We start from the raw sequence: 359009 nt of genomic DNA, 5'->3' as shown, positions 1-359009 counted from the left end.
CTTTGTACTCACCCTCTCGGGCTTTCCTCCGGGCGCTTCCCTTCGGTCTTGCGTTTCCGACTCTATCAGACCGTTTCCGTATCCGATTTCCTCGGCGCTTTCCAGGTTCTCGCTTTCGCGTTTCCCTTTCCGGCGAGTCCGACTCTATCAGAACCTTTCGGGCCCGATTTCCTCGGTGCTTTCAAGGTAATCCGCTCTCGCGTTTCCCTTTTCAGCGGCTCCGACTTTATCAGAATCTGGGGGCCGGATTGACCGGCAGCCATTTCTGAATCATCAGGAGAGGCTTCTTCTGAATCGACGTGTCGATTGCTTTGAGAAGCGAGCAGACTCTAAACCGCCACCACCGGACGTGTCCAGTTCTAGGCAACTGTTCGAATCTACCTCCCCCAGCGACCCGTGTCAACGAGTTTTCTGGGGTGACGAGAAGGCTAGCAGGTCATCAGGGGCCCACGCACATCAGGCGGCCGTAGGCAGAGTGGCGCTTCGCTCGGACGCCGTGACGTCTCCTGTCTCGCCGGAGCGTGCCGCGCGCCCCCCGAGGACATAGACGTAGGCGAGAAAGGCCAGTTCAGCGGTGATGCCGATGCCGATGCGGGCCCAGGTCGGCAGGCCGGACGGCGTGACGAAGCCTTCGATGGCACCCGAGACGAAGAGGATCAGCGCCAGTCCTATCGCCATGCCGATCGCGGCGCGCCCCTCCTCCGCGAGGGCTGTCCGACGGGATCGCGGGCCCGGGTCGATCACGGTCCAGCCCAGCTTCAGCCCCGTCCCCGCGGCGACGAAGACGGCGGTGAGTTCCAGCAGACCGTGCGGAAGGACGAGCCCGAGGAAGGTGTCGAGCCGGCCGGCCGAGGACATCAGGCCGATGCCGACGCCCAGGTTGAGCATGTTCTGAAAGAGGATCCAGAGGACCGGCAGGCCGAGGAAGACGCCCAGCACCAGGCACATGGCGGCGGCCTCGGCGTTGTTCGTCCACACCTGGGCTGCGAAGGCGGCGGCGGGGTGACTGGAGTAGTAGGTCTCGTACTCACCGCCGGGGCGGGTGAGGGAACGCAGTTCGTCGGGCGCGGCGATGGCGGCCTGGACCTCGGGGTGAGTGCCGATCCACCACCCGAGGAGGGCGGCTATCACCGTGGACAGGAGCGCCGTGGGCACCCACCAGTGACGGGACCGGTAGACGGCCGCGGGAAATCCCCGCGTCAGGAAGCGGGTGACATCGCGCCACGAGGCCCGGCGGGTGCCTGTCACGGCACCACGCGCGCGGGCCACGAGCTGGCTGAGGCGCCCGGTGAGCTGGGGGTCGGGCGCACTGGACTGGATCAGCGAGAGGTGGGTGGCCGTTCGCTGGTAGAGGGTGACGAGTTCGTCGGCCTCGGCCCCGGTCAGGCGGCGCTGGCGGCGCAGCAGGGCGTCGAGTCTGTCCCACTCGGCTCGGTGGGCGGAGACGAAGACGTCGAGGTCCATCGTTTTGCCTGCTCCTCGCTGCGCATCTGGGGCTCGTCGTGGATGTCAGCTTGTCCTACTGGGGCGCGATGCGCCCTCAGCTTGGCAGACTGGCGGTTGTCGGGGCAGGTCAGGGGAAGGGCGGCGTGCGTGAGCGAGTTGGTGACGGGCGAGGCAGTGGCACTGGAGCTGCGGCCCGCGAAACTGCCGAGCCGGGCGCTGGCCGTGGTGCTCGACCTGGCGGTGGCGGTGGCGGTGTACGTCGTCGTGACCATCGGTCTGGTCGCCGCGACCTCCACGCTGGACGACGCGGCACAGATCGCCGTCTCGATCGCGAGTTTCCTTCTCGTGCTGGTCGGTGGTCCGATCGCCGTGGAGACGCTCAGCCACGGACGTTCGCTGGGGAAGATGGCGTGCGGGCTGCGGGTGGTGCGGGACGACGGCGGGCCGATCCGGTTCCGGCACGCTCTGGTGCGCGGTGCCGTCGGGGTGGTCGAGATCCTGATGACGTTCGGGATCGTCGCCTGCATCGCTTCGCTGGTGTCGGAGCGGGGGCGGCGGCTCGGTGACGTGTTCGCGGGGACGCTCGTCGTGCGGGAGCGGATTCCGGTGGGGCGCATGCCGTACGTTCCCGCGCCACCGCCCTGGCTGGCGGGACGGTTCGCGGAGCTCGATCTGTCCGCCGTACCGGACGAGCTGTGGCTGGCGATCCGGCAGTACCTGACGCGGATGCAGCAACTGGATCCGCAGATCGGTGGGGCGATGGCGGAGCGGCTGGCCGTGGATCTCGCCGCTCGTACCGGGGCTCCGGCGCCGCAGGGTGTGCCGGCGGGCGCGTATCTGGCGGCTGTCGTGCAGGAACGTCAGACCCGCGAGGCCCGGCGGACCTTCGGTGCCGCGCCGAACGGTTTCCCGTTCCCCGCACCCACTGGTCATCATCCCTACCCGCAGCCCGGCGGACCTGTCGGTCAGCCCCTTCCTCCGGGTCCCGGTGGCCACCCCGCTCCGCCGGTCCCCGGCGGGTATCCGGTGGCGCCTCCGTACGCGTCCCCGTCCCCGGCTCCGGTCGGTTCGGCCGGCCCGGCCGCTCCGGTCGAGCGTTCCGAACCGGACGAGCGTCCGTCGACCGGCTTCGCGCCGCCCGCGTAGCCGCCCTCGCCGCAGGGTCGGCATCGCAGGTCCAGCACCGCCGGTCCGCCGGTCCGGCGCCGTCCGTCAGGTGAAGACCGACGGCGGTGATTCGAGGTGTTCCAGTTCGATGCCGGGGGCCGCGAGCACCACGTCGCCGGCGATGTGCACGGCGTGCTGTTCCCCCGTGTCCAGCGCTGTGACCTGGTATTCGTCCACGGTCAGCGGCCCGTTGTCAGTGGCGTGTGTTTCGCTTGCGATCAAGGCCCAGGACTGGTCGAGGGTGCGCGGGGCGAGGACCGGGTCGGTGAAGGCGACGAGGCGGACGCGGGTCGCAGAGGGGGGTGCCGAGGGGGTGAGGCGAAGGAGACGGGCGGTGGCGACGAGGAAGGCGGGAGAGGTGCCGGTGAAGGCGTGGGCGGGCACGTTGCCTTCGGTGGCCTCGGTCCCGGTGGGGTCGGTGCGGACCCAGGTCACGCCGTCGAGAGCGGCGCCCCGCACCTGCCAGCCGGCCGCGTGCAGTTCGAGACGGATGGGGCGGCCCAGATCGTCGAGTGCGAGGTCGACGGAGCCGGTGACCGTCGCCGGTCCGGGCTCGGGCGGGCCGTCGGGCATGGTGTCGGACGGGGCGGTGAGCTGGGAGACGTAGCGCCAGCCGGAGGGGCCGGGCGCGCAGTTGAAGTGTTCGTCGGCGAGAGGGGTGTGGTCGTGCGGATCATGGAGCGAATAGCGGCCGCGGGGCATGGGCGTTCAGGTCCTCATCGGGGACAGGCCCCCGCCGGGACGGCGAGGGCCTGCTGACATCCGGACGCCGAGCGGTGGTACCGCTGCTCGGCGGGCGTGCTCAGTAGCGGTAGTGGTCCGACTTGTACGGGCCCTCGACCTCGACACCGATGTACGAGGCCTGCTCGGGGCGGAGCGTCGTGAGCTTCACGCCGAGCGCGTCGAGGTGGAGACGGGCGACCTTCTCGTCGAGGTGCTTGGGCAGCACGTAGACGTCGGTCGGGTACTCCTCGGGCTTGGTGAACAGCTCGATCTGGGCCAGGGTCTGGTCCGCGAACGAGTTGGACATGACGAACGACGGGTGGCCGGTCGCGTTGCCCAGGTTCAGCAGGCGGCCCTCGGACAGCACGATGATGACCTTGCCGTCGGGGAACTTCCAGGTGTGGACCTGGGGCTTGACCTCGTCCTTGACGATGCCGGGGATCTTCGCGAGGCCGGCCATGTCGATCTCGTTGTCGAAGTGACCGATGTTGCCGACGATCGCCTGGTGCTTCATCTTGGCCATGTCCGCGGCCATGATGATGTCCTTGTTGCCCGTCGTGGTGACGAAGATGTCGGCCTTGTCGATGACCTCGTCGAGGGTCGTGACCTGGTAGCCGTCCATCGCCGCCTGCAGGGCGCAGATCGGGTCGATCTCGGTGATGATCACGCGGGCGCCCTGGCCGCGCAGGGACTCCGCGCAGCCCTTGCCCACGTCGCCGTAGCCGCAGACGACGGCGGTCTTGCCGCCGATGAGGGTGTCGGTGGCGCGGTTGATGCCGTCGATCAGGGAGTGGCGGCAGCCGTACTTGTTGTCGAACTTCGACTTGGTGACGGCGTCGTTCACGTTGATCGCCGGGAACAGCAGGGTGCCGTCGCGGTACATCTCGTACAGGCGGTGGACGCCGGTCGTGGTCTCCTCGGTCACGCCGCGGATCTCCGAGGCGAGCTGGGTCCACTTCTGCGAGCCGTTGCTGATCGTGCGGTTGAGGAGTTCGAGGACGACGCGGTGCTCGTCGTTCTCGGCGGTGTCGACGGAGGGGACCTTGCCGTCCTTCTCGTACTTGACACCGTTGTGGACGAGGAGGGTGGCGTCACCACCGTCGTCCAGGATCATGTTCGGGCCGCCGGTGGGGGTGTTCGGCCAGGTCAGCGCCTGCTCCGTGCACCACCAGTACTCCTCCAGGGTCTCGCCCTTCCAGGCGAAGACCGGGACGCCCTGCGGGTTCTCGGGCGTGCCGTTCGGGCCGACCGCGATGGCGGCGGCGGCGTGGTCCTGGGTGGAGAAGATGTTGCAGGAGGCCCAGCGGACCTCGGCGCCGAGGGCGACCAGGGTCTCGATGAGGACGGCGGTCTGCACCGTCATGTGCAGGGAGCCGGTGACGCGGGCGCCCGCGAGGGGCTGCGCCTCGGCGTACTCCTTGCGGATCGACATCAGGCCGGGCATCTCGTGCTCGGCGAGGGTGATCTCCTTGCGGCCGAAGGCGGCCAGGGAGAGGTCGGCGACCTTGAAGTCCTGTCGGTTGTCGACAGTCGTCATGGAGAGCTGCTCCTCGGTATCGGGGCGAGGTGGGTAGGGCTGTTCTGCGCGGCGGCGGCACGTGCGCGTGCCCGACGGGGCACGGACGTGCCTCGGCAGGACACAGCTGTGCCCGGTGCGCGCAGCGCAGTCCGTCGGAGGCCCTCTCTCCCTCGGCCGGTCCGCGGTGGGACCGCCCGACCGCCATCAGCAGCGACGTCTGGCTCGGTCACCAAGCTACACCGGTGGGCCGGTCCCTCCCCAGTCCACGTCCGGACAAAGCGGCCTTCACGGGCCTGATCGGAAGGGCCCGGCGCAGATGGGGGGTGCCGGAGCGGGGTGCTGGACGGAGGAACGCCGCCGGGGCCCGTCCGTGTCGCGGACGGGCCCCGGCGGGGCGGAACGGGGATTCGGGAGCGGGCGGGATCAGTGGTCGGCCGGCGACGGCGTCGGTCCGCCGGGGGTCGCGGCCGGGTCCGGGCCCTTGGCCGCCTCGGTGTCGCTGTAGATGTCGGGCTCCAGGTAGATCACCCGGGCGATCGGGACGGCGGCGCGGATGCGGGCCTCGGCGGCGTCGATCGCCTTGGCCACCTCGGCGGCCGTGTCGTCGTGCCGCACGGCGATCTTCGCGGCGATCAGCAGTTCCTCGGGGCCGAGGTGGAGGGTGCGCATGTGGATGATGCGGGGGACGGTGTCGCCGTCGACCATCGCCGCCTCGATCTTCGCGGTCTCCTCCGGGCCGGCCGACTCTCCCAGCAGGAGCGACTTGGTCTCGGCGGCGAGCACGAGGGCGATCAGGATGAGCAGGACACCGATGCAGACGGTGCCGATGCCGTCCCAGACGCCGTTGTCCGTGAGCAGGGCGAGGCCGACGCCGCCGAGGGCGAGGACCAGACCGATGAGCGCGCCGAAGTCCTCCAGGAGGACGACGGGCAGCTCGGGGGCCTTCGCGCGGCGGATGAACTGGGACCAGGAGTGCGAGCCGCGCAGCTCGTTGGACTCCTTGATGGCCGTACGGAAGGAGAAGCCCTCGGCGATGATCGCGAAGACGAGGACGCCGACCGGCCAGTACCAGTGCTCGATCTCGTGCGGGTGCTTGATCTTCTCGTAGCCCTCGTAGACGGCGAACATGCCGCCGACGGAGAACAGGACGATCGACACGAGGAAGGCGTAGATGTAGCGCTCGCGGCCGTAGCCGAAGGGGTGCTGCGGGGTGGCCTCGCGCTGGGCCTTCTTGCCGCCGATCAGGAGCAGCGCCTGGTTGCCGGAGTCGGCGAGCGAGTGGACGCCCTCGGCGAGCATCGAGGAGGAGCCGCTGAAGGCGAACGCCACGAACTTCGATACCGCGATCGCGAGGTTGGCGCCGAGTGCCGCCACGATCGCTTTGGTGCCGCCTGAAGCGCTCATCTGCTCCTGCTGTCCCTTCGTACGCGTCCGGACCCGTCCGTACCCTCGTACCCCGTCCGGTCCCGGCTTTGCCCACCCTTTGCGGTGGGCCATTCTTGCAGCCCGGTCCGCCGGCGACGCGCCTCAGGTCCCTGCCGTCGTCCCGTCAGACGACAACTGTCGCACGGAAGATCGTGCCGGACCCGGACACTTCGGCCTTTTCCCCGGCCGGTACGAAGACCGAGGTGCCGGGGGTCAGGTCGATGCCGTCGGCGCGCACGGAACCCGAGGTGCAGAGCAGGATCTGCGGGGTCTCGCGGGTGAGGTCGCGCGGGTCGGCTCCCTCGGCGACGACGTAGCGGGAGAGGCGGAACTCGTCGATGGGGGTCGCGTAGACCTCTTCGCCGTCGGGGGACGCCTCCGGGCGCAGGACGCCGGGGTCGGCCGCCTCGAAGCGGACCACGCGCAGGAGTTCGGGGACGTCGACGTGCTTGGGGGTCAGACCGCAGCGCAGGACGTTGTCGCTGTTGGCCATGATCTCGACGCCGAGGCCGTTCAGGTAGGCGTGCGGGATGCCGGCGCCGAGGTAGAGGGCCTCGCCGGGCTGGAGCCGGACGTGGTTGAGGAGCATCGCGGCGATGACTCCGGGGTCGCCCGGGTAGTGGTGGGCGAGGCCGGCGTACGGGGCGTAGTCGCCGCCGAGGCGGGCGCAGGCGGCGGTGGTCTCGGTGACCGTACGGGCCATGTCCTGCGGGTCGGCGCTCAGCACCGCCGTGAGGACCTCGCGCAGCGCCGCCTCCTCCGGGTGGGCGCGCAGCAGGTCGACGTACGGCTTAAGGGAGTCGACATCGAGGGCGGCGAGGAGCGCGGCGGCCTCCTCGGGGGCGCGGAAGCCGCACAGGCCGTCGAACTCGGTGAGGGCGCAGATGAGTTCGGGCTTGTGGTTGGCGTCCTTGTAGTTGCGGTGCGGGGCGTCGATGGGGACGCCCCGGCGCTCCTCGTCCTCGTAGCCCTCGCGGGCCTGTTCGAGGTCGGGGTGCACCTGGAGGGAGAGGGGGGCTCCGGCGGCGAGGAGCTTCAGCAGGAACGGGAGCCGGGGGCCGAACCGGGCGACGGCGGCGCGGCCGAGTTCCCGCTCCGGGTCCTCGGCGACGACCTCGTTGAGCGGACCGCGCCCGGTGCGCGAGGGTGCGCCCGGGTGGGCGCCCATCCACATCTCCGCCTGCGGTTCGCCGGTCGGCTCCACGCCGAGCAGCAGGGGGATGGCGGTGGTCGAGCCCCAGGCGTAGGGGCGGACGGTGTTGTCGAGGCGGTCCATCGGTGTCTTCTTCTCCATACGTGCGCTGCGCGGCCCGCCGGGGCGGGCGTCGATCGGAAGCCTGGTGTCAGGGGAGCCTGGCGCGGGGTCCGGCGGTACGGCACGCCGGGCGCGAGGTCCTGCCCAAGATCAGGCCCCCGAAGCGAGCGCCAGGTAAACGGCGGCGAAATCCGTGATGGCGATCAGCTCGGCGAGGGTTTCCAGTTCGCCGCCCTCCTCGGGTTCGAGCTCGCTGATCGCGGTGTCGTGGCTGAGGGCGAGTTCGCGGGCGGCGGGGGCGGCGCTGATCCCGCCGATGGGACGGTCGCGGAGCAGCACCACGCGCGCGTGCAGCGCCTGTGCCTCCTCGACGCGGTCCCGGAAGAAGTCCTCGGGGTCCGCGCCCGCGGCGAGGGCGCCGGCGAGCAGCACGCTGTGCGAGGCGAGCGCCTCGGGCAGTTCGGCGGTGAGCGCGGGGCGGCCGGCGAGTTCGGCGAGTGCCGCGGTGAAGCGGCGGCCGGCCGGGCCCGCGGAGGTGCCCTCCGTCCAGATCACCGGGAGCGCCTCGGCCAGTTCGACGGCGAGCGTCTTGGCGGGGTTGTGGTAGGCCGCGATGGCGGGGCCGCAGCGCTCGGCGACGCGGTCGAGGCGGTCGGCGACCTTCTGCAGCGCCTGGGGCGGGGCGGAGACCAGGCCGGTGCGGTCCAGGAGGGCGAGCAGCGGGGTGAGCAGCGCCCAGAGCACGCCGGGCGCGGAGGCGCCCAGGGGCTCCTCCTGCTCGTACGGGGCGGTCGCCATCGGTACGAAGAGACCGTGGCTGCCTTCCACCCACTCGGCCATCGGGGAGCCGGCGGGGGCGACGGCGGCGACGGTGCTGCCGCGCCGGTAGGCCTGCTCGATGAGCAGTTCCAGGCCGGGTTCGCTGCCGTCGGGGGTGGCGACCAGCAGGAGGTCGACGGGGCCGGCCCAGCCGGGCAGGTCCCAGCGCAGGGCGCCCCCGGCGGGGGCGACGCCGGTGGGGGTGAGCCGGGTGAGGGGGCAGCTCGCTCCGGCGAGGGTGCCGAGCAGTTCGGCGACGCCGGTGGCGGCCATGCCGGGGCCCGCGATGAGGACCGCGCGGGGGCGGCCGTCGGGCTTCAGCTCGGAGATGCCGGCCTCGTTGGCGTGCCGGACCGCGGTGCGTACCCGGGCGCCGGCCTCGGCGGCGCCGCGGAGCAGGGCCCGCCGGTCGGCCCGGGTGAGCGCGTCGGGATCGTCGAGGAGCGATTCGTCGAGCATGGGGTCGGTAGCCTCCGATCGCCGGGGCGCTTGCGCGTGAGCCGCCGGGGTCGCTTGCACGGGGTCGCTCGCGGGAGGGCCGAGCGCGCTGGGTCGGACCGGGTGCCGGGCGGGCTGCGCCGGCATCGGGACGGCCGCGTCGCCGTCGTCCGTGCGGGCGGCGGGTGCCGTCGCTCGTCGTCGGGTTCGTGGCTCGTCGTGCCTGCCGCGCCGTCGGCCCGCGAACGGGGACGGCGCCGCTGTCGCCTCGCGTGCGGCGGTCGCGGCGCCGCTGTGCGCGAGGCGGGTGCGTCGGTTACGCGGGGCGCCGGGCCTCGTCGACCAGGAGTACGGGGATGCCGTCGCGGACCGGGTAGGCGAGCCCGCAGTCCGCTCCCGTGCAGATCAGCTCGGTCTCCTGCTCCTTGATCGGGGCATGGCAGGCCGGGCAGGCGAGGATCTCCAGGAGGCCGGCTTCGAGCGGCATGGGGTGTCCTTCCGAAACGGTGGATGCGGCCTGGTCAGGGTACCGCTGCGGGAAGCCCGCCGCCGGGGCGCGCCCACGGTTCGTGGGGCGTGCCGGGCAGGTGTACGGGCCCCCGCCCCGCGCGTCGCCTCCCGCGCCCGGTGAGGGCGCGGGAGGGACTGGTCGCGGGTCAGGATCTGATGAGCTTCAGGACCTCGTCGCGGAGCTTTGCCATGGCGGCCTGGTCGGGGGCCTCCGCGTTGAGGCGGAGGAGGGGTTCGGTGTTCGAGGGGCGGACGTTGAACCACGCGTCCCCGAGGGTGACCGTCAGGCCGTCGAGCTCGTCGAACTCGACGCCCTCGCGGTCCTCGTAGGCGGCCCTGACGGCGGCGAGGCGGGCCGCCTGGTCGTCCACCGTGGAGTTGATCTCGCCGGAGCCCGCGTAGCGGTCGTACTCCGCGACGAGCCCGGAGAGCGGGCCGTCCTGGCCGCCGAGGGCGGCGAGGACGTGGAGGGCGGCCAGCATGCCGGTGTCGGCGTTCCAGAAGTCGCGGAAGTAGTAGTGCGCGGAGTGCTCGCCGCCGAAGATCGCGCCGGAGGTGGCCATCTCGGCCTTGATGAAGGAGTGGCCGACGCGGGTGCGGACCGGGGTGCCGCCGTGCTCGCGGACGACCTCCGGGACCGACCAGGAGGTGATGAGGTTGTGGATGACCACGCCGCCGCCGTGCTTGTCGAGCTCGCGGGCGGCGACCAGCGCGGTGATCGCGGACGGGGAGACCGGCTCGCCCCGCTCGTCGACGACGAAGCAGCGGTCGGCGTCGCCGTCGAAGGCCAGGCCGAGGTCGGCGCCCTCTTCGCGGACGCGCTTCTGGAGGTCGACGATGTTGGCCGGGTCGAGCGGGTTGGCCTCGTGGTTCGGGAAGGTGCCGTCCAGTTCGAAGTACATCGGGACGAGTTCGAGCGGCAGGCCGGAGAACACCGTGGGCACGGTGTGTCCGCCCATGCCGTTGCCCGCGTCGACGACGACCTTCAGGGGGCGGATCGAGGTCAGGTCGACGAGCGAGCGGAGGTAGGCCGCGTAATCCTCCAACGTGTCACGCTGCGTGATCGTTCCGGGCGTGGCGTCCGAGGTCGGGGCGCCGGAGTCGAGCCAGGTCTCGGCGAGCCGGCGGATCTCGGAGAGCCCGGTGTCCTGGCCGACGGGGGCCGCGCCCGCCCGGCACATCTTGATGCCGTTGTACTGGGCCGGGTTGTGCGAGGCGGTGAACATGGCGCCGGGCAGGCCGAGCGCGCCCGAGGCGTAGTAGAGCTGGTCCGTGGAGCACAGGCCGATCTCGGTCACGTCGACCCCGCGTGCCGCGGCGCCGCGTGCGAAGGCGCGGGAGAGGCCCGGCGACGACGGCCGCATGTCGTGCCCGATCACGATGGCGTCGGCTCCGGTCACTTGGACGAAGGCGGCACCGAACAGCTCGGCGAGCGGCTCGTCCCACTGGTCCGGGACCACCCCGCGTACGTCGTACGCCTTCACGAGCTGCGACAGATCAGCAGTCACGGCCAACCCTCCAGGAGTCCACTTCGGTGGCCCCAAACTACCCGTCCGGGCCGACAGCGGGTGGTGGCCGGCTCGAGCGGGTCGCGTCCCAGGTCAGGACGGCATCCGGGGTTCGGTCCTCTCGACCGGGATCACGGACCTCAACTCGCGGACCGTCGTGAGCCGTTCCGGGCGGCCACGCGCGCGCGTGGCCGGGTCGCCAGGACGGCGGCGGCCAAGGAGACGCCGTTGTCGGCGAGTTGCCCGGAGGGAGGGTTCGAGGCGGCGAACTGGGCGGCGGCGAAGGCGACTACGGGGGCGGACACGGCGCCCTGGGCTGCACTGGAGAGCTTCTGGCCCGCCAGTACGCGGTGGGCGAGGCGGGCGAGCGGTGGGGCCGCCGGAAGGCCTGTCAAGCCCGTCGCGGGGGCCGAGGCCGGTGCGGCGGAACGGCGGCCGCGGAGCGGCGGGCGGGGGAAAGGCGCGCCGGATGCGGCGGGCGGAGCGTGGCGTGGCGGGACCGCACGGCCGAAAGGGCGGCGATCAGTTCTCGGGCGAGCGCAGGATCCGCAGGTGGCCGCGGCGCGCGACCTCCATCGGGTCGGCCGAGCGGGCGCTGCCGCCGGCCTCCGCCGCGCGCTTCTGCGGACGGGCCGCCTCGCGCACCGCGTTCGCCAGCGCCTCCAGATCGTCGCCGCTGGGGCGCGCGGGACCGGAGGAGTCGGCGAGGCGGACGACCTCCCAGCCGCGCGGCGCGGTGAGGCGCTCGGAGTGCTCGGCGCACAGGTCGTAGCAGTGGGGTTCGGCGTAGGTGGCGAGCGGGCCGAGGACCGCGGTCGAGTCGGCGTAGACGTACGTCAGCGTCGCGACGGCGGGACGGCCGCAAGCGGTGCGCGAACAGCGACGTACAAGGCTCACGACGTTGGACGGTACCGCACTCTTGAGCGGGCCGCGACGACTCTCCCCCAGGTCACCCCACCGTGTCGTGCTGTGAGACGCCCCACACGGCTTTCGGAGCATCAGAGCCTGACCTGGGGCGACATCGGGTGCCGAGATACCGAACAGACCTGAATCCGGTCACCACTTGGTGCGAATCATGCCAATTGCCATGTCAGAGACGGTCTTGGAGAGATACGAAATCGAGCTGAATCTTGACGAGAATGGTCATCCGGCGTCATCCGGAAGACAGGACGGGCCGGGGACGGGCCAGGGTGATCCGCCCTCCCGGCGTCGCCCACCCGTCGCCCACCCGTCGACGACCGGCGCGTGGGGCCGGGCGGCCGGGCCGGGCGGGGACTACTCTTCGTCAGTGATGGACAGCCCCGTACCGCCCCGTGCCGCAGCGCCCGGTCCCCGTCGTCGCGACCGCCACGGCAGGGGCATGCGCGGCCCCGTGGCGCCTCCCCAGGTACCGCTCGCGGCGAGCCGCTCCGAGGTCTTCGCGGACCTCGTGCAGGACTCCGTGGAACGCCTGGAGCGCCGCTGGCCACAGCTCGCGGACATCGACTTCATGGTCCTCGAGGTCCCCCGCCTGGAGCGCTCGGGCGAGGGCTGGAGCGACGAGGCGGTGCCGCTGGGCGGCACGATCGCGGCGCGCGAGGGCCGTCCCGCGCGCGTGGTCGTCTACCGCCGCCCGATCGAGATCCGCACCAAGGGGCGCGACGAACGCGCCGCCCTGGTGCACGAGGTCGTCGTGGAACAGGTCGCGGAACTGCTGGGCCTGACGCCGGAGACGGTCGACCCGCGCTACGGCGAGGACTGAGACCCGCCCGCGGCCGCTCGGGCCCGGGCGGGATCACCGGTCCCGGTCACTGGCCGAGCAGCACCGAGAGGTCCTGTCGCGCGTCCGGCACCGAGACCGTCCCGCGGTCGTCCGGCAGGTTCTGGATGGTGAAGGCCGGAACGCCGTCCTGGCTCGCCGAGAGCATCCGGGAGGCGTAGACCGGCCCACCGGAGACCGACTCGACGGTCAGCGCGTACGTGCCCTTGAGGCCGCTCGGGACGGGCGCCTCGACGTTCTGGGTGGTCCCGCCCTTGATCGTGAACGTCTTCGAGACGGCCGTGCCGCCCCCGCTGCCCGCGGACGCGGTGACCTTGACCGTGGCTCCCTGACCCGGCGCGGTCACGGCGAGCGTGGAGCCCTTGGCGGTGTTGTCGGCGACCGTCGCACGCGCGCCGACCGGGGCACTGGCCGGGATGAACGCGGTCTCCTGATCGGCGCCCTTGCCCCGCACCACCCGCAGCGCGGCCACGACCGGCGCGGACGATCCGGTGGGGGTGAGCACCAGGGAGCCCGCCTCGCCGCGGGTGACGTCCCCGAGGTCGACGGCGGCGGTCATGCCGGCCTTCACGTGCAGCGTCTCGTTCCCCGCCGGGGTGATCGTCCCCGTGGGCGAGGCGAGGCGGACCTTCAGGTCGGCGTCCGTGTCACCGGGCGCGAAGGCGACCAGGCGCACGGACGTGGCGTCCTTGGGGATGCCCGGCATGACGAGGCTGCCCGAGGGGTCGGTGGAGGCGGCCAGCCAGTCGCCGCCGGTCTTCGCGTCCAGTGCCTGCACGGCGGCTCCCACGCGGCCGCTGCGGACCTTCACGTGCACGGTGAGGTCGGCCTGCGGGCCACTGGTCAGCGTGTTCAGCAGGATCGGTTCGCTGGCGTGCGCCTTGACCGTGATCCCGTCCGCCACCGTGGACTTGAGCGTGCCGTCCTTGCCGTACAGATCGATGTCGACGACCGCCGCCGCGTCGTCCGGGTTCGTCAGATGGACGTAATCGGTGCGCTGCGCGGCCGTGCTGGCACCCGGGAACCAGAACTCGGTGTCGGGAGCGGCGCAGTTGGTGCCGAGCAGACCGCGCCCGGCACCCGCGGCGACCTCGGTGGTCTCCTGAACCGTCCAGCCGGGCGCGAACTTGCCCGAGGCGACGCCCACCAGGGCGGGCGCGTCGGCCCCCGAGGTGTCGCCGGCCGCGGGCTTGCCGGGCTCCTTGGGCTGGACGACGGGCTTGGCGGCCTTGGCACCGCTCTTCTTGCCGCCGCCCGAACCGGACCCCTCGGCCGACTCCTCGGCCGCGGCCTGGAGTTGAGCCTTGCCACCGCTGCTCGCGCCCTCCACGACGGGGGTGAAGGACGTGTAGGCGGTGTCCGCGATGTCGGAGGTGCTCGGTTGCGGGCAGAGCAGGCTGGTGCGCTCCACGGGCAGCCGCGCGGCCGTGGCGGACGCGCTGTCGCCGCCGGCGCCGGGCGACTTGAGGGTCGCGAAGCCGGTGACGGCGGCGAGCGCGGTCGCCGCGGCGATCAGGGACAGGGTGGTGCGGTTCACTGCTGGCTCCCGTCGGGGCGCTCACTGTCGGTGCCGTGCGGGGGCTGCGTGGGGTCGTAGGCCGGGTCGTAGCCCTGCCCGCCCTGGTCGTAGCCCTGGCCCTGGGAATCGAAGGGCCGGCCGTTCGCGTCGTAGCCCTGGCCGTAGTTCTGGTCGTACGCCGCCGTGCCGCCGTAGGCGTACGGGTCGTACTGGCCGCCCTGGTAGGGATCCGCCGGGTACGCCTGCTGGTCGTAGGCACCGGCCGGGTACCCCTGCTGCCCCTCGTACGGCTCGCCGCCGTACGTGTCGTACTCGGCGTTCGCGTAGCTCGGGGTGTCCCAGGCGCCGTACGCCTGCTGATGCGGGACGGCGACGGCCGGGGACTCCTGGCCCTCGCCCTCGTCGGCGTCGGTGTGGGCGGGGAAGTCCTCATCGAACTCCTGGCCCTCGTCCGGCTGCCCGGACTCCGCCTCGGCCTCGGCCTGGGCACGCAGCCGGCGGGCGCGGCGCCCGTCGCCCGTCATGTCCTGGGCGGGTACGGGCTGCTCCTCCTCGGGGAGGTCGTCGTCGATGTCCCGGCGCCGCCCGGGGAGGGCGAGCACCACGAGGACCAGGGCGAGGGCGCCCTGGGCCCACAGCCAGGCCGTGTGGCTCAGCGGTGCCTCGAACGTGACGTCCAGCCTGCCGCCGGTGGAGGGCAGTTGGAAGCCCTGGGCCCAGCCGTCGACCGTGGTGCGGCCGAGCTGCTTGCCGTCCAGGGTCGCCGTCCAGCCCGCGTCGGCGCTGTCGGCCAGGCGCAGGACGCGGCCCTCGTCACCGGTGGGGATCGTGGTGTGCACCTCGACGGGTCCGGCGGCGATGGACTCCGGGTCGCCGGACGCGGGGACGATCGCGGCGCGGGAGACCTGCTGGTCGACGCGCCACAGGGCACTGCCGTCCTGCTGGCTCAGCCGGGACAGGCCCGGGGTGGCGTCCAGGACGCGACTCACCTCGCGCGGCGCGCCCTTGCGGACCAGGACGTAGCGCACGGCGAAGCCGCCGAGCTGGTCGGCCTGGTCGGCGCCGGAGCCCGCCACGAGGTTGGCGACGACCTTGTCGAGCCTCTTGTTCTCGCCGCCGGCCGCGGCGAGTTCGGCGTCGCCGAGACGGGCGCCGGAGCCACGCACGAGGACGTAGCCGACATCGGCGGCGGAGCGGCTGTCGAGGACGAGTGTGCGGGCCTGGTCGCGGGTGTTGCTCTCCTCGGCGACGAACGCGGGCACCTGCACCGGGTCGCGGCGCTCGACGGGTCCGTCGGCGCCGCGGATGATCCATCCGGCGGCGACGAGCAGCGGGCCCGCGGCGCAGGCGAAGGCGATGAGCGCGGCCACCGGCTGGCGCCAGCCGAAGCTCTGCTCGGCGACCCGCGCGCGTGCCCCGTCGGAGCCGACGGCCGCGGCGGCCAGCAGCGCGAGGCCGTACACGAGGGTCGCGGGTCCCGCCCAGGTGGAGCGGTTGGACAGGGCCGCGAAGACGAGGGCGACGACGGCGACGACCCAGGCGGTCCGGATCCCCGCCTGGCGCTCGGAGCGCAGCAGCGCGGCCAGCGCGGCCAGGACGATGCCGAAGAGCATGAGTCCGCTGACGGTGCCCGGCCCGCCGGGACTGGCGCTGAGCAGGTCGAGCGCGGAGGCCGCGCCGGTGCCGTAGTCCAGGCCGGCCTGCTTGAAGAAGCCGAACGGCAGCAGGGTCAGCGACCAGGGGGCGAGGACCAGCAGCGGGGTGCCGAGCTGGGCCAGGAAACGCAGGCCGTAGGCGGGGATCTCCCTGCGGCGCACCACCAGGAGGGCGACGCCGAGAACCAGGGCGATGGGCCACACGATCGGGGTGAACGCGGTCGTGAACGTCAGCAGCAGGGCGTACGCCCAGGTCGCGCGCCAGCTACCGCGGGCCCGGGAGCCGTGCGCGAGGCCGCTCGCCGCGACGCCCGCGCGCGCGATGAGCGGCAGCAGGATCGCGAGGACGGCGGTGCCGATGCGGCCTCCGGCGAGCGCGCCGGTGGCGGCGGGCAGGAAGGCGTAGACGACGGAGGCCCAGGCGCGCAGGAGACGCGACTCGACGAGGGGGCGCGAGGCGAAGTAGGCGGCGAAGCCGGCCAGCGGCACGGATCCCACGAGGAGGACGGTGACCGCGAGCCCTGTGGAGCCGAGGAGCGCGGAGGACAGCAGGGCGACGATCGCGAGGTAGGGCGGGGCGGACTCGGTGGAGCCCGCGCCGACCGGATGCCAGCCGTCGAGATAGCGCGCCCACAGGTCGGAGGCGTCGGCGGGAGCCGGAAGCAGCGCGCCGCCCGAGAGGGCCCCGCCGCCGAGGAGCTCACGGCACGCGAGGAGCGAGACGAACAGGAGCACCAGGAACAGCATCGGGCCGGGGTTGCGCGCGATGCGCTTGATCCGGGCGAACTGCTCGATCTCCAGGAAGTCGCCGTCGTCACCGCCCGGTCCGGACTCGACGGCGCCTCCGTGCCGTCCGGCACCGGTGGTGGCCTCGGCGTCGGAGCCGCTCATCAGATTGCCGGCGACCTGCTCGATGGTGGCCCGCACGGTGGCTCCCGGGGGCGGGAACAGGGGCCGCAGCTCACCCTTGTCGACCTGGGGGCGGCCGCGCCTGCGCCGGCCGGCGATGATCCGCTCGGGGCGCAGCAGGGTGCCGAGGAGGCCGCGGATCTCGTCGACGGCCTGTCCGGGGACCTTGCCGACGAGATAGGCGACGGTGCGCAGCAGGGTGCCGAGGACGAGGCGGATCAGGATCCAGGGGAGCTGCGCCGTACGGGCGTTGACGAGGAGGGTGTAGACGGCGCCCGCTTTGTCGACCTTGTGCGGGGACGCGGCGGTGCGGCCCACGCAGTCGACGGCGCGGCGCTCGCGGGAGGCCGCCTCGGCGTGCCGGACGACGGCTTCCGGGGCGACGAGCACCCGGTGGCCGGCGGCCTGGGCGCGCCAGCACAGGTCGACGTCGTCACGCATGAGGGGCAGCCGGCGGTCGAAGCCGCCGAGTTCCTCGAAGACGTCACGGCGGATCAGCATGCCCGCGGTGGACACGGACAGCACCGGGTGCACGTGGTCGTGCTGTCCCTGGTCCTGTTCGCGCCGGTCCAGACCGGTCCAGCGGCGGCCCGAGTTGGCGATGGTGACGCCGACCTCCAGGAGCGCCCGGCGGTCGTACCAGCCGCGGAGCTTGGGGCCCACGACGGCCACGTCCTGGCCGGCCTCCCGCTCGTTCTCCACGACGCGCAGGAGCTGGGCCAGGGCGTCGGGTTCGGGGGCGCTGTCGTCGTGCAGCAGCCAGAGCCACTGCTCGGGCTCGCCGTGCGGGAGCTCCGGCAGGTCGTAGGTGTCGTCGCGCCAGCTACGGGTGACGGGGTCCCAGCCGCTCGGACGCTTGAGGTAGGGCAGGTCCTCCGGGGTCAGCTCGGGGGCGGTGCGGGACACCTCCTCGACGGCCTGGCCGAAGCCGGTGCGCCGCGCCAGGTGCAGCACGCGGTCGGCGCCGAGCGCCTCGGTGAGCAGCTCGGCGGATTCGTCCGCGCTGCCGGTGTCGGCCGCCATCGCGTTCTGCACGGGGCGGTCCTGGCCGAGCAGCCCGGCGAGCGCCTGTGGCAGCCAGCGGGCGCCGTCGTGGGAGACGAGCACCGCGGTCACCACGTGGCGCGGAAACTCAGGGGCGGCAGCGGCGTCGTTACTGGCTGCCGAAAGGCTGTGCACGGACATCGAGGTACAGGCCCCGGTTCGATGGACTGCGGTGGACGTCTGTGTCCGGCGGGGACAGCGGGACGTCTCGGACGAGGGCCCACACTAACGGCTGGGAAAGACGGCGGCCCGCCGCCTGTGGATAACCCACGTGCGACGGGCCGTTCCTTACGTAAGAGTGTGTGCCGTTTGGTCGGTGGCGCCCGCGGGTGGGGACCGGTGTTCCGCGTCCGCTCGTCCGTGCGACGTTTTTCAGACGGCGGCCTTCTTCAGGCGACGCCGTTCCCGCTCGGACAGACCGCCCCAGATGCCGAACCGTTCGTCGTTGGCGAGCGCGTATTCGAGGCACTCGGAGCGGACTTCACAGGCGAGGCAGACCTTCTTGGCCTCGCGGGTGGAGCCGCCCTTCTCGGGAAAGAAGGACTCGGGGTCGGTCTGGGCGCACAGCGCGCGCTCCTGCCAGCCGAGTTCCTCGTCCGCGTCGTCGACCAGCAGTTGCTGCACCAGCTCGGTCATGTGCGCCCCTCGTCTGTCTTTCGCGTCCCCGTGATGCTGCCGTTACCGATTTCGGCTGAACGACACGAGTGAAATTACAAGTGTGCCGATCCGGGCCAGTCAAGCCGAGATCTGCTATTGGGCCCCTTATTCACTCTGCGGAACCAAGGCAATGCAGAAAGTGTTCAAATCGGCATAAACCCTGACAGCCCAAGAGGCCAGGTCAGACGCCCGCCCCTTCACAGAGGAGGACGTCCAGACGTTCGATCTCGTTCCGACGCAGACCTCGAAGCGAAACTGATCACATTTAGATCACGGGTCCGCAGCGAGGTTTGTTCACCCGGTTGTGCGCCATGTGTCCGGGGAGTCGCCTGAACAAACCTTTCGCCTGTCAGATGAACCGGATGAGGTGAAACATCTCCCACATACCGGACATGCAGTTGACAGTCGGGGTGTGAACCGCTGTCCTTGTGGGCATGCTCGTGCACTTGGCATTCACCTCGACCCGCACCGCCGGGTCCCTCGGTGCTGCCCACGTGCGCTGTAGCTGTTGTTGCTGTTCTAGCTGTTGAGCCCTACCGCGCTCCGGCTGCCTCGCCGCCATCGAGGCGAATCCCGCCCCCACCGGGGCCACCGCCCACACCCGGGCTCCTCCCGCTCCCGACCAGGGCGGAACCCGCCCGCGACCCGGGCGGAAACGGCAAGCGACACCCCAGCACTCTTCCGCCGAGGAACCACCGCACCCATGAACAGCGACAGCGACCTCCAGATCGCCGGCGACATCCTCGAAGTCCCGCACCTGCTTCAGCCGCCGCGCGAACACCCCTCCACCGTGGCCGAGTTCGCCGGCCTGGCGCGCTCCATCGCCGCCGACCGCTCCCAGTGGGAGCACCTCGTCCGCTACGACGCCGCCTCGCGCTGGTACCACCAGCTGCGCACGGGGCCCGGCTACGAGGTGTGGCTCCTGTCCTGGGTGCCCGGACAGGGCAGCGGACTGCACGACCACGGCGGCTCCTCCGGCGTGCTGACCGTGCTCGACGGCGCGCTGACCGAGCACACCGAGCGGGGCACGCGCGCCCTGGGCTCCGGCGCGCAGCGCGTGTTCGCGCCCGGCTATGTCCACGAGGTCGTCAACGACACGCTCGAACCGGCCGTCAGCCTGCACGTCTACTACCCGGGCCTCACCGAGATGCCGATGCACGCGGCGCGTTGCGCGGTGGCCGAAACGGTGTGACGCGATCGCGCCGGACGGCGGCCCGCCGTCGCCGGGGTCCCGTGACCGGCTGACACGTTGTCGTACCCGCCTGCGAGACTGAACCCCATGCGCATTGTGGTTCTGGCAGGCGGTATCGGTGGTGCACGGTTCCTGCGTGGTCTCCAGCGGGCCGTGCCGGACGCGGACATCACGGTCATCGGCAACACCGGCGACGACATCCACCTCTTCGGGCTGAAGGTCTGCCCGGACCTCGACACAGTGATGTACACGCTCGGCGGGGGCATCAACGAGGAGCAGGGCTGGGGGCGGGCCGACGAGACCTTCCATCTGAAGGAGGAGCTCGCGGCGTACGGGCTCGGACCCGAGTGGTTCGGGCTCGGCGACCGGGACTTCGCCACGCACATCGTGCGGACGCAGATGCTGGGCGCCGGCTATCCGCTCAGCGCCGTCACGGAAGCCCTGTGCGACCGGTGGAAGCCGGGCGTGCGTCTCCTCCCCATGTCGGACGACCGGGTAGAGACCCATGTCGCCGTCACGCTGCCGGAGGGCGACCCGTCCGGCGCCGCGGGCGAGCGCAAGGTGATCCATTTCCAGGAGTACTGGGTCCGGCTGCGGGCCTCCGTGCCGGCCGAGGCGATCGTGCCGGTCGGCGCCGAACAGGCGAAGCCCGCTCCCGGGGTGCTCGAAGCCATCGCCGAGGCGGACGTCATCCTCTTCCCCCCGTCCAACCCCGTGGTCTCCGTCGGCACGATCCTCGCCGTGCCCGGCATCCGCGAGGCCATCGCCGAGGCGGGCGTGCCGGTCGTGGGCCTCTCCCCCATCGTCGGTGACGCTCCCGTGCGCGGCATGGCCGACAAGGTGCTGGCCGCGGTGGGCGTCGAGTCCACCGCCGCCGCGGTCGCCGAGCACTACGGCTCGGGCCTCCTGGACGGCTGGCTCGTCGACACGGTCGACGCCGCCGCCGTGGAGCGCGTCGAAGCGGCCGGCATCCGCTGCCGCGCCGTACCGCTGATGATGTCCGACCTCGACGCGACCGCGCGGATGGCGCGGGAGGCGCTGGCGCTGGCGGAGGAGGTGCGGACGCCGTGAGCACCATGGACGCGGCGGTTCCCGGCGCGGCCGGGCACACCGCCGGGGAACACCGGGAGCGGCCCGCCGACACGGGCTACCGGGTCTGGGCACCGGCCGGGCTTCCCGAGGTGCGCCGGGGCGACGACCTGGCCAAACTCATCGCGGCGGCCGGGCCCGGCCTCGTGGACGGGGACGTGCTGCTCGTCACCTCCAAGATCGTGTCGAAGGCCGAGGGCCGGACGGTCGAGGCCTCCGACCGTGAGGACGCCATCGACGCCGAGACCGTCCGGGTCGTGGCACGGCGCGGCACGCTGCGGATCGTCGAGAACCGGCAGGGTCTCGTGATGGCCGCCGCCGGTGTCGACGCCTCCAACACCCCTGCCGGAACGGTGCTGTTGCTGCCCGAGGACCCCGACGCCTCCGCGCGCGCCATCCGTGAGGGACTGCGGGACACGCTCGGCGTCGACGTCGGCGTGGTGATCACGGACACCTTCGGGCGGCCCTGGCGCACCGGGCTCACCGACGTCGCCATCGGCGCCGCGGGCGTCCGGGTGCTGGACGACCTGCGCGGCCGCACCGACGCCCACGGCAACCCCCTGAACGCGACCGTCGTGGCCCTCGCCGACGAACTGGCCGCCGCCGGTGACCTGGTCAAGGGCAAGGCCTCCGGGCTGCCCGTCGCCGTCGTGCGCGGGCTGGCCCACCTGGTGGCCGAGGGCGACGGCACGGGGGCGCGGGCGATGGTGCGCGACGCGCGGGACGACATGTTCCGGCTGGGCACCTCGGAGGCCGTACGGGAGGCCGTGACCCAGCGGCGTACGGTACGGGCCTTCACCGACGAGCCCGTCGACCCCGGTGCCGTGCGCCGGGCGGTCGCGGCGGCGGTGACCGCTCCCGCGCCGCACCACACCACGCCCTGGCGGTTCGTGCTCCTGGAGTCCGCCGGGTCACGGACGCGGCTGCTCGACGCCATGCGGGACGCGTGGATCGCGGATCTGCGGCGCGACGGGAAGAGCGAGGAGTCCATCGCCAAGCGGGTCCGGCGGGGCGAGGTGCTGCGCAAGGCGCCGTACCTCGTGGTGCCGTGCCTGGTCATGGACGGGTCGCACACGTACGGCGACGTGCGGCGCGACGGGGCCGAGCGCGAGATGTTCGTCGTCGCCACCGGGGCGGGCGTGCAGAACTTCCTGGTCGCGCTGGCCGGGGAGCGGCTGGGCTCCGCCTGGGTGTCCTCGACTATGTTCTGCCGTGACGTCGTGCGTGAGGTGCTGGACCTGCCGGAGAACTGGGATCCGATGGGGGCCGTGGCCGTCGGACACGCGGCCGAGGAACCGAGAGCCCGGCCGCAGCGGGACGCCGCCGCTTTCATCGAGGTGCGCTGACCAGCGGGGCGCCTCGGCCGGGCGGGCGGCCCGAGCCCGGAGGCGGGGATCCTGCCTCGGGCCGGTCGTCGAGGCGTCCCGACCCCGTGGCGTGACCGGAGCGCCTACCCTCGTAGGGCAGCCCGAGTAGCTCTAGGACCTCATCCGTGTCTGGACGTTTCGCTCCCCGGCCGACGCGTACGACCGTGCGCGGCGGTCATGTCGTGGTGCCCGGCGGTGTGCCGGGCCGGGTGCCCCACCAGACGGCCGAGCCCGGGCGGGTCCGCACCTGGACCCCCGACGGGCCGCTGGATCTCGGGCTCGTCCTCGGACCGCTGCGCCGCGGACCGGGCGATCCGACGTTCCGCACGACGCCCGACGGCTCCGTGTGGCGGACCAGCCGAACGCCCGCCGGGCCGGGAACCCTGCGGGTCGCCCTGCACGGCGGGGTGGCCCGGGGCACGGCCTGGGGACCGGGGGCCGATTGGCTCCTCGACCGGCTCCCCGACCTGCTCGGCGCCGCCGACGATCCCGGAGCCTTCGAGCCGCGGCACCGGCTGGTCGCGCTCGCCCGGCATCGGCGGCCCGGTCTGAGACTGGTGCGGACCGGGCTCGTTATGGAGTCGCTGATCCCGTCCGTCCTGGAGCAGAAGGTCACCACCGACGAGGCGTACCGGGCGTGGCGGCTGCTCGTCCGCAGGTTCGGGGAGCCGGCGCCGGGGCCCGCCCCCGAGCGGATGTACGTCATGCCGGCGCCGCGGACGTGGGCGCTGATCCCGTCCTGGGAGTGGCACCGGGCCGGGGTCGACGACAAGCGGGCCGCGACCGTTCTCCGGGCCGTACGGGTCGCCGCGCGGCTGGAGGAGGCCGTCGGGTTCGATCCCGTGCGGGCGCGGGAGCGGCTGGAGTTGGTGCCCGGGGTCGGGCCGTGGACGTCCGCGGAGGTCGTGCAGCGGAGTCATGGTTCGGCGGATTCCGTGACCGTGGGGGATCTGCATCTGCCGGGGATCGTGGGGTGGGCGTTGGCCGGGGACCGGGACGCGGACGACTCCGTCATGCTGGAGCTGCTGGAGCCGTATGCCGGGCAGCGGCATCGGGCCGCTCGGTTGATCCTGCTCTCCGGGCGTACGCCGCCGCGGCGTACGCCGAAGATGCCGCGGACGGACATCGGGCTGCTCTAGGCGGGCCTTGGCCCGGGGGTTCGACGCGCTTCCGCCCGTGCCGGTCCTCCCCACAGACGGTTCTCGCCCCCTCCGCCCCTGCCCGTCCCCTATCTGGGGCTCCGCCCCAGACCCCGCTCCTCAAACGCCGGAGGGGCTGAAACTTGCCCGTGCCCCTCCGGCGGTGTGGTGGTTACTGGTCCGACGAGAAGCGGAGTGTCGCTGCCGGGAGTTGGGCGTCGCACCAGACCCGGACTCCCTCGCGGAGTTCGTTGTCGGGGCCGACCACCGCGCCGTCGCCGATGACGGTGCCGGTCAGGACGGTGCGTTCGCCGATGCGGGCGCCGGCGCCGACGAACGAGTCGGTGACGACGGCCCCGGGCTCGACGACCGCGCCGGCCAGGACGGTGCTGCCGGTGATCCGGGCACCCTCGCCGATGCGGGCGCCCTCGCCGACCACCGTGCCGCCGGTGAGCTTGGCGTCGGGGGCGACCGTGGCCGTGGGCAGGACCAGGCGGTCGCCGCAGCGGCCGGGGACGGCCGGGGACGGGGCGCGCCCGAGCACCAGGTCGGCGGAACCGCGGACGAAGGCCTGCGGGGTGCCGAGGTCCAGCCAGTAGGTGGAGTCGACCATGCCCTGGAGGTGGGCGCCGGTGGCCAGGAGCTCCGGGAAGGTCTCGCGCTCGACCGAGACGGGGCGGCCCTCGGGGATCGTGTCGATGACCGAGCGGCGGAAGACGTAGGCCCCCGCGTTGATCTGGTCGGTGACGATCTCCTCGGGGCTCTGCGGCTTCTCCAGGAAGGCCGTCACGCGCCCGGTGGCGTCGGTGGGGACCAGGCCGAACGCGCGCGGGTCCTCCACCCGGGTGAGGTGGAGGGAGACGTCCGCGCCGGTCGTCTCGTGGACCGACACCAGCGCGGGGATGTCCAGGCCCGTGAGGATGTCGCCGTTGAAGATCAGGACCGGCTCGTCGGGACCCGAGTGGAGCCGGGAGGCCACGTTGCGGATGGCGCCGCCGGTGCCCAGCGGCTCCTCCTCGGTGACGTACTCGATGTGGAGGCCCAGCGAGGACCCGTCGCCGAAGTACGGCTCGAAGACCTCGGCGAGGTAGGAGGTCGCCAGCACGATGTGCTCGACGCCCGCCGCGCGCGCCCGCGCGAGCTGGTGCGTGAGGAAGGGGACACCGGCCGCCGGAACCATCGGCTTGGGCGTGCGCACCGTGAGCGGGCGCAGCCGGGTGCCTCTGCCGCCGACCAGGAGGATCGCTTCTGTCACCTGTCGTCTCTGCTTCCTGCCGGGACCGGCCGAACTGTCTTTCGGCCGGCCAGTGTATGCAGACCGTTCGATGGCGCCCTCGATGGCCGTGCGGTGTCCTTCGACGGGCTCGTGCCGTGACTTCAGGTGATCTCTGCCGGCGCGGCCCGGCCGGTCCGTCGCCGGCCGGGCCGTTCCTGGCTGCTGTACGGGGTTCTAGCGGCCCTGGTAGCGGGCCGCGGTCGTCCGGGCGGAGCCGAGCTTGCCGTAGAGGAGCCGTCCGGGGCACTCCGTGGCGAACCCGTCCCGATGGCCGGAGATCACATTCAGTCGTACGTTCTTTCCTTTTCGGTAGAGATTGCCACCGGCCGACGTCAGGTATGTCTTGCCACGCGGATTGGCTCCGTACAGACCGAGTTTCCACGCGGTGAGGCGGGAGATGGCCTTGACGGCGGCGTCGGTGGGCTTCGTGGCGCCGAACGTGCCGATCACGGCGATCCCCATGCTGTTCGTGTTGAACCCGCGGGTGTGGGCGCCCTGGACCGCCTTCGCGACGCCGCCCGCGCGGCCCTCGTAGATGTTGCCGCACTTGTCGACGAGGAAGTTGTAGCCGATGTCACGCCAGCCGCTGCTCACCACGTGATAGCGGTAGATACTGCGGATGATCGAAGGCACCTGCGCGCAGGTGTACTTGTTGCCCGACGCGGTGTGGTGCACGAAGGCCGCCTTGACCGTCTTCGTGTAGAGGAAGCCGCGCTCGCGCAGGTTCTCGTTCGCGCCCCAGCCGTGCCGGGTGACGATCCGGGGGCGCGGTCCGATGTACGGCGTCACGCGCCGCTGGGACGCGCCGTCGGGGAAGTACGCGCGCAGCGTCTGCGCCCGGGAGAGCGCGGGGATCTCGGCGGCTCCCGCGCGCACGCCGTCCGCCGCGCCCGACCGCACGCTCCCGTTCACGCCCCGGGCGCGCAGGCCGGCGGGCGCTCCCCCGGCCCGTCCGGCGGTCCGGGCGTCCGGGCCCGGGGGGTCCCCGCCGGGATCGACCAGTTCGAGGCGCAGGCCGCCGGGAAGCGAGGCGGCGGCGGGGGCGGCCGCGCGTCGGGTCTCGGGGCCGTCCGGGGCGCCCTCCTCGGGCTCCTGACCGTCCGTGGCCTCCGGCGCCGCCCGTTCCGCCTCGACGCGGACTTCGACGCCGTCCGAGTTCCCCACCCACAGGGGGGCGGTGGAGCCGTGCACCCGGCTCGACGCGCTCTCGGCGGTGTCCGGGTCGGCGGCGTGCTCGTCGTTGTGGGCCTCGACGTCCTGCCAGTCCGACCAGTCGCCGGTGCCGGCCGCCCGGGTGCGGACCTGGACCCGGCCGTTCAGCTCGGTCTCCGGGTCGTCCCAGACCACACCGACCAGCGAGAAGGGCCGTACGTTCCGGCGGGTGAGGCCCTGGGTCGGGGCGGTCGGGCCGAGCGAGCGTCTGCGGGTGAGGGGGACGAGAGGCAGGGACTGGGTGCTGCCGGGGGCGGCGGCCTCCGATGTCAGCGTCGCCGGCCCGGCCTGTGCCGGGGTGGCGGGCAGGGTGAGGGGCAGGGCGAGAGCGGCCGCGCAGGTGACGCCGACCGAGGAAGCAAGGAATCCACGCATGCTCCTGATCCTGGACATAGTCATACATATCTGTCCATCGCGGAATTGACGGACCGTCGGACCGCGCTCCGCCGAACCGGTGGCGTGCTCGGCCCGTGCCGCGCGTCGCCCCCGCGTACGCTTGCGCGCGTGAACGCCACCGACCGCACCCCTGCCGACCTGCTGCGATCCGCGCTCTCCGAGGACCCCGCGCGTCCTTTGGTGACCTTCTACGACGACGCGACGGGCGAACGGGTCGAATTGTCCGTGGCCACCTTCGCCAATTGGGTGGCCAAGACCGCCAACCTGCTCCAGGGCGAGATGGCCGCCGAGCCCGGCGAGCGGGTCGCGCTGCTGCTGCCCGCGCACTGGCAGACGGCGGTGTGGCTGCTCGCCTGCTCCTCGGTGGGCGTCGTCGCGGACCTCGGCGGCGACCCGGCGGCCGCCGACCACGTGGTCGCGGGCCCCGGCCACTTCGACGCGGGGCTCGCCTGTTCCGGTGAGCGCGTCGCCCTCTCGCTGGCCCCGCTCGGCCGCCGTTTCCCGACGCCGCCCGCGGGTTACGCCGACTACGCCGTCGAGGTGCCGAGCCAGGGCGACCGTTTCGCGCCGTACGCGCCGGTCGACCCGGAGGACCGGGCCCTGATCGTCGCCGGGGCCTCATTCACGGGCGCGGAGGTCGTGGAGCAGGCGCGCGGGGACGCTCCCGGGCTGGATCTGACGGGTCCCGGTTCCCGCATCCTGTCGGCGCTCCCGTACGACACCTGGGAGGGCGTGACCGCGGGTCTGTACGCGCCGCTCGCGGCCGGCGCCTCGGTGGTGCTGTGCCGCAATCTCGACCGGCTGGACGACGACGCGCTCGCCCGGCGCATCGAGAGCGAGCGGGTGACCGCGACGGCCCGCTAGACCCCGCACCCGGCAGGACCTCGGGGCGCCCTCGGCGCCGGGGCGTCCCCCGTTCGGCCCATCATCGGCCCCCCTCACCTGCCGCGTCGGGACATGGTCGTAGGAGCAGCGAGACTCGCTCGTACGCCATGAGGGGTGGTGGTCCCGACGTGACCGACACCGCGGGCACTCCCTCCGGAAGCCCGAAGGACCCGGGGCCTGGAGCGTCGCCCACCGGGTCCAGGCGCCGGCGGCGGCGCTGGCTGCGCTGGACGGCGACCGGGGCGGCCGTGGTGGTCCTGGGCGCCGTGGCGGTGGGCTGGGCCGCCTACGAGAAGCTGAGCGGGAACATCACGGCCGACAACGACGCGGCCGCCGAACTGGCCCGCTACGAGAAGGAACGGCCCACCGCGCTGGTCCGCGACGCGCAGAACATCCTGCTGATCGGGTCCGACTCGCGCTCGGGGGCCGGGAACAAGAAGTACGGCCGCGACTCGGGCACGGAGCGGTCCGACACCACGATCCTGCTGCACCTGTCGGCGAACCGGCACAGCGCGACCGCCATGTCGCTGCCCCGCGACCTGATGGTGGACGTGCCGAGCTGCCGGCGCCCCGACGGCACCCGCACCGCCCCCATGTTCGCGATGTTCAACTACGCCTTCGAGGTGGGCGGCTCGGCCTGCACGATCCGCACCGTAGAGAAGCTCACGAACATCCGCGTCGACCATCACATGGTGGTGGACTTCCACGGCTTCAAGGACATGGTCGACGCGGTGGACGGCGTCGAGGTGTGCCTGCGGAAGCCGATCCACGACAAGGCGGCGAAGCTGAAGCTGCCCGCGGGCAAGGTGGTGCTCGACGGCGAGCAGGCGCTCGGCTACGTACGCGCCCGCAAGAGCATCGGCAACGGCAGCGACACCGACCGCATGGACCGCCAGCAGAGGTTCCTCGGCGCGCTGATCAGCAAGGTGCGCAGCGACGACGTGCTGCTCAACCCGACGAAGCTGTATCCGGTGCTGGACGCGGCCACCTCGTCGCTGACCACCGACCCGGGACTCGCGAGTCTGCGCGGCCTGTACGACCTGGCCCGCGGCATGCGCGACATCCCCACCGAGGACATCCAGTTCCTGACCGTGCCCCGGACGTCGTACGTCCTGAACGCCAACCGTGATCAGCTCGTGGAGCCGGCGGCGGCCCGGCTCTTCAGACGGCTGCGCGCGGACCAGCCCGTCGTGGTCGTGAAGGAGCCTCCCGCGAGGCCGGCCCAGGGTCAGCCACCGCATTCCGTGAGCCTGTACGGGAAATCCTTCAGCGACTACGAAGGGGAGTCGTCCGGCGACGGAATGTCGACGTCAATAGGGGTCGCCCGACTCTCCGGGACCCCCGATCCGGCTCCCACTTTCCGCGGCAACACGGCCGCGCAGGACGCCTGCGGGTAAAGCGAGCGCCAAGGTGGGGAACAGGCGAGCTAAGAAGTCTCTGAAAATGGGGCGGATTGCCCGGTTGTAGGGACGTTGAATTTGTCACGGCCGTCGCTGGACGCTGAACTGGGCGGATAGTGTGAGCGATCCGGTGCACCCGGCCACGAGGTCCGTCCTGGGGGTCGCGCACTGCTTGACCGAGACCCGAGCGCCTTTTGAGGGGGAAAGGGCGCCGCGTGGCCCCGACGGAGGATTCAGACAACCGTGGACGCGCAAGGCCGTGGGCGGGCGGACGACATCGACCCCGCAGACCAATGGGTGCTCAACCCGAACACCGGCGAATACGAACTGCGACTGCCCCCTTCCGGAGCGCAATCGGGCGTACCGCGACCGCGGAGGGGCACCCCCTCCGCGGCGACGCGCACCCGCAGCGCGCCGGCTCGGGACCGCGCGGCACCGGGACGGGACCGTGAGGCACCAGGACGGGAGCGCGGAGCTCCCGGCCCCGACGTGCCGGGGCCGCGCCGCCGGCGCGCCGAGCCGCCGGAGCCCGTTCCCGGGCGGCGGCGCGGGCGCACCAAGGCGCCCAAGAAGTCGAAGGCGAAGAAGGCGCTGCTGTGGACCGGCGGCACCATGGCGCTGGTCCTGGTGGCCGTGACGGGCGCCGCGTACGCCTATCTCAAGCACCTCGAGGGCAACGTCCAGACCGAGGACGTCGGCGGTTCGGCCAAGGACGGCTTCAGCAAGGACGAGGCCTTCAACATCCTCATCATCGGCACCGACAAGCGCACCGGTGCGGGCAACGAGGGATACGGCGACAAGAACAGCGTCGGGCACGCCGACACGAACATCCTGTTGCACGTCTCCAAGGACCGGACGAACGCGACCGCGCTGAGCATTCCCCGCGACCTGATCGTCGACATCCCCGAGTGCAGGTCGAAGCAGGACGACGGCACGGAGACGGTCATCAAGCCGTCCCAGAGCGTCCGCTTCAACACCAGCCTCGGCCAGGAGGACCGCAACCCCGGCTGCACGATGGACACCGTCAAGGCGGTCACCGGCATCACGGTCGACCACTTCATGATGGCCGACTTCAACGCCGTCAAGACGCTGACCACCGCGGTCGGCGGTGTCGAGGTCTGTCTGGCCAAGAACGTCAACGACTCCGACTCGCACCTCAAGCTCTCCGCCGGCAAGCACACCATCGAGGGCGAGCAGGCCCTCGCCTTCGTGCGCACCCGGCACAGCTTCGGCAACGCCGGCGACCTCGACCGCATCAAGGTGCAGCAGCAGTTCATCGGCTCCCTGATGCGCAAGATGAGCTCCAGCGACACCCTCACCAGCCCCACCAAGCTGTACAAGCTGGCCGAGGCCGCCACCAAGGCGCTCACCGTGGACACCGGCATCGGCAAGGTCAGCACGCTCAAGGACATGGCCCTGGAGCTGAAGAAGGTGCCGACGAAGAACATCACCTTCACGACGGTGCCGGTGAAGGACAACCCGGCCGAGAAGGGTTACCACGCGACGGTCGTGGTCGACGAGCCGAGGGCCCAGCCCGTCTTCGACGCGATCAAGAACGACGTCTCCTTCACCGCCGTCAAGCAGAAGGAGAAGAAGGAGAAGGCCGCGGAGGCCGCCCGCCTCAAGGGCTCCCGCTCCGCCGCCTCCGACATCCGCGTCGACATCTACAACGGCGGCGCCGAGGCCGGCTCCGCACAGGAAACTCTTAACTGGCTGCAGAATGATGAGGGCGTGCTCAAGTCCAGCCAACTCGGCAACGCCGACGAAACACTGAGCAAGACGACCCTGGAGTACTCTCCCGACCAGGCCGACCAGGCACGCAAGCTGGCGGATCTCATGGGTCTGTCCGGCTCGGCGCTGAAGCCCGGCAAGAGCGAGAAGAACTCACAGGGGCTGCCCGCGATCGTGCTGACCCTGGGCAAGGACTTCAAGGGCGCCGGTGTGCCTTTGACCGCTGCGACGAAGGCCCCGGACGTGGAGAAGTCCACGGCGGACAAAACGGTGTGCGCGAAGTGACCTAACGGGTCCGTCAGGCGTCCTACAGGGCGCGAGCGGCTGTCCGGCCGGGCGTGAAGACGCCCGGCCGGACGCCCGACGGACCCGTTTGTCAGGCGCAGGGTGGGGAGAGGCTGGGAGATGGCGCAAAGCAGTGTGCGCGGGGAGGGAGCACGACCACGTGTCCCGCAGGCCGGCGAACTGGGCTGGGACGACAGCATGTACGACGGGGGCGGCGATTCCGTTCAGACGTCGGAGCGTGCCCGGCCCGAAGGGGAAGGCACCGGCCCCGCCGACGGCCCCGTGCCGCCCGGCCCGAAGGCACAGGGTCCGCACGACGGGGACGACGGACACCACGGGACCCCGCGCCGCCCGCGGCGCAGACGCCGAATACTTCGCTGGTCGGCGCTGGTGCTGTCGGTCCTGATACTCGGCACCGCCGGTGCGGGTTATCTCTACTACCGGCACCTGAACAACAACCTCAAGCGGGACGACCTGAACATCGGCGACGCGAAGGACCGCGCCGCGAAGACGAAACCGAACGCGGCGGGCCAGACCCCGCTGAACATCCTGCTGATCGGCTCGGACGCCCGGAACTCCACCGAGAACCAGAAGCTCGGCGGCGCGAAGGACACCTTCGACACCCCGCCCCGCGCCGACGTCCAGATGCTGCTGCACCTGTCCGCGGACCGCACCAACATGTCGGTCGTGAGCATGCCGCGCGACACCCTGCTCCAGATACCCAAGTGCACCGACCCGAAAACCGGGACGAGCTATGCCGCGAGCTCCTCGCTCACGATGACGAACGACTCGCTGGGCCGCGGCGGCCCCGGCTGCACGGTCGCCACCTGGGAGAAGCTGACCGACATCCACATCGACCACTTCATCATGGTCGACTTCGCGGGTGTCGTGTCGATGGCCGACGCCATCGGCGGCGTCCCCGTCTGCGTGGACGCCAACATCTACTCGCACACCTCCACCGGGCACGGCTCCGGGCTCAAGCTCGAGAAGGGCACGACGTCCGTCAAGGGCAAGCAGGCCCTGCAGTGGCTTCGCACGCGGTACGGCTTCGAGGACGGCAGCGACATCGGCCGGACCAAGGCGCAGCACCAGTACATGAACTCGATGGTGCGCCAGCTCCGCGAGAACGCCACGCTGAGCAACCCGGGCAAGCTGCGGGGCCTCGCCGAGACGGCCACCAGCGCGCTGACGGTCGACCAGGGCCTGGGCTCGGTCACCGACCTCTACGACCTCAGCAAGGAACTGAAGAAGGTCCCGACCAAGCGCATCACCATGACCACCATGCCGTGGGTGTACTCCAGCGACGGCAACCGCGTGCTGCCCAAGCCGACGGACGCGGACAAGGTCTGGCGGCTGCTGCGCGAGGACATCGCGCTGGACGGCAAGGACAAGAAGAAGGCCGCGGAGAAGACCTCCTCGGACCCGGCCGCGGCGGACGACGAGATCGCGGTGCAGGTGCGGAACGGCACCCGCACCAGCACGCTCGCCCCGGTGCCCGGACGCGCGAGCGCGGTGAGCGAGCTGCTCGTCGGCAAGGGGTTCACGCAGGCGAAGGCCGATCCGTCGACGACGGCGGCCGAGGACACCACGGTGATCCGCTACCCGAGCGCCGATCTGGAGGGTGACGCCCTGCGCCTCGCCAAGGCCCTCGGGATCTCGACCCACGCGGTGGAGAAGTCGGCGGACGTCTCCGGGGTCACGCTCGTCGTCGGCGCCGACTGGCGCGAGGGCACGACGTACAAGGCACCCGAGGACGACGACTCGACGCCCGCGTCGGCGAAGCTCGACAAGGGCTCGGACACCGGCGCCTGCATGCACGTCGACCCGAACTACACCTGGTCGTAGACCCGTTTCGACGGCCGAGGCCAGCCGGGCCCCTCTCGATTCGAGAGGGGCCCGACTCGTGCGCGGCTCACGAGACGACTCTGCGGTGACACAGATCACGCCGGTTCGAGTTGTCCGCCCGGCACCCCTCCGACATGATCATCTTTTCTTGCAGAAGATCTGATGGAGGATCAACCATGACCATGGGCAAGCGACTTGGGTCAGCGACGGCCGTCCTCGGCCTCACCGCCGCGGGAATGATCGCCGCCACCGGCAGCGCCGAGGCCGCGGCCGCCTACAACGGCGCCTGCGGGTCCGGGTACAGCGTGGTCGGCTCCAAGGACGTCGGCGACGGCAAGGCCTTCATCACGTACAGCAGCGCCACCGGCTACAACTGCGTCGTCACCGTCAACGACCACCCGGGAACGTCGACGTACCTGGACGCCCGGCTGCGGATCCACCGGACCGACACGGTGTGGAAGTCCAGCGAGATGGACGCCGGCACCTACAGCTCCTACGCGGGCCCCGTCTACGTGTACGCCGCCCACTCCTGCATCGACTACGGCGGCTCCGCGGGCAACGCGAGCTACATCCAGATCGACTACGGCGTCCACTGCGGCTGACGGCGAAAGACAGCCGGGCCCCTCTCGACACGAGAGGGGCCCGGCGTGGGTGCGGGAGGGATCAGCCGGCGCCGACGACCGCCGGGCGGCGGGACGCGATGACCTTGCGGGCCAGCGCCTTCGGGCTCGTCAGGAAGCCCCAGCCCCACGACATGTGCATCGTCGCGAGGGCCACGGGGATCTGCAGCCGGGCCTTCGCCGGCAGCCCCTTGCCCGCGGGCAGCGAGCCCAGCCCGATGGCCGCGAGATATCCGGCCGGGACGACCAGACCCCACGGCGTCAGCACCGCGCCGACGACCAGGCCCGCGGCGATCGCGCAGACGGCGGCCGGCGGAGCCAGGTAGCGCAGGTTGATGGAGCCCTCGTGGTAGCGGGCGACGACGTGCCGCCAGCGGCCGTAGTCCTTGTACTGCTTGGCGAGCGCCTTGACGGACGGCCTCGGACGGTACGACACCCGCAGCTCCGGCGAGAACCAGATGAGCCCGCCGGCCTCACGGATACGGAAGTTCAGCTCCCAGTCCTGGGCGCGGATGAACTCCTCGTTGTAGCCGCCCTGCTGCTCCAGCGCCTCACGCCGGAACACCCCGAGGTACACGGTCTCGGCCTGGCCCGCCTCACCACCGGTGTGGAAGGCCGCGTTGCCCACGCCGATCTTCGACGTCATGGCGGCCGCGACGGCGTGCTCCCAGTCGTTCTCGCCCTCGGCGTGCATGATGCCGCCGACGTTCTGCGCGCCGGTCTCCTCCAGGAGCCGTACGGCGGTGGCGATGTAGTTCGGGGAGAGCATGCCGTGCCCGTCGACCCGCACGACGACGGGGTGCCGGGACGCCTTGATCGCGGCGTTCAGCGCCGCGGGCGTACGGCCGGTCGGGTTCGGCACCGTATGGACCCTCGGGTCCTCACGGACGAGTTCGGCGGCGATCTCGTCCGTCCGGTCCGTGGAGGGACCGATGGCGATCACGACCTCCATCTCGCCGTCGTACTCCTGCGCCAGGATCGCTTGGACGGCCCCGCGCAGATGCCGCTCCTCGTTGAGGACGGGCATGATCACAGAAACGGCGGGAGACCGCACGTCAGACTTCTCGCTCATCGGAGCTCACGTTACCGCGAACGGGGGACACGGTCGCGCGCCGCCCGGCGTAAGGACCGGGCCGCAGATCGTATCGGCCTACCGTGCTCACGGATCCCCACGCCCAGCGGAACGCGGCTGCGTCCGGCCCGCGGAACGCTTCCCTCCCCCGTCCCCCCTCGCGGAGGTGTTCCCCTTGCCCACGCCGCCCCGCTCCCCCGTCCGCCCTCAGCGCCCCCCGCGGCCGTCTCCCGCGCGGCGCCCGGCCCGACGCTCCGACGGACGCCCCGTACGCCCCGTACGGCGCAGGAGGCCGCGCTGGGCCATGCGGGCGCTCACCACCGTCTCCGTGGTGGTCCTCGCCTCGGCGGGCATCGGGCACGCGGTGCTGAGCGGCCTGGACGCGGACATCGCCCGGGTCGACCCGTTCAAGGACATGAAGAACCGGCCCGAGGGCGGGCACGGCATGAACCTGCTGATGGTCGGCACCGACGGCCGGGACAAGGTCACCGAGGCGGAGCGGCGCAAGTACCGGCTCGGCGGCGCCCCCTGCCACTGCACGGACACCGTCATGATCGTGCACATCTCGGAGGACCGGGAGCGCGCCAGCATCGTCAGCCTGCCGCGCGACTCCTACGCCGAGGCGCCCGAGCACACCGACGCGGTCACCGGCAAACGGCACGGCCCCCACGCCCTCAAGCTCAACGCGGCGTACGCAGAGGGCGGCCCGACCCTGACCGTGCGGACCGTCGAGAACATGACCCACGTGAAGATCGACCACTATCTGGAGGTCGACTTCACCAGCTTCATGAAGACGGTCGACGTGCTCGGAGGCGTCCGCATCTGCACCGCGCAGCCGCTCAAGGACCGCTACACCGGGCTCGACCTGGCGGCGGGCCCGCATCTGCTGGGCGGCGGACAGGCCCTCCAGTACGTACGGTCCCGGCACACCGACGGCTCCTCCGACCTCGGCCGGATGAAGCGCCAGCAGCGCTTCCTGGCGTCCCTCGTCTCCCAGGCCACGTCGTCCGGGGTGCTGCTGAACCCGATGAAGTTCCGGGACGTGACCCGGGCGGTGCTGGGATCGGTGCGGGCCGACAAGGGGTTCGGCACCGACGAGCTGCTGGACCTGGGCCGCGCGATGCGGAACTTCTCGCCGTCCTCGTCCGAGTTCACGACCGTGCCGATCGGACAGATGGCGTACGCCGTCAAGGGCATCGGCTCGACCCTGAAGTGGGACGAGCCGAAGGCGCGGAAGCTGTTCCAGGAGCTGCGCGAGGACAAGCCGCTCGCCGCGCCCCGGGCACCGCGGTCGAAGGCCGTCCGGGTCGCGGTGGCCCCGCAGCAGATCCGGGTCCAGATCGAGAACGGGACCTCGACGACGGGTCTCGGCAGGCGGGTCGACAGCGCGCTCGCCGCCACCGGGTTCCGCACGACGGGCCGGCCCACGACGGGCCACGACTCCGGGGTCCGGCGCACCGTCGTGGCGTACGACCCCCGCTGGGACCGCTCGGCGAAGTCCCTCGCGGCCGCGCTGCCCGGTGCCGAGCTGCGCGCGGTCCCCGGGCAGGGCCCGCTGCTGAAGGTGATCGCCGGTACCGACTTCAAGCGGGTGACGCGGGTACAGGCCGAGGATCCCGCCCAGGGCGAGTCCGGAGTGGTGACGGGAGACCAGGTGGTCTGCCCCTGAACCCGGACGGCCACCCGGCCCGGACGGCCAACCGGGGGGGGCGGCCATCCGACCCCGGACGGCCACCTGACCCCGACGCCCCGCGACCCCGGACGACCACCTGGCCCCCGTCGGCCACCTGACCCCCGTCGGCCGCCGGGCCTCGACGCCCGGCGGGCGTTCGGCACCTAGTCGTCGAGGCCTTCCGCGGAGCGCCTCTCGCGGAGGTCCATGATCGCGCGGCGGCGGGCCAGCCGGTGGGTGCGGCGGATCTGAGCCTCCTGGAAACGGCGCTCGTCCCGCTCGGTCTCGGTGATGACCGGGGGCACCCGGCGGGGCTTGCCGTCCGCGTCGACGGCGGCGAAGACGAGGTAGGCCGAACCGACCTGCTGCGGCGGGGTGGACTCGTTCCAGCGCTCGGCCAGGACCCGCACGCCGACCTCCATCGAGGTCCGCCCGGTCCAGTTGACCTGGGCCTTCACATGCACCAGGTCGCCCACGCGGACGGGCTCGAGGAAGGCCATCTCGTCCATCGAGGCGGTGACGGCGGGCCCGCCGGAGTGCCGCCCCGCCACGGCGCCCGCCGCGTCGTCGACGAGCTTCATGATCACGCCACCGTGCACGGAGCCCAGAAGGTTCGTGTCGTTGTGGGTCATGATGTGGCTGAGGGTGGTGCGGGACGCGGAGGTCGGCTTGCCCGGGATGTCGTTTTCCGGGTTGGGGGCCTGGTCTGTCATGTCCTCCACCTTATGCCGGGCACGAGGCCGTCGATTTGCATCAGCTCTGCAACAGGCGTGACCCAGATCTCCCTGCTCTCTTGTAAGGCGCCTGGTGGAGAGCGGCACACTGGTCCGCATGAATGATTGGCCCGACGGGTGGTCCGACGACAACCGCAGCAACCGCTACGGACGCGGCAGCGCAGGCGCACAGCCTGAGAGCGCCCGCGTCATGCGCCAGGTCCGCCGTGGGCCCGCCGCACCCGCCCCGGGCCAGGGTGCGCCGCCGTACGGCGCTGGTGTCCCCCGGCAGCCCTCGTACGTCGACGGCCAGGGCTACGACGAAGGCCAGGGCTACGACAACGGGTACGACTCCGGCTACAACACCGGCCACGTGTACGGCAACGGCCCCGGCGGTCCGCAGGGCCCCGGCGGGGACGGCACGTACCCGCGGCGCCCCGCGCCGAACTGGCGGAAGCGGATCAAGTGGACCGCGATCACGCTGGTCACCGCGTTGGTCGTGGTCTCCGTCGGCACGTACTTCTGGGCCGACTCCAAGCTGCACCGTGACGTCGATCTCTCCAAGGTCATAGACCGGCCGGAGACCGGCGAAGGCACGAACTACCTGATCGTCGGCTCCGACAGCCGCGCCGGCATGTCCGCCGAGGAGAAGAAGAAGCTCCACACGGGCTCCGCCGAGGGCAAGCGCACGGACTCGATGATGATCCTGCACACCGGCAGCAACGGCTCCACGCTGCTGTCGCTGCCGCGCGACTCGAACGTCACGATCCCGAAGTTCCAGGGCTCCGAGTCCGGCAAGATCAAGGGCCCGCTCGGCCAGAACAAGCTGAACGCCGCCTACGCCTTCGACGGCCCCACGCTCCTGGTCAGGACCATCGAGTACAACACCGGCCTGCACATCGACCACTACGTGGAGATCGGCTTCGCCGGGTTCGCCGGCATCGTCGACGCGGTCGGCGGTGTCGAGATGAACCTCGACCAGGGCTTCAAGGACAAGTACTCCGGCGCCGACTTCAAGGCGGGCAAGCAGACGCTGAACGGCGAGCAGGCCCTCGCCTTCGTCCGTACCCGCCACGCCTTCGCCGCCTCGGACCTCCAGCGCACCAAGAACCAGCAGAAGTTCCTGGCCGCCCTGGCCCACCAGGTCGCGACCCCCTCGACGGTCCTGAACCCCTTCAAGCTGTACCCGACGATGGGCGCGGGCCTCGACTCGCTGGTCGTCGACAAGGACATGAGCCTGTGGGACCTGGCCGACATGTTCTGGGCCATGAAGGGCGTCACCAGCGGCGACGGCAAGTCCATGAACATGCCGATCTCCGGTTCCGTCGGCGGCAACCTCGTCTGGGACAAGGCGAAGATGAAGACGCTGGTCGACGAGCTCAAGAACGACGAGGCGGTCACGGTCTCGGGCAACTGACCCGCCCGCGACCGCCGTCGCCGCCGACTCCCGGTCACCCGGGGGCCGGCACCGGCCGGCCGACCCGCCGACACCGCCGCCCGCCGGCCGTCGGCGGGTCATTTGCGTAGCGTGATCCGGCCCCTCGTGCGGGGGCCGTCGAACTTGGACCGGTCCACGACGGGCCTCGGGGCCGGTTCCGCGGCCATCAGGCGGATGGTGTCGCGCCCCGCCAGCGCGGTGCACCACTGGGCCAGATGGGGGCGGGTGCCCCGGGGACCCGAGGCCTCCTCCCAGAGGTCACGGACCGCGTCGGCCCGCCGGTCGTCCAGGACGCCGGACAGCGGCCGCAGCGGCGTGCCCGGCGTCACGTACGGGTCCTGGCTCACGACACGGCCCACCACCAGGGCCGCCTTGTAGCGGTCGCTGTCCACCGTGGCCGCGCCGGCGGCGGCCAGCGGGTCGTGCCAGTCGGGGGTGTCCGCCTGCTCCAGGACCGGCGGCCGCCCGGCCATACGGACGCCGTCGCAGTCCAGGAGGTACGGGGCCGGCGCGGGCCGGACCGTCCACAGCACGTTGGCGTGGGACACGTCGCCGACGACCAGCCCGAGGGCGTGCAGCCACCGGAAGAGCCCGAGAACGGCCACGACCAGCGCGAACCGCTCGGCGGGCGACGGCTGCGCGACGGCCTGCCAGGCCGGCCGCGGCGGCCGGAGCAGATAGGACAGGTCGGTCAGCCGGGTCTCGCCGCGCGAGGTCGGCCAGGTCATGGAGTCCGGCGCGCGGCGCATCAGGAAGCCGGTCGCCCTGCCCCCGTCCACGACCCGGCACAGCGGCCACGCCGCCTCCCGGTCCAGGCGCTCACGGTCGGCCGGGGCGAGCCCCTGACGCAGCGCCACGAGCGCCGCGAGTTCCCGGCCGTCGGCCTTCCCCGGCTCGCGATAGCTCTTGTACAGCAGCCGGCCCGGACCCACGACGTCGTACACCTCGCCCTGGCCGCCGTCGCCGACGCGCGCGCCGAGGGCGAGCGAGCCGAGGGTCACGTCGGCGCCGTCGTCGGCGCTCACGGCACGGCCTCCCACAGGACGACGGCGGTGCGGTCGTCGTCGTACGACTTCACCCGGTACTGGAGCTGCCACAGGAAGTCGGCCGGTGCCGGCGCCCCTTCGCGCCCCCATCCCGACGCGAGGAACGCCCGCATCCCCGCGTCACCGGCGAGCGGTGTGGACAGGCCGTCCGTGCACAGCACGAGGACGTCTCCGGGCAGGGCCGGGGCGAGGAGCAGGGCGCGGGCGCGATGGCCGTGCGGCAGGGCTGCGGTGCGGGTGTCGATCATCCCGTCGCCGTCGTGCTCGGGGTCGGTCAGGGACAGGTTCCACTCCCCGCCGCGCAGCAGCGCCGTGCCGCCGTCGCCGACGGCCAGGAAGCCGCGGGTGCGCACCCGGGGATCGAGCGGCACGAGCAGGGCGCGCAGGGTGGTGGCGTACGCGGCGGGGTCGTCGCCGTGTTCGCGGGCGCGGTGCGCGAGCAGGGTCGCGACCCGGCCCACCGCGGTGTCCGCCAGGGCCGCGAACCCCGGACGGTCGCCCGTGCGCAGGGTCTCCACCAGGTCGGCGGACACGGCGTCCAGCTCCAGCGCGGCGAGCCGGCAGGCCTCCTGGGAGCCGACGTGCGAGCGGGCCGCCGAGCCCACGCCGTCCGCCACCGCGAGCAGCAGCAGTCCGTCCGGGCCGGCCGCGCCGAGCCGCACCACGGCCAGCGAGTCCTGGCGCGGCTCGCCCTGATAGCGGTGCGAGTCGCCGCGCACCGACGCCGCGCGCACGGTCAGCGCGCCGTACCCGGCACCGTCCACGACCATGTCCGGCGTCAGCGCCGCGGTCGGGTCCTCCCGGACGGAGGGCAGCTCCCGGGGTTCGGGGGCGTACAGCGGCGGCTTGGGCCCCGAGTGCGGCGGCGCGCCGAGCACGGGGACGGCTCCGGTGCGCGCGGCGGACCGCTCGGCCGCCGTCCCGGGCCCGGGCACGGGGCCGCGCGGGGACGAGGGGGGTGCCGAACCGTGCGGAGACGGCTGCCCGGGGGCCTGCGGTGCCGGCGGCGGTACGAACCCGGGCTGAGGGTACGGCGGCGTCGGCGTCGGCTCGTACGCGGGAGGTGCCGAGGGCGGCGACTGCGGACCCGGCCCGTAGGACACGGGGGTGGGCACGGCGGGCTGTGTCGCGGGCGCCCCCGGCCCGGCACCGGGCGCCCCCGACTCCGGATGGTCGGTGAAGAACAGGTCGACGCTCTGCTGCCAGGTCTCGTCCAGCGGGTCGGGCTGCCGCGCGTCCGGCCAGCTCGGCTGCTCCCGCTGCCCCGGGTCGTGCGCGCACCCCTCGGGGTGCCTCGCCTCCGGCTGCCCCGCATCCGGGCGAGGCGGCCCCACCTCGCGGGGGTGCGGCCCCACTTCGCGCGGGTGCGGCCCCACCTCGCGCGGGTGCGGCTCGGGCTCGCGCGGGCCCGGCCGGGAAGGTCCGGCGGCGTTCATGTCGTTCTGCATGGACGCCGCCTCACATCTTGTCGAGCGAGACGATGGAGAAGCCGGGCACGGTGTCGTCCACGGCCAGCGTGAATCCGCCGCCGTCCGCGCCGATGCTCCCGGCGGACCGGACGATCGACCGGGTGAGGCTGGAGGCGAACTCGCGCAGCGCCTGCGCCGGTGACACCGAGGAGTCCTTCTGCATGAAGGCCCGGAAGTTCGCGACCCGGGCGATCGTCGACTCCTGCGCCTCGCCGATGCCGAAGGCGATGATCTTCGGACAGAACCGTGACTGGGTGACCTCCTTGTACGCCTGGTCCCAGTCCGGGTCCGTGGGAATGCCGTCCGAGAGGAAGAAGACCACGGGGCGGTACACCTCGTGGCCCTCCGCCTTGAGTGCCGCCACGTCGGCCTCGACACAGCGCAGCAGGGTGCGGAACGCGTCGCCGTACGAGGTGAGCCCGCCCGCGGCGAGCGCGGGGACCGAGTCGATGTCGCTGAGGTCGACGAGCGGCTGGAGCACGGTGGCGCTGTCGGAGAAGCCGATGAGGCAGAAGCGCGTCTTGTCGGCGACTGTCGGGTTGGTGCTGATCTCGTGGTGCAGGTCCGGGAGCGCGCCGTTGATGGCGTCGATCGGCTCGCCGATCATCGACCCGGACTCGTCGCAGAGCAGGTAGAAGGGCAGGATCTGCAAGGTCTCGTACCTCCGGGTCAGTACGTGTAGAAGTAGATCTCGATGTCGGCGTGCCCCGTGGAGGCTCCGCCTTTCCAGAAGTCGCGGGTGGTGGCGGCGCGGAACATGTCCGGACGGGCCTTCTCCAGCAGGGAGTTGACCTCGTGCGCGTACTCGCCCCCGGCCCCCGGGTCCGTGTGGCGTCCGAAGGTCAGCACGAAGGCGGCCTGCCGGCCCCCGTAGCGCGCGGTCGCGGTGCGCAGTGCCCGCACGATGCCGTCGTCGTCGCCGGCCGCCGCGTCGACGGCCACCTCGACCGGTGTACGGACGACCGCCCGCGGGCCGGTGTGCCGGGCCTTCTTCCCGGCGGCCGGGGCCGAGGAGGCGGGGCGCTTCTCGGCGGCCTGCGGGTCGCCCTGGTCGCCCATGGCCACCAGGGCAAGGACGAGCAGCATGTCCGCGAACAGCCACCCCGCCATGTGCAGGGGCTGGAACCTTCCGCCGCGCTTCATCGGGCCTCGGTCACGGGAGGCGCGGGAGGCGGCGGGGGCCGGCGACGGGGGTCGGGCCGTGCGGGGCCGGGGTGGCCCGGGTCACCGGAAGGGGGCCCGAACCGGCCGGCGGGGGCGTCGGCCTGCTCCACGGGCGAACCGAACCGGTCCCCGGGGGCGTGGCCCGCGTCGGCGGAGGGGGCGTGGCCCGCGTCGGCGGAGGAGGCGTGTCCGGATGCGGGAGAGGAGGCGTGTCCGGATTCGGGGGAGGACGGATGGCCCGCGTCGGCGGCTCGGCCATGCCCGTGGGCGTCACCGGCCGACGACCAGGCACCCGCCTGCCCGACCTGGCCGGGCAGGGCCGCCCGGTCCGCCTGACCCGCCCGGCCTGCCGGGTCCGTACGGCTCGGCGGACCCGGAGGCCGGACGTCGGTGAGGCCGCCCGCTCCGCCCGCCCTCAACTCGGCCACCAGACGGGCGAACTCGTCGGCGACCGCCCGCAAAGCACCGCTCTGGGAACTCAGTTCACGCACCGCGTGCTGGGACTCCTCGACCGCACGGGCCGTGTCCTCGGCCACCTCGCCGAAGCGGCCCAGGAGTTGGGCCGAGACGTCCGAGGCCACCTCGACACCGGTGGCGTAGGCCCGCTGGGACGCGGCCAGCACGGTGACGGACTCCTCGACGCGGTCGCCGGCCCCGTGCACCGCGAGCCGCACCTCCCCGCTCGCCTCCCGCACGTCGTCGAGCGCCTTGCGGACCTGCGCCCCGCCGTCGCTGACGGCGGCCTCGACGCGGCCCACCGCGGTCTCCAGGGGCTTGACGGAGGTGTCGACCCCGGACAGCGCGCGTTCCGCGCCCCGCACCGCCTCGCCGACCGTCGAGGCCGCGGCCGTCAGCTCCTCCTGGACCCTGACCGCCTTGTCGCCGAGCCGCCTGAGCGTCGCGGCGGACTCGGTGAGCTCGGCGGCGAAGCGCTGCGGGGAACTCGACCGCTGCCCGTTCAGGACGAGTTGGGCGCGGGTCAGCGCGGGGACGAGCGCCGCCATCACGTCCTCGTGGCCGCGCTCGGCGTCCTCCTCCCGGCGGGCGACGGCGGACCGCCGCAGGCCGTGCACCAGCACCAGCGAGAAGAGCAGCGCGATGGCGACGGTGGCGCTCATCGCCACATGGCCGAAGGTGAAGGCACCGGTGAGGTGCCCCTCGAAACCGGACTGCCAGAGCTGGAGGAAGGGCCGGGAGGCGGCTCTCGGGTCCGCGCCCGTCAGCGCTCCGTACGCGCTCGACGCCCGGGTCAGCCCGTACCAGGTGAGCATCAGCGGCACGAAGACCAGCGCGCCCAGCGCTCCTTCGGCGTAGGACCAGAGCGGGTGCTCCGGGCCGCGGCCGCCGGGGGCCCGCAGGCTCTCGGGGCGCGCGTAGGCGGCCAGGAGATCGAGTTCGGACCACGGGTCCAGCTCGCCGGCGTTCTGGTTCCGCAGTGCCGCGGCGAGCGCGGCCAGTTCCTCCTGCCGGGTCCCGAGTGCCGGCCGCTTCGCGAGTTCCTCGATGCTCTGCGCGATCACATGACGGTCCATCAGGGCGCCTGACGGCATGCCCACCCCCACAACACGACGGACGCGGGGGCGCGTCGACGGCGACCCTGGATCCCCACCCGTGTCACGTGCCGTCGTGTCCCCCGCCGGTTCACACGCACCGGACGCGCGACCGAGGGCACAGAGAGTACTCCAGTGGACACGCTCCGCGCATAAACTCGCGACACCCGCCACTCTCCCCGACGGCGGTGCGAGGGGGACAAGTTGAGCAACGACGAACGTCGACGGGCGACCATCCGCCTGAGGCCCGCGCCCGGCGCCCGGCCCGGGACCGGCGCGCAGCGCGCGGCCCCGACGGCCCGGGAGGCGCCGCGGCCTCCCGCCGCGCGGGCCGAGACGACGCTGACCAGGTCGGCACCGAGGGCCCGCGTCACGGGGCGCGGCGTCCTCCAGGTGAACCTCAACCGGCCGCCGGGGACCGGGGCCGACCTGGACCTCGGCTGCATGGCCGCCTTCACGGACGGCACCTCCGCGGCCGTACAGCCGCTGGGGAACACCTTCGGCTCGCTGTCGCGGTGGCCGTACATGGAACTCGACCAGGACGACCGCACGGGGGCGTGCGCGGACGGGGAGACGGTCCGGGTGGACCTGGAGCGGCGCGAGCTGTTCCGGCAACTGCTCTTCCACGTCTACGTGTACAGCGGCGCCGTGGATTTCCGGAGCCTGGGCGCCACGGCCACCGTGACCGCTCCGTCCGGCGGTTTCCGCATCGCGCTCGACGACTCCCCCGAGGGGGCGACGGGCTGCGCCATCGCCCTGGCCACACCCACCGAGGGCGGCCTCACCGTCACCCGCGAGGTCCGCTGGTTCACCGGCACCCCGCGACGCTCGGTCCAGGAACAGATGGACGGCGCCTACGGGTTCGGCCTCACGTGGGTCCGGATGCGTAAGGACTGATCAGCAGCGGAGCCGTAAGCCTGGGACGGGAAAACAAAGGCCGAGAGGCATCCACCGGGCGCCTCTCGTCTCCACCGCCTGACGCCGACCCACTCCCCGACAGGAGGAGTCGGCGTCAGGGGTCGTCGGACGATTGGCGGCCAGCGCACGCGCCGGCGATCATCCCTCGACACCGGCAACGGCCACTCTCATGCACAGGAGGAGAAGCGTTCAGTCTCGCTCGGCACTCGCTTCAGCCACTTCCTCAAGTACCGCTTGGGCCTTGTCCGTCAGTTCCCCTCCCGCCTTACCGGCAACTGTCGTCAGAAGCCCGTCCCTCCTCGCCCGCTTCAGGTGATCCTTCACCGTCTCAGGCCGGCGCCCGATGAGCCGGGACAGCCATGGAACGGGCGCGGAAGCTCCAAAATCCGCCATGGCCGCGTAGGCGGCAACCAGCAGGGTCAAGTAGTGGTCCGAGACGCCTTCGCCCTCCAGGGCGAACCTCGCCGCCTCTCCCATCTCGTTCAGCTTCGCCGCCGCTTCTTCCAGCGTTCGCTGGGCTCCGGGAGTCCGCTTGGCCAATTTCAGGGCCGCGCCCACGTCGAGCCTGCGTAGGACCGTGGTCGAAATACCTCGTGCCACCTCGCGGGCCGGAACATCTTCGGCCGCCTCGATGGTGATCCGCTGTGGCCCCCCGCTGATCGGCCCTGGGGGCCACCACATCCGGACCACCCATGCACCTTGCTGCTGAGTGACCTCGAACCCACCACCGTCCGCTTCCATGTCACCCAACTTAACGCACCCAGAGCAATCCACCCTGTGTTGACAACCCAGGGTGGACCATGCGCAGACTTGGGTGACCGGCACGACGGCGGGGTGGTGCCGCACGTCGCATCAGCAAGAGGGGGCTGCCTCAGTGGCCAGGGCATGGATCGCACGGTCGGCGGACGACACGAAGAAGTGGGCGACCTTCTGGTACGGCCCGGCCAGTAGGCAGCGGCGGGAGACCTTCGGCACCAGGACGCGAGCCGGTAGCCACCTCGACCGCGGGAGAAAGGAACTCGACGCCGCGCCCCGCTTGGACGACCGGCGGGGCAAGGAGTCCGTGGCGGCAGTCTGGGACCGATGGACGAATCGAACAGAGCTCGAGAACAGCACCAGGAAGCAGTACAGGTCCATTCAGAGGACGACGCTTGAACCGTTCTTCAAGGCTCGGCCCATCGCCTTGTTGAAGGAAGCCGACATCGAGCAGTGGCTCTTGTGGATGGAGCGGGATCGGAAGCTCTCCGCCCGCACACGGCGTCAGCGATTCTCGTTCTTCTCCGGAATGCTGGATTGGGCTGTCGTCAACGACATCATCCGCCTGAACCCTTGCAAGAAGGTCAGGGGCGCCGGAAGCCGCGCCAAAGAGATCCGGGAGCACAAGAGCTCTGCTCGGCGGCTCACGACTCGGGAGGTTTTGGCGATGCTGGATGCCGCTCCTCCGCGATACCGCGCGATGCTGTGGCTCATGGCCGGGTGCGGCCTGCGACCGGGTGAGGCCATGGCGGTGTCCCGCGATCAGATCGACTTCAAGGCCGAGACACTTCACATCGACTTTCAGATCACGGAGGACGGGGAGACCGAGTCGGGGAAGAACAGCGGGATCCAGCGTCGGCATGTCAAGGCTCGTGACGAAGGCGAGCCGGGGCGCACCGTCCCCCTCCCACCGAACGTCGCCTTCGAGCTTCGACGGCACATCAAGAACCACGGCGTCTGGGGGCCGGAGCGACTTCTCTTCCCCAACGTGACGCGGACCGGCTATCTCTACGCGTCGTACTTCTACCCGCGGATCTGGATGGAGGCCTTGGGCAAGGGACGGGTGAGGTACTGCAAGGCCCATTCCCTACGGCACTACTACGGGTCGCGTTTGCTCTACGCCGGAGTCCCCGAGAACGATGTGGCCGACTGGATGGGCCACAGCAGTACGGACGTGCTGAGGGAGCACTACCACTACATCTTCGAGGGGGCCGAGCAACGCGGCCGGGCCGCCATCGCAACGATGTTGGTTCCCGGCGCCGACGACCCCGCGGAGGCGTCAGGAGGCGCCTGACCCGCGTACGACAACAGCCCCCGACTCACGTCGAGGGCTGTTGTGTCTGACCTGCAGAAACCCGCTAGGGAAGGTTCCTGGCCATCACGATCCGCTGCACTTGGTTCGTGCCTTCGTAGATCTGGGTAATTTTCGCGTCGCGCATCATGCGCTCGACCGGGTAGTCGCGGGTGTAGCCGTAGCCGCCGAGGAGCTGGACGGCGTCGGTGGTGACCTCCATGGCGACGTCCGAGGCGAAGCACTTGGCGGCGGCGCCCTGGAAGGTGAGGTCCTTGTCGCCGCGCTCCGACTTGGCGGCGGCCGCGTACGTGAGCTGGCGGGCGGCCTCGATCTTCATGGCCATGTCGGCGAGCATGAACTGGATGCCCTGGAAGTCGGCGATCGCCTTGCCGAACTGCTTGCGCTCCTGGACGTAGCCCTTGGCGTAGTCGAGGGCGCCCTGGGCGACACCGAGGGCCTGGGCCGCGATGGTGATGCGGGTGTGGTCCAGGGTCTTCATGGCGGTGGCGAAGCCGGTGCCCTCCTCGCCGATCATGCGGTCGGCGGGGATGCGGACGTTGTCGAGGTAGACCTCGCGGGTCGGGCTGCCCTTGATGCCGAGCTTCTTCTCGGGGGCGCCGAAGGACACGCCCTCGTCGGACTTCTCGACGACGAAGGCGCTGATGCCCTTGGAGCGCTTCGTCGGGTCGGTCACCGCCATGACCGTGTAGTACTCGGAGACGCCCGCGTTCGTGATCCAGCGCTTCACGCCGTTCAGGACCCAGTAGTCGCCGTCGCGGACGGCCCGCGTCTTCATGCCTGCCGCGTCCGAACCGGCGTCCGGCTCGGAGAGGCAGTACGAGAACATGCCGTCGCCCTTGGCGAGCGGGCTCAGGTACTTCTTCTTCAGGTCCTCGGAGCCGGAGAGGATCACCGGCAGCGAGCCCAGCTTGTTCACCGCGGGGATCAGGGAGGAGGACACGCAGACGCGGGCCACCTCCTCGATCACGATGACCGTCGCGAGGGCGTCGGCACCGGCGCCGCCGTACTCCTCGGGGACGTGCACGGCGTGCAGGTCGTTCGCGACCAGGGCGTCCAGCGCCTCCTGCGGGAAGCGGGCTTCCTCGTCCACCGCGGCGGCGTACGGCGCGATTTTCGCCTCGGCCAGCGAGCGGATCGCGTCCCGGAGCATGTCGTGCTCCTCGGACGGGCGGTACAGGTCGAAATCAGCCGATCCGGCCAAGGTCTCTCACGCTCCAAAAGGTGCTGTGCTGGCGGCGCTAACTACCGTTAAGTAACACAAATTTTAGGCCCCCGCCCGCGGGACGGATACGTGAGGTTGGCGACAGGGGTAAAAGTGCCCGTGAAAGCGCTCCCCGAAGCCCCGACTATGCTCGGGCGCGCACCGACGCGCCGCACACCTCAGGAGCACCCATGGCCCTCAAGATCACCGTGATCGGCACCGGCTACCTCGGCGCCACCCACGCCGCGGCCATGGCCGAGCTCGGCTTCGAGGTCCTCGGACTCGATGTCGTGCCGGAGAAGATCGAGATGCTCCAGCGCGGCGAGGTCCCGATGTTCGAGCCCGGTCTCGAGGAGCTGCTGCGCAAGCACGTGGCCGGGATCGAGGGCTCCTCGGGCCGGCTCCGCTTCACCATGGACTGGGCCGAGGTCGGCGCGTTCGGCGACGTCCACTTCGTGTGTGTGAACACACCGCAGAAGCACGGCGAGTACGCCTGCGACATGTCGTACGTCGATGCCGCCTTCGAGGCGCTGGCGCCGCATCTGCACGGTCCCGCCCTCGTCGTCGGCAAGTCCACCGTGCCGGTCGGCTCGGCGGAGCGGCTGGCCGCGCGGCTGGCCGAGCTGGCGCCCGCGGGCGAGGACGCCGAGCTGGCCTGGAACCCGGAGTTCCTGCGCGAGGGCTTCGCCGTGAACGACACGCTGCACCCCGACCGGATCGTGGTGGGCGTGCGCAGCGAGCGCTCCGAGAAGCTGCTCCGCGAGGTCTATGTGACGCCGGTCGCCGAGGGCACGCCGTTCGTCGTGACCGACTTCCCCACCGCCGAGCTGGTGAAGACGTCCGCGAACTCCTTCCTCGCCACCAAGATCTCCTTCATCAACGCGATGGCCGAGGTCTGCGAGGCCGCGGGCGGCGATGTCGCGAAGCTGGCCGAGGCCATAGGGCACGACGAGCGGATCGGGAAGAAGTTCCTGCGGGCCGGGATCGGCTTCGGCGGCGGCTGTCTGCCCAAGGACATCCGTGCCTTCATGGCGCGCGCCGGTGAGCTGGGTGCCGACCAGGCGCTGACCTTCCTGCGCGAGATCGACTCCATCAACATGCGGCGGCGCGGTCAGATGGTGGAGATGGCCCGTGACGCGCTCGGTGGCGGTTCCTTCCTCGGCAAGCGGGTCGCCGTGCTCGGCGCGACCTTCAAGCCGGACTCGGACGACGTGCGCGACTCCCCGGCGCTGAACGTCGCCGGGCAGATCCACCTCCAGGGCGGCCAGGTGACCGTGTACGACCCGAAGGGCATGGAGAACGCCAAGCGGCTGTTCCCGACGCTCGGGTACGCCCGCTCGGCCGTGGAGGCCGTACGGGGTGCCGATGTCGTCCTGCACCTGACGGAGTGGCGCGAGTTCCGTGAGCTGGACCCGGCGGTGCTGGGTGAGGCGGCGACGTCGCGGGTGCTGCTTGACGGGCGGAACGCGCTGGACCCGGAGCTGTGGCGCCGGGCGGGCTGGACGTACCGGGCGATGGGCCGGCCGACGGCCTGAGCCCCTGGCGGGCGACCGCCGCGAGAGCCGGGGCCCGGGCTCCGGAGTTCCAGGTGGCAGGGCCCTGCGGTTCCGGTCCCGAGGCGGGGCGTCGATCGCGGCGCCGGTTCCGGGGTCGGGCGGGGTCTCGGGCGAGGGCGTGGCGGTGGACGCCGGTCCGGCCGAGGCTCAGTCGGCCGGACCGGCGCCGGTTGCATTCTGCACCACTTCGCTGTGCGGTGACCGGGGACCGCCGGACCACGTCCGGCTCCCGGCCCCTCCGCCCGCAGGATTTACCGTGGCCGGAGGCTACTTCGCGCGGTAGCGGCGCATCTTGGCGCGGGCCCCGCACACCGCCATCGAGCACCAGCGGCCGCGGCCGGCGGGCGAGCGGTCGAAGTACGCCCAATGGCAGGTCGGAGCCTCGCAGGCCTTCAGCCGGGGCCAGGTGCCCTCGACCAGCGAGTCGGCGATCGCGGCGGCGACACGGAAGGCGAGGGGAACCACCGGGGAGGGCTGAGCTGCCCCGGCGGGGTCCTCGGGCATGGGCTCGGCGGCGGGGACCAGGCGCGCGGTGCCGCCGTCCGCGTCGAGTGTCACCCGCAGGGGCGCGCGGGCGAGGAGTTCCCCGAGCGGGGTCACCGTCCGGTGTGCCGGATGCCCCGCGTGCGCCAGGCACACCGCCCGCAGCGACTCGCGCAGCTCACGGGCCCCCGCCGCCTCTCCCGCCGTCAGGCCGAAGCGCGCCAGCCCGTCGGGGGTGTCCAGGGAGTCGGCGCCCGACTCGAGGTCCAGGGTGTTCACCAGGGCCTGGACCAGGGCGAGACCGCCGGGTGCGGGCGCTCTGTCATTCATGCTTGCGACGTTACCTCCAATGCGGGAGCATGGAGTAACCGTTACCCCTTGAAGAGGTTTGTGGGTAACGCATCGGTGTTGCTCGAGATCCCACGGAGGAAGTCATGGCTCTCGCCGTACTGGACGTCGTCGTCCTGGACTGTCCCGACCCGCGCGCGCTCGCCGAGTTCTACACGGGGGTGCTGGGCGGCACCATCACGGAGGAGACCGACTGGATCGACCTGGAGGTGCCCGGCGGCCGCAAGCTGGCGTTCCAGGCCGCGCCCGGGTACGTACCGCCGCGCTGGCCGTCGCCCGACGGCTCGCAGCAGCTCCACCTCGACCTGAACGTCGAGGACCTGGACGTGGCGGAGAAGGGCGTGCTGGCGCTCGGCGCGACGCCGCTGGACACCGAGGACAGGTCGCGTTCCTTCCGGGTGTACGCCGACCCGGCCGGACACCCGTTCTGCCTCTGCGCCTGCTGAGCCTCCGCGCCCGCCGAACGGACCCGGCGGCGGTCAGCCGTCCAGGTCGGCGATCCTCGCGGAGGACGGCGGCCTGCGGTGCTGCGCGGCGCGGGCGGTGAAGTCCGCGCCGCGCAGCACGCGCTGGACGTTTCCCCAGGTGAGCAGGGCGAGGTCGGAGCCGGACCAGCCCCGGGTGATGAGCTCCGCGATCAGGTGCGGATAGCAGGAGGCGTCGGCGAGGTCCTGCGGGTGGGCGGTCCCGGAGTCGTACGTGCCCGAGAGGCCGACGCACTCGGCGCCGGCGAGCGCGCGGACGTGGTCGAGGTGGTCGGCGACGTCCCGGACGGACGGGCCGGTCTGTTCGGCGGTGAGCGGGACCATGCACAGGCCCTTGGCGAAGCCGAGTTCGGCCAGGACCTCGTCGGACAGGTTCGACGGGTGGGGGCGCAGGGCGCGGGCGGCCGAGCGGGTGAACAGGACCGGGGCCTTGGAGGCGGCCAGGGCGCGGCCGATCGTGGCGTCCGAGCTGCCGGAGAGGTCGGCGAGGACGCCGAGCCGGTTCATCTCGCGCAGCACCTCCTCGCCGAACCGGGTCAGGCCCGTCTCACGCGCCCATGAGGCGCCGGCGAGGGTGAGGACGCGCAGGCCGAGCGTGTGCAGGGCGCGCAGGATGCCGAGCGAGTCGCCGAGCGCGGCGGCTCCGGCCGGGCCGAGGACGACGGCGACGCGGCCGCGGTTGCGGGCGTCGGCGACCTCACCGGCTCCGCACGCGGCCCGCAGGCCCTCGGGGTGGGCGTGGATCACGGTCCTCGCCAGGTCGAGCTGCTCCAGGGTGGCGCCGACGGCCCGGTCCCCGGCGAGGCCCCTGGGCAGGTGCAGCGACCAGAACAGGGCGCCCACGTGTCCTTCGCGCAGGCGCGGCAGGTCCGTGTCCACGGCGCTCTCGCCGAGCTCCAGATCGAACCAGGGCAGGTGGCGCAGGGCCCAGGGGAGTCCGCTGTAGCCGTCGGCGACGGGGTTGCCGGCCAGGAACGTACGGGCCCGCGCCAGCGGGTCGGAGCCGTCGGCTCCCGCCGGGGCGCGGTCCCGGACGCGGTCCGGGGCACCGGAGCCGGTGACGAGGGCCGTGGCGCCTGCGAGGAGGGGGTCGGCGGGCAGCGCCTCGGTGTCGGGCCAGGCAGCGGGCGGATCGAGCTCTCCCACCTCGGCGGTGGAGTGCAGTTCGTCCTGCAGGTCTGCCATGACAGGCTCCGGAGTGTGGGCAGCGGTGATCACCAGCGGTGTTACCGCCACCGTGGCACGGGGCCCGGGGCGCTTCCTGGTGGATGCGGCGTTCGGGGTAGCCCACCGCTTCCACCGACCTGCCGGGCGCACGCGGAAGGCGCCCGGGCGGGAAGCCCGGGCGCCTTCGTGGGTCCCGGAGTCCGGGGCCCGGCAACTCGATGTGCCGTCAGCCGATCAGTCCTCAGCCGTCCAACTGCTCCAGCGTCGCGTTCGACGGCGCCCGGCGGGACCGGAGGTCGCGGGCGACGTCCTCCGCCGCGCCCAGCACGCGCACGGCGTTCTGCCAGGTCAGCTTGGCCACGTCCGTGGAGGACCAGCCGCGGTCGAGGAGCTCGGCGATCAGGTTCGGATAGCCCGAGACGTCGTCCAGTCCGGCCGGGGTGAACGCCGTGCCGTCGTAGTCGCCGCCGATGCCGAGGTGGTCGATGCCGGCGACCTCGCGCATGTGGTCGAGGTGGTCGGCGACCGTGGAGACGGTGGCGATCGGGCGCGGGTTGTCCTCCTCGAAGGCCCGGTGGATCTTCATGGCCTCGGCGGTGGTGTCGAGGTGGTGGAAGCCGTTCGCGCGCATGTTGTCGTCGGCCGCCGCCGTCCAGTCGACCGCCGCCTGGAGGACGAACTTCGGCACGAACGTCACCATCGCCACTCCCCCGTTGGCGGGCAGCCGCTCCAGCACGTCGTCCGGGATGTTGCGCGGGTGGTCGCACACGGCGCGGGCCGAGGAGTGCGAGAAGATCACCGGCGCGACGGAGGTGTCGAGCGCGTCGCGCATGGTCGTCGCGGCCACGTGGGAGAGGTCCACGAGCATGCCCTCGCGGTTCATCTCCCGTACGACCTCGCGGCCGAAGGCGGACAGGCCGCCCACGACGGGAGCGTCCGTCGCCGAGTCCGCCCAGGCGTTGTTGTCGTTGTGGGTGAGGGTCATGTAGCGGACGCCGAGCGCGTACAGCCCGCGCAGGGCGGCGAGGGAGTTGTCGATCGAGTGACCGCCCTCCGCGCCCATGAGCGAGGCGATACGGCCCTCGGCGCGGGCCGCCTCCATGTCCGCGGCCGTCAGCGCGCCGCGCAGGTCGGCCGGGTACCGGTCGATCAGCTGCCGTACGCAGTCGATCTGTTCCAGTGTCGCGGTGAGGGCGCCGGGCAGGTCGGAGCGGACGTACACCGACCAGTACTGCGCGCCGACGCCGCCCGCGCGCAGTCGGGCCAGGTCCGTGTGCAGGTGGGCGCTCTGGTCGGTGGCGATGTCACGGGCGCCGAGGTCGTAGCGGACCTGCTCCCGCAGCGCGTAGGGCAGGTCGTTGTGTCCGTCGACGACCGGGAACTCGTCGAGCAGGGCGCGGGCGCGGTCGATCGAGGGCAGGGAGGACGACGGCATCCGCGTCACTTCCCGAAGCCGAAGCCGCCGGCTGCGCCTTCGACCTTGGCGCGCAGCCGCTTGCCCTTCTCGGTGGCCTGGTCGTTCAGTTCCTGCTGGAACTCCCGCATCCGGCCGAGGAGTTCCTCGTCGTGGGCGGCGAGCATCCGGGCGGCCAGCAGACCCGCGTTGCGGGCGCCGCCGACGGAGACGGTCGCCACCGGCACGCCGGCCGGCATCTGCACGATGGAGAGCAGCGAGTCCATGCCGTCGAGGTACTTGAGCGGGACGGGCACGCCGATGACGGGCAGCGGGGTGACCGAGGCCAGCATCCCGGGCAGGTGGGCGGCCCCGCCGGCGCCCGCGATGATCGCCTTGAGCCCGCGCTCCGCGGCCTGCTCGCCGTACGCGATCATCTCGCGCGGCATGCGGTGCGCGGAGACGACATCCACCTCGTAGGGGATCTCGAACTCGTCCAGCGCCTGGGCGGCGGCCTCCATGACCGGCCAGTCGGAGTCCGAACCCATGACGATGCCTACAACGGGGCTCATTCGGTGATCGTGCCTCTCAGGTAGCCGGCTGCGTGCCGGGCGCGCTCAAGGACGTCGTCCAGGTCGTCGCCGTAGGTGTTGACGTGGCCGACCTTACGGCCGGGCTTCACGTCCTTGCCGTACATGTGGATCTTGAGCTGCGGGTCGCGGGCCATGCAGTGCAGGTACGCGGAGTACATGTCGGGGTAGTCGCCGCCGAGGACGTTCGCCATGACGGTCCATGTGGCGCGCGGGCGCGGGTCGCCGAGCGGGAGGTCGAGGACCGCGCGGACGTGGTTGGCGAACTGGGAGGTGACCGCGCCGTCCTGGGTCCAGTGGCCCGAGTTGTGCGGGCGCATGGCCAGTTCGTTGACGAGGATGCGTCCGTCGCGGGTCTCGAAGAGCTCGACGGCCAGGTGGCCGACGACCCCGAGTTCCTTGGCGATGCGCAGTGCCAGTTCCTGCGCCTCCAGGGCCAGCTCCTCGGCGATGCCGGGGGCCGGGGCGATCACGGTGTCGCAGACGCCGCCGACCTGCTGGGACTCGACGACGGGGTAGGCGACGGCCTGGCCGTGCGGGGAGCGGACGACGTTCGCGGCGAGTTCGCGGGCGAAGTCGACCTTCTCCTCGGCGAGGACGGGGACGCCGGCGCGGAACGGGTCGGCGGCCTCCTCCAGGGAGCGGACGAACCAGACGCCCTTGCCGTCGTAGCCGCCGCGGACGGTCTTGAGGATGATCGGGAAGCCGTCACCCTCCTCCCCCTCCGCGAGGCCTTCCGCCGCGAACGCGGCCACGTCCGCGACGTCGGTCACGATGCGATGCCGGGGGCACGGCACGCCGATCTCGTCGAGCTTCGCGCGCATCACACCCTTGTCCTGGGCGTGCACGAGCGCGTCGGGGCCCGGCCGGACGGGGATGCCGTCCGCTTCCAGGGCCCGCAGGTGCTCGGTGGGGACGTGCTCGTGATCGAAGGTGATCACGTCACAGCCCCGCGCGAAGTCGCGCAGCGTGTCGAGGTCGCGGTAGTCGCCGATGACGACTTCGCCGACGACCTGCGCCGCGGAATCCTGTGGAGTGTCACTGAGGAGCTTGAACTTGATGCCGAGCGGGATGCCCGCCTCGTGTGTCATACGAGCGAGCTGGCCACCGCCGACCATGCCGACTACCGGGAACGTCACGCTCCAAGAGTATCGGCCGCGCCACCCTGGCCGATTTCCGCGGCGATTCGCCCGATTTTCCCTTCCGGTGACCGGCTCTTTTCTTACCTGTGAGCACATGCACAGGCACCGTGCGGGAGCGCTGGTTAGCATGGGCTGGTTGGCGTATTCCACCGCGCGTTCACCGGCGCGGCACACGACGAGACCCACCGACAGGGGCTGGCAAGACCATGGGCAGTGCTACACCGGGGCCTCATACCGGGCCTCGCAGCGCGGTTCGGCGCCGCTTCGACCTGCTCTTCCGGGAGGTCGCCAAGTTCGGCGCGGTGGGCGGTGCGGGGCTGCTCGTCAACCTGCTCGTGTTCAACCTGGTGCGCCACCTCACGGACCTGCAGGTCGTGCGGGCCAGTGTCATCGCCACGGTCGTGTCGATCGCCTTCAACTACGTCGGGTTCCGCTACTTCACCTACCGGGACCGCGACAAGGGCGGGCGCACGAAGGAACTGACGCTGTTCCTGCTGTTCAGCGCGGTGGGCCTGGTCATCGAGAACGGCGTGCTGTACGTGGCGACGTACGGCTTCGGCTGGGACAGCCCGCTGCAGAGCAACGTCTTCAAGTTCCTCGGCATCGGTGTCGCGACGCTCTTCCGCTTCTGGTCCTACCGCACCTGGGTGTTCCGGGCGCTTCCGGCCCGCGAGGCCGTGGCCAGCGCCGAATCGTTCCTGGACGAGGAGCCTGAGCCCGGGACGCGCCGTCCGCGGGCCCGCGTGAACTGACCGCGCGGTCCCCTGCCCCGAGCCCCCGGCCTCACCGTGGGATCCCCTGCCTCGCGATCCCCTGCCTGACCGCGCGATCCTCGTGCCCTACCTGACCGTGCGCTCCTCGTCGTCCTCGGCGAGGCGGGGCGGGCGCTTGTGCGGGGTGCGGGACAGGAACAGGCCGAAGACCGGCGGCTGGGCCTGGAGCATCTCCAGCCGGCCGCCGTCCGCCTCCGCGAGGTCGCGGGCGACGGCGAGACCGATTCCCGTGGAGTTGCGGCCGCTGATGGTGCGCTCGAAGATGCGGGCGCCGAGGTCGGTGGGGACGCCGGGGCCCTCGTCGGTGACCTCGATGACGGCCTGGTTGCCGGTCACGCGGGTGCGCAACGCGACGGTGCCGCCGCCGTGCATGAGGGAGTTCTCGATCAGTGCCGCGAGGACCTGGGCGACCGCGCCCGGGGTTCCCACCGCCTGGAGATGACGCTTGCCGGAGCTGACGATCGCGCGGCCGGAGCTGCGGTAGGCGGGGCGCCATTCCTCGAGCTGCTGCTTGATGACCTCGTCGAGGTCGAAGGAGACGGCGGAGCCGGTCCGCGGGTCGCGGGCGTTGGTGAGCAGCCGCTCGACCACGTCGGTGAGGCGCTCCACCTGCGTCAGTGCGATGGTCGCCTCCTCCTTGACCGTGTCGGGGTCGTCGGTGAGGGTGATCTCCTCCAGCCGCATGGAGAGCGCCGTCAGCGGTGTCCGGAGCTGGTGGGAGGCGTCGGCGGCGAGGCGGCGCTCGGCGGTGAGCATGCGGCCGATGCGCTCGGCGCTGCCGTCCAGGACGTCGGCGACCCGGTCGAGCTCGGGGACGCCGTAGCGCTTGTGCCGCGGGCGGGGGTCGCCCGAGCCCAGCCGTTCCGCCGTCTCGGCGAGGTCGGTGAGCGGGGAGGCGAGACGGTTGGCCTGGCGTACGGCGAGCAGGACGGCGGCGATGATCGCGAGGAGGGCGACGGCTCCGATGACCAGGAGCGTGCGGCCGACCTCCTTGGTCACCGAGGAGCGGGGCTCCTGGACGGTGACGGTCTCACCCGACTCGCCCCTGGCGGTGTACTGGATGACGTCGCCGGTGGGCTGGCTGCCGACCTCGATGGGGTCGCGGCCCGGGATCCTGATGACGGCGTAGCGCCGGTCGGTGACCTGGTTCTTGAACGTGTCGCCGGAGATGTTCTCGTCGCCGAGGATGCGGCTGTCCACGATGCTGGCCAGGCGCAGCGCCTCGGAGTCCACGCGCTCCTGGGCGCTGTTGCTGATCGTGCGGGTCTCGACGATGACGAGCGAGACGCCGAAGACGGCGATCACCACGAGGACGACGGCGAGGGTGGACTGGATCAGACGGCGACGCACGGGGCCCTCCGGGCAGATGGCTGTACCGGGACCAGTGTGCACGCTCGCCGCTGCGGGCCGAGCCGGTCACCGGTCCGGGGCGCGGGTTTTCCACGCCGGCCGGACCGGACCGGCCCGGAGCCTCAGCTCTTCTCGAAGCGGAAGCCGACCCCTCGTACCGTCGCGATGTAGCGGGGGTTCGCGGCGTCGTCGCCGAGCTTCTTGCGCAGCCAGGAGATGTGCATGTCGAGCGTCTTGGTGGAGGACCACCACGTGGTGTCCCAGACCTCGCGCATGAGCTGGTCGCGGGTGACGACGCGGCCCGCGTCGCGCACCAGGACCCGCAGGAGGTCGAACTCCTTCGCCGTGAGCTGGAGTTCCTCGTCGCCCATCCAGGCGCGGTGCGACTCGACGTCGATGCGCACGCCGTGGGTGGCGGGCGGCTGCTGGGGCTCGGCGGCGCCGCGCCGGAGCAGCGCCCGGACCCGGGCGAGCAGTTCGGCCAGCCGGAACGGCTTGGTGACGTAGTCGTCGGCGCCCGCGTCGAGGCCGACGACGGTGTCCACCTCGTCGGCGCGCGCGGTGAGGATGAGGATGGGCACGGTGTGGCCCTCGGCGCGGAGCCGGCGGGCGACTTCCAGGCCGTCCATGCCGGGCAGTCCGAGGTCCAGGACGACCAGGTCGACGCCGCCCTGCATGCCGGCGTCGAGCGCGGTGGGTCCGTCCTCGCGGACTTCGACCTCGTAACCCTCCCGGCGCAGGGCACGGGCCAGCGGCTCCGAGATGGACGCGTCGTCCTCGGCGAGCAGTACACGGGTCATGGGGTGATGGTAGTCCGCCGTGCAGCACGCCCGGGCAGTGATCCGCCCGTGGGATTCACACCCTCCGTCCGGGTGTTTCTTACCTGCGGGTGTGCGATGCGATCCTTGATGACACCTTCGAAAGATCGCTCGCGGTTCCATGATTGCCTGTGATCCATGTCTCAAGTCCTTCCATATGGGGCATTGCGATGTCGTATGGTGACCAGACGCCTGTTGCACCACATCGGGACCTTTGGCTCGAACTTGATGCTGAAGGTCTCTTCTGTGTGCGGGCTGGTGTCAGCCAGCCTCGAAGGAAAGACCTGTGGCCGGGCCCGGACACGCTGACGCGTTCCGGGCGTGGATCCCGGTGGTCGCCGTCCGCCGCTCCGGCAATGCCGTAGCGGACTCCCCATGGGCGTGGGGAGGGACGCCGGACCCCGCCGGTGCCGGCCGCCCCCCATGGGCGCGTATTCCCCCGAGCTCCCGCTGTCCGCGTGAGTGAGGGGACCCCCCAACAGCGCGTCCCGACCAGCAAGGATCGACCATGGCGTCCAGCCTGACGAAGGACTCGGTTTCCCCGGGAATCTCCGGCTCCGAGAAGACCTTCTTCGGCCACCCCCGCGGACTGGCCACTCTCTTCATGACCGAGATGTGGGAGCGTTTCTCCTACTACGGGATGAAGGCACTGCTCCCGCTGTACCTGGTGGCACCGGGCGGCCTGCACCTCAGCGCGGCCACCGCGACCGCGATCTACTCCGTGTACCTCTCCCTCGTGTACCTGCTCGCCCTGCCCGGCGGCTGGTTCGCGGACCGTGTCCTCGGCCCCCGCAAGACGGTCGCCGTCGCGGGTCTGATCATCATGCTGGGCCACCTCACGCTGGCTCTGCCCTCCTCCGGCACCTTCTACGCGGGCCTCGGCCTCGTGGCGATCGGTTCCGGTCTGCTGAAGGCCAACATCTCCACGATGGTGGGCCACCTCTACGACGGCCCGGACGACCCGCGCCGTGACGGTGGCTTCACGCTGTTCTACGTCGGCATCAACCTCGGCGCCTTCGCCGCCCCGCTGATCATCGGCACCGTCGGCGAGAACGTGAACTGGCACCTGGGCTTCGCCCTCGCCGCGCTCGGCATGGCGCTGGGTCTCATCCAGTACCTGCTCGGCGGCCGTCACCTCAGCGCCCGTTCGCACGAGGTCCCCACGCCTCTGACGGCCGAGGAGAAGTCCTCGACGCTGCGCAAGTCCGCGCTGTGGGCCGCTGTCGCCGTCGTGTTCTACGCGATCGTCGGCTTCTCGGGCCACTACACGCTGAACTGGCTGCTGGTCCCGATCACGATCGCCGGCCTGGTCATCCCGGTCATGGTCATCGGGCGCATCAAGCGCGACAAGTCCCTGGACCGCGCCGACCAGTCGAAGATGTCCGCGTACATCTGGTTCTTCGTCGCCGCCGCCGTCTTCTGGATGATCTACGACCAGGGCGGCTCGACGATGTCGATCTTCGCCGACGAGTCGGCCAAGAACACCATCTTCGGCTGGGAGTTCCCGGTCTCCTGGTACCAGTCGGTCAACCCGGTCATGATCATGGCGCTGGCCCCGGTCTTCGCCTGGGCCTGGCTGTGGCTGAACAAGCGCGGCAAGGAGCCGAGCACGGCGACGAAGTTCGCCTCGGGTCTGATCCTGATCGGCGCGTCGTTCTTCCTCTTCCTGGCCCCGCTGACGATCGCCGAGGGCGGTCACAAGGCGGCCGCGATGTGGCTGGTGGCGATCTACTTCGTGCAGACCGTCGGTGAGCTGACGCTCTCCCCGGTCGGCCTCTCCGTCACCACGAAGATGGCTCCGGCGAAGTACGCCTCCCAGATGATGGGTGTCTGGTTCCTGGCCGTCACCGCCGGTGACGCCACGACCGGTCTGCTCTCCATCGCCGAGGTCGACCTCAACAAGACGGGCATCGTCGCCCTGGAGGCCGCGCTCGCCGTGATCGCCGGTGTCGCGGTGTGGATGTACCGCAAGAAGGTCAAGACGCTCATGGGCGACGTCCGCTGACGTCGGCTCCACAGCACGGCGAAGGGCCGCCGCACCGTTCGGTGCGGCGGCCCTTCGCCGTTCCCGCGGCCGGCCGGCGGCCGGGGCGGGGACCGGGTCGGGGGTCACGGGGATCAGCGCGTGCCGCTCACCGTGTCCGGCGGCGGCCCGGCATGAAGGTGAAGACCGCACCGCCCAGCAGCACGACCGTGCCCGCCACCAGTCCGAGCGCCTGGAGGGCGCTGTGGCTGTCGGAGCCCGTCTCCGCCAGGCCGCCGCTGGAGGACGTGCCGGCGGAACCGGAGCCGGACGAGGTGGAGCCGCCGCCCGAGGCGCCGCTCGCCTGCTGCGAGGTGTCCAGGGTCAGCGAGACCTCGGACTTGCCCGGGGTGCAGGTCGTCGTCGTGCCCAGGGCCATCACGGTGAGGACTCCCGGGGACAGGGTCGAACTGCCGGTCGCGCCCGGCTTGTAGGTGCCCGTCAGATCGGGGATCTCGATCGGGTCGCCGGACTTGATGGGCGCGGAGTTCGTCGGACCCTCCACATGCACCGTGCCCTTGTCGGCGCCGCCCAGGACCACCTCCATCGACGGCTTCACGGAGTCCGCGGGGATGTCCGCCGGGCTGTCCATCACCGACGCCTTGAACTGCACCGTGAGCGCGAAGCTCCCGCCGCTCTTCTTGGCGTTGATCTGGACGGCCGAGGTGGCGTTCTTGTCTCCGATGGGCGTCTTGCAGGCGTAGGGCACGGAGACCTCCTTGCCCGTGAAGTCGGTCTGTCCGCCGGACCCGCCGGTGTCACCGCCCCCGTCGGTCCCGCTGCCGCTCGGCGACGGGGTGGCCGAACCGCTCGGCGCCGTCGGGGTCGGCGTCGGCGTGGGGGTGGGAGTCGGCGTCGGCGTCGGCGTGCCGCCCGAACCACCGCTCGTCACCTTGATGGTCGCCGAGGGGCTCACCGCCTCCTTGGGCGTGCACTTGGTGTCGGTGGAGATCGGCTTGCTGACGTTGATGTTGTACGCGTCCGGGGTGAGCGTGACATCGCCCGCCGTCGTCAGCTTCAGCTTGCCCGTCATGTCGGACAGCTTCATGGCGCTGTTCTTGGGGATGGCGGGGTTCTCGCGCGGTCCCTCCATCGCGACGGCCGCCGTCTGCGCGCCGCCCGCCTTCAGCGTCCCGGTGGGCTTGACGGTGTTCGCGTCGAGGTCGAGGACGTCGGGGTTCTTCGAGGCGGCCTGGGTGAACTTCCAGGTGATGGTGACCTCGTCGCCCACCTTCGCCTCGGCGGGCGCGGTGATCTCCACCTTCGTGGTGCCCTGGACGGCGGGCAGCCCGGAGATCGCGGGCGGGATGCACTCCGTGCTGTACGACACCTCGGCGGCCTGCGCGGGGACGGCGGCCACCGCCAGCAGGATGCCCGCACCGCCGAGCATCAGCGCGACCCCGGCCGCGCCCGCTCTGCGGCCTCCGGCCCGTACCACTCTCCGTTGCGTGCTCACGTATGCCCCTTTCTCGTCTGCGTCGTCGGACCGTTCTCGTGCGGTGCGGAGAGCTGACCGTTCGTCCCGGTCCCCGGATCGGTCTCCGGGGTGAACCAGGGCAGGGCGGGAACCGGGGAGGCGGAGTCGTCCGCCGGTGTCCGGGGGGCGGGGTGAATCCAGGGCAGGCGCAGGGTGAGCTCGCCCGGCCGCAGTCCCCGGTGCCGTCCGGCCCGTCCGGTCGACCTGCGGGGGCGCACCCGGTCCACCACGGCCATGCCGACACGGAACACGGCGGCCGGGACGACCACGCAGAGCAGGATCCAGAAGACGGTGACTCCCCAGGGGCGGCCCACGCCCCACGGCTGCTCGGCGAGCACCTTCCCGCCGTACTTCAGCGAGATCGTGTAGTCGCCGTGCGCCCCGGCCGACAGTTCGACCGGGAGTCTGATCTGTGCCTTGCGGCCGGGCGCGATGCTGCCGCGCCACTGCTGTTCCTCCCACTGCGGGGCGAACACCCCGTGGGCGGTGCCGACCTGGAAGACCGGGTCCTTCACGGGGCTGGTGCCGACGTTGCCGACGGTGAGGACGAGGGTGCGCGAGGGCGGTGAGCCGAACCAGGTCAGCAGACCACTGGACCCGTCGAGCCGGGGGTCGGTCAGCATCGAGATGCGGCCGCCGCTCTCCTCATTCGGCAGCGGCTCGACCGCGTGGCCGGCCACCATGAAGACGGCGTCGGCCTCGGCCTTCTCCCCGGTGACGGTGGCGACGTGCACCACGCAGGGGCAGGGCCTGGGCGGCTCGGTGACCGGCAGTTTCCTGCTGAAGCCGCCCTTGGCGTCGGTGGTGACGGCCCGTCCGTCGGCGTTGGCGCAGGAGTTGGTGCCTCCGATGACCCCGCGCGAGGGCACGGACTGCCCGCAGATCAGCATCATCAGCAGCGTCCCGGGCCGCCATCCGCCGCCGGTCACGGTGATCGAACCACCGGTTCCCGCCTCGGACCTGGACAGCGTGACGACCGGCTTCCCGGCGGCCGACACCGATCCCGCCGAGCCCAGCACCGCCGGGACCATCGCGAGGGCCAGCACCAGCCCCAGCGCCGCCGCCCGCATCTTGCCGTCCAGGACGCTCACGACACCGCTCCCGTCAACTCGACCTCCGTGCCGCTGTGTTCGCCGGTCCCGTCGTCCCGTGCCCGGCGTCCGCGGCGCCCCGGCCCCGGCATCCCGGCCCGCTTCCGGCGCCGTACGACGGACAGGGCGGCCAGGAGGACCACGAGGGCGCCCGTCGTGGCGGCCACCGCGGCCCACGGCACCGGCCGGACCTCCGCGGTCCCGGTCGCGCGCACCCCGCCCGCCGCCGTCACCGTCAGCCGCACCTTCGCCGCGTCGAACGCCGGCGGGCCGGTCCACGGCTCGTGGAGCGTGACCCGGCGGCCCGGCGGGAGCTCGACGGGCAGCGCGCGCGGGCCGCGGTCGAGCAGGGTGCCGAAGACCCCGCCGGCGTGCACGGCCAGCCGCGGAGCGAGGACCGTGGTGCCGCGATTGACCAGCTCGTACGAGATCCTGCCGCCGCCCACCCTGACGTGCTCCACCGTCAGCGCCGACAACGCCGGTCCGGGCACCCGGAGCCGGACCCGGACCGCCGAGGTGCGGCCGCCGCCGCTCGCGACGATCGCGCCGGGATGGTCGCCGGGCGCGGCCGCGGCCGGGACGCCGATGGTGAACGGCACGTCGGCGCGGGTGTGCGCCGGTACCCGTACGGACAGCTCGCGCACCGCGGTCCTGCGGCCGTCCGCGTGTCCGGCGAAGGCGATCCACGCGCCCGTGTCCGCCGCCCGTCCGCGCACCGCGAAGGCGCCGTCGGCCGTGTCGTCCGCGTCGGCGCCGCGCAGCCGGACCGTGACGGGCCGCGTCCCGGGGTTGAGCACGGACACCGCGTCCTGGAGGACCGTGCCGGGGGCACCCTCCGCGTAGACGGAGGGCCGTCCGCCGGCCGTGCCGCCCGCGGCCGGCACGACGGACCAGCCCTCGGCGGCCAGGGCCGTCGGTGCCGCGCTCAGCAGCACCAGGGTCAGGCCCAGCGCGCGGGCGGCGGGAAGTGCGTACGGCATGCGGCGGCTCCAGGTCGCGGGGCGGGAAGGTCAGCGGCGTACCGCCTGGTGCCTGCGCGTCAGCCACAGCACGCCTGCCGCGCCGGCGAGCAGGACCGTGCCGCCGAGGGTGCCGAGAGCGATCACGGAGTCCTCGGGGCCGGTCTGCGGGAGGGAGTCGCCGGAGTCGGTGCCGCTCTGGCTCCCGCTGGAGCCCGAGGAGCCGGAGGAGCCCGAACCCGACGATCCCGAACCGCCGGCCGCCGTGACGTCGAGCGTCAGCGAGGGCCCCGGGTTGTTCGAGGGCGTGCACGTGGTCGTGGTGCCGAGGGCCTTGATGGTGAGGACGCCCGCGGTGAAGGTGACCTTGCCGGACTTCTTCGGCGTGTAGGACCCGCTCAAGTCACTGATCTTGATGGGGGTGTTGGCGGGGATGGCGGCCGCGTTGGCCGGCCCGCTCACCGCCACCGTGCCGCTGTCCGCACCGCCCACCTTGATGACGGCGCTCGGCGACATCGCGCCCTTGCCCAGCTCGACGGGGCTGGAGGAGACGCCCTTCTGCCAGGACATGGTGAGCTTGTAGGCGCTGCCGCTCTTGACTCCCTTGATGTCGATGGGAGAGACGGCGCTCTTGTCGCCGATCGGCGTCTTGCACTGGTAGTTGACGTCCACCACGTCGGCCTGGGCTGCGGGGGCGGCCGTCAGCACCGCCGAGCCGGCCAGGGCCGCGGCGAACGCGAGCGCGGCGGTTCGTTTCTGGTACGTCCGGTACGTCACGGGCTCGGCCTCATTTCTGACGGCACATCAGATCGGCCGTCAAGGTACGCCCGGTGACTTGTGGAGGGAAGACAAAGTGCGCGCCGGATCCGTGGGGATCCGGCGCGCATCGGGTGACACACGAAGAAGGGTTCGAACCACGCGCAGCCGTGGCCCGGACCGAACAGCTAGGCGGGAGCGCCGAGTTCGGCCCAGACCGTCTTGCCCGCGACGCCGGGCGTCCGCAGGACACCCCAGTCCAGGCAGAGTCGCTGCACGATGAACATGCCGTGACCGCCGGGACGGCCGGCGCGGTGCGGGGTGCGCGGGGCGGGCTGGCCCGACCCCCGGTCGGAGACCTCGATGCGCAGCACCTTGTTGTCGCAGGAGATCCGGAGCCCTTCCGGGCCCTCGGCGTGCAGACAGGCGTTCGTGACGAGCTCGGAGACGACCAGCAGGACGTCCTCGGCGGCCGCGCGCCGGTCGGCGCTCGGCGCGGGCAGCCAGCCCCACGCGTACAGCGCCTGCCGGGCGAAGTCACGGGCGAGCGGCACGACGCCGCTCTCGCCGGCGAGGCTCAGCGAGCGGACCTGGCCGCCGACGGAGGCGGAAGCCGCCGGGGCGGCGCCGCCGGACGTCTCACCCGCCGTGGAGGCACTGCCGCCGGGCGTCCCGCCCGCTGTGGAGGCACTGCCGCCGGACGTCTCGCCCGCCGTGGGGGCACGGTCGACGGGCGCCGCGGCGCCGGCCGGGGAGACGCTCTCGACGGGCGTCGCTCCGTCCACGGGCGCCACGCTCCGCGCGGACACCGCGGAAGCGCCGCCGTCGCCCGACTCCGGGCCGCGGTCGCCCGGCGTGCAGGGCCGGGTGGTGCTCATCAGCGCTTCACCTCACCGATTCACCGGTTCACGATTCAAGACTCAGTACGCAGTCTTCAGTACGGATGGATCAACGGCTTTCACCGCTGGTGGATCAACGAACTTCCGCCGCCCGGCCGCCGGCCCCTGGACCGCCGACGCTTCCAGGATGTCTCCTGCCCGACGGAACCGTCCGAACACCCACTTTTTCGGCGCGGGACCCGTGACGCGGGTAACGCACCGAACACTCAGAGGCACCCGGGACGGGGACGACGACATGGCGGACCGCCTCCGGCTCAGCCGGAGAGCGCCGCTTCGAGCGTGTCGTGGACGGTGAAGACGGCCTCCGCCCCGGTGATCTCGAAGACCCGTGCGACCACCGGCTGCATCGCCGCCAGGTGCACGCCGCCGCCCGCGGCCTCGGCCTTCAGCCGGGCACCGAGCAGCACATTGAGCCCGGTGGAGTCGCAGAACTCCAGCCGGGAACAGTCGATGATCAGGCGTGCATACCCCTTTTCGAGGCAGCCCTCGAGTGGCTCACGCAACAAATCGGCCGTGTGGTGATCGAGCTCACCCGCGGGAGTCACGACGGCGGCCGTGCCCTCTTCCCGCACCTCGACAAGAAGCCGGCCAGACTGTGCGCTGCCGACCGTCCCGCGGTCCATGCCGTCTCTCTCCCGAGTGTCGCGACTACTGACGTACGCACTCGAACACTACGCCTTCTCTACGTCACCCGACACCCGAACAACCCCCTGAAAATGGACATTTCACCACAGATGACACTTGCGGTGAGTTCAGGAAACCGGGTAGGGCTAGTAGAGACACCTATCCGACCCGGCCGGCTTTGGAGGCGCCGCACACCGCAGTGCACGTATTGGCATCGGCGGCCATATGCCGAGAACGATGGAGGACACATGTCACCCCGGCTCGACGCATCGCAGACCCTGACGGCGACGTCGACACCTTCTCCGGGTTCCCCGGAGCACGTCGACGCGACCGCGACCCACGGAGTCGACGCACTCACCGGACTCGACGGACTTCCGGAGATCCCCCCGTACGACAAGGTGGGGCCGGTGGACGCGCGGGCTCTGTCCAAGACGCTCTTCGCGCGACTGGAGTGCCTCGAAGAAGGCACGCACGACCACGCGTACGTACGCAACACACTCGTCGAACTCAACCTCGCGCTGGTGAAGTTCGCCGCCTCCCGCTTCCGCTCCCGCAGCGAGCCGATGGAGGACATCATCCAGGTCGGCACCATCGGCCTCATCAAGGCGATCGACCGCTTCGAGCTGAGCCGGGGCGTCGAGTTCCCGACCTTCGCGATGCCGACGATCATCGGCGAGATCAAGCGCTTCTTCCGCGACACCTCCTGGTCGGTGCGGGTGCCCCGCAGGCTCCAGGAACTCCGCCTCGACCTGGCCAAGGCCGGCGACGAGCTGGCCCAGCGCCTCGACCGCGCCCCGACCGTGAACGAGCTCGCGGAACGCCTCGGCATCAGCCGCGACGAGGTCGTCGAGGGCATGGCCGCCTCGAACGCCTACACGGCCAGCTCGCTGGACGCCCAGCCGGAGGAGGACGACTCCGAGGGCGCGCTCGCCGACCGCATCGGCTACGAGGACAACGGACTCGAGGGCATCGAGTACGTGGAGTCCCTCAAGCCGCTGATCGCCGAACTCCCGCAGCGCGACCGGCAGATCCTCTCCCTGCGGTTCGTGGCGAACATGACCCAGTCCGAGATCGGCGACGAACTCGGCATCTCCCAGATGCATGTCTCCCGGCTGCTGTCGCGCACCCTCGTGCGACTCCGCAAGGGTCTGACCGTCGAGGAGTGACACGACTTCGCGGCCCGCGAGGCCGCGCGTGCGAGCGGTCCGGCGCCCACGGCGCCGGGCCGCTCCGTTCTTCCCGGCGGACGCCCTCCGGTCGCGCAGACAACTTCCTTTTCACGCAAAGCGGTTGGCGCCGCGGAGGTTGAGAGCGCTCCCACGGAATCGTTGTCCGGCAACTCTTTCCCCAGGAGGCCGATCCCGTCACCATGGGCATCCCAAACTGGCCGGTACGTCAGGACGGGACGAGCACGCACCAGGTGCGGGGAGGCGGAAAGACATGGCACAGGGCGACCCGGCCGACAGAGACGTCCCGGCCGAGGCCGACGGGCTGCCCGCGGGGGCGTCCGACGCACGGCTGACCGAGTTGCTGCGCGCCGGCACCTCGACCGCGTACGCGGCCCTCCAGGAACTGCGCGCACGCCACCGCGCCTCGGTCCTCGCCTACGCCCGGACCTGCACCACCGGCGACTCCGGAGCCGGACAGCTCGCCGCGCAGACCTTCACCCTCGCCGCCCGCGAGACGGCACGCGGCATCGACCCGAACGTCCCCTGGCGGCACCAGCTCCTGCTGCTGACCGGGCGCGTGGCGGCCTCCTGGGCCCGGGACCAGCGGGCCGCGGGACTCGACCCCGGGCTGCTCCTCGTCCTCAGCACCGCGGGCCCCGGCGGCCCCGTCCCCTCCCTGCTCCCCGCCTTCCAGTCCCTCCCGTCCCGCGCCCAGGGGCTCATCTGGTACGCCGTCGTGGAGCGCGAGCCCGCCGAACGGACGGCGCTCCTGCTCGGCCTCACCGCCGAGGACGTCGTCTACGGGACCGACCAGGCCCTCCACTCCCTGGGCCAGGCCTGTCTGCGGTACCGGCTGGCCGCCTCGGACGATCCGCGCTGCGGGGACTTCCGCCGGCTGATCGAGGAGTCGGTACGGCCCGACAACCCCCGCTCCAGCACCGATCTCAACACCCACATGGCGCGCTGCTCGCACTGCTCGGCCGCCTACGAGGAACTGACCGCGCTGCGCGACCACCCCCGCTCGGCCCTGGCCGAGGGCCTGCTGCCGTGGGCGGGCACGGCGTACGTCGCGGCCGACCCGCCGGGAACGGGAGCCGTACCCCACGTTCCCGCCGCCCCGCGGACGTCGCCGGGGCCCTGGCCGCCGTCGCGCCGGTTCGTCCTGACCTCGGCGGCGGCCCTCGGCGTGGCCCTGGCGCCGGTCCTGTTCCTGCTGCTGTCCCCGGGCGGCGAGCCGGCCACGGGCGCGGCGGGCTCGGTCGGCACGCCCTCGGACCCGCCTCCCGTGACCGTCACGGCGACGGTCCCGGTCACCCCGTCCCCGACGCCCTCGGCCTCACCCTCTCCGTCGGCGACCTCCGCGTCGCCCTCGCCGTCGCACCGGTCGGCGCCACCGAGGTCACCGAGTCCCAGGCCGACCCCGACCGTCGTCCTCCGCCCGCCGGGCGGCGCCTTCACCCAGGTGGTGAACGTCGCCTCGGGGCTGTGCCTGGACATCCGCGACGGCGACCTGGAGAAGGGCACCGACGTCGTCACCGCGCCCTGCACGTCCTCCGCCACCCAGCGCTGGCGCGTCGACAGCGGTTCCCTCCGGTCGGCCGCCGACGACGACTTCTGCCTGGACAGCCGCGGTTCCGTCGACCGGGGCGTGGGCATCTGGGAGTGCTCGTCGCTCGACGGCGGCCACGGCGACAATCTCCGTTTCACCGTCGACGGCGACGGGGTGATCCGTCCGGCCGTGGCCATCGAGACGGCCATGACACCGGACGGGGACGGCGGGCTGTCCCTGGTACCGCTGACCGGCGGCACGGGCCAGCGCTGGCGCGCGGGCAACGCGTGAGACGCCCCTGGGCCGCCCCCGGCGGTGGGCTCAGATCTCGCGGACGCCGCGCCGCCAGACGCCGGTGACCAGCGGGACGCCCGGACGGTAGGCGAGGTGGACGTGGCTCGGGGCGTCCAGCAGGGTCAGGTCCGCGTAGGCGCCCGGCACGATCCGGCCGACGTCCTCCCGGCGCAGCGCCCGCGCGCCTCCCGCGGTCGCGGACCACACGGCCTCGTCCGGGGTCATCCGCATGTCCCGTACGGCGAGCGCGATGCAGAACGGCACGGACGAGGTGAACGACGAGCCGGGGTTGCAGTCGGTGGACAGGGCCACCGTGACACCGGCGTCGATCAGCCTGCGGGCGTCCGGCCACTCGGCCCGGGTGGAGAACTCGGCGCCGGGGAGCAGGGTCGCCACGGTGTCGCCGCTCGCCAGGGCGTCGACGTCGGCGTCCGTCAGGTGGGTGCAGTGGTCGGCGCTCGCCGCGTCCAGCTCGACGGCGAGCTGGACACCGGGGCCGTACGAGAGCTGGTTGGCGTGCACACGCGGGTGCAGGCCCTTGGCCTTGCCGGCCGTCAGGATCGCGCGGGCCTGGTCGCCGTCGAAGGCGCCCTTCTCGCAGAAGACGTCCACCCAACGGGCGTACGGGGCGCAGGCGTCGAGCATCTCGCCGGTCACCAGGGCGACATAGCCGGCCGGGTCGTCGGCGTAGTCCGGCGAGACGATGTGCGCGCCGAGGTAGGTGACCTCGTCGGTGTGCGAGGCGGCGATGCGCAGCGCGCGGGCCTCGTCCTCGACGGTCAGGCCGTAGCCCGACTTGGTCTCGAAGGTCGTGGTGCCCTGGCGCAGGGCCTCGCGCAGATAGCGCGTGAGGTTGCGCTCCAGTTCCTCGTCGGAGGCGGCGCGAGTGGCGGCGACGGTGGTGCGGATGCCGCCCGCGCTGTAGGCGCGACCGGACATGCGGGCGTTGAACTCCTGCGTGCGGTCACCGGCGAAGACCAGGTGCGAGTGGGAGTCGACGAAGCCCGGGATCAGCGCGCGGCCACCGGCGTCGACCCGGTTGTCAGTGGCCGGTGCTTTGCTTGATTCACCGGTCCACGCGACGCGGTCGCCTTCGATGACGACGGCCGCGTCCTGGATCAGACCGAGCGGGGAGCCGTCGCCGAGGGAGGGATCGTTGGTGACCAGACTGGCGATGTTGGTGATGACGGTCGTGCTGCTCATGGCGTCCTCAGGGGTGGCGGGACTGCTGGTGGGGGGCGTCGGGCGGGCGGTGTCTCCCGCCCGCCCGGGAGTCAGGAGCGCAGCGCCTGGACGGCGTCCGCGAGCGCTGTCGGCACATCGGGGACGAGCGTGTGCGCGCCGTCGCGCACGACGTGCCGCCCCGCCACGACGGTGTGCCGTACGTCGGCGGCAGTGGCCGCGAATACGGCTGTCTCCGCGCCGAGGCGTGGCACCGGTCCCGCTGTTCTGACCGAGTCGAGGGCGATCGTCGTGAAGTCGGCGAGCGCGCCCGCCTCGATGGTGCCCGCCTCGTCCCAGCCGAGGGCCGCGTGGCCGTCGGCGGAGGCGGCCCGCAGCAGGGCGGCGGCCGTCCAGTGACCGCGGGTGCGGGTGCGCAGCCGTTCGTTCAGCTCCATGGCGCGGGCCTCTTCGAGCAGGTCGATGACGGCGTGGCTGTCGGAGCCGAGCGAGAGGGGTGAGCCGGCGCGCTGGAGGGCGACGGCGGGGCCGATGCCGTCGGCGAGGTCGCGTTCGGTGGTGGGGCACATGCAGGTTCCGGTGCCGGATCCGCCGAGCAGGGCGATGTCCTCGTCGGTGAGGTGCGTGTTGTGGACGCCGGTGGTGCGCGGTCCGAGGACGCCGTGGTCGGCGAGCAGGCGGGTGGGCGTGCGGCCGTGGGCGGCCTGGCACGCCTCGTTCTCCGCGGTCTGCTCGGACAGGTGCACATGGAGCGGGGCGCGCCGTTCCTCGGCCCAGCGGGCCACGGTGGCGAGCTGTCCGGCGGGTACGGCCCGTACGGAGTGGATCGCCGCGCCGATCCGTGCGTGATCCCGGTCCTTGAGAAGTGAAGAGCGTTCCGCCCAGGCGTCGGCGGTGCCGTCGGAGAAGCGCCGCTGGTGCGGGTTGGGCGGCTGACCGAAGCCGGAGGAGAGGTAGGCCGTGTCGAGCAGGGTGATGCGGATCCCGGCGTCGGCGGCCGCGGCGACGAGGGCCTCGCCCATGGCGTTGGGGTCGGCGTAGGGGGTGCCGTCGTGGGCGTGGTGGACGTAGTGGAACTCGCCGACGGCGGTGACTCCGGCGAGCGCCATCTCCGCGTACACCGCGCGGGCCAGCGCGTGGTAGGTCTCCGGGGTCAGCCGGTCCGCGAAGGAGTACATGATCTCGCGCCAGGTCCAGAAGGTGCCGGAGCCGACCTGGACGGTGCCGCGCAGGGCGCGGTGGAAGGCGTGGGAGTGGGCGTTCGCGAGGCCGGGGAGGGTGAGTCCGCGCAGGATCTCGGCGCCCGGCGGCGGGGTGTCGACGCCGGTGCGGACGTCGGTGACGCGCCCGTCGGCACCGGCCCCGGAGCCGCCGGCCGACACGGTCACGGCGACGCCCGGCTCGACGTGGGTGTCGAGCCAGGCGTGTTCCAGCCAGTACGTCTTGGTCACCTGCAGGCCAGCCCTTCGAGTACGTCGGCGAGTGCGGTCACCCCGGCCACGCAGTCGTCCTCGGCGGCGTACTCGGCCGGGGAGTGCGAGACACCCGTGGGGTTGCGTACGAACAGCATGGCGGTCGGGACGGTGCCGGAGAGGATTCCGGCGTCGTGTCCGGCGCCGGTCCCGAGCACGGGGACGTTGAGGGCGGTGTCCCGCTCCTTGCCCAGGATGCGGGCGAGTTCGTCGCGCAGGGCGTGCTCGAACTCGACGACGGGGGTGAACGACTCGCGGACCACGTCGAGTTCGACGCCCTGCGCCTCGGCGTACTCGCGGGCGGCCTTCTCGACGCCGCCCACGACGGTGTCGAGGGTGGCCTGGTCGGCGGCGCGGGAGTCGAGCCAGCCGCGCACCAGGGAGGGGATGGCGTTGACGCCGTTCGGCTCGACGGCGATCTTGCCGAAGGTGGCGACGGCGCCCGCGAGCCGGGCCTCGCGGCGGGCGGCGAGGACGGTCTCGGCGTAGGGCAGCATCGGGTCGTGGCGGTCCACGAGCCGGGTGGTGCCCGCGTGGTTGGCCTCGCCCCGGAAGTCGAAGCGCCAGCGGCCGTGCGGCCAGATGGCGCTGGCGATGCCGACCTGGTCGCCGCTGAGGTCCAGGGCGCGGCCCTGCTCGACGTGGAGTTCGACGAACGCGCCGATCCGGCCGAGGCGTTCGGGGTCGGGGCCGATGGCGGCGGGGTCGTGTCCGGCGCGCTCCATGGCCTGCGGCAGGGTGATGCCGTCGGCGTCGGTGAGCCGGTGGGCCTGCTCGACGGTGAGCTGTCCGGCGGCGAGCCGGGAGCCGACGCAGGCGAGGCCGAAGCGGGCGCCCTCCTCGTCGCCGAAGTTGACGATGGCGAGGGGCTTGGTGAACCGGACGCCGCGGGCGCGGAGTTCGTCGAGGGCGGCGAAGGAGGAGACGACCCCGAGGGGGCCGTCGAAGGCGCCGCCGTCGGGCACGGAGTCCAGGTGCGAGCCGGTGACCACGGCGTCGCCCTCGGCGGGGTCGCCGAGCCAGGCCCACTGGTTGCCGTTGCGGTCGAGCTCGTAGGTGAGCCCGCGGGACTCGGCCTGCTGCCGGAACCAGGCGCGGCAGTCGGTGTCGGCGCCGGTCCAGGCGAACCGGCGGTAGCCGCCGGAGGCGGAGCTGCGGCCGACCGGCAGCAGCTCCGCCCACATGCTGTGGAACGTCACGCGTCGCCGCCCTCGTGGCCCTCGCGCATCGGGATGCGCACACCGCGCTCGTCCGCGACGGACTCGGCGATGTCGTAGCCGGCGTCGACGTGGCGGATGACGCCCATGCCGGGGTCGTTCGTCAGGACGCGGCGGATCTTCTCGCCGGCGAGCTTGGTGCCGTCGGCGACGGAGACCTGGCCGGCGTGGATGGAGCGGCCCATGCCGACGCCGCCGCCGTGGTGGATGGAGACCCAGGAGGCGCCGGAGGCGACGTTGACCATGGCGTTGAGCAGCGGCCAGTCGGCGATCGCGTCGGAGCCGTCGAGCATGGCCTCGGTCTCGCGGTACGGGGAGGCGACGGAGCCGCAGTCGAGGTGGTCGCGGCCGATGGCCAGCGGGGCCGCCAGCTCGCCCGAGGCCACCATGTCGTTGAAGCGCTCGCCGGCCTTGTCGCGCTCGCCGTAGCCGAGCCAGCAGATGCGGGCCGGCAGGCCCTGGAAGTGGACGCGCTCGCCGGCCAGCTTGATCCAGCGGTGCAGCGACTCGTTCTCCGGGAAGAGGTCGAGGATCGCCTTGTCCGTCTTGTGGATGTCGGAGGCCTCGCCGGACAGGGCGGCCCAGCGGAAGGGGCCCTTGCCCTCGGAGAACAGGGGGCGGATGTAGGCGGGGACGAAGCCGGGGAAGGCGAAGGCGCGGTCGTAGCCGGCGAGCTGGGCCTCGCCGCGGATGGAGTTGCCGTAGTCGAAGACCTCGGCGCCCGCGTCCATGAAGCCGACCATGGCCTCGACGTGCCGGGCCATGGACTCGCGGGCGCGGGTGGTGAAGCCGGCCGGGTCCTTGGCGGCCGCGTCGGCCATGTCGTCGAAGTCGACGCCGACGGGGAGGTAGGCGAGCGGGTCGTGGGCCGAGGTCTGGTCGGTCACGATGTCGATGGGCGCGCCCTCGGCGAGCATGCGGGGAAGCAGCTCGGCGGCGTTGCCGAGCAGGCCGATGGAGAGCGGCTTGCGCTGGTCGCGGGCCTCGACGGCGAGCTGGAGGGCGTGCTCCAGGGAGTCGGCCCTCACGTCCAGGTAGCGGTGCTCGATGCGGCGCTCGATGGCGCGCGGGTCGACGTCGATGCAGATCGCGACGCCGTCGTTCATCGTCACGGCGAGCGGCTGGGCGCCGCCCATGCCGCCGAGACCGGCGGTCAGCGTGATGGTGCCGGCGAGGGTGCCGTTGAACTTCTTCGCGGCGACGGCGGCGAAGGTCTCGTAGGTGCCCTGGAGGATGCCCTGGGTGCCGATGTAGATCCAGGAACCGGCCGTCATCTGGCCGTACATCGTGAGGCCGAGGGCCTCCAGACGGCGGAACTCCTCCCAGTTGGCCCAGTCGCCGACGAGGTTGGAGTTGGCGATGAGGACGCGCGGGGCCCACTCGTGGGTCTGCATGACGCCGACGGGGCGGCCGGACTGGACGAGCATCGTCTCGTCCTGCTTGAGGGTCCGCAGCGTGCGGACCATGGCGTCGAAGGAGCGCCAGTCACGGGCGGCCTTGCCCGTGCCGCCGTAGACGACGAGCTTGTCGGGGTGCTCGGCGACCTCGGGGTCGAGGTTGTTCTGCAGCATCCGCAGGGCGGCTTCCTGCTGCCATCCCAGGGCGCTCAGTTCCGTACCGCGCGGCGCTCGGACGGGGCGGGGTCCTGACATGGTCTGCCTCCTAGCGGACTGTTTCTGCGGATATTCACATCCTGGCTCGTTGAATAGAGCTAGTCAATAGGCGCGCGGTCCCGCACGCGCCCCGCCCGGATGTTTGGCTGGGACGCATGGGCGCAGAGATGGACAGGGCAGGGGATCGGACGGACGACGGCGACGACCGGGCGGGTGGGGCTGCGATGCCTTCGGCGGGGACTTCGGACGCGACGCGGGTCTCACGACGGGACGACGCCGTGCGGGCCGCCGTGGAGCAGGGACTCCTCGCCCCGGACCGTCCCATCGTCGCGCTCCTGGACGTCCCCGGCATCCGGGCCTCGGCCGCCGCACTGCGCACGGCCTTCGAGGCGGTGACCGCCCCCGGCACGCCAGTGCTGCACGCCTTCGCGGTGAAGGCGACGCCGCTCGTGCCCGTCCTGCGCCTGCTCCGCGAGGAGGGCATCGGCGCGGAGGTGGCGAGCCCCGGGGAGCTCGCGCTCGCCCGCGCGGCCGGGATCCCGCCCGCGCGGACCGTGCTCGACTCGCCGGCCAAGACCCCCGCCGAGCTGCGCGAGGCGCTGGCACTGGGCATCGCGGTCAACGCGGACAGCCGGCAGGAGCTGGAGCGCATCGACGCCGCCGTCCGCTCGGCGGCCACCCGCTCCCCGCTCGGGATCCGGGTGAACCCGCAGGTCGGCGGGGGTTCGATCGGGGCGCTGTCGACGGCGACGGCGACCTCCAAGTTCGGGGTGGCGCTCCGCGACGAGGGGGCCCGCGCCTGGATCGTGCGGGCGTACGCCGACCGGCCCTGGCTGACCCGGCTGCACGCGCACTCGGGCTCCCAGGGCATGCCGCTCCCGCTGATGGCGCGGGGTGTGGCGGACACCTACGCGCTGGCGGAGGAGATCAACCGGCACGTCGGGCGACGGCAGGTCGACACGATCGACATCGGCGGCGGACTGCCGGTCGACTTCGGCTCCGACGCCATGGCGCCGACGTACGAGCAGTACGCGCGGCTGCTCGCGGAGGCGACACCGGGACTGTTCGACGGGCGGTACGGGCTGGTCACCGAGTTCGGCCGGTCCCTGCTGGCCAAGCACGGGACGGTGCTGGCCCGGGTCGAGTACACGAAGTCGGCCGGGGGCCGGGCGGTCGCGGTCACCCACGCCGGGGTGCAGGTGGCGACCCGCACGGTCTACGCGCCGGGGTCGTGGCCGCTGCGGATCGCCGCGTACGACGCGAAGGGCCGGCCCAAGACGGGGCCGGACGTCGTCCAGGACGTCGCGGGCCCCGCCTGCTTCGCGGGCGACCTGCTCGCCGAGGGCCGTCCGCTGCCGCTGCTCGAACAGGGCGACCACGTGGCCGCGCTGGACACCGGCGCGTACTACTTCGCCCACCACTACGCGTACAACTCCCTGGCCCGCCCCGGCATCTACGGCTACGCCCCCGCCCAAGGCGACCCCGGAACCACCCGCTTCGCGGTCGTACGAACCCCCCAGACCCTCCCCGAGATCGTCGCGGAATCAGGCGGCCCCCACACCCAGGCACTCACCAGCCTGTAAGCCGCCGAGAGACCCTGCGGGGAAGATCCAGCCCCTCCGGCGTTTGAGGAGCGGGGTCCGGGGCGGAGCCCCGGGACGGGACGGGAAGGGGCGGAGGGGGCGAAGTCCGACGACGCCGACGCCGGCCGACCCGGACCCCCCGGCGGAGCCAGCCCCTACCGGCGGCCACCAAGGCGCACTCGGCACGGCGCACGCCCGTTCGCACTCTGGTGCGCCCCCGTCACCCCGCTCCAGGGCAGCACAAATCGACCCCAGGGGGTTTGGACGGGCCTGAGAATGTGGTCAGTTGACCCACCTTAGTCATCGCGGGCATTTTCCACAGGAAAATGCCGGATCACTCCCTTCCCGTGCACACAGTGCGTAACTTCGGCGTCACTCGGCCGAACCCTTTGGCGGGAGGGAGACACGGTGCCCGGTATCGACGAGTGCCTGCTGGAGGCCATGACACTGCCCGGTGCGCGAGGCGCCTCGGTGGTCGACTGGACCAGCGGCCTGGCCCTGGGCACGGTCGGCGACGCTCCGGGCGACGACCACGAGACGACCGCGGCGGAGGCCGCCGAGCTGGCCCGGCTCGCCGCGGAGAACCGCTCGTTCGCCCCCAAGGGCGGCTCCGACTGGTCCGAGTGGTCCGACCAGGAGACCCCGATCGAAGACCTGATCATCAGCAACCGCGACAGCTATCACGTCCTGCGATTCGTCCGGACCGCCTTCGACAGCAGCGTGTTCCTGCATCTGTGGCTGGCCCGCTCGGACGGCAACCTCGCCCTGGCCCGCATCCGGCTGGGCGAGATGGCCGGACGGCTGGTGCTCGTATGACCACGGTCAGGACACCTCCCCCGCCCCGGCTCCCGATACGGGACCCGGCACCGGGCGCCGCCGGCGGCGCCTCACCGATGCTCAGCAGGCTCGCCGACGAACGGGCCACCGGCGTCCTCATCCGCGAACGCGGCACCCTCTACCTCGCCGACGGGGAGGTGGTGCACGCCGAGAGCCCGGCCACCCCCGGACTCGACGTCCTCTTCTCCGTCCACGGCGTCCTGGACCCCGAGGTGTGGCGGGAGGCGGTCGCCACGGCCGGCGCGCGCCGCCGGGTCGGCCGGTTCCTGATCGACACCGGACGGATCGCGGAGGGCGCGCTGGAGCTGTGCCACCTCGGTTCCCTCTACGACGCCGCGTACTTCGTGCTCGGGCCGAGCAGCACCCCGAGCCGCTTCCGGTACGGCGCCGCGCACTGGTTCGGCCCGCTGCGCCCCGTCCCGGTCGCCGCGCTGGAGCGCGAGACGGTGCGCCGGCGCGAACTCCTGCACCGGATCTGGCCCGACCCGGCGACCGACACCGCACCCCTGCGGCGCGCCGGGCTCATCGCGGGACCGTCGGTGCCGCTGCGCCAGGAGGCCGTCCTCGGCCGGGTGGACGGCGTCCGCACGGCGGCGGACGTGTCCCTCGCGCTGGGCCGGCCGGCCTTCCACACGCTCGTCGACCTGCGCCGGCTCGCCGCCGCCGGACTCGTGACGGCCGCGCCCGAACCGCAGCCGCTCCCCCCGCCCAGCGTGCTCACCCAGACCTCCGCCGATCCCGACGTCGCGTTGCTGCGGCGACTCAGAGACGCGCTGGAGGCCTTGTGAGTCCCAACCCCGCGGGAGGCCTTGTGATCCGCGCGCTACGACAGCGTGCCGAGAGGAGACTGCTGATGGCGGCGGAGGCCGAAGTCCTGGACGAACTCCATCGGCTGAGGGCCCGGGTGCCCCAGCTGACCGGAGCGCTCGCGGCCAGCGCCGACGGTCTCGTCCTCGCCCACGACACGCCCGGTGTGGAGCCGGACGGCCTGGCCGCGCTCACCGCGGCCGCCCTGGGGGTCGCCATACGGATGGCCGAGTCCACCGGTCACGGCGACCTGCGCGAGCTGCTGGTGCGCGGCGTGCACGGCTACGTCGCCACGTACGCGGCGGGCGGCTCCGCCGTGCTGACCCTGCTCGCCCAGGACCGGGTCAACGTCGGCCGGCTGCACCTGGAGGGGCGGCGCTCCGGCTCCCGGATCGGCGAACTCGTCGACGCCGCCACGGCTCGCGGGGAGCCGGCCGCCGAACCGGCCAAGCCGGCCGCCAAGCCCTCCGCCAAGGCCCCGCTGCGCACGCGCACCCCCCGCGGCACCACCCCGCGGTCCACATCCACTCCTGCCACCAACCACCCGAGAACAACAGAGAGCTGAAGGAGCACCACATCATGACGAACACCGAGACCGCCCTCAAAGAGGCTCTGGCGTCCATCGAAGGCGCGACCGGAGCCGCCCTCGTCGACTACACGAGCGGTATGGCCCTGGGCACCATCGGCGGCAGCAAGAGCTTCGACCTCACGGTCGCGGCCGCCGGCAACACCGACGTCGTCCGCGCCAAACTGCGCACCATGGAACACCTGGGCCTGAAGGGCGACATCGAGGACATCCTGATCACGCTGTCCGACCAGTACCACCTGATCCGGCTGATGAAGGGGCGCGGCGGAAACGGCCTCTTCCTGTACCTGGTGCTCGACCAGAAGCGCGCCAACCTGGCGATGGCCCGGCACCAGTTGAAGCGGATCGAGGCAGATCTGGAGATCTAGTTCCGCGCAGCGGGTCCGGTTCCGTTCGGGTCAGTGACGCCGCGCCCCACCGGGCGCGGCGTCACCCGCCGCCACTCCGGTGGCCCGGACCGCGCGGACCGGCTTGCCCACGGGGGCTCCGGCGCGCGGGCCGAGCCAGTCGACGCGCACCCAGATCAGCGCCTGTTCGGCCTGCTCGACCCGTCCGAGCCGAGCGGCCTTCAGCCACAGCCCGACACCCGCCCCGGCGAGGAGCATGCCGCCCGCGGCGGGCACGGCGAACGAACTGCCGAGCGCCGCGACGAAGCCGAGCAGCAGCCACCAGCGGTGGCCCCGGCGCCAGTTGCGCACGGTCACGGCACGGTCCTGGAGCACGTCGTGCTTGCCGGCACGGGCGGCCGAGCGGACCAGGGCGTCGTACCGCTTGGTGCCCCGACGCGCCACGACGGCGGCCGTGACGAGAAACAGCGCGGCGCCCGCCATGACGCCGATCCTGCGCCCGGTCAGCCCCGGGAGCAGTACGCCGATCCCGGCGGCCAGCACCCCGCTCCACCACAGCGGTGCCGCTCCCGCCCGCACCACGACGGCCACTCGGGCCAGTCCCTGTCCTCCGCGCGCCACGATCCGCCTCCCGTCCCTGCGCCTGCACGTCCTCGGGCGCGCCGCCGACCGCCGCCACGCCCGTATGCCTTCGGCCGCGCAGGTTAGCCACGGAAGGTGAGACGCGTCTGAGAAACGCCCGAATCGGCGCCCGGAGGGCCGGGAGGGACCCTGCCTACTCCACGAACAGGCCCCGTACGGCGGCCCGTGCGTCGAACTGCTCCAGTCGCGCCTGGGCGTCCGGCAGGTCGTCGCACATGGCCTCCAGCAGGACGCGGCCCAGCAGCATCGGCGCGCACGCCGTGTCGAAGGCGAGGCCGGTGCCGACGGCGGCGGGGAGCAGCAGGTCGGACACCTTCGCCACGGGCGCGAACGCCGAGTCGGCGACCGTGACGACGATCAGCCCGGCCTCCTTCGCGTAGGCGAGGGCGTCGAGGACCTCGCGCGGGTGGCGGGGCAGCGCGAAGCACAGCAAGGCCGTGGCGCCGGCCCGGACGGCCGCGTCGACGCGGTCCTGGAGCATCGTGCCGCCCTCGTGCAGCAGCCGGACGTCGGGGTGCACCTTGGCGGCGAAGTAGGCGAAGCCGTAGGCCTGGGAGGCGGCGGCGCGCAGCCCGAGGACGGGCAGCGGACGGGACGCGGCGAGCAGCCGCCCCGCCCGTGCGACCGGCCGCGGGTCGGCGAGGACGGCGGCGAGGTGACGCAGGTTCTCGATCTCGGCCTCGACGGCCTGCTGGTACTCGTTGTACGAGGCGGTGTCGGCGGCCGGTTCGGCGGGCGCGACCTCGCGCAGGTGGCGGCGCAGCGCCGGGTAGCCGTCGAAGCCGAGCGCGACCGCGAAGCGGGTGACGGAGGGCTGGCTGACTCCGGCGAGTTCGGCGAGTTCGACGCTGGACAGGAAGGGCACGTCGGCGGCGCTGCGCACCATGCTGTGGGCGATGCGCCGCTGGGTCGGGGTGAGCCGGCGCCCCTCGAAGAGGGACTGGAGCCGTCCGGCGGGGCTGTCGCTCACGCCCGTGTCACCTTCCGGACCGTCACCTTCCAGGCCGCCACCGCCGACCACCTCGCGGACACCCCTCGCCCCGCCGACGCCCGCCGCCCCGCCGCCCCTGGTCGCCTCGCCCGGGCCCGTCGCCTCGCCCGCGTCCGTGGACTCGCCGGGCCGCGTGGACGCGCCGGCACCCGTGGACCCGTCGGCGTCCGTCGCCCCGCCGACCCCCGTCGCCGTACCGTCCTGCATCGTCCCGCCGCTCCCCATCACGTCGTCGTCCCCGTCCCTGTCGCCGCCTGCGGCCCTGTCGCCGAGCGTGCTCATGACGTGCTCCCCCTCCAGATGTCCGTGAACCGGTCGAGCAGCGCGGCGGCCGCCGTCACGTCGTCCGTGAGCGGCCGGTCGGTCTGCTCCGCGTCGAGCACCGCCTCGGCCAGCTCCAGTGCCCGCCCGGCCGGCAGCTCCGGGTCGGGCCGCAGGTCGCGCTGACGCAGCGCCCGTACCGCGGCGACCAGTTCACAGCCGACGACGAGACGGTACGCACCACACGCACGCAGCGTCTGGCGTGCGGCGAGTGAGGCGAAGCTCGCCTGTTCCTCGACGCCCCGGGAGAGTACAGCGTGGCCGAGCGAGGCGGGCGCGGAGAAGGCCCGCAGGTCACCGAGAGCGGCACCGGCGGCGTACTCCAGGATCATCACGCCCGAGGCCGCGGGCTCGGCGTCGGCGAGGAAGGGGCGCAGCCGGGTGTAGGCGGGTTCGTTGAGGGTGGAGAGCCGGGAGGTGGACAGACGCGCCACCTGGGTGACGGCGAGCCTGAAGTGGTCGAGGGCGAGCGCGAGTTGGGCCTGGTAGAAACCGCCGTGGTGGTAGGCGGCCATGTCCTCGGGGGAGATGAGGGGGTTCTCCGCGGCGGCGTTGATCTCCACCGCGAGGACCGCCTCCAGCGCGTCGGCCGCGTCGTGCGCCGGGCCGTGGATCTGGGGCAGGCAACGGAAGCCGTACGGGTCCTGGAGGCGTCCGAGCGGTGGCGTGGGCCGGTCGGCGGCGCCGATCAGCTCCCGCATCCGGCGTGCCACCGCGACGGAGCCCCGGTGCGGGCGGGCCGCGTGCACGGGCTCGGCGTAGGCCTCGTGGGACCCGTCGACCGCCAGCAGGGACAGCGCCGCGACGACCTGGGTGGCCCCGATCAGCCCGCGCAGTTCGTGCAGCGCGAGGGCGGACTGTCCGAGGGTGAGGGCGTTGCTGCTGATGAGCGCGAGGGCGTCGTTGTTGTCGAGCGGCTGCGCCTCGGGGGCGAGGCCTCCGCCGGCCCGGGCCGGGGAGCCGTCCGGGCCTCTCCACGGGTGCTCCCCCGCGAGGGCGAGGCCCATCTGGGCCAGGGCCGCAATGTCCCCGGTGCCGACCGAGCCGAACTCGTTGACGGCCGGGTACGCGCCGCTCTCCAGCGCCTCGCACAGCGCCGTCACGACGGTGGGCCGCAGGCCCGCGCCACCCGCGAGGAGCTGGTTCGCGCGGACGGCGAGCATGGCCCGGACCTGCCGGGCGGGCAGTTCCGCTCCTATGGCGCCGGCGTGGCTGCGCAGCAGGCGCAGTCCGTGGCCGGCGGCGGCCTCGGTCGGGACGTCCTCGTTCCGGTTGGCGCCGACGCCGGTGGAGCGGCCGTAGACGCGGCCGGTGGCGGCGATGCGCCGGGCGGCGGACCAGGACTCCTCGACGCGCTTCATGGCGTCCGTGCCGGGGACCGGGCGCGCGGCCCCGTCGGCGAGCCGTACGACGTCGTCGACTCCGGTGCCGCGGCCGTCCAGGACCACGAGTGCGACGGCCGCCGGAGGCGTCACCGCACACGACGGGTCCACGATCCGAGACGACACCACGCGCACACCCTTCTATTCAGGTACCGAGAACTCTGCATGACGATATGCAGCCCGGCAAGGGGCGTCTCCCGGGGGCTCGGCCCCGCGGCAAGAGGGGGGCTATCCCCAGTGCCGGACGCGCCCCGGCTGCCTAACGTGTTGGACATGACCGGTATGAACGCCCGCCATGACGACGCGGAGCTGAAGAAGGAACTCGACGCCACCCTGCACGCGCGCAGGGAACTCGGCGAGGAGTACGAGTCCGCGCTGGTCGACTCGTTCCTGGAGAAGGTCGAGCAGCGCCTCGACGGCGCCGTCGACCGCCGGGTGCGGCGCCGGCTCGCCGAACAGCAGATGGTGGTGGCGCGCGGGTCGCGTTCGCCCCAGTCCGCCGACTCCTGGGGCGAGCGCTTCGGCTTCGGCATCGTCTCGCTCGTCCTCGCGATCCCGCTGTCCGCGATCGGCGTGGCGAACGCGCATCTGCCCGGTCTGCTCGTCGCCTGGGGCGGCATCGTCGGAGTGAACGTGGTCCAGGCGGCCCGCCTGTCCCCCGGCTTCTTCGGCCGCCGCGCGTCCCGGCAGGAGTCGGACTGGGAGGAGTAGGGCCGGAACGGCATACGAAAGGGCCCGGCGCTCGGGACGAGCGCCGGGCCCTTCGACGTTATGCGCGGGGACCGCCGCACCCCCGGTGAAGGGGGGCGGGACGACGGCGGTCCCCGCGAGGGACGCGGGCCGGGTCAGGACCGGGCTTGCGCGTCCTAGGCGTCCATGGAGGTCCGGGAGCCGCTCCGGAGGTCCTTGGCGCCGTTCGGCGTCGGCCGGGGCGGGGAGCCGCTCCCGCCCTGCCGACACCCACTAATGTGCCGGACCCGTGTTAAGCGGGTGCTGCGCGGACGTGTCGCGCTCGTACCACTTCCGCGAAGTTCACCCCGGCCGGAGCCGGAAGATCCACACGGATCCGACACTTCGAGCGAAATTCCTGCTCAGGCCCACCCCGGAGGGGGTCAGGCCTTGGCGCCGCCCTTGGCCAGGAAGGACAGCAGGTCCTGCCGGCTGACGACACCGGTGGGCTTGCCCTCGACGAGCACGATCGCCGCGTCGGCCCCGCCGAGCACGGACATCAGGTCGCCGACCGGCTCGCCGGAACCGACCTGGGGCAGCGGCGAGGACATGTGCTTCTCCAGCGGGTCCTCCAGGGAGGCCCGCTTGGTGAACAGCGCGTCCAGGAGCTCGCGCTCCACGACCGACCCGATGACCTCGGCGGCCATCACGTCCGGGTGACCGGCGCCCGGCTTGACGATCGGCATCTGCGAGACGCCGTACTCGCGCAGCACCTCGATGGCCTCGCCGACGGTCTCCTCGGGGTGCATGTGCACCAGCGAGGGGATCGAGGCGCCCGCCTTGTCGTTCAGGACGTCGGCGACACGGGCGCTCGGGCCGGTGTCCTCCAGGAAGCCGTAGTCGGCCATCCACTCGTCGTTGAAGATCTTGCTGAGGTAGCCGCGGCCGCTGTCGGGGAGCAGCACGACGACGACGTCGTCGGGGCCGAGGCGCTCGGCGACGCGCAGCGCGGCGACGACGGCCATGCCGCAGGAGCCGCCGACGAGCAGGCCCTCCTCCTTGGCCAGGCGGCGCGTCATCTGGAAGGAGTCCTTGTCGGACACCGCGACGATCTCGTCCGCGACCGTACGGTCGTACGCGGTCGGCCAGAAGTCCTCACCGACGCCCTCGACCAGGTAGGGCCGGCCGGAGCCGCCGGAGTACACGGACCCCTCGGGGTCGGCGCCGACGACCTGCACCTTGCCGTCACTGGCGTCCTTCAGATACCGGCCGGTGCCGGAGATCGTGCCGCCGGTGCCCACGCCCGCCACGAAGTGGGTGATCTTCCCCTCGGTCTGCTCCCACAGCTCGGGGCCGGTCGAGTGATAGTGCGACAGGGGGTTGTTCGGGTTGGAGTACTGGTCCGGCTTCCAGGCGCCCGGGGTCTCCCGCACGAGCCGGTCGGAGACGTTGTAGTACGAGTCCGGGTGCTCCGGGTCCACGGCGGTGGGGCAGACCACGACCTCGGCCCCGTACGCGCGCAGCACGTTGATCTTGTCGGTGGAGACCTTGTCGGGGCACACGAAGATGCACTTGTACCCCTTCTGCTGCGCCACGATGGCGAGCCCGACACCGGTGTTGCCACTGGTCGGCTCGACGATCGTGCCGCCGGGCTTGAGCGCGCCGCTCTCCTCCGCGGCCTCGATCATGCGCAGGGCGATGCGGTCCTTCACGGATCCGCCGGGGTTGAAGTACTCGACCTTCGCCAGGACGGTCGCCTGGATCCCCGCGGTCACGTTGTTGAGTCTCACCAGCGGGGTGTTGCCGACGAGACTGATCATCGAGTCGTGGAATTGCACCGTTGTCTCCGGAGCTGCGTTTCTTAAAGGAATGGTCCCGTCAGCCTACGGCCCTGCGCAGCCGTTCACCCGCAGTTGAGATTGGCCCACCCGCACTTCGGGGCAAGCAGTGGTTGTACGGCTACAGGAGGTGGTGGCGACGGATGTCGAGCATGTCGAGGGCGAGGGTGGCACGGCGGATCGCCGCGGGCGCGGCGTACGGCGGGGGCGGCATCGGGCTGGTGGGTGCGGCGGCCGTCGGTCTGGTGCTGGCCGAGGTGCAGTTCGTGAAGCGGCACGTGAACAACGGACACGCTCCCTACGCCCCGCGCGCCGACGGTCTGTACGGGTACGACTACGCCGGTGCCTCCCCTGACGAACCCCCGCTACGGCTGACGATGCTCGGCGACTCGACGGCCGCCGGCCAGGGTGTGCGCAGGGCCCGCCAGACACCGGGCGCGCTGCTGTCCTCGGGGCTCGCGGCGGTGGCCGAGCGGCCGGTGGAGCTGTGCAACGTGGCGCTGCCCGGTGCCCAGTCGGACGACCTGGACCGCCAGGTCGCGCTCGCCCTCGCGGACACCTCGCGGCTGCCCGACATCTGCGTGATCATGATCGGCGCGAACGACGTGACGCACCGGATGCCGCCGACACGCTCCGTGCGTCATCTGTCCGCGGCGGTACGGCGGCTGCGCACGGCCGGTGCGGAGGTGGTCGTCGGCACGTGTCCCGACCTGGGCACGGTGGAGCAGGTCCAGCAGCCGCTGCGGTGGCTGGCGCGGCGCGCGTCCCGTCAGCTCGCCGCCGCCCAGACGATCGGGACGGTCGAGCAGGGCGGCCGTACGGTGTCGCTGGGCGACCTGCTGGGCCCCGAGTTCGAGGCGAACCCGCGTGAGCTGTTCGGGCCGGACCACTACCACCCCTCGGCCGAGGGGTACGCGACGGCCGCCATGGCGCTGCTGCCGACCGTCTGCGCGGCGCTCGGCCTGTGGCCGGCGGACGAGGAGCGGCCCGACGTCTCGCGTCACGAGGGGTTCCTGCCGGTCGCCCGTGCCGCCGCGGAGGCCGCGTCCGAGCCCGGCACCGAGGTCGCTGCCGCGATGCCCACCGGGCCCCGTGGCCCCTGGGCCCTCCTGAAACGCCGCCGCCGCCAACGCCTCCCGGCAACAGACCCGACCCCGACCCCGTCCAACTGACCCGGCGGGGTCCGTCCGGGCACTCCAGCGCCATCCCCGGCTGCGGGCGCGTGGGGGCTAGCCGCGCAGTTCCCCGCGCCCCTGACCTTCTCGACCCCGGCCGGCACCGAAATTCGGACCCGGTCCGGGCCGGGCGCGACCGTAGTCGGCTGCGGGTGCGCGGGGGCCGGCCGCGCAGTTCCCCGCGCCCCTGGGGCCGTCGCCCTGGCCTGTGTCCGAAAGGTGCGGCACGAATTTTCAGCCCCTCCGGCGATTGAGGAGCGGGGTCCGGGGCGGAGCCCCGGGGCGGTCACCGGAACGGGGGGTCACCTTCTCAGAGCGAGCCCCGTGCAGCGGACCACCCCCAAGGCGCCCCCGCCAGCAAAAAGCAAGCGCTTAGAAAAGTGCGGCCGGTGTCACACCCCCACACCGGTGACCCCGACGGTACGTACGGGTAACTTCCCAAGCAGCCCTGCACACTTCCCGTACGCCAATGGAGCCGTGATGCCCGAAGCCGTGATCGTCTCAGCCGCCCGCTCCCCGATCGGCCGCGCCTTCAAGGGCTCTCTGAAGGACGTGCGCCCCGACGACCTGACCGCCACGATCATCCAGGCCGCCCTCGCCAAGGTCCCCGAGCTCGACCCGAAGCTCATCGACGACCTGATGCTCGGCTGCGGCCTCCCCGGCGGCGAGCAGGGCCACAACCTCGGCCGCATCGTGGCCGTGCAGATGGGCATGGACCACCTCCCGGGCTGCACCATCACCCGCTACTGTTCCTCGTCCCTGCAGACCTCCCGCATGGCCCTGCACGCCATCAAGGCGGGCGAGGGCGACGTCTTCATCTCGGCGGGCGTCGAGATGGTGTCGCGGTCCGTCAAGGGCACCTCCGACGGCATGCCCGACACCCACAACCCCCTCTTCGCCGACGCCGAGGCCCGTACGGTCGAGGTCGCGCAGTCGGAGGGTTCGACCTGGCACGACCCGCGCGAGGACGGCCTGATCCCGGACGCGTACATCGCGATGGGCCAGACCGCCGAGAACCTGGCCCGCCTCAAGGGCGTCACCCGCCAGGACATGGACGAGTTCGGCGTGCGCTCGCAGAACCTCGCCGAGGAAGCCATCAAGAACGGCTTCTGGGAGCGCGAGATCACCCCGATCACGACCCCGGACGGAACGGTCGTCAGCAAGGACGACGGTCCGCGCGCGGGTGTGACGCTGGAGGCCGTCCAGGGCCTCAAGCCTGTCTTCCGCCCCGACGGCCTGGTCACCGCCGGCAACTGCTGCCCGCTGAACGACGGCGCCGCCGCCCTGGTGATCATGTCCGACACGAAGGCCCGCGAGCTCGGCCTGACCCCGCTCGCCCGCATCGTCTCGACCGGCGTCACCGGCCTGTCCCCCGAGATCATGGGCCTCGGCCCGGTGGAGGCCAGCAAGCAGGCGCTCAGCCGTGCCGGTCTCACCGTCGACGACATCGACCTGTTCGAGATCAACGAGGCCTTCGCCGCCCAGGTGATCCCGAGCGCCCGCGACCTGAACATCCCGCTGGAGAAGCTGAACGTGAACGGCGGCGCCATCGCCGTCGGCCACCCCTTCGGCATGACCGGCGCCCGCATCACCGGCACGCTCATCAACGGCCTCCAGTTCCACGACAAGCAGTTCGGCCTGGAGACGATGTGCGTCGGCGGCGGCCAGGGCATGGCGATGGTCATCGAGCGTCTGAGCTGACCGCGACGACCCGTTCCTGTGACGGGAATTGAACCCAGCGTGAACGAATCGGCCCAGAAGCCCGGAACCACCGGGCCTCTGGGCCGATTTGTGATCCAATCCCATCCAAGATGTGACCTATGTCCCTCTGGAAGGGTATTTCCGCAGGTCAAGTGCACTGCGCAGCTAAACCTGAGGCCCAAAGTCCTGTCCTATTCGTGACGTTACGCACTGACAGTTTGATGGTTCGCCCTTCAAGCTGATGTAGGAAGTCGGGGGCCGACTTTGAACCGGGAGTACGTCAGTGAGCGCCATGCCGATTGCTCTGCTGCTCGCCACCGCCGCAAGCGCGGCCGTGGGCGTCGCCGTTCTGCGCACCCTGTGGGGTGTGCGTCGGCAGGTCGCAGCCCTGCACAGCGAACTCGTCGCGAGCCGCGCCGTCGCGGCGAGGGCCCTTGTGCCCGCGGCGCGAGGGTCCGCCGACGCGGACGAGATACGCACGGCCGTGGCCGACGCGCTGGCCGAGGAGCGCGAGCGGGAGCTCGCCGAGGCGCGGGCCTTCTGGGCCGCCCAGGAGGCGCGTGACGCCTCCGACGCGCCGTCGCTGCTCGGACTGCCGGACACCGAGCTGTTCCTGCCGCGCCACTCCGACTTCGTGGGTCTGGACCACCTGGAGCCGGTGGCCGAGACGGGCACGGAGCTGGAGGACCTCCAGCCGAGCGGCACCGCCGCCGACTCCCCCGAGCTCGCCGCGGCCCGCCGCCGCCACCCCTCGCACCCGGACTTCGTCCCGGTGCAGTCACCGGTGGTCGGCGACCACGAACGCACGGTGGCCCGCCTGGAGGAGCTCGCCGAGTCCCGTACGGAACTGGCGGACGTCCGCCCCGGCCCGCTCGGCACTCTCGACGTCTACGTCTTCGCCGACGGCACGACCCTGTGCATGACCCCCGGCCACCGCGAGACCGCGCAGCGGCTCGCCGCCGCGCTGACGGCGGGCGAGGCCCCGGTCCTGCTCGGCGGCTCCGGCGTCTCGGGCGCGTACGCGCTGACCTTCTCCTTCGGCGAGGAGAGCGTCTACATCCTGGCGGACCGCGTCATAGCGTCGCTGTAGCGGCCGCCCCCGGGCGGACCGCGGGACCGCCCGCGCGCCGGAGTCGACCGACCAGGTCAGACCCCGGCGCGTTTCTGTGCCTCGGCCACGAGCGTGACCGCTTCGGCCAGTTCCTCCTCGTTCTTCAGTACGAGGGCCAAGTCGTGCGCGGCGACCGTGATTTGGTCGGCGGCGGCGAACATCCCGGCGTCGGGCATCTCCCGGGGCTCCCCCGACGGGTCCTCGACCCGCTGGGCGCGCAGGGCGAACTCCCTGGCCAGCCCCAGTGCCTCGGCCGCGGCACCGCGTTGCAGGCGGCTCTGCGGGGCGGCCCGCAACCGGTCGGCGAAGTGGTCCACGGCTCGGGTCAACGGCGTCGTATCCAGCACGCCGCGAGACTACGCGCAGCGGCGGGACTGTTGCCAACAACCCAACCCTCAGGCACGGTGGCGTGAAGGACCGGCTTACATCCCCTTTGCGTTCGGAGGCGCCGATGTCCCAAGTCTTCTCCGAGGAGACCCATCGCAACCTGCTCGCCCGCATCCCCCATTGCACCGGTCGTGAGATCTCCGACTGGCTGCGCACCGTCGACGAAGGTCCCTCCCTCTTCCGCTTCGAGGAGAAGGTGAGCTGGCTCCGCGCCGAACACGACCTCGCGTACGGCCACGCGAAAGCGATCATCCACGAGTACGACCTGAGGAGGGCCGCGCGCAAACTGCTGTGAGCGCGCACCACCGAGACGACCGCCAACCGACGACACGCACGTGCCTCACATCGCACGCGCTGACACCGGCACCCATGCCGAAGGGCCCGCGAACTGGTGGTTCGCGGGCCCTTCGTCTCACCTGACGGCCTGTCCGGCCGTCGTCGTGACTAGTCCCTGCCGCTGAAGATGGCGACCAGTCGCAGCATCTCGACGTAGATCCACACGAGGGTCATGGTCAGGCCGAACGCGGCCAGCCATGCCTCTTCCTTCGGCGCACCGTAGGTGATGCCGTCCTCGATCTGCTTGAAGTCGAGGGTCAGGAAGAACGCGCCGATCAGGATCGCCAGGATGCCGACGGCGATGCCCAGCGGGCCGCTGCTGCGCAGTCCGCCGTCGGGGGCGACCCCGAAGGCGACCAGCAGGAGGTTCACCGCCATGACGGCGACGAAGGCGATGGCGATGGTGATGCCGATGCGCGCGTACCGGGCGGTGACGCGGATCCAGCCCGCCTTGTAGACGAGGAGGGTGGCGCCGGCGACCGCCATGGTGCCGAGCACGGCCTGGAAGGGCGCGCCGTGCCACTGCGAGTTGTACATCTCGCTGATGACACCGAGGAAGACGCCCTCGAAGGCGGCGTACCCGATGATCAGCGCGGGCGAGGCGGCGCGCTTGAAGGACTGCACCATCGCGAGGACGAAGGCGACCAGGCCGGAGCCGATGGCCAGGCCGTAGCTCGTGCTGGAGACCGGCAGCAGCGCCCAGGCCAGGATGGCGCCGACGACGACCGTGCCGAGCGTCATCGCCGAGCGCACGACGACGTCGTCCATCGTCATACGGCCGGTGGTGACCGGGGCCTGCGGCGGAGCACCCTGCTGGAGGCCCTGCTGTGCGTAGGGGTTCTGCGCGTACGGGTTCTGCGCGTAGGGGTTGCCGCCCTGCTGGGCGTACGGGTTCCCCTGCGTGCCGACAGCGGGTCCCCCGGCCTGCGGCGCCGCGTTGAAGCCCGCGTAGCCGTTGTCGCGGCTGAACCCCCGTCGCGAGAAGACCGGGTTGCTGCTCCTCATCTCACTCCTCCATGGCCACACTGCGTGGCCTTGGCTCAAGGGTAATGGGTAGGCAAAGGAATGACCCTAGTGCTTGAGTAGGATCTTTCCCTCGTTGTGCCACCGTACGCGTGTGCCCCCTGGTATGCCCGCACTGGTACGAAGCCGTGACACCGCTCTCCGCGGCGGCGGCCCGCGCCGCGGCCGGAGGGGGAGGAACGAGCGGAGGAACGCAGCCTGCGGGCCACTCCCGGAGAGGTCCGACCGTGGCCCGCGTCCTGCTTCACAGGGGCGGGAAGTGCCCGGAACCGGACTTGAACCGGTACGCCCGCGAGGGGCAGCGAGGTTTAAGCTCGCCGTGTCTGCATTCCACCATCCGGGCAGACCATGGGCTCCGCATCGAGGTTCCGAGCCTATCGGGGCGCATCCCCCGAACAGCGGGCGTGCGGACCGATGTTGTCTTATTTTATTGACGTCTGAGGGTGCATCAGTACGCCGCACAGGCCGTCAGCACTTGCCAACAGCCTCCCGGACCCGCGCGGCCCGCGTACGGGGATTGACGGAATTTCACCGTCCGAACGCGATCACGCCGAGCCCCGGGCCGGCTCCCGGGCCGGCTCCCGGGAGTGCGGCCGCCCGCCGCGCGCTCCCCGGCGGCGACCCGGACGGCTCTCAGGGCGTTCCGTCATCCCCAGGTATGACACGCCCGCTCGCGGTCCGACCCGAGACTGCCCCCGGAACCGGAACAGCGGGTGACTACAGGCCGCGGATCGGCACGGACGATGGAACACGTCCTCAGAAACGTCCTCGTCCCGACAGGAGCACCCTCCCGTGACCACCACTCCCCTCGCCGGCACAAGCACCGCGGTCGCAGCCCGCGCCACGGAACTGTCGAAGGTCTACGGGCAGGGCGAGACCCAGGTGGTCGCGCTCGACCGGGTCAGCGTCGACTTCCGGCAGGCCGAGTTCACCGCGATCATGGGCCCCTCGGGGTCGGGCAAGTCCACGCTGATGCACTGCGTGGCCGGGCTCGACACCTTCTCCTCCGGCTCGGTGCGCATCGGCGACACCGAACTCGGCTCCCTGAAGGACAAGCAGCTCACCAAGCTGCGCCGGGACAAGATCGGCTTCATCTTCCAGGCGTTCAACCTGCTGCCGACCCTGAGCGCCCTGGAGAACATCACGCTCCCCATGGACATCGCGGGCCGCAAGCCCGACAAGGAGTGGCTGGACCGCGTCATCAAGATGATCGGCCTCGCGGACCGGCTGAGCCACCGCCCCTCCCAGCTCTCCGGCGGCCAGCAGCAGCGCGTCGCCGTCGCCCGCGCCCTCGCCTCCCGCCCCGAGATCATCTTCGGCGACGAGCCGACCGGGAACCTCGACTCGCGCTCGGGCGCGGAGGTCCTCGGCTTCCTGCGCAACTCCGTGCGCGAGCTCGGCCAGACCGTGGTGATGGTGACGCACGACCCGGTGGCCGCCGCCTACGCGGACCGGGTCGTCTTCCTCGCGGACGGACGGATCGTCGACGAGGTGCACGAGCCGACCGCCGACTCGGTCCTCGACCTCATGCGGAACCTTCCCGGGGGAAACCCCCGGACCCCCGCACTCGACGGCGAGAACCGCACGAGCTGACGCGGGCCGAACCCTCCCGACGCGCCCCCACTCCTCTCCTCGTACACCTGGACTGAGAAGACCCATGTTCCGTACCGCCTTGCGCAACGTGTTCGCGCACAAGGCCAGACTCCTGATGACCGTGCTCGCCGTCCTCCTCGGCGTCGCCTTCGTCTCGGGGACCCTGGTCTTCACCAACACCATCTCGGACGCCTACCAGAAGAGCTCCGCCAAGGGCTTCGACCAGGTCGACGTCGCGATCCGCCCGGAGAGCGCGGCCGACTCGGGCGACACCGTCGGCAGGACGCACAAGCTGACGCGGCCCCTGCTCGACAAGGCCGCCCGGGTGCCCGGAGCCGCCTCCGCGATCGGTGTCGTGAACGGCTTCACCGCCATCGCCGACAAGGACGGCAAGCTCATCGGCGGCGGCTTCCAGTCGCAGGGCGGCAACTTCTGGGGCGACAAGGACCCCCGCTACCCCCTGACGGCCGGGCACGCCCCGCACGGCACCGGCGAGATCGCGATCGACACCGAGACCGCGCGGCGGACCGGCTACAAGGTCGGCGACACCGTACGCCTGTCCGTCGACGGCCCCGTCCTCGAACCCGTCGTCGCCGGCATCTTCAGCACCGACGACGGCAACGTGGCCGCGGGCGGCAGCCTCGCCCTGTTCGACACGGCGACCGCGCAGCGGCTGTTCCACTCGACCGGCGCCTACGACGAGATCGACGTGAAGGCCGCGCCCGGCACCAGCCAGAGCGCGCTGCGCGAGGCGCTCGACGCCGTCGTGCCGAAGGACACCGCCTCCACCGTCACCGGCCGGCAGCTCGCCGACGACCAGGCCGAGCAGATCTCCGCCGCGATGAGCGGCATGAAGACGGGCCTGCTCGTCTTCGCCGGCATCGCCCTGTTCGTCGGCACGTTCATCATCGCCAACACCTTCACCATGCTGGTCGCCCAGCGCACCAAGGAACTGGCGCTGCTGCGCGCCGTCGGCGCCTCCCGCCGCCAGGTCACCCGCTCGGTGCTGATCGAGGCGTTCGTGGTCGGCGCGGTGGCGGCCGTCGGCGGGCTCGCCGCGGGCATCGGCATCGGTGCCGCGATGCGCTCCCTGATGGGCACGCTCGGCGCCACGGTGCCGGACGGCCCGCTGGTCGTCTCGCCCGGCACCGTCGCCACGGCGCTGCTCGTCGGCGTCCTCGTCACCATGCTGGCCGCGTGGCTGCCCGGCCGGCGCGCCGCGAAGATCCCCCCGGTGGCCGCGATGAGCAGCCTCCACGCGAAGGCGACGACGAAGTCCCTGGTCCTGCGGAACACGATCGGCGCCCTGCTCGCGGCCGCGGGTGTCGCCGTGGTCCTGTACGCGACGACGATGGACGGCTCGGACGGCCAGGCCCCGATGGGTCTGGGCGCCGTGCTCCTCATCCTCGGCGTCTTCGTCCTCACCCCCCTGCTGTCCCGGCCGCTGATCGCCGCGGCGGCTCCGGTCCTGCGGGTCTTCGGGATCTCCGGCAAGCTGGCCCGGCAGAACTCGGTGCGCAATCCGCGCCGCACCGCCGCCACCGCCTCGGCGCTGATGATCGGTCTCACGCTGATCACCGGCATGACGGTGATGGCGGGCAGCCTGCAGAAGTCGATCGACAAGATGGCCAGTTCGGCGATCAAGGCGGACTACGTCGTCTCGATGGCGAACGGCAACTCGCTGTCCCCGGACGTCGAGAAGAAGCTCGCCGCGGTCGACGGGGTCACCGACACCAGTCCGCTGCGCAACGCGCCCTCCCGCATCGACCGGCAGACGGAGTACCTGACCGGCGTCAACGGCCCGGCCATCGGCAAGCTCACCGACCTCGACGTCACCGACGGCGCCTTCCAGGTCGGCGGCACCCGGGTCGTGGTCGACTCGGACACGGCGAAGTCCCACGGCTGGAAGGCCGGTTCGCGCTTCCAGGTCGCCTACGAGGACGGCGCGAAGCAGCGACTGTCCGTCGCCGGGGTCTACGAGGCCAACGAGATGATCCAGGGCATCATCCTGGACGACACCACCCTCTCCCCGCACCAGCGGGACGTATCCGACATGCAGGTCATGGTGAAGACGGCGGGCGGCGCCTCGGCCGCGGCCAAGGACAGTCTGGAGAAGGCCATCGGCGACAACCCCGCCGTCAAGGTCCAGGACAAGCACGACATCTCCGAGGGCATCGCCCAGATGTTCACGCTGATGCTGAACATGCTCTACGGCCTCCTGGCGATGGCGGTGATCGTCGCCGTCCTCGGGGTCATCAACACCCTCGCGATGTCGGTCTTCGAGCGCTCGCAGGAGATCGGGATGCTCCGCGCGATCGGCCTGGACCGCAAGGGGGTCAAGCGGATGGTCCGTCTGGAGTCCCTGGTCATCTCGCTCTTCGGCGGCGTCCTCGGCATCGGTCTCGGCGTGTTCTTCGGCTGGGCGGCCGGCGAGTTGCTGGGCAGCAGGATGTCGACGTACGAACTGCTCCTGCCCTGGGGCCGGATGGCGCTCTTCCTCCTGCTCGCGGCCACCGTCGGCGTCCTGGCGGCGCTCTGGCCGGCCCGCCGGGCGGCCCGGCTGAACATGCTGGGGGCGATCAAGTCCGAGTGACCGGGCACGGCGCCCGGGCCGCGGCGGCGGCCCGGGAAGCCAGGTGAGCCAGGCGGGCCCAGGAAGCCAGGTGAGCCAGGCGGGCCCGGAAAGCCAGGTGAACCCGGAAGACGACCGAGGGGGTCCCGTTCCGTCCGGAACGGGACCCCCTCCGCGTGCGCGCCCGCGCTCCGGACGCCTCAGTTCCAGGTTCTCGCCCGCAGCGGCATCCCGGACGCGCCGGACGCGCCCGGGGTCTTCACCGCCAGCACCTGGTTGACGCCGATCTGGTTGCGCTCGAAGGCGACCGCGCTCGCCGCCATGTACAGCCGCCAGACGCGCGCCCGGCCGACACCAGTGAGCCGGACGGCACGGGACCAGCCCGCCTCCAGATTGGCGACCCAGCGGCGCAGGGTGAGCGCGTAGTGCTCGCGCAGGGCCTCGACGTCACGCACCTCGAACCCGGCCCGCTCCAGCAGCGCCACGGTCGTCCCGACGGGGGCGAGTTCGCCGTCGGGGAACACATAGGCGTCGATGAACGCGTCCACGGTGTACGACGACTCGTCGCGCTGCGGGCGCCGGCCGATCTGGTGGTTGAGCAGCCGCCCTCCGGGGGCGAGGAGGCGGCCGAGCACCTCGGCGTACTCCAGGTAGCGCTCGGCGCCGACGTGTTCGGCCATCCCGATGGAGGAGATCGCGTCGTAGGGCCCGTCGGTGACGTCCCGGTAGTCCTGCACCCTGATCTCGACCCGGTCCGTCAGGCCCTCCTCCGCGACCCGTTTACGGGCGTACGCGGCCTGTTCCTGCGACAGCGTCACCCCGACCACCCTCACGCCGTGGTCCCGGGCGGCGTGCACGGCCATCGAGCCCCAGCCGCAGCCGACGTCCAGGAGTCGCTGACCGGGCTTCAGGGCCAGCTTCCGGGCGACGAGTTCGAGCTTGTCGCGCTGCGCCTCCTCCAGGGTGCCGTCCTCCCGCCAGTAGGCGCACGAGTAGACCATGGACGGGCCGAGGACGAGCTCGTAGAAGTCGTTGCCGACGTCGTAGTGGTGGCTGATCGCGCTCCGGTCGGTGCGCCTGGTGTGCAGGTGGCGGCGCCTGCGCACCTCCTCGGGGGGCGGGGCGGGCGGCAGCGGCAGTCCCGCCATCCCCACCAGCCCGCGGACCGCGGCGCGCACCTCGGGATCACGCAGCGCCGCCCCGAGCCCGCGCGCGTCCTCGCCGCGCTCCCAGACGAGCCCGGACAGCAGGTCCAGGGCGGTGTACAGGTCTCCCTCGATGCCCAGGTCGCCGGAGACCCAGGCGCGGGCCAGTCCCAACTCGCCCGGCTTCCACAACAGTCGGCGCACGGCCCGCCGGTTGCGGACGACGAGCGCCGGCGCCGCGGGCGGACCGGCTTCCGAACCGTCCCAGGCGCGCACGCGCAAGGGGAGAGGGGCTCCCAGCAACTGTTCGACAAGGCCTTTGAGCCGCGGCGCGGCGTCCTGCATGGCGTACACCTCCGAGACAACACTCCCGAACGCTCCGACACCACGTAAACATCTACCCCCTCGCCGGGCAGTCCCCCCTTCACGACACAGATTCGCAAAATGTGTGTACGCACCATGCTTTACGTGGCGCCCCGGCGCCACTTCGAACGGCGCCCAGGGCGCACCGGGCCGCGCGGGGGCGGGGAACGCCGAAGGGGCCGCCCGCACCACGGATGGCGGGCGGCCCCTTCGGGGCGTTCGGTGACCGGAGGTCAGGAGGCCTCGGTCAGGAGGCCTTGGCCTTCTCCTCGGTCTTGACGGCGGGCGCCGGGGCGGCCGGAGCCGGCTTGGCGGCCTCGTAGAACTCCTCGCGCGGAGTCTCCATGGCACCCAGGGAGACGACCTCGCGCTTGAGGAACATCGCGAGCGTCCAGTCCGCGAAGACGCGGATCTTGCGGTTCCAGGTCGGCATGGCCAGACCGTGGTAGCCACGGTGCATGTACCAGGCGAGACGGCCCTTGAGCTTGATCTTCATCTTGCCCATGACGATCATCGCGACGCCCTTGTGCAGGCCGAGACCGGCCACGGCGCCCTTGTTGGCGTGCGCGTACTCCTTCTGCGGGAAGCCCCGCATGCCGGAGATCACGTTGTCGCCGAGGATCTTGGCCTGACGCAGCGCGTGCTGCGCGTTCGGCGGGCACCAGGCGTTCTCGACACCGGCCTTGCGGGCGGCGACGTCCGGCACCTGGGCGTTGTCGCCCGCGGCCCAGATGTAGTCCGTGCCCTGCACCTGGAGCGTGGTCTGGGTGTCCACGTGGCCACGCGGGCCGAGCGGCAGACCGAAGCGGGAGAGAACGGGGTTCGGCTTGACGCCGGCCGTCCAGACGATCGTGTTGGAGTCGACCTCGAGGCCGTTCTTCAGCACGACGTGGCCGTCGACGCAGGAGTCCATGGAGGTGGAGAGGTAGATCTCCACACCGCGGCTCTCCAGGTGCTCCTTGCCGTACTGGCCGAGCTTGGGGCCGACCTCGGGAAGGATCTTGTCCGCGGCGTCGACGAGGATGAAGCGCATGTCCTCGCGGGACACGCTGCTGTAGTACTTGGCCGCGTCACGGGCCATGTCCTCGACTTCACCGATGGTCTCGGCGCCGGCGAAGCCGCCACCCACGAAGACGAAGGTCAGCGCCTTGCGGCGGACGTCCTCGTCCGTGGTGGAGTCGGCCTTGTCGAGCTGCTCGAGGACGTGGTTGCGCAGGCCGATGGCCTCCTCGATGCCCTTCATGCCGATGCCCTGCTCGGCGAGGCCGGGGATCGGGAAGGTGCGGGAGACCGCGCCCATCGCGATGACGAGGTAGTCGAAAGGCAGCTCGTACGCCTCGCCCACGAGGGGGGCGACCGTGGCGACCTTGCGGTCCTGGTCGATGGTGGTGACCCGGCCGGTGAGGACCTCCGCCTTGGGAAGTACACGCCGCAGCGGGACGACGACGTGCCGCGGCGAGATGCTGCCGGCGGCTGCTTCGGGGAGGAAGGGCTGGTAGGTCATGTACGACCGGGGGTCGACGACCGTGACGGTCGCCTCTCCGTAGCGCATCTGCTTGAGGATGCGCCGAGCTGCGTACAGGCCTACGTACCCACCGCCTACTACGAGGATCCTGGGACGCTCCGTGGTGCTCATGCCATCGAGTATCCACCTGGTTCAGGGGGGTCGCTCGTGCGCCCCTTCACAAGCTCGGACAGGGGCTCTGCTACACTCCGCCGCCCTCGTGACCGGGGTCATGGCGGCAGGGGTGGACCGCCGTACGGTTCGTACCGTTGTCAACACCGCGTGAGCTGCGGCCCAACCCGTTCGGCCGAGCGGACCACACCTGTGTTTCACCGTCCTGAAACGCGGTCGCAACGCTTCACCGAGCATGCTTCCGGACCCGCCCGGCCCCGCGGAAGGGCCCAAGTGGCCCCTTCGTGGCCCGTTCGTCGCTCAGCAGGGCCATTTTCCTTGTGAAGAACTTCACGAACTTTCTCGACGGAGTCGCACGAGAGGGCGTCCAGGACCCCCTCCGGCACGCTCATACGCTATCCGACCCGCTCAGCCGAGGCTACCGACGAGTAGCAAAGGAGACCCGTGCCACGCCGTGCGCCACGGCCGCACACGGCGCTCCTGAGCCCTGTCCGGCCGCCCGGGGACGCCGACGGCCCCGGTTCCCTGGAAGGGGACCCGGGGCCGTGTCACACCCGCTCTCGACGCGTCGACGGATGGCGTCAGTCGCCCTGCCGGGCCGCTTCGGCTTCCTCCGCCACCTTGAAGGCGATGCCGTCGAGGATGTCGTGCTCGCTGACCACGACCTCCCCGGCCCCGGTCCGCTCCATGATCGAGAGCAGGACGAGGGCGCCGGCCCCGATCACGTCCACGCGGCCCGGGTGCATGGAGGGGACGGCCGCGCGCTCGGCGTGGGTGGAGCGCAGCAGCCACTCGGTGATCTCGCGGACGCGCGCGATCGGGACGCGGGAGTGGTGGATCCGCTCGGAGTCGTACTCGGCGAGGTCCAGCGCGATCGCCGCGATCGTGGTGACCGAGCCGGCCAGCCCCACCAGGGTGCGCGCCTCGCGGAGCGGGACCGTCTCCTCGGCGAGGTCGAGGGCGGCCTCGATGTCGGCGCGCATGGCCGCGACCTGCTCGGCGGTGGGCGGGTCGGTCACGACGCCGTCGCGCACGAGGTGACGTTCCGTCATCCGTACGCAGCCGACGTCCACGGAGCGTGCCGCGCGCACCCGGTCGGCGCCGACGACGAACTCCGTGGAGCCGCCGCCGATGTCCACGACCAGGTAGGGCGTGGCGAGGTCGTCGCGCCCGGCCAGTTCCCTGGTCGCGCCGGTGAAGGAGAACTCGGCCTCCTGGTCGCCGGTGACGACCTCCGGCTCGACGCCGAGGATGTCCAGCACCCCGCGCACGAACTCGTCCCGGTTCTCCGCGTCCCGGGAGGCGGAGGTGGCGACGAAGCGCAGCCGCTCGGCGCCGTGCTCCTTGATGGCCTCGGCGTAGGCGTGGCAGGCGGCGAAGGTCCGCTCCAGCGCCTCGGGGGCGAGCCGCCCCGTGCGGTCGACGCCCTGGCCCAGCCGGACGATGGTCATCCGCCGGTCCAGGTCGGTGAGTTCGCCCGTCCGCGGGTCCGCGTCGGCCACCAGGAGCCGGATGGAGTTCGTACCGCAGTCGACGGCGGCGACGCGGGTCACCGGCCGTCCTCGGCGGACTCGTCGCCGGCCGGCGCTCCGGCCCGGGTGACGCAGGCGCCCTTGCGCCACCACTCGGGCAGCATGGCGATGGCCTCGTCGCCGAGCGGGTTGACGCCGGGGCCGGCGGCCAGCGAGTGCGCCACCAGGACGTGCAGGCACTTCACCCGGTCCGGCATGCCGCCCGCGCTCGGGAAGCCCTCCAGGACCTCGATCGCGTCACGGCGCGCGATGTAGTCCTCGTGGGCGGCGCGGTAGGCCGCGGCCAGCTCGGGGTCGGTGGCCAGCCGTTCGGTCATCTCCTTCATGACCCCGTTGGCCTCCAGCGTCCCGATCGCGGACGCGGCCCGCGGGCACGTCAGGTAGTACGTGGTCGGGAACGGCGTGCCGTCGGGGAGGCGGGGCGCCGTCTCCACCACGTCCGGCTGGCCGCAGGGGCAGCGGTGCACGATCGCGCGCAGCCCGCGCGGCGGCCGGCCGAGCTGCTGCTTGAAGGCCTCGACGTCGGCGTCGGTGGGCTCGGTGCGCGGGGTGGTGGGCGGTGGCGTTTCCATGCCGTGAGTCACGTGTCTTTCTGGTCAGTTCATGGGTCGTCAGCGGTCGGCGGCGTCGGATTTGTCCACGCCGTCCCAGACATTGGTGTACCAGGGGCGGTCGGCGGTGCCCCGATCGGCACGGGACTGCTTCGCGGCGTCCGGGTCGATCACGACGTAGCCGGTCTCGCCCGGCATCACGTAGTGCAGCCGCTGCCGGATCTGCTGCTTCGCGTACGCGTCGTCCTGCCAGCGCGCCTTGAGGTCGCGGAGCTGCTCGACCCGCTGCCGGGCCTGCTCCCGCTGCCGCTCCAGATCGCCGATCTGGGCCCGCTGGGAGACGTACTGCCGCATCGGGTACGCGAGGGCGACGATCAGGGTGCACAGGACCATGGCGAGGAGCGCGGCCCGGCCGGTGAGCCGGGAGCGGCGCGCCTGCCGCTTGGTCTGGGAGCGGTAGACCCTGGCCGCCGTCTGCTCGCCGAGCAGCTTCAGCCTGGTCGAGGTGGAGAACCGGTCCCGGTCCTTCACGGCCATGAGTCCCGCCTCCCCAGTACCGGCCCGCCGTACGGGCCCGTCACGTGCGTACGTCCCCGCACACGGTACGGGACCGGGTACGGGGACGTACGGATGACGCTTCCTGAGACGCGCGGGGGTCAGCCCTTGAAGCGCGGGAAGGCGCTGCGGCCGGCGTAGACCGCGGCGTCGTCGAGGATCTCCTCGATGCGCAGGAGCTGGTTGTACTTGGCGACACGGTCCGAGCGGGCCGGGGCGCCGGTCTTGATCTGACCGCAGTTCACGGCGACCGCGAGGTCGGCGATGGTGACGTCCTCGGTCTCGCCGGAACGGTGGGACATCATGCACTTGAAGCCGTTGCGCTGGGCCAGCTCGACGGCGTCCAGCGTCTCGGTCAGCGAACCGATCTGGTTGACCTTGACGAGCAGGGCGTTGGCGGAGCCCTCCTCGATGCCGCGGGCCAGGCGCTCCGGGTTGGTGACGAAGAGGTCGTCGCCGACGATCTGGACCTTGTCGCCCAGCTTGTCGGTGATGACCTTCCAGCCGGCCCAGTCGTCCTCGTACAGCGGGTCCTCGATGGAGACGAGCGGGTACGCCGCGACGAGCTCGGCGTAGTACTCGGTCATCTCGGCGGCGGAGCGCTCCTTGCCCTCGAAGAGGTACTTGCCGTCCTTGTAGAACTCGGAGGCGGCGACGTCGAGGGCGAGGGCGATCTGCTCGCCGGGGGTGTAGCCGGCCTCCTTGATGGCCTCGAGGATGAGGTCGAGGGCGGCGCGGTTGGACTCCAGGTTCGGGGCGAAGCCGCCCTCGTCGCCGAGGCCGGTGGACAGGCCCTTGGTCTTCAGCACCTTCTTGAGGGTGTGGTAGACCTCGGCGCCCCAGCGCAGGGCCTCGGAGAAGGACTCCGCGCCGATCGGGGCGATCATGAACTCCTGGATGTCCACGTTGGAGTCGGCGTGCGAGCCGCCGTTCAGGATGTTCATCATCGGAACGGGCAGCAGGTGCGCGTTCGGTCCGCCCAGGTAGCGGAAGAGCGGCAGGTCGGACGCCTCGGAGGCGGCGTGCGCGACGGCGAGCGAGACGCCGAGGATGGCGTTGGCGCCGAGCGAGCCCTTGTTGTCGGTGGCGTCCAGGTCGAACATCGCCTGGTCGATCAGGCGCTGCTCGGTGGCGTCGTAGCCGACGAGCTCCGGGCCGATCTGCTCGATGACGGCGAGGACGGCCTTCTCGACACCCTTGCCCTGGTAGCGGTTCGGGTCACCGTCGCGAAGCTCGATGGCCTCGAACGCTCCGGTGGAGGCGCCGGACGGAACGGCGGCACGACCCGTGCTGCCGTCGTCGAGGCCGACCTCGACCTCGACCGTGGGGTTGCCTCGGGAGTCCAGGATTTCCCGGGCTACGACGACGTCGATGGACGGCACGAGCATCTCCTTATGGGATGTGACGCGGGTACGCGGGGCTCAGCAGTCCCGCGGGATGAGCCTAACCGGCTCAGGGGGATCGGCCGGCGATCGACCACCCCTTGAGCGGACTGAGCCTACATATTGTTCCTGAACGGAACAAAAAAAGAAATGAAAAACCCCGCTCCGGCGCGTGCGGGGGAACACGCGCCGGAGCGGGGAGCCCGTGGGGACGGGGAACCTCGGCGGGTCTCCGGTGCGTGCGAAGACCCCACGAGGGGCTGTTGCCTGCCGGGTGTCGCGGCGCGGTGCCGGAATCACCGCCGCCCTCCGCCGAAAGCGGCCGGTGGACCGGCGTGCCGCGCTGCTCAGCTCAGGTGGAGCTGCTGGCCCGGGTAGATGAAGTCGGCGTCGGCGACGATGTCCTTGTTCAGCTTGAACAGCTTCTGCCAGCCGCCCTTGACGTGCTTCTTCTCGGCGATCGAGCTGAGGGTGTCACCCTTGACGACCTTGTACTCGCCGTCGCCCTTCTTGACCTTCTTGCCGGTCGGGGTGGTGACGGTCTTCTGGGCGGCGGGGCGCTCCGAGGAACGGGAGGCGGGCTGCTCCGTCGTCCGGGTGGCCGGGGCGCTCTGCGAGCTGCCGGCCGAGGAGGAGGTGGACGGGGCCGCCGGGGCCGAGCCGCCACCGTACGGGGTGCTCGACAGGCCGGTGCCGCAGGTGGGCCAGGCGCCCTTGCCCTGCGCGGCGAGGACCTTCTCGCCGATGGTGATCTGCTGGGACTTCGAGGCCTGGTCGGCGGTCGAGGCGTAGGCGGTGCCGCCGTACGCGGCCCAGGTGGAGGACGAGAACTGCAGGCCGCCGTAGTAGCCGTTGCCGGTGTTGATCGACCAGTTGCCGCCGGACTCGCACTGGGCGACGGCGTCCCACTCGGAGGTGGTGGCCGCGGAGGCGTTGCCGGCCGCCATCAGCGGGGCGGCGATGGCGACGCCGGTGACACCGGCGAGCGTGGCGACACGGGTGGCCTTGTTCGGGCGGCGGTGCTTGCCCTTGCTGGAGAACAGCATGGAGAGATCCCCTCACCGACGCCTGCGAGGTGAGCTGTCGGGTTCGGGCCGAATGAGTTGCCCGGCCGCATGCCCTCGGTCCTGTCTCCAGGACGTCCGGCACGCGGCTTCACCCCAAGCCGTTCCCGGGTGTCTCTCGACTCCCGGACCCGGCACTTACCTTGGGTCCCCCGCTCCTGCCGACGGCGCATGACGCGACGACTGTTCCCGTACGGCCGTTGGCAGGATTCGGCGTTGCGACCGTCGGGGCCCGCTGTGGCGAGCGGTGACGACCGTAAGCAGTCGATTGCCGGAATTTCAAAGACGATCAGGGCTTCTGAGACCCATCTCTCACTTGCGCCAAATAGGACATTCCACAGCGAACCGTGACGCGAACTCCCGCTACTTCTGCACCGTTTCGGCCGTGTCCGCGATGCTTCGACCAGGGACGACGAGGCCCGGACCGCTGTCGGCCGGCGCCGCGTCCACGGTGGGCAGATCGCCCCATCCGCCTTCGAGGCCAAGGGCGTCGGAAACAGTCCAGAGGTTCCCGATGACCTCTGCGACGTACTCGGTGTCGGGGGCGTCGGCCTCGGGGCTCGCGGCATGACGCCCCGTGGACCCGTCGGTGCGGCTGTCGGCCGTGCTCTCCGCGGCACCCCCGGCACGGTGCCGCCCGGTGCCGGCGCTCGCCGAGGCGGACGGGGCCGAAGAGGCTTCCTTATGTCCCGACTTGGCCGATTTGTCGCTCTTGTCGGCCGTCGCGTCGGCGCCGTCGGAGCTCTGCGAGGCGCTGGGCGTGGCGGAGCTGTCGTCCGTGCCGGAGGAGTCGGTCGAACCGGACGAATCACTCGAAGGGGACGAGCTGGGCGACGTCGCCAGACCGGACGAGATGTACGAACCCGAGTCGTTGCCGGTGCTCGACGAGTCGCCGGCCACGCCCGTGTCGACGCTGACCCCGGCGGAGGTCTTGCTGAGACCCGAGAGCGGCCCGCACGTCGGCCAGGCCGCGAGGCCCGAGTCGGCGAGCACCTTCTCGGCGACGGCTATCTGCTGCGAGCGGCTGGCCTGGTCGGCCGTCGGGGCGTACTCGAGGCCGCCGTGGGCCTCCCAGTTGTCCTGGTCGAGCTGGAGGCCGCCGTAGTAGCCGTTGCCTTCATCGGCGCTCCACGCGCCACCGCTCTCGCACTGTGCCACCCGGTCCCAGGTGGTCCCGTCGGCCGCGTTCGCGCTCGCCGCGGCGAGCAGGGGGATGACGATCGCGGATCCGGTCACCCCTGCGGCGACGATGAGAGCCGGGGCCTGGCGAGGGCGACGGTGACGGCCGTTCCCGGAGAGCATGCGAGAGCCTTTCGAGCGACAACGGGGAGCACGGCGACTCCTGCTGAACGAGTGGCGCAGGTGCCGCGTTGTTGATGGGTGAAGGTAGTCGCACTCGAACGCTGGTTACAAGTCGATGCAGTACTGATCACGTGAAGATCACGGATTTGACGGAGCGTCATGTTCCGGTGGCCCCAGAGGCCTTGTTCCGGTATGCGGAATCACCGCTTCGGCACGACCGCCGAAGGGTCGCCGTTGCACCGATCGCGTCCTATTTGACCGGGGTGAACTCCACCGGAAGCGTGCGCAATCCGCGCATAATGAGCCCTCCGCGCCAGCGCAAATCGGCCGAATCTCCGGCGAGTTGGATGTCGGGAAGGCGGCTGAGGAGCGTACCGATGGCGGTCTGCCCCTCCAGTCGGGCGAGCGGCGCGCCCAGGCAGTAGTGGATGCCGTGGCCGTAGCCCAAGTGCTGAAGGTCACGTCGTGACAGATCGAGCGTGTCGGGCTGTTCGAAGCGTTCGGGGTCGCGGTCGGCCGCCGCGAGCACCACGAGCACGGGGTCGCCGGCCGCGATGTCCTGCCCGCCGATCCGCACGTCCTCGGTCGCGAACCGCCACGTGGCCAGTTCGACGGGCCCGTCGAAGCGCAGGAGTTCCTCGACGCCGGTCTCCAGCAGTCCGCTCTCCCCGGCCGCGAGGGAGGCCTGCAGCCGCTCCCGCTGCCCGGGGTGGGTGAGCAGGGCGTGCATCCCGTTCCCGATGAGGTTGACCGTGGTCTCGAACCCGGCGAACAGCAGGATGAAGGCCATGGCGGCGGCCTCGTTCTCGGTGAGGTGCTCGCCGTGGTCGGAGGCGCGGATGAGACCGGAGATGAGGTCCTCGCCGGGCTCGGGCTCCACGGTCAGGGCCTCGCGCTTGCGGTGGATGAGCTCGGCGAGATACCCGCGCATCTTCTTCACCGACCGGGCCACCCCGCCCCTCGGCCCGCCGCCGTGCCGGATCATCATGCCCGCCCAGTCCCGGAAGTCGTCCTGGTCCTCGCGCGGGACGCCGAGCAGGTCGCAGATGGCGTAGATGGGGAGCGGGAAGGCGAACTCGTGGATGAGGTCCGCGGAACCCCCGGCCGCGAACCCGTCGATGAGCTGATCCGTCAACTCCTGCACCCGCGGCGCGAACTCGGCCACGCGCCGGGGCGTGAAGGCCTTGCTGACGAGCTTCCGCAGCCGGGTGTGGTCCGGCGGGTCGATGTTCAGCAGATGCGTCATCAGCTCGGCCTTGCGCTCCCCGGGGATCCCGGTCCGGCCCTTCGCGTGCGCGGGCTCGTCGTGGTGCGCGGGGTTCTTGGACAGCCGCTGGTCGGCGAGCGTCTGCCGGGCGTCGGCGTACCGCGTGACGAGCCAGGCCTCCACCCCGCTGGGCAGCCGCGTGCGGTGCACGGGCGCGTTCTCCCTGAGCCAGGCGTAGGCCGGGTAGGGGTCGGTGGCGAACTCCCAGGTGAAGAGTTCGGGGGCGGCGCTGGCGGAGGCTTCGTGCTCGGTCACTCCTCGACGGTATCCGCACCGCACCGGAAGCCCCGGCCCACCGGGGTCGCCCGAGCCGGCACCGCCCGGCCACCGGGTCCGCGGGAGACGGCGGCCACCGGGCCGGTCCCGGCCGTCGGGCGGCGCCCGACCAAGGCGGCTCCGCCCGGTTCGCACCGGACCGTCCTGACATGCGCTGCTGTTTGACCCCGGCGGTCGGCGTCTCCCTACTTTCTGCCGTGGACCCCGAAATTCTCAGATCCAGCTTCGCGGTCGTGGAACGACGGGCCGAGTTCGCGGTCAAGTACTTCTACTCGCACCTCTTCCGCCACAACCCGCAGCTCCGCGCGCTGTTCCCGGCGGACCTCGCCCAGGACATGGAACGGCAGCGGGACCGGCTCTTCGCTGCGCTCACCTTCGTCATGGACAAGCTGGAGGATCCGGAACTGCCCCGGTACTTACGGAGCCTCGGCCGCGACCACCGCAAGTACCTGACCCGGCCCGAGCACTACGGGGCCGTGGGGGAGAGCCTGCTCGCCGCGTTCGCGGTCGTCTCCGGCTCGGCCTGGAACGCCGAGGCGGAGAAGGCCTGGACCGCCGCGTACGGATCGATCGCCCGGAGCATGCTGGAGGGCGCCTGGGAGGCCCGGCACCACGGCGAGCCGCTCTGGTGGGACGCGGAGGTCGTCTCCCGCACCCGGCACGGCGACGACCTCGTCGTGCTCACCCTGCTGCCGCGGCAACGCCTCACCTACTCCCCCGGCCAGTACGTCAGCGTCAGCGTGCCCCACCTCCCCCGTGTCTGGCGCCCCTACTCCCTCGCGAACGCGCCCCGCGCCGACCGCACCGTCGACCTTCACGTCAGCCTGGTCGAGGACGGCGTGCTCTCCACCGCCCTCGTCCGGCGGACCCGGGTCGGCGACGGCCTGCGGCTGGGCCCGCCCGGCGGCGGCCTCACCCTGCGGACCCCGGCCGACCGGCCCCTCACCCTGATCGCGGCCGGCACCGGCTGGGCACCGGTGAAGGCCCTGCTGGAACAGCTCGAACCCGCCCACGAGGCCCGTCTGTTCCTCGTGGCCCGCGACATCGCGCACCTCTACGACCGGCCCGCCGTCGAACGCCTGCGGGCCTCGCTCCCCGGGCTCACCGTCACCTGCATCACCCCCGCGCCCGGTCGCCCCAAGGCCCAGGCGACCGAACGGCTGCTCACCGCGCTGGGCAACCGGGCGGGCTGGAACAGACACGACGTCTACGTCGCCGGTCCGCCCGACCTCGTCGAGGAGGTCGGCGACGTACTCCCCCTTCTGGGGACACCGGCCGAGCGGGTCTTCCACGACCCGCTCCCGCCGACCGGCGAGAGCCGTCCCCGTCCGGTGGGCGCGGCCCAGTGGCTCCTGGACCGCCCACCGGCCGCCTGGCACAACCCCGCGGACCGCACCCTCGGCCCCTGACCCGACTCCCTCAGTCCCGCCCGCCCTTCTCCTCCGCCCCGCGGATCGCGTCGCGGTACGTGCGGGCCGCCGCGCGCAGGGCGGCCTCGGGGTCGACGCCCTCGGACTCGGCCCGGACGGCCATCGCCAGCAGTTCGTACCCCACGCCCTCGCCCGAGGGCAGCGGAACGTCCAGCCCCGCCGTACGCGCCCGGGACGACAGCTTGGCCGACAGGGCCAGGCCCGGCTGACCGAGCGGCACGCCCTCGGTGACGGAGGTGCGCCGCTTCTCCTCGGCCTTGGTGCGCAGCCAGTGCTCCTTGACCTCCTCGGGCGTCGTGGCCGTCTCGTCACCGAACACATGGGGGTGCCGGTGGATCAGCTTGGCGACGATCCCGCCGGCCACGTCGTCGATGGAGAACGGGGCGTCCGCGTCGTCCTCGGCGATCCGGGAGTGGAACACGACCTGGAGCAGGACGTCACCGAGCTCCTCGCGCAGCTCGTCCCGGTCCCCCTCCTCGATGGCCTCGACGAGTTCGTACGCCTCCTCCAGCCCGTACTTCGCGAGACCCTCGTGCGTCTGCCGGGACGACCAGGGGCACTCCGCGCGGATGCGGTCCATCACCTGGACGAGATCGAGCAGGCGCGCGCCCGGCAGGTCGTACGAGGCGGGCAGCAGTTCCAGGTCCGGCATGCGTATGCGGCCGGACCCCGCGAGACGGGCCAGACCGTCGGTGAGCCGGGGTTCGCCCTCCCCCGTGGCCACGACGACCACCGTGCGGCCGCCGGCACACGCGTCGACCAGCTCCCGCGCGCTCGGGGCCTCCTCGTCGACCCCGACCCCCGCCTCGCGCAGATACGGCACCTGCGGGTGCGCGCCGTCCGAGCACAGCACCCGGTCCGCGCCGTGCAGCGCCTGCCAGGCGGGCCAGGAGAGCAGGCCGGGCGCGACCCGGTGGCTGGTGGTGAGCAGGACGATGCGGCCGGGGTCGGCGGCGCTCGCGCCGTCGGCGGCCATCTCGGCCGCGGTCACGTCGCCCGAGGTCGCACCGGCCGCGGCGGCGTCGGCCACGGTCCCCTCGCCGCCCTGAGCGGCCCCCGTCGGTTCACTGGTTGCGTTCACCCCTCGAACGTAACCCACGCCGCCGACACCCCCGGAGTTGTCCACAGGGCCCGGGGAGGCGGCCGATCCTCAGGCCCGCGCGTCGGGTTACGCGGGCTGCGGGGTCGCGGTCGCGGTCACCTCGCGCACCCACGGCGTCTTCGCGTCGACACGGCTGCTCTTCTGGACGTCCCAGGTGCCGTAGCGCGGGTTCAGGTCGACGTGGAGTTCCTTGGACGCGCCGGACATCGCCTTCCAGAAGGCGGCCTTGCCGTCGGTGGTGTTCATGTCGGCACCGAGCGCGGCGGCGAGCTTGCGCGCCTCGATCTCGGTACGCAGGCTGTCGTCGAGACGCTCGGGCGCCACGCCGTAGTTCGACAGCCAGGCCGTCTCCAGCGCCTTCGGGCCGCCCGCCTGCTGTTCGAGGGCCGCCCGCATCTCCTGCGAGTCCTTGCGGGTCACCTTCACACCGGCGTTCTTCGCCGCCCGGTCCAGCACCCGGTCCAGCACCATGCTGTGCAGCGTGTCACGGGTGAGGGTGCCGGTGCTCGCGACGACCTGCGCGTACTGGGCGTCGTCCTTGCTGGCGGCCCGCTGCGCCGAGCGCACCTCGTCCACCCGGTCCTGCAACTGGGCGACGGTGATCCGGCTGTCGCCGACGACGGCCGCCGCACCCGGATGGGCATCGCTGCCGCACGCGGTGAGCAGAGGGGCCGCGGCGACGATCGCGGCGGAGAGGACGAGCGCGGTGCGACGGCGGCGGTGCAAGGAAGCCTCCCGAGGAGATTGTGCGACGGTGCACAAAGTCTTGCGGTGATCGATGGTAGGCAGTGGCCCGCCTCTCGGCCAGCCATTCGACCAACGATTCACGACGACTTCAGGCACCGCCGAAGGTTCCCCGCCTCCCGGAACGCCCAGGGTCCGCCCGTACGGGTGACCGCGGCGGCCCCGGCGCGACCTCCCGGAGGTCCCGGCGAAGCGGGGGACACCCGAACGGCACCGCCCAGGGCGCCCGGACCGTATCCCCGGCCGACTAGTCCCGCGCGTTCACCTCACGCTCGACGACCCGGGCGACCTCCGCGCGCAGTCCGTCGCCCGTGTGCGCCACGGTGACGTTCGCGGGGTTCTTGGTGCCGCCCTTGCCGTCGGCGGTGGAACCGGCCTGGCCGCCCACGAGCACGAAGCCGACCTTCCTGTACTGCGGAGCGGCCTGCCCGGCCGCCGTGGCCTCGGGCTTTCCGGCCGCGACCACCACGTCGCAGGACCGCTGGAGCAGGCCGTTGAGATAGGGCCGCGCGTTGGCCGCGGACTGCTCACCCGTCACCGGGACGTAGCTCACGCGCGCGTGTGTCGTGAGGGACGCGTCCTGCATACCCTGCCAGACCTCGGCCGCGGTGGTCCCTGCGGTGATGCCGTCCTTGCCCGTCAGCAGACAGGCGTCGACGTCCGTGTAGTGCCGGGCCCTGGTGTCGGGCAGTCGCTGCTCGGAGTCGCCCCGGGAGAGGAGGTACCAGGTGACGGTGACCGCGACGGCGGCGATCACGGCACCCGCCGCGAGGACGGTCCTCCTGCCACCCGGCACACGCGACCGCAGGAGTACGGTCCGCGCTCCGGCGGCGAGCCGCGTCCTCCAGTCGGTGCCGGCCCCGGTCCTGGCCCGCTGCGCCGCCGACACCTGTCTGACCCGCTTCGCCACGTCGTCGTTCCCGTACTTTCGTCGTGCTGTCCACCGATACGCCCATGGTGACGGGTGATTCCGGTGGCTGGTTCTGGTGGTCGGCGGATCCGATGACCCGGCGCCTTGGAGCCGGGGCACCCTCGCCATCGAGTGTGCCCTGACCGCCTGGGCGGTCTAACGCCCGGACCGCCGGGGCCAGGCCGTCCAGGCGTGCAGGGCCGCACCGGCCATCGACGCCCCGACCAGCAGCACGTCGTCGACGAACTGCAGCCCGTGCGTGGTCTCGGGGGTGAGCGAGAGCTGCATGATCCAGGCCACCAGCACCGCGCAGAACGCCCCGAAGGCGGCCCAGTTCGCGCGCGTGCCTCTGCGCAGGGCGATCAGGAGGGAGGGAACAGGACACAGAAGTCCCATGCTGACGACGGGAATCGCCGCCAGTCCGGCACGGGCGACGGACGGACCGACCAGTGCCGGCAGTCTCTCGACTCTCATGTCCTGCTCCTCCTCGGTGTCTCTCTGAACGGTCGCCTGCGTCAGCCGGTGATGGCGACGGGCGCGTCCCAGGCGTCGCGGTCCACGGTGATCGTGACGCCGCCGATGGTCTCCTTGCTGTTCACCATGTACTGGTGCGCACGGCTGTGGTCGGTGAACTGGGTCGCGCCCCAAGGCCAGTCGCTGGTGGTGGTGTTCGTCTTGTCCCACAGGGCGTACCAGAGGTTGCCCGGCAGGTCCGTCTTGTCGGTCGCGGTCGCGATGGCCTTGGCGCTGGAGCTGGTGAAGCCGTAGTACCCGGAGCGGTACGTCTTGGCGCGCAGTGCCTTGTCGAAGGAGCGCACGTAGGTGAGCACGGCGTCGTTGCACGCCTTGTTCGTGATGTCGTACGACTCCATGTCGAGGTAGACCGGGCTGCCGGCCTTCATGCCGAGCGCGGAGGCCTTGGCGACCGCGTCCGCTCCGTCGGCCGCGCCGAGCGAGGCCGCGGTCGCGGCGGTGATCTTCTCGGGGCTGGTCCCGGTCTGGCAGGACGGCTGGGCGCCGACGTACAGCGGGATGAGCTTCCAGCCCAGCGTGCTGACCGACTTCACCCAGGACGCGGTGAGGTTGGGCTGGCTGCACCCGCGGTTCTTGCCACCGATGTAGACGGCCGCGGCACCGTAGAAGCCGGTGTGCCAGGCCTTCATCGCGGTGAGCGAGGGCGCGGCGCAGGTGTCGAAGGCGCGGCCCGTGTACGTCTTCTGGGCGGGCCAGACGGTCGCCGCCATCGACGCCTGTGCCGCGATCCCGGCGCCGGCGACCACGGCAGCACCTGCCGTCGCCCACGCGATGTAGCGGCCCTTCTTGGACATCCGATGGCTGGACATTCCCACCCCATTCATGACATGAACATCACAGCGCCCGGAACATGGGCGTCCGTGAGATCCAGGACAACAAGAAAGCAATCGATCACACAAACAGATGAGCCCCAGATGCGGCGCCCTCATCCGGTCCGCCCGCGCGGGGCGCCGACCCCCGGCGCCGGGAGCGGATCGCACCGTAACCGATGCCGCCCATCGTCTCGGGAAACCCCGGACCTTGTGCACCACAAGATTCGCTCAAAGGTCGGCAAAGACGGCCGAGTTCACGGCTCTCGGAGCCGCCGACCAGCTCCTTTGCCCAGACTTGATGCGAACACGCCTATGTGTTTGCTGTGCACCCATAGAGTCCGCTCGGGCCGAAAGCGCCCTCCCCGGACGGCACTCGACTCGTCCGGACCCTCACGACGAAGGACAACGAAGATCCCGATGCGTCATCCCTCCCTCGCGGCCAGGACTCTGCTCGCCGCGACCGTGCTTCCGCTCGCCCTGACGGCCTGCGCGTCCGCGACCGGCACCTCGTCCTCGTCCGCCACCGCACCCAAGCCGTCCAAGGACCCCGACGCCGGTCTGCTGACCGGAGCGCAGCTCAAGAAGGCGCTGGCACCCGCTTCCTTCTTCGCCTCCGGCTTCGCCGTCGACCCGAAGGGCGCCCGGGACTCGGGCACCACCTACGCCGAGCCGAGCTCCTCCCCCGCGGCGAAGCCCGACTGCACCCTCCTCGGCGGCACGAGCTGGATAGCGGTCACCGGCGACTCGGGCGTCTCCTTCGCCCAGGACGACTACGTCAGCAAGAACACGTCCGAGGACATCGCCCAGGAGGTCGACACCTTCCGCGGCACGACCGCGGCGAAGGTGATGACGGACCTGAAGAAGGCCGTCGCCGCCTGCGCGTCCTACACCGACGCGGACACGCACACCAAGGTGAAGGTCGGCGGAGCCGACACCCCCGGTCTCGGTGACGCGGCGTACACGATCACGCTGACCAACAGCGCCTGGCAGAACGGGTCGACGCTGATCGCCGCGCGGTCCGGAACGGACGTCGTCACGGTGCTGTCCACGGACGGACACGACAACGGCGCGGCCACGGCGAAGAAGCTGACCGCCCGGATCGTGACCTCCCTGAAGGCCGAACACGCGCACGTGTGACCCGCCGGATGGGACCATGACGCCCCCGAGCGGTTTTCCTCGGGAGCCCGGGGATGCTCTCGGGGGGTACATGGGGTCATCGGGGGTGTGTGATGGACAAGCGCCTGGAAGCGGGCTGGTTCCAGCGGGTGGCATGGTCGGTCCTGGCGGTCGCGTCGCTGGGGATGCTGGCGTGGGTGCCGTTCCTGTACGTGGGGATCCGCCGGGGGCGGCCCTCCGACTGGGGGCTCTTCGCGTCGTTCGTGCTGTACGAGGTGGTGACGCTCACCTGGAACGTCACCGTCCACTCCGACCAGGGCGACCCCGTCCTCGGGGCGACCGCGATAGCCGCCATGGCGGTCGGCGTGTGGCTCCTGCTGTTCCCGGTGTTCGACAAGCCCACACCGCGCTCCGCCATGGCCGGCGCGGGCCAGATGCACGGCGGCCCCTGGCAGACCGCCCAGCCGCCCGGGAACCCGTACCTGCGCTGACACCCGCGCGGGCGACGGCGGCACCCGGCGACGCGTCGGGGCCCGGCATGCACATGCAATGCCGCGGCCCCGGCGCGTCGGCTCGTTCAGCCCTTCCGGGTACGGCGCTTGATCCTGACGGCGGGCCAGGCCAGCAGCCCTCCGACGCACCACAGGAAAACGGTGAGCGCGGCCCACGCCCCGAAGCTGGTCTCCGGGTCGGCGAGGCCGAACACGGTGTACATCAGGGCCAGCAGGGACCAGAGTCCGGCGAGGGTCCCGAAGAGGACGAGGACGGCGGTCTGGCCGATGGTCCGCCGAGGTCCGGCCGCTCCCTGCCGACCGGAGGCGGAGCCGGAGTCCCGGCCCTGCGCCTCACGCTCCGGGGCCGGGCGTTCGGGCCGCCGCTGCCGGGGCGGAAGCTGCACCGCCGTGCCCGCGGGCACCGCCGCGTCGATCGTCGCCATGGTGTGCGCGTCGACCCCGTAGTCCCCCGGCTCCACCTCCACACAGATCCCGTCGGTGCCGATGAGCCGGCGTCCGCCGTCGGGGAAGCTCAGCACGGCCGCGCAGGAACGGTAGAGCACGGTGACGGCGTCGCCGCCCGCCGTCAGGCTGACCCCTTCGCCGCCGACGACCAGGGCCGGCCCGTCCTTGCGCACGGACGGGAACCGTTTGCCCGTGACGGCGTACGACGAACTGGTCGGAGCGGCCGTGTAACCGGCCCAGTCGGCCGTGTGCCCCGAGGGCGCCTGGAGCAGCGCCGTCCCGGCCGCCTCCAGTGCGACGGCGTGCACGTGCTGCGGAGTCACCGCCCACAGTTCGCCGCGCAGTTCGTCGAGGGTGGGCGGCCGCCGGTGGGCGAGCAGGTCCTCCGCCGCGCCGGGCAGCCGTCGTACGGCGGCGTCGGGCGCGGTGAGCGAGGCGTCGGCGCGTCCGCGGATCGCGTCGAGGTCGGCCGCCGCGATCCGGCCGGCCTGGAGTCCGGCGAGGACGTCGACGAACCCGCCGAGGACCGCGTCCTGCTTGGCGGGCAGGGCGTCGGCGAAGGCGGTGACGGTCGCGAAGCCGTCCCGGCGGGAGGTGTGGTCGGCGGCCGCCGTGTACGAGTAGCCGCCCTCCTGACGCAGCGAGCGGGACAGTTCGCGCTCCAGGACGCCCGCGTACATCCGGGCCGCGGTGGTGTCGGTGACGACGGCGTCGAGCAGGACTCCGCCCTGGCCGTCGGAGAAGTAGGCGGGAGCGGTGGGCAGGGCGGAGGTGACGCGGGGCATCGGACGGCGCTCGCCGTCGGGCAGCTTGAGCGAGAGCCCGGCGGGCAGCCGTTCACCGGCGACCCACAGCACGGCGTTGTCCCGGGTGAACCAGGTCTCCGCCCAGCGTCGTACGTCCTCGGGCCGCGCCTGCCGTACACCCCACTCGGGATAGCTGCTGAGCCCGTACCCCTGGGCCCCGTACCGCCACAGCGGGAGCTGGCCCGGCTCGCGCCGCGCCTCCTCGGTGCGCAGGATTTCCTTCTCGGTCTCCAGCCGCTCCATGGGCAGATCGAGGAGGGAGGCGCACACGCCGTGGAGGTAGGTGACGACCTCGTGCTCGACGCCCTCCACGTGGAAGTGGGTGAACGCGGCCTTGGTCGCCCCGTTGAAGTGGTAGTCGGCCAGGCCCTGGCGGTGCAGGGCCAGATGCTCGACGAGGTGGGTGATGCCGGCACCGGCGAGCGTCTCGTCGGCGACGCCGACGCGGAAGACGAGTCCGGCGCGCATCGGCCCGGCGGCGTACGCGAAGAGGGTCGGTATGCCGTCGATCTCGGTGTGGTGGATGACCTGGCTCATCATCAGCCTCTTCCTGCGCGCCCGAGGGCGGCGGCGCGGTGCCGTACGAACTGCTCCCTGGCGTTGCCGAGATAGCCCCACGGGTACTCGGAGGCCAGGTTGCCGAGCGCGCGGAAGTGCGGGGCGGCGCGGGCGGTGTCCCCGGCCAGCGAGAAGAAGGCGGCGAACTCGCCCTGCACGGTGACCCAGCCGTACGCCGGCCGGTGGTTCGGATGCAGGACGGACCGCTCGGCGGCCTCGACGACTTCGGCGTGGACGTCCGGCCTGCGCACGTACTCGGCGCGGGCGTTGCCGCTGGAGGGCAGATCGAGCCAGTGCTCCACGTGCGCCTCGGCCACCAGACCGCCGTTCAGCGCCCCTTCGGGCGAGCTGAGCAGGCACTCGCGGGCGAACCCGTGCGCGGCCTCCCAGGTTCCGCCCCACTTCGGGCAGAGCTGCTGGAGGAGGCGGGCCTGTCCGGTGAAGTGGTGCGGGTGGTGGGCGGCCAGCCGGTCGTATCTGCGCCGGGCCTCGTTCTGCCCGAGCTGAAGTCCCCTGGCCGTGTTCAGGCGCTCGGCCCAGGCCGCGTGAAAGGTCGGATCGAGGGCCGTCGCCCTGATCAGGGCCTGTTCGCCCACCCGCAGGTGTTCGTGCATCTGCCGGAACTGCTCCCTGCTGACCTGATCGGCCCGCGCCGCCGTCCGGATCTCCCAGCCGATCGCGACCTCGCGGCTTCCGAGCATCGTCAGGGCGAGCACGTCGTCGGGGGCGGCCGCGACGACGTCCCGCAGGAAGTCCTCGACACCGGGCAGCTCGGCGACAACGCGGATCAGGACGGCCCGGTCGGTCTCGTAGGGCAGTCCGTCGAAGTAGGTCCGGATCGCCGCCCAGTCCCGTGCGCCGGCGACCTGCCGCAGCCATCCGGCCTCGGGGTAGGCGGAGGCGAGCTCGAAGTCGGGGGGCGGGAGGGACGCGTCGGTCGGCATGGAGCGGATGTTAGGGGGAGGATCTGACGCGATTTCCACGGAGGTAAGGGGAGCCTGTGGGGACACAAGAGCCCAAACAGCGCATACGGAAACCGTTTTGACTCCCTCCTGAACGATCTTGACTTGCTCATGACTCGAACTTGAGTTCGCCATAGGACAAGTGACCGTTCACCTTGTCCTTGGCTTGAAAGACTCCCCCGTCAAGCACAGGGAGTCGGGCGAGGGCCGACGGACGGGGGGTCGAGGGCGGCCACGACGGCGACCTGCGCGACCGAACCCGACGCCTCGCTCGTCCCCACCCCGCATCAGGAGCTCATCCATGGCCATCAGCGCCCGCCGCGACAGACAACTGCTGGAGACCGCGGCCCCCTTGCTGCTCCCGGGCGAGCAGGTCGAACTCACCAGCCTCGCCTCCATCGGCACGGTCTCGGTGCGCAAGCAGGCCCTCACCACGATCGTGGTCGCGGTGCTCACCCTTGGCATGGTGATGGCGACGGTCCGGCCGCGTGCGGCCTACGTCGTCCTGACGAACCAGCGGATCCTGTTCTTCGACGCCAACCAGGGCGGCAAGCCGGGCAAGCTGCTGATGAACATGGCCCGCCCGTACGTCACCGCGACCGCGGCGAAGAAGGCGTTCCTCGGCCTGAAGACGGTCACCCACCTGAGCGTCGAGGGCCAGGAGGGCACGCTCAAGGTCGACTTCCCGGTCCAGACCCGCGCCGACGGGCGCGTGTTCGCCGGGGCGCTGCCGGTCACCCGCTGACACCCGCTGGGGCTGCCGCGGGCGGCGGCCCCAGCTCGCACCACAGCAGCTTCCCGCTCGTGCCGAACAGGTCGTCGCCGAGCGGGTGGCCGCCCCAGGCGTCCGCGTAATGGGATACGAGGAAGAGCCCGCGCCCGCCGTCCGCCTCGGCCGGCACGGAGCCGAGCACGCCGTGCCGCTTGTCGAACGGGGGCGGGATGTGCGGGTCGGCGTCCCAGACGCTGATCCGCAGCCGGCTCCCGCCGAGGGCGCGGAGCCGGAGCGTCGCGGGCCCGCCGGAGTGCCGGTAGGCGTTGGTGACGAGCTCCGAGGCGAGCAGTTCGGCGGCGTCGACGATGCCGGACATCCCGTGCCCGCGGAGAACCGTCCTGAGGGTGACCCGGGCGACGCGGGGCGCGAGCGGATCGTACGGAAGCTGGAGGGCGTACGCCCAAGAGGGGGACGCATCGGACTTCTGCGGGGATACGGTGACCATGAACGCCTCCTGCGGTGGGGGTATTCGGGTTCGCTCCACCGGTCCGGCCGGGCGGTGGCATGTCGCGCGAGTACCTGGGCGCGGTGCGCTTCCGGCTTATGGGCGGGGGGAGTTGAGCGACGTGGACTCCATGACCGTAGAGCCAGAAGTGATAGAGCTACTACCTCCACCGTGATAATCCTGGCGTATTCACTCATGTGAGGGACCGCAGCCGAATCGTCGTCCGACGAGAGGAACGTCAGTGCCGCCCACCAACACCCCGACCCTGCGGCAACGGCGTCTCGGCATCGAACTGCGCAAGCTCCGCGAGCACGCCGGACTCACCTCGACCCGGGCTGCAGGCACCCTGGGCCTTCAGCAGGCGCGGCTCAGCATGATCGAGGCCGGCCGCTACCCCGTGAGCGCCGACCGCGTACACGCCATCGCACGGGCTTACGACTGCGCCGACGAATCGCTGCTCGACGCGCTGACGGCGATGACCGGGCGACGCACCCGCGGATGGTGGGACGAGTACCGCGACCATCTCCCTGCCGATCTGGTCGACCTGGCCGAACTGGAGCACCACTCCTCGCAACTGAGGGTGTCCCTGGCCATCCACATTCCGGCGCTGCTCCAGACTCCGGACCACACCCGGGCCATGCTGCGGGAAGCCGTTCCCGCCTTCCGCCCCCATGAGATCGAACACCGGCTCTCTCACCGCATCAAGCGCCAGACCGTCCTGCACCGCACCGACCCCCCGCCGTACACCGCGCTGCTCCACGAGGCGGCCCTGCACATCCAGTACGGCGGACCCGCCACCGCCAGGGACCAGTTGACCCATCTCCTCGAACTCGGCGAGGAGGAGCACATCACCCTCCGCGTGATTCCCTACGCCTGCGGCGGCTTCCCCGGAAACGGGCAGTCGATCAACTACGTACACGGCGTCGACCCTCACCTCGACACGGTGCAGCTCGACACCCACCACGGCTGCGACTTTCTGGACGCACAAGCCCAGTTGACGAAGTACCGAACTATCCTCGACCGCATGGAAGCCGTCGCGCTCAAGCCCGCGCCCACGCGCGACCTCGTCAACGACATTATCCGGAGCCTGTGAGCGGTGCCCTCCATAACCCCGTACACCTGGCAGAAGTCAACGTTCAGCCCTGACGGATCAGACTGCGTCTACCTCGCGACCACCCCCAGCGGAACGATCCTGCTCCGTGAGAGCGACGAACCGGAGACCGTCCTCGCCACCGGGCCACGCCAGCTCGGTGCGCTGATAGCCGCCCTTCGCGACCAGCCCCCGGGCGTTGTCACAGGGGGTCGGTAGGGTCGGCGCAGCTGATCAGTCGAGGAGCGTGCGCATGAGATCTCCGGCCGAGCTGGACGACGTCCCGTGGTCCGAACTGGACCACGCCTACGGCCCCGCCGAGGACGTGCCGGAGCTGATCAGGGCGCTCTACGGTCACGATGAGGAGGCCGCCGACGAGGCGGTCTACGAGCTGTACGGCAACATCCACCACCAGGGCACGATCTACGAGGCCTCGGCCCCGGCGGTCCCCTTCCTCGCGCACGCCGCACTGCACGCGCCGCGCAAGCGCGAGGACCTGCTGATGCTGCTGGCCGTCCTCGCCGACCACGACACCGCCGCCGTCGAGCTGCCGCACTGGCCCCGCAGCCACAGCGCCGCGATCTGCGGAGAACTCTGCGCGGTGCTGCCGGAGTTGCTTCCGTGCCTGATGGACCCCGAGCGCGGGGTACGCCGGGCGGCGCTCCGGACGGTCGCCGCCGTGGCCGACGTGCTGCCGGACGAGCAACGGGCTCCGGCCATCGAGCAGGTCGAGGCGCTGTACGCAGACGACCCCGTCCCGGCGGTACGGGCGGACGCGCTGGTGGTCCTGGACCGGTTCGACCGGGCGCCGGCGGCCCTGGACAGCCCGCTGCCGGAAGTACGGCTCGCCGCCGCCCAGTTGGCCCTGGAACGGTCCGGACCGCCGTACGCTCCGGAACTCGTGGAGATCCTCACCGAGGACGGCGCCGAGCCGGACCCCGGGGAGGACGACTTCCCCTGGTCGGACACCACCACCCAGGAGCAGCGGCTCACCGACCTGCTCGCCCAGGACCCGGACGCGGGCCTCACCGTGGCCGCGGGCTGGATCGACGCCGGGGACATCGGCTCGCGCGGTTCCTGGCTGGCGGAAGGGATCGCCGCGAGCTGGCGTGACAAGGAGCGCGAGGTCCTGAGCCTGTCGCTGGCCGCCCTCCCCCACGCCAAGGACACCGCCGCCCTCCGCACCCGCTTCCGCGTGATCGGCCACTGGATCGACCTCCTGCCCGAGCCGGACGCCGGCCTGCGGGACGCGCTCCACCGCTACGCCGGCGCCGACGACGAGACCGCCGAACCGGCGCTCCTCGCCCTGACGCACTCCCGCGACCCCCGCGCCCTGGACCTGGTGACCGAGCGCCCCACCGCCCGGCTGCTCGAAGCGGCGGCGGCGCGCTTCCCGGAGGCGGCCGACCGACTGATACCCGTGATACGCCGAGAGCTGGCCGCGGGCGCCACCGGCAACGACGGCATCGCCCTCATCCGGGCACTGGACGCGTTCGGCGCCGAGGCCCGCGCGGCCCAGCCCGAGCTGATCGACTGCCTCAGGACCCGCCGCGCGGCCATCGTGGCCGCGCGGCGACTCGGCGCCGACGCGGTGAGCACACCGGAGCTCACCGACCTGCTGCTGGAGGCCACGCGGAGCACGGACGCCTCCCTGAGGGCTGCGGCTGCCGTGGCCCACCACCGCCTGACCGGCGACCCCGAAACGGCACTCCGCGCCTACGAGGAACTGCTCTCCTCCGGGGGCCAGTCCCACTGGTACCTGAGCGGCCTGGAGCCGATGGGCGCTGCCGCCGCTCCGCTGCTCCCCCGTATCGAGTCGCTGCTGGAGTCCGGCCACGACTGGACGCGCAAGGCGGCCGCCGAGGCCCACCACTGGATCACCGGCTCCCCGGACCGCGCGGTCCCCGTCCTGGCCGACCTGGCCGGCACGAGCCCGGTAGGCCTCAGCGCCCTCAAGTCCCTCGCGACGACGGGCCGTTCTCCGGCCGAACTCCACCCGTCCCTCGACGCCTACGCCTCATCACCGAAGCGCCTCCTCACCGACACCCCCTTCTCGGGCCAGGGCCACCCGGACGAAGAGCTCCGCACCGTCGCCCGACTGCTGCTCACGATGGGCTGACCGGGTCCGGCGGGGCGCCCGGGGCCGATGTGCGGGGCCTGGCGGCCGTCCGTGCGCAGCTCGAACACACCCTCGACCATGGGAACACCCCGTAACAGCTCCGCTACACAGACACACCACGGCGGCACGGCCGCGAGCATCTGCCCATGCACAGAACCACCTCTGCCACCGCAGCGTCGGCCGTAGCGCCCGTCGTCGCCCTTCTGACGATCCTGACCCTCCTGACCTCGTGCGGCAACGCGCCCGCCGACCCCCGGGCGGACGCGCACGAACCGGCGAGGGCGAGCACGCGCACGAACGCCCGTCCCGCCACCGCGAGCACGGCGTTCCGGGCCATGTCCGCGCAGGTCCGGACGGCGACCCTCACCGGGACCGTCACGGCGGAGAACGACCCCAACCACCTGCTGGGCCGCCCGGGCGAGTACACGTCCAAGGTCACGTTCTCGGACAGTTGGGTGCAGGCGTCCCAGGTGACCGGCGCGGAGCCGGGAGCCGTCGAACGCGGCGGCGCGATCGAGGCGTTCGCGAATCCGTCGGACGCGAAGGCACGCGCGGACTACATCCGCACCGTCACCAAGTCCTCCCCGGCCCTGGCCGAGTACGACTACGTCCACGGCTCGGTCCTGGTACGCGTCTCCCGCTACCTCACCCCGAAGCAGGCGGCGGCATACGAAACGGCCGCGGCGGAACTGGACTGAGGGCCAAGCGTTTCGCGCGCCGCAGGGCCGAACGCGAGGCCCTCCACAACGAGGGCCTCGCCGGCCGACAACTAGAACTCTTCCTCTTTCCATTCAATGCACGTCGGAATCCGGCCGCCATTTTCGAGAAATTCCTTCAACCCCCGGCGGACGAGTTCGAGAGAGATTTCCGAGCCGGGCACAAACTCTCTCACATGACCGAGAAGCATATATTCAAGAATTCCGCGATCGATCGACCCCTTCGACACATGGTTGACATCTTCGACGAAGGTCAACGCACCCATCTGGACGACTCTGTCGACTCCGACCGAGAACTCGTGATCGTAATATCCTGACGGCAGCGTAGGGCGGTCGAGCGAATAGACAACTGCACAGTTCCGATCATACGGCCCGTTCAACAGACACTCGACGAAGGAATCCACGTCATCCGCACTCCGAAGAACATCGACAGTGCGCCGATCGCGCGTGGACGCAAATTGCACCTGGATCCCTTTGACCTTTTTCACCCAACACCTCCAAAACGCCGAATCGCCACCCCGCCCGCGCCTGGCAGAGCGAACCACGCGTCGGAAGCCCCGCGTCACTCACTAGCGCCAGAGGAGGCCCGCCCAGGGCCCTCGTGACCTCTCAGCTCGCGGCAACCGCCATCGATGTCAATCAGTCGCCGATGAACCACAAGAACCGATGCGGTGAACCGAGTGCCAGGGCGCACAACTCTCTGAGCCGCTGGAGGAATTCCTCGGAGTCCTCCAGCGGATACTGCTCAAGCTCGACAAGCAAACGCCTCACCTGCAAGTAGTTGAATACGGTGTCCCCATAGGGATCGATGGATGCCAACATCGGAAGGGACTGCGCATCGACGCCCAGAAGTACCGGATTGAAGTGAGGTGAAACTGGCGCTTGCCCCAGGACCTCACCTTTCGCGTTTCGCACCTTCACACTTATCATCTGCGCTACTCACTGGCTCCTGAGAGTCGTCAATCACCGGAATTTACCTTCGACTTCACACGCCTTTGCTACGGCATCGCTTCCCAGGTCTTCCTCGTCTTCCGGCCAGACCTCTCGGAACAGCACGTCGGCACACCAACCGCCTGCGCCTTCAAAGACGTTGAACCGGATTCCTTCAGCTTCCCAGTGCCGACTGTACGGCGGCGCAATCGATCCCGCGGCCGCCCAGCCCAGGTCGAGCATCGCCTCGTTATCTCCTGGCCTCATCGAGATCACACCGAGGTTCACCGGCCAGTCGTGGACCCCCAAGGGTCATCCTCTACACCCTCATCAGCAATCTCAAAGGGTTTCCATTCAATGCAATCAGGAACACTTCCTCCGGAGTGCAGGAACTCCTTGAGCGCCTCCCGAACGAGAACGATTGGAATCTCAGAATCATCCGGGAACTCAGTCCAATGCCCGGCGACATGGTAAGCGACACCGCTGCCGGAACCAGGGTTGCCCGCAGAGGCGACGTGCCCAACCTCGGGTGCCGTCAGAGCTAGTGCACCTGCATTGGCATTCCTACTGACCCCGACATATAGCCCGTGGTCCGGAAATTCTGCCGAAACTCGCGACCGAGCCCTTGACAGGATATGCGCTGCGTCGTGGAGTGCCGGCCCCGTCAACAAGGCGTCAACGAGACGATCCACGTCTCCCGACGTAGAGAGGAGAACGGGGTCCTGCATATCAGTGCGCCGATAGCGCGCCTCCAGCCGGATATCGGCCACCATTGCATGTACCCCTTCCCCTTCACCTCAGGTCGACATCGACATCATCCAACCTGAGAGATCCCACCCTCGACCCGGTCCGCCGGGCCCCGAAGCAGTTCGTACTGTCCAACGGCCGTCGTCCCATGTACATCGAGTGGCAGGAAGAACCCTGGTGATCCCGAAGCAGGCCTGGCGCGTCGGGTGAGGATCAGTAGTCCGATGCCCATTGCTCCTCGAAGAACTGCTCGGAGAGCTCCTCCGCGAAGACTTCCAGGAGTCGCCACTCGGCCAGAGACCGGAACGGCTCCGTCTCCAGGCCGATGCGGGCGTTCGTGCTGCTCGCGTCGACCTGGACCCGTGTGCCGTCGATGTAGCTGACGATCTTCCTTGTCTCGAAGCCCATCTCGCCGACCTCACTCAGGATCTCGAACGGCTCGTCGTCCGGCGCCTCCAGGTACATGACCCGGACGAACCAGGGCTTCGAAGGCCGGCCCTTCTTCCGACGCAGTACCGCCCCGAGGGTCTGCTGCGGCTGGAACCCACGGCGGTGAAGGCAAAGGGGTTCTTCCGTCTCGGAGCTACAAGAGGGCCAGTCGCACCCGGTGCCACGGCACGGGCCCGTCGGCTGCCATCCGAGTTCCGCGACAAGCTCCTCGAGTGCCGACCTGTTGACCGCACCAACCGTGCGCAATCGCGCGAGATGTCGGTCGAGCAGCCCTGGATCCCCCTCCGCGGCTGCGGCAACCTGTGCGTCTTCCTCCTGCCAGGCTTCTTCCGTGGCCCGAAGGCCCACCACCGTAGCCGTCCGTGACACACCGGCAGCAAGCGTCGAGAGCTCTCCCCAGACGGCTCGTGCGTCTCGCAGGGCGGTCTCGACCGGCGGACGCCCTGCCCGGGCCTCGGCACCGCAAGCAAGGATCGCGATCTCACAGACCCACACTTCGAATCCCACCGGCGGCAGATCGAACCCGATCTGCTCGCCGGCGGCCTGCCGATAGTCGTCGAGAAGAATCACCAGGTCCTCAGACACATCGCCTCGCACCAACAGCGCCTCAGCAACGCTCTCGACCGCAGACGTGAGCGGCGACTTGGCGGCCTCAAGAAGCGAAAGCAAGCGCACCAGGCAGAACGCCCCGGAGAGCCCATCTCTTTCCGGCATCGCTCGGCTCCTGACGGTGTGGCCCTGGCTCATCGTCAGTACGCCGATCACTGCCGTTGACACCGCTGGCCCGAGGCCGCCCTGCCAGCCACCTTCGGTCCGGGAGTCCTCATCCCTCCGGCCTTCGCACGGTCCACAATCTGTGGCCACTCGCGGAAATGGCGAGGAGATTTCGCGTTCTCCCTCAATTCCCGCTATTCACGTTCAGTGGACGCGGCGTTCAGCAAGGTCCCCCACTGAAAGTCAATGAGACGAGAGCAGTGATCATTGTCCCTCTCAGAGTCAAGCAGATCCTGAGAAAGCCCCTCTGTGTGCAGTACCGCCTCGTAGCAAGACGACATTATTTCCAAAGTGGAATCGGCATCGAAACCTCCGGCCGCACAATCAAAGTACAGCGACAGAGCTGCTGCAAGCGAGGCAGTCCCGATGGCCGGATCTTCGTCGGCGAGAGCATACAAGCGGCCTGACATCCGGTCGGCTTCCTCCTGACCCACGCCTCCCCGGAGCCCCAATTCAATTGCCGAATGGACGAATTGGACTGTCGCCTCAGAGAAAACTGCACTGAAGGAGGGGCGAAAGAACTCCAAAGATCCTTTGATGATCTCAAGAGACACCTTCTCGAGACCCTGAGGGGAAATCTCGGCGATGACTTCGATCCAACCCTGCGAACGCACGTCCCACAGACTCAACCTGAAACCTCCGCGACTAGAGAATTCAACGCGATTCCTCATCGATCCCAAGGAGCAATTCGAGACTGTTCGAAGAGTTGAATATTCGGGAAGTCGTTCGCCCTCGCCGCACAGTTCTGCCTCTCAGGACCGCAGGCCGGTCTAGATGCTACTACGGTCCCTTCACCTTCCAGCGTTCCGTCTTCCACCGCATTGAAAAGAATTTGCTCGGCATCCGTTTGCAGTCCCTGCCCTGCCGGCCCTCTTGTGATGAAATCTACGCCAAATATACGGCGATACCCCATATTTTTCGCGAGATTCTTCAGTGCCACACTCGCACGGTTGTTGTTCGTTGAATAGACCAGTTCGCCGCCAAGCTCACCTGTCGCCACCGTCGTGCCCTGGTCAGCAAGCTTGTTCCCATTCGACGGGGGATTCTGCATTTTAGAGATATTGGCGTCATGCAGCGTCTGTGCATCATCACCCAATTCTTGCGGGGTTTTCGCCCCACCTTTCGGGCAAGCCGCCGCCGATACCAAATTGACATTGGTGTTATGAACCAGTACTGGGGTTCCGCCAGCCTGCACATAGTACGTGTGGAGGCTGCCGATGGTGAGGTCGTAAGTCGTAGTGTTCGCGTGATAGAGGCGGACACCAGTGATCTCGGCCGAGCCAGTCGGTGTCTGGAGGACGTCGCCGACCCTCAGATCCTGCGCATCAACGAAAGCCGACCGGGTCTTGTCATAGAAGGGGTGGTGGAAGGTGGTCGTCAGATTCGCGGATGGGGTTTCCCCAGCAGTCGTGCTGGTCGATACGACCTCGGCGTCCTGACCGAACCCCGTATGGCCGACCGCTGCCACCGGAGCCGTCGCCGGCTCCTGAGCGTGGTGACCGTGGCTTGCAGTCAGCGCACCCAGCACCGCCGCCGACGCCGCCAGACCGAACGCGGCCTTGCGGGCCACCTTCTGGGCCAGAGACGACTTCGCGCCGTTCTCCGTACGCGACTTGGCCGACTTCTCGCCTGTCTTCGCGATGGTGAGGTCCACGAAGTCGTGGTCCGTGTGCGTCACGATCACTGCGGTGACCTTGTGCGACTCCGTACCGGCGACTCCCGGCACCGAGTTGGTGATCTTGTCACCCACGTGAACCTGATCGATCGCCTTGGACGTGCCGTCGGCCATCAGCACCCGAGTTGCGCCGGTGAAACTGTGGATCGGGCAACTCTCGCCCGACGATGACTGACTCCGGGTCCCCGCCCCCTCCGACTCCGCCGCCGAAGCTGCCTCCTCCGTGGCGTCCGCCGCCGCGGAGTCTCCGGCCTCCGTCGCGCCCTTGCCGAACAGCCCGCCGACGACCTTCATCGCCTTCGGGGCCACCTTCGCCAGGAGCTTGCCGCCGAGTTCGCCCAGCTTGCCGCCGATCGCGCCCGCTATCGCGCCGGTGACCGCGGAGCCGACGAACGCCCCCGCGCTGCAGTCGTCGCCGCCGTTCTCCGCACAGGCGAAGCCCTGCTCGACCAGCGAGCCCGCCGCGCCGGCCATCGCCGCGCAACCGACCGTGCCGACACCCCAGGTCGCCGCCTCGCACCCCGCGAACACCGCCGTCGACACCACGAACGAGGTGATCGCGGCCGCGTGGTGCTTCACGAACGTCGCTGTCGCCTTCGCCGCCTTGACCGTCGCGTGGTACGCGGTCCTGGCCACGTGGGCGGCCGCCTTCAGGCCCTTCTTGGCCACGGCCGCGGCCTTGTGAACCACCTTCTTCGCCGCGTGCACCACGCGGTGCACCACACGTGAGGCCTTGTGGTACGCCGTATGCACCGCGTGGACCGCCGCGTGATAGACGCGTCTGACGTGCCGGGCCGCGTAGTGGTACACGCGCCGCGTGTAGCGGACCGTCGCGTGGTACACGTCCTTGACGTGGTGGACGATCTTCTTCGCCGCGTGCTTGACCGCGTGGACGACCTTGCGGGCCACGTGCTTCGCCGCGTGGTAGACCTTGTGCGCCACGTGCTTGACCACGTGCTTGGCCTTGTGCGCCACCTTCTTCGCGCCGCACACCACGTCGTACCAGGAGCAGTTGCCGGACTCGTCCGTGCCCGCCATCGGGTTGTCGTCGACGTAGGCGAAGGGGTTCGCCGCCACCGAGTTCGGCACCGCGTTGAGCGAGATGCTGTCCTTGTTCAGGAACTGGCCGGTGTCCGGGCTGTACCAGCGCGAGGCCGTACCGACGTCACCCGTGCCGGGTTCGGTCCAGCCGGACTGGAAGCCCAGGTGGCCGGTCACCGTGTTCGTCGGTGAGACCACCTTGCCCAGCGGGTCGTACGAGGCCGAGCCCGCCAGCGAGGTGGCACCCGAGGTGAACGTCCCGACCACGTCGCTGTGCTGGTCCGTCAGGGCCAGCACCCCGCTGCCGCCGGCCGGCTTGACGGCGATGACGCTGCCCGACGGGTCGTAGGTGTACGTGTTGTCGCCGTCCGAGGCGATCGTGTTGTCCGCGCCGGAATAGGCGAACGTCCGCTTGGCCCCCGACGTCGTGTCCGTGTCGCTGATGTTCCGGCCCGTCGCGTCCAGCGTGTAGGACTGCGTGCCGGCCGCGATCTGCCCGCCGAACGCGTCCGTCTTGTACGCCACCGAGCCCGACGCCTGCGACTCCTGCGTCATCGTGCCGCGGGCCGAGTAGTCGTAGGTGTGCACGCCGTCCGAGGTCAGCTCGTCACGGGCGTCGTAGGTGTAGACGTCCGAGCCGTTGCGGATGCGGTTGCCGGAGGCGTCGTACGCGTAACTCTTCGTCGTCGAGCCGTTGTTCCACGACGTGAGCCGGTCGGACCAGTCGTAGGTGTACGTGTTCGAGGACGCGCCCGAGACACCCGCCGTCGTCTTCGACGTCAGGTTGCCGTTCTTGTCGTAGCCGTAGCCGAAGCTCGCCACCGTCGACGCGCCCTGGACCAGGACGTCGCTCGTCAGCTCGTGCGCGCTGTTGTAGCCGAACGTGCGCGTCTGGCCGGTCGCGCCGTACTTGAGCGACTTGATCTCGTTCAGCGATCCGTAGCTCGCGGTGATCTGCGTGCCCGTCGCCGCGTCGTTCAGCGTCGACATCCGGCCCGCGGTGTCGTAGCCGTACGACGTCGTGCCCGCCGCGTCGGTCCGCGTCAGCATCGACGCGTCGTTGTTGTAGGTGAAGCTGGAGGAACCCGCCGATCCGCTCGTCGTCAGGACGTCGCCGCGGTCGTCGTAGGTGAACGCGTCGTGCGTGGCGTCCTGGTGGTCCACCGCGCCCGCGATGCCGGCCTCGTCCGTGTCCGCCGACATGACCCGGCCCGCGGCGTCGTAGTCGAAGCTGCGCTTGGCCGTCGCCGCGTCGGCGCCCGTGCCGGACATCGTCTTGAGCTGGCCGTCGAGGTCGTACGTCATCGACGTCGTGGTGCCGCCCGGCAGGGTGGCCGTCGTCATCTGACCGTCGGCGTCGTAGGCGTAGGTCGTGGTCGAGTCGGCCGCCGAGGTGTACTTGGCGGTGGTCGGCTCGATCACCTTCTCCTGCTGGCCCCACGGCGTGTACGTGTAGCGCCAGGAGTTGCCGCGGCCGTCGGTGAAGCGGGTGCGGTTGCCCGCGGCGTCGTAGCCGAAGGTCGTCGTGATGGACGTGGAGGCGTCCACCGGCTCCACCTGCTGCGTGATCGCGCCCGACGCGTCGTACGTCCAGCGCGAGGTGTGCTGGTTGGCGTCGGTGGAGGAGATCATGTTGCCCACGCCGTCGTAGCTCTGCGTGATCTCCGACAGCTTGGTGCCGCTCGCGTCGTACTGGCGCGTGGCGACCGGGTCGTCCGAGGCGTTGTAGTCCGTCTCGGTCCAGGTGCCGTCGGCCAGCGTCGTCTTGGTCCGGTTGCCCTCGAAGTCGTAGCCGTAGCGGGTGGTGTTGCCCGCGCCGTCCGTGACCGAGGTGACGTCACCGGCCCGGTTGTAGGCGAAGGAGCTGGTCACCCCGCCCGCGGAGGTCGTCGACGAGGTGTGCGCGCCGTACGGGTTGCCCGTCGTGACCGCGTACGAGTTGGTGGTCGTCAGCGTCCTCGTCGAGGGGTAGCGCTCCATCGTCGTGGAGGTGAGCTGACGGCCCAGGTAGTCGTAGGTGGCCTGGGACTGGGCGCCGGTGGCGTCCGTCGCCGAGAGCTGGTCGCCGTTGGCGTCGTACAGCGCGTGCGTCTTGGTGTTGTCGGGCGGGGTGATCTGGGCGAGGTTGCCCATCTGGTCGTAGAGCGAGGAGGTCGTCTTCCCGCCCGGGCTGACCTGGGAGATCTGGTTGCCCTCGCTGTCGTACGTCCACACCGTGGTGCCCGCGTTGGGCTGGGACGCGCCCGAGGGGGTGTACGCCGGCAGCGTCTCGGAGACCTTGTTGCCGTTGGCGTCGTAGACCGTGCTCGTCACCAGGCCGTTCGGGTCCTGCTCCTCGACGCCCTCGCCGAAGGTGTTGAACCCGCTGGTGGTGACCGGGTGGATGGTCGACGCGGTGGTGCCGTCGGGCTCCGACTGGACGGCGGGCGCGGTGGAGACCGCGAGGTTGCCGGCCTCGTCGTAGGCGTACGTCGTGGTGTTCTGCTCGGCGTCCGTGGTGGACGTCGGCAGACCGCGCTTGTCGTAGGTGTACTTGGTGGTCTGCTCGGTGGAGGAACCGACCGTGCCGCCGGTACGGCCCTTGCCGTACAGCGAGGTGACGTCGGTGGCGGACAGGGCCCGCTGGTAGACCTGCACGTCCCCGACCGACCCGGCGACGACGTCACTCGTGGTGCCGCTCGCCGTCTCCGAACCGCCGATGGACAGCGGTCCCGTGCCGGTCCAGGGCGCGCTGTTGGTGCCCGAGCCCGCCTGCGTGCCGTTGACGTACAGCTTCATCGAGCCGGTCGTCGCGTCGAAGACGCCGACCAGGTGGGTCCACGTGTTCAGCGCGGGCGCCGTGCTCGCCGTGGCGTCGTAGAACGCCGTCGGGGAGGTGACGTCGGCGTTGGCCGCGTGGAAGCGGTAGGCGTTGTCGGTCTTGGAGTACTGGAGGTAGAAGGACGGCCGGTTGGTGCCGCCCTGCGCCACGAAGGTGCGGAAGGTGGAGGTGTCGCCGAGGTTGACCCAGGCGGAGACCGTGTAGGACGCGCTGGTGTCCAGGACCGGGCCGGTGGTGTCGACGACGCTGCCGGTGCCGGTGGTCGTGCCCGCGAACTTCGCCGCGTCGTCCGACCAGGTGACGCCCGAACCCGCGGTGGCGGTGTTGCCGGTGCCGGACGAGTCGGTGATGTTGGTGCCCGAGTTCTGGTTCAGCTTCCACCAGCCGGCCGGGTGCCCGGAGGCGTCCCCGTACAGCGTCTCGCTGAGCACGTTGCCCATGGCGTCGTACGTGCTGGTGGTGGTGCGGTCGAACCCGGTGGAGTCGTGGTCGTTCTCGGAGGCGACCTGGTCGTCCGGGGTGTAGGAGACCGTGGTGACGCGGTTCACGCCGGTCGGGTCGACGGTGGTGGAGGTGGTGCGGGAGGCCGCGTCCACCTTGTAGTTGGTGACCGTCTCGCCGTTGTCGGACGTGGCGGTGAGCAGGTTGCCCGCCGCGTCGTAGGTGTCGGACTCCAGGACGTAGGAGCTGGTGCCGTCGGGGCTGGTGCGCTTCACCGACGCGGTCAGACCGTCGTCCAGGTAGGTGTACGACGTCTTGGTGCCCATCGCGTCCGTCACGGACGCGAGCCGGCCGGCCGGGTCGTAGGCGCGCGAGGACTCGGTGAGCAGGGTCGGCGTAGCCGGGTTGACCGGGTCCCCGGTGTACATCAGCGCCTGCGTGAGCAGGTTGCCGTTGTCGTCGTAGGTGTAGCGGGTCTCGTTGCCCGCCGAGGTGACTTCCTTGGTCTTGTTGCCCTGGTTGTCGTAGGTGTACGTGGTGGTGTTGCCGTTGCTCGCGCCCGCGGACGTGTTGGCGTCCGACTCGGTGAGCAGGTGGTTGTAGGCGTCGTACGTCTGCGTCTCGGTGCGGGGCGAGTCGCCGCCGCTCGCGTCGGAGACGGTCTGCGAGGTGGCGTTGCCGTCCTCGTCGTAGACGGTCGTGGAGACGGCCGCGTGGGTGGCTCCGGTGACGCGGTCGGTGAGCTGCGGGTCGTGCTCCTCGACGACCTGGCCGTTCCCGTCGTACTTGTACGTCGTGGTCAGGCCGTTGGGGTAGGTGTCCGAGACGACCTTCTGGCTGAGGACCTGGCCCAGACCGTCGTAGGTGTACGTGCTCACCAGACCGATGGCGTCGGTCGTCGAGGCGACGTCACCGTTCTTGAAGTAGCCCACCTGGTTGACCGCGCCGCCGGGGCTGACGGTCTTCACCGGCAGGCCCTTGGGCACCACACCGCCGTCGGTGGACGGGTAGGTGCTGGTGCCGTCGCTGAAGACGGTCGAGGTGGTGCGGCCCTTGGAGAAGCCGGGGACGGCCGGGCCGGTGATGGCGGTCTGGTTGCCCTGGGCGTCGTACGTGTACGAGGTCAGGTAGGTGTTGTCGGTCGCGGAGGCGGAACGGCCGTCGCGCTCGGTCAGGAGCTGGTCGTTGCGCGGGTCGGCCGTGGTCAGCTGGGGGGTGGTGTCGTCCGGGTAGTACGCGTAGTACTCGGTCGAGCACTTGTTGGCGGACTCGTCCTGGCAGGCGGTCGAGGAGACGATGTTGCCGCGGACGTCGTGCCCGGTGACGGTCATCGAGCCGTTGGGGTCGGTGACCGTGTGCTCGAACCCGGCCGTGTCGTAGCCGAAGCTCGTCTTGTTGCCGAGACCGTCGGTCTCCGTGAGCGCCCGGTTGTTGTTCGTGACGTCGTAGGTGTAGGTGAGCGTGGCCGTCGCCGGCGTGGTCACCTTGACCGTCTCGACCGGCAGGAGACCGGTGGAGTTCTTCGCGGCCTCCCACTGCTGCGCCACGTCCTGCGCGGAGAGCTGCGAGCGGTAGACGGCGGCCTCGGCGATCGAGCCCTTGAAGTAGGTCGCGTAACCGGTGCTGCTGGTGGTGCTGGAGTGCGATTCGTCGGGCCAGTTGCCGCCGATGTAGCCGCCGCCGACGTACTGGTTGGTCTGGACGCTCATCGCGGCCGTGCCGGTCTGCGAGGCGACGAGCGTGTCGTCGAGGTACAGCGCCTGGCTGTCGGAGGCCGTGGACAGCACGACGTGGTGCCACTTGCCGTCGGTCACCGCGGTGGCGGAGCCGACGGGTTTGGTGGATCCGCCGGAGAAGTAGAACTCGCCGTACAGCTTTCCGCTGGTGCCGACGTAGAGGACCGGCGTGTAGTTGCCGGTGGTGGTGGCCGCGCTCAGCGGGTCCTTGGACGCTCCGAGCAGCACGCCGTTCGCGGTGGTGGTCTTGAACCACATGCTGACGGACTCGGCGCCCGCGCCGGGCAGGATGCCGCTGGGCAGCGCCACGGTCGAGGTGGTGCCGTTGAAGGCGGCGGACTTCTGGTCGGTGAACGGTCCGGCGCCGCCCAGGGTCACCGCGTTGTACGTGCCGTTGCCGCCGCGGACCTCGTCGACCGCGGTGGTCGCGCCCGCCGCTTCACCGAGGCGGAAGTAGCCCGCGGGCGCGGCGCCGAGGAGCGCGCCGCGGTAGGTCTGGCTGGAGCCGGCGACCGTGGGCGCCCCGAGCTTCCACACCCCGCCGTTCTCGTCGGTGAGCTGGGTCAGGGTGGTGCTGGCCGCGTCGTACTGCATCGCCGCGTACGTCTTGCCGGACGGCCGCGTGATGGAGGTGAGCAGGCTGGAGGCGTGCGTGCCGTTCTGGTAGAGGGCGCTCACGTCCGCGGCGACCAGCGGCCGGCCGTACCAGGCGGCCTGGGCGATGGAGCCGTTGAAGTAGGTGGCGTAGCCGGTCTTGTCGCTGGCGTTCTGGTGCGCCTCGTCGGGCCAGTTGCCGCCGAGGTAGCCGGCGCCGAGGTAGTTGAAGGACTGGTTCTTGCCGAAGGCGACGGCGCTCTGGATGGAGACCGTGCCGGTGCGCGAACCGATCTTCGCGTTGTCGACGAACAGCGTCTGCGAGTTGCCCGCGGCGGACAGCACCACGTGGTGCCACTTGCCGTCGGCGACGGACGCCGTCGTCACGATCGGGTTGATGCCGCCGCTGTACCAGAACTCGGCGTTCAGCTTGCCGTCGGTACCGACGTAGATCGACGGCGTGTAGAAGCCGGCGGCCTTCCCGGAGCCGATGGGCTGGGAGGCGTAGGAGTACAGGACACCGCCGGGCGTGGAGGTCTTGAACCAGAGCGAGAGCGCGCCGGAGTCGGTGTCGTTGCCCGTGTTCTTCGGCAGCGCGACGTCGGACGAGGTGCCGTTGAACTGGGCCGCCGTGGCCGAGGAGCCGGTCAGCGGGCCGGCCGCGCCCAGCGTCACGTTCTCGTAGGTGGCGTTGTTCGTGCCCTGGTTGGCGAGGACGGCGTCCTTGGCGGTGGTACCCGAGGCCTCCGTCAGCGGCCACATGCTGTGCGGGTCGAGGTCGAGCGAGGCGTTCTGGTACTGCGAGCCGGTCTGGTAGCCGTACGTCGTGCACTTGGTGGACGACTGCGGCGAGCACACCTTGGTGAGCTGGTCGCCGGTGTAGCCGTACGTCCAGGTCTGCGTGCTGGCGGAGTCGCCGGCGGTGACCGGGTCGGTGACGACGGTCTGGACGTGCGCGGCGGACGCGCCGGACGGCGTGGCCCAGGTCAGGTTGAGCGAGCGGCCGGAGACGGCGGACGCCATCTTCGATACGTGGCCGCCGGTCCAGGTCAGGTTGATGGAGCGCCCGTTGGCGTCCGTCACCGCGGTCAGGCCGTACCCGCCCGAACCCAGGGACTGGGTGAACGTGTAGACCGTGTCGTCCTTGTCGGTCAGCGTGTAGCCGCCCGTGACCGTCTTGAAGGTGGCGAAGCGCCCGCTGCCGGGGGCGAAGGTGCCGTCGCCGTTCTTGCCGTAGCCGACCTGCGAGCCGTCGGGGTAGGTGACGTTGACGCTGGTCACCGCGCCGGCGGCGTTGTACTGCTCGGTGGCGCGGGAGTCGAAGATGCTCGACCATCCGGAGCCGAACGCGCCGGTCCAGCGCGGGTCACGGGAGTTGTAGTCGCGCTCCACGTCGAGCGAGGGGCCGACGGTGGAGATGGAGGCGTCCGTGTCGGAGGTGGTGTAGTTGCCGATCGACGCGTCGAAGCCGTGGTCGCTGCTGTTCTGCGACAGACCCGAGGTGATCACCGGCTGGGGCACCTGCACGGAGAGCTGGTAGGTCTCCGCGTCGGAATACAGCCCGGTCGTGGCGTCGTACGCCTGGACGTTCCACGTGTACGACTTGCCCCAGGCCAGTTTGCCCGCCGGGACGATCCAGTCGCCGGTGGTGATCAGACCGGAGGTGGCCACCTGGGTGTTCGTCTCGTCGTAGACCTTGAAGACGTACTTGCCCGCGCTGCCGCTGGAGTTGGCGCCGCCGGCCCACGCGGTCAGCTCGGGCGTGGTGGTACCCACGACCGCGTTGTCGGCGGGAAACTGCTCGTAGAGCTGCGGGGCGGTGTTGCCGGTGTAGGTGACGACGATGTACGGGCCGAGGCCCGGGTCGTTGAAGGAGCCGAACTGCTTCCAGTGCAGGGCGTCGGCGTTCGACGCGTACACGGCGAGGCCGTTGTCGGCGGTGGTGCCGTTCATCCAGCCCTGGATCGCGGACGCGGACAGGGTGACGGTCACGTTGTCGCCGACGGTGCGGTCGGCGGCGGTGTTGGCGCAGGCGTTGGGCACGCTCGGCGTCGCGCTGCCGATCGAGGAGCCGTACGTCGGGCCGGGGTAGGCGGTGACGCCCTCCGGCGTCCAGGCCTGCGTCACGAGCGCCACGTCGAACTTCTCGGCGGTGCAGGTGGAGGCCCAGGTGTCGAAGAGGTGCAGGGTCGCGGAGGAGACGGTGACGCCGCTGCCGTCCCAGGCGGTGTCCCAGTGGTTGATGTAGCCGACCGCGGAGTGCGTGCCGGAGTCGTACGAGCCGATCTTGATGGTCTGCTCGTAGGAGTGGTCGCCCGGCTCCCCGGACTCGGCGTAGGTGGTGGTCCAGCCGTCCGTGACGGTCGGGTCGACGGTGACCGGGAAGACGCGGCGCGAGTCGTGCAGCCAGCGGTCGTCGAGGGTCACCTTCAGCGCGTAGCCGTCCTGGTCGTGGACGAGCTCGGTGGTGACGTCGTGGGTGGTGGCCGGGTCCCCGGAGCGCGGGTTCACCTTCGAGTCGTAGGCGTACGACGAGGGGATGCGCTCGACGGTCTTTCCGGCCGAGTTGCGCAGGTCGATCGACCCGCTCTTGGTCTGGACGGGCGTGAGGCCCTTGAGCTTCAGCGGGAAGGTCCAGGTGTTCCCGGCGTCCGCGTCGTGCAGGACGATCGCTTCCTTGACACCGGTCGCGGTGGGAGCGACCTCCAGGTCGGTGCCGGTGAGAACGTTCCCGTACGTGACGAGCGAACCGTCCGCCGCGCCCTTGACCGAGGCCGCGCCGTCGAGCCCGTAGGAGACGGAGTGCGCGCTGTCGGCGGCGAAGGTGACGAGGCCGGAGTCGGTTGCCTCGGCGGCGAGGTCGACGCCGACGGAGTTGGCCTTCTCGTGCCAGCGGCCGTCCGGTCCGGCCCGCACGTCCACATCGATGGGAGCCCATCTCCCCTTGCCCACCTGGTAGTTCACAGGTGTCGGAGACATGCGGCGGGTGGTGCTGCCGTCGGCGTTGTCGTAGACGGTGTCGGTGCGCGAGGACTTGGCGGCGTTGCGCTTGCTGGTCTTCGCACTGAAGGTGCCGCCGCCGTGGCTCCTGCCCTGCTGGACCGCGGACTTGTGCGGGTGGTAGGCGCCGAGTTCACCCTTGCCCTTGCCCGGCTTCCTGCCGACGCCGCGCCCGGCGTCGGTCGTCTTCGCGGACACGTGGTGCCTGTGCCCGGCCGCGGTGCCCGACTCCTGGTGCGGCACCTTGCCCCAGTGCGGGTCCTGGAGCCAGTCCACCATGGAGGACAGGCTGGGCAGGGAGAGCGACACCTCGCCCAACTCCCGCCCTTCGGCCACGGCCTGTTGGGTCGTCATCATCAGGGCGAGCGCTGTCAGGGCGACCGCGGCCACGTGTCGCCGGATGCGGTGCATCCGGCCGCCGGAGCGGCGGGGGCGGCTGGAACGGCGGGCAGGCCGAAGGCGCACGGCTGGGACTCCAACAGTCAGGAAAAACAGGCGAGAAGATCGCACAGGCGAAAGACAGAAACCTGTTGATCTTGACTGTTATGCACATGCCACGGAAGGGCCGAGAAGGACTCTTGATCCGCGCTTGACCATCTCTTACTGAACCCGGCCGACTTGTTTCGACTTACCCCTTTGCTTCTTTCAACTTTCTTTGCAAGTTGACCATTTTGGCGATCGCAATTGTTCACTCGCCGGACGGCGCCCCCTCCACGGACGGGCCGGGGACCGTCGGCGGGCAGGGCGAAGCGAGCCCGCCCCCGTCATCACATCCCGGACGGCCGGGGCGGTCGCGGGCGGCCGGGGGCGGTCGGAGACGGCCGACGCCCCCTCACATCACTTCGCGTGGAACCTCGCCGGCGCCTCCGTCGGGTTGCCGCCCGAGGGGAGCTTCTGGCCCGGGCATCCGCCCAGCACCTTCTTCATGGCCGCCTTCTCCGCGGCGGTGACCCAGAGCGCGTACTTCTTCTTCACCGCCACCTGCGCGGCGACATACGTGCAGCGGTAGGCCTTGTTCGGCGGGAGCCAGGTCGCGGTGTCGCCGTCGCCCTTGCTGCGGTTGGCGCTCGCGCCGACGGCACGGAGGTTGAGCGGGTCGTTGGCCAGCGCTATCCGCTTGCTCGCGTCCCAGTACTTGGCGCCCGTCTGCCAGGCGTCCGAGAGCGCGACGAGGTGGTCGATGTCGACCAGGCTGCGGCCGCGGACGAACGTGACCTCCTTGCCGCCGTACGGATCGGGGTCGAGGACCCCCCGGGACACCCTGCACGTGCCGCCGCTGTACTTCACGTCCTTCAGGTCCCGCTTGAGGATGTCGTCACGGGTGTCGCACGAGTTCGCGTCGGTGTCGGCCCAGGCCGTACCGAACCGCTCCCTGCTGTACCCGGTCTTGGGCGCGCGCCCCTTGACGGTCAGCGAGTCCACCGCGGAGAGCGCGGCCCCACCACCACCTCCGGCGGCCGTCTCCTGCGGCCCCTCCGAGCCCAGCGCGTCCTTCTTGCAGCCGCTGAGCCCGGCACCCATGACGAGCACCACCAGCGCGGCGGCAGCCGCCCCACCCCTCACACGCAGCACGACGCCCCTCCCCTTCGCCTCCCGGGATCCGCCCCGACCGGACGTGATTCCCGTCTGCCCAAGGTAGTGGCCGCCATGCTCCTGCCATACCGGGCATCGATGGGCAAGAGGCGCATGCCGGGCGTATCGTCGATCGTGAGTCACCCCGGAAGGAGCTCTGGATGGGCATCTTCGACAAGTTCAAGCACAACAAGACGGCGCAGGACAAAGCATCTGACATGTCCGATGCCGCTGAGAAGCAGGTCAACCAGAGGACCGGCGACAAGTACACGGACAAGGTCGACGACGCGCAGCAGAAGGCCGAAGGCGCGATGGGCATGGACCGCAACCGCGACCGGCCCCCACAGTCATAGCCGGAGCGATCCGAGCAATCCCCTCCAATCCGAGCCCCACCGCGGCATCCCCGCCGGGTGGGGTTGGGGTCGTTGACCTGAGCCCCGGCCTCAGACCTTCCCGATCCCCAGCGTCGTCTCCGACGGCAGCAGCCCCGAGCCCAGCACCGCGACCCAGAACTCGCCGATCAGATCCGTGAGACGGGTGACCGATTCCGGGGCGAGCGCCTGCCAGGGGGCCGCGGCGAGCTGATCGGTGTGGCGCTCGACCCGGCGGCGGAGTTCACGGCCGGCCTCGGTGGCGATGCCGCCCTCGTCGACCAGGCCTCTGGCGGTCAGCCGGTCCCGGGCGGCGGCCCACTCGTCGGGGCTCCAGCCACGGCTCTCGAACCGCTCCACCGAGGCCGCGCCTATCGCCGCGAAGGAGACCAGTGATGCGGCCGGGTCCAGGCCCGCGACGAGCAGGGCAGCGAGATGACCGTCACCGCGGTGCTCGCGCAGGATCGTCGCCGCGTGCCAGAGCTGGAGGTGCGGGGCCTCGGGCCAGGGCAACGCGGCGTTGGCCGCGGCGAGCTGACGGCCCGCGGTGTCCGCCGCCTCGGCGGCCCGGCGGGCCAGCCCGGCCGCCTCGGCCAGCTCGGGACTGGCGACGCGGTCGCCGAGGATCGCCCGGTAGGCCCGGTCGACCGCGCGTTCACGCGCCGCGAGCACCTGCTCCGGACTCGCCTTCCGCCACGCGGACCCGATGTGTTCTTCGACCATGCGCGGGCTGAAGCTGTAGAAGGCGGAGGCCACCCGCCGGCCGCCGGCCGCCCCCAACGGCGCCGCACGGTAGGGGAAGTAGCTGGGCCAGCGCTCCTCGGTCCCGTACCCGAGCGCCGCCGCCTCCTCGAAGGCCTCCGGCGCGTAGTACAGCACGGCGTGCAGGGGCTCCAGCAGATGCCAGAGCTGACGCACCCGCCCGAGGTCGGCACCCCCGGCCCCCGCGGGCCCGTGCCCCTGCCCGGACGCCTCGCCCACCGCGCCCGCTCCGCCGGCTCCACTCGTCCCGCTCACGTTCCCGGACATGACTCCACCCCTCGTCACGTATCGACACGCTCACAACTTGACACTGACAAGATTGCACCGGCCGACCGAACTTGTCAACGACTAGATTCGGCGTACGCTGCTGTCATGGATACCGCGAAGACCAGCGGCTCAGCTCGCCCCTATCACCACGGGGACCTGCGCCGCGCCATCCTCGGCGCCGCTCTCGACGTCATCGCCGCCGAAGGGCCCGCCGCCGTGAGCCTGCGCGACCTGGCCCGCCGCGCGGGCGTCTCGCACGCGGCACCGGCGCACCATTTCAAGGACCGGGTCGGCCTGCTCACGGCCATCGCCGCGGAAGGCTTCGGGCTCCTGGCGACCGCCCTGGACGACGCCGAGGACCTGCGGGACGCGGGCGTCCGCTACGTACGCTTCGCGCGGGAGCATCCCGCCCACTTCCAGGTCATGTTCGCCCCGGAGCTGCTCCGCGCGAACGACCTGGAGCTCGCGACGGCCCGGACACTCGCGGGCGCGCGGCTGCGGGCCGCCGTGTCCGCGATCCCCTCGGAGGGCCGCGGCCCCGACGCCCGCCTCGCCGGCATCGCGGCCTGGTCCCTCGCCCACGGCTTCGCCACACTCCTGATCAGCCACAACCTGGACGGCCAGGTGGACGGACAGGACGCGGACGAGGTCTTCCACGCCCTCACGGGCATGCTGTTCCGCTCCCCGCAGCCCTGACCGCCCCCTCCCACGGGCGGCCACGACGGCCCGCACCGGCAACCGCCCGCCTCGGCCCCGAGCCCGGCACCACCACCGCCCCGACCCGGGCGGCCGCACCCCACGGCCCGGCGCCCGATCCCCCAGCCCAGACGCCGACCCCGGCCCCGGTCCGCCCCCGCCACGACGCCGGCACAGGTCCGCCCCCGCTACGACCCCAGCACCGAAGCCAGGAACTCCCCGGTCCAGCCCAGCAGTTCGCGGCCCACCAGCGGCCGTCCGCCGACCTTCGCGGTCTTCGGGCGCGGGACGAGGATCTGGTGGGCCGTCGGCTTGATGACGGTCCCCGGGTACAGGCGCTTCAGGCGCAGCTCCTGGGACTCCCTCAACTCCACCGGCGCGAACCGGACGTTGTTGCCCTGGAGGACGATCTCTCCGACCCCGCAGGCACGCGCCAGCATCCGCAGACCCGCCACCAGCAGCAGGTTCTCGACCGGCTCCGGCAACTTGCCGTAGCGGTCGACGAGTTCCTCGCGTACGGCCCTGACGTCCTCCTCCGTGTTCGCGGAGGCGATGGACCGGTACGCCTGGAGGCGCAGCCGCTCGCCCGGTGCGTACTCGTGCGGGACGTGCGCGTCGACCGGGAGCTCGATCTTGACCTCCAGCGGCGGCTCCTCCTCCACACCGCCCTCCAGCGAGGCGCGGTAGTCCGCGACCGCCTCGCCCACCATGCGCACGTACAGGTCGAAGCCGACGCCCGCGATGTGACCCGACTGCTCGCCGCCGAGCAGATTGCCCGCGCCGCGGATCTCCAGGTCCTTCATCGCCACGTACATGCCCGCGCCCATCTCGGTGTGCTGGGCGATCGTCGCGAGCCGCTCGTGGGCGGTCTCCGTCAGCGGCTTCTCCGGCGGGTACAGGAAGTAGGCGTAGCCGCGTTCCCGGCCGCGCCCGACCCGGCCGCGGAGCTGGTGGAGCTGCGACAGGCCGAAGTTGTCGCCGCGCTCCACGATGAGCGTGTTGGCGTTCGAGATGTCGATGCCGGACTCGACGATCGTCGTGGAGACCAGCACGTCGAACTTCTTCTCCCAGAAGTCGACGACCACCTGCTCCAGCGCCTGCTCCGACATCTGCCCGTGGGCCGTGGCGATCCGCGCCTCCGGGACGATCTCCCGAAGGCGGGCGGCCGCCCGGTCGATGGACTCGACCCGGTTGTGGATGTAGAAGACCTGGCCCTCGCGCAGCAGCTCACGGCGGATCGCGGCGCCGATCTGCTTCTCCTCGTACGGGCCGACGAAGGTCAGCACCGGGTGCCGCTCCTCCGGCGGGGTGGTGATCGTGGACATCTCCCGGATTCCCGTCACCGCCATTTCGAGCGTACGGGGGATGGGGGTGGCCGACATCGTCAGGACGTCGACGTTGGCGCGCAGCTTCTTGAGCTGCTCCTTGTGCTCGACGCCGAAGCGCTGCTCCTCGTCGACGATGACCAGGCCCAGGTCCTTGAACTTCGTCTCCGAGGAGAACAGGCGGTGGGTGCCGATGACGAGGTCCACCGAGCCCTCGCGCAGGCCCTCCAGGACCGCCTTGGCCTCGGTCTCCGTCTGGAAGCGGGACAGGGCGCGGACGTTCACGGGGAACTGCGAGTAGCGCTCGGAGAACGTGCCGAAGTGCTGCTGCACGAGCAGGGTCGTGGGGACCAGGACCGCGACCTGCTTGCCGTCCTGCACCGCCTTGAACGCGGCGCGGACCGCGATCTCCGTCTTGCCGTAGCCGACGTCGCCGCAGATCAGGCGGTCCATCGGGACCGTCTTCTCCATGTCCTCCTTGACCTCGGCGATCGTCGTGAGCTGGTCGGGGGTCTCCGCGTAGGGGAACGCGTCCTCCAGCTCGCGCTGCCAGGGCGTGTCGGCGCCGAAGGCGTGACCGGGGGCCGCCATGCGCGCCGAGTACAGCTTGATCAGGTCCGCGGCGATCTCCTTGACCGCCTTCTTGGCACGCGCCTTGGTCTTGGTCCAGTCCGCGCCGCCGAGCCGGTGCAGGGTGGGGGCCTCGCCGCCGACGTACTTGGTGATCTGTTCGAGCTGGTCGGTGGGGATGTAGAGGCGGTCGCCGGGCTGGCCGCGCTTGGCGGGGGCGTACTCGACGACCAGGTACTCGCGGGTCGCGGACTGGACGGTGCGCTGCACCATCTCGATGTAGCGGCCGACACCGTGCTGTTCGTGCACGATGTAGTCGCCTGTCTCCAGGGTCAGCGGGTCGATCGTCTTGCGGCGGCGGGCCGGCATCCGGGCGCCGTCCTTGCCCGCGGCCTTCTGGCCGGAGAGGTCGGTCTCGGTCAGGACGGCCAGGCGCAGCGCCGGGTCGACGAAGCCGTAGTCGATGGAGCCGCAGGCCACGTGGACGACGGAGGGGCCGATGTCGGTGAGGTCGGTGTCGAGGCGGGCGGCGATGCCCTCGCCGCCGAGCACCTCGACGGTGCGGGCGGCCGGGCCGTGCGCCTCGGTGACGTAGACCGTGTGCCAGCCCTCGGCCAGCCAGCCCTTGGTGTCGGCGAGCGCGCGGGCGGTGTCGCCGCGGTAGGTCTCGGGGGCGTGCATGCCCAGCTTGAGGGTGTCCCCCACCCCGCCGGCGAAGGCGTCCGTGAGCTCTCCGTCGGCAGCGAACGGCGACACCGACCACCACATCATGTCCAGCTCGCGGGCCCGGTCCCGTACGTCCGCGATGGACCACAGGGAGGCCGCGCCGACGTCGATGGGGGCCTCTCCGCCGCCGGCCGTGGCCGCCCAGGACGCCTGGAGGAACTCCTGCGAGGTCGCGACGAGGTCCGCGGCCCGGGTCCGTACCCGCTCGGGGTCGCACACGATCGTCATCGCGCCCTCGGGCAGGACGTCCAGGAGCAGTTCCATGTCGTCGACGAGGACGGGGGCGAGCGATTCCATGCCCTCCACGGCGATGCCCTCGGCGATCTTGCCGAGGAGTTCGCCGAGCTCGGGGTGGGCCTCGGCGAGGGCCTCGGCCCGGGCCCGGACGTCCTCGGTGAGCAGCAGCTCGCGGCAGGGCGGGGCCCACAGGCCGTGCTCGGCGACCTCCAGCGAACGCTGGTCGGCGATCTTGAAGTAGCGGATCTCCTCGACGTCGTCGCCCCAGAACTCCACGCGCAGCGGGTGTTCCTCGGTGGGCGGGAAGACGTCCAGGATGCCGCCGCGGACGGCGAACTCGCCGCGCTTCTCGACGAGTTCGACACGGGAGTACGCGGCTGCCGCGAGCGCCTCGACGGTCTCGCCCAGGTCGGCGCTCACACCGGTGCGCAGGATGACGGGCTCCAGGTCGCCCAAGCCCTTGACCTGCGGCTGGAGGACCGAGCGGATGGGGGCGACGACGACGGACACGGGGCCGGTCTCGGGGTCGTCGGGGCGCGGGTGGGCCAGGCGCCGCAGGACGGCCAGGCGCCGGCCGACGGTGTCGGAGCGGGGCGAGAGCCGCTCGTGGGGCAGCGTCTCCCACGAGGGGTACTCCGCGACGCCGTCCGGCGGGAGCAGGGTGCGCAGGGCGGCGGCCAGGTCCTCGGCCTCGCGGCCCGTGGCGGTGACCGCGAGGACCGTACGGCCGGTCTCGCGGGCGAGCGCGGCGACGGCGAACGGGCGGGCCGCCGGTGGGCCGACCAGGTCGACGTGCATCCGGTTGCCGTCGGCGGCGGCCTTCGCCGCCTCCGTGAGGGCGGCGTCCTTGACGACGGCGTCGAGCAGACCGTGCAGGCTCATGAAGGGCTTCCATCCCGGGGAGTGGGCAACGCGAGACGCCCGACACGTGGGACGGGCCGGGGGCATCCAGCCTACGACTCCGGGCCCGCCCGCGCGTGACCGTCCACCGAGGGCCCGCCCCAGCCCGTACGCGTGGCCCGCCGGGGCCACCGCGACCCCCGTACGCGGTGACCCCTTCGACCGCCCGCCGAACCACCGGGACCGGTCCTGGCCTCCGAAGGGCCAGGACGTGGTCCTAGTCGGTGGCGATCGCGTTCAATACATTCATCCGGCCCGCCCGGAACGCCGGGATCAGGGCGGCGAACAGGCCCACGAAGGCCGATCCGACGAAGACCCCGATGATGGTCGGCCAGGGGATCTCCAGGACCTTCAGTCCCTCCAGGGCGAGGAGCTGCTGGGCGGTGGCGCCCCAGCCCATGCCCAGACCGAGGCCGAGCAGCGCGCCGAAGAGGGCGATGACCACCGACTCCATCCGGATCATGCGGCGGAGCTGGCGGCGCGAGAGGCCGATGGCCCGCATCAGACCGATCTCCCTGGTGCGCTCGACCACGGACAGGGCGAGGGTGTTCACCACGCCGAGCACCGCGACGATGATCGCGAGGGCCAGCAGGCCGTAGATCAGGTTCAGGAGCTGGCCGATCTGGTCCTTCATGGCCTGCTTGTAGTCGGTCTGGTCGCGGACCTGGTACTGCGGGTAGTCGTGCAGGGAGGACTTCAGGGCCTTGTACGCGCTGTCCTGCTGTCCGTCCTTGGCGGAGGCGAAGACCATCTCGTCCAGCGGCATCTTGTCGGCCGGCACGTACTTGGCGAGCGTGGCGATGGAGACGTACTTCGAGCCCTTGTCGATGACGGCGTCGCTGCTGGTGATGGCGCGGACCGTCAGGTTCGCGGTGGCGCCGTCCTTGAAGGCGATCCTGATCTTCGATCCGAGGTGGATGCCGTGGTCCTTGGCGAACTTCTCGTGGACGGACATCGAGTCGGGCAGGTAGGCGTCCTTCAGATCGCCGGCGACGGTCTTGGTCCGCAGGTCGGTGGCGTACGAGGGGTCGGCCGCCGTGATGTCGGTGTCCTTGAGGGTCTTGCCGTCGGGGGTGGTGTAGTCGCCCTCGGTGACCCGGTACTCGGTGACCCGGGCCAGCCCCGGCGTCTTCTTCACGGCCCGCACGGCCTGCGGGGTGATCGGCTGGCCGCCGTCGTTCTGGATGATGAAGTCGGTGCCGACGGTCTTGTCGAGCTCGTCGGTCGCGGAGGCGACCATGGAGGAGCCGACCACCGACAGGCAGGCGACCAGCGCCAGACCGATCATGAGGGCGGCGCCGGTGGCACCGGTGCGGCGCGGGTTGCGCAGGGCGTTGCGCTCGGCCAGGCGTCCCACCGGGCCGAAGCCCCGCAGCAGGACCGCGCCCAGGACGCGCACCACACCGCTCGCGAGCAGCGGGCCGATGATGACGAACCCGAGCAGGCTGAGCACCACGCCGAGGCCGAGCCACATCGAGCCCTCGCTCGCCTTGGTGGCGTCGGCGGCCAGGTAGAGGCCGAAACCTCCGGCGCCGGTGAGGAGCAGGCCGAGCACGGCCCGTACGACTCCGGCCTTCGCGTCGGCGGGGGCGCCGGCGTCACGCAGGGCGGCCATCGGGGAGACCTTGCCGGCCCGGCGGGCGGGCAGATAGGCCGCCAGGACCGTGACGACGATGCCCAGCACCATGCCGATCACCGGGGTCGTCCAGGCCACCGTCAGGTCGTCGGTGGACAGGTTCATGCCGGTCATGCCCATGAGCTTCATCAGGCCGACGGCGATGCCGATGCCCGCGCCGACACCGAGAGCGGAGCCGACCGTGCCGAGGAGCAGCGCCTCGACGAGCACCGAGCGGTTGACCTGCTTGCGGCTGGAGCCGATGGCCCGCATCAGACCGATCTCGCGGGTGCGCTGGGCGACGAGCATCGAGAAGGTGTTGATGATCAGGAAGATGCCGACCAGGAAGGCGATCCCGGCGAAGCCGAGCATCGCGTACTTCATGACGTCCAGGAAGCCGCTCACGTCCTGGCTGTTGGCGTCGGCGGTCTCCTTGGCGGTCTGCACCTTGTAGTGGCCGCCGGTCGAGGCGATCACGTCCTGCTTGAGCCGGGCGTCGCTGACTCCGGCGGCGGCGGTGACGTTCACGTTGGTGTAGACGCCGCTCTGGCCGACGAGCGTCTTCTGGGCGGTCGGCGTGTCCAGGTAGAAGATGGCCGCGCCGGGGTTGGTGACGGTGAAGGTGGCGATGCCGGAGATCTTCGCGGTGTGCGTGCCGACCGCGCTGATCACGCCGATCTCGTCACCGAGCCCGAGGTGGTGCTTGTCCGCGGTGTCCGCGTCGACCATCACCTGACCGGAGCCCTTGGGCGCCGAACCGGAGGTGACCTTCATCGTGCGGGCCTCGTTGGCGTTCCAGCTGCCGACGATGGTGGGCGCGCCGCTGGAGGGCGAGAGGTTGTCCTTGTCGGCGTCGACGACGGTCACGGCGCTGGAGAAGACCGCGCCCTCGGCCGACTTCACGCCCGGCGCCTTCCGCACCTTGTCGAGGACCGAGGCGGGCATGACCGGCGGCTTGCCGTTGCCGGACGTCGTCTCGCCGGTGTCCGAGGCGCTCTTCGCGCTCACGGTCACATCGGAGGAGGTGGCGGCGAACAGCTTGTCGAACGTCGTGTTCATCGTGTCGCTGAACACGAGCGTCCCGCAGACGAAGGCCACCGACAGCAGGACGGCGACGGCCGACAGAGCCATGCGTCCCTTGTGCGCGAAGAAGTTGCGCATCGAGGTCTTGAGGACGGTCATGACGTCCGCCCGCGGGAGTCGAAGTCCTTCATGCGGTCCAGGACCTGATCGGCCGTCGGCTGGTGCATCTCGTCGACGATCCTGCCGTCCGCGAGGTACAGCACCCGGTCCGCGTACGAGGCCGCCACCGGGTCGTGCGTGACCATCACGATGGTCTGGCCCAGCTCGTCGACCGAGCGCCGCAGGAAGCCCAGCACCTCGGCGCCGGCCCGGGAGTCGAGGTTTCCAGTCGGCTCGTCGCCGAAGATGATCTCGGGGCGGGCGGCCAGCGCCCGCGCCACGGCGACGCGCTGCTGCTGGCCGCCGGAGAGCTGGGTCGGACGGTGCTTGAGCCGGTCCTTGAGCCCGACGGTCTCCACGACCTGGTTCAGCCAGGCCCGGTCGGGCTTGCGGCCCGCGATGTCCATCGGGAGCGTGATGTTCTCCAGGGCGTTCAGCGTCGGCAGCAGGTTGAACGCCTGGAAGATGAAGCCGATCCGGTCCCGGCGAAGCTGCGTCAGCTTCTTGTCCTTGAGCCCGGTGATCTCGGTCTCGTCGAGGAAGATCTGGCCGGAGGTGACGGTGTCGAGCCCGGCGAGGCAGTGCATGAGAGTGGACTTGCCGGACCCCGAGGGGCCCATGATCGCGGTGAACCGGCCCCGCGCGATGTCCACGTCGACCTGGTCGAGGGCCACGACACGGGTCTCCCCGGACCCGTACGCCTTGACGACCTGTCGCGCCCGCGCGGCGACGGCCGTACGCCCTCCAGTGCCCTCGTGCCTGGGAATGCTTACAGCCGATGTCACGGTATGTCTCCTAAGTCTGCCGACAGGGGGACCTGCCGGGCTGCGAAAGTCTGAGCGGGTGCGACAGGCCGCGGACGTCCACACCGTTGCGGGGCGGTACGCCGGGCCGTGCCTTCAAGTCTGGTGTCGGGAGGGGGTCGGACGCGCTGGTGCACGGCCCCGTCTTCTGCTGGGGAAAACCCCACCCCCGGAGGTGCGGTCCGTACGACCGGAGCGCGACCCCGACGACGTAAAACCAGGTTAAGAACGGCTTCGGCCCGTCTCCTCCTCCGGCGGGACGAACCCTCCCCGACCCCTGGTGGGGAGGTCCCCCTAGGGGTTCTCCACCCTCCGGTGGACAACCCCTCGGGGTCCGGTCCACCCCCAGGCCCACACAGCGTCCACCCTCCCCCGACGTGAGGCTCAAGTGGGAAGCTGGCCGCGGCAGATGGATGCAGGGGGAAGGAATCCCGTGGGCGAGCAGAACACCGGGACACCGGTCGTACGGGAAGACGCCGTCCACGCCAAGCGGACCGAGACCCGGCGGCGGCACGCCGTCGTCGCCGCGCTCATGCTGGCGATGGGGCTCGCCGCCCTCGACTCCACCGTCGTGTCCACCGCCGTCCCGCAGATCGTCGGCGACCTCGGCGGCTTCTCGGTCTTCTCCTGGCTGTTCTCGGGCTACCTGCTGGCTGTGACGGTCACGCTCCCCGTCTACGGCAAGCTCTCCGACACCTTCGGCCGCAAACCGGTCCTCATGGCGGGCGCCGCGCTCTTCCTCCTCGGCTCCCTGCTCTGCGCCGGCGCGTGGAACATGGCCGCGCTCATCGCCTTCCGCGTCGTCCAGGGCCTGGGCGGCGGCGCCCTCCAGGGCACCGTGCAGACACTCGCCGCCGATCTGTACCCGCTCAAGGAACGCCCGAAGATCCAGGCCAAGCTCTCCACGGTGTGGGCGACCTCGGCCGTCGCGGGCCCCGCTCTCGGCGGACTCCTCGCGACCTACGCAGACTGGCGGTGGATCTTCCTCGTCAATCTGCCGGTCGGCGCCGTCGCGCTGTGGCTGATCGCCCGTCATCTGCGCGAACCGCAGCGGACCGTCCCCGGCCGGCGGCCGCGCATCGACTGGGCGGGGGCCCTCGCGGTGTTCGCCTGCGGCGGTGTCCTGCTGACGGCGCTCGTACAGGGCGGTGTCGCCTGGGACTGGCTCTCGGCGCCCTCGATCGCCCTGTTCACCGCGGGAGGGTGCCTGCTCGCCGTCGTCGTGGCCGTGGAGCGGCGCGCCGCCGAACCGATCATCCCCGGCTGGGTGTGGCGCCGCCGGACGATCGCCGCGGTCAACCTGGCGCTCGGGGCACTGGGGCTGCTCATGGTCGCGCCCACGGTCTTCCTGCCCACCTACGCGCAGGCGGTCCTCGGCCTCGCCCCGGTCTCCGCCGGATTCGTCCTCTCCGTATGGACGTTGAGCTGGCCGGTGTCCGCGGCGCTCAGCCAGCACGTCTACCGCCGCATCGGCTTCCGCGACACCGCCGTGCTCGGCATCGGCGCGGCGGCCCTGCTCCTGCTCGCCTTCCCCTTCCTGCCCACCCCGGGCGAGCCGTGGCAGCCCGTCCTGCTGATGCTGCTGCTGGGTGGCGCCCTCGGACTCTTCCAGCTCCCCCTGATCGTCGGCGTCCAGTCCACCGTCGGATGGGCCGAACGCGGCACGACCACCGCCTCCGTCCTGTTCTGCCGGCAGACCGGACAGACCCTCGGCGCCGCACTCTTCGGCGCCGTCGCCAACGGGGTGCTGGCCGCGCGGCTCGGCGGAGCCGGAGACCTCGACGCGGTGACCCGCGCGCTGAACTCGGGCGCCCCGGACGGACGGTTGCGCCACGCGGTCGCCGACGCGGTGCACGCCGTCTATCTGGGCGCCGCCGGTGCCGCCGCGCTCGCCTTCCTGGTCCTGCTGCTCGTGGCACCACGCCGCTTCCCCCTCCTGGACGACCCGACGGACTGACGGCTGAACCCTCGTCGGCCGGTGCTGGAAGGGTCAGGATCACGCACCCGCAGTCGGCATCCGGCGGAAGGGGCCGTGCCGGTACATCGATGCCCGTCGCCACCGACGCCCACGCCTCACCCAACGGCGACGGGCTGATGCACCGGCACGGCCCCGACCCACCCACCGGACCCGAACCGCGACCACCCACCGGCCGAACCCGACGCCCCCACCGGCCGAACCCGGCCCACCCAGCGGCCGAACCCGACGCCCCCACCGGACCGAACCCGGCCCTCCGCCCCGCACCCGCTTCCCCACACGAAGACCGGAGAACCTCCAGGGCTGCTCCAGGAGAACTCCACAGGTAAACGCGGGTAACACCCCAGGTCGCCGGAGTAAGCGCGTACCGACCGCCCAGTTCGGCGAAACGGTCGCGCCGCCCCGCTACCTACGAGTAGCGTGCGCGCTGCTCACCCCCCGCTCCCTGCGGTCCCGCCCCGGACCCGAGCCACGCAAGGAGAACCGGGATGCCCGACGCGTTCTCGTCCCCCGAGCACCCAAGGCCACGCCGGCAACAACCGCACCAACGCCCCTACTCGCCGCCCCCGTCCCCACGAGCCCCCCTGTACCAGCCGTACGAGCCCTACGCGGACGACCCCCTGCACCCCGGTTTCCCGCCGCCCGAGCCGACCCCCGACCCCACCCGGCTGACCTACCCCTGGCAGCCCCGGCCCCGGCCGCCCGAGCCCCCGCAGCCGCGCAGGCCCCGCCACCGCCCGCTCGGACAGCACAGCGACATCCGCGTCCTGCGCGGCGCCTACCGCCGCCAGCGCCGTGTCGCGACCCTCACCGCCCTCGGCTACTTCACCCTGTTCCTCGTCCTGTCCGCCTTCGCGCCGTCCCTGATGACAAGCACGGTCTCCGGCGGCCTGTCGACGGGCCTGCTGCTCGGCCTGCTCCAGGTCCCCGTCACCTGCCTGGCCATCGCCCTGTACGAACACTCCGCGCGCCGGCGCCTCGACCCCATCGCGGACCGCATCCGCAGACAGAGTGAACTGGACGCCAAGCGGGAGGCCGCACGATGACGGGATTCACCACCTCCGCCCAGACCATGTCGCTCGTGGCGTTCACGGCCGTCGCCACGGTCACCCTGCTGCTGTGCGTGATGACCGGCCCGGACCGCGACGACCTGGACGAGTTCTACACCGGCTACGGATCGCTCTCCCCGATGCGCAACGGCCTCGCCATCGCCGGGGACTACATATCCGCCGCGAGCGTGCTCGGCACGAGCGGCGTCATCGCGCTGGCCGGCTACGACGGCGTGGTCCTCGCCCTGAGCACGGCCCTGTCCCTGATGCTGCTGATGTTCCTGCTGGCCGAACCACTGCGCAACGCGGGCCGGTTCACCATGGGCGACGCCCTCGCGCGCCGCATGCCCGGCCGCGCCGTCCGCAACACGGCCTGCGCGGTGACCATCGTGGCCCTGCTGCCCCTCATGCTGGTCCAACTCGCGGGCGCGGGCGACCTGCTGGCGTTCATCCTCGGCTTCTCCGCCGACTCCCTGAAGACCGGATGCGTCATCGGCCTCGGCGCGCTGATGATCAGCTACGCGGCGATCGGCGGCATGAAGGGCACCGCCCTCATCCAGATCCTGAAGATCGTGATGCTGCTCGGCTCGGGCACCGTGATCGCCGTCCTCGTCCTCCAGCGCTTCGACTGGAACCCCGGCACCCTGCTGGCCGCCGCGGCCGGCCACAGCGGTGTGGGCGACGCCTACCTCCGCTCCGGGCTCCAGTTCGCGGGCGGCGCCAGCCCCCGCCTGGACATGATCACCTCGGAGCTGACGGTCGTCCTCGGCGGTGCCTGCCTCCCCCACATCACCATGCGCATGTACACCGCGGACAGCGCCCGCCAGGTCCGCAGGTCACTGTCCTGGGCGGTGCCGTGCGTGGCCCTGTTCGTCCTCATCGTCAGCGTCGTCGGCTTCGGCGCCACGGCCCTGATCGGCCGTGAAGCGATCGCGACGGCCGACCCGCAGGGCAACACCGCCTACCTGCTGGGCTCCCAGGCCGCCTTCGGCACCTCGGTCTCCGCCGCCGAGACCCTGCTGTTCACCACCGTGACGACAGCGATCTTCCTCACGCTGCTCGCGTCCGTCGCCGGGATGATCCTGGCCTGCGCCAACTCCCTCGCCCACGACGTCTTCGCGCACAGCCGGCTCTTCCGGGGCCGCCGCCGCGACGACGAACTCTCCCCGCGCCGCGAGATGCTCCTCGCCCGCATCTCCGCGCTGGCGGTGGGGGCACCGGCCATCCTGCTCGCCACCCTCGTCCAGCATCACAGCCTTCAGCCCCTGGTCACCCTGTCCTTCTGCCTAGGCGCCTCAGCGATCGCGCCCGCGCTGGTCTACGGGCTCTTCTGGCGCCGCTACACCCGCGCCGGCCTCCTCGCCACCCTCATCGGCGGCACCCTCACCGTCCTGGTCCTCATGCCCGGCACCAACCTCGTCTCGGGCTCCCCCACCGCCGCGTTCCCGGACGCCGACTTCAACTGGTTCCCGTTCACCACGACCGGCATCGTGTCGATCCCGCTGGGCTTCGCCTACGGCTGGCTCGGAACGGTGGCCTCGGGCCGCCGCAAGGCGGGAGAACAACGCAAGCAGTACGAGGCGGTGGAGGGCTGGATCCTGGCGGGGGCGATACGAAGAGGAAGATAGGCCCGCCCAAGACGAGGACCCGACAGAAACAGGCCGGGACGAGGACCCGGCGAAACTGGCCGGGACGAGGACCCGGCGGAAACAGGCCGAGACGGCGCCCCGGCGGAAACGGGCCGAGACGACGCCCCGGGGGAAACGGGCCGAGACGGGTGGGCGGGTGGGAAAGGCGCCGCGGAGCGGCGAAGCAACACCGCGGAGCGGTGGAAGCCAGGGGCCGCGGAGCGGCCTGGGACCCCGGCCGCGGAGCGGCCCGGAACCCCCGCGGAGCGGGGGAGAGAAACCTGGTGTCACCTACTCCGCCGGCGCCCGCCCGGTGAGAGAAGTGAGACTGCTCCGCACATGATCCATGTGCGCCCGCACGTGATCCCACCGCTCCCCGTGCTCCCGCAACACCCGATCCGTCTCCCGGGCGATCCGCTCCTCACTGACCCGCGCCTCGGCGACCAGCTCCGCGGCCCGCGCCCCCGCGTCCTCCTGCCGGTGCCGGTCCCACTCCTTCGCCTCCGCCAGCGCCCGCTCGGCCCGGGCGAGCGTCTCCCCGGCGCGCGCCTCACGGTCGAGCAGCTCCGCCTCGGCTTCGGCCTCGCGCTCACCGGCGGCCCGCTCGAACTCCGCCCGCCGGGCCGCGTGCTCCGCCTCCTGCGCGGCGACCAGGACCTCCGCCCGCCGCCGCACCTCGCGCAGCGCGGTGAGCACCTCGCCCCGGTCCTCCTTGATCGCGCGCCGCGCGGAGACCCGTACCTCGTCGGCCTCGGCACGCGCGTCGACCAGCCGCGCGAGGGCCCACTCCTCGGCCTCGCCGCGCACCTCGTCGGCGTACGCCCGCGCCGCCTCCCGTACGTCGCAGGCCACCGCCTCGGCCACCTCGGCCTCCGCACGAGCCTCCCGCCGGGCCTCCTCCCGCAGAGTCTCGGCCTCCTCCTCGCCGAGCTCGAAGATCCGCCGCGCGCGCTCGCCGAGTTCCTCGTACGTCTGCGGGGCGAGCCGGGTCACGGCCTCCCGCAGCCGTTCCGTCTCGGCCTCCATGTCCTTGGCCAGCACGGTGAGCCGGGCGGCCCGCTCCCAGGCCGCGTCCCGGTCCCGGGAGAGCGCCACGGCGTACGCGTCGACCTGTTCGGGACGGTAGCCACGCCCCCGTACGGCCACGAAGCCGTGCGGCGACACCCGTGTGCTGCTCATCCTTGGACCCCTCTCCGCCCGACCCACACGAAAAGACGATTTCGCGCACATCTTGATGGATCACGCGGAAGTGTTCATAACGCGACACTCCGCCCGCCCGATCGGCCGAAGACGGGGCACAGGCATGTCATTCGAGGTCAGCGACGGCGTCACGGACGAACGAACGAGGCGCCCGGCCCGTGACCCGGGCCGAGCGCCTCATCCTTACCGCCGTCGTCCTGTCCGTCCCGCGGTCCCGCGGGAGGCCGCTCCTAGAGCAGCCCGTCCCACATCTCCTCCAGCAGGACCGACCACCAGCTCTCCGGCGAGGCCAGGGCCGCCGGGTCGAGCGAGGCGAGCTGGGCCTGGAAGTCGACCGTCCAGCGGCCCGCCTGCTCCTGGTTGAGACCGAACCGCAGCCGCCACATCCGGCCGAGCAGCGCCAGACAGCGCGCGAACTCGGGCAGACCGGTGTTCACGAACTGCGGCGGCACCGGAGCACCCCCGGGACCGGCCTCCACCGGCACCGCGACGATGTTCGCCGTGCCGTACTGGACACAGATCGCCTTGCCGAAGTCGCTGCCCATGACGAGGTACGAGCCCGCGTCCTGGGACGCCGCCACCCCGCGCTCCTGCGCCAGTTCGGCGAGCGTGGGCACCGGACGGCCCGGCTGCGCCTGCGCCCAGAAGAACGGGCCCATGTCGACCGGCAGCCCCGCCACGACGAGGGTGTGCGCCACGATCGGCGGAACACCCTGCCGCGACACGGCCGCGTGGTCGAACCGGAAGACCCCCGGCCCGAACGCCGCCGCCAGCTCCTGCCCGATCGCCTCCGGCGGGACCGGCGGCACGGGCTGCACCGGCGGGATCGGCGCCCGCACCGGCGCCGGACGCGCCGGACCGTCCGCGACCTGGTGCAACTCGCTGTGGTGCGCGAGAAGTTGGTGCATGCCCTGCTGCCGGCTCGCGTGATCGGTGCCGTACGGCGCGATGCTCGTGATCCGGGCCTGCGGGAAGGTCTCCCTGATCATCCGCGCGCAGTAGGCACCCGGCAGCTCACAGGACTCCAACTCCGTGTGCAGCTCCAGCACTTGCTGCGGCGGCACGTTCATCGCGCGCAGCTCGTGCAGGATCTGCCACTCCGGGTGCGGCATGCCCGGCGCGGACCGCCGGATGAGCTGCTGCTCGGACCCGTCCTGCGCCCGGTAGCGCAGCACGGCCTGATAGCCGGGTCCGACGGTCGGCTGCCCCGTCTGCGGATAGCCGTACGCGGGCTGCTGTCCCCCCATCGGCTGCCCGGGCAGAGGCTGTCCCGGCAGCGGCTGAGGGACGCCCGGCGCCATGCCGGGCCCCTGCGGGGGCTGCGGCGCACCGGGGCCACCGGACGGAGGGGCGAACATCGTCGCCGCGTGGTGCACCTCACCGGAGGGCGAGCCCCCGGGAGCGCCGGGCGCACCCGGCGGCTGCAGCGCACCGGGCCCGCCCACCGGGGGCCCGGCCAGCATCGTCGCCGCGTGGTGCGCACCGCCCGGAGGAGGCGTGGCACCGGGCGGGGCCGGCACACCGGGAGCGGCCTGCTGCCAGGGCGCGCCGGGGGCACCGGGGGCACCCGGCGGCTGCGGCGCACCGGGGCCGCCCACCGCGGGCCCCGCCAGCATCGTCGCCGCGTGGTGGACACCGCCCGGAGGAGGCGTGGCGCCGGACGGCGTGGGCGCGCCGGGAGGCGCCTCGGGCCCGTCAGGCCCGAGCTGGGAGACGAGCTGGGTCGGCACGTAGCCGCCCGCGGGCGCGCCCGGTCCGGGCGGCGGCGGAGGCGTACCGCCCGGCCGTGCTCCGGGCACACCCGGGGCGCTCGGCGGATGCGGCGTGCCCGCGGACCCACCGCGCGCCGCCCGGGGCGGCTGTGCCTTGCTGGTCGCGGCGTCGGCGATGTCCCCCGCGTTCGGCGGCAGCGGCCGCGACGGCACGGCAGACGGAGCGCCGGGCGGCGGAGTGCCCGGTCCCGCCCCGGGGCCCTGCGGATAACCGTAGGCCGAGGCGTCCGGCACCCCGTGCCCCGAAGAACCACCGGACGGCACGGGCGGGTTGGGGCCTCCGGTGACGGGCGACAGCGTCGTGCGCGGGAGCTGGCTGCCCCCGGACATGAGGGCGGTCTGATCGTGCGCGGCCACCGGCGGCGGAGTGTGCGCGTCGTCGGCGTCCGTCAGCGGCGGCGCGAACACGGTCGCGGGCAGCGGTACGGAACGGTCGTCGCCGGGATCGGCGTTCGTGTCCGTCCCCGCCCACGGGGTCGCGTCGGCGGGAACCGGCGGCCTCATGTCCTGCCGGTCCGGGACCTCGTCGTCGGTCGGGGCGTCCGGCCACGGCGTGGCACCGCCGGGAACCGGCGCGGGAGAGGCGGCGGCCGGCGCGGGCACACCCGGCGTGGTCGGCGGGGAAACGGCGTGCACGCCCGGCGCGGCCGCGGCCTCGTGCTCCCCGGAGTCCCCCGGCGCACCGGAAGGCGAGATCCCGGCCGCGGCGGCCCCGTTCGCGGAACCGCCCGCCGCGGCGGCGGGACGCGACCCGGCCCCGTCGGAGCCGGACGATCCCGACCCGGCACGCCGGTCCGGGATCCCCATCCTGTCCGCGGCCTCCTGCAGCCACTCCGGAGGGCTCAGCAGGAACGACGTCTGGTTCAGATCGACCCGGGCCGCGGGCGCCGGCGCCGGTTCGGGCGCCCCGGCCGGCCCCCCGTACTCCTCCTCGTACCGGCGGATGACCTCACCCACCGGCAGCGCGGGCCACAGCGTGGCCTCCCCGCTGTCCCGGGCGATGACGAGCCGCTGACCGCCGCCGTCGGAACGCGGTCCCTCGGCGCGGTCCTCCGCCCAGACGACGAAACCGAGTTCGAACTCGCGCACCCGCACCTCGCGGTGCTGGTACCCGGGCACATCCCCGTTGATCCACTCTTCCGCGCGCTCCTGCGCCTGCGCGAAGGTCACCATCGCAACCTCACTCCCCCACCGAAGAGACGGGCACGGCGTACGCGAAGCCGCCGTCCACCATCAGATTCGCCACCGTCTCCAACTCCGGCGGATTGCCGGCGAGCCGCGACAGGAACTGGTCGAAGTCGTCACCGCACGGCAGCAGAAGCCGCTCCACCCGCTCGGCCGCCGGCCACGCGTCCGTGTCACGGGCGTCGTCGAACGCGCAGAACCAGACCGAACCGATCCGGTCGCCCTTCACCTTCACGGCCAGCAGACCGCCCTGCACGAACCCGACACCCAGGTAGTCCTTGGTCAGATGGTCGCGCAGACACTTGTTGACGTACACCAGGTCGTTGACCGCGGCCTCGTCGCGCACGGTGAACAGCGGCTGGTCCACCAGGAGTCCGAGCTCCGCGTCGAGCGCGGCGCCGACCGGCGCGCATCCGCCCGCGGCCTTCAGGAACGACCGGTAGGCGCCGGGCAGCCGGTAACCGAGGTCCTCCTCGACCGCCTGCACCTGCTGCTCGGACACCGCGACCGACGACTTCGGCAGCCCGAAGTGCGCGGGCCGCGTCTCCTGCAACGGCCGCGTCCCCCGCTTGGAATGGTCGACGGCCGCGGTCGCGACACCGCCGTGGTGCCGCAGCAGCGCCTTCACCTCGACCGGCACCAACTCGAGCCGCCGGGTGCCCGCCATGTGGTGCCACGTCCAGCCGTGCGGAGTCGCCACCGCGGGAATCGTGTCCCACAGCTCGTGCCCGGACGCGGCGAGCGCGGCGTTCGCGGAGACGTAGTCCGTGAGCCTCAACTCGTCGACGCCGAAGCCCTCCGGAGGCTCCGCGATCTCCGCCGCGGCACGCGCGTAGAGCGAGAAGTCGGGATAGCCGCGCTCGTCGATCCGCACACCTCTGGGGTGGCGCGCTGCCCGGACCGGATCCGGGAAGTTCACGACTTGCCCGGCGTAGGCCGCGTTCGGCGGCGCGGCTTGTTGCCCGAGCCGACCTGTCGTCATGGCGGTTGCCCCCTGCGGCGTCTTCAGTAGCTGGATGGAGCGCGGATGTCGACAGCCTATTCGGTTGTACGACACCGGTCACCGGGCCTCCGGTTCCGTGACCAGCCGTCACCCCGCCGTGACCGTATGCCGAAGCCCTGGCGTGTCGCGGCGCCCCAGCTACCGCTCCCGCCATGGCATTTGGCAGTCTGTCTCCGCACCGGGGGATGCACGGGAGGGAAAGACGATCATGAACGCCACGCATACGGGCACGTCCGGGGACCCCCGGGTCGGCTGGAGCAGCGCCGAAGCGCTGCACGCCCCCGCCCTGCTGTACCGCCGCGACGGCATACTCCCCACCGTCGCCGCCGCCCTCTCCGTCCGCGGCGCCACCCTCACCGGCACGGCCGCCCGCGGCGACCAGCCACCCGCCCTTCACCCGCTGGTCCAGGACTTCCTCGACACCCTCACGAACGCGCAGCGCGACCGCTTCACCGGCCGCTGCGCCGAGGCCATCCTGATCTCGCGGCAGATCGCCTCCGCCGACGCCGAACGCAGCAAGCGCGCGGGCCGCAAGCCGATGACCAACGGTGAGGCCCGCAAAGCCCTCAAGGGAGCCAAGCTCACCGCGCGCCGCATCCGCGAGGACGGCGACCCGCTGCACGGCAGCTTCGCCCCGCCCTGCCGCTCCTGCACGGCGCTCAGCGGCCACTTCGGCGTACGCGTCGTCGACCCGGCCGCACCGGACGCCTGAACTCCCCCTCCCCCGCACACGTACGCATGACGGCGTCCCGCGACGCCGATGTCCCATCCCTCGACGAACGAAGGGCAGATGCACTCCGAACGCTCCTCCTCCAGCCTCTTCTCCCCTCCCGGGCAGGGGACACCCTCCACCCGTTTCCCCGAACCCGTGGACGCCGTGCTGCGCGCGGCGGGATGGCAGCCTGGACGCTGGGACATAAAGCAGGCCGAGTACTGGGCCGACGAGCTGCGCGGACACGCGTCTCCGGCCGGGCACCGGCACTCCGTGTTCCCGGCGGCGGTCGAGGCGTGGGCGGAGTTCGGGGGGCTGCGGGTCGGCGCCACGGGGCCCGGGCGTCAGGTCGCCCCCGCCCTGCTGCATCTCGATCCCCTGCACGGGCTGCACATGGCCCGCACCCTCGGCGATCTCGGGCGCGCGCTCGACACCGAGGTGTGCCCGCTGGGCGAGGAACCCGACTCCCACGCGCTGCTCGCCATCGACGCCGAGGGCCGTGTCTACACCCTCGACCACACCGGCGACTGGTACCTGGGCCCCCACATCGACGCGGCCCTGACCACCCTCCTCACCGGCACGGCCCCACCCCGCCTGACCACGACCTGACAAACCCCCCTCCGCCCCTACCCGCCCCACCCCGGCGCTCCGCCCCAGACCCCGCTCCTCAAACGCCGGAGGGGCTGAAAATTTCGCCGGCCGGAGCTGAAAGCTTCGGCCGACCGGGCGGGGAAGCTTCGGCGGGCCGGGGTTGGAACCGACTGGATCACGCACCCGCAGTCGGCCGCGTGCCGTCGGGGCCGTGCCGGTACATCAATGGCCGTCGCCACCGACGGTCACTCCTCACCCGACGGCGACGGGCTGATGCACCGGCACGGCCCCGACCCACCCACCGGACGGAACCCGCGCCCGGTGGACGGAAACGGCACCCGGCTACCGCCCGGAGGGCTACGCCGGGATCACCGCCGACACCCGGAACCCACCCGCATCCGTCGGCCCCGACACGAACACACCCCCGAGCGCGGCCACCCGCTCCTTCATCCCCAGCAGCCCGTTCCCCCCACTGGGCAACCCCACGGACGACCCCGCCCCCACCTCCGGCGGACACTCGTTCTCGACCTGCATCGCGATCTCGGACACCCGATGCGCCAGCCGGACATACGTCTTGGCCCCCGCCGCGTGCTTGTGGACGTTCGTCAACGCCTCCTGCACCACCCGGTAGGCGGTCTGCTCGATCTCGCGGGCGTACGCCCGCATGTCCCCCTCGACCGACAGGGCCACGACCATCCCGGCCGCCGCCGACTGCCCGATCAGCTCGTCGATCTCGGCCAGACTCGGCCCCTCACCGCCCCCGGCGGAGTCACCGGCCGCCCGCGAGGCGGCGGCGGCCGCCGCGGCCCCCACGGCCGCCAGCGGCACCGACGGCACACGCGCCGGCACCCCGTCCCCCGTGCGGAGCACACCCAGCATCTCCCTCAGCTCGGTCAGCGCCTGCCGCCCCATGTCCCCCACCAGCGCGGCGTTCTTCACGGCCTTCTCGGGATCCTTCCGCGCGACGGCCTGAAGCGCCGCCGCGTGCACGACCATCAGGGAGACCCGGTGCGCGACGACGTCGTGCATCTCCCGCGCGATCCGGGTGCGCTCCTCGTTGCGCGCCCACTCCGCCCGCTCCTCCGCCCGCTCCGCGAGGAGCTGCAGCTCCCGCTCCAACGAGTCCGCCCGCTCGCGCAGGCTCTCCATGAGCCGGCGCCTGGCCCCCATGTACAGCCCGAGCAGCACGGGCGGCGCGGTCATCCCGATGGCCGTCGTGATGGAGGCGAAGGGGACGAGCCAGTTCCCCATCGGCACGTCCCCGTCCACGACGCTCTGGTGCGCGCGGACGAACGTGACGATCAGCATGCCGGCGAAGGACATCCCGGCCAGCGCCGCGGTGATGCGGCGCGGCAGCTCGGAGGCGGCGAGTGTGTAGAGCCCGACGAGTCCCATGAGGAAGCCCATCTGGGCGGGCGTGATCGCGATGGACACCAGCACGACCGCGATCGGCCACTTCCGCCGTACCAGCAGTACGGACCCGGCCACGGCCCCGAACGCGACCCCCACCGGAGCGGGCAGTCCCGCGTCGTGCGCGAAGCGGACCCCCTCGCCCCCGCACTCGAACGCGGACGCCAGAGCGAGCCCCGCGTCCAGCACCGCACCGCGCCATCCGACCCACCACCACGGCCCGTTCCCGGCCGCGGTGTGCTCTTCCCCCGTCGTGGTCATGCCTCCAGCCTACGGTTGCACCCCGAACCATTTCCGGTGAGTTTCACCGACTGGCCTACACCACACCCCACTCTCGAACAGAAGCGAAACCTGCCGATATCCCTCGAACTATTGAATCGATCACCGTTCGACCGTGGAGGTCTGCATTCCGGCGTCACGGTATGCCCATGGCACATCCACAAGGCGGGCACGCGGATTTCGACTCCTTGCGCGAAGAAGCGGTGGCGCTGCGCCGGGCGGGACTCAGCCGCCGCCAGATCCGTGACCGACTGCACATCTACAACAACGACATCCTCAACCGTCTCCTGGACGGCGAGCCGCCCCCGGACTGGACCAGGCGCCCACGGGCGAAGGACGACCTCCGCGACAGGGCCCGCGAGCTGCGCCTCCAGGGCTGGACCTACGACCGGATCCAGCTCGAACTGGGCTGCTCGAAGAGTTCGATCTCCCTCTGGGTCCGGGATCTGCCGCAGCCGGAACGCCCGACGCGGACCCGCGAGGAGGCATCGGCGATCGCCAGACGCGGATGGGAGGCCACGCTCCGGAAGCGGGAGGAGGAGCGCCGACAGACCAAGCGCGTGGCGGCCGCGGAAGTCGGTGCCATGACCGACCGGGAACTCTTCCTCGTGGGTGTGGGCCTCTATTGGGCCGAAGGATCCAAGAGCAAGCCCTATCGCCGACAAGAGCGCATCGTCTTCGTGAACAGTGATCCGGACATGATCACCGTCTTCCTGGCGTGGCTGCACCTGCTCGGGGTCGAGCGGGAACGCCTCCGGTTCGCGGTGCACATCCATGAGACAGCCGACGCCGGGGCGGCCGAGGAATTCTGGGCGGAGCACGTCGGTATCGAGACGGCCGACCTCCTCAAGACCTCTGTCAAGAAGCACAATCCGCGCACGAACCGCAAGAACACCGACGAGCTTTACCACGGCTGTCTTCGAGTCGGCGTGCGCGGCGGCGCCGACTTGTACCGTCGCATCGAAGGCTGGTGGTACGGCATAGTGTTGTCCGCACGCGAAGCCGATGAACCCAATCGGACATAGCGCGCATGCCATCCCGGGTCGTCTAATGGCAGGACAAATGGTTTTGGTCCATTGAATGAGGGTTCGATTCCTTCCCCGGGAGCCCTGCGGAGAGGGCCCTGACAAGCTCTGTCAGGGCCCTCTCCCACATCCCTCCTGATTCGCCCCGGTATCCTGCGGATGTCCACACCCCGCCATCCGAAGCCGAAGGGCAACCCCGTGAGCGCCAATCGCCCGGCAGCCGTCGTCGTACTTGCAGCGGGTGAGGGCACCCGTATGAAATCGGCCACACCCAAGGTTCTCCACGACCTCTGTGGACGCTCTCTCGTCGGTCATGTGCTGGCCGCCGCGCGTGAGTTGGACCCCGAGAACCTGGTCGTCGTCGTCGGGCACGCCCGCGAGAAGGTCATCGGGCACCTCGGGGAGATCGACCCGGACGTCCGGACGGCGGTGCAGGCCGAGCAGAACGGCACCGGGCACGCGGTACGGATGGGCCTCGAAGAGCTCGGCGGCGGCGTGGACGGCACCGTCGTCGTGGTCTGCGGCGACACCCCCCTGCTCAGCGGAGAGACCCTGCTCGCGCTCGCCTCGACCCACAGCGCCGACGGCAACGCCGTCACGGTGCTGACCGCCGAGGTCCCCGACGCCACCGGCTACGGCCGCATCGTGCGGGACGGCGCCAGCGGCGCGGTCACCGCGATCGTCGAGCACAAGGACGCCACCGACTCGCAGCGCGCGATCCGCGAGATCAACTCGGGCGTCTTCGCCTTCGACGGCCAGCTCCTCGCCGACGCGCTCGGCAAGGTGCGCACGGACAACAGCCAGGGCGAGGAGTACCTGACGGACGTCCTCGGCATCCTGCGCGAGGCCGGGCACCGCGTGGGCGCGGCTGTCGCCGCCGACCACCGCGAGATCGCCGGCATCAACAACCGCGTACAGCTCGCCGAGGCCCGCCGCATCCTGAACGACCGCCTGCTCACGCAGGCCATGCTGGCCGGCGTCAGCGTCGTCGACCCCGCGACGACCTGGGTCGACGTGACGGTCACCTTCGAGCCGGACGCGATCGTGCACCCCGGGACGCAGCTCCAGGGCGCCACGCACGTCGCCGAGGGCGCCGAGGTCGGGCCCAACTGCCGCCTGAAGGACACCCGGGTGGGTGCCGGCGCCCGCGTCGACAACACCGTGGCCGACACCGCCGAGGTGGGCCCGCAGGCGAAGGTGGGCCCGTTCGCCTATCTGCGTCCGGGCACGCGGATCGGCCTGAAGGCCAAGGTCGGCACGTACGTCGAGACGAAGAACGCGACGATCGGCGAGGGGACGAAGATCCCGCACCTGTCGTACGTCGGTGACGCGACGATCGGCGAGTACTCGAACATCGGTGCCGCCAGCGTGTTCGTGAACTACGACGGGCAGGAGAAGCACCACACCACGATCGGCTCGCACTGCCGTACGGGTTCGGACAACATGTTTGTGGCTCCTGTCACGGTCGGGGACGGCGCGTACACCGCGGCGGGCTCCGTCATCACGAAGGACGTACCGCCCGGTTCGCTGGCCGTGGCCCGCGGCCAGCAGCGCAATATCGAGGGCTGGGTGGCTCGCAAGCGTCCCGGAAGCGCCGCCGCGAAGGCCGCGGAGACCGCCTCCCGGGAACCGGAAGGCGAAGGCTGACCGGAAAACGGCACGTCTGGGACGGCGTACCGTGATAAGTGCACACCCGCACCCCTGCTGAGAAGCCCTCTCGCAACCCAGCTGAGAAGGCCTCTCACGCCCACTGAGATGACCTCTGAGGAGACAGTGCTGTGACCGGGATCAAGACGACGACCGGCGAGAAGAAGATGATGTTCTTCTCCGGCCGCGCCCACCCCGAGCTTGCCGAGGAGGTCGCCCACAAGCTGGGTGTCGGGGTCGTCCCGACGAAGGCCTTCGACTTCGCCAACGGCGAGATCTACATCCGCTACCAGGAGTCCGCGCGCGGCGCCGACTGCTTCCTGATGCAGAGCCACACGGCTCCCATCAACAAGTGGATCATGGAACAGCTCATCATGATCGACGCTCTCAAGCGGGCCTCCGCCCGGAGCATCACCGTGATCGTGCCCTTCTACGGTTACGCCCGTCAGGACAAGAAGCACCGTGGACGTGAACCGATCTCGGCGCGTCTGGTCGCGGACCTGATGAAGACGGCCGGCGCGGACCGCATCCTCACGGTCGACCTGCACACCGACCAGATCCAGGGCTTCTTCGACGGCCCGGTGGACCACCTGTTCGCGCTGCCGATCCTCGCCGACTACGTGGGCGCCAAGGTCGACAGGTCCAAGCTCACCGTCGTCTCCCCGGACGCCGGCCGGGTGCGGGTCGCCGACCGCTGGTGCGACCGTCTCGACGCTCCGCTGGCCATCGTGCACAAGCGCCGCGACAAGGACGTCGCCAACCAGGTCACCGTCCACGAGGTGGTCGGTGACGTGAAGGGCCGCGTCTGCGTCCTCGTCGACGACATGATCGACACCGGTGGCACCATCTGCGCCGCCGCCGACGCGCTCTTCGCGCACGGCGCGGAGGACGTCATCGTGACGGCCACGCACGGCGTGCTCTCCGGCCCGGCGGCCGACCGTCTGAAGAACTCCAAGGTCAGCGAGTTCATCTTCACGGACACCCTGCCGACGCCGGGTGAGCTGGAGCTCGACAAGATCACGGTGCTGTCGATCGCCCCGACGATCGCCGACGCGGTGCGTGAGGTCTTCCAGGACGGTTCGGTGACGAGCCTGTTCGAGGAGCAGTAGGCCGCACCCCGCGGGCCGGTGGCGGACCCCGCCGCCGGCCGGTCGCCTAGATCGATTTCTTGTACGGCCTCCCCGCCCCGTAAGCTGTCACAGTTGCTCGGCGAGGGAGGCCGCACTTTCATGTGCGGCGGTCCGTTATCGACGCGCTCTTCGTAGCAGGCCGATGGTTTGGCCGGGTGACCTTCTTCCCCAGTTCTACGAGGAGTGAACATGTCCGAGGTCAAGCTCGCCGCCGAGTCCCGCACCGAGTTCGGCAAGGGTGCCGCCCGCCGCGTCCGCCGCGAGGGCAGGGTCCCCGGCGTCGTCTACGGTCACGGCACGGACCCGGTCCACATCACGCTGCCGGGCCACGACCTGCTGCTCGCCCTGCGTACGCCGAACGTCCTGCTCTCCCTGGACCTGAACGGCAAGACCGAGCTCGCGATCCCGAAGGCCGTCCAGCGCGACGCCATCAAGGGCTTCCTCGAGCACGTCGACCTGCTCCTCGTGAAGCGCGGCGAGAAGGTCACCGTCGAGGTCTTCGTGCAGACCGAGGGCGAGCTGGCCCCGGGCAGCTTCCTCGTCGAGAACGTGCTCAACACCCTGACGGTCGAGGCCGAGGCCACCCACATCCCGGAGTCGGTCACCGTCTCCATCGAGGGCCTGGAGGCCGGCGCCTCCATCCACGCCAAGGACATCACGCTCCCCAAGGGCACCACGCTGGCGATCGACGAGGACGCGGTCGTCATCCAGGTCCTGTCGGCGCAGGCCGAGGAGCCGGCCGCCGAGGGCGAGGCCGAGGGCGACGCGGCCGCCGAGGCCTGATCCCCCCGGAATCTTCATCTGTGTCAGCCGCCGCTCCTTCTCGGGAGCGGCGGCTGCCGCGTATCAAGGACACATGGGAGACACGGACGTGACGACCGACGCCAACGCGCCCTGGCTGATCGTGGGCCTCGGCAACCCGGGCCCCGAGTACGCCATGAACCGGCACAACGTGGGCTTCATGGTGGCCGACCTGCTGGCCGGGCGGATCGGCGGGAAGTTCAAGCGGGCGGGCAAGGCGCAGGCCCAGGTGATCGAGGGGCGGATCGGGCCGCCCGGTCCGGCGAACCGCCGGGTGATCCTGGCCAAGCCGATGTCGTACATGAACCTGTCGGGTGGCCCGGTGACCGCGCTGCGGGACTTCTACAAGGTGCCGACGGCGAACATCGTGGCGGTCCACGACGAGCTCGACATCGACTACGGCGTGCTGCGGCTGAAGCTGGGCGGCGGCGACAACGGCCACAACGGTCTGAAGTCCATGACGAAGGCGATGGGCGCGGACTATCACCGGGTGCGGTTCGGCATCGGGCGTCCGCCGGGCCGTATGCAGGTGGCGGACTTCGTGCTGAAGGACTTCGGGTCCACCGAGCGCAAGGAGCTGGACTACTTCGTCGACCGGGCGGCGGACGCGGTGGAGTGTCTGGTGATCGAGGGCCTGGAGCGGGCCCAGAGCACGTACAACTCCTGAGGGCCGGGGCCCGCGAGGGCCCGGGGGACGCGGCGGGACTGCGCAGGGACGGGACCTGTGGTCGACGTACGCGTACAACTGCCGACTTGTCCCCTGCCGGGGTTGACCCAGCGCGCGGCCATGGCCAATGATCCCCGCCATGCGTGCCGTCACCTCACGTCAGAGCGCGTTCGCGGCGCTCCGTTTCGGACAGCTCGCGGCGATGGGCGTGGTCACCGGGCTCATCCTGATCGCGGGTGTGTGGGCCTCCTGGGGCACCGCGCAGCACGTGATGCTGAGCAAGGGCCGGGAGCAGGGCACGATCGCGGTGCGGTCGTGCTCGGGGGACGTCTGCACGGGTCCGTACACCCCGGCGTCGCCCGGTTCGCGGGCGCGGGCCCATGTCGTCATCGACGAGTCGGTGGCGGTGGAGAAGGGCCGGACGTACACGGTCACGGTGAAGCCCGGCAGCGACGAGGTCGTCCGCAGCGGCCCGGCCGGTCTGCTCTACGCGTGGGTCCCGCTCGGGGGTGCCCTGCTGCTCGCCTCGGTGGTGGTGGCGGGCGGTCTGCGACTGACCCGCGTGGCCTGGCTGATGGCGGGCACGGGGATGGCCCTGCTGACGGCGACGTTCCTGGTCGTGTGAGGGCACGCGCACGCGGACACGGCACGACCCGCGCGCCCCGACACACGGCACGGGCTCGCGCCACCGACGCAAGGCACGGACCCGTGCCACGGACATGCCACGGACACACGAAGGCGCCCTCCCCCCTCGTACGGGTACGAGCGGGAAGGGCGCCTTCTCGTCTGTCCGCCGGTGTCCGGCGGCGCCGGCTCAGCCGGTGTTGCGCAGACCCGCCGCCACACCGTTGACGGTCAGGAGCAGGGCCCGCGAGAGCAGCGGGTCCGGCGTCTGTCCGGCCGCGGCCTCGTCGCGCTGGCGCTTGAGGAGCGCGACCTGGAGGTACGAGATCGGGTCCAGGTAGGCGTCACGGATGGCGAAGGTCTGCTGGAGCACCGGGTTGGTGTCGAGCAGCTTGTCGCCGCCGGTGATGCGCAGCACCTCGCGCACGGTGAGCTCGTGTTCGGCCTCGATGACGTCGAACACGTGCTTGAGCTCGTCGGGGACGAGGGTGTCGACGTAGTGGCGGGCGATCCGCAGATCGGTCTTCGCGAGGGTCATCTCGACGTTCGAGAGGAAGTTCCGGAAGAAGTGCCACTGCTCGTGCATCTCGTCGAGCACGGTGTCCAGCCCGGCCTCGCGCAGTGCCTTGAGGCCGGAGCCGACGCCGAACCAGCCGGGCACGATCTGCCGGGACTGGGTCCAGCCGAAGACCCACGGGATGGCGCGCAGTCCGTCGAGCGAGACGCCCGAGCCGGGGCGGCGGGAGGGCCGCGAGCCCAGGTGCAGGTCGGCGAGCTGGTCCACCGGCGTGGAGGCGAGGAAGTACGTCGGCAGGTCGGGGTCCTCGACGAGCCTGCGGTAGGCGGAGTGGGCGGCGTCCGAGACGACGTCCATCGCCGCGTCCCAGCGGGCCAGCGCCTCGTCGGACTGGCGGGGCGCGGTGTGCAGGGCGGACGCCTGGAGGGTGGCGGCGACCGTCAGTTCCAGGTTCTCGCGGGCGAGCGAGGGGACGAGGTACTTGTCGGAGATGACCTCGCCCTGCTCGGTCACCTTGATCTCGCCCTCCAGGGTGCCCCAGGGCTGCGCGAGGATCGCGTCGTGCGAGGGGCCGCCGCCGCGGCCGACGGTGCCGCCGCGGCCGTGGAAGAGGCGCAGGCGTACGCCGTAGCGGTGGGCGACGTCGCGGAGCCGGCGCTGGGCGCGGTGGATCTCCCACTGCGAGGTGGTGATGCCGCCGAACTTCGAGGAGTCGGAGTAGCCGAGCATGACCTCCTGGACGTCCCCGCGCAGCGCCACGAGACGGCGGTACGAGGGGTCGGAGAGCATGTCCTCCAGGATGGTGTCCGCGGCCTTGAGCTCGTCGGTGGTCTCCAGGAGCGGCACGATGCCGATCTTGGCCCAGCCGGCGTGCAGGTCGAGCAGTCCGGCCTCGCGGGCGAGGACGGCGGCGGCGAAGACGTCGTCGGCGCCCTGGCACATCGAGATGATGTACGACTCGATGACCTCGGGCCCGAAGATCTTCAGGGCCTTCTTGACGGTCTCGAAGACGCCGAGGGTCTTCTGTCCGGCGGCGTCGAGCGGCGCGGGGGTGGGGCCGAGCGGGCGACGGGAGCGCAGTTCCTTGGCGAGGAGCTTGGCGCGGTAGTCGCGCGGCATGTCCACGTAGCGCCAGGACTCCTCGCCGAGGCGGTCGAAGAGCTGGCCGAGGGCGTGGTGGTGGGCGTCCGCGTGCTCGCGTACGTCCATGGTGGCGAGCTGGAGACCGAACGCGGCGAGCGTGCGGATGGTGCGGTTCATGCGGCCGTCGGCGAACAGGCCGCCGCGGTGCTCGCGCAGCGAGGTCTGGATGAGGGTGAGGTCGCGCAGCAGCTCGGCGGTGCCGAGGTAGTCGCGGCCGTCCTGGTGGGGTGTGCCCTTGGCCAGGCGGTCCTTGGTGTTCTCCAGCTTCTGCCGGATGCAGGTGGCCTTGAGGCGGTAGGGCTCTTCGGCGTTGAGGCGCTTGTAGCGGGGGCTGATCTCCGGCAGGCGCTCCAGGTCGCTCTGGAGGGATTCCAGGAGTTCCTCGGTCGCGCCGGTGTAGCGGATGGAGTTCGACAGGAAGCCGCGGAGCTCGTCGATGAGTTCCAGGGCGTCGTTGATGCCGTGCTCGTGCTGGAGGATCAGGACGTCCCAGGTGACGTCGGGGGTGACGTTCGGGTTGCCGTCGCGGTCGCCGCCGATCCAGGTGCCGAAGGTGAGCGGGCGGGTGTCGTCCGGGAGGGCGACGCCGACGCGTTCGAGTTCGGCGGTGAGGTCCTCCAGGACGTCGCCGACGGCGCCGGCGTGCAGCTCGTCCAGGTAGTAGATGGCGTTGCGGGCCTCGTCGGCGGGCTCGGGGCGCACGACGCGGAGTTCGTCGGTCTGCCACACGAGGTCGATGTTCTCGGCGAGGCGGGTGTCGTAGCGGCGGCGGTCGGCCTCGATGACCGGGGTCTCGAGGAGCGCGGCGATGCGCCGCAGCTTGTTGAGGACCGAGCGCCGGGCCGCCTCCGTGGGGTGGGCGGTGAACACCGGGCGGACGTTGAGGTTCTTGACCGTCTGGCGCAGGTGCTCGGGGTCGGCGTCCTTGAGCCGGTCGGCCGTCCGGGCGAGGAGGCTGCCCTCGGCGGCGCGCTTGGCGCGCAGCTCGCGGCCGCGGTGCACCTGCTCGGTGACGTTGGCGAGGTGGAAGTAGGTCGAGAAGGCGCGGACCAGCTTGGCGGCGGTCTCCAGCTCGGTGCCGCGCAGCAGCTCGGCGGCGGCCTCGCCGTCCTCGCGGGTCAGGCGGCGGACCTTCTCGACCAGTTCCAGGAGCTCGGGACCCTCCTGCCGTACGAGGGTCTCGCCGAGCAGGTCGCCCAGGCGGCGGATGTCGGCGCGCAGTTCGCTGCTGGTCGTCGTGGTCTGGTCGTCGGCACTGCTCACAGGTGCGGCTCCTTGCAGTGGTGAAGCTCGTCTGAAGAGTGGGGAATCTCGTTCGAAGCTCGTCTGGGAGGGAACCCGGGTGACGACCGCGCGCGGCGGGTGCCGCTTAGGGAGGTGGCATCCGGGAAGAAATCAGAACGGACCGCGCTGTCCGACCGATACCAAGGATAGGTGTCCCCTCGGACGCGCAGGCTCACGGGCTCTTGCCGCCGGGCTACGCGCTGACATACTTACGACGCCGTAGGTTACGGACCCGTAGGTATTCCCGTCGGACGACGGGGGGACCCTGGGTTCGGACCCGGACACCCTTCCCCGTCGTTCCTCACCCTCGAACCCCACAGGGGACGCCCATGACCACGAGTTCCGATGTGATCGACGACGCCCCGCGGGCGGACGGCGACACCTCGCTGCCCGCCGCGACCCTCGGCGGCGAGAAGAAGGGGTCGCTCGAACAGATCACCCTCCTTCTCTTCATCACCGTTCCGTTCCTGGCCCTGCTGGCGGCGGTTCCGCTGGCCTGGGGATGGGGGCTGAGCTGGCTGGATGTCGGCCTGCTGGTCTTCTTCTATTACCTGGGCTGCCACGGTGTGACGATCGGCTACCACCGCTATTTCACCCATGGTTCCTTCAAGGCGAAGCGTCCCCTGCGGATCGCGATCGCGGTCGCGGGGTCGATGGCGGTCGAGGGCCCGCTCGTGCGCTGGGTCGCCGACCACCGCAAGCACCACAAGTTCTCCGACGCTGAGGGCGACCCGCACTCGCCGTGGCGCTACGGCGAGACGGTGCCGGCGCTGATGAAGGGCCTGTGGTGGGCGCACATCGGATGGATGTTCGACGAGGAGCGGACCTCGCAGGAGAAGTACGCCCCCGACCTGGTCAGGGACCCGGTGATCCGGGCGATCTCGCGTCAGTTCATCCTCTGGACGCTGCTCTCGCTGGCGCTGCCGGCCCTGATCGGCGGCCTGGTGACGATGTCGTGGTGGGGCGCGTTCACCGGGTTCTTCTGGGGGTCACTCGTCCGGGTGGCGCTGTTGCACCATGTGACCTGGTCGATCAACTCGATCTGTCACGCGGTCGGCAAGCGTCCGTTCAAGTCGCGTGACCGTTCGGGCAACGTGTGGTGGCTGGCGGTCCTCTCGTGCGGGGAGTCCTGGCACAACCTCCACCACTCCGACCCGACGTCCGCGCGGCACGGTGTGGACCGCGGCCAGCTCGACTCCTCGGCGCGGTTCATCCGCTGGTTCGAACAGCTCGGATGGGCCTACGACGTGCGCTGGCCGTCACGCTCGCGTCTCGATTCCCGCCGCAGCGACGACGGGAACGGCTCCCGACGCAAGACGGAAACCGCCGAAGCGGCATGATTGACGGCGTGGCGACCGACTCCAGCAGCACCCCGAGCAGCAACGAGAAGCCGCGGCGCGCGCGGCGCACCCGCATGACCGGCGCCGAGCGCCGTCAGCAGCTGCTGGAGATCGGCCGCACCCTGTTCGCGGCCAAGGGCTTCGAGGGCACGTCGGTGGAGGAGATCGCGGCCAAGGCCGGTGTCTCCAAGCCGGTGGTCTACGAGCACTTCGGCGGCAAGGAGGGCCTGTACGCGGTGGTGGTGGACCGCGAGATGCGGCGGCTGCTGGACATGGTGACCGGTTCGCTGACGGCGGGGCATCCGCGTGAGCTGTGCGAGCAGGCGGCGTTCGCCCTCCTGGACTACATCGAGGAGTACACGGACGGGTTCCGCATCCTGGTCCGCGACTCCCCCATCCCGCAGTCGACGGGTTCGTTCGCGTCCTTGATCTCGGACATCGCCACCCAGGTGGAGGACATCCTGGGCCGCGAGTTCAAGAGCCGCGGCTTCGACTCGAAGCTGGCGCCGCTGTACGCCCAGGCCCTGGTCGGCATGGTCGCGCTGACGGGCCAGTGGTGGCTGGACGTCCGCAAGCCGCGCAAGGCGGAGGTCGCCGCGCATCTGGTGAATCTGGCGTGGCACGGCCTGGACGGTCTGGAGCCGAAGCCCCGGCTGATAGGGCATCGCAAGGCCTAGAAAACGGGCCGGGAGCCCCGCTCCCGGCCCTTCGCGGTTCCTGCTCCGCGGTCCCTGCTCCGCGGGGCGCCTCAGTCAGGCGCAGCGTCCGGCTCCGGGTCCGGCTCCAGGAATTCGAGGCGGTTGCCGACGGGGTCCTCGGAGAAGAAGCGCCGGTGACCGGGCAGGTCCTCGTCCCAGGTGACGGGGAAGCCGGCGGCCGCGATCCGTGCGGCACAGGCGTCGATGCCGGTGACCCGCAGCCCGGGGTGGGCCTTCTTCGCGGGACGGAAGGATGCCTCGATCCCCAGGTGCAGCTCGACGGCCCCCGCCCGGAACCAGCAGCCCCCGCGGGCGGCGAGGACGGGCGGCTTGGGCGTCTCGGTCATGCCGAGGGCGTCGACGTAGTACGCGCGCAGCCGGTCCTCGGAGCCCGGTGGGGCGGCGAGCTGGACATGGTCGAGCGCGGTGAGCATCAGGCCTCCTTCCGGGCCACGGCGAACAGCCGGCGGAACGGCAGGACCGTGCCGTACGGCCGCGCGGGGTAGGCCTCGCGCAGCAGGTCGCGGTAGGCGCCGAGGAAGGCGTCCGTGGCCTCGGGGTCGTCCGCGAGGGCGGTCAGCACGGGCCGCAGCGCGGTCCCCTTCGCCCAGTCGAGCACGGGGTCGGGGCCGGTCAGCAGTTGCATGTACGTGGTCTCCCAGACGTCCGTCCGGCAGCCGGCGCCCTCCAGCCGGTCCAGGTAGACGAGCGGGTCGTGGACCGAGTCGGCGGGGCGGAGGGTGTCGCCGACGAGGCCCTTCCAGCGCGGGGAGGTGGCGAGTTCGCGCAGGAGGACGTGCAGCGGGGCGTCGGTGTTGTGCGGCATCTGGAAGGCGAGGGTGCCGCCGGGCGCGAGGGCGTCGAGCCAGCCCGGCAGCGAGTCCAGGTGTCCCGGCACCCACTGGAGGGCGGCGTTGGAGGTGATCAGGTCGTACGTCTCGGCGGGTGCCCAGTCGGTGAGGTCGGCGTGGGCGAAGTCGAGCCGTCCGCCGCCGGCGGTGGGACCGGCGTGCTCCTCGGTCCTGGCCAGCATGTCGGCGGAGTTGTCGTAGCCGGTGATGCGGGCGGTGGGCCAGCGGTCGGCAAGCTGGACGGTGACGTTGCCGGGGCCGCAGCCGAGGTCGGCGATGCGGGCGGGCTCGTGGGGAAGATCGGTGACCTGGGCGAGAAGGTCGGCGAAGGGGCGGGCCCGGTGACGGGAGTGGCGCAGGTACTGACCCGGGTCCCAGGTGGGGGTGGCAGCCATGGGTGGCCTCCTCGAAGTCGACGTCGCCGCGGTCGCGGGGCGCGGGCCGCTGAAGGGCGCGGCGACCGGACCGTTCGGATCTCCAGCCTCACAGGAAATCTATCTCGACGTCAAGAGACTTGTCATCGAGAAGCTCTACATCAAGAGACTTCATGTCGACACAACCACTACACTGATCGTCATGGAGGACGAGGTCGATCGGCTGGTCGCTGCGTGGCGCCGGGAGCGCCCTGACCTCGACGTGGAACCGCTCGAGGTGCTCAGCCGGGTGAGCAGGCTGGCCCGGCACCTGGACCGTGCGCGTCGGCTCGCTTTCGCCGAGCACGGCCTGGAGCCCTGGGAGTTCGACGTCCTGACGGCGCTGCGGCGCGCGGGATCCCCGTATCAGCTCTCCCCCGGACAGTTGCTGACCCAGACGCTCGTCACCTCCGGCACGATGACGAACCGCATCGACCGTCTGACCAAGAAGGGTCTGGTGGAGCGCCTCCCGGACCCGAGCGACCGCAGGGGCGTGCTCGTCCGCCTCACGGACGAGGGATGCGACCGCGCCGACCAGGCACTGGCCGGTCTGCTCGACCAGGAGCGGGCGATCCTCGCCGAGCTGAGCCGGGCCCAGCGCGGTGAACTGGCCGGGCTGCTACGCCAGTTGACCGCCCCGTTCGACAACATCCCCGGTTAGGTCCACGGGTCCGACCCCGGCCCGCCTGGCCAGTGCGACGGCGGCGAGGGTGGAGTGCACCCCGAGCTTGCCGAGGACGTTCTGCATATGGGTGCGGACCGTGTGCGGCGACAGGAACAGCCGCTCCGCCACCGCCTTGCGCCCGAGCCCGGCGACCATGCACCGCAGCACCTCGCGCTCGCGGGGCGTCAGCGACTCGACGAGCCGCTCGCTCTCGGTGCGGTGCTTGCGCGCGGCGGTGAGCTCGCGCAGCACCCCGGTGAGCAGGGCGGGCGGCAGATGGGTCTCGTCGCGCAGCACACCCCGTATGACGGTGAGCAGCCGCGACAGCGAGCAGTCCTTGGCGACCCATCCGGAGGCCCCGGCCTGCAGGGCGAGCGCGGCCCGGCGCGGGTCGTCCTTCTCGGCCAGCACGACGGTCCGTACGCCCGGCTGTCCCGAACGCACCCCGGCGACCAGCGAGATGCCGTCGACCAGGCCGTCCTCGTTGCTCTCCTGGACGGGCACCGCCGGACGCATCCCGGGCAGATTGCCGCCCAGGTCGGCGTCGACGAGCAGCACGTCGAAACGGCGGCCCTCGGCCGCCGCGCGTTCGAGGCAGCGCAGCGCGGCCGGACCGCTGCCGGCGGCGGACACGTCGACGTCGGGCTCGGCCGCGAGCGCGGCGGCGAGCGACTCGGCGAAGATGCGATGGTCGTCGACGACCAGTACTCGGATGCGAACCACAGAAACCCCCACTGTCGGGGGACGATCCGTACGGGTACGGCGCCCGAGGTGATCCCGGGTCCGCTTGCGACCCGGAAAACGAGGTGCCTCCGCCGCACGGCCGCCGCCGTGCTGGAAGTGCTACCCCCACTACGGGCGTCGTACCCGACTGTCTCGCCCCCTGATCAGCACCGGCCCCCACCGGCACTGTTCATCAGAGTACGGGTGGGGGCGGGGAGCGGAAGGCAATTTGCAGAACTGGTTGGCCAGCGCGTTTATGGTGAGCCGTATGTTTCGTATCGAGACAGGAGACGACAAGGAGCGGCGGGATCTGCTCCGCAGACGGCTGCTGGACACGAACACGGCGGCGTCCCCGGTGCTGCGCGCGCTGCGCGGAACCCCAGGTGAGCGGGAACTTCCGCTCCATGTCTGGGCCTTGGACGAGGACGGCGGCCTGGCCGGCGGTCTGGCGGGCCACACCTGGACGACCTGGCTGCACGTCACCTATCTGTGGGTCGACGACCGCCATCGCGGCACGGGCCTGGGCACGCGGCTCCTGACCGAGGCCGAAGGGGCAGCCACCGGACGCGGCTGCACCGCCGCCCGCGTGGAGACCTGGGACTTCCAGGCCCCGGACTTCTACCGCAAGCAGGGCTACGAGGTGGTGTCCGTGATCCCGGACTACCCTCCGGGAATCACGGAGTACACCCTGACAAAGCGCTGGAACCCGGCCCCCTCCGACACAAGCTCCAGCACGAGTCCCAGCCCCTCCGGCGTTTGAGGAGCGGGGGGGGTTCGGGGGGCGGAGCCCCCCGAGGACGGGACGGGAAGGGGCGGAGGGGGCGAAGAAGCCGTGGCTCAGCCGATCCGCCGGGCCCCGGCCGAAGGCACAGCAGGGAACACCCGCGGAGCGGTGAAGCCCGCCTCGGCGAAGGCCTCCACCACAGCCTTGGTGACCCCGTCGATGTCGGCGGACTCGACCAGCACGACAGCGGACCCCCCGAACCCACCCCCCGTCATACGGGCCCCCAGCGCACCGGCGGAGTTCGCCGCCGACACGGCGAGATCCAGCTCGGCACACGAGATCCGCAGATCGTCACGCAGCGAGGCGTGCCCGTCCGTCAGGACCGGCCCGATCGCCCGGACGTCCCCCGCGTCCAGCAGCGAGACGACCCGGTCCACCCGGTGGTCGTCGGAGACGACGTGGCGGACGTAGCGGCGGACCCGCTCGTCGGAGAGCCGGGCGAGCGCCGCGTCGAGCTCCGCGTAGGGGACGTCGCGCAGATGGGACACCCCGAGCTGCCGGGCCCCCTCCTCACAGCCCGCACGCCGCTCGGCGTACGCCCCGTCGCCGAGCGCGTGCTTCACCCGGGTGTCGACGACGAGGAGTTCGAGGCCCTGGGAGGCGAGATCGAAGGGGATCTGGCGGATGGAGAGGTCGCGGCAGTCGAGGTGCAGGGCGTGCCCCTCGGTGCAGCACGCCGAGGCCGTCTGGTCCATGACCCCGCAGGGCACGCCGACGAAGTCGTTCTCGGCACGCTGGGCGAGCCGGGCCAGCTCGGGCCGGGTGAGCCCGAGTCCGTACAGCTCGTCGAGGGCGAGGGCGGTGACGACCTCCAGGGCCGCCGAGGAGGACAGCCCGGCGCCGGTGGGGACGGTGGAGGCCAGGTGGATGTCCGCGCCGCCGACGGCGTGGCCGGCCTCGCGCAGCGCCCACACGACACCCGCCGGATAGGCGGCCCAGCCGGTGTCCGACCGGGGCGTCAGTTCGTCGACGCGCAGTTCGACGACGGGTCCGTCGATGTCCGCCGAGTGCAGCCGCAGCACGCCGTCGGACCGGCGGGACACCGCCGCGACCGCCGTGTGCGGCAGCGCGAGCGGCATCACGAACCCCTCGTTGAAGTCCGTGTACTCGCCGATCAGGTTGACCCGGCCGGGCGCCGCCCACACGCCCTCGGGCGCGGCGCCGTACAGCGCCTCGAAACCCTCACGTACCCCCACCTGCTCCACCCGCTATCCCTTCGTCGTGTTCTGTGCGAACTCCCACGCGTCCGCGACGATCCCCGCGAGATCCGCGCGGGACGGGTTCCAGCCGAGCCGCTCCCGGGCGGTCTCGGCCGAGGCGACCAGGACCGCCGGGTCCCCGCCGCGGCGCGGTGCCACGACCTCGGGGATCGGGTGTCCGGTCACCTGGCGCACCGTCTCGATGACCTCGCGGACGGAGAAGCCGTTGCCGTTGCCGAGGTTGCAGATCAGGTGCTCGCCGGGGGTCGCGGCCGAAAGGGCCAGCAGGTGCGCCTCGGCGAGGTCCGCGACATGGATGTAGTCGCGGATGCAGGTGCCGTCCGGCGTCGGGTAGTCGTCGCCGAAGACGGAGATCGCGTCGCGGCGGCCCTGCGCGACCTGGAGGACCAGCGGGATGAGGTGCGACTCGGGGTCGTGCCGCTCGCCGCTCTCGCCGTAGGCGCCGGCCACGTTGAAGTAGCGCAGCGAGACGGCGCCGAGCCCGTGGGCGGCGGCCTCGCCGGTGATCATGTGGTCGACCGCGAGCTTGGAGGCGCCGTAGGGGTTGGTGGGCCGGGTCGGCGCGGACTCCACGATCGGGGTGGTCTCGGGCTCGCCGTAGGTCGCGGCGGTGGAGGAGAAGACCAGCGTGCGCACTCCCGCGTCGCGCATCGCGGCGAGCAGGGCCATGGTGCCGCCGACGTTGTTGTCCCAGTACTTCTCGGGCTTCACCACGGACTCGCCGACCTGCGAGAACGCGGCGAAGTGCAGGACGGCGTCGTACGAGGGGTCCAGCCACTTGGCGGCGTCGCGGATGTCGCCCTCGACGAAGGCGGCGCCGGCGGGCACGCCCTCGCGGAAGCCCGTCGAGAGGTTGTCGAGGACGGTGACCTCGTGGCCCGCCTCCAGCAGGTGGCGCGCGACCACGCTGCCCACATAGCCGGCTCCGCCCGTGACCAGGTACTTCCCACTCATGTACTCGCTACCTCTCGCAGTCGCTGAGCCGCGGTCTCCGGCGGCACGTCGTTGATGAACACGTTCATGCCGGACTCGGAACCCGCGAGGAACTTCAGCTTGCCGGAAGTGCGGCGAATGGTGAAAAGCTCGAGGTGGAGCGCGAAGTCGTCCCGGTTGACGCCTTCGAACTCCTCCAGCGGGCCGAAGGGAGCCTGGTGCCACGCCGCGATGTACGGCGTCGGCGGCTCGCCCGTCCCGTCCTTCCCACCGTCCGGTCCGTCGAAGATCCGGTCGAAGCGCCTCAAGAGTTCCAGATAGACCTGGGGGAACTCTGTGCGCGCGTCCTCGTCGAGGCCGAGCAGGTCGGGCACGCGGCGGCGCGGGTAGAGGTGGACCTCGTAGGGCCAGTGGGCGGCGTACGGGACGAAGGCGACCCAGTGGTCACTCGTCAGGACGATCCGCGAACCGTCGGCGAGTTCCCGCGCGAGGACGTCGTCGAACAGATTCGCCCCGCCGGCCGCCTCCTTGTGCGCGGCGAGGGATCGCAGCATCAGGGCGGTACGGGGGGTGGTGAAGGGGTAGCCGTAGATCTGCCCGTGCGGGTGACCGAGTGTCACACCGATCTCGGCGCCGCGGTTCTCGAAGCAGAAGACCTGCTGGACGGAGGGGAGATGGGAGAGTTCGGCGGTGCGGTCCGTCCAGGCCTCCAGGACGAGGGCCGCCTGCGCCTCCGTCAGGTCCGCGAAGGACGCGTCGTGGTCGGAGGTGAAGCAGACGACCTCGCAGCGGCCGGAGTCGCCCGCCAGCGAGGGGAAACGGTTCTCGAAGACGACCACGTCGTACGAGGATTCGGGGATCTCGCTCAGCCGGTCGCCCGAGGACGGGCACAGCGGGCATTCGTCGGCCGGGGGGTGGTAGATGCGCCCCTGACGGTGGGAGGCGATGGCCACCGAGTCGCCGAGCAGCGGGTCGCGGCGCACCTCGGAGGTGGTGACGGTGGGGTCGAGCGGGCGCCGGTCCACCGTGTCGCGCACCTGGTCGTCGCCCGCGTCGTAGTAGATGAGCTCACGACCGTCGGCGAGCCGGGTCGAGGTCTTCTTCACAGTCGGACTCCCCATCAGCACCCGATCAAACCTTCAAACATAACCGAACACAACAAACCACAAGCCACCACCGCAGTCAACGTCACAATCAAACAAAGGTCACCATCAGGAGGGTGCATTTGTTGAATGCGGAGGCATAGGTTCCGGTCCGATAGGTTCATGCGACGAAGCGAGTTCTGATGCAGTCCCCCACGTATCCGCCCCAAGCGGGCACCCTGCTCGCCGCCGAGCTGCGTCTCCCCACGAACGCACTCGACTACACAATCCTCGGCATCTACTTCGTGGTCGTCCTGGGCATCGGCTTCGCGGCCCGCCGCTCGGTGCGGACGAGCCTCGACTTCTTCCTGTCCGGACGCTCACTGCCCGCCTGGATCACCGGGCTGGCGTTCATCTCGGCCAACCTGGGCGCCACCGAGATCCTCGGCATGGCCGCCAACAGCGCGCAGTACGGCGTCTACACCGTGCACTGGTACTGGATCGGCGCCATCCCCGCGATGGTCTTCCTGGGCCTGGTGATGATGCCGTTCTACTACGGCTCCAAGGTCCGCTCGGTCCCCGAGTTCCTGCTCCTGCGCTTCGACAAATGGGCGCACCTGCTGAGTTCGGTCCTGTTCGCCTTCGCCGCCGTCCTCATCGCCGGCGTCAACCTCTACTCGCTCGCGATCGTGGTCGAGGCGCTCCTCGGCTGGCCGCAGTGGGTGGCGATCGTGGTGGCCGGGTTCTTCGTCCTGGCGTACATCACGCTCGGCGGCCTCTCCTCCGCGATCTACAACGAGGTGCTCCAGTTCTTCGTGATCCTGGCGGCCCTGATCCCGATCGCCGTGCTCGGCCTGCACCGGGTGGGCGGCTGGGGCGGTCTGACCGACTCCCTCGACAAGACCCACGGCACCGACTTCACGACGGCCTGGGGCGGTACGGGCATCGGCAGCGACAACCCGCTCGGCGCCAACTGGCTGACCATCGTGCTCGGTCTCGGTTTCGTGCTGTCCTTCGGCTACTGGACGACGAACTTCGCCGAGGTGCAGCGCGCGCTGTCGGCCAAGAACCTCTCCGCGGCCCAGCGCACCCCGCTGATCGCGGCCTACCCGAAGATCTTCATCGTGTTCCTGGTGATGATCCCGGGCCTGGTGGCGGCCGTCCTGGTCCCGAAGATCGGCACCCCCGGCTCGGATCTCCAGTACAACGACGCGATCCCTTATCTGATGCAGGAGTTGCTGCCGAACGGTGTCCTCGGCATCGCGGTGACCGGCCTGCTGGCCGCGTTCATGGCGGGCATGGCGGCCAACGTCTCGTCCTTCAACACGGTCTTCACGACCGACATCTGGGCGAAGTACGTGGTGAAGGGCCGCGAGGACTCCTACTACGTGCGCTTCGGCCGGCTGATCACGGTGATCGGTGTCCTGGCGTCGATCGGCACGGCCTTCCTGGCCTCGTCCTTCTCCAACATCATGAGCTACCTCCAGACGCTCTTCTCCTTCTTCAACGTGCCGATGTTCGCGGTCTTCATCATCGGCATGTTCTGGAAGCGGGCGTCGGTGAAGTCGGGCTTCTGGGGCCTGCTGGCCGGGACGACGGCCGCGATGGTGAACTACTTCGTCCTCTACAAGCAGGGCATCATCGGCTTCCCCTCCGACCAGGGCGCCAACTTCGTCTCCGCGATCGTCGCCTTCGTGGCCGGCGGCGTGGTGATGGTCGGGGTCTCGCTCTTCACCGCCCCCAAGCCCGCGCGGGAGTTGGAGGGCCTGGTCTACGGCACCGTGTCCCCGGGCATGGCCGAGCCGCCGGCCGCCGGTGACGACGCCTGGTACCGCAAGCCCGCCCTGCTGGGCTGGGGCGCGATGATCCTGGCCGCCGCCTGCTACATCCCGTTCTCGTTCTGACCTCGTTCCGACGAGCCCCGGCCCACTCCGACGAGGGAGAATAAGGAAACCATGTCCGACTATTCGGAAAGCGACGCGCAGAGCCAGGTCTCGGACCTCGAGAAGAAGTCCGCGACCGCCGCCCGTCTGTTCGACATCCGCCGCATCATCGGCGGCCTGTTCGTGATCTACGGGATCATCGTCACCATCGCCGGCATCACGGCCTCCGACGCCGACCTCGCCAAGGCCGGCGACATCAACATCAACCTGTGGACCGGCCTCGGCATGCTCGCCCTCGGCCTGTTCTTCCTGGCCTGGCTGTGGCTGCGCCCGCTGCCGCCGACGGTGCCGGAGACTCCGTCCGAGGAGCAGGCGCCGCCGACGGCCTGACTCCCCCGACCGGGGCCGGAGTTCACTCGGAACTCCGGCCCCGGTGCACGAAAAGCTCCTGGACCTGGCCCTTTACGTCGCCACACCTCTGTGATCTCCTTCGCCGGGACAGGTACGGACGGCCTCTGGGGAGGGGCCGTGGGGCAGGGGAGAGCAAGCGATGGACACCGCCGCGGTGGAGACGGTTCAGCCATGCCCGGATTGCGGGGCCGAGGTCCGCGGGGACAGCCGCTTTCCTTCGTGGTGCACCGGCTGCGACTGGAACGTCGATCCGGAACGCCCGGAGGAGAAGCGGGGCCGGCTCGCCGAGGCGCGGCGGGCCCAGGCCCGACGGCACGGTGAGCGTCTGCTGGCCGAACTGACCGCGGGCGGAACCCTGAAGGCCCGGCGGGACTCCTCGGCCCGTCTCGCCTTCGCTGTCGCGCTCGTCGTCCACGCCCTGACCCTGGCCCTGACCGCGGGCGGTGTCTGGTTCCTGATCGGGAGTTGGGGCGGCTGGGGGATGCTGCCGGGCGCCTTCCTCCTCGCCCTGGGGTGGTCGCTGCGGCCCCGGTTCGGCAGGCTGCCAGAGAACACCTCCGTCCTGCGCCGCGCCGACGCGCCCGAACTCTTCGCGCTCGTCGACGAGGTCGCCCGCGTCGCCGGCACCCGCGGTGTCGACGCCGTCGTGGTCGACGGCGAGATCAACGCGAGCGTCCGGAGCTACGGTCTGCGCGGGCGGCGGCTCCTCACCCTGGGGCTGCCCTTCTGGGAAATCCTCACACCGCAGCAGCGGATCGCCCTGCTGGGCCACGAGATGGGCCACTTCGTCAACGGCGACACCCGGCACGGCTTGGTCGTCGGGACCGCCCAGCGTTCGCTGGCGACCTGGTACTACTACTTCGCGCCGGTCGGCGCCGACGCGCTCGACGACACCGACGTGTTCACCGTGATCCTCAACATGATCTACGTCGTACCCCGTCTGCTCGTCCGCGGCATGCTGACCGTCCTCGACGGCCTCACCCTGCGTTCCACCCAGCGGGCCGAATATCTCGCCGACCGGACGGCGGCCCGGGTGGGGTCCACCCGGGCCGCGCTGGAACTCATGGAGCAGACGCTCATCTCCGACTCGGCCGCGGTGGTACTGCAGCGCGAGACCAACCTCGCCGCCCTGAAAGGCCCGCGCGGCGGGCGGGACGGGCGCGAGACCGCCGGCCGGGCGGACGAGCTGTGGCAGCGTCTGGCCGCGGAACTGGCGTCCGTTCCGGAGCGGGAGCGCGAACGTCTGCGCCGGGTGGGCACGCTGCGCGGCCACAGCGTCGACGCGACCCATCCGCCCACCCATCTGCGCCACGCCTGCCTGCTGATCGGGGAGGCCGTGCCCCCCTCGGTCGTGACCGACGACGAGCGGGAGCACCGGATCGCCGGGGAACTGGCCGACGCGCGCACCAAGGTGGCCCGGCAGATCCTCCAGGACGGCTACCGATGAGCTAGGCGGCAGCCAATTCGCACCACACGTATTTGCCCGTGTCGCCGCCCTGGCGGAGTGGATGCCAGCCCCAGTCGTCGGCGCAGGCTCGGACCAGGACCAGGCCCCGGCCCGCTTCGGCGTCGGAGGTGACCGGCAGGTCGTACGGCGGCGGCAGCGGGCTCGCGTCCCAGGCTCCGATCCGCAGCACCCCGCCCCGCCAGGCCAGCCGCAGGGCCGCTGGCCCCTTCGTATGCCGTACGGCGTTGGAGACCAGCTCCGCCGCCAGCAGCTCGGCGACGTCCGCGAGCCGGATCAGTCCGTGCAGGGTCAGGACCAGGCGAACGGTGCGACGGCAGACGGTGACGGCGCGGGTGTCGTGGGGGATGTGAAGGGAGTAGGTCCAGGGCTCGTTCGTGGGCATGGCTGAACTCCGGTTCTGGTGTGGGGAGTCGGGAGTTCGCTGGGCGCGCGGGCGGTGGCAGTGTCACAGCCGCCGTGGCAGGACGGAGTGGTGCGCTTCCGGGACCCCGAGGTTCCGCAGCGTGTGCGTCGCGTCACCGACGGTAGGGTAGGAATTCCTACCCTCGCAACCTCCTCGCGTAATCTGACACCCGAACGGGGAGGCCAACCCCACCCGTTCTCGGGGCCATTGAGAGGGCGGCACTGGATGACGATGCGGAACCAGCCCACGGCACGGCAGGTACGCCTGGGCACCGAACTGCGCCGACTGCGGGAAGCCGCGGGCAGGTCCGCGCGGGAAGTGGCAGGGCTGCTCGGCTCCAGCTCGACCCACATGAGCCAGATCGAAGCGGGCACCTCGGGCATCAACGAGGAACGTCTGCGCCGACTGGCGGCTCATTGCGCCTGCGCGGACGGGGAGTTGATCGAGGCCCTCGTCGCGATGGCCTCGGACCGGACAAAGGGCTGGTGGGAGGAGTACCGAGGTGTACTGCCCACCCCGTTCCTCGACCTGTCCGAGCTCGACCACCACGCGGCGTTCCGCCACGACGTGGCCGTCATCCACGTTCCCGGACTTCTCCAGACGGAGGACTACGCGCGCGCCCTCTTCTCGTACATGGCACCCGAGCTTCCGCGGAGCGAGGTCGACGCCCGGGTGGGCCACCGGATGAAGCGTCGCGTGGTCATCGACCGACCCGACCCGATCAGGTACGAAGCCGTGATCCATGAGGCCGCGCTACGGATCCGTGTGGGCGACCGTGCCGTCGCGCGCGCCCAGTTGGAACGCATCCTGGAGCATTCCGAAGCGGAGCACGTCACCGTTCGAGCCATCCCCTTCGACGTGGACGGCTTCGCGGGTGCCGGCAGCGCGATGGGCCATCTCGGAGGTCCCGTACCCCGTCTGGACACCGTCGTACGCGACGCACCCCACGGCACCGGGTTCATCGATTCCGAGGCCCAACTGGCCCACTTCCGAACACTCTTCCGTAGGGTTGAGGAATCGTCGCTGAGCCCCGAGCGCTCGCGCGACTTCATCCGGAAGCTGGCAAAGGAACTGTGAGGCGACGTCATGGCCGATCCCGCCAACTGGCAGAAGTCCTCCTTCTCCGGCGGCGGTGAGGGCAACGACTGCGTCGAACTCGCCTCCACCCCCGACCTCGTCCACCTCCGCGAGAGCGACACCCCGGGCACCCGGCTCTCGACCGACCCTGGTGCCCTTGTCCATCTCCTGAACCACATAAAGAACAGGACCGACGGGGAAGGCTGACCCCATGACCGACAAACTCACTGTCAGTGTTCTCGGCACCGGCATCATGGGGGCCGCCATGGCCCGGAATCTCGTGCGGGCCGGGTACGGTGTGCGGGTCTGGAACCGGACCCGGGACAAGGCCGAGCCGCTGGCCGGCGACGGCGCGCACGTCGCGGACACCCCGGAGGAGGCCGTACGGGGCGCCGACGTCGTCCTGACCATCCTCCACGACGGCCCGGCCGCGCTCGACGTCATGCGCCGGGCCGCACCCGGGCTGCGCGCGGGGGCCGTCTGGGTGCAGTCCACGACCGCCGGCACCGAAGCCCTCGGCGAGCTGGCCGAGTTCGCCGACGCGCAGGGGCTCCCCTTCTTCGACGCACCCGTCCTCGGGACACGCGCACCCGCCGAGGCCGGGCAGCTCACCGTGCTCGCCGCGGGCCCGAGCGCGGCCCGCGACACCGTGACACCCGTCTTCGACGCCGTCGGCGCCCGGACGGTGTGGACCGGCGAGGACGGCGCGGCAGGCAGCGCCACCCGGCTCAAGCTCGTCGCCAACAGCTGGGTGCTGGCCGCCACGGCCGCGACCGGGGAGGTGCTCGCCCTGGCCAAGGGCCTCGGCGTGGCCCCGGAGGACTTCTTCGGCCTCATCGAGGGCGGCCCGCTCGACATGGGCTATCTGCGCGCCAAGGCCGACCTGGTCCTGGAGGACCGGCTGTCCCCGGCCAGCTTCGCCGTCACCACCGCTGAGAAGGACGCCCGCCTGATCGTGGGAGCGGGAGCGCGGCACGGCGTGCGGCTCGACGTGGCCGAGGCCGCCGCGGAACGCTTCGGCCGCGCCGGTGCCCTCGGCCACGGGGACGAGGACATGGCCGCCGCGTACTTCGCGAGCTTCGAGGAGGGCAAGCCCCCCTCCTCGTAGCACCGCGGACCCGGCTCCTCGGAGCCGCGCGGACCCGCGGAGCCCGTACGTCTCAGCGGGACGTGTCCGCGGGGCCGTGGGGACTCTGGGCCGGGATCGGGCCCGCGCGGTCCAGCAGGCCCGTGCGGGCCGCGAGCGCCGCCGCTTCCAGGCGGGATCCCACGCCCAGCTTCATCAGGACCCGCTGGACGTGGGTGCGGGCCGTGGACGGGGCGATGCCCATGCCGGCCGCGATGAGCCGGGTGTCCTCGCCGTCGGCGACCCGCACCAGGACCTCCACCTCGCGGGGTGTGAGCATCTGGAGCAGCCGCTGGCCCTCGTCGTCGGGCTGGGCGGCGGGGTTGAGCAGTTCGCTGAAGGCGCCCTGGAGCAGTTGCGGGGCCACGGCCGCCTCGCCCGCCCTCGCCTTCATGATCGCGCGCTCGACACCCTCGATGCGCTCGTCATGACGTACGTAGCCGGAGGCACCGGCGGCGAACGCGGCCGCGATCCCGCGCGGGTTGGGCACCGGTCCGAGCACCAGGACGGCCACCTGCGGACGCTCCCGCTTGATCCGCACCACCGGGTCGAAGATCCCCGGCTCGGCGGGTGTCGCCGTGCCGATCAGGCACACCTCGGGTGCCCGTGTGATCACCAGCTCCGCCGCCCCCGCGGCGGGCGCCGCCGCGGCGAGCACCCGGTGCCCGCGCAGCTTCAGCGCCGAGGCCAACGCCTCGGCGAGCAGTCGGTGGTCGTCGACCACCATGAGCCGGACTCCCATCAGGCAACCCCCCAGTCCCCCCGAGCATCCCCACTGGTTCCCCGTGGATTAGGAGCCCCCCGGCTCTCCATCCCCCGGAAGCTACACGCTTGTTCGACGTTGCGCTTCCCCTACTGGAGAGAAGTGCCCCGGAATATCGAAATCCCACCCAATAGGAAGTGTTGCGGGGTACGTGTGCGGCCCCGCCCCTGAACAGGGACGGGGCCGCACACGGTGTTTCGGCCCGAACAAATCAATCCGGGGAAACGATCACCGCATTCTTTCGAAGATGATCACTTTGGTTCACTCGAAAGGTGACGGTTACTTCGTTCCGAAGGCGATCGCCAGGTACGCCTTGTCCGTCGCGGAGGTCGGCTTGTCCGCGTAGACCTGGGACATGTACAGCCGGCCGTCGGCGTAGAGGATCTCGGCGTAGTCCGGGAGCATGCTCGACTCCGCGTCACGCGTCGACTGGGTGGCCGGGTTCTCCATCAGCTTCGTCTCCTTGAAGGAGGTTCCGTCGATGCTGACGATCTGCCCGCCCTTGTCGTACGGCGGCCGCTTGTACGCGAGGAGGCTGGTGCCGTCCATGCGCAGCGGGGTGATGCTGTAGCCGTCGCCCGCGTCCGCGCGCTGGCCGGTCTGCTTGCCGGTGGCCAGGTCGAAGGCGACGATCTCGTTGGTCCGGCTGTAGTCACCGGAGCCGTCGTGCTCCTCGGTCGGGATGTACAGCTTGTCGTTGCCGACCGCGAGCGACTTGCAGAACTCGATCTTGGTGATGCCGTCGCACTTGGCCGCGTACGTCTTGCCGGGGGCCGAGATCTTGGCCCGCAGCTTGCCGGTCTTGTTGTCGATGGAGAAGAAGTCCGAGATGCCGCTGCCGTCACCGGCGGAGTCGCCGACGTCGGCCGCCACGACCAGCGGGTCGGTGGAGACGACGCTGGCGTACTCGATGCCGGGCGACATCTTGTACTCGGAGATCACCTTCCCGGACTTCGGGTCGATGGTCTGGATGTGGAGCTGGCGCGTGCTGCCGTACTGGCCGCACTTGCGGACCGCGACCAGCTTGACGCCGCCGCCGTACCCGGAGTCGTAGCAGCTGTCGCCCGTCTTGGGCGCCCACAGGGCCTTGCCGGTGGAGATGTCGAACGCTCCCCCGCCACCCGTGCTGCCCGCGGCGACCGTGTTTCCGCTGATCGTCACGTTGTCGAGGTTGATCACCTGGTCACCGGACTTGATCGTCCGGGTCCAGAGCTTGGCGCCCGCGTCGAGATCGATCGCGGCGAGCTGGGTGCATCCGTGCGAGGGCTGCGCCTTGGTGGGCATGGCCGGCTCGTAGATGATCGCCGAGCGGTTGGCGTCCGTGCTGTGCAGGCTGGCCTGGCACACCGGGCCGGGAAGCTTGATCGTCCAGTTCTTGGCGCCGGTCTTCGGGTCGTAGCCGTTGATCTCGGCGTTGCCGGTCTTGGCGTACACCTTGTCGGTGAGCCAGGAGCCGGACGTGGTCACGCTGGTGACGTCCTTCGGCACGGCCGGCGCGGGGATCTGGAAGAGCAGGTCGGAGTTGGTGTTCGCCGGCACCTTCTCGCCGCCGGTGCCCTTCTTGTCCCCGCCCTTGTCGTCACCGTTGCCGCCGGTGACACCGCCCGACTTCCCGACGTCGTGCTTGTTGCCCCCGTCGGAGCGCTGCGAGTACACGATTCCCGCGCCGACGATCAGCGCGACGGCCACGACGGCCGCCACGATGATGAGCAACTGGCTGTTGACCTTGCGCCCGCCGCTCGCCTGCGGGGCCTGCGGCTGCATCGGCATGGTCTGCGGCTGCGGGTAGCCGTACGGGCTCGGCTGCGCGGCGGGGTTGTACGGGGCCTGGGCGCCGTACGGAGCCTGCGGCTGGCCCGGGTAGCCGTAGCCCGGCTGGCCCGGGGGCGGCGTCTGCGGATAGCCGTACGGCTGCTGCGGGGACGCCGGCGGGGGCGTCTGGGGGTAGCCGTAGCCGGGGCCCGCGGCGGCGGGCGGAGGGGTGGGCGGGCCGAACCCGCCGGCGGGCGGCTCCTGCGGGGCACCGAAGCCCTGCGCGGGCGCACTCTGCGGGGCACCGAAACCGGGCGCGGGCGCGTCCTGCGGGGCGCCGGAACCCTGCGCGGGCTGCTCCTGCGGGGCGCCGGGCTCGGGGTCTGCCCCGCCCGGAGTCTGCTGAGAGCCCTGGGAGGGTTCCTGCGGTGCGCCGAAGCCCTTCGGGGGCTCGTTCGGCGGCGGGGGCGGCTGGCTCATGACGTGAATACCTCGGGATAAGAAGGGACGGCGGGCCTGTGCGCGTGCGGGACGCGAGGGAACGGGACGGGAGCGTCGGTCACTTGCCGTAGGCCAGCATCAGCTTCTCCTTCGCCTCGTCGTTGCCCGTCAGGCGGGTCGTGGAGATGTAGAAGCGTCCGTCCACGAAGTCGACGGCCTTGGAGTAGAAGCCGGCCTCGATCGCCGCGGTGCCCTGCGGGTTCTGGAGCAGCTTCGTGGGCGTGTGGCCGCTCCCACCCGTCGGGATCGACACGACGCGGCCGCCCCCGTCGTACGACGCCTCGACGTAGGCGACGAGCGCGCCGCCGTCCGTCTTCATCGGCATCATCGTCGCGTCCGTCGGGGACTTGACGCGCCACTTCTCCTTGCCGGTCGCGAGGTTGAACGCGACGATCTCGTTCGGCCCGGTCTTCGCCTCGGTCGGCAGATAGAGCGTGTCGGCGTCGGCGACGGCACCGAAGCAGCCCGCCAGGTCACGGTCGAGGATCGCGAATCCGCACTCCGGCGCGAAGCCGTCGTCGCTCTTGAGCTGGGAGCGCAGGTCGCCGTTGTCCTTCAGGACGGTGATGTTGAACTTCTTCTTCGCGTCGTTCGTCAGGTAGAGCACGACCGGGTCCACGGAGTAGGCGCGCCCGACCCGCCAGCCCTTGGGGATCTTCGTCGTCCAACGGGCCTTGCCGGTGGCCGGGTCCAGTTCCTGCACCTCGTCGTGCTCGGTGCTGCTGCCGGCCCCGCAGGCCGAGACGGCCAGCAGCTTGGAGCCGCCCGCGAATCCCGCCGGGTAGCAGCTCGCGCCGTACTTCTTCTTGTCCCAGAGCTTCCTGCCGCTGCCGACGTCGTAGGCCGTTCCCGACATCGAGCGGCCGACCGTCAGCGTCTTGCCGGTGATGGACAGGTCGATCGAGATCGTGCTGTCGAACAGATCGCCCTCCGCGACCTGCGCGGTCCAGCCCTTGGCTCCGGTGTTCAGGTCGACCTGCTGGAGCTGGTTGCACTTCGCGCTGCTGGCGGAGCCGCTCATGTAGGCGACGACGACCTTGTCGTCGGCCGTCTTCTGCGGGGTGACCGCGCAGATCTTCTGCGGGAAGGTCAGCGCGGGCCAGGCCGGCTTGCCGTCACCGACGTCGAACGCGAAGAGCTGCTTGTACGCGGCCTTCACCGCCGCCTTGCCGGTGATCCACATGCCGGGGGCCTCGGCACCCGAACCGGGCGCGTCCGGCGCCGACTTGTACCAGAGGACCTTCGCCTCGCCCGCCTTGCGGCCGGCGTTCAGGTCGTCGTTCTCCTCGCCGCCGTCACCGCTGCCGTCGCCGGGGTTGACCGGATCGTCCGAGGCGGGCGCGGACACGGACGGGCTGTGGCTGGGACTCTCCTTCGCGACGGGCTTCTTGTCGCCCCCGCCGCTGGTGACCGCCCACACGGTGCCGCCGACGACGAGCAGACCCGCCACCGCCGCGGCGACGACGAGCGCGGGCTTCCCCTTGAGCGGGTTCTTCGAGCCACCGCCGGGACCGCCGGGCTGCGGGGTGCCGGGACCGCCCGGGTAGGGCGCCTGGGGCGGATAGCCGTACCCCTGCTGCTGCCCGTATCCGTACGGACCGGGCTGGCCGTAGGGGCCCGGCTGCTGCGGCTGCCCGTACGGTCCGGGCTGCTGCGGCTGTCCGTACGGACCCGACTGGGCGTAGGGGCCGGGCTGCTGCGGGTATCCGTAGCCGGGCTGCGGAGGTCCGGCGGGCGGGGTGTTCTGGGGCGCGGGCGCCTGGGGCGGCTGCGCGGGAGGAGCGGGCGTGCCCTGCGGCGCGGGAGGCGTGTTCGGAGGCGTGCCCTGCGGCGGCGGAGGCGTGCTCTGCGGTGCGCCGAAGCCACCACCCGACCGCGGGTCCGGCGAGGCGCCGGCGCCGCCCGTCGGCGGCTGGTCCTGCGGTGCTCCGAAACCGCCCTGCGGTGGCTGACTCGGCGGCTGACTCATCAGCGCGTCCCCCTCTTCACTGATGTGACCCCCCACCGGCGGCACCCGTTTCGCGCCTCGTCCGGTGGATCTCAGACTGTTCTCAGACCGCTCTTTCTATCACTCCAGGGGGCGTGAACAGGGGGCCGGTGCGCGCCCTGTTCCCAAGGGAGGACCGGGCTGTGATGCCGCCGTTACGCGCCTTCACGCGCCCTTCACGCCGGGCGCGCAAGGCGAGTTCAGCGGCCGGGGACGTCCGTCACGCGGGGCGCTTTCGACAACTCGGGGGCACCTGGGGGCACTTGCGCGCCCTTCGCGCGGGCCGTGCGCGCCGGGCCCGCACGCCGGGCGGGCGGTGCCTCCGCGACCCGAAGACACCGCCCGCCTCACAAGGGGCTGTCGCCCCTCGCGCTCACGCGTCTTCCGCCAGCTCCAGCCAGCGCATCTCCAGTTCCTCCCGCTCGCCCGCCAACTCGCGCAGTTCGGTGTCGAGTCGGGCGACCTTGCCGAAGTCGGTGGCGTTGTCGGCGATCTGGGCGTGCAGCTTCGTCTCCTTCTCGGAGATCTTGTCGAGCTGCCGCTCGATCTTCTGGAGTTCCTTCTTCGCGGCGCGGGCGTCGGCGGCCGACGCGGACTTCGCCGGGGCGGGAGCGGCGGCGAGCACGGTGGCCGCGGCCGCCTCCTCCATCTTCCTGCGCCGCTCCAGGTACTCGTCGATTCCGCGCGGAAGCATCCGCAGGGTGCCGTCGCCGAGGAGCGCGAACACGTTGTCCGTGGTGCGCTCGATGAAGAAGCGGTCGTGGGAGATCACGATCATGGAGCCGGGCCAGCCGTCGAGGAGGTCCTCGAGCTGGGTGAGGGTCTCGATGTCGAGGTCGTTCGTCGGCTCGTCGAGGAAGAGGACGTTGGGCTCGTCCATCAGCAGGCGCAGGATCTGCAGCCGGCGGCGCTCACCGCCGCTGAGGTCCCCGACCGGCGTCCACTGCTTCTCCTTGTTGAAGCCGAACGTCTCGCAGAGCTGCCCCGCGGTCATCTCGCGGCCCTTGCCGAGGTCGACGCGGTCGCGGACGGACTGGACGGCCTGCAGGACGCGCCAGGTGGGGTCGAGTTCGCCGACCTCCTGGGAGAGGTAGGCGAGCTTGACGGTCTTGCCGGTGACGATCCGGCCGGCGGCGGGCTGCTGCTCGCCCTCGGTGCGGGCGGCCTCGGCCAGGGCCCGCAGCAGGGAGGTCTTGCCCGCTCCGTTCACACCCACCAGGCCGACACGGTCACCGGGGCCGAGCTGCCAGGTCAGGTGCTTGAGCAGCACCTTGGGACCGGCCTGGACGGTCACGTCCTCCAGTTCGAAAACGGTCTTGCCGAGCCGGGAGTTGGCGAACCGCATCAGCTCGCTCTTGTCGCGGGGCGGCGGCACGTCGGCGATCAGCTCGTTGGCGGCCTCGACGCGGAAGCGCGGCTTGGAGGTGCGGGCGGGGGCGCCGCGGCGCAGCCAGGCCAGCTCCTTGCGGACCAGGTTCTGCCGCTTGACCTCCTCGGTCGCGGCGATGCGCTCACGCTCGGCGCGGGCGAACACGTAGTCGGAGTAGCCGCCCTCGTACTCGTAGACCGCGCCCTTCTGCACGTCCCACATCCGGGTGCAGACCTGGTCGAGGAACCACCGGTCGTGCGTGACGCAGACCAGGGCGGAGCGGCGCTCGCGCAGGTGTCCGGCGAGCCAGGCGATGCCCTCGACGTCCAGGTGGTTGGTGGGCTCGTCGAGGACGATCAGGTCCTGCTCGTCGATGAGCAGCTTCGCCAGCGCGATACGGCGGCGCTCGCCGCCGGAGAGCGGGCCGATCACGGTGTCGAGGCCCTGCGGGAAGCCGGGCAGGTCGAGACCGCCGAACAGGCCCGTCAGGACGTCCCTGATCTTGGCGTTGCCCGCCCACTCGTGGTCGGCCATGTCCCGGATGACCTCGTGGCGCACGGTGGCCTCGGGGTCGAGCGAGTCGTGCTGGGTGAGCACGCCGACGTTCAGGCCGCCGGAGTGCGTGACACGGCCGGTGTCGGGCTCCTCCAGCCGGGCGAGCATGCGGATCAGGGTGGTCTTGCCGTCACCGTTCCGGCCGACCACGCCGATGCGGTCGCCCTCGCTGACGCCGAGGGAGACCCCGTCGAGCAGTGCACGGGTGCCGTACACCTTGCTGACGGACTCGACATTGACCAGGTTGACGGCCATTTCTCTCCTGAACAACGGGGACGATCGACCGGACGATCGACCCTCAAGGGTAGTCCGCGCGGCGGGTGTCCCCCGCCGCGCGTTCAGCGGCCGCTCAGCCGAGCACGGTCGCCCCGGGCGCCGGGGACTGCGTGACGCGCACCGCGCGGCAGGTGCCCGAGTCCTGGAGCGCCCGGCCGACGGCCCGCGCGGACTCCGCGTCCGGCGCGAGGAACGCCGTCGTCGGGCCCGACCCGGACACGAGCGCGGCGAGCGCGCCGGCCGCGCGGCCCGCCGCGAGGGTGTCGGCGAGGGCCGGGAAGAGGGAGAGCGCCGCGGGCTGGAGGTCGTTGGAGACGGTGCGCGCGAGGGCTCCGGCGTCGCCCTTCGCCAGGGCGTCCAGCAGATCCTGCGAGGCGACCGGCTCCGGGACGCGCACGCCCTCGTTCATCCGGTCGAACTCCCGGAAGACCGCCGGGGTCGACAGTCCGCGCTCGGCCATCGCGAACACCCAGTGGAAGGTCCCGCCGACGTCCAGGAGGCGCAGCTTCTCGCCCCGGCCGGTACCGAGCGCCGCCCCGCCCACCAGGGAGAACGGCACATCGCTGCCCAACTCGGCGCAGATGTCGAGGAGTTCTTCGCGCGAGGCGTTCGTGCCCCACAGGGTGTCGCAGGCGAGCAGCGCGCCCGCCCCGTCCGCGCTGCCTCCGGCCATGCCGCCGGCGACGGGGATGTCCTTGGCGATGTGCAGATGGACGGCGGGGTCGATGCCGTGGCGGCGGGCCAGTTCCAGGGCGGCGCGGGCCGCGAGGTTGGTGCGGTCGAGGGGCACCTGGCCGGCGTCCGGGCCCGCGCAGGTGACGCGCAGCTCGTCCGCGGGGGTGACCGTCACCTCGTCGTGGAGGCCGACCGCGAGAAAGACGTTGGCCAGGTCGTGGAAGCCGTCGGGGCGTGCGCCGCCGACCGCGAGCTGGACGTTGACCTTGGCAGGGACGCGTACCGTCACCGTCTCCGTCACGGCTGGGTCGACTCCTCGTTCTCGGGGGTGTGCCGGGGGGTGCCCGCGTCGTCCCGGTCCGCCGCCGCGCGGTTCTCCGCGATGCGGACGAACTCCTCGACCGTCAGCGACTCCCCGCGGGCCTGCGGCGAGATCCCGGCGGCGACGAGCGCCGCCTCGGCGGCGGGCGCGGAACCGGCCCACCCGGCGAGGGCGGCGCGCAGCGTCTTGCGGCGCTGGGCGAAGGCGGCGTCCACCGCGGCGAACACCTCGCTCTTGGTGGCCGTCGTGCTGATCGGCTCGGTGCGCCGGGTGAGCGCCACGAGACCGCTGTCGACGTTGGGCGCGGGCCAGAAGACGTTGCGCCCGATGGAACCGGCCCGCTTCACGTCGGCGTACCAGTTCGCCTTCACCGACGGCACGCCGTACACCTTCGAGCCGGGCGGCGCGGCGAGCCGGTCGGCGACCTCCGCCTGGACCATCACGAGGGTGCGCTCGATGGTCGGGAAGGTGTCGAGCATGTGCAGCAGGACGGGCACGGCGACGTTGTACGGGAGGTTCGCGACGAGCGCGGTGGGCGGCGGGCCCGGCAGCTCCCGGACCTGCATGGCGTCCGAGTGGACCAGCGCGAAGCGGTCGGCGCGCTGCGGCATGCGGGCCTGGACCGTCGCGGGGAGCGCGCTCGCGAGGACGTCGTCGATCTCGACGGCGACGACCCGGTCCGCCGTCTCCAGCAGGCCGAGCGTCAGGGAGCCGAGGCCGGGGCCCACCTCCACGACCACGTCGTCGGGCCGCACCTCCGCGGTCCGCACGATGCGGCGCACCGTGTTCGCGTCGATGACGAAGTTCTGGCCGCGCTGCTTGGTGGGCCGTACGCCGAGGACGGCCGCGAGTTCGCGGATCTCGGCGGGGCCCAGGAGGGCGTCGGAGGTGGGGCTGGTCACGAGCCAAGGGTACGGGGGGCCGGGCCCGGGCCGTGCAGCCGCGGCCCGGCGGCACGGGTGTCAGCCGTGCCACCGGGGTCCCGCGGTGCCGGGAGTGGGCATCCGGCCGGCCGGCGCCTCGGTACCGGAGTCGGCGTGCGGCCGCATCCGGTGCCTCGGTGCCGGATGCGGCGTGCGGCCGTGTCGGGGTCAGCGGTGCAGGTGCCTGCCGCAGTGCGGCCACGGGGTCGCCCCGCGGCGCATGTACAGCTTCTTGGCCCTGCTGGTCTGTTCCGCGGCCGGCGCGTCCTGGGGGCGCCCGCTGCCGCCGAGGGTGTGCCAGGTGCGGGTGTCGAACTGGTAGAGGCCGCCGTAGGTGCCGGAGGGATCCACGGCGCCGGGCCGGCCGCCGGACTCGCAGGCGGCGAGGCCCGCCCAGTTCAGGTGGTCGGCGCCGCCTCGGGACGGGGGATGCGGCTTCGTGCCGACCCTGACCGTCCGGGGCTGCGGCTGCCGCACCACCTCGGAGGCCTCCAGCCGGGGCCGCTGCTTGACGCCGTTGACCGTGCGCAGGGTGTAGGTGAGACGCCGGGCCCCGTACCTGCCGGGGTCATCGACGACCTCGACGCCCTGGAACAGCGAGTCGTCGTCCGCCCGCCGCACCTCGAACGGGATCCGTTCCTCGCGGACCTCCCTGGCCCCGGTGACCCGCAGGACGGTGACGGTCTGCCCGTCCCGCGGGAAGCTCCCGGCCGGTACGGAGGTCATGTCCTGTCCGTGCAGGGTGATCCCGGCCTCCCGCACGGCCTCCGCGACGCTCGCCGCGTTGGTGCGGATCGTCCGGGCCCGGCCGTCGGCCATGATCGTGACCGCGCGTTCGGTCCGTACGTCGAGCTCCAGCCCCTCGCGCCCGATGCGCCGCGAGCGCGAGGCCGACAGATGGGCGCCCTCGGCGCGCACCCCCAGTTGGCCGAGCGCCCCGTCCACGGTGTGCGCCGTGGTCCACACCCTGCGCCGCTCCCCGTCGATGGTGAGGTGCACCGGGCGCCCGTAGCGCACGGCGACCTCGTCCCCGCTGGCGAGGGCGGTGCCGGGGGCCGGCGCGACCATGTCGTGGGGGCCCACCTTCACGCCCTCGTCGGCGAGCAGTTCCGTCACGTCGTCCGCGAAGGTGTGCAGGGTGCGCGGTCTGCCGTCGACGCTGAGCTCGATCGCCTTGTCGTTGGCGACGAACGCGGAGGTGCCGCCTGCCAGGAAGGCCACGACCAGGGCCTGCGGGATCAGCCGGCGCAGGGCCTGGGCCTCGGGGCGCTCGGAGCCCCGCTTGCGCCGGGCCGCGCGCCGCGCCTCGGCCCGGCCGCCCGTACCGCGCCCGGCCTCCCGCCCGCCGGGAGTGCCGTCCCACGGGGTGCCGCCGACCGGGGTGTCCGGCAGCGGGCGCGGCAGACGGGGCTCGGTCGGCGCGTCGGGCGCGACCCGCACGGTGCGGCCACCCCGGGCGCCGGGCACGCCCTGTACGCCGTACGGCGGGGTTCGGGGCGCCTCCGGCACCGCGGGCCCGACGACGGGCGGCGCGTAGGCGGGGCCCCAGGACTCGGGGGAGACGGCGGCGTACGGCTGCTCGTGGGCCGGGTGCTCCGGATGGCCGGTGTGCTCGCCGTACCCTCCGTACCCGCCGGAGAAGCCTTCGCGGCCGGAGTGACCCTCTTGGCCGGGATACCCCTGGTGGCCGGGGTAGGCCTCCTGCCCGGCGTGCCCGGGATGGACGGGATGGACGGCGCGCGTCTCGTGGTCCGGGTACGCCCGGTGACCGGAGGCCGGCCCCGCCCCGTACCCCCGGTACTCCCCGTGACCGCCGTACCCCTCCTGGGAGACCGCTCCGGCCGGCTCGAATCCGGCGGACGCGTCAGCCCCGTCGAACACTCCCGGCGGTCCGAACACCCCCGGCGGTCCGAACACTCCGGGCGGTCCGAACACTCCGGGCGGTCCGGCCATGCCGAGCGGGGCCGCCACGGTGGGCGCGCCGGCCACGGCGGCGGCGCCGGTGACGAGGGTCGTGGCCTCGGGGCCACCGTTCGGTCCGTACGTCTTGTACGGCTCGTACCGCGAGCTGCTCACGACGACACGCTCCAGGGTCCGGATCGGGCGACCAGAACCTAGCGGAGCGATCGTCACTCTCCCAAGCAACGCGGCTACGCTGTGTCGCGACACTCCCTCACCGAAGACACCTGACCGGCCGTGGAAAACCCTCGGAACCGTTACGGGTCAGTAATCGAACGCGCGCGCGGTGTTGGCGGAGATCGAGGTCGCCAGCGTGTCCTCGTCGATCCCCCGCACCGCGGCCATGGCGCGCACCGTGACCGGAATGAGATACGGAGCGTTGGGCCGTCCGCGGTACGGCGCGGGGGTCAGGAAGGGCGCGTCGGTCTCGACGAGGACGAGTTCGAGCGGGGCCACGGCCAGCGCGTCGCGCAGCGGCTGGGCGTTCTTGAAGGTCATGTTGCCGGCGAAGGACATGAAGTATCCGGCGCGGGCGCAGATCTCGGCCATCTCGGCGTCGCCGGAGTAGCAGTGGAAGACGGTCCGTTCCGGGGCGCCCTCCTCCGCGAGGACGCGCAGGACGTCGGCATGGGCGTCGCGGTCGTGGATGACCAGGGCCTTCCCGTGCCGCTTGGCGATCTCGATGTGGGCGCGGAAGGAGCGCTCCTGCGCCTCCTTGCCCTCGGGCCCGGTGCGGAAGTGGTCGAGGCCCGTCTCGCCGACGCCCTTCACGTGCGGCAGCGCGGCGAGACGGTCGATCTCGGCGAGCGCCTCGTCCAGGGCCCCGTCGCCGCCTGGTACGCGCGCTCCCTGCCGCGACCAGCCGTCGGGGTCGCCGAGCACGATGCGGGGTGCCTCGTTCGGGTGCAGGGCGACGGTGGCGTGGACGGTGTCGTGCGTGGCCGCCGTCTCGGCCGCCCAGCGGGAGCCCTTCACGTCGCAGCCGACCTGGACGACCGTCGTCACGCCGACGGAGGCGGCCTTGGCGAGGGCGTCCTCGACCGTGCCGGACTGCATGTCGAGGTGGGTGTGGGAATCGGCCACGGGCACGCGCAGCGGCTCGGGGAGCGGCGGCGCGGCGTTCTTGTCGGCGGCGGAGGAGGCGGAAGGCATGCCCCGATCCTACGAAGGGGGCATGCCCGGCCTCACCTCGCGGGGAGCGGGCAGGCCGTCCCTGGAGTACCGCCCGGGAGCGGGCGGGCCGTGCCGGTGGTCCCGCCTCCCGGGCCGGTGGTCCCGCCTCCCGGGCCGGTGGTCCCGCCTCCCGGGCCGGTGGTCCCGCCTCCCGGGCCGGTGGTCCCGCCCGGCGGGGTCAGCCCGCCCGGCGGTGCTGGAACGGGTGCAGCAGGTCCGACAGGTGCCAGTGGTGCGGCTCCTTCGGGGTGTCGGCGGAGGACTCGGCCCGGGTCTCCCCCTCCGCGCCGTCCTCGGACCGGCGCGCGGGCACGGGCTTGCGGGTGCCGTGGGTCGCGGAGCGCATCGAGTCGAGGGCGAAGGACACCTGGCCGGCGCGCATGATGCGCACCACGTGGCTGTCGCAGTTCAGGCAGGTGGGCCGGCTGAGCGGAGACGGCACGACCTCGCCGTCCGCCACGTACACGACGTACTCGGAGCCTTCCGTGTCGCGGTGGTGCTCGATCTCGTAGGACTGCTCCCAGCCGTGCCCGCAGCGCATGCAGGCGAACGAATACGATTCGTGGACGACGGCCGTCGCCGTGCCGCGATGCCTGGTCTGTTCGGTGACCTGACCGGCGGCGCCGCCCCCGGTCCGTCCTGTGGTCTCACTCATGCCAGCCGCTCCTCTTGTCCGCTGGACAAGCACCCCCGTCGGCGAATTCCCCCGGAATTCCACCGGTTCGCCGGAGGCGAGGGACGGGTACGTCCCTTCGTCCAGTGGACGCCTCTCCCGGCCCGAACGCATCCGGCCTGCCGAGTGTTGGAGCCGTCTTGGCCTTTCCTTGTCGGAAGGCTCCTGTCACGCGGCCTGATCTTTGCTTTTCACGATAGTCCTTTGCCCTTCTATGGGCCGCTTCGTTCGGCGTTCTTTGCCGCCACGACCGCATCGAAGACGTCCCGCTTGGGAATCCCCGCTTCGGCGGCGACGGCGGCGATGGCCTCCTTGCGCCGCTCCCCCGCCTCCTCGCGCACCCGCACCCTGCGCACCAGCTCACCGGCGTCCAGTTCCTCGGCGCCCTTCTCGGGGGCGCCCTCGACGACGACGGTGATCTCGCCGCGGACCCCCTCGGCGGCCCAGGCGGCCAGCTCGCCCAGCGGGCCGCGCTTGACCTCCTCGTACGTCTTGGTCAGTTCGCGGCAGACGGCGGCGCGCCGCTGGGTGCCGAAGACCTCCGCCATGGCGGCGAGGGTGTCGTCGAGCCGGTGGGGCGCCTCGAAGTAGACGAGCGTGCGGCGCTCCTCGGCGACCTCCCGCAGCCGGGACAGCCGCTCACCGGCCTTCCTGGGCAGGAAGCCCTCGAAGCAGAAGCGGTCCACGGGCAGGCCGGACAGCGCGAGCGCGGTGAGCACGGCGGAGGGGCCGGGGACGGCGGTGACCTTGATGTCCTTCTCGACCGCGGCCGCGACGAGCCGGTAGCCGGGGTCCGACACGGACGGCATCCCGGCGTCGGTCACCAGCAGGACCCGCGCCCCGCCGACGAGCGCCTCGACGAGTTCCGGGGTCCGGGCGGCCTCGTTCCCCTCGAAGTACGACACGATCCGCCCCGTCGGCTGGACGCCGAGGGCCTGGGTGAGCCGGCGCAGCCTGCGGGTGTCCTCGGCGGCGACGACATCGGCCCCGGTCAGTTCGGCGGCGAGCCGTGGCGGCGCGTCCGAGATGTCGCCGATGGGAGTGCCTGCCAACACAAGGATTCCTGTCACGGTCCCATCCTCGCAGGGGTGCGGCCCGACAAGCTCATCCGACCGGAAGGGGGCCATGCACGGGACTCCCACAGACCTGTTCCCTACGATGGCGCGGTGACCAGTACCGCGTCCTCCACGGACACCCGGCAGGGGCAGGGCCAGGCCGCCGACGCTCGGCGGCCGTCGTGGCAGCAGCGGCTGCGCCGATTCGGCTACACGGCGCCGCCCCGAAGTGATGTGCGCGACCGGCTCGTACCGCCGTACGCCCAGCCAGGCCCGGGTATCTGGGCCGCGCTCGGGCTGCGTCAGGGAGTCGCCGACCGTTTCAACCGCTGGTCGGGCTGGGTGGGCCCGCTCCTGGTGACCCTGCTCGCCGGGTTGCTGCGGTTCTGGAACCTGGGCAGCCCCAAGGCGGTGATATTCGACGAGACGTACTACGCGAAGGACGCCTGGGCACTCTTCCACCGCGGCTACGAGGTCAACTGGACGAAGGACGCCAACGACCTGATCCTTCGGAGCAACGGGCATGTGAAGATCCCGACCGACGCCGCGTATGTCGTGCACCCGCCGATCGGGAAGTACGTCATCGGGCTCGGCGAGTGGATGTTCGGCTTCAACCCCTTCGGCTGGCGCTTCATGACGGCGCTGCTCGGCACCCTGTCGGTGCTGCTGCTGTGCCGGATCGGGCGCCGCCTGTTCCGCTCGACGTTCCTCGGCTGCCTCGCGGGGCTGCTGATGGCGGTGGACGGTCTGCACTTCGTGATGAGCCGCACCTCGCTGCTCGACGGTGTGCTGATGTTCTTCGTGCTGGCGGCCTTCGGCTGTCTGGTCGTGGACCGGGACAAGGCGCGGGCGAGACTGGCCGAGGCGCTGCCGGTCGACGAGAACGGTGTCGTCCGCCCCGACGCCCACATCGCGGAGACGACCCGTCTCGGCCTGCGGCCCTGGCGCTGGACGGCGGGCCTCATGCTGGGCCTGGCCATCGGCACCAAGTGGAACGGGCTGTACGTCCTCGCCGCGTTCTGCGTGATGGCGGTCCTGTGGGACGTGGCCTCGCGCCGGGTCGCGGGCGCCCGGCACCCCTACACGGCGGCTCTGCGGCACGACACCGGCATCACCTTCCTGGCGACGGTCCCGGTCGCCCTGGCCGTCTACCTGGTCTCCTGGACCGGCTGGATCCTGTCGCCGGACAACGGCAAGGGCGGCTACTTCCGCAACTGGGCCGTGACGGACGGCAAGGGCGGCAACTGGACCTTCCTGCCGGACTGGCTGCGCAGCCTGTGGCACTACGAGCACGAGGTCTACAAGTTCCACGTCGGCCTGTCGTCGCCGCACACCTACCAGTCCAACCCGTGGAGCTGGATCGTCGCGGGCCGCCCGGTCTCGTACTTCTACGAGTCCCCGCTGCCCGGCAAGGACGGCTGCCCCGCCGACGCCGGCGACAAGTGCGCCCGCGAGGTGCTGGCGCTCGGCACGCCCCTGCTGTGGTGGGCCGCCTGCTTCGCGGTCCTGTACGTGCTGTGGCGCTGGGCCTTCCGCCGCGACTGGCGGGCGGGCGCCATCGCCTGCGGCATCGCGGCCGGCTACCTCCCCTGGTTCCTGTACCAGGAGCGCACGATCTTCTTCTTCTACGCGGTCGTCTTCGTCCCGTTCCTGTGTCTGGCCGTGACGATGATGATCGGCGCGATCCTCGGCCCACCCGGCTCCGGAGAACGCCGCCGAGTGATCGGCGCAGCAGGAGCCGGCGTCCTGGTCCTCCTGATCCTGTGGAACTTCATCTACTTCTGGCCCCTGTACACGGGCACGGCCATCCCGATCGAACAGTGGCGGTCCAGGATGTGGCTGGACACGTGGGTCTAGCCGACCGGGCAGAGCCCGAAGACCGCGAACAGCAGGCGGCGGTCACCCGCCGCCTGCTGTACCACCTGAACGCTCCGATCACCGACCACTGCCACCTGCGCGGCGTCCTGCCCGCACCGGGCGCCGTGCGTGTCGCCGTCCGCGTCGGAGACGACGAGGACAGCCGGGACCTCCTCTACGAGATCCCCGACGACACGGTGACCCCTTACTGGATCCCCGGCCTGCTGCGTACCGTCCTGACTGGACCCCGGACGTACGGCAGCGGTGACGTCGACGAGGTCATGGGGATGACGCTCATCCGCCTGCGCCCGGAGGAGATCACCCCCGACCCGGAGCCGGAACAGGGTCGGGCCCTCACCTTCGTGCACGCCCTGTCCGACCCCGGTGACGTCGAGGACCCCTTTCTGATCGGCTTCCTGATGCACGGCGACGGGCTGTTGCGCCTGTACGTGCAGCGTCCCGATCGGCCCGGCATCGTCGGCGTGGACGTCCGTCCGGCCGGGACCCCGCACACCGCCCTGATCGCCTCCGTGCCCTCCCTCCTCGGGGAGGAGCAGTACCGACGGCCGGCCCCTGACGACCCGCACTGTGACCTCCTGGTCGACCTGACCGGCTGGTAGAACCGTCATGCGGCCCGCCCTACCGATGCCGGGCAAGGAATGCCGCACCTGGCCAAAACCAACCAGCGTCCGGTTCTCACGATCACGGCCCAGGGACGCACGCGGCTTGGGAGACCACAGGCGGAGCCAAAGCGCCCTCCTCGGGGCCCCAAGGACGCTCCCTGGAGCGCGGGTCTGACTGGACGGACACCACGGGAGGCGCGGCCGCGAGCCGCGCCCCCGTGGTCGTCGGTGGCTAGGGCTTGTCCGCTTCCTGCGGATCGGCGATCTCAGGTCGTCGACTCGACCGGATCACCACGGCACCGAGGAACAACGGCCCCGACCCGGTCGCCGGCCCCAACCCCGGGATCGGGTCGGTGAACAGCTCGATGAGGCGCCCGGTCAAGACCATGCTGAGGGCCATCAGCAGCGCTCCCCAACCGTAGAGGCGAGGGCGCTCGACCCTCGGTCGGATCCTGGGGAGCACCCACCCGAAGGTGATCGCCGCGACGCCGAGGGCGACGCCCACCGACGCCATCAGCGCCATGAATGTCGTGAAGCAGATGAAGAGCAGGTGCACGGTTCCCCCCGTCACGCGCCGAATCCCCGACGAAACGTGGCGCGATCATTACAGCCCTTGGCGCCGCGCGTCCACGCCTCGCGCGGGCCGCCGCCGCACCTGACGCTTCACCGTCGGCCGGCCTCGGACGATCAGCACGGCGATCCTCTCGTCGACCCGACCTGCCGGTGAGGCCGCGGCAAGGGGATCACGGATGTGGCTGGATTCGTGGGTTCCGGGTGGGGTGGGTGGCTGGAATGGGTCCGCGGGACACGTCCGTGAACGGTGTTCGTGGATGCGGCCGTTTTCGTGGCTAACGATTCGGCGAAGGTCTGCACCACCAGCCCCTCCCGCGCCTAGAGTGCAGCATGCACCGACTTTTCTGAACGCGTTCAGAAGTTCGGAGAAGGGGTCACGGGGAGGGGTCGCGCGATGCGCAAGGGGGCCAGGGCTGCCGTCATAGGCAGCGTGTTCGCGGTGATGGTGGGCGGCGCCGGGTACGGCGCCTACAACGTGGTGACGGCGGTCAGCGGGGACGGCGGCACGGGAGCCGGCGGGCCCGCGGCGGTGAAGACCGGGCCGCCGAGCGGCGCCGAGGTCAAGGAGACCAGCCGCGCCTTCTTCGCTGCCTGGGAGAAGGGCGAAGCGGCCAAGGCGGCCGCGCTGACGAACTACGCGACGAACGCCGAGGGCCTGCTCGCCGGCTACCGCGACGACGCGCATCTGACCGACGTGAAGATCACCCCGGGTGCCGCCTCCGGGGCCCGGGTGCCGTTCTCCGTCAAGGCCACGGTGTCCTACGACGGGAAGAGCGAGCCGTTCGCGTACGACTCCGAACTGACCGTCGTGCGCGGCGAGACCACCGGCAAGGCCCTGGTCGACTGGAAGCCCTCCGTCGTCCACCCGGAGCTGAAGGACGGCGACACGCTGGTCACGGGCGAGTCGGCGAGCCCGGCGATCGAGGCCGTGGACCGGAACAACGTTGTCCTGACGAAGGAGAAGTACCCCTCCCTGGGGCCGATCCTGGACGCGCTCCGGGCGAAGTACGGCGACAAGGCGGGCGGCACACCCGGCATCGAGCTGTCGATCCGGCACGGCGCCGAGGGCACCGGCGGCGACACGACCCTGGTCACCCTCGCCAAGGGACGGCCGGGCAGGGTCCGTACGACACTCAGCGCGAACGCGCAGGCCGCGGCCGAGAAGGCCGTCACCCGGTACGCCGAGTCCTCCGTCGTGGCGGTCAAGCCCAGCACCGGAGAGGTGCTCGCCGTCGCCAACCACCGCTCGGACGGCTTCAACGCGGCCTTCCTCGGCAAACTCGCGCCCGGCTCCACGATGAAGATCATCAGCGCGGCGACCCTCATCGACAACGGCATCACGACGGCGAACGGGCCCGCGACCTGCCCCGACACCGCGGTCTGGCAGAGCCAGACCTTCCACAACCTCACCGGCATGAAGCCGCAGGAGAACGCCACGCTCTCCGACAGCTTCTCGCGCTCCTGCAACACCGCCTTCGTGAAGTACGCGGACGACGTGAAGGTCGACTCCCTCACCAACGAGGCCCAGCAGCGCTTCGGACTGGGCCAGAACAACTGGAAGACCGGCATCGAGTCCTTCGACGGCTCGGTGCCCGCCTCCGGCGGCCCGGACACGGCGGCCAACATGATCGGCCAGGGCCAGGTCCAGATGAGCCCGCTGAACATGGCGTCGGTCACCGCCACCGCGATGACGGGCGCGTTCCGGCAGCCGGTCATCGTGCCGCGCTCCCTGGACGGCCGTGAACTGGCCACCGCGAAGGGCCTGTCCTCCGGTACGGTCGCCCAGCTCCGCGCGATGATGAACCGCACGGCCGTCAGTGGCACCGCGGCCCAGGTGATGGCGGGACTCGGCGGCAGCATCGGGGCCAAGACCGGTTCCGCCGAGGTCGACGGCCAGGCCAGGTCCAACAGCTGGTTCACCGGGTACCGCAACGACATCGCGGCCGCCGCCATGACGCAGGAGGGCGGCCACGGCGGGCAGGCGGCCGGCCCGATCGTCGCAGCTGTGCTACGAACGGGCGGCTGAAGTCGCTCCGCACAGGACGGGACCCTAGGGTGGTGCCTCTCGTTGAGGAGCGAGAGGCACGGGGGCACCAGAGGGCACCACGGGGCACCAGGGGACGGCGGAGGACACAGGGCAGTGGGCAAGAGAAGGCGCGTCGCCGAGAGACCGAAGACGAAGCAGCCCGCCGTGCTCGGCGGGGTGATCGCCGTCGCCGTCGTCGGCGTGGCCCTGGGTGCCTACAGCCTCTACGGCAGCGGGGCGTCGGCCGACGAGGGGACCACGGCCACCACCCGCAAGGCCGTCAAGACGGGCCCGCTGTCGGCCGCCGAGGTCACCATGGCGTCCACCACCTTCCTGAAGGCCTGGCAGAGCGGCGACGTCACCCGGGCGGCCGCGGCGACCGACGACTCGGCCGCCGCCGCCACCACGCTGACCGGCTTCGGCAAGGACGCCCGCATCAGCGGAGTGACCCTGACCGCCGGCAAGCGCTCGGGCGCCGACATCCCCTTCACCGTCAAGGGCACCGTCACCTACAAGGGCATGACCAAGCCCCTGTCGTACTCCACGAAGCTGACGGTGGTGCGGCGGGCGAAGGACGGCGTGGCCCTGGTGGGCTGGAAGCCGTCCGTGGTCCACCCCGACCTCCAGGACGGCGACCGGCTGGTGACCGGCGAGGCCGGGACGCCGCCGGTCACCGCCATCGACCGGCACGGCGGTGAGCTGACCGCCGCCAAGTACCCCTCCCTGGGCACGGTCCTCGACGGGCTGCGCGAGAAGTACGGCAAGACGGCCGGCGGCAAGGCCGGCATCGAGCTGCGCGTGGTCCGCAAGGCAGCGGCCAAGGGCGCCCAGAAGACCCCCGACAAGACCCTGCTGACGCTCAGCGCGGGCACGCCGGGCAAGGTCCAGACGACACTGAGCCCGACCCTCCAGGCGGAGGCCGAACGTCTGGTGGCCGCCAAGCCGAAGGCGTCGGTGGTCCTGATGCGCCCCTCGACGGGCGAGATCCTCGCCGTCGCGAACAGCGGCCACGGCTTCAACACCGCGTTCCAGGGCTCCCTCGCGCCCGGCTCCACGATGAAGGTCATCACGGCGTCGATGCTCTTCGAGAAGGGCCTCGCCTCGCCCGACAAGCCGCACCCGTGCCCCAAGACGGCGACGTACGGCGGCTGGAAGTTCCACAACGACGACGACTTCGAGATCAAGAACGGCACGTTCAAGGCGAGCTTCGCGCGCTCCTGCAACACGGCCTTCATCACCCAGGCCGAGAAGCTGAAGGACGACGACCTGACCAAGCAGGCCCAGCAGGTCTTCGGCCTGGGCCTGAACAACTGGGCCATCGGCGTGCCCTCGGCGGACGGCTCGGTGCCGGTGCAGAGCGCCGCGCAGATGGCCGCCGAGCTGATGGGCCAGGGCGGGGTCCGCATGAACCCGCTGAACATGGCGTCGGTCGCCTCCACCGTCCAGTCCGGCACCTTCCACCAGCCCTACCTGGTCGCCCCGTCGGTCGACCACCGCACCCTGGCCAAGGCGTCCCGCACGATGTCCGCGACCACGCTCGCCCAGCTCCGCGAGGTCATGCAGTACACGGCCGCCGCGGGCACCGCCGCCGAGGCCATGGCCGGACTCGGCCCCGACTACGGCGCCAAGACCGGCTCCGCCGAGGTCGACAACCAGAAGCAGCCCAACGGCTGGTTCACCGCGTGGAAGGGCGATCTGGCGGGAGCCGGCGTCGTCCAGCAGGGCGGCCACGGCGGCAGCACGGCGGGCCCGATCGTGGCGGCCCTCCTGAAGGCAGGCAACGGCGGCTGACACCCGCCCGCGGAACGCGGCGTCCCTCGTCGGCGCTCCGTTGTGGAGGTTCTGGTGGGACTGAGGCGGGAGTCCGGGCGGACGCTCGGGGCCCGGTCGCATGGGGTGTACACCGACCGCTAGCGTGCCGTGCATGAACGTCACCGATGAGAACGCCGGCGAGGGTCCCTCCTCCGTCGCGAGCGACACCGACCCCCGTTTCGCCGAGGCGCTGCGGGAGCTGGGCCTCGGCGAGGTGATCGGGCGGGTCCGGCGCTTCCCGGACACGGCCCGCACCACCGCCGAGGCAGCCGCGGCGATCGGCTGCGAGCCGAGCCAGATCTGCAAGTCGCTGTTCTTCGCGGCGGACGGGGCCCCGGTCCTGGTGCTGCTGGACGGCTCGGCGCACGTCGGCATGGAGCTCGTACGACGGGAGCTGGGCGCCGCGAAGCTCACCCGGGCCGGTGGCCGGCTCGTACGGGAGTCGACCGGATACGGGCCCGGTGCCGTCCCGCCCTTCGGGCACCTCACGGACATCCGTGTCCTGGTGGACCGTTCGGTGCTCGGTCACGACACGGTGTGGACCTCGGCGGGCACCCCGTTCAGCGTCTTCCCGATGGACCCCGAGAGTCTGATCGCGCACGCGGGCGCCACGGTGGTGGATGTGCGCGAGCCGATCGCGTGACGCCGCTCGTCGCCGCGGCCGTCCTGCTGGCCGCGGTCACGCACGCGGGCTGGAACGCGCTCGCGCACCGCATCGAGGACAAGCTCGTCGGCTTCACGCTGATCGCGGGCGGCGGGGTGCTGCTCGGCCTGGCCATGGCGCCGTTCGTCGCGCTCCCCTCGTCCGGGGCCTGGCCGTACCTGCTCGTCTCGGCCGCCATCCACGTCGCGTACATGATGCTGCTGATGCGCTCCTTCCGGCTCGGCGACTTCGGGCTGGCGTATCCGATCGCGCGCGGCTCCGCTCCGCTCGTCGTCACGGTGCTGGCGGCCCTGTTCGCGCACGAGGTGCCCGACCGCTGGGCGGCCTCGGGCGTCGCGCTGTCCTGCGCGGGCCTGACGGGGGTGGCGCTGTGGGGGCTGCGCGGCCGGCGCCCCGACTGGGCCGCGATCGGCGCCGCGCTCGCGACGGGCGTGGCGATCGCCGCGTACACGGTCGTCGACGGCCTGGGCGTGCGCGCCTCCGGGACCTCCCTCGGCTACATCGCCTGGCTGATGACCGCGCAGGGCGTGGCCGTCCCGGCGTACGCGCTGTACCGCTGGCGCGGCGGGACGCTCGCACGTCTACGGCCGCACGCCGCCGTGGGCCTCCTCGGCGCCGCGCTCTCGGTCGCGGCCTACGGCCTGGTGCTGTGGGCCCAGACCCGCGCCGCGCTGGCACCGGTCGCGGCGCTGCGGGAGTCCTCGATCATCGTCGGGGCGGCCATCGGAGCGGTCTTCTTCAAGGAGCGGTTCGGCGCGCCCCGGATCGCGGCGGCGGGACTCCTGGTCGTGGGGATAGGGCTGATGCTGCACGCGGGGGCCGGGTAGACGGTCGCGTGCGGGCCGTTGTCAGTGGGTCCCCGTAGTGTGCGAAGCCGAGGCCGGACGGAGCTGCCCCCGCGCGGGGCCCGCGGCACAGGGGGGTGGGTAAAGGGGTAGCGCCCCGGAAGCCGTCCCGGGCGTGAATCGAGGCAAGCCGCACCCCACCCCCCTCCTCCGGCCGCTGATCCGGCCGGGGCGTGACCGGCCGGCGGCCACACGGCGACTACGCCGTGACGACCGTGCGCAGCGCCCGTATCAGGGCCTGGGCCCGCGGGTCCGCCGTCACGCTCTTGCGGAAGCCGTTGGTGACGTAGCCGAAGGCGATGCCGGACTCGGGGTCGGCGAAGCCGAGGGCGCCGCCTCGGCCGGGGTGGCCGAAGGAGCCCGGGGAGAGCAGCGGCGACGCCCCGCCGTGGAGCATGTAGCCGAGGCCGAAGCGGGTGTTGACGACGAGGACACGGTCGGGTCCCGCGGACTGCTCCGAGCGCGCGGCCGCCAGCGTCTCCGGTGTGAACAGCCGGACGCCGTCCACCTCTCCGATCAGGGCGGCGTAGAAGCGGGCGAGGCCGTCGGCGGTGGCGATGCCGTTCGAGGCGGGCAGGACGGCGGCGCGGTAGGCGGGGTCGTTCTCGTCGGGCATCGGGGTGATGGCCGCGAAGGCGCGGCGGGTGAGGCTGCCGGGGTCGGCGTAGGCGTCGGAGACCGCGCGCTTGGGGCGGGTCTTGAGGCCGCCCGGCGTGGCCGGTGCCTCGGTCTGCGCGACCCGGCCCACCCGGCCGGCCACCGATTCGGGAAGCCCGACCCACAGGTCGAGGCCCAGGGGGCCGGCCAGCTCGTCCGCGATCCACCGGCCGATCGTGCGCCCGGTGACACGCCGGACCAGCTCGCCGGTCAGCCAGCCGTACGTCTGCGCGTGGTACCCGTGCTCGGCCCCGGGCTCCCAGGCGGGCGTCTGGGCGGCCACCGCCGCGGCCGTCAGGTCGGGGTCGGCGGCCTCGGCGGGGGTGAGCGGGCGGTCGACGGCGGGGACGCCGGCCCGGTGCGCGAGCAGATGCCGTACGCGCGTGTGCTCCTTGCCGTGGGCCTTGTACTCGGGCCAGTAGGCGCCGACCGGGGCGTCCGGGTCGAGCTGTCCCCGCTGGGCGAGCAGCAGGAGTACGGCGGCGGCGACGCCCTTGGTCGCGGAGCGCACGATCTGCGCGGTGTCCTGTTCCCAGGGCTCGGTGCCGTCGACGTCACGGGTGCCGCCCCACAGGTCGACGACCTTGTGCCCGTCGCGGTACACGGTGACGGCGGCGCCCCGGTCCCCCAGCGTCGCGAAGTTGGCCGCGAACGCCTCCCTGACCGGTTCGAAGCCCTCCGCCACCGTGCCGTTCACATCCACGCCCGCGCTCCCTGTCGCCTCACACTGCCGATGGTGAGTCCAACACGCGTCCGCGGCCTTCGATTCCTAGGGAGGGCTAGCCCAGCAGGATCGTGACCTCGATGTTGCCGCGGGTGGCGTTCGAGTAGGGGCAGACCTCATGCGCCGCGTCCACGAGCTTCGCCGCCACGTCCTCGTCGACGACGGGGAGCGAGACGCTCAGGGCGACCGCCAGTCCGTAGCCGCGCTGCTTGTTGGGGCCGATCCCGACCTTCGCCGCGACGGTGGACCCGGAGAGGTCGAGGCCGGCGCGGCGGCCGACCATGACCAGGGCGTTGTGGAAGCAGGCGCTGAATCCGGCGGCGAAGAGCTGCTCGGGGTTCGTGCCGTTGCCGTCGCCGCCCAGGGCCGGCGGCATCGCGACCTTCAGTTCGAGCTGCCCGTCCTGGCTGGTCACGAAGCCGCTGCGGCCGCCGTGCGCGGTGGCCTCGGCGACATACATGATCTTCGTCGGACGGGTGTCGACTACGGCGCCGTCGATCACGGCAGGACCTCCCCCGGAGCGGGCAACAGAAGCGCACACAGGCGCATCGCGCACAAATGTATCGTGCACAAGGTACCGGCCGGTATGCGCTCCGGGAAGCCTCGGGTGGCGACGAACGTTCAGCGCCCGCGTGCCGCCGCGCCCTCCGCCCGTTCGGCCAGCCGCCGCAGCTCCTCGCGCAGCCGCGCCACGTCGTCCTCGCTCAGGCCGGTCGCCGTCAGCAGCGCCTGCGGTACGTCCTCCGCGCGCTCCCTGAGCAGTTCGCCGCGCCCGGTGAGGGCGACCCGCACCGAGCGCTCGTCGTGCGCCGAACGCTCACGGCGTACGAACCCCGCCGACTCCAGCCGCTTGAGCAGCGGCGACATCGTGCCGTAGTCGAGGTGCAGGGCGGCGCCCAGTTCCTTGACCGTGGTCTCGCCGCGCTCCCACAGGACCAGCAGCACGAGGTACTGCGGGTAGGTGAGGCCGAGCTCGTCCAGCAGCGGGCGGTAGGCCGCGGTCACGGCCCGCTGGGCGGCGTACAGCGCGAAGCACAACTGGTCGTCGAGCAGCAGCGACCCGGCCGGCGGCCCGACGTCCTCTTGTTTCGTCACGCCCCCATTGTCACGGAGCGCGGGTCGAACCCGAAGGGAAGCTCCAGACGATGGGTGCGCATGAGCTCGTCGTCGGAGAGCACCTCACCGGTCGTGCCGTCGGCGACGATCACGCCGTCGCTGAGGACGAGGGAGCGGGGGCACAGTTCGAGGGCGTACGGCAGGTCGTGCGTGACCATGAGCACCGTGACGTCCAACGAGCGCAGGATGTCCGCGAGTTCACGCCGGGAGGCGGGGTCGAGGTTGGAGGAGGGCTCGTCGAGGACGAGGATCTCCGGCTCCATCGCCAGCACCGTCGCGACGGCGACCCGGCGCCGCTGCCCGAAGGACAGGTGGTGCGGCGGGCGGTCGGCGAAGGCCTCCATGCCGACGCGCTCCAGCGCGGTGCGGACGCGTTCCTCCAGTTCCGCGCCCTTCATGCCCGCGGCGGCCGGCCCGAAGGCGACGTCCTCGCGCACGGTCGGCATGAAGAGCTGGTCGTCCGGGTCCTGGAAGACGATGCCGACCCTGCGCCGGATCTCCGCCATGTTCCGCTTGCCGACGGGGAGTCCGGCGACCGTCACCGTGCCGGCGCCGCCGGTCAGGATGCCGTTGAGGTGCAGGACGAGGGTGGTCTTCCCGGCGCCGTTCGGGCCGAGCAGGGCGACGCGCTCGCCGCGCCCGATCCGGAAGTCCACGCCGAACAGGGCCTGGTGCCCGTCCGGGTAGGCGAACGCGAGGCCGGAGACCTCCAGAGAAGTTGCGGCAGGCGTCACAGGATCCATCCCAACAGGCATACGACGAGGGCGGCGAACGGAAGGGCGAGGGCGTACGACCACTGTGCCCGGGACGCGGTCACCTCGTCGATGACGGGCATGGAACCGGCGTATCCCCGGCTCACCATGGCCAGGTGCACGCGTTCCCCGCGTTCGTAGGAACGGATGAACAGCGCGCCCGCCGATTTGGCGAGCACCCCCCAGTGCCGCACCCCGCTGGCCTCGAAGCCGCGCGACTCCCGGGCGATCCGCATCCGCCGCATCTCGTCGGTGATGACGTCGCCGTAGCGGATCATGAAGGAGGCGATCTGCACGAGCAGCGGCGGGAGCTTCAGCCGCTGGAGGCCGAGGAGCAGTTCGCGCAGTCCGGTCGTGGAGGCCAGCAGGACGGAGGCGGCGACGCCGAGGGTGCCCTTGGCGAGGACGTTCCAGGCGCCCCACAGGCCGTTGACGCTCAGGGACAGGCCCAGCACGTCCACCCGGTCGCCCTCCGCCACGAACGGCATGAGCACCGCGAACGCGACGAACGGGATCTCGATCAGCAGCCGGCGCAGCAGGACCCCCGCCGGTACGCGGGCCTGGTGCGCGACCACCGCCAGCAGCGCGGCGTACAGCGCGAACGCCCACATCGCCTCGCGCGGGGTGGAGACGACCACGACCACGAAGGCGAGGGTGGCGGCGAGCTTGGTGTGCGGCGGCAGGGCGTGCACGGGCGAGTGCCCGTGCACGTACAGCTTGTGGGCGTGTCCCGCTCCCACGTCAGACGGTTCCCGCCACGGAGGTGGGCGTGGAGTCGGCCGTACGGCGCCTGCGGACCGCCCAGAAGACACCGGTGCCCGCGACGACCGTGACACCGACGCCGATCACCCCGGCGAGACCGCCGGAGAGGCGGGCGTCGGAGATGTCCTTGACGCCGTAGCCGGCGAGCGGCGAGCCCTCGGAGGCGTGCGCCTTCGTCCTGGTGTCGATGCCCTTGTCCTTGGCGACCTTCTCCAGGCCGTCGGGGCTCGCGGAGGCGTAGAAGCTGACGAACCCGGCGAGGACGAGGGAGGTGACCAGGCCGGTGATCCACACCTTCCGGTGCGAGGAGCGGGCCGCGACCGGGGCGGGGGCGGCCGCGGGCGTGTCGACGAGCTCCCCGTTCACCCGCAGCTTGAGGCGCTGCTGGAGGCCGCGGGCGCCGTACACGAGGTCGGGCCGCACCGCGATGACGGCGCCGACGGTGAGCGCCGTGATCACGGCTTCGCCGATGCCGATGAGGACGTGGACGCCGACCATGGCCGTGGCGACCTTGGAGAGCGCGACGTCGGTGGTGCCGCCGATCGCGTAGATGAGGGTGAAGGCGACGGCGGCGGCCGGGACGGAGAGCAGCGCGGCGACGAAGGACGCGACGGTGACCGAGCGCCGCGTGCGGGGCAGCACCTTCACCAGGCCGCGGAAGACGGCGTACGCGACGACCGTGGTGACGATCGCCATGTCGGTGATGTTCACGCCGAGCGCGGTGAGCCCGCCGTCGGCGAAGAGGATGCCCTGCATGAGCAGGACGACGGAGACGCACAGGACGCCCGTGAAGGGGCCGACGAGGATCGCGGCCAGGGCGCCGCCGAGCAGATGTCCGCTGGTCCCGGCGGCGACCGGGAAGTTCAGCATCTGCACGGCGAAGATGAAGGCGGCGACGAGGCCCGCGAGCGGCGCGGTCCGTTCGTCGAGTTCGCGGCGGGCACCTCGCAGGCTCACGGCGACGGCGCCTGCGGCGACCACACCCGTGACCGCGGAGACCGGGGCATTGATGAATCCGTCAGGTACATGCACCGTCCGATGATAGTGCCTTGTTGCGAACGACTTGCAAGAGCCAGGAAGTGCGAACAGCTTGCGACACGCAGGCGTACGGAAGCGGTTCACGGCTGGTGGCCGGGTGTACGGGCGCGGTTCACCGGCTCCGGCGCCTCGGCCCTTCGGGGCGAATGTGGTCCGCGCACACATGCAAGCGCCGTGGCCGGGCAGGCGTCCTCTGAGGGAGGGTCACGGACGGCCGGAGAGCGGTTTCCGCGAGATGTGCGACATTGGAATGGTGACGGAATTCACATCTTCCACATAGGTGACGCAGCGTAAGGAGTCGGTTCATGCACGCCGTCGAACAGTACGCCCGCGCTCATATCGTGACGGACACCGCCGACTCCCTCGACGACGAACACCGGGCCGTCCCGGTGGCCCTCCGGTACGACCCGGAGGCGGACCCCCGCCTGGTCTGCGTCACGCTGCCCGGCCCGCACGAGTGGACCTTCGAGCGCGAGCTCCTGGAACGCGGTCTGCGTGTCCCGGTCGACAGCGGCGAGGTCCGGATCTGGCCGTGCGGCCGGGTCCAGGCAGTCCTGGAGTTCCACTCGGATCACGGGGTGGCGGTCGTGCAGCTCGACACGAAGGCGCTCATGCGGTTCCTCCGCCGTACGTACATGGCCGCCACGCCCGTGGCGCACTGAGGAACGCCGCATACGCGAGAGACCTCGCCGAGGCGTCGGCGAGGTCTCTCGTGTGAACGGTCCGGCCGGTCACGGCGGGAGCCGAGTCCGGGCTCCGCGGGAGCCGAGTCCGGGCTCCGCGGGAGCCGAGTCCGGGCTCCGCGGGAGCCGAGTCCGGGCTCCGCGCGAACCGAGGCCGCGCTCGCGGGAGCCGGGGCCTGGCTGCGCGCGGGCCGCGGGTCAGACGCCGACCAGCTCCTTGTCGTGGTCCCCGTCGCGCGGCTTCTCGTCGAGCGCCCGCAGGCCCTCGCCCTCGACATCGACGTTCGGCAGCACGCGGTCGAGCCACTTCGGCAGCCACCAGACCCGCTTGCCGAGCAGCGCGAGCACCGCCGGCACGAGGGCCATCCGGACGACGAACGCGTCGAAGAAGACGGCGATGGCGAGACCGAAGCCGATCATCTTGATCATCGACTCGCTGGAGCCGATGAACCCGGAGAACACGGCGATCATGATGACGGCGGCGGCCGTGACGACGCGGGCGCCGTGCTTGAACCCGGTGACGATCGCCTGACCGGGCTTCTCACCGTGGACGAAGGCCTCCCGCATGCGCGTCACGAGGAACACCTCGTAGTCCATGGCGAGACCGAAGACCACGCCCACCATGAAGATCGGCATCATCGACATGATCGGGCCGGTCTCCTCGACGCCCATCAGGCCGGACAGCCAGCCCCACTGGAACACCGCGACGACCGCGCCGAGGGCCGCCGTCACGCTGAGCAGGAAGCCGAGGGCCGCCTTCAGCGGGACGAGGATCGAGCGGAAGACCACGATCAGCAGCAGGAAGGCGAGGCCGACCACGAGCGCGAGATACGGGATCAGCGCGTCGTTGAGCTTCTGCGAGAAGTCGATGTTCATGGCCGTGGAGCCGGTGACGAGGACGGTCGCGTCCGTCTCGGACGTGATGTCGGCACCCGTGCCGCGGATCTTGTGGACCAGGTCCTCGGTCGTGACGGAGGACGGCTTCGAGTCGGGGATCACCGTGATCATCGCGGTGTCCCCGGCCTTGTTGGGGGCCGCCGGGCTCACGCTCACGACACCCTTCATGTCCTTGATCTCGTCGTGGACCGTGCTGAACGCCGTCTTGGGCGCGTCGCTGGCCTTCGCGTCGACGACGACCATCAGCGGGCCGTTGAAGCCGGGCCCGAAGCCGTCCGAGAGCAGGTCGTAGGCGCGGCGCTGGGTGGTGGACACCGGCTGCGAGCCGTCGTCGGGCAGGCCGAGCTGGAGCGAGGCGGCCGGGACCGCGGCGGCACCGAGGCCGACCACGCCGAGCAGCAGCACCGCGAGCGGGCGGCGGACGACGAAGCTCGCCCAGCGCGTGCCCATGTTGGGCCTGCCCTGCTTCTTGGCGGCACGGCCGCCGCCGAGCAGCTTGCTCTTCTGGCCGGCCGGCTGGACCCGGCGGCCCGCGTAGCCGAGCAGCGCGGGGATCAACGTCAGGGCGATGAGGACCGCGAGGGCGACGGTGCCCGCCGCGGCGACACCCATCTTCGTGAGCATCGGGATGTTGACGACCGACAGCCCGACCAGCGCGATCACGACGGTCAGTCCGGCGAAGACCACGGCCGAGCCCGCCGTGCCGACCGCCCGTCCGGCCGCCTCCTCACGTTCGCGGCCCTCGGCCAGTTCGGCCCGGTAGCGCGAGACGATGAAGAGGGCGTAGTCGATGCCGACCGCCAGGCCGATCATCATCGCGAGGGTGGAGGTGGTGGACCCGAGGTCGAGCGCGCTGGCGAGCGCGGTGATCGTCGAGACGCCGATGCCGACACCGATCAGCGCGGTCAGCAGCGGGAGTCCGGCCGCGATCAGGGAACCGAAGGTGATGACGAGGACGACCGCGGCGATCGCGATGCCGATGACCTCGCTGGAACCGGTCTCGGGCGTCGCCTGGAGCGCGTCACCGCCCACCTCGACGGTCAGCCCGGAGTGCCGGGCGTCCTCGGCGGCCGCCTTCAGGGCGTCCTTCGAGGCGTCCTTCAGCTCCATGCCGGAGACCTCGTACTTCACCGAGGCGTAGGCGATCGAGCCGTCCTTGCTCACGGCGTGGGCCTTGAACGGGTCGGTGACGGAGGTGACCTCGGAACCGGTGCCGAGCACCTTGACGGCCTTCTTGACCGCCGCCTTGTTGTCCTTGTCCGCCATCTTCTCGCCGGCGGGCGCCTTGAAGACGACCCGCGCGGTCGCCCCGTCGGCGCTCATTCCGGGGAAGCGGCTCTCCAGCAGGTCGAAGGCCTTCTGCGCCTCGGTGCCGGGGATCGAGAAGGAGGACGATCCCGCGACGGGCGCGGAGGCGGCGCCGACGCCCGCGAGGGTCAGCAGCGCCACCCATATCAGGGCGGCGAAATGCCGACGCCGGAAGGCGAGTCGGCCGAGTTTGTAGAGGAACGTGGCCACGAGGGCGTACTCCCGGTCAGGTCGTGGAAGGGCAGGGGCTGGTGTGATCACCCGAGTGGGGGCAGGGGGGATCAGCCCGACGACGTGAGCGGCGCGTCAGGTGCGACTGCAGGGATCTGCAGTAAAGGGGTGGTACGGAATCGGGTGCGGGACGTCAGGCGCCGAGAGCGGGGAGGACCACGGCGTCGATGTAGGAATGCAGGAAGGCCTGCGTCGGTGGGAGCTCGTCGATCATGGTGCGGGCGGCGAAGGCACCGATGAGCATGTGCATCACGTACTCCATCGCCGGGTTGTCCGCACGGATCTCACCTCGGTCGACACCGCGCTGGAGCACCTTGCGCAGCTCTTCCATCTCCGGCTCGATCAGCCATTCCCGGAACGCCTTCAGCAGATCCGGGTTCCCGTGCGCCGCCATGGCCAGGCCTCGCATCAGCGCGGAGTCCTGCTCCATCTGGCAGTCGTCCTGCCGGAGGGTCAGCGCGTGGAAGTCGCCCCGCAGGCTCCCGGTGTCCATGTCGCCGAACTTCAGCGGCTTCTGGTGCCGCAGGGCCTTCACGACGAGCTCGGCCTTGCCGCCCCACTGGCGGTAGAGGGTGGCCTTGCTGGAACGGGTGCGGGTCGCGACGGCGTCCATGGTGAGGGCGTCGTAGCCGACCTCCCGAAGCAGGTCGAGCACGGCCGTGTACAGCTCGGCCTCACGCTCGGGCGTGATCCGACTGCGACGCGCCGTCGCGGCTTCAGTCATCCCACTCACCTCTCCCGCTTCGAACGACACGGATTCGTATGTCCCTGAAGATACCCCCCGACACCAGCGAAACGAAACCGTTTCGTACGTGTGCTGGGTCACGCCGGGACGAGGCGGGGCGCACGGCCGGGGGCGGGCTGGGTTCGTGCGGGGCGCGTGCGGTCCTGAACGCGCCCCACGCGCCCCTCTCGTACCGCGCCCGCGCCCCCGTCCCACAACGCGCCCCCGGTGCCACGAGTTGCCGGGGCCCCTCCAGCGGAAAAGCATGGGGAGGTGAGCCACGAGTACGAGAACGCGACGACGGACGAGAACTCCCCCGGCTATCTGCGCTTCCCGCACCTGAGCGGCGACCGGCTGTGCTTCGTCACCGAGGACGACCTGTGGCTGGCCCCGCTCGACGGCCGCGGGCGCGCCTGGCGGCTCACCGTCGACCGTACGAAGGTCGGCCACCCCCGCTTCTCCCCCGACGGCCGGCGGATCGCGTACACGAGCTGGCGCAGCCTCGTCCCGGAGATCCACCTGGTGCCGGTGGACGGCGGACCGGGCCGCCGGCTCACGTACTGGGGCAGCGCCGACACCCAGGTGTGCGGCTGGTCCCCCGAGGGCGACATCCTCGCCGTCGCCTCGCACGGCCAGCCCTTCTCCTACTTCACCTGGGCCTACTCCGTCTCCACCGACGGCGACCCCGGCCGCAAACAGCCCTGGGGCCCGGTCTCGGACATCGGCGTCGCCGACATCGCGGGAGAGCGGAAGACCCTGCTGCTCACCGGCACCCCGCCGCACGAACCGGCCGCCTGGAAGCGCTACCGGGGCGGGGCCATGGGCCGCATCTGGCTGCACGGCAGACAACTCGTCGCCGAACTGGGCGGCCACCTCGCCTGCCCGATGTTCGTCGACGGGCGGATCGCGTTCCTCTCCGACCACGAGGGCATCGGCAACCTCTACTCGTGCACGTACGAGGGCTCCGACCTGCGCCGCCACACCGATCACGACGCCTTCTACGCCCGGCACGCCTCCTCGGACGGCACCCGGATCGTCTACCAGTGCGCGGGCGACCTGTGGATCGTCGACAACCTCTCCCCCGAGTCGGTCCCCCGCCGCCTCGACGTCCTGCTGGGCGGTCCGCGCGCGGGACGGCGTACGTACCCGGTGCCGGCCGCGCAGCACGTGGACAGCATCTCCGTGGACGAGACGGGCCGGGCCAGCGCCGTCGTCGTCCGCGGCAGCCTGTACTGGCTCACCCATCGCGACGGGCCCGCGCGCACCATCGCGGACACCCCGGGCGTACGGGTCCGGCTGCCGGAGATGCTCGGCTCGGGCGGCCAGGTCGCCTACGTCACCGACGCGGAGGGCGAGGACGCCGTCGAGATCGCCTACCTGCCCCGCGCGACCGGCGCCCGAGAGCCGCGCCGCCTCGCCTCCGGCCGGTTGGGGCGCGTGCAGGAACTGGTGTCGGACCCGCAGGGCGAACGCCTCGCCATCGCCTCGAACGACGGACGCCTGCTGCTGCTCGACGCCACGGAGGAGCCGGGGGAGGCCGCCGAACTGGGCGGGCTGGAGGACCTCGACGAGGTCGATGAGGTCGATGAGGTCGGAGGGGCCGATGGATCGGGGGCCGCTGGGGAGGGTGATGCGGCCGGGGCGGCGCGAGCCGAGTCCGAGGACGGGGCGGGGGCCGGGACGGAGGCCGGGGACCGGGCCGGGACCGCGGCCACGAAGGCCGGAGAAGGGGAGGGAACAGGGGACGGGGACGCGACAGGGGCCGAGGCGGGATCCGGGGTGGAGGCGGGATCCGGGGTGGAGTCCGGAGGTGTCCCGACGAGCGCGGCGGGTGAGGTCACCGAGCTCATCCGGTCCATCAACGGACCGGTGACGGACCTCGCCTTCTCGCCGGACGGCGCCTGGCTGACCTGGTCCCATCCCGGGATCGGACGTTCCCTGCGGCAGATCAAGATGGCCCGCATAAAGGACCGCCTCGTCGTCGACGTCACCAACGGCCGCTTCGAGGACGAGAACCCGGTGTTCACGCGGGACGGCCGCTACCTCGCCTTCCTGTCCTGGCGCGGCTTCGACCCCGTGTACGACGTGCACACCGGCGACCTGTCCTTCCCCCTCGGCTGCCGCCCCTATCTCGTCCCCCTGTCCTCCGCCACCCCGTCCCCGTTCGCGCTGAACCCCGACGGGCGGCCGGTCGCCGGGGGGCTCGACCCGGTCGAGGACGGGTCAGGCGACGGCACCGCGACGACCGTCGAGCTCGAAGGACTGGAGAGCCGGGTGACGCCCTTCCCGGTCACCGCCTCCAAGTACTCAGCGCTGCGCCCGGTCGCGGGCGGCGGCCTGGTCTGGCTGCGCTGGCCCATCTCCGGAGCGCTGGGCGAGACGTTCGCCAACCCGGACGACACGACCGGCCGGCCGACCCTGGAGTTCTTCAACATCACCAAGGCGAAGAAGTCCGAACTCGTCGACCACCTGGACTGGTTCGCCGTGAGCGGTGACGGGTCCCGGCTGGTCGTCGTCGACGAGGGAGACCTGCGCGCCGTCCCGTCCACCGAGTCCGGCGACAGCGACTCCACCGTCTGGATCGATCTGCGCCGCATCCTGCACGAGGTGAACCCGTGCGCCGAGTGGCGCCAGGCCTACGCGGAGGCCGGCCGCATCATCCGCGCCTACTACTGGGACCCGGACATGTGCGGCATCGACTGGGCCGCCGTCCTGGAGCAGTACCGCCCGCTGGTCGAACGGGTCTCCTCCCCCGACGAGTTCGCGGACCTGCTGCGCGAGGTGCTCGGCGAGCTCGGCACCTCGCACGCGTACGTGAGCCCGGCCCGCCGCAACGAGGGACCGCCCCACTACCAGCGCTGGCAGGGCCTGCTGGGCGCCAACTTCGTCTGCCGTGACGGGAACTGGATGCTCAAGCGCATCCTGCCCGGCGACTCCTCCGACTCCAAGGCACGTTCCCCGCTGGCCGGTGCCGGCATCCGCGAGGGCGCGGTCCTCACCCATGTCGACGGGCGCCCGGTGGACCCGGTCACCGGACCGTATCCGCTGCTCGCGGGCGCGGGCGGCACGACGGTGGAGCTGACCTTCACCCCGGCGGAGGGCGAGGGGCGCTCCCGCCGGGTGGCCGTGGTCCCGCTGATCGACGAACGCCCCCTGCGCTACCAGGACTGGGTGGCCAAACGCCGCCAGGTGGTCCGGGAGTTGAGCGGCGGTCACTGCGGCTATCTGCACATCCCGGACATGGGCGGCTCCGGCTGGGCCCAGTTCAACCGCGATCTGCGGATGGAGGTCTCGCGCCCGGCCCTCATCGTCGACGTGCGGGGCAACGCGGGCGGCCACATCAGCGAGCTCGTCGTCGAGAAGCTGACCCGCACGATTCTCGGCTGGGACCTGACCCGTGACGCCCAGCCGGTGTCGTACGCCTCCAACGCCCCCCGCGGCCCGGTGGTGGCCCTGGCCGACGAGGCGACGTCCTCCGACGGCGACATGATCACCGCGGCCTTCAAACTGCTGAAACTGGGCCCGGTGGTGGGGCAGCGCACCTGGGGCGGCGTCGTCGGCATGACCGGCCGGCACCGCCTCGGCGACGGCACGGTCATCACCGTGCCCATGAACGCCGCCTGGTTCGACGCGTACGGCTGGTCCGTCGAAAACTACGGTGTCGCACCGGACTTGGAGATCCTGCGCACCCCGCTCGACTGGGCGGAGGGCCGCCACGCCCAGTTGGACGACGCCGTACAGCTCTCCCTCGACATGTTGCGCACCCACCCCGCGGCCTCCCCGCCGGACCACTCGGACGTGCCCGACAGACGACGGCCGAAGCTCCCCCCGAGACCGAACTGACCCGCCACCGCCCCGGACCCGGCACCGCCCCTGACCCGACCCTCACCCGCCCGAAGCGGCGCCCGTCCCTTCCCTCGGCTCCACCGAGCGAACCGGCCATCGGCTCCATCGAGCGAACCGGCCCCCGGCTCCACCGAGTCGGGGGCCGAGCCGGTGACCGGCCCGGCCCGAGGGGCACGAGCGCCGGACACGCGGACAGGGCGCCCTCCCGGAGGAGGGCGCCCTGTTCATTCAGGCCGAGCACAGGCACTTCGGTCAGGCGTCGTAGTCCTGGTCGAAGCGGTCCTGGGCCTCTCGGCGAGCACGCTCGGCCTCCGGCATCGCGCCGTCACGGCCGGCCGGGGCACGACGGCTCGCCTCGTCCTGGCGGCCTTCGGGGTGGCGGGCTTCGGGGCGCGTCTTCGTCTTGGCCTGCTGCTTGCCCTGCTGCTTCATCCGCTCGGCCTTGTCCTTGAACTGGTCCTGCATGCTCATGAGATTCACTCCTGTTGCGGGTGAGGGATTCGGCCCTCGATCTCCCCCTGGGAGTGGGGGAGATCCGGGCCTCGACCAGACTGACACGCAGGAACACAGCACGCATTTCGGTCAGTCACTCACCGTGAGACACGCCGGTAGGACGCGTTCCGGAGGCCCGCCGGAACCCCTCGGGAGGCCTCTTGGCGGCTTCCGGGACACCTCCGGGGGCGCCCCGCCCGCCTCAGGGAGCGGTCGACTTCCGCTCCTGCTCGTCGGCCGCGCCGCCCGCCCCGACCAGCCCGGTCCGCACCTCGCCCAGGCGCGGCTCGAACCGCCGCATCTCGCGCTGCCCGACCGAGCCGATGACACCGGGCAGGTATCCCCGGACGCCCTGCATCCCGCGCAGCCACCACTGCGCGTACACATGGCTGGAGCGGCGTTCGATGCCCGCCACGATCCGGTCGACGGCCGGCCCCAGCGGATAGGTCTTGTTGGACGGCCACGGCAGCCTCTGCCGCAACTCCCGCATCACGTCGTCCTGATCGGCCCCGCGCACCATGTCGGTGTCGGTCCAGGACAGATAGCCGACGCCGACACGGACGCCCTTGTGGCCGACCTCGGCGCGCAGGCTGTGCGCGTACGCCTCCACACCCGACTTGGAGGCGCAGTAGGCCGACATCATCGGGGCGGGGGTCATCGCGGCCAGCGAGGCGATCTGCAGCAGATAGCCCCGGCTCGCCGTCAGCGCCGGCAGGAACGCCCGCGCGGTGACGGCCGATCCGATCAGGTTCACCTCGATCACCCGCCGCCAGGCGACGGGGTCGGAGTCCATGAAGGGCCCGCCGCTCGCGACACCGGCGTTCGCGACGACGATGTCCACCTTCCCGAACCGCTGCTCGACCTCCCGGGCCACCCGCGCCATCGCCTCGTGGTCGGTGACGTCGGCGTACCAGTGGTCGCTCTCGCCGGTCAGCCGCTCCGAGACCCGCTTGAGCTCGTCGGCCTCCAGTCCGACCAGCGCGACCTTCGCCCCGCGCGCGGAGAGCTTGCGGGCGAGGAGCTCGCCGACACCGCGCGCCGCCCCCGTGACGACGGCGACCTGCCCTTCCAGGCTCACCTTGCTCATGCGCCCTCCTTGATCTCTGCGACCTGCTCGGCTTCCGCGGACTTCACGGCGTACGTGGCGACGAGTTCCCTGATCCGGGCGGTCACCAGGTCCGGCGCCTCCACCGGGGTCATGTGCCCGAGGCCCGGCAGTTCGGTGCTGCCGACACAGTTGGGCAGCGCCGCCACGAGGGCGCGCGCGTGCACGACCGGCGTCATGCGGTCCACGCTGCCCGCGATCACCGCGGTCGGCACCCTCAACTCCCGCACTCCCGCGTCGAGATCGAGGGTGGAGAGCACGGCCGACCAGGCGTGGCGCACACCCCGCGGACAGGCGTGCACGATCCGCGCACAGGCCTCCACCATCGCGGGCGACGAACCGGGGCCCATGGTCGCGTACTTGAGGATCCGCCGGGCGACGGGCGTGACGGGCCCGAGCGGCGCGCGCGAGCCGAGCACGGCCCCGGTGAGACGGGTCCGCAGCCGTCCGGCGCGCCACGGCAGCACCCGGGACTCCTCCACCAGTCGCGTGCTCCCCGTGCTGCACAGCAGCGCGGCCGCGGCGTGTTCGCGGAAGCGCGGCCGCGCCGAGGCCGCCATCAGCGTCATCCCGCCCATGGAGTGGCCCGCGAGCACGGCCTTCTCGCCCAGCGCGAGGGTGGCGGCGAGCACCGCCTCCAGGTCGTCGGCGAGCGCCTCGGTGCTGCACGCGTCGCTCGCCGGACTGCGTCCGTGTCCGCGCTGGTCGTAGGCGATGACGCGGTGGTCGGCGGCGAGGTCCCGGATCTGGGCCGCCCAGAAGGCGGTCGAGCAGGTCCACCCGTGCGCGAGGACGACGGCGGGCGCGTCCTCGCGGCCGTGCACCTCGACGTGCAGTCGGGCGCCGTCCGCGGAGTGCGCGATCAGTTCCCGCGCCGGTACGGGGGGCGCGTACGTCCCTTGCGCCTCGTGCGTCAGTCGGCTCACGCGCCTGCCTCCACCTTCTTCTCGCGGGTGCTCTTGGTGCGCGGCTCGGGCGCGGCTTCCGGCGCTTCCCCCGGTGCGGGTTCCGCCGTGCGCAGCACGTCGTACTCCCCCAGGTCGACGCGGCGCGTGGCGCCCCGGAACTCGGTCGTCGTGCCGGGCCACACGGTCGTGTTGACGCCGTTGGCGTCCAGGTACCAGCTCGTGCAGCCGCCGGTGTTCCACACCGTGCGCTTCATGCGTTCCTGGACCCGGTGGTTCCAGGCGTCGACGGCGCCGGGGCGGGCGTCGAGTGCCACGCGCCCCCCGAGGACGCCCAGTTGCCGTACGAAGTCCGCCATGTAGTTGAGCTGGGACTCGATCATCAGGATCATCGAGGAGTTCCCGAGACCGGTGTTCGGTCCGATGATCGTCATCCAGTTGGGGAAGCCGGCCGCGGTGGCTCCGCGCAGCGACTTCATGCCGTCCTTCCACGCCTCGGCCAGCGTCCGGCCGTCCGCCCCGACGACCCGATCGGCGATCGGCATGTCGGTGACGTGGAAGCCGGTCCCGAACACGATGGCGTCGACCTCCGCCCTGGTGCCGTCGGCGGCGACGAGCGTGGAGCCGTCGATCTCGGCGAGCCCGGAGGCCACCACGTCCACGTTGGGCCGGGTGAGCGCCGGGTAGTAGGCGTTCGAGAGCAGGATCCGCTTGCAGCCGATCCGGTAGTCGGGCGTCAGCTTCGCGCGCAGCTCCGGGTCCTTGACGGCGCGTGAGATGTTCCGCTTGGCGAGCCGCTCGACCAGGCCGAGTTCGTCGGGCCGCTTGGTGAAGGCCTGCACCTGGAGTTCCCGGATGCCCCAGAGCAGTCCGCGCCGGGCCTGCGCGGTGAAGGGCAGCCGCCGGTGCAGCCACCGCTCGGGGCCGCTGATGGCCCGGTCGACCCGGGGCATCACCCACGGCGGCGTGCGCTGGAACAGTGTCAGCCGGGCGACGTCCGGCTGGATCTCCGGCACGATCTGGATGGCGGAGGCGCCGGTGCCGATCATGGCCACGCGCTTGCCGCGCAGGTCGTAGTCGTGGTCCCAGCGGGCCGAGTGGAACACCTTTCCGGTGAAGGTGCCGATCCCCGGGATCGCGGGGATCTTGGGGTCGGAGAGCGGTCCGGTCGCGGACACCACGACGTCCGCGGTCAGGAAGCCGCTGCTGGTCTCGATGCGCCAGTGGAGCTTGTCGGTGTCCCAGGTCATCATCGTGACCTCGGAGTTGAACCGCAGGTGCGGCCGGAGCCGGAAGACGTCCGCCACGTGCTCCAGGTACGCGCGGATGTGCTCCTGCCCGGAGAAGGTGCGCGGCCATTCGGGGTTGGGCGCGAAGGAGAACGAGTACAGATGCGAGGGGACGTCGCAGGCGCACCCCGGATAGCTGTTGTCGCGCCAGGTGCCGCCGACGCCGCCGGCCCGTTCCAGGACCACGAAGTCGGTGATCCCTTCGCGTCGCAGCCGTACGGCGGCGCCCAGCCCGCCGAACCCGGACCCGATCACCGCCACCCGTACATGCTCGTGCTCGGTCATCCCGACGCCTCCCTGGTCCGCGCGACCCTGCCAGTGAACACTGGCACAATCGGGAGGGTAGGGCAGCTTCGTACTCATGGGTAGGGGTCGCGACCGGGAAAGTTACCGGGGGTACGACGTAGGGTGCGGACGTGGCCGAGGGATCAGGAATGCGCGGAGCGGAGACGCGGACAGAGGGCACGGCAACGCGAAAGCCCGGCGAACACCGCCGGGCCGCGCCGCCCGAACCCCCGAACCCCACCCCCGGCACCGCCCGCCCCACGACGGAGCCCGGCGCAGCCGCCTCCGCACCGGACCCCGGCACCCCCCGCTCCACACCGGACCCCGGCACCACCCACCCCGCGCCGGATCCCACCACTACCCGCTCCACACGGGAGCCCGTCTCCGCCAACTCCGCACCGGAGCCGGGCCGCCGCGAGTACCGCATGGAGGAACTGGCCGAGAAGGCCGGCATCACCGTGCGCACGCTGCGCTTCTACCGGGAGCGCAAGCTCATACCGCCGCCCCGGCGCGAGGGCCGCATCGCCTGGTACGACGACACCCACCTGGCCCGGCTGCGCACCATCTCGGCACTGCTGGAACGCGGCCACACCCTGAACGGCATCGCCGAACTGGCCGAGGCCTTCGACCACGGCCGTGACGTCGGCGAACTGCTCGGGCTCGGCGAGCCCAGCGAGGAGACCCCGGTCCGCCTCTCCCCCGAGGAACTGGCCGACGTCTTCGCGGGCCAGGTGACCGGCGAGAACCTCGCCGCGGCGCTCGACCTCGGCTATCTCGGCACGGACGGCGGCGAGATCGTGCACATCAGCCGCCGCCTCCTCGACGTCTCGGCGGCCCTGGTCCGCGAGGGCATCCCGCTCGCGGACGTCCTGACGGCGGCCCGCCGCGTACGCGAACACACCGAGGCCCTGGCAGAACTCTTCACCACCCTGGTCCTCACCGAGGACCGCACCCCCGACGACCTCCAACGCCTGCGCCCCCTGGCCAAGAGCGTCGTGGAGGCGGAACTGTCGATGGCGATGGACCGCCGGCTACGGGATCACCCGGGCCCGCGGGACCACCGGGACCACCAGGACGGACGGGACCCTCGGCCCGAGGGTCCCGGCGAGGCCGCTCAGAGGTCGTAGACCGCCGTGACCGGCGCGTGGTCGGACCAGCGCTCCCCGTGCGTCGCCGCGCGCTCCACGAACCCCTTGACGGCCTTGCCCGCGAGCCCCGGCGTGGCGACCTGAAGGTCGATCCTCCAGCCTGAGTCGTTGTCGAAGGCCCGCCCCCGGTAAGACCACCAGGTGTACGGCCCCTCCTCGTCCGGGTGCAGGGCGCGTACGACGTCGACATAGCCGCCGTCCTGCGCGTCGAGGACCCGGCCGAGCCACTCGCGCTCCTCCGGGAGGAAGCCGGAGTTCTTCTTGTTGGCGCGCCAGTTCTTGAGGTCGGCCTCCTGGTGGGCGATGTTCCAGTCGCCGCAGACGACGACCTCGCGTCCGTCGGCGGCGGCGCGCACCCGAAGCTCCTTGAGGTGGGCCAGGAACTCGCCCATGAACCGGACCTTCTCGTCCTGCCGGTCGGTCCCGACCTCGCCCGAGGGCAGGTAGAGGCTCGCGACGGTGACACCGGGCAGGTCCGCCTCGACGTACCGTCCGGCGGAGTCGAACTCCTCGGACCCGAAGCCGACGCGGACGCTGTCGGGCTCGCGGCGTGTGTAAAGGGACACACCCGCCCGGCCCTTGGCGGCGGCGGGGGCGTGCACGACGTGCCAGCCCTCCGGCGCGCGCACCTCCTCGGGAAGCTGCCCGGGCTCCGCCCGTACCTCCTGGAGGCACAGCACGTCCGCGGAGGTCGCCGCGAGCCACTCCACGAAACCCTTCTTCGCGGCGGCGCGGAGCCCGTTCACATTCACAGAGGTCACAGTCAGCACCCCGGCACGATACTTAATCCGTGCGGCCGTCCAGAACTCGATCTTTATCGGCGGGGCCGGCCCCGGCATCACCCGTCCACCCATTCGCCTATCGCATAGATGTACGGTATTACGCATGAATTTCCGTCCGGTTCCTTTCGACCACCCCGACGCCCTGAAGCTCAACGACCAGGTTCAGGCCGAATACGCCGTGCGCTACGGCGACGGCGGTGACGCCACGCATCTGGACCCGCGGATGTTCGCCCCGCCGGCCGGCCTCTATCTGATCGCGTACGACGAGCTGGACCGCCCGGTGGCCACGGGCGGCTGGCGCACCCAGGACGAGAACGACGAGGGCTACGCGGACGGGGACGCCGAGCTCAAGCGCATGTACGTGGTCCCCGAGGCCCGCGGTCTCGGCCTCGCCCGGCGGATGCTGGCCGCCCTGGAGGAGGACGCCCGCGCGGCCGGCCGCACCCGCATGGTCCTGGAGACCGGCTCCAAGCAGCCCGAGGCGGTCGCCCTCTACGCGTCGAGCGGCTACGAGCCGTGCGCCAAGTTCGGCTACTACCGCTTCCACGAACTGAGCCTCTGCTACGCCAAGGCCCTCTAGCCACCGGGGCGGTGGCCCTCCGGCGGTGCCCGGACCGGCCGCCGCCCCGGCATCGGCTCCCCCGCGGCCGGACGCCGTCCGAAGGACCGCCAGCCCCGGGGCCACCGGCGGGAGTTGCCGCCGCCTGTTTCCGGACATGGCAAGAGGCCCGCTCCCACGGATGGGAACGGGCCTCTTTGCTGCGGTGGACCTGTGGGGATTTGAACCCCAGACCCCCTCGATGCGAACGAGGTGCGCTACCAGACTGCGCCACAGGCCCTTGCAACGAGTGAAACTCTAGCATCCCGATCGAGGTGCTTGGTAATCCGTTCCTGCCTGGTCAGCCGGACCGCCGCGGGCACCCGTCGCCCCACCCGTCACTCGTTGGCCGCGCGCGGCCGTTCACCGTCCTCGTACTGGTCGAACAGCGGCGTGCGGCCGCGCTCGCGGGCGCGCCGCGCGGACGCGGCCCGGCGGGCGTCGCTGCGGGTGTCGTCCGCCGCCCCTGTGCCCTCGGCACCGTCGGAGAGGTCCTCGTCGGCCGGCTCGGCCTCGTGCGCGCTCGGCTCCACCGCGCTGGAACGCGCGGAGCTCCACGCGTCCGGCGCGCCCAGGTCCACGCTGGACGTCGCCCGCGGCGCGACCGGCGCGGTCACATAGGTCGGCAGCGGAACCGGCACCGGATCCCAGCTCTCGCCCTGCGACGGCCCGCACTGGCGCTCCCGCTGCTGGTCGACCCACTCGGCGTGGTCGGTCTGCTCGACGAGCGCGCGACGGTCGGCGGCGAGGGCCAGGAGGCCGGGGTCGGTGTCGGGCGCGGAGCCCTCCTCCGGTTCGTCCGCCACGGCCTCGGCGGCCGTCCGCCGGCGGGGCTGCCGCTCCCGGAGCCGCTGCGCCGCGGCCTCGGCCCGGCGGCGGTCCATGGTGTAGGTGAAGCGCCGCCGCTCCTTGGCGCGCAGATGCACGATGTACGAGCTCAGCATCACGGCCGGCACGCCGGGTGCCCACAGGAACGCGAGCCCGCCCACGGCCGCGACGACCGCGCCGAGGGTGAAGGCGAGGAAGAGCAGGACCGTCGTACGCCGACGGCGCGCGAGGACCTTGGTGCGCCGGGCCCGCGCCGCGGCCTCCGCCGATGCCGCCCGGCGCGCGCCCGGCGTGGCCTGCGCGGCCTGCTGCGGCGCGGACTTGGCCGCGGGTCTCGGGGCGGGCGGGCCCGCCTGGTGCGGTACGGACCGGGCGGTGCCCGAGGTCTCGTACGCGCCGCTCTCCTTGCCGGTCGCGCGTGCGCCCGGTCCCTGTTCCGCCTGGGCCGGCTCCGGCACCTGCACGCGTTCCTGCACGTGCGGACGGTGCCGGTCCGTCGCCTGGGGCCGGGGCGGGGACACGGCGAAGGCCCGGACGTCCACCGAATCGGTGACGCCGTCCGGGTCGGCGCTGGGCTCCTCCTCCTCGGCGGAGCGTGCGCGCAGGTCCTTGGCGTATCGACGCTCCATGGCCGCCCGTCCGGACAGCAGCCGGATGGCGGTGCTGAAGCGTTCCGTCGGACGGGCTTCGTTCAGCTCGTCCTGCCTACGGAGCCACATCGGCACCAAGTAGGCGGCCCAGGCCCCGACGATGACTGCGTAGATGAGGCCGCTGCTGCTCACGCCTCACACGGTAGAGGGGTTTGTATGAGGCCATCTGCCAATTGCGCCGGTGTGTCGCACGATCCGGCTGATATTTCGACCTTTTTTTGTGACCGATGCGATCAGCAGGCCACCGCGAGCGTGAATTTAATGCCCTGGCGCGATCGCCTGCCGATCATTTTCGAACACCTATTTCATTTTCCGGGGTGTCCGCGCTTGCTCGGGTTCTGTGAACCGGCCTGCTCCGATCCGACCTGATCCGAGCGTCCCGGCGCCGGACGCGTCCGCCTCCAGCGTCCGAGCAGTCCCTCGGGGACTTCCTCCGCGGTGAGCGCGAAGACGAGATGGTCGCGCCAGGCACCGTCGATGTGGAGATAGCGCGGGCGCAGCCCTTCCTCCCGGAATCCGAGCTTTTCCACGACCCTGCGGCTGGGCCCGTTCTCGGGGCGAATGCAGACTTCGATGCGGTGCAGTCCGACGGTGCGGAAACAGTGGTCGCTCACCAGCGCCACGGCCGTCGGCATCACGCCGCGGCCCGCCACCGACTGGTCGACCCAGTAGCCGATGTGCCCGGAGCACATCGAACCCCAGGTGATCCCGGCGACGGTGAGCTGACCGACCAGGCGCCCCTGGTACTCGATCACGAAGGGCAGCATCCGGCCCGCGTTGGCCTCGGCACGCAGGTGCCGGACCATCTGCCGGTACGTCGGCCGGTGCGCGATCGGGCCGCTCGGCGTGGGCGGCGGGATCGTCGCCTCCCAGGGGCGCAGCCAGTCGCGGTTGCGCCGGTTCACCTCGCGCCAGGCCCGCTGGTCGCGCAGCCTTATCGGCCGGAGGACGACGTCGCCGTCCACCAGCTCGACCGGCCAGGATGGGCTGTTCAGCTCGCACCCCCAGTGCCGCTGGGTCTCTGGTGGTCGCCGCCGCGGATCTGGTCGACGGCGTGGATCAGGAGGGGGTCGAGAACGGCCAGTCCGTCCCTGACCCCGCCGGTGGAGCCCGGCAGGTTGACGATCAGCGTCGCCCGGGCCACTCCGGCGAGTCCCCGGGAGAGCGCCGCGGTGGGCACCTTGTCCCTGCCGAACGCCCTGATGGCCTCCGGGATTCCGGGGATCTCGCGGTCGAGCACGCGCAGCGTCGCCTCGGGGGTCCGGTCGGTGGGCGAGATGCCCGTGCCGCCGGTGGTGACGATGACGTCGTAGCCCGCCTCGACCCCGGCGCGCAGCGCCTCCTCCACGGGGTCCCCGTCGGGGACGACCCACGGCCCGTCGACCGCGAAGCCGGACTCCGCGAGGCCCGCGGCGACCAGGGGGCCGCCCTTGTCCTCGTAGACGCCGGCGGCGGCGCGGTTGGAGGCGGTGACGACCAGCGCGCTGTAGCCGGCGGTCAGTGCCGCGCCGATGACGGTGCCGCTGCTCATGCCCTGCTCCAGTCGCCCGACTTCCCGCCGGTCTTCTCTTCCACCCTCACGTCCGTGATGACCGCCCCCTTGTCGACAGCCTTGACCATGTCGATCACGGTGAGGGCCGCCACGCTGACCGCGGTGAGGGCTTCCATCTCGACGCCCGTGCGGTCGGTCGTCTTCACGGTGGCGAGGATCTCGACGGCGTCGTCCGCGACCGACAGGTCAATCTTGACACCGGACACCGACAACGGGTGGCACAGCGGGATCAGGTCCGGCGTGCGCTTGGCTCCCATGATCCCGGCGATGCGGGCGGTCGCGAGGGCGTCGCCCTTGGGGACCCCTTCGCCGCGCAGCAGCTCCACGACGCGCGGCGAGACCAGGACCCGGCCGCTCGCGCGCGCGGTGCGGGCGGTCACGTCCTTCCCGGACACGTCGACCATGCGCGCGGCGCCGGCCTCGTCGATATGGGTCAGCCGGTTCTGCACAGGTGCTCCGGAGGTCTCCCCCCGGGACGGAACAGTCATGCGTGGGCGCTCCCGGTCAGGGCCCGTCGCGGTGCGGCGCGTGGGCCTGGTGTGCGCGACACGTTACCGCCCGTCCGTCCGCCGCCGAATCGCCGTGAGGGGCCGTTCGTCCCCCGCCCGACCTGGGCGCCCCCGCGGTGGACCCGGGACGGGCGCCCGCCCCGGGTCGCCGGTCAGCCGAGGAGGACGACCTCGACCTCGCTGCCGGGCTCGACCGAGGTGTCCTGCTCGGGGACGACGATCAGTGCGTCGGCGTGCGCGAGGGCGGCGACCAGGTGCGATCCGGCGCCGCCGACGGGCGTCACGGTGCCGTCCGCGTAGGTGCCGCGCAGGAACTGCCGGCGGCCCTTCGGCGAGGTCAGCGCCTTGTCCGCGGAGAGCTTCGCCCTGGTCGTGGACCGGTGGACGTCCGGCAGTCCCATCAGAGTCCGGATCGCGGGGCGTACGAACAGCTCGAAGGAGACGTACGAGGAGACGGGGTTCCCGGGGAGCGCGAGCAGCGGGGTGTGGTCGGGGCCGATGGAGCCGAACCCCTGGGGCTTTCCTGGCTGCATGGCGAGGGTGCGGAAGTCGATGCCGCCGCCCTCCTCGTCCTCGTCGCCGACGGACGAGAGCGCTTCCTTGACGACGTCGTAGGCGCCGACGCTCACCCCGCCGGTCGTGACCATCAGGTCCGCGCGGACGAGTTGGTCCTCGATGGTCGAGCGCAGGGTCTCGGCGTCGTCGGCTACGGCGCCGACGCGGTAGGCGATGGCTCCCGCGTCGCGGGCCGCCGCGCACAGGGCGAAGCTGTTCGAGTCGTAGATCTGTCCGGTGCCCAACTGCTCGTCGGGCTGGACGAGTTCGCTGCCGGTGGACAGGACGACGACGCGCGGGCGGGGGCGCACGCGCACCGTGCCGCGGCCGATGGCGGCGAGCAGGCCGATCTGCGGCGGGCCGAGGATCGTGCCCGCTTCGAGGGCACGGTCGCCCGCCTTCACGTCGCTGCCCTGCGCGCGGACGTGCGCGCGTGCCTCGGCCGGGCGGTGGACGTGGACCTGTCCGTAGGAGCCCTCGGGGGAGGCGCTGTGCGCGCGCATCCCGGAGACCGGCCCCTCGCCGAGCCCTCCGTCCGTCCACTCGACGGGGACGACGGCTTCGGCGCCCGGCGGGAGCGGGGCACCGGTCATGATGCGGGCGGCCTGGCCGGGGCCCACGTAGGGCTGGTCGGCCTGGCCGGCCGCGACATCACCGACGACCGTCAGGACCGCCGGATACTCCTCGCTCGCGCCCGCCACATCCGCGACCCGGACCGCGTACCCGTCCATCGAGCTGTTGTCGAACGGCGGCAGGGAGACCGGCACCGTGACGTCCTCGACCAGGACACAGCCCTGGGCGTCGAGGAGTTGCAGCTCGATGGGTTCGAGGGGGCGGACGGTCGTGAGGATGTCCTCCAGGTGGTCGTCCACCGACCAGAGGTGTTCCTGGCCGGTGGTGCGGGTCGCGGCGCTGCTCAAATCCCTACATCTCCTCGGCTACGTAACTGCGAAGCCAGGTCCGGAAGTCCGGGCCCAGGTCTTCACGTTCGCATGCGAGTCTGACAATGGCACGCAGGTAGTCGCCGCGGTCGCCGGTGTCATAGCGGCGGCCCTTGAAGACGACGCCGTGCACGGGGCCGCCGACCTTCTCGTCCGCGGCGAGCTGCTGGAGGGCGTCGGTGAGCTGGATCTCGCCGCCGCGGCCCGGCTCGGTCTTGCGCAGTATGTCGAAGATGTGCGGGTCGAGGACGTAACGTCCGATGACGGCGTAACTGCTGGGCGCGTCCGCCGTGTCCGGCTTCTCGACCAGACCGGTCACCTTGACCAGGTCGCCCTCGCCGGTGGCCTCGACGGCGGCGCATCCATAGAGGTGGATCTGCTCGGGCGCGACCTCCATGAGCGCGATGACGCTGCCGCCGTGCTGCTCCTGGACCTCGACCATGCGGGCGAGGAGGGGGTCGCGGGGGTCGATCAGGTCGTCGCCCAGGAGTACGGCGAAGGGCTCGCGGCCGACGTGCGGGGCGGCGCACAGGACGGCGTGGCCGAGGCCCTTGGGGTCGCCCTGGCGCACGTAGTGCATGGTCGCGAGGTCGCTGGACTCCTGGACCTTGGCGAGCCGGCTCGCGTCGCCCTTCTTCTGGAGGGCGGATTCCAGCTCGTAGTTGCGGTCGAAGTGGTCTTCGAGGGGGCGCTTGTTGCGTCCGGTGATCATCAGGACGTCGTCAAGACCCGCCGACACGGCCTCTTCGACCACGTACTGGATCGCCGGCTTGTCGACGACCGGCAGCATCTCCTTGGGAGTGGCCTTGGTGGCCGGCAGGAACCGGGTGCCGAGGCCTGCCGCCGGAATGACAGCCTTGGTGATCCTGGGGTGTGACTCAGTCATGTCCGCAACCATAACCGGTTGCTATGTGCAGAATCTGTGGCTCCGGTTAATTCACGGTCATATGAACTGATTAAGAGAGCTACAGGAGTCGCCTGTGAGACACGTCGGACGCGAACCAGAGCCTGACAAGCGAATGTTGCGGCGAGGACTCCTCCTGGTGAGAAACGGGTTGACGGCCGGTGACGTGCGGGAAACGGCCGCCGCGCTCGCCGCCCGCGCCCTGGAACTGCCCGAACTGGCGCGGGCCCGCACCGTCGCCGCCTATGTGTCCGTGGGGAGCGAGCCGGGCACCCTCGCGCTCCTGGACGCGCTCCACGCGCGCGGGGTGCGTGTCCTGCTGCCGGTCCTGCTCGCGGACAACGACCTGGACTGGGGCGCGTACACGGGGCCGGACTCCCTCACGGAGGTACGGCACGGCGGGAAGATGGCCCTCCTGGAGCCCGCGGGCGAGCGGCTGGGACCCGAGGCCGTCCAGGACGCCGACGCCGTTCTGCTGCCCGGTCTGGCCGTCGACGCCCGCGGGATGCGGCTGGGACGCGGCGGAGGCTCGTACGACCGCGTGCTGGCCCGTCTGGAGCGCTCGGGCGCCGATCCGGCACTGGTGGTGCTTCTGTACGACACCGAAGTCGTCGACCGGGTCCCGGAGGAGGCGCACGACCGGCCCGTCCACGCGGTGGTGACCCCTTCCGGCGTCCGCCGCTTCCGTTGACGCGGGGGGGCCGGACGGCGGGCAGCGGGCTGCGGGCTGCGGAGGACGAGGCCCCGGAGCCGCGAACGCGAAGTGGCCCTCCACTCAAGCGTGGAGGGCCACTTTCGTCAGGCACCGGCATCCGGCCGCCGAAGCGTCAGGGCTTCAGCACTTCAGGGCTTCAGCACTTCAGGGCTCAGGGCTTCAGGGCTTCAGGGCTTCAGGGCTTCAGGGCTTCAGGACCAAGGTGTCGGTCGTCTTCTTGTCGACGGCCTTCTTGCTGAAGGCCCACGGCAGGAGTTCTCCCTTGGCCCACAACTCCGTCTGGTCGGTGTAGTGCGCGCTGTAGGCGTGCCCCGAGGCGCCCGTGAGGTTGATCCACTTGGACTTGTCGAGGTCCTGGAGGTTGACGACCATCCGCATCGAGGGCACCCAGACCACCCCGTAGCCGCCCGCCGCGTTCCAGCCGGTCGCGTTGACCGTCGCCTCGCCGCCGCCGAGGTTCCAGGGACCGCGGTTGAGCATGTACTGCAGGAAACCGGGGCCTTCGGTACCGAGGGTCTGGTTCTTCAGGAACAGGCGGTGCAGCCGGCCCCAGCTCCAGGTGTCGATGTCCTTGCCGAGCTTGGCGGTCAGCTCCCAGCGGGCGTCGCCCATGGCCCGCAGGAAGAGGTCGTCACGGCTGGTGCTCGCCTCTTCGGTGCGCGTCCTGGGCAGCTTCCACCAGTCGTTGTGCTCGTCGTCGATGATCTTCCGGATCACCTCGAACCAGCGGTCGCCGCCGTCCGGCTGCGCCTGGTCCGGCTCACGCTCGCCGCACTCGCGCACCGTCTGGTCCTCGTCCGCGGGACCGGTGGTGTCGACCCGCTCGACCGACAGGCACTGGCCCTTGACCCGCAGCTCCTTGGGCAGCTTGTTGCCGAAGGCGAGCTTGAGGATGTTGCGCCAGGTGGCGTTGAAGTACGCGGCCGCCGCGGAGTCGGCGTCCTGGGTGTAGTCCCAGCCCTCCAGGAGCTTCTGCGCCTCGCGGACGTCCTTGTCGGGCACGTCGATCTTGAGCAGCTTGGGCACGATCAGCTTGGCGATCTCGCTGCTGTTGTCGAGCTGCATCTGGCGCATGTCGTCGGTCGAGATCTTGGCGCCGCCCCGGGTCTTCGACTCGATCAGGTCGGTGATCCGCTGGCTGCGGGTGCCGTAGCCCCAGTCCGTGGTGAGCGTGTACGGGTACTTGTCCGGGTCGACGACCGCCTGGTTGGCGGTGACGATGTAGCCGCGCTTGGGGTTGTACTCGTAGGGAAGGGCGGACTGCTTGATGTAGCCGGTCCAGCGGTACTTCGAGTCCCAGCCCGGCGCGGGCAGCGAGCCGTCGTCGCCCTTGGCGCGCGTGGGGATCTTGCCGGGGAGCTGGTAGCCGATGTTGCCGCTCGCGCCGGCGCCGTCGGCGTAGACGAGGTTCTGGGAGGGCACCTCGAAGGACGCGGCGGCCTTGCGGAACTCGCTCCAGTCGGAGGCCTTGTCCATCGCGAAGACGGCGTCCATGGTCCTGCCCGGGTCCAGCGCGGTCCAGCGCAGTGCTATCGCGTACCCGTCGCCCCGGTCGGGCGCCTCCGCGTCGACCGTGGCCTTCTTGCCGACCTGGACGAGTTCGTCGTCACGGTCGGAGAGCAGCGGCATCCCGTCCTGGGTCTGCCGGACGACGATCGTCTTGGCGGCCCCGCCGGCGACCTTGATCGTCTCCTTGCGGGTGGTGAAGGGCAGCACCTTGCCGTCGTACTCGTAGCCCTGGCCGGTGATCTTCTCCAGGTAGAGGTCGGTGACGTCGACCCCGGAGTTGGTCATGCCCCAGGCCATGTCGGCGTTGTGGCCGATGACCACGCCGGGCATGCCCGCGAAGGTGTATCCCGAGACGTCGTACTGGCACTTCGCGGAGACCGCGGTGCAGTGCAGGCCCATCTGGTACCAGACCGAGGGCAGCGACGCGGACAGGTGCGGGTCGTTGGCCAGCAGCGGCTTGCCGGTGATCGTGTGGCTTCCGGCGACGACCCAGGAGTTGGAGCCGATGCCGTTGCCGTTCACGCCGACGGCGGTGGGCAGGTCGTCGAGGACCTTGTAGAGCCCCGAGAGCTGGCTCTGGAACCCGGAGGGCGTCGCCGTACCGCCCGCGAGCCCCGTGCCCGCGCTGGACGCCGAGGTGGTGTCCGAGGGGCCGTACGTCCCGGTGACACTGTCGTACGAGCCCGTCTGGACGATCGTCTTGTTCCGGCTGTACGGGTACTCGGGGTAGAGGTCCGCGATCTGCTTCGGGCCGAGCCGGCTCGTCATCAGCGAGCGGTCGATCTCCTCCTGCATGTTGCCGCGCAGGTCCCAGGCCATCGCCTTGAGCCAGGCCACCGAGTCGACCGGGGTCCACTCGGTCGGCTTGTAGTCGTTGGTGAAGCCGAGGGCCGCGTACTCCAGGGAGATGTCCTCGGAGCTCCGGCCCTTCAGGTAGGCGTTGACTCCCTCGGAGTACGCCTGGAGGTACTTCTTGGTGGAGGCCGACAGCTTGGTGTCGTACTCCTTCTTCGCGATGCGGTCCCAGCCCAGGGTGCGCAGGAATTCGTCGTTCTTGACCTGACCCTCGCCGAACATCTCGGACAGCCGGCCCGAGGTCATGTGGCGGCGCACGTCCATCTCGTAGAACCGGTCCTGCGCCTGGACGAAGCCCTGGGCCATGAACAGGTCCGCGTCGGACGAGGCGTAGATCTGCGGAATCCCGTTGCCGTCGCGCTGCACGGTCACGGGCCCGGACAGCCCGTCCATGCGGATGGATCCCTTGGTCTGCGGGAAGGAGGCCCGCACCGTGCTGATGCTCCAGTACGCGCCGAAGGCGATGCCTCCGATGATGGCGAGAACCAGGACAATCAAGAACAGTCGGGCTTTGCGCCCCTTCTTCCTGCCGGACTTGCCGGGCTGCTGGCCGGAAGAGGCGGTGGTGTTGGGGGGCATCGCTGTCCTTGCTGTCCTAACGCGAGCGGCAGGCGGTCCTGGAGTGCTGGGGCAACCATAGGCGCAGGGCCAACCGCGCCTTGACGCGGAGTAGGAAACCGGGAAGCACGACTGTTCGATCTTGCCTCCGGGAACGTCAAGAAAACGTCAAGAGTTAGGTAAGGTAACGAAGTACTTGCACTGAAGTGGCCGGCTTCCGGTGCTCGGATCCGGACGTCGCCCCCGCGGCACCGGATCGGCGAGAAAGGAACAGCCCCTGACTGTCCACCACCTCAACCAGCTCCTGCTCGTGTGCTCGCTCGTCCTCCTCGTCGCGGTGGCGGCGGTCCGGATCTCCTCGCGCAGCGGGCTTCCCACGCTGCTCGTCTACCTGGGAATCGGCGTCGCGATCGGCCAGGACGGAGTCGGCGACGTCCAGTTCAGCAACGCCGAACTGACCCAGGTCATCGGATACGCGGCCCTGGTCGTGATCCTGGCCGAGGGCGGACTCGGCACGAAGTGGAAGGAGATCAGACCGGCCCTGCCGGCGGCCTCCTCGCTGGCGACGGTGGGCGTCGCGGTGAGCGTCGGCGTCACGGCCGCGGGCGCGCACTATCTGATCGGCCTGGAATGGCACCAGGCGTTCATCATCGGCGCGGTCGTCTCCTCGACGGACGCCGCGGCGGTCTTCTCGGTCCTGCGCAAGATCCCCCTCCCCACGCGCGTGACGGGCATCCTGGAGGCCGAATCGGGCTTCAACGACGCCCCGGTGGTCATCCTGGTCGTCGCGTTCTCCACCGCCGGCCCCGTGGAGCACTGGTACACGCTGCTCGGCGAGATAGCGCTGGAGCTGACCATCGGCGCCGCCATCGGTGTCGCGGTCGGCTGGCTGGGCGCGTACGGACTGCGGCACGTGGCGCTGCCGGCCTCCGGCCTCTACCCGATCGCCGTGATGGCGATCGCCGTCGCGGCCTACGCCGCCGGCGCGCTCGCCCACGGCAGCGGCTTCCTCGCCGTCTACCTCGCCTCCATGCTTCTCGGAAACGCGAAGCTGCCGCACTGGCCCGCCACGCGCGGCTTCGCCGAGGGGCTCGGCTGGATCGCCCAGATCGGCATGTTCGTGCTGCTCGGCCTGCTGGTCACCCCGCACGAGATGGGCGACGACATCGTCCCGGCCCTCGTCATAGGCCTGGTGCTGACGATGGTGGCGCGGCCGCTGAGCGTGGTCGCGGGCCTGCTGCCGTTCCGCATCCCCTGGCAGGAGCAGGTGCTGCTGTCCTGGGCGGGCCTGCGCGGCGCGGTGCCCATCATCCTGGCCACGATCCCGATGGTGAGCGGAGTCGCGGAGAGCGAGCGGATCTTCAACATCGTCTTCGTCCTGGTCGTCGTCTACACCCTCGTCCAGGGCCCGACCCTGCCGTGGCTGGCCCGCAAGCTCCGCCTCGGCGCGTCCGCGGGGGCCTCCGACCTGGGCATCGAATCGGCGCCCCTGGAGCGGCTGCGCGGCCATCTGCTGTCCGTCGCGATCCCCAAGGGCTCGCGCATGCACGGAGTCGAGGTGGGCGAGCTGCGGCTGCCCCCGGGCGCGGCCGTCACCCTCGTCGTCCGCGAGTCGAAGTCCTTCGTGCCCATGCCGACGACAGTGCTGCGGCTCGGCGACGAACTGCTGGTCGTGGCCACCGACCCGGTCCGCGACGCGACCGAGAGACGTCTGCGCGCGGTGGGCCAGGGCGGCAAGCTCGCCGACTGGCTGGGCGTCGACGACGGCGGCAGGGAACACCGGACCCAGCACCGAACGGGTCTGTGACACACCACGACCGCCGCGCGGTCGGCCGGTTCTTACGAAACCCGGGACGCGCTTCTTAAGAAGACCCCGCCGGGCTTACGACACATCGAACGAAAACGCGAAGACGAAGGGCAATCACAGGCTCACGGCGGCGGAGTGCTCTTTTTCACAGGCCCGGCCCGACGGCCACCCCCTGTACGATGAAGGCACACCTTGATCGAACCAACTCTGCCTGACGCAGAGCTGGCGCGACCGTATGGCGGCCGTGACGTCCTTCCGCAGGGGGCGCCGGTATCTACCGCAGATCCGCGCAAGAGGACAGCTCTCGGCGCCCCCCGCACGGGCGCGCTACCAGGCGGCAGAAAGGCACGGGCCGTGGCATCCACGGTCACCTCCCGCCCTGGATACGGACAGTTGCTGCGCACCCGCGGCGCCTGGACGTTCCTGCTCCCCGGCTTCGCCGCCCGTCAGCCGTTCGCCATGCTGACGATCTCCATCGTGCTGCTCGTGCAGCACACCACCGGCTCGTACGGGGCGGCCGGCGCCGTCGCGGCCGTCACCGGTGTCTCCATGGCACTGTTCGCGCCCTTCACCGGACGTCTGGCCGACCGGCACGGACAGCGGGCGGTCCTGCTCCCCGGCGTCCTCGTGCACGCCGTGGCTGGCTTCTCCCTGACCGCGCTCGCACTGGCGGACGCCCCCCTGTGGGTGCTTTTCGCCGCCGCGGTGCCCACCGGCGCCTCGGTGCCGCAGGTCGGCCCCATGGTGCGGGCCCGCTGGGGCGTGAAGCTCCAGGGTTCGCCCCTGATGTCGACCGCCGCCGCCTTCGAGTCCGTCACCGACGAGCTCACCTTCGTCTTCGGCCCGCTGCTCGCCACCGCGCTGTGCACGGCCGTCGCCCCCGCCGCGGGCCTGCTGACCGAGGCGTCGCTGACCCTCGTCGGCGGTCTGCTGTTCGCCGCGCAGAAGAGCACGCAGCCCGCGGTCTCGGCCGCCGGACACGCACGCGTGGAGCACGGTTCCGCCCTGCGGATCCCCGGAGTGCGCGTTCTGATCATGACCTTCCTGGGCATCGGCTCCGTCTTCGGCGGCATGCAGGTCTCGCTGGCCGCGTACAGCGAGTCGATCGGCGAGCCCGGCATGAACGGTGTCCTGTACGGCGTCTTCGCGGCCGGCAACATGCTCTCGGGCATCGTCTGCGGCGCCATCGCGTGGAAGGTGGCCCCGCAGCGTCGGCTCGTCGTCGGGTACGCCGCCCTCGCGCTGGCCGCCTCCGGGCTGTGGGCCGCGAACTCGGTGATCGTGCTCGCGGGCCTCGGCCTCGTCGTCGGCATGTGCATCGCTCCGAGCCTGATCACCGGCTACACCCTGGTCGAGAGCCTCGTCCCGCAGGGCGCCCGCACCGAGGCCTTCACCTGGCTCACCGGCGCCGTCGCCCTCGGCCAGGCCGCGGCCGTCACGGTCGCCGGACAGCTCGAGGACAGGCTCTGGGACGGCGCCGGGTTCCTGGTGCCGATGGCCGGTACGGCACTGGCTCTGGCGACCCTGGTGGCACAGCGTTCACGCCTCGCCGCACAGGCCCCGAGCCGTGCCGTCGCACGTGGCGTCGGTCACCGCGTGCCGGTGACAGTGGACTGATCTCGCGGAATACGTCAGTATGGACCGTCGTTAGCACTCACTGAGTGAGAGTGCCAGGAGGAAGACAAGTGCCGACCTACCAGTACCAGTGCACCGAGTGCGGCGAGGGCCTCGAGGCGGTGCAGAAGTTCACCGATGACGCCCTGACCGAATGCCCGAATTGCAACGGCCGCCTGAAGAAGGTGTTCTCGGCCGTCGGCATTGTCTTCAAGGGCTCCGGCTTCTACCGCAACGACAGCCGCGGCTCCTCGTCGAGCAGCTCGCCGGCGTCGAAGCCGTCCACGTCCTCGACCTCGGACACGAAGTCCTCGTCGTCCGCCTCGTCGTCCTCGGACACGAAGTCGTCGAGCGCGAAGTCGTCGGGCACCGGCTCCGCCGGCAGCTCCGCCGCCTAGGACTCCTCGGCCCGCGGCCGGGGCTCCCCCCGGCCCGGCCCGGCCGCCGTGGCCCACGGCCCGCAGGCCGCACAGGTCCGTTTCCGCGGAAGACCCCGTCGCCCTACGACGACGGGGTCTTCCGCGTTCCTTCACCGGGACAGCCCGTAGGGTGCCGTTCATGGCGAACACGGAGAACTCACAGACCCCGGCCGGGGAGCAGCCGACGGCATCGGCCGAGATCGGCGTCATCGGCGGCTCGGGCTTCTACTCCTTCCTCGACGACGTGACCGAGCTGCGGGTCGACACCCCTTACGGGCCGCCCAGCGACTCCCTGTTCCTCGGCGAGATCGCCGGCCGACGGGTCGCCTTCCTGCCCCGCCACGGGCGCGGCCACCATCTGCCGCCGCACCGCATCAACTACCGGGCCAACCTGTGGGCGCTGCGCTCGGTCGGCGCACGCCAGATCCTCGGCCCCTGCGCCGTGGGCGGACTGCGTCCCGAGTACGGGCCCGGCACCCTGCTCGTGCCCGACCAGTTCGTGGACCGTACGAAGTCACGGGCGCAGTCCTACTTCGACGGGCTGCCGCTGCCCGACGGCACGGTGCCGAACGTGGTGCACGTGTCGCTGGCCGACCCGTACTGCCCCGTCGGACGGAAGGCCGCGCTGGAGGCGGCTCGCGGACGTGACTGGGAGGCTGTGGACGGCGGCGCGCTCGTGGTCATAGAGGGCCCGCGGTTCTCCACCCGCGCCGAATCGCTGTGGCACCAGGCGCAGGGCTGGTCGGTGGTCGGCATGACCGGACATCCCGAGGCCGCGCTCGCCCGCGAACTGGAGCTCTGCTACACGTCGTTGACGCTGGTCACCGACCTGGACGCGGGTGCCGAGACCGGCGAAGGCGTCTCGCACGACGAGGTGCTGAAGGTGTTCGCGGCGAACGTGGACCGGCTGCGGGGCGTGCTGTTCGACGCGGTCGCGGCGCTGCCGGAGAACGGATCGCGCGACTGCCTGTGCACGAAGGCCCTGGGCGGCATGGACCCCGGCTTCGAACTGCCGTGACGCGAACGGGCGTGGCCTGAGCCTCCGTGGCGCGAACGGGCGTGGCTGAACCTCCGCGCTCCGCGCCGGGGTGGCCCACACCTCTGTGGGGCGGGGTGGCCCGCCCCTCTGTGGCGCGAACGGACTCGGCCTGGACTGCTGTGAAGGGAACGGACGCGGACGGGGCTGCCGTGAAGCGAGCTGCCGTGCCCCGAGCGGCGTGACCGGGCTGTCGTGACGTGTGCCCGGGCGGGGTGGAACCTCCCGTTCGGGTGAGGGAGTTGTCCACAGTTCCCGGGCCGTCCACGGGTGCCTGCGGACTTCGGCGCGAGACCTCATCGTGGGATCGCAAGCCGGTCCGTCGTGGCCGGTCCCTCGCAGCCGGTCCCTCGTCACAGGTGGTGGTCACCATGGCACAGCGCTCACGACACATCCGCCCGCCGGGCGCGGACACACCCCCGACGTGCGAGGTGCCGCAGTTCGCGCCCGTCCGGGTGCGGGGCGGGCGGTTCCGGCCCCGGCTCCGGCCCTTCGCCCGGCACAGGCGGCGGGCGGTCGCCGCGGGCCTGGCCATGACGGCGGCCGCGCTCGTGGCCGCCGGTCCGGGCGACACCGGGCGGGCGCGCGGCCATCCGGCGTCCACGCCCTCCGCGTCCGCCTCCACCACGGTCCCCCCATCCGTACGCGGGCCCGGCCCGGTGGAGACGGTGAGGGCGCCGGTCCGGATCGCGGACGGAGACGCGGCACGCCTGCTGCGCCCCGGCGACCGGGTCGACGTGGTCGCGGCGGACGAGGGCGGCGACGTGCGGGTGGTCGCGGCCGGGGCACGGGTCAGCGGGGTGCCGGACGCCGTCACGACCGGCACCGGAGCGCTGGTCGTCCTCTCCGTCCCCCGCGCGACGGCCGTGCGGCTGGCCGGCGCGGGCACCACGTCACGACTGGCGGTGACCCTGCGATGACCACCGAAACCGTGTCAAGTCTCTCGATCGAGCTACCCAGTTGGACAGGCCCGGAACACCCTGCCGTAGGTTGCGGAGCTGTTTGTTCCACAACCCGTGCGGAGGGGCCTCCTAGTGAGCGACAACAAGCAGCCCGGCGTCTGGGAGGGCTTCAAGGCCTTCCTGATGCGCGGCAACGTCATCGACCTGGCCGTCGCCGTGGTCATCGGCGCGGCCTTCACCAACATCGTCAACGCCGTGGTGAAGGGCGTCATCAACCCGATGGTGGGCGCTGTCGGTACGAAGGACCTCGACAACTACACCTCCTGCATCGAGAGCCCCTGCACCGGCACCGGAGCGAACGCCACGGGCATCCGGATCATGTGGGGCTCGGTGCTGGGCGCCTCGCTCAGCTTCCTGATCACCGCCAGCGTCGTCTACTTCCTGATGGTGCTGCCGATGTCCAAGTTCCTGGCCCGGCAGGCGGCCCGCCAGAAGGCGAAGGAAGGCGCGAAGGAGGTCCTCGAGGTCTCCGAGCTGGAGGTGCTCAAGCAGATCCGCGACGAGCTGGTCGCCCAGCGCGGTCAGGGACGCCGCGAGTACTGACGGCGAGGCCGTGGGCGCGTGCCCGGGAACTCGGCCGGCGGTGCCGGCGGACCGGGGCGCGCCCGTCCCGGGGCGAGAGCGCCCGGAGCCGGGCTCAGATGTGGTGGGGCGGCTTCTCGTCGAGGAAGCGCTTCAGGTCGGCGGCGCTGTCACCGGTGCTGTCGGCCCGCTCGCCCCACCCACGGTCCGTATCGTCCGAGGACTGCTGGTTCAACGGATCGTCGAAGACCAGTGCGGGCTTCGGATCGCGCGGTTCGGGGGCGGGGGCGGGACTCATGCCCCAAGGGTACGCCGCGGGGGTGCGGGGCCACCCCGGCCGGCCCGTCGCTTGTGAAGGCATTCACAAGAATTTCCGGCGCTTTTCTGCTGTGCTTGGCCCTATGACCTCCCGTTCCGCTCCGGAATCCGCCTCGACACCACGGTCCGCCGGCCACTGGCCGCTGCGCAGAATGACGGCCCGCGGCCGGGACGAGGCGCACCGGGTCGCGTCGCCGCTGGAGCTCCTGTTCGACCTGTGTTTCGTGGTCGCCATCGCCCAGGCGGGCGCCGAGCTGGTGCACGCCGTGGCCGAGGGGCACGCCGGTCAGGGCATCCTCGACTACGCGATGATCTTCTTCGCCATCTGGTGGGCGTGGATGAACTTCAGTTGGTTCGCCTCGGCCTACGACAACGACGACGTGCTGTACCGGGTGGTCACGCTGGTGCAGATCGCCGGCGTCCTGGTGCTCGCGGCCGGGGTGTCGAAGGCGTTCGAGAGCCACGACTTCCTGGTGGTCTGGCTCGGCTACGCGATCATGCGGTTCGCGATGATCGCGCAGTGGCTGCGGGTGGCCCGGTCCACCGAGGGGACCGAGAGAACGGCGGCCCTGCGGTACGCGGGCGGCGTGCTGCTCTGCCAGATCGGCTGGCTGGGCCTGCTGATCACACCGGAAGGCGGCCGCCCGTGGGTCTTCCTCGTGGTGGCCCTCGCCGAACTGTGCGTCCCGCTGTTCGCGGAGAAGGACTTCACCACGTCCTGGCATCCGCACCACATCGCCGAGCGGTACGGACTGTTCACGATCATCGTGCTCGGCGAGACGATCGCCGCCGCCACTGTCGCGGTGAAGTCGGCCGTCGACGAGCACGACGCGCTGGGCGAGCTGCTCCCCATCGCCGCGGGCGGCCTGCTGATCGTGTTCTCCGCCTGGTGGATCTACTTCGTGGTGCCGATCCACGGCCATCTGCGGTCCAACGGCCAGGCCTTCCTGTGGGGGTACGGCCACTATCTGATCTTCGCGTCGGCCGCCGCGATCGGTGCGGGTCTGGAGGTCGCGGTGGAGCAGACGGTCGGCACGGCGCACATCTCCGCGCTCTCGGCGTCCGCCGCGGTGACACTGCCGACCGCCCTGTACTTCCTCGCCGTCTGGGTCCTGCACTCCCGCTATTTCAAGGTCGGCATCGCCCAGCAGCTCGTGCTGCCGACCACGGCGCTGCTCGTCATCCTGTGCACCTTCCTGGGCGACTGGGCGGTCCTCTCCGCCGGGATCGTCTCCGCCCTGTCCGTGGCGGTCGGGGTGGTGATGACGACACGGACGGCGACGCGGGAAGCGGCGGCCGGGGAAGACTGGGCGCATGACAGTTGACGCTCTGACGGATGTCGTGGGTCTGCGGGTGGGGCACGCGACGCGCAGCGGAAACGGGTGGCTCACGGGGACGACCGTGGTGCTCGCTCCCGAGGGAGGCGTGATCGCCGCCGTGGACGTGCGCGGCGGCGGGCCCGGCACCAAGGAGACGGACGCGCTCGACCCGCGCAACCTCGTGCAGAAGGTCGAGGCGGTCGTACTGACCGGGGGCAGCGCCTACGGGCTGGACTCGGCGTCGGGCGTGATGGCGTGGCTGGAGGAACGGGGCCGCGGGGTGCGGGTGGGGCCGGACCCGACGCACGTCGTGCCCGTCGTGCCGGCCGCCTGCGTCTTCGACCTCGGGCGCGGTGGTGACTTCCGGTCGCGGCCGGACGCCTCCACCGGACGCGCTGCGGTCGAGGCCGCCGACGCGAGTGCGGTGCGGGCGCCGGTGGGCGAGGGCGGCGTGGGAGCCGGTACGGGCGCGGTGGTCGGGGGGCTCAAGGGCGGGGTCGGGACGGCGAGCGCCGTGCTGGAGTCCGGTGTCACGGTGGCCGCGCTGGTGGTGGCGAACGCGGTGGGCTCGGTGGTGGAGCCGCAAACGGGGGCGCTGTACGGGGAGTTGGCGCGAGGGCGTACGGCGGGTCCGTCGGCCGCGGTGCGCGAGGCGGCCCGACTGCGGCTCGCGGAGGCCGCCGCGCGCAACGCGCCGCCGCCACTGAACACCACACTCGCCGTCGTCGCCACCGACGCCGCGCTGACGCGGGCGCAGGCGCAGAAGCTCGCGGGCACGGCACACGACGGGATCGCGCGCGCCGTGCGGCCGGTGCATCTGCTGAACGACGGGGACACCGTGTTCGCGCTGGCCACGGGCGACAGGGCGCTCGACGCCGGGAACCCCTTGGCGCTCAACGAGATCCTCGCGGCGGGCGCGGACCTGGTGACGCGCGCGATCGTGCGGGCCGTACGCGCGGCGGAGCCGGTGGACGGGCCGGGCGGAGCGTGGCCGTCGTACGAAGAGCTGTACGGGGAGGGCGGGTTGGGGAACCGGACGTCGTAGCGCCCTGGAACTGGTGCGGCAAGGGCGCCTTGCAGGACAATGGACGCGACGGGCCGGAACCTTTCGCGGGGCGCGTGGACCGCTGGAAGTGCCGTCCGACGAGGGCTTTTTGACGAACTGACGGGCCGCCGGGGAACTGACCGAACGGTCCGCCCGTTTTCCGTCCGTACGTTTTCTCGGTTCGCGGACATGATGTCCGACCGAGGGGCTACGGTATGCACCCACAAGGTGACATGCAGCAACGCCGGGAGAAACCTTGAGCGTTCCGTACGAGACAGCAGCGTACGAACCACCCGAGTCGCCCGAGTCTCCGGAGGAGCATCTCGCACGACTTCTGGGCCGCGCCCTGAACTCGTTCGAGCTGCCCGACGAGGCGATACGGCGGCTCGACTGCGCGCTGGCGCACGACAGCTCGCTGCACTCCGCGCACCACAGCGCGGGGCTGCACCGGGAGACGTACCGGCACACCTGGCTGCTCGCCGACGGTTCCACCGTCACGCTGTGGGAGCTGGTGCACAACACGGCGGCCGGCCACGACGCCCAGCACGAGGTCTACGTCGACGAGGAGGAGCTGCGCACGGCCACGGCCCGGCTCCCGCTTCCGCCGGACGCGCCGGACTTCGAGCTGCCGGTGTTCGTGCAGTTGTCGTCGGTCCCCGAGCCGCGTCACACCTATGTGCCCGACGACTCCGCCGATCACGCGCGCCGGCTCCTGCGGCGGGCGGAGAATCCGGACCGTCCCGGCGCAGACCTCACCTCGCTGCTGCTGCGGGAGGCGTTCGCGCACCAGATCACGCAGGCCTTCGGACGCCCTTGCCGTGCGGGGCAGGCGGGGCTGTGCTTCTCGCTCTACGAGCACGCGTTCCTGCTGCGCGACGGGCAGGAGATCTCCCTGTGGGAGGTCGAGCACACGGCGACACCGGACCGGCGGCACATGTGCGAGGTGTACGCGAGCGAGGACGCGGCCCGGGACGCGATGGAGCGCCGGGCGGCACGACTGGGCTGACGACGGGGAAGGGCCCGGCACCTGAGGTGCCGGGCCCTTCCCTGTTGCGGACCTCCGCGTCACGTCCTGCGGTCGGCGGCGACCCGGGCAACGCCTCCCCGGGCGCCGCCCGGGACAGGGATCAGCCGACGAACTCCGGCTTCAGATCCTGGCCCGAGCCGTGGTCCTTGTCCTGCTTCTGACCCGCGCCCTGGTCCTGGCCCGCGTCCTCGCCCCGGCCCTGGCCGGCGTCCTGGGCTTCCGTCTCGTCCTGTGCGCCTTCCAGGTGCTGGGCCGGGCGCTTCGGCAGGGCGAACATCAGCAGGAAGATGACGGCCAGCACGGCGGCGACCCAGCCCAGCGCGTACTGGAAGGCGTCCACGAAGGCCGGGCCCACCTGGGTGCGGGTCAGCCGGTCGGGGATCTCGCCGAAGAAGAGGACCGAGACCAGGCCGAGGCCGAGCGCGTTGCCCATCTGCTGCACGGTGTTGATCAGACCCGAGGCCGAACCCGAGTGCTCACGCGGGACGTCGGAGAGCACGGCGTCGGTCAGCGGCGCGACGATGAAGCCCATGCCCGCGCCCATGACCACCAGCGGGAGGGCCATCTGCCAGGAGGCGATGCCCATGCCGTAGCGGTCGGACTCCCAGATGTAGAGCAGGACGCCGAGCGCCATGATCAGGGCGCCCGCCTGGAGCACCTTGCGTCCGAAGCGCGGGACCAGAAGCTGCACGGACATGCCCGCCGCCGCCGAGACCGCGATCGAGAACGGCACCCCGGTCAGGCCCGCCCGCAGCGGGCGCCAGCCCAGTCCGATCTGCATGTACAGCGTCCAGACCAGGAAGAAGATGCCGAGCGAGACACCGAAGACGGTCTGCACGGCGATGCCCGCCGCGAAGCTCTTCACCTTGAACAGCGACAGCTCGATCAGCGGTGAACCGTCCCGAGCGGTCTTGCGCTTCTCGTAGGCCACCAGCGCCGCGAAGACCACGAGGGAGCCGGCCATCGACGCGTACCCCCACAGCGGCCAGCCCAGCTCGCGGCCCCGGGTCAGCGGGTAGAGCAGCATGAGCAGGCCGAGCGTGACGAGGGCGACGCCGACCAGGTCGAGCTTGAGGGCCTTCGGGGCCTTGGACTCGCTGATGAAGCGGCGGCCCAGGATCAGCGCGACGATGCCGACGGGCAGGTTGATGAGGAAGATCGGCCGCCATTCCAGACCGAACAGGTTCCACTCGGTGAGCAGCGCGCCGAGGAGCGGGCCCGAGACCGCGCCCAGACCGACGATCGCGCCGAACAGGCCGAAGACCTTGCCGCGCTCGTGCGCCGGGAAGGTGGCGTGCACGATCGACAGGACCTGCGGCACCATCATCGCGGCCATGGCGCCCTGCAGGATGCGCGAGGCGACGAGCATCTCGGGGTTCGCCGCGAAACCGCACAGCGCGGACGCGAGGGTGAAGCCGGCCACGCCGAGGAGGAAGAGCCGCTTGCGGCCGTGAATGTCACCGAGCCGCCCGCCGGTGACGAGTCCCGCGGCGAAGGCCAGCGCGTAGCCCGCGGTGATCCACTGGATCTGGCTGAAGGAGGCGCCCGCGTCCTGCCGGATCGAGGGGATCGCGATGTTGACGATCGTGACGTCGACCAGGTCCATGAAGGCCGCGGTCATGACGATGGCGAGGGCGAACCAGCGGCGTCGGTCGGCCGCGGCGCTTGGTGCCGGGCTGCTGAGAGCTGTCTCAGGGGTCTCGGTGGAGGTCATGCGACAAACCTAGAACCCTATTAGGTCAGATCATGACCTAGTTGTCCGGCACCCTGGAAACCATGACGACCGATACTCCGGCCCGGCTTCTCCAGCTCCTCTCCCTCCTCCAGACGCCCCGCGAGTGGCCCGGCGGCGAGCTGTCCGAGCGTCTCGGGGTGTCCCGCCGTACGGTCCGGCGCGATATCGACCGGCTGCGCGAGCTCGGCTATCCGGTGCAGGCGACCAAGGGCGCCGACGGCGGCTACCGGCTGGTGGCGGGCACGGCGATGCCCCCGCTCGTCCTCGACGACGAGGAGGCCGTCGCGATCGCGGTGGGCCTGCGGGCCGGCGCCGGGCACGCGGTCGAGGGCGTGGACGAGGCCTCCGTACGGGCACTCGCCAAGCTGGAACAGGTGCTGCCGTCCCGGCTGCGTCGCCGCGTGTCCATGCTCCAGGCCGCGACCACCCCCCTGACCAGCGGGGACGGGGCGAGCATCGCCCCCGAGACGCTGACCGTGATGGCGTCGGCCATCGCGGGCACGGAACGGCTGCGGTTCGCCTACCGCTCCGGGGACGGAACACCCTCGCGGCGGCTGACCGAGCCGTACCGGCTGGTCTCCACCGGCCGCCGCTGGTACCTCGTCGCCTACGACGTCGACCGCGACGACTGGCGGACGTTCCGCGTCGACCGGGTGTCCGAACCCTTCGCGACGGGAGCCCGGTTCACACCCCGCGAACTGCCGACGGGGAACGCCGCCGAGTTCCTGCGGCAGTCGATGTACGGGCGCCAGAAGACCTACACGTACGAGGTCACCTTCGCCGCCCCGGCCGAGTTCGTGGCGGCGCGCGTGCCCGCATGGGTCGGCGCGCCCGAGCCGATCGACGAGCGGAGCTGCCGGCTGCGCGCCTCCTCCAGTGACTCGGTGGAATGGCTCGCGGTGCGGATCGCGATGGTCGACTGCGACTTCACGGTACGAGAACCGAGAGAACTTGTGGATTACGTAAGGGAGTTGGGTGCACGGCTGAGCCGGGCGGGGGCCGTGGCGCAGACTGACGGCGCCTGACGGTCGGCCGCACTCCACGGGGGTGGTGACACCCGGTGGACCGTCGGCGACGGCAGGTTATGTCGCTGTGGCAGAATCTGCCATCCGGGTCACCCCGGGGTTCAGGTTCGGGGTGGCCCGCCCCCATGCTGCCCGGAATCCCAGGGGCCCCCTGAAACAAGGGAGTCGAGCTTCGGCGCCAGGGGGGGGAGGCGCCGAAGCTCGACTCTGGGAGAGTCCCGGCGCGGGGGGGGTGAGCGTCGGGACTCGGTTCTGGGGAGCGGCCTGCCTTCGTCCGGTGGGGTTCCGTCCGAGGCTTCCGCTCGGTACTTCCGTTCGGTGCTTCTGTTCGCTTCTTCTGTCGCTTCTTCCGCTCGGACGGGGCCCGAAGCGTGGACCCTGAAGTCTTGTTCCCAGGGCCCGCCGGATTGAAGCGGCCTTACATGGCCATGTCTGGTCGACTTGTGGCCAACGTGGCGGGGGATCCCGTGCGGGGACCGGGCCGGGCGGGTCCGGCGCCGCCGGAGGAGTCGACCCGTACGGCCCACTCACCCCGCCCGCCCGGACCACCCCGTGCGCTCCGGATGTCCCGTCGCCGTTACGCCGCCGCGTCGAATCCGGTGTCGCGCGCCAGCTTCTTCAGTTCGAGCAGGGCGTGCTTCTCGATCTGACGGATGCGCTCGCGCGTCAGCCCGTGCTCCTTGCCGACCTCCGTGAGCGTCCGCTCCCGGCCGTCGTCGATGCCGTACCGCATCTTGATGATGGACGCGGTGCGCTGGTCGAGGTGGCCGATCAGATCGTCCAGCTCCTCGCTGCGCAGCAGGGTGAGCACCGACTGCTCGGGCGACACCGCCGAGGTGTCCTCCAGCAGGTCGCCGAACTGGGTCTCGCCCTCGTCGTCCACCGCCATGTTCAGGGAGACCGGGTCGCGGGCCCAGTCGAGCACGTCGCCGACGCGCTCCGGCGTCGAGCCGAGCTCGGCGGCTATCTCCGCGTGCTCGGGCTCGCGTCCGTTCTCACGGTTGAACTCGCGCTGCACGCGACGGATCCGGCCCAGCTCCTCGACCAGGTGGACGGGGAGGCGGATCGTGCGCGACTGGTCGGCGATGGAGCGCGTGATGGCCTGACGGATCCACCAGGTGGCGTACGTCGAGAACTTGAAGCCCTTGCGGTAGTCGAACTTCTCGACCGCGCGCACCAGGCCGGCGTTCCCCTCCTGGATCAGGTCGAGCAGGGGCAGGCCGCTGCGCGGGTAACGGCGCGCCACGGCGACGACCAGCCGCAGGTTCGAGCGGATGAAGACGTCCTTGGCGCGCTCGCTGTCGGCGACCAGCGCCTCCAGCTCTTCACGGGACGCGTCGGCCTTGGCCTCCGCCTCGCCGTCGAGGATCTGTCGCGCGAACACACCCGCCTCGATGACCTGGGACAACTCGACTTCCTTGGCGGCGTCGAGCAACGGTGTTCGCGCGATCTCGTCGAGGTACATGCCGACCAGGTCGCGGTCGGCGATTTCGCCGCCTCCGGCGCGAACACTGCGTGCCGCGTCGGCGGTCCCGCCGGTGGCGGACTGACGACGGGCGACGGCACGGGTTGCCATGCGTGCTCCCTTGCGTGGTGGGCTTGCGGGTGGTCCCGGACATCCGGTTTTCACCCTCCCGGGTGCCCGGCATCCGATGGAAACAACGACTGGAATCAGGACAGAATTCCCAACCCGCCCCTTGATTTTTCTGATCATGCAGTACCCTGTCGCACCACGCGGGAGGGTCAATGCGGTCAGAACGTACAGATGTGCAGGTCAGGCCGGGAGTCGCAGCCGACCTCGACGCACTCACGGAGCTGTACAACCACTACGTACGTGAGACGCCCATCACGTTCGACACCATCGTCTTCACGCCGGAGGAACGTCGTCCGTGGCTGCTCTCCCACCCTGAAGACGGACCGCACCGCCTGATGGTTGCCACAGAAGCCGATTCACAGGCGATTCTGGGGTACGCGACGTCCAGCGCCTTCCGCGCGAAACCCGCCTACGCGACCTCCGTGGAGGTGACGGTCTACGTGGCCCCGGGCGCCGCGCGCCGTGGCGTCGGCACCCTCCTGTACGAAGCGCTCTTCGAGGCGCTCGCCGGCGAGGACCTGCACCGGGCCTACGCCGGCATCGCGCTGCCCAACGAAGCGTCCGTGCGCCTGCACGAACGCTTCGGGTTCCGGCACGTCGGCACCTACGGGGAGGTCGGCCGCAAGTTCGGCCGCTACTGGGACGTCGCCTGGTACGAGAAGAAGCTCGCCCACTAGGGCGCGCCCGGGCGCGCCCCGGTGGGTCGGCCCGCTCAGCCGAACTGCACCGACCGCTTGGCCATTCCCAGCCAGAATCCGTCGATCACGGACCGCTGCCCGTCGAGCCCGCCGACGGCGTCCGCCGCACCCATGGTCACGAAGAGCGGGGCGAAGTGCTCGGTGCGCGGGTGGGCGAGACGGCCCGCCGGGGACTTGCGCTCGAAGTCGAGCAGCGCGTCCACGTCACCGGCCTCCAGCGCGCGGTGCCCCCAGTCGTCGAACTCGCTCGACCAGGTGGGCACTCCCCCGCCCGTGTGCCTGAGGGCCGCGAGGTTGTGGGTGAAGAAGCCGGAGCCGACGATCAGCACACCCTCGTCGCGCAGCGGCGCCAGCTTCCGCCCGATCTCGAACAGCCGGACCGGGTCGAGCGTCGGCATGGAGATCTGGAGCACCGGGATGTCGGCCTCGGGGAACATCTCCTTCAAGGGGACGTACGCGCCGTGGTCGAGTCCCCGGTCCGGGATGTCCTGCACCGGCGTACCGGGCGCGCGCAGCAGTTTCCGTACGGACTCGGCGAGCGCGGGGGCGCCGGGGGCCGCGTAGGTCACCTGGTAGTAGTGCTCGGGGAAGCCCCAGAAGTCGTAGACGAGAGGGACCGTCTCGATGGCGCCGAGGGCGAGGGGGGCCTCCTCCCAGTGGGCGGAGACCATGAGGATCGCCTTGGGGCGCGGCAGGTCGGCGGACCAGGCGGCGAGCTGGCCGGGCCAGACCGGGTCGTCGGCGAGCGGCGGGGCACCGTGGCTGAGGTAGAGGGCGGGCATGCGCTCCGGTGCGGGGCGCTCCTCGGTGGCGGCTGACATGGCGGCTCCCTCCGGAGAATTCCATCGTACGGCGGCACTGCTTGATCTTTGAAGCAGTTGCTTAAAGTCTCAAGTTCTCAGTCGAGACTACGGCTGCTTTGTTTAAGTTTCAAGGACGAGCTCGTACAGTGGACACATGAACACGGCATCCGCCCCCGCTGAAGAGCCGCGCTGGCTCACCGACGAGGAACAGCGCATCTGGCGCGCGTACATGCACGCCACCACCCTCCTGGAGGACCACCTCGACCGTCAGCTCCAGCGCGACGCGGGCATGCCGCACATCTACTACGGCCTGCTCGTCCAGCTCGGCGAGGCCCCGCAACGCCGGCTGCGGATGACGGAGCTGGCCATGAACGCGAAGATCACCCGCTCGCGGCTCTCGCACGCCGTCGCGCGGCTGGAGAAGAACGGCTGGGTCCGCCGCGAGGACTGCCCGTCCGACAAGCGGGGCCAGTTCGCCGTCCTGACCGACGAGGGCTACGAGGTGCTGAGGCGCACCGCGCCCGGCCATGTCGCCGCCGTACGCCAGGCCCTCTTCGACCGGCTCGGCCCGGACCAGCGGAAGGCTCTCGGCGAGGCCATGCGGATCATCGCCGAAGGGCTCCAGCCGAAGGACGCGGGCGCGGATCTGCCCTGGCTGCGCTAGGGCCTGCCGTCGGGATCGACCGGCGGACACGGGACCGGCCGCCCGCCTCCCCGCGGCGGACACAGGACTGACCGCCCGCCTCCCCGCGGGCGGACACAGGACTGACCGCCCGCCTCCCCGCGGCGGACACAGGATTGACCGCCCGCTCCCCCGCAGCGGACACGGGACTGCCCCGGCTCCCTGTGGTGGGAGCCGGGGCAGTCCCCGGAGTCGTACGGACGAGGCGTCCCCACCCCGCGTCCGTACGCGAAGTACCCGAAGGGAGTCTGCGCCGGGATCGTCAGTGGGCGACGACCGGCACCTTCAGCTCGTCCTCCGCACCCTCGCCCGAGCCGACGACCGCCGAGGCGTCCGGACGGCCGGTGTTGATCAGGGTGAAGGCCAGGCCGGCGGCGACCACGAGGATGCCGACGGCGAACCAGATCGCGTTGCTGTACCCGTGCACCATGCCCTCGGCCTGGACGAGCTGCTGCTGCGCCTTGGTACCGGCGCCCGCCATGTGGTCCTTGATGTAGGCGGTGGTCGCGGAGGCCGCGATCGTGTTCAGCAGGGCCGTACCGATGGCACCGCCGACCTGCTGCGAGGTGTTGACCATCGCCGAGGCGACACCGGCGTCACGCGGCTGGATGCCGTGCGTGGCGAGCGACATGGCCGGCATGAACGCCGTGCCCATGCCGAGACCGAGCAGCAGCATCGCCGGGAGCACCAGGGACGCGTACGACGAGCCGATCTCGAGCTGTGCCAGGAGCAGCATGCCGACGGCGGCGACCAGGAAGCCGGGGCCCATCAGCAGCCGCGGCGCGACGCGGGTCATCAGACGGGCGCCGATCTGCGTGGAGCCCGTGATCATGCCCGCGATCATCGGCAGGAAGGCGAAGCCGGTCGAGATCGGCGAGTAGCCCTTGACGATCTGCAGGTAGTAGGTGAGGAAGAGGAACGTGCCGAACATCGCGATGATCGCGAGGCCGAGGGAGAGGTAGACACCGCCGCGGTTGCGGTCGAGGACCACACGCAGGGGCAGCAGCGGGGCCTTGACCTTGGACTCGGTGAAGACGAACGCGGCCAGCAGCACGGCCGAGGCCACGAACAGGCCGACGGTCAGGGTGTCGCTCCAGCCGTCCGACTCGGCGCGGGTGAACCCGTAGACGAGGGAGACCAGACCGAGGGTGGACAGGACGACGCCCGGGATGTCGAGCGGCGAACGGTTGCGGCCGCCCTTCGGCTCACGGATGACGAAGTACGCGCCGGCCGCGGCGACGATCGCGAACGGGATGTTGACGAAGAAGGTCCAGCGCCAGTTCATGTACTCGGTGAGGACACCGCCGAGGATGAAGCCGACGGCGCCACCGCCACCGGCGATCGCACCGTAGATGCCGAAGGCCTTGGCGCGCTCCTTGGCGTCGGTGAACATCACGGCGAGCAGCGAGAGAGCCGCGGGCGCCAGCAGCGCGCCGAACACACCCTGCAGGGCGCGGGCGCCGAACATCATCGCGCCGCTCTGCGCCGCGCCGCCGAGCGCGGAGGCCGCGGCGAAGCCGACGAGGCCCACGACGAACGCCCGCTTGCGCCCCCAGATGTCGGCGATACGGCCGCCGAACAGGAGCAGACCACCGAAGGCGAGGGCGTAGGCCGTGACGACCCACTGCCGGTTGCCGTCGGAGATCCCCAGGTCCTGCTGGGCCGAGGGCAGGGCGATGTTCACGATGGTGGCGTCGAGCACCACCATCAACTGGGCGAGCGCGATGAAGACGAGCGCCTTCCAGCGGTTGCTGTGCGCGTCGGACGCTGGATCCGGAAGCGCCTTGGACATGCGTGTTTCAGACATGGGGGTACCCACTCCGGGACTTCGTAGCGAAAAAGGCAGTGAAAGGGGACGGCGCGTCGACGGTGACGGCCGGTGGAGCGACACGTGCCGCTCGGGCTGTACGGCTGCTTGAGCTAGGGGCGACGCACGGTGAGTCGCGCGTCGTGCTGGGCGAACGGTGAGCTGTGGATCGCGAATGGTCGGATGCGAACAGGGGTCACGAGTGGTGACCGGTCTCCGGTGCCTGACTCATCGGTCGTCGGCCGACCGGTCACGGCGCCTGCGTGTCGGTCACACTCGTCGCAGTCCCTCCACGGTGGCGGCCACTCCCGGCAGTTCGGAACGGGCCGGGGCCCGCATCCCGTCCAGGAACAGCTGCAGATGACGGTGTACGAATTGGTCGATGCCCTGGCAACCGGTGCCCGGCAGCGGCCTGGTGAGCTGGCTGACGGCGATCATCAGATCGCCCACCTCGACGTCGGGGCGGAGCTGTCCGGCCTCACGGGCGCGGGCCATCAGCCGCTGGATCAGTTCGGTGATCCGGTCGCGCGCGGCGACCAGGTCGGGATGGTTCTGGTCGAAGTTCGCCGAGAGCATCGGGCACAGGGCGCCGATCCGCTCGTCGGCGGCGAAGTGCACGAAGCCGCTCAGCGCCTCGAACGCGTCGCCGTCCACGGCGAGTGCTTCCTCGACCCATTCCGAGGTGCGGTCCATGACCGAGCACACGACCTCGCGGGCGAGGGCGTCCCGGTCGGGGAAGTTGCGGTACACCGTGGCGTTGCCGACACCGGCCCGGCGGGCGATGTCGTCGAACGGCACCTCGGCGCCGAACTCGACGAACATCTCGCGGGCGGCGGCGACGATCCGCTCCCGGTTGCGCAGGGCGTCGGCACGGGGCCGGGCCACTCGGCGCTGCACGGGGGTTGCGGTCTCCACGGCGTACTCCTCGAAGATCTCGGGCCTTGCATACGATCCGGGGATTCGGTCCCCGTTTCGCTCGGACGTATGGCTAAACGGGGAAACGATCCCCGGTTATTTCCCGGACCGGGAAGAGAAAGGTGTGACCTGCGTCACATTCATTCTTTCTCGCCCGCACCCGGGATCCAGCGCGAGGGGCCGTGCCCCGGAACAGCTGAAACTCCCCCGGAGCGCGCCCCCACCCGGGATCCGGCGCGAAGGGCCGCACCCCGGAACGACTGAGACTTCCCCGGAGCGCGCCCGCACCCGGGATCCGGCGCGAGGGGCTGTGCCGGTACATCACATGCCCGTCGCCACCGACGCCCGCCCCTCACCCAACGGCGACGGGCGGATGTACCGGCGCGGCCCCGACCCACCCACCGGCGCGGCCCCACCCCACCCACCGGCCGGACCCGCGACCGCCGCCCGCTCTTGGTTCGCCACCCCACGCACCCACTCACACGCACCCCCACGCGCCCCCGCTTCGCGCCCCTCCCAGGGATGAACCCGATCGGGCTCATTCAGCGCGCGCCCGGCGCGTCGGCGACTCAGGGTGATCGAAAGGGTGCAGTCGGAGACCGGTGGCTGCCGTGGAGCGAAGGGCCCCCCGCATGCAGCCGTCCAGCCGCCGCATACGCCCGCGCCGTGTGGCCGCGCTCGCCACGGTGACCGTGCTGACGCTCGCGGTCAGCACCTCCGCCGGCACCGGGCATCTGACGGCCGGCTCCGCGACGGCGGGCTCCACGGCGCTGGCCCGGTCCACGGCGCTCGGTCCCTGCATGATCAACGGTCCGTCGGACGTCCAGATGGGGGAAGGGATTCCGACCACTCCCGGTTACGCCCGCTCCACCGGCACCCTCCGGGCGCTGACACTGATGGTCGACTTCTCCGACGCCCCCGGCAAGGGCAGCGCCCGTGACCGGTACGACGAGTTCTTCCCGAAGACGCAGGAATGGTTCCGCACCGCCTCCTACGGCCGTCTCGACTATCGCCCCGAGGCCCCCGTCAAGCACTGGCTGCGGATGCCCAAGCCCTTCAAGGCGTACGGGATAGAACGTGGCGCCCCCTTCGACCCCGGCTACCGCGAACTGGTCCAGGACATCGTGGCGACGGCCGATCCCGAGGTCGACTTCCGCTCGTACGACATCCTGAACGTGCTGGTCACACCGAACGCCGGGCCCTCCGCGCTGGACACCGTGCTGTCCGTGACCTTCGCCGGCAACACCGAGGCGCCGGTGGCCGACGGCGTCCCGGTCGCCAACGCGTCCTTCGTCTACAGCCGCCAGGACGACGGCTCGGGTTCCTACGCCGACACCGGCTACCGCGTCCTGCCGCACGAGAACGGCCACACTTTCGGCCTGCCCGACCTCTACACCCAGGACGGCGGCGGCGCGGTCGGGCACTGGGACATCATGAGCGAGGACTGGGGGGCCGACAACGACCTGCTCGGCTGGCACAAGTGGAAGCTCGGCTGGCTCGACGCCTCCCAGGTCGCCTGCGCGGCGACCCCGGGCACCAGCGAGTACACGCTGACCCCGCTGGCCCGGAAGGGCGGCGTCAAGCTCGTCGTCATACCCTCCGGCACCCACAGCGGGTACGTCCTCGAACTGCGCACCCGCGCGGGGAACGACGACGCCGTCTGCCGTCCCGGCATCCTCATCTACAAGGTCGACGCGGACGTGGACACCGGGAACGGTCCCGTCACCGTGTACGACTCCCGCCGCGACAGCGGAGGGTGCACCCGCTCACCGAACGTCCAGGCGGAACTCTCCGACGCGCCCTTCTCTCCCGGCGAGACCTTCAAGGCCCCCCACGGCGGGCCTACCGTCCAGGTCGCGGCGGCGGACTCGGCGGGGAGGTACCGGGTGTATGTGACGCGCCGCTGACGGCTCGCGGGCGCCGCGTAGCGGGGCGGATCGCGGGGCAGGCCAGCCGGAGAAGCGTGTTCGGCGGCGGACCGGCACCCTCGTCGACGCCCGTTCCGGGAAGCGGCCGACACCCGTGGCGGGAAGCGACCGGCGCCCGAACCGGGAGGCGGCCGACCTGCTGCGACGGGCGGGCAGCACTACCGTGGCTTTCCTGAGATCCACACGGTGACTCATCCGAGATCCGCCGCACGGTGACTCCTCCGAGAGCCCCACCGGAGAACCCATGCCATCAAGCTCCCTGCCATCAGGCTCCAGGTCATCCGACTCCCGGTCATCCGACTCCCGGTCATCAGGCTCCGGGGTATCAGGCTCCGGGTCATCGAGCCCCACATCGCCGCGGCCGCACGCGGCTCCTTCGCCTGCCACGCCGTCGGACCGGGCTTCGACCGGGGCGGAAGCGCCGGAGGAGGCGGTCACACCGCTCATCCGCGGGATCGCCGTCCTGCGGAGGCTGACCGAGGCGGACGGTTCGGCCAGTCTCAGCGGACTCGAACGGGCCACCGGGCTCGCGCGGTCCACCGTCGACCGGATCACGGCGACGCTGGCACGCATGGGCTATCTACGCCTCGACGGCCGGGACGCCGTACTGGCCCCGCGCCTGGCGGAACTCGGCAACGCCTACCTCGCCGCGCTCCGCCTCCCCCGCGTCCTGGACCCGCACGCCGACGCCCTCGCCGACGAGCTCGACGAGTCGGTGTCCCTCGCCGTCCGCGACCGGGACGGCGTCCGCTTCATCCATCAGGCGACCCGGCGCCGCGCGATGTCGCTGAGCTTCCGCATCGGCGACCTGCTCCCCGCCGAACGCACCGCTCCGGGACCGCTGTTCGCGTCCGAGTGGAGCGAGGAGGACTGGACGCGCTGGCGGGAGCGCCGCGCGGCAGACCCGGAGGACCGCGGCTTTCCGGCCGTACCCGCGCGGAGCAGACCGTACGACGGAGGGGCGGCCGTCTCCGCGCTGCCCGCCTCGCAACGCCCCACCGTAGGTGACGACTTCGAGCAACGGACGGCCGACGCGGCGCGGGCAGGCTGGGCGTTGGACGACCAGCTCGTCGAACCGGGCCTCGTCGCGCTCTCGATGCCTGTACGGGAGGCGGGACGGATCGCCTGCGTGGTGAACGTCGTGAGCCACACGAGCCGGCACAGCGCATCCGAACTGCGGGACGCCCTGCTGCCACGGCTACGGACGGCGGTGGCCGAGATGGAACGGGCACTGGCGCAGGACGAAGCGGGGAGCGCGACCGCCACCGATGCCGTTACTGACGCCAGTGCCGTCAATGCCGCCACCGAGATCACTGCCACCCCCCTCCCCTCGCCCCCTTCCGGACTCGCCGACTGGACCGGCGCCTCCAAGCAGGAACTGGGACGGGAGTTCATCGAGTCGCTGGCGCGGGGCCTGACCGTGATCACCGCCTTCGGCGAGGGCCGCGGCGAACTGACCCTCACCGCGGTGACCCAGGCGACCGGGCTCCCCCGCGCGACCGCTCGCCGCGCCCTGATCACCCTGGAGCACCTGGGTTACGTCACCGCGCACGACCGCGTCTTCCGCCTCACCCCGCGTGTCCTGGGGCTCGGCTTCCCGCCACTCTCACGGACGACGCTCCCCGAGATCGCGGCCCCACACCTGACCGAACTCTCCCAGCGGCTGCGCGACTCGGTGTCGCTCGCGGTGCTGACGGGCGACGAGATCCAGTACACCGGGCACGTGTCGACCCGAGGCATCATGAGCGTCCGCGTGACCGTCGGCACGCGGCAGCCCGCGTACGCCACCTCCCTGGGGCGGGCGATCCTGGCCGATCTCCCGGTGGCCCGGGCGATGGAGGCGACGGCCGGAGCGCGCGGGCCCGTCACGGGGCGGACCGGCATGGACCCGGAGCGGTTCAGGGCCGAACTGGACCGGGTTCGCACCACCGGATACGCGCTGATCGAAGAGGAGTTGGAGCAGGGACTGCGCTCCGTCGCCGTCCCGGTGCGGGACCGCGCGGGACGGACCGTGGCCGCGGTGAACGTCGCCATGCACAGCAGCCGCCGTACCGCGGAGGCGTGCGTGAGCGAGGTGCTGCCCGAGCTGCGGGAGACGGCGAGACGCATCGAGGCGGACCTGCACATCGCGGCACGCTTCCGCCGCGTACCAAGAACCTGACCTCCACCCCAGACCGAAACACCCCTCCCTCTCCTTCACCCTTCAACCACCCCTGGATTCAAGGGAGTTACTGCCTGGCGTGAAGATGATCTGCGCGGGGGAGGCCCCGTTGACAGATCCAAAAGCAGGTTTCTAGCGTCGCTTGCGGCAGGACGAACAGCAGCCGAACGACAAGGAGCGTCCGGGTGGTCGCGTCGTGGTGAAGCAGGAGAGGTCCGAGCGGACCAGGCGCAACCTGATCCGGGCCGCCTCGGCCGTGTTCGACCGGTCCGGCTACGAACGGGCCACCCTGTCCGCGATCAGCGAGCGGGCACAGGTCACCAAGGGCGCGCTGTTCTTCCACTTCGCGGCCAAGTCCGATCTGGCCCGGGCCGTGCAGACGCAGGCCTGCGTGACGTCGGGGGCCGCGCTGGAGAAGCTGGCGCGGCGCGAGACGCCGGCGTTCGAGACAGCCACCGCCATGGCGCACACGCTCGTCGACCTCCTGGAAACCGACATGACCGTCCGGGCGGGGGCACGTCTGGCCCAGGAGATCAGGACTCCCGACGACCCCGCCCTGCACTGTCACGTCAACTGGCTCGGCGCCCTGCACGAGATCCTGGCCCGGGCCAGGGAGGACGGCTCGCTGCTCCGCGACGTCGACGTCCGCGCGGCGGCGGTGCTGATGCTGTCCATGATCACCGGCACGACGACCCTCCCCCGCCTCCCCGCCGCCGCCCGCCCCCCTCGCCCACGACACACCTCGGCCCCCGTTTTCCCTCCCCGTTCCCCCCAGGAGACGGGCGCCCTGTGGCTGACCCGCATGCTCCACCTGACCCGCCCGGCCCTCTCGAACCTCCCGGCCAACTGACCCGACCCCACCCCGCCCCACCTGCACGAACGGGAACCTTCCCAGCCCCCACCCGGTATCCGCTACGCTAGCTACCGGATCGCACACGATCCGCACGCCTTCGTAGCTCAGGGGATAGAGCACCGCTCTCCTAAAGCGGGTGTCGCAGGTTCGAATCCTGCCGGGGGCACAGCACAGTTCGTGCAGGTCACGGGCTAGATCATGAGACTGGCCCCGGGGGGTGATCCCCGGGGCCAGTACACATTTAGTACACCTGGATTTGGTCACCCGACCGGCGCGATTGCCGCTCTCAGCTTTGTCAGAGCGGCAGAACGGCCCGCATCGAGGACGTCTGCCACCTCGTCCAACCGGTCCGGCCACAGGTGCCCGTACACGTCAAGCGTCATCGCCGCCGACTTGTGGCCCAACATCAGTTGGACGACTTTGACGTCCGCCCCGGCGCTGATCGCCAGCGAGGCGGCCGTATGACGCAACTTGTGAGGTGTCAGGTCGAGTCCGTCGAGTCCGGCCGCGATCACCGCCTTGTCCCAGTCTCGACGTCGGAAGTTCGGGTACCGCATTGGCCCGCCCTCAGGAGCGGTGAAGACCAGGGCATCCCTAGGGCGGCCGGCGACCAGGGGCCGCAGCTCCTCGGCGAACGAGCGTGGGAGCGGCACGGACCGCTTCTCGTGGTTCTTCACGGGGCCCAGTTCGAGGTGCCCGTCGATGTCGGAGTACGCCTGCAAGATTCGTATCCGGCGGTCGTCCAGTTGCGTGCGGCCGACCTTGATGGCGATGGCCTCGCCCCACCGAATCCCGGTGTACCCGAGCGTCCTGACGAACGTCTGGTAGCGGCCGGCCTGGTCAGCCAGAGTCTCCAGCTGCTCGTGAGTCAGATAGACGTGGTCGTCCTGATCGTCGTTGCGAGGCAGGTCGTGGTCGTGGCACGGACTGACCGCGACTCGATGGGTCTTGACCGCGTGTTTCATGACGCTACTGAGTACGTAGTACGTCTTCTTGATCCGGTCAGGCCCGAGTGGTGCCCCACGCTTCCCCGGGGTGTTGCACAGCTCGGTGACCCACGCGTCGACGTCTGCCCACTGGACCGCACCGACCTGCCAGTCACCCCACTTCGGGATCACGTACAGGTCGAGCAGCTCCCGGTAGTCGTCTTTGGTTCGCCGGCCCTGCTTCCGGAGCGACCCGTGCCATTCGTCGGCGATCAGTCGCACGGCCGCTTTGGCTGACTGGGGATCTCGGTACGAGCCCTTGTCGAGCTTCTGCAGTAGGGCCTGCTGCTCGGCTTCGGCCTGCGGGACCGTCCGGCACGTCTTGGCCTTCGGTAGTCCGTCGGGCCCGTACCAGCGGACGCGCCAGCGGCCTGGTGGCTGCCGCTTGCTGCCCTGCTTCTTGGCGGCCTGCCACTTCTCCACAGCCTGTTGATAGTCGGCGTGGTTGGCGCGGTCCTCAATCCACACTCGGGGCATCTCCACCCCCGAACACCCTCTGCACCCAAAGGCGCGTGAACATCTCGGGGTCGACCTTCTCGCCGGCCTCCCGCTCGATCTGCAAGCGGTCCTTCTCGATCTGCGCCTTCACCTCGTCGGACAGCTGCAGCACGCCTGTCGCTGCGCCCTTCACGTTGTAGCCGACGTGGTCCGAAAGCCACTGCGGCATGCCGTACAGGCGGTGCTCCGCCAGCTGTGTGCGCTCGTGCTCAGGAGTGGTGCGGAGCGGCAGCCGGCCGATGCCCCACTCCCAGGCCCGAAGGGCGTCAACCGTCCCCCCTCCGGTGATCTCGACGGAGGTCTCCGCTGTTGTGGTGAGCGGCAGCAGGAGGGACACCGGGGAGACGCCGAAGACTGCGGCGAGGGCCACAAGGTCATCGACCGTGACGACGCGGTCGCCCTTCTCCATACGGGTGATCCCCGAGGGAGAGACCGACCGGCCCTTGCGCTCCAACTCGGTGGCCAGCTGGCGCGTGCTGTAGCCGCGGACCTTACGGAGTCGCGCCAGGTTGTCGGCCACGGTCTTGCCGGTGGGGCCTACCTCGACGGCTCGGCGGCCGTACTGCTGATCGCTCATGTCGGCAAGCCTATGCGGCAGCAAGCCTCTTGCGTATCGGCTGGATTGGGTTACCATCGCGTTCATACGGCGCAGCATAGATCCGATCGCTGCACGTAAGCAACAGTGCGATCTAAGGAGACGCAATGTCGAACACCGGGAGGGCCGTGGACGACGTTCTGGACCCCCAAGAGGTGTGCGAGCAGTACCGAAGGGTTTTCCGCAATCCGCAGGCGCTGGCAGACATGCGCTGGCGAGGGACCGGGCCCGCCTACATCAAGACCGCAGAGGGGCGTGCTGGCCGCGTCTTCTACCGGCGGAGCGCCATCGAGCGGTGGCTCGACGAGCGCACCGTGATGGGAGGTCAGCGCGCGGCATGACCCAGAACAGCAACGAACCCCGAGAGGCCCTAACTCCCGGGGTTCGTGAAAGCAACGCGGCGGTCGCTGAAGGCATCGTGCCACAGCTCATCGCCCGCCCGGTACCCGTCCAGACCTCCGGCCGGCTGGAGTTCGCAGCCCGCTGCCCCGAATGCCACGACTGGCATCGACACGTGAGCCTCGGCGAGAAGGACGCGCCCTGCGGCGCGCACTACGTCCTCGAGTTCAAGACCAAGCTCAAGGGGGCCGCATGAGCAATCACGAGAAGGCCCTCGACAACGCACAGCGGGCCGCAGCCCAGGGCTACGCCGTAGCGCCGACCACCATCAACAAGACACCCGCGATCCCGTCCCCGCACGACAAGGGACACAGCTGCAAGGGCGACTGCGGGCAGCCCGGTCACGGCGTGTACGACGCCACCACCAACGCGGCTGATGTACGTCGCCTGTTCGCTCTCGCCCCGAAAGCGGTCGGCTATCTGATCGCCTGCCGCGGGCGCCTGGTAGGTCTCGACATCGACCGAAAAAACGGCGTCGACGGCTATGCCACGCTCGCCAGACTCGGCCGTGAGCACGGGTTCGAGATCCCCCGGCTGACGACCACCGTGTTTACCCCGTCCGGCGGTGCACACCTGTGGATGACCGTTCCGGAGGGTGTCGTCGTACCGAACTCCGTCGGACGGCTCGGGGCTGGCCTCGACGTCCGAGGGACGGGCGGTTACATCGTCGGGCCCGGCTCCACCGGCCGCGCTGGCGAGTACGTCTTTCACCCGGATCTCGGGTACACCGAACCCCAGCCCGCACCGGATCAGCTGCTCCGCTTGATGCTGCCTCCGGCCCCCGTCGTCCGCCCCCAGCGTCGCCACAACCCCACGCCCGGGGACGCTGCGGGGCGGGCCCTCGAAGGACTCGTGAACGTCGTCCTCAACGCCCCCCAGGGCGAGCGGAACTCAAAGCTGTATTGGGCCGCCTCGAAGGCCTGGGCGCACGTAGAAGACGGGCATCTCGCGGCCGGGGACGTCGAGGCTGAACTGATCTCGGCGGCTGTCCAGATCGGCCTGTCCGACGGCGAGGCCCGCCGCACCGTCGCCTCCGCGGAGCGCGGGGTGAGGGCGTGACGGACTACGCGGACATGACGCCCGCAGAGATCTTGACCGAGCTCAAGGAGACGATGCAGGACTACGTCATCTTCCCGAGCGAGGAAGCGGCGATCGCCACCACGCTGTGGACCGCGGCCACTTACGGGCAGCAGGCGTGGCAGCACGCCCCGCGGCTCGTCATCACGGGTCCGACGAAGCGCTGCGGTAAGTCCCGGCTGATGGATGTGATCTATGAGGCGACCCACAGGCCCCTGATCACGGTCAACTCAACGGTGGCCGCCGTCTTCCGGAGCATCGGCGACGACCCGCCGACGCTCCTTGTCGACGAGGCGGACACCATCTTCGGATCGGCCAAGGTCGCTGAGAGCAATGAGGAGCTTCGCGGCCTGCTCAACGCCGGCCATCAGCGGAACCGGCCCACCCTGCGAGTCGTCGGTGTCGGCACCGAGCAGACGGTCAAGGAGTTCCCCACCTTCTGCATGGCTGGGATCGCCGGTATCGGGGACATGCCCGACACCATCATGGACCGGGCCGTCATCATCCAGATGCGCCGCCGGGCGCCGCACGAGCACGTGAAGCCCTTCCGTACACGGAGGGACGCTCCGAGGCTCAAGACGCTGGGCATGCAGCTGGCCGCCTGGCTTCGCGACATCACCGACGAGCTGTGTGGCATGGAGCCTGAGATGCCGCTCGAGGACCGGGCGGCTGATACCTGGGAGCCGCTCATCATCGTGGCGGACCTGGCAGGGGAAGCCTGGCCGAAGTTGGCTCGCGAGGCCGCTCTCAGGCTGCTCGGTGAACGCGACGAATCCGACGGGAGCGGCTCTCAGGAGTCCCGCATCCTCGTCGACTGCCGGAAGGCGTTTCGGGCGGCCGGCTGGCCCGCCGAGATGACGACCGAGGATCTGCTCGCCGCGCTGAATGCCGACAAGGAGGCGCCCTGGGCGGAGTACGGGCCGAACGGTCTCACTGCCCGGCGGCTCGGAATCATGTTGGAGAAGTACGGCGTGCGGTCGGGCAACATCCGTCCCGCGGACGGACCTCAGCGCAAAGGATTCCTGCGCCTCAAGTTCGAGGATCCGTGGTCTCGGTACTGCCCGCCGGAGAAGCCGGAACCCGTCCCGCGCGATGACTCGTCCCAACCGTCCCAACCGTCGCTTCCCAGGTCAGAGCGGGACGGGTCCGATCCCTGGGACGGGTTGAACCGTCCCAGCAAAACAACCGTCCCCGCGCTGACCAGCAGAAATGGGCTTGGGACGGTTGGGACGGGACCTGACGAGACCTTGACTGCGGAGGCGTCATGACCCGGGCCCGGCACCGGTGCGGCGCCTGCGACCGCCCCCTCACCGCCAAGCGCTCGCGGCCGTGCGTCCGCGACTGCGGCGCCCGCCTGTGCCGGGCCCCCCACCAACCCCCGTGCACCGACCTTCACGGAGGGCAGTGCCCCAACCTCCTACTCCCCGACGAGGAGACCCCCGTGACCGAACCACCCACCGCTCAGGACGTTCTCAACCTGGCTGCCGCCATTGACCAGTTCGCCGCCGACGCGGCGATCGAGGACGCCTTCCGTACCGAACCCCTCACCCCCCAGGAGCAGCTGAACGAGGTCCTCGTCCGCCAGGTCCACGAGTCCGGCGACCCCCACGAGATCCGTAAGGCCGACTTCCTCATGGACGCCTACAAGCTCCGCCGGGCCCGGGGTGATGCCTGATGGCTACCAGGACCGTGACGGTCCGCCTCCGCGCGGACATCAGCAGCTACACCCGCGGCATGCGAGCCGCCGCCCGCAGCACGTCCGACCTGGCAGGGAAGGGCGCCACCGTCGGCACCGCGATGGTCACCGCGTTCGCCGTGGCCGCCGCTTCCGCCGCCAAGTTCGACAAGGCCATGAGCCAGGTACGGGCCGCGACCGGCGCCAGCAGTACGGAACTCAACCGGCTCCGCGACGCCGCCCTCAAGGCCGGTGCGGCGACGAACTACTCCGCCAGCCAGGCCGCCGAAGCCGAAGCCGAACTCGCCCGCGCCGGCATCTCCACCGCCGACATCGTCGGCGGCGCCCTCAAGGGCTCCCTCGACCTGGCCGCGGCCGGGCAGCTCGACCTCGCCGAGGCCGCTGTCCTGTCGGCACAGGCCATGAACAGCTTCAACCTCAAGGGCAAGGACATGGAGCACATCGCCGACGTCATCGCGGCGGGTGCAGGTAAGTCGGCGACCAACGTGCACGACATGGGGATGGCGTTCCGGCAAGTCTCCGTCGTCGCCTCCCAGACGGGCCTGTCGCTGGAGGACACGGTCGGCACCCTCGCCGAGTTCGCCCAGGGCGGCCTCACCGGATCGGACGCCGGAACCAGCTTCAAGACGATGCTGCAGCGACTCGTGCCGCAGTCCCAAGAAGCCGCCGACATGATGAAGAAACTCGGACTGACCGTCTACGACAGCCAGGGCAACTTCATCGGCATGAAGGCCGCCGCCGGGCAGATGCGGGACGCGTTCTCCAAGCTCACCCCGGAGGCCCGCAACTCGGCTATGGCCACGATCTTCGGATCAGACGCCGTGCGCGCCGCGTCGATCATCTACCAGAACGGAGAAGGCGGCCTCCGTACCTGGATCAAGGGCGTCAACGACACCGCGTATGCCAGCCGCACCGCGGGGATCCAGACCGACAACCTCTCCGGCGACCTCGAACGGCTGCAGGGCGCCATCGAGGTAGCGCTCATCCAGTCCGGTTCCGGCGCCAACACCGCGCTGCGCGGAATGACCCAGTGGATCACCAAAGTCGTCAACGCGTACAACGACCTGCCCCCGGAACTCCAGAAGACCGTGACCGGACTGACCGGTGTCGGAGGGGCCGCCCTGCTCGTCGTCTCCGGCGTCCTCCTCATGCTGCCCAGGATCGCCGCCACGCGGACCGCGCTCGTCGGCATGGGCCTCACGGCTGCCCGAGCCCGCGCAGCCATGAGCGCCCTCGGCACGGTCGGCGCCGTCATCGCCGGCCTGGCCGCCGTCACCTACGCCGCGGGCCTGCTCAAGGACAAGCTGAGCGACGCTCCCGTCAGCACCAGCAAGCTGTCCGCCTCGCTCCTCGAACTCGGCACCACCGGAAAGAAGAGCGGCGAGCTGACGAAGCAGTTCGGCGGCGACCTCAACAAGCTGAACGACGCGGTCACGCAGATCGCCCACCCCTCCACCACCGACAAGCTGAACCACCTCACCGAGAGCTGGCACCAGTGGGAGCTGGCCAGCGACCACTCCCTGTTCGACGACAGCCAGAACATGAAGCTGTCGGACGCCAAGAACTACATCACGGCCATCGACGAAGCCCTCACCTCGCTCGTCCAGTCGGGCGCCACCGACGAGGCGAACGCCGCGTTCCTTGAGCTCGCCGGGTCCCTGGAGGGGACGTCGCCCGAGAAGTTCAAGAGCCTGCTGCACGGCTACACCGACGCGCTTGCCGACACGGACGTACAGGGCAAGCTCACCGCCGGCTCGCAGAAGGATCTCGGCAAGGAAGCCAAGACCACCGCCGAGGAGCTGAAGGCCCAGAAGTCCGCGGCGGAGCAGCTCTCGGACGCCCTGAACTCGCTGAACGGCAAGTCCATCGGTGCCGCCGAGGCGGAGATCGGCTTCCGCCAGAGCCTGGCCGACCTCAACACCGCGGTGAAGGAGAACGGGCACAGCCTCGACGTCACCGGCGACAAGGGCCGGAAGGTGAAGGGCGCGTTCCTGGAGGCAGCCAAGGCCGCCCAGCAGCACGCCGAGGCGGTCGCAGACCAGACCAACAACCAGGCAGCCGGCCAGAAAGCCCTGGAGACGGACATCGCCCTGCTGAAGAAGGACATGCTGGCGCGCGGCTTCTCCAAGGACGCGGTCGACAAGCTCGCCGCGGCCTACCTGAAGCTGCCCCCGAAGGTCACTACGACGATCGACGCGAAGACGCAGGGTGCGATCAACGACCTGTCGGCGGTCCAGGCGAAGGTGAAGTCCACCAAGGGCCGGACGTTCACCATGTCTGCCCTGACCAAGGAGGCGCGGGATCAGCTCGAATCCCTCGGGTTCAAGATCAAGAACACGAAGGGCAAGAAGGTCACCATCACGGTGCCGACCGGCGGGCAGAAGCGGGCAGTCGACGCCCTCGCCGCCGCCATCAGGGCGCTGCACGACAAGTCCGTCGCGGTGACTACGACCTTCTACACGAAGGGCTCCAAGAGCACGGTCGCGCCAGCGCACCGCGACTACGGTGCCCAGGCCAACGGCTCCATCCTGTCCTTCTACGCCAACGGCGGCATGCACGAGAACCACGTCGCCCAGATCGCGAAGAAGGGCTCCTGGAGGGTATGGGCTGAGGACGAGGCAGGAGACGAGGCCTACATCCCCCTCAACCCCTCCAAGCGGCCCCGCTCCCGGCAGATCGCAGCCGAGACGGTGAAGCGGCTGGGCGGCGCTGTTCAGTGGTTCGCTGGCGGTGGTATCCCGGGCTTCACGTACACGCCCACCGGGGCCGCGGTCCTGGGCGGGCCGTCCGACGCGAAGCAGCGGTATGACGGCGAGATTGAGGACCTCAAGAAGGCGTGGGACGAGCTCAACAAGGCGCTCAAGGAACAGAAGAAGGCCGCCGACAGCCTCCGGGCCGCCGAGAAGAATCTCAGCAAAGTGCGCCACGGCCACCACACTGCCGCCCAGCTGCGGTCGGCTGAGGAACGTGTCGACAAGGCGAAGGCGGCGAAGAAGAAGACCGACGCCACCGTCCGCAAGGACCGCGCGGCGGTCAACGCCGCGGACAAGGAGCTAGGTCTCAAGAAGGGCGCCAAGACGCCGAAGACTTTCAACCTGAAGGCCTACGAGACTCAGTTGGACGAGTCTGTCGCTGCGACCGAGAAGTGGCGTAAGAGCCTCGCCAAAGTCGGCCAACGTGGAGGCAAGGAACTCCAGGCCATGCTCGAAGGCATGGGCGAGGAGGGCTACGCCCTCGTCAATTCGCTGGCTGGCGCGAGCGACAAGCAGTTCAAGAGCATCACGGCCAAGCTGCAGAAGACCGGCGAGCTCGCGAAGGCGACCCTGGCCGACTTCACGAAGCAGCTGACCGGGTCGACGAAGGAGTCGGAGCAGTTCGCGAAGGACCTGCAGACCCTCGCAGCCAGCGGGTTCGGCGACCTTGCCCAGGCGCTCGCCGCCCAGGGTGACTCCAGCGCCATGGAGCTCGCCCACCAGGCCGCGGGGAACAAGACCCAGGCAGCCACCGCCAACGCGGCCGTCGGCAAAGCACAGAACGCCCTCACGGGCGAGGACCTGGCCAACAGCCTCGTACTCCTCACCACCCTCCGCGGCGGCCCCAACCGCGGCTACGCCGATCTCATCGCCGCCGGCCTCGACACCGCCACCATCAAAGCCCTCGTGCCGAAGATGACCGCGCAGATCGGCAGCCTGCCCGAGGCGAACAAGTCGACGTTCGTCCGCCAGTGGGTGCAGCAGGGCGGCAAGGCCATGGCGCGCGGCGGGATCCTCAACCGCCCGACGATGGTCCTCGGCGCCGAGGCCGGAGACGTCGAGTCGTGGATCCCGTGGAACGGCTCCCAGCGCTCCCGCGCCCTGCTCGCCAAGACCGCCGCGGGCATGGGCTACCAACTCGTCCCCGCGGGCCGCTACGGGAGCGGTGGGCCCTCCGCGGCGGCCGTCGCCCGGGAGATGACCCGCATCACCAACATCACCCTCAACGGAGCCAAGCAGACGAGCGCCGAGCAAGCCCGCGACATCGTCCGCCACATGAGCTTCGTCGGCTGAACAGGAGACCGACCATGCCCGAGATCTCGCCCTTCTCCAACATCACCGAGCAGGACGTGCCGCCCGTCCCAACCGCCGGAAACGACAACGACAGCGTCCTCACCCAAGCCCCCTACGCGTGCACCGTCACCGCCGTCCAGTACGTGCCGGTCGCCGCGATCACCGGCGCCAACACCAACAGCCGGACCCTCACCCTCGTCAACAAGGGCGCCGACGGCACCGGGACAACCACCGTCGCCACCCTCGCTCTCACCAGCGGCGTCAACCTGGCCGCCAACGACGAGAAGGCGATCACCCTGTCGGGCACGGCCGCCAACCTTGTGCTCGCCGCCGGCGACACCCTGCTGTGGCGGTCCACCCACGTTGGTACCGGCATCACCGACCCCGGCGGCCTGGTTCGCATCCAGGTCAACCGCAACTACAGCTGAGGAGACGCCGTGACCGACAAGCCCGAGAGCAACGGCCAGTTGATGAGCCGGCTTATCCGCGACGTACCGATCAAGCCGAAGGCGCAGGCCATGCTCGACCACCTCCGCCGCGACTGGACCAACCCCACCACCACGACCGACGAGGAGACCGACCGTGCCTGAGATCCCCTGCCTCAAGCTGTACGCCGGCCACGACGCCGGGCACTACACGCTCCCCGACGACGTCCTCAAGGCCCGCGACACGTACCGCGGGATCGAAGCCCTGCCCTACCCCCAGCCGCCCCGCAACAGCTGGGAGACCGTCAGCGACACGGCCGAAGCCATCGTCGACGCCGTCCACGCGGGCAAGCCCGTGCCCGACCTCGACGTCATCGAGAAGGCCCGAGCAGCAGAGCGCATCTACCAAGACGCTCTCGACATCATGGGCCAGTGCCAGGACATGGCGAAGGCACGCACGCTCGCCACGCTCCGGGAGCACGCCCTGCCCACCCTCACCGCCCACCTCCGGCCCGCCCTCGACGAGACGTGGAAGACGTACCAAGACGCGTACCGCACGCTCATCGAGCACGGCGAGACCGAACCCAAGCGGCTCCTCGCCGCACCTGCCAAGGTCCGCAAGGCGTCCGACACGTGCGACCTGATGGCCGCACGGTACGAAGCCATCGCCGCCGCACGCACCGACCTGTGGCTCAGCGTCCGCATCCGGTGCGAGGCCGACCCGACCGGCAAGTACACGTTCATCCGCAACTACCACACGCTGCACACCACGAGGTGGGCCAACGTGCGCACGCCATGGCACGGCCTCAGCACACGTCACTTCCTCGACTACATGGCAGCGCACAGCGGACAGCTGTGGCTGCCGACGCCCGACGAGCAGGCGAAGGCCGTCGAAGCCGAAGCCGACCTTGGCAACCCCGTGCGGCGAGCAGCCGGCTTCTGACCGGACCCCCAAGCCGGCGTCAAAGCCCCGTGCCGCTCCATGGTCCGGCCGGCGCCCGGGGCCATGGCCAGAGCAGGACGCCAGTCCCGCAACCCCCTGGCCAGCGCCACGGCAGCCCGCAGAGTCACCAACTTTGCGGGCTGCCAATACTCAGAGTGATCAAGGGTTCTTGATCACCCTGGGGGGATACCTTGATCAACTTTCTGACAGGGACCGCCGGGGAGGTGGCTCGGGTCCCGAGCATTGCTCAGTGATCGTTTTTTGGCCTTGATCAACACGGAGAGTGAGGTAGCCATGGGTGCAGTGAACGCCCCTGACGGGCTCGGCGAGGCCGGCTTGAGCCTGTGGCAGCAGGTGCTTGAAGGCTTCGACCCGGCCCCGGATGAACTGGCCCTGCTGGGCGAGGCGTGCCGCACGGTCGACGAGCTGGAGGCGATCGCCGCGGCGTTGGCGGCCGGGCCTGCTGTGGTGCAGGGGTCGACGGGGCAGCCGAAGGCGTCGCCGCTGTTCGCCGAGGCCCGTGCTCACCGTGTGGTGCTGGCGAAGCTGCTGGAGCAGCTGGCGTTCCCCAGCGAGGGCGAGGAGGCCGGCAGGACGCCGAACCAGCTGCGGGCCAGCAAGGCCGCTGAGGTCCGCTGGTCGCTGCACAGGGGGCGGAACGGTGCGGCGTAGGCGACAGGAGCCTCAGCGGGGCCCGGACGACGCTCCTGACTGGCTGTGGGAGTTCGACGGCCGGGAGTGGGGCTGGCACTCGAAGGACCCACGCGGCGCGGCGAGGGCGGGCCTGTCTTTGGACGGCCACCATGCGGCGCAGGTGAAGTGGAGGGAGGCGTGTCTGGCGTGGCTGGACGAGCGCGGCCTTGTCACTCGCGACCACCACCCGTGCACCTGGCAGGAGTTCAAGCGGATCGAGCGCGAGGAACCGCACCGGATCCTGCGCCGGCCGGAGGACACTGTGGGGCATGAGAGAACTACCTGAAGACGACCGGCCAAGCGGCGCGGGCCTGGTGCCTGACGATGACGAGGTGGCAGCTGCTGCGGATGCAGGCGACCTCAGCGACGTCCGTAACCCGATGTCGACTGCGTTCGCCTTCTACAACGCCGTGATGGCCGACGACGGCCCCGATTTGGGCGCGTTGAAGGTTCTGTGTACTCCCGAGTCGTGGGGCGCCTGGGGGGACTTCTCCGAGATCGTAGAGATGATCGGTGATCGCGGTCTTGCCACGCGCGCGAATGCCCCGAGCACCGGGGAGCCGGGCGTTCGGTACGCGAAGGTCGTGGCACTGCCTGATCCAAACCAGTCGATGCGTTCGGACGGCGACGTGATGATCAACGCGCAGATCATCACGATGCAGTGGAGGCCAGCTGACGGCTACTGGCGGGTGCACGGCTTCGGCGACTACCTACGCCCGGAAGATCTGCCGCCGGTCTGACCGCGCGGGGAGGGAAGCACGAAAGGGGAGCCCGGAGGCCCATATACGGGCTCCCGGGCTCCCCTGGTGGGTGCCTCCCCCGCCTCCCTCGGTAGCCGTTTGCGCAGGTCACCGTGAGGGAGGCAGGACAGGGAGGCGATGAGGGAGAACTCCCTCGACCCTGGTGGCTCCCTCTACGCGGCTTCGCGCCGGGCGAGGGCGTCGCGGACCTTCTGGCGGTCGACGACCATCACGCCGCTCTTGTGCGGTGCGGCGTCGAATCCCTCGAGGTACTCCTTCAGGGTGCTGTGGTTCCACTCCCGGTAGACCGGCTCGTTCAGCTGGTAGAGCCGGTGCAGAACCTCCGTGGTCGGTACCCGCGGCTCGAGGCCGAGGACGTGCGCGATGTCGGCGAGGTGGTCGACGTCGCGGACCGGTGCCAGCTGGCGGACCACGGCGCGGCCGTTGCGGGACTCCAGCGCGCGGGCGGCTACTTCCTTCGCCGGGTCGGTGTCGATGAAGTACGTCCGCACGGTGATGGACGGTTCGCCGGCCGGGATGTCGATGCCGTCGGAGGCGACGACGACCGTCCCCTTGTCCTTGCCCTGCCGCAGCAGGTGCGGGGCCGCGCCCGCTTCGACCGGGGCGTCGCCGAGCGCCATCTTCGCCTGCGACTCGGTACCGAGGACCAGGCTGGCCCGGGTGTGGGCGCCTTCACGGACCAGCTTGGGCAGGTTCTCGTCCGTCGGGTCCTGGGTGCCTTGCCACAGGGTGACGTTCACCGCTCGGCCCTGGTTGTGGATGCGCCTGCAGGCCATGAAGTACCGGGACGTGGACTTCTTCCCGCCGTAGGGCCGTCCGTCGACGCCCTTGAGCGGGTTCATGAACGCGACCTGCGCCTCGTCGACGATGACGACGAGCGGGTGGTGGTCACCGGTCGGGTCCTGCAGCCGGCGCTCCATCTCCTGCACGGCCGCCTCGACCATCTCCGTTACTGCCGCCGCGTGTTCGTCGGTCGGCCCGTAGATGTAGATCGAGGCGAGGTCTGCGAACATCCCCCAGTCACCGATGCCCTTGAGGTCGCCGATCCAGAACTCCACGGCCGGGTCGAAGGCCAGCCACAAGGCGACGGACCGCAGCGACGCGGTCTTGCCCTGATTCGACAGGCCAGTGATGAGCAGGTGCCGCTGGTAGACGCTCAGGCCCGTCTCGTCGCCGCGCAGCGACTGCCCCCACGGGGCCTTGCCGAGCTTGTAGTCGGCGCGTACATCCTGCCCGGTGACCAGCGGAGACAGGCCGATCGGCTCGTCGAGCGCCCCGGCGTCGGCGATCCATAGCCGTACCGTGCGGGCGCTCTCCGGGATGGAGATGAACACCTCGTGCTCGTGACGTCCCAGGTTCTCGGCCAGCTTGCGGCGCCGGTTCTGGATCTCCTCGGTGGACACCCCGGACGGCAGGGTGACGTCGACCTCGACGCCGCAGCCCGCCATGGTGATCGGCGACAGCAGGGCCGCGCCGGCGTCGCCCATCTCCTCGACAGCCTTCCGCAGCGCGGAGATGCCCAGGTCCCGGAACGCGACCACGACGACCGACGGTGTGATCACGACGTCGTCCCGCTGCGCCGCGGGCAGTGCCCACTGCGGGGCGGTGTGACGGCTGCGGCCCACAGCCCACGCTCCGGCGAGGGCGAGCCACGGGACGGAGTACAGCACCGGCTCCCAGATGATGCCTGCGATGAAGGCGGCCCAGCGGAGCACTTCGACGGCGCCTTCGAGCGGGGTGAGAACATCCCGAACATCACTGTTCGCCCAGGCCAGAAGGATGCCGACGAACAGGAGCAGGCCCGTGCCCGCGGCGACGGCGGAGCCGATGGCCTTCGGGAGCGCGACCATGGCTTGCAGGGTGTCCATCCGCCGGCGGTGGCGGGCCATGCGGAAGGCGTGCCCGCGCTGCTCCCACTCGGCGACCTTGTCCATCAGGCCGGCGGCTTCCGCTGCACGGATCATCCGCTCGTACCGGGCGGCGCTGCGGCCGTCCCAGGTGCGGCGGCCGAGGACCCGGGTGCCGCCGATCACGTAGGCGCCATGGCGGACGGCGATACGCCCCGCGGCCCGGATCCGCTCGTCGGCCAGCGCGGCCTTCGCGGCGGTACGGAACCGGGCCCGCCGCCGCTCCGTGTGCGTCGACGTCTCATCTGGCGTTTTGATCAGGGTCACTGACATGCTGGGCTTTCCTTCTCTCTCGGGAGGGACGGGCCCGGGGCGGCGACTGCTTGGTCGTGGTGCGCCGCCCCGGGGTTGAGCTACTTGCCGCGCTGGTTCTCGCGCTTCTGGGCGTCCTCGCGGATCTTGGCGACGCGGTTCTCCAGCCGCTTCACGGACTTGCCGCGGTTCTTGCGCCGGTCGATCCGGACGCCGAGCAGCAGCACCGCGGCCAGCTCGCGGGCGTTGTGCGGATCGTGCTTCGAGACGGGCATGTCAGTCCTCCAGGGCAGCGGCGATGTCGGCGTGAGCGCTTGCGATGTCGGCCCACAGGGAGCCGGCCGCCGAGAGGGGCACGGCCAGGGCGCGGGCGTCACCGCGGGCCGCCTGCTCGGCGTCCCGGGCGAGGGTGGCGGCGCGGGACACGGCCGCCTCCGCCATCGACAGGCGCTGCGCTCGGTTCAGGTCGGGCATCAGGTCTCCTACGAGTAGCTGCTGAGGTTGCGGGCTTCACGGCGGACGGTGGCCTGTACGGACTCGAGGTTCGCCTCCGGCAGGCGGCGCATGATCTCCTCGGCCGCGTCCCGGTTGGAGGCGCCGGAGACGAGCTGCTGCCGGGCGAGTTCGGCGATGTTCGGGCTGGCCAGGGCCGGGACGATCTCCGGCTCCTCGTCGATCTGTTCGGCGGTGTTCGCCGCGTCGTCGAGCTGGCCGAGGAGCCGTTCGGCTGCCAGCAGCTCGGCGCGGGCCTGGACCTCGGCGACGGCGACGCGACGCCGGACACCGGCGACAGCCAGCTTGGCGTTCGCCTTCGAGATCTCGGCGTCGACCCACTGCCGGTCCTCGTCGGACAGCGGCTTCTCGACGTGCTTGAAGATCGCCATCCACAGGGCCTTCGCGACGATCGACACCGCGGCGCCGACGACGGCGAGCGCCGTGGAGCCGACGAGCATGCCGTGCCAGAAGATCGCCCCGGCGGTGACGGCGACGAGGACGAAGCCCATGTTGCGGGCGAACTCCCGCTTGGCCGGGTCGAAGCGGCCCAGCCATTCCAGGATCAGGACGGTCAGCCACGAGATGTCGAAGACGACGGCCGCGGCGTAGCCGGCGCCCCCGTTGAGCAGCTGGCCGATGGAGACGGTGCTCCACACGATCGCGACGATCGTGAGGGCGAGGACCAGGCCGGACGCGGCCTTGATGGCGCGGGCGTCCCAGTCCGCCGGCATGACCGGCACCTTCTCGCTGTACGGCTTGCTGACGAGGTGGGTGATGCCGTCGACGGTGTGCTCGACGGTCCTTCTGCGTGTCTCGGTACGGAACTTCACGACTGCCCTCCTTGGGCGGCGCGGGCGACGAGGTGGGCGCACAGGTTCACGCCGTGCCGGTCGCCGAGACGGTTGGCGGTGATCAGGTCGGCGAGGATCGCCGGAATCGGGGGCAGGGGCCGCTCCGCCAGCTCGGCCGCACGGATCGCGGCGTGCTCGGTCGGCCGGCGCACGGGCCAACGGGCGGTCACTGCTCGACCTCCCGCAGCCGGATCGCCTCGGTGACGACGCGCTGCAGGACCCGCTCGGCGGACCGCAGCGCGTCGTACAGCTCGCCCATGTCCTCGACGCGGACGTCGCCGTTGAACGCCAACTGGACGGAGACGACCGGGTGCGGCTCCGGGCGCTGCTCGAGGTACGGGGCCTGAGTGAGGAAGGCCTCGAGGATCCCGCCGGCCCGGACCGTCACGCTCCTGTGCGACGTGTCCGTGTACCGCTGCGGCAGTTCGCCCTCATGCCCGCGGCACCAACCCGGCTCCGGGACGACGACCAGGCCGCGGTCGAGGGTGGCCAGGGTGACCGTGCGGGCGCTCACTTCTCCACCTCCGCCTGGTCGATGACCCGGAGGGCGGCGCGCATCGTGGAGCGCAGCTCGCCGATCCGCTCGGCGAGGTCCCGGACGTAGGTGGTGGGCTGGCCGGGCTCGCCCAGGGCCTCCTGGAGGAGACCCCGGACCAGCGCCAGCGCTTCACGCTCGTTCACGCGGCACGCCCCTTGCGGCGGGCCTTGGCGTTGGCCCTACGTGCGGCCTTCTCGGTCAGCAGCTCCAGCGGCGTGCGGGCCTGGCCGGCGACGACGTTGCGGTTGCGGCGCGGCATCAGACGGCCTCCCCGCGGACCTGGCGCAGCGCCTCGTCGGCCTGGGAGCGGTGGGCACGGTTCACGTCCGCCGTGATGTCGACGACCTTGAACATGTCGGGGAGCGGCGGCAGGCCGTCAACCTGGAACGCGGACCCGATCAGGTACCGAGCCATGCAGTCGTGCTCCAGCTCGGTGCGGTCCGGGGGAAGTGCCACGGTGACGCCGTCGCGGTCGGCGTAGGCGTAGCCGGTGAAGCCCGGCTCGGTGATGGACGCGACAACCAGCTCGATGCCCAGCTCGTCGACGAGCTGCTGCAGAGGGGCGTCCATCAGGTGGTCGACGGACGGCTTGACGGGGGGCAGTACGGTGTTGCCCATGGTTCGGTCCCTTCGAGAGAGGGTCGTACCTAGGCCCCGTTCCGGTGTTGACGCACCGGGCGGGGCCGCTTCCGTTATGGAAGCGATGACGCCACCTTAGACCCGCTTGCGTCTAACGTGCAACAGTCCGACACAAGGTTCCCGTACACATGCCATACACACGAGAACCCGACATCATTCGATGCCACACGATGCCGCAAGATGAAAAACGTGCAGGTCAGGGGGCTACTGATCGCCGACCGCAGGTCACACCCGTCTCTGTAACGGACTCCTAAAGCGGGTGTCGCAGGTTCGAATCCTGCCGGGGGCACCATGCCTGAACAGGCACGATGCATCAAAAGGCCCCGGACCGATCATGGTCCGGGGCCTTTTGACGGCACCAATTGACGGCAGTCCCTCTCAGGCAGCCGGCCGACGGCGCTTGAGCAGCCGGTCCATGTGGCTGATCGCCTCCCGTTGGGTGTCCTGCACGACGTGTGTGTAGACGTCCATCGTGATGCTGATCTGGCTGTGGCCCAGAATCTCCATGATGACCCTGGGGGCGACGCCAGCCGCCGTCAGTAACGTGGCCGTGCCGTGCCGGGCATCGTGCAGCCGGACCACGCGCAGCCCAGCATCAGCGGCGACGCGCGTGAACGACCGGTAGACGTTGCGCGGCTCGACCGGCCGACCGTTGCGAGTGGCAAAGACGTAGCCACTCTCCGACCACGCGACACCCGTGCGCGCGAAGGTCTCGCGCTGCCGCAAGCGGTGCCAGCGCAGCGGCGCAATGCACAGTGCGGGCATCGGAACCACGCGGCTGCGACGGCTCTTGGGGTCGTCGTCGTACAGGGTCCCTCTACGGCGCTGCGTCTGCTGACGTACGTGCAACACCCGGTTATCCAGGTCCACATCCGACCAGCGCAGCCCAACCAGCTCCCCGCGTCGCAGTCCCATGGCCACTGCGAGCACGAACGCGGCATACAACGGATCACGACGTGCGACCTCCAGGAAGGCCAGCGTTTCGTCCAGGGTCCACGGCCGGATCTCCCGCTGCTTGACTCGGGGTGGCTCCACCAGCGACGCAACGTTCCGGGTGATCAGTTCTTCCCGTACGGCTGCCGTGAGCGCGGTGCGGAGCACGCGGTGCGCCTCTTTGGCCGTGGCAGCCGTGTGGGTGTTCTGCACGCGGGTGATGAACCGTCGCACCTCGGCGACATTCAGCGACTCCAGCCGCCTAGTTCCCAGTAGGGGCACGAGGTAGAGCCGCACATGCGTCTCGTACTTGTCGTACGTGCTCAGCTTCCACCGCGGCTCGACGTAGTGCGCGAGCCAGTACGGCAGCCACTCAGAGAGTTTCGCGGACCGGGTAGGAGTCGGGATGTTCTGTCGGTCCCGTCGCACCAGCTCTTGACGCTTGGTGTCGCATTCCTCCCATGTGGCGCCGTAGACCGTCTTGCGCTTGCGGGTGCCATCCGGTTGCGGGACGTAGACGCGCGCCTCGTATCGACCGTCCTTGCGCTGCCAAATGCTGCCTGCGCCGTTGGGGTTCCTCTTTCGAGCTGCCATCAGGCTGCGTTCTCCTCAAGTCGGGCGTGCATGTAGCTGCGGACCGCGTCCACCGGGATGCGGCGGGCGCGGCCGGACGTGTAGCTCGGAAGCTGTCGGGATCGGATGAGGTCGTAGACCTTGCTGCGGCTGAGTCGAAGCGCGGTCATGACCTCCGGAACGGTGAGCGCTTGGGGCTCGGTCGGAACGAGGGTGAGCACGTCGGAACCTCCGGTGGCGGGGCCTATGTGTCCGAAGCTCGGATTTCTGCGTCACTGCGTCACCAGCGTCACTTAAGGCTTTGACCTGCGATTTTGTGTGACGCTGCGGATTGGGTCTGCGTCACTGGTGCGTCATGGGCTGCGTCACCGGGTGACGCAGGTGACGCAGGATGACGCAGAGCTTTCCGTCTGCGTCACCGCTGTTTCCGCAGGTCAATGGCCGTTTTTCGGGCCGGGTGACGCAGGTGACGCAGCGTTTTCCTACTTAGGACAAAGAGGGGCTGTCTGTAGTAGGTGGGTGCGCCTTACAGAGCGAATGCGGAGCCGCTGCGCGGCGCGACCTTCGGGCGGCGTTCCGCCGAACAGCAAGAGGAGCACGCACCACCGTGGCCGGTGCTCCTCTTGCTGTTTGCGTGAGCGTCCCCGGCGCGGGTCAGAACGCTGACGTCTGCTCGTGTGGAGGCAGGGTCAGGGCGACGGTGCGGGTCATTTCGAGGTAGCGGCCCGCGTTGGTGCGGCCCGAGTCGATGAGCACGCCCCGGGCGGCGAGGGTGGGCTGTAGTCGCTTGAGGCGGTCCGAGAGGACTTTGCCGGTGGTCGGCCACCCTTTGGGCAGGGGACGGCAGTCCTCCCCGCTGTAGAGGGTGCTGAGGCAGGACAGCCACTGCGTGGACGTCATCTGCTGCGCCGCCCCGGGCTCGATGGTCTCGGCGTGCAGGAGAACGGTCTGTGCGAGTAGGTCACCCTCGATCACGTCGTCGTTCAGGTCGTCCAGACTGGCCCGGTACGCGGGCAGCGCCCCGAGCCCGGTGGCTGCGTCGAGTTGCGCGCACAGGTGGGCGAAGTCCGCCATCCGCAGATCAGTGGGCGTCTCCGCCTCCATGGCGCGGACCTTGACCGTGAGGTCCAGGAGCGAGCCGAGGACCACGGGCAGCGCTTCCGCGTAGTCGGCCCACAGCTCCGCCTCGGTGCGCCGGACCTTGGGACGTTCCAGACGCAGGGGCAGGAGTCGTTCGGCGAGGTCGGGGCGGATGACGCCGACGTCGATGCCGGTGAGGAGCAAGGGGCGGCGGTAGCCGACGCGGAAGACGTCCCCGTCGGTGAACAGGGCCCGCTTGACGCTTTCGGCCCCGGTGACGATGCAGCACATCGCGTCGGACAGGTCCGGCGTCATGTGGGAGAGGTTGTCAAGAGCGGTGATCCATCCGGCGGCCACGGCCGCGATCAGGTTCTCTTCGTCCTTCGGCGCCCGGCGCAGGTCGCCGCTCATGCCTTCGATGATCCGGGTGAGCATCCGGCCGCCGGTGGACTTGCCCGCGCCCTGCGGCCCGGTGAGGAACGGCGCCGGGACCGGCACGGACGGACCGAGACAGCCGATCAGCCACGCGATGGCCAGGCACTCGGTTTCCGCGGTGGCGAAGTTGCACAGCCGCATCAGCAGATCGATGCCCTTACCGTCGGTGTCCTTGACCGGCAGCGGGAGTTCCCCGGTGAGCTGAGTCCGGCGCCAGCACACTTCGCGCGGGTCGGGGGTCAGGACATCCCAGCCCGACGGGTGGATACGGACGGACTGCCCATCGTCCCGTCCCAGGTCCAGCCACGTCGCCCCGTCGAACCCGGGAGCTACGCGGATGTGCACGGCGTGCGTGTCCTCGTACAGCGCGAGTGCTTCGATCAAGTCCAACGCCTCCTTGAGCGCGGTCCCGTTGAACACGCCGACCCCGTCCCGGTACATGCCGACGATGAGTTCTTGCCGGTGGCTGCCCGTGGTCCCTTGCGAGCGCATCGGACGGGCGACGGGGTGGCCGTTGCGCTGCGCGTACACGGTCCCGTCCGCGGTGCGGAAGTACCGGAAGTGGCTCTGTGCGTAGTCCGCGATGACCTCGCGGGCCGGGTTCTTCTCGTCCTCAGACATGACTCAGTCCCAACGTGGTCAGGGCGTTGGTCCACGCGTCCTCGCAGTGCCGGGGTGATTCGCCCTTGGACTGCGCCGCGGTGAACACCGCGTGGTGTGCGCCTCGGTGAGACAGCCGCACCGGCCATGCGTGGACAGCACTGCCAGGAAGGTCCGGTAGACGGTCGCGTGCACTGCCTCCCGAGCCCCGGTGATGCGCTGCTCCGCCATGGCGATCCCGCGGTCCAGATAGGTCGGCGTGCGGTGCGGGCAGGTCTCCCGCGCGCCCCCCAAGGGCATTGAGAGCGCCTGTGGCGGCCTGCGAGTCGCGGGCGGCTCCTTTACTGCCAGGGCGCGCACAGCGTCCGGGAGGATGGCCATGACGCCGGTGCCGGGTCCGAGCCAACGGGCGTACGCCATAAGGGACTTGATGTCAACGCCGGACCGGACCGCGTTGGCGCCGTGCATGGTGCCCCGGTAGATCCAGTGCTCACCGCGGGTCGTCGGCACGGTCCGGGTGGCGGGCAGGCTCGCCCGGGCCCACGCGATGGCGTCCGCGTTGTCGAGGTCCACCACGGTCACTCCGGCTCCGCCAGGGTGATAGGCGACCCCGGCAGCCTGCCGCCAGACTCGCGCCCACCCCGGGGAGCCGATGACACCGGGCTCGGTGGTGGCCGCGGCCCACCCGTGGCAGGGCTGCGGGCAGACGCACGGGCCAGGAACCTTCATGTTCGGCCGGCCGCCACAGACGTTCTTGGCGCAGGCCGGGCAGTTCCCGAACGGCACCTTCCCCGCTCGTAACGGCAGTACAGGGACGCCGCGGGCCGCGAGGCTGAGAGCCGTCGCAAGGTGGCCGCCCACGAGGCCACCACCTTCGGCCGCTCGCGAAGTACGGATGAGTTGCGTCATGCTGGATGTCTCCAGTTCCTTGATGAGTTGCTGGACAGCAAGGGCGACCCCGGTTCTTGGCGGAGTGGGGGTCGCCCTTGGCGTAGCTAGCCGTGGAAGTGGCTGCGCTTGATGACGGCTTTGCGGATGTTGACCGTGCTGCCCTTGCCTCCGCTGATCGCGCGGGCCGGGGCACGCAGGGCAAGGACGAGGACCGCGACCCACACGAGTGCTCCGCCGCTGATTCCGGCCGCGGCGGAGACGATCTCGCCCACGCCGTAGCCGATGCCGGCCGCGAGGGCACCGCCCCCGAGTCCAGCGCCCATGAAGCGCTGTGCGACGGGGTCCAGGAGCGGGAGCGGGGTCAGGTCGCGCGGCTCGGGGGCGAGCATCGGGGCGGGGGCGAGGTGCTTGGGCATGGGGACCATGCGCCCGTACGCGTCGGGCACCCACACCACGCTCTGACGCTCGCCGTACGGGTCCAGGGCCACCGACGGGCCCGGGTCGTAGGGCTCAAGCGGCTGCGGCTGGTGGACGGTCACGGCCCGCTGTGCGGGCAGGTAGGCGGACTGTTCGGGGTACATGCGGAATCCCTTCCGGTGCGCGGTCAGGGAGGCGAAGGCACCCCCTTGCGGGGGCGCTGAAACGGGGGTTTCGGGGGTCTGACCTGGGGTGCCTCCCTGACTCCCTGCACGATCATTCGCGCAGCTCAGAGCCAGGGAGGCGGGTGAGGGAGGCTCACAGGGAGTTCTCCCTGCCTCCCTGACCCGGGCGGGGTCGGCTCCCTGTCATCCGTCGGCGGAAGCGGAACCGTCCGTCTCGCGGTTGGCGAGGGCGCGGGCGACGCGTTCAGCGGCGACGACCATGCGGCCATCGGACTTGTAGGGCTCCGCGCCGGCGTCCTCCAGGACGCGCTTGAGGTCCAGGAACGTCCAGCCGCCGTAGGCGTCCTCGTTCAGCGCGGCGAGCCGCTTGAGGACGTCCTGTGTCTTCAGCCGGGGCTTGTCGCCGAGGACGGCGGCGATGTCGGCGAGCGGGTCGCGGTCCTCGCCCCGCTCGATCACGGTCAGGGTGGTGACCCCGTCGCGCAGGGCCTTGGCCCGGTCGGCGATGGCGGTCGCCTCTTCGGTGTCGATGTAGTGCGTGCGGACCGTGATGGACGCCTGCCCGGCGGGAATCGCGATGCCGTCGGAGGCGACGACGACCGTGCCCTTGTCGAGCCCGGGGCGCAGCAGGTTCGGTGCGGCGCCGCCGTCGACCGCCTTGTCGCCGAGGGCCATGCGGGCCTGCGCCTCGGTGCCGAGCGCGAGGGAGGCGCGGGTGTGGGCGCCCTCGCGGACCAGCTTGGGCAGGTTCTCGTTGGTCGGGTCCTGGGTGCCCTGCCACATCAGGACGTTGACCGCCCGGCCCTGGTTGTGGATTTTGCGGACGGCCATGAAGTAGCGGGAGTTGGCCTTGGCGCCGCCGTAGGGGCGCTTGTCCTCGTCCTTGGCCGGGCACATGAACGCGACCTGCGCTTCGTCCACGATCACGATCAGCGCGGGGAACTTCGTCCCGGGCGGGGCCTGGAGACGCCGGTTCATCTCGTCCACGGCGCCCTCAACCATCTCGGTCACCTGGATGACGTGGTCGTCGGTGGGGCCCTCGATCAGTGTCGTGGCGACGCCGTCGAACATCCGCCAGTCCCCGGCACCCTTCAGGTCGCCCATGAGGAACTGCACCGACTTGTCCAGGGCCAGCCACAGCGCGAGCGAGCGCAGCGCGGCTGTCTTGCCCTGGTTGGACAGGCCCGTGATCAACAGGTGCCGCTGGAACAGACTCAGGGCTGCCGCGTCGCCGCGCAGGTCCTCGCCCCAGGGGGCGCGGCCCTTGGCGTAGTCCGCGGTCATCGTCTCGTCTGTGACCAGCGGCGACGGGCCGATCGGCTCGTCCAGCGCCCCCGAGTCGGCAACCCACAGCCGGACCGTGCGGGCGGCCTGCGGGATGGTGATGAACACTTCGTGCTCGTGGCGGGTCAGGTTCTCGGCGAGCTTTCGGCGCCGGTTCTGCACCTCGATCGTGGACACCCCGGACGGGAGGGTGACGTCGACCTCCACGCCGCATCCGGCGATCCGGATCGGCCCGAGCATCGACGCGCCCGCGTCCCCCATGTCCTTGATGGCGTTACGCAGCGCGGGCACGCCGAGGTCACGCAGCGCCTTGACCACGATCGACGGGGTGATCGGCTCCCCCTCGCCCGCTCGGACGTTCGCGGGGAGCGCCCATGCAGGGGCGGCCTGCTGGTGCCGGCCGACACCCCATAAGGCCAGCAGCGCGAGGAACGGGCCGATGGCCAGGGCCGGGCCCCACACCACCTGAACGATCCGGATCAGCAGGTTGATGAACTCGATCGTGGCCATCAACGGGGTGACGACCTGCGTGACGTCCTTCGTAGCGACGGCCATCACGACCCCGAGCGCGACCAGCGAACCAACCCCCATGCCCGCGCTCACGGCGACGCCCTTGGCCGCGTCCACGGGCGAGTGCAGGAGGTCCATCCGGCGCCGGTGGCGGGCCTCGCGGAAGTGCTGCCCGCGCTCCTCCCATTCCGTGGCCATCTCGTGGTTGCCTGCGGCCTCAGCGGCGCGGAACATCCGCTCGTAGCGGGAGGCGGTCCGGCCGTCCCAGGTCCGCTTCGCTGCGATGCGGGCCCCGCCGGCGACGTAGAGGGTGTGCCGGGCAACGGCGCGGGCGGTCGTCTTGGTGGTCTCGTGCGTGACCGCGGTGCGGATGGCGCGGCCGGAGCGGACCCACAGCGGGACGGGCCGCGCGGGGGCCGGTTCGGGGACCACGGTCAACGTGGTCACGTTGACGGGCTCGGGTGCGAGGTTGTCTTTGTGCAGGTGTACGACGTTGTCACTCATGGTTGGTGGCGCTCCTGACTGCCCCGTGTCCGGGGTGAGAGGGAAGGGAGAAGGCGCGGTGCGGGCGGGTGGTCACCACCAGCCGGAGGACTTCTTCGCAGCCTTGGCGCGGGCGGCCTCGGTGACGATGCGCTGACGCTCGATCTGCAACGCGGTGATCTCCGCGATCAGCCGCGTCTCCGCCGAGGTGGAGATGGAGTCGATCCGGTTGTCGGCGCGGCCGGTGCTCTTGCCGCGCATCACCCGGTACGAGCCGCCCGCCACGGCGGCGAGCATCTGGCGCCGCTCCGAGCCGGTGAGCGGCCACAGCTCGCCGCGTCGGACGGCTTCGAGCTTTCGGTTCGTCTCGCGGATCGCCCGGTCAAGGCGACGCGTGTCGGGCTTACCCATGGTCAGACCGCCTTTCCGGCGTTCGGGGCGAGGATGAGATGGATGTCGGCGAGCTGGACGGTCGAACCCTGCGAGCGCAGCCACGCGGCGACCTCGCGGGTGACGCGGTCGGAGCAGCAGGTGATCGGGACCGTGACGGTTCCGTGGGCGAACGCACGGCCCTTGCCCGGCACGCTCACGTGCGCGTGCCAGGCGTATTCGATGCTGCCCGGGGCAGCGTTGGTGCTGGTCACAGCAGAACTCCAAGGAGTGGAGGAAGGGTTCAGGCGCAGGGCACACAGGTCCCGAGCGAGGCGGGAATGACGTAGCCCGCATCGCGCCGGCAGGACGGGCAGGTGCGGCGGGCGGCGTTGGCCTTGGCCAGCGCCGCCCACTTCGCGGCCGTCATCGGCCGCACCGGCCGGGCCAGGTCCACCCGGTAGAGGTAGGCGACCAGCGGCCCGCGGCGGCGGCGCGGCCGTTCGAGCTGCGCGGCCACCGGCTGACCACCGGGGCGCAGGCCGCGCGCCCTGAGTTGGCGAAGGGTGGCGTAGCCGTCCGGGGCCAGGTGCCACCGGAACACCGGTAGCGCGGCCATCACGCGACGCGCTTCCACGCCGCCCGCAGCCGGACTTCGGAGGCGGAGTGGCCAGCCGCCCGGAAGCGGGTCGCCATCTCCCGGTAGGACAGGGCCGGAACCCGGCTGGTGCGGATCTCATCGACCACCGCGTCAAGTTCGATGTCGGTGAGCGCGGGGCCGGATTCGAGCGCGGCCATCGGCTCGGTCGGCCCCCAGGTGGGCAGTTCCCAACGGGGTGCGACGTCGGGTGTGACGCGGCTCGTCACGCTGGTCAGCGCCCTACCGGTGTCGTCACCGGACCGGGCCGCCTCCAGCGTCGACCACGCAACCGAGAGCCGCTTAGCGGTGTCAGCCTGCACCCGGGCGACGCGAGCGCCAGCCTGCGTCACGGCCGTCAACCGCGTCTCCTCTGTGGACGCTTCGGCCCGCAGCCGGGCACGGGCCACGGCCGCTTCGTCGCGGGCTTCCTGCTGAATCCCGGTGATCGCATTCAGCGCGGCCGGGGTGAGCGCGGTCCGCTCCCACAACCCGTGGACCAGCCACAGCGCCTTCGCCGCGAGCGGCAGCCACGCCACCGCCAACCACGCGCCCGTGTCCGCTTCCGCCGTGAGGGCGTGGGCGATCAGGACCGCGGTAGCGAGCAGCCCGAACGACCAGCCGACCCCGGTCACGGCGTTGGAGTGGTCGCCCTGCGCTGCGAGGCGGCGTTCGTAGGCGAGGGTGGCGAGCCATCCCCCGTCGATGCCCAGACCGACCACGAGAGCGACCGGCCACGGCATCGCCGTGCCCAGCCACATCACGACCACGGCCAAGGTCAGGACCAGAGAAACCGCCGTCACGGCGACAGCGGGCAGAGCAGTCGGACGCTTGGGCCGGCTCACCACGCCACCCCCACCCGCTCAGCAACCTGCATGTAGCCAGTCAGGACGATCTCGGCACCGCCGTACCTCGTCTGTGCGGACATCACAGCGGTGCAGTGGTCGGACTGCACGTGGAAGTCGACCGCGGCCGGGGCGATACCGAGCGCCACCCGCCACGCCTCGAACGCCGCGAACGAACCCTGCAACGGGTGCAGAGACAGCGACAGCCGCTCCGGGTAGATCGAACTCACGTCGATGACCGGGGCCGGGAGCTCCGGGAAGTCGACGGCCAGCAGGCGCAGCGCCCGCAGCGGTGCCGACAGTGCGTTGAGTGCGGGGATCGTGCTCATGCGGCACCGCCCGTCAGGGCCGTGTCGGCGGTGCGGTTGTTCAGCCTGGCCCGCTCGGCGAGCACCCGGGCCAGGGCCCGGCGCACTCGGCGGGTGTCGACGTCGTTGGGGATGTGGTCCATGGCGATGATCTGCGCGTCGATCAGGTCGACGTCCGCCAGGATCAGCGGCATCTCCAGCTCGATCGCGTCCAGCTCCGCACCCGTCGGCTCCATGAAGTCGGCGAACGCGGTAACAGCATCCTGAACAGTGACGATGTCGTTCATTGGGTCTTGTTCCTCTCACACAGGAACGGCCCGACAGCGGCCCCGGGTCTAGCCACCCGGGGCCGCGCGCCGTTGAAGTCGGTAGATCCGGCTCCCCTCAGCGCTGCTCGTACGAGACGAGCAGCGGAGGCAACCGGCCGCAGCAGACGAGCTACGGAGGCTGGTCGTGCAGTCACGCACGGGGCTCGCCCGTACGTATCCGTCCTCTTTCTGGCAGGGGAGGGACGGCCTCCCAGGCACGCTGTTGAGTTCTCAACCAATCGACACTCCCTTCGTACTCACCCCCTCGGGCTTTCCTCCGGCGCGTCTGCTCGGAGCAGCCCAAAGAGGGCCCTCCTGTCGCCTCACTGAACTAGTTCTGCGGTGCGCTGTGACGATTAAGGCACGCTCTGGAGCGGGCGTCAATAGAACTAGTTCAGAGGGTCGGAAGATTGCCCGCGCGGATGCAGGACGACCTTGGCTATCCTTGTAGGACTAGTTCTGCCACACTGGGGTCGCGAGCCACACACCAAGGGAGTCATGCGTGGAAGAGATCAAGGTTCCGAAGATCCAGCGGGTCGCCGCTGAGCTTCGGGCGAAGATCCTGGAAGGGGTGTATCCCCCGGGTTCTGCGCTGCCCAAGGTTCGAGAGCTTCAAGAATCGGAAGGCGTCGCGTACCAGACCGCGCGCGACGTGTACCGGGTGCTGGAAGACGAGGGCCTCATCATCTCCCGCAGGGGCGAAGGCACATTCGTCTCTCCGATCCTGGGCAAAATCCACCGGGATGGGACTGGCCGGTACATCAAGTCAGCTCGGGAAGAGGCAGGAGCCCGGGGCGCGTTCGCGGCAGAGATCGCCAGGCTTGGGATGACGTCGAGCGCCTCAACGGTCATCAGCCGGGAGCGGCCACCAAAGCGCGTGGCGCAAATCCTAGGAATCCATCACGCTGCAAAGGCACTCGTCCGGGCACGGGTCATGCGTGCCGATGCGACCGTCGTGCAGGTGGCGACCTCGTACTTTCCCGGTGACGTGGCGTTCGATACGCAACTTGAGCAGCAGGACACCGGGGACGGCGGAAGCAAGTCTCGTCTTGCTGAGCTGGGGTACCAGCAGACCCGCATCCGCGAGTCCGTAGATGTGCGGCCCCCGAGCAAGGAAGAGGCCGAAGCGCTCGGAGTCTCATCCGACCGGTTGGTCTACGAGATCACCCATGTTGGCTTGACCGAGAGCGGCAAGGCTGTGGAGGTCTGCGTCCACGTCATGCCCATCACCCTTTGGACACTCAGCTATGAGTGGCCTATCGACCAGCCCGCCGTCTGAGAGGAAAGACCGAAGTGAGCAGCAACACCGCCATCGTCCGAGACGCCACGGAGCGCTACCGCACCGAGCGTCGCGAGGCCGGCGAAAGCCGCGGCGCCTTCGAGACCGAGATCAAGCGACTCGGAGGGAACCCGCGTGTGGAGACCGCGATCCGTCGCGACACCGCACCCTCTCAGGTCGCTGAACTTCTCGGCATTACGGCCACTGACCAGACCGTGATCCGTGCCAGGCACATGTATGACGGTGACCGCCTGGTGCAGCTTGCCGACTCGTACGTCCCCGTCGACGTCGCCGAGGCGGCAAGCATCGAGAACCCCGACCCCGGTCTCGGCGGCATCATCAGCCGGATGCGTGACGCCGGATTCGAGCAGACCGAAGCCATCGAGGAGATCACTCTGTACGCGGCGACTTCAGTTGAAGCGGAAGCGTTCGGTGTGGAGGTAGGCAGCAACCTGCTTCAGATCACGCACACCGGTTACACGCAGACCGGCCGGGCCGTTGAGGTGACCGTCCACCGTCCCGCACCCGGATGGGTCCTGCGCTACAGCCCGCCCGTCAGCTGATCCAGTCGCAGTCAACGGCCCGCACAAAGTGCGGGCCGTTGACGTTCCCGGGTTCGCCGCTGACGGCGAACTTTGACGGCAACGTGCGTACACACTGCCGTACTTCCGTGAACTCCCACACCCGCCTCACAGGGCCGCGTGCACCCGCAGTACTGGTCTGCTCGCCAACCAAATGATCTCCTAAAGCGGGTGTCGCAGGTTCGAATCCTGCCGGGGGCACAGACAGAAGGGCCAGCTCAGGAGGCATTTCCTCCCAGGCTGGCCCTTTGCCGTTTCCGGTATCGAGCCCCTCGCATGTCACAACGTCCTGGCTGCGCCACGCCCCTTAGCGAGCGACCTGCTGCGCGTCCACAGCAGGCACGCCCTGCGCAGATCGCTCAGGAGATCGGCGGCCCGTCCTGCTCCCCTTTCTTGGTAGGGCGTCCGCCTTCCATCTCCGGGATCGTCGAGCCGATCGGCAATCGCGCGGCCGTGCCGGCCAAAGGCGTTCCGCCGGCCTCGATGACAGGTGTACGCAGGGAGGGAACAATGTCGAATCCTCCGTGACGCTTGTCTCGTACTTGACGGGTCTCAGCCCGTTGACCAGCGGTTTACGATCTCGGACATGCGTCATGCCCTACCCCGTCTCGCTCGTCTCCTGCCGTTGATCGGTTTGATCGCCGGGTGCGGAAGCGCCCAGACCCACCAGTCCTCCCCGAGCCGAGCAAAGGTGAGCGTCGACCCTTCAGCGGCACAGCACCGCGAGGAATACGCGACCGTCCGGGGGGAACTGCTTCACGCGGCGGCGCGGGTGGACGTGCCCGGTGGGTTCCGAGGAGACGGCGAAAAAGAGCCGTCCGGCGATTACTGCTCGATCTTTCTGGACGGCTTTGTACCGGCCAGGAGTGCGGCCCATTCCCGAGAGGATGTGGCAGCGGCACTTCGGGCGGACGGCTGGAAGCAGATCCACTCCGGGGGCACCGACGAGAGTCTGCTCGCCCGCGGCACCTGGGCGGTCTTCGTCACACGCACCACCGCGCCTCTCCTGGGTGCCGATGGCAAGGTGCTTCACGAACTCACGATCAAAGCCGACTGCAAGGGGAACTCGTAGGAGGGGAAGTCGATCTGCGGTACAGCGGTGAAGTACCGCAACGACGGCAACCGGCCATGACCCGCGGCGCCTCTGAGGGGCCTCACGGCGTGCGGCGGAAGACGTGACATCGGCCGTCTGCTGGGGCAGAGGTACCGATTGCCCTTGCTTTGCCTGGAGTTGACGGGCTGCGGCCTACACTCGGCTCGCCCGTCGGTGATCGTCACCGGCCGCCCCCATCCCCGTTCGCCTCCAGGGAGCCTCATGCGCACGTCCACCGTGTTCACCGCCGTCGGCGCGCTCGCTCTCACCGCGTCGATCGCGCCCGTCGCCCACGCGACCGTGAGCGGCAACCCTGACATCAAGGTCCTGAGTGCGCAGATCAACGGCGGCAAGGACATAGTGATCGGCACCACCACCAAGGCGATATCGGCCACGGTGACGGCGACCGCTCCGTCCGGCATCAAGGACGCGTCGCTGGTGCTCTTCCACGGGACCGATCTGGACACCGACCGCTACGACGGCGTCCTCAATCAGACCTCGGACCACGCCACCTGCCAGAAGGTCGACGCCACGACCTCCACGTGCAAGCTCACGATCAACGGCAACCCGACCTTGCTGAAGAACGCGACGGCGGGGACGTGGAAGACCTACATCGCGGTCGTCGCCAAGGACGGGAGCTGGGCAGCCGTCGACCCGTACTCCAGCGTCCGCGTCCAGCGGCGGTCCGTTCTGACGGTGAACGCGTCACCGGAGCCGGTCGCCAAGGGCAGGACGATCACGGTCGCCGGCAAGCTGAGCCGCGCGAGCTGGTGGGACGACCTCGCGTACCACGGCTATGCCGCCCAGCCCGTCAGGCTCCAGTTCCGCAAGGCGGGCACGACGGCCTACACCACCGTGAAGACGATCCGCGGCGACTCCTCCGGCAACCTGAGGACGACCGTGAAGGCCTCCGCGGACGGCTACTGGCGCTACAGCTTCGCGGGCACGACGACCACCCCGGCGGTCAACGCCGCCGGGGACTACGTCGACGTCCACTGAGCGAAAGCTACGCAGCCTCTACCGGACCCTGCGACGCCCCTTGGAGCGGCGGGGATACGGGAACAGGCGCGGGCGGCGCTTGGCGGCCACGTCCTCCATCCAGCCGAACAGCACGATCGCCAGGCAGATCAGCGGGACGGCGAGGAACAGCGGGGTCCACTGGCTCGCCAGGAGCCACTGGGCGTGGTCGTAGAAGAAGGAGTTGCTCCACAGCGGGTCGATCAGCGGCTCGGTCACCACCAGGGCGAAGGAATGCCACAGGTAGACGGTGACCGCGCGGGAGTTGAGCAGGGTGATCACGCCGTTGAACCGCTCCAGCGGCTTGGGCCACTGTTCCCAGGACGGGCTCAGGTGCAGCAGCAGCATCACCGCGCCGAAGGACCAGATCGCCTGGGCGACCGGCACCGCCTCCAGGTCGGCCCCGAGGCGGGGGTCGTCCACCGGCGCCCGCATCAGCCACCAGAAGCCGAACATGAGCACCAGCGGCGCGATGGACGGCACGACGTACTGCGGGATCTTGCGGAGCAGTCCCTCCTGGTGGGCCATGCCGAGCAGCCAGCAGGAGCCGAAGGTGGTGAAGTCGGTGGCGGCTTCCATCAGCCGGCCGGACTGGTCGACCAGGCCGGAGTTGATGAAGAACGCGAGCGCCAGCGGCACCACCAGGGTGACCCAGGGCAGCTTGCGCATGGCCTTGAGCAGGAGCGGCGACAGCAGGACGTACCAGAGGTAGGCGCGCAGGTACCACAGCGGCACACAGATCTGTTCGGCCCAGGAGGCCGGCAGGTGTCCGCCGAAGGTGTGCAGCGTGGCCCCGAACGGCGGCTCGCTGAACGGCAGGATCCAGTAGGCGAGGTCGCCCCACCACCAGTTGGGGTGGTGCAGGTCGGGCCGCCAGCCTTCGAGGAGCATCAGCGGCACCACGACCGCGCCGAACAGCCACATCGGCGGCAGCAGTCGGCGCAGCCGGCCCCGGATCACGCTCAGCGCGGGCCGGTTGAGGGACCGCGCCATCAGCGACCCGGCCAGCGCGAACATGACACCCATGGAGGGGAAGACGATCGGCAGCCAGGTCCAGCTGAAGTTGTGGTAGATCACCACGCGGACCAGGGCGAGGGCCCGCAGCAGGTCGAGGTAGCGGTCCCGGCCGGGCTTGCGCGCGGGGGCCGGGGCGGTCTCCTCCTCGGGCCCCGGGCCGCGCTGGGTGGGAATCCCGGCGGGGTCCACCCGCAGGGCGACGGTGTCGTACGAGTGCTGGGTGCCGAAGGCACCCCGTTCCGCGGTGTTCATGAAGAGCTGGCCCCCGTTGTGACGTCAAGTCCGACCTCGCCGGTGCGCCGCAGCTTCTGCCAGCGCAGCCGTCCCCCGGTCAGGGCGGTGATCGCGGACTGGAGCAGCACCATGTACATGAGCACCCGGTAGACCACCTGCTGGGCCGGCAGCGTGATCAGATGCCAGGCCTTCTCCTTGTCCAGGTGGAAGGACCACCAGGCGCAGACGGCCTGCAGGGCCATCACGGCGAACCAGGCGGCCAGGGTCCTGTACGCGTCCACGAAGACCACGCCGTAGATCATGCCGATGTCGATGGCGGGCGCGAGGAGCGGTGTGATCACCATGAACAGGGCGACGAAGGGCAGGCCCACGCGGCCGAAGTGGCCGGCCGCGCCGCGCTCCAGCACCGAGTGCCGGTGCTTCCACATCGCCTGCATGGTGCCGTAGCTCCAGCGGTACCGCTGCGACCACAACTGCTTCATGCTGACGGGCGCCTCGGTCCAGGCCCGGGCGTTCTCGGCGTAGACGACCTTCCAGCCGGCCCGGTGCAGGGCCATGGTCACGTCGGTGTCCTCGGCGAGCGTGTCGTCGCTCATGCCGCCCGCCTGCTCCAGCGCGGAACGGCGGAAGCCGCCCACGGCGCCGGGGATGGTCGGCATGCAGTTGAGCACGTCGTACATGCGGCGGTCGAGGTTGAAGCCCATCACGTACTCGATGTGCTGCCAGGCGCCGATCAGCGTGTCGCGGTTGCCGACCTTGGCGTTGCCGGCCACGGCGCCGACGCGCGGGTCGGCGAAGGGCTGGACGAGCTCGCGGACGGTGGACGGCTCGAAGACCGTGTCGCCGTCCATCATGACGATCAGGTCGTACGAGGCGGCGGCCACACCGGTGTTGAGCGCGGCCGGCTTGCCGCTGTTCGGCTGCCGGATCAGCCGGACCATCGGCAGGTCGAGCTCCTCCACGATGGCGGAGGTGTCGTCGCTCGATCCGTCGTCGACCACGATCACTTCGATCGGGTAGTCGCTTCTGGTCAGGGACAGCAGGGTGTTGGTGATGCACTCCTGCTCGTTGTAAGCGGGTACCACCACGGTGACCGGTTCGGTGACCGGGTCACCCCAGGTGAAGCCCTTCTTCCGGGTGCGCCGCACGTGGACGGCCGAGAGCACCAGCATCAGCGCGAACCGCAGCATGACGAGGACGCCGACGACCGCGAGCAGGCCGACGAGCCAGGGCAGCAGGTGCACCGAGAAGGTGGTGCACCACAGGAACGCCTTGCCGAGCCACAGGTTGTAGCTGGAGACCTGGGTGTTGGCGGAGCCGGTGCCGAGCGCCTCGCCGATGGTCTTGAAGGTGTAGCCCCGGGCCTTGAGCTTCTCGATGATGACCGGCAGCGCGGCCAGCGTCTGGGACCGGTTGCCGCCCGCGTCGTGCAGCAGGATCATCTCGCCCTGGCCGGGGAGGTCGGGCATGGCGGACTTGACGATGGCGTCGACGCCGGGGCGCTTCCAGTCGTCGGTGTCCTTGTCGATGAAGGCGGTCAGATACCCCTCGGACCCGGCCTGCTTGGTCACCGGCCAGGACCAGTCGTCCAGCGCGTCCACGGTGGAGGAGTAGGGCGGGCGGAACAGGCTGGTGTGGATGCCGGCGACCCCGGCCAGCGCGAGTTGGGTCTCGCCCAGTTCCCAGGTGAGCCGGGTGCCGGAGTGCAGCGCGAGGTCGGGGTGGGTGAAGGTGTGCAGTCCGATCTCATGGCCGCCGGACACGATCCGGCGGATCAGCGCCGGGTTGCGGGTGACCATCGAGCCGGTGACGAAGAAGTCGGCGCTGATGTCCTCCTTCTCCAGCACCTCGAGGATCTTCGGCGTCCACTGGGCGGACGGTCCGTCGTCGAAGCTGAGGACGACCGTCTTGTCCGGGATCGTGTAGTTGACCGGCTTGTTCTTCTTGTCGCCGCGCGCGTCGACGACCGGGCCGCCCTCCAGCACGCTGGTGGGGACGGTGGCCTTGTCCACCGAGGTGGCGATCTTCTCGTCGTGGAAGACCTCGTTGTTCGCCATGCCCCGCAGCACCATCAGCGCCAGCAGGGTCGCCAGTACGGTCACCGGCAGGAAGAAGCGCAGGGGAGGCGCGGCGAGCCGGCGCGGGCGCGCCAGGGACTGCCGGGGACGTTGGTGACGGGAGCGGGACATCGACTTCCTGGTCTTCGCGTCTGGCTACTGCGCGATGCCGGTGACGGGGTCCGACGCCGCCGTACCGGCCGTCGTCGTCGCGGCATCTGACGCGGTGGTGTCGGGTGTGGTGGCTTGCGCGGGGTCGGTCACGGAGCTCGCGCCCGCCGGATCGGTCACCGGGCTCGTCGCCGTACCGCCGCCCGTACCGGCGCCCGTGGTACCGGCGTCCGCGGTGGCGGTGGCCGTCGCGGTGGCGTCGGGTGCGGTCGCCGTGGGGGTGGCGGCGACCGTGCCGGTGGTGCCCGTCGCGGGCTCGACACCGGGGGCTGCGGGCAGGGGCGCGTTCAGGTACTGGCTGGGCGGCGTGGTGTTCGCCGTGCCCGGGATGGTGAGAGCGGGCGCCTGCGACTGGGTTCCGACCAGGCCGGAGATCATCGCCACCACGCACGCGGCGCAGAGGATGCCCACCAGCCAGCCGAGGCCGCGCAGACGGCGGCCCCGCTGACCGCTCTGGTCGACGAAGACGGGAGCCGGCTCGACCTCCGTGGAGGTACTGGTCATCGACAGCCCCGGGCCTTCCTTCGTGCGTGGCGTGACGACTGCCAGTCCGGCGGCGCCGAACTGGCAGTGAGTAGTGCGGAAAAGTGATCCATGTGCGAGGAAAGAGAGATTATTCGACCCGCTCACGTTTCCGTACCAAGATTATTATGAAGATTCGATGAAGGTCACGCGGGTCTCGTAGAGTTCGGTGTGTCGTCGGCGGGTCTCGTAGAGTTCGGCGCACCGCCCGCCCACCGCCTGATCGGACCTTCCCGCATGGCCATACCCCGCAGCCGCCGCGGCCGCCGCCTGACGGCCGCCGCGATCGTCGTGCTCGCGCTCACGTTCCTGGCGGACGCCTGTGGAGGCACGGGCGGCGGGGGCGAGACCGGCTCGGGCAAGGCCTCGGCATCGGGCGCGCACTTCGACGTCTCGTCCCTGCTCGATCCGTCCGGCCGCGCGCTGGGCGTCGTCGACGACAAGACGCCCTGGCAGTACGACATCGTCGACACCTTCGCCGAGGAGGCCGGGCGGGCTCCCGACATCCGCGAGTACTACAGCTCCTGGGGCGACGACTTCGACCCGGAGGGCAACGCCTTCCTGTGGAAGCACGGACAGATGCCGATGATGGCACTGGTGCCCTCCGACACCTCGCTCGCCGACATCGCCGAGGGCCAGGACGACACCTACATCGGCCGGCTGGCGGACCAGATCTCCGCCTACGACGGCCCGCTGGCGCTCTCCTTCGCCGGCGAGATGAACGGCCCCTGGAACTCCTGGGGCCCCGGGGGCGCCAAGCCCGCCGACTTCGTCGCGGCCTGGAAGCACCTGCACGACCTGTTCGCCGACCGGGGTGTCACCAACGTGATCTGGGTGTGGACCCCGCACGTCGTCGACTCGGGCACCACCGCCAAGCTGCGCCCGTACTACCCGGGCGACGCCTACGTCGACTGGGTCGGCCTCATCGGCTACTACGGCCCGATCGACGGCGTCGCCTTCTCCAGCCTCTTCACGCCCACCATGCGTCAGATCGCGGGCTTCTCGGACAAACCGGTGCTGATCGCGGAGACCGGGGTGGCGGAGAGCAGCCGCAAGGAGGCGGACATCGGCGACCTGTTCCAGGGTGCCGCGAAGGCCGGCGTCATCGGGCTCGTCTGGTACGACCAGCGCAAGGACTGGCCGGGCGGCAAGCAGTTGATGGACTGGCGGATCAGCACCTCGAGGGGTGCGCGGGCCGCGTTCCAGGTGGAGGCGGCGCGGAACGGCTTCGGCCATCCGTTCACCAAGGGCTGATCCAGGGACAGCCGGGGGAAGTCGGGCGCAAGCCCTCAAAGAAACGATCTTTATCGTGGCGCATCACCGCGGCAGGCGCACGCGGATGCCCGACCAGGGGAGAGCACGGAGATGACGACGGATTCGTCGCCGGGGCAGGGGGCTTCGCAGGAGGACGACGGCTGGGCCTTCCGGCCCCGCAGGTCGGCCGGCGACTCTCAGTCGTACCGGGAGGAGCAGTCCTTCCGAGAGGAGCAGTCCTTCCGGGCAGAGCAGTCCTTCCGAGAGGAGCGGTCCTTCCGGGAAGAGCAGCCGTACCGGGACCAGGAGCTCTACGCGGAGCCGCAGCCGCAGCCGTACCAGGAACGGCAGTCCTACGGGGCTCAGCAGGCGTATCCGGAGCAGCAGCCCCACCCCCGTCAGCAGCCCTACGGGTCACAGAGGGCGTATCCGGAACAGCGGCCCCACGGGACACAGCAGCACTACCAGGGACAGCAGCCCTACGCGGAGCCGCAGCCGCAGCGGCAGCAGCCCTACCGGGAGCCGCAGCCCCGTCGGGCACGGCAGGCGTACCCGGAGCAGCAGCCCCACCAGGAGCAGCAGCCCCACCAGGCGCAGCAGGCGCACTGGGAGCGGCAGCGGACGGAGCCGGCCGGATCCTGGGACGACCGGTCGGCCGCCGAGCCGTACGCCGAGTCCTCCGGCACGCGGTGGGACGGCACCATGCCGCTGAAGGTCTCCGAACCTGTCGAGCCTGTCGCCGCGCAGCCGCGGCCCGACACGGAAGCGGACGGCGAGCGGGCCGCAAAGCCCCGGCGGGTGGGCAGGATCGTGCTCACCCTCGCCATCCTCGCCGCCGCCGTCGGGACCGCCACCGTCGTGTTCAAGCAGGAGGAGGCCGCCGCCGTCGCCTCGGAGAACCTGACGCAGGTGTGGCAGACCCCGGCGCCCGCCGCCGACGACGCGCTGATCGGTAGCTGGCTCACCGACAAGCTGCTCGTCCGGGCCGGCAGCCGGGGCGGACTGCGGGCCTACGACCTCACCGACGGCGAGCAGAAGTGGCGCGCCAAGCCGTCCGCCGCCGACGCCGGCCACGGCACCGTCCCCTGCGCGATGTCGCCGACGCTCAACGCCCAGGGCATCGGCACGGTCGCCTTCGGCACGGACGGCAGCACCTGCACCTGGCTGGCCGGCGTCAAGGCGTCCACCGGCAAGATCCTCTGGTCGATGCCGCTGACCGGTGCCAAGCACCGCAGTCCGGCGACCGCCACGACCTACCTCCAGGGGAACGTCGCCACCATCGTGAGCGAGAACTTCCTCGGTGGTGTGGACGTCCGCACCGGCGGCCGCGTCTGGGGCTACAAGGCCCGCGGTCGCTACTGCAACGCCTACGACTGGGGCACCGACGGCATCGTGCTGGTGGACGACTTCTGCCTCGACAAGAAGACCAGGTTCACCCTCACCGCGTACGACGGGAAGACGGGGAAGGTGATCTGGCGGAAGCCCGAGAAGGCGCACTCGGACGTGACGCACGTCCTGTCCGGCTCGCCGCTGATCGCCTCCGTCCACACCGCGCGCCAGGACGCCGTGCGGGTCTTCGACGCCTCCGGGGCCGGCCGCAAGCTGGCCGTCGGCAACGACGAGGTCACCTCCGGCAACGAGACCGGCGCCGACCACTCCGCGCGGCTCTACGGCAAGGTCCTGGTCACCCCGGCCCTGGCCGCGGGCCACCCGGTGATCGACGGCTTCGACACCAGGACCGGCGCCAAGCTCTGGACGTATCGCTCCGCCGTGCTCGCGATCCCCTCGTCCGCGACGGACGGCAAGGTGTACGCCGTCACCATGTCCGGCTCCCCGCAGCTCGTCGCCCTCGACCCGCGCACCGGCCGCAGCACCCCGGTCGCGGGCCTGCCGGCGGGCACCGGCAGGTGGAACTTCACCGCGGGCACGGTGTACGTGACCCCGGACGGCGGCGTGCTGGAACTCAACGCCCTCGGCTCGAACGGCGGGGTCAGGTTCTACCGCTAGGGCGTCTCCCGTCCGGGCGCCGCAACTTCGCCACCGCGAAGGGTTATCCAGAATCGGTCCTCGCCGCGCACCCGGCCGTCGGGGACACCGCGGTGGGTCCGGATGACGCGGCGTGACGCCTCGTTGTCGGAGGCGCAGGTCAGCAGAACACGATCGAGGCCGAGGTCCCGGCACACCGCCAGGCCGGCCCCGAGCATCGCCGTGGCGTGCCCCTGCCGGCGCCACGGTCCGACCACGTGATAGCCGATGTGCCCGCCCACCTCGGCCAGTTCCGGTGTCAGGCGGTGGCGGACGACGAGCGTGCCCAGATAGTGCTCGCCCGAGACGTACCAGTAGATGGTGGCGGGCACGTCCCAGCGGACGTGCACGCCCCTGCGCCGCTCGACGAAGGCGTCGAAGTCGGCGGACGCCGGGGCGAGCCAGTCGGTCGTCCGCCCTTCCGCCAGACAGTCGGCGCGCTCACCGGCCAGATACGAGGCGCGGACCGTCGCGGTGGGCCAGGTGAGCCGGGGCGGTTCGATCAGAGCGGTCATCAGCCCAGTCTCCACGCGACCGGGCGCGGGCTCCTCCGGTTTTCCGGGCGAAGGCCCCGGCCGGTCCTGGCCGGGGCCTTCGGGCCGGTCGTCGGGATCAGGCGGCGCCGGTGACGCCGGGGGCGACGAAGCGGCGGTGGAGGGGGCTGAAGGAGGTGTCGGGGGCGCCGGTCATGCCGGCCTTCTGGATCGCGGGGGCGAGGCGTTCGGCGAAGAAGGACTCGAACGCCTCCTGGGACTCCCAGACGTCGGTGACGTGCAGCCCCTGCGCGTCGAACCAGGCCACGTGCATCTGGCCGCCGGCCCCCGGGACCTCCTCCCACTGCACCGCGTCCCGCACGGTGTCGTACTGCTCCGGCGTGGCTTCCGCCCAGTGCATCGACATCACGATGGCCATGTCCCGGTCCCTTGCTGCTCGTAGTGGTGACCCGATCCCCGGTACCAGCAGACACCCGTGCGCCGTCGCCCACATCTCGGCGGCGGCCGAAGGCGGTCCCCTGCCGGGGCCGGGCACCGGGATCGTTCCATCCGGCGAGCCGCGCCGGGCAGAGCGTGCGGAGGCACACCGGCGCCCGCGGAACCCCTCGTACGCTCGTCCCGGGTCCCCCGCTCCGGAGCCTCCCGGATCCCGACCGGTCGCCCGGTCCCGTCAGTTCTGGAAGACCCGGTCGGTGCCCGGGCCGCCGGAGAGGGTGTCCGTGCCGGAGCCTCCGTGGATGAGGTCGTTGCCGCTGTTGCCGTAGATCCTGTCGTTGCCGGAGTCGCCGTAGAGGCGGTCGTTGCCGCGGCCGCCCTGGATGTCGTCGGCGCCCGCGTTGCCGTGGATCGTGTCGTTGCCGTCGTCGCCGAACAGGCTGTTGTCGTAGTCGACGTAGCTGCCGTCGGCCTCGCTGACTCCGCCGCTCAGGACGTCGTTTCCCGTGCCTCCGTGACAGGTGTAGCCGCAGGAGGTGAGCGTGTCGTTGCCCGCGCCGCCGAAGGCGCCCTCGCCGTAGACGCCGCCGCCCCCGGACAGGTGGTCGTTGCCGTCCTGGCCGTAGAGGACGTCACGGCCGTGGCCGGTGAGGGTGTCGTTGCCGGTCCCGCCGTAGATGCGGGAGTACCCGTTGTTGTCGGGGTCGACCGTCGCGGTGTCGTCGCCGTCCCCGAGGCGGACGATCAGGGTGTCGAGGTCGGAGGCCGAGGTGTTCGGCTCGGTGACCGTGCAGACCGCCTGGGTGGTGTCGCCCGACGCGGGACGGACACAGCCGGCGCCGAGGGAGATCTTCACCGTGTCGTCGAACGTGTAGATGAAGTCGGCGAGTTGGGAGTCGGGGTCGGTCGCGCCGAGCGCCCAGGAGATCTTCAGGTGGTTCGTCTGGCCGGCGGCTGCCGTGTAGAAGAGCTTCTGGCCGGTGGAGGCGGCGGTGGCGCTGGTGGTGGCGGCGCCGGCCGTCGGCGCGACGACCGCCACGGACACGGCGGCCGTGGCGGCGGCCAGCACCAGCATTTTCGGAAGGACGGCGGTACGGCGACTGAACATGTCTCCCCCTCGGTGGGATTCCGCGGTTCGGCGTCCCTGGCGGCACCGCCGTCCCGGCGTTCCGGGCGCCCGGAACGTACGTGTCCGGACATCCCGTTCGACACCGGCGAAGGAAGGGGGGTTGTGACGCCCGCCGCACAACTTCCCTCGGTTCAGGGAGAGTTCACCTCGGATTGCCGCCCTCTTGGCGTGGACGGCTCCGGGCGTTGGCCCGTCGGGCGCGCCGCGCGGTGACGCAGCAGCGCGGGGGCCAGGGCCAGGGTCACGGCGATCGACGCGGCGGCCATCACCGTCATCGCCGCTGCGGGCGAGGCGAGTTGGGCGATCCCGCCCGCCAGCGCCGCGCTCACGCCCTGCATGGTGAGCATGCCCGCCGTGTGGAGCCCGAGGGCGTGGCCGCTGAGTTCGTCGGGGATGAGCGCCACCAGGCGTTCCTGCTGGATCAGGCTCGCCCCGAAGCCGATCGAGGCGAGCGCGGCGAGGGCGGCCGCCACGGCCACGCCCGGACGCAGCACGAAGAAGAGGTACGGCGTCGCGAGGAGCAGCAGGAACGGGATGCCCAGGCGGGCGCGGACGCGGGGCGGCAGGAGACGTCCGGTCGTCACGTCTCCCACGAACATGCCGAGGGCCGCGAAGGCGAACAGGGCGCCGGCCCGGTTCGGCGCGTACGACACGTACAGCGATTCGCAGCCGACGACCAGGCCGTTCGGCACCCAGAGCAGGAGATAGAGGGTGCGGCGCTCCGGGGACGAGAAGAGGCGGGCGTTCGTGCTCCAGGTCCGGGCGACGGACGGGCGGCCCAGGGCGCGCGGCGCACGGGGTGTCAGGCCGAGCCGGGCGGTCAGGGCGGCCGCCAGGTACAGCCCGGCCGCCAGGAGGAGCGTGACGCGCGGGGACAGCAGGGCCACGAGGACGCCACCGGTCGCGTATCCGGTGATCTGGGCGATCCCGCTCATCATGTTGAACACCGAACGCCCCAGCAGATAGCCCTCCTTGGCGAGGATCTCGGTGAGCAGGCCCCACAGGACCCCGCCGCCGAAGGACTGGACGAGACCCAGGAACAGGAGGAGGACGAAGATCGCCCAGATCGGCAGACCGGGCACGGCCATGGCCGCCGTGCCGAGCCCGAACAGCAGCGCGATGCCCGCCACGGTCGCGCGCGGCGGCAGCCGGTCGGCGGCCGAGAGCATGGTGGCCGCGCCGATCATCTGGGCGAGCGAGGGCCCGAACATGCTGAGCGCGCTGAGCAGCGGCGAGTCGGTGGCCCGGTACACGAGGGTGCCGAGGGCCAGACCGCCCACCGTCGAGGCGGCGGTCCGGAAACAGGAGGACAGGAAGAGCGGGGTGAACTCCCGCGTGCGGAAGAGCTCGGAGTAGCTGCGCATGCGCGGAGTCTGCGGGGCCGTACGAGCGGTCGATATTCTTTCGCACGCACGCGAAACGTCAGGGACGCGAAACGTCAGGGGCACGGAACGTCCCGGGGCAGGAGACGTCCGCGGTGGGAGGCGTCAGGGGCTGGGGCGGAAGGGGACGGCATGGGCTGGTGGCAGGTGAACGCCGACACCCTGGCCGGGAGCCGCTTCGTGCTGTCGCCGCTCGCCGAGACGTTCGCCGCCCTGAGGCTGCTGCACTCGGAGACCGCCGCACACCCCGGTGAACGCGCCTGGCTGGACGCCCGCCTTCCGGCGTACCGCGAACGGCTGGCCGCCGACCCCGTCACCGCGCTCCTCGTGCGCTGCGGGATCGGACAGGCGTGGATCGCCGACTTCCTCACCCCGACCCCCTACGGCGACGAGACCTTCGACACCGAGGTCGCCCGGGTGCGGGACGTCCCGCCCCACGACGCGCGCGGCCATCTGGCCCGCTCGGTGGGCGGCCCGCTGCCCGCCGCCCTCGCGGACCGGGACGACCTGCCCGAGCGGGCCGCCGCGCTGCTCACCGCCGTGTGGGAGGAGTCCGTACGCCCCGACTGGGAACGGCGGCGGCGCGTCCTCGAGGCCGACGTGGTGGCGCGGACGGCCCGTCTCGGCCAGGGCGGCTGGGCGGCGGCGCTGGACGGGCTGCGGCCCGGGACGCGCTGGCTCGGCGGCAACCGGCTCCAGGTCAACCTCCACGAGTACCCGCCCCGCGAGATCTCCGGCGCCCAGCTCGTCTTCGTCCCCGTCACGCCGAAGGCCGGCTGGGTCTCCTGGGAGGGGCACGAGCGCTACGCCCTGGTCTACCCGTGCACGGGCGCGCTGGCCGACGTGGAGGCCGCGGTGGTGCCGGAGAGTCTGGGGGCGCTGCTCGGGACGGCACGGGCCGGGGTCCTGGTCCGTCTCGACTCCCCCCTGTCCACCAGCCAGCTCGTCGCGGTGACCGGGCAGGGGCTCGGGTCGGTCGGCCGCCATCTGCGGGTGCTGCTGGACGCGCGGCTCGTCGAGCGGCGCCGGGCGGGACGGTCGGTGCTGTACTCGCGCACGGCCGCCGGTGAGGTGCTCGTCACAGCGCAGCGCCAGGACCTGTCCGGCGCACGGGAATCGCCGCACGGGACCGGGGAGCCCGGCTGCGGGACCGGCGGAAGCGTCACCTACCGGAGTTAGCATCCGCTTATGACTACTGACAACACCGGTACCTCCGTGCTCGACGTCGAGATCGGCGCCCTCCAGGGGGGATCCGCCGACCTGTCCCAGTACGCGGGCAAGGCCGTCCTCATCGTGAACGTCGCCTCCAAGTGCGGGCTGACCCCGCAGTACGCCGGTCTGGAGCGGCTCCAGGAGCGCTACGCCGGCCAGGACTTCACCGTCCTCGGCGTGCCCTGCAACCAGTTCCTCGGCCAGGAGCCCGGCAGCTCCGAGGAGATCGCCGAGTTCTGCTCCGCGACCTACGGCGTGACCTTCCCGATGACCGAGAAGGTCGAGGTGAACGGTGACGCGCGGCACGGGCTGTACGAGCGTCTGGTGGGCACCGCCGACGCCGAGGGGCACTCCGGCGACATCCGCTGGAACTTCGAGAAGTTCCTGATCGGGCGCGACGGCACGGTCGTCGGCCGCTTCTCGCCGCAGACCGAGCCCGAGGCGGCCGAGCTGGTCTCGGCGGTCGAGAAGGCCATCGGCTGAACCCTGTCCCGCTGTTGACCTTGCCCCTGGGGCAAGGGGGAGCGTCCCTGTCACCGGGCGGAAGGCGCCCGGTGACGGAGGATGACCGAGTGGACAAGGACCTGCTCACCATCGGCGCGTTCGCCTCGCGGGCGCGGCTCTCGGCGAAGGCGTTGCGGCTGTACGACCGGCTGGGGCTGCTGACCCCGGCGTACGTCGACGAGGTCAGCGGCTACCGCTACTACCGGGCCGCGCAGACCGAACGGGCCCGGCTCGTCGCACTCCTGCGCCAGCTCGACATGCCGCTGGCGCGGATCGCGGACGTGGTGGAGGCGCGCGGCACCGAAGCCGCCGGGCTGCTCACCGCGTACTGGGACGGTGCCGAGGCCCGGTTCGCCTCGCAGCGGGCGCTCGCCGACTACCTCCGTGGACGTCTTTCCGGGAGGAGTTCCGAGATGTACGAGAAGTTCGTCGTCGAGACCGCAGAGGTGCCCGAGCAGGTCGTGCTGACCGAGAAGCGGCACGTGCTGGCGCCGGAGCTGCCGGTGTGGATCCCCGGCTCGCTGGGGCGGCTGGAGGAGGGCGCCCGGGAGGCCGGCGGCGTCACGGGGCCGCCGTTCGTCGTGTACCACGCGGAGGTGAGCGTGGAGAGCGACGGCCCGGCGGAGGCGTGCGTGCCGGTCGCCGACGAGGCCGCCGCACGGGCCTGGGCCGAGCGGCAGGGCCGGGCCACCGGGGCCGGGGTACGGGTCGAGCCGGCCCGGCGCGTCGCGTTCGTGCGCATCAGCAAGGCGCAGGTCGCCCACCCGCAGATCCTGGCCGCCTTCGAGGCGGTCGAGAGCTGGGTCGGCGAGCAGGGGCTGACCGTCGACGGACCCTGCCGGGAGATCTACTTCGCCGACTGGGACGCGGCGGGACCGCAGGACCCGGTCTGCGACGTGGCCTTCCCCGTGAAGTGACCTGACGGGACATGCCGGTGGGCGGGGCGGGGCGTTGCACGGCTGCCGCGCCACGCCCACCTTCGTGCGGTGCAGCGCCCACCTTCGTGTGACATTGCGGGCGCCGCACCCGGGAGCCGTGTACGAGTGGGGAGTTTCGGTGGTCTCGTCCCCTCTCGGGAGTTCGCTGTGCCTTCTGTCGCTTCCTCGGTCCCCGTTCTCGCCCCCGCGCAGGGAGGCGAGGCGTCCACGGAAGTGGCGGAGTACCGGCTCTCGTGGGAGGGCTACGGGTACACGGCCCGGGTCGCCCGGTACGGCTCCCCCGTCACCGAACCGCTGCTCGTGCTCGGCGGGTCGGACCAGACGCGGTACTCGTGGACGCGGCACGAGCGCTGGCTCGGGGAGCTCGGAACCGTCGTCACCGTGGACCTGCCCGGATTCGGGGACGCGGACTTCCTGCCCGCCGAGCACGGGATCGACTTCCTGGCCGAGTGCGCGGGCCACATGCTGCGCGGGCTCGGCCTCGGCCCGGTGAACCTGTTCGCGGGCTGCTACGGCGCCGCGGTCGGGCTCCGGCTCGCCCAGCGGTATCCGGAACTGCTGCGCCGGATCGCGGTGCAGGGCATGTCGGACCACATTCCGCGCTGGTTCGCCGAGGCGCTCGTGGGCTGGGTCCGGCTCCTGGAGCAGGGGCGCGTGGAGGAGACCGCCGAGGAGTTCGTACGGTGCTTCGTCCCGCCGCCCGGCGACCGCACCGTACGCAAGCACGCCGCGCTGACCCGGCTGATGTACCAGCAGTTCGCGGCGCAGACCCCGCGCGACGTCGCCGTGACGGTCGAGCGGAACCGGCGGCTGCTGGCCCACGAGTGGTACCGGCGGGCACCCGTCCCCGCCGTCCCGTACCTCGTGTTCACCGGCGAGCACGACACGCTGACCACCCCCGACATGGTCCGCTCGGTGGCGGCGGACCTGCCGGGCGCGTCGTTCACCACGATCGCGGAGTGCGGCCATCTGGCCCATCTCCAGCGGCCCCGGGACTTCTGCGACCTGCTCGTGCGCTTCTTCCGCGACGGACGGCCGGAGGAGGCCGGTCTGCCGTACTGCGGGCCGTTCGAGCGGTTCGAGGGCGAGCGGTACCAGGGCGAGCGGTTCTAGGGCACAGGGACCCCGGAACCCGTCCGGCGGATCGGGCCGGACAGGTCCCTACGGGGTGGCGGAGCGCTCAGCGCAGCTCCTCCGGGCACGGTGTACCGCGAGGGAGCTGGTACGGCGCCGCAAGCCGGTAGGTGCCCGGCTTCGGGGCGAGCAGCTCCGTCCACGTGTCGCCCGCCGGAGTCTCCTCCGTGGGCATCAGACAGCCGTTGAGGTTCTCGTACGTCTTCGGGGTGCCGTCCGTGCGGCGCTTCGAGGCCCGCGTCTCCTGGGGTGCCTTCAGGCTCTTGCCGTCCTCGTCGACGATGCTCAGCCACGGCGAGTACGGGATGCGGATGAGGATGCGGCCCGCCTGCTTCACCTCGATGGTCATCTCGCCCTGCTCGGCCAGGTCGACGACGGCGTGCGGTTCGGCGAGCGGGGTGGGGTCGGTGACGGTGAAGAGCTGCCAGTTGGCGTCGCCCCAGATCTGCTTCAGATAGGGCATGCCCCGCTGGACGAGTTCGCGTTCGCGCTGGCCGCCGTCGCCGTCCGGCTCGCCCTTGGGCAGCACGACGTAGCGGATGGCCCAGCGCTGGAGCCACTCGTGGTAGTTCGCGGAGTTGAGCGTGTCGTCGTAGAAGAGCGGGTTGCGCTCCATGTCGGCCTGCCGGTTCCAGCCGCGGGCCAGGTTCACGTAGGGGGCGAGGGCGGAGGCCTCGCGGTGCGAGCGGGCCGGGACCACCTCGACGCGGCCCTTCTCGGCGTCGACGAGCTGGAGCTGGTTGACGAGCGGGGCCAGCTCGCGCGCCCAGGACGCCGCCGGGGTCGTGTGCACGATGTCGTCGACCGTCTTGAAGCCGATCCAGCCGGTGAACACGGCGAGGGCGACGACGGTGGTGTACCACTTGCGCGACTTCGGCACGGTGAAGGGCAGCGCGGCGGTCAGCGCGACTCCCGCGAACAGCATCGCGAGGCGCGTGATGTTCGAGCCGATCTGGGAGCTGATCAGCCAGACGAGGAGCACCGCGAGGCCGTACACCGCCGCGGTGATCCGTACCGTCGTCCACTCCTTGGGCACCGCGTAGTAGACCGCGGCGGCGGACGCGAACGGCAGGATGACCGAGAAGAACGTCATCGGCTGGGTGCCCGAGAAGGGGAACAGCAGGGCCGAGAGCCCGACCACGACCGTCGGGGCGATGCCGAGGGCGTAGGCGCCGGGGCGGCGCCGCTGGAGGAACATGGCCGCCGCCAGCAGGCCCACGAACAGTCCGGCGACCGGTGAGGCGGCCGTCGCGAGCGCGGCCAGCGGCGCGGCGCACAGGGCCTTCGCCCAGCGCTTGTAGCGCCAGCGGTGGGGCCAGCAGAAGACGACGGCGACCGCGCCGAGCGCGAACGCCGTGCCGAGGCCGTACGTCACCCGGCCGGAGATCGCGTTGCAGACCAGCGCGAAGATGCCCGCGAGCGAGGTGGCGATCGGGTTCCGGACGACGCGGCTGCGCACGAGGATCAGCGTCAGCAGACCGGCCGAGAGCGTTCCGGCGATCATCATCGTCGTGCGGACGCCGAGCACCGACATCAGGTACGGCGACACGACGCTGTAGGAGACCGGGTGCATCCCGCCGTACCAGGCGAGGTTGTACGCCGAGTCCGGGTGCCGGCCGACGAACTCGGCCCACGCGTCCTGCGCCGCGAGGTCGCCACCACTGTTCGCGAACGTGAAGAACCACACGATGTGGAGCACGCCGGCGAAGGCGGTGAGGAGGAGGACGGGGTAGCGGCGCAGAAGACCGAGCGGCGCGAAGCCGGCCGAGGCGACCGGTCCGGTCACGACGGCCTCGGGGTCGGCGGGTTCGGGGTCTGCGGGTTCGGACGCGGCAGGGTCTCCCGCGGGCCTGTCGTCGGGCTCGGACCGTGCGGGCTCGGACGCGGCGGGCCCTCCGGCGGACTCGGACCCGCCCGGCTTCCCCGCCGGCTTCCCACCCGGGCTCCGGTCCGGGGCCCCTGCGGTACCACCGTCCGGATCCTCCGCCGTGTCGGTACGCGCGCTCGCGTCCGCGTGCGTGTCCGCGTGTGTGTCCGCGGCCGGGCGCGCCTGCACGCCCGCGCCCGCGACTACGTCGTCCCGCACCGCTTCCTGGATGCCGACGCGCGGTATTCGCGGGCCCGTTCCGTGGCCCGCGTCGGCGTCGTCGGCGTGTGTCGGCTCCGCTGTCGCCACTGCAAGGTTCTCCCGCTGTCCCGTTGGTCCGTTCTGGGCCGGGACCCGCGGCTCGCGAGCAGCCCCGATTAGCGCGACGCTAGCACGCACACCGCCGGACGGCCCCCGAGTGGGGCACCGTCCGACGGTGTGCGGTGCGGGTGCTGCTCCCCGCCCTACCTCACCGATGCGTGCGCGCGTACGTCATCGGCGCGTGTGTGCGCTCAGCCGACCCGGGTCACCTTCGCGCCGAAGCCGGGCTCGGCCAGGTCCGACTGGAGGGCGACGGGGATCCGTACCGCCTCGCTGGAACCGTCGCCGACCCTCAGCTCGCCGACGACCGTGCCGGTCTTGCCGCTGTGCGGGACGGCCGTCTTGCCCTGACCGATGCTCAGGTTCGTCTTCAGGCCGGGCCAGCCGATCGCGGTCATGTTCTTGGTGGCGACGACCGGGGTGCGGCCGCCGAGCTGGTCGTCCACGTAGCCGACGACCTGGCCCTTCTTCACCACCGTGGCGGTGACCAGGCTCTTCTGGACCTTGTCGATCAGCTTCTGGCTGTTGGTGATCGCCAGGTGGAGGCTGTCCCAGACCTTGCCGGTGCCGGCGTTCTGGTTCATGACGGCGCCGTAGATCGTCTGGGTCTTGCCGTCCACGACCTTGGTCGCGGCCCACACCAGGTTGCCGCCCGCGGGCGTCGACGAACCGGTCTTCAGGCCGATCACACCGACCTGCTGCACCAGCAGGTCGTTGTTGTTGTAGATCGGGTTGGGCAGCCCGGGGATGTCCGCCTTGGCCATCCCGACGACGCTGCGGAACACGTCGTTCTTCATGACCTGCTTGGCCAGTTTGACCTGGTCGGTGGCCGTGCTGACCGTCGTCTTCTGCAGACCGCTCGGGTCCGTGTACGTGGTGTTCGTCATGCCGAGGTCCTTGGCCGCGGCGTTCATCTTGGTGACGAACGTCTTGGCGTCGGAGTCCCAGCGGGCCAGCAGCCGCGCCACGTTGTTGCCGGAGGGGATCATCAGCATCTGGAGCATCTGACGCTCGGTGAACTGCTGGCCCTTGGACAGCGCCGCGGTCGACTCGTCCGGCAGCTTCGACTCGTCCTCGGCCTGCTGGTCGACGGTGATCTTCTCGCCGTCCTCGTTCCCCTTCAGCGGGTGCTCCTGAAGGATGACGTACGCCGTCATGATCTTGGCGACGCTCGCGGTGGGCGCGGGGGTCTGCTTGCCGTCGGTGCCGAGGCTGCCGACGCCGTCCACCTCGATCGCCGACTGTCCCTGACCGGGCCAGGGCAGGTCGAGGCTGCCGCCGCCGAAGGTGTACGTGCTGTCGGCGCTGAGCGCGAGCGTCGGGGCCGGCAGCGGGCGGAAGGCCTGCGCGACTGCAAAGATCACCACGAGCAGCAGGACCAGCGGCGTCCAGATCTTGACCCGCCGTACCAGCGTGCGGACCGGGGTCTGCGGCGGCGGCGGGGTGTTCGTCAGCTCGGCGAGCAGGTCCAGCGGGGGCTTCGGCGGAAGCGGGAGCTGGGTGGTGCGCTCGGGGCCCACCTGCGGGATGGCCGCGGTGGCCGCAGCGGGCCTGTCGACCGGCTTCGGGGTGGGGGCGGGCGCGGCGGTCGGCCCGGGCTTCGCGGTCCGCTCCGGCTTCGCGGAGGGCTCGGGCGCGGGCTTCGGGCGCGCCGGGGGCGGGAAGTCGTCGAGGCGGTTGAGCGGGACGAACTTGCTGGTGCGCGCGGGCGTGCCGGCGGGCTTGGCACCGGATTCCCCGGTGGGCTTGTCGGCGGGCTCGGCGCCGGGCTTGTCGGCGGACGGGTCCGCGGGCTTGGCGCCGGGGGCGTCCGTCGGCTCGGCGGCGGGCTTGCGGTCGGCGGGCTTACGGGTGGCGTCGCCCAGCTTGAGCATGGTGGTGGGCTGGTCCACGGCCGGGCGCCGGGGGGTCTTGAAGACGGCGGTGGGCTGATCGACGGCGGGCTCGGCGGCGGAACCCTTGCCGGTCTTCGAGTCCGCGTCCGCGTCCGTGGCGGTCTTCGAGTCCGCGTCCTCGCCGGTCTCCGTGTCGCGGCGCTCGTCCGGGACCGCGTCCGCGGGCTCGTCGGACACCGTGTCCGGGACCGCGTCGGCGGGGGCGTCCGCGAGGGCGTCGGAGGACTCCTCGTCGCCGTCGCGCTCGTCCTCGGGTTCGGGTTCGGGTTCGGGTTCGGGTTCGGGTTCGGCGTCGTGCTTGCCGTCGGACGCGGGGGCGGGCTCGTCCTCGGCGGCGGTCGCGGAGGCGGGTTCGTCCTCCTCGTCCGCGGGCGTCTCGCCCAAGGCGGCTTCGGGTTCGGCCTGCGGCTCCCGGCCGGACTCGGGCTTCTCGTCGTTGGCGCCGTCGGCGGGTTCGGCGGCCCCCTCGTCCGTGTCGGACGCCGCGTCGGACGCCGCGGGCGCCTCGGACGCGCTCTCGGCCCGCGCGGAGTCCCCGGGCTCGCCCGGCTCGTCGTCACCCTCGGCCGCGTCGGCCGGCTCCGCGTGGTCCGTGTCCGCGACCGCGCTGTCCGCTTCCGCGTCCGTCCCGTCGGCAGCGGAGGCGTCGTCGTCGGAAGCGTCGTCGTCGGAGGCCGTGGCGTCGTCGGCGCCCTCGGGGCCGTCGTCGTCCGCCGAGCCGGCGCCGCCCTCGGAGCCCTCGGAGCCCGTCGTGTCCGCCGGAGCGGACTCGTCCGCCCCGGAGACCCACGCGGCCACCGCGGCGCGCAGCCGGGTGTCGCCCTCGGCGTTCTTGTCACCGGCCGCGGCGTCGCCGGCCTCGGACCCGGAGGCCCGCTCCGGCTCCGCCGTACCGGGGGCGTCCGCCGTGCGGGCGCTCTCGCCCGAGAGCGCCTTCGTCGAGAACACGGCCGTCGCCTGATCCACCCGTACCGTGGCGGCCCGCTCGCGGGCCATCGCCATCCGGGGGTCGGCCGGAGCCGAGCTCTGGGTCGACGTCGACGCCGGCGCGCCCGACCGCGCCGGACTCGGAACCGATGCCGGGCTCGCCGGCGTCGCTTCTGCCGACGACGCCGACGACTCGTGCTGCTTCGACCTGTCGGGGGACTCGCCCGCCACCGATGCCTCCTCCATGCGGCGCGCGCCCTCCGCGCACCGAAAACGAACCGTCAAACCCTTGAACCGCCGCCCGGACACCGCTGCCCGAACCAGGTACCAGTGTCCTGTGCCAGGGCTCGACCCTTGCGGTAGACGAGAACGACATACCTGCCGGTTCCCTCATATTCCGGTCACGTGCTCTCGACAGACCAATGTGAGAGGGGTCACCCTGTCATTCATCCACGCGGGGAGGCATGGATGGGCAAGAGCCGCAGAACAATTCCGGAGGAGCTTCTGCTGCTGGCGTTGGACCCGGCCACGGGTACCACCGCGCAGCCGCAGTCGCTCGACCTCGGTCTGGCCGGAGCACAGCTAGTGGAGCTGGCGCTGGCCGGACGGATAGCCCCAGACGGGGATCGTATCGCCGTGGTGGTGCCACGGCCGACCGGAGATCCAACACTGGACTGTGCGTTGGAACTCCTTCGCCGACGCGGAGCACCCGTACGCGCGGTCAACTGGATCGGCGGACCCCGCCTGGGGCTCCGCCAGACCTACCTCTCGCATCTGGAGAGGTGCGGCATGGTCCATGCCGTGGCCGGCCAGATGTGCGGGGTCCTTCCGACGACTCGCTACCAAGCGACGGACACGGAGATCAGCCGGGAGATCCGAACCCGGCTGGACAACGCGATCCGCACCGGCGTACCGCCGGACCCGCGGACCGCGGCGCTCGCCGCGCTGGCCCACGCGGTCGGTCTCGGCAAGCACCTGTATCCGGGGAACGAGGGACGCTCGTCCCGCTCCCGGCTGCGGGATCTGATCAGGCACGACCCCATGGGCGGCCTCGTGGCGCACGCCGTGATGGACGTTCAGAGCGGTGTGGCCGCACAGCCTCGCCGCACCCCGGCACCGGCAGGCCGTCCGGCCACCGCCGGCGTCAGGACCGCACCGGAGACCGCACGCGGTGTTCCGATGCAACCGCGCCATGGTTCGATGGCGCGCGCCGTGGCGCACTGAGCCGCGGGCCCACGACGGCCCGCGTCCCGCACCGCCGGCACCATCGGCGGCACACAGCACCCGCACCGCCCGCACCGCCGCACCACACCAGCGCCGCACCGCAGTCCCCATGATCCGGTTCGGGAGCCGCCGGCTCGCGCGGGGTGGCTGAGACCGTACGTCCGGACGACGACACGGTCCCAGCGCCCCGCGCGACCGCATCGGGGCGAAGGGAAGGCCCGTCTCCGACCCGCCGCGATCTCGCCGACCCGTCAGCGGAGTTCGGCCGGGCCGTCGACTCGGGCGTACGAGCACGTATACACGCCGAATCTGCGAACTTGCGCCCACCAGGCGCATATACGCCGTTTCCCAGCGGTAGAAAGCACCTTGGTGGCAATCTGCTCAACAGCAGATACGCAAAGTACAGGCCCGCAGCCGGAGGTGCACGTCCCGTGGCGTCAAGTGTCAATCCCACCGTCCGGCGGCGCCGGCTGGGCCAGGAGCTTCGGCGGCTCCGCGAACTCAAGGGCATGACGGCCGAAGAGGTCGCCGAGCGCCTGCTCGTGTCCCAGTCGAAGATCAGCCGGCTGGAGAACGGCCGGCGCAGTATCAGCCAGCGCGACGTCCGCGACCTGTGCGGAGTCTACGAGGTCGAGGACCACCGGATCGTCGACTCGCTGATGCAGATGGCCAAGGACTCGCGCCAGCAGGGCTGGTGGCACTCCTTCGGCGACATCCCGTACAGCGTCTACATCGGTCTGGAGACCGACGCCGCCAGCCTGCGCGTGTACGACCCCCAGGTCGTCCCGGGCCTGCTGCAGACCCGGCAGTACGCCGAGGCCCTGATCGCGGGGGCGCTGCCGGAGACCGCTCCCGCCGACATCGACAAGCGCGTCCAGGTGCGGATGAAGCGGCAGGAACGAATCTCCGCCCCCGACAACCCGCTGCGCCTGTGGACCGTCCTCGACGAGGCGGCCCTGCGCCGCGCCGTCGGCAACCGCTCGGTCATGCGCGAGCAGCTCGAGTACCTCGTGGAGCAGTCCCAACTGCCGCACGTCACCGTCCAGGTGATCCCCTTCGACATGGGCGCGCACCCGGGTCTGAACGGCCAGTACGCGATCCTGGAGTTCCCCGACGCGGCCGACTCCAGCGTCGTCTACATCGAGGGCGTGACCAGCGACCTGTACCTGGAGAAGGCGAACGACGTCCAGAAGTACAGCGTGATGTACGAGCACCTGCGGGCCCAGGCCCTGAACGTGGAGCAGTCACGGCAGTTCATCGCGGACCTCGCGAAGGACTACGCGCGCTGATCGGCACGGGGGCGGCCCGAGAGGGCGCCCCCGCCGATGAGTGGCCGGACCCTACACTGTCGTCACCCCGGGGCGGAAGACCCCCATGGAATATGCCATCCAGTCGAGTGAATAGTCGCTTCGTCAGCCGATGTTGGCGAGTAGCGTCGATCACGCCATCGAGCAACAACGTTGGCGCAATCCGGACCGCGGGACTCCTGACGGATCCACAGTCCGGTGGCAGTGCGCCGACGGCTTCGTGGCGGCAACTCATCGACGAACGACAGCTTTCTGGAGCGATCATGGCAATTCAGCAGGGCGCCCTCGACACCTGGACCAAGTCTTCCTACTCCACCGGCAACGGCGCCTGCGTCGAGGTCAAGTCCCCGGTCGTCTCGGCCATGGCGGTCCGGGACTCCAAGGTCACCGCCGGCCCCACGCTCGCCTTCCCCGCGGACGCCTGGAACGCCTTCGTCACCGAGGTGAGCCGCGGAGCGTCCGACCTCGTCTGACCCTGTGGCCGGAACAACTTCATACACCCCACCGAAGAGCCCTCTCGTCCGGCCCGCCGTCCTGGCCGAGAGGGCGGGTGCGCGTCAGCGCAGACGGTCCACGTAGGTGTCCGTCCCCGGGATCGTGGGGATGAACGGGGCCACCAACTCCACCCGCCCCAGGCCCGATTCGGCAACGGCCTCGTCCAGGCCCGTGAAGTGGGCCTCCCAGCAGTCGCGCGGGTCCTCCTGAAGGAACCACAGCAGGGTCAGCCGGGTGTCCACGCCCTCCACCTGCTTGACATAGGTCATCCGGTCGCCGGGGAGCGGAGTCGGCCGGAAGACGGTGACGAGGGCGGCGGGTGAGCCCGTGAGCCGCCGGGGCAGGTGCCGGGAGCGCAGCCACTCCAGCAACTCCGCCCGCTGTTCGGCCGATTCGGCGTCGACGACCTCGACCACGAGGCCCGCGTAGGGGTGGTCGAGGGCGTGGAAGTCACGGGGGCCCGCGGCGCCGTCGCGGTAGACGGTGGCCTCGTGGTCCTGGAAGGCCGTGAAGACGTGCGTACGGTCCTGGTAGACGCGGCCGTCGCGGTTCAGCCGCTTGTTGATGCCGACGGTCCACTTCATGTGGTCGTCGTAGCGGCCCTCGGTGACCCAGTAGGTGGAGATGTAGCAGCCCGCGGTGACCGGCTGGGCGACCGCCGACTTCTCGGGGTAGCGCAGGAGCTGGAGGTCGCGGGTGGCCACCCAGCGGCGTCCGGCGTACATCCAGGGCATGGCCATCGCGCCGGCGTAGTAGTGGTCGTCCTCGTACCAGCGGTTGTAGGCGTACTCGTGGCCCGGGTGCGGTTCGACCAGGGTGATCAGGGCGTGGCCCGGGTGGACGCCGTACGGGCCGAGGGCGGCCAGTTCCGCGTAGGTCTCGCTGCGGGTCTCCTCCGGCATGACGAACCCCTTCCTCGGTGGGATGTGCGCGGGACTTCCTTCCTCCGCCGGACGCCCATACTCTGACGCCCCGTCAGACAATGCGCCAGAGCCGAGGAGGCCCCGGATGTCTTTGCTCGCCGGCAGGACCGTCGTGGTGTCGGGTGTCGGGGCCGGGCTCGGCCATCAGGTCGCGGCGGCGGTGGTGCGCGACGGGGGCAACGCCGTGCTCGGCGCCCGCACCGAGGCCAATCTCGCGAAGTCGGCGGCCGAACTGGACCCGGACGGCACGCACACCGCGTTCCGGGCGACGGACATCACCGACGAGGGGCAGTGCGAAGCGCTCGCGGCGCTCGCGGCCGAGCGCTTCGGGCGGATCGACGCGGTGGTCCATGTCGCCGCCTGGGACAGCTACTTCGGCGGGCTGGAGGACGCCGACTTCGCGACCTGGCAGTCGGTCATCGACGTGAACCTGCTCGGCACGCTGCGGATGACCCGGGCCTGCCTGCCCGCGCTGAAGGAGCGCGGCGGTTCGGTCGTCGTCATCGGGACGCAGTCCTCGGTCGCCGCGCCGAGCCAGGTGCGGCAGGCGGCGTACGCGGCCTCGAAGGGCGCGCTGACGAGCGCGATGTACTCCCTGGCGCGGGAGCTGGGCCCGCACCGGATACGGGTCAACACCGTGCTGCCCGGCTGGATGTGGGGCCCTCCGGTCGAGGCGTACGTGCAGTTCACGGCCTACACCGAGCAGGTGCCCGAGGCGGACGTCCTGAAGCGGCTCACCGAGCGGATGGCGCTGCCCGAGCTGGCCACGGACGGCGACGTCGCGGACGCCGCGGTGTTCCTGGCCTCCGACCGGGCGCGGGCGATCACGGGGCAGTCGCTGCTCGTGAACGCGGGCGAACTCATGCGGTAGTCGATACGGCCGGCGGCCCCTCTCCCAGGCGCACGGGACCCGCATCCCGTACGGCTGTCGACTTGTCGTTGCTGTTGTGGGTCCGGCGAAGTGCCCGCCCATGGTGTGGCTCCCGTCACGAACACGACAACAGCCCGGTGGGTAAAGTAGAGGCAAAATCGTTCTGCTTTCTGATCTGTGTTCATATCTGTGACCGCGAAGGGTCTTGACCGCTCCCTCCGAACGGCGGTTCAATCCCCGAAGTCCCCGCTCCCGCACGGGGCGCCCGCCCATGCACGTACCGGCGAAGTGCCGTCCGGTATATGCAAGTTCACAAGGCGGACCCCTGGAGGGGGCACATGAACGGTCTCGACTGGGCCGTCCTGGTCGCGTACTTCGGCGTGATGACCGCGATCGGTGTCTGGTCCCACAAGCGTGTGGACGATGTCAGCGACTTCTTCACCGCGGGCGGCAAGATGCCGTGGTGGCTGTCCGGCATCTCGCACCACATGTCGGGCTACAGCGCGGTGATGTTCACCGGCTACGCCGGCATCGCGTACACCTACGGCATCACCTCGTACGTCACCTGGGCACTGCCCATCGCCATCGGCGTCGCCATCGGCGCCAAGGCCTTCGCGCCCCGGCTCAACCGGCTGCGCTCACGGCTGCACGTCGCCTCACCCCTCGAATACCTCAAGGACCGCTACAACGTGCCCACCCAGCAGGCGCTGGCGTGGTCCGGCATCCTGCTGAAGATCGTGGACGTCGGCGCGAAGTGGGCGGCCATCGCCACCCTGCTCAGCGTCTTCACCGGTGTCACGCTCACCCAGGGCATCATCATCACCGGCGGCATCACGGCCGTGTACTGCACGATCGGCGGCCTGTGGGCCGACGCGCTGACCGAACTCGGCCAGTTCGTCATCCAGTTGCTGGCCGGTCTGTCGATGCTGATCATCGTGCTGAACAAGATCTCCGACCAGGGCGGCCTCTCCAAGGCGCTGGACTCGCCCAAGCTGCACGGTCACGGGGACGGGTTCGCGGGCCCGTATCTGACGGTGTTCTTCATCGCGTACCTGTTCATCAAGCTCTTCGAGTACAACGGCGGCATGTGGAACCAGGCCCAGCGCTACATGGCCACCCGTGACGCCAAGCAGGCGACGCGGTCCGCGTTCCTGTCCGCGGGACTGTGGTTCGTGTGGCCGGTCGTCCTGTTCATCCCGATGTGGCTCTCGCCGCTCCTCGTCACCGCGCAGAAGCCGGACGGCTCGGACGCGTACGGCCTGATGACCGAACAGCTCCTGCCGCACGGGCTGCTGGGCCTGGTCGTCGTCGGGTTCTTCTCGCACACGATGGCCATGTGCTCCTCGGACGCGAACGCCATCTCGGCCGTGTTCACCCGTGACGTGATGCCGGTGTTCTCCCGGGCCGCGCGCGCCTGGGACACCCGTGCGGGGCTCATCGCGGGCCGCGTGACCACCGTCGCCTTCCTCGGCCTGTCCATGGCCGTGGCGACCCAGGTCAACTCCCCCACGTTCAAGGACATCATCACCGTCGTCATCAAGTGGGTGGCCGGTCTGATGGGGCCGATCGCGATCCCGTTCATCCTCGGTCTGCTGCGGCCGTTCCGCAGGTCGGGACCGACGGCGGCGCTGACGAGCTGGGCCTGCGGTCTGCTCGCGTTCTTCTTCGTCAACTACCACCTGGACTTCTCGCAGCGCACGGACGTGAAGCTGGAGTACCAGGTCGCCCTCCCGATGGTCATCTCCCTGGTCCTGTACGTCCTCATCGGCTTCCTGCGGCCCGAGGACACCCCGGAGCGGGACGCCGTCCTCGAGCTGATCAACACCGACGACGACGGCTCGGCCGCCGCGGCGATCCCGGCACCGGCGGGTGCGGAGGCGTCGGACGGCGCGGTCGCCACGCAGGTCAAGGACTAGGGCGTGTCCGACCCTTCCCGTCCGCCCGGCCTCGGCGGGCGGACACACCCCGGGACCGCTCAGGCGCGGGGGTAGCGGGCGAGCCAGCCCGGGGACGATCCGGCGGGGCCGTGCAGCGCGGGCCCCTGGGTCATCTCCATCGCGAAGTCGTCCGCGAGGACCAGCACCGTGGGACGGCCCTCCAGTTCGGCCAGCCAGGCCGGCGGGAGGGCCGTCTCGCCGTGCAGGGCGCCCAGCAGACCTCCCGTGAGGGCGCCGGTGACGGCGGAGGGCCCGCCATGGTTCACCGAGAGGCACAGGCCGTGCCGGACGTCCTCGCCGACCAGCACGCAGTACACCGCGGCGGCGAGGGCCCCCTCGGAGATACCGCTCACGGCGAGCTCCTGGACCCGCTCGGCGGAGGGCATGCCCTGCCGTACGGCGCCCAGCGCGTGCTGGAGCGCGGCGGCGACCGGCTGGTGCCCGGGCCGGGTCGCGAGCAGCGCGAGGGCCTGCTGCACGGCCGCGTCGAGGTTCTCGCCGCGGGCCAGCGCGTGCACGATCACGGCGTACGCCCCCGCCGTCAGGTACGCCGAGGGGTGGCCGTGCGTCTGCGCGGCGCACTCGACGGCGAGCTGCATCACGAGCTGCGGCTCCCAGCCGACGAGCAGCCCGAAGGGCGCGGAGCGGGCGGCGGCCTCGGGGCCCTGCTCGCCGGGGTTCTTGGGGGCGTCCAGCGTCCCCATGATCTCGTCGGCGAGGCCGAGCAGACAGGCCTTGGCGGGGTCGCGGCGGGCGTAGAGCCACTCCTCGCGGGCCAGCCAGCCGTCGTCCTTGCGGCGCTCGTCGGGCCCCCAGTCGCTCTGGGTGGCCGCCCAGCGGCGGTAGGCGCGGTGCAGGTCGGAGGGCGGATGCCAGGCGCCGGTGTCCCGGCGCACCTGGGCGCGGACGAGTCCGTCGACACCGAACAGGGTGAGCTGGGTGAGGCCGGTGACGGCGCCGCGCCGCCCGTACGCCGGGGCGGGACCGACGAGGCCCTCCGCCCCGTACGTCTCCCGGATCGCCTCCAGCGAGAGTCCGTCGACCGGCGCGCCCAGCGCGTCGCCGACGGCGGCACCCAGCAGCGTCCCGCGGACCCGGCTCCGGAAGTCCTGCTGCTCCCCACGGCCCCAGACGGCACCGGCTGTCGCACCCACCGAGACCTCCTGAGGCACTGTCCCTACGTCCGACAGCAGAGCACTGTAATCGAACGCGAACGGTCGGTTGAGGCCACGGAACCATAAAGGCCCGGTCGGATCCGCGACGGGCGTGATCAGCCGGTGTGGCGCTCCCGGACGGCGTCGCGGGCCGCCGTGACCGCCGCGAGGCGCGGGGTCAGCTCGGCGGTCTCGGCGTCGGGGCAGCGCAGCAGTTCGTCGAGCACGTCCACGAGGTTCGCCAGCTCCTCCCAGTCGGGGTCCAGGGCCAGCAAGGCGGTCAGTTCCCGGTCGGCGGCGGCCCAGTCCGCGAGGGCCCAGGCGACGATGCACCGGCCCGACGCGCGGAGCCGTTCCTCCTCTTCCGTGTCCAGCAGCCGCGCCAGCTCCCGCCACCAGGGCTGCGCGGCCGCCCGGCCGCGGAACCGCCGCTCCGTCATCGCCACCTCGAAGGTGCCCGACAGCGGGGCGGTCTCGCGCAGCCGCTCGGCGAGGTCCCGGGCGTCCTCCCCCCGGCCCCTGTGCCGCAGGATCGTGACGTGGAGCTGGTCGCGGGCCGGGACGAGGGCGTCGTCCGGGCCCGGCGCCGGGTCCTCGGCCAGCCGGGCCGCCGCCTCCTCCCACCGGCCGCGGTGGATCAGCAGTTCCACGATCTCGCGGCGTGCCGTGTCGGCGTCCCCGTCCAGGGCGATCAGCCGTTCCCAGTCGGCGAGCGCCCGCTCGGTCCGGCCGGTCGCCAGGAAGACCCGGGCCCGCTGGTCGAGGGCGTAGGCGTACTCCGGGTCGGCCGCCAGGGCCCGGTCCAGCCGGACCAGCGCCTCCGCGTGCTCTCCGAGGTCGCGGAGGACCGCCCCCAGGCAGCCCGTCGCCGAGGTGTTGCCGGGGTCCCGTTCCAGGAGGTCCCGGAACACGGCGATCGCCTCCTGGTGCCGGTCGTCCAGGTGGTAGGTGTTGGCCAGCTCGATCTCGATCCAGTCGGCGTCCGGATCCGCCGTGAGCGCGCGCCGCAGGTCCTCGTACGCGCCGGGCAGGTCCCCGAGGCGGCGCCTCGCCCGCGCCCGCATCACCAGCGCCCAGGAGTACTCCGGGGCCAGTTCGACGGCGCGGTCGAGGTCGGCCAGTGCCTCCGCTCCGTGACCCAGTTCGTGGTGCGACACCCCGCGGCCCGCCAGCGCCGAGGCGTGGTCGGGCTCCAGGGTGACGGCCCGGCCGAGCTCGGCGACGGCCTCCTCGAAGCGGCCCGCGAGCCGGTAGGTGTCGCCCCGTTCCGACGCGACCCAGGCGTTCTCGGGTTCCAGGCGGGCCGCCCGGTCCAGATCGGCGAACGCCTGCTCCCATTCGTCCGTGTCCCGGCGCAGCCGGGCTCTGCGCACGAGCGGCCACAGGAAGTCCCCGTCGATGCTCAGCGCCCGGTCGAAGTCCGCGGCCGCCTCCTCGAACCGGCCGAGGGCGTGCCGGCACACCGCCCGGGTGGCCACCGCGTCGGCGTTCGTCGGGTCGAGGGCGACGGCCAGGTCGAAGTCGGCCGCCGCTTCCGCCGCGCGGCCGGCCATGCGGTGGGTCTCCGCCCGCTCGGCGATGATCCAGGCCGTGCCGGGCCGCAGTGCGTCCGCGCGGTCGAAGGCCGCGAGCGCCGCGGGGTAGTCGCCCAGCAACTGGTGGGTCAGACCGTGGCCGTAGTGCACCCGTGCCTCGTCCGGATCGAGCTCCAGCGCCCTGCCGTACTCGGCCAGGGCCCGCGCGTACTCCCCGGCGATCCGCAGCTCCCTGGCCCGCACCCCGTGCGCCAGGGCCCGCCCCGGACCCTGGAGTTCGGGGCGGGCGAGCAGCAGTTCCATCGCCCGGCCGACCCCGTCCTCGTCGTCGGCGAGGGCCTCGCCCAGCGACCTGCCCAGCTCGCCCGGGACCGGGGCTCCGGCCGCGTCCCCGGCCTCCTGGAGCATCCTGGCCCAGGTGCGCCCGGCCGCCGGGCCGGTGCGGCAGGCCTCGACCAGGGCGTGCAGCGCCTCGCCCAGCGCCGCGACGGGTCGCGCGCACAGCCGGTGGTAGGACTCCTCCAGCCGCAGCCGCAGCCACGGTTCGTGGCGCCACACCTCGTCGGGATCCACCAGTCCCCGGCCCGCCTCGTCGCGCCACCGGCGGAAGACCTCCGCGAGCCGCTCGTGGCGTTCGCTCCAGCCGCGCGGGGAATGGCGCCGCTGGAGCCGGAGCATCGCCTCGCGGACGAGGTCGTGGTAGCGGACCCGGTCGCCGCGGCCGTCCACGAAGGGCAGCGCGCGCAGCCAGTCGAACAGGGCGCCGCTCTCGTCGTCCGCGTGCGCCTCGTCCGTGCGCTCGACGGCCGCCCGGACCACGTCCAGGTCCAGGCTCCGGGGCAGGGCGCACGCGAGCGCCACCGCCCGGCGCAGCGGATCCGCCTCCCACTTCAGGAAGCGTTCGACGGCCGTGGCCGAGGGGTCTCCGACGTCCCCGGGATCCGCGGGACGCTGCTCGGCCAGGGTCGAGACCAGCAGGGGGAGTCCGCCGGTGAGCCGCAGGACCTCCGCGACCACCGGCTCCGAGACGACACCCTTGCCGGCGAGGAGCCCCCGTGCCTCGGCCTCCGTGAACGGTCCGAGGGGCAGGTCGGTGACGAAGTCGCCGAAGCCGCCCCAGCGGGCGGTGTCGAGGGGGCGCTGTCCGGCGGTCACGACGACGACCGTGGCGGGCAGGACGCCGTACTCGCGGGTCGTCATCATCGCGTGGAGCCAGCCGTCGAGGAAGGAGCCGGTCCTTTCATACGTATCGAGGAACAGGACGATCCAGGGCACGGCCTGGGCCGCCTCGGACAGCTCCGCGACGAGGACCGGGGTGAGCACGGCCTGGGGCGCGAGGACCAGCCGTACGTCCTCCTGGCTGCGCAGCCGGGCGCTGACCCTGGCGTGCAGCCGGTCGGCGCCCTGGGCCAGGTGGGCGGGGTCCATGATCCCGGCGAGGGCTCCGACGCCCGGCACCATCCCGAGCCCCAGCAGGCCGGCCCGCGCCACGGTCAGGCCGGCCGCCGAGGGGCCGGGCCGCTCCGTGTCCTGCGGGCCGAGGACGGCGCTCTGCGCCTCGTGTCGCCGCTCGCGGTACGCCGTCAGCAGACGGTCGAGCTCCTTGAACCGGTGTCCCTGTGCGGCGAACTGACGGCTCATCGCCTCCAGGGCGTCGGGCAGCCCGGTGGCGTTCTCGTCGACGTACGCCGTCAACGCCCCGTGCTCGGCGGCCAGTTGTTCCATCTCTTTCAAGAGGAACGACTTCCCCACGCCCGCGTCGCCGTGCACATGGAACAGGAACCGGTGCCGCTCGTCCTCCGGCGGCAGTTCGAAGTTGGCGCGGAACAGGGCGCGTTCGGTGCCGCGCCCGACGAACCCGTGCCGTCGCCGCCCTTCGATCAGCTCCTGCATCGACGGCCGCGCCCGCACCATCGCCCGCCCCTCCCCCGTGGTCCGCCCGATCCGTCCCCCAGTCTGACGCACCCTGTCCGGGACCGAACGGGGATGACGGGATGGGTACGGGCGGCCGGAACGCGCTTCCGGCCGCCCGTCTGGGCGGTGCCCGTGCCCGGGGCCGGGTTCAGGCCCCCGGGACCGGTGGGATCACGGGTCGATGCCCGCGCCCGAGCCGAGCTGCTGGATCTGGGTGTCGCTCAGGACGCCCTTGTAGGCCTGCACCTCGTCCACGTCGCCGCGGAGGTACTCGGTCCAGCCGTCACCGGCCTTGGCCCGGCCGACCTGGAGCGCGCCGGTGCTGTGCCAGCCGTTCGGGAAGTCCGCCGTGTCCCCGCCGCCGAGCTGTCCGTCGACGTACAGCTTGATGGTGTCGGCCCCGTCGTCGTAGACCACGGCGAGGCGGTGGCCGAGGCCCTCGCCGCCGTCCGCGAACTCGGCCTCGGACACCACCTTCTCCGGGGCCCCGGCCTCGTCCCTCTCCGGCATCACGAGCTGCCAGGTGTGCGTGGACGGCTCGTAGCGCACCCGGAAGGCGTCGGTGTGCTCGCCCGCCTGGGAGAGCACGGTCATCGCGTGGTCGGGCTCGGCGTCGGCGAGGCGGACGACGACGCCGAGGGAGAAGCTGTCCCCGGTGTCCACGACCGGCCCGTCGGTGGCCGCGTACCCGGTCTCGCCGTCCAGTTGCAGGTCCGCCCCGTCGGCCAGCGCCGGCGGCACGGGGGTGCAGTCCGGGTCGAGCTCCGGGATGCAGGAGTCGTCGGAGCCCTGCCGGATCGTCGCGCCGCCGCCGAGCCGCAGCGGTGAGCCGCCGCCCTGCTCGGGGCTCACCCCGTCCGTCGCGCTCTCCAGCGACCAGTGACCGAGCCGCTTCGGCGTGCGGTGGGCGAGTTCGGAGACCTCGTCCGGCACGACGACCCGGTCGTGGACCTGGACGTCACCGACCTCGCCGTGCCAGCGGTCGCGGTAGCCGGAGGTGCCGCGCGCGCGGCCGATCTGGAAGGCGCCGGCGGCTTCGGCGGGCGTCGCGTCCACCGCGGTGCCCGTCTCGCGACCGTTGACGTACAGCCGCGCCTTGCCGGTCTCCGCGTCGTACACCCCCAGGAGGTGGGCCCATTCGCCGGTCTCGGGCGCGCCGCCGGAGACCCGCGCGCCGCCGATCGTGAACGCCCAGGCCGGACCCGAGTCCCCGGCGCGCAGGCCGAGCGCGAAGCCGGGTGTGCCGTCGGCGTCCTGGGAGGCGACCGTCATGGTCCGGCCGGTCTCGGCGGGCCGCACCCAGGCGCTGACCGCGAAGGACTTGCGGAGGTCGGTGGCGGGGGCGTCCGGGGTGAGGAAGCCGTGGCCGCTGCCGTCCAGGCTCACCGTGGAGGCCGTGCCGGTGCCCGAGGGGGCGGGGCCGCCGAAGGCCGCGCCGATGCCGACGCGGGCCGCGGTGCCGGTCTCCGCCGCGGCCGACCGGGAGCCGGCCGCGTCGGTCAGTTTCCAGCGGGCGACGGGGGCGCGGCCGGACTGGACGTTGAAGTCGTAGGTCGTCTGACCGCTGCTGCGGCCCGCCCGGTCGATCGCGCGGACCTGGAGGTACTTCGGCCCGCTCCTGAGCGGCAGGTACGGGATGGTCACGGCCCCGCCCGGACGGGCCGGGGACACGGTGCCGTAGGGGCCGCCCAGAAAGCCGTAGGTGTACGACACCACGTCGTCCGAGGGCGAGTCCATCGTGAAGTGGCCGTAGACGCCGACGCCGTCCACCCAGAACTTCTCGTCCGGGGTGGGGTACTCGGGCGAGGTGATCGTCGCGTTCGCCGGATTCGTGTCGTCGATGACGAACGAGCAGACCGAGCCGGCTCCCTCGTCGCTCCACGGGGAGGTGGTCTTGGTGTCGTTCGCGCGGACGTGCCAGGAGACGACCGTGTTCACGGGAAGGTCGGAGGGCGTCGTCCAGTATTGGGGCACCCCCGACGACAGGGTGATGGTGGTGAAGGAGCGGCGCTGCTCCACGCCCGCCGAGTCCGTCCACCAGGCCTCGAACTCGCCCTTGACGGGGCTGGACTCCGAGGGCTGGTTGTCCTCCTCCGGGTCGTAGAGCACGGCGCTGAGCCGGGGCGGCTGCGCGACGTACGCCGTGTCCTCGCCCGTCGCGCACGCGCTGTTCCCCGTTTTCAGGTCCTGCACGAGCGGCTGTTTCGGCGGCAGGTTGTCCAGCGCGGACGCCGAGCCGGCGGCCGTGGCCACCAGCGCCACCGCGCAGCACCCCACCATCAGCCGACCGTGCCCGACCGCTCTTCCGGAACTCCTCAAGTCACTCTCCCCTGTTGACACTTGGCGCTTGATGATCAAGCGAGCCGCATGAACCTAACAGGGACCACCGACAGCGCAGAAAAGGTTTTCTGCGGGCCTCAGTCCAGCACCGGCAGCAGCTCCGGCAGGTGGCCGTCCGAGGCGGCCGCCGCGCGCTGCCGTTCCTGGGGGACCTCGCCGTAGAGGGTGGTGCGGGGCCTGGCGGGGCGGCCCGCCGCCTCGGCCACCGCGATCAGTTCCTTGACCGACTTGTACGAGCCGTAACTGGAGCCCGCCATGCGGGAGATGGTCTCCTCCATCAGGGTGCCGCCGAGGTCGTTGGCGCCGGAGCGGAGCATCTCGGCGGCGCCCTCGGTGCCCAGCTTGACCCAGCTCGTCTGGATGTTGGGGATGTGCGGGTGGAGCAGGAGGCGGGCCATCGCCATCACCGCGCGGTTGTCGCGGGTCGTCGGGCCGGGGCGGGCGATGCCGGCCAGGTAGACGGGGGCGTTGGTGTGGATGAAGGGCAGGGTCACGAACTCCGTGAACCCGCCGGTCTGCTGCTGGATGCGGGAGAGCGTGCGGAAGTGGCCGAGCCAGTGGCGGGGCTGGTCGACATGGCCGTACATCATCGTCGAGGAGGAGCGGATGCCGAGTTCGTGGGCCGTGGTGACGACCTCGATCCAGGTGGCCGCGGGCAGCTTGCCCTTCGTCAGGACCCAGCGCACCTCGTCGTCCAGGATCTCCGCGGCCGTGCCGGGAATGGTGTCCAGGCCCGCCTCCTTGGCCGCGATCAGCCACTCGCGGATGGACAGGCCGGTACGGGTCGCGCCGTTCACCACCTCCATCGGGGAGAAGGCGTGGACGTGCATGCCGGGGACCCGTTCCTTCACCGCCCTCGCGATGTCGAAGTACGCCGTGCCGGGCAGGTCCGGGTGGATGCCGCCCTGCATGCACACCTCGACCGCGCCGACGTCCCAGGCCTGGGCGGCGCGGTCCGCGACCTGGTCCAGGGACAGGGTGTACGCGTCGGCGTCCGTACGGCGCTGGGCGAAGGCGCAGAAACGGCAGCCGGTGTAACAGACGTTCGTGAAGTTGATGTTGCGGGTGACGATGTACGTGACGTCGTCGCCGACGGCCGCCCGGCGCACGTCGTCGGCGATCCGGCACAGGGCGTCCAGGGCCGGGCCGTCGGCGTGCAGCAGCGCGAGGGCCTCGTCGTCGGTCAGCCGCGTCGGGTCGTCGGCCGCGGTCGCGAGGGCCGCCCGTACGTCCGTGTCGATCCTCGACGGCACCATCCCGGGGGCCGCGGCCTCCTTCAGGGCCGCCCAGTCCCCGTACACGGTGTCGAAGTCCTCGCGGCGGTCGCCCGTACGGCCCTCGGTGTCGATGGCCTGGTGCAGATCGGTGCGCCCCGAGGACGTGAAGGCCTCCTCCGGCTCCTGCCAGGGGTGCCCCTCGACCACCGCGTCCGGCATCGCGAGTCCGGTCTCCGGGTCCGCGAGCGCCCGCACGTGCGGCAGCAGCCGCGGGTCCAGCCAGGGCTCGCCGCGCCGCACGAACTCCGGGTAGACGCAGAGGCGTTCGCGCAGCTCGAAGCCCTCGGCGGCCGACCGCTCGCGCAGCAGCTCGATCTGCGGCCAGGGCCGCTCCGGGTTGACGTGGTCGATGGTCAGCGGCGAGACCCCGCCCCAGTCGTCGATCCCGGCGCCGATCAGCCGTCCGTACTCGCCGGCGACCAGGTTGGGCGGCGCCTGGAGGCAGGCGCCCGGGCCCATGATGTGCCGGGCGACGGCGACGGCGGCGATCAGCTCGTCCAGCTCCGCGTCCGGCATGCCGCGCATCGCGGTGTCCGGCTTGGCGCGGAAGTTCTGGATGATCAGCTCCTGGATGCCGTGGTGGGCCCGGGAGATCCGGCGCAGCGCGAACAGGGAGTCGGCGCGCTCCTCGTACGTCTCGCCGATGCCGATCAGCAGCCCGCTGGTGAAGGGGACGGAGGAGCGGCCGGCGTCCTCCAGGACCCGCAGCCGGACGGCCGGTTCCTTGTCCGGGGAGCCGTGGTGGGGGCCGCCGGGCTCGGACCACAGACGGGTCGCGGTGGTCTCCAGCATCATGCCCATCGACGGGGCGACCGGCTTGAGCCGCTGGAAGTCGGTCCACGACATCACACCCGGGTTCAGGTGCGGCAGCAGGCCCGTCTCCTCCAGGATGCGGATCGAGATGGCCCGTACGTAGGCGATCGTGTCGTCGTAGCCGTGCGCGTCCAGCCATTCGCGGGCCTCGGGCCAGCGGTCCTCCGGCTTGTCGCCGAGGGTGATCAGGGCTTCCTTGCAGCCGAGTTCGGCACCCCGGCGGGCGATGTCGAGGACCTCGTCCGGGGACATGAACATGCCGTGGCCGGCCCGCCGCAGCTTGCCGGGGACCGTGACGAAGGTGCAGTAGTGGCACTTGTCCCGGCACAGCCGGGTCAGCGGGATGAAGACGCTCTTGGAGTACGTGATGACGCCGGGCCGGCCGGCCGCGTCCAGGCCCGCGTCCCGCACCCGCGCGGCGGAGGCGGCCAGGTCGTCCAGGTCCGCGCCGCGTGCCTGGAGCAGCACCGCGGCCTCGGTCACGTCGAGCGCGACGCCGTCCCGCGCGCGCCGCAGCGCGCGCCGCATGGAGTTCGCCGTCGGCCCGGATCCGGGAGTCGCGCCCGTCGCGGAGGTCGTCATCCTTCGAGCATACGGTCGAGGTCACCGGGGACAGCGGGACCCGAGGGCATTCCGGCCGCGCGGCATCTGTCGGCCTCCCCGAAAGCCGTCGATCCCCCTGGTGTGCACCTGCGTTCACTGCCTCCTCGCACAGTGGTCCGTGGCACTTCGCATCACTCATGTCACTGTCACACCCGACTCCAGGGGAGCAGCAGTATGTGCGAGGACGACCACGGCATCGGCAGACGCGCCCTGTTCGTGACGGGAGCGGCTGCCGCGCTTACGTTGGGAAGCGTGACCTTCCCCAGCGGTGCGCACGCGGAAGCGGCGGACGACCAGGAGACCCGGACGGTGCGGGGCACCCTCCCCACCGGCTCCCCCGACTTCGTGTACCTCCCGGTCGAAGTACCGGCCGGGGTGGCGGAGATCAAGGTCTCCTACAGCTACGAGCGGCCGTCGGTGCCGGCCGGCACGGCGGGCAACGCTCTGGACATCGGCATCTTCGACGAGCACGGCACGGAGCTGGGCGGGCGGGGCTTCCGGGGCTGGTCGGGCGGCGCGCGCACGGAGTTCTTCATCCGCTCGGACGACGCGACCCCCGGTTACGTCCCCGGACCGGTGCGCCCCGGCACCTGGCACATCGCGCTCGGTCCGTACACGGTGGCGCCGCAGGGCCTGGCGTACGAGGTCACGATCACCCTGACGTACGGGAAGCCGGCGCCGGCGCCGGAGCCGGTGTACCCGCCCTCGCGCGCCAAGGGCCGCGGCCGCGCCTGGTACCGCGGCGACTGCCATCTGCACTCCTGGTACTCGGACGGCCGCCGCACGCCCGCGGAGATCGCGGCGCTGGCGCGGGCGGCGGGTCTGGACTTCATCAACTCCTCCGACCACAACACGCATGCCGCGCATCCGCACTGGGCGGACCAGGCGGGTGACGATCTGCTGATCATGCTCGGCGAGGAGGTCACCACCCGCAACGGGCACGTGCTGGCGCTCGGCACCGAGCCCGGGACCTTCGTCGACTGGCGCTACCGGGCCCGCGACAACCGCTTCGGCCGGTTCGCGCGCCGGATCCGCGGTGCCGGCGGCCTCGTGGTGCCCGCGCACCCGCACGCCACGTGTGTCGGCTGCGGCTGGAAGTTCGGCTTCGGCGAGGCGGACGCGGTCGAGGTGTGGAACGGCCCGTACACCCCCGACGACGAGGTCGCCCTCGCGGACTGGGACAACATGCTGGTCGCCTCCGTGCGCGGCGGCCACGACTGGCTCCCGGCGATGGGCAACAGCGACGCGCACCGCGACCCCGACCCGGTCGGCTCCCCGCAGACGGTCGTCCTCGCCGACGACCTGACCCGCGAGGCGATCCAGGAGGGCATCCGCGCGGGCCGTTCCTACGTCGCGGAGTCGAAGCTGGTCTCCCTCTCCTTCTCGGTGTCCGGCGCCAAGGGCGAACACGCGGGCATCGGGGAGCGGTTGCGGGTCGCCCCGGACACCCCGGTCACCGTCCGCCTGGAAGCCGCCGGCGCCCCGCGCTGCACGGTCCGCTTCGTCACCGACCAGGGCACGCTGTTCACCAGCGCCCCCCTGCCGGTCGCGGGCTCGGGAACGGTCGAGTGGCGCACGACGGCGTCCTACGCGGCGTACGTCCGCGCGGAACTACGCCACGAGACGGCGGCGGGCCCGGTCCCGGGGGCACTGGCGGCGTTCACGAATCCGATCTTCCTGGGGGTGTAGGACTCCCCCGGGCTTCCGGGCGCGTCAGGCCTCAGAGCGCGTCCTGACCGCCCGGCGGGAGGGACAGGTCGGCGACCACTGCCGTGTGGTCCGAGGGCCATGTCCCGCCGGTCGGGCCGTCCCCGGCCCGGCGTACGGATCGGACGTGGCCCAGGCCGCCGGGGCCGGGCGGGCCGACGTGGACGTAGTCGATGCGGGCGGCGGGGCTGTGCGGGCCCACATGGGCGTTCGCCGGGTCCCAGGTGGCCCAGGGCGCCGTCGGGTCGGCGTACTCCCAGGCGTCGAGGAAGACCTGTCCGGGGACCACGGGGGACGTCTTGTACCCCCCGAACAGGCGGATCTCGTCGGAGTCCGGCCAGGCGTTGAAGTCGCCCGTGACGACCGGGGGGAAGTCGGTGCCGCCCCGGTGCGCGGCGACGAACTCCGCCAGGGCGGTGACCTGTTCGCGGCGCACGCCCGAGGCGTGGATGGCCGAGGTGAGGTGGGTGGTGAAGAAGGGCACCTCGTGGGTGGGCGTGGCCAGGCGGGTGTACAGGGCGAGCCGACCGTCGTACAGCTCCTCGGGGGCCGGCAGCCGCAGCACCTCCTGCGCCACCACCGGCCAGCGGCTCAGCACCGCGTTGCCGACCTCGACCGTGGGGTCCCCGATCCGCCGCTGCCAGCGGTCCGAGGCGTCGGAGGCGGCCCAGGTCCAGTGCATCCCGAGCTCGTCGGCGAGCCAGCCGGCGAGGTTCTGGCCCCCGCACTGCCACACCTCCTGCAACCCGACGACGTCGGGCCGCAGTTCGCGCAGCACGGCCAGGATCGCCTTCTGCCGCTCCTCCCATGGCCCGAACCGCCACCAGAGGTTCCAGGTCACGACCCGCATCCTCAGCCACCTGCTCCCGTCGCGCGACATCGGGGACCATTGAAACAACTCCCTTGTGCCACACACCAGCCCGGACAGGAGCCCCACCGACCATGGCCCGCCTCACCGACCTCAGGTTCCGCGCCACGACCGCCTTCCAGCGGCACCTCGTCAACCCGCTCGCGCGCCGGATGCCGTTCCAGACGCTCCTGGAGACCACCGGCCGCGTCTCCGGCCTGCCCCGGCGCACCCCGCTCGGCGGCCGCCGTGTCGGTGACGCCTTCTGGCTGGTCTCGGAGTTCGGGGAACGGTCGCAGTACATACGCAACATCCAGGCGGATCCGAGGGTGCGGGTGCGGCTCCGCGGCCGCTGGCACGAGGGCACCGCGCACCTCCTCCCGGACGACGACCCGGTGGCCCGGCTGCACACCCTGCCCCGGGGCAACAGCGCGGCCGTACGGCTCATCGGGACGGGGCTGCTGACGGTACGGGTGGATCTGCGGGGGTGAGGCCGCCGCGGGGTGCGGCCGCCGGGGTCCTCGCATCCCGGTCGGGCATCCCAGGCTTCCGCGTTTCCGCAGGTCATCCGGGGTGGGATGGTTCCACCGTCCCGGGTTGACGGGCAACTGTTGCCCCGGCTCCGCGAGGAATCCCATGCTGTGGATGTCGCACCGGCCGAGCAGGATCGTCCGCTCGGCGGCGCCGGCATCCCGGCCCGCCCGTCCACGGGACACCCATGTCCTCCCACGCTCAGGACATGTCCTCCCGCACTCAGGACGGGGCGGACTCCCAGGGCGGATTCCCCGCGGGGGTGGCCGGCCGCCGGCGTGTGCGACCTCCATACGGACCGGAAGAGGAAACGGGGACACCATGAACACGCCTGCCCGCAGGAACCACACCGGCCCCAGGGGCTGGAAGACGTACGCCCTCGGGGCCGCGGCGGCAGCGGCGCTGCTCGCGACCACGGCGTGCGACCCGGGCGCGGCCGAGGGTTCGGACGGTTCCACGTCCTCGGCCCGGCCGGGCACGACGGCCTCCGCGAAGCCGGGCGGCTCTTCGGGCGCCGCGAGCGGCGACGGGGCCGGGAACGGTGCCGGCGGCGCGGGGAGCACCGGCGGCAGCACCGGAAGCGGCGGCGGCACGGGCAGCGGTGGGAGCACGAGCGGCGCCGGCGGCAAGGGCGGCACCAGCAGCGCCGGCGGCACGGGCGGCACGAGCACCGGCACCGGTGGCGGCAGCACCGGCGCCGGCGGCAAGCAGACGATCGTCGCCTGCTCCCAGACGGAACTCGGGGTGTCCGCCGTGACGGAGCGGGACGCCCGGCACCTCGTCCTCACCGTCCAGAACGCGAGCGACAAGAAGTGCAACCTGTACGGCTACCCGCTCGTGCGGCTCGGCGACGGCCGGACCACGGCCCCCGTGATCAAGGAGAGCGACCCGGACCCGGGCAAGCCCGTCACCCTCGACCCGGGCCAGGAGGGGTACGCCGCTCTGCTCGTCAGCGGCCCCATGGACGAGTACGAGGCGAAGAGCATCACCCTCACCCTCCAGGGCAGCAGGCCCGGCAGCACCGTGGGCAAGCCGATCGACGTCCCCATGCCCGTCGACACGCTGTACGCCAACGACTTCCAGCGGGTCACCTACTGGACGACGGCCTCCGGCTACGCCCTGGACTTCATCATGTCGAAGTAGCGAGGCGACGGACCCCGGGCCAGGACGTCAACCCGAGTCGGACAGGCGGTCCAGCCACTCGGTGAACAGGGCCGTCTCGGCGGTGGTGAAGGCGGGGCTCGGGTTCTGGCGGAGCTGCGCGCCCAGGCGGATCGCGGTGGCGGGGACGGTGGAGGCCTCGGATCCGGCCGTCCGCGGCTCGGGAGCGGTCACGTCCGGGGTGAAGACGGAGACGTGCACCGCGTCCCGCACGCGGCGCGACAGGCTCTCGTCCATGAAGGTCGCCGGGCGGGAGACCAGCATCAGGCAGACACCGACGTTGGCGGACATGATCATCTGCGCGGCGAGTTCGGGGGCGAGCCGCAGCTTGCCCTGTTCGGCGGCGCGGCGCAGGTCCCCGGTGAGGATGCGGTGGGCCTCCAGCGCCGCGGCGGGCGGGGTGCGCATCGCCGGGGAGTGCATCAGGCGGTAGAGGTTCGGGTTCCGCAGGGCGAACTCGGTGTGGCCGTCCCACCCGTCGCGCAGGTCCTGGACCGGGTCCGTGCCGGGGTGCCGTTCCCGCTTGGCCGCGAGGTAGCGTTCCCAGCCGTGGTCGACGACGGCCGACAGCAGGCCCTCCTTGTCGCCGAAGTGGCGGTAGAGCGCGGGTGCGCCGACTCCGGCGGCCTCGCACACGGCCCGGGTCGAGACGTCGCCGTCGGGGGACTTCGCGACCAGCTCGGCGGCCACGGCGAGGATGCGCGCCCGGGTGGTCACGGGGGCCGCGCCGGGGTTCGTACTGTCGCTCATGGCGGTGATCCTGACATCTTCGGCGCCGCGGGCGCAGCGGACGGTCTCAGGCGATGCCGCCGTTGGCGCGCAGGACCTGCCCGTTGACCCAGCGTCCCCCGGGGCCGGCGAGGAAGGCGACGACCGAGGCGATGTCCTCGGGGGTGCCGAGCCGCTCCAGGGGCGGCTGGGCGGCCATCCGGGCGATGGTCTCCTCGTCCTTGCCGTCCAGGAAGAGGGCGGTGGCGGTCGGGCCGGGGGCCACGGCGTTGACGGTGATGTCCCGGCCGCGCATCTCGCGGGCGAGGATCAGGGTCATGGCCTCGACGGCGCCCTTCGTGGCGGCGTACGCGGTGTAGCCGGGGATCGCGAGGGCCAGGACGGAGCTGGAGAAGTTGATGATCGCGCCGCCCGCGCGCAGCCGGCGGGCGGCCTGCTGGTCCACGACGAACGTGCCGCGGATGTTGGTGCGGTGCATCCGGTCCAGGGCGTCGAGGTCGAGGTCGACGAGCGGGGCCAGGGTCATGACGCCGGCGGCGTGGACGACGACGTCGACGCCGCCGAAGGTCTTCTCGGCCGTGTCGAAGAGGGCGGCGACCTCCGCCTCCTCGGCGACGTCGGCGCGGAAGGCGACGGCCTGCCCGCCCGCCTCGCCGATCGCGGCGACCGCCTTGTCGGCCTCGGCGGCGTTGCCCGCGTAGTTCACGACGACGGCGTATCCCTCACGGGCCAGCCGCTCGGCACTCTCACGGCCGATGCCGCGGGACCCCCCGGTGACGATCGCGACGCGCGGGGAGGTGCTCGGCTGCTCACTCATGGCGTTGCTCCTTGTCTCGGCCGGGGTAGCGGCGTTCACCATCCCGATGGAAACAACGCTAACACCATCACCGTAGCGCCGCTACCCGAGTCCTCCCGCTCCCGCCGTAGCGGCGCTACCCGAGACCGACCGCCGCCCGCCGTCTCACCCCGGCCACACGATCGACTGGGTCTCGCTGTACGCGTGCAGGGCGTACGAGCCCACGTCGCGACCCACGCCGCTCTTCTTGAAGCCGCCGAAGGGGGCCTCCATGTTGCGGCCGACCGTGTTGACGCCGACCCCGCCCGCGCGCAGCCGGCGGGCGACGCGGAAGGCGCGGGCCACGTCCCCGGACCAGACGTAGTCGATCAGGCCGTAGTCGGAGTCGTCGGCGAGGGCGATCGCCTCCTCCTCGTCGTCGAAGGGCAGGACGACGACGACCGGGCCGAAGATCTCCTCGCGGACGACCCTCATGTCCGGTGTGCAGTCGGCCAGAAGGGTCGGGGCGACGTAGAAACCGCTGGGGAGGGAGGGGCGTTCGCCGCCCGTCACGATCCGCGCGCCTTCCTTGCGGCCGAGTTCGACGTAGGACTCGACGCGGTCGCGGTGGGCCGCCGAGATGACCGGGCCGACCACCGTGCCCCGCTCACGCGGATCCCCCACTCGCACATGACCCGCGTAGGCGGCCAGTTGGCGCACGAGCGCATCGTGCACGCCGCGCTGCACCAGCACCCGCGTCGGCGCCGTGCAGATCTGACCGCTGTAGAACGAGAAGGTCGTGCCGATGCCCGACACCGCCGAGGCCAGGTCCGCGTCGTCGAAGACGATCGCCGCGCCCTTGCCGCCCAGTTCCATGAGCTGGCGCTTCATACCGCGCCCGCACACCTCGGCGATCCGCTGCCCGACCGCCGTCGAGCCGGTGAAACTGACCATGTCGACGTCCCCGGAGTCGACCGCCGCCTCGCCGGACTCCGCCGTCGAGCCGCCGACCACGTTCACCACGCCCGGCGGCACACCGGCCGCCTCCAGCGCCTCGGCCATCCGGTACACCGACAGCGGGTCCTGCGGGGCCGGCTTGACCAGCACGGTGTTGCCCATCGCCAGCGCGGGGGCGATCTTGCCCGCCGGGTTGGCCCAGGGATTGTTGTACGAGGTGATGCAGGTGACCACGCCGACGGGCTGGCGCACGGCCAGCGCGCCCATCACGGCGGCCCCGCCGAACGGTCCCGCCTCGTTGATCTGCGGCGGCAGCGCGCTCTCGACCGGCTCGGGCCGCGCGTAGCGCCGGAACCGGGCCACCCCGACCCCGACCTGCATGCCGCGCGCCGTCCCGGTGGTGGCGCCGCTCTCCGCCTGCGCGAGCTCGGCGTACGGCACGAGGTTGCGCTGGATGACGTCCGCGGCCCGCGCGAGAACGGCGGCCCGTTCCTCGGCGGGTGTGCGCGACCAGGGTCCGAAGGCCTCGCGGGCCGCCGCCGCGGCGGCGTGCACCTGGGCCCGGGACGCCTCGGGCGCGAGCCCGACCACCTTCTCGGTCGCCGGGTCGACGACCTCGTAGAAGCCGTGCTCGGGCGCCACCCACGCCCCGCCGATGAACAGCCGCTGCCCGGTGCTCTGCGAGGCCGTCACCGGGTGCTCACCGTCCGGGTGTCGCGGCCCGACCGGAGCACCCTGCCCGGCACCGCGCCCGTCACGACGTCGTCGCGGATCGCCTCGGTCCCGTTGACCCACACGGCCCGCACCCCGATCGCCCGGGAGTCGAGACGCGGACTGTCACCCGGCAGGTCGTGCACCAGGGTGGCCTTGCCGGCGTCGATCCGTTCCGGGTCGAAGAGCACCAGGTCCGCATGGAATCCCACCTCGACGCGCCCGCGTCCGCGCAGCCCGAACAGCCGCGCCGGATCGTCCGTCAGCATCCGCACCGCCCGCTCCAGCGGCACGAGTCCGCGGCCGCGCAGGCAGTCCCCGAGGAACCGGGTGGTGTACGGGGCCCCGCACATGCGGTCCAGATGGGCGCCCGCGTCGGAGCCGCCGAGCAGGACGTCCTGGTGCTGCCAGGTCTCGGCGCGCAGGGCCCAGGAGTCCGGGTCGTTGTCGGTGGGCATGGGCCACAGGACCGTCCGCAGGTCGTCGGCCGCGCAGATCTCCACCAGGCACGCGAACGGCTCCTGGCCGCGTTCGGCGGCGATGTCCCGCACCACGCGTCCGGTCAGGCCCTCGTTCGCGGCGCTGTAGGTGTCGCCGATGACGTACCGGCCGAAGTCGGCGAGCCTCCGGAAGACGCCCGCCTCCTTGCTCTCCGCGCGCCGGAGCATCTCGGCGCGGACGCCCGGGTCGCGGAGCTTCGCGATGCGCTCGGGGACGGGCAGCGCGAGGACCGGCCCCCAGCCGGGGATCAGGTTCAGGGCGCAGAAGGTGCCGAGCGACATGTTCATCGGGGTGAGGATCGGCATGGTGAGCGCGACGACCCGGCCGCCGGACTTGCGGGCGCGGTCGCTCGCCTCCAACTGGCGCGGGACGCGCTCGGGCACGGCGGAGTCGATCGTCAGGACGTTCCAGTTGAGCGGGCGGCCCGCGACCGCGCTCATCTCGACGAACAGATCGATCTCGGCGTCGCTGAACTGGTCGAGGCAGCCGGCCGTGATCGCCTCGATCTGGGTGCCCTCGTGCTCGCCCACCGCCTGTGCGAGGGCGAGCAGTTCGGCGGGCCGGGCGTGCCGGGAGGCGACCGGGGCGCCGTCGCCGTCGGAGTGGGTGGAGGACTGGGTGGTGGACAGGCCCCAGGCCCCGGCGTCCATGGCCTCGTGGAACAGCCGCAGCATGGCGTCGAGCTGCTCCCCCGACGGCTGTCCGCCCACCGCGTCGGCGCCCATCACGTACCGGCGCAGCGCGCAGTGGCCCACCATGAAGCCCGCGTTGACCGCGATGCGGCCCTCCAGGGCGTCGAGGTAGTCGCCGAAGGTGTGCCAGTTCCAGGGCGCGCCCTCCTCCAGGGCGACCAGGGACATGCCCTCGACCCTGGACAGCATGCGGCGCGTGTAGTCGGCGTCCTCGGGGCGGTCGGGGTTCAGCGGGGCGAGGGTGAACCCGCAGTTGCCGCCCGCGACCGTGGTGACCCCGTGGTTGAGGGAGGGGGTCGCGTACGGGTCCCAGAAGAGCTGGGCGTCGTAGTGCGTGTGCGGGTCCACGAAGCCGGGGGCGAGGACGAGCCCGTGCGCGTCCTCGCTGGTCCGGGACGGCTCGGTGACCCTGCCGATCACGGCGATCCGGCCGTCGCGCAGGCCCACGTCCGCGGTGCGGGCGGGCGCTCCCGTCCCGTCCACGACGGTCGCGCCCTTGATCAGATGGTCGAGCATCGCGGAAGTACCCCCTAGGCGGCTTGGCGGAACCGGGTCGTGCGGTGCACCGGGTCCGTGTCGATCTTCGGAATGACGTGCTCGCCGATCAGCCGGATCGTCTGGAGGGTCTCCTCCTTGGGCACGCCGACGGGCAGCCCGAAGCTGAGCTGGTCGGCGCCCGCCTGCTCCCAGCGCTTGCACTGGGTGAGCACCTCGTCCGGGTCGCCGCAGATCAGCAGTTCCTCCTCGATGAGGAGCTCGACGAACTCGGGGGTGTACTCGGGGAGGGTCTCGGGCCAGACGGGGAAGCCCTCGGGGCGCGGGAAGGTGTCGTGGTAGCGGAAGACGAGGGAGGGCAGGTAGTGCAGCCCGCCGGCGACCGCGATCCGGATCGCCTCGTCGTGGGTGGGCGCGCAGATGGCGGTGGTGGTCACCATCACGTTGTCGTTGACGAAGTCGCCGATGGGCTCGGCGTTCACGACGGCCGTCTTGTACTGCTCCAGGACCCACTCCATGTCGGCGACCTTCTGCACGCTGAAGCCGAGCACGCCGAGGCCCTTGCGGGCGGCCATGGCGTACGAGGGCGGCGACCCGGCGGCGTACCACATGGCCGGATGCGACTTCCCGTACGGCTTGGGCAGGATCTTGCGCGGCGGCAGCGACCAGTGCTTGCCCTGGAAGCCGACGTACTCGTCCTGGAGCCACATCTTCGGGAACTCGGCGATGGTCTCTTCCCAGATCTCCTTGGTGAAGTTCATGTCGGTGATGCCGGGGAGGAAGCCGAGGATCTCGTGCGAGCCGGCGCCGCGGCCGGACCCGAACTCGAAGCGGTTGCCGCTGAGATGGTCGAGCATGGCGACCTTCTCGGCGACCTTGACCGGGTGGTTGACCTGGGCGAGCGGGTTGAAGATGCCGGAGCCGAGGTGGATGCGGTCGGTGGCGTGCGCGAGGTAGCCGAGGTAGACGTCGTTGGCCGAGAGGTGCGAGTACTCCTCCAGGAAGTGGTGCTCGGACGCCCAGGCGTACTTGAAGCCGGACTTGTCCGCCTGGATGACGTACCCGGTCTCCTCCATCAGCGCCTTGTGCTCCGCGAGCGGGTCGGTCTCGGCCCGCTTGCCCACGTATCCCTGTACAAAGAGCCCGAATTCCAAGGAGGTTCACCGTCCCCATCCAGTTATCTGACATACCGTCAGATTCATTGAGCCGACTGTTCCACCGTGCGCGGGGACCGTCAATAGCTGACGCGTCGTCAGAGAACGCTCACGCCCGCGAGCCAGCCGCCGTCGATCACGAAGGGCTGCCCGGTGATGTACGAGGAGTCCTCGCCGGTCAGGAACAGCGCCAGCCTGGCCACGTCCTCGGGGCGGCCGATCCGGCCGAGGGGCACGAGCTTGCCGTAGAACGCGTCGAGGGCCTGCGAGGCCTCCTCGCCGTCCGCGCCGGAGAGCTGCGCCGGATTGCTCATGGCCGTGTCGACCGCGCCGGGGCAGACGGCGTTGACGCGGATCCCCTTGTCCGCGAGTTCGAGCGCGGCCACCCGGGTCAGGCCGACGATCGCGTGCTTGGTCGCCGCGTACGCGCCCACGTACGCCATGCCCGTGAGCCCGGTGAAGGAGGCCGTGTTCACGATCGTGCCGCCGCCGGCCTCGGCGATCTCGGGCGCGAGCGCCTTGATCCCGAGGAACACCCCGACCTGGTTGACCTGCACGATCTGCAGGAACTCGGCCAGCGGGGTGTCGACGAGCGCGTTGAAGCGCAGGATGCCGGCGTTGTTGACCAGCCCGTCGATCCGCCCGTACGCGGCCTTCGCGGAGGCGACCGCCGCGCTCCAGTCCTCCTCCCGGCCCACGTCCAGGTGCACGTAGTGCGCGCCGATCTCCTCGGCGAGTTCCCGGCCCTGGTCGTCGAGGACGTCCGCGACGATCACGCGCGCGCCCTCCGCGGCGAAGAGCCGCGCCTCCTGTTCGCCCTGCCCGCGCGCCGCGCCGGTGACGAGGACGACCCGTCCGTCCAGCTTGCCCATGCCGTGACTCCCTAGCCGAGGTGGGGCGCGACGTCCGCTCCGAACGCCGCGATCTGGTCCGTGAGTTCGGCGCGGCTCCGGCTGCGGAACCGCACCTGGATCTGGTGCACGCCCATGGCGCCGTACTCGCGCAGCGACGCGGCCAGTTCCCCGGGCGATCCGCTCAGCGTCCGCCGCCCGGTCTCCCAGCCGGGCTCGCCGACGTACAGCGGCTCGGTGATGGCGCCGATCGTCAGTGGCTCCTCGATCCCGGCCTCGGCCCGCAGTTCCCGCAGCCGGGCGATCTGCCCCGGCAGCCGGTCGCGCGGATCGCCCTGCGGCAGCCAGCCGTCGCCGCGCAGCGCGGCCCGCCGTACGGCGGCGGGCGAGGAGCCGCCCACCCACACGGGCACGCGCTGCTGGGCGGGCCTGGGCCGCTGGCCGAGCCCTTCGAAGTCGTACGTCTTGCCGTGGTGGACGGGGAACTCCTCGGGCCCGAGCGCGGCGCGCAGCGCGTCGATCGTCTCGTCGAGGACGGCCCCCCGGCGCTCGAAGTCGGCCCCGACCGCCTCGAACTCCTCCCGTACGTGCCCGGCGCCGACCCCGAGGATCAGCCTGCCGCCGGAGAGGTGGTCGAGGGTCGCGTACTGCTTGGCCGTCACGAGCGGATGCCGCAGCCCGACGACCGCGACATGACTGAGCAGCAGGACGCGCTCGGTCACGGCCGCGAGGTAGGCGAGCGTGGCGACGGGGTCGTACCAGACGGTGCTCATGGCGTCCGCGAGCCGGCGCGGTATGGCGACGTGGTCGCAGCTCGCGATGTAGGCGAACCCGGCACGGTCGGCCGCACGGGCGATCTCGACGAGGTCGTCGGGCCCGGCGGCGGCTTCCCAGGGTTCCGCGTAGATCGCGCTCTGGGACTGGACGGGGAGCTGGATGCCGTACGCCAGCCGCCCTTCGGGCAGGACCTGCATGGCCCGCCTCCTATCTGACGGTTCGTCACTTCTTGAGTCGCGCCGCCATACTCATCCCTGACGCACCGTCAGACAAGAGGTGTGCGGGTAGCCGAGCCCGCGGCCCCGGAGGCCGGGGCACACGCATCGCATGCCTCTCAGCCCGCCCAGAGCCCGTCCCTCGTCAGCCCCAGCAGGTCGATCGCGTTCCCGCGTACGATCCGCTCGACCACGTCCGGGGCCAGGTGGCCCATCTGGGCCTCGCCGACCTCCTTCGACTTCGGCCAGGTGGAGTCGGAGTGCGGGTAGTCGGTCTCGTAGAGGACGTTGGCGACGCCGATCGCGTCGAGGTTGCGCAGTCCGAAGGCGTCGTCGAAGAAGCAGCCGTACACGTGCTCGGCGAAGAGCTCGGACGGCGGGCGGTGGACCTTGTCGGCCACCCCGCCCCAGGCGCGGTTCTCCTCCCACACCACGTCGGCGCGCTCCAGGATGTACGGGATCCAGCCGATCTGCCCCTCCGCGTACATCACCTTCAGGTTCGGGAAGCGCTCGAACTTGCCGCTCATCAGCCAGTCGACCATCGAGAAGCAGCAGTTGGCGAAGGTGATCGTCGAGCCGACCGCGGGCGGCGCGTCGGCGGAGGTCGAGGGCATCCGGCTGCTGGAGCCGATGTGCATGGCGACGACGGTGCCCGTCTCGTCGCACGCGGCGAGGAAGGGGTCCCAGTCGTCGGTGTGCACGGACGGGAGCCCGAGGTGCGGCGGGATCTCGGAGAAGGCCACCGCGCGCACCCCGCGGGCGGCGTTGCGGCGCACCTCGTCCGCCGCGAGACGGGCGTCCCACAGCGGTACGAGCGTGAGCGGTATCAGGCGCCCGCGGGCGTCCGGCCCGCACCACTCCTCCACCATCCAGTCGTTGTAGGCCCGCACCGAGAGAAGGGCGAGTTCACGGTCGGCCGCCTCGGTGAACGTCTGGCCGCAGAACCGGGGGAAGGTGGGGAAGCAGAGGGCGGACTGCACGTGGTTGACGTCCATGTCGGCCAGCCGCCGCGGCACGTCGTACGAGCCGGGGCGCATCTGCTCGTACGTGATGATCTCGAGCCGGATCTCGTCACGGTCGTAGCCGACGGCCGTGTCGAGACGGGTGAGGGGCCGGTGCAGATCTTCGTAGACCCACCAGTCCCCGACGGGGCCCTCGTCGCCCGGCGCGCCCATCACGGGGGCGAACTTCCCTCCCAGGAAGGTCATCTCCTTCAGGGGTGCGCGGACGATGCGGGGGCCGGTGTCCTGGTACTTCGCGGGCAGCCGGTCCCGCCAGACGTGGGGCGGTTCGACCGTGTGGTCGTCCACCGAGATGATCCTCGGGAAGGCGGCCCGAGCGTCCGCCGAGGGGCTCTGCGCGGTTTCCGTGGTCTCCATACCGGCCACGGTAGCGCTGATCTGACGGCCCGTCAGCTCTCTTGCCGCGCCCCGTCACCGCCCCGTTGGGCGCCCGCCGCCTCACCGTCGGCCGCCCGCCCGGCGGCCCGCCGAGGAGCGCCTCCGGCGACCGCGCGGAGATGAATGGGCGCGGAAGTGTGGGGAGCCTGTGTGGGGACCGTGTGGACTGCCGCACCACACCTTGTGATCGCTGTCTCGCACGGCTGACGCATCCGCCATGAACAAGGCAAACTGGCCTCGTTGTACTGACAGTTCGGCAGGGGGACAGCGATGGACGGTGTGCCGCGCGTACCGAAGCAGTGGCATCCGGGCTCCGAGGAGCCCGCGGCGTTGCGCTTCAGCGTGCTCGGCCCGGTGCGCGCCTGGCTGGGGGACGATCCGCTGCCGGCCGGGTCCCCGCAGCAACGCGCCCTGCTGGCCGCGCTGCTGCTGCGCGACGGCCGCACCGCCACGGCCTCCGAGCTCATCGACGCCCTGTGGGGCGACGAGCCCCCCTCCCAGGCGCTGGCCGCCCTGCGGACGTACGCCTCCCGGCTGCGCAAGACGCTCGGCGCCGACGTGCTGGTCAGCGAGTCCGGCGGCTACGCCATCCGCTCCCTGCGCGAGGGCGCGCTCGACCACGTCAACGCCCAGGAACTCGCCGCCGACGCCGAGAAGGCGCGCGCGGCGGGCGATCTCTCCCGCGCCCGCGACCTGCTCAGGGACGCCCTCGCCCTGTGGGACGGCGAACCCCTCGCGAGCATCCCCGGCCCCCACGCGGAGACCCAGCGGGCCCGCCTGGAGGAGTGGCGCCTGCAACTCCTCGAATCCTGCCTCGACATGGACCTGGAACAGGGCTTCCACGCGGAGGCGGTCTCCGAACTCACCGCGCTCACCGCGGCGCACCCGCTGCGCGAACGCCTGCGGGAACTGCTGATGCTGGCGCTGTACCGCTCCGGCCGCCAGGCCGAGGCCCTCGCCGTGTACGCGGACACCCGCCGGCTGCTCGCCGACGAGCTCGGGGTGGACCCGCGCCAGGGGCTGAAGGAACTCCAGCAGCGCATACTCCAGGCGGACCCGGGCCTCGCCGAACCCTCCGCCCCGAAGGCGGAGCCCGTCGTCGCCCTCGTCCGCCCGGCCCAGCTCCCGGCGACCGTCACCGACTTCACCGGCCGGGCGTCCTTCGTGCAGGAGCTGAGCGACGTGCTCGCCGCGGCGTCCTCCGAGGAGGGCCGTGTCATGGCCGTCTCGGCGCTCGCGGGCATCGGCGGCGTCGGCAAGACCACCCTCGCGGTGCACGTGGCCCACCAGGCCCGCGGGGCCTTCCCCGACGGACAGCTCTACGTCGACCTCCAGGGCGCCGGATCGCGGGCGGCCGAACCCGAGACGGTCCTCGGCGCGTTCCTGCGGGCCCTCGGAACAGCGGACTCCGCGATCCCGGACTCGCTGGAGGAACGCTCGGCCCTCTACCGCTCCGTCCTCGACGGCCGCCGCGTCCTGGTCCTGCTCGACAACGCCCGCGACGCCGCCCAGGTACGGCCGCTGCTGCCCGGCACCGAGGGCTGCGCCGCCCTGGTGACCTCGCGCATCCGGATGGTGGACCTGGCGGGCGCCCATCTCGTGGACCTCGACGTGATGTCCCCCGAGGAGGCGCTCCAGCTCTTCACGAAGATCGTGGGCGAGGAGCGGGTCGCCTCCGAGCGGGAGGCCGCCCTCGACGTGGTCGCGGCCTGCGGCTTCCTGCCCCTGGCCATCCGCATTGCCGCGTCCCGGCTTGCCGCCCGCCGCACCTGGACGGTGTCGGTGCTCGCGGCGAAGCTCGGCGACGAGCGGCGCCGGCTGGACGAGCTCCAGGCCGGGGACCTGGCCGTGAAGGCCACCTTCGAGCTCGGCTACGGCCAGCTCGAACCGGCCCAGGCGCGCGCCTTCCGGCTGCTGGGCCTCGCCGACGGCCCGGACATCTCGCTCGCGGCCGCGGCGGCGGTGCTCGACCTCCCGGCCGAGGCCACCGAGGACCTCCTGGAGTCCCTCGTCGACACCTCCCTCCTGGAGTCCGCGGCCCCCGGCCGCTACCGCTACCACGACCTGGTCCGCCTCTACGCGCGTGCGTGCGCCGAACGCGACGAACAGCCCCCGAGCGAGCGGGCGGCGGCCATGTCGCGGCTGCTGGACTTCTATCTGGCCACGGCGGCCGGGGTGTACGCGATCGAACGCCCCGGCGACCGCCTGGTGGACCACCTGGAGCCGACGGCGTACACGGGGCTGACGTTCGAGGACCGGAAAGCCTCCTGGGACTGGCTGTACGCGGAAGCCGTCCCTCTCCTCGCCTGTGTACGGCAGTCGCCGGGAGCCCCGACGCTTCGGCGTGCCGTCGACCTGCTGTGGGCGGCCGTCGACCTCGCCGAATCGGGTGCCAACTCGAAGGAGTACGAGGCCGCAGCGACCGCTTTGCGGGACGCCGCGCGGGAGGCTTCGGACCCGCACGCGGAAGGGCGCGCGAGGGTTGTCCTGAGCAACGCGCTCCTGTTCTCGGGAGTGTTCGACCAGGCCTACCGCGAGGCCAAGGAAGCACTACGCCTCGCCGAGGCGTCCAAGGATCCGTTGCCCTGCTGCTGGGCGGCGAACATCCTCGGGAGCATCGCCTTCTACCAGAAGCGGTACGCGGACGCGGAGGCCTACTTCAGCCGAGCGGTCGAGGAGTTCCGCGGCTGCGGCGACCTGGCCGGGTCGGCGAGTCCACTGTGCAACCTGTCGCGACTCCATCTCGCCACGGGACGCGCCGACAGCGCCGTCGTGCTCGCGGGCCAGGGCACCGAGATCTACGAGACGCTGGGCCACTCCCTCCGGGTGGCGAACGGCCGCTACGCGCTGGGCATGGCCCTCGGCAAGAGCGGTCGCCACACGGACGCCACGGCCGAACTCGAGGAAGCGCTCAGGGTGTTCCGGGACAGCCGTCAACGACTGTGGGAAGGAATGGCTCTCTGCCGCCTCGCCGAGGTCGACCTGGACGCCCGCAAGCCGGCCCGGGCGGCGAGCAACGCCGAGATGGCGCTCACGGTACTGCGGGGCATCGGTGGCGAATGGCGCCGGGGCAACGTACTGACCGTGCTGGGCAAGGCGCTGCTCGGAATCGGTCAGTCCGGCAGGGCCCAGGTCTGCTGGCGTGAAGCCCTGCAGATCTACGAGAAGCTGGGCTCACCGGAGGCCACCGAGGTCCGGGCGCTCCTGACTCCGATCGCCGCCGCATAGGCGCACGGACGTTCATCGTTCGTTTATCGCCGCCCGGCAGTCTTTCTCTTGTCGATCCGTCGCGTCGGGGGGCAGACGGACCGCCGCACCGGTCGCCGAACTCACAGTCTAGGGTTGGCGGCTCAAGTGGCCCGTCCGGCCATCCTCGGGGGAATGGCCGGACGGGCCCACAGTTCCAAAATGAACCGCCAAAGGGGAGGCAGCACCATGAGCGAGACCGAGAAGACGATCGCGGAGCCGGACAACACTCACGTGACGGGTGATGAGACCGGCGAGGACATCACGCCGATGAACACCCACGTGACGAGCAGCCCGATCAAGCCGCTGAGCGCCACCGACGGCGAGGCCACTCCGGACAACACCCACGTGACGGACGAGCCTGCCTGACCCGGACCACACCACACGGGGATCGACCGCGGCGGCGCGGAGGGGGAGCCGCCGCGGTCGCCGTGTGTGGCGGCCGATTCGGCCAACTAATGGCGAAATCCGCTCTCGGGTCGAACATTTGCCCGAGCAGTGACTACGGTCTCGTGCATCAGAAGTCTCCCCTCCCACAGGAGTTGGCATGACTCGCACGAAGAAAGCCGTCATCACGGTGGCCATCGCGGCCGCAGCCGCGTTCGGAGCGTCCGCCCCGGCGTTCGCCAACATCCACGCGACGGACACCCCCGTGACCACGGACAACATCCACGCGACGGACACCCCCGTGACCACGGACAACATCCACGCGACCTGAGCTGTCACTGCGGTGGGGCCGAGCGGTCAACCTCGGCCCCACCTGGCCGCTCGCCCGCCCGGGCATAGCCGTCGCTGGCCTTCGGCAGGACGACTTCAGGACACCTCGGCCCGCAACTCCCCCTTCACCACCTTCCCGCTCGCGTTGCGCGGGAGTTCGGGGACGAAGGCGACCGTGCGCGGGACCTTGTAGTTGGCCATCTCGCGGCGGGACCAGGTGATCAGGTCCTCGGCGGTGAGGGTGGAGCGGGGGCGGCGGACGACGTAGGCCCTGCCGACCTCGCCGAGGCGGCTGTCCGGGACGCCGACGACCGCCACGTCGGCGACGTCGGGATGCAGGCCGAGGAGCTGCTCGATCTCCGCGGGGTAGGCGTTGAAGCCGCCCACGATGAACATGTCCTTGATCCGGTCGGTGATGCGGAGGTTGCCCTCGGGATCGAGGACGCCCACGTCGCCGGTGCGCAGCCAGCCGTCCGGCGTCAGGACCTCCGCCGTGGCGGCCGCGTCCTCGAAGTAGCCGCTCATGACGTTGAAGCCGCGGACCAGGACCTCGCCGGGCGCTCCGGGCGGAACCGGGGCGCCCGAGGCGTCCACGACCCGTACCTCGGTGTCCGGGATCGCCCGGCCCGAGGTCGAGGCGATCACCTCCGGCCGGTCCCCCCTGCGGCACATGGTGACGATGCCGCTCGCCTCGGAGAGGCCGTACGCCGTCAGGACGGTGTCCACGCCGAGTTCCGTGCGCAGGCGCTCGACCAGCCGCAGCGGGACCACGGCGGCGCCGGTCACCACCAGCCGCAGCGCGGAGAGGTCGTGGGTGTCGCGGGCGGGGTGGTCGAGGAGGGACTGGTGGAGGGTGGGCGGGCCGGGGAGGACGGATATGCGTTCCGCGGCCACGTTCGCGAGCACGGTGTCCACGTCGAACACCGGCTGCGGCACCATCGTCGCCCCGCGCATCAGGCAGGCGATGATCCCCGCCTTGTAGCCGAAGGTGTGGAAGAAGGGGTTCACGATCAGGTAGCGGTCGCCCTCGCGCAGACCGGCGAGGTCGCTCCAGATCTCGTAGCCGCGCAGGGTCTGCGCGTGGGTGATCAGGGCGCCCTTGGGCCGGCCGGTGGTGCCCGAGGTGAAGACGATGTCCGAGGGGGAGCCGCCCGACACGGCGTCCCCGCGACGGCGCACCTCGTCCCGGCCGACGCCCTCCCCGTCGGCCAGGAAGTCCTTGAACGTGCGGAAGTCGGCGGGGGCGTCGTCCGCGAGGACCACCACCCGCTCCAGGTGCGGAAGGCCGGGGAGCGGGCCGGCGCCGGGTCCGGGGACCGCCTCCCCCGCCCCTTCCCCGGGCTCCCCCGCCCCTTCCCCGGGCTCCCCCGCCGCCCGGCGCAGCGAGGCCACGTACGACGTGCCGAGGAAGGTGCCCGTCACGAAGAGCAGCCTGGCCCGGCTCCTGGCCAGGACGTACGCCGCCTCGGCGCCCTTGAAGCGGGTGTTGAGCGGGACCAGGACCCCTCCCGCGGACACCGCGCCGAGAGCGGCGACGATCCAGTCGAGGGTGTTCGGGGCCCAGATGGCGACACGGTCGCCGACGCGGACGCCGCTCGCCATGCAGGCGGCCGCGGCGCGTTCCACCCGCGCGCCCAACTCCGCGTAGGAGACACGTGTCCGGCCCTCGACGACGGCCTCGCGGTCCGCGAAACGGGCCGCCGCCGACCGCACGAGTCCGGGGACGCCGCCCCACTCCAGGTCACCGCGCATCGTGTACCTTCCGCCGGAGCACCACTAGCTGACTGACCGTCAGATTAGCTGTAGCCTGACGGACTGTCAGCAGCCGGGACCGTGTGCGGAGGTCACCCATGCCAGGGCTCAAGGACGCCACAGCCGTCGTCGGAATCGGACAGACCGCCTTCGCGAAGCGACTCCCCGAGTCCGAGAAGACACTCGCCTGCCGGGCGATCCTCGCCGCTCTCGACGACGCCGGCATCGCGCCCGCGGAGGTCGACGCCCTCGCCTCGTACACCATGGAGGAGACCGACGAGGTGGAGGTCGCCAAGGCCGTCGGGCTCGGCGACCTCACCTTCTTCAGCAAGGTCGGCTACGGGGGCGGCGGTTCCTGCGCCACCGTCGCGCACCTGGCCGCCGCCATCACCGCAGGCCAGGCGACCGTGGGCGTGGCCTGGCGCTCGCGCAAGCGGGGCAGCGGTCCGCGCCCCTGGAAGAACACGGCCGTCCAGCTCCCCACCCCGGCCCAGTGGACCCGGCCCTTCGGACTGCTGCGGCCCGCCGACGAGATCGGGATGCTCGCGCGCCGGTACATGCACGAGTACGGGGCCACCCGCGACCACCTGTTCAACGTGGCCCTGGCCTGCCGCAACCGCGCCAACCAGAACCCGGCCGCGATGATGTACGAACGCCCGCTGACCCGCGAGATGTACATGACCGCCCGCTGGATCAGCGAGCCGCTGTGCCTCTTCGACAACTGTCTGGAGACGGACGGCGCGCTCGCCTGCGTGATCGTGTCCGCCGAGCGGGCCCGCGACTGCCGGCAGCGGCCCGTCTACGTCCACTCCGCCGCGCAGGGCCTGCCCGCCCAGCACCACGGGATGGTCAACTACTGGAACGACGACCCGCTCACCGGGCCCGCCTGGACCGCCGCCCGGCATCTGTGGAAGCACGCCGACCTCACCCCCGAGGACGTGGACGTGGCGCAGATCTACGACGCGTTCACGCCCCTGATACCCCTCTCGCTGGAGGGATACGGCTTCTGCGGGCGCGGGGAGGGCGCCGCCTTCACGGAGGGCGGGGCGCTGGAGATCGGCGGACGGCTGCCGGTCAACACCGGGGGCGGCGGGCTGAGCGAGGCCTATGTGCACGGCTTCAACCTCATCAACGAGGGCGTGAAGCAGTTGCGGGGCACGAGCACGGCACAGGTGCCGGGAGCGGCGACCTGTCTGGTCACGGCGGGGGAAGGGGTCCCGACCTCCGCCCTCCTGCTGAGGAGCTGAGGAGCCGGGATGACCGACATGACGGAGACGACCGGGGCGGGCGTGAGCACCCGGGCCGGCACGACGACCACGGCCGGCGAAGACCTGACCACCGGAGCCGGCGAGAGGGCCGGGACGGACGGGAGCGTCGGGACGGACGCGAGGGCCGGGACCGAGGAACCCCTGCCGTCCTTGCTGTCCCCCGTCCCGGACGACGACGGGGCCCCGTTCTGGGAGTACGCCGCCCGGGGCGAACTCCGCGTCCAGGCCTGCGCCGACTGCGGTGAGCTCCGCTTCCCGCCGCGCCCCTGCTGCCCGCACTGCCACTCCTTCGCCGACGAGTGGCGCAGGATGAGCGGACGGGGCCGGATCTGGTCGTACGTGATCCCGCATCCGCCGCTCCTGCCCGCCTACGCGGCGCTGGCCCCGTACAACGCGATCGTGGTGGAGCTGGACGAGGCGCCGCGGATACGGCTGGCGGGGAACCTGGTGAGCGGGCCGGACGCGCCCATCGACTCCGTTCCGGCACCGCGGATCCGGATCGGGGCCCGGGTGCAGGCGGTGTTCACCGAGGTGAACGGCGTGACCGTGCCGCGCTGGGTCCTGGAGCGGGCGTGACCGGGGCGGGGGGCGGCGGGCTCGTGGTGAGCGTCGACAAGGACGCCGGGGTCGCCGTCCTCACGCTCGACCGGCAGGAGAGGCTCAACGCCATCGACCTCCCGACGGCCGCCGAACTCGTCGCCGCCTGGCGCGAGTTCCGGTTCGACGACACCGTACGGGCGCTCGTGGTGACCGGCGCGGGACGGCGGGCCTTCTGCACCGGGATCGACCGCGGCGCCGAGGTGCCGCAGCCCGGCTCCCCGTACATGGTGGACGATCCGCTCGCCGCGATCGGGCCGAAGGCCAACGGACTGTGGAAGCCGGTGATCGCCGCCGTGAACGGGATGGCCTGCGGCGGCGCCTTCTACCTGCTGGGCGAGGCGGAGTTCGTCGTGGCCGACGAGGAGGCCACCTTCTTCGACCCGCACACGACGTACGGCATGGTCAGCGCCTACGAGTCGGTCTACCTCGCGCAGCGCATGCCGTTCGGGGAGGTGGCGCGGATGGCGCTGATGGGGACCGCCGAGCGGGTCTCCGCGCGGCGGGCGTACGAGGTGGGGCTGGTGTCCGAACTCACCGCGCCGGGCGAGGCGTTGGCGGCGGCCGTCGCGTGCGCGGCGGTCATCGCGTCCTACCCGTCCGAAGCCGTCCAGGGCACCGTGCGCGCGCTGTGGTCGGCGCAGGAGGCGACCCGGGCGGCGGCCCTGGCGCACGCTCCGCAGCTCATCTCTCTCGGGAACCTGCCCGCCGAGCGGCAGGCGGAGCTGTTCTCGGCCCGCAGGCCGGGGTTCCGGCTGCGCTGAGGGCCCGTGGGACGGCGGCCGTCCGGACACCGCTCCGGCCGGACCGGAGGAACCCTCGAACCGGACCGGAGGGCGGCCGGCCGGTGCTCGCTCCCTGTGGCGGGCCGGTCACGCGGGGCGTAGCCTCGCAGCCGGAGCGGCTTCCGCAGGCCGTCCGCGTGTACGACGGCCGCCGTCCGGAGACCCTTCCGTGCCCGGTACGGCGGCCGTCACACAAGCCCGGACCGGCCCCACGGCCCCACGCCGCGGCGGGCGGTGGCCGCCGCGACGCCCGGACACCTCACGTGGTGCGAGCGGTGCCGGTGCCCTTCTCCGCGTCCAGCGCGTACACGCAGCGGTCCTTGCTGCACGCGTACACGACACCGTCCTTGACCACGGGTGCCCCGGTGATCTCGCCGCCGGTGGCCAGCTTCCAGCGCAGGCGCCCGTCGTCGGCCTTCAGCGTGTACAGCAGATGGTCGGTGGAGCCGAAGTGGATACGGCCCTCGGCCACCACCGGAGCGCCCACCAGGTCGCCCCCGGCCTGGAATCTCCACTTCGGGGTGCCGGTGACGGCGTCCAGCGTGTACAGGCCCTTGCCGCTGCCCACGTGGACGTGTCCGGCGGCCACCAGGACCGGCTCGGTGGAGGCGCGGGACTCGGTGGCGATGCGCCAGCGGTCGCGGCCGTCGGTCGCGTCGAGGGCGTACACCGTGCCGAGGTAGTCGGCGAGGTAGACGCCGCCGCCCGTCACCGCCGGACCCGGGGCGAAGGCGGGCGGGGAGAGGAAGACGGCCGGAGCCTCGAAGTGCCAGCGGACATGACCGTTGGCCACGTCGATGGCGAGGACGCGGGTGCCCGCGGAGATGTAGACGTAGCCGTCGGGCGCGTGGGTCATGCGGACCGGTACGCCGCCGCAGGAGGCCGCGTCACCGATCGGGTACGACCACCGCTCCTCGCCCGTACGGGCCTCCAGGGCGCGCAGCCGGGCGTCCTTCCAGACGTACACCGTGCCGTCGTGGATCGACGGACCGGCCTCCGGGGACTCGAAGTCCGTCTGGGCGCCGCTGATCTCCCAGAGCTTCTGTCCGTTCGCGGCCTCCCACGCCTGGACCCCGCCGCCGCGGGTGCCGGTGAGGACCGTTCCGCGGTCGGCCTGGAGGGAGTAGACCCAGGCGTCCGTGGACAGCCGCCACAGGTCCGCGCCCTCCCTGGCTTCGAGCGCGTACAGCGTGGGCCCGTCGGAGGCGTGGATGCGACCGTCGGCCACCGCCATCGACCAGGCCACGTCACGCGTCTTGAACCGGCGCCGGCCGGTCGCCACGTCGAGGGCGTGGACCTCGAAGGAGGTGACGTAGACGAGGTCGTCGGCGACCGAGGGGGTGCCCCACACGTCGTTCGACATGCGGAAGCGCCAGGGGCGCCAGCCCGCGGGCGCGTCCGGCGCCGGGGGCGCGACCGTGGGCACGGGCGCCGGTTCGGCGCCGTTCACGCCGATGCGCGGCCGGGACCAGGACGCCGCGAGCCCGGCCTCCGGCGGCGGCGCCTTCACGGCCGCCGCGCGGGCGTCGAGGACCCGCGGGCCGGGACCGATGGGCACCTTGCCGCCCGCGAGGCGCACGGGACCGGTGTCGGGCGCCCCCACGGGCACCGGGGCGTGCGAAGGGGGCGGAGGCACGGGACGCCCACCGCCGCTGCGTCCGCTCCCCCCGGCCGGCTGCTTGACCGGCGGACGGCCGCCGCGGCGCGTCTCGATCAGGCCCACCGCGCGCTCGGGCAGCCAGGCCGAGGCCGTGCCGCTGTCGTCGGAGCCGGAGCCGAAGAGGTGGGGTGCGAGCTGGGCCTGGAGGTCTGCGGGGTTGGGGCGGGCCGTGGCGTCCATCTGCATGCAGGACTCGATCAGCGGACGCAGCTCGTCGGGCAGGCCTTCGAGGTCCGGACCCTCACGGAGCAGCATGAAGACCGTCTCGACCGGGTTGGCGCCGTGGAAGGGAGCGTGTCCGGTGGCGGCGAAGACGAGCATCGAGCCGAGCGAGAAGACGTCGCTCGCGCCGGTGACGCTGCGCGAGTCCTTGGCCTGCTCGGGCGACATGTACGCGGGGGTGCCGACGGCGACGTTGGTCATGGTCAGACGGGTGTTCGAGACGCCGGACGCGATGCCGAAGTCGATCACGCGCGGCCCGTCCTCGACCACGAGGACGTTCGACGGCTTCAGGTCGCGGTGGACGAGTCCGGCGCCGTGGATCGACTGCAGCGCCTCCGCGACACCCGCCGCCAGCCAGCGCACGGCCTGGGCCGGGAGCGGCCCGCACTCGTTCACTATCTCTTCGAGCGAGGGCGCGGGCACGTAGGCGGTGGCCAGCCACGGCACGGCGGCGCGGGCGTCGGCGTCGACGACGGCCGCCGTGTAGAAGCCCGACACGGCGCGGGCCGCCTCGACCTCGCGCGAGAAGCGGACCCGGAACAACTGGTCCTCGGCGAGCTCGGTCCTGACCGTCTTGATCGCCACGCGCCGGCCCGAGGCCGAGCGCGCGAGATAGACCAGCCCCATGCCGCCGGCACCCAGCCGCCCCAGCACCTCGAACGGCCCGATCCGGCGCGGATCGTGCTGCGTCAGCTGATCCACCACTTGCCTGCCACCTCCCCGTACGGGTCACGTCATCCACGTATGAACGCGGCCCAGTGCAGCGTCTCACCACCGCACCGCCATGGCGGCACGCACCCCGATTCTTCCTGGCCGAGCCGCCGGTTGCGAACCCGGGGCCGGATCGGGGTGTCTTGTGACAAAACAACCGCCCCGGCAGGAGTACGGCCGCCAGGGCTTCATGGTTCAGGGCCGAAATGCGCCCCTCACCCCAGAAGTACCCCGCTCCGGACCCCGGAAGTGCCGTCCCTCACGTCGAAAAGGCGTGCCCCTCCCCGCAGAAGCGTTTCGGCCTTTGCGGACGAAGTACCCCCGACTTCCTTCAACGTTGAAGCACCTTCACCGCCGACACGGCGTCACGGCTGGTCGAGGCGCCGTCAGCGTTCGAGCACCGCGAACGACGCACCCTGATTGTCGCTGACGACGGCCACCCGCCCGTACGACGTGTCGAAGGGTGTCACCTGGACACGGCCGCCGAGCCTGTTCACCGTCCCGAGTGTCTCCTCGCAGTCCTCGACCCCGAAGTGGACGAGGAAATGGGGCGGCATCTCGGCCGGGAAGACGCCCGTCACCGGAACGCGGCCGAAATCGGGGGTCGCGTCGGGCCCGAACAGCGCGTCGTGGAACAGAGCGCCGTAGAAGCGGTCGACGGTCGCGGTGTCGCGCGCGTACAGCTCGGCCCAGCAGAACGTGTCCCGCTCGTGCCGCTTGGCGAAACCGGCGTGGGTGCCGGGCTGCCAGATGCCGAACACGGCGCCCTCGGGGTCGGTGGCCAGGGCGGAGGTGCCCAGTTCGCCGGCCAGGCCCACCGCCGTGGGCACGGCGATGATCCCTCCCTCCGCCGCCACGATCCGCCGGGCGAGCGCCTCCGCGTCCGGCGTCGCGAAGTACACCGTCCACACGGTGGGCATCCGCCCGTCGAGCTTGGGCGTGAGCGCGGCGACCGGCTCACCGTCCAGCTCCGCCCAGCCCTCCGGACCCGACTCCTCGGGGAACGTCCAGCCGAACAGCTCGCCGTAGAAGCGCTTGCCCGCCTCCACGTCCGGGAGCTGGGCGTCGACCCAGCAGGGCACACCCTCGGAGAACCCTGCGACAGCGGCTGATTCGGCCATGCGGCCAAGCTAACGGCCCTTCCGCCATCCCGCAGGGCGTGCGCACCTGCTCCGGTGACGCCCCGTCCCTGCTCAGGGGCCCCGCGAGGGGATCCGGGGGCGGCCCTGCGGCGTCCCCGGGCACCTGCCCTGCGCCGGTTCGCGGGGGCGATCCCGGCGGCACTCCCCGGGAATTCCCCGAGGTGTTCCCGAAGCGCTCCCGCCAGGCACCGCCGACGCGTGTTCTTGGCGGGCGCTGCCCCCGCGTGCTCCCGGCGGGTGCTCTCCCGGCGGGTGTTCCCGACACGTGCCCCGGGGTGCTCACGGCGGCGTTCTCGCCGGGGCTCGCGGCGGCGTTCTCGCCGACCCTCCCCGCGGCGTTCTCGCCGGTGCCCTCCGCGCCTTCCCGAGCGGCTTCGGCGAAGGGGTCCGGAAACCGGCGAAAGCCCTGCCGCACCCCTGGTCGAAGCCGCTCAGAACCGCCTCCGGACCCCCGCGATGTACGGCCGCACCCCATTTGCAGTCGGCCGAATCGCGCTCCGATCACCCCTCGGTAAGCTGACGGCATGACAGGACAAGTGCGTACCGTCGACGGCCGCGTGGCCGGACGACGTGGGCAGGCGACCCGGCAGAAGCTGCTCGACTGCCTCAGCGAGATGCTCAGCTCATCGCCCTACCGGGATGTCAAAGTCATTGACGTCGCCCGGAAGGCAGGCACTTCACCGGCGACCTTCTACCAGTACTTCCCGGACGTCGAAGGCGCCGTCCTGGAGATCGCCGAGCAAATGGCCGCCGAGGGCGCCGCGTTGACCCAGCTGCTCGAAGGGCGTTCCTGGGTCGGCAAGGCCGGCTGGCAGACCGCGCAGGAACTCGTCGACGGCTTCCTGGAGTTCTGGCGGAAGAACGACGCGATCCTGCGGGTCGTCGATCTCGGCGCCGCCGAAGGCGACAAGCGGTTCTACAAGATCCGCATGAAGATCCTGAACTCCGTCAACAACTCCCTCACGGACTCGGTCACCGAGCTCCAGGCCAAGGGCAAGGTCGACAAGGACGTGAACCCGGCCGCGATGGCCGGTTCCCTCGTCGCCATGCTCGCCGCGGTCGCCTCGCACCAGAAGGGCTTCCAGACCTGGGGCGTCAAGCAGGCCGAACTCAAGCCGAACCTCGCGCTGTTGGTGTATCTGGGTGTGACCGGGAAGAAGCCGACGAAGTAGATTCCCGCGTCCGAACGCCCCAGCTCCTGTCATGCGGGCGGCAGTTCGTCCCGGAGTGATTCCGGCGGACTGCCGCCCGCTGCGCTGTACGGACCCGGAGGACCCATCGACCCCGGGCCCCCGGCCTCACAGCCCCCGCCCCCTCGCAGCCCCCGCCCCCTCGCAGCCCCGCACCCTCACCGGACCGCCCTCTCGGCGCCACCGCCTTCGGCCCGACCACCCTCGGCCCAACGGCCCCCGGCGGAGCGCCCTCGGCCCGACCGCCCCCAGCCCGACCGCCCTCGGCCCGATTGCCCCGGGCCCGAACGCCCCGAGCCCGATCGCCACCATCCCGACCGGCTTCAGCCCGCCCGGCCTCAGCCCACCCCGCCCTCCCCCTCCGCCGCTGCGGCCGGCACGGCACGGCGCACGATCCTGAAGAGCCGTATCTCCCGGTCCACCCGGGCCTGATAGGTGGCGTACGGCGGCCAGAACGCCAGCACCGTCCTCCAGACCGCTTCCCGCTCCGCGCCCGTGAGGAGCCGGGCGGTCACGGGAATGTCCTCGCCCTTCCAGTTGACGACGGCGTCGGGCCGGGCCAGCAGGTTCGCCGTCCAGGCGGGATGGTCCGTGCGGCCGAAGTTGGACCCGACGAGGATCCACCCGGACCCGCCCGCCTCCGGCATGCAGGCCAGCGGGGTACGGCGCTCCAGACCGCTCTTGGCGCCGCGCGCGGTCAGGACGACCCCGGGCAGCATCTGGGCGCTGAGCAGCACCTTCCCCCGGGTGAGCCGGTGCACGGCACGGTCGAGGGCCGGGATGAGGTGCGGGGCCGCCTTGGCGAACATCCGGGTGGAGGACACCCTCTGCACCAGCCGCACACCGGGCATCCGCCGCGCCCCGGTCCCCGTACCCGGCCTCCGGCCCACTCCGTCTCCCACGTCGTCTCCCGTCCCACTGCCCGTACGCGAACGACCGCCCGCCGCCATCACACCGTCACCTCTCCGCCGTCGAAGAGCCGCGCCGCGTCGGCCGCGTGCGCGCGCAGCCGGTGGACGGGGCCGAAGAGCAGTTCGTCGCCCGACGCGCGCTTGAAGTAGAGATGCACGTCGTGCTCCCAGGTGAAGCCGATGCCGCCGTGGAGCTGGACCGCCTCGGAGGCGGCGGTGCGCAGCGCCTCCAGCGCCTGGGCCAGCGCGAGTCCGCCCACGCGCTCCCCGCCGGTCCCGGCGGACCACGCCGCGTAGTAGGCCGCCGAACGGGCCGACTGCACGCCCACGTACACGTCCGCGAGCCGGTGCTTGACCGCCTGGAAGGAACCGATCGCCCGCCCGAACTGCTCACGTCTGCCGACGTGTTCGACGGTGCGCTCCAGTACGCGGTCGGCGGCGCCCACCGCCTCCACCGCGAGGACGGCGGCCGCGGTGTCCCCGACGGCGGCCAGCGCGCCGGGCACGTCGGCGTGATCGTCGCCCAGCAATTCGGCCTGTACGTCACGCAGTTCGATCCTGGCCTGCGGCCGGGTGGCGTCCAGGGAGGTCTGCCGCGTGCGTACGAGCCCCTCGGCGTCGTCGCTCACGAGGAACAGCAGCGTCCGTGACCGCGCGAACCCGCCGGTGTGCGCGGCGACGAGCAGCAGTCCGGCGCTGTGCCCGTCGAGCACCTGCGCCGCCTGCCCGTAGAGCCGCCACGCTCCGTCCGCCCGGCGCGCCTGGACGCCCCCGGCGCGGCCGCCGCCGGCCCAGTCGCCGTGGTTGTCGCCGGTCAGGGCGAGGGCGGTGGCCAGGCCCGTGCCGGGGACGGCGAGGGCGGCGGTCAGCGCGCCCGAGGCCAGCGGCGGCAGCAGGGCGGCGCGCTGCGCCCCGGTGCCGAGGGCCAGGATCAGCGGGGCACAGAGGACGGCGGTGGCCAGCAGGGGCGAGGGGGCGAGGGCGCGGCCCGACTCCTCGCAGGCCAGGGCGAGTTCGGTGGCCGAGCAGCCGGCACCGCCGTAGGCCTCGGGGAGGGCGAGCCCGGGCAGTCCGAGTTCGCCCGCGAGGGTCTCCCAGAGGGCCGGGTCGTGGCCGGAGGGGGCCTGCTCGGCGGCCCGCAGCTCCCGCGGTCCGCACCGCTTCGCCAGCACCTCCCGCAGCGTACGGCGGATCTCCTCCTGCTCCGCGGTGAGACGGGCGTCCATGGGCGGGCTCCTCCCTCGTCGGGGGGCTTGATCGGGACAAGTCGATCTGACGGGCCGTCATGTTAGGGCGGGGGACCCCAGAAGCACAGGGGCGCGACGGCCTCCCGGTGCGGCACTTATCTGATGTACCGTCAGATTCATGACGCATGCCACTCCGGGCCACGGCCGTCGGAAGGTCGCGGTCGTCGGCGTATCCCTGTCCGAATGCGGCCGGGTGGACGACGCGACCCCGTACGCGCTGCACGCGCAGGCCGCGCGCCGGGCACTGGCCGACTCCGGCCTGGACCGCTCGGTGATCGACGGCCTCGCGTCGGCGGGGCTCGGCACCCTCGCGCCCGCCGAGGTGGCCGAGTATCTGGGGCTGCGGCCCACCTGGGTCGACTCGACCTCGGTCGGCGGGTCCACCTGGGAGGTCATGGCGGCCCACGCGGCCGACGCCATAGCCATGGGCCACGCGAACGCCGTCCTGCTCGTCTACGGCTCCACCGCCCGGGCGGACATCAAGGCGGGCCGCCGCACCGGCAACCTGTCCTTCGGCGCCCGCGGCCCCCTCCAGTTCGAGGTCCCGCACGGCCACACCCTCGTCGCCAAGTACGCGATGGCCGCGCGCCGCCACATGCACACGTACGGCACCACGCTCGAACAGCTCGCCTCGGTGGCCGTCCAGGCCCGCGCGAACGCGGCCCGCAACCCCGAGGCGATGTTCCGCGACCCGGTCACCGTCGACGACGTCCTGTCGGGGCCGATGATCGCGGACCCCTTCACCAAGCTGCACTGCTGCATCCGCTCCGACGGCGGCGCGGCGGTGCTGCTGGCGGCCGAGGAGTACGTACGCGACTGCCGTACGGCCCCGGTGTGGGTGCTCGGAACCGGCGAACACGTCTCCCACACCACCATGTCCGAGTGGGCGGACTTCACCGTCTCCCCGGCGGCGGTGAGCGGCCGGCTCGCCTTCGAGCGCGCCGGAGTCCGCCCGGCCGAGATCGACTTCGCCGAGATCTACGACGCCTTCACCTACATGACGCTCGTGACCCTGGAGGACCTCGGCTTCTGCGCCAAGGGCGAGGGCGGCGCCTTCGTGGACGCGGCGAAGGGACGGCTGCTGGTGGACGGGGACCTGCCGGTGAACACGGACGGGGGCGGTCTTTCGGCCCAGCATCCGGGCATGCGCGGCCTGTTCCTGCTCGTGGAGGCCGTACGGCAGTTGCGCGGCGGCCTTCCCGAGGAACGCCAGGTGCGCCGCCCGGACGGTTCCCTGCCCGAGCTGGCGGTGGCGTCCGGGACGGGAGGCTGGTTCTGCTCGTCGGGGACGGTGGTGCTGGGGCGGGGGTGAGGGGGCCGGGCCGCGCGGGCCCGGGTTCCGGGACCCGGGTGGCGGCGTGAGCCCTCGCCGCTCCCCGCGCCGCGCTCGGAGGTACTCGGAGATACTCGGACCCATGGAACCGGATCTTCATGAGCTGCTGAGGTCGCTGCGGGTGTGGGACACGGAGCTGCCCGGCTTCGCGGCCGAGGACGCACCGGCGGACCCGCTGACCCTGTTCACCCGGTGGTTCGCGGAAGCCGTGGCGGCCGGACAGGCCGAACCGCACACGATGACGCTCGCGACGGCCGACGAGGACGGTTCGCCCGACGTCCGGACGGTGATGCTGCACGGCGCGGACGCCGACGGCTGGGCGTTCGCCTCGCACGTCACGAGCCGCAAGGGACGCCAGCTCGCCGCGCGACCGTACGCGGCCCTCGGCTTCTACTGGCCCGCGCAGGGCCGCCAGATCCGGCTCCGCGGCCCGGTCACGGCCGCCTCGCCCGAGGAGAGCCAGGCGGACCTGCACGCCCGCTCCACCGGGGCACTGGCCGCGGCACTGGTGGGCCGGCAGAGCGAAGTCCTGCCCTCGCGGGCCGAGTTGGACCGGGCCTCCGACGCGGCCTGGGAGCGGGCCGAGGACGCCCCGCACTCCCCCGCCCCCACCTGGACGCTCTACCGCCTCCGCCCGGACGAGGTCGAGTTCTTCCAGGGCGACGCCCGCCGGCGCCACGCCCGGCTCGTCTACCGCCGTACGGAGACGGGCTGGACCACCGAGCTGCTGTGGCCGTGAGCCACCGGCCCCCGCGGCCCGGCCCTACACGTCACCTCCCTCGCGCCCCTCGTACGTGAAGTCGTACGTCGCGAAGTCGGAGACGGGGCGGTAGCCGATGCGCTGGTACAGGCCGTTGCTGGTCGGGTTGGCGAGGTCGGTGAAGAGCAGCACCTCCCCGACCCCGGAGGCGACCGCGGCCCGGCTCACCTCGGCGGTGACGGCACCGGCGTACCCCCGGCCGCGCAGGTGCGCCGGCGTGTAGACGGGGGCGACCCGGAGCTGTCCGGCGACGGGCGGGGTCGCGCCCGCCATGGCGACGGGGGTGCCCTCGGCGTCCTCCCAGAGGGTGATGCCGCCGTAGGAGATCCGGTCGTCGGCCCAGGAGCCGCTCTCGCGGTGGGCGCCCTCGCCGATGGCCTCGGCGAACTCCGTGTACCAACGCGCGAGCAGGTCCCGGTCGCCCGCGTCCGCGACCCTGGGGCGGCCGGGCGGGGCGGGCTCGGGCACCGCCAGCTCGTCCAGCCGGTAGAGCCGCTCGCTCCGGAGCGGCACCGTCCTCGCCCCGGTCCGCCGCCCCCACGCCGCGGCGAAGGCCTCGACCGTGTCCGTGTCGGCGGAGACCCCGGGCACCTCGATCCCCGCGTCCGCCAGCAGCGCGGCGAGGGTCTCGGCACCCCGCTCGTCCAGCGAGGTGAGGTTCAGCCGGTACGGCGGGGTGCGGAAGAAGGCGGCCCGGACCGCCCCGTCGCGCTCCAGCGCTCCGAAGACCGGCGCGTCCTTCCCGTACTGGCTCATCCCCCGTCTGCGCAGCGCTTCCGTCACGGTCAGCGCGACGGTGTGCCGCGCCGGCCGCGACCGGAGGAAGTCTCCGGCCCGGGTGAGAAACGCGTCGAGGTCGTGGGTGAGCTGCCAGTCGTACGTCACGGAGGTCATGTCCGATGATCCCCTGCGGCCCCGGAGACGTGCCCGCGAATTTCCTCCAGGGAGTGACCCGTGGGCCGGGAGGGGTTTGAATGGCTGGATGACCGAAGCCCATGTGCAGTTCTCCGTCGAGCCCGCCCCCGAGCTTTCGGGCCTGGGACTGCGACTGCGCCCCTGGGACCCGGAGTCCGACGCCGACGTGTCGGCGTATCTGCGCGGGCTGAGCGATCCCGAGCTGCAGCGGTGGAACACCCCGCTCAGGTTCGTGCGGGACATCGGCACCGCCCGCGAGTCGCTGCGGACCCGCGTCGCGGCGGCGGTCGGCGGCACCGGGGTCTCCTTCTGCGTCACCGAGGCGGAGACCGGCGAGACGCTGGGCCACATCGGCGTCAACGAGATCGACCACGTCATGAGCTGCGCCCGTATCGGCTACTGGGTCCTGCCGGAGGCCCGCGGCGGCCGGGTCGCCACCCGTGCCCTCACCCTCGCGGCCCGCTACGGCTTCACCGACCTCGCCCTGCACCGCCTCGAACTGGGGCACGCCGTGGGTCACGAGGTGTCCTGCCGGGTCGCCGAGCGCTGCGGATTCCGGCACGAGGGGACTCTGCGCGGCGCGATGTTCGAGGCCGGCCGCCACGACGCGTTCCGCGACGTGCACCTCCATGGACGCCTCGCGACGGACCCCGAGCCGGCACCCGCCCCCGATCCGTCACCCTCCGGCGGGTGAGGCGGGCCGGAACACGGGGATCCCCGCCCGGAAGGCCACCTCCAGTTCCATCCCGATCCGCAGGGCCGCCTCCGGGCACCCGATCACCTCGGTCATCATCCGGGGGCCCTCCGCCAGGTCGACGACGGCGGCCGCGTACGGCACGCGCCCGCCGAACGGCGGCAGGTCGTTGCGGTGGACGACGGACCAGGTGTAGAGCGTGGCGCGGCCGCTCGCCGGGCGCCAGCTCACGTCCTCGGACCAGCAGTGCGGGCAGAACTCCCTGGGGTAGTGGTGAACGCGGTCGCAGGCCGCGCAGTGCCGGATCAGCAGCCGCCCCTCCGCCGCCGCGTCCCAGTACGGCCGGGTGAACGCGTCCACCTCGGGAACGTCGGCCCCGGCCCCCCGGCCCGCCGGCCCGCTCACCGGAAGAGCCCCAGGGTGTCGTCCAGGGACCACGTCTGCCAGGACATCGCGAACAGGCCGACGGCCGAGACGAGCGCCATCATCGCGTTCTGCCCCTGCTCGGCCCAGTCGTGGATCATGAGGGTGAAGTAGAGGACGTTGAGGAGCAGTCCCCCGACCAGCGCGACGGGGGTCAGCAGCCCGACCACCAGACCGAGCCCGAGAGCCAGTTCCGCGTACACGACGACGTACGCCATCGTCCGGGGACGCGGTGCGACGATCGTGTCGAAGCCCGAGCGCACGGCGTTCCAGCGGTGCTTGGCCGCGACGTCCGCCGCCCAGGCGATGCCGGTCCCCCGCTCGAACCACCCCTTCTTGTCCTTGTGCCGCCAGCTCTCGAACCACCAGAGGCCGAGCCCGATACGGAGCACGGCCAGCCACTGCGCCCCGTCGAGCCAGATCGTGTCCATGGCCGAACCTCCCGCGAAGGCACCACATCTGACGGAACGTCAGTTTCAATGCCCCGGGACGCCCACGCAAGGGCCCCGCACTCCTCACCGACGAAGCGGGCGACCACCGCGCGGCCACCTTTCCGGTTCCACCCCTCCCGAGGGGCGCACGGGCCCGGTCCCGCGCTCCGGCGAAAGACGTACGCCGGGCCGCCCACCTGCGACAACAGCGCACTTTTCGCACACCCCCACCCCATCGAGGTGACCTACGCCACCGGGCCCACCCACCCCTCCCACAGTCGTGACCACTTCGCAACCGATTCCGGTCTTGACCGAGACCTATCAAGCTGAGGCGTGATTACGCTCGCGCTATGGCCGACTCGACTGCTTCCACGACCTCCCGCACGGTGCCCTCCCACGAGGACCGCCCCGTGTACGTGATCGGAGGCGGCCCCGGCGGACTCGCGGCGGCGTACGCGCTGCGCGCCCGGGGCGTACGAGCGGTCGTGCTCGAGAAGTCGGACCAGGTCGGCGCGTCCTGGCGGCGCCACTACGACCGGCTGCACCTGCACACCACCCGTCGGCTGTCCGCGCTGCCGGGGCTGTCGATGCCGCGCTCGTTCGGCCGGTGGGTGTCACGTGACAACGTGGTGCGCTACCTGGAGAAGTACGCCGAGCACCACGGCCTGGAGATCGTCACGGGCGTCGAGGTGTCCCGTATCGAGCCCGCCCCCGGCGGCGACGGCTGGCTGCTGCACGCCACCGGCGGACGCGAGCTGACGGGCAGCGCGGTGGTCGTCGCGACCGGCTACAACCACACCCCGCGCGTCCCCGACTGGCCGGGCCGCGACACCTACACCGGCGAGCTCCTGCACGCCGGCCAGTACCGCAACCCCGCCCCCTACGCGGGCCGCGACGTCCTCGTCGTCGGCATCGGCAACACCGGTGCCGAGATCGCCGTGGACCTGGTGGAGGGCGGCGCCCGGCGCGTACGGCTGTCCGTCCGCACCGCGCCGCACATCGTGCGCCGCTCGACGGCGGGCTGGGCCGCGCAGTTCACGGGCATCGCCGTACGACGGCTGCCGGTGCGGCTCGTGGACGCGCTGGCCGGGCCGATGGCGAAGCTGAGCGTGCCCGACCTCGGGGCGCACGGGCTGCCCCGGCCGGACACCGGGCTCTACTCCCGTGTCAACGAGGGCTCCATCCCCGTCCAGGACGTCGGGCTCATCGACGCCGTCCGCAAGGGGAAGGTCGAGATCGTGGCCGCGGTGGAGGGGTTCGAGGACGACAAGGCCGTCCTCGCCGACGGGAGCCGGGTGGATCCCGACGTCGTGATCGCCGCGACCGGGTACGCGCGGGCCCTGGAGGGCATGGTCGGGCACCTCGACGTGCTCGACGGGCGGGGGCGTCCGGTCGTCCACGGCGGTCACACCCCGCGGAACGCGCCCGGCCTGTACTTCACCGGGTTCACCAACCCCATCAGCGGCATGTTCCGCGAACTCGCCCTGGACGCCGAGAAGATCGCCAAGTCGGTGTCCCGCCACACGACGAAGCCCGAGCCCACCGCCTGAGGCCCCACGTTCTCTCGCCCCCTCCGCCCCTACCCGTCCCACCCCGGCGCTCCGCCCCAGACCCCGCTCCTCAAACGCCGGAGGGGCTGAAAATTTCGCCGGCCGGAGCTGAAAGCTTCGGCCGACCGAGCGGGGAAGCTTCGGCGGGCCGGGGTTGGAACCGACTGGATCACGCACCCGCAGTCGGCCGCGCGCCGTCGGGGCCGTGCCGGTACATCAATGGCCGTCGCCACCGACGGTCACTCCTCACCCGACGGCGACGGGCTGATGCACCGGCACGGCCCCGGCCCCCCCACCCCACC

Annotated in this window: 307 protein-coding genes, 4 tRNA genes, 1 pseudogene and 1 riboswitch; of the genes and pseudogenes, 132 read left to right on the top strand and 180 right to left on the bottom strand. The window is 71.4% G+C overall.

Annotated elements, in window-relative coordinates; genetic code table 11:
• Window positions 1–456: 456 nt before the first annotated feature.
• Window positions 457–1464: a stage II sporulation protein M gene (locus tag ACFRIC_RS30010; protein ID WP_382792057.1), complete on the bottom strand. Its 1008-nt coding sequence runs from the start codon at window positions 1462–1464 to the stop codon at window positions 457–459.
• Between the two features lie 129 nt (window positions 1465–1593).
• On the opposite strand from ACFRIC_RS30010, the gene ACFRIC_RS30005 reads away from it, so the two are divergent.
• Entirely contained in the window at window positions 1594–2592 is a 999-nt protein-coding gene (locus tag ACFRIC_RS30005; protein ID WP_382792054.1) for an RDD family protein, read from the top strand.
• Window positions 2593–2658: 66 nt separating this feature from the next.
• On the opposite strand, the gene ACFRIC_RS30000 is transcribed toward ACFRIC_RS30005, so the two are convergent.
• The 9 genes from ACFRIC_RS30000 to ACFRIC_RS29960 all read right to left on the bottom strand — a co-directional run bounded on the left by ACFRIC_RS30000 (window position 2659) and on the right by ACFRIC_RS29960 (window position 11809).
• Window positions 2659–3315 (bottom strand): hypothetical protein, encoded by a 657-nt coding sequence (locus ACFRIC_RS30000; protein ID WP_382792051.1) that lies wholly within the window; start codon window positions 3313–3315, stop codon window positions 2659–2661.
• A 100-nt stretch (window positions 3316–3415) separates the two neighbouring features.
• Entirely contained in the window at window positions 3416–4873 is a 1458-nt protein-coding gene (gene ahcY, locus ACFRIC_RS29995; RefSeq protein WP_382792047.1) for an adenosylhomocysteinase, read from the bottom strand.
• 405 nt (window positions 4874–5278) lie between these two features.
• Window positions 5279–6259, bottom strand: a complete 981-nt coding sequence (locus tag ACFRIC_RS29990; RefSeq protein WP_382792045.1) for a cation diffusion facilitator family transporter — start codon at window positions 6257–6259, stop codon at window positions 5279–5281.
• A gap of 145 nt (window positions 6260–6404) precedes the next feature.
• Entirely contained in the window at window positions 6405–7556 is a 1152-nt protein-coding gene (manA, locus tag ACFRIC_RS29985) for a mannose-6-phosphate isomerase, class I (RefSeq protein WP_382792042.1), read from the bottom strand.
• 129 nt (window positions 7557–7685) lie between these two features.
• Window positions 7686–8813, bottom strand: a complete 1128-nt coding sequence (locus ACFRIC_RS29980) for an SIS domain-containing protein (RefSeq protein WP_382792039.1) — start codon at window positions 8811–8813, stop codon at window positions 7686–7688.
• A gap of 295 nt (window positions 8814–9108) precedes the next feature.
• A complete protein-coding gene (locus ACFRIC_RS29975; RefSeq protein WP_355767387.1) occupies window positions 9109–9279 on the bottom strand; it encodes a Trm112 family protein in 171 nt (56 codons plus the stop codon).
• A 169-nt stretch (window positions 9280–9448) separates the two neighbouring features.
• Window positions 9449–10810: a phosphomannomutase/phosphoglucomutase gene (locus ACFRIC_RS29970; RefSeq protein ID WP_382792036.1), complete on the bottom strand. Its 1362-nt coding sequence runs from the start codon at window positions 10808–10810 to the stop codon at window positions 9449–9451.
• Between the two features lie 140 nt (window positions 10811–10950).
• On the bottom strand, window positions 10951–11205 hold the full coding sequence (locus tag ACFRIC_RS29965) for a hypothetical protein (protein WP_382792032.1): 255 nt from the start codon (window positions 11203–11205) through the stop codon (window positions 10951–10953).
• Window positions 11206–11332: 127 nt separating this feature from the next.
• Window positions 11333–11809 (bottom strand): DUF3499 domain-containing protein, encoded by a 477-nt coding sequence (locus ACFRIC_RS29960; protein ID WP_382792029.1) that lies wholly within the window; start codon window positions 11807–11809, stop codon window positions 11333–11335.
• Between the two features lie 292 nt (window positions 11810–12101).
• Between ACFRIC_RS29960 and ACFRIC_RS29955 the strand changes: the two genes are divergently transcribed.
• Entirely contained in the window at window positions 12102–12551 is a 450-nt protein-coding gene (locus tag ACFRIC_RS29955; protein ID WP_382792105.1) for a metallopeptidase family protein, read from the top strand.
• A gap of 46 nt (window positions 12552–12597) precedes the next feature.
• Here the strand turns inward: ACFRIC_RS29955 and ACFRIC_RS29950 are convergent, their stop codons facing one another.
• From ACFRIC_RS29950 to ACFRIC_RS29940, 3 genes are all read right to left on the bottom strand, one after another.
• Window positions 12598–14106: a DUF5719 family protein gene (locus ACFRIC_RS29950; RefSeq protein ID WP_382792027.1), complete on the bottom strand. Its 1509-nt coding sequence runs from the start codon at window positions 14104–14106 to the stop codon at window positions 12598–12600.
• Window positions 14103–17837, bottom strand: coding sequence for a glycosyltransferase family 2 protein (locus ACFRIC_RS29945; protein WP_382792024.1), 3735 nt, complete (start codon window positions 17835–17837; stop codon window positions 14103–14105). Before ACFRIC_RS29945 ends, ACFRIC_RS29950 begins: the two co-directional genes overlap by 4 nt.
• A gap of 231 nt (window positions 17838–18068) precedes the next feature.
• Window positions 18069–18332, bottom strand: a complete 264-nt coding sequence (locus tag ACFRIC_RS29940; RefSeq protein ID WP_003975777.1) for a WhiB family transcriptional regulator — start codon at window positions 18330–18332, stop codon at window positions 18069–18071.
• A gap of 724 nt (window positions 18333–19056) precedes the next feature.
• On the opposite strand from ACFRIC_RS29940, the gene ACFRIC_RS29935 reads away from it, so the two are divergent.
• From ACFRIC_RS29935 to ACFRIC_RS29920, 4 genes are all read left to right on the top strand, one after another.
• Window positions 19057–19545: a cysteine dioxygenase gene (locus ACFRIC_RS29935; RefSeq protein ID WP_382792021.1), complete on the top strand. Its 489-nt coding sequence runs from the start codon at window positions 19057–19059 to the stop codon at window positions 19543–19545.
• Between the two features lie 87 nt (window positions 19546–19632).
• Window positions 19633–20616 carry a 2-phospho-L-lactate transferase gene (gene cofD / locus ACFRIC_RS29930; protein ID WP_382792018.1) on the top strand — a complete coding sequence of 328 codons (984 nt, stop codon included), beginning with the start codon at window positions 19633–19635 and terminating at the stop codon, window positions 20614–20616.
• 5 nt (window positions 20617–20621) lie between these two features.
• The gene (locus ACFRIC_RS29925) at window positions 20622–21980 is read left to right on the top strand and encodes a coenzyme F420-0:L-glutamate ligase (protein ID WP_382792102.1); all 1359 of its coding nucleotides are present in this window, start codon (window positions 20622–20624) and stop codon (window positions 21978–21980) included.
• Window positions 21981–22126: 146 nt separating this feature from the next.
• Entirely contained in the window at window positions 22127–23140 is a 1014-nt protein-coding gene (locus ACFRIC_RS29920) for a DNA-3-methyladenine glycosylase family protein (protein WP_382792015.1), read from the top strand.
• Between the two features lie 172 nt (window positions 23141–23312).
• Here ACFRIC_RS29920 and ACFRIC_RS29915 read toward each other — a convergent pair whose 3' ends face one another.
• Window positions 23313–24395: a sugar phosphate nucleotidyltransferase gene (locus ACFRIC_RS29915; RefSeq protein WP_382792012.1), complete on the bottom strand. Its 1083-nt coding sequence runs from the start codon at window positions 24393–24395 to the stop codon at window positions 23313–23315.
• A 195-nt stretch (window positions 24396–24590) separates the two neighbouring features.
• A complete protein-coding gene (locus ACFRIC_RS29910) occupies window positions 24591–26003 on the bottom strand; it encodes a peptidoglycan recognition protein (RefSeq protein ID WP_382792010.1) in 1413 nt (470 codons plus the stop codon).
• 129 nt (window positions 26004–26132) lie between these two features.
• On the opposite strand from ACFRIC_RS29910, the gene ACFRIC_RS29905 reads away from it, so the two are divergent.
• The 5 genes from ACFRIC_RS29905 to ACFRIC_RS29885 all read left to right on the top strand — a co-directional run bounded on the left by ACFRIC_RS29905 (window position 26133) and on the right by ACFRIC_RS29885 (window position 32772).
• A complete protein-coding gene (locus ACFRIC_RS29905; protein ID WP_382792007.1) occupies window positions 26133–26888 on the top strand; it encodes a TIGR03089 family protein in 756 nt (251 codons plus the stop codon).
• Window positions 26889–27037: 149 nt separating this feature from the next.
• The gene (locus tag ACFRIC_RS29900) at window positions 27038–28306 is read left to right on the top strand and encodes an LCP family protein (protein WP_382792004.1); all 1269 of its coding nucleotides are present in this window, start codon (window positions 27038–27040) and stop codon (window positions 28304–28306) included.
• 246 nt (window positions 28307–28552) lie between these two features.
• Window positions 28553–30325, top strand: coding sequence for an LCP family protein (locus ACFRIC_RS29895; RefSeq protein WP_382792001.1), 1773 nt, complete (start codon window positions 28553–28555; stop codon window positions 30323–30325).
• A 120-nt stretch (window positions 30326–30445) separates the two neighbouring features.
• A complete protein-coding gene (locus ACFRIC_RS29890; RefSeq protein WP_382791999.1) occupies window positions 30446–32170 on the top strand; it encodes an LCP family protein in 1725 nt (574 codons plus the stop codon).
• A 176-nt stretch (window positions 32171–32346) separates the two neighbouring features.
• Window positions 32347–32772, top strand: coding sequence for a spore-associated protein A (locus tag ACFRIC_RS29885; RefSeq protein ID WP_382791996.1), 426 nt, complete (start codon window positions 32347–32349; stop codon window positions 32770–32772).
• 61 nt (window positions 32773–32833) lie between these two features.
• On the opposite strand, the gene ACFRIC_RS29880 is transcribed toward ACFRIC_RS29885, so the two are convergent.
• The gene (locus ACFRIC_RS29880; RefSeq protein ID WP_382791994.1) at window positions 32834–33862 is read right to left on the bottom strand and encodes a glycosyltransferase family 2 protein; all 1029 of its coding nucleotides are present in this window, start codon (window positions 33860–33862) and stop codon (window positions 32834–32836) included.
• 304 nt (window positions 33863–34166) lie between these two features.
• Here ACFRIC_RS29880 and ACFRIC_RS29875 point away from each other — a divergent pair, with 304 nt between their 5' ends.
• Window positions 34167–35531: an LCP family protein gene (locus ACFRIC_RS29875; RefSeq protein WP_382791991.1), complete on the top strand. Its 1365-nt coding sequence runs from the start codon at window positions 34167–34169 to the stop codon at window positions 35529–35531.
• 167 nt (window positions 35532–35698) lie between these two features.
• Here ACFRIC_RS29875 and ACFRIC_RS29870 read toward each other — a convergent pair whose 3' ends face one another.
• Complete coding sequence (locus ACFRIC_RS29870; protein ID WP_382791988.1) at window positions 35699–36247, bottom strand: acyl-CoA thioesterase; 549 nt, start codon at window positions 36245–36247, stop codon at window positions 35699–35701.
• A 118-nt stretch (window positions 36248–36365) separates the two neighbouring features.
• On the opposite strand from ACFRIC_RS29870, the gene ACFRIC_RS29865 reads away from it, so the two are divergent.
• Window positions 36366–37664 carry an LCP family protein gene (locus ACFRIC_RS29865; RefSeq protein WP_382791985.1) on the top strand — a complete coding sequence of 433 codons (1299 nt, stop codon included), beginning with the start codon at window positions 36366–36368 and terminating at the stop codon, window positions 37662–37664.
• 98 nt (window positions 37665–37762) lie between these two features.
• Here ACFRIC_RS29865 and ACFRIC_RS29860 read toward each other — a convergent pair whose 3' ends face one another.
• The 5 genes from ACFRIC_RS29860 to ACFRIC_RS29840 are packed head-to-tail and all read right to left on the bottom strand — an operon-like array spanning window position 37763 to window position 42914.
• Window positions 37763–38710, bottom strand: a complete 948-nt coding sequence (locus ACFRIC_RS29860) for a hypothetical protein (protein ID WP_382791982.1) — start codon at window positions 38708–38710, stop codon at window positions 37763–37765.
• A complete protein-coding gene (locus ACFRIC_RS29855) occupies window positions 38707–40179 on the bottom strand; it encodes a protein phosphatase 2C domain-containing protein (RefSeq protein WP_382791979.1) in 1473 nt (490 codons plus the stop codon). The genes ACFRIC_RS29860 and ACFRIC_RS29855 overlap by 4 nt, the downstream gene beginning before the upstream one ends.
• Before the next feature lie 10 nt (window positions 40180–40189).
• Window positions 40190–40852: a VWA domain-containing protein gene (locus tag ACFRIC_RS29850; RefSeq protein ID WP_382791975.1), complete on the bottom strand. Its 663-nt coding sequence runs from the start codon at window positions 40850–40852 to the stop codon at window positions 40190–40192.
• Window positions 40853–40869: 17 nt separating this feature from the next.
• Window positions 40870–41343 carry a hypothetical protein gene (locus ACFRIC_RS29845; protein WP_382791972.1) on the bottom strand — a complete coding sequence of 158 codons (474 nt, stop codon included), beginning with the start codon at window positions 41341–41343 and terminating at the stop codon, window positions 40870–40872.
• Window positions 41340–42914 (bottom strand): methyl-accepting chemotaxis protein, encoded by a 1575-nt coding sequence (locus ACFRIC_RS29840; protein WP_382791969.1) that lies wholly within the window; start codon window positions 42912–42914, stop codon window positions 41340–41342. The genes ACFRIC_RS29845 and ACFRIC_RS29840 overlap by 4 nt, the downstream gene beginning before the upstream one ends.
• Window positions 42915–43118: 204 nt before the next feature.
• Between ACFRIC_RS29840 and ACFRIC_RS29835 the strand changes: the two genes are divergently transcribed.
• On the top strand, window positions 43119–43811 hold the full coding sequence (locus ACFRIC_RS29835) for a tellurium resistance protein (protein ID WP_382791966.1): 693 nt from the start codon (window positions 43119–43121) through the stop codon (window positions 43809–43811).
• A 210-nt stretch (window positions 43812–44021) separates the two neighbouring features.
• On the opposite strand, the gene ACFRIC_RS29830 is transcribed toward ACFRIC_RS29835, so the two are convergent.
• Window positions 44022–44573 carry a hypothetical protein gene (locus ACFRIC_RS29830; RefSeq protein ID WP_382791963.1) on the bottom strand — a complete coding sequence of 184 codons (552 nt, stop codon included), beginning with the start codon at window positions 44571–44573 and terminating at the stop codon, window positions 44022–44024.
• Between the two features lie 133 nt (window positions 44574–44706).
• Between ACFRIC_RS29830 and ACFRIC_RS29825 the strand changes: the two genes are divergently transcribed.
• Entirely contained in the window at window positions 44707–45882 is a 1176-nt protein-coding gene (locus tag ACFRIC_RS29825) for a tyrosine-type recombinase/integrase (protein ID WP_382791959.1), read from the top strand.
• A 64-nt stretch (window positions 45883–45946) separates the two neighbouring features.
• Here ACFRIC_RS29825 and ACFRIC_RS29820 read toward each other — a convergent pair whose 3' ends face one another.
• A complete protein-coding gene (locus ACFRIC_RS29820) occupies window positions 45947–47104 on the bottom strand; it encodes an acyl-CoA dehydrogenase (RefSeq protein WP_365495182.1) in 1158 nt (385 codons plus the stop codon).
• 191 nt (window positions 47105–47295) lie between these two features.
• Here ACFRIC_RS29820 and ACFRIC_RS29815 point away from each other — a divergent pair, with 191 nt between their 5' ends.
• Window positions 47296–48639: a UDP-glucose dehydrogenase family protein gene (locus ACFRIC_RS29815; protein ID WP_382791955.1), complete on the top strand. Its 1344-nt coding sequence runs from the start codon at window positions 47296–47298 to the stop codon at window positions 48637–48639.
• 288 nt (window positions 48640–48927) lie between these two features.
• Here the strand turns inward: ACFRIC_RS29815 and ACFRIC_RS29810 are convergent, their stop codons facing one another.
• Complete coding sequence (locus ACFRIC_RS29810; RefSeq protein ID WP_382791953.1) at window positions 48928–49473, bottom strand: CGNR zinc finger domain-containing protein; 546 nt, start codon at window positions 49471–49473, stop codon at window positions 48928–48930.
• 104 nt (window positions 49474–49577) lie between these two features.
• Here ACFRIC_RS29810 and ACFRIC_RS29805 point away from each other — a divergent pair, with 104 nt between their 5' ends.
• Window positions 49578–49937 (top strand): VOC family protein, encoded by a 360-nt coding sequence (locus ACFRIC_RS29805; RefSeq protein ID WP_382791950.1) that lies wholly within the window; start codon window positions 49578–49580, stop codon window positions 49935–49937.
• A gap of 33 nt (window positions 49938–49970) precedes the next feature.
• Here the strand turns inward: ACFRIC_RS29805 and ACFRIC_RS29800 are convergent, their stop codons facing one another.
• The 4 genes from ACFRIC_RS29800 to ACFRIC_RS29785 all read right to left on the bottom strand — a co-directional run bounded on the left by ACFRIC_RS29800 (window position 49971) and on the right by ACFRIC_RS29785 (window position 54265).
• The gene (locus tag ACFRIC_RS29800) at window positions 49971–51161 is read right to left on the bottom strand and encodes a dipeptidase (RefSeq protein ID WP_382791947.1); all 1191 of its coding nucleotides are present in this window, start codon (window positions 51159–51161) and stop codon (window positions 49971–49973) included.
• A 223-nt stretch (window positions 51162–51384) separates the two neighbouring features.
• On the bottom strand, window positions 51385–52578 hold the full coding sequence (locus tag ACFRIC_RS29795) for a dipeptidase (RefSeq protein WP_382791944.1): 1194 nt from the start codon (window positions 52576–52578) through the stop codon (window positions 51385–51387).
• A 5-nt stretch (window positions 52579–52583) separates the two neighbouring features.
• Window positions 52584–53108: a 5-(carboxyamino)imidazole ribonucleotide mutase gene (gene purE / locus ACFRIC_RS29790; protein ID WP_103550685.1), complete on the bottom strand. Its 525-nt coding sequence runs from the start codon at window positions 53106–53108 to the stop codon at window positions 52584–52586.
• Window positions 53105–54265, bottom strand: a complete 1161-nt coding sequence (locus ACFRIC_RS29785) for a 5-(carboxyamino)imidazole ribonucleotide synthase (RefSeq protein ID WP_382791941.1) — start codon at window positions 54263–54265, stop codon at window positions 53105–53107. Before ACFRIC_RS29785 ends, purE begins: the two co-directional genes overlap by 4 nt.
• Window positions 54266–54474: 209 nt before the next feature.
• Between ACFRIC_RS29785 and ACFRIC_RS29780 the strand changes: the two genes are divergently transcribed.
• On the top strand, window positions 54475–55020 hold the full coding sequence (locus ACFRIC_RS29780; RefSeq protein WP_382791939.1) for a GtrA family protein: 546 nt from the start codon (window positions 54475–54477) through the stop codon (window positions 55018–55020).
• Window positions 55021–55107: 87 nt separating this feature from the next.
• On the opposite strand, the gene ACFRIC_RS29775 is transcribed toward ACFRIC_RS29780, so the two are convergent.
• Entirely contained in the window at window positions 55108–56391 is a 1284-nt protein-coding gene (locus ACFRIC_RS29775; RefSeq protein WP_382791936.1) for an ATP-binding protein, read from the bottom strand.
• Between the two features lie 122 nt (window positions 56392–56513).
• On the bottom strand, window positions 56514–57191 hold the full coding sequence (locus ACFRIC_RS29770) for a response regulator transcription factor (protein WP_018566970.1): 678 nt from the start codon (window positions 57189–57191) through the stop codon (window positions 56514–56516).
• A gap of 526 nt (window positions 57192–57717) precedes the next feature.
• On the opposite strand from ACFRIC_RS29770, the gene ACFRIC_RS29765 reads away from it, so the two are divergent.
• A complete protein-coding gene (locus tag ACFRIC_RS29765) occupies window positions 57718–59214 on the top strand; it encodes an oligopeptide:H+ symporter (protein WP_382791933.1) in 1497 nt (498 codons plus the stop codon).
• Between the two features lie 127 nt (window positions 59215–59341).
• On the opposite strand, the gene ACFRIC_RS29760 is transcribed toward ACFRIC_RS29765, so the two are convergent.
• The 6 genes from ACFRIC_RS29760 to ACFRIC_RS29735 form a co-directional block, all read right to left on the bottom strand.
• On the bottom strand, window positions 59342–60622 hold the full coding sequence (locus ACFRIC_RS29760; RefSeq protein ID WP_382792098.1) for a hypothetical protein: 1281 nt from the start codon (window positions 60620–60622) through the stop codon (window positions 59342–59344).
• Window positions 60623–60684: 62 nt separating this feature from the next.
• A complete protein-coding gene (locus ACFRIC_RS29755; RefSeq protein WP_382792095.1) occupies window positions 60685–61779 on the bottom strand; it encodes a hypothetical protein in 1095 nt (364 codons plus the stop codon).
• Window positions 61780–61796: 17 nt separating this feature from the next.
• The gene (locus ACFRIC_RS29750) at window positions 61797–62780 is read right to left on the bottom strand and encodes a hypothetical protein (protein ID WP_382791930.1); all 984 of its coding nucleotides are present in this window, start codon (window positions 62778–62780) and stop codon (window positions 61797–61799) included.
• Between the two features lie 30 nt (window positions 62781–62810).
• On the bottom strand, window positions 62811–63536 hold the full coding sequence (locus ACFRIC_RS29745) for an LPXTG cell wall anchor domain-containing protein (RefSeq protein WP_382791928.1): 726 nt from the start codon (window positions 63534–63536) through the stop codon (window positions 62811–62813).
• Between the two features lie 167 nt (window positions 63537–63703).
• The gene (locus ACFRIC_RS29740) at window positions 63704–64393 is read right to left on the bottom strand and encodes an ATP-binding protein (RefSeq protein ID WP_382791925.1); all 690 of its coding nucleotides are present in this window, start codon (window positions 64391–64393) and stop codon (window positions 63704–63706) included.
• Window positions 64394–64668: 275 nt separating this feature from the next.
• On the bottom strand, window positions 64669–65037 hold the full coding sequence (locus ACFRIC_RS29735; RefSeq protein WP_382791922.1) for an STAS domain-containing protein: 369 nt from the start codon (window positions 65035–65037) through the stop codon (window positions 64669–64671).
• 249 nt (window positions 65038–65286) lie between these two features.
• Between ACFRIC_RS29735 and ACFRIC_RS29730 the strand changes: the two genes are divergently transcribed.
• Both ACFRIC_RS29730 and ACFRIC_RS29725 read left to right on the top strand, forming a co-directional pair.
• Window positions 65287–66204 carry an RNA polymerase sigma factor SigF gene (locus ACFRIC_RS29730; RefSeq protein WP_382791919.1) on the top strand — a complete coding sequence of 306 codons (918 nt, stop codon included), beginning with the start codon at window positions 65287–65289 and terminating at the stop codon, window positions 66202–66204.
• A gap of 274 nt (window positions 66205–66478) precedes the next feature.
• Entirely contained in the window at window positions 66479–68047 is a 1569-nt protein-coding gene (locus ACFRIC_RS29725) for a ricin-type beta-trefoil lectin domain protein (RefSeq protein ID WP_382791916.1), read from the top strand.
• Window positions 68048–68077: 30 nt separating this feature from the next.
• On the opposite strand, the gene hutI is transcribed toward ACFRIC_RS29725, so the two are convergent.
• The 4 genes from hutI to hutU all read right to left on the bottom strand — a co-directional run bounded on the left by hutI (window position 68078) and on the right by hutU (window position 73573).
• Window positions 68078–69253, bottom strand: a complete 1176-nt coding sequence (hutI, locus tag ACFRIC_RS29720) for an imidazolonepropionase (RefSeq protein WP_382791913.1) — start codon at window positions 69251–69253, stop codon at window positions 68078–68080.
• 71 nt (window positions 69254–69324) lie between these two features.
• Entirely contained in the window at window positions 69325–70683 is a 1359-nt protein-coding gene (locus ACFRIC_RS29715) for a formimidoylglutamate deiminase (protein WP_382791911.1), read from the bottom strand.
• Complete coding sequence (locus ACFRIC_RS29710; protein WP_382791908.1) at window positions 70680–71903, bottom strand: allantoate amidohydrolase; 1224 nt, start codon at window positions 71901–71903, stop codon at window positions 70680–70682. Before ACFRIC_RS29710 ends, ACFRIC_RS29715 begins: the two co-directional genes overlap by 4 nt.
• Complete coding sequence (gene hutU / locus ACFRIC_RS29705) at window positions 71900–73573, bottom strand: urocanate hydratase (RefSeq protein ID WP_382791905.1); 1674 nt, start codon at window positions 73571–73573, stop codon at window positions 71900–71902. The genes ACFRIC_RS29710 and hutU overlap by 4 nt, the downstream gene beginning before the upstream one ends.
• A gap of 185 nt (window positions 73574–73758) precedes the next feature.
• Here hutU and ACFRIC_RS29700 point away from each other — a divergent pair, with 185 nt between their 5' ends.
• The 5 genes from ACFRIC_RS29700 (at window position 73759) to ACFRIC_RS29680 (ending at window position 77715) form a co-directional block, all read left to right on the top strand.
• A complete protein-coding gene (locus tag ACFRIC_RS29700) occupies window positions 73759–75117 on the top strand; it encodes a diaminopimelate decarboxylase (RefSeq protein ID WP_382791902.1) in 1359 nt (452 codons plus the stop codon).
• Window positions 75118–75525: 408 nt separating this feature from the next.
• Window positions 75526–75933, top strand: a complete 408-nt coding sequence (locus ACFRIC_RS29695) for a hypothetical protein (protein WP_037628227.1) — start codon at window positions 75526–75528, stop codon at window positions 75931–75933.
• A complete protein-coding gene (locus tag ACFRIC_RS29690; RefSeq protein WP_382791899.1) occupies window positions 75930–76742 on the top strand; it encodes a hypothetical protein in 813 nt (270 codons plus the stop codon). Before ACFRIC_RS29695 ends, ACFRIC_RS29690 begins: the two co-directional genes overlap by 4 nt.
• Window positions 76743–76807: 65 nt before the next feature.
• Window positions 76808–77326: a roadblock/LC7 domain-containing protein gene (locus ACFRIC_RS29685; protein WP_382791896.1), complete on the top strand. Its 519-nt coding sequence runs from the start codon at window positions 76808–76810 to the stop codon at window positions 77324–77326.
• A 14-nt stretch (window positions 77327–77340) separates the two neighbouring features.
• Window positions 77341–77715 (top strand): hypothetical protein, encoded by a 375-nt coding sequence (locus ACFRIC_RS29680; RefSeq protein ID WP_355763800.1) that lies wholly within the window; start codon window positions 77341–77343, stop codon window positions 77713–77715.
• Between the two features lie 30 nt (window positions 77716–77745).
• On the opposite strand, the gene ACFRIC_RS29675 is transcribed toward ACFRIC_RS29680, so the two are convergent.
• The 3 genes from ACFRIC_RS29675 to ACFRIC_RS29665 form a co-directional block, all read right to left on the bottom strand.
• Window positions 77746–78315: a hypothetical protein gene (locus ACFRIC_RS29675; protein WP_382791892.1), complete on the bottom strand. Its 570-nt coding sequence runs from the start codon at window positions 78313–78315 to the stop codon at window positions 77746–77748.
• Between the two features lie 154 nt (window positions 78316–78469).
• Window positions 78470–79339 carry a MurR/RpiR family transcriptional regulator gene (locus ACFRIC_RS29670; protein ID WP_382792092.1) on the bottom strand — a complete coding sequence of 290 codons (870 nt, stop codon included), beginning with the start codon at window positions 79337–79339 and terminating at the stop codon, window positions 78470–78472.
• Between the two features lie 266 nt (window positions 79340–79605).
• On the bottom strand, window positions 79606–81156 hold the full coding sequence (locus tag ACFRIC_RS29665) for an aromatic amino acid ammonia-lyase (RefSeq protein ID WP_382792089.1): 1551 nt from the start codon (window positions 81154–81156) through the stop codon (window positions 79606–79608).
• 147 nt (window positions 81157–81303) lie between these two features.
• Here ACFRIC_RS29665 and ACFRIC_RS29660 point away from each other — a divergent pair, with 147 nt between their 5' ends.
• Window positions 81304–81741: a hypothetical protein gene (locus ACFRIC_RS29660; protein ID WP_382791889.1), complete on the top strand. Its 438-nt coding sequence runs from the start codon at window positions 81304–81306 to the stop codon at window positions 81739–81741.
• 401 nt (window positions 81742–82142) lie between these two features.
• Here the strand turns inward: ACFRIC_RS29660 and ACFRIC_RS29655 are convergent, their stop codons facing one another.
• Window positions 82143–83537 carry a cystathionine beta-synthase gene (locus tag ACFRIC_RS29655; protein WP_382791886.1) on the bottom strand — a complete coding sequence of 465 codons (1395 nt, stop codon included), beginning with the start codon at window positions 83535–83537 and terminating at the stop codon, window positions 82143–82145.
• Between the two features lie 143 nt (window positions 83538–83680).
• Between ACFRIC_RS29655 and ACFRIC_RS29650 the strand changes: the two genes are divergently transcribed.
• The 3 genes from ACFRIC_RS29650 to ACFRIC_RS29640 all read left to right on the top strand — a co-directional run bounded on the left by ACFRIC_RS29650 (window position 83681) and on the right by ACFRIC_RS29640 (window position 87503).
• Window positions 83681–84709 carry an SGNH/GDSL hydrolase family protein gene (locus ACFRIC_RS29650; protein WP_382791883.1) on the top strand — a complete coding sequence of 343 codons (1029 nt, stop codon included), beginning with the start codon at window positions 83681–83683 and terminating at the stop codon, window positions 84707–84709.
• A 483-nt stretch (window positions 84710–85192) separates the two neighbouring features.
• Window positions 85193–86413 (top strand): acetyl-CoA C-acetyltransferase, encoded by a 1221-nt coding sequence (locus ACFRIC_RS29645; protein WP_382791880.1) that lies wholly within the window; start codon window positions 85193–85195, stop codon window positions 86411–86413.
• A gap of 292 nt (window positions 86414–86705) precedes the next feature.
• Window positions 86706–87503 carry a hypothetical protein gene (locus tag ACFRIC_RS29640; protein WP_382791878.1) on the top strand — a complete coding sequence of 266 codons (798 nt, stop codon included), beginning with the start codon at window positions 86706–86708 and terminating at the stop codon, window positions 87501–87503.
• A 56-nt stretch (window positions 87504–87559) separates the two neighbouring features.
• Here ACFRIC_RS29640 and ACFRIC_RS29635 read toward each other — a convergent pair whose 3' ends face one another.
• The gene (locus tag ACFRIC_RS29635) at window positions 87560–87871 is read right to left on the bottom strand and encodes a hypothetical protein (RefSeq protein ID WP_382791875.1); all 312 of its coding nucleotides are present in this window, start codon (window positions 87869–87871) and stop codon (window positions 87560–87562) included.
• Between the two features lie 104 nt (window positions 87872–87975).
• On the opposite strand from ACFRIC_RS29635, the gene ACFRIC_RS29630 reads away from it, so the two are divergent.
• A complete protein-coding gene (locus ACFRIC_RS29630) occupies window positions 87976–88206 on the top strand; it encodes a DUF4287 domain-containing protein (RefSeq protein ID WP_363106326.1) in 231 nt (76 codons plus the stop codon).
• 149 nt (window positions 88207–88355) lie between these two features.
• On the opposite strand, the gene ACFRIC_RS29625 is transcribed toward ACFRIC_RS29630, so the two are convergent.
• On the bottom strand, window positions 88356–89252 hold the full coding sequence (locus ACFRIC_RS29625) for a Bax inhibitor-1/YccA family protein (protein ID WP_382791872.1): 897 nt from the start codon (window positions 89250–89252) through the stop codon (window positions 88356–88358).
• Window positions 89253–89530: 278 nt separating this feature from the next.
• Window positions 89531–89613 (bottom strand) — tRNA-Leu (locus ACFRIC_RS29620).
• A 449-nt stretch (window positions 89614–90062) separates the two neighbouring features.
• Here ACFRIC_RS29620 and ACFRIC_RS29615 point away from each other — a divergent pair.
• Both ACFRIC_RS29615 and ACFRIC_RS29610 read left to right on the top strand, forming a co-directional pair.
• Window positions 90063–90863, top strand: coding sequence for an ABC transporter ATP-binding protein (locus ACFRIC_RS29615; RefSeq protein ID WP_382791869.1), 801 nt, complete (start codon window positions 90063–90065; stop codon window positions 90861–90863).
• 64 nt (window positions 90864–90927) lie between these two features.
• Window positions 90928–93456, top strand: coding sequence for an ABC transporter permease (locus ACFRIC_RS29610; protein ID WP_382791866.1), 2529 nt, complete (start codon window positions 90928–90930; stop codon window positions 93454–93456).
• Window positions 93457–93635: 179 nt separating this feature from the next.
• Here ACFRIC_RS29610 and ACFRIC_RS29605 read toward each other — a convergent pair whose 3' ends face one another.
• The 9 genes from ACFRIC_RS29605 to ACFRIC_RS29565 all read right to left on the bottom strand — a co-directional run bounded on the left by ACFRIC_RS29605 (window position 93636) and on the right by ACFRIC_RS29565 (window position 104487).
• On the bottom strand, window positions 93636–94925 hold the full coding sequence (locus ACFRIC_RS29605) for a class I SAM-dependent methyltransferase (RefSeq protein WP_382791863.1): 1290 nt from the start codon (window positions 94923–94925) through the stop codon (window positions 93636–93638).
• A 265-nt stretch (window positions 94926–95190) separates the two neighbouring features.
• Window positions 95191–96579 carry an NAD(P)/FAD-dependent oxidoreductase gene (locus ACFRIC_RS29600; protein WP_326787331.1) on the bottom strand — a complete coding sequence of 463 codons (1389 nt, stop codon included), beginning with the start codon at window positions 96577–96579 and terminating at the stop codon, window positions 95191–95193.
• Window positions 96580–97160: 581 nt separating this feature from the next.
• Window positions 97161–98132, bottom strand: a complete 972-nt coding sequence (locus ACFRIC_RS29595; protein WP_382791859.1) for an exopolyphosphatase — start codon at window positions 98130–98132, stop codon at window positions 97161–97163.
• Window positions 98129–98683 carry a DUF501 domain-containing protein gene (locus ACFRIC_RS29590; protein WP_382791856.1) on the bottom strand — a complete coding sequence of 185 codons (555 nt, stop codon included), beginning with the start codon at window positions 98681–98683 and terminating at the stop codon, window positions 98129–98131. The genes ACFRIC_RS29595 and ACFRIC_RS29590 overlap by 4 nt, the downstream gene beginning before the upstream one ends.
• A gap of 39 nt (window positions 98684–98722) precedes the next feature.
• Window positions 98723–99199, bottom strand: coding sequence for a septum formation initiator family protein (locus ACFRIC_RS29585; RefSeq protein WP_382791853.1), 477 nt, complete (start codon window positions 99197–99199; stop codon window positions 98723–98725).
• 119 nt (window positions 99200–99318) lie between these two features.
• Window positions 99319–100605, bottom strand: a complete 1287-nt coding sequence (gene eno / locus ACFRIC_RS29580) for a phosphopyruvate hydratase (RefSeq protein ID WP_382791850.1) — start codon at window positions 100603–100605, stop codon at window positions 99319–99321.
• A 341-nt stretch (window positions 100606–100946) separates the two neighbouring features.
• Entirely contained in the window at window positions 100947–101645 is a 699-nt protein-coding gene (locus ACFRIC_RS29575) for a transglycosylase family protein (RefSeq protein WP_382791848.1), read from the bottom strand.
• Between the two features lie 4 nt (window positions 101646–101649).
• Window positions 101650–101843, bottom strand: a riboswitch (cyclic di-AMP (ydaO/yuaA leader).
• 183 nt (window positions 101844–102026) lie between these two features.
• Complete coding sequence (locus tag ACFRIC_RS29570) at window positions 102027–102899, bottom strand: transglycosylase family protein (RefSeq protein WP_382791845.1); 873 nt, start codon at window positions 102897–102899, stop codon at window positions 102027–102029.
• Between the two features lie 316 nt (window positions 102900–103215).
• The gene (locus tag ACFRIC_RS29565; protein ID WP_382791842.1) at window positions 103216–104487 is read right to left on the bottom strand and encodes a cytochrome P450; all 1272 of its coding nucleotides are present in this window, start codon (window positions 104485–104487) and stop codon (window positions 103216–103218) included.
• A gap of 218 nt (window positions 104488–104705) precedes the next feature.
• Between ACFRIC_RS29565 and ACFRIC_RS29560 the strand changes: the two genes are divergently transcribed.
• The gene (locus tag ACFRIC_RS29560) at window positions 104706–105917 is read left to right on the top strand and encodes a globin domain-containing protein (RefSeq protein WP_382791839.1); all 1212 of its coding nucleotides are present in this window, start codon (window positions 104706–104708) and stop codon (window positions 105915–105917) included.
• Window positions 105918–105927: 10 nt separating this feature from the next.
• On the opposite strand, the gene ACFRIC_RS29555 is transcribed toward ACFRIC_RS29560, so the two are convergent.
• The 5 genes from ACFRIC_RS29555 to ACFRIC_RS29535 all read right to left on the bottom strand — a co-directional run bounded on the left by ACFRIC_RS29555 (window position 105928) and on the right by ACFRIC_RS29535 (window position 110037).
• Window positions 105928–106914 (bottom strand): nucleoside triphosphate pyrophosphohydrolase, encoded by a 987-nt coding sequence (locus tag ACFRIC_RS29555; protein ID WP_382792086.1) that lies wholly within the window; start codon window positions 106912–106914, stop codon window positions 105928–105930.
• Window positions 106915–107106: 192 nt separating this feature from the next.
• Window positions 107107–107766 (bottom strand): SurA N-terminal domain-containing protein, encoded by a 660-nt coding sequence (locus ACFRIC_RS29550; protein WP_382791836.1) that lies wholly within the window; start codon window positions 107764–107766, stop codon window positions 107107–107109.
• A 265-nt stretch (window positions 107767–108031) separates the two neighbouring features.
• The gene (locus ACFRIC_RS29545) at window positions 108032–108694 is read right to left on the bottom strand and encodes a hypothetical protein (RefSeq protein WP_382791833.1); all 663 of its coding nucleotides are present in this window, start codon (window positions 108692–108694) and stop codon (window positions 108032–108034) included.
• 156 nt (window positions 108695–108850) lie between these two features.
• A complete protein-coding gene (locus ACFRIC_RS29540) occupies window positions 108851–109168 on the bottom strand; it encodes a hypothetical protein (protein WP_382791831.1) in 318 nt (105 codons plus the stop codon).
• Window positions 109169–109209: 41 nt separating this feature from the next.
• Entirely contained in the window at window positions 109210–110037 is an 828-nt protein-coding gene (locus tag ACFRIC_RS29535; RefSeq protein WP_382791828.1) for a glycoside hydrolase domain-containing protein, read from the bottom strand.
• 420 nt (window positions 110038–110457) lie between these two features.
• On the opposite strand from ACFRIC_RS29535, the gene ACFRIC_RS29530 reads away from it, so the two are divergent.
• A complete protein-coding gene (locus ACFRIC_RS29530; RefSeq protein ID WP_382791825.1) occupies window positions 110458–111177 on the top strand; it encodes a hypothetical protein in 720 nt (239 codons plus the stop codon).
• A 92-nt stretch (window positions 111178–111269) separates the two neighbouring features.
• Window positions 111270–111647: a hypothetical protein gene (locus ACFRIC_RS29525; RefSeq protein WP_382791823.1), complete on the top strand. Its 378-nt coding sequence runs from the start codon at window positions 111270–111272 to the stop codon at window positions 111645–111647.
• A gap of 86 nt (window positions 111648–111733) precedes the next feature.
• On the opposite strand, the gene ACFRIC_RS29520 is transcribed toward ACFRIC_RS29525, so the two are convergent.
• Both ACFRIC_RS29520 and ACFRIC_RS29515 read right to left on the bottom strand, forming a co-directional pair.
• Window positions 111734–113461: an insulinase family protein gene (locus ACFRIC_RS29520; RefSeq protein WP_382791820.1), complete on the bottom strand. Its 1728-nt coding sequence runs from the start codon at window positions 113459–113461 to the stop codon at window positions 111734–111736.
• The gene (locus ACFRIC_RS29515) at window positions 113461–114423 is read right to left on the bottom strand and encodes a hypothetical protein (RefSeq protein WP_382791817.1); all 963 of its coding nucleotides are present in this window, start codon (window positions 114421–114423) and stop codon (window positions 113461–113463) included. Before ACFRIC_RS29515 ends, ACFRIC_RS29520 begins: the two co-directional genes overlap by 1 nt.
• Before the next feature lie 319 nt (window positions 114424–114742).
• Here ACFRIC_RS29515 and ACFRIC_RS29510 point away from each other — a divergent pair, with 319 nt between their 5' ends.
• Complete coding sequence (locus ACFRIC_RS29510; RefSeq protein WP_382791815.1) at window positions 114743–115186, top strand: hypothetical protein; 444 nt, start codon at window positions 114743–114745, stop codon at window positions 115184–115186.
• On the opposite strand, the gene ACFRIC_RS29505 is transcribed toward ACFRIC_RS29510, so the two are convergent.
• Window positions 115176–115661 (bottom strand): ATP-binding protein, encoded by a 486-nt coding sequence (locus tag ACFRIC_RS29505; RefSeq protein WP_382791812.1) that lies wholly within the window; start codon window positions 115659–115661, stop codon window positions 115176–115178. The two genes, ACFRIC_RS29510 and ACFRIC_RS29505, sit on opposite strands and share 11 nt — an antisense overlap.
• A gap of 241 nt (window positions 115662–115902) precedes the next feature.
• Between ACFRIC_RS29505 and ACFRIC_RS29500 the strand changes: the two genes are divergently transcribed.
• The 4 genes from ACFRIC_RS29500 to ACFRIC_RS29485 all read left to right on the top strand — a co-directional run bounded on the left by ACFRIC_RS29500 (window position 115903) and on the right by ACFRIC_RS29485 (window position 119568).
• The gene (locus ACFRIC_RS29500) at window positions 115903–116754 is read left to right on the top strand and encodes a helix-turn-helix domain-containing protein (RefSeq protein WP_382791810.1); all 852 of its coding nucleotides are present in this window, start codon (window positions 115903–115905) and stop codon (window positions 116752–116754) included.
• A gap of 3 nt (window positions 116755–116757) precedes the next feature.
• The gene (locus ACFRIC_RS29495; protein WP_382791807.1) at window positions 116758–116970 is read left to right on the top strand and encodes a DUF397 domain-containing protein; all 213 of its coding nucleotides are present in this window, start codon (window positions 116758–116760) and stop codon (window positions 116968–116970) included.
• Between the two features lie 34 nt (window positions 116971–117004).
• On the top strand, window positions 117005–118870 hold the full coding sequence (locus ACFRIC_RS29490; RefSeq protein ID WP_382791804.1) for a hypothetical protein: 1866 nt from the start codon (window positions 117005–117007) through the stop codon (window positions 118868–118870).
• 146 nt (window positions 118871–119016) lie between these two features.
• Window positions 119017–119568 (top strand): hypothetical protein, encoded by a 552-nt coding sequence (locus tag ACFRIC_RS29485; protein WP_382791801.1) that lies wholly within the window; start codon window positions 119017–119019, stop codon window positions 119566–119568.
• A gap of 71 nt (window positions 119569–119639) precedes the next feature.
• Here ACFRIC_RS29485 and ACFRIC_RS29480 read toward each other — a convergent pair whose 3' ends face one another.
• The 8 genes from ACFRIC_RS29480 to ACFRIC_RS29445 form a co-directional block, all read right to left on the bottom strand.
• Window positions 119640–120074 (bottom strand): Imm1 family immunity protein, encoded by a 435-nt coding sequence (locus ACFRIC_RS29480; RefSeq protein ID WP_382791798.1) that lies wholly within the window; start codon window positions 120072–120074, stop codon window positions 119640–119642.
• A gap of 151 nt (window positions 120075–120225) precedes the next feature.
• Window positions 120226–120507, bottom strand: coding sequence for a hypothetical protein (locus ACFRIC_RS29475; RefSeq protein ID WP_382791796.1), 282 nt, complete (start codon window positions 120505–120507; stop codon window positions 120226–120228).
• Between the two features lie 42 nt (window positions 120508–120549).
• The gene (locus ACFRIC_RS29470; RefSeq protein WP_382792108.1) at window positions 120550–120825 is read right to left on the bottom strand and encodes a hypothetical protein; all 276 of its coding nucleotides are present in this window, start codon (window positions 120823–120825) and stop codon (window positions 120550–120552) included.
• Window positions 120801–121244 (bottom strand): Imm1 family immunity protein, encoded by a 444-nt coding sequence (locus tag ACFRIC_RS29465; protein WP_382792084.1) that lies wholly within the window; start codon window positions 121242–121244, stop codon window positions 120801–120803. Before ACFRIC_RS29465 ends, ACFRIC_RS29470 begins: the two co-directional genes overlap by 25 nt.
• Before the next feature lie 232 nt (window positions 121245–121476).
• Entirely contained in the window at window positions 121477–122478 is a 1002-nt protein-coding gene (locus ACFRIC_RS29460) for a DUF6881 domain-containing protein (RefSeq protein WP_382791793.1), read from the bottom strand.
• A gap of 143 nt (window positions 122479–122621) precedes the next feature.
• Window positions 122622–123101, bottom strand: coding sequence for a hypothetical protein (locus tag ACFRIC_RS29455; protein WP_382791790.1), 480 nt, complete (start codon window positions 123099–123101; stop codon window positions 122622–122624).
• Between the two features lie 53 nt (window positions 123102–123154).
• Window positions 123155–134260, bottom strand: coding sequence for a LamG-like jellyroll fold domain-containing protein (locus ACFRIC_RS29450; RefSeq protein ID WP_382791787.1), 11106 nt, complete (start codon window positions 134258–134260; stop codon window positions 123155–123157).
• A gap of 372 nt (window positions 134261–134632) precedes the next feature.
• Complete coding sequence (locus ACFRIC_RS29445; protein ID WP_382791784.1) at window positions 134633–135367, bottom strand: HNH endonuclease family protein; 735 nt, start codon at window positions 135365–135367, stop codon at window positions 134633–134635.
• Between the two features lie 161 nt (window positions 135368–135528).
• On the opposite strand from ACFRIC_RS29445, the gene ACFRIC_RS29440 reads away from it, so the two are divergent.
• Window positions 135529–135720 carry an antitoxin gene (locus ACFRIC_RS29440; RefSeq protein ID WP_361683983.1) on the top strand — a complete coding sequence of 64 codons (192 nt, stop codon included), beginning with the start codon at window positions 135529–135531 and terminating at the stop codon, window positions 135718–135720.
• 90 nt (window positions 135721–135810) lie between these two features.
• Here the strand turns inward: ACFRIC_RS29440 and ACFRIC_RS29435 are convergent, their stop codons facing one another.
• Window positions 135811–136767: a hypothetical protein gene (locus ACFRIC_RS29435; RefSeq protein ID WP_382791780.1), complete on the bottom strand. Its 957-nt coding sequence runs from the start codon at window positions 136765–136767 to the stop codon at window positions 135811–135813.
• A 105-nt stretch (window positions 136768–136872) separates the two neighbouring features.
• On the opposite strand from ACFRIC_RS29435, the gene ACFRIC_RS29430 reads away from it, so the two are divergent.
• A complete protein-coding gene (locus tag ACFRIC_RS29430; protein WP_382791777.1) occupies window positions 136873–137463 on the top strand; it encodes a TetR/AcrR family transcriptional regulator in 591 nt (196 codons plus the stop codon).
• Between the two features lie 188 nt (window positions 137464–137651).
• Here the strand turns inward: ACFRIC_RS29430 and mfd are convergent, their stop codons facing one another.
• The 3 genes from mfd to ACFRIC_RS29415 form a co-directional block, all read right to left on the bottom strand.
• Entirely contained in the window at window positions 137652–141203 is a 3552-nt protein-coding gene (gene mfd / locus ACFRIC_RS29425) for a transcription-repair coupling factor (RefSeq protein ID WP_382791775.1), read from the bottom strand.
• Between the two features lie 235 nt (window positions 141204–141438).
• Entirely contained in the window at window positions 141439–144018 is a 2580-nt protein-coding gene (locus ACFRIC_RS29420) for an ABC transporter permease (RefSeq protein ID WP_382791773.1), read from the bottom strand.
• Window positions 144015–144803, bottom strand: a complete 789-nt coding sequence (locus ACFRIC_RS29415) for an ABC transporter ATP-binding protein (protein ID WP_037628177.1) — start codon at window positions 144801–144803, stop codon at window positions 144015–144017. The genes ACFRIC_RS29420 and ACFRIC_RS29415 overlap by 4 nt, the downstream gene beginning before the upstream one ends.
• 427 nt (window positions 144804–145230) lie before the next feature.
• On the opposite strand from ACFRIC_RS29415, the gene ACFRIC_RS29410 reads away from it, so the two are divergent.
• The 3 genes from ACFRIC_RS29410 (at window position 145231) to ACFRIC_RS29400 (ending at window position 149473) form a co-directional block, all read left to right on the top strand.
• Window positions 145231–146778: an MFS transporter gene (locus ACFRIC_RS29410; protein WP_382791771.1), complete on the top strand. Its 1548-nt coding sequence runs from the start codon at window positions 145231–145233 to the stop codon at window positions 146776–146778.
• A 506-nt stretch (window positions 146779–147284) separates the two neighbouring features.
• Entirely contained in the window at window positions 147285–147842 is a 558-nt protein-coding gene (locus ACFRIC_RS29405; protein WP_382791768.1) for a DUF485 domain-containing protein, read from the top strand.
• Window positions 147839–149473: a cation acetate symporter gene (locus ACFRIC_RS29400; protein ID WP_382791765.1), complete on the top strand. Its 1635-nt coding sequence runs from the start codon at window positions 147839–147841 to the stop codon at window positions 149471–149473. The genes ACFRIC_RS29405 and ACFRIC_RS29400 overlap by 4 nt, the downstream gene beginning before the upstream one ends.
• A 291-nt stretch (window positions 149474–149764) precedes the next feature.
• Here ACFRIC_RS29400 and ACFRIC_RS29395 read toward each other — a convergent pair whose 3' ends face one another.
• From ACFRIC_RS29395 to ACFRIC_RS29385, 3 genes are all read right to left on the bottom strand, one after another.
• Window positions 149765–150652, bottom strand: coding sequence for a cellulose-binding protein (locus ACFRIC_RS29395; protein WP_382791763.1), 888 nt, complete (start codon window positions 150650–150652; stop codon window positions 149765–149767).
• Window positions 150653–150903: 251 nt separating this feature from the next.
• A complete protein-coding gene (locus tag ACFRIC_RS29390; RefSeq protein WP_382791760.1) occupies window positions 150904–153618 on the bottom strand; it encodes an SUKH-4 family immunity protein in 2715 nt (904 codons plus the stop codon).
• 7 nt (window positions 153619–153625) lie between these two features.
• Complete coding sequence (locus ACFRIC_RS29385) at window positions 153626–154612, bottom strand: SMI1/KNR4 family protein (RefSeq protein WP_382791757.1); 987 nt, start codon at window positions 154610–154612, stop codon at window positions 153626–153628.
• A 229-nt stretch (window positions 154613–154841) separates the two neighbouring features.
• Between ACFRIC_RS29385 and ACFRIC_RS29380 the strand changes: the two genes are divergently transcribed.
• The gene (locus ACFRIC_RS29380) at window positions 154842–155345 is read left to right on the top strand and encodes a YwqJ-related putative deaminase (RefSeq protein WP_382791754.1); all 504 of its coding nucleotides are present in this window, start codon (window positions 154842–154844) and stop codon (window positions 155343–155345) included.
• Window positions 155346–155423: 78 nt separating this feature from the next.
• Entirely contained in the window at window positions 155424–155954 is a 531-nt protein-coding gene (locus ACFRIC_RS29375) for an SUKH-3 domain-containing protein (protein WP_382791752.1), read from the top strand.
• Window positions 155955–156293: 339 nt separating this feature from the next.
• Here the strand turns inward: ACFRIC_RS29375 and ACFRIC_RS29370 are convergent, their stop codons facing one another.
• Window positions 156294–157607: a sensor histidine kinase gene (locus ACFRIC_RS29370; RefSeq protein WP_382791750.1), complete on the bottom strand. Its 1314-nt coding sequence runs from the start codon at window positions 157605–157607 to the stop codon at window positions 156294–156296.
• 167 nt (window positions 157608–157774) lie between these two features.
• Between ACFRIC_RS29370 and ACFRIC_RS29365 the strand changes: the two genes are divergently transcribed.
• From ACFRIC_RS29365 to ACFRIC_RS29335, 7 genes are all read left to right on the top strand, one after another.
• The gene (locus tag ACFRIC_RS29365; RefSeq protein ID WP_382792082.1) at window positions 157775–158650 is read left to right on the top strand and encodes a hypothetical protein; all 876 of its coding nucleotides are present in this window, start codon (window positions 157775–157777) and stop codon (window positions 158648–158650) included.
• 11 nt (window positions 158651–158661) lie between these two features.
• Window positions 158662–158732: transfer RNA gene (locus tag ACFRIC_RS29360), tRNA-Gln, on the top strand.
• Window positions 158733–158848: 116 nt separating this feature from the next.
• A complete protein-coding gene (glmU, locus tag ACFRIC_RS29355; protein ID WP_382791748.1) occupies window positions 158849–160297 on the top strand; it encodes a bifunctional UDP-N-acetylglucosamine diphosphorylase/glucosamine-1-phosphate N-acetyltransferase GlmU in 1449 nt (482 codons plus the stop codon).
• 131 nt (window positions 160298–160428) lie between these two features.
• Window positions 160429–161406: a ribose-phosphate diphosphokinase gene (locus tag ACFRIC_RS29350; RefSeq protein WP_382791745.1), complete on the top strand. Its 978-nt coding sequence runs from the start codon at window positions 160429–160431 to the stop codon at window positions 161404–161406.
• 210 nt (window positions 161407–161616) lie between these two features.
• Window positions 161617–162210 (top strand): 50S ribosomal protein L25/general stress protein Ctc, encoded by a 594-nt coding sequence (locus tag ACFRIC_RS29345; RefSeq protein ID WP_382791742.1) that lies wholly within the window; start codon window positions 161617–161619, stop codon window positions 162208–162210.
• Between the two features lie 73 nt (window positions 162211–162283).
• Complete coding sequence (gene pth / locus ACFRIC_RS29340; RefSeq protein ID WP_382791739.1) at window positions 162284–162895, top strand: aminoacyl-tRNA hydrolase; 612 nt, start codon at window positions 162284–162286, stop codon at window positions 162893–162895.
• 127 nt (window positions 162896–163022) lie between these two features.
• Window positions 163023–163520 (top strand): hypothetical protein, encoded by a 498-nt coding sequence (locus tag ACFRIC_RS29335; RefSeq protein ID WP_382791737.1) that lies wholly within the window; start codon window positions 163023–163025, stop codon window positions 163518–163520.
• 189 nt (window positions 163521–163709) lie between these two features.
• Here ACFRIC_RS29335 and ppc read toward each other — a convergent pair whose 3' ends face one another.
• Window positions 163710–166442, bottom strand: coding sequence for a phosphoenolpyruvate carboxylase (gene ppc, locus ACFRIC_RS29330; protein ID WP_382791734.1), 2733 nt, complete (start codon window positions 166440–166442; stop codon window positions 163710–163712).
• Between the two features lie 350 nt (window positions 166443–166792).
• On the opposite strand from ppc, the gene ACFRIC_RS29325 reads away from it, so the two are divergent.
• Window positions 166793–167803 (top strand): acyl-CoA desaturase, encoded by a 1011-nt coding sequence (locus tag ACFRIC_RS29325; protein ID WP_382791731.1) that lies wholly within the window; start codon window positions 166793–166795, stop codon window positions 167801–167803.
• On the top strand, window positions 167800–168480 hold the full coding sequence (locus tag ACFRIC_RS29320) for a TetR/AcrR family transcriptional regulator (RefSeq protein WP_355761080.1): 681 nt from the start codon (window positions 167800–167802) through the stop codon (window positions 168478–168480). The genes ACFRIC_RS29325 and ACFRIC_RS29320 overlap by 4 nt, the downstream gene beginning before the upstream one ends.
• 71 nt (window positions 168481–168551) lie before the next feature.
• On the opposite strand, the gene ACFRIC_RS29315 is transcribed toward ACFRIC_RS29320, so the two are convergent.
• Together ACFRIC_RS29315 and ACFRIC_RS29310 are read right to left on the bottom strand one after the other, a co-directional pair.
• Window positions 168552–168935: a glyoxalase gene (locus tag ACFRIC_RS29315; RefSeq protein ID WP_382791728.1), complete on the bottom strand. Its 384-nt coding sequence runs from the start codon at window positions 168933–168935 to the stop codon at window positions 168552–168554.
• Window positions 168935–169747: a trans-aconitate 2-methyltransferase gene (locus ACFRIC_RS29310; RefSeq protein ID WP_382791725.1), complete on the bottom strand. Its 813-nt coding sequence runs from the start codon at window positions 169745–169747 to the stop codon at window positions 168935–168937. Before ACFRIC_RS29310 ends, ACFRIC_RS29315 begins: the two co-directional genes overlap by 1 nt.
• Window positions 169748–169928: 181 nt before the next feature.
• Between ACFRIC_RS29310 and ACFRIC_RS29305 the strand changes: the two genes are divergently transcribed.
• A complete protein-coding gene (locus ACFRIC_RS29305) occupies window positions 169929–170426 on the top strand; it encodes a MarR family winged helix-turn-helix transcriptional regulator (protein ID WP_103553555.1) in 498 nt (165 codons plus the stop codon).
• Here ACFRIC_RS29305 and ACFRIC_RS29300 read toward each other — a convergent pair.
• Entirely contained in the window at window positions 170385–171152 is a 768-nt protein-coding gene (locus tag ACFRIC_RS29300) for a response regulator transcription factor (RefSeq protein ID WP_326787288.1), read from the bottom strand. The two genes, ACFRIC_RS29305 and ACFRIC_RS29300, sit on opposite strands and share 42 nt — an antisense overlap.
• A gap of 256 nt (window positions 171153–171408) precedes the next feature.
• On the opposite strand from ACFRIC_RS29300, the gene ACFRIC_RS29295 reads away from it, so the two are divergent.
• Window positions 171409–171912 (top strand): GNAT family N-acetyltransferase, encoded by a 504-nt coding sequence (locus ACFRIC_RS29295; protein ID WP_382792078.1) that lies wholly within the window; start codon window positions 171409–171411, stop codon window positions 171910–171912.
• Window positions 171913–171989: 77 nt separating this feature from the next.
• Here the strand turns inward: ACFRIC_RS29295 and galK are convergent, their stop codons facing one another.
• From galK to galT, 3 genes are read right to left on the bottom strand one after another with little or no spacing between them, the layout of a single operon-like run.
• Complete coding sequence (gene galK / locus ACFRIC_RS29290; protein ID WP_382792075.1) at window positions 171990–173132, bottom strand: galactokinase; 1143 nt, start codon at window positions 173130–173132, stop codon at window positions 171990–171992.
• Between the two features lie 12 nt (window positions 173133–173144).
• On the bottom strand, window positions 173145–174110 hold the full coding sequence (galE, locus tag ACFRIC_RS29285) for a UDP-glucose 4-epimerase GalE (protein ID WP_382791721.1): 966 nt from the start codon (window positions 174108–174110) through the stop codon (window positions 173145–173147).
• Entirely contained in the window at window positions 174107–175195 is a 1089-nt protein-coding gene (gene galT, locus ACFRIC_RS29280) for a galactose-1-phosphate uridylyltransferase (protein WP_382791718.1), read from the bottom strand. Before galT ends, galE begins: the two co-directional genes overlap by 4 nt.
• Window positions 175196–175374: 179 nt before the next feature.
• On the opposite strand from galT, the gene ACFRIC_RS29275 reads away from it, so the two are divergent.
• The 3 genes from ACFRIC_RS29275 (at window position 175375) to ACFRIC_RS29265 (ending at window position 178912) form a co-directional block, all read left to right on the top strand.
• Complete coding sequence (locus ACFRIC_RS29275) at window positions 175375–177075, top strand: sodium:solute symporter family protein (RefSeq protein WP_382791715.1); 1701 nt, start codon at window positions 175375–175377, stop codon at window positions 177073–177075.
• A gap of 51 nt (window positions 177076–177126) precedes the next feature.
• Window positions 177127–177444, top strand: coding sequence for a hypothetical protein (locus ACFRIC_RS29270; RefSeq protein WP_382791712.1), 318 nt, complete (start codon window positions 177127–177129; stop codon window positions 177442–177444).
• 160 nt (window positions 177445–177604) lie between these two features.
• Window positions 177605–178912: a M48 family metalloprotease gene (locus ACFRIC_RS29265; RefSeq protein WP_382791709.1), complete on the top strand. Its 1308-nt coding sequence runs from the start codon at window positions 177605–177607 to the stop codon at window positions 178910–178912.
• A 1-nt stretch (window position 178913) separates the two neighbouring features.
• Here the strand turns inward: ACFRIC_RS29265 and ACFRIC_RS29260 are convergent, their stop codons facing one another.
• The gene (locus ACFRIC_RS29260; RefSeq protein WP_382791706.1) at window positions 178914–179315 is read right to left on the bottom strand and encodes an ATP-binding protein; all 402 of its coding nucleotides are present in this window, start codon (window positions 179313–179315) and stop codon (window positions 178914–178916) included.
• Window positions 179316–179561: 246 nt separating this feature from the next.
• Here ACFRIC_RS29260 and ACFRIC_RS29255 point away from each other — a divergent pair, with 246 nt between their 5' ends.
• Genes ACFRIC_RS29255 through ACFRIC_RS29245 form a run of 3 tightly spaced genes read left to right on the top strand, consistent with a single transcriptional unit; the run spans window position 179562 to window position 181521 of the window.
• Entirely contained in the window at window positions 179562–180413 is an 852-nt protein-coding gene (locus ACFRIC_RS29255) for a helix-turn-helix domain-containing protein (RefSeq protein WP_382791705.1), read from the top strand.
• A 9-nt stretch (window positions 180414–180422) separates the two neighbouring features.
• The gene (locus tag ACFRIC_RS29250; protein ID WP_382791702.1) at window positions 180423–180620 is read left to right on the top strand and encodes a DUF397 domain-containing protein; all 198 of its coding nucleotides are present in this window, start codon (window positions 180423–180425) and stop codon (window positions 180618–180620) included.
• A gap of 4 nt (window positions 180621–180624) precedes the next feature.
• Window positions 180625–181521 carry an NAD(P)-dependent oxidoreductase gene (locus ACFRIC_RS29245; RefSeq protein ID WP_382791699.1) on the top strand — a complete coding sequence of 299 codons (897 nt, stop codon included), beginning with the start codon at window positions 180625–180627 and terminating at the stop codon, window positions 181519–181521.
• Window positions 181522–181573: 52 nt separating this feature from the next.
• On the opposite strand, the gene ACFRIC_RS29240 is transcribed toward ACFRIC_RS29245, so the two are convergent.
• The 10 genes from ACFRIC_RS29240 to rsmI form a co-directional block, all read right to left on the bottom strand.
• Window positions 181574–182281, bottom strand: coding sequence for a LuxR C-terminal-related transcriptional regulator (locus ACFRIC_RS29240; RefSeq protein ID WP_382791696.1), 708 nt, complete (start codon window positions 182279–182281; stop codon window positions 181574–181576).
• A 300-nt stretch (window positions 182282–182581) separates the two neighbouring features.
• Window positions 182582–184534 (bottom strand): PQQ-binding-like beta-propeller repeat protein, encoded by a 1953-nt coding sequence (locus ACFRIC_RS29235; protein ID WP_382791694.1) that lies wholly within the window; start codon window positions 184532–184534, stop codon window positions 182582–182584.
• A 79-nt stretch (window positions 184535–184613) separates the two neighbouring features.
• Entirely contained in the window at window positions 184614–186524 is a 1911-nt protein-coding gene (locus tag ACFRIC_RS29230) for a PQQ-binding-like beta-propeller repeat protein (RefSeq protein WP_382791692.1), read from the bottom strand.
• Window positions 186525–186915: 391 nt separating this feature from the next.
• On the bottom strand, window positions 186916–188721 hold the full coding sequence (locus ACFRIC_RS29225) for an ABC-F family ATP-binding cassette domain-containing protein (RefSeq protein ID WP_382791690.1): 1806 nt from the start codon (window positions 188719–188721) through the stop codon (window positions 186916–186918).
• Window positions 188722–188815: 94 nt separating this feature from the next.
• On the bottom strand, window positions 188816–189718 hold the full coding sequence (locus ACFRIC_RS29220) for a 4-(cytidine 5'-diphospho)-2-C-methyl-D-erythritol kinase (RefSeq protein WP_382791688.1): 903 nt from the start codon (window positions 189716–189718) through the stop codon (window positions 188816–188818).
• Window positions 189715–190641, bottom strand: a complete 927-nt coding sequence (gene rsmA / locus ACFRIC_RS29215; RefSeq protein ID WP_382791685.1) for a 16S rRNA (adenine(1518)-N(6)/adenine(1519)-N(6))-dimethyltransferase RsmA — start codon at window positions 190639–190641, stop codon at window positions 189715–189717. The genes ACFRIC_RS29220 and rsmA overlap by 4 nt, the downstream gene beginning before the upstream one ends.
• A 189-nt stretch (window positions 190642–190830) precedes the next feature.
• Window positions 190831–192738, bottom strand: coding sequence for a ubiquitin-like domain-containing protein (locus ACFRIC_RS29210; protein ID WP_382791682.1), 1908 nt, complete (start codon window positions 192736–192738; stop codon window positions 190831–190833).
• A gap of 147 nt (window positions 192739–192885) precedes the next feature.
• A complete protein-coding gene (locus ACFRIC_RS29205; protein ID WP_382791680.1) occupies window positions 192886–193773 on the bottom strand; it encodes a TatD family hydrolase in 888 nt (295 codons plus the stop codon).
• A gap of 199 nt (window positions 193774–193972) precedes the next feature.
• Window positions 193973–194449: a hypothetical protein gene (locus ACFRIC_RS29200; RefSeq protein WP_382791678.1), complete on the bottom strand. Its 477-nt coding sequence runs from the start codon at window positions 194447–194449 to the stop codon at window positions 193973–193975.
• Between the two features lie 230 nt (window positions 194450–194679).
• A complete protein-coding gene (rsmI, locus tag ACFRIC_RS29195) occupies window positions 194680–195537 on the bottom strand; it encodes a 16S rRNA (cytidine(1402)-2'-O)-methyltransferase (protein WP_382791675.1) in 858 nt (285 codons plus the stop codon).
• A gap of 96 nt (window positions 195538–195633) precedes the next feature.
• Here rsmI and ACFRIC_RS29190 point away from each other — a divergent pair, with 96 nt between their 5' ends.
• Entirely contained in the window at window positions 195634–197379 is a 1746-nt protein-coding gene (locus ACFRIC_RS29190; RefSeq protein ID WP_382791672.1) for a dolichyl-phosphate-mannose--protein mannosyltransferase, read from the top strand.
• Window positions 197370–197999, top strand: coding sequence for a hypothetical protein (locus ACFRIC_RS29185; RefSeq protein WP_382791670.1), 630 nt, complete (start codon window positions 197370–197372; stop codon window positions 197997–197999). The genes ACFRIC_RS29190 and ACFRIC_RS29185 overlap by 10 nt, the downstream gene beginning before the upstream one ends.
• Window positions 198000–198234: 235 nt before the next feature.
• Here the strand turns inward: ACFRIC_RS29185 and ACFRIC_RS29180 are convergent, their stop codons facing one another.
• Window positions 198235–198558 (bottom strand): hypothetical protein, encoded by a 324-nt coding sequence (locus tag ACFRIC_RS29180; RefSeq protein WP_382791668.1) that lies wholly within the window; start codon window positions 198556–198558, stop codon window positions 198235–198237.
• A 411-nt stretch (window positions 198559–198969) separates the two neighbouring features.
• Here ACFRIC_RS29180 and ACFRIC_RS29175 point away from each other — a divergent pair, with 411 nt between their 5' ends.
• From ACFRIC_RS29175 to ACFRIC_RS29160, 4 genes are all read left to right on the top strand, one after another.
• Window positions 198970–200601: a penicillin-binding transpeptidase domain-containing protein gene (locus ACFRIC_RS29175; RefSeq protein ID WP_382791666.1), complete on the top strand. Its 1632-nt coding sequence runs from the start codon at window positions 198970–198972 to the stop codon at window positions 200599–200601.
• Window positions 200602–200715: 114 nt separating this feature from the next.
• Complete coding sequence (locus tag ACFRIC_RS29170; RefSeq protein WP_382791664.1) at window positions 200716–202392, top strand: penicillin-binding transpeptidase domain-containing protein; 1677 nt, start codon at window positions 200716–200718, stop codon at window positions 202390–202392.
• Window positions 202393–202525: 133 nt separating this feature from the next.
• Window positions 202526–203056 carry a YbaK/EbsC family protein gene (locus ACFRIC_RS29165; protein ID WP_382791661.1) on the top strand — a complete coding sequence of 177 codons (531 nt, stop codon included), beginning with the start codon at window positions 202526–202528 and terminating at the stop codon, window positions 203054–203056.
• On the top strand, window positions 203053–203904 hold the full coding sequence (locus ACFRIC_RS29160; protein WP_382791658.1) for an EamA family transporter: 852 nt from the start codon (window positions 203053–203055) through the stop codon (window positions 203902–203904). The genes ACFRIC_RS29165 and ACFRIC_RS29160 overlap by 4 nt, the downstream gene beginning before the upstream one ends.
• A gap of 217 nt (window positions 203905–204121) precedes the next feature.
• Here the strand turns inward: ACFRIC_RS29160 and ACFRIC_RS29155 are convergent, their stop codons facing one another.
• The 6 genes from ACFRIC_RS29155 to ACFRIC_RS29130 all read right to left on the bottom strand — a co-directional run bounded on the left by ACFRIC_RS29155 (window position 204122) and on the right by ACFRIC_RS29130 (window position 208965).
• Window positions 204122–205282: a serine hydrolase domain-containing protein gene (locus ACFRIC_RS29155; RefSeq protein ID WP_382791655.1), complete on the bottom strand. Its 1161-nt coding sequence runs from the start codon at window positions 205280–205282 to the stop codon at window positions 204122–204124.
• Window positions 205283–205358: 76 nt separating this feature from the next.
• On the bottom strand, window positions 205359–205763 hold the full coding sequence (locus tag ACFRIC_RS29150) for an organic hydroperoxide resistance protein (RefSeq protein ID WP_382792071.1): 405 nt from the start codon (window positions 205761–205763) through the stop codon (window positions 205359–205361).
• Window positions 205764–205924: 161 nt separating this feature from the next.
• On the bottom strand, window positions 205925–206398 hold the full coding sequence (locus tag ACFRIC_RS29145; protein ID WP_382791653.1) for a MarR family winged helix-turn-helix transcriptional regulator: 474 nt from the start codon (window positions 206396–206398) through the stop codon (window positions 205925–205927).
• Entirely contained in the window at window positions 206395–207162 is a 768-nt protein-coding gene (locus ACFRIC_RS29140) for an energy-coupling factor ABC transporter ATP-binding protein (protein WP_382791650.1), read from the bottom strand. The genes ACFRIC_RS29145 and ACFRIC_RS29140 overlap by 4 nt, the downstream gene beginning before the upstream one ends.
• Complete coding sequence (gene cbiQ, locus ACFRIC_RS29135; RefSeq protein ID WP_382791647.1) at window positions 207150–207911, bottom strand: cobalt ECF transporter T component CbiQ; 762 nt, start codon at window positions 207909–207911, stop codon at window positions 207150–207152. Before cbiQ ends, ACFRIC_RS29140 begins: the two co-directional genes overlap by 13 nt.
• Before the next feature lies 1 nt (window position 207912).
• Window positions 207913–208965 (bottom strand): energy-coupling factor ABC transporter permease, encoded by a 1053-nt coding sequence (locus ACFRIC_RS29130; protein WP_382791645.1) that lies wholly within the window; start codon window positions 208963–208965, stop codon window positions 207913–207915.
• A 311-nt stretch (window positions 208966–209276) separates the two neighbouring features.
• Between ACFRIC_RS29130 and ACFRIC_RS29125 the strand changes: the two genes are divergently transcribed.
• Complete coding sequence (locus ACFRIC_RS29125; RefSeq protein WP_382791642.1) at window positions 209277–209633, top strand: SsgA family sporulation/cell division regulator; 357 nt, start codon at window positions 209277–209279, stop codon at window positions 209631–209633.
• 219 nt (window positions 209634–209852) lie between these two features.
• Here the strand turns inward: ACFRIC_RS29125 and ACFRIC_RS29120 are convergent, their stop codons facing one another.
• Window positions 209853–212069: an MMPL family transporter gene (locus ACFRIC_RS29120; protein WP_382791640.1), complete on the bottom strand. Its 2217-nt coding sequence runs from the start codon at window positions 212067–212069 to the stop codon at window positions 209853–209855.
• 154 nt (window positions 212070–212223) lie between these two features.
• Window positions 212224–212814 (bottom strand): TetR/AcrR family transcriptional regulator, encoded by a 591-nt coding sequence (locus ACFRIC_RS29115; protein ID WP_382791637.1) that lies wholly within the window; start codon window positions 212812–212814, stop codon window positions 212224–212226.
• Between the two features lie 273 nt (window positions 212815–213087).
• Here ACFRIC_RS29115 and ACFRIC_RS29110 point away from each other — a divergent pair, with 273 nt between their 5' ends.
• Window positions 213088–216657, top strand: a complete 3570-nt coding sequence (locus ACFRIC_RS29110; protein ID WP_382791634.1) for a S41 family peptidase — start codon at window positions 213088–213090, stop codon at window positions 216655–216657.
• A gap of 255 nt (window positions 216658–216912) precedes the next feature.
• Here ACFRIC_RS29110 and ACFRIC_RS29105 read toward each other — a convergent pair whose 3' ends face one another.
• From ACFRIC_RS29105 to ACFRIC_RS29090, 4 genes are all read right to left on the bottom strand, one after another.
• Entirely contained in the window at window positions 216913–217131 is a 219-nt protein-coding gene (locus ACFRIC_RS29105) for a hypothetical protein (RefSeq protein WP_382791632.1), read from the bottom strand.
• A 223-nt stretch (window positions 217132–217354) separates the two neighbouring features.
• The gene (locus tag ACFRIC_RS29100) at window positions 217355–218239 is read right to left on the bottom strand and encodes an SDR family oxidoreductase (RefSeq protein WP_382791629.1); all 885 of its coding nucleotides are present in this window, start codon (window positions 218237–218239) and stop codon (window positions 217355–217357) included.
• Window positions 218236–219183 (bottom strand): alpha/beta fold hydrolase, encoded by a 948-nt coding sequence (locus tag ACFRIC_RS29095; RefSeq protein ID WP_382791626.1) that lies wholly within the window; start codon window positions 219181–219183, stop codon window positions 218236–218238. The genes ACFRIC_RS29100 and ACFRIC_RS29095 overlap by 4 nt, the downstream gene beginning before the upstream one ends.
• On the bottom strand, window positions 219180–220736 hold the full coding sequence (locus tag ACFRIC_RS29090) for a flavin-containing monooxygenase (RefSeq protein WP_382791623.1): 1557 nt from the start codon (window positions 220734–220736) through the stop codon (window positions 219180–219182). The genes ACFRIC_RS29095 and ACFRIC_RS29090 overlap by 4 nt, the downstream gene beginning before the upstream one ends.
• 425 nt (window positions 220737–221161) lie before the next feature.
• On the opposite strand from ACFRIC_RS29090, the gene ACFRIC_RS29085 reads away from it, so the two are divergent.
• Window positions 221162–221863: a MerR family transcriptional regulator gene (locus ACFRIC_RS29085; RefSeq protein WP_382792068.1), complete on the top strand. Its 702-nt coding sequence runs from the start codon at window positions 221162–221164 to the stop codon at window positions 221861–221863.
• Here ACFRIC_RS29085 and ACFRIC_RS29080 read toward each other — a convergent pair.
• Window positions 221851–222654, bottom strand: coding sequence for an exodeoxyribonuclease III (locus tag ACFRIC_RS29080; RefSeq protein WP_382791621.1), 804 nt, complete (start codon window positions 222652–222654; stop codon window positions 221851–221853). The two genes, ACFRIC_RS29085 and ACFRIC_RS29080, sit on opposite strands and share 13 nt — an antisense overlap.
• Window positions 222655–222769: 115 nt before the next feature.
• Between ACFRIC_RS29080 and ACFRIC_RS29075 the strand changes: the two genes are divergently transcribed.
• Window positions 222770–223246 (top strand): GNAT family N-acetyltransferase, encoded by a 477-nt coding sequence (locus ACFRIC_RS29075; protein WP_382791618.1) that lies wholly within the window; start codon window positions 222770–222772, stop codon window positions 223244–223246.
• 185 nt (window positions 223247–223431) lie between these two features.
• On the opposite strand, the gene ACFRIC_RS29070 is transcribed toward ACFRIC_RS29075, so the two are convergent.
• From ACFRIC_RS29070 to galU, 7 genes are all read right to left on the bottom strand, one after another.
• A tRNA-Ala gene (locus tag ACFRIC_RS29070) sits at window positions 223432–223505 on the bottom strand.
• Between the two features lie 97 nt (window positions 223506–223602).
• Entirely contained in the window at window positions 223603–224874 is a 1272-nt protein-coding gene (gene glpR, locus ACFRIC_RS29065; protein ID WP_382791615.1) for a gephyrin-like molybdotransferase receptor GlpR, read from the bottom strand.
• 173 nt (window positions 224875–225047) lie between these two features.
• Window positions 225048–225707, bottom strand: a complete 660-nt coding sequence (locus ACFRIC_RS29060; RefSeq protein WP_382791611.1) for a GNAT family N-acetyltransferase — start codon at window positions 225705–225707, stop codon at window positions 225048–225050.
• Window positions 225708–225733: 26 nt separating this feature from the next.
• Entirely contained in the window at window positions 225734–226273 is a 540-nt protein-coding gene (locus tag ACFRIC_RS29055; RefSeq protein ID WP_382791608.1) for a molybdenum cofactor biosynthesis protein B, read from the bottom strand.
• Window positions 226270–226782, bottom strand: a complete 513-nt coding sequence (gene moaC / locus ACFRIC_RS29050) for a cyclic pyranopterin monophosphate synthase MoaC (RefSeq protein WP_382791605.1) — start codon at window positions 226780–226782, stop codon at window positions 226270–226272. Before moaC ends, ACFRIC_RS29055 begins: the two co-directional genes overlap by 4 nt.
• A gap of 173 nt (window positions 226783–226955) precedes the next feature.
• On the bottom strand, window positions 226956–228278 hold the full coding sequence (gene glp, locus ACFRIC_RS29045; protein ID WP_382791602.1) for a gephyrin-like molybdotransferase Glp: 1323 nt from the start codon (window positions 228276–228278) through the stop codon (window positions 226956–226958).
• Window positions 228279–228282: 4 nt separating this feature from the next.
• Window positions 228283–229185 carry a UTP--glucose-1-phosphate uridylyltransferase GalU gene (gene galU, locus ACFRIC_RS29040; RefSeq protein ID WP_382791599.1) on the bottom strand — a complete coding sequence of 301 codons (903 nt, stop codon included), beginning with the start codon at window positions 229183–229185 and terminating at the stop codon, window positions 228283–228285.
• A gap of 133 nt (window positions 229186–229318) precedes the next feature.
• Here galU and ACFRIC_RS29035 point away from each other — a divergent pair, with 133 nt between their 5' ends.
• Window positions 229319–229894: a 5-formyltetrahydrofolate cyclo-ligase gene (locus tag ACFRIC_RS29035; protein WP_382791597.1), complete on the top strand. Its 576-nt coding sequence runs from the start codon at window positions 229319–229321 to the stop codon at window positions 229892–229894.
• 207 nt (window positions 229895–230101) lie between these two features.
• Here ACFRIC_RS29035 and ACFRIC_RS29030 read toward each other — a convergent pair whose 3' ends face one another.
• A complete protein-coding gene (locus ACFRIC_RS29030; protein WP_382791593.1) occupies window positions 230102–232861 on the bottom strand; it encodes a penicillin acylase family protein in 2760 nt (919 codons plus the stop codon).
• Between the two features lie 199 nt (window positions 232862–233060).
• On the opposite strand from ACFRIC_RS29030, the gene ACFRIC_RS29025 reads away from it, so the two are divergent.
• From ACFRIC_RS29025 to mscL, 6 genes are all read left to right on the top strand, one after another.
• Entirely contained in the window at window positions 233061–234647 is a 1587-nt protein-coding gene (locus ACFRIC_RS29025; RefSeq protein WP_382791591.1) for a potassium/proton antiporter, read from the top strand.
• A gap of 354 nt (window positions 234648–235001) precedes the next feature.
• Window positions 235002–236264, top strand: a complete 1263-nt coding sequence (locus ACFRIC_RS29020) for an MFS transporter (RefSeq protein ID WP_382791588.1) — start codon at window positions 235002–235004, stop codon at window positions 236262–236264.
• A gap of 68 nt (window positions 236265–236332) precedes the next feature.
• Window positions 236333–236659, top strand: a complete 327-nt coding sequence (locus ACFRIC_RS29015) for an FmdB family zinc ribbon protein (protein WP_382791586.1) — start codon at window positions 236333–236335, stop codon at window positions 236657–236659.
• A gap of 160 nt (window positions 236660–236819) precedes the next feature.
• On the top strand, window positions 236820–237698 hold the full coding sequence (locus ACFRIC_RS29010) for an S-methyl-5'-thioadenosine phosphorylase (protein ID WP_382791583.1): 879 nt from the start codon (window positions 236820–236822) through the stop codon (window positions 237696–237698).
• A 389-nt stretch (window positions 237699–238087) separates the two neighbouring features.
• Complete coding sequence (locus ACFRIC_RS29005) at window positions 238088–238636, top strand: hypothetical protein (RefSeq protein WP_382791581.1); 549 nt, start codon at window positions 238088–238090, stop codon at window positions 238634–238636.
• Between the two features lie 114 nt (window positions 238637–238750).
• Window positions 238751–239221: a large conductance mechanosensitive channel protein MscL gene (mscL, locus tag ACFRIC_RS29000; RefSeq protein ID WP_382791578.1), complete on the top strand. Its 471-nt coding sequence runs from the start codon at window positions 238751–238753 to the stop codon at window positions 239219–239221.
• A gap of 94 nt (window positions 239222–239315) precedes the next feature.
• On the opposite strand, the gene ACFRIC_RS28995 is transcribed toward mscL, so the two are convergent.
• Window positions 239316–239498, bottom strand: a complete 183-nt coding sequence (locus tag ACFRIC_RS28995) for a hypothetical protein (RefSeq protein ID WP_355759474.1) — start codon at window positions 239496–239498, stop codon at window positions 239316–239318.
• Between the two features lie 103 nt (window positions 239499–239601).
• Here ACFRIC_RS28995 and ACFRIC_RS28990 point away from each other — a divergent pair, with 103 nt between their 5' ends.
• From ACFRIC_RS28990 to ACFRIC_RS28980, 3 genes are all read left to right on the top strand, one after another.
• Window positions 239602–240843, top strand: a complete 1242-nt coding sequence (locus tag ACFRIC_RS28990) for a low temperature requirement protein A (RefSeq protein WP_382791575.1) — start codon at window positions 239602–239604, stop codon at window positions 240841–240843.
• Window positions 240833–241882: a P1 family peptidase gene (locus tag ACFRIC_RS28985; protein WP_382791573.1), complete on the top strand. Its 1050-nt coding sequence runs from the start codon at window positions 240833–240835 to the stop codon at window positions 241880–241882. The genes ACFRIC_RS28990 and ACFRIC_RS28985 overlap by 11 nt, the downstream gene beginning before the upstream one ends.
• Window positions 241883–242138: 256 nt before the next feature.
• Window positions 242139–242888, top strand: a complete 750-nt coding sequence (locus ACFRIC_RS28980) for a DUF6227 family protein (protein WP_382791570.1) — start codon at window positions 242139–242141, stop codon at window positions 242886–242888.
• A 121-nt stretch (window positions 242889–243009) separates the two neighbouring features.
• Here ACFRIC_RS28980 and ACFRIC_RS28975 read toward each other — a convergent pair whose 3' ends face one another.
• Entirely contained in the window at window positions 243010–244623 is a 1614-nt protein-coding gene (locus ACFRIC_RS28975) for an MFS transporter (protein WP_382791568.1), read from the bottom strand.
• Window positions 244624–244685: 62 nt separating this feature from the next.
• Here ACFRIC_RS28975 and ACFRIC_RS28970 point away from each other — a divergent pair, with 62 nt between their 5' ends.
• Window positions 244686–245669 carry a helix-turn-helix transcriptional regulator gene (locus ACFRIC_RS28970; protein ID WP_382791565.1) on the top strand — a complete coding sequence of 328 codons (984 nt, stop codon included), beginning with the start codon at window positions 244686–244688 and terminating at the stop codon, window positions 245667–245669.
• A 577-nt stretch (window positions 245670–246246) separates the two neighbouring features.
• Here ACFRIC_RS28970 and ACFRIC_RS28965 read toward each other — a convergent pair.
• A complete protein-coding gene (locus ACFRIC_RS28965) occupies window positions 246247–247245 on the bottom strand; it encodes an RNA polymerase sigma factor RpoD/SigA (protein WP_382791563.1) in 999 nt (332 codons plus the stop codon).
• Window positions 247246–247415: 170 nt separating this feature from the next.
• Between ACFRIC_RS28965 and ACFRIC_RS28960 the strand changes: the two genes are divergently transcribed.
• Window positions 247416–247940, top strand: a complete 525-nt coding sequence (locus ACFRIC_RS28960; RefSeq protein WP_382791560.1) for a GNAT family N-acetyltransferase — start codon at window positions 247416–247418, stop codon at window positions 247938–247940.
• Between the two features lie 35 nt (window positions 247941–247975).
• On the opposite strand, the gene ACFRIC_RS28955 is transcribed toward ACFRIC_RS28960, so the two are convergent.
• A complete protein-coding gene (locus ACFRIC_RS28955; protein WP_382791557.1) occupies window positions 247976–248782 on the bottom strand; it encodes a dioxygenase in 807 nt (268 codons plus the stop codon).
• A 136-nt stretch (window positions 248783–248918) separates the two neighbouring features.
• On the opposite strand from ACFRIC_RS28955, the gene ACFRIC_RS28950 reads away from it, so the two are divergent.
• Window positions 248919–249428 carry a MarR family winged helix-turn-helix transcriptional regulator gene (locus tag ACFRIC_RS28950; protein ID WP_382791554.1) on the top strand — a complete coding sequence of 170 codons (510 nt, stop codon included), beginning with the start codon at window positions 248919–248921 and terminating at the stop codon, window positions 249426–249428.
• Window positions 249429–249708: 280 nt separating this feature from the next.
• Here ACFRIC_RS28950 and ACFRIC_RS28945 read toward each other — a convergent pair whose 3' ends face one another.
• Window positions 249709–251253, bottom strand: a complete 1545-nt coding sequence (locus tag ACFRIC_RS28945) for an MFS transporter (protein ID WP_382791551.1) — start codon at window positions 251251–251253, stop codon at window positions 249709–249711.
• Between the two features lie 270 nt (window positions 251254–251523).
• Window positions 251524–252168 carry a TetR/AcrR family transcriptional regulator gene (locus ACFRIC_RS28940; RefSeq protein ID WP_382791548.1) on the bottom strand — a complete coding sequence of 215 codons (645 nt, stop codon included), beginning with the start codon at window positions 252166–252168 and terminating at the stop codon, window positions 251524–251526.
• A gap of 632 nt (window positions 252169–252800) precedes the next feature.
• Here ACFRIC_RS28940 and ACFRIC_RS28935 point away from each other — a divergent pair.
• The 4 genes from ACFRIC_RS28935 (at window position 252801) to ACFRIC_RS28920 (ending at window position 257276) form a co-directional block, all read left to right on the top strand.
• On the top strand, window positions 252801–254075 hold the full coding sequence (locus ACFRIC_RS28935; protein WP_382791545.1) for a M6 family metalloprotease domain-containing protein: 1275 nt from the start codon (window positions 252801–252803) through the stop codon (window positions 254073–254075).
• A 466-nt stretch (window positions 254076–254541) separates the two neighbouring features.
• Window positions 254542–256257 carry an IclR family transcriptional regulator C-terminal domain-containing protein gene (locus ACFRIC_RS28930; protein ID WP_382792066.1) on the top strand — a complete coding sequence of 572 codons (1716 nt, stop codon included), beginning with the start codon at window positions 254542–254544 and terminating at the stop codon, window positions 256255–256257.
• Window positions 256258–256399: 142 nt separating this feature from the next.
• Window positions 256400–257107, top strand: coding sequence for a ScbR family autoregulator-binding transcription factor (locus tag ACFRIC_RS28925; RefSeq protein ID WP_382791543.1), 708 nt, complete (start codon window positions 256400–256402; stop codon window positions 257105–257107).
• A gap of 96 nt (window positions 257108–257203) precedes the next feature.
• Window positions 257204–257276, top strand: a tRNA-Arg gene (locus ACFRIC_RS28920).
• Between the two features lie 94 nt (window positions 257277–257370).
• Here the strand turns inward: ACFRIC_RS28920 and ACFRIC_RS28915 are convergent.
• Both ACFRIC_RS28915 and ACFRIC_RS28910 read right to left on the bottom strand, forming a co-directional pair.
• Window positions 257371–258573: a tyrosine-type recombinase/integrase gene (locus ACFRIC_RS28915; RefSeq protein WP_382792063.1), complete on the bottom strand. Its 1203-nt coding sequence runs from the start codon at window positions 258571–258573 to the stop codon at window positions 257371–257373.
• A complete protein-coding gene (locus ACFRIC_RS28910; protein WP_382791540.1) occupies window positions 258554–259171 on the bottom strand; it encodes a helix-turn-helix domain-containing protein in 618 nt (205 codons plus the stop codon). The genes ACFRIC_RS28915 and ACFRIC_RS28910 overlap by 20 nt, the downstream gene beginning before the upstream one ends.
• A 125-nt stretch (window positions 259172–259296) precedes the next feature.
• On the opposite strand from ACFRIC_RS28910, the gene ACFRIC_RS28905 reads away from it, so the two are divergent.
• The 11 genes from ACFRIC_RS28905 to ACFRIC_RS28855 all read left to right on the top strand — a co-directional run bounded on the left by ACFRIC_RS28905 (window position 259297) and on the right by ACFRIC_RS28855 (window position 269208).
• A complete protein-coding gene (locus tag ACFRIC_RS28905) occupies window positions 259297–259530 on the top strand; it encodes a DNA-binding protein (RefSeq protein WP_382791538.1) in 234 nt (77 codons plus the stop codon).
• Complete coding sequence (locus ACFRIC_RS28900; RefSeq protein ID WP_382791535.1) at window positions 259527–259784, top strand: hypothetical protein; 258 nt, start codon at window positions 259527–259529, stop codon at window positions 259782–259784. The genes ACFRIC_RS28905 and ACFRIC_RS28900 overlap by 4 nt, the downstream gene beginning before the upstream one ends.
• A complete protein-coding gene (locus ACFRIC_RS28895) occupies window positions 259781–260647 on the top strand; it encodes a bifunctional DNA primase/polymerase (RefSeq protein WP_382791532.1) in 867 nt (288 codons plus the stop codon). The genes ACFRIC_RS28900 and ACFRIC_RS28895 overlap by 4 nt, the downstream gene beginning before the upstream one ends.
• A complete protein-coding gene (locus ACFRIC_RS28890; RefSeq protein ID WP_382791530.1) occupies window positions 260644–261933 on the top strand; it encodes a DUF3631 domain-containing protein in 1290 nt (429 codons plus the stop codon). The genes ACFRIC_RS28895 and ACFRIC_RS28890 overlap by 4 nt, the downstream gene beginning before the upstream one ends.
• A gap of 173 nt (window positions 261934–262106) precedes the next feature.
• Window positions 262107–262340: a hypothetical protein gene (locus ACFRIC_RS28885; protein ID WP_382791527.1), complete on the top strand. Its 234-nt coding sequence runs from the start codon at window positions 262107–262109 to the stop codon at window positions 262338–262340.
• Window positions 262340–266407, top strand: a complete 4068-nt coding sequence (locus tag ACFRIC_RS28880) for a phage tail tape measure protein (protein ID WP_382791524.1) — start codon at window positions 262340–262342, stop codon at window positions 266405–266407. Before ACFRIC_RS28885 ends, ACFRIC_RS28880 begins: the two co-directional genes overlap by 1 nt.
• Window positions 266408–266421: 14 nt before the next feature.
• Entirely contained in the window at window positions 266422–266835 is a 414-nt protein-coding gene (locus ACFRIC_RS28875) for a hypothetical protein (RefSeq protein WP_382791521.1), read from the top strand.
• A 9-nt stretch (window positions 266836–266844) separates the two neighbouring features.
• The gene (locus tag ACFRIC_RS28870) at window positions 266845–266997 is read left to right on the top strand and encodes a hypothetical protein (protein ID WP_382791518.1); all 153 of its coding nucleotides are present in this window, start codon (window positions 266845–266847) and stop codon (window positions 266995–266997) included.
• The gene (locus ACFRIC_RS28865; protein WP_382791516.1) at window positions 266990–267775 is read left to right on the top strand and encodes a hypothetical protein; all 786 of its coding nucleotides are present in this window, start codon (window positions 266990–266992) and stop codon (window positions 267773–267775) included. The genes ACFRIC_RS28870 and ACFRIC_RS28865 overlap by 8 nt, the downstream gene beginning before the upstream one ends.
• Window positions 267776–268069: 294 nt before the next feature.
• Entirely contained in the window at window positions 268070–268447 is a 378-nt protein-coding gene (locus tag ACFRIC_RS28860) for a hypothetical protein (RefSeq protein ID WP_382791513.1), read from the top strand.
• Between the two features lie 290 nt (window positions 268448–268737).
• Complete coding sequence (locus tag ACFRIC_RS28855) at window positions 268738–269208, top strand: hypothetical protein (protein ID WP_382791510.1); 471 nt, start codon at window positions 268738–268740, stop codon at window positions 269206–269208.
• 173 nt (window positions 269209–269381) lie between these two features.
• On the opposite strand, the gene ACFRIC_RS28850 is transcribed toward ACFRIC_RS28855, so the two are convergent.
• The 20 genes and pseudogenes from ACFRIC_RS28850 to ACFRIC_RS28755 form a co-directional block, all read right to left on the bottom strand.
• Window positions 269382–271409 (bottom strand): ATP-binding protein, encoded by a 2028-nt coding sequence (locus ACFRIC_RS28850; RefSeq protein WP_382791507.1) that lies wholly within the window; start codon window positions 271407–271409, stop codon window positions 269382–269384.
• A gap of 80 nt (window positions 271410–271489) precedes the next feature.
• Complete coding sequence (locus ACFRIC_RS28845) at window positions 271490–271663, bottom strand: hypothetical protein (protein WP_382791505.1); 174 nt, start codon at window positions 271661–271663, stop codon at window positions 271490–271492.
• 1 nt (window position 271664) lies between these two features.
• Window positions 271665–271862, bottom strand: coding sequence for a hypothetical protein (locus ACFRIC_RS28840; RefSeq protein ID WP_382791502.1), 198 nt, complete (start codon window positions 271860–271862; stop codon window positions 271665–271667).
• A gap of 8 nt (window positions 271863–271870) precedes the next feature.
• Complete coding sequence (locus ACFRIC_RS28835; protein ID WP_382791499.1) at window positions 271871–272713, bottom strand: hypothetical protein; 843 nt, start codon at window positions 272711–272713, stop codon at window positions 271871–271873.
• The gene (locus ACFRIC_RS28830; RefSeq protein WP_382791496.1) at window positions 272710–272904 is read right to left on the bottom strand and encodes a hypothetical protein; all 195 of its coding nucleotides are present in this window, start codon (window positions 272902–272904) and stop codon (window positions 272710–272712) included. The genes ACFRIC_RS28835 and ACFRIC_RS28830 overlap by 4 nt, the downstream gene beginning before the upstream one ends.
• On the bottom strand, window positions 272901–273248 hold the full coding sequence (locus tag ACFRIC_RS28825) for a DUF6907 domain-containing protein (RefSeq protein ID WP_382791493.1): 348 nt from the start codon (window positions 273246–273248) through the stop codon (window positions 272901–272903). Before ACFRIC_RS28825 ends, ACFRIC_RS28830 begins: the two co-directional genes overlap by 4 nt.
• Window positions 273245–273415 carry a hypothetical protein gene (locus ACFRIC_RS28820; RefSeq protein WP_382791490.1) on the bottom strand — a complete coding sequence of 57 codons (171 nt, stop codon included), beginning with the start codon at window positions 273413–273415 and terminating at the stop codon, window positions 273245–273247. The genes ACFRIC_RS28825 and ACFRIC_RS28820 overlap by 4 nt, the downstream gene beginning before the upstream one ends.
• A 115-nt stretch (window positions 273416–273530) precedes the next feature.
• Complete coding sequence (locus ACFRIC_RS28815) at window positions 273531–273890, bottom strand: hypothetical protein (protein WP_382791487.1); 360 nt, start codon at window positions 273888–273890, stop codon at window positions 273531–273533.
• Between the two features lie 399 nt (window positions 273891–274289).
• Window positions 274290–275438, bottom strand: a complete 1149-nt coding sequence (locus ACFRIC_RS28810) for a tyrosine-type recombinase/integrase (RefSeq protein ID WP_382791484.1) — start codon at window positions 275436–275438, stop codon at window positions 274290–274292.
• Window positions 275438–275638 (bottom strand): helix-turn-helix domain-containing protein, encoded by a 201-nt coding sequence (locus ACFRIC_RS28805; protein ID WP_382791481.1) that lies wholly within the window; start codon window positions 275636–275638, stop codon window positions 275438–275440. The genes ACFRIC_RS28810 and ACFRIC_RS28805 overlap by 1 nt, the downstream gene beginning before the upstream one ends.
• A gap of 433 nt (window positions 275639–276071) precedes the next feature.
• Window positions 276072–277553: an ATP-binding protein gene (locus tag ACFRIC_RS28800; RefSeq protein WP_382791478.1), complete on the bottom strand. Its 1482-nt coding sequence runs from the start codon at window positions 277551–277553 to the stop codon at window positions 276072–276074.
• Window positions 277546–278441 (bottom strand): annotated as a pseudogene (locus tag ACFRIC_RS28795) (bifunctional DNA primase/polymerase). Before ACFRIC_RS28795 ends, ACFRIC_RS28800 begins: the two are co-directional and overlap by 8 nt.
• An 86-nt stretch (window positions 278442–278527) precedes the next feature.
• Window positions 278528–279004 (bottom strand): hypothetical protein, encoded by a 477-nt coding sequence (locus ACFRIC_RS28790; RefSeq protein WP_382791475.1) that lies wholly within the window; start codon window positions 279002–279004, stop codon window positions 278528–278530.
• 204 nt (window positions 279005–279208) lie between these two features.
• Window positions 279209–281323, bottom strand: coding sequence for an FtsK/SpoIIIE domain-containing protein (locus ACFRIC_RS28785; protein WP_382791473.1), 2115 nt, complete (start codon window positions 281321–281323; stop codon window positions 279209–279211).
• Window positions 281324–281395: 72 nt separating this feature from the next.
• Entirely contained in the window at window positions 281396–281713 is a 318-nt protein-coding gene (locus ACFRIC_RS28780; RefSeq protein ID WP_382791470.1) for a hypothetical protein, read from the bottom strand.
• A gap of 2 nt (window positions 281714–281715) precedes the next feature.
• The gene (locus tag ACFRIC_RS28775) at window positions 281716–281946 is read right to left on the bottom strand and encodes a hypothetical protein (RefSeq protein WP_382791467.1); all 231 of its coding nucleotides are present in this window, start codon (window positions 281944–281946) and stop codon (window positions 281716–281718) included.
• Window positions 281947–281975: 29 nt separating this feature from the next.
• The gene (locus ACFRIC_RS28770; protein WP_382791465.1) at window positions 281976–282290 is read right to left on the bottom strand and encodes an RRQRL motif-containing zinc-binding protein; all 315 of its coding nucleotides are present in this window, start codon (window positions 282288–282290) and stop codon (window positions 281976–281978) included.
• On the bottom strand, window positions 282290–283111 hold the full coding sequence (locus tag ACFRIC_RS28765) for a protein spdB (RefSeq protein WP_382791462.1): 822 nt from the start codon (window positions 283109–283111) through the stop codon (window positions 282290–282292). Before ACFRIC_RS28765 ends, ACFRIC_RS28770 begins: the two co-directional genes overlap by 1 nt.
• A 38-nt stretch (window positions 283112–283149) precedes the next feature.
• Window positions 283150–283482, bottom strand: coding sequence for a hypothetical protein (locus ACFRIC_RS28760; RefSeq protein WP_382791459.1), 333 nt, complete (start codon window positions 283480–283482; stop codon window positions 283150–283152).
• Window positions 283479–283748, bottom strand: coding sequence for a DUF6284 family protein (locus tag ACFRIC_RS28755; protein ID WP_382791457.1), 270 nt, complete (start codon window positions 283746–283748; stop codon window positions 283479–283481). The genes ACFRIC_RS28760 and ACFRIC_RS28755 overlap by 4 nt, the downstream gene beginning before the upstream one ends.
• A 523-nt stretch (window positions 283749–284271) precedes the next feature.
• Between ACFRIC_RS28755 and ACFRIC_RS28750 the strand changes: the two genes are divergently transcribed.
• From ACFRIC_RS28750 to ACFRIC_RS28735, 4 genes are all read left to right on the top strand, one after another.
• The gene (locus ACFRIC_RS28750) at window positions 284272–285048 is read left to right on the top strand and encodes a GntR family transcriptional regulator (protein WP_382791454.1); all 777 of its coding nucleotides are present in this window, start codon (window positions 284272–284274) and stop codon (window positions 285046–285048) included.
• A 14-nt stretch (window positions 285049–285062) separates the two neighbouring features.
• The gene (locus tag ACFRIC_RS28745; RefSeq protein ID WP_382791451.1) at window positions 285063–285611 is read left to right on the top strand and encodes a UTRA domain-containing protein; all 549 of its coding nucleotides are present in this window, start codon (window positions 285063–285065) and stop codon (window positions 285609–285611) included.
• Window positions 285612–286320: 709 nt separating this feature from the next.
• Window positions 286321–286701 (top strand): hypothetical protein, encoded by a 381-nt coding sequence (locus tag ACFRIC_RS28740; protein ID WP_382791449.1) that lies wholly within the window; start codon window positions 286321–286323, stop codon window positions 286699–286701.
• 243 nt (window positions 286702–286944) lie between these two features.
• Window positions 286945–287721, top strand: coding sequence for a DUF5707 domain-containing protein (locus tag ACFRIC_RS28735; RefSeq protein ID WP_382791446.1), 777 nt, complete (start codon window positions 286945–286947; stop codon window positions 287719–287721).
• An 18-nt stretch (window positions 287722–287739) separates the two neighbouring features.
• Here the strand turns inward: ACFRIC_RS28735 and ACFRIC_RS28730 are convergent, their stop codons facing one another.
• The 3 genes from ACFRIC_RS28730 to ACFRIC_RS28720 are packed head-to-tail and all read right to left on the bottom strand — an operon-like array spanning window position 287740 to window position 291722.
• Window positions 287740–289008 carry an acyltransferase gene (locus ACFRIC_RS28730; protein WP_382791443.1) on the bottom strand — a complete coding sequence of 423 codons (1269 nt, stop codon included), beginning with the start codon at window positions 289006–289008 and terminating at the stop codon, window positions 287740–287742.
• On the bottom strand, window positions 289005–291179 hold the full coding sequence (locus ACFRIC_RS28725) for a glycosyltransferase (protein ID WP_382791440.1): 2175 nt from the start codon (window positions 291177–291179) through the stop codon (window positions 289005–289007). Before ACFRIC_RS28725 ends, ACFRIC_RS28730 begins: the two co-directional genes overlap by 4 nt.
• A gap of 24 nt (window positions 291180–291203) precedes the next feature.
• Complete coding sequence (locus ACFRIC_RS28720; RefSeq protein WP_382791437.1) at window positions 291204–291722, bottom strand: hypothetical protein; 519 nt, start codon at window positions 291720–291722, stop codon at window positions 291204–291206.
• A 255-nt stretch (window positions 291723–291977) separates the two neighbouring features.
• Here ACFRIC_RS28720 and ACFRIC_RS28715 point away from each other — a divergent pair, with 255 nt between their 5' ends.
• Together ACFRIC_RS28715 and ACFRIC_RS28710 are read left to right on the top strand one after the other, a co-directional pair.
• The gene (locus ACFRIC_RS28715; protein ID WP_382791434.1) at window positions 291978–292994 is read left to right on the top strand and encodes a glycoside hydrolase family 26 protein; all 1017 of its coding nucleotides are present in this window, start codon (window positions 291978–291980) and stop codon (window positions 292992–292994) included.
• A gap of 111 nt (window positions 292995–293105) precedes the next feature.
• Window positions 293106–295001: a PQQ-binding-like beta-propeller repeat protein gene (locus ACFRIC_RS28710; protein ID WP_382791431.1), complete on the top strand. Its 1896-nt coding sequence runs from the start codon at window positions 293106–293108 to the stop codon at window positions 294999–295001.
• Here the strand turns inward: ACFRIC_RS28710 and ACFRIC_RS28705 are convergent.
• From ACFRIC_RS28705 to ACFRIC_RS28690, 4 genes are all read right to left on the bottom strand, one after another.
• On the bottom strand, window positions 294998–295534 hold the full coding sequence (locus ACFRIC_RS28705; RefSeq protein WP_382791428.1) for a GNAT family N-acetyltransferase: 537 nt from the start codon (window positions 295532–295534) through the stop codon (window positions 294998–295000). The two genes, ACFRIC_RS28710 and ACFRIC_RS28705, sit on opposite strands and share 4 nt — an antisense overlap.
• Before the next feature lie 97 nt (window positions 295535–295631).
• Window positions 295632–295931 carry a hypothetical protein gene (locus ACFRIC_RS28700; protein WP_382791424.1) on the bottom strand — a complete coding sequence of 100 codons (300 nt, stop codon included), beginning with the start codon at window positions 295929–295931 and terminating at the stop codon, window positions 295632–295634.
• 252 nt (window positions 295932–296183) lie between these two features.
• Entirely contained in the window at window positions 296184–297056 is an 873-nt protein-coding gene (locus tag ACFRIC_RS28695) for a calcium-binding protein (RefSeq protein ID WP_382791421.1), read from the bottom strand.
• Window positions 297057–297208: 152 nt separating this feature from the next.
• Complete coding sequence (locus ACFRIC_RS28690) at window positions 297209–298441, bottom strand: MFS transporter (RefSeq protein ID WP_382791418.1); 1233 nt, start codon at window positions 298439–298441, stop codon at window positions 297209–297211.
• 150 nt (window positions 298442–298591) lie between these two features.
• Here ACFRIC_RS28690 and ACFRIC_RS28685 point away from each other — a divergent pair, with 150 nt between their 5' ends.
• The 4 genes from ACFRIC_RS28685 to ACFRIC_RS28670 all read left to right on the top strand — a co-directional run bounded on the left by ACFRIC_RS28685 (window position 298592) and on the right by ACFRIC_RS28670 (window position 302226).
• Entirely contained in the window at window positions 298592–299638 is a 1047-nt protein-coding gene (locus ACFRIC_RS28685; protein ID WP_382791415.1) for an ArsR/SmtB family transcription factor, read from the top strand.
• Window positions 299639–299647: 9 nt separating this feature from the next.
• Window positions 299648–300154 carry a glutathione peroxidase gene (locus ACFRIC_RS28680; protein ID WP_382791412.1) on the top strand — a complete coding sequence of 169 codons (507 nt, stop codon included), beginning with the start codon at window positions 299648–299650 and terminating at the stop codon, window positions 300152–300154.
• 89 nt (window positions 300155–300243) lie between these two features.
• Window positions 300244–301092, top strand: a complete 849-nt coding sequence (locus ACFRIC_RS28675; protein WP_382791409.1) for a MerR family transcriptional regulator — start codon at window positions 300244–300246, stop codon at window positions 301090–301092.
• 168 nt (window positions 301093–301260) lie between these two features.
• Window positions 301261–302226, top strand: coding sequence for an alpha/beta fold hydrolase (locus ACFRIC_RS28670; RefSeq protein WP_382791407.1), 966 nt, complete (start codon window positions 301261–301263; stop codon window positions 302224–302226).
• A gap of 67 nt (window positions 302227–302293) precedes the next feature.
• On the opposite strand, the gene ACFRIC_RS28665 is transcribed toward ACFRIC_RS28670, so the two are convergent.
• Together ACFRIC_RS28665 and ACFRIC_RS28660 are read right to left on the bottom strand one after the other, a co-directional pair.
• The gene (locus ACFRIC_RS28665) at window positions 302294–304423 is read right to left on the bottom strand and encodes an MFS transporter (RefSeq protein ID WP_382791405.1); all 2130 of its coding nucleotides are present in this window, start codon (window positions 304421–304423) and stop codon (window positions 302294–302296) included.
• A 203-nt stretch (window positions 304424–304626) separates the two neighbouring features.
• On the bottom strand, window positions 304627–307503 hold the full coding sequence (locus ACFRIC_RS28660) for a serine hydrolase (protein WP_382791403.1): 2877 nt from the start codon (window positions 307501–307503) through the stop codon (window positions 304627–304629).
• Between the two features lie 222 nt (window positions 307504–307725).
• Here ACFRIC_RS28660 and ACFRIC_RS28655 point away from each other — a divergent pair, with 222 nt between their 5' ends.
• The 3 genes from ACFRIC_RS28655 to ACFRIC_RS28645 all read left to right on the top strand — a co-directional run bounded on the left by ACFRIC_RS28655 (window position 307726) and on the right by ACFRIC_RS28645 (window position 310261).
• Window positions 307726–308481, top strand: coding sequence for a GPP34 family phosphoprotein (locus ACFRIC_RS28655; protein WP_382791399.1), 756 nt, complete (start codon window positions 307726–307728; stop codon window positions 308479–308481).
• A gap of 431 nt (window positions 308482–308912) precedes the next feature.
• Window positions 308913–309770: a helix-turn-helix domain-containing protein gene (locus tag ACFRIC_RS28650; protein ID WP_382791396.1), complete on the top strand. Its 858-nt coding sequence runs from the start codon at window positions 308913–308915 to the stop codon at window positions 309768–309770.
• Between the two features lie 281 nt (window positions 309771–310051).
• Window positions 310052–310261 (top strand): DUF397 domain-containing protein, encoded by a 210-nt coding sequence (locus ACFRIC_RS28645; RefSeq protein ID WP_382791393.1) that lies wholly within the window; start codon window positions 310052–310054, stop codon window positions 310259–310261.
• 84 nt (window positions 310262–310345) lie between these two features.
• Here ACFRIC_RS28645 and ACFRIC_RS28640 read toward each other — a convergent pair whose 3' ends face one another.
• Complete coding sequence (locus ACFRIC_RS28640) at window positions 310346–311185, bottom strand: hypothetical protein (protein WP_382791390.1); 840 nt, start codon at window positions 311183–311185, stop codon at window positions 310346–310348.
• A gap of 106 nt (window positions 311186–311291) precedes the next feature.
• On the opposite strand from ACFRIC_RS28640, the gene ACFRIC_RS28635 reads away from it, so the two are divergent.
• Both ACFRIC_RS28635 and ACFRIC_RS28630 read left to right on the top strand, forming a co-directional pair.
• Window positions 311292–312077 (top strand): SDR family oxidoreductase, encoded by a 786-nt coding sequence (locus tag ACFRIC_RS28635; RefSeq protein WP_382791387.1) that lies wholly within the window; start codon window positions 311292–311294, stop codon window positions 312075–312077.
• A 338-nt stretch (window positions 312078–312415) separates the two neighbouring features.
• On the top strand, window positions 312416–313993 hold the full coding sequence (locus ACFRIC_RS28630; RefSeq protein WP_382791384.1) for a sodium:solute symporter family protein: 1578 nt from the start codon (window positions 312416–312418) through the stop codon (window positions 313991–313993).
• A 59-nt stretch (window positions 313994–314052) separates the two neighbouring features.
• On the opposite strand, the gene ACFRIC_RS28625 is transcribed toward ACFRIC_RS28630, so the two are convergent.
• The 4 genes from ACFRIC_RS28625 to ACFRIC_RS28610 all read right to left on the bottom strand — a co-directional run bounded on the left by ACFRIC_RS28625 (window position 314053) and on the right by ACFRIC_RS28610 (window position 323629).
• Window positions 314053–315168, bottom strand: a complete 1116-nt coding sequence (locus ACFRIC_RS28625; RefSeq protein ID WP_382791381.1) for an ADP-ribosylglycohydrolase family protein — start codon at window positions 315166–315168, stop codon at window positions 314053–314055.
• Window positions 315169–315284: 116 nt separating this feature from the next.
• Complete coding sequence (locus ACFRIC_RS28620) at window positions 315285–318617, bottom strand: tetratricopeptide repeat protein (protein ID WP_382791379.1); 3333 nt, start codon at window positions 318615–318617, stop codon at window positions 315285–315287.
• Between the two features lie 171 nt (window positions 318618–318788).
• Window positions 318789–320897 (bottom strand): LamG domain-containing protein, encoded by a 2109-nt coding sequence (locus tag ACFRIC_RS28615; RefSeq protein WP_382791375.1) that lies wholly within the window; start codon window positions 320895–320897, stop codon window positions 318789–318791.
• A gap of 137 nt (window positions 320898–321034) precedes the next feature.
• A complete protein-coding gene (locus ACFRIC_RS28610; RefSeq protein ID WP_382791373.1) occupies window positions 321035–323629 on the bottom strand; it encodes a bifunctional FO biosynthesis protein CofGH in 2595 nt (864 codons plus the stop codon).
• Window positions 323630–323824: 195 nt separating this feature from the next.
• Between ACFRIC_RS28610 and ACFRIC_RS28605 the strand changes: the two genes are divergently transcribed.
• A complete protein-coding gene (locus ACFRIC_RS28605; protein WP_382791370.1) occupies window positions 323825–325339 on the top strand; it encodes a CehA/McbA family metallohydrolase in 1515 nt (504 codons plus the stop codon).
• Between the two features lie 31 nt (window positions 325340–325370).
• Here the strand turns inward: ACFRIC_RS28605 and ACFRIC_RS28600 are convergent, their stop codons facing one another.
• Window positions 325371–326207, bottom strand: a complete 837-nt coding sequence (locus tag ACFRIC_RS28600; RefSeq protein ID WP_382791367.1) for an endonuclease/exonuclease/phosphatase family protein — start codon at window positions 326205–326207, stop codon at window positions 325371–325373.
• A gap of 92 nt (window positions 326208–326299) precedes the next feature.
• Here ACFRIC_RS28600 and ACFRIC_RS28595 point away from each other — a divergent pair, with 92 nt between their 5' ends.
• Together ACFRIC_RS28595 and ACFRIC_RS28590 are read left to right on the top strand one after the other, a co-directional pair.
• Window positions 326300–326695, top strand: a complete 396-nt coding sequence (locus ACFRIC_RS28595; protein ID WP_382791365.1) for a nitroreductase/quinone reductase family protein — start codon at window positions 326300–326302, stop codon at window positions 326693–326695.
• A 361-nt stretch (window positions 326696–327056) separates the two neighbouring features.
• Entirely contained in the window at window positions 327057–327878 is an 822-nt protein-coding gene (locus ACFRIC_RS28590) for a DUF4232 domain-containing protein (RefSeq protein WP_382791363.1), read from the top strand.
• A 27-nt stretch (window positions 327879–327905) separates the two neighbouring features.
• Here ACFRIC_RS28590 and ACFRIC_RS28585 read toward each other — a convergent pair whose 3' ends face one another.
• The 8 genes from ACFRIC_RS28585 to ACFRIC_RS28550 all read right to left on the bottom strand — a co-directional run bounded on the left by ACFRIC_RS28585 (window position 327906) and on the right by ACFRIC_RS28550 (window position 337132).
• Complete coding sequence (locus ACFRIC_RS28585) at window positions 327906–328646, bottom strand: TetR/AcrR family transcriptional regulator (protein ID WP_382791360.1); 741 nt, start codon at window positions 328644–328646, stop codon at window positions 327906–327908.
• Window positions 328647–328692: 46 nt separating this feature from the next.
• Window positions 328693–329442 (bottom strand): SDR family oxidoreductase, encoded by a 750-nt coding sequence (locus tag ACFRIC_RS28580; RefSeq protein WP_382791357.1) that lies wholly within the window; start codon window positions 329440–329442, stop codon window positions 328693–328695.
• A 144-nt stretch (window positions 329443–329586) separates the two neighbouring features.
• Window positions 329587–331050, bottom strand: coding sequence for an aldehyde dehydrogenase family protein (locus tag ACFRIC_RS28575; RefSeq protein WP_382791355.1), 1464 nt, complete (start codon window positions 331048–331050; stop codon window positions 329587–329589).
• A complete protein-coding gene (locus ACFRIC_RS28570) occupies window positions 331047–332777 on the bottom strand; it encodes an amidohydrolase family protein (RefSeq protein WP_382791352.1) in 1731 nt (576 codons plus the stop codon). The genes ACFRIC_RS28575 and ACFRIC_RS28570 overlap by 4 nt, the downstream gene beginning before the upstream one ends.
• A 14-nt stretch (window positions 332778–332791) precedes the next feature.
• Window positions 332792–333910 (bottom strand): LLM class flavin-dependent oxidoreductase, encoded by a 1119-nt coding sequence (locus ACFRIC_RS28565; RefSeq protein WP_382791349.1) that lies wholly within the window; start codon window positions 333908–333910, stop codon window positions 332792–332794.
• A 98-nt stretch (window positions 333911–334008) separates the two neighbouring features.
• Window positions 334009–334782 (bottom strand): SDR family NAD(P)-dependent oxidoreductase, encoded by a 774-nt coding sequence (locus ACFRIC_RS28560; protein ID WP_382791347.1) that lies wholly within the window; start codon window positions 334780–334782, stop codon window positions 334009–334011.
• 11 nt (window positions 334783–334793) lie between these two features.
• The gene (locus ACFRIC_RS28555) at window positions 334794–335735 is read right to left on the bottom strand and encodes an LLM class F420-dependent oxidoreductase (RefSeq protein ID WP_382791345.1); all 942 of its coding nucleotides are present in this window, start codon (window positions 335733–335735) and stop codon (window positions 334794–334796) included.
• Window positions 335736–335872: 137 nt separating this feature from the next.
• The gene (locus tag ACFRIC_RS28550) at window positions 335873–337132 is read right to left on the bottom strand and encodes an amidohydrolase family protein (RefSeq protein WP_382791342.1); all 1260 of its coding nucleotides are present in this window, start codon (window positions 337130–337132) and stop codon (window positions 335873–335875) included.
• A 291-nt stretch (window positions 337133–337423) separates the two neighbouring features.
• Here ACFRIC_RS28550 and ACFRIC_RS28545 point away from each other — a divergent pair, with 291 nt between their 5' ends.
• The 3 genes from ACFRIC_RS28545 to ACFRIC_RS28535 all read left to right on the top strand — a co-directional run bounded on the left by ACFRIC_RS28545 (window position 337424) and on the right by ACFRIC_RS28535 (window position 341117).
• Complete coding sequence (locus ACFRIC_RS28545) at window positions 337424–340381, top strand: BTAD domain-containing putative transcriptional regulator (protein ID WP_382791339.1); 2958 nt, start codon at window positions 337424–337426, stop codon at window positions 340379–340381.
• 207 nt (window positions 340382–340588) lie between these two features.
• Complete coding sequence (locus tag ACFRIC_RS28540; RefSeq protein ID WP_382791336.1) at window positions 340589–340768, top strand: hypothetical protein; 180 nt, start codon at window positions 340589–340591, stop codon at window positions 340766–340768.
• A gap of 178 nt (window positions 340769–340946) precedes the next feature.
• The gene (locus ACFRIC_RS28535) at window positions 340947–341117 is read left to right on the top strand and encodes a hypothetical protein (protein ID WP_365482452.1); all 171 of its coding nucleotides are present in this window, start codon (window positions 340947–340949) and stop codon (window positions 341115–341117) included.
• 95 nt (window positions 341118–341212) lie between these two features.
• Here the strand turns inward: ACFRIC_RS28535 and ACFRIC_RS28530 are convergent, their stop codons facing one another.
• The gene (locus tag ACFRIC_RS28530; RefSeq protein WP_382791332.1) at window positions 341213–342868 is read right to left on the bottom strand and encodes a fatty acid--CoA ligase family protein; all 1656 of its coding nucleotides are present in this window, start codon (window positions 342866–342868) and stop codon (window positions 341213–341215) included.
• Window positions 342869–342966: 98 nt separating this feature from the next.
• Between ACFRIC_RS28530 and ACFRIC_RS28525 the strand changes: the two genes are divergently transcribed.
• The 3 genes from ACFRIC_RS28525 to ACFRIC_RS28515 all read left to right on the top strand — a co-directional run bounded on the left by ACFRIC_RS28525 (window position 342967) and on the right by ACFRIC_RS28515 (window position 345497).
• Window positions 342967–344115 (top strand): lipid-transfer protein, encoded by a 1149-nt coding sequence (locus tag ACFRIC_RS28525; RefSeq protein ID WP_382791330.1) that lies wholly within the window; start codon window positions 342967–342969, stop codon window positions 344113–344115.
• Between the two features lie 171 nt (window positions 344116–344286).
• Window positions 344287–344712 (top strand): Zn-ribbon domain-containing OB-fold protein, encoded by a 426-nt coding sequence (locus ACFRIC_RS28520; RefSeq protein ID WP_382792060.1) that lies wholly within the window; start codon window positions 344287–344289, stop codon window positions 344710–344712.
• A complete protein-coding gene (locus tag ACFRIC_RS28515) occupies window positions 344709–345497 on the top strand; it encodes an enoyl-CoA hydratase/isomerase family protein (RefSeq protein WP_382791327.1) in 789 nt (262 codons plus the stop codon). Before ACFRIC_RS28520 ends, ACFRIC_RS28515 begins: the two co-directional genes overlap by 4 nt.
• Window positions 345498–345777: 280 nt before the next feature.
• Here the strand turns inward: ACFRIC_RS28515 and ACFRIC_RS28510 are convergent, their stop codons facing one another.
• Window positions 345778–348105: a PQQ-binding-like beta-propeller repeat protein gene (locus ACFRIC_RS28510; protein WP_382791325.1), complete on the bottom strand. Its 2328-nt coding sequence runs from the start codon at window positions 348103–348105 to the stop codon at window positions 345778–345780.
• A gap of 392 nt (window positions 348106–348497) precedes the next feature.
• On the bottom strand, window positions 348498–349232 hold the full coding sequence (locus tag ACFRIC_RS28505) for a VOC family protein (protein ID WP_382791322.1): 735 nt from the start codon (window positions 349230–349232) through the stop codon (window positions 348498–348500).
• Window positions 349233–349777: 545 nt separating this feature from the next.
• Between ACFRIC_RS28505 and ACFRIC_RS28500 the strand changes: the two genes are divergently transcribed.
• On the top strand, window positions 349778–350425 hold the full coding sequence (locus ACFRIC_RS28500; RefSeq protein ID WP_355759605.1) for a TetR family transcriptional regulator: 648 nt from the start codon (window positions 349778–349780) through the stop codon (window positions 350423–350425).
• A 356-nt stretch (window positions 350426–350781) separates the two neighbouring features.
• On the opposite strand, the gene ACFRIC_RS28495 is transcribed toward ACFRIC_RS28500, so the two are convergent.
• Together ACFRIC_RS28495 and ACFRIC_RS28490 are read right to left on the bottom strand one after the other, a co-directional pair.
• Window positions 350782–351294, bottom strand: a complete 513-nt coding sequence (locus tag ACFRIC_RS28495; protein ID WP_382791318.1) for a nitroreductase family deazaflavin-dependent oxidoreductase — start codon at window positions 351292–351294, stop codon at window positions 350782–350784.
• A 98-nt stretch (window positions 351295–351392) separates the two neighbouring features.
• Entirely contained in the window at window positions 351393–352580 is a 1188-nt protein-coding gene (locus ACFRIC_RS28490; protein WP_382791313.1) for an acyl-CoA dehydrogenase family protein, read from the bottom strand.
• Between the two features lie 139 nt (window positions 352581–352719).
• Here ACFRIC_RS28490 and ACFRIC_RS28485 point away from each other — a divergent pair, with 139 nt between their 5' ends.
• Entirely contained in the window at window positions 352720–353913 is a 1194-nt protein-coding gene (locus ACFRIC_RS28485; protein WP_382791310.1) for an acetyl-CoA acetyltransferase, read from the top strand.
• A 103-nt stretch (window positions 353914–354016) separates the two neighbouring features.
• Complete coding sequence (locus ACFRIC_RS28480) at window positions 354017–354673, top strand: pyridoxal 5'-phosphate synthase (protein ID WP_382791307.1); 657 nt, start codon at window positions 354017–354019, stop codon at window positions 354671–354673.
• 24 nt (window positions 354674–354697) lie between these two features.
• On the opposite strand, the gene ACFRIC_RS28475 is transcribed toward ACFRIC_RS28480, so the two are convergent.
• Window positions 354698–355588, bottom strand: a complete 891-nt coding sequence (locus tag ACFRIC_RS28475) for a GNAT family N-acetyltransferase (protein ID WP_382791305.1) — start codon at window positions 355586–355588, stop codon at window positions 354698–354700.
• Between the two features lie 88 nt (window positions 355589–355676).
• Between ACFRIC_RS28475 and ACFRIC_RS28470 the strand changes: the two genes are divergently transcribed.
• Entirely contained in the window at window positions 355677–356303 is a 627-nt protein-coding gene (locus ACFRIC_RS28470) for a GNAT family N-acetyltransferase (protein ID WP_382791303.1), read from the top strand.
• On the opposite strand, the gene ACFRIC_RS28465 is transcribed toward ACFRIC_RS28470, so the two are convergent.
• The gene (locus ACFRIC_RS28465; protein WP_382791300.1) at window positions 356286–356663 is read right to left on the bottom strand and encodes a Zn-ribbon domain-containing OB-fold protein; all 378 of its coding nucleotides are present in this window, start codon (window positions 356661–356663) and stop codon (window positions 356286–356288) included. The two genes, ACFRIC_RS28470 and ACFRIC_RS28465, sit on opposite strands and share 18 nt — an antisense overlap.
• A gap of 41 nt (window positions 356664–356704) precedes the next feature.
• A complete protein-coding gene (locus ACFRIC_RS28460) occupies window positions 356705–357157 on the bottom strand; it encodes a DoxX family protein (RefSeq protein WP_382791296.1) in 453 nt (150 codons plus the stop codon).
• A gap of 350 nt (window positions 357158–357507) precedes the next feature.
• Between ACFRIC_RS28460 and ACFRIC_RS28455 the strand changes: the two genes are divergently transcribed.
• A complete protein-coding gene (locus ACFRIC_RS28455) occupies window positions 357508–358707 on the top strand; it encodes a flavin-containing monooxygenase (RefSeq protein WP_382791293.1) in 1200 nt (399 codons plus the stop codon).
• Window positions 358708–359009: the final 302 nt, after the last annotated feature.

The sequence above is a fragment of the Streptomyces sp. NPDC056738 genome (genome assembly GCF_042790435.1).
Classification (GTDB): Bacteria; Actinomycetota; Actinomycetes; order Streptomycetales; family Streptomycetaceae; genus Streptomyces.
This window is presented reverse-complemented; position numbering and strand designations above follow the sequence as displayed.

Bases quoted from the DNA above. Each gene is read 5' to 3' on its own strand.
- ACFRIC_RS28615 (WP_382791375.1), bottom strand. From the start codon at position 320,897: ATGGTGGGGTGCTGCGCGGTGGCGCTGGTGGCCACGGCCGCCGGCTCG.
- ACFRIC_RS29315 (WP_382791728.1), bottom strand. From the start codon at position 168,935: ATGCTCACCGCGCTCGACCATGTCCAGCTCGCCGCCCCACCGGGCTCC.
- ACFRIC_RS28540 (WP_382791336.1), top strand. From the start codon at position 340,589: ATGAGCGAGACCGAGAAGACGATCGCGGAGCCGGACAACACTCACGTG.
- ACFRIC_RS29780 (WP_382791939.1), top strand. From the start codon at position 54,475: ATGGGCAGTGCTACACCGGGGCCTCATACCGGGCCTCGCAGCGCGGTT.
- ACFRIC_RS29150 (WP_382792071.1), bottom strand. From the start codon at position 205,763: ATGTATGTCGCCGAGGCCACCGCGCACGGCGGCCGCAGCGGCTTCGTG.
- ACFRIC_RS28495 (WP_382791318.1), bottom strand. From the start codon at position 351,294: ATGCCCGGTGTGCGGCTGGTGCAGAGGGTGTCCTCCACCCGGATGTTC.
- ACFRIC_RS29090 (WP_382791623.1), bottom strand. From the start codon at position 220,736: ATGACCGAGCACGAGCATGTACGGGTGGCGGTGATCGGGTCCGGGTTC.
- ACFRIC_RS29075 (WP_382791618.1), top strand. From the start codon at position 222,770: ATGAATTTCCGTCCGGTTCCTTTCGACCACCCCGACGCCCTGAAGCTC.
- ACFRIC_RS29640 (WP_382791878.1), top strand. From the start codon at position 86,706: ATGCCGATTGCTCTGCTGCTCGCCACCGCCGCAAGCGCGGCCGTGGGC.
- ACFRIC_RS29630 (WP_363106326.1), top strand. From the start codon at position 87,976: ATGTCCCAAGTCTTCTCCGAGGAGACCCATCGCAACCTGCTCGCCCGC.
- ACFRIC_RS29980 (WP_382792039.1), bottom strand. From the start codon at position 8,813: ATGCTCGACGAATCGCTCCTCGACGATCCCGACGCGCTCACCCGGGCC.
- ahcY (WP_382792047.1), bottom strand. From the start codon at position 4,873: ATGACGACTGTCGACAACCGACAGGACTTCAAGGTCGCCGACCTCTCC.
- ACFRIC_RS28755 (WP_382791457.1), bottom strand. From the start codon at position 283,748: ATGAACGACATCGTCACTGTTCAGGATGCTGTTACCGCGTTCGCCGAC.
- ACFRIC_RS29525 (WP_382791823.1), top strand. From the start codon at position 111,270: ATGGACAAGCGCCTGGAAGCGGGCTGGTTCCAGCGGGTGGCATGGTCG.
- mfd (WP_382791775.1), bottom strand. From the start codon at position 141,203: ATGAGCCTGCACGGTCTGCTCGACGCCGTCGTCAAGGACGCCGCCCTC.
- ACFRIC_RS29395 (WP_382791763.1), bottom strand. From the start codon at position 150,652: ATGAGCAGCACACGGGTGTCGCCGCACGGCTTCGTGGCCGTACGGGGG.
- ACFRIC_RS29800 (WP_382791947.1), bottom strand. From the start codon at position 51,161: ATGGCAGACCTGCAGGACGAACTGCACTCCACCGCCGAGGTGGGAGAG.
- ACFRIC_RS29465 (WP_382792084.1), bottom strand. From the start codon at position 121,244: ATGCAGGACCCCGTTCTCCTCTCTACGTCGGGAGACGTGGATCGTCTC.
- ACFRIC_RS29760 (WP_382792098.1), bottom strand. From the start codon at position 60,622: ATGCTCGGCGGTGCGGGCATCCTGCTGGCGGTGGCCGCCGTCCCCGCG.
- cofD (WP_382792018.1), top strand. From the start codon at position 19,633: ATGCGCATTGTGGTTCTGGCAGGCGGTATCGGTGGTGCACGGTTCCTG.
- ACFRIC_RS29890 (WP_382791999.1), top strand. From the start codon at position 30,446: ATGGCGCAAAGCAGTGTGCGCGGGGAGGGAGCACGACCACGTGTCCCG.
- ACFRIC_RS29660 (WP_382791889.1), top strand. From the start codon at position 81,304: ATGACCGGTATGAACGCCCGCCATGACGACGCGGAGCTGAAGAAGGAA.
- ACFRIC_RS28900 (WP_382791535.1), top strand. From the start codon at position 259,527: ATGACCCAGAACAGCAACGAACCCCGAGAGGCCCTAACTCCCGGGGTT.
- ACFRIC_RS28855 (WP_382791510.1), top strand. From the start codon at position 268,738: ATGAGAGAACTACCTGAAGACGACCGGCCAAGCGGCGCGGGCCTGGTG.
- ACFRIC_RS29505 (WP_382791812.1), bottom strand. From the start codon at position 115,661: ATGGTCACCGTATCCCCGCAGAAGTCCGATGCGTCCCCCTCTTGGGCG.
- ACFRIC_RS28535 (WP_365482452.1), top strand. From the start codon at position 340,947: ATGACTCGCACGAAGAAAGCCGTCATCACGGTGGCCATCGCGGCCGCA.
- ACFRIC_RS28720 (WP_382791437.1), bottom strand. From the start codon at position 291,722: ATGACCAGTACCTCCACGGAGGTCGAGCCGGCTCCCGTCTTCGTCGAC.
- ACFRIC_RS28655 (WP_382791399.1), top strand. From the start codon at position 307,726: ATGGGCAAGAGCCGCAGAACAATTCCGGAGGAGCTTCTGCTGCTGGCG.
- ACFRIC_RS29975 (WP_355767387.1), bottom strand. From the start codon at position 9,279: ATGCCGCTCGAAGCCGGCCTCCTGGAGATCCTCGCCTGCCCGGCCTGC.
- ACFRIC_RS29010 (WP_382791583.1), top strand. From the start codon at position 236,820: ATGGCGAACACGGAGAACTCACAGACCCCGGCCGGGGAGCAGCCGACG.
- ACFRIC_RS28480 (WP_382791307.1), top strand. From the start codon at position 354,017: ATGGAACCGGATCTTCATGAGCTGCTGAGGTCGCTGCGGGTGTGGGAC.
- ACFRIC_RS29250 (WP_382791702.1), top strand. From the start codon at position 180,423: ATGGCCGATCCCGCCAACTGGCAGAAGTCCTCCTTCTCCGGCGGCGGT.
- ACFRIC_RS28680 (WP_382791412.1), top strand. From the start codon at position 299,648: ATGACTACTGACAACACCGGTACCTCCGTGCTCGACGTCGAGATCGGC.
- ACFRIC_RS28590 (WP_382791363.1), top strand. From the start codon at position 327,057: ATGAACACGCCTGCCCGCAGGAACCACACCGGCCCCAGGGGCTGGAAG.
- ACFRIC_RS29230 (WP_382791692.1), bottom strand. From the start codon at position 186,524: ATGAGTCAGCCGCCGAGTCAGCCACCGCAGGGCGGTTTCGGAGCACCG.
- ACFRIC_RS29240 (WP_382791696.1), bottom strand. From the start codon at position 182,281: ATGGGAGTCCGGCTCATGGTGGTCGACGACCACCGACTGCTCGCCGAG.
- ACFRIC_RS28695 (WP_382791421.1), bottom strand. From the start codon at position 297,056: ATGTTCAGTCGCCGTACCGCCGTCCTTCCGAAAATGCTGGTGCTGGCC.
- ACFRIC_RS28460 (WP_382791296.1), bottom strand. From the start codon at position 357,157: ATGGACACGATCTGGCTCGACGGGGCGCAGTGGCTGGCCGTGCTCCGT.
- ACFRIC_RS28545 (WP_382791339.1), top strand. From the start codon at position 337,424: ATGGACGGTGTGCCGCGCGTACCGAAGCAGTGGCATCCGGGCTCCGAG.
- galU (WP_382791599.1), bottom strand. From the start codon at position 229,185: ATGACTGAGTCACACCCCAGGATCACCAAGGCTGTCATTCCGGCGGCA.
- ACFRIC_RS28595 (WP_382791365.1), top strand. From the start codon at position 326,300: ATGGCCCGCCTCACCGACCTCAGGTTCCGCGCCACGACCGCCTTCCAG.
- pth (WP_382791739.1), top strand. From the start codon at position 162,284: ATGGGAGACACGGACGTGACGACCGACGCCAACGCGCCCTGGCTGATC.
- ACFRIC_RS28780 (WP_382791470.1), bottom strand. From the start codon at position 281,713: ATGGGTAAGCCCGACACGCGTCGCCTTGACCGGGCGATCCGCGAGACG.
- ACFRIC_RS28690 (WP_382791418.1), bottom strand. From the start codon at position 298,441: ATGCGCAGCTACTCCGAGCTCTTCCGCACGCGGGAGTTCACCCCGCTC.
- ACFRIC_RS29955 (WP_382792105.1), top strand. From the start codon at position 12,102: ATGGACAGCCCCGTACCGCCCCGTGCCGCAGCGCCCGGTCCCCGTCGT.
- ACFRIC_RS29935 (WP_382792021.1), top strand. From the start codon at position 19,057: ATGAACAGCGACAGCGACCTCCAGATCGCCGGCGACATCCTCGAAGTC.
- ACFRIC_RS28505 (WP_382791322.1), bottom strand. From the start codon at position 349,232: ATGGCCGAATCAGCCGCTGTCGCAGGGTTCTCCGAGGGTGTGCCCTGC.
- ACFRIC_RS29600 (WP_326787331.1), bottom strand. From the start codon at position 96,579: ATGAGCACCACGGAGCGTCCCAGGATCCTCGTAGTAGGCGGTGGGTAC.
- ACFRIC_RS28600 (WP_382791367.1), bottom strand. From the start codon at position 326,207: ATGCGGGTCGTGACCTGGAACCTCTGGTGGCGGTTCGGGCCATGGGAG.
- ACFRIC_RS29390 (WP_382791760.1), bottom strand. From the start codon at position 153,618: ATGGTGACCTTCGCGCAGGCGCAGGAGCGCGCGGAAGAGTGGATCAAC.
- ACFRIC_RS28810 (WP_382791484.1), bottom strand. From the start codon at position 275,438: ATGGCAGCTCGAAAGAGGAACCCCAACGGCGCAGGCAGCATTTGGCAG.
- ACFRIC_RS29830 (WP_382791963.1), bottom strand. From the start codon at position 44,573: ATGGAAGCGGACGGTGGTGGGTTCGAGGTCACTCAGCAGCAAGGTGCA.
- ACFRIC_RS28955 (WP_382791557.1), bottom strand. From the start codon at position 248,782: ATGTCAGCCGCCACCGAGGAGCGCCCCGCACCGGAGCGCATGCCCGCC.
- ACFRIC_RS29380 (WP_382791754.1), top strand. From the start codon at position 154,842: ATGAACGCCACGCATACGGGCACGTCCGGGGACCCCCGGGTCGGCTGG.
- ACFRIC_RS28715 (WP_382791434.1), top strand. From the start codon at position 291,978: ATGGCCATACCCCGCAGCCGCCGCGGCCGCCGCCTGACGGCCGCCGCG.
- ACFRIC_RS28490 (WP_382791313.1), bottom strand. From the start codon at position 352,580: ATGGACGCCCGTCTCACCGCGGAGCAGGAGGAGATCCGCCGTACGCTG.
- ACFRIC_RS28990 (WP_382791575.1), top strand. From the start codon at position 239,602: ATGACCTCCCGTTCCGCTCCGGAATCCGCCTCGACACCACGGTCCGCC.
- ACFRIC_RS29875 (WP_382791991.1), top strand. From the start codon at position 34,167: ATGCGGGCGCTCACCACCGTCTCCGTGGTGGTCCTCGCCTCGGCGGGC.
- ACFRIC_RS28685 (WP_382791415.1), top strand. From the start codon at position 298,592: ATGGGCTGGTGGCAGGTGAACGCCGACACCCTGGCCGGGAGCCGCTTC.
- ACFRIC_RS29235 (WP_382791694.1), bottom strand. From the start codon at position 184,534: ATGAGCCAGCCGCCCCCGCCGCCGAACGAGCCCCCGAAGGGCTTCGGC.
- ACFRIC_RS28705 (WP_382791428.1), bottom strand. From the start codon at position 295,534: ATGACCGCTCTGATCGAACCGCCCCGGCTCACCTGGCCCACCGCGACG.
- ACFRIC_RS29490 (WP_382791804.1), top strand. From the start codon at position 117,005: ATGAGATCTCCGGCCGAGCTGGACGACGTCCCGTGGTCCGAACTGGAC.
- ACFRIC_RS29175 (WP_382791666.1), top strand. From the start codon at position 198,970: ATGCGCAAGGGGGCCAGGGCTGCCGTCATAGGCAGCGTGTTCGCGGTG.
- ACFRIC_RS28500 (WP_355759605.1), top strand. From the start codon at position 349,778: ATGACAGGACAAGTGCGTACCGTCGACGGCCGCGTGGCCGGACGACGT.
- eno (WP_382791850.1), bottom strand. From the start codon at position 100,605: ATGCTCGTGCCGTCCATCGACGTCGTCGTAGCCCGGGAAATCCTGGAC.
- ACFRIC_RS29165 (WP_382791661.1), top strand. From the start codon at position 202,526: ATGAACGTCACCGATGAGAACGCCGGCGAGGGTCCCTCCTCCGTCGCG.
- ACFRIC_RS29810 (WP_382791953.1), bottom strand. From the start codon at position 49,473: ATGAATGACAGAGCGCCCGCACCCGGCGGTCTCGCCCTGGTCCAGGCC.
- ACFRIC_RS29605 (WP_382791863.1), bottom strand. From the start codon at position 94,925: ATGCAGGACGCCGCGCCGCGGCTCAAAGGCCTTGTCGAACAGTTGCTG.
- ACFRIC_RS28730 (WP_382791443.1), bottom strand. From the start codon at position 289,008: ATGAACACCGCGGAACGGGGTGCCTTCGGCACCCAGCACTCGTACGAC.
- ACFRIC_RS29815 (WP_382791955.1), top strand. From the start codon at position 47,296: ATGGCCCTCAAGATCACCGTGATCGGCACCGGCTACCTCGGCGCCACC.
- ACFRIC_RS29735 (WP_382791922.1), bottom strand. From the start codon at position 65,037: ATGGACCGCGGGACGGTCGGCAGCGCACAGTCTGGCCGGCTTCTTGTC.
- ACFRIC_RS28550 (WP_382791342.1), bottom strand. From the start codon at position 337,132: ATGGAGACCACGGAAACCGCGCAGAGCCCCTCGGCGGACGCTCGGGCC.
- ACFRIC_RS29730 (WP_382791919.1), top strand. From the start codon at position 65,287: ATGTCACCCCGGCTCGACGCATCGCAGACCCTGACGGCGACGTCGACA.
- ACFRIC_RS28785 (WP_382791473.1), bottom strand. From the start codon at position 281,323: ATGAGTGACAACGTCGTACACCTGCACAAAGACAACCTCGCACCCGAG.
- ACFRIC_RS29370 (WP_382791750.1), bottom strand. From the start codon at position 157,607: ATGACCACGACGGGGGAAGAGCACACCGCGGCCGGGAACGGGCCGTGG.
- ACFRIC_RS29990 (WP_382792045.1), bottom strand. From the start codon at position 6,259: ATGAGCGCTTCAGGCGGCACCAAAGCGATCGTGGCGGCACTCGGCGCC.
- ACFRIC_RS29725 (WP_382791916.1), top strand. From the start codon at position 66,479: ATGGCACAGGGCGACCCGGCCGACAGAGACGTCCCGGCCGAGGCCGAC.
- ACFRIC_RS29305 (WP_103553555.1), top strand. From the start codon at position 169,929: ATGGAGGACGAGGTCGATCGGCTGGTCGCTGCGTGGCGCCGGGAGCGC.
- ACFRIC_RS28620 (WP_382791379.1), bottom strand. From the start codon at position 318,617: ATGGTGCGGGCGCGGCCGTCGATGCAGGAGCTGATCGAAGGGCGGCGA.
- ACFRIC_RS29345 (WP_382791742.1), top strand. From the start codon at position 161,617: ATGTCCGAGGTCAAGCTCGCCGCCGAGTCCCGCACCGAGTTCGGCAAG.
- ACFRIC_RS29005 (WP_382791581.1), top strand. From the start codon at position 238,088: ATGGCACAGCGCTCACGACACATCCGCCCGCCGGGCGCGGACACACCC.
- ACFRIC_RS28580 (WP_382791357.1), bottom strand. From the start codon at position 329,442: ATGAGTGAGCAGCCGAGCACCTCCCCGCGCGTCGCGATCGTCACCGGG.
- ACFRIC_RS29795 (WP_382791944.1), bottom strand. From the start codon at position 52,578: ATGCCGTCGTCCTCCCTGCCCTCGATCGACCGCGCCCGCGCCCTGCTC.
- ACFRIC_RS29575 (WP_382791848.1), bottom strand. From the start codon at position 101,645: ATGCTGTTCTCCAGCAAGGGCAAGCACCGCCGCCCGAACAAGGCCACC.
- ACFRIC_RS28880 (WP_382791524.1), top strand. From the start codon at position 262,340: ATGGCTACCAGGACCGTGACGGTCCGCCTCCGCGCGGACATCAGCAGC.
- ACFRIC_RS29520 (WP_382791820.1), bottom strand. From the start codon at position 113,461: ATGATGAGCCAGGTCATCCACCACACCGAGATCGACGGCATACCGACC.
- ACFRIC_RS29840 (WP_382791969.1), bottom strand. From the start codon at position 42,914: ATGCCGTCAGGCGCCCTGATGGACCGTCATGTGATCGCGCAGAGCATC.
- ACFRIC_RS29885 (WP_382791996.1), top strand. From the start codon at position 32,347: ATGACCATGGGCAAGCGACTTGGGTCAGCGACGGCCGTCCTCGGCCTC.
- ACFRIC_RS28660 (WP_382791403.1), bottom strand. From the start codon at position 307,503: ATGGAGGAGGCATCGGTGGCGGGCGAGTCCCCCGACAGGTCGAAGCAG.
- ACFRIC_RS28475 (WP_382791305.1), bottom strand. From the start codon at position 355,588: ATGACCTCCGTGACGTACGACTGGCAGCTCACCCACGACCTCGACGCG.
- ACFRIC_RS29115 (WP_382791637.1), bottom strand. From the start codon at position 212,814: ATGACTGAAGCCGCGACGGCGCGTCGCAGTCGGATCACGCCCGAGCGT.
- ACFRIC_RS29440 (WP_361683983.1), top strand. From the start codon at position 135,529: ATGGGCATCTTCGACAAGTTCAAGCACAACAAGACGGCGCAGGACAAA.
- ACFRIC_RS28560 (WP_382791347.1), bottom strand. From the start codon at position 334,782: ATGGGCAAGCTGGACGGACGGGTCGTCCTCGTCACCGGCGCGGCGCGC.
- ACFRIC_RS29685 (WP_382791896.1), top strand. From the start codon at position 76,808: ATGGCGGCGGAGGCCGAAGTCCTGGACGAACTCCATCGGCTGAGGGCC.
- ACFRIC_RS29925 (WP_382792102.1), top strand. From the start codon at position 20,622: ATGGACGCGGCGGTTCCCGGCGCGGCCGGGCACACCGCCGGGGAACAC.
- ACFRIC_RS29585 (WP_382791853.1), bottom strand. From the start codon at position 99,199: ATGGCCGTGAAGGACCGGGACCGGTTCTCCACCTCGACCAGGCTGAAG.
- ACFRIC_RS29960 (WP_382792029.1), bottom strand. From the start codon at position 11,809: ATGCTCCGAAAGCCGTGTGGGGCGTCTCACAGCACGACACGGTGGGGT.
- ACFRIC_RS28790 (WP_382791475.1), bottom strand. From the start codon at position 279,004: ATGTACCCCGAACAGTCCGCCTACCTGCCCGCACAGCGGGCCGTGACC.
- ACFRIC_RS28845 (WP_382791505.1), bottom strand. From the start codon at position 271,663: ATGCCCGTCTCGAAGCACGATCCGCACAACGCCCGCGAGCTGGCCGCG.
- ACFRIC_RS28760 (WP_382791459.1), bottom strand. From the start codon at position 283,482: ATGAGCACGATCCCCGCACTCAACGCACTGTCGGCACCGCTGCGGGCG.
- ACFRIC_RS29740 (WP_382791925.1), bottom strand. From the start codon at position 64,393: ATGAGCACCACCCGGCCCTGCACGCCGGGCGACCGCGGCCCGGAGTCG.
- ACFRIC_RS29805 (WP_382791950.1), top strand. From the start codon at position 49,578: ATGGCTCTCGCCGTACTGGACGTCGTCGTCCTGGACTGTCCCGACCCG.
- ACFRIC_RS29100 (WP_382791629.1), bottom strand. From the start codon at position 218,239: ATGAGCAAGGTGAGCCTGGAAGGGCAGGTCGCCGTCGTCACGGGGGCG.
- ACFRIC_RS29485 (WP_382791801.1), top strand. From the start codon at position 119,017: ATGCACAGAACCACCTCTGCCACCGCAGCGTCGGCCGTAGCGCCCGTC.
- ACFRIC_RS29765 (WP_382791933.1), top strand. From the start codon at position 57,718: ATGGCGTCCAGCCTGACGAAGGACTCGGTTTCCCCGGGAATCTCCGGC.
- ACFRIC_RS28915 (WP_382792063.1), bottom strand. From the start codon at position 258,573: ATGCCCCGAGTGTGGATTGAGGACCGCGCCAACCACGCCGACTATCAA.
- ACFRIC_RS28860 (WP_382791513.1), top strand. From the start codon at position 268,070: ATGGGTGCAGTGAACGCCCCTGACGGGCTCGGCGAGGCCGGCTTGAGC.
- ACFRIC_RS28910 (WP_382791540.1), bottom strand. From the start codon at position 259,171: ATGAGCGATCAGCAGTACGGCCGCCGAGCCGTCGAGGTAGGCCCCACC.
- ACFRIC_RS29125 (WP_382791642.1), top strand. From the start codon at position 209,277: ATGCACGCCGTCGAACAGTACGCCCGCGCTCATATCGTGACGGACACC.
- ACFRIC_RS29845 (WP_382791972.1), bottom strand. From the start codon at position 41,343: ATGAAGCGCGGCGGAAGGTTCCAGCCCCTGCACATGGCGGGGTGGCTG.
- ACFRIC_RS29295 (WP_382792078.1), top strand. From the start codon at position 171,409: ATGGTGAGCCGTATGTTTCGTATCGAGACAGGAGACGACAAGGAGCGG.
- ACFRIC_RS28610 (WP_382791373.1), bottom strand. From the start codon at position 323,629: ATGACGACCTCCGCGACGGGCGCGACTCCCGGATCCGGGCCGACGGCG.
- ACFRIC_RS29535 (WP_382791828.1), bottom strand. From the start codon at position 110,037: ATGTCCAGCCATCGGATGTCCAAGAAGGGCCGCTACATCGCGTGGGCG.
- ACFRIC_RS29400 (WP_382791765.1), top strand. From the start codon at position 147,839: ATGACGGGATTCACCACCTCCGCCCAGACCATGTCGCTCGTGGCGTTC.
- ACFRIC_RS29945 (WP_382792024.1), bottom strand. From the start codon at position 17,837: ATGTCCGTGCACAGCCTTTCGGCAGCCAGTAACGACGCCGCTGCCGCC.
- ACFRIC_RS29030 (WP_382791593.1), bottom strand. From the start codon at position 232,861: ATGCCCCCCAACACCACCGCCTCTTCCGGCCAGCAGCCCGGCAAGTCC.
- ACFRIC_RS29755 (WP_382792095.1), bottom strand. From the start codon at position 61,779: ATGCGGGCGGCGGCGCTGGGGCTGGTGCTGGCCCTCGCGATGGTCCCG.
- manA (WP_382792042.1), bottom strand. From the start codon at position 7,556: ATGGACCGCCTCGACAACACCGTCCGCCCCTACGCCTGGGGCTCGACC.
- ACFRIC_RS29055 (WP_382791608.1), bottom strand. From the start codon at position 226,273: ATGAGCAGCGGCACCGTCATCGGCGCGGCACTGACCGCCGGCTACAGC.
- ACFRIC_RS29200 (WP_382791678.1), bottom strand. From the start codon at position 194,449: ATGAGTGAGACCACAGGACGGACCGGGGGCGGCGCCGCCGGTCAGGTC.
- ACFRIC_RS28555 (WP_382791345.1), bottom strand. From the start codon at position 335,735: ATGCAGGTCCTGCCCGAAGGGCGGCTGGCGTACGGCATCCAGCTCCCC.
- ACFRIC_RS29770 (WP_018566970.1), bottom strand. From the start codon at position 57,191: ATGACCCGTGTACTGCTCGCCGAGGACGACGCGTCCATCTCGGAGCCG.
- ACFRIC_RS28635 (WP_382791387.1), top strand. From the start codon at position 311,292: ATGTCTTTGCTCGCCGGCAGGACCGTCGTGGTGTCGGGTGTCGGGGCC.
- ACFRIC_RS28470 (WP_382791303.1), top strand. From the start codon at position 355,677: ATGACCGAAGCCCATGTGCAGTTCTCCGTCGAGCCCGCCCCCGAGCTT.
- ACFRIC_RS29405 (WP_382791768.1), top strand. From the start codon at position 147,285: ATGCCCGACGCGTTCTCGTCCCCCGAGCACCCAAGGCCACGCCGGCAA.
- hutI (WP_382791913.1), bottom strand. From the start codon at position 69,253: ATGAGCAGCACGACCGTCATCACCAACATCGCCAGTCTGGTCACCAAC.
- ACFRIC_RS29410 (WP_382791771.1), top strand. From the start codon at position 145,231: ATGGATGCAGGGGGAAGGAATCCCGTGGGCGAGCAGAACACCGGGACA.
- moaC (WP_382791605.1), bottom strand. From the start codon at position 226,782: ATGACTGTTCCGTCCCGGGGGGAGACCTCCGGAGCACCTGTGCAGAAC.
- ACFRIC_RS29255 (WP_382791705.1), top strand. From the start codon at position 179,562: ATGACGATGCGGAACCAGCCCACGGCACGGCAGGTACGCCTGGGCACC.
- ACFRIC_RS29325 (WP_382791731.1), top strand. From the start codon at position 166,793: ATGACCACGAGTTCCGATGTGATCGACGACGCCCCGCGGGCGGACGGC.
- ACFRIC_RS28710 (WP_382791431.1), top strand. From the start codon at position 293,106: ATGACGACGGATTCGTCGCCGGGGCAGGGGGCTTCGCAGGAGGACGAC.
- ACFRIC_RS28850 (WP_382791507.1), bottom strand. From the start codon at position 271,409: ATGTCAGTGACCCTGATCAAAACGCCAGATGAGACGTCGACGCACACG.
- ACFRIC_RS28975 (WP_382791568.1), bottom strand. From the start codon at position 244,623: ATGACCTCCACCGAGACCCCTGAGACAGCTCTCAGCAGCCCGGCACCA.
- ACFRIC_RS29085 (WP_382792068.1), top strand. From the start codon at position 221,162: ATGGAGGAACTGGCCGAGAAGGCCGGCATCACCGTGCGCACGCTGCGC.
- ACFRIC_RS28725 (WP_382791440.1), bottom strand. From the start codon at position 291,179: ATGTCCCGCTCCCGTCACCAACGTCCCCGGCAGTCCCTGGCGCGCCCG.
- ACFRIC_RS29105 (WP_382791632.1), bottom strand. From the start codon at position 217,131: ATGAGCATGCAGGACCAGTTCAAGGACAAGGCCGAGCGGATGAAGCAG.
- ACFRIC_RS29555 (WP_382792086.1), bottom strand. From the start codon at position 106,914: ATGGCCGCCGACGGCGCGAGCGCCGCCGACCCCGGCCGCATCGTCCTG.
- ACFRIC_RS29530 (WP_382791825.1), top strand. From the start codon at position 110,458: ATGCGTCATCCCTCCCTCGCGGCCAGGACTCTGCTCGCCGCGACCGTG.
- ACFRIC_RS29375 (WP_382791752.1), top strand. From the start codon at position 155,424: ATGCACTCCGAACGCTCCTCCTCCAGCCTCTTCTCCCCTCCCGGGCAG.
- ACFRIC_RS28485 (WP_382791310.1), top strand. From the start codon at position 352,720: ATGACGCATGCCACTCCGGGCCACGGCCGTCGGAAGGTCGCGGTCGTC.
- ACFRIC_RS29540 (WP_382791831.1), bottom strand. From the start codon at position 109,168: ATGAGAGTCGAGAGACTGCCGGCACTGGTCGGTCCGTCCGTCGCCCGT.
- ACFRIC_RS28645 (WP_382791393.1), top strand. From the start codon at position 310,052: ATGGCAATTCAGCAGGGCGCCCTCGACACCTGGACCAAGTCTTCCTAC.
- ACFRIC_RS29365 (WP_382792082.1), top strand. From the start codon at position 157,775: ATGGCACATCCACAAGGCGGGCACGCGGATTTCGACTCCTTGCGCGAA.
- ACFRIC_RS29910 (WP_382792010.1), bottom strand. From the start codon at position 26,003: ATGCGTGGATTCCTTGCTTCCTCGGTCGGCGTCACCTGCGCGGCCGCT.
- ACFRIC_RS29880 (WP_382791994.1), bottom strand. From the start codon at position 33,862: ATGAGCGAGAAGTCTGACGTGCGGTCTCCCGCCGTTTCTGTGATCATG.
- ACFRIC_RS28965 (WP_382791563.1), bottom strand. From the start codon at position 247,245: ATGGCAACCCGTGCCGTCGCCCGTCGTCAGTCCGCCACCGGCGGGACC.
- ACFRIC_RS28770 (WP_382791465.1), bottom strand. From the start codon at position 282,290: ATGGCCGCGCTACCGGTGTTCCGGTGGCACCTGGCCCCGGACGGCTAC.
- ACFRIC_RS30000 (WP_382792051.1), bottom strand. From the start codon at position 3,315: ATGCCCCGCGGCCGCTATTCGCTCCATGATCCGCACGACCACACCCCT.
- ACFRIC_RS29610 (WP_382791866.1), top strand. From the start codon at position 90,928: ATGTTCCGTACCGCCTTGCGCAACGTGTTCGCGCACAAGGCCAGACTC.
- ACFRIC_RS28960 (WP_382791560.1), top strand. From the start codon at position 247,416: ATGCGGTCAGAACGTACAGATGTGCAGGTCAGGCCGGGAGTCGCAGCC.
- ACFRIC_RS29310 (WP_382791725.1), bottom strand. From the start codon at position 169,747: ATGGCTGCCACCCCCACCTGGGACCCGGGTCAGTACCTGCGCCACTCC.
- ACFRIC_RS29435 (WP_382791780.1), bottom strand. From the start codon at position 136,767: ATGTCCGGGAACGTGAGCGGGACGAGTGGAGCCGGCGGAGCGGGCGCG.
- ACFRIC_RS28935 (WP_382791545.1), top strand. From the start codon at position 252,801: ATGCAGCCGTCCAGCCGCCGCATACGCCCGCGCCGTGTGGCCGCGCTC.
- ACFRIC_RS28905 (WP_382791538.1), top strand. From the start codon at position 259,297: ATGTCGAACACCGGGAGGGCCGTGGACGACGTTCTGGACCCCCAAGAG.
- ACFRIC_RS28605 (WP_382791370.1), top strand. From the start codon at position 323,825: ATGTGCGAGGACGACCACGGCATCGGCAGACGCGCCCTGTTCGTGACG.
- ACFRIC_RS30010 (WP_382792057.1), bottom strand. From the start codon at position 1,464: ATGGACCTCGACGTCTTCGTCTCCGCCCACCGAGCCGAGTGGGACAGA.
- ACFRIC_RS29265 (WP_382791709.1), top strand. From the start codon at position 177,605: ATGGACACCGCCGCGGTGGAGACGGTTCAGCCATGCCCGGATTGCGGG.
- ACFRIC_RS29270 (WP_382791712.1), top strand. From the start codon at position 177,127: ATGTCCGACTATTCGGAAAGCGACGCGCAGAGCCAGGTCTCGGACCTC.
- hutU (WP_382791905.1), bottom strand. From the start codon at position 73,573: ATGTCAGGACCCCGCCCCGTCCGAGCGCCGCGCGGTACGGAACTGAGC.
- ACFRIC_RS29245 (WP_382791699.1), top strand. From the start codon at position 180,625: ATGACCGACAAACTCACTGTCAGTGTTCTCGGCACCGGCATCATGGGG.
- ACFRIC_RS29700 (WP_382791902.1), top strand. From the start codon at position 73,759: ATGCCTTCGGCGGGGACTTCGGACGCGACGCGGGTCTCACGACGGGAC.
- ACFRIC_RS28570 (WP_382791352.1), bottom strand. From the start codon at position 332,777: ATGCTCGACCATCTGATCAAGGGCGCGACCGTCGTGGACGGGACGGGA.
- ACFRIC_RS29865 (WP_382791985.1), top strand. From the start codon at position 36,366: ATGAATGATTGGCCCGACGGGTGGTCCGACGACAACCGCAGCAACCGC.
- ACFRIC_RS28700 (WP_382791424.1), bottom strand. From the start codon at position 295,931: ATGGCCATCGTGATGTCGATGCACTGGGCGGAAGCCACGCCGGAGCAG.
- ACFRIC_RS28950 (WP_382791554.1), top strand. From the start codon at position 248,919: ATGAACACGGCATCCGCCCCCGCTGAAGAGCCGCGCTGGCTCACCGAC.
- ACFRIC_RS28875 (WP_382791521.1), top strand. From the start codon at position 266,422: ATGCCCGAGATCTCGCCCTTCTCCAACATCACCGAGCAGGACGTGCCG.
- ACFRIC_RS29205 (WP_382791680.1), bottom strand. From the start codon at position 193,773: ATGCCTTCCGCCTCCTCCGCCGCCGACAAGAACGCCGCGCCGCCGCTC.
- ACFRIC_RS28945 (WP_382791551.1), bottom strand. From the start codon at position 251,253: ATGTCTGAAACACGCATGTCCAAGGCGCTTCCGGATCCAGCGTCCGAC.
- ACFRIC_RS29650 (WP_382791883.1), top strand. From the start codon at position 83,681: ATGTCGAGCATGTCGAGGGCGAGGGTGGCACGGCGGATCGCCGCGGGC.
- ACFRIC_RS29430 (WP_382791777.1), top strand. From the start codon at position 136,873: ATGGATACCGCGAAGACCAGCGGCTCAGCTCGCCCCTATCACCACGGG.
- ACFRIC_RS28630 (WP_382791384.1), top strand. From the start codon at position 312,416: ATGAACGGTCTCGACTGGGCCGTCCTGGTCGCGTACTTCGGCGTGATG.
- ACFRIC_RS29510 (WP_382791815.1), top strand. From the start codon at position 114,743: ATGGCCATCAGCGCCCGCCGCGACAGACAACTGCTGGAGACCGCGGCC.
- ACFRIC_RS29690 (WP_382791899.1), top strand. From the start codon at position 75,930: ATGACCACGGTCAGGACACCTCCCCCGCCCCGGCTCCCGATACGGGAC.
- ACFRIC_RS29275 (WP_382791715.1), top strand. From the start codon at position 175,375: ATGCAGTCCCCCACGTATCCGCCCCAAGCGGGCACCCTGCTCGCCGCC.
- ACFRIC_RS28985 (WP_382791573.1), top strand. From the start codon at position 240,833: ATGACAGTTGACGCTCTGACGGATGTCGTGGGTCTGCGGGTGGGGCAC.
- ACFRIC_RS29870 (WP_382791988.1), bottom strand. From the start codon at position 36,247: ATGACAGACCAGGCCCCCAACCCGGAAAACGACATCCCGGGCAAGCCG.
- ACFRIC_RS28815 (WP_382791487.1), bottom strand. From the start codon at position 273,890: ATGGGCAACACCGTACTGCCCCCCGTCAAGCCGTCCGTCGACCACCTG.
- galE (WP_382791721.1), bottom strand. From the start codon at position 174,110: ATGAGTGGGAAGTACCTGGTCACGGGCGGAGCCGGCTATGTGGGCAGC.
- ACFRIC_RS29590 (WP_382791856.1), bottom strand. From the start codon at position 98,683: ATGGAAACGCCACCGCCCACCACCCCGCGCACCGAGCCCACCGACGCC.
- ACFRIC_RS29750 (WP_382791930.1), bottom strand. From the start codon at position 62,780: ATGCCGTACGCACTTCCCGCCGCCCGCGCGCTGGGCCTGACCCTGGTG.
- purE (WP_103550685.1), bottom strand. From the start codon at position 53,108: ATGAGCCCCGTTGTAGGCATCGTCATGGGTTCGGACTCCGACTGGCCG.
- ACFRIC_RS29420 (WP_382791773.1), bottom strand. From the start codon at position 144,018: ATGACCGTCCTCAAGACCTCGATGCGCAACTTCTTCGCGCACAAGGGA.
- ACFRIC_RS29855 (WP_382791979.1), bottom strand. From the start codon at position 40,179: ATGCAGAACGACATGAACGCCGCCGGACCTTCCCGGCCGGGCCCGCGC.
- ACFRIC_RS29140 (WP_382791650.1), bottom strand. From the start codon at position 207,162: ATGGATCCTGTGACGCCTGCCGCAACTTCTCTGGAGGTCTCCGGCCTC.
- ACFRIC_RS29225 (WP_382791690.1), bottom strand. From the start codon at position 188,721: ATGGCCGTCAACCTGGTCAATGTCGAGTCCGTCAGCAAGGTGTACGGC.
- ACFRIC_RS29940 (WP_003975777.1), bottom strand. From the start codon at position 18,332: ATGACCGAGCTGGTGCAGCAACTGCTGGTCGACGACGCGGACGAGGAA.
- ACFRIC_RS29320 (WP_355761080.1), top strand. From the start codon at position 167,800: ATGATTGACGGCGTGGCGACCGACTCCAGCAGCACCCCGAGCAGCAAC.
- ACFRIC_RS28970 (WP_382791565.1), top strand. From the start codon at position 244,686: ATGACGACCGATACTCCGGCCCGGCTTCTCCAGCTCCTCTCCCTCCTC.
- ACFRIC_RS28995 (WP_355759474.1), bottom strand. From the start codon at position 239,498: ATGAGTCCCGCCCCCGCCCCCGAACCGCGCGATCCGAAGCCCGCACTG.
- ACFRIC_RS28800 (WP_382791478.1), bottom strand. From the start codon at position 277,553: ATGTCTGAGGACGAGAAGAACCCGGCCCGCGAGGTCATCGCGGACTAC.
- ACFRIC_RS29680 (WP_355763800.1), top strand. From the start codon at position 77,341: ATGACGAACACCGAGACCGCCCTCAAAGAGGCTCTGGCGTCCATCGAA.
- ACFRIC_RS29335 (WP_382791737.1), top strand. From the start codon at position 163,023: ATGATCCCCGCCATGCGTGCCGTCACCTCACGTCAGAGCGCGTTCGCG.
- ACFRIC_RS28525 (WP_382791330.1), top strand. From the start codon at position 342,967: ATGCCAGGGCTCAAGGACGCCACAGCCGTCGTCGGAATCGGACAGACC.
- ACFRIC_RS28735 (WP_382791446.1), top strand. From the start codon at position 286,945: ATGCGCACGTCCACCGTGTTCACCGCCGTCGGCGCGCTCGCTCTCACC.
- ACFRIC_RS29515 (WP_382791817.1), bottom strand. From the start codon at position 114,423: ATGCCGACCGACGCGTCCCTCCCGCCCCCCGACTTCGAGCTCGCCTCC.
- ACFRIC_RS29035 (WP_382791597.1), top strand. From the start codon at position 229,319: ATGTTGCGGCGAGGACTCCTCCTGGTGAGAAACGGGTTGACGGCCGGT.
- ACFRIC_RS28895 (WP_382791532.1), top strand. From the start codon at position 259,781: ATGAGCAATCACGAGAAGGCCCTCGACAACGCACAGCGGGCCGCAGCC.
- ACFRIC_RS29260 (WP_382791706.1), bottom strand. From the start codon at position 179,315: ATGCCCACGAACGAGCCCTGGACCTACTCCCTTCACATCCCCCACGAC.
- ACFRIC_RS29385 (WP_382791757.1), bottom strand. From the start codon at position 154,612: ATGACGACAGGTCGGCTCGGGCAACAAGCCGCGCCGCCGAACGCGGCC.
- ACFRIC_RS28585 (WP_382791360.1), bottom strand. From the start codon at position 328,646: ATGAGCGACAGTACGAACCCCGGCGCGGCCCCCGTGACCACCCGGGCG.
- ACFRIC_RS29625 (WP_382791872.1), bottom strand. From the start codon at position 89,252: ATGAGGAGCAGCAACCCGGTCTTCTCGCGACGGGGGTTCAGCCGCGAC.
- ACFRIC_RS28840 (WP_382791502.1), bottom strand. From the start codon at position 271,862: ATGCCCGACCTGAACCGAGCGCAGCGCCTGTCGATGGCGGAGGCGGCC.
- ACFRIC_RS28455 (WP_382791293.1), top strand. From the start codon at position 357,508: ATGGCCGACTCGACTGCTTCCACGACCTCCCGCACGGTGCCCTCCCAC.
- ACFRIC_RS28640 (WP_382791390.1), bottom strand. From the start codon at position 311,185: ATGCCGGAGGAGACCCGCAGCGAGACCTACGCGGAACTGGCCGCCCTC.
- ACFRIC_RS28530 (WP_382791332.1), bottom strand. From the start codon at position 342,868: ATGCGCGGTGACCTGGAGTGGGGCGGCGTCCCCGGACTCGTGCGGTCG.
- ACFRIC_RS29645 (WP_382791880.1), top strand. From the start codon at position 85,193: ATGCCCGAAGCCGTGATCGTCTCAGCCGCCCGCTCCCCGATCGGCCGC.